Source organism: Mucilaginibacter paludis DSM 18603 (genome assembly GCF_000166195.2).
GTDB lineage: Bacteria > Bacteroidota > Bacteroidia > Sphingobacteriales > Sphingobacteriaceae > Mucilaginibacter > Mucilaginibacter paludis.
The window spans coordinates 5,568,669-6,030,041 of sequence record NZ_CM001403.1 but is presented as its reverse complement, the minus strand read 5'-3'; the positions used below and the strand labels follow the sequence as shown (position 1 = coordinate 6,030,041).

Sequence of the window (461,373 nt, the reverse complement as noted above, 5' to 3'; positions counted from 1 at the left end):
TACGATCTCCGCTTACGCCAATATATTTCCATATTTGGTTAGTACTTGTGTTAACCGCTACAAAGCGGCCGCGACGATCGTAATTATTATCGTCGTTATAATCTACCGTATAAACCAGGTCCATCAGGTTAGGTGATGCCGCAAACCTTGCCTTTTGCTGAAACGCGGTATAAAACGAGTTGAGCGCCTGAACATCGAACTGAAATTCAAAAATACTTTCTATCGAGTTGCCTGTATAATATAGCGTACTAAAAAAACCGGAGTCGCCCGGTACAAGTCCAAATTGTCCGGAATTGATAATCTTATCGCAAGCTGTTATTGAATTATTATAATCTTCCATCCATAAGTAAACATCCGCTTGGATAGCGTTAATGGTATATTTAGTTATACGCCCTTTATCCGATGCCTTATCGCCATAAGTGTAAACCGTGTACTGCTCGGCAGTAGCCAGGTCTTTCACTATCTGCGCAAGCACGTCAGTTGATTTTGTTACAGCCAGTTGCTGAATATCGGTATCGCTTGATGTGGACTTAAGTTTTAACGGCACATCGCGATAGGTGCGAACCAGGTAAAAATACATCAGGCTCCTGATGGCTAATGCTTCGCCTAAGTAACTATTCAACTTATCCTGGGTAAGGGTTTTATCGAGCGACATCACATTCGGCGCATAATCAAGCACGGTATTGCAATAGTTAATGGTGCGGTAAACCGCAGACCAGTTAACCACCGAGTTTGTTGATAAAATATTATCGTGCAGCATATTGAGCTCATCATTACTGATGTTTGCGCCCGAAGACACCACATTATCTGCCCTCAGCTCGCCCCAAAGAAAAAGGTACTCTGCCAATTGCCTGTCTTTACCCGCCGGGTCGGCCAGCAGAGATGAGTAGATGCCGATAACTGCCGACTGTATCTGCTCTTTATTCTGCCAAAACTCCTGCCTGATAACGCCATCCTGTGGATAAAGCGACAGGTATTTTTTACACGATGAGCAACTAAGCATCAACGCCACGAACAAAACGGATTTATAAATGATCTTTTTATACATCTTGCCTTTATTGTATTTGTTCCTCATTTTGTTTAAAAAGTTGCTGTTAAACCCACCACAAACGATAGCGATACAGGTGTATTTGAGTTATCAATGGGTTGCTTATAAATATCACTCGCCCGCGGCGAAACACTTGGATCCTGGCCCAGGTAGTTGGTAAAAGTCATCAGGTTCTGGCCCGTAAAATAAATACTGGCATTCCTGGCTCCTATCTTCTTGGCAAACAAGGGATTTACATTATAACGCAGCGTAATAGCACTAAACCTTAAGTACGATCCGTCTTGCACATAACGCGACGAGCCTAACCAGTTATAACCAGAGTTAAACAAAGCACGCGGTATATCGGTTACGTCGCCCGGTTTTTGCCACCTGCGTAGTACTGCTGTACTTTGGTTGTTATAGTTGTACATGTTAGTGGTAGTGATCATGGTATTGTTAATCAAATCAAATTTATAGCGATAGCTAAAAAATGCTGATAACTTCCAGTTCCGTTTGTAGGTTACAGTGGGGCCAAAACCGCCTGTAAACATGGGGTTACCGTTACCCAGATAAACAATATCGCGTGAGTCGATCACTCCATCGTGATTAACGTCTTCGTATTTAGCATCTCCTGGTTGAAATACATAGTCAACACTTGGATAATTGTAACGCATGTAAACCGGCTTTTTGTCGGGTCCGGTAATTTGGTTACCGTTCTTATCAGTGGCAATAGTGGCGTTAAGATCTTTATATACACCCTGGTAAACATATCCATAAAATGAACCCAAGGGGTTGTTGGGTTGCAGCAAAGAGAGGAAAGAGCCGTTGGTTAAACCGCCACCGTTAGATGTGGTAACAAAGGGAGATAATTCCCTGATGACGTTTTCGTTGTGGGCAATATTAAAGTTAAAATCAACCACCAGGTCTTTCTTTTTAACTGGCGTAACATTCAGGCTGATCTCGTAGCCCTGGTTATCCATCGTACCTACGTTCAAAGTGAGCGAGCTATAACCATTAAAGTTGGCGATAGAAGGTGTAAAGAACATATCGGTAGTGCGGTTACGGTATATTTCCGCATCAAAATTTAACCTTGAATCAAACAGTACCACGTTGAAGCCAAGGTTCTTACCTGTTATTTTTTCATAACGCAAATTGGTTAACTCGATGTTTGAGGAGTAAACACCGCTTTGGCCCAGGTAGGTGTAATTAAAGTTAGAGTACTGGTTGTAAAAGGTATAAGGGCGGTCGGGCGCGTTACCAATAACACCATAACTTCCCCTCACGCTCAGATCATTGATAAATTTGAACCGCTGCATAAATGGTTCGCCAGATAAGCGATACCTGCCCGACAATGACGGAAACAGCCCGTACCTATGATTAGGGCCGAAGTTAGAATTAGCGTCGCCACGCAGACCGACACTAATGAGATACCTGTCGAAGAAGCCAAAGTTACCGTTGATGAGAGCCCCAAGAGACCGGGTTTCGCTTGCGCCGGAAGCAGACCCCAGATCGGAATTTTGCGTTCTGGACGGTGCCGATGGATCCTGCAAAATTGCAGAGGCGCTATTGGCTGATAGTAAAGATTGGCTCAGGCCCTTACTGTCGTTGGTTTGGATAGATAACAGACCCGAAAAGGTTACCTTCTCCGACAATTGCGGCGTATAAGCCAGGTTGGTTTTCGATGTTACGCTGTAACCATCGTAATCATAATTGTAGGCGCGGTTTACCGATGTTTCGGTAGTTGGCCGCCCTGTTGCGCTTTGTGGCAAAAAACTGTTGCGGGTTGAAGTATTCACATCGAACTGTACATCAGCAGTACCGGTAAGTTTTCCAGGAATAATTTGATATTGAACATTAAAATGCGGCGTAATACGGTCGGCACGTACGTTGTTTACCGCATATTTTGCCATGGCTACGGGATTATAAGTACCGGGATATTGCCCCTGAATATTGCTGGATGGCGTGAAATAGTTTGGTGTTTGATGCCCGTATTCATCAAATTCGTAAATAGACATATTGGGCATCTTGTTAAATGCGATATTACGGATATTGCTCGCATCGGAGTTACCACCAACGGTATAGTTCACAAAGTTACCGTCAGTCAGGGAGTGCGTATAAGCAATATCGGTGCGGAAACGTAATCTGTCAGAAACTACATAGTCTAAATTTAAACGCGCATTTAGCCTGTTAAGCCCTGTACCAAGTGTTGTTCCGCGCTGGGTAACATAACCTAACGAAGTAAAATAACGGGCCTTTTCGCCACCGCCCTGTAACGACAAGTTGTTATCGTGTGTGTAACCGTTTTGGGTAATCGCCTTAACCCAATCGGTGTTCTGGCCGTAGTTGTAATAATAGTACGGGTCGCTTGGGTCATGTGCAAACTCTTTTGCCGTTAAGGTATTGAGGGGCAAACCCGGTGGCGTACCGTTCATGTACTCCTGCGGTATGAGTTCTGAGTATTGGTTACCATTTAGCAAAGGCACTGGGGATGGCTGCCGCTCTAAAGATCCTTTATAGGTGTATGTAACAACGGGTGCGCTAACCGAACCGCGCTTAGTGGTAATAACCAATACGCCGTTGGCCGCACGGGCGCCCCAAACCGCAGTTGCAGCAGCATCTTTTAATACCGTAATTTCTTTAATATCCGATGGTGCGATGCTTAATAAGCTGGCATAACCTTGCTCGTCCGCAGTTTGGAAGTTAAAGTCGGTGGGTATAGCGGTTTCGTAAGGTAAACCATCAACTACAATTAACGGATTGGTAGCACCATTTATACTTGATGTACCACGGATACGGATAGACATACCTGCACCAGGGTCGCCGGTACTGGCCACGATATCCACACCGGGTAAACGCCCCTCAAGAGCAGAAGAGATTGATGTTGCCTGTAACTCTTCCAGATCCTTTGCCTGGATGGTTGAGCTGGCTGTTGTTTGGTTTCGTGCATCAATATTAAGGCCGGTACCGTTATTTACGGTTGGCTTCGATACCACGGTTACTTCTGTAAGCGAGTTGCTTGAAGCAAGCGAAACATTGAAGCTGCGTTTGGTACCAATTGCGAACGCCTGAGTTTTATAGCCGATGTACGAGAACTGTATCTTATTATCCGTGCTTGAAACTTTGATGGCAAAATTACCATCTATATCTGTTGCAACACCGGTTATGGTACGCTTGTCTTTATCAATTTCGATAACGGAGGCACCAACAATGGCTGATTTGTCGCTTCCGTCAATCACTCTTCCTTTAATCAGTATCTTATCAGTAGGGGCTTGCGCTTTGGCAACTAAGCCGTGCAAAACCATTGATGTAACAGATAAATAGAAGATATATGTAAGTATTTTTTTCATATACGCCTGAGGTATTTCGGTTTAGTTGTAGGTTAAATAGTTATCTATCTGGTGTATCACAGTATAGTTTGACAGCACGTTGCTATTAGCGGGAACTATGTTAGAGCGTCGACCCTGATTATCGAGCAGATAACCACCACCAAGTGAACTAAAGGCCTGGATATAAAGTGGATTACCCGAATTGGAGTCATTCAATAGGGTTGGATAGCTTGGTGGGCTGCTCTTTTTACCATCAGTTACAATGGTGGTACCTTTTATGATATGGTACTGGATAAATTTGGTTACCAGGTCGATATCAGTTTGAAGGGTTGGTTTGTAGTTAGGCACACGGGTGGTGCCGCTTAAAGTATAAGGCAGTAAACCAGCGTTTACCGCGGCCTGGATAGCAGCATTAGACGGTACAAGCACGGTATAAAAAATACCCGGTTGTATACCAGTTATGGCTCCGGTTGCCGAGGTGTACAACTGGCTGTTAAGCAGGTATTGGTAATAATTGTAGAATGGCGATGTAGTTGTTGTTGCATTTTTTGCGATATGCTGCCCAACATTCAACACTGAATATAATGGAAAGCCACCGGTAGTGTAGTAAGCTTTACCGTTGGTGGTAGTTACCGAACTTACAACTGAAACGGTTTGGCCTGCATCAACATTACCCGCCCCAAAAATTGTATTGGCATTATATTTTAAATACTCACCACCGGTACCATCGCCAGGGCCGGTTTCAAAAATACCGGAACCCGAAAGGTCATTCAATTCGTTATTGGGGGTTGAAGCAACCAACATATTAATAATGCGGTAAAAATTAGTATTGGCTGTACCGCCTATAGTTGTTACACCAGCGGATGTATAGGTAAATGCACTGTTAGCCGTGCTATAATCATAACCCAACGCCCGGAAGGTAGCATCAGATACCATGAAAATGGTAAACTTAAAATTAGGGTTAGCGATAGTATAGCGCAGGTTGGAGTTGAGCGCAATGGTCATGAGCGAATAATTGGGATCAAGATAAGGCCGGCCGAAAACGGTTGAAAACACATTGGGTGCCTGCACTTTATTTACGCCGTAAAAAAAGCCATTACTGCCAACATACTTATCTACCACATCCTTAGTAGCGTCAAATTTGGCGGGCTCGCCCAGTATATTTACTGTAGCAGAAAATTTAGTAGGCCAAACAGGTACCGTGTACATATGGGCGTTTAAAAAATCCTGGATGATGTTTAGCGGAACCTTATCGAGCGATGAATAATGCTCCAGTATCACGGAGTTAATATAAGCATCGAGTTGGGCATTGGTAGGTGCAAACAGGGTATAGCCGTATGCTTGCCCATCGTTATCGGCAACCTTTAAATAGTTTTCGTTGTTCAGCGAATAACCAATAGGATTGGTGGCATTAAAATACGTTTTTACATAAGCTACGCCCGGTTTGCCGGTAAGTACCTGGTATTGATGCGTAACGTTTACATCTTGCTGATATTGAACGAAATATTTATCGAATATTTGCTTAAAATGACTGTAATTGGCATTTGATGCCAGGTATTTTTCAAGATTCTTGAGTGGCAGTATAACCGAATTGATTTCATGGATTATACCATTTTCAGCAGATATGTCTGCATTTACCACAGCACCATCCACCACATTGAAACCCGTGTAGGTGGTATTAGGATAAAAATAGTTATAATCGGTGGCCGATAAGCCATGGGTACTTAAATAAGCATTTGTAAAATAAGTAATATATTTATTATTAAAATCGCCGTATTGATAGCCGTTATTCCGGTTAGCTGCAACCGCATTGATTACTTGCCCGCCAACAGGATCAGTTTTACCTTGCGCAGTGAAAAGTACGGTATCGGTATAAATTCCGCCGTGATAAGATGTCCGGCGTTTAAACGCCTGGTTAGTAATGTAACCGGTAGGTGATTGATAATCCGAAATATGATCTGTAGCGGCAGCATTATACACCAAACTATAGGATACTATTTGCGTAGCTGTGGCGGCATCTATCTGTGCTACACCGCTTATGCCGCGTAAGGCAAAATACTTTTTAAAAGCATCATCATTGGGCGCAAACATGGTCCAGTACCCTGCGGTTTTCAACTGGTCGGCCATGCCAGCCTTATCGATGCATGCCAGCAGGTTGGTAAAGTTACCCCTGGCTTGCAGCACCTGGTAAATTGGTGGGGCTAAGCTGGCCGGACGGCCGTAAAAGTCGTCATAAGCTTTTTTCCGGCAACTGGTAAAAGCAAATAACAGCACTGATAAATAGAATAAATTCCTAATAAATTTATACATGGTTTAATAAAATTTTTATGTATTATTGAAAATAGCAAAGCCATTACACCTAAAGTTAGTCATGCAGAATTTCATACGGCGCTGGTTAACACGCCGTTAAAAAACAAGTAACTAATAAGTATTCGGAGTTTTAATGCACGAAATTTAAAACTTGATTTAAGAGTATGCCTTAAAAATATGGTGCTTAAAAATATAGGTATACGCTTGTTGCGTACGTGAATTACGTAAAGATTTCCTCATAATTTTTTAGTTTTCGGTTAGCGGTAAGTGTAAATGTTAAATAAACACTTTCTATATAATGCTAAAATTATATACAAAAATCATAAAAACTGTCCTGCCCCATCCTGAATTTAGGATTCCATTACTGCTCTGCATTCTTGTTGAATTATTAGCATCAATGGGGCTTTTTTGTTAATAATCAAACAAAAAAAACACTAAAAATTACAATAAAAATATGAACTAAATAATCCAACTCTAACTTTCCGACCGACTCAAACAGACAGAAAAAGCCAAAATTGATTACTTATTGGTTAAGATTTGATATAAATTTTTAAAACTATAATTGTATAAAAAAAGTATTAAAACATTTAAATTCTACTGATGCAATACAATTTGCACAGTAGCAGGCGCCAAGCCCGCAGAGCTGGCTGTTAAATTTACGCTGCCTGGCTTTAGCCGGGCCTGGATGATAGCCAGCGCTAAACCATGAAAGGCATTGCGGCTGTTGGATTTAAATGACTCGTGACTAAGCGGATCGCCGTTATCAACACCGGCAATAGCAGCTTCGTCATCAATTTTAAAGTTAATTTTATTATCAGCGTAAGGAACGATGTTTCCATCCTTATCCACTATCCGGGCGGTTACAAACGAAAGATCGTTTCCGTTGGATAGGATACTTTTCCTATCGGCTATCAACTCGATTTTTGCAGGGATACCGGCAGTTTTTATTTCACGCTCCAAAACTATTTTCCCGTTTTTCCGGGATATAGCTTTTAAAGTTCCAGGTTCAAACTTGACGTGCCACATCACATGCAGGTCGTCGCCTTTTTTTCTTTTTACGCCAAGCGATTTGCCATTTAAAAAAAGCTCCACCTCGTCGGCATTATTGTAGTAGGCCCATATGTCAACCATTTTACCCGCCTCCCAGTTCCAATGGCATAGCCGTCAACTTTAGAAAAAAAAGGGATAAAATTTTTTTAGAGCAAGAATCGGAACTGCAAAATTGCAGTCATTATTCGAGCGAATGAGTTCGGAACTATTTGAACCAACGGTGTTAGATGGCCTGGCCCGTAAAACAGAGGCTATACAACGCAAACGAAAAGTGGGAGGCAAGGAACTATTGGATATGGCGTTATTTGATGGAGATCAATCGTTTAACGGCATGAGTATGCAGTTAATGCGGAGGGATGGGCTTGATATTTCGAAGCAGGCATTGCATCAAAGACATCACAGCAATATGACAAAATTTGTACAAGCCGTTTTTGAGCAATTAATAGCAGTTGAGTTACCGCAAGAACAAACACAAGGGTTGGAGATCCGTATCAAAGATTCCACCCGTTTCGCGTTGCCGGAAGTTATTGCAGAGACATTCCCCGGAACAAAAGGAAGTGGGATGAAAGCGGGAGCATCTGTACAATTTGAATTTGAAATCAAAAGTGGTAAAAGCGATATCAAAGTAACTCCGGCCAACGCAAATGACCAGGGTGAGAGTCATCTGGACAAGGCATCAATTCAGCCGGGGGTATTATATATGAGAGATCTGGGTTACACTCACTTGAGTTATATGAACAATATTAACAAAGTCAAAGCTTTCTTTATTAATAAATTATGTCCGAAAACAACGATTTATCTATTAAAGGACGACCAATACCAAAAGTTAGAGTTGTCGAAACTACAAGGCATAACCGGCGTATTTGATCAACAGGTATATATCGGAGCTGATAAAATGCCGGTAAGGATAATAATAGAACCGGTAAGTGAAGAGCTCAAGGCAAGGCGGATAGCCAATACTGAAAAGTACAATAAAAAGAAAGGCAGTACCACCAGTAAGGGATTCAAAGAGCGGGCAGGGTTTAACTTTATTGTTACCAACCTGGTGAGCGAAAAATATAGCGCTGAATTGATCCAAAAGTTATATCACCTGCGATGGCAGATAGAATTGGTTTTTAAAGCATGGAAGTCGTTTTTAAAGATACACACGTTCCCCAAAGGAAGTTCGGATCGTATAACCAGTATATTATACAGTAAGTTGATCTGGGCAGTTTTGAGTTGGAAAATATGCATGGCTATCGGTAAGATAGGTCAAATTAGTGTTTTAAAGGTGCATCGACTAATCGCTTCTACGAAAGAAGAATTGCGAGCGCAGCTTTTAGGGATATGCTCAAAGTGGTTAGCTCTGTTGGAGAAATTAAACTTAAAGCACCTTTCAAAAGAGCACAGAAAACATAGGTTAAAAATAGAAGAAATTGTAATAAGTATTTGATTATTAGATATTTAAATACTATATTTAGATAGTTAAACAAAAATAAGAAAGGCGGGGTCATCTAAACCTCCCCGCCTTAAAAAACGAAAAATATGAGAGTAAAAATACATAGGTTTGCCCATGCGGGCAAACCGCGCCTAAAAATTAAATAACTGAAAATCAACAATATATGAGTACAGCTACTTAAATTGACGGCTATGAGTTCCAATGGGGGAAGATATGGAGCACCGGCGTTTTTGTCCATTCGGATTGATACATATAATATACATCCTTCGGGAAACCGGCCAGATCTACAATCCCAAAATATGAACTGCGCGCGGGCCACCTATAGGGTGTTGGCTCGCCCAGGTAATCAAAACCGGTCCAGATAAACATGCCTGATAAAAAGTCGTACTTTTTGATCACCTTCCAGGTTTCCTCGTGAGTTGATCCCCAGTCGGCAGAAACATTATCGTAAGCAGATACGGTAAAATCGGCGTTCATCAAGGCGGCGTCCTTAGTAGGCCACCTGCGGATACTATCCGATGGCATATCGTAGATCCCTCTTGTTTCTAAGGCCGAAGTAGTTTCGGTACCTATAAATTTTTTACCGGGATAACGGTCATGAAAATGAGGAAGATCGCTGTGATGATAATTATAACCAACCAGATCTACCGCGCCCGATTTAATAATTTGATTGCGGGTATCCGGATTATTATTGGCCGCTGTAATAGGTCTTGTTGTATCTAAATTATGAATGATATTGGCAAGTTCGCGTGCTATCCGGAACCCGCTGGTGTCTGATTGTTGGGGTATCTCGTTTCCGATGCTCCACATCATCACCGAGGGATGGTTCCGGTCCCTTAACACCTGGTCTTCCAGGTCGCGTTTATGCCAAGCATTAAAATACAAGTGATAATCGTACTTCACTTTACCCTTTTGCCAGCAATCAAAAGCCTCGTCCATTACGATGAAGCCTAACTGATCCGTTAGATCAAGCAATTCCGGAGCCGGAGGGTTATGCGATGTACGGATGGCATTGCATCCCATAGCTTTTAAAATTTGGAGCTGGCGCTCCAAAGCACGGTAGTTTATTGCCGCACCTAAACTGCCCAAATCGTGATGATCGCACACACCCAAAATTTTCATTGGCTTTCCATTTAGCGAAAAACCTTTATCAGCATCAAAATTAAAATACCTTATGCCTAAGCGTGTTTCATATTGATCAACAACAGCCTGCTTGTTAAGCACCTTTGTAATTATTTTATACAAATAAGGTTTATCCACCGACCATAATACAGGCTTTACGACATCAAAATTTTGACTTACCGTTGTTAAACTATCTTTAATTGATACATTAGCCGTGGTTTTTGTTGCTATCAACTTCCCCTCGGCATTGTAAATACGGCTCGTTAAATCAACATGTTGCAAAACGCTTCCGTTTTGTTTAACACAAACTTTTAAACTAACCTGAGCCAACTGCTGGTTAACTTTTGGTGTGCTTACAAAAGTACCCCAATGGTTAATGGCCACACTATTGGTGGTAGTTAGCCATACATTGCGATAGATGCCCGAGCCTGAGTACCAACGCGAGTTAGGCTGGCTGGCATTATCAACCTTTACGGCTATGGTATTTTTCTGACCGTCAAATTTTAAATAAGGCGACAAATCATATTGAAACGAGATATAGCCATTGGGCCTGAAACCCAGATGATGGCCGTTTATCCAAACATCGCTTTTTTGATAAACACCGTCAAAACCAATGTATACCAGTTTATTTTTATCGGCGTTGGGTATTAAAAAATCTTTACGATACCAAGCTATGCCACCCGGTAATGCACCTCCTTCGGGCGTTGCGGGATTATACTTGCTAAATTCGCCTTCAATACTCCAGTCGTGGGGCAAATTTAGTTTCCGCCAGTTAGCGTCATCAATATTGATGTCTTGCCCATTGTTTACATTCCCTAAATGGAACAGCCAATTCTGGTTGAAGTTTTCCGTTTTCCGGCCAGTATCCTGGGCTGATGAATTAAAATATAAAACCGTAAAGCATAACAGGATACAGAGGTTTTTCATCGGGGCAATAATTTGGTTTATAAATACAGCTAATGTAAATATTACATCACAAAAAAATTGGGGTTATTGACATTTTGTGCGGGTACTAAAAATCATTCACACCAGAAAAAACAAAAGCCCCCTCTAAACAGCGTAGCGCTCATGCACACCCAAAAAAAAACAAACACAGTGCATAATCACCCCCGGTCGGGGAGACTTTTTAAGCCCTCCATACCGGGCTACCGTGTATCCACATCTTTTGGATGCGATTAAGCTACTCCGTTAGGAGTAAAAGCCCGGTAGAAATGATCAATCACAAAACGTTTAGTGCCCGTAGGTACGCTACCATTATTTAAGCCGTTCACGCAGGTTGCAGAGTTAGTCGCACGGTGAACACACCCCTGCAGCCGCGCTTGCCAAACCCGCCCCCTCGAGAGGGGATCTGAATAAATTCGCTCACTATCAATGCAATATAAAAAAAAAGCAGCGGCCCGTGCGATTCCCCTCTTGAGAGGGGTGGAGGGGTGTGTTCTATACGAGCGATTATAAAGCGCAGAGATTTTGTATTATAATATCCTGTTTGTTAGCGCATTGTCGGCTTTGTGTGAATGGACCATCAACTTGTAAGCAATCAATTTTAACTTAATGATATTGGTCGTAGGTACGACACATATCAACCGTATGATGCTCCGTTTTCTTGAACTGCGGTTATAAAAAAGCGAAGAAGTAGCGTACCTAACCACGCAAACTCCATTTCGCCAATATTCTACAAAGCTTTAACCCCGATGGGGTTTTACCTAAAAGATGTGGGTACACCGTAGCCTACCGGGGAGGGTTGGGAGGGGCCTCTTCTGCGGCGACTGAGCGGGCCGATGTTTTAAATTAAGAATACTGATTTATTAACGCAAAATAAGCGATTGACAATCAACGCACCCGATATGCTGCATACTTACCGCTTTTAGAAGATCCCTCCTCGCGTCGGGATGACATAATGGAGAGGAATTAGACATTGACAATCAACAACTTAAAAGTACGCCACCATAAAACCACACTAATAAACCTTCAACAAAAGCAGGATAACATTACGCCATAACCTTTTGTATAGCCCTCCCCCTCCTATCAACCCAATTTCAAAAACGGTTATGAATCTCGGTCATTACCCGTACCATCTCATTACGTATATCCGCTGTTGGGCGGGTGTAATTGTTGTTCATGTAGCAAAACAATAACCTTTTACCTTTACGGGTAATGAGGTAGCCACTTTGGTTATGGTTGTTATTCAGCGTACCTGTTTTGCCCCAAACAAAAGGAATACCCTTATCGGTTTGATAAGCATTTTTTAACGTGCCAGAGATGCCACCGGTGGGTAACAACGAGTGCAGCTTCTGCTCGTTAGCTACTTTATCCTGTATTTTTACCAACAGGGCAATGGTGGTTCTGGGCGTGAAAAGATTTTGCCTTGATAAGCCGGAGCCATCCACCCATTGGGGCTCGTCGGGTAAATCGTTCATCAAATTCTTCTTGCAGTAAGCAATGGCCGCCTCTATACTTAACATACCACCCCCAAGTGTGGATGAGCATACCAGCAATAATTGCTCGGCTATAAAATTATCACTGGGCAAAAGCATCCGTTTGTAAACAGAATCGGCAGCGGCACTGTACAATAGCTTGGCATCGGCAGGCATTTTCAGATCAATCAGGTTGATTGATCTTTTAAGCGTGTCTTCCAGCAAAGCCAGCGTTAATTCGGCACTGGTTTTCCATGGAATCTCTTCATGAAAGTTGGGCGGAACAGGGCGTACCGGGTACTTGAATTGGTTGGATGCCAAATCGCGGTGTACGGTAAATTTGGGGGGATGATAAGTACTATCGGCCTGCAAATACCTTTTTAAATAAGATGGTATAATTTGCAAGCCTCCCTGCTTGTCTGCTTTAATTACAGCCACATTATCTTCAAGCGGCATAGCGGTTATTTCGGCCTGGTAGTAATCGCTATAATTATCATAGGGCCATCCCACACCGTAAAAATTGCCGTTATAATTTGATGCGCAGTAAAATAGCTTTTGCGGGGCGTTCTTCAACAAATCAAACGCCTTGGTAGATTTTAGCGTGGAGTGCAGAAAAGCAGGATCGCCGGTTCCCCAAAAAATCAATGAATCGCCTTTAACCACGTAGCGCAGCCCGGGTATCGAGTCGCCCAGCATTTGCAAACACGCGTAAAAGGTGTAGAGCTTGGTGTTAGATGCCGGTATAAAATACTTATCGGCATTCAACTCATAAACCATTTTCTTCTTTTCAGGATCATACAAAGCAAAGCCGGTAAAATGGTCGCGGTTAATTTCAGACTGCCGGATCAGTTTACGGATCTTTCGTTTCGGAACCCGTTGTGCAAGCACTGTTTGGCTTAAGCAAAAAAGCAGGATAAGCGTGCATAAACTGCTTAATGTTATTTTTTTAATCATCCTGAAATTAAAGAAAGAGGTAAAATATTGAACCATGCGCAGTGCGGATAAATGAAATATAGATGATAATTTAGGGAAAAAGGGATGGCGATGCCTGGTAAGCCATTTGCAAAACAGATGCCAAAAAATCCAGATCGCGGGGGGTATGCAAGGCATTTAACACCACACGTTTAAGTGTTTGGCCCATAGGGTCGGGATAAGCAAATGATGAGATCAGTATTCCGGCATCCAAAAAAACACCTTCGTCCATTAAAGTTGGTAACACAAATACCGGCAAACCCGCATGGTGCTGTATACCCGGCATATCCTTGATGCAGTTTTCAAAATAGGTAATGTTCTGCATCAGCCTCTCCCGTTGCCTGGCGTAAATATGCTGGCCCTGGTTAAACGCAAATACCTGTGCTGGCGACAAAGGCGTAACCGCCGAATACTCGGGCCTGTTTTTAAAGGCTGTTACCTGTTCTTTTGAACAGCTTATGGCACCACCCGAAATGCCAAAAGCCTTGGATAATGAATACGTAAATAAATATTCCACATGTTTATTTTGCGGCACCAAGGCACTTACACCGGCGCCATTTGTGCCGATAACGCCAATGCCATGCGAATCGTCAATTATGGCCAATACCGGACTTTTAACGCTGGCCAGGAAAGAGAAATTATAGATGGTAGCCGTTAAGGGATTAACAGAATCGCTGGCTATAATTAATGGGTTATCCAAATTGGCATCCCCGGTTTGCTGCAAAGCCCAGTTGCTCCAGTCGTTAAAGCTATTTAATGCCGATTTATGCTGCAGAATGGCAGGATGCGAGCCTGGCGCATTATGCACCTTACCCTGATGGTATGATGTAGCCAGCCGCCCCGCAGCAAAGCCCGATGGCAATAATACAGCCCCCTCGCTGCCGGTAAGTTGCGCAAGTAAGGCTTCGCACTCCTCGTAAACAGACAAGCGTGTATTGGAGATTCTGGACGATGGAAAAAGCCAGCCATACTTATCGGCACCTTGCAGCACCAGATCCATAAACTCGGGCTCGGCATTCATCCCTAAGTAATTATAACCCGAAAAAAAGACAAACTCCTTACCGTTCACTACAGCGGTACGGCCCGGCTTTCCGTCTAAGTATAAATTATCCAATTCTCTTGCCATAGCATCCGTTAAATGGTAATGTGCTCCAGCTTATCCAGGTATCCCTGTTCAACATCGGCGCCAATTCCGGGCGCATCGGTAATTTCAAGCTGCATACCATTATATTTAAAGCCGCCTGTTACAGGGTCTGCCAGTTGCCCCAGCAGGCAGGTATCCAGGTCAAAAAATGCCAGGTTGGTAAAAGCCATGGCAAAATGCACGTTGGCTGTTAAAGCCAGCCTGCTCTCCATCATGCTGCCCAGCATACAAGCAACACCTTGCTGCTCTGCCACCTGGTTAATCAGTATCGCTTCGTTTATTCCGCCGCTTTTGGCAAATTTAATATTGATGTATCTGGCGGCCTTGTTTTTTAATATCCGCTGCGCATCCCTGTGGGTATAAACACTTTCGTCGGCCATGATGGGGATGGGCGATAGTTGGCAAAGCTCCGGCAGCAACTCGTCGTTATAGGTACGCATGGGTTGCTCACAAAAAGCAATATTGTATTGGGCCAGCTGGCCAAGGGTATAAACGGCTTCTTCAAATGTCCAGCCCTGGTTGGCATCAATGCGGATCTGGGTTTCCGGCCTGATAGCTTTTCGGATACTTGCTATACGTTCCAGATCGGCAGCCGGGCTTTTGCCCAGTTTTACTTTGATGATATTAAAACCCTGATCCTGAAATTTTACTGCCGAGGCAGCCATATTTTCGGCGGTATCAATGCCTATTGTTACATCGGTTTCAATCTTTCTTCTTTCGCCGCCTAAGTATTGGTAAAGGGGCTGCCCCGCCTGTTTAGCCGCTATATCATAAAGCAGCATATCAAAGGCGCTTTTAATGGTATAGTTACCGGCGGTATATAAATGCAGTTCGGCCAAACGGCCCGCTATATCATCCGCACTTTTCCCCTTCCAAATGGCAGCAAAATCCTTAGCCATCTCGTAACCTGTAGCCTGGGTTTCGCCAACAATCATCGGGAAGGCAGAGCACTCGCCAAGCCCGGTTATACCGGCATCTGTATGTGCCCTTACCAATATATTTTGCGCAAAATGCATGGTACCGGTAGCGATGGTAAACGGCTCGATGGGGATGGAATATTTATAGATCTCGAATGCGGTTAATTTCACCTTGATATTTATTTGGTTAACAATTTTCTTTTTAAAAATCGGGCGTTAGCATAGCTTACCGTTAAATATGGACATAATTACCAAATTTTTAAAACTATTAATGTATTATGCCCCAATTGCAGGCATAAAAACGGCGCAACTTTACCTTACCTCACAGAACCCTGTAAATGGCACTTCCGTAATTGCAAAAAAACGCCCTGCACTTTTTTACAGGGCAAACGCATCAAAAAAATAAGAGGAGGCACCTTACGGAGCCAAAGACAGGTTAAAAGCGTTTTTCCTATAAACAGGCGACTCCGTTGGAGTCAAAAACAAACCGTTAAAGAGCTCTGGTGAGAGCTTACTGGTTATAGGGAACTGTATCGTCCTGAAAAAAGTTTACGGTTTTTTCAGATAATCCTGCTACGTGCTTACAGGTTAAAGAGCTCCGGTAGGAGCTTCCTGTTTATAGCAAACAAAAAAAAGAAGTTTTGGCTCCGTAGGTGCCCCCTTGCAAGCAGGCTTCCCTTTTTACGTCAATAAAATCAAATCAACTTTTTTAATGCGTTTGCCCTGCCTTTTTTTATTTTTAATTTACTTTAAACACGGCACATATGTATCTTGCCGGTTTTATCCCTCAAGCCAACTCATGAATTCTGAAATCCATATGGAACACGATGCCTACCGCGAGTCTTTGTTTACCAATCGTTTTATTAAACACCAAATACTGAAATCAAAAATAGGCCACATACAATCACAGGCCTGTTTTAAGGTAAGGCAATTGGGCAGTTCGGTACAACAACGGGAAATTTATCAGTTAACCATTGGCACAGGTAAAATACAGGTGATGTTGTGGAGCCAGATGCATGGCGACGAGCCAACCGGCACGCTGGCTTTTTTTGATCTGTTTAACTTTTTTGCAGCTGATGATCAGCATAACGCCTTCAGAAAACGGATATTAGACAATTGCACCCTGCACTTTATACCTATGCTTAACCCCGACGGAGCCGAGGTACACCAACGACGCAATGCGCAGGGTATCGATATCAATCGCGATTTTTTAAAACAACAATCTACCGAAGCCCGGCTTTTAGCTGGCCTGCAACAAAATATTCAACCCGAATTTGGTTTTAACATGCACGATCAGGATACTTTATGGTCGGTAAGCGGGAGTAAAAAACCGGCTACCATCTCCTTACTTGCGCCTCCGGCAGATGATGAGGCCAGTATCACACCTGGCCGTTTGAAGGCTATGCTGCTCACAGCGGGTATCTATCAGGTTTTTAAAAAGCAGATTCCCGGCTGCATAGGCCGCTGGAGCGAAGAATATGAGGCCCGTGCTTTCGGTGATAATTTTCAAAGGCTCGGCACATCAACCGTTTTAATTGAAGCTGGCGGCTACCCCGGCGACTTTGAAAAACAATACGCCCGCAAGCTTACTTTCGATATTCTGTTATATGCCCTCAACCAGATCAGCACACAACAATATGCCAAACAGCAATTGAGCCAATACCATCAAATACCGTTTAACCATAAGGAGCTTTTTCACCTGCTGATTAAAAACTGCCAAATCAATAACGACGACAGCAATTTCACTGCCGACATTGGTTTAAATTATACCGAAATAATTGATTTAGAGCACCACAAGCACAAAAAAATTTACACCGTAGCCGATTTTGGCGATCTATCCACCTGGAATGCTTACGATGTGTTTGATGCCGACGGATGGGCCATGGCCACAAGCTTATCTATTGGCGAAAAGCCTACCTTAAAAATAGTGGACACCCAGGGAAATATATTGGTTATGGATCAGGGCGTAATGGTATAACCCTCAAAAATTAAATGCGGCTGGTAAGCAAGTGTTATGGCTTACCAGCCGCCATGGTTTTTGGGGATGATGTGGCTATCAATACTCCAAAGGTACGGTAGGTTCCTTCTTACTGGTAGACATGATCATCATCGTTTGGAAGGTTTTAACTACGGTTATCTTGCTGATCTTGTCCATAATCAATTGCTCATAGGCTTTAATATCCCTAACATAAACCTTCAACAAAAAATCGCACTGCCCGGTTACGTGGTGGCATTCGGTTACTTCTTTAATGGCCTTAATCTCGTCCACAAAAACCTGTATGGTATTGTTTTTATGAAAATCCAGCGATACCTGTATAAATGTTTTAATGCCAAGGCCCAGCTTTTCCTCGTCAACCAGGGCATGGTAGCTTTTAATATATTCAGCGTTTTCAAGCTTACGCACACGTTCTAATGTAGGTGCGGGCGAAAGCCCTATTTCGCTTGAAAGTTGTAAATTGGTTATCCTCCCGTTTTCCTGGAGAATCTTTAAAATTTGTAGGTCTATTTTATCTATTTCCGTAGCCATAATGGTTACAAATATAAATTTTCCACCCAAACAAAATAATATTTTTTCAAATTGATGTTATGGCAATATAAATTCTTTATTGTAAATAAATTTAGACTTGTCTAAATTTATGATTAGATTTGTTTAAATGAACTCGTATACCGAAGAGAACTACTTGAAAGCCATTTATCATTTATCGTTAACCAATGATAAAAGCGTAACTACAAACAGCATAGCTGCAGCCATGAGCACCAAGGCGGCCTCGGTAACAGATATGCTTAAAAAACTGGCCGAAAAAAAACTCATTAACTACGAGCGTTACCAGGGGGTAAGTTTAACCGCCGAGGGTAAAACCATAGCCATTAAAATTGTACGCAAGCACCGCCTGTGGGAATTTTTTCTGGTTGAAAAATTGCAGTTTAAGTGGGACGAAGTACACGAACTGGCCGAAGAACTGGAACATATTAAATCGGCCGAATTAATTGAGCGGCTGGATAAGTTTTTAGGCTTCCCCAAATACGATCCGCATGGCGACCCCATACCCGATGTTAACGGGCGCTTTAATATCAACGAGTTAAAACCGGTATCAACCCTTTTGGTTAACGACGGAGGCATTATTATGGGCGTGCGCGAGCATTTACCTCAATTTTTGCAATATCTCGAAAAAATGAGGCTCATCATTGGTAATAAAATCACCGTGACCGACATTGCGGCTTACGATCAATCGGTCCAACTCAAATTAAACGATAACGAAACAGTGAACATCAGCAGGGATGTGGCTAAAAATATACTGGTAAAATATGACTGAAAAACACGGCGAATCGCTCGCCAACGTACATGGCTCGGTTGATACCCAGGGAAAACTGGGCTGGAAAAAAATAATGGCTTTTTTAGGCCCCGCTTATTTGGTAAGTGTAGGCTATATGGACCCCGGTAACTGGGCCACCGATTTAGCCGGCGGGAGCGAGTTTGGTTACAAGCTCATCTGGATCTTGTTTCTATCCAACCTCATTGCCTTATTGCTGCAATCGTTAAGCACGCGCCTGGGCATTGTGCGCGGGCTTGATCTGGCCCAGGCCTCAAAAAATACCTACAACCGCTTTGTTAACTTTTGCCTTTATATTTTAGCGCAGATAGCCATTATAGCCTGCGACCTGGCCGAAATTATAGGTATGGCCATAGGCCTGCAGCTGCTGTTTCACCTGCCCTTGCTCTGGGGTGTATCGCTCACCATAAGCGATACCGTGCTGCTCCTGTTTTTAATGAACAAGGGCATGCGCAAACTGGAAGGGTTTATCATATCCATGATATTTATCATCGGCCTCTCTTTCCTGGTAGAGATGTTTATCGTTAAGCCCGATTTTGCCGAGGTGGCCAAAGGCTTTATCCCCGGCAATTTAAGCGGAAGCGCCCTGTACATAGCCATCGGTATTATCGGCGCCACGGTTATGCCGCATAATTTATACCTGCACTCGTCGCTGGTGCAAACCCGCAAAATCGACCGTAGCCACGAGGGTATTAAAGCCGCCATTCGCTTTAATTTTATGGATACTGCCATCGCCCTAAACCTGGCATTTTTAGTAAACGCCGCCATCCTTATTTTGGCTGCCAGCGCCTTTTTCCGCAACGGCTATTTTAAAATTGCCGAAATACAGGATGCCTATAAACTCCTCGAACATATTTTTGGTTCTCTTGCCCCTGCCCTGTTCGCCATCGCCCTAATCGCCTCCGGCCAAAGCTCTACCATTACCGGTACCCTTGCCGGGCAAATTATTATGGAAGGGCATATTAACCTGCGTATCCAACCCTGGCTGCGCCGTCTGTTAACGCGCCTGCTGGCCATTTTACCCGCCGTACTCACCATTGTGTACTTTGGCGACGAAGCCCTCGGCAGCCTCATTATTTTAAGCCAGGTGGTATTGAGCCTGCAACTCGGCTTTGCCGTTATCCCGCTCATCCACTTTACATCCGATAAGGAGCGTATGGGTAAATTTGCCATCGGCTTAAAAGTAAAAATACTGGCCTGGACAAGCGCCGCCCTTATTGTGGTGCTCAACATCAAGTTGGTGGTAGGCCAAATTATCGACTGGATTAACCAATACCCCGCCGCCCAGGGCTGGATATACGCCATCGTTATACCCTTAACTTTGGCCATCCTGGTGCTGCTGCTGTATGTGTTTTTTAAACCGCTTATTTTAAGGCGCCACGAATTGCCCGCCCGCGTACCGCATGGCCTTGCCACAGCCATTACCGATCTGGCCGCTACCACATACAGCCACATCGGCATCACCATCGATTTTTCAAACAACGATCGCGATTCCATCCGTCACGGACTGATGCAAGGCGGTAAAAACGCCGAGTACACGCTCATCCACATTGTTGAAACCGCCGCAGCCAACTATCATGGCACCGAAGTGCTTGACCACGAAACACTAAGCGATAAAGAAAACCTGGACAAGTATGTAAGCACCCTCAACACCCTGGGCTACCATGCACACGCACAAATAGGCTACGGCCCCGCAGCAACCGCCATAACGCAAATTGTAAAAAACGACCAGATAGACTTTTTGGTAATGGGCGCTCACGGCCACAAGGCTTTAAAAGATCTCATCTTCGGCACCACGGTTGATAAGGTGCGCCACCGGGTTAACATCCCCATATTAATTGTAAAACCAGGGGCCTAAAACGTATAGGTATAACACATGATGAAACACCTATTTATTGCGGCCATCAGTTGCTTATTGCTCTGCTCGTGCGCCAATAGCGGCAGGTTATATTTCGATATCAAAAGCCAGGCTATCGTTGCCTGTAGCGGCCACATCGCCGAAATTGATATCGAAACGCCTACCAACACAATTGTTGTTAAAAGCAAGGCGGCTAACAAACCTATCCGCATAGGCAAACCCAACCCAGATTATCAAATCAGTATCGACGGCGAAAGTCAGCCCGGATACGAAATCATCCTGCAGCCGCATACCAGCTACATCGTGCGGACCGAAAACGGCAGCGACGACGGGCCGGGCGCACTAACCCTATCCACCAATGCCGAAGGAATGGTAATGAGCGCATCACATACCGACTGCAATTAAAACAGACAGACGGCGCGTTAAAAGAACCACGCCAATACGCTAAGAAACAAAACATAAAAACTTTGCGCCTTAGCGTCTTGGCGTGCAAAATACCCTAACTTAATAGGGTGGGCGTTTCCCTCCTCCGTCGGGCCGGGCTCTCCGCTTATACTGCGCAGGCCTTAGCCACAGGGCCAGTATCCGCTGCCATCCCTAACGCAAATCCGTTTAAAACAACAAATAGCTTACGCTGTCGCCATCGTTCAGCTCATCCGCATCGCAGGGTTGCAAGGCCAGTGCATCGGCATTTAAACCCAAACGGATATCGCCCGAGGTATTGATGGGTATAAGGTTTACGGCAATAGGCTCGCCCGAAATACTAACCGGAAAAAACTCATCAAAGCCACTACTCCGTTTGCGTTTGCCGTTAAAAGGCAAGGTTAAAATACGGGGCATCCCCAAACCAAAGCACACCGATAAATAAGCTTCAATAAACAACTTAAAGGTAACCATGCACGAGAATGGGTTACCCGGCAAAGCAAAAACCAAGCCGCCCATGGGCAGCTGCCCGCACCAGATAGGTTTACCCGGCCTGATGGATAGCTTATGAAAAAGTTTTTTAACGCCGAGGCCCTCCAACACCTCGGGCAGATAATCGGCATCACCGGCAGATACGCCACCGCAGGTAATGATGATATCAAAACCCAATACCGTTTTTAACGTTTCGGCCAGGTGCTGCTTATCATCAATAACATGGTTGCAAACGGCAGGTTTAATCAGCCATTTTTTTAGCAAACTCTGCAACAGGTATTCGTTGCTATTGCGGATCTGGTGAGGCTTAATGGCTGCCGAAACCTCCACCACCTCATCGCCGGTAGTAAACAGGGCCACTTTGGGTAAGCTGGCCACCATAACACGGTGCCTGCCCAATGTGGCCAGCAAACTTACCACGGCAGGTGTGCAAAGCGTATTGGCGCTTAAAATACCGGTGCCAGCCTTTATATCTTCGCCCTGGCGGGCTATGTTTTGATAAGGCCGCATAGTTTCCAAACTAAAGCTCACGTTGCCATCAACCTGCGTGGCATCTTCGCGGCGGATAACCGCGTTTGCCGATAGCGGCACCGGCGCGCCCGTCATTATTTTATAGCAATAGCCGGCTTGCAGGCCAGCCTCGCCTACCTGGCCAGCGTAAATTACCTGCTGCACCTTAAACGCGCGGGTGCCGCTTTCCCAATCCGCAGTACTAATGGCGTAACCATCCATGGTGGCACGGTTAAAAGGCGGGTAATCACGGTCGGCCGCTACGTCTTCGGCCAGCACGCGGCCATCGGCATCGTCCAGGCTGATGTACTCCGTACCGAAAGACCGGGATAAGGAGGTGATGAGTTGTTGAGCTTGTATGTAGTTGAGCATAGTGGTAATTTGTTTAACAGGCATCATTTTTTTTGCGTAAGCAGGGCGGTTATGCAGCTTCGCTCTGTATAGCTTAAAGATTGCTTCGTCGTTACTCCCTATAATGACGCGCTGTTAAGATACTGATTATCAGTGCGTCTATTTTTGCTCTAATAATCAGTATTCTCAATTTTGATCATCGGCACGCTCAATCGCCGCGTGAAGGGCTGTTACTTTTGTCTTGACACAAAAGTAACCAAAAAGTCAAGACTGCCCGATCCTTCCGCCCACAGGCCAGCTCCCGGCCCGGCGTGCAGTCTGGCTTTTGCGCACTTTCTTTCTGCACCTAACAATCTACAAGGTTCAAACGTCATCCCTATTTTTTTTCCGGCTGTCCGGATCGGATACCCAGGATGACAGTTTGCGCGCATAAAAAAAGGGTGTCATGCTGAGCCTGTCGAAGCACGGTGTGGTGGCCTCTGCAAGCGGCATCCGTTGTCATTTCCCCCTTCACACACCGCGGTGTTAAAATCCTCAATGACGATCGTTTAAGCACACTGACTATCAGCGCAATTACATCACATATCCAAGCGTCATTGCGAGGAACGAAGCAATCTCTACTGAGGCAGAGCCGCCGTGCAGATTTGCCCTGTATAGCTTAGAGATTGCTTCGTCGTTCCTCCTCGCAATGACGACCGTTTTAGCCCCCTATAAACCGCGTAGCGCTCATGCACACCCAAACAAACCAAAGCCCCCTCTAAATCTCCCCCGGTAGGCATATGCGTCAACCTAAGGTAAAAAGGCAATATCGAAATCCTGTTCAAAATTGGGTCTGACTCTTTTATCGTAGGAGCAGTACCTGGCTAAAGTAATTAGATGATATCCTATCTTGCCCTTATAACTTTCTATGGCTTTAACGACCTGTATTATTTTAGAGGCATTTTTTATGAGATACCGGACTACTTTTATCATACTCAAGCCCCTTTTCTGATGTTTTTTGATGATCATTCTGGCAGGCGAAAAGATATACTGGATGTAAATGATGATCATGATAAATCTCGCATAAAGGATAAGTGACAGTTGTTTTTTCGAAACATTATGGATCTTAGAAAACTCCATGTTACTTTTCCAGGATTTGAATATGATTTCAATCCGCCACCTCAGGCTATATACTTTGAAAAGAAAGTTATAATCTGCGTCCTGTCTGGAAATGGTAGTCATAAAAATGGACCATGACATCAGGGCCAGGCACTCTTTACCCGGTTCCTTTTTGGCCTCTTTCTTAGCCTTCATCCTGCGCCTGTTTGCAATTTCGTCACTTACAGGCAAGGCGACTATCCTGATTTTTGTACCTTTTTCATTATTTAAAGTAACCTCAAAATCAAGCTGTTTTTTTGATTGTAATTCGGTGAGCAGGTTAATTCTTTCTTTTGTTTGGCTGTCTAAAAGTACTATATTACTCTGATGCCTGTATATGCAGTCCGCTTCTGCTGTCCAATGCCTCTCGATTTCTTTAAGGGTTAGATACCCCCTGTCCCGAATAACAAGGTCGCCCTTTTCTATCGTTAATTCGGGGGCGGCTTTCTGATCGTTCTTAGTATAAGAATCGATGGTAAAATAAATAAAGCTTTCAGTTATCAAATCGTAAACACACTGAATCCGGGCATTACAAACACTGGACTGGGCGTTGGAGACGCCCGAAAAAAAGCCAAACAACCTAAGGGGCAACTTAATGATTGTGCTGTCCTGCACTAAAACACGCTTAAATTTACCTGCCCTGCGCAATGAATCGATTTCTTCCTTTCCGATTCTACTGATAATAACAAGGGCCAGTATCTTTTTTAAAAAAAGCACACATGATTCTTTGCTTGTCTTTTTTGCAATTGCCTGCCTACTTACAGAAACAGTAGTTTCCGCATCTATTTTTGCCGCCAGATCATTAAAGCTAACCGTTCCATGCGTGGCCGCGCAGCAAATGGCATATAAAATATCGGCAGGCTCTATAAGACCTTTCCGTATCAGAAATCCGGTATCAATTGCTATTTTCTTTATTTGATCAGCACCAATGTTCATGGCATTTAGCAACGCTAAAAAATCGACCTTTTTCATTATGTCTTTTTGATTAATGGGTAAAATAATTTATATTTACATAGTATATATACTATGTAAATTAATCAAAAAAAATGGGATATAAAGTAAAAGTTCAAAAAGTTGAGCGAGGAGGCACCAAATCGTTTTATGTAAACTTCCCGGCAGCAGTTGCCGATGCTTGCCTGTTAGAAAAAGGCGAAGAAATGGAATGGTTGATAGAAGATAGAAATAGCTTCGTACTAAAACGTGTAAAGAAAGCCAAAACTAATCTTCCCAAACAAGAAAAAGACAAGTGAAATTAATCGCGCAAACATCTTCTCCAATAATGTAAGGTGTTAGGTTGACGCATATGCCCGGTAGGGGAGACTTTTTCCTTTCTTTTTTTAAGTCCTCCCTACCGGGGAGGATTTAGGTGGGGCTTTTGGGTGGGGCTTCCTCAATGCCCCTCGCCCAATATCATTTTACGCGCATGGAAAACGCCCGGCAAAATAGCTTCGAGCGATTCTTTTACGCCGCCTACGCTGCCGGGTAGCGTAACCACCAGGCTTTGGGCTATGGTGCCCGCTACTCCCCTGCTCATCATGGCCAGGGGGGTGCGCTGCTGCCCGTAGCCGCGCATAGCTTCGGCAATGCCTTCGGCTTCGTGTTCTAACAGGGCCTTTACGGCGCTTACCGTGTTATCGCGGGGGCCAAGGCCTGTGCCGCCTGTGGTAAATATAAAGTGGATATCCTGCGCTACCCAGGCTTTAATTTGCTGCTGTATCTGCAATACATCGTCGGCAACCACCTGGTAATCTACTACATCGGCATTAACTTCCTTCAGCATCTCTATCATCAGCTTGCCGCTTTTATCTTCGCGGGTACCGGCGGCGGTAGAGTCCGAACAAACCAGTACCGCGCAGATGGGCGGTGTGGCAAAAAAGCGCTCCCTGTCGCTTTTGCCGCCGCGTTTTTGCAATAACTTAATGTGGCCAATCTCCAGCTGTTTATCAACCGGTTTCAGCATATCATAGATCTCCAGGGCGGCTATAGATACGGCAGTGAGCATCTCCATTTCTATCCCTGTACGGCCAATGGACTTGGCATTGCCGGTAATCACAATTCCGGAACGGTTAAATACCGCAGCATCAAAATATTCGGCATGCTTTTCCGTATCCAAAAACTCAAAGCTCATATCCATACCGTCAATTTGCACGGGGTGGCAGTGTGGCAGCAGTTGCGGCGTTAACTTTGCGCCAATAAAACCGGCGGCCCGGGCTACATCAAACAGGTTACCCTTGGGTAAAGCGTCGGTTTTAATCAGTTGGATGGTCTCGGGCGTACAAAAAATAACACCAATGGCCCTGGCAGTGCGCAGGGTGATCTGTTTATGAGTAATATCGCGCATCAGGGTAAAAGCCTTAGTGAGTTTAACATTTCTTTAGTTTCTATCAGTTCAATGGCATCGCCAACGGTAACAAGGCCCTCGCCGGCATGTACTAAGTTTTGCCCCAGGTAAACCTTGTTATTGTTTCGGCGGTAAAGGGCCAGGGTGCGGGTAGGCTCTTTAGCCGCCAGCCCGGTATCCTGATTTATGGTTGGTATGTTGCAGCGGGCGCACAATTTCGATCCAAAAAAATCAACGCCACCTATTTTAAAATGCGCCATGGTATCTTCCTGGTAAGGTTCGCCTCCGGCAAAAACGAGGTTGGCCCTGAACCTGTTCAGCGGAATTTGCTCCGGAAGGCGGGCGTTCAAATCGTCCATCGAGGCTTGGCCCAGCAATAAAAAAGGATAGGCATCGCTAAACGAAGTTATTTTGCGCGATGCAACATATTTAGCCTCCGGGTCAACAATGCGCTGCGAATCATCGGGCATATAAACCAGCCTGCAGGTAGCGCCCAACATCCGCGAGAACCACTCATCCGCTTTGGCGCTCACATATTGGCCCATGCATGTATCATCCCAAACGGTAAACTGCCCGGTTTGGTTGGTTTGTGGTACAAAAGGAATTAACAGCTGATCTGCCGACGTCAAATGGCTCACCAACAAGCCATCCGCCAGGATATTAACCCTTAAAAGCGCCATTTGGGCAAACTCACGCTGCGACAAAAAACGGTTGGCCCCGTCAACCAGCATCCAGCGCCTGTCGTGCTCAAAGCCGCGGTCGGTTACCTTTGCCGATGTAAGCTCAACCCCGCCGAGGGATTTGATGGGGTAAACAAATAATTTACTAACGCGCAACATGGTATAAAGGTAACAAGGTAATTTAAAACTAATTGCTTTTTTTAGCGCCTACGTTAATCACGTTAATCATCCAAAGCGTTCAGGCCGCCGCGTAAACTACGCGCCTGGCTGTAACCCGCCTTGCGTAAAATTTGCACGGCGGCGCTGCTGCGCGTTCCCTGCTGGCAATAAAATATCAGTTGCCGGTGTTTTAACAGGGCCGAAAAATCATGATTATTGATGCTGTGCAAGGGAATGTGCTGGCCGCCTATGTGGTGCTCATCGCGCTCCCAATCCTCGCGCACATCTATCAGTTCATAAGCATCGCGCGGCAGCGCCAAAAATTCTTCTGGCGAAATATCGGTGACCGCTTCGGGCTCCTTAAACCGGGCCATGCTTACCGCCCTGTTTTTTGGGTCCTGCTTATAGTTAATGGCGCGGAAGGATACCGCCAGGGCATCAAACATCACCAGTTTATTAGCCAGCACTTCGCTGTTCTGCAAAATCACCTTCACCACTTCGCCGGCCATCAGGGTGCCTATCATCCCGGTTATAATGTTGTAGGCGCCAACATCGGCACAGGAGGGTATAAAGGATTCGGCACCTGCCTCGGGGAAAAGGCAGCGCAGCGTGGCCGATTGATGATAGTTAAACACCGTAACATGGCCCTCGGTTTGGTAAATGGCGCCGTAAATTAGCGGCTTATTTAAGTACACGCAGGCATCGTTAATTAAATACCGCACGGCAAAATTATCGGTGCCATCCACTACCACATCATATTGGGCCATCAACTCAAGCACGTTGCTTTGATCTACCGGAAATTGATGTTCGTTAATGCTGATATGCGGATTATGCTGCAGCAATCTTTTTTTGGCTATCGCGGCTTTAGGCTGGCCAATATCCTCAATAGAATACAATACCTGCCGGTGCAGGTTACTGAGCGATACGGTATCGAAATCAGCTATCCCGATAGTGCCGATGCCGCATCCCGCCAGGTACAATAAACAAGGGCAGCCCAGGCCACCTGCGCCAATCACTAATACTTTGGCGCCGGCCAGTTTTACTTGTCCCTTAGCACCAATAAAATTAAGTTTACTGTGACTTTGGTAATATGCTTGCGATGTGTTTGTCATGCTGGAGTGGTACAACCTTTTACAAACCTATAAAAACGCCGCGTTTATTAGGTTTGTTTTAGCTAAGTTTTTAAGTTAGCGGAAGCTTAACTTAACACCCTTTGATGGAAGATAGAACGATTATACCCGAACTGTATGTAATGGGCGCCGGCCCCGGCGACCCTGAACTGATTACGGTGAAAGGGCATAAAATTTTGCAACAGGCCAATGTGGTGCTTTATGATAACCTGGCCAGCAAAGAGCTGCTGAGTATTACCCGCGACGATTGCGAAAAAATTTATGTAGGCAAGCGCCCTTACGGGGATTATACCCCACAGGAGCGCATACTGGAACTGATTAAAGAAAAAACCTTTGAAAAAGGCCTGGTGGTGCGCCTTAAAGGCGGCGACCCGTTTATTTTTGGACGCGGCTACGAAGAGATTTTATTTGCCCGTGAGCATGGCATTAAAACCCATTTTATCCCGGGAATTACCAGCATGCAGGCCAGCGGTTTTTTAGATATCCCCCTTACCCACCGCTCTGTGAGCGAAAGTGTATGGATGGTTACCGGAACCAAAAAAGATGGCCGCCTATCTGCCGACTTGCGCTTAGCCATGGAAAGCAACGCCACCGTGGTGGTTTACATGGGCATGAAAAAGCTGCCCGAAATAGTGCAAACCTATATCGACGCCGGTAACGGCAACATGCCCGCCGCCATTATACAACATGCATCGCTGCCACAACAAAAATCGGTGAAGGGTGTTATACAGGATATGCCCCAACTGGCAGAAGAGCACCACCTCACCCACCCCGCTATTATTATTATCGGCAGGGTGGTTGAGGTGGTTGAATGATTGAGTGATTGAATGATTGATTTTTGATTGGATGAATAATTGATTCAACCTGCCTCATGTATGCCATCTTCGCGCACAAAAAAAGGGTGCCATGTTGAGTATCCGACCCGCCCAGCCGGAAAAAACAGGGATGACATTCGAACCCTTTAGGCTGTTTTGTGCAAAAAGAAAAGTGCGCAATGGCCCGACTGCACGCCGGGCCGGGAGTTGGCTTGTGGGTGGAAGGATCGGGCAGTCTTGACGTTATTCACCTGTTGTTTGTTTTTTAAGGTGTTCATGAGCTCCCTACGGTCGGTTTTTTGGTTCTTTTTGTGTCAAGACAAAAAGAACGAAGCCCTTCCCGCAGCGTTTGAGCGGGCCGATGTTCTAAATAAAGAATACTGACGATCAGAGCAAAAATAGACGCACTGATAATCAACGCCTTAATAATACGTCATTATAAGCCCGTCGAAACACGGAGCGGCGGCCTTTTACGGGCGACAGGCCTTGCGCCATGCTTAGCCAGCGTAGAAACCGGACGGTAAAAGATTTGACAACTTTTAAAAAGTTGTCAAATCTGGTTGGAGCAGAGCCGCGGGTGCCGGGCATGCGGTATACTTATCGAGTGCAGAAGTTCCCTCCCTCCGGTCGGGATGACAAATTTTTAGAGGGGTGTTGAAGTTATTGATTGAGTTATTGAATGATTGATTTTTGATTGGTGTAATGGATGGATAGTGCTGAATGATTGAACGAATGTTGAATTGTTGGTTTTTGATTGGATAGTTGATTGATTTGACTCAAGACTCTCGGCTCAAGACTCCAGACTCAAAAAAAGAGTATATGAAAGAAATACAAGACATTCTAAAGGCCTACGCGCTGGCCAGTGAACAGGGTAAGCAAACCGCCCTGGCTACGGTGGTGCTGGTTGAGGGCTCGGCTTACCGGCGGGCCGGGGCCCGTATGCTGGTTACCGACGACGGGCAGCTTACCGGCGCCATCAGCGGCGGATGCCTGGAGGGCGATGCCCTGCGCAAGGCGCGCTTAGTAATGGCACAGCAACAGCCTATGCTGGTTACCTACGATACCATGGACGATGATGATGCCAAATTAGGCGTGGGCCTGGGCTGCAATGGCATTATCCACATCCTGATCGAGCCCATCCATCCTCAAAACAGCAACAACCCGATACAACTGCTGGGCATCGCGTTAAGCAAAAGGCAAAACGCGGTGCTGGTTACTTTATTTTCGCTGCAAAACCGCAAGGCGGAGCAGCCCGGCACCTGCCTGCTGTTATCGGATGGGGAAGCCGTTTTTAGCCCTTTAAATGATGAGGTGCTGAAGGGCGCTTTAACCAACGATGCTTTACAGGTACTCCGGTCGGCACAATCCATCACCAAAACATACTTCGCTCAAACAGCATACACCGGCTTTGTTGAATATTTAAAACCTGCAATCTCCCTGGTTATTGTTGGCGCCGGGAACGATGCCATCCCCCTAAACCAACTGGCCCACGTGATGGGTTGGGATATTACCGTTGTTGACGGGCGGGCCAATTACGCCCTGCCAGAGCGCTTCCCCGGAGCCAAACAGGTAATTGTGGCCAAACCCGAACAGGTACTCACAAAAATAGCGGCCGACGGCCTTACCGCCATAGTGCTCATGACCCATAATTACAATTACGAAATAGCCTTACTAAAGGAGCTTTTACCCAAGGCGATGCCTTATATAGGGGTGCTTGGCCCCAAAAAGAAACTCGACCGCATGCTTGCCGAGCTGGAAGACGGCGGCATGAGCATCACACCGCAACAGCTGCAAAATGTTTACGGCCCGGTTGGCCTGGATATCGGATCGGAAGGGTCCGAAGAGATAGCGCTCTCCATTGTGGCCGAAATTAAGGCGGTTTTATCGGGCAGAAAGGGTTATTCGCTCAAGCAAAAGGCCATGGCCATCCACACACCCGAACCGGAAGTAAAATGACGGGCCTGGTTATCTTAGCCGCGGGCCAGTCGAGCCGCCTGGGTCAGCCCAAACAGAACCTGCTCTATAAGGGCAAAACCCTGCTGCAACATGCCCTGGTAGCGGCAACAGGCTCCGGATGCCAGCCTATAGTATTGGTATTGGGCGCACATACCGCCGCCATTGAGCCGGGTATTGAGGGCCACGCGATCCAGGTTATCCATAATGCCGACTGGCCCGAAGGCATGGCATCATCTATCCGCGCGGGCATCATCCAGTTACAACAAAACCCGGAGGTTGACAGTGCACTAATGATGCTGTGCGACCAGCCCTTTGCCAATGCCCAACTGCTTACCAGCCTGCTTAACAAGCGCCAAGAAACCGGTAAAGGCATTATTGCCTGCACCTACAATGGCACCGCAGGCGTACCCGTACTATTCGACCGGCAATACTTTACCGAACTGCTCAGCTTAAAAGGCCACGAAGGAGCTAAAAAATTATTGGCCCGCTACGCGGATGATACCACGCTTGTTGATTTTGCCCACGGCGGGGTTGATATTGATACCATGGAGGATTACGAGGGTTTGGTTGGATAGTTATGGGCTGAAGATGCAGGAAAAATGATTTCCGCCGGTGCGATTCCACTTTTGAGAGATGGAGAGAAGTATGTTTAGCCCGGCGATAAATTTACATACCCGGTTATTTTACTTTGCAGGCTTATCTTACAAATATGCCATCACTTCATCGGGTGGCAACACCTTTATTTCGGCATCTTTAAAGTCCTTTAAATTCCTGGTCACTATAAAATCTATAGCAGTCACAGATCCTGCGGCAACGATCTGAATAGCATCTTCAAAGTCTTTATGTTTGGATAGGAGACTTTTTTTAATAATGGTATTGTCGATAGCCACCAGATCAATAAAATCTAATAAGGAATATAACAGTTCCCTTAATTCCTTTTCCTCAACATGTTTTTTTAATAAATAATGTGTGGTAGCAAAAGCATGTGAGGAGGTAAAAAGCTTTACTTTTTTCTTTTCCGCCATATCAAAAAGGGCTATGGCAAACTTGCTAAACGGCGGCCTATGAGCCAGCAAGTCGATAAGGATATTGGTGTCTACAAATACATTTCTCATCAATGCTTGTTTTCAAAATAGGCACGCAGTTCTTTTTTTTCATCAAAATCTGCAGGCAGGGTAACCGAACCAGCGAGCTTTTTCAGTTTTGGAGAAATTTGCATTGCAGGTTGATCTTCAGTAAGGGTTTCCAAATAGTTTTCAATCAATTCTGATAAACTTCTGCCAGTATGCTTAGCGTACAATTTGGCTTTTTTTATCACATCCGCTTCTACTGTTAATGTTAGTTTCGTCGTCATAATACGTGCGTTTTATATAAAGATACGTAGTGCTTAAGAAATTTCAAATTATTAAATGAATTATAGCGTGCACCTACAAAGGCACCATAGCGTGCGCGTGCCTGTACTGTTCAGCCGGAAATACTTTGCCGAACTGCTCAGCCTACAAGGCCACGAGAGCGCAAAAAAATTGTTAGCCCGCTATACGCTGATGATCCGCGCTTATTGATTTTACCAACGGTGGAGTTGATATTGATACCATGGGCGATTACGAGGGTTTGGTTGGATAATGAGGTCATGATCTCTTAGTGAAACTTTTATAGGTTTCTAAAGTTTACCAAGACTTAAGGTCATTTTGGTATTGCACATTAAAATTAGCAGATTTTAAGGCGAAACATATTTTTAAAATAGATTTTTAATGCCACAAAAGCCATTGGCCTTAAAATATTTTAATTTTAATGTCAATAACACTTGTGTTCTATGTAAAGATATGTACCACCTTAAAAATGATCAAACTAAGGTAAGCTTATCTTGTAGTAAAGTATATCATGTTCTGCTATAATTATTCCATCAAATATCCCCGCTAATTATTATTTTCACCGCCAAATATCTATAAGTGAAAAACCTGTTTGCCGTACTATGCCTCGCTCTGTTTATCAACTATAAAAGCCATGCCCAAACTACCGGCGTTTACGACCAGGTAAGCATGGACGACCTGCTTTTAAAAGATTGTGATTTTGAAAAAGGGGCCAGCGCTATGGTACTTTTAGATAAAGGCGACGCGGTTACCAGCCTCGAATCGGTTGCTATCAATTACTTTAAGCGGATAAAAATATTTACTGAGGCCGGCAAAGATGCAGCCAACGTGCGGATTACCTATTATAGCTGCGATGGCCTGGAACAGATCAGCAACCTGGAGGCCGAAACCATCAACCTGGAAGATGGCAAGATAGTGGCTACCAAAGTGGAGCCCAGCCAAATTTATACCGAACAAATTGATAAAAACCGCAGGGCCGTTGTTTTTGCATTCCCGCAGGTTAAGCCAGGCAGTGTTTTGGAGTACAAGTACCGCTTGGTAACCAGTTCAGCCGATGATTTTGTGGGCTGGGCTTTCCAGGAGGATATACCCGTTCGCTACAGCGAGTTAGCTGCCAAAATATCGTACAGCACGCTTTACAATATTATTACTACGGGCTACCAGCCCTTTGTTAAAGATACCAGCGTAGTAACAGGCAATTTTTTAGGCAAAGGCGACAGGCAATGCTGGTGGGCCAAAGCCAATCTGCCTTCGTACGCCAAAGAGCCATTTGTTACACCGGGCGTAAAAAACAAACAGGGCATTTATTTTCAGCTGAAATCGCTCAGAAGCGGGATGGATTTTGTTCGCTTTAACGATACCTGGGAAAGAATTGTACGCGAGATGATGACTAAAGTTTACTTTGCCGACCAACTGCACGAAAGCCTGAGCGACCAGGATGTGCTGATTAAAAAAGCCAAAAGCCTGGCCACCGACGACGAAAAAATAGCCTATCTGTTTGCCGAAGTTAAAAAAAGCGTTACCTGGAACAAGGTTAACGATTGGGCTACGGATAAAGGCGTAAAAGCAGCCTGGAGCAAAAAAACAGGCAACTCGGCCGAGATCAATATCATACTTTATAATTTGCTCAAAAAATCGGGCGTAAAGGTATACCCCATGCTGGTGAGCACACGCAATAATGGCGTGATTAACCCGAAATACGGGCAGTACGACCAAGCCAACGTAACTGTTGATTACATCCCCACTGCCGATACCAGCAAATATTATGTGCTCGACGCAGCCGGCCAATACAACCTTTATAACGAGGTGCCTGCGGAATTTTTAAACACCTACGGCATTGTGATCAATCCGGAAAAACGGGACGGTATGGCCAGGGCCAAATTTTTAACCAACGAAATACCCGCTAAAGAAGTTGTGATCATCGATGCCGCGATAACCGCCGATCATAAGGTATCCGGCAGCACCCTGATTGCCAACTATAGCTATAACAAAGCCTTTACCCAGGCTTTACAAAAAAAGTTAGGGGCCGAAAAGTATATCAACCATTTGATAGATAACAATAACGGCTTAAAAATAACCGAACCGGTTTTTGAGAACATGGAGGTTGACAGTCTGCCGCTAACCCAAAACTTCAATTTTGTACAGGAGCTAACCGCTGCCGATGATCAGTATATCTACTTTAACCCCAACCTGTTTTCGCCCCTGCACAGCAATCCCTTTTTAGGCGAGAAGCGCAATTCGGATATTGATTTTGGCTATTGTAATGCTTACATCATTAATGGTACCTATAAAATACCGCCAGGCTACAATATTGATGCTTTGCCTAAAAGCATGGTTTTAAACATGCCCGATAAAAGCATCGTATTTAAACGTGTAGCTGGCCTGCTTAACGGCTCCTTGCAGGTGCATTACAACATCACCTATACGCGGTCTACCTTTAGTGTGGGCCAGTATCCCGCTATTCGGGAGTTTTATAAAAAGATGTACAGCATGCTGAACGAGCCTATAGTGTTTAAAAAAAGCTGAGTGGAGTTTGGAGATAATGAGTTCGATTAATTAGCTATCCATCATTTAGCGCGAAAATGAATTATCAGCGACCGGTTAACTTTTTATCACCCAATCCAACTTGGAAAGTATCTAAAATGTATTTGATATCGCTATAGGGCGGTTTACGGTCAACCATTAAGCGGATAAGATGTAGGACATCGTCATTAAAAAAACGAAGATCATTGTCTGACCATTCTTTTTCTCTTTCAGCAATATAATCTGCAACAGGGGTTTTGCCATTTTCGCTTATCTTGATCAGACCATTATGCATACCCTTGACCTTTTGACGACCTGCTCTTCCAAAAATGAATAGTTTGTCATATAGCCCTTTCCGACAAACAGCTTCCAATGTAGCTAAAACCAATTCGTATTTTTGATCATGAATATCCTCGTCCACCAAACGGCCATAGCCATCAATCGCTTTCATGCCTTCGTACTGAAGCCTTGTTCCTAAAAAACTCAGTCTTTTATTGACAGCTAATACCATCACGTAAACTGCAAAGCCTTTACTTTTCAAATCACTAATCGTATTATTCATCCAATCACCAGAAGAAAAGGTTGTTTCCAGAATATAATTCAGGCGATGCTCTTCGCAATACGCCTTCAATTGGTTATTCCAAGGCTGCGAATATCTAACGGTAATTTCAGGATAATAATTTTCGTACAGTTTTTTAATCTCGTCCGACTCAGGATGATAATCGCGAAAGTCATCGGCGTTGCATGTTACTGCATTTTTTCCGATTATGGTCTATGCCTGTGTAATCAGCTCAGATTTACCAGCGCCAGGCTGCCCACCTAAAATGATGACCACAGGGTCTACAACAGGCTTAACTCCGCGAGTAAAATCGGCAACAATGATTTCACCGATAATTTTGCGTTGCTTATCATCAAGAGAATAGAGCTTTTCCAGATCACTTAAATCCGGCATATTAAACTATCTCCAGGGGAGCATATTCTTCTATAATTTGCTTCATCGTCTCGATAGACTCGAAATTTTTGGGGTCTCGACTGATCTCTCCAACAATGCCACTAATGGTTTTGTAACCATTTAAACGGTCAAGATCTGGATGTTCCTTTAAGGCTTCCTCCATTTGCTTTTTGGCGCTGCTGGTCATCAAGCCATTCAATACATGCCGGGTATTTTCAGTCAGTTTGTACCAATCAAGAGATGAATTGCTTAGAAACACCGCAGGATTGCTTTGCCGTTTTACGGTGAAACCCGCGGGCAGTGGTCGATAGCTCCTTATTCTTTTCATTGTGGTTTAAATCAAAAATACAAAAATTACACCATTACAAAAAATCAAACGAGAATCGGAACGAAAGAAAAGATTGTTTCTCACCAAGTATATAGATATCGCTAATGATCATCTTAATGATTATAGAGATAATATGCTGTTCTTATTTTAAATAGGCGAAATCTGCCAAACGAGATACCACATCGCAAAAGCGCAAGGCATACCTTATGTTTCCCCAATATCAGCTGTTGTTTAAAACATACAAGCTTTCGCTACGCCAAAAAATAGTTTTATTGCTTGAGGATCGTTCATTCAAACAGAAGTAATGGCACTGAATATTTAGTTTTTCAGGATTGCCGCAAAATTATTATTTAGGCTTTGAGGTCTACATACCGAGCCCCATCTGCTGCTCTTCAGTAACATGCCACCTGCAACAGCCTCCCCCCTATAATTAAAAAACAATACACTTACTTCAACTGTTCTTGTTTTAAATTTATAAACAAAGAATACCATGAAAGCTATATTCCAAAAATCAGCCATCTGCCTTGTCATTGCGACCATGTTGGCCGCATGCAGCACAACAACCATGGTTAGCAGTTCGTGGCGCAAGCCGGCGGCCACTGCCAATGGTTTTCACCATATTTTCATCGCCGCTTTAACGCGCGAGGTAAGCACCAAACAATCCATTGAGGTCGGTTTGCAAAGCCTGTTAGAGCAAAAAGGCTTAAAGGTTACCAAAAGCGGGGATGTTTTTCCGCCTACATTTAGCACCCGGAGCGGTCAGCAGCGCGATTTGGTGTTAGGCAAAATACAAGAAACCAATGCCGATGGTATACTAACAGTTAACCTGCTGCGCCGCGAAACCGAAACCCACTATGTGCCGGGCAGCGGCTATTGGAACCCGGGCATGCGCTGGGGGTATTACAACAGGTTTTGGAGCTACTATAACAACTGGTACCCACAGGTTTACAACCCGGGTTATTACGACCAAACCAAGGTTTATTATATAGAAACCAACCTTTATAATGCCAAAACGGAAGAATTGATCTGGACGGCCCAATCTAAAACTTATGATCCAAGTAATATCAAAAGCTTTTTAAAGGGTTATATTGATGCTATTTACGACAGGATGGTGAAGGATGGCCTGATTAACGCCGCGCCGGGGCAATAACAAAAAAAGAGGGTTTACCTGTGTTATCCCCGTTGGATGAGCGTGTTTTTAACGAACCGCCGATCAACAGGGATAACATTTTTATTTGCAAAAAAAATATGGAGTCACCAGATATCGTAAAACAAACCTGGCAACAATTGGCCGGGCGGTTAACAGATCGTTTTAACTCCGAAGGCTACGAGGTTGTGCATCAGCAAAGCGATGATTTGGTTTATGGCAGCTGTTACATCATCTGGTCGAACAACGAGGATGCCCTGCGTTTAACCTGGGATGGCAAAGAGGGCTGGTTTATTTTAGAGGAAAGCCTGCTGCCGCTATCGCCCGCGGGTATCTGGACCGAGATTATTATAGCGCCATTTGATGCGGAAAGACCCGATCCGGTTTACGCCAAGGCCATTATCCAGGATATTATCGATAGCCTGGATTAATAAGCCCCCTCTAATCTCCCCCGGTTGGGGAGACTTTTTTTTAAAGCACTCCCTACCGGGGAGGGTTTGGGTGGGGCTGAATATCTATACTGATAATCAATAACTTAAAAAAACTCATTATAAACTACCTCTCCATATTTTGGCACTTTGAAAGGCCAGATAGAAATATTGGGGAGAGAGCTTTGCATACTCACCAAGCAGAAGCCGACCAGTCAAAACCATACTTCCCCTACCGGATACTCGGTCTTTTTTAATAAGATTGTCATAATCATACCAATAAGTTAATTTTTTTTAGAATAATTTTAGAAAATCGATTTAACTTTGCATTCTTAACAACCAACATGACTAAAAAAAATAAATCTGTAGAAAACCCTGATGTAGTTTTGATAGGTGCCGGCATTATGAGCGCTACATTAGGTGCCATGTTAAAGCAACTACAACCAGATCTGACTATAGAAATTTTTGAAAGGCTTGATATTGTGGCCGGTGAGAGTTCGGATGCATGGAATAACGCCGGAACTGGACACTCGGCACTCTGCGAATTAAACTACACGCCGCAAAAAATTGATGGCTCCATCGAAACCAGCAAGGCTGTTAACATTGCCGAATCTTTCGAGGTATCAAAAGAGTTTTGGGCCTACCTGGTAGAACAAAAACTGGTAGAGTCGCCAGAGAAATTTATCCGCAGCATACCACACATGAGTTTTGTTTGGGGCGATGATAATGTTGACTATTTAAACAAACGCCATAAAGCCTTAGAGCAGTTCCACCTGTTTAAAGGCATGCAATATACCGAAGACCATCAGTTGATTAAGCAGTGGGTTCCGTTAATTATGGAAGGACGTAACCCCGAAGAAAAGGTAGCTGCCACCCGGATGGAAATTGGCACCGATGTAAACTTTGGCTCGCTTACGCGCAGCCTGTTTACCTATTTAACGGCGCAGCCAGGCGTAACCATGCACATGAACCATGAGGTGTGCGATTTGAAACAAGACGAAAACCATAACTGGATTCTGACGGTAAGAGACATTAATACCAAGGCGAAACGCAAAGTAACTACCAAATTTATATTTATCGGCGCTGGTGGTGGCTCATTATCATTACTCGAAAAATCAGACATACCAGAGGGGAAAGGCTTTGGCGGTTTCCCGGTGAGTGGCCAATGGCTCAAATGTGTTAACCCCGAGGTAATTGAACAGCACCAGGCCAAGGTTTATGGCAAGGCCTCGGTGGGCGCGCCGCCTATGTCGGTACCGCATTTGGATACCCGGATGATTAATGGTAAAAAAGCTTTGTTGTTTGGCCCTTATGCCGGGTTCTCAACCAAGTTTTTAAAGCACGGTTCATTTTTAGATCTGCCGCTTTCCATCAAGGCCAATAATATTTTGCCGATGATGAAGGCAGGTTTAGATAATATTCCGCTTACCAAATACCTGATTGATCAGGTGCGTCAATCGCCCGAAGACCGCTTAGAGGCGCTGAAGGAATACTGCCCAACCGCTAAAATGGAAGATTGGGAACTGGAAGTTGCCGGCCAGCGTGTGCAGGTCATAAAAAAAGACCCTGTACATGGCGGTATTTTAGAGTTTGGTACAGAAGTTGTAACCGCAGGCGACGGTAGCATTGCCGCCCTGTTAGGTGCCTCTCCGGGCGCGTCAACATCGGTTTCTATCATGATCGATTTATTGAAACGCTGCTTCGCCAGCCAACTGTATACCCACGAGTGGCAAACCAAACTGAAGGAAATGATCCCTTCTTACGGGCAATCCTTAGCTGAAAATAGCCAGTTGTTAGAAGAAACCAGGGCCCGTACAAGCGAGGTTTTAAACCTGGTTACACTGGAAACAGCTTGATTTTGATCAACTAATTACGGTTCAACTTTATAAGCAACTCTGCCAAATAGAGTTGCTTATCATCTTTACATCGCTCGCATAGTACACACCCCTCCGCCCCTCTCAAGAGGGGAATCGCACGGGCTGTGGCTTTTTTTCAGGCTCCCCTCTCGAGAGCATAGCCGTCAATTTAAGTAGCTGTACTCATATATTGTTGATTTTCAGTTATTTAATTTTTAGGCGCGGTTTGCCCGCATGGGCAAACCTATGTATTTTTACTCTCATATTTTTCGTTTTTTAAGGCGGGGAGGTTTAGATGACCCCGCCTTTCTTATTTTTGTTTAACTATCTAAATATAGTATTTAAATATCTAATAATCAAATACTTATTACAATTTCTTCTATTTTTAACCTATGTTTTCTGTGCTCTTTTGAAAGGTGCTTTAAGTTTAATTTCTCCAACAGAGCTAACCACTTTGAGCATATCCCTAAAAGCTGCGCTCGCAATTCTTCTTTCGTAGAAGCGATTAGTCGATGCACCTTTAAAACACTAATTTGACCTATCTTACCGATAGCCATGCATATTTTCCAACTCAAAACTGCCCAGATCAACTTACTGTATAATATACTGGTTATACGATCCGAACTTCCTTTGGGGAACGTGTGTATCTTTAAAAACGACTTCCATGCTTTAAAAACCAATTCTATCTGCCATCGCAGGTGATATAACTTTTGGATCAATTCAGCGCTATATTTTTCGCTCACCAGGTTGGTAACAATAAAGTTAAACCCTGCCCGCTCTTTGAATCCCTTACTGGTGGTACTGCCTTTCTTTTTATTGTACTTTTCAGTATTGGCTATCCGCCTTGCCTTGAGCTCTTCACTTACCGGTTCTATTATTATCCTTACCGGCATCTTATCAGCTCCGATATATACCTGTTGATCAAATACGCCGGTTATGCCTTGTAGTTTCGACAACTCTAACTTTTGGTATTGGTCGTCCTTTAATAGATAAATCGTTGTTTTCGGACATAATTTATTAATAAAGAAAGCTTTGACTTTGTTAATATTGTTCATATAACTCAAGTGAGTGTAACCCAGATCTCTCATATATAATACCCCCGGCTGAATTGATGCCTTGTCCAGATGACTCTCACCCTGGTCATTTGCGTTGGCCGGAGTTACTTTGATATCGCTTTTACCACTTTTGATTTCAAATTCAAATTGTACAGATGCTCCCGCTTTCATCCCACTTCCTTTTGTTCCGGGGAATGTCTCTGCAATAACTTCCGGCAACGCGAAACGGGTAGAATCTTTGATACGGATCTCCAAGCCCTGTGTTTGCTCTTGCGGTAACTCAACTGCTATTAATTGCTCAAAAACGGCTTGTACAAACTTTGTCATATTGCTGTGATGTCTTTGATGCAATGCCTGCTTCGAAATATCAAGCCCATCCCTCCGCATTAACTGCATACTCATGCCGTTAAACGATTGATCTCCATCAAATAACGCCATATCCAATAGTTCCTTGCCTCCCACTTTTCGTTTGCGTTGTATAGCCTCTGTTTTACGGGCCAGGCCATCTAACACCGTTGGTTCAAATAGTTCCGAACTCATTCGCTCGAATAATGACTGCAATTTTGCAGTTCCGATTCTTGCTCTAAAAAAATTTTATCCCTTTTTTTTCTAAAGTTGACGGCTATGCTCTCGAGAGGGGGCGGGCCAGACGGTGCGCAATGGCAGGGGGGGTGTTTGGCCGCGCGACGCACTTTTCGTAATTTGCTTATCGCTCGTATAAACACACCCCTCCGCCCCTCTCGAGAGGGGAATCGCACACGCGCCAGCGCTTTTAAAGAACACTGTTTACAGGAGCAAACAAACGCACTTACAATCAAATACTTAATAACTAAATTTACAACCTGAAATCCCTGCAGATAAACTAAAACTATAGGCCCCTACTCTCTTTAAAATAACGAAAACTGCACCGGCATCATCGAAAACTCGCTCTGGTGCAATTGCGGTGTGCCGGTAATACGGTAAACTGCGGTTTCCTCAAAACGCGAGGCAATAATAATATTGGTACCGTTGGCGTGCAGGTTAAAAAGATCCTGCACCAACTGGGGGCAGTTATTATCCTTCGACAAGTGCGACAACAGCAAATGACTCATAAACGATGGCCGGTGCACCTTAAATACTTCAAGTGCCTGGCTATTGGAGAGGTGGCCGTTACCGCCCCGGATGCGCCGCTTTAAATGATAAGGGTACCTCCCCTGCTCCAGCATCGCTTCATCGTAATTAGCTTCCAGAAAAGCGGCGTGACATTGCGCAAAGTGCGAAATCAAATTATCGCAGGGCGAACCTATATCGGTAAAAACGCCAACCTTAACATCGCGGTAGCTAATGATAAAGCTATGCGGATCGGAAGCGTCGTGCAGTTTAGGGAACGCGGTAACCAGCAAATCGCCCACCCGCACCGGCTCATATCCCCGAAAGGGAATCACCAAATTTTCGTCTAACGCTAAACCGCCATACTGCAAGGTGCGCGGCGTAATATAAACCGGCAGCTGGTATTTTTTGGCCAGCACGGGTAAGCCACGGATATGATCGGAATGCTCGTGCGAAATAAAAACGGCCCTCACATTATGCATGCTGAGGCCTAACCTTTGCATGCGCTTTTCGGTTTCGCGGCATGATATCCCGGCATCTACCAGGATGGCATCCTGCTCGTTACCAACATAGTAACAGTTACCATTACTTCCCGAATTGAGTGATGTGATGAACAACGACATGACCATACAAAGTAACCGATTTTTGCCAATTATATTAGCAAGTAAATAAAAAATCCATTCCTTTTTTTCGACGGCTTAAACCAATGTTTATATTAGCGGATGGATCAAGCCCAAACTTTACCTGTACTTGAAGCTACCGAGCTTCGTGTGTTAGGCGTATTAATGGAAAAATGCCGCACCACTCCCGACTATTATCCCATGACTATCAATAGCTTAACGGCAGCCTGCAACCAAAAAACATCGCGCAAGCCGGTAGTTAATTATGATGATGAAACCGTAGTACTGGCCTTAGACAAGTTAAAACGACGCGGATTAATATCAACCGCCACCGGTGGCTCAAGCCGGGCCATAAAATACAAGCACAATTTTGCCATCGTTTTCCCGGTGGTGCCTGCCGAGGTAGCTTTGATTTGCCTGCTGATGCTGCGTGGTGCGCAAACACCGGGCGAGCTGAACACCAACTCTGGCCGTTTATGGGAGTTTGAATCGTTAGATGAAGTACAAACGGTGCTGGAAAAATTAGCCAGCAACGAGCCGCCCTATGTAGTACAACTGCCGCGGCGTGCCGGCCAAAAAGAAGTGCGCTACGCCCATTTACTATCCGGAATACCCGATATCAACGATGATGACACAGCCGACGAACCAACATCCGGCAGCCGCCCATCCGCCGAGCTGGAAACCCGCCTGGCCAAAGTGGAGACCGAATTAGCGGAACTTAAGGAAGCTTTTGATAAACTGATGAAAGAACTGATGGGTTGATATTTTTGATTTTTTGAGTGATTGATTTTTGAATGATCGATTGATTTTCGCAATGTTTATTTGGGATGCTGTCAATCATTCTCCGCTTATATCATCTTGGAAGAAGGGATCTCCTATGCATGCGATAAGTATGCAGAGGGCTGATCGCGCGGAGATGATCTGCCCAATATGGACTACCTGTTTGTAGCAATTTATCAAATATCTATTTTGCCCCAACCGGAGCTACCCTTTTTTTAATTGACAGGCTATTCGTTTTTCATGGAAACTCACCCACTCTTTTTTTGTTATTGGTATATTTGTTCAAGCCTGCTGTGAAGTTAAAGTTAAACAGGCATACAATAGCTATCAAACCAATACGATCAATGAATATCAAAAAGCTATCATTTTTTATCATCACCATCCTGCTATCTGCTCCGGCCTTCGGCCAAGGCTTAAAGGTTGCTGTAGCGGCCAATTTACAATCGGTAATTAAGGTTTTGGATGCTGATTTTAAAAGCAAAACCGGCATTGTAGTTGAGCCCATCGTCGGTTCATCCGGTAACCTGGTTGCGCAGATCAAAAACGGGGCACCTTTCGATGTGTTCCTTTCTGCGGATATGAGTTTCCCGGATGCCCTGTACAAGGATGGATTTACGTTGGATAAGCCTGTGGTTTATGCTTTGGGCAAACTGATTATTTGCAGCACACAAAACCTGGATGTAAAACATTGGCAAACGCTGATATTAAAAGATGAGATCAAAAAGATCGCGATAGCAAACCCGGCCATTGCACCCTACGGCAAGGCTGCCAAAGAAGCCCTGGTTAAGCTGGCGCTGCTGGACAAGATAAGCCCTAAATTGGTTACCGGCGAAAGCATATCGCAGGTAAATACGTATATTTTTAACGATGCCGTTTCGGCAGGGTTTACCAGCCAATCGTTCATTTATGATTCGGGCCAAAGCAAAAAGCTGTATTGGGCCGCTATCGACCCTAAACTTTACGAACCAATACAACAGGGCATTGTTATTTTAAAGCATGCCCAAAATAACGCCCAGGCCGAAAAATTTTATAAATACCTGCTATCTTCATCCGCGAAAGCTATATTTAAAAAATATGGTTACCACACGGATTAAATGAGGTACAAAAACTTAATTGATTGCTGATGGATTGGTCGCCCATTTGGTTAACCTTGCGGCTGGCCGGTATTACTACGGCCCTGTTATTGGTAATGGGCTTGCCCCTGGCCTATTGGCTTTCCAGGGGGCGTTCGGTTATCAAAATCATCATCGAGGCCATCATTACCATGCCCCTGGTGCTACCGCCCTCGGTATTGGGCTTTTACTTGTTACTGGCTTTTAGTCCGCAACGCGGGTTGGGTAAATGGCTGGCCAATCATTTTAACATTCAGTTTGTTTTTTCGTTCCAGGGTTTGGTGCTGGCATCGCTTATCTACAGCGTACCATTTATGATAGGCCCTATTAAATCGGCTTTGCAGCAATTGCCATTGTCGCTATCGCAGGCATCCTATACCTTAGGGAAAACCAAAATGCAAACGTTTGTGCATGTGCTGTTGCCTAACATCCGGTCGTCATTATTAACGGCTACGGTGCTCACCTTTGCCCATACGCTGGGCGAGTTTGGCGTAGTGCTGATGATTGGCGGCAACATCCCCCATGTAACCCGGGTGGCATCCATCGCCATTTACGATTCGGTTGAAAACATGGACTACGCAAGCGCCAATAATTATTCGCTGGTACTGTTTGCCATTACCTTTATCATTGTGATGGCGGTTTTTATTTTTAACAGGCATACCGCCAAAAGCCCTTTGGAATGATAGTTATCGACATTGAAAAAAAAATGCGTACCTACGAGGGGAATAAAGTACTCCGGTTAAACACGCAATTTACAAAGGGCGCCATCACCAAAATATACGGCCCATCCGGATCGGGTAAAACAACGTTGCTTAAAATTATAGCCGGACTGATCATCCCCGAAATGGCCAAAATAACGGTAAATAATGAGCTTTGGCAGGATACTGCACGCGGGATAAACCTATCGCCACAGCAACGTAAAACAGGCTTTGTGTTCCAGAATTACGCGCTCTTCCCTAACATGACGGTAAAGCAGCACCTTGAGTATGCTACCGGGGATAAATTATGGATTGAACGCCTGCTGCATTTTGGCAAACTGGAGACATTAACCAAGCACAAACCCGAATATTTATCTGGCGGGCAGCAGCAACGGCTGGCTATTTTACGGGCATTGGCTATTAAGCCGCAGGTTTTACTAATGGACGAACCTTTTTCAGCCTTAGACCCCGAGATGCGGGGAATGATTATTACGGGATTAAAAGCGCTGGTGGGCGAACTGGGAAGTACATGTTTGATAGTAAGCCACAACCCGGACGAGATTGATACTGTAGATGCCCCTCTAAATCTCCCCTGAAGGGGAGACTTAGAGGGGCATGGCTGAGTGTTGAGTTCAAGCTGTTAGTTTCCCTTTCGGGGATAAGCGGATATGCGTTTTTGCGCCCTGATGCATGGCATCTGCCTGCAGCACTTTGTTAAAACAGCTTTCCGCTTCATGAAACTGTTGCAGCCCGAGGTAACCCAAACCTAAGATATAAAGGCAATGGATATGGTTTAACCGAGCCAGATCTCCTTTAAAAATCAATAAATTGGGTAACGATACGGCGAAATAATCCAGCTTCACCTCGTCATGTAGGTGTTTTTTGCCGTAGTTTACAAGCTTGCTAAAAATCAACATGGCCTCATCGTCTCGTCCTAATTTCATCAGGGCCAAACCTTGGTAAAATATTTTATCGGGTTGCTGGTCGTTGTAGAACAGGGCAGCACTTGGTTCTGATAAGCCATTAGCCGCTTTATGCCAGCATTCCCTTGCTTTTTGTTGATTACCCATTGCTTCATAAGCATTCCCCATCCAGTAAAAAATATCATTCTCTTGCGCGCCGTATAATTTGCCTTCTCCTAAGTTATCGGGATAAAATTGCGCTTGCTCCAGTTTTGCTATCGCGATAGCAAAATCACCTGTTTCAATATTTTGCTTCGCCTGTTCTACCAGGCTGTAAATATACTGGCCGGATACTTTGCCCTCTCCCCCTTCCCAAGGGTGAAATTGGTGCTGCATGATGAGCTCGAATGCCTGGTTATAGTAGCCGGTAAAATTATAAATAGCGGCCCGCTCCAAGTACAAATCATCCCGGGATAGTGTAACCTCAAGTTTTTGTTCCAGTAGCACCAAACGTTCTTCGGGCTTTTTATTAAGGCGCTTATATAATTGGTCGAGTTCCATCAGTATCCGCGCATCATGCGGGTTAAGCTGGTAAGCCTTTTCAAAATAACTGACGGCGGCCTGTTCGTCATCAAGTTTATTAAAAAAGGCTATACCCAAATTTCTTAAAACTGTGGGAAAAGATGAATCTATTTTAACTGAGCTTAGCCAGTTTTCAATAGCGTTATCGTATTGGCGCTTATCGTACCATAAATTACCCAAATAATAAGGCGCCTTAGCATCGTCAGCATCCAACTCCATGGCTATTTTTAGCACGGCAATATCTTCAAGCCGGTTGGGGAAACAATAGGCGGAATTAGCCAACGCTGCCTTTTTTAAATAAATTGCAGCTTTTTCGTCTCCCGCCTGGTGATAAAAATAGCCCAGGTAATAGTTAACAAGGGGTTCATCCAGATAGGCAGCATCGGTATGCAACAACAGATCGGCAGCCTCGGCATATAAACCAACAGCAGAAAAATCGATAGCGTATTCAATTAAATTATGCGACGTACCCCGGCTTAGCCTTAATGCCTGGTTTAATGTTTCGGTAGCCTGCGTTTTAAAACCGAGCGAGCTATAGCAAAGGTACAAAGCGAACAATACGCCGATATTAAACTGATCGCGCTTTAGCCCTTGCTGGGCAATCGACACGGCTTCGTTTGCGCGGTTTAGTTTCCACAAGGCTATAACCTTAATTAAATAAGCACGGCTGTTACGCGCATTCTTGTCGATAGACCAGTTAATATGCTCAAGCGCCAGCTCATAATCACCACGGAGAAGGTCGATCTGGGCAACCGAAAAATATCCGCTATCCTGGAAGGCATTGCTCCAGGTAGCTTTAAAAAAGGCATCATAAGCTTCGTTTATCCTATTTTGGTATTGCAGGCAAAGGCCCAGGTTATAGTAAGGCTCGCTGTCATACGGATTAGGATTTCTGCCCGTAATAGTTTTAATGGCTTGCCTGAAATACGGTTCGCTTTGTGTAAACTGGCCGCGGCGCAGATACCACAAACCAAGGGCGTTGTTATTGCGTGCATCTTTGGGTTCGCGCTTTAAGGCCTCCTGATAATAGGGTACCGGGCTATAAGTGGCATGCCTGTACTGTTCCAGATGCTGGCCAATTAAAAACAGTTCTTCAGTTGATTCTGCATCCTGAGGCTGGGGTGCTGGCTTTGCGGCTTCCGGGATATCATTTTCCTTCTGTTGGGTAGCGTCATAACTGATAATCTCTTTACCTGTAGCATCGCTAAGCGATAGCGAAAAATCATTCTCGTTAAGTTTGATTTTAATCACCTTACGGTAAATTTGATCCGGCGACACACTGATTACTTTTTTAAAAATCAGGACACCGCCTGCATATACTTTTAACGTGCAACCTGATTGTACAGATGTAGCGAATATTTTCACTTCCAGCTCCTGATCTATTTTCTCAAAATTGATCAGAAAATCTTTATTCGCATTTTTCACCACACCAAGTTCACGGTAGGGCAAAAAAAACTGGGTAAAAGTTTTTTCTTCGTAGGGCATCAGCCACGCAAAATCGGGCTGGTTATCGGTAAATACCCCTGTCATTAATTCAATATAAGGGCCATCTTCGTCGGTCAGGTTTTTATCCCAGGCTACACCAAAATCACTATTTCCCCAGGTCCATTGTTTTTTACCTGGCGATACATGATGATCGGCCACATGCAATACGCCTGCCTGGGTGTCATGCTCGTATCCGCCAACAAAATCATACCCGGAGTTTACAGCCATGTAGGATGTAGGCACTGGTATGTTTTTATACCGGGAAATATCCGTTCCGGGCGAGTAATCTACTTTGTAATAAGTGCCGGTTGCTATCGGGAAAGTAGATACATCCCGCTTGCCATGGTCAAACACGGCATTAACATCCGGCGGAAAAACGGATTGATAGTAATCATTTACTTTTACGGCTGGGTTAGCCCACCACAAAAAGGTTTGCGGCAGGTTAGTGCGGTTATACAGCTTAGCTTTAATTTCAAGATAGGCTTTGTCGGGATACAGCGTAAACCCGGCCATCCCCCTGGTACGGAACATGCGCTCAACCTCGTTGATCCAAACAGTTTTACTACCATCCGGGCTCTCCTCTACATTAAAGTCAACCGGCTCAAAAGTACTTGGGCGATGATGTTGCGGCCAGTTAAACTCTATCCCGCCCGAAATCCATGGGCCGCATAAACCTACCAGCGCAGGCTTAATTACCTGGTTGTAGTATATAAAATGCCGTTCCTTTATTTTATCGTAGGCCATCTGTATACGTCCGCCCAATTCGGGCAGTATCATTATTTTAAGATAGTCGTTCTCTAAAAACAGAGCCTTATACGGCCGATCGGTTTTATCATCGTATATTTTTTCGATAACCGGATTGGGGTATACTACACCACTGCTGCCCTGGTAAACACGGTTCTCAAAAAACATCGGATTTTTATCAGGCTTACCAATGCCATAAGTAGGGATCATAACCGTTTCTGCCCATGCCTTCACTTTCATGTGATTGTGTTATAATTAATGTGATACTAAATTTTGTTCCAACTCTTCTAATGTTTGGCCTTTGGTTTCGCTGACTTTGGCCCTGATGAATAAAAACCCAAGGAAACAGATGGCCGAATACAGGTAAAAAGGCCCGTAGGTGCCCAGATTTTCTGTTAAAACGGGGAAGGTAAATACCAGTATAAAGTAGGCTGCCCAAAGGCTCACGATAGCTACGGAGGATGCCACACCACGGATTTGGTTGGGAAAAATCTCTGATATAAGCACCCAGGTTACCGGCGCCAGCGATGTAGCGTACAGCCCGATGGCTATGAGCACAAATACCGAAACCAGCAAAGGGTTGCTATGTCCTTTTAACAGGATGGCCAAAACGATATAAACCACTGCTAAGCCTAAAGAACCTATCAGCATTAAAGGGCGGCGGCCAAGCTTATCAACCTGCCACATAGCCAAAACCGTAAACAACAGGTTTACTATGCCGATGGCTACCGTTTGGAATAATTGATTATTTAAATTAGCCCCTACCGACTTAAAGATGGTTGATGTATAATTAAAAACAATGTTGATACCGCAAAACTGCTGGAAAACGGCCAATGTAATACCAACGATAACCGCCGGACGAACTGCCTTGGCAAAAACTGCGCTATAGGATTGCCGTTGTTGATTGCCGCTTAACGAGATAGCAATATCCTTCAAGGTATTTTGGGCAAAGCGGGCCGAGCCGATTTTATTGAGTATGGCAGCCGCTTTAAGCTCCTTACCCGCCTGCATAAGCCAGCGGGGACTTTCGGGCAAAAATATCACGCCCACAAAAAATAAAATGGATGGTATAACGCCCAGGCCAAACATCAGCCGCCAAACATCAGGCCCTTTATCGGCAAGGCAGTAGTTAACCAGGTTGGTTACTAAAATGCCGATGCCAATGGTAAGTTGATTGACAGCTACATTGCGCCCGCGAATGCTTGCCGGAGAAATTTCGGCGATGTAAAGCGGACTAAGCATAGATGCCATGCCTACGCCAATACCTGCGGCAAAACGCATTAATACAAACTGCGTAAGCCCTTGCGAAAAAGCCATACCCAATGATGATATGGCAAATATGGAGGCAGCCACCAGCAGCCCTGGTTTGCGCCCATATTTATCGGCCAATTTACCGGCAGCCAGGCAACCTACAATACAACCTAAGGCCAACGAACCAGTTAAAAAGCCTTCCCACCAGGACGACAGGTGAAATTCTGTCCGCAAAAAAGGAAGCGCACCAGAGATAACAGCAAAATCAAAGCCGAAAAGATACCCGCCCAGGGCCGAGATAAAGGAAATGCCGATAATGTAGGTATTGTTAAATGATACCTGTGCCTTAACGTTGGGTATACTCATTTTTAAATTTATCAGGTTAATTGGTTTGATAAATTTAAAAATTGACCAGCCTGATAGAAATGGACAATATACCATCATTAATGGACAATATTATGCTGCAAACTTTGAATAAACTTCATAAAACCCAAAAAGATAGATTATATTACGGCATTTTAACTACTCGTTTTTACAATGAATACTAAGGAAGAATCCGTTAAAAAGATTAAAGAAGGTTTTGTTGGCCAAAAAACCATATTACTATCTGCCTTAACTAAAAAGCAAGCAGCTAAAAACGAACTGACCAGTAAATTCCATCTCACCGAGATGGGTTACTACCCGCTTGCCCACTTACACGACAGGGAACGCGAAGAGGGTAGCAGCCAATATATTTTATTGTACTGCACCGAAGGAAGCGGTTATGTTGAGATGGGAACAAACAGATATGAACTTACACCTAATACGTATTTTATTATCCCTAAAAATAGGCCGCACCATTATGGCAGCTATCAAAGCCAACCCTGGAGTATCTACTGGGCACATTTTGTTGGCGAACATGCAGATCTGATATACGAGCGATACGCGGATAAAAATGGCCCGGATATACGGCCCATCCCCTACGATAAAAAAAGGATAGATGAGTTTAACCAGATCATATCTATATTGGAGAACAGCCATCACAGCCGTGAATTAGAGATTGCCAACATTAGTCTGTTTCACTTTATAGCATCGCTTGTTTATAACAAAGAAACCAATCCAGCTTTTTACGATATGGACGCCATCAGCAGTTCTATCGCTTTTATGAAACAGAACATTCATGATTTTTTTAGCATCGAAGAACTGGCCAGGCAACAAAACTTATCAGTTTCACATTACAGCAAGCTCTTCAAAATCAAAACCGGGCATTCGCCGGTACAATATTTCAACCAGCTTAAAGTTCATAAATCGTGCGAGTATCTTTATTTCAGCAGCCGGAGCATTAAGGAGATATGCGCCGAATTAGGGTTTGAAGATCCTTATTATTTTTCGAGGCTGTTTAAAAAATGTACGGGGCTTTCACCGTCTAACTATAAAGCGCAGTATAAGAAATAACCTGTTTTAAAAAAGAAGGCTCCTTTTAAACAGCAGGTTTTTGGCTCAAAAAAAGGTGGTTAACACCGGAACAGTCGGCACTAACCACCTTTAAAAAAAGGACTGACAACTATATTATTGCTTACTTACCATCCCCATTTTGCTTAACAGCTTACGGTTTTCCCTGCGGTGTATCAGCTTGTAAAACATGGCGTAGATCACCGGCAAAATCAACAACGTAAGTATGGTTGAAGTCACCAAGCCCCCGATAACTACTATAGCCAGTGGTTTCTGCGTTTCGGAGCCTATACCTGTTGATATGGCCGCCGGCATTAAACCTATGGCCGCCATTAAGGCCGTCATCACAACCGGGCGCACGCGCGATATTACACCGGTCAGAATAGCTTCGTCGAGATGCTTGCCTTCTTCAATATTTTTCTTAAACACCGAAATCAGGATAACGCCGTTTTGGATACAAACCCCAAACAAAGCGATAAAACCAATACCTGCCGAGATGCTGAAGTTCATGTTGGTGATATGCAGGGCCAGGATACCACCTATTAACGCGAAAGGTACGTTGAGGATAACCAGGAAGGCATCTTTCCCGTTCCCGAACATGGTAAACAAGATCAGGAAGATGACAAGCAAACAGATAGGCACTACGCGCGACAGCGTTTTGGAGGCGCGGATCTGGTTTTCAAATTCGCCGTTCCAGGTAAACGAATAACCTTGATCGAGCTTTACCGCTTTATTTACTTTTTGCTGTGCCTCGGCAATGGTGCTGCCCAAATCGCGGCCACGTACCGAGAACTTCACTGCAATGTAGCGCATGTTATTATCCCGGTAAATAAAGGCGGGCCCGGTTAACTGGGTAATATCTGCAATTTCTTTGATCGCTATTTTGGCACCGTTTAAAGTTGGCACCATCAGGTTTTCAATTTTTTGCTGGGTGTTACGATAATTCTCCTGGTACCTCACCCTGATATCAAACTTACGCTCGCCTTCGTAAAGCTGTGTAGCTGCTTTACCGCCTATGGCCAGTTCAATAACCGAGTTGGCATCGCTGGTTGACACACCGTACAAGGCCATTTTAGCCTGGTTAAGCTCTATCCGGAACTCGGGTTGGCCCAAATTACGCAATATACCTAAATCCTCAACCCCCTGGATGCCTTTAAGCACGTTCATCACCGAATCGGCCTTAGTATCCAGCGTTTTAAAATCGGGGCCGAATATTTTTACAGCCATCGATGCCGGAACTCCCGCCACAGCTTCGGCAACGTTATCAATAATTGGCTGCGAGTAGTTATAGATAATTCCCGGAAACTGGCTTAGCTTTTTATCCATTTCTGCAATGAGCTCTTCCTGGGTAATATTCCGCTTCCATTCTTTTTTCGGTAGCAGATCAACCTGGATCTGTACGTTAAAAAAGCCCTTAGGGTCGGTACCGTCATTGGTACGTCCCACTTGCGACAGAGTTTGGCGCACCTCGGGGAAGGTGGCTAATATTTGCCGCATTTTATTAGTGGTATTCACCGAGCTTTCGAGCGATGTACTCATGGGCAGTTGGGCAGTTACCCAAAGTGCACCCTCATTTAACTGCGGCAAAAATTCGGTTCCTAAAAAAGTAACTGAGAAAAATGTGCAAGCCATTACCGCGATAGAAACCAGCAGGCTCAGTTTTTGATTTTTATAGGTAAAATTAAACATGCGTCCAATACCACGCTCAAAAAAGTTAACTACCGGGTTATGTTTTTCTTTTACGTTTTTACTAAGCAGAATGCTCGATAAGGCAGGCACCAGCGTTAAGGTTAAAATTAAAGCGCCCAATAAAGCAAAGCCGAGCGTGTAAGCCAGTGGCGAGAACATTTTACCCTCAACCTTTTGGAACGCGAATATGGGCACCAGGCAGGTTAAAATAATCATTTTTGAAAAGAAGATGGGCTTACCCATTTCGGCACCTACGTTTTTAAACAAGCCCAGTTTGGCCAGCTTATTAAACTTCTCCATCCCTACTTCTTTGGCCCGGTGATCCAAAGCCACAAAGATCCCTTCAACCATTACCACTGCCCCATCGATAATAATCCCGAAATCCACCGCGCCCATCGATAATAAATTGGCGCTCATGCCTTTTAACCTGAGGCAGATAAATGCAAATAGCAAGGCGAGCGGGATAATGATGGCCACAGTTAAGGTAGTGCGCCAGTCGGCCATAAAAAGCATCACGATAACGGTAACCAAAACAATCCCTTCAATCAAATTATGAATAACCGTTTCGGTCGCATAATCCATCAAGGTGGTGCGGTCGTAAAATACATCCAGTTTTACATCTTTGGGTAATATCTGGCTGTTTAGCTCCTTTACCTTATCCTGAATCAGCTTCAATACCTCGGACGGATTTTCGCCTTTGCGCATCACTACAATACCTTCAATGGCATCGTTATTTTTATCGCGCCCAACCTGGCCCAGCCTTGGTAAACCGCTCTCTTTAATATGGGCAATATCTTTGGCCAGGATAGGTACGTTGTTTACATTTTTAATAATGATGTTTTCTATCTCGGCAATATTATTGATCAAGCCGATACCGCGCACTACATAGGCCTGGTCGTTTTTTTCAATCACATCGCCACCAACGTTAATATTACTGCGGTTAATGGCATTATAAACATCCAGCGATGTCAAGCCATACTTTTGCAGCAAGGCGGGGTTTACGCTTACTTCGTAATCCTTTTCTTCGCCGCCAAAGCTATTCACGTCGGCCACACCAGGGATCGACTTAAACTGACGGTCAAGCACCCAATCCTGGATGGCGGTAAGCTCATGGATCGATTTGGTTTTGCTTTTAATGGTATACCTGAAAATTTCGCCGGTTGGGCCGTAAGGGGGCTCAACTTCGGGCTTCACGCCATCGGGTAAATCGGCATTACTTAAACGGCTTAAAACCTGCTGGCGCGCAAAAGCATCGTCCACATCGTCGTCAAAAATAATCCGTACGTAAGATAAGCCGAAGGATGAGGTAGTACGCAGGTTAGCCTTTTTTTGCACCGAGTTTAGCACCGTTTCCATCGGGATAGTGATCATCTTTTCAACCTCTTCGGCACTTCTTCCGGGCCATTGGGCTATAATGATGATCTGAGTATTGGTTACATCCGGAAAGGTTTCGATGGGTGTATTACTATAGCTCCAAATACCCAGAACTACCAAAACACCGGTTAAAAAAAACACAAAATAACGGTGCTTTAATGAGAAGTATATTATATTTTTAATGAATTTATTCATATCACTACCCTTTCAGGTTATTGGGATTGATTGTTAAAATCGTAAATTATAGCTTAAAGGCTGTATCGATTACTCGCCCGCCAAAGCGTTATATAAAAGCAATTGATTTTTTGAGATCAATATTTCGCCCGGCTTTAAGCCCGAAGCAATATAAGTGGTGCTATCCACGGTTTTAATTACGCTTACTTCCCTTATTTCAAGGTGGCATTTATCCTTATACACCACTACATAGTTTTTACTGCTATCAAAAATAACCGCGGCAGCAGGTATAGCTACCGATTGCTTTCCTTCGGTATTGGTGATCACTACATTGGTAAACATCTCGGGTTTTAACAACATATCCTTATTGGGCAAGGTGATTTTAACCTTCATTACCTTGTTTTCAGGATCCAGCACCGAGCTTACATCATTTACTTTTCCGCTAAAAACCTTGTCGGGATAGGCAAGCGTGGTTACTTTGGCATCGTAGCCCTTTTTTACTTTGGCAATGTCAGATTCAAATACGTTGGCCCAGATCCATACATCCTTCATATCGGATATGGTAAACAACGATGCCGCATTATCCTGGCGGATAAAGCTACCCGGATTGGCAGTACGCTCCACAATATAACCGCTGGTTGGCGCCTTAATTACATACTGGCCGCTGGCATTGGTACTACCGTGGCCGTTGATGCTGATCTGTTGCTCTATTTTGCGGTTGGCAGCTAAGGCCTTGTTATAGTTTTCCTGCGCCTCGGTATAATCCCTTTCGCTGGCAATACCGCTTTTATACAAATATTCGGTTTGGGCCAGTTGGCGTTTGGTGATGGAAACATCAGATTTTGCTGACGATAAGTCGGAATAATTACCCGCCACATCGGCACTTTTAATAGTGGCCAACGTTTGGCCCTGGCTTACCCTATCGCCCAGCGAAACCTTTACATCAACCACTTGTCCGCTCGAGAAGGGATAAATTTTAACCACATGGTTATCATCAAAAGAGACCTGGCCGGATAGAGATAGCTCATCCTTCACGGTGGACATTTTAACGGTATCCATCGTGATAATTTTAGCCAACGAATCGGTTATGCATACCTGTTTATTTTCCGTATCCGGCTTTTTTTGTTCTTTGCAGGCAGCTAAAAATATGATTGCTGAGAGACCGACAATAATTGCTTCTCTTTTCATTTCTATATATAAAATATTAAATTTATTATGGATTAATTACAGTAGCGCCTACGCTGAAATTAAGATCGGCGATAGCTTTTTGGAGGTTGTATTGCTGATTGATCACCTTCAGCTTGGTATCCTTATACGAGTCGAAAAAATCGATAAACTCTACCAGGCTCAACTGGCGCTGTTTATAGGCCTTAAACATATTGTTAAACAGGTTGTCGTATTGCTGGTAAAAATCGGTTTCGTTTTTTGATAACAGCTGCGTACTTAAATGGTATTGCTGTATGGCCGATACCACATCATTATTCAACTGCATCTCGCTGTTTTTATAGGTGGCCTGCAGGCTTTGGATGGTTGATTTTGCCGATTTGATATTACCCTGGTTGCGGTTAAATAAAGGCAAAGGCAGGCCTACGGTTAAACCCACATAATTGGGCGCGTAGCTGCTATGCTGGTCGTACTCCACACCAACGGTTACATCCGGAACGGCCAAAGCCTTTTGCAGCGCTAATTTATGCCCGGCCTGGTTATACTGGTACTGGTTGCTCAGGTAGTCGCCCCGGTTGGCTTTGGCCTTTTCTATCAGTGCGTTGGCATCCAGGGGCTGGTCGCTTATCCTGGTTTCCATCTGCGGAACGATATAGGCATTCTGACTGGTAGCAAGCAGGGTTTTTAACTGGCTTTGCAAATCATTTAGCTGGCGGCTGTTTTCAACCAGATCGTTCTCCAAACCATAAAGCAGGGCCTTCAGCCTGATCACATCTTTTAACGACGAGTTACCAACATCGTACGATTTGCTTACACCCGAAATTAAATTATTAACCGAACTGATTTCGCCGGTGTATATTTTACTTTGCTCTATCAGGTTGGATAGCTGGGCAAAATCAAGCAATAAATTATAATGCAGGTTGCGCAGCAGATCATTAAATTCGGCTTGTTGAATTTGCGCATCGTCCTTGGCAACCTGTATTTCTTTACCTCTTTTACCTGCGGTTTTAAATAACTGGGTTAGCTGGGCATATAACTGGCCGTTGCCATTGCTGTGGTCGAAAAATTTACCGTTACCATCGTGAATATTTTGGTCGGTACTCAGGGTTGGGTTATCCCATAATTTAGCCTGTTGTATTAAGGCCTGTGTGGCCTCAACATTATACTTTTGAGCCAATAAGCTCAGGTTATTTTTTAGAAACAGGCCTTCTGCCTGTTTAAAATCAAGATGTAAAGTATCTGTCTGGCATCGGGCGGTTAATGCAAAACCTATTAACGATGCCGTCAAAAGCATACTGCTACGGAGTTTATTCATATAGTTTTAGGATGTAACAAAAAAAAAAGATCGGACCGGCTACACGGTGTGAATGCCACCGATCCTCTCTCATCAACTTTAAATTAATTAGGTATTAATTTTATTAAGATTGCTTTGTTTTTATGTAAAGCAAAGCTACGCGCAAAACGGAAGAACGTCGTTAAACAAGGATTAAAAGGAGATTAAATTTATTCTACAGGGAATTGGATGGAAAATACGGTGCCACCACCACCATTAGCTTTGATAGATAAACTGCCCATATACAGCGAAACGATACTGTTGGTAATATATAACCCGAGGCCGTGCCCCGGAATATCGGCTACGTTTGAGGCCCTGTAAAATGGTTTAAAAAGATTACCCAGCTCCTCTGTGCTGATGCCAAGGCCATTGTCTATAATATCAATATTCAGTTGATTTTTAGCAGTCCGTAATATGCACTTTACCGGTTGGTTGTTTGAAAACTTAAAGGCGTTTGAAATAAGGTTATTCAATGCAATGTACATCAGCGATTTATTACAATTAACAATCACCGAGCGCTCATCATCAATCACATTATCTATTTCAACCTGTAATAAGTTTAATGCCAGCTTTTCGTTCCAGTAAGCCCATAGCTCCCATAATATTTCGTCTATCCGCACGGGTGTTAAGGTGGCTCTTGAAAAGTCCATATCAATTTCGGCCAGTTCAAGCAAACCGGTTATGGTGTTTCCGAGCCGTTCCGAGTCAAACAGTACCGATCTTAAAACCCGTTGGTATTCCGCCGGTTCACGCTCTTTAACCAGGGCTATTTCGGCTTCGCCGATGATGCTTGTTATAGGGGTGCGCAGCTCGTGCGAAGCGTTTGCTACAAAGGTTTTTTGCAGCTCAAAAGCGTTTTCAAGGTGCTCAAGCAGGTTATTAAAGTTACGAGCCAACAGGCTGATCTCGTCGTTGCCTTTCCCCTCGTCAACACGCATGTTCAGGTTACTGGCCCTGATGATCTTCATCCGGCTGATAACCTGATTAATAGGGTACAGCAGGCTATCGGCTACCCATCGCCCCATCAAAAAACACAAAACAATGATCACCAAAAATATGATGCTCATAATCCCTAACAGGTTGCGCATCCTAATATCTGTAGCCATATCCTGCGCAGATGCCAGTACCACAAAATCGCCCTGGTTATCTCTAAAAAACAAGCCTACTACCTGCCTGCCGCCATTCATGTATTGCAGGTAGCCGTTATGGCGCACCCTTTCAACCACCCGTTCATCCCAATGGGGTTCCTTTTCGGGTATAAAGGTGGCCTTGTTTTTTGAGTTATAAATCCGGATCACCTCGGTAGGTATCTTCTCCAGGTATTGCCCGCGTATAATAGCCAACGAGTCTTGCGATATTTCATCGGCCTTTAGGTATAGCTGGGCGGCTACGGTGGCCCGGTCTTTAAGCCGGCTAAAAAATTCGGCACGTAAAATACCCAGTATAGAAAGGTAAACCGACCCTATGCCGATAAGCAAAATAATGATGCTGAGCGACGTAAAATATAAAGAGAGCCGGGTTTTTATTTTCATGCCTTTTTCAAAACATAACCCATACCTATAGCGGTATGCAACAATTTGCCATCAAAGCCTTTTTCTATTTTGTTGCGCAAAAAGCTCATGTAAACATCAATAAAATTGGTACCAGTATCAAAGCCAATGCCCCATACCCTTTCGGCAATATACTGCCGGGTTAGTATTTTGCCCTGGTTGCGCATAAATAGCTCAAGCAAAGCATACTCCTTGGCCGTTAACACAATAGTTTTACCGGCGCGCGTGGCCGTTTTACCCGAGGTATCCAATTCCAGATCGTCAAACTTCAATATTTCGGCATCAACCTTCTCCATGGTTTGGCGGCGCAACAATGCTTCTATACGGGCCAGCAGCTCAATAAAGTGAAAAGGCTTCACCAGGTAATCATCAGCCCCGGCTTTTAAGCCCGCCACCTTATCATCAACGGCACCCAGTGCGGTAAGCATCAGGATAGGGATATGCGGATTTGTGGCCCTTACGTGTTTACAAACATCTATACCGCTAACAACAGGCAGCATAATATCCAATATCAATAAATCGTAGTTATTATTTTCTATCAGCTCAATGCCGCGCGCGCCATCGGTAGCAACATTTACCAGATACTCGTGCTCTTCAAGCCCGTTTTTTATAAACGCAGCTACCTTGTGCTCATCCTCAATCAGACAAATACGGTTCATTTTTGTGGTCTATTTATACAAATATGCATTTTATTTAACGACGGATGCGTGGATAAAAGAAGCAGTACCAAACATTGGCCAATTAATTCAATTTAGCGGTTTGTTTGTTCCAGAAAAACTTCCTATCGCTACACAAAAAAGCCGGTACATTTGCTGAGCCGGCTTTTTAACAACAAAGTCACCTCCGCTGCATTCTATTTCTTTACAAGTAAACCCGGCAATTTCCGGTATGTATTGCTCAATTTTATTTTACACTACTGTTTTAAAAGATGAGATATGACTTGTTTTAATGGTTAGCATAAATGATTTTCCAACATTTAACTTTACGCTTTTTCCCTTTAAAAATTCCTTCATATACTCGTCTCCAGTAAGGGTTTCAAATAGGTCCCTTGCTATAGCCGATCCGCTGATATTGTTTACCACTTTTCCATTTTCAATCAGCATGTTGAAGGTGTAACCAGACTTTCCTCTATCGCCTGCAGATTCAAAATCAGTTTTGTTAAGCAAAAATTGTTGATCTTCTGCATTGCTTTTTTTTAAATGTAAGCGAATTACAGGCGCGTACTTTTTCCAGATTGGTAAATATTTTCTTTCTTCCATTTGCTAATTATTAAAATTCCGTTTCGGTAGCGGAGGGCCACATTTTGAAAAGGCTATTTGTAGTTTCTATTAATCGTATTCATCCAGACGTGGGCCTGTTGGCCCCGTATATCAATGAAGATTCTTGCGAAGTCAACAGTATAAAGGTATAACAATAATTGGTAGGAAGGAGATTTAATGCTCATATTAAAGTGATTATGGTACATACAAGTATTCAATTGCCTGGCTAACCACACGTAAATTAAATACAAAACTCTACTATTCAGCATCTTGCATAAATTCACTATCTTTCGGGCCGTAAACTCAATATTTATATTTTAGTAACGATAAACTAATAACTGTTACGTTTCTTCATCCGCAAAACAACAACCTAAATCGATATATGGATAGCAGAAGAGATTTTTTGAAGAAAGCCGCCTTGCTTACAGGATCAGCAGGCCTGTCGGGCGTTTTACCATCATCCATTCAAAAAGCTTTGGCTATCAACGCGCCCGAAGGCAGCACCTATATGGACGCCGAACATATTGTGATACTCATGCAGGAAAACCGATCTTTCGATCATTGCTTTGGCACACTTAAAGGCGTAAGGGGCTTTAACGACCCACGCGCTATTACCCTGCCCGATCATAATCCCGTTTGGCTGCAAACCAATGATGCTGGCGAAACTTATGCCCCTTTCCGTTTGGATATCAAAAATACTAAAGCTACCTGGATGCACTCGTTACCGCATAGCTGGGCTAACCAGGTAAATGCCCGTAACGATGGCCGGTATGACCAATGGCTCAACGTAAAAAAATCAAGCGATATCCAATATTCAAAAATGCCTTTAACGCTGGGCTATCATAACCGCAACGATATTCCTTTTTATTATAAGCTGGCAGATGCTTTTACCGTGTGCGACCAGCATTTTTGCTCGGCATTAACAGGCACCAATCCCAACCGGTTGTTTTTTTGGACAGGCACCGTGCGCGAGCAGCAAAATGAAAGCTCAAGAGCCCATGTTTGGAATGATGATATGGATTATGGCACTTTAAAATGGGCCACTTTTCCTGAAAGACTGGAAGATGCTAACATATCTTGGAAATGTTACCAAAATGAAATGAGCATCGATGTTGGCTTTAAAGGCGAACAAGATGCCTGGCTGTCTAACTTTCAGGATAATCCACTTGAGTTTTTTAGCCAGTATCATATCCACCTGCACGATAAGCACATCACCTATCTGCAAAAACAAGCGGTGGAGATACCGGCAGAGATTGATACCCTGCAAAAGAAAATTGCCGCACTACCGGTAGGCGACAGCCAAATAGCTTACTTGCAAAAACAGCTAACTAACAAACAGGCCGACCTGGCAACGCTGAAAAAAAGCATGGAAAGTTTAAACCCGGCGGCGTTTGAGCAATTATCGCAAAGGGAAAAAAACATCCACCGCAAAGCTTTTGTAACCAATACCAACGATGCCGACTACCATGAGCTTACCAACCTGACCTATGATGATAACGGCACTAAACGTGAATTAAAGGTGCCCAAGGGCGATGTTTTACATCAGTTTAGAGCCGATGTAAAAAATGGCAAGCTGCCCACGGTATCGTGGCTATCGGCCCCCGAAAATTTCTCCGACCATCCAAGTGCTCCCTGGTACGGGGCATGGTATGTATCCGAGGTGTTGGATATATTGACCCAAAACCCGGAAGTATGGAAAAAAACCATCTTTATTTTAACCTATGACGAAAATGATGGTTATTTTGATCACGTGCCACCGTTTGTAGCGCCGCATTCTCATAAAACAGGTACCGGACTGGTATCGAAGGGCATTGATACCCGTGTTGAGTTTGTTACGCTTGACCAGGAACTGGACCGGAAAGAGTTTCCGGAAAAATACGACAGGGAGAGTTCTGTAGGGCTCGGCTACCGTGTACCTATGGTAATTGCCTCGCCCTGGAGCAAGGGCGGCTGGGTAAACTCCGAAGTGTTTGACCATACCTCAACCTTGCAGTTTTTAGAAAAATTTCTGAGTAAAAAAACCGGAAAAAAGATTGCTGAACCTAACATCAGCGACTGGCGCCGTGCCATTTGCGGCGATCTGACTTCGGCCTTCAGGCCCTACCATGGCGAAACAATTGCCACACCCGAGTTTTTACCTAAAGATGCCTTTATCGAGAGCATTCACAAAGCCAAGTTTACCAAGCTGCCATCGGGCTATAAGGCTTTAAGCGCCGCCGAGGTTGCTCAGTTTAATCAGTCGCCTCAATCATCGCCGTATATGCCGCAGCAGGAAAAGGGCATCAAACCATCCTGCGCCTTGCCTTACCAGTTATACGCTGATGGTAAACTAAGTAACGATAAAAAATCCTTCGACATCAAATTCGAGGCCAGCAACCATGTATTTGGTAAAGCGGCAATAGGCGCACCTTTTAATGTGTATGCGCCGGGTAAATACCTGCACGAAGAAAACAAACAACAGGTGTTTAAAAACGTACGAACCTGGTCTTATGGCTTAATAGCCGGCGACAGCCTGGCCGATACCTGGCCCTTGCAGGAGTTTGAGGGCAGCAACTATCACTTACGGGTGTACGGCCCAAATGGCTTTTACCGGGAGTTTAAAGGCAATGCCCAGGACCCGGATATCGATATCGTTTGCGACTATCAGCAGTACCGCTTGAGCCGTAAAAAAGAGTTAACCGGCAATGTGCTATTAAAACTCGAAAACCTGAGCAACACACAGCAATATAACATCCAGATTATTGATAACGCCTACAAAACCAACAATTACGATAAACAGCTAAGCCCGGCAAACAAAACCAATGTGATGATCAGCCTGGAGAAAAGCTTCGGCTGGTACGATTTTACAGTGAAGGTTACCGGCAATACATCTTTCGAAAAAAGATACGCGGGCCACGTTGAAACCGGGAAAAGCAGTTTTACCGACCCGTTGATGGGCGGCATTGTTGGGTAAAATACAAAGCGCCGAAAGATTAAGATATTGCCAGGCGGCGGTTGATATTGCGCGCAAAGCAACCAGGATGCGAAGCTTATTTACGTTGGCCGAAACATTATTTCTATTTTAGCATTTGATGATCATCAGGAAAGATAATGCCGCCCGTGCCGACTATGTACAAAGCATAAATAAAGCCATCCGCTTTATCGACCTGCACCTGGATGAGGACTTAACTTTGGAAATGGTTGCCGCTGCGGCTTGCTACTCGCCTTTCCATTTCCACCGGGTTTTTAGTGTTGTAACTAAAGAAACCCTGAACGCCTATATTACCCGCCGCCGGTTGGAAAAGGCGGCTTCTGTTTTAATGCGAAAAAAGGAAGTTGGGTTAACCGAAATCTATTTAAAATACGGCTTTAACAGCAATTCATCATTCACCCGCACCTTTAAAAAGTTTTATGGCCTGAGCCCCATGCAGTTTCGCAATAATTGCCCGGATAAGTTTAGCAAGATTAGGCAAGCGGATAGCAAGAACGGGCAAAAGATAGTGGCGTTCGACAAATACATTTGCAACATGGATCATAAACAATGGATGGAAATGAATGCAAGTATTGAAGTTAAGGAAATGCCCCAGTTACAAATGGCCTACATAGCACATGTTGGGCATGATAACTTAGCCGGTACTTTTGAACGGCTTATGCGCTGGGCCCGGCCTAAAGGCCTGATGGATTGGTCCGGCCTAAAAATGGCTACCATTTATCACGATAGTTTTAAAATAACCGCGCCGGATAAGGTAAGGATGAGTTCCTGCATGCTGCTGCAAGAACCGGTGCAAACCGATGGGGAAATAGCAACCCTAACCATCAATAAAGGAAAATTTATTGTTGGCCGTTTTGAAATGACTAACGTCGACTTTGAAAAAGCCTGGACCGGCATGTTTATCTGGCTCCACGAAAACGGCTATAAAACTACCGACAGAAACCCCTTCGAGCTATACCACAACGATTACAGAAAACACCCGGAAAACAAATTTATTGTTGATTTATGTATCCCGGTTGATTGATGGGTTGAAAAATTGGCTATGACGTTTTGTATGGGTACTAAAAATTCGATTTGTAAGTGATCGGCTAAGCCAATATTTTACTAATGATATTTTTCGTAAAATTCCACTACTATTTTAAGATCTTATTCTCAATTTAACCGCTGATTATCAATGCTCTATATCTTCACAAGTAACAAACCTGCCCAGCCGAAAAAAAAGCGATGATGTTTTGAACCTTCGTGATCTTCCTTGGTGCACAGGCAAGGTGCGCAAAGGCCTGACTGCACGCCGGGCCGGGAGCTGGCCCCGTGGGCGGAAGGATCGGGCAGTCTTGACTTTTTGGTTCTTTTTTGTCAAGAAAAAAGAACAAAGCCCTTCCCGCGGCGACTGAGCGGGCCGATGCTCTAAATTAAGAATACTGATTTCTAATGCAATAAAATACACTGATAGTCAGCAATATAGATAATCAGAACAATAATCCACATCAAAAAAATCTCGTACAGGGCGATGCCGCACGTCCTTCGACAGGCTTATAATGACATCTATGTAAGTTATTGATTGTCAATGTTAAATTCCTCTCCATCATGTCATCCGACGGGAGGAGGGATCTTCTAAAAGCGGTAAGTATGCGTCATATTCGGTGCGCTGATTATCAATGTGCTATCTTTGCTCGGATAATCAGTATTCATAATTTAGAACATCGGCACGCTCAATCGCCGCGTGAAGGGCTTATTACTTTTTGTCTTGATACAAAAAGTAACCAAAAAAATCAAGACTGCCCGATCCTTCCGCCCACAGGCCAACTCCTGGCCCGGCGTGCAGTCGGGCCTTTGCCCACTTTTCCTATCTTCGCTTGGTAATCTATAAGGTTCAAACGTCATCCCTATTGTTTTCCGGTTGGCCGGATCTGTTACTCTTGAAGATATAGAACGCTGCGGTTATTAGAGCGACAAGTCTATGCCAGCATTCCAGTCTCTGGCAGAATATAAAAGGGGGAGGCTGATGCGTGAGCGCTACATTGCTCCCGTAAAATTAGCTTTGACAACTTTTAAAAAGTTGTCAAAGTTTAACGCGTCAAAGCTAAGCGTGCTATAGCATCACAAAGCGTTCATTCTGTGTGCTTAACCATTTAATATAGCCTATTTTTTAACAGTCCCCCGTACCGCTTTAACCTCGGCAACTTTTACGGCACTGGCTTTATTGGTAAAGCTGTTTCGCACGTAGGTTAGCACATCGGCAATTTCCTGGTCTTTCAACATGTTTTGCGGGGGCATGGTGTTGGAGTACGATTGGCCGTCGATATCAACATTTTGCGCAAAGCCGTTCAGCACAATTTTTATTAAACGAACCTTATCGCCCAAAACATAAGTTGTTTTAACTAAAGGCGGGTTCATATTGGGTACACCTCCCCCATCCATTTGGTGGCAACTCAGGCAATATTGCAGGTAAACCCTTTGTCCGTTAGCCATTGATGCAGCCATACTTGCGGGGGCCTTAGCAGCCGCCTTTTTGGCGGCAGGTTTAGTTTGAGCAGCTATTTTCTGGATAGCAAGCAGTGAAAAACAAAGGGCAACAACAGTAGTAAAAATAACTTTCATTGAATAAAAGGGTAATGATGGGTTTATCAATCTACAGCCGGGGTTCAACACCCGGCTGTAGGGTAAATATATTTATTTTTTGGTGTAAACAATACGGTAAATGGTTCCCTTAGAATCATCGCTCACGTACAGCGAGCCATCAGAGCCTTGTGCCAGGCCGCATGGGCGATGATCTGCACGGCCCGAAGCGCTTTTTTGTGCCGAGCCTGAAAAATTATCCGCAAACACTTCCCAATCGCCGGATGGCTTTCCATCTTTAAATGGCTGGAACACTACAAAATAGCCTTTCTGCGGTTCAGGTGCGCGGTTCCATGATCCATGGAAGGCGATAAATGCTCCGTTGCGGTATTTTTCGGGAAACATTTTGCCGGTATAAAAAAGTAAACCGTTAGGTGCCATGTGGCCCGGATAAGCGGCTACGGGCTCCAGGTATTTGGCGTCCGCTTCTTTTTTTCCATCGCCACCATATTCGGGCGCTTGTATTTTTTTATGCTCTATCTGGTTATAAAACATATACGGCCAGCCGGCATTATCGCCTTTTTTAAGCGCATACATACACTCGGCAGGTAACTCGGCCGACTGCTTTACGTTAAACAACTCGGGCCAGGCACTGTTCAGGTTATCACGCCCGTGCTGCATTACAAAAAGCTGGTTATCCTGTTGGTTCCAATCCAAACCAACTACGTTGCGCAAGCCGGTAGCATACCGTACACCATCGTTATAACTTTGGTTTAACTTATTGGCCTTAAACTCCCAGATTCCGCCCATCGAATCCAGAATGGGGCATCCTTCAACACCCGGAGAATGAAAGGCCCTGTCAACCACCTGGCAAGAGTTTGACCATGCCCCGATGTTTACAAAAATATTCCCGGCATTATCCAACACAATAGATTTGGTTTCGTGCTGGCGGCCCGCCTTTAACCCGGTAATAATTTTCTCGGGTTTATCCGGGTCAATCACCTGGTTTTTATCATTCAGCTTATACCTGAACACTTCGGTATTTGACGATGCATACAGGTAGCCATCTTTAATATACATACCTGTACCACCATAATTACCAAATGCTGCTGTAACTTCGGCCTTGCCGTTAGCCCCTTCATGCAGTACCATAATCCCCTTGCCATCCTTGGGGCGGGCCAGCTTTACATAAATATCGCCCTGGGGCGTAACAGATAAATGCCTGGCCTGTGCGCCTAATTCGGCAACTTTTAAAGCACCAAAGCCTGCTGGCAGGGTTAAACCCGCGTTATCTGCATCGGGCACTACGCTGGTATCGGTTTTTAGCGCGTAAAGGGATATACTTGCTGTAAGCAGCGCTACGGGAAGTATATATTTTAATAACTTTTTTTTCATAATCAATTTTGGTTAGCACATTCAAGTTCGGCTGTTCTTCTTAAGCAGACAATCCGGTAACAGAAAGCAATTAAAGATATTAATTTTTTGCTCACAACATCAAATGACTGCCGCATATAACAACTATTTTACCGGATAGCTGAAATATATTGATAATAAAAATAAAGCAGGTTTTGTTTAACTTACGCGATTAAAAATTCATGTCTCAATGTCGTTTAGTTAAGAAATGGCGGTGCTTATATAATTGCAATAGATAGCACACAATCGCTCGCATAGAACACACCCCTCCGCCCCTCTCGAGAGGGGAATCGCACCGGCCGCCGCTTTTTTTTTAATATTATATTGATAATGAGTGCCTTATTAAGCTCCCCTCTTGAGAGGGGGTGGGCCGGGCATTGCGGCTGCAGGGGGTGTGTTCACCGTGCGACGAACTCTGCAACCTGAGTGCACTGCTTAACTAAATGGCATGAATCAAGTATTCCAAACCAAACGGCAATTACAGGCCATTTAAACACTTCGTTTAACCAGGTTTTGCCTGATAGTTTCAACCACTTCAAAAAAAACATCCAGCTTTTCCTGGCTTATGCCGGCTTCGGCCATATCGTTAATTTGCTGAACTTTGGTTTCAATATCCGGCATGGCACTTAAAGCATACGGCGACAGGGTAACATAATGTTGCCGCCTGTCCGCCGGATTTACTTCAACGCTCACCAACTGGTGTTCCTCCAATTGGAAAACAATATTGGCCATTCTTGATTTATCGAGATGCAGCAATTGGGCTAACTGGTTCTGCGTTAGCGGATGCACCTGCTTGGCCAATACAAGCAGTACCTCAAAATGGTTATTAACATGAATAGCAGATAGCTCCTTTGATAATTTTTTGGTGTACAGGTAATCTATCTGCCTTAAATTCCGTGCTATCAACTGGGGGCGTTCCATAATGCGCTTATCTGTGTTATTATTATTTTAAAGGTTTCTGCCGGGCGTGGTCCTCAGCAATATCATATTCCAGTTCGGGGTCTATATTCTGCTCTTCTACCTTTTTAGCTTTTTCCATCAGTTCTTCGTGGTGGGCCTGCAGGTAAGCCAGTTCTTTTTTTCCGTAAGATAAACGGGTGAACAGCACAAACAACACAGGCACAATGAAGATAGAAATGGTTGATGAGGCTATCATCCCGCCCAAAACCGTAACCCCAATGGTATTTCTGGATTCGGCACCTGCCCCTGTAGCCAATACCAGCGGCAATACGCCTAAAATAAAGGCGAGCGAAGTCATGATGATGGGGCGCAAACGCAGCCGTACCGCTTCGAGGGTCGATTTGATGAGCTCTTCTCCCCTGTCAACCCTGATCTTGGCAAACTCCACAATCAAAATGGCATTTTTGGCCGACAGGCCTATCAGGGTGATGAGCCCTATTTGCGCGTATACGTTATTGGTGATGTTGGGCGCCGTTGTAAGCGCTACTATAGCCCCGAAAGCGCTGATAGGCACAGCCAACATCACCGAGAAGGGTACCGACCAACTCTCGTACAGGGCAGCCAGAAACAGGAATACGAAGATGATGGAGAACATAAAGATATAGATGGTGGTAGAGCCGGCCTTGATCTCTTCATAGCTCAATCCCGAAAACTCGTAGGTATAACCGCGCGGCAGTGTTTTGGCGGCCAGCTGTTTCAATGCTTCAATAGCCTGTCCGCTGCTGTACCCCTCGGGTATGGAGCCGTCCACCTCGGCAGACCGGAAGATATTGAAGTGCGTGATCAATGGCGCGGCCACAATAGGCTTGTAGCTGATTACGGCGCTAAGCGGCAGCATCTCCCCTGCCGAATTATGTACATAATATTTATTCATGTTGGATATCAGCGCCCTATAGGCTGTATCGGCCTGAACAACTACGTGGTACGTTCGGTTATACAGCGTAAAATTATTCACAAACAAACTCCCCATATAAGCCTGCATGGTTGAGAATACATCCGAGATGTTGATGCCCAGCTTCTCGCATTTCTCGCGGTCAACATTGAGCTCATAGCTTGGCGTATGTGCCGAAAAATAACTATAGGCGCTTGATGTGGCCGGTGTTTTTTTGGCGGCTGCCACAAACTTTTTAACTACTTTTTCAAAAGTATAAATATCATCGGTAGAGCTGCCTTGCTCTATCTGCATACTAAAACCCGCGGCCTGCCCAATGCCGCGGATGGGTGGCGGTTGGGCCACTACCACATTGGCGTTTTTAATACCGGCCTTGGCAATTTTTTGCTTTAGCACATTCATCAAACCTGCGGCACGGGTATCGGGTGTGGTGCGCTCGTCCCAGGGTGTAAGCATGCAGAACATGGAGCCGTTGTTGGAGTTGGCACCACCGTTCAGGATGTTAAATCCGGAAATGGCCGTGTAATGCAGGATGCCTTTGGTAGATGCCACAATCTTCATCAACCTGCCCATCAGCGCTACCGACTGGGTGGTTGATGAAGCTTCCGGAAGCTGGTAGGTAATGTATAAGCGCCCGCCATCTTCGGCCGGTACAAAGCCCGACGGCTTGGCCTGGAACAATACATAGGTGCCAACACAAATACACAGCAATAAAATAACAATGTAGCGGGCACCCTTAATGCTCCGGTTTACGCCGTTGGTATATTTGGAAGTTGTTTTTTCAAACACCCGGTTAAACCAGCCGAAGAATTTATCGAGCCAGCTTGATTTTTCTGTCAGTTTAGATGTGGGCCTGAGCAACAGGGTGCAAAGCGCCGGTGTTAAAGAGAGGGCGATAAAAGCCGAAAGGATAACCGATATGGCGATAGTGATAGCAAACTGCTGATACAGCCTGCCCACAATACCCGGGATAAACCCAACCGGTACAAATACCGAAGCCAGGATTAGCGCGATGGCGATAACCGGTGCCGAGATCTCTTTCATGGCGTGATAGGTGGCCTCCTTGGGAGACATCCCCTTCTCGTCGATATAATGCTGTACCGCTTCTACCACAATGATGGCATCATCTACCACAATACCTATCGCCAGCACAAAGCCAAACATGGTAAGGGTATTGATAGTGAAACCCAGCGGGATAAAAAAGCAAAAGGTGGCCAGGATAGACACCGGGATAGCCAGGATGGGGATTAACGTTGAGCGCCAGTTTTGCAAAAAAAGAAACACAACGATAGCCACCAAACCGAGTGCCTTAATGAGCGTGCCAACCACCTCTTCCATTGATACTTTGATAATGGTGATCGACTCGAACGGCACCACGTAATCAACATCAGAAGGAAAGGACTTTTTTAATTTGGCTAATGCCGCGTAAACATTATTAGCGGTTTGCAGGGCGTTGCTCCCCGGCGACTGGTAAATCTGTAAAGTTGAAGCGCGGTTACCATCGATAAACGCGTTGCTGGAAAAAGTAAATTTACCAAGCTCAACACGGGCCACATCTTTTAGATAAATCAGTTGCGCAGTTCCCGGTATGGCTTTCACCACGATCTTTTCATAGTCGGATGCTTTGTTGAGCATGCCGTTCACTAAAATACCGGTCTCTACAGTTTGACTGGAAAACTGCGGGGGCGCACCTACCGAACCTGCCGCCACATAGGCGTTTTGAGCGCTCAGCGCGGCGGTAACATCTGCCGGTGTTAAACCATAAGATGCCATTTTATCCGGATTCATCCAGATGCGCATACTAAAGTTATCTGTACGGGCGCTTACGTCACCTACGCCGGGCACACGCAGTATGGCATCCTGGATATAAGTATTGGTATAGTTATCCAGAAAGGTAATGTTATGTGTATGCTTTGGCGAATAAATACCTACCAGCATCAGCTGATCGGGATTACTGGCGCGTACTGTGAGGCCAAGCTTACTTACCACCGCGGGTAACGAGGGGCCCGCTATGCCCACCCGGTTTTGAACGTTAAGCGCCGCGATGTGTACGTTGGTGCCAATTTTAAAAGTTACCCTGATGCCCATTCCCCCGCTGTTGGTGTTGGTGCTCGTCATGTACTCCATGCCGGGCGTGCCGTTTATCTGCTCTTCGATTGGCGTGGCTACGGTTTGCTCAACAGTTTGCGCGTCGGCCCCGGTGTACGAACCATTTACTGATACGCTGGGCGGCGAGATATTGGGATACTGATCAACAGCCAGGTTAAACAGGCAGATGATACCCGAAATAGATAATACTACGGATATCACGATCGCGGTAACGGGCCTTTTGATAAATGTATTTGCGATCATCCTTAGTTAGCTTTATTGAGTTCGCGGGATTTTTCAATCTCATACTCCAGTTCGGGGTCAATGTTTTGCGCTTCAACCTTGCGGGCTTTTTCTTTCAGGTCTTCGGTATGCGCCTGCAGGTACTCCAGTTTTTCTTTACCGTAGGAGAAGCGGGTGATCACCACATAAAGCACCGGCACCACAAATATCGCAATGGTTGATGCGGCAAGCATACCGCCCAGTACCGTAAAGCCTATGGTACGGCGCGCCACAGCGCCCGCGCCTGTTGCCAGCACCAGCGGCAGCACACCTAATATAAAGGCAAGGGAAGTCATGATAATAGGCCGCAAGCGGAGGCTTACCGCTTCAAGGGTGGATTTGATAAGCTCTTCGCCCAGATCAACCCGCACTTTGGCAAACTCCACAATCAGGATGGCGTTTTTGGCCGCGAGGCCGATGAGGGTGATCAAACCGATTTGCGCGTAAACGTTATTGGTTAAGCTCGGCACAAATATGAGCGCCAAAATAGCACCCAGCGCGCCGATTGGCACGGCCAGCAATACCGAAAACGGTACCGACCAGCTCTCGTACAAGGCAGCCAAAAACAAGAACACGAAGGTGATGGAGAACATGAAGATGTAGATGGTGGTTGAGCCAGCCTTGATCTCCTCATAACTCAAACCCGAAAACTCATAGTCGTAACCTTCGTGCAGGGTTTTCTTAGCCAGTTCCTGCATGGCGGCTATGGCCTCGCCGCTGCTGTGTCCTTCGGCTGCAGAGCCGTCAACTTCGGCGGTGCGGAAGATATTGAAGTGCGAGATGAGCGGCGGCGCGTCCACAGGTTTGTAGCTGATCAGCGTACCCAACGGTACCATGGTGCCTGCCGAATTACGCACATAATACTTATCCATATTGGATACCACTTTACGGAAGGCAGTATCGGCCTGCACAACCACGTGAAAGGTACGGTTATAGGTAGTAAAGTCGTTAATATACAAACTGCCCATGTATGCCTGGATGGTGGTGAAAACATCGGATATGTTAACCCCCAGCTTTTCGCATTTTTCACGGTCTACCGTCAGGCTATAATTTGGCGTATGCGAGGTATAAAAACTGAACGCGTTGGTGATCACCGGATTTTTGTTGGCTTGCGCGATAAAGTTATTCACCACTTTTTCAAAGGCCTGCAAATTATCGGATGTATTGCGCTGCTCTATCTGCATACTAAAACCAACGGTGGTGCCAATCCCCGGCAAGGGTGACGGTTGAATCACCTCCACATTGGCATCTTTAACGCCCGCGTCGGCTATTCGCTTTTGCAGCACACCTATAATGCCGGGCACCTGTTCGCTGGTTTTACCACGGTCGTCCCAGGGCGCAAGCTGGCAATAAATGGTACCGTTGTTAGAGTTGCTGGCATTGGTTACCACGTTTAACCCCGATAAGGCCGCATAATGAGCCACGCCCGGCGTTGAACCGATTACCTTCATCAATTGCGACATCACTTCCACCGACCGGGCCGTTGACGAAGCCGGCGGCAGCTGGAAAGTAACGTACAGGTTTCCGTCATCCTCGGATGGGATAAACCCTGATGGCTTACGCTGGAACAGGAAGTAGGTGCCTGCGCAAATACAGAGTAGGATGATAATAACCAGGCGCGATGCCTTGATACTCTTTTTCACTCCCTCGGTATAACTGTCGGTTATCCGCTGAAACCAGTCATTAAATTTAACAAACCATTTATTAAGGCCCTTAGCCTCCTGCCCGGCAGGCGATGGTTTTAACAACAACGTACACAGGGCAGGCGTTAACGAGAGGGCAATAAATGCCGAGATGATCACCGAGATGGCGATGGTAATAGCAAACTGCTGGTACAGCCTGCCTACAATACCCGGTATAAAACCAACCGGCACAAACACCGCGGCCAATATCAGCGCGATAGCGATTACCGGCGCCGAAATATCCTTCATGGCTTTGTAAGTTGCTTCCTTGGGCGACATGTGGTCATGATCGATATAATGCTGCACGGCCTCTACCACAATAATGGCATCATCCACCACAATACCTATCGCCAGCACAAAACCAAACATAGTTAAGGTATTGATGGTAAAGCCCAGCGGAATAAAGAAGCAGAAGGTACCAAAAATAGATACCGGGATAGCCAATACCGGGATTAAGGTTGAGCGCCAGTTTTGCAGAAACAAAAACACCACCACAGCAACCAGCCCGAGGGTTTTTAACAAGGTGCCTACCACATCCTGCATAGAAACTTTAACCACCGTAACCGACTCAAATGGAACGCGGTACTCCACATCTGCCGGAAAGGTTTGCTTCAGTTTGGCCAGAGCGGCATAAACGCCGTTAGCGGTTTCGAGCGCGTTGCTGCCCGGCGCCTGGTAAATTTGCAGGTACGATGCCTTATGCCCATCAACAAAGGAGTTGCTTGAGAAGGTGAACTTACCCAGCTCCACGCGGGCAACATCCTTCAGGTATACCAGTTGCCCCGTTCCGGGGATGGTTTTCACAATTACCTTTTCAAACTCGGATACTTTACTCAGGCGGCCATTCACCAAAATGCCCAACTCGTAGGTTTGGGTTGAAGCCTGCGGCGGCACACCGGCGGTACCGGCGGCAACCTGCACGTTTTGCGCGTTAAGGGCGGCAATAACATCGGCAGGGGTTAAACTGTAGGATGCCATTTTATCGGGATTCATCCAGATGCGCATACTAAAATCGTCGGTAAAGCGGTTAATGCTGCCCACGCCGGGCACGCGCAGCAAAGCATCCTGAATGTAGATATTGGTATAGTTATCTAAAAAAGTAACGTTATGCGTGCCTTTAGGCGCATAAATAGCTACCATCATTAACATACTGGGGTTAACGGCGCGTACCGTAAGGCCCAGGCGGCTAACTACCGAGGGCAGCAACGGGGTAGCTATGCTCACCCTGTTTTGAACATCAAGCGCGGCAACGTCAATATCTGTACCTGTTTTAAAGGTTACATTCATGGTCATCTGCCCGTTGTTGGTGCTGTTGCTCTGCATGTATTCCATGCCGGGGGTTCCGTTCACCTGCTCCTCTATGGGGGTGGCAACCGTTTGCTCTACCGTTTGCGCGTCGGCGCCGGTAAACTGGCCGTTCACCTGTACAATAGGCGGCGTAATATCGGGGTATTGATCTATAGGCAGCAGCAATATACTCACCGTACCCGTAATAATGAGCACAATGGATATAACGATAGCCGTTACAGGTCTTTTAATAAAGGTATTAGCAATCATATAATAATGTCTTTCGTTTCAGTTTTTTTATTCATGGTTGATGGTTGATGGATCATGGTTATAAATTATAGTCGCTTATATAGCCTGTCAATCATCAAACTACCGAGCATCCCACTATCAACCATGATCTATGATCCATTAACCCAAAGCAGCCAACAACTATTTACCTCCCACCCTTACCGCCTGCCGATGGGCCAACCTTGTTGGCGGTGGTAATTTGCGAACCATCGTGCAACAGCTGCACGCCGTCAACTACAATTCGTTCGCCTTTGTTCAGGCCGCTTTTAATAATCATGTTGGCACCAATGGTTTGCCCCACCTGGACCTTTTTTTGTACGGCCACCAGTTTTTTGATCTTGTTTTTAGCCGAGTCGGCACCTGCCTTGGGGTTGTTCATCAGGCTGTCCTGGGCAGTATATACAAAGTATTCGCCCATTTGCTCAACAACCGCCTTGCCGGGCACCAGCAATTGCGGGCCGGCTTCCTGGTTATGTACCCGCACAACGCAGCTCATGCCAACCCTTAGCAGGCCCTGGGGATTATTAAATACCAGCCTGATGGTAATGGTACCGGTTTGCGAGTTTACGGCACGATCTATCACCGCTATTTTTCCGTTAACCGGATACAGCGAGTTATCAGATAACAGGATGGTGAAAAGCGAATCCGTATCCTGATGCTTGTTTTGCTGCAGTTTTTCAAAACGGGGTAATTGTTTTTCGTTGATCACAAAATCAACCGCCATCGGGTTATCGGTAGATATGGTATTCAAAACCGTTGAGTTGGCTGTAACCACATTGCCTAATTTTACCTGGCTAAAGCCGATGGTGCCATCAAACGGTGCGTAAACAACAGCATAGCTCAAATTGGTTTTAGCTGTTTTAACAGCCTGATCTGCCGATTTTACCTGGCTCCGGGCATTTTGCAGGGTGATGACGGCATGGTCATACAGTTGCTTGGCCACGGCATTGTATTTATTAAGGTATTCGTAGCGGTCGGCATCCTGCTGGGCCTGGGTAAGGGTGCCTTCGGTAACCTTGCGGTTAGCCACGGCGGCATCATAGCTATCCTGGTAAATGCGCCTATCTATTTCATAAAGTTTTTGCCCTTTTTTAACATGGCTGCCTTCGGTAAAAAATATCCCGGTAACGGCACCCTGCACTTGTGGCAACAGGGTAACCTGGCTTAACGCAGCCGTGGTTGATGGATATTGATCATAATACAATACGGGCTTTGCCGTAACCTTATATAAGTTAACGGGGACTTCGGGGTTTACAGGCGGCTGCTTTTTTTTGCAGGCTGCCAATATCATCACACTGATAAAAATGGTGGTTAACAATAGTACTCTCTTCATCGGGTTTAGTTTTTCAGGCATTAATAAGTAATATCTCCCATGGCTTTTTCCAGGTCTATTTTGCTCGACAGCAGTTGGAACAGCGCGTTGGTATAATTTATTTCGGATGTAATGAGGTTTGATTCGGCGGTTATCACATTTAGGTAGGCCACAATGCCCTGCTTGTATTGCAGGTTAACCACAAAGTAAACACGCCTGGCCATGGCCACATTTTTTTGCTGCATGTTAAAGTTGTACAGGTTGCTCTTATAACCGGCCAAGCCGCTGGCGTACTCTTTATAAAGCTGCGAGCGCAGGTCAACCTCGTCCCAATGGATTTCCTGCTCCTGCAAACGCGATTTCCGGAGGTTATGCACCCGCGCAAAACCCGTAAAAATGGGAATATTGAGCGACAGGCCGATCAGCGAGCTGGGGTACGAGTTGGATAAAAGGCTTGGGAAATTATTATTGGCAAACTGCAGGTTATAATTAAAAAAGCCGGATACGGTAGGTATATAGGCATATTTATAGTAATGCGTTAATTCAAACTGTAAATCGCGGCGGGTGATGATCTGCTGGTACTCCACCCGTTTTTCATATTGCAGCTGCTTGGTGGTATCGATCCGGATATCGTTCATCATCTGTACGGTATCGATAGTTACATTAAATTGCTTCTCCGGTTCGTAACCCATTAATTGTTTCAGGGCGGCGTATTGCGGTATTACATTCTCGTTGGCCTGTTTGAGTTGCGTTTTTGAGTTATTGAGCGTAATGGTGGCCTGCAGATAGTCGGTTTCGTCAACAATACCGCTTTTATATTGGTGGTAGGTATCGCGCAGGTTGCGGCCTAAACGGGCAGTATCTTCTTTTAACACATTGATCTGCTGCAAGGTAAGCAGCACATTGTAAAAGGCTTTACTAACAGCAGCTACTACGTAAATTTTGGTACTGTCGGTAACCTGCTGGGCCTGCTTAACCAGCAAGGGCGCACTCCTTGAATTGTACAGCAACTCCGGACTGACAATGGCTTGCGAAACCGCCAATTCCGGGACAAAGGTATTGGCATAGCTTGACCGTAAGGTACTTGACGAACCCGTAGAAGTGCCTGCACCGGTTGTGCCCGACGTGGTGGTTGATATATTGGTATTTGACTGCTGTATATAATGGACCAGATTACCGCTGGCATTAACCTGCGGCAACCACCCGGCCAGGTTAACGGCATTGGTTTGACGGGTAATATCAACATTAATGAGCGATTTGTTTAAAGCCGGCTGATGGGTAAGCGCGTAGTCGATACATTGGCGCAGGTTTAGATAGATGCCTCCGTTTTTGCCGGTGTCGGTAGCGTTGGGCATAACAGGGAAACCTATTTTATTAGTATCGGGCACGTGCTCTATAGCTGGGAATTTAGTTTTGCCGTTTTGCGCACGTGCTGTTAATGACAGTCCAAAAATTGCCGCCATTAATAACAAAACACTTAGGCTTTTTTGATTAAAATGTATTTTCTTCATTTTAAAACAGAATGATTTTTAATTTGAGCACGAATTTTTAATAATGAGGTATTTTTATCTTACAGCCCATTTTGATCATAAACCCTGAATGGGGATTGATTGAAATGGAGCGTCCAAGTTTTTACCTATATGATATACATGATGTATTAATTGGTCGCGGTGCGGCCACGGTTACTGATATTATGCGCTAATAAAAAACCAGATATCAGGATTGGGTAATACCAAAATCAGATCTCTTTTGGAAATCTAATTTGTGGCATCATAAAGGAAATGCAGGATCAAATACGGATGACACGCAAACTCAGCCAGGCATTGGGATGCGGGCTGTAGGAAGCGATAAAATAACGGCTATTATTGTTTTTGGCTAAACCTAACAAGGCCAGGTTGCCAAAAATAAAGAAGAAGAACAGGATACGGGCTACGGTGGCCGGTATCACAATTTTATTTTTATTTTCTATGGAAGTACGGCTGCCCCGGTGCAGCAAGGTGCCGCCCATACCCGGATTACCGGCTTTACCATTCAACTCAATATGCGAATGAGCGCTCGCCCACTGGTTAAGGTGGTTAATTGGTGGCAAAGTAAAAATATACATTAAAGCAACCCATACGTATACCACTACCAATGATAGGGTTACGTATTTTTGGATAATGTAATTGTGTGTTTTCACGTTAGTTTAAAACTTACACTAATATACGGTCTTGTTTCTTTAATGTTTTGTAAATATTTGGATACAAGTGCACTGGGGTAAATTGAAAGAAAAAAAACACCGCTGTTTTAACCGCGGGCTAATGCATGAGCTACAGGCACGTCTTTTTTACAGAGTAACTAAAAGATGCGGAAAAGCAGGAATAAAGGCAGCACTTTTTTTATTTGCAAAAGCGCGCAACTATCACCAGGCAGCAAAGTCGCGCGTTATTAGCGGCCAGATTACATTGCGCTAATGGCACATACTAATAATAAATGTCGGTTAAGATTAAGCTAAAGTCACCAATGCACTTTCAAAACACCATGGACCATGGACCATGGACTTATTTATCTATGTCTACCCGCACCAGTTAAACTGCCTTAAATTGCGGATGAAGCATTACCTGCGCGGCTATACTTTGCAGTTCTTCGCCAGTAAAAATGCCCAGCCCATCAAACCGTGCTGTTCGTAGACTCTGTCTACGAACCCGTATGCCGGTAGTCTCTGACTACCGGTTAAAACCTTCACCTTTTCATAGGATCGAATGATGTACATATGGTTTAGAACAGGCAATCAAAATGCTTACCTTAATTCTCAAACATATGATCATCGGCATGATGAAACTGAATTGGCTCGAAAGAATGTGTAGAACGAAGAACAAACCTAAAGTCATTTTAGCCGGTAGTCAGAGACTACCAGCATACAGGTTCGCAGACAGAGTCTACGAACAGCTGGTCACGCGCATAATCAAGCCAGTCGGCCGCAGGGTCGGCTGCATAGATGCCGAATGTATTAGCCTTACTTGCAGGCTTTAGCTGCAATAATCGCCTGGTTTGCCCAACCCTGATTTCAAATTCCTTCATGTGCAAATTCCTTTCTTCTCTATACTGTTCAACCAATTCCCTGGTACGTGCTTCAGCCTCCTCGCGCTCTATCCGCTCGCATTTTAACAAATCTGAGGCTGGATTTTTTTGCTGCTTGTTCATGGCTATTCATCAGGCTGTTGGCCATATTTTAAAGGTATTTTCGTATTGATCATCCGCGTTGCGGATGATGATCGACAGAAACTCCTTCCTATCCGGGAAGTGCTGATCTACAGTCCGGTATATTTGCTGGAGCAGGCTACCCAGCCGTTGCTCAAAATCAACCTTGCTGATGCTGATCAGAATTTTATTACCCACTTCTACTACGGTGCCATGTTCGCCCAGTTCATTCTTTAAAAGGTGCAGTACACCGGTGCTCAAACTTTGTATAGTTAGTTCTGCGATGGAAATCAGTTGGTTCACGATGTTAAGTTGTTAAGTTAAAGTACATATCTTACCAAATCAGGCTCGCTTTAGGCCGCAGTACATACATCAATGGGCTGGCGGCAACCTCCATCGTTCGGTAGTGGTATAAAAATCCCGCTGGCATAACTAATCGTTGTTAGGCTGCTTGTCCGGATCGACAGCATCTCCATTGATGCCGATTGGCTCCGCGCCAAGCCCTGCATCCATTGGATCTCCGCCAACGGCATTCATCCGTCGTGATAACTCTTCTGGCAAGCCGCTTTGCAATACATGTTTTTTCTTGATATGAGTATCATCAGCGGTGCTTATCGCACGGGTAATGTTCTTTTTTGTGTTTGCTTTCATGGTATTTCGTCAACAAGGCCCTCTCCAGATTTTATGATAATAACGATCCTGACGAAGCTTATGATGTAAACTCAACAGATTATTTTTATTTATCGCTTACCCGTACAGGATGCTTTAGAAATTTGCCCGGCAAAAAGCCCTAATTATAGCAATGAACCTTTATTTATTCAACGGAGTTATACCCCCACGGAGTGGCTTGCAAAGTTTTCATTACCATAAAATTGATCACTTATTAGGTTATGCTTAGCAAAAATGCTATTTTAATCCATTAACCATCCAAGCTCAATTTGGTTTTAAATTTTTAAAAAACTTTTAACCAGGCAACCCGCTTATTTTCCTCCATGAAGCTTAAACCCAGCTACCGCGAAAAGCTAAGCAAAAAAATCCGGCGGCAGCCCGAAGTGTACGCTTGGTAACATTTTTACACAACCGCTATCAGAAATGTTTATTATTTTTGAGTAATGCACGCCGATTTTGAAAACTACCTGAAAACCCATACCCGTCTGCCGGAAGATGCTATCCTGCGGATAAGCGGCCGTGCAACATCAAGGTTACTGCGCCGCAACGAGTACCTGTTTCGTGAGGGCGAAACTTGCCGCCATAAGGTGTTTGTAGTAAGCGGATTGCTGCGCACCTTCAGTACTTCTGCCGAGGGTGCCGAACATATTGTGCAGTTTTCGCCCGAGAACAGTTGGACGCTGGATGTTGAAAGCTATGACAAGCAGATTCCCTCACGTGTTAGTATCGGCGCAGTTGAACCAAGTACGGTACTGTGTTGGAACCGGGCCGACTTTAACACCTTACTGGCCGAAATCCCACAGCTGAAAAAATTTTCGGAACAGTTAATAGCGAGGAATATTTACGACAGCAGGCGACGAATATTAACAACACTAAGTGCCACATCAGAGGAAAAGTACGAAGACTTTGTTCAAAACTACCCAGGCTACGTGTCAAGATTACCGCTGCGTATGGTAGCCGCTTATCTTGGCATATCACTTAAAACATTAACCCGCATACGCCACGCACAGCTTCAGCGCTAAATACAATTATGGTCAAATGACGTCGTTTTGTTATTGCCTATAGCCCAACTTTGCAATAAAAAAACAATTAACTTATGCGTGTATTTGTTACTGGAGCATCCGGATTTGTAGGCTCCGCTATTGTAAAAGAACTCCTATCATCTGGCCACCAGGTACTCGGATTGGTGCGCTCGGATAGTGCAGCCCAAAAATTGACAGCAAGCGGGGCCGAAGTGTGCCTGGGCGACGTCAATAATATTGAAATCATCCAGCGTGCTGCAAGCACTTGCGATGCCGTTATCCATACGGCCTTTAACCACGACTTTTCGCAATATAAAGCCAATTGCGAAGCCGACCGTATTGTGATTGAAGCTTTTGGAGAAGCACTTATGGGTTCTGAAAAGCCTTTAGTAATTACCTCTGCGTTGGGCCTTTTGAACTATGACCGCCCGGTAACAGAGGATGATGCTTTACAGGTTAGTTCGACCATAGTACCGCGCGCCGCTTCAGAAGAGGCTGCGACCGCTGTAAGCGCCAAAGGTGTACGGGTTTATGTTGTACGCTTGCCGGCAAGCGTTCATGGTAGCGGCGATCATGGTTTTATACCGGTGGTTATTAATACCGCCAGGGACAAGGGCGAATCTGCCTATGTTGGCGAAGGCCATAACCGCTGGCCAGCGGTGCACAGGGATGATGCGGCAATTGTTTACCGTTTGGTTGTTGAAAAACAACCATCACTAAAGGTATTGCATGCGGTAGCTGAGGAAGGTATTGCCTTTAAACAAATTGCCAAAGTAATTGGTGATGGACTGCACCTGCCGGTTATTAGCAAAACCGGAGATGATATTGCCGCGCACTTTGGTTGGTTTGCACATTTCGCCTCGATAGATTGCCCCTCCTCAAACAAAAAAACAGTTGAACAACTTGGATGGGAGCCGAAAGGTGCTGGATTGATAGAGGACATCAAGAACGCGGGTTATTTATAGCAGTAAACTGATTAGATGCCAAGGGACCGATCTCAAGTCCTTTTGGCATTTTTTTAATACTGAGCGTGCTGATGATCTAATTTAAGAATACTGATTGTCGGAGCAAAATAAGCGCTTGATAATCAGCGCACCCGATATGCTGCATACTTATCGCGCGCAAAAGGTCGTATGTATGAAATGGTTCGATAGATGATGTAAAAGAGTTCTTGAAAAAAAGGTTGTAGCTTAATAGTGAACCATTAACAAACACTTTAAACCAAGAACTCATGAAACAAGGTACACAATTAGATTTTAGCGGACAAACTATTTTTGTTGGCATAGATGTACACAAGAAGTCCTGGAAGGTCAGCCTTCGCAGCACCCATATGGAGCTAAAGACGTTTTCCCAGGAACCTTCACCTAAGGCCTTAAGCGGGCATCTACAACAGAACTATCCTTCGGCCGATTACAGGCTCGTTTACGAAGCCGGTTTTTGCGGCTTTGGCTATCAGCGACAGTTTAGTGAGCTGGGGATGTCCTGCATCGTCGTAAATCCTGCCGATGTCCCGCTGACAGACAAGGAAAAGCAGCGCAAATCAGATACGGTCGATTGCCGGAAACTCAGTAAAACATTAAGTGAAGGAGCCCTGAAAGGTATCTTCGTGCCTGGCATCGAGCAACAGGATGACCGCGGTATTATCCGTGTTTACCAGCAAATGATCAAAGATCAGACACGCTATAAGAACCGAATAAAAGGATGGCTTAACTTCCAGGACCAGTCGGTGACGGTAGACACCGATAAATACTGGTCGAATCATTATATCTGCCTGCTCAAGGCCCTTTGCTTGCCTTCATCAGCACGGATCAACCTGGATATTCTGCTACAGGGATACCAGCAGACCCGTATCATGGTACTCACAGCCACCAGGGAAGTCAGAGCCCTATCCAGGCAGCCACGTTATCAACAAATTATAAAACTGATCCGGACCATCCCCGGTATAGGCGAGATTACCGCCTTATTATTTGTCACAGAGATCGGCGACATTGAACGCTTTGATTCCCTGGATGCCTTGTGTGGATATATAGGCTTGGTACCGGATATGCATAGTTCCGGCGATCAAAAAATCATATTGGGGCTCACTAAAAGAGCTCATCATCAATTACGGGAGAAGCTTATCGAGGCCTCTTGGATAGCTGTCAGGCTCGACCCGGCCATGACGCTGGCTTTCAATAACCTTTGCAAAAAAATGAAAAAGAATAAGGCCATCATCAGGATAGCTAAAAAAATGCTCAACCGGATACGGTTCGTTATGAAGAATCAAAAACCTTACGTAACTTCGGTTGTCAAATAAGTCCACAAGGACAAATGCCTGATAAAGCCGGTTTGGTTTTTTTATGAAATGGGCAAACCGAAGCGAGGGATCTGCGGCCCGAAAGGTGTCTGCTATACAAAAGGTTACGGTTGCCCTTTTATCCAAATAATTTGAACGCGATCCTGCAGCCTGCAAAGTGTCTGCTTATAGGAGGTTAGCTGGTCATTTATCAACGCATTAAAATAAAAATTCGTGAAGGTTTTTTTAGCCATTCAGTGAACAGGATAAATAAAAAGCCTCCTTTGACAGAGGCCTTTATCCGTGGTTCAGCAAATCATATTGCTGGCAGGTTGCTCCTCAGCAGCGCCTGTTTCCTCTTTTGATTTGCACTGGAAAGTTAAACAAACAGGGCCATGCTTTGACCAAAAATATTTAAAACATTTAAGCAATACGTGTTATAACCCCTTTTTAAGCCCTTTTGCCTCGTTTACCTTGCATATTTCATCATAGGAGGTCCCTCCTACCGTCGGGATGACATGATGGAGACAATTAAGTATTGACAATCAAAAACTTAACAAAAAGCCATTATAAGTGATAGACCCGGCGGGCCGGGAAAAAATACGGATGATGTTTGGAACTTCGTGATATACTCTAACGCACAGGAAAAAGTGCGCAAAGGCCTGACTGCACGCCGGGCCGGGTTTGGCCTGTGGGTGGAAGGATCGGGCAGTCTTGACTTTTTGGTTACCTTTTGTGTCAAGACAAAAGTAACAGCCCTTCACGCGGCGATTGAGCGTGCCGATGATCTAATTTAAGAATACTGATTGTCGGAGCAAAATAGCACATTGATAATCAGCGCACCGAATATGATGCATACTTATCGCTTTTAAAAGATCCCTCCTACCGTCGGGATGACATGATGGAGATAGAGAGTTAAGCGTTAATAATCAATAACTTAAATAGACATTATTATAAGCAGGGATAGCGGATAAAGCTTAGGCCTGCTTTTTTGTATAGCAACCGCAATTATCGCTAATAAAATACCATCGTCTTAAACCGCGGGATAAAATGCCAAAAATATTTTTCGCCTCATACTACCTGTGCATTATTCTCTGCAAAGTTTCTGAGGTCGGCTTTGGATAGAATGGTTTTCTTTTCGTGATGTTCCAGGTGGAAGTTTTCCAGCTTTTGTAAAAGATACTGTAGGGTAAATTTCTCGGCGACGGTTAATTGGCCGGTGATCATTTTACCTACGTAGTTCATATCAACAAATACCCGGTAAAGCAATTCTTTGCCAGCATCTGTTATGGCAATATGCTTGCTTCTTTTATCTTTTAAATCAGCCCATTGCCTCACCAGGCCTTCGGCAATCAAGCGCCTGATTACTTCGGTTCCGGATGTTTTTTCCTGTAGATTATAACTGATCAATTCGCTTTTGGATAAATGATGATGGGTAAGCAAAATAGCGAGGGCCGTAAAATCTTCGCCTGTTTGCAGCGGGGTTCCTTCGAGCGCTTTTTTGATGTATGATTTTGCATAACGGCTCATAAACACAAACAATCTGCCGATGTTGTTATCCAACTGATAAGCAATTTCTAAAGCGACATTATCACTATCGCCAAACCTCACTTCGCTATTAACAGCACTACCGGCAACATCGCCAACTTTATTCAACAGAAAACCTGTAAAATCCTGGATGGAAAGTTCACGCGATTGGTTTTCTTCTTCCAGTTCCCGTACAAGATCGATCAACTGATGAATAAGTTGGTATGATTTCATGGTGCGCAAAGTTATTGCTATCGGTTAATTAATCAAATCCGGTTAATTAGCCAAATCTGTGATTTGTAAACTATCTGTTCAGCCGTCATTTTCAACCCATTGTTTTTATAATGGCCTCCGCAGCTAATCTTCCACTTTTCATGGCGGCGTTGATAGAGCCATTCATCAAATAATCGCCACAAACAAAACACTGGGCGTTTAATCTCAACACTTCGTCGTTCGCTTCATTACAAACACTATCGTCGTTAGGTAAGGCATACGCAATGTGGTACGTTTTCAGATGGGTCCAGTGTATAGCGTCAGGATACCAGAACTTCAGTTCCGTTATAACGCTGGCCCGCAGTTCGTCCTCGTTTTCCGTTGCGTGATTGCCAATAAGCGAAAGTGAGATCAATGCATCGCCGCTTTTAGAATAACACGGCGAGATACGATCCATCACAGCAATATTATTAACCAACTTGCCAGGTAGCGTATTTAACGCAATCAGCGGCATTTCAAACGGTTTTTTCTTCGCGCTAAAATACATATTGGTAACCGAATGGGGTACTGCTGTCGCTTGCCCAAAAGGAGGTAGTATGCTGGCCTGGCTGGTAGCCATTAAAATATAATCGGCGGTATAAACTACTCCCGAAGCGGTTTTTACACGGTTACCATCGATGGCGTCAACCTTTTCATTGAATATCATCTCATCAGAAGTTAAACCTTCTGCCAGCTGTAATGGTATCATCCCCATTCCTTTAGCCGGGATAGCCGCGTCGCCCTCGCCGAACATTTTAAATACAAACTCGAACATCCGGCTCGAGGTACTTAATTGGCCCTCAAGAAAAATACCCGTCATGAAGGGTTTGAAGAACTGGCTGATGATGGTTGGGCTAAAGCCCTCTTTTTGAAGGTAGGCAATGGTTGTGATCTCCTGCTCAGCAAATATCTCTTCGATGGTTTTGCGGCCCAGTTTTAGTTTAAGCCTCAGCATCCGCAACTTATCGGTTAAGGTACCTGCGGACGACAATAGGGTTGAGATCAGGGAGCTGGGCCTACGTACAGGATCGCCAATGCTGGTGGCACCTGCGGTATTCAAAATCAGCGCGCCGGGATCAAACCGGCAAAGATCGAGCTTGCTATAATTTAAAAAGCGTTTAGTTTCCGGATAGGCCGTCAGTAAAACCTGGAAACCACGGTCGAGCAGGAAACCATTTACTTCATCCGTCCTCACCCGTCCGCCTACCGCATCAGAAGCTTCAATCAGCAATACCGATTTGCCTGCTGCCTTTAAAACCTTAGCCGCTGTTAAACCCGCTAAGCCAGCACCAATGATAATTACCTGTGCATCTTTTTCCATAGCTTATAGCAGGGCTTGGGTATTGCTTTCTAACAGATGGGGTTCAATGCCAGGTTTAGCATAAGCCAAACGGCCAATGGGCTGCGGAAGAAAATAGGCATCCAACCCGGCTACAGTTACGGTTCCGGCTTTAGCATGATCAACCGTTCCATCTTCGGCAATCATGGTGTCATCGGCCAGTATCTGCACTATCTCGCCGATAACGATGGTTGTGCCATTAATTTCCATATCCAATAGTTCGCGCAGCTCCAAACCGATGCGAATGGTTGACTGGCCTACAAAGGGAGCTTTAAAACCGCTGACATATTGCTTTTTAAAGCCGCAGGTATTGAACTCGGACACGCCCGACGGATAGCTGGCGCTGGTTTGATGCGCCTGCAAATACCATTGGGGCAAAACGTTGTTTAAAGTATACTGCCCGGTTGCTTTGATATTACGAAGGGTATCGTTATGCTCACGTTCGGGCCGCATAACCAGGCCCACCAAAGGCGGGTTTGCCCCAAGGTGAAAAGTGGAACTAATTAAGCACAAATTGGTAATACCATCATTACTGGTGGTGCTTAAAAGGTTTAAAGAGCGGTATCCAATCAGGCTGTTGATCAGGCTTGTACGATATTGCTTTTCCAGCTGACTAATCTCATCACTTTTTATGCTTATCATATTAACTTGTTTTTAATTTGCCCAGGCCGCCATCTACCCCTATTACCTGGCCGGTTATCCAACTACTATCGGTGGATAATAAAAACGCCACCAGGCGGCTGATGTCTTCCGGCTGGCCAATTTTACCTAAAGGATGCCGTTTGGCGGATGCCTCCCGTTTTTCGGGCGAGCTGAGCAGATTTTGCGCCAATGGGGTATCGGTTAATGATGGTGCCACCACGTTTACCCTTACCTGCTGATAGGCCAGCTCGGCAGCCAGCGTTAACGCCATTCCCTCAACCGCACCTTTTGCGGCGGCAATACTGGCATGGTAAGGCATCCCCGTTTTGGCAGCTACTGAACTGATTAGAACGATGGATGCCCCTGCGGCACTTTTTAACTGCTTGCTGGCTTGCTGAATGATACGGGCCGCGCCCACAACATTGAGCTGGTAATCGTTCAAAAAATCGTCGGCTGTTAACCTGTTGAAGGGCTTAAGGGTTATGCTGCCAACCGAATAAACCAGGCCGTGCAGGTGTGCGGGTAAAAACATTTCAAGGGCATCAATATTACCGGTAACATCGGCACTCAAATAATGAACACCATCCGGCCACTCCTCTGACGAGGATCTTGAAACTGCGTAAATGTTTGCATTTTGCTGATGAAGCAACTTAACCAATGATAAACCGATGCCCGAACTACCGCCTACCACCAGGATATTTTTCCCACTAAGATTCATGATCCGATATATTTAAGAAATTCGTTTTTCGTTTCCGGGTTTAAAAATTGCCCGCCGTACTCGGCAGTCAGGGTGGTACTGCCAGCATCCTTTATGCCACGGCTGGATACACAATGATGGTGGGCATCCACAACAACGGCCACATCCTCGGTGCCCAGGGCCTCTTTCAGCATATTGGCAATTTGCATGGTTAGCCGCTCTTGCACCTGGGGCCTTTGGGAGCAGTACTGAACAATGCGGTTCAGTTTTGAAAGGCCAATTACCTGCCCGTTACTGATATAGCCAACGTGGGCCTTGCCCACAATAGGCACAAAGTGATGCTCACAATTGCTAAAAACAGCAATGTTTCGTTCTACCAGCATCTGGTTGTATTGATAGGGATTTTTAAATAATGTAGGCTTGGGTTTATTAGCCGGATTAAGGCCGCTGAATATCTCTTTCACATACATTTTAGCTACCCTTTGTGGTGTATCTTTTAAACTGTCATCGCCCAGATCCATGCCCAGCACCTCCATAATGCCTGCAAAATGTTGAGCTATCAGGTCTATTTTGGTATCATCATCCATATCAAACGCGTTAGCCCGCATGGGGGTATCAAGTGCGGAGCTGTAGTGATCCTGTTCAAGGTGCATCACATCATGCTCAATGGTTATTTCATTCACGGTGTTGTTATTTATCATCAAAATATAAGGGGAGTTTGTACAAAGTTGATCAGCATAGCTTAGGTAGGCTTAAAGTTTAATGTGTTGATAGTTTTCCATTACCTGGTCAAAGCACAGTTTAAACCATGGCGTATAGTCTTCGGGCTTTTCAACCAATTTTAATGCAAGCAGCTCGGTATCCACATATTTAAACCCGGCTACTTCCGAAGGATCAGGTTCCGGTAACTGGTTACTTACCCCCATAAACACATGGTCGTATTCATGCTCTATAAGGCTGTTTTCAAATTCATGCCGGTAGGTAAACTGAAATAGTTCGGTAAGCTCGCACCACATCCCCATTTCCTCTTTTAAGCGGCGATGAGCAGCATCAACAGTAACTTCACCCAACCGGGGATGACTGCAACAGGTATTTGTCCACAAGCCACCAGAGTGGTACTTTTCAAAGGCTCTTTGCTGTAGCAACAGTTCACCAGCATTGTTAAATATAAATACAGAGAAAGCACGGTGCAGCATTCCAGACCGGTGCGCCGCCAATTTATCCATCGTTCCAACTACTTTGTTGTTGGCATTTACCAGCATTACACTTTCTTTCAATTTTTTTGTTTTAGTTTTTTTAGTTTATCAATTTACCCAGGGGCTCAACTTGTTTTATATCAAATTTAATTTATACCTGATCAACGAATCAAACATCAGCCAAAACTTGTGTCCGTTAGAAACCCGTATACGCTGAGACATCACCTTTTGGGCAGGCACCCTGGAAATTTTATGAAACAATTGCCTGTAATATACATAAGCCAGATAAACACCCTTGCGGCAAGGTTGCGGCAATTGCCGTATACCGCTTAATGCATCGTTCAGCTCCGAAAGAATATCCTGTTCGATCACTCTTTTATCGTCGTCCGAAAACGAGGAGAGGTTGACATGAGGAAAGTACGTCCGGTTTAGATCCTGGTAATCTGCATTAACATCCCGAAGAAAATTTACTTTCTGAAATGCCGAACCCAATTTCATTGCCGGTATTTTTAAACGCTCAAACTGCTCCTGGTTGCCATTTGTAAACACATGCAGACACATTAGCCCTACAACCTGCGCCGAACCCATGATGTATTCTTCATATTTTTCGGGTGTATAGTCCTGCTCGCCAAGATCCATCTCCATACTGTTTAAAAACTGACTGATGAGATTAAGCCCGATGCCGTATTGGTTAACCACCTGTTGAAATGAATTGATCACCGGATTGACACTGATTCCGCGTTCAATTGCTTTAAAGCAATCTTCCTTCAATTCGGCAAGTAATGCCGACTTAGGATACTCGTGGAAGCTATCCACTATCTCGTCAGCCAGCCTAACAAAACCGTAGATAGCATGTATTGGACGGCGAACCTCTCTATTGAAAAAGAATATCCCCAGAGAGAAACTCGTACTGTAAAGCCGGGTTGTTTCCCTACTGCATGTAGCAGATAAGACATCAAATGTTTGTTTCATTTATAGTTGAGATTGGATAATCGAATAGTTTAAAACTTTATTGGAACCGGATTGAAACAGTCCCGCCGCGAGGCAATGCGTTGCCCGCAGGGATAACAGCCGAATAAAGTTTGTTAGTGTTTTAAATATAAACATTAATGTTAACACATTTCAGCATTAAATTGCCTAAATATATAAAGGCCTTAGACTGATGGATAAATATAGTACAATACCATACATTAAAACAAATTTTAGTATATTATTGCATTAAAATGAATGATTTTGAATTTGTTGTTTATTAAACTTGATTGAAAAACTTGATGAAACCTCAGCAACTTAAAATTTGCTTGACAATAAATACGTCAATTATCCCAGCTTATAGTTTACTAACATGTGGTGTTAAGAGCCAAATGGTTAGGCCATACCTTACGAAATCGTTTCCGTAAATAAAATCGGGCAAAGTGGTGTTGAACCGTGTTTTTTAAAGGAGATTTGGCCTAATCATTTATAAAAATCTTATGAAATCAAATTTTTTGGATAAGGTAGTAGTCATTACCGGCGGTGGTGGCGTGCTATGCAGCACAATGGCAAATGCACTCGCCGCTGAAGGCGCCAAAGTGGCAATATTGGATTTGCGGGCCGAAAATGCTGAAAATGTGGCTAACCAGATTACCCAGCAAGGCGGGCAGGCTATTGGCGTTGCCTGTAACGTTTTAAATCTGGAAAGTTTGCAGGCAGCTCACCAGGTTGTTCTGGAAAAATTGGGCCCTTGCGATATCCTGATCAATGGCGCTGGCGGTAACCACCCTAAAGGCACTACATCAAAACCTTTTTTTGAATTGGCCGACCTGGAATCATCAACCGAAGGTTTAAAAACTTTTTTCGACCTTGATCCCGAAGGTATCAAATTTGTTTTTGAACTGAACTTTATCGGTAGTTTATTGCCTACGCAAGTGTTCGCTAAAGATATGATCACCCGTCCCGGTTCATCTATCATCAACATATCGTCCATGAACGCCTTTAAGCCTTTAACCAAAATACCGGCTTACAGCGGCGCCAAAGCGGCCATATCCAACTTTACCCAATGGCTGGCTGTACACTTTGCCAAAACCGGAATCAGGGTTAATGCGCTGGCACCAGGATTTTTCCTGACCGACCAGAACCGTACCCTATTAACCAATACCGATGGATCGCTTACAGCAAGAGGAAATACCATTTTAGAGCATACACCAATGGGACGCTTTGGCGAACCTGAGGACCTGACCGGAACTTTATTATGGCTTTGCGGCGATGGATCTAAATTTGTTACCGGGGTAGTAATACCTATTGACGGTGGCTTTAGCGCATTTAGCGGCGTTTAACCAGATTTATAATTATACCTATTTTAGCATCGGGCTGATAAGCCCTGCCAATTAAAATAAAAAAGATAAATATTTTATGAGTTTAGAACAAACATGGAGATGGTACGGGCCCAATGACCCGGTATCGTTAGCAGATGTTAGGCAAGCCGGCGCTACCGGTGTTGTAACTGCCCTGCACCACATTGCCAACGGAATGGTTTGGGAAGTGGAAGAAATTAATAAACGTAAAGCCGAAGTTGAAGCGGCAGGGTTAACCTGGTCTGTGGTAGAGAGCGTGCCTGTACACGAGGACATTAAAAAACGTACAGGCAATTACCTGCAATATATTGAAAACTACAAGCAATCCATCACCAACCTGGGCGCTTGCGGTATTGATATTGTGTGCTATAACTTTATGCCGGTATTGGATTGGACGCGCACTAATCTTGATTTCAGGATGCCCGATGGATCGACAGCGCTACGCTTTGAGGCGGCGGCATTTGCCGCGTTTGAATTGTATATTTTGAAAAGGCCAGGTGCTACAGAAAGCTATTCGGCAGATCAACAAGCGAAGGCTGCCGAGTTTTTGAAGAATCTTTCAGAAGAAGACAAAGCCATTTTGATTAAAAACATTATTGCCGGTTTACCAGGTTCGGAAGAAGGATACACGCTTGAACAGTTTTTACAAACCCTTGAAACGTATAACAACATTGGCCCTAAGGAACTAAAAGCCAATTTGTTTAGTTTTTTAGAACAAGTGATACCGGCCGCCGAAGCAGCAGGAGTTTTGATGTGTATACATCCCGACGACCCTCCGTTCCCTATCCTGGGTTTACCTCGTGTTGTAAGTACAGAACAAGATATCAATGAGCTTTATGCCGCAGTACCATCCATGAACAACGGCCTTACTTATTGCACTGGCTCATTTGGTGTAAGGGCAGATAATGATTTGGCGGGCATGGTTGAAAGACTGGGCCACCGTATTCATTTTATCCATTTGCGTAGCACCAGGCGCGATGCTGAAGGCAATTTCCATGAGGCAGACCACCTTGATGGGGATGTAGATATGTATGCCGTAATGAAAGCACTTGTTGAAGAACAGGAGAAAAGAAAAGCAGCAGGAAGAAAAGATCTGCGGATGCCGTTCAGGCCCGATCATGGGCATAAAATGCTTGACGATTTAAAAAAGAAAACCAACCCGGGTTACTCTGGCATTGGGCGACTGCGAGGCCTGGCCGAATTGCGAGGTTTGGAACTGGGAATCCGCAGAAGCTTATAAATATGGCTATATCGTTGCGAGATGAAAATCCAGAAACGGATGATTACCTCCGATCACCTCGGTTGCCAGCTCGCAACGATATTTATGCAGTAGATTCGCGCTCTATTAAAGATGAACGGAGGGTGATTTTTGTATTTTCAATTCCGTTCCTGTTTTTTAGCTCACCAAAAAGCGCTTTAGCGGCTTCCTGCCCAATATGATAAGCGGGCTGGGTGATGGTGGAAAGCGGCGGGTTGAGCAATGAAGCTGTACGTAAATTAGAGAAACTGATGATCTTGAAATCCTGCGGAATTTTAAGCCCAAGATCGGCTGCAACTTCGTAGCACACCAGGGCAGCATGTTCAACAGCCGCAAAAATGCCTGTGGGCCTGTGGGCCGAAGTTAACAGTGCTTTGATCACCTGATAATCCTGATCGATATCGCCCGAACAACTGACGATATGTTGTTTATCAATAGCTATATTGTTTTTTTTCATCGCGTCCTGATATCCATGTAATCTATTTTTACTGATAGAATGCGTTTTTAGGATACCGAGGTAAGCGATGCTTCTACAGCCCTTGGCAATAAGGTGCTCCGTACCTGTAAAGGCACTTTCATAATCGTCGGTAATGATCTTCACTGTTGAGATCTGCTCACATATCCTGTCAAAAAACACTACCGGAACATGATGCTCAATGAGCGAATTGATATGATCAATATCGTCCATCTCTCCCGACATCGACATCAGTACGCCATCAACTCGCCCATTTAGTAAATGATTGCAGTAAGCAATCTCCCTGGCGCTGTTTTCGTGCGTGATATAAATCAGAACATGATATTCCTGAGCCTGGGCAATATCTTCAATCCCTTTAATTACCAATGTGAAAAAGTTATTGGCAATTTCGGGAATAATTACTGCTATGGTGTTGCTTTTGCGTTTACGTAAACTACTGGCAAAGGGGTTAGGCTGGTAATTGAGTTCTTTGGCTAATTGCCTTACCCGCTGCTTTGTTTCGGCCCCAATTTCGTAACTGTCACTTAAAGCTCTCGAAACCGTAGATATGGACAGATTTAATTTCTTAGCAAGACTTTTGATATTTACCTCTTCCATGTAGGGCTCATTTATCTATTTATTTCCCAAAATCTATGGCTACCTATTTTGTAACCCATTTTTAACTTATCGTTCTAAAGGAAAAATAAGGTTTAAAAATTTAATAAGCGGCTAAAAATAAAAGTTCGATTTTAAAGTAAACATCCGGGATCTACTATTCATACATTCCCCAAGTGCATAACTTTCCTAATTAAATACTTTAATTTCCATCACTTATTCCCTGCCAAATAACACCGGGACAATTTATAAAAGCTCAAGTATAAAATAAAATATTTAGCTTATTGGCTATCCCATGGGATTTTTTTAGTCACCAGCATCCGGACTAATTTTGATTAACCTATAAAGTTAAGGTTATAAAATATGCACACTATATCATATGGCTGCCAGCGCCAATTTATCCGGGCTTACTATTGAGTATAATGAGTGTGGTTTTACGCGGATGTATACCGCTTTCAGCGGATGTTGCCCCTTTTATACCAGGATTGGTATAAAACACATGGCTCTATCCTCTGTGAATCAAACCATCAGTTTACCAACGCCTAATCCATAGAACAACTTATTGAATTGTTGTTTAATACTGCGGAGATCCGATCTTCACAAATCAAAAAACTTCATCAGGCGGGGCTTCAAATTACTAAAGCTTTTCAATTACCGAGATTGGAAGCTTGGTGAATTTAGCTATCTGTGCATCTGGGATACCTCCTTTTTTCATTTCAATGGCAACATCATATTTCTCTTCTTCACGGCCTTTCTCAATGCCTTTCTCAATACCTTTTTCGATACCTTTTTCGATACCTTTCTCAAGACCTTCTTTGCGTCCTTCTTCACGGCCTTTCTCAATGCCTTTCTGAATGCCTTTCTCAATGCCCCTTTCTTCTGCCAACTCTTCTGCAAAAGCTATCGAGTTTTCATAGTCCCATTTGGCTTTTAAACTTGAATCGTACATTGCTTTCTCCTCCTTCGTCAGATTACTTAATTCGGCTATCTTGAATACCTGCTGGAAAATCCGCTTGTTTAATACCGTAGGGGCCGCTCTTCACAAATCAAAACAGTTAATCAGGTTGGGCTCAAATCATTACAGTTTTTCAATTACCGAGATCGGAAGCTTAGTGAATTTAGCTATCTGTGCATCTGGAATACCTTCTTTTTTCATCTCAATGGCAACATCATATTTCTCTTCTTCACGGCCCTTTTCAATGCCCTTTTTAATACCCTTCTCAATACCTTTTTCAATACCTTTCTCGATCCCTATTTCAATCCCTTCTTCACGGCCTTTTTCTATACCCCTCTCTTCTGCAAAAGCTATCGAGTTTTCATAGTCCCATTTGGCTTTTAAACTTGAATCGTACATTGCTTTCTCCTCCTTCGTCAGATTACTTAATTCGGCTATCTTGAATACCTGCTGGAAAATCCGCTTGTTTAATACCGCGGGAATTTTCTCCAGGTGGCTCATGTTTTTCAGTAAATAGAACCAACGGTCAAGGTCGGTTTCCAGTTCTTCTTCTGTTTTAACAAAATTAGGCAATTCTAAAAACTTATAACCCAATTTATTGTAAAATATTTCATGCGTATCGGTATTGGTCAGTGCTACGTTATGTAAATACCGGTCCGGGTTGCCATTCTTGAATTTGAACTCCAGTATGGCTATCAGGTATAGTTCGTCCAGTTGAATATTCCAGTGGCTCTCGCCTTTGGGCAGTTGCTCGTTGATAAGGCGCGAGGTATAAAATACGGCCCTGTCTTTAAAGTTTCGCTGCTCGGCTTTTTGCATCTCGATGATAAATTTCTCGCCATTTTTCCCGGTGCAATGCAGATCGAAAAATACTTTCTTGATTTTCTCGGTATCGCCAGCGTATTCGGTGGGGCTATAAGTTAAGTCAGCTATTTCCTTTTGGCCCAGGAATAGTTGGTTTAAAAAATCAATCAATATGTCTTTATGGGGCTCGCTTCCAAACAATCGCTTAAAGCCAAAATCGCTCAAAGGATCAATAAAGCGGCCAATTTTTTGTTCCATACGGGTTAGAATTAATGGTTCATACTCAGGGCTAAAAATAGTTATTCCGGTGGAATAGCATAGCAAAAATCTGCGGTATAAAACGAGGCCTACATCAGGCCTGTCTCGCCAAAACATCTTTGCGCCTTATAATAACATCTCCTTAAGTTATTGATTACCAGAGTGTATTTTTTCTCCTGAAATCAGTATTCTTAATTTAGAGCCGGAGCCTTACTCAGTATGACACGCCCTTTTTTGTGCGCGAAAGCTGTCCTCCTGATACTTCGTCAGGCTCAGTAGTCGAAGGACGTGCGGCATGGCCCTTTACGAGGTATTTTTGATGTGGCTTATCATTTCGATTGCCCAAGTTATTGATTATTAGCGTGTTTTTATTGCGTTAATAATCAGTATTCTTAATTTAAAGCATCGGCATGCTCAATCGCCGCGTGAAGGGCTTATTACTTTTTGTCTTGATACAAAAAAGAACCAAAAAGTCAAGACTGCCCGATCCTTCCGCCCACAGGCCAACACCCGGCCCGGCGTGCAGTCAGGCCTTTGCGCACTTTTCTTTTTGCGCAAAATAGGCCTACAGGTTCCAAACGTCATCCCTGTTTTTTCCGGGGTGAGGCCCGGTGGGTTACTCTCAATGACATAGTTTAAGATGCTTTTTAAACGTCAGTCCTATTTTTTTCAGGCTTGCCGGATCTGTTACTCAAGATCACAAGGGAAAGAAAAAAAGTCCAGAGTACCAATACGATTAACTTATTGTAAAGGAATCAACATTGTTATTTAAAAACAGAATGATCTCCTATTAATAAGTAAATTTGTTAAAAAGCAGAACTCATGGAAAAAGCTACAATTTTTGAGATTATTGCAGCTATTGTTTTAGCTGTAGCCTTTATTATTTTCCTGATAAGGAGAAATGTGAAGGATGAGGAGGATACCAATCCGGAACTAACGAAGGCTTTGGAGGAGGAGAAAAAAGATCTACCCGAGTAAAAGCTCAAAACTGTAAACCGTTACTATAGCTCCGCTACTCTCGTTGGCAAAACAAATTATTGAAAACAGGTATTGAAATTAGTTTAAAGTCTTGCCGGGCATCTCGCTGGCGGTTTTCTACAGCAGCCATTACACTAATTATCCAGCAATGCCAGCATCTTTCAATACCTGGTTCTAATGTGTTGGTCAGTCAACATTTACAGAAAAATCGATCTAAAACAACGGATTTAATCTAAAATAGCGATTGGCGCCGGCAAACGACACAACATAATCCGATTTAAAATGCGTGCTTTTTAAGTAATAATCAGTGGTGATAATTTGCGCTCCCGATTTTTGCGCGGCTTCAAAATCCCTGTAATCGTTTAAACGGGCTTGTTGGGTATCGGCGTCGGAACGGGTGCGGATAATGTATCCTTGCTTTACAAGCACAGGTATGGTACCGTCGTTAGGGTCATTACGGATCATCATAGCTGCTTCGGGTGTACCAGGCTCGGCGTTGGCAAATAGCATACGCCCCTTTAATGACGGGTGACCGGCAATATACAAATCGCGTTTATGATCTTTGGCATCCAGCAGGAACAAAAATTTGCCCTTTGCCGATTTTAACGAAGGCCACTTACCATGGCGCACAGCATCGTTCAAAGTGGTATACTTCCCGCGTACAACATCGGGAGTAATGATATTCTGCTCGCCCAGGTATTCCTTAAATTCTTTGTCAAGGGCATCAAACGTTTTTGCAGTAAAAGGCTCAGGATCGGTCAACTCTTTCGACTTGGAAACACCGTCTTTAGGTTCAATGGTAATAAAAATGGGCTTATGATCGGGATGAGCGTCAGACCATGCTTTTAACTGCTGTAAGCCGTCCTTTAGCGTAAGGCAATTGCTTCTGAAATCGAGATCAACAATATGAAACACTTTAAAACCGGGTTTTAGCATTTGGCCCTGCGGATCAAAGGGAGTTTGTCCCTTTACCCATTCCAGGCCTTTGGGATGCGCATAACGGCCGCCTTTTTCGTCCGAATAGACGTCGATCTCCAGGTTTAGCAAGCCCATATCAAGCTGATCGGTTAAACTGATGTGTTCATAATCTATTTTGCTTGCAGACACCGAATCCTTTTTCTGAAACAGGTGAAACAGTGCCGGTTCGATAGCTCTTTTGTAGCTATTGTGCGATCCGATTACTTGTATCTTATTGATAGGCAAATCATCCGGAACGGACAACAATGAAAATGGCAGTAAAGAAAAAAGAGTAGCTGTAATTAACGTTTTCATATAGCTTTAATTTACCATGTAATAAAGGCTACAAGCGTGCCGCCTTTATTACATGGTATTATTTTAATAGCCCGGGTTTTGAACCAGGCTTTGGTTTAACTTTAACTCGGTTGACGGAACCGGGAACAATTTACGAAAGTTACTTTTATCCATGCTCAATACATCATTCAGTAACGGATATTCTACCTCAAATTTACCGTAACGAATCAAATCGTTACGTCTCCAGCCCTCCCAAAACAGCTCGCGTGCGCGTTCATCCAGTAATCCATCCAAATCAATTGATGCTGTAGTGGTCGCGCCAGCGCGGGTACGTATTTTATTAACCAGTAACAAAGGTGTTTGTAACTCGCCGTTTACGCTGGTTGCGTTTGCTCCACGTAAAATAGCTTCGGCCTTCATCAGCATCACATCGGCTAACCTGAATACAGGTACATCATTGCCATTTAATCGGGTTGCCTGGGTTGTTGCCGGATCAGGGTAGTATTTTATCGATCTGACACCCTCAGCTTGCGACGCCGTAGTATTACCAACATCCATTGGTTTGGGTGGTACCAATATTAAATTGGGGGTAATTACAATTTGAGTAGTGGTACCCTGGTAATAAGCAGGTGTGGTAGTAAAACCGCCGTTACCATCCGGAACAAACTGCGGACCGTTTAACCACGTGCTTGTTCTAAAATCGCCGGGTAAATTAAAGCGGTTGTAAAACTCGGGCGTGGTACTCATGGCAATACTTAAACTTGCACTCAGGCCGTAGGCTGGGGCAAGATAAGGGTAAAAACCAAACCTGGTGAATTGGTTACCCGATATTTGCTGATCATAAGGGATGGCAAATATAGTTTCCTTGATTTGCGGACCATTGTTTGGCAAAAATATATCGCGGTACTTAGCATCAAGCGAGTAGTTGGTATTGCTTAAAACACTATCGGCCATCCTGACAACATCCGTATACCGGTTGTTAGCTGTGCCATTGTAAACATCGGCATTGAGGTAAATTTTAGCCAGTAAGGCAAAGGCCATACCTTTTGTAGGTTTACCGTATTGCAGGGTATTTGATGCTGCTACGCTGGTTTTGGAGGGTAACTGTTGCACAACGGCCAACAATTCGCTTTCGATAAACTGAAATACTTTGGCCCGGCTGCTTGTAGCCGGTATACCGCTAACCGGGTAAGTTGTGAGAATAGGTACGTTACCAAAAATATCCATCAGGAAAAAATAATACAATGCACGCATGGCACGTATCTCTGCCAGTTTAGCCGTTCTGTCGGCAGCGGTGAAATTAAATGCATTAGTTACATTTAATAAACGGTTGCACGACATGATGCCACTAAACCCCCACTGCCATACCGTTGCCACATTGGGGTGGTCAACCGTCCAGGTATGGTAATGTAACTGCCTGTACTGGCCACCATCGTCATAATTACCATCGCGGGCAGGTATAATAGCCTCATCGGTAGATAGCTCCTGCATACGCCAGTAAGCAACAGCGTAATTTGATGATAAGTTGGCATACATAGCCCCCATAGAGGCATTATAATCAGACAAGGTTGTTGGAAAATTGGATGACACGTATTGTGACTCAACAGGAACATCCAGTTTTTTACATGAAAATGTACAAATGATCACACTGATCATCATGAACATATTTATCGTTTTTTTCATTTTAATATTTCTTCGGGTTGAGGTTTGCTATTCGGTTAAAACGAAGCATTTAAGCCCACAATAAAGGTTCGGGTTTTTGGATAAAAGTTATTGTTATCGATACCTGGTGTTAAGCCGCCCATGCTGATTTCAGGGTCTACACCACGATATTTGGTGATGATGAACAGATTGGTACCCGTTAAGTATAACCTTACTGTTTTAAGGTTATTTAACATAGGCTTAAAAGTATAGCCCAACGACGCATTATCTAAACGCAGATAGGTTCCGCTTTCCAAAAACCTGTCTGATACCAGGTAGGCATTGATATCGTTAAACGATTCGCCAAGGGTAAAGCGCGGAATATTTTGCAGCTTGGAGTCGGTAGGGTTGTTTAAACCAGCCAGCGTTGCGTTCAGTATTTTGTTGCCTGCTACGCCGCGGATAAGGAAGTTTAAATCGAAATTTTTATAAGTAAAGTTGTTGCTCCAGCCGTAAATAATGTTAGGCTGCGCACTACCTGCCACTTGCTGATCGGTACTTAAAGGCTGCACCGCTGTAACAGAACCATCGGCCTTTTGGTAAGTACTTACGCCCGCTGCATTTTTACCCAAATAATGCCATAGGTAAAAAGTGCCCAATGGCGAACCTGGCTGAACAATTTGACTGTAGATACCCGATTGACCTTTACCACCAACCTGTGCCGTATAAATGTAAGGTATGGTAAATTTGTCTGTTGATAAATTGTCGATATTGTTATGGTTATGAGCAATATTAAACGATGTTCTCCAATTGAAAGATGAAGTTTTAACAGGTACTGCGTTTAAGGTGAACTCGATACCCTTGTTGGTCATTTTACCAACGTTTGCAGTATAGGTAGTGTATTGAAACTCGGTAGCCGATACCGGTAATGCATCATCAATCAAATCAGAAGTTTTTTTGATGTAATAGTCGACAGAGCCCGAAATACGATTTTTCAATAATGCAAAATCCAGGCCGATGTTGGTGGTTGCAGTACTTTCCCATTTTAAATCAGGGTTTTCGTTGCGTACCGCGTTTACCGCGTTTGATATAGTGCCATTGTTTAAGTATTTGCTATTACCTGATGATGGCGTACCATAGATAAGGATAGCCGAGAAAGCATCGAAACCTGTACTATTACCAGATACACCATAACCGGCACGTAATTTCAAATCAGAAAATACCGGGTAGTTTTTCATAAAATCTTCGTTGATGATTCTCCAGGCTGCACCTACAGCAGGGAAGTAACCGTACCTGTGGTTTACGCCAAACGCCGATGAACCATCGCGCCTTAAAGATGCCAGTAACAAATACTTATCCGAGTATTGGTATTGTATACGGCCATATTCGGATTCCAAACGTAAGGTCGAGATTGGATTGTTATCAAAATTAACTTGCGATAACGACGAAGGGTTTGAAAGGTACAGGTTGTTGTAAGTTAGCGCATCATCAGCAAAGTTTTGTGTGGCAACGCCGAAACCGTCATTGGTACGATCTTGCTGATAAGAATAACCTGCCAATAATTTAAAGCTGTTTTTTCCGAAAGCGAAATCATAATTTAAGTACGATTCGATAACCTCGTTGGTATTCAGGTATGATGCACGGCGGGCAACCCCGTTCAGGTTAACGGCCAGGCCCGATAAGCTATTTAAATAACTGGAATAGTTATTCTGATCTTTCTGGGAAGATCCCGTTAAGGTAAGCTTTAGTCCCTTTAAAATATCTAACTGTGCAATTCCGTTTACCAGTAACTTGTTATCATTAGTGAGGTAGGTATTATTATTAACCAGCGATAAAGGATTTAAAGTTCCGCTACCTGTTCTGGCATAATTCTCTTTGTACGATCCGTCCGGGTTAAACGGACTAACCGTAGGCAGGTAGAACAACATCCCCGATAATACACCGCTTTGGTAAATATCGTTTTGGTTTGTTGTGCTGTTGGTTAAGGTAATACCGAGCTTTAACCTGTCGTTAAAAAAGCGTTGGTTAACGTAGCCCTTGTAAATGATACGCTCAAGCGCGGTGCGTTGCAAAATCCCGTTATTTTTCATGTAGTTAACGCTGGCACCGTAATCGCCGGTAGCGGTTGAACTACCAAACGATACATTTTGGTTTGTTGAGTAACCTTTACGCTCTACCAGGTTTTGCCAGTTGGTGTTTGAGCCATCATCGTCTAAAGGTGATGCAAGTGGTTTAACACCGTTATCAGCCAGGTACTTGCGAAGCTCGCCTGCACTCAGCATATCAATTTTTTTGGCTACATTCTCTAAAGCGCCGTAGCTGCTGTAAGATAATCTGCTTTGGCCTGTTTTAGCTTTTTTGGTGGTGATAATAATTACGCCATTAGCCGCGCGCGAGCCATAGATAGCTGTTGCCGAGGCATCTTTCAATACATCGATACTCTCGATATCATCAGACGATAACAGATCTACCGATGCACCCGGTACACCATCAATAACGTAAAACGGCTCGGTAACGCCCCCGCCTACGGTACGGATGGTAGATGGGCCTCTTAAAGTTACCGACGGTTTTTGGTTAGGGTCGCCGCTTTGGGTAATGTTTAAACCGGCAATTTTACCTTGCATCAATTCGGCAGGTGTTGTTAAAACGCCGCTGTTAAAATCTTCGGACTTGATCGTTGAGATGGAGCCTATCACATCTTTTTTGCTCGACGTTCCGTAACCAATAACTACCACATCTTTCAACTGGCGTGCATCTGGCTGCAAAGCCATGTTGATGGTGTTTTGGTTGCCAGCAACAACCTCCCTGGTGGTGTAACCAATAAATTTAAAACTGATAACGCCTGCTGGGCCGTTAACCGCAATACTATAAGCACCTTTGGTGTTGGTGGCGGTTACAGTGTTAGTACCCTTAACGCTAACGGTAACACCGGGCAGGGGTAAATTAGCTTCGTCTACAACGGTACCGGTAATGGTACGCTGCTGATTTTGTGCGAACACGGCTGATGCACATTGCATTACAAGCAAAAGCACAAGGCCTGCTTTGATGGCAACATTACAAAATGACCTTAAAAATAAGGTGTACACTTTTTTCATGAGTGGATTGTTAATAATTGAAGGGTGAGTTTAATAAACTGTTTAAATGAATAGAATACATACCGGTAAGTGATCATCTACCAGCAATACGTTTATCATTACCCCACCCCCTAATACTTAACAATTATTTAATACACTTTTTGAAATTTTAATAATGCCCACTCATGCTAAGTCAAGAGTACTAAGTCCGGAGTGTTGAGTCAAAATCCGACATTACTAATTGATTATTAATAACTTTCGCTCAATAACAATCAACATTTTATCGTTACCAAGCCACTATACGCCTGGCAGCCAAAACCAAACGGAGAACACTAATAACCAGCATTTTGACTGAGCTGTGGATTCAGTTGCATTTGCGTTGCCGGCACCGGGTAAATACGATGGTTAGGGTCGGTATCGGTTTTATAGCCCCATTTGCTTTCCCATTTTCCAAAACGGATCAGATCGTTACGGCGCCAGCCCTCAAAAGCCAGTTCGCGGCCACGCTCATCCAATATATCCTGTAAACCTACGCTGCTTAGTGCCTTAGCGCCCGAACGCGCCCTTACTTTATTAACCAGGCTTGCTGGTGTATCGCCAAATGTGCCATCCGCCCCGCGCAAAATGGCTTCTGCTTTGGTTAAAATCACATCTGCCAACCGGAATACAGGTACATCGTTGCTCTGGTTACGGGTTAGCGAAGTTTTATCAGGATAGAATTTATTATTGCGATAGCCTTTAGCTTTTCCCAGTTCGTCGTTCCCCACGTCGAGCTTCAGCGCATCCACCGTCGGATCGAGCGTAAGATTTGGCGTAAACGTAAGCTGATAGCTTACCGGGGCGCCCGCATCGGCCCCTTTATAAGTTTGGTCGAGCCCGGCTTTGGTGGTTTGGATTAAAATGGGATTACCCTGGTTATCAAATTGTTTACCTACCAGCCACTGCTTCATGCGCACATCGGCAGTATCGGTATAAAGTTGATAAAATTCCGGCAGGGTAGCCATCGGGTCGCTCGGAATAAAAGGGATACCGTACTTATCCTTTAAAGCAAAATGTAAGCTGTACCTGGCAAAGTATTGCCCGGTGGCTACATTGTTATCATAGGGCACGGCCAGTATAAATTCGGTTATCTGCGGGCCGTTGTTAATATCAAACATAGCCAGGTAATTGGCATCGAGCGCAAATTTTTTGCTCTGCATAATACTGTCGCACATGGCAACAGCATCGTTATAACGGGGTACCGAAGTATAACAGGCCGAGTTGATGTACATTTTGGCCAGCAGTGCAAACGCTGCCCAGCGTGTGGGCCTGCCATAGGTTGCAGCGCCGGTGGCGGTACTTAAATCGGGCAAGGCCAATTTAACCTCGCTTTCTATGTATTGGAACACCTCGGCCCGGTTGGTGGTAGTTAATGGCGTTGCATCGCCAAAGGTTTTAATTAAGGGTATGTTACCATACAAATCCATCATTAAAAAGTTAGTTAGCGCCCGCATCATCCGTATTTCGGCTATCGAGGTGCGTTTATTGGCATCATCAGGCAGGGTACTAAACAGGGCCATAATGCGGTTACAGGTATTCACCCCGGTAAAGCCCCATTGCCAGGTGGTGTTCACCAGGTCGTGGTCTATCGTCCAGCTATGGTAATGCAAATCGCGCCATTTGCCACCATCATACCAGTTACCTGCCCGGGCTACAATAAGCGCCTCGTCGGTACTTAGTTCTTGCATAAACCAGTACGACTGGGCGTATTGCGCCCGCAATTGCGTATAAACCGGCCCCATGGCTGCAATGTACTCGGCCTGTGTTTTGGGGAAGTTGTCGGCGGTTAACTGTGATTCCACCGGGACATCCAGTTTGGTGCAGCCCGAACCAGCGATAACGAACATCCAGATTATCACTATAAAACAGCGGTATGATGATTGAATTTTCATTGGCAAGGTTTAAAGTTCTAATTTGACTCCGGCAATAAACGATCTGGTTTTGGGATAATAACTGTGATTATCAATTCCGGGGGTAATGGTGCCCAAATTCATCTCCGGGTCAATACCGGTATATTTGGTGATGGTAAACAGATCGGTACCTGTTAAATATATCCTTACGCTTTTAACATACCTACCGGTATTATTAAAATTGTAACCTAATGTTGCATTATCCAACCGCAGGTACGATCCGTTTTCCAGGTACCGGTCTGAATATAAGTTAGCGTTATAATCGTTATAAGACTCCGATAAAGTAAGCCGCGGTATATTGTGGTTACTGGCATCACCGGGCGAATTAAGGGTGGCCAGGGTAGCATTCAATATTTTATTGCCCGTTACGCCACGGATAAAAATGTTCAGGTCCAGATTATGCCATTTCAGCGTATTGCCAAAACCAAAAGTAAATTTGGGCTGAGCGCTACCAAGGTATTGTTGATCGGTTGATTTTGGCGTAGTGGTAGGGTTACCCTGCTTATCCTCAAATGTTGAAACGCCGTTGGTATTTTTGCCCAGGTAATGCAGCGTATAAAACTGCCCAACCGGGTGCCCGGCAATTAAAATTTGTGTGCTTACGTTGCTTTGCCCGGTGCCCGATGGGTAACCGGTATAAATATAGCTCAGCTTATAAGTATCGTTGGATAAAGAAACGATGCGGTTTTGGTTATGGGCCAGGTTAAAACTAAGGTTCCAAAGCAAATGTTTGGTTTTAACAGGTACGGCGTTCAGTACAAATTCAATGCCTTTGTTGTTCATTTCGCCGGCATTGGCATAAATCAGGCTGCCCGGCGCATAGGATAGCGATGCAGGCTCCTGGTAATTGTAAATAATATTGGTAGTGGTTTTGTTGTATACATCAATGGCGCCACTCAACCGGTTTCTAAATAAACCAAAATCAATACCCACATCTAACTGCGCCGTTTTTTCCCATTTTAAATTGGGGTTGGGGTTTTGGGTGGGCCCGATGGATTTGATAAACGAGCCATTGTAATAGAACGATCCGGTTGAATTATAGAGAAGCAAAGGCGTTAAGGGGTCAAAGCCGATGGTATTGCCCGCCACCCCATATCCGGCGCGTATTTTTAAATCGTTCAGGGTGTTCTGCTGCTTCATAAAAGGCTCTTCAATGATGCGCCAGGCCGCAGAAATCGCAGGAAAGTACCCCCACTTATTGTTAACGCCAAATGCGGACGAGCCATCGCGGCGCAACGAGCCCTGTAGCAGGTATTTGTTTTGATAGTTATAGTTAACCCGCGAATAAAAGGAAATAAGCCGGAGTGTTTTGATAGATACATCGCCGTATAAAGGCACATACCCGGCAGGCGCCTGCCCTAAACCAAGGTTATAATACGACGTAGCATCCGAAACAAAATTAACATTTGATGATTGAAAACCATCCCCGTTGCTATTTTGCTGCCAGGAGTACCCCAGTAAAAATTTAAAATACTGATTGCTGCCCAAAGTATGATCATAAGAAAAAAAGCTCTCCACAACCCGCTTAGTATCCTGGTAGCTTGAGCGCACAGCGGCACCGTTTGCATTATAAGCCAGTAACGAGTAATGGTTATAATAAGCATTGCTGTTAGTGGTAACGCTTTGGTAAGCTACATTTAAATTATACAGTATGCCAAAAGGCAGATCAGCTTCAATACCCCCGTTCCCCAAAAACGAGTTAAGCTTGGTATTGAACTGGTTATTGGCAATAAGTGCCACTGGGTTATAGGTTTGCGTACGGGTAAGATCTTCTTTAAAGGTACCATCGGCATTGTAAACATTAAGCGTAGGCAAAAAACGTAACACATTGTAAAAAACCAGTGTATCCACATCGTATTGATTACTGACCAGATCATACATCGATACCTTAAGTTTAACATGATTATCCATGGCCTTTTGTTCCAAACTAAACCTGCCCGCAAACCGCTCCAGCGATGAGCCCCTAATAATGGCATTGTTATTAAAGTAATTGAGGCTGGTGCTATAAACCGTACGCCCATCGCCGCCACTAAAGCTGATGTTGTGGTTTTGCGCATTACCTAAGCGGCTCACCTCTTTTTGCCAATTGGTGTTGCCGCCAACATCGTCTGCCGGTGCCAAAGCCTTATGGTTGGCTTTTAGATAATCGCGCAATTGCTGCGCTGTAGCAACCTCAATGTAACCCGATATGGCCTGGATAGCATCGTAACCATTGTAAGTGAGTTTTAAATTACCGGGCTTCCCCTTTTGGGTATTGATCAGAATTACGCCGTTAGCGCCCCGGTTACCATAAATGGCGGCAGCCGAAGCATCTTTTAACACCTCTATCGAGCTGATATCGGCCGGACTTATCAGCGACAGGTCGGCATCGGGCACATCGTCTATTACATAAAAAGGCTGCTGGCCCAGGTTCAGTGTTGATGGGCCGCGTAAAATAACTTGTGCAACGCCATTGGGGTTACCATCCTGACTGATATTAAGCCCTGCAACGTGCCCCTGCATCAACTGCTCGGGCGTGCTGATTACACCTGAATTTAAATCGGATGAATTAAGCGAAGTTATTGAGCTGCTCAATTCTTTTTTTAAAGATTTACCGTAGCCCACCACCAAAACCTCGTTCAATACGTTGGCCAGCGGTTTCATTTTAATAACCATGGCTGATAGCGCCCCCTCCCTGATGAGGTAGTTATTGAGCGTTTGGGTTTCAAACCCGCCACATTCAAAAATAAGATGATAGGGAGCCCCACCATCGGGCAAGTTTTTTAAACTAAAAAAACCGGTGGTATCCGTTTGTGTAGCTACCGAGCCTGCGTTGTTATTAACCGATACGTTAACCCTGCTTAGCGGTTTACCGGCTTCGCTCTTTACAACACCGGTAATTAATAAATTAACTTTTTGAGCAAAAACAAAGCTGCTAAGTGTAACAAATAAGATAAAAACGAATATCTTAAACACCATCATACGCTGCTAAAATTTGCACCTTTTAAACAATAAGCATCCCCGGAAGATCCCGCCAGTACTTTCTACCGGATATTCAACGTATCTGCGGCTGTATTTTGCCGTGGCATCATGGCAAAAGCACCATGTTGCTTTTTCAACTCCAATTTATTTAACGTGGCAATAGTTTGTAATACATCGGCAGGCAACTCTGTTTTACTATTTACCGAACCAGTAAAGTATTTATTCTTCAAACCATTGCTATCGGCAGTTATCCTGATATGATAAACCTGTTGAAGTTTATCAAGCACTACCCACAATCGCTCATTATTAAATTGAATAATACCTGAAGATTTTGCTTGCTCCTTTTCGGCCAATTTTATTTCAGGCATCGCGTGAGCATCAAAAGCAATTAATTTTGACTTTCCATTTTCGGAGTTCCAGCATAGTTGCTGTCCGGGGTTAAGATATACATCATGATCATCGGCTACCAAAGCGCTCGCCTGATGTTTTATCACAACTTTACCTTCGTATAATTTAACTGTTACGTTTGCATTTTCGCGGGCCGCAGTCACTTTAAAACAGGTGCCTAAGGCTGTGGTTGATAAGCCGCGCGCAAAAACCGTAAATGGCCGGGTTTTATTTTTAGCTACTTTAAACAAAGCTTCGCCCGTTAAATAAATATTGCGAAGGGGGCGGGTAAACGGTTTTTGATAACAAATTTCACTACCCGGAGATAATACGATAACCGATCCATCGGTTAGTTGCGTTGATATTTCGTACCCGGTTCGATTAGCGATAGTATCGTACGTAACCTGTTGCTGATGTTGATGAACGGCCAATTGGGCCTTGCCAGCCCGACTAACCGAGTACCGGTTGTAAAGTATGGCGCCAGCGCAAATAAATAACAGCGCGGAAGCCGCAGCCATCAATAACCTGTAGTTAAACGATTTTTTTTTGGCGGGCAGGGAGATGTTATTTTCAATCACATCCAGCATTTGTTGCGAAACAACAGGATGCAATTTCGAATCCGGCGTAAACTTTTGCCAGTCATCATCGCTCAGGTACTTATCCAGCTCTTCCGGATGTTCATTAAAATATTCACTAATCAGCTCGCTTTCTTCAGGTGTGCACTCCTGCTTAAAAAACTGAGCTATCAGTTGCGGCGTAACTTCCATTCTATAACTAATACGTTCTGTAAAAACAATACCCCTACTGTTTGATAACAATTATTTAATTTAAAATTTTTAGCCGGTTTTATTTCCATTCCATCATTTAAAAGCCGCAAGCGTTAAAATAAAAAAATTGAAATGGAGCTACGCAACTGCTTAATAGCTTTAGTGATGTGGTTTTCAACCGTTTTGGGCGATATTGACAATATGCCTGCTATTTGTTTATGCGAAAAGCCTTGTATACGGCTCAGTTTAAAAACCTTTTTACGAACCGGGGGAAGTTCTTCCATCGCAGCAAATACGTGCCGCAGCGTATCTTTTTCGGCTACCTGGTTATCTTCATACTCTTGCTCCTGGTTATTGCCAGCCCACTCTTTATATTTAGACTTAACGATTTCTTTACGCAGTTCGTCAATTAAAATAGTACGGGCAATTCTAAACAATTGTATGTCGATGGATAACTCATCGGCCAGGCGGCTCCGTACTTCCCAAAGCCTGATAAAGGTAAGTTGTACAACTTCTTGCGCTAAATAGGCAGATTGTGTGCGGCTGTATATAAAGTGGTATAATTTATCATGGTAAAGCGTATATACCTCGCTAAAACATGCCCTTTCATTTCTTTTTAATGCAGCTACTTGTGACACCATAATTAACTTGCGCAAATATGCCACAGTATTGTGACGGTAATTATCGCTTTGCGTTAAGTAATTGTTATGTTGTAAAACCAAGCATAACAATTACTCATTAACACGGCAACTCTTACTCAATTATTCTGTTGAAAGTATTGCAACCAGATCTGCCTGATAGGTTTGCCTACTTACCCACCTCTCCGATTACTTCAGTCATCTTAAATTAAAAATTCGGATCAAAGTTGAAATAGATAGGGTTTGAAAGCCCAACCATATTACCGCTTAACGCCATGGAACCGGGCACTTGAGGATATGGTGTTTGAGGCCCTTCTACCACAACGCGGTAGTATGCCCGGTTAAGTACCTGTGGTGCATCGGTAAACTCAACCATGGCAGTTTTGTTATCAATGGTATAAGTGCCAAAATCATCGCCATTTTTTACAACCTTTACCGTGTACGTAGCACCGGGTATGGTGTTACCGCTTAGCTGCACCCTAAATTTAACCGGCTTTCCGGTTGATTTTACATTATCACCCATCATCATATCCATTTTGCCATCACCATCCAGGTCTGCAAGAAACTCTACACGCGGGCCGTAGGGGTTGGCACTCACAGAAACACGGCCATTAGTTAAAGCATCCACAACTGCTTGCGATGTACGGCTTGTGGCAAATACCCAGGTGGTTGGGGTACCAACATAATTAGCTGTAGCCTGGTAAGTATTTTTGCCTGGCTTTTCGCCGTTTACCGGAACGCCGTGGTGCGCATCGCTGCCCCCCCTGCCGGTAAGTTTACGGCCAGAGGATAACATATCATCCCAGATCATGATGGCGTTTGCGTTGTTTGCCCAAATAGCCGAGTTCCATACCTCAATGGAATTCACCATATCGTACGAGTATCCAAAATGATCTTTTCCGCTTGGATGGTTGGCAGATAAGTGAATACCAAGTTGTTTTTTTACGGCCCCGATCACGATGTCGCGCTGATCACGAACATCATAAAGCTTCTGATGATCATAAGGACGTGCTGAAAAAGCATTGCCATGCCCGCGGGTGGTAGTCCATTCCGCTCCGTACAGTAATAAAACCGAGTCTGATTTAAATTCAGGATCGGCCCAGGTATGATGCGCAACATCCCCGTTTACATGGTTATCATGGTCGGTAATGCAAACATAATCCACACCAACAGCCTTGCAAAAAGCAATAATTTTAGCAACGGAATTGTTGGAAGACTCAATGCTGTGCCTTGAGTGTACATGAAGCTCCCCTTTTAACCAAACACCTTGTGTGATACTTGCCGGCGGAGGCAATAATGCAACATCGGTAGCCGCCCAGGGGTTGACATGCGCCGACTGCCCAAATGCAACATTGGATATGATTACTGTAAATACTACCATCCAGGCAAAAGCCCGGATTTGAATGTTATTGAATAGATTAACAACAGGTGGGTTGACGTTGGCTGCCATAATGAAAGTTTTTTAAATATATTCCTTTTTCTGGAATACGTTTAGGATGGGCTAATCCCCTATTGGATGTGAGAATAAAACAGTTCGACGTAATGGAAGAATTGACTTGTATGAACCAGCGCAGCGGAGGAGGGCTTATCGGTATTGCTTTAATCGTTCTATTTGATAAGGTTGGCTCATTTCCAAAAGTAAGCCGACATGTTCGCAATCTTCAATATCGCATCTTTTGAGAGAAATGGGTATCTTGTTTTTAATCTAACCCTTGTTTTTTCGTGTGCCAAAATATCATCATCGGTAGCCCACTCTAATCCTTCACTTGCAAAAGAGCATATCTCATTTATCTCTGATAGTGTATCTTGCCCGTGTTCAGCTTCTACAGTTGTTCTAATCTCATCTGTCCACCAGAGCAGTAGGAGGTGATTGCTTATGGCTGAATTTATATTGTCTTTGTCCATTGTTTGAATTTTATTTATATGCTACCAGCTTTACTTTGGAGTAACGGGCTTATTTGTAGATCACCTTTTATTTTGATTACATCCAACACTATTGCGATAGAATCCTCCTTAAATCATTAATTCTGTAAAAATCTAATGCCATTGTTTTATTTTATTTATGTTGAGGAAAGGGTGTAATTATTGGGTTTATTATAGTTCAGGTCCATATTGAACAGGTTGCCGTCTGTTCGCGGATGCCACCAGCCAGCCACTTTCGTTATAAGCCCGTTAAATGCATAAACAAACTTATTGTAGTTTTCAAACTATAGGCATAGTCGTTCGAAGTCGGAGAAATTCGAACAGCGGGGACATTCTAACAGCAGAACACTATCGATAGCTTCGTTGAGGGAAAACATTACGGAGAACTTGATATTTTTTTTAATTTTCGATATGTTATGAAAATTGAAGCAATCAAAATTATTAGTGCCAGAATCTCCATAGTTATTGTTACTGGTTTAATTGACAACGGCTTTGATATACTTACATTCGAATAAAAAAACCTTCCATAATATATTTTTTCTTCCTTACCAACATATAAATTTAATGAGGTAGTTTTTTTTAATAATATCTCACAAATAACTTGTTTATTTTCAAATTGATTAAAGTACTGTACTGTAATCTTGAAAGGATTATCCGACAACAAGGGTTTTTGAATTTTTTTAATTGTAGCATATCCCTGAATATTCGAAACGGAAAAAATTAAATCTTCAAATCCATTATAAGAAATTGCAATAAGTAATACCACAGCTAAAATTAACGTAAAGACGTTTTCAGCAATATTTTTAAGTTGTTTCAACATCAATTTTCTGGCTCTATGACGAATAGTATGGGTAAATAAAATTGCACTATGGCACGAATAGTTTTAGTTTGTCCGCTGGAATTCCAAGCCTTAATTTGTAATAGAATAAAAGCCCATTTGCGTTGATGCTTTTCTGATGAAAAACCAACCAATAGATCACAGTTTATAATGACGGCTTGGTAAATTGATGATTGTAAACGCGTCTATTATTGCGTTAATAATCAGTATTCTCAATTTAAAACATCGGCACGCTCAGTCGCCGCGTGAAGGGCTGTTACTTTTGTCTTGGCACAAAAGTAACCAAAACCGACCGTAGGGAGCTCATGAACACCTTAAAAAAAACAAACAACAGGTGAATAACGTCAAGACTGCCCGATCCTTCCGCCCACAGGCCAAAACCCGGCCCGGCGTGCAGTCTGGCCTTTGCGCACTTTGCCTGTGTACAAGAGAAGATCACTAAGGTTCAAAACATCTCCTCTGGCGCGAGTATGACGGGGCCGCCTGCGCGGGTGGCTACTCGTGACCAGGATGATGCCTTTGGTTTACATTACCTCCGGTTCAACCAACAAGGTATCCATTAATCCCGGCACACCATAATAATCCATTGCGCTGCTGTGTACGTAATATTCCGGGCTACTATTCCCCATTCAACCGGGTATAGTGGGTACTCGTTAACAATAAAAATACCGCATTGCCGGTTACTTTGCAAGCAGTATTTTGTTTCTCAAATTTACTACAATATAGCATTTTGGCTACCAGAACGCAGGGCACGAGTAGCCTTTACGCTTTGGCCCAACCCGTCATACTCGCGCCAGCTGGGGAGACAAGCTTACTGTAGTTTGAAAACTACGGGCATAGTCGTTCGAAGTCGGAGACATTCGAACAGCGGAACACTACGGACAACTCGGTTACTTAGCATCAGCTACAGTAAGCTACGCTTGCGGTAGCGTATGGGAGATCACAAATATATCTTCACGTCACCAGTTACCGTTGTAAACTCTCCACTTTCCTTATAATCTAAACTATCTCCTCACCCGAAGTAAAGAACAACTTGGTATGAAATTACATAATTCTTTTAACCGGCATTTTCGCTTTCTTACCGATCCTTAGCTTATGAATAATTTCTTTTTTTTTCAATGAATGTCGTTGCACATTTTCTTGGTTGATTTCACTTAACAATATTTGAAAATGCCGAGACAGTTGATTTCTAATTTGTGGAGAATCAAATCCTTGTTTTATTCTTTTCCCTCTCCCGTAAGTATTTGAGGCCGAGCGATAAGCATATGCAACGAAATTATTGCGTCCTATGTGACTATAACTTTCAATTAGATCTTTTATTAAAAGTTTAGGCCCTTGTGATTTTTTCCCATAAGCCTTAATTAAAGTATTTCGGATGCCGGACTTCATTTTTCGAAAATAAGTACTCAAACTGCCTGGCCTTAAATACACTCTTTCTCCATCAAACTCAAACCCTAGGTATTGTAATTTCTTTCTTCTATCTAAAATAGCTTTAGGATGCCCGTCAAATGCTAACAAATGTTTGTTTACAAAACGAAAATCGATAATTTCTGTCTTTTTACTTTGAATGGTCAAACCGTGAAAATCAATTTGTTGACATAGCCGATTATGAAGGTATGTTTTGTCTTTTGTTTTACATACGATGATAATATCGTCACAATAACGCCTGTAAATGCAACCCATATTGCTGCAAAAATTGTACATATGCATGTCAAACTGCAATAAATAAACGTTTGACAAAGTAGCACTAATTGGTGAGCCCTGTGGAATGCCTACCGGCAGTTCTCCAATTCCTAATGGATGATTTGGATCAGTGATTTTCAAAACGGCCTTATTCTGTACGATCAATTTTCGACTTCGTAAATAGTTGAAAATTTCATGACTACGACTTGCTTTGGTCATTGTTTTTGGCATTACATCCAACAAACATTTTCCTTTTGGAACGCGGGTATAATTAAAATGTTTTTTTAGAGAGTCAGAATTGGTGTAACTATATGCTGTTAGCGTTTTAAATACCGCAAATGTATTAGCATCTAATTTTGGAACTCCCAGCACTGTAGACCATTGCTTCTTGAGTTCCCCATGCGGTATGCTATCAAAATATCCTTTAATGTCAAAGCCCATAGCAGTGTATAAGCCAGTTGGCGTTGAACGATGTTTGACTTGATCGAAGACTTCCTTCGCAAATTGGATGTTACATAGTCCATTCAAATCATCGCGGTAAGCGAGTACACTCTCCGAAAATCCTTTTGATCTGATAAATTCTTGATAACGCCGTTTTAACAGAAGGTCAAAATAACTTATAATTAATGCGTCAAAATGAGACGCGAAAGAAATAGGACGTTCCTTAGTTTTCAAAGCATAAGTTCCTAATTCCTCTTCATAACGGTAACGTGGTGTTTTGAGGATAATTTTCAAAAATGGCAAAAAGGGATGCTGCGCAATTCCACGACCCGAGGGATCTCCTAGTAATGATTTCAGTTCAGCAAGCGCAATTTCAATATTAAAAGGACGGTCAAAATGAGCGTAACTTTTAGGAAACGAAGTTTTTGCTTTAATTTCAAATTCAGACCAAATTTGCGAATCGAAGGACATAGAAAGTTTTTTATTGGGACATTAGCTGGAAAGTATCTTCAGTCTAAACTTTCCAGCTAATGCACAATGTCTTTGCACTGCGAGGCTAATGACCACTCCAATCATTCAAGGACTTACACCTTTACCAACCTTTTCCACACTTGGCCAACAAAAAACTCTGTAGGCACTTACAGATTGTATTAGCGATCCAATACAACCCTCCGGGCAATTATACGATTTGACTGAATCGATTTCAAGCCTCCCGGACTTCGAGGTTCCTGCTGTTGAAACTCTCTTCGGTATTCCCGTTTCCAGCGGAGCTGATTTAAACACATAATTACTATGATTGCTAAACAAGTCTTAACCAATGAAGCAGTACATGGCGAAACAGCGTCTCAGCGTTACCTGAGGACAACCATCTTTGCTTTGGTACTTATTAAGAATTTGATTAACTTTAAAAATTCCCCCTCAGCCTGATCAAATGATCCCCTCGGGCAATGTAAAGTTACATAAAAAAGAAATTAATTAGTTCGTGTAGTTTTCCACATTGGATATAAATAGTGATTAATGCGAATCAAGGGTTAATAATGTCAATGAAAGCGGCGGCAATTTTGCCAAAAACGTGAACGAGCAATCACTGGGTGGATCTTACCGAAAGAACCTTGCACAATTGGTTCGCCCGCTAACGCATACGTCCTCGTGTGGATTTAGGCAGTCTATAGGCTTACAATTCATTCACCCCGTGTACTACTGCATAGCATGCTGGTTGCTTAGCATGATGACCACAAGCGAGGACTCTTGCGGTAGCGATGGAGCAACCGGATATATAAACCATAGACGTAGCATTTGGCATCGTTGAAATGTGCGGCGAAAAAAAATATTTACATTATAAATAATGGCGACTAATATTGCAGTAGTGTTGAGTTTCATATTTATTTTTTAACTGTTTCATTTTTGGTAACTCCCCAGTTATAATCTACGTTTAAAAACGCCCAACACTATATGCAAAACAATTAATCCTGCAATTATTCCAATATATGTTGCATCTGTTTTAAATGGAATATTATGACCAGATGCATGGTATAACATCATTAAAAACATGACTGCGATAATCAGTATAACTAATAACCACCGAGTTGCTTGAATTAAAACCTTCATATTAATTGTACCTTGAAATCCAGCATTCATTAAGAGAGTTACTGATTGAGTCAACTGGCTAGCAGATATGCCTTTGAAATTTAACGCCTCGTCCTTTCAAATTTGACTTTTTTCCTCGCTTGTAAACTTATCACAATAACATCAGATCTGCCAATTTAACCGCGGTGCAAAATCCCAATAATTCCGGAGATACCAGGACGATCTTTAGCCTTGTTTTTTTTATCAGCAACGAATATTTAACCGACTATTCAAATCATCAGATAGGATTGAAGAACAAATAAGGCAGAAACCGGTCACATTTTTAAGACATTAAAAAAATGGAAACTGTGGCATTTCTTTCTTGCTGATCCATTTTACCGGCCATGCACCCTGATCTCAATTTTATAAATAACTGCATCATGTTGGGGCAAATCAATATCAAACTCCGCGTGGCTTTGCTTCGACGTGCCCTGATAGATATCCTGCACCGAATAAACTGCATTTTTTTTGAGCCCTATCCGTTCAGCGTCAAGCCTAAGGTGTTGGGCGTTTGAAGAAAAATTAAAAACGGCCAGGTAAACCACATCGCCAAAGCGGCGGACATAATAATTGCCGCATTGATCGTTCGTGTTGGCTTCAACCGGTTGGAAAGCGGTTCCGTGGGCAATCAGTTTTAAAACTTCTTTGTTTTGCAAATAGGATTGCGCAACGTGCTTCCAGGGGCCATCCGCCGAATAGTCGTCACCGGTAAGCAGCGGGCCTGTAATTAAGCCGGATGTGAGGCGGATCCGGTTGATACCCGGTGTTTCATGATCAAAAACAATATGATCGGCATCCACATAGTTGTAAGCATACGTTTGCCACCATCCGTAATTGATGCTGTTGAGTGTGTATTGAGAGTTATCCATCGAGTGGAAAGCATCGCATGCTATGCGGCGCGTATGTACGTACCGGGCTGTAGCCAAACTGGGCGATATAGCCGCATAGATGAGCATCTGGCTGCCCAGTTGTTTAACCAAATATTCCATGCCAACGCGGTAAGCCTGCATCCCGGTTTTAATGTTTTTATTATAAAATCCGTTCGATTCAATGGCGCCGTGTGCCAAAAAGTCTATCTTGATCATCTCGAAACCACAATCCTTGAGCCTTTTTAAAGTGAAGGCCATGCGCTGCTGTGTTCCCGGATGTGTGGGATCAAGCGCGCGGCCACCATCTAAATCATGATAGCCATCGTTAACTTTGGTCCATATCTCGTTATAACTGTAATCAGATCCTTCTACCTTTCGTACTCCTGGCCCTTTCCAGCCCCAATCGGTAAAAGGCGCCCAGTATACGCCGGGTGAAAGGCCTTTGCTTTTACAGTAAGCTACAAACCGCTTGAGCGGTGCCATATCTCCGTTCAGGCCACCGGGAGTAATGTAATCCCAAAAGGCATCCAGATCAATAAAAGCGGTATTGCCGCTACGGAACGTTTTCATGCTGTCGGCAAAAAAACTGGCAACCTTAATCACTTTGTCATAAGTTATATGGTCTTGCAGTACGCCCCAACTGTTCCAGCCCACCGGCGTGGCCTTGTTCCAGTTAAACACAAAAGGCTTTTCGAACCTGCGGTTGCTTTTGGCATAAAGCTCCATGCCCTGGCGCCAGTCGGTAAAGTAACCAACAAATATTTTTGGCGATTTAATGTGATCTCCGGTAATAGTTCCATGGGCCATTTTGTCGCGTGTTACCGGTTCGGCAGTGTAGCCCCCCCAAACCTCGATACCGCTAAGTTTATTGTACCTGGCACTGGTTTTAACTCCGGTTTTCCATACCAAGTGTTCTACCGAACCGATGACTAAACCGGCACGGCTCTGATTTTCGTAAACAGCCCCAACTTCCGAGCTGGTGTTATCCAGCCCATCGCCAACGGCTTTGGCGTTGTAACGGATAAAGGTATCGTTATCAAAAGGCACAAACAGATCGCGCACGTCTCCCTTTTGCAGAATATCCCCCTCCGGGGCTACCAGGGGCGCCATATAATTACTGCTCAGGGCAGTCCCCTTTAGCCAAACATCTGTAAAAAAATAGTCCTGGCTTTGGTAAATATAAAATACCTGCTCCATAACCGGCAACTGATCTCCGGTTAAGGTGATGGTATATTTTGTACCCCTACCCTGCTGATCGGCCAGGGCCTGTTTTGCCAGCTGCCGGTGGGTGTACTGCTTACTGGTAATGGCATTATCGCCATTTTTAACGCTGGCAAATGCTCCGGCAATAACGGCATGGCCATTAAAGCTTACTGTTAAAGTACCAGTTTGCAAATTGTAAACCAGCAGGTTGTTTTTTCCATAAGGGATATTAACCACACTGGAGTTGGGCAACTGATGTAATTGCGCAGATACCGCAGTTATATTAAGCCAGCAAATCATCATCAAAAGAGTTGCTTTTTTTATCGTTATCACATCATAAAGCTTCGTCGAGTTTTAAAACTACGCTGGTACGGTCGGCATTTACGTTGGGGTTAAAGCCTATCTTCATTAAAAAATCGCCCGTGTAAGTACGGTCACTCTTAATATCCGTGTTTTTACCCGGATACAGGTTGATCTCTTTAACGGTATATTTCTTGCCCGCATCCAGTCCTTTTAAACGGATGGGGAGTTTACTGCGCTCATCATAGCGGTAGTTAACCAAGTAGTTAAATATCACGGCTGATGTTTTTTGCTCGTTCACATAGGCTATAGCGGCCACGCTATTACCGCGCGGGTCGGCTAAACGATACTGGTCGCCCTGCCAAATGGTGGCCTTAAGCTGGTTATAGGTTTTAACGGCATCCTGGGCAAACCTTAAATCGGTTTCACTTAACTTACTCACTACGATATCAAAGCCCAATTTACCCATCATGGCTACATCGGTACGAAACTTAAGAGGTTGCTTTCCCCAGTCGGTAACATGGTTTGAGCTGGTTATAGCCGGATAGAAGTAAGAGTATTCCCACTGGATAAAAATACGTTCAAGCGGTTCGGTATTATCGCTGGGCCAAAACTCGGTAAAGTATTGCAGCGCGGCATAATCAACCCGGCCACCGCCGCCCGAGCACAGCATCATAGGCACCTTTGGATATTTGGCCCGCACGCGGCTCAGCACCTTGTAAAGCCCCCGGACATATTCGACATAAAACTGCGACTGGTTTTTAAGATGTGCCGAATAGGCGTTAAATATAAGGGAGTTACAATCCCATTTCAAATACGCCAGCGCGGGATTTTTGGTAAACAGGTTATCAACTATCCCGAACACAAAATCCTGTACGGCAGGGTTACTCAGATCGAGCACCAGTTGGTTGCGCATATAATGTTCGTCTCGTTTGGGCTGTTTGATCACCCAATCAGGGTGCTGCTCATACAATTCGCTTTTAGGGTTAACCATTTCAGGCTCTATCCATATCCCAAACTTTACCCCGTCCTTTTCGGCCTCCTTTACCAGGGATGCTACGCCATTTGGCAATTTCTTTTTGTTTTCCTGCCAATCGCCTAAACCGGAATGATCGCCATTGCGTGGGTATTTGTTACCGAACCAGCCATCATCAAGCAAAAACAGATCAACACCCAGCTTCTTGGTATCGCTTAAAAGCAGGGCCAATTTCTGTTCATCAAAATCAAAAAAGGTAGATTCCCAGTTGTTCAGCAGCGTTAAGCGTGAGCCTGTACCATCCAATACTTTATAATTACGCGCCCAATGTTGCAGCTTGCGGCTGGCATCGCCTTTGCCCTGGCTGGATAGGGTGTATAAAAACGCGGGGGTCTCAAATACTTCGTTAGGTTTAAGCGGATACGGCGAAGCGTAATTGTTAATGCCGGATATAATCCTCAGGTTATCTTGCGGATCGAGCTCCAGGTCGGTACGGAAATTACCGCTCCATTCCAACGCGCCATAAAGTACGGTACCGGCGTCCTCGGTTGCGGGCTGATCTAAAGATACCATAAACACCGACGGCTGGAACAGATTAGCACGGGTACCTAATTTACTATCAAGCGTTTTGATGCCGTGCGTTAATTTTGATTCTTCAGGCTGCATTTCTTTGGCCCAATCGCCGTGGTATTGCGTAAGCCAAAAGCTCGAGGCCTTTAAATGCAGGTTTGCCGAAGCAAATTTCTGGAGGATAACGTTGCCTTTTTCGCTGTGCTTTATGGTACTCCACTGCTCAATCACATCATCGCGGAAATATGATTTATAGTTGAGCGTAACTTCAAACTGATAAACGGGATCACGAAGTACGATACGCAGCAGGGATACATCATCGCTGATGCGCTCAACGCTATGGCTCACATACCGAAGATCTAAGGAGTTATTACCATCGGCATGGGTAACCGTTATGGCGGGCTCCAGCAAATTACGCGAACCGGATGGTGTATAGGCCGATGCCATCAACCCTGATAGATCTTCGTTTTGCTTGTAGTTGCCCGGTACCAGCTCATACTCTTTTACATTACCCAGCTTTGTGCCAAAATACAGCGTTGTTAAATTATGCTGCGCATCGGCCTGTAAAACCAGCGCATTATGGCTGGTTTCTATCGGGATAATTTGAGCATCGGCTTTAAAACAAAGCACAATGGCCGCCAAAAAAAATGCAGTTTTAAAAAATTTCAAGTTCATCTCATCAGTGTTTATATGGTGCTATTCAGTCCAGGTTATTAATTTTCCAAAAAAGCAAAGATCCGTACCGCCGTACCCTTTGATCTTTTATCGGATTTGATATCCGGCCTTATTTCCAGACTATGTTTACCTGGCTTTAAATCATCAGCCAATATAAAGTAAAAAGGCAAATGCAAACCATCGCTCCAATCGGTATACAAGTTAACCGGCGCATAAGCTTTGCCGTCAATGCTATAATGGATAAGCCCGGCATCCGGGCCTGATAATACGCCGATGCCGATTACCCTCCCCTTAAAGTTGATATGGCAAGTAGCGCCAGGCCGCGTGGCTTGTAATACGGGGATATGCACAAAACCCTCCCGTGTAGATACTTTATCGCCGGGTACCCAGTCTTCGATGATGCTAAATTTTGAATCTCCAGGATCAGCCTTCAAATTCAAGCTATCTGCTTTGAGCGCGTCTGACTGATGAACATCCAGAAAGTGCCCTTTGATATAACTATCCTGATCTATCGGTGCCGGGAAATGAGATTTCGTCGGTTTTGAATCTCCGGCGGCTTTTTGCAATAAGGTTTTAATTGTATTAAAGTAAAGCCGCATGCCAAAAGGCGATGGATGCAGGCTCACAAAATCCTTATCCCAGGTAAATTCGCGGGCGGCTATACGGTCGCTAATCTCTTTGGCCAGGTTAATAAAATCTAAGTGATAGTATTTGGCCAGGTCCTGGTGTAAGTGCACCTCGGCCGGTATTTTTCCGGCGGCATATTCCTTTATCTTTTCGGGGTCAATAAAGGCCATCAGCACCATATCGGTTTTTGCATTGGCAGCATGCACGTGCCTGATGATGCCCTCTAAGGCTCGCTGTTGTATTTTTGCCGGTGTGCCGTTTACCTTATCGTTCACTGCCGATTCGATAAAGAGCAGGTCGATATCGCCTTTGTCCAAAACGTCGCGCTGTAACCTGAAAGCGTGCGGCAAACTGCCTAAAGATGGGATGCCCGCGTTGATAAACTTAAATTTTACGCCGGGATAGTTTTTTACCAAATCATCACAAACCAAATTACGCCAACCATCCATATTGGTTATCGAGCCACCTAAAAATGCTACGGTAGCCTTTTTATTTTGCCTTACACATTTAAAAAAGTGACTGAGGTTACCGTATTGGCTAATGTAGTTTTCACTTTTTAACTGCGCTGAAACCGTGGCAGAAACTGCGATTAAAAACAACAGTGCTATATATTTTTTAATCGTCATTGGTATTAGCTTTTCAGTTTTTCTGAAGTGATGGTTTTAACCATACCGTTAACCTTGATTTTTACCTGGCGCGGCTGCGCAGAGGCAATTTTGTAACTGATCACTTTGCCGTTTTTCCATTCCATATCTACCGTAAAATTACCGCGGGCCTTTAAGCCCTGTACTTTGCCCGTTGCCTTCCATTCGCTGGGTATGGCAGGCAGTAATTCAATAAAACCTGCGTTGCTTTGCAGCAACATTTCGGCCACAGCCGCGGCCCCGCCAAAGTTACCATCAATCTGGAAAGGTGGCCCGGCATCCAATAAATTAGGATAAATACCACCGCCTGCGCCGTAATTCATATCTGTTTTGATGGTAGGCTTCATCAAGCCGCAAAATAATTTATAGGCGCGGTCGCCATCATGTAAACGTGCCCAAAATAAGGCTTTATAAGCTATAGACCAGCCGGGTCCATCGTCTCCCCTTACCTCGAGCGTTTTTTTTGCTGCTTCAGCTAATGCGGGGGTATGGTTACTGGTGATCAGCGATGCCGGGTATAAGCCATACAGGTGAGAGATGTGCCTGTGCTGCGGTTCTGTTTCTTTATATTCTTCCATCCACTCCATAATACGGCCATCGCTCGCAATTCTGCCGGGTGGCGGTAATTGCGTAACTCTTTGCTGCAACTCGGCGCTTAAAGCGGCATCTACGCCTAACTTGCCGGACGCTGTTATCACATTGTTAAACAGTTCGCGGATAATCTGATTATCAATGGTGGGGCCTAAACAAATGCTGGCATGTTTGCCGTTAGGCAGGTAAAAACTATTTTCGGGAGATGAAGAGGGCGAGGTTACCAGCCAGCCGCTCTTAGGATCTTTGATCAGCATATCGTTATAAAATTGTGCCGCTCCCTTCAATACGGGGTAAATATCGCGCAGGTAATTTACATCGTTTGTAAAGGCATAGTGCTCCCACAAATTATCGCACAGCCAGCCGGAACCGGCTTTGGTTGCTCCCCAGGATGCACTTTCGCCGGGCTCGGTAAACTGCCATACATTGGTAATTACATGGGCCACCCAGCCTTTGGCATTATAATAGGCCTTTGCAGTTTTTTCGCCATGAGGCACCATACGTTTCACCAGGTCTGCCAGCGGCAAGTTGAGTTCTGATAGATTGGCAACCTCGAGCGGCCAATGATTCATCTGTACGTTAACATCCAGGTGATAATCACCTGTCCACGGTGTGCTGATCTGGTTGGCCCACAGGCCTTGCAAGTTTGGTGGCAACAGGCCCACCCTGGTGCTGCAAATACTTAAATACCTGCCAAACTGAAAAAACAAGGCCGGTAAGCCATTATCAGCTTTGCGGTCAGCGTGAAAGGCAATTAACCTTTGGTCGGTAGTCAGCTCTTTTGCCGGTTCGGCACCCAGATTAACATGTACGCGGTTAAACAACTTTTGATAACGGGCAATATGTTGCTGCTTTTGCAGCGAATATGGCTTTTGGATAGCTTTAGTTAATACGCTTTGGATGCTTTGTTTAAAATGCGGATTACGAAAATCGGTACCTGCCGAAATATAGATGATGACCGATGTGGCATCCTTAATATTGATCTGGCTGGAACTATAATTTACGCTGCCGCCTTGCTGCTCTGCTTTTACTATGGCCTGGTATTGCATCCCTTTTCCATCAATCCCATTGTCAAGCTGGCCTTCCATCTGCAACGCACCATTGGCCACGCTTGTAGCCGAACGCTCAGGCCGGCTTATACCAATACTCAGATTAAGCTGCCCCGGCTTATCGGCGGTGAGCTTAATGATATCAACGTCATCGCCAAAACTGGTTATATATTCCCGTTTATAGGTTACCCCGTTTACCTGGTACGTACATTTGGCTATAGCATTATCAAGTGTTAACTCCCGCTCATAATTTTGGTAGTTTACCGGCGAGTTAGCTGTGTTATGATCAGGATATTGAAAGTTTAAACTCAAATTGCCCAATACCTGGTAGCAGCCATAATTTACACCGCCCGAGCCCTTGCCGGTACAAATGAATGCTTGGTCAACCAGGGCCTGCGCTTCATCGTTTTTGCCTTCCATCAGCAGCTTCCTGATTTGGGGCAGACTTTTGTAAGCCTGGTAATTGTTAGCATCCTGCGGCGCACCCGACCATAAGGTGATATCGTTTAAAACAATGGTTTCCTGGCTCACGCCTCCATCGGGCATCATACCTAAACGGCCGTTACCCAATGGCAGGGTTTCTTCCCACATTTGGGCAGGCTTATTATACCACAAGCGCAACGGATGGCTTTGGCCAAAACTTAAACAAGGTAACAGTAAACAAAATAACCACAGGTGTATTAAATGCCTTTTAGCCATATATATTCTATCAATTCGGGTTTCCTTTACGGGATGATTTTAGATAAATACCTTTCGGGGTGCAATTACATCCCGAAAGGTAAGCCTTGTTTGTTATTGTTTATTCCACAATGTAATTTCACTCAAGTTGGTATAGCTACCCTCATTATCCGTATTATGCTTAATGCGGATGCGGATATAACGTACCGGCGGCGGGTTGGCTATCAAGGCAGATTTTAATGCCGCCTGCCCATCGTCGCTGCGGTTAACTTCCTGTAAAAGCGTCCATCCTTTGGCAACGGCCTCGGCCGGCCAGCCGCTATCATTTGGTTGCAGGGTTGTAGTGGCGCCGGTTAAGCTGGCTATTCCCCATATTTCGTAATCGTTAGGGTTATGGCAGCAGTTACGGCCTGTTTCTTCTACCTGTGCCAGGTTATTGTATATCTTTCCCATATCAAAAGTGAGTACCTGCGGCAGTGCATGCGCCCCATCGCTATGGAAAATATTGGGGAAGCCCTGCGGGCCAACGCTGCCATCCCAAAGCCGGTCGATATCGGTATCTCCTTCGTACGGATTCATATCGTTAGGCAATTTAACTTTGGCGAATAACGATTTATCGCACTGCACCAGGCTGAATATCTGCGGAAAGTCGCTGTATTGGGGCGCGGTGAACACATCGATAGCACTTTTAACCGGAATATACGAGGAGCGGTATTGTACAGTAGTGCCCGATTTATAATCCGTCAGCGTGATGGAATTTGCCGTGGGTGCCAAAGGTTTTTCAACTACCGTCCCCGATGTATTGGTATAACGGATGTCGGTAGAAATGTTAATGGTATCGGGCGCGCTAAAATTTAAGGTCACCGAGCCATTAGCGTTAACTACATAGGGCGTAACCGGATCGTAAGCGCGGTTGAGCAAGCGGGATTGATATACAGGGCCGTAAACGCGCACATTACTGATATCAAGCGGAATAGAACGGTTGCCTTTGGCATCGAGCGAGTAAACGGTAAACGTGTATACGTATTCCAGCAGGTTGGGTATAATCACCTTTACCGAATCGGTGGGCGTATGGCTGGTGGCGTTTACCACCATCGAATCGGCCTTGTTGTTCCAGTATATCAGGTATTTGGTTATACTGGGGTCGGTACTGGGGTGCCAGTAAAGCGCAGTGCGCAAATTACCTGGCCCATAACTGGTAGTAGTAACCAGGCCCGGGTAAACTACCTCGTGCCCGTTTAAAAATGATTTAAAGTCCTGATCCTTTTTACCACAGCCTACAAATACCAATATCAGCAAGCCCAGGCAAAGAGAAATATTTAAAACGATTTTCATATTTAAGTTCTTCTTCATGATCTGACAAACTATTGGGGGTTACCGTAAAGTGAGATTTCCATTAAGTGCGCATAGTCTCCGCCCGACCAGGTATCGGCAACGTCTATCCGCAATACCCGTACAGCCGGACTGGTGATGGATACGTTGAAGTTTACACCGGCCAGTACAAAGGCCTGGTCGGAAGGGTTATTGGCTGCTAAACCCGGCGGCAAGCCCGATGGTGGATCTGGATACCGGTAGTTCCCCAGGTTTGTCCAGTCGCCAACCACTGTACCTATGGGTGACGACTTAGGTAACAACACATCGGCGGGTGATGCCTTGGCCGATCCCCAGAGCGTAAAATCTTTGGGATTAGCATGCGAGAAAGAAAACTCATTAGGCCTTTCCCATAAAATAAAGCGGCTCAGCTTAGCATTTACACCCAGGCCAAAAGTACATTGCATAGGCGCGGGTGCACCGGGCAAGGTATGCCAGCCATTGCTGTAACCATCGGTTTTGCCATCCCACAGGTAAGGTAATTCCCAGCCATAGCCTATCGGGCTATCGGTAGCCGTGAGATATTTAAAAAATTTACCTTTATCCAACATCGTTTCGAAGATGGGCGTTATGGTAGCAAAGGTGGTATCAGACACGTTGCCAAACTGATCGGTAACGTACACCCCGAATTTACGGGGCGTGGTATTATATCCGCGAATAGAATAATTACTGGTATCCTGGTTGGTATAATGCTGATCAACAATTTCGTATCCTTTAGTAGATGGATCAATCGCGATCAATATTAGCCCGATGGGCTTTTTAAGCGGGTTGAGTGCCGAGATATTCACTCCGCCAAAATCGGCAGAAAGCAAAGCTGTAGGTTTTACCATCAGGTAAACCGGTGTTAGCGGATGCACATGCACTACCACCGCGTCAGACATCACGTTAGCCCTGCTTACCGCATGTAAGGTAACCTCATAATCCTGGCTCTTGGCAAAACCGTCAACAGTTACCGTATCGGTATAGTAACTGGCCTTGGTTTGCCTGGTTGTTGAACCATTTATTCGATAGTCTGCCTGCACATACAAAAGATTGGGCGAATTGGGTAACGAGTAGGTAATGTACGCGCCGCCGTTAAAGTTAGTCACCTTAATATTGGTTACCACGCCCGGCTTGGTAAGATCGGTTGAAACGGGGGCATTAAAGCCATCGTCGCGTTTACATGATACAATCACCATGAGCAGCAACCCGTACAGCAAAAATTTTAAACCGTAAATATTTATATTTTTCATAACGTTGAGTTAAGTTTATATCAATTAAGTTAACTGTATGATTTTACCAGTAAGGATTTTGAACCAGGTTAGGATTAACAATCAGATCATCATCTTTAATGGGCCATAAATAATTTTTCAACCCGAATACCGGGGTAATTACGGTTGACGGGCGATAATAGTTGAGCGCCTGGTTTTCGTAAATACTCCATCCCTGTAAAGGCACGCTCAATACGCTTTGCAACTCTTTCCAGCGGCGAAGGTCCCATCCGCTTTGCGCCTCAAAACACAACTCTATGCGCCTTTCCTGATGGATGATCTGGCGCATACCGTCTTTGCTTGAAAACTTGGTAGGGTTGTTTGAATACGCCGCCCAGGAAGCTTGCACACCTTGTAAACCAGCCCTTGCCCTTACCTTATCAATATAAGTAAATACATCGGCTACGGGGCCGCTGGCTTCATTAAGCGCCTCAGCGTAAAGCAGGTAAAGTCCGCCTAAACGCATCAACGGCATCCTGAAGTCAACCGGGATAAAGCCGTCATCATAAACAGAAGTATAGTTCACCAATTTTTTAGGCCAGTAACCTGTTACGTTTAAAAATATCAGATCCTGCGGGCCGGCTAACGAGCTGTTGCCACGGGCTTGGATATAGTAAGCGTTTTCCTGACTTAATACGCCGTTGCCAAACCATACGCCGCCGTCAAAACCGATATTGGCATAAAACCGGGGTTCGCGGGCAAAGTGTGCCCTAACAGTAGTATAGCCTTTTTCAACATAAAAACGACTGGCATTATCGCCGGTTTGCAAATTATAGCGGCTGCTGTATCCCCAGGTTTTATCTTCGTTAATGGGTACACCTTTGTCGGTATAAAACAACTCGGTTGTTGATATCGGTACGGCAAATGTTCCGGGGTTTGAAAACGGATTAGCCAGCGCCTTGGCTGTTAGCCTTGGGGTGCAATACCCTTGCCATCCCCAGGTTGGGTTTAAGGCCCATATCAATTCGGGGTTAAGTTCCCAACGTTCGGTTACCGTATTCTGGATAGTTAATACTTTTTTAAGCGAGTCGGATAAATTACCGGGGATAGTGGCAGGCGGGGTAAAAGTATAAAGCCTTAAACCTTGTGCTTCGCACTGGGTAATGGCGGTTTTACATGCTGCTGCAGCCTTTACCCATTTGTTAACATCATAGGTTGGTGAAAATAAGGCTGTACCGCTCTTATCTTTAAAGCCCGCATAATCTGGGTTGCCGTTAAATAATGGGCTGGCCTGCATAACCAATACCTCGGCTTTAACCGACAAGGCAATTAATTGTGTAATGCGGCCCAATTCCTGCGCCTGGTTTTGGATCACCGGCGGCAAATTAGGTATCGCTTTATCCAATAACCCCACAATGTAATTGCAAACGGTATCCATCGGCGCACGCTTAACGCGCACTTCTTCGGTTGAAGCTGTAACCGGCAGATTTTTATCTACAATAGGTATTGGGCCGTACATACGGGCCAGGTAATAATGATAATAAGCTTTTAAAAACTGAACCTCGGCTATCCAGCGCGATTTTTCGGCAGGGGTTAAGTCGGCCGGCTCATCAATGTTCTCTAACATGGTATTACACCGGCGTATAGCCCGGTAGACCGCCTGGCCTGAGTTTTCGCCATCCCAAAAATCAAGGCCGGGAATATTTGACGATTGCGTACCCCTGATTAAAGCGAAACCAATTTCGTTGATGGGATGGTTGGTTAAATTATTGGGATAAATAATTTCGGACGAGGTGGTAAAACCGGCGTTTGATGTAATATCATTAAGCTGCTGCAGCGTTGCATAACAGGTAAAAAGATAGTTCTCGGCCTCGTTCCTGTTCCTGAAGGTATAATCGAGCGTACCTGTATTATCGGGAATAACATCCAGATACTTTTTGCAGGATATGCTGAATACCGCAATGGCAAACAGGAGAATATGTTTATATTGTATTTTCATGATCACTACTATTGAAATCAAATTAATATTTACAGGTTCACGTTAACGCCAATGTTAAATACCTTTTGTATTGGGTAAGCAAAGCCGTTGCCGCCCAGTTCGGGGTCCCACAATTTAAAGGCGCTCCAGGTGTATAAGTTGAGGCCGTTAAAGTATACACGGCATTTTTTCAGGTCCAGCTTTTTAGATAGCGATGCGGGTAAAGTATAACCCACCTCTAAGGATTTTAAGCGCATAAATGCTCCGCTCCTCATCCACCAGGTACTGTTTTGCCTGTTGTTTTCAATCTGGTTGCCGGTTACGCCCAAACGCGGGTACAGGGCATACAGGTTCTGGTTGCTTTCCGACCAATGGTTATCGGCAAATGCCTGTAACAGTTGGGTGTTGCCATACACATATTGATCCGGGCTTTGAATGAAGGGGCTCACCCTGCTTGGATCGATAAAGAACGATACATGCGCCTGTCCCTGGAAAAATGCCGACAGATCAAAGTTTTTATAGCCGGTTGAGATACCGTAACCATACACAATTTCGGGAACGGTAGGATATCCCAGGAAGGTTTGATCCTTACCATCAATAACCCCATCGCCATTCAGGTCGCGGTATTTGATGTCGCCACCTTTGGGGAGTATGCCATTGGTTGAGAAAATCTGCTTTGGCGAGTTCCTGGCTTCGGCATCGTCAACAAACAACCTTTCGGCCACATAACCATACGCGCGGCCAATGGGCTGGCCCGATTCGTAACGGTAAGCTTCGTTGTATTGGGGCTCCTCGTAGTTGCCATAATTGCTGGTGGCGTAGGTAAAGTTGGCCCTTCCCTGCGCCCAAAAATCCTTGCCGATGTTTTGTTTATAATCCATCGACAGATCGATACCCTTAGTATCTGCGGTACCTAAATTTGCGCTGATGCCCGCTTCAAGGCCCAGCGTGGTAGGTACCGATGTGCGCGATTGCAGAATGTTATAGCGGTGATATTTGTAAACTTCGGCAACCACATTCAGGTTTTTAAGTAAGGTAAACTCTAAGCCAACGTTTGCTTGGCGCGATGTTTCCCAGGTGATGTCTGAGTTGGCGTAATTTAACACTGTTACACCGTTGCGGGTATAGCCGTTGTTGATACCAAACGATGCCGGGTTACCGCCGCTGAGGTTAACACTCGAGGTATAGTAAAAACGTTGCGAACCAATATTATCGTTACCTACAGTGCCGTAGCTGCCTCTTAATTTTAAGCGGCTGATAAAGTGGTTCAGCTCATCAGTCCAGAATTTTTCGTTCGATATCACCCATGATGCTCCGATGGTTGGGAAAAAGCCGAAACGATGCTCTTCCGAGAAGCGTTCGGTACCATTGTACCCAAAGTTAAACTCTAAGTAATACCGAGCCTTGTACGAATACGTAGCACGCCCTGCCACGGTTAAATTACGGTAAGGCAACGCGTTGGGTAAGGTGGCTGCGTTACCATAAATGGTTTGCTGGGCAGTACCTATTAACGAGCTGCTCACCGTATGCACGCCAAATGTGCGGTTATAATCCATCACACCCTGAAAAAAGGTGTATGAGTTTAGGCTGCTTGAACCCGGTGAGTATTGCAGATACTCGGTAGCCACATTATTACCGGTTGGCTGTGGGTTAAGCCAGGTTAGGGTATACTTGTTGGTTGTTTTGTCGTAAGTATTTACATTGTAATAAAATGGCGAATAACCTTCGGATGAATCAAAATAAGAATACCGGTTGGTGTGAAATAAGCCGTGTATATTGAGGCCCTGGGTAATCATATTTAAATTTTGATTGATCTCCAGTTGGGCCGATATGCGCGACTCGGTATAATTTTTATGCCCGCGCAGTAAAGCCGCATAAGGGTTATTATAACTGATGTTATTGGCAGCACCTACATTCCCGAACAAAATGTGCTTCGTTTTTAAGTTGGCCGAATCGGCAGGAAAATATGCCGGAAACAATACCGGGCTGGTATGCATGGCTATATTATATAAATCGGTAGAAAAAGAAGCGTCGGTAGTCAGCGGGCCGTTATAATCACTGAACGTGCCCGAAAGGCGCACAACCATTTCAGTTGATTTGGTGAGGTTGATATTAACGTTCGACCGTAATTGGTAATTCTGAAATTTAACGTTGTTGTCGTTATTGTTAGCCACATCTTCTTTCAGGATACCACGATCCAGGTTATAAGAGCCGGCAACGTAATAGCGGGCCACATCGCCGCCGCCGCTAACGCTCATATCGGCACGCTGCGTGTTGGTGCGTTTTTTAAACAACATGTCCAGCCAGTCAACCGCCGGGTATACATAGGGGTTGCTGCCTTTAGCTCCGGCAAGCGTTGCCTGCGTATTTAATATTTTATTTTGGCTGAAAGGTTGCGGACTTAAAGGATCACGCGTGGTAGTTGCTTCGTTAAAAAGCCTCATGTAGGTAATAGGATCGGCAAGCTGTATGGTCTGGGCCGACTGCGATGATGAATTTTCTACCCTGAAATTGATGGTAGCCTTCCCTACTTTACCCTCTTTAGTGGTAACCAAAATAACACCGTTGGCACCACGTGCACCGTATAATGCCGTTGCACTGGCATCCTTTAAAATGGAGAAACTGGCAATATCATCCACTTGCAGACGGGCAAGATCATTGGCCGATAGCTCTACGTTGTCAATTAAAATGAGGGGGCTTTTGTTATAGCCAAAAGTGGTTACCCCACGAATGAAGAACTGCGAATTATCCAGCCCCGGCTGGCCGCTCGGCTGATAGGCAATCAGGCCTGCAACCTGCCCGGCTAAGGCGTTGGTTAAATTGCTGGCGGGTATTTTTAGTTCGCTGGGAACAATACTCGTTACGGAACCTACTACGGCTTCCTTCCGTTCTTTTTTTCCGTAAGCGGTAATCACCACTTCCTCGGTTTGCGTTACCGTGGCCCGCAACTTAACGTTCACAACCTTAGTATTGGCGGTTATAGCTACAATCTGTTCTTTGTAGCCCACAAAAGATACCCTGATGGATGAGCCGGGTACTACATCTAATACAAATTTGCCGTTCATATCGGTTTTGGTTCCGGCGTTTGTGCGGCCCAGTATAGCAACGGTTGCCCCGGGAATGGTTTCGCCAGTGGTATCCCTTACCGTACCGGTAATAGTGATTTTAGCGGGGGCCTGCGCATTTGCCTTGCTACCAGGCAGCGCGATAATTAAGGCAAGTATGCAGCAAAAACCTGCAAGCGGCCTACAGAGTTGTTTAAGTACGTTAAAACTTTTGTCTGGTAAAATTAGGTTCATAAATTGAGGTCATAAATAATAAATAATGAAGCAATTCACTTGATAGTTAGCTCATCACCCTGTCCGGATTTCATAATGGATTAAACATATTACTGCAACATCACAAACATCCTAAAAAGCTTCTCATTCTTTTTTTGTGCTGTAATTTAAACCTCATTAAAATCAATACATTGAATGCATTAATCAAACAGGGCTTTGTAACTGAAGGGAAATACCTTTTTTTAATCTGTAAGGGTAAGCTAAGGGTAACTATGTTCTCACTCGAATAAAAACCTGCCGCAAGGCATCTTTTTTTCAATATTCAATTGGAGTATCCTGGTTCTACAGGAGAGGAAATACTGGCGCTTTCGGAGCCCATCGTTTAATCTTCGCATCATTTTAATTAGTTTATTTGGTTAAATAAAACTAACAACAATGCAGTAGGTACAAAATGGATTAACCATCTAAAAAGATGGACAAAACGATGATTTAACAGAATCATCAAACCACCCAATATCGCCCTTATAAGCTAAATAAAACGCATTTAAACCGCTGCAACTTTAAATAGATGGATAAATCATTATCAAAAACAATATAAAACACTTAATTTAATATCAACTGTTTAACCGATTCCGCATCTGTTTAAAATATCGCAATTTGCAAAAAAGAAGCCTTAGCCTTTAATTTAACACTAACGGAATATCCAGAACAGAACAGCCATGGTAAGCACCAGTAAAGCAGAAAGGAGTTTATAATTACCGATACCCGGCCAGCCCTTATTTTCTAAGGGCTCCCATGCCGAATGCCAATATAAAACCTGGCTTTGAGCGGTATGCTTCACAGGGTATACATACGACAGGCTGACCTGCAGGAACAGGCAAAAACAGAAAAGATAAAACGCCGTCATCATAAAGGGCAGATGTCCTAATGCGCTGTCAGGATAAAATTTACCGAGGGCAAATACAACAACCCCCAATAGCGAACCCAACCACAAGGTAAGCTTGGCCGCCGTAGCAGAGGCCTTGCCCCAAAATACCCCCAATAAAAAAACACAGGTAATGGGCGGGGCAATATGGGCAATGATATCATTTAAACCGTTAAAGATACTTTCATAACGGTTTAGTAACGGAAGTAAACCAATAGACAACACTAAAGCCACACCTGCCGAAATACGGCCCACCCTAACCAATTGCCTGTCGGTAGTGCTTGCTGCAAAACGCTTATACATATCAAAACTAATTAGTGTTGATATGGAGTTTAAGGCTCCGGAGATCTGGCTCATTAAGCCCGACAGCAAAGCAGCTACCAACAAACCTACCAGCCCGGTTGGCAATAACTGCGTAATCATTAAGGTATATATGCCTTTGCTATTAACAACGTGCTTGCCCTGCGCATCAACGCCATTCAGGGTATGAATATCTAATAATCCCTTTTGTACCAAAGCATAGGCCAGTAAACCCGGCAATACAAAAATGAATACCGGCAACACTTTCAAAAAACCGCAAAACAAGGTACCCACACGGGCATGGTTTTCGTCTTTGGCACCCAATACCCGCTGTACAATGGTTTGGTCGGCACACCAATACCAAACACCCAAAACCGGGTACCCTAAAAAAACGGCATACCAGGGCATTCCGCTGCTATCTCCCGCCGGGCGAAGCATAGACAATTTATTGAGCTGATGATGCTGGGTAAGTACCTCCATCATAGGTGCCCAGCCTCCAATTTTGAGCCAGCAGGCACCCGTGATGAGTATAGCACCGCATACCAAAACAATGGTTTGTATAGATTCTGTAACAACCACGGCACGTAAACCGCCAACAATGGTATAAACCGCCGTTAACACAGCGATGACCGAAACACTGATATACATATTGATGCCGAACAGCGTTTCCAGCACAATACCACCTGCTAATAAAGAGAAGGCGATATGAATGATAACGGCCGAAAATACGGATATGATGGTAAGCCAATCCCGGCAGGCCCGGTTATAGCGCTTCTCCAGAAAATCCGGCAAGGTACTCACGCCTGATTTAAGGTAAAAGGGAGCAAAAAACAAGGCCAGCAAAATGAGCGTGAACGCAGCCATCCACTCAAAATTACCGTTGAGCAAACCTGTATCAAAACCCGACTGGGCCAGGCTCACTAAATGAACGCAAGAGATATTGGTAGCAAATAACGACAGCCCCACCATAGGCCATTTGATGGACTTACCGGCCAAAAAATAATCATTTGAATTGGCACCCGATACCTTATTCCGTTTCCATGCGCCATACCACAAGCCAATGGTAACAATACCTACAATGTAGGCCATGCAAATCAAAATATCTATGGTACTAATCATTAATTAAAAAGGTTTAATATCGCAACTGCTGCCCGGCTGTTGCGGCGTTTTGTAAACACCGCCCTCAACTACTGCAGGATGGATAAATTTATCTCTAAGATGCGGTATATATTCTAAAAACAAAGCCTCGTGCCCCATAGCGATGTGATTAAATAATACCAGGTGCTGGTGCAGCTGGCCCATATCGCCAACATGCGGCACCACCGGGATGTTAAACTTACGGCAAAGCAGGCTCACGGCAATAAATTCGCTTACGCCGCCAACGCGTACGGCATCAACCTGGATAAAGCCTGCGCTGTTGGTTTGCAGGTAATTTTTAAAAATCACTCGGTTGGGCACATGCTCGCCTAAGGCCAGCTTAATGGGCGCTATAGCGTTGGCCAGGGTTTGATGGGCCAGCACATCGTCGGGATGGGTAGGCTCTTCTATCCAATACGGGTTCATGCTTTTTAGCCTGGCACAAATATCCAAAGCCTGGGGCAAGGTCCATTGCTGGTTGGCATCCAGCATAATTTTAATATCGTTACCAGCAACCTCTCTCACCATATGCGCGCGGCGAATATCCCGTTCAGGGTCTGCCGAACCTACTTTGAGTTTCATGGCGGTAAAACCGTTAGCCAATGCTTTTTTACAATTTTCGCGCACCTTTTCGTCATCGTAATTAAACCAGCCTACCGATGTATCATAACCAGGATAGCCTTTTTCTGTGATGGATAAGCGCTCGTTTTGAGTGGCTTTATTGGCAGCTAAAAGGTCAACGGCCTGTTGGCGTGTAAGTTCATCTTCCAGATAGGAAAGATCGAGGGTATTCACAATTTCTTCGGCGTTGAGCTCTATCAGCAACTGCCATAAAGGCAAGCCGCGCTTTTTGGCCCAAAGATCGTAACAGGCGTTTGTTACCGATGCCAGCGCCAAATGCACTACGCCCTTATGCGGCCCCAGCCACCGGAACTGCTGCTCATTGGAAAACCGGTTAAACCGCTCGCCAAAATTGCGCATCACTTCCTCTATATCTTCCCCCAGCAACTGATCGGCGTAGTATTTTGCAGCCTGGCAAACCAGTTCGTTACCTTCGCCTAAAGTAAAGGCGAAACCGGTTCCGGTAATGCCGCTGTCATCCACCAGGTTGGTAATGGCATAAGAATAAACCGGATCGCGGTGGATGGCATCGCTCCCCGCACCGGCACCGAGCGGAAACCTTTTATCTTCAGTATGAACAGATGATATCATGATGTAATAATGGATTAAACGTTGGTAATTATTTTTTGTAGCCTAACTCCGCGCCACCGCTGACAGGTAAAATGCAACCGGTAATAAAGCGTGCCTTATCGGACAATAAAAAAACGGCGGCGTCTGCAATTACGTCGCCATCCGGGCAATAGCCCAACAGGTGTATATCGTTTAAATATTGCTCTATGGTTGCTTTGTCGGGCTGCTCATTACTCCATTTGCGCAGCATAGGCGTCCATACACCGGCAGGCGCAAGGGCATTAACCCTGATGTGGTGAACAGCATAATCCAGCGCCATTGATTTGGTAAGGGCATTCATGCCGCCTTTGGTAGCCGTATAAGCCGCATGTATCTGCTGCCCAATTTCGCCAACCAGGCTGCTGGTATTTAAAATTGTCCCCCTGGATTTAATTAAGGCGGGCAAACCATATTTAGTGGTAAAGTACAGGCTTTTTAAATTGACACGCATTAAATTATCCCACTCATCTTCAAATGTTTCGTGCAGCATTTTGGATGGGTGGGCTATGCCAGCATTGTTATGTATGGCATCCAGGCGCCCATACACGTGTAAGGTTTGGTCAACTGCTTTTTTCACGGCGGGACCTACAGATACATCGCAATCAATACCCAAATGGCCGTCGCCCAGTTCGGCCAGAATAATATCGATACATTCCCTGCACTTATCAACTATAACAACGCGTGCCCCTTCCCGGGCGTAAGCACGTGCGCAAAAGTAGCCGATACCGCCGGCTCCGCCCGTCAGGAAGATGATCTTATCTTTTAATAACATTAAAATCGGTTTATATGCTGTTCAACATCAAAAGCTCCCGTACGGGCACCGATATTGAACATGAATTTATGTAAGCTAAAGTACTTTCACAATTCACTTACTTCAATGGAACATCCAAGGAATATGATGGATTATCTGATGCTTTTTTTGGTAAGCTCTAAAAGTATTTCCACATTTGAATTTATGCAGGACCCAATTAAAAAACGCGATGGCTTTACCGGCGAAAAACTAATCAGCATCCCCAAAAAAGTACTAAAAAAGGAGATCGAAAATAACCCTTTGCTCAATGCTTTGTACATCACCTACATTGGTTATTTCCCAAAAGCACATGCACATTTCCGCGAAAGAAAAAAGGGCTGCGAAGACAACATCCTCATCTATTGTATGGACGGCAAAGGCTGGTATTCTACGGCATCAGGCCAATACGAGGTTAAGGCCAACCAGTTTATTATTTTACCGGCCACACAAAACGCTATGCGCTACGGCGCAGACCAAGATGACCCCTGGACTATATTTTGGGTACACTTTAGCGGCAATAAATTAAAAACCTTAAACCAGTTTTTTTCTATCGAGAATTTCCTGGTGCCCAACTTTATTAAGTTTGATACCAAGCGCATACAATTATGGGAAGAAATGTATAACAGCCTGGAGATGGGTTATACGCTCAACAACATGACCTACGCCAATTTCTCGCTTTACTATTTTATAGCGTCGTTTATTTTCCCGGAGAAACGCATGGAACTTTTAAAAAACAGCGAAGAAACCGTAATTGATAAAACCATAGCTTTTATGAAAGACAACACGCACCTGAAACTTACGGTAGAAGAAATGGCAACCAAGTTCGCCTTTTATTCCACGTCGTATTTTTCGCAACTCTTCAGGCAAAAAACCGGCATGTCTCCAATGGACTATTTTATCCACCTAAAGATACAACATGCCTGCCGGTTACTTGACCTGACAGACATCCGCATTAAAGAAGTGGCCGACAAGATTGGCTATACCGACCCCTATTATTTTTCCAGGATTTTTCACAACATTATGGGGTTATCGCCTAACCAATACCGGAATACCAAAAAGGGATAGCGAAGAAATTGGCGAGATGTAATCAAAAAATAAATCCTGGAATCTTCAATCATTAAACAACTCGCTTACCGTCATAAAACATAATAGCAGCACATTAAAATATTGTAATTGAGTTTGTTTGTCAAAAAGCATCATAGCGTATGCGACTATTTTGTATGATTGACGATCTGTCACCTTTCCCAGGATTATTAATAACAAGTTAACTTGAAGCGATTATCTTCGCACCAGTGAAAGATCTATCCGATAAAGCTCTGTTCGCATTGGTTCAGGATCATGATGAACGCGCTTTCGCTGTCCTGCTGGAAAGGCACAGCGGCCTGGTATATGACCTGGTTTACAAGCGTACACGTGACGATGACGACACCAAAGACATTCTTCAGGACATTTTTATTTCGCTTTGGAATAACCGGGAGAAGATAAGGATCGAGGAGTCTATTTATCCCTACCTGCACCGTTCGGCCAAATATGCCGTTATTGACCTGGCCATCAAAAACCAGCGGGTTACCGCCTATCAAAGCCTGCTGGCCAAACAGGATGAACCCTTTTGCCATCCCGCAGAAACCGGCCTGATTGCCAGTGAGCTCCAGCAGCAATATGAACAGGAAGTTGCCCGGATGCCCGGTACGATGCAGCAGATCTTCCGGCTCAGCCGTGACCAGCAGCTCTCGGCCAGGGAGATCGCCCTTCAGTTGCAGATCTCAGAACAAACCGTCAGAAACAACATTACCCTGGCCCTGAAAAAGTTGCGGCTTAGTCTCGGCTCCGACCAACTGATCGTTTTATTGCCGCTCAGCCTGTACATTTCTTCTGCCTTGGCGGTAAATTAATTCCCTAACAAAAGTTTAATAATTTATTAACGGTATATAAGCCCATTTCAACAGATTATACTGTTAAATGGCAAAGACACCACAAACAATACCCGACATAGCACTCCTGCAACGTTACCGTTCAGGCACTTGCAGCCCTGAAGAGGCGAGGCAAGTAGATGAATGGTTCGAAGCGCAGGAAAACGAAGCGGTACCGCCGCTTTTGCGCAGGCGATCTGTACAAGCAGTTAACCGGGCCGTGCTTCGGGCTATCCGCTCGCCGCAGCGAAAACAGCAAAGCGGCTTTGTGTTTTTAAAGATCGCTGCCGTGTTGCTGCTGGCCGTTATGGCGGGCCTTTTCGGCTACAGGAAACTGTACCCTGCAAAAGAATTACCCATCAGCTATACCACCATCAGCACCAAGGCAGGCGAACGCAAAACCGTTATCCTTCCCGATAGTACCCGTATCAGCCTCAATAATGCATCGGCCATTCGCTTCGCCGAAAATTTCGACGGCAAAACCAGGGGTGTCACCCTTACCGGCGAAGCATTTTTCGAGGTACGGCATGATGCCAGGCGCCCGTTCATTGTGAGTACTGATCAACTGCATATCCAGGTATTGGGTACTTCTTTTAACGTTAAAGCATTCCCCGGCGAAGCGCAAGCTAAAGTGACGGTAGCCTCCGGTAAAGTTGGCGTATACAGTACTCAACCTAAAACAGCTACGCAAATGTTGCTGCCCGGCCAGCAGCTCACCTATACCGGCAGAACGGCAACTTTCAGCACAAGTCAAGTCAACCCGGACGATCAGCACGCCTGGCAACAAGGCATCCTCATCCTGAAAGGCGAAAACCTGCGCGAGATTGCCCGGCAACTGGAGCGCTGGTACAACGTAAAGATCAGCATACCGGCTACCAAACTGCAACAAGAACAATTCAATATCAAACAAAATAATGAAAGCCTGAACCATGTGCTGGCCTCACTGAGCCTCTCCGGCGATGGCTTCCATTACCGGATCAAAGGCAGGCAGGTACAGATCTGGTAGGCCCATAATCAACAGAATACTTAATTTAAATAAAAGACAGCATGAAAAAATAGAGCAGCCAACCCACCCTAAATAACCGGATCAGCCAATAAAAAAAGCGAAAGTGTACCACCACTTCCGCTCATCAACGTATTGCTGATCCATCGAGTTTCTAACACACAACAACCATTCAATACGATGCACAATTCTACAAAAAGAACTGTAATTAAACTACTGTTTTCTATGATGAGGTTAACCTTTATGGTCCTGACGATCTCGCTCTCCCTGACCGGGACCTTACTCGCCTTTAGCGGTAAGGCCCAGGACATGGATAAAGCCAATATTTCTGTAAATTTCAATAAAGCCCGGCTCGGCGAGGTACTCGACGAACTGGAAAAACAATCCGGGTTCTCTTTTACCTACCCCACCAAAATGGCCGCCATCAGCCCCATCAGGCTGCAGGCCAAAGATCAGTCACTCAAACAGGTACTGCAAGCACTCGCGCAGGCCAATCAGCTCAAGTTCACCCGGATCAACCAGATGATCTCCGTCAGCGCATTACCCCCACCGACCGGGCCGGGCAAGATCAGCGGCAAAGTGCTGGACGAAAAAGGCGCGGTACTGCCCGGGGCTACTATTAAAGTGATGGAAAGCGGGCAAGGCATCCAGTCCAGTGTGGATGGCACCTATCAGCTCAACCTGCCTTCGGGAACTTATTCGCTCGAAGTCAGTTATATTTCCTACCAGACCAAACGCATCACGGGCATCCTGGTAACGGAGGGTAAAAACACCCCTCTGGATATCGCCATGACTCCGGCAAACAATGAGTTGAACACGGTAGTGATCACCGGCGACTATAAGAAATCATCAGTGGAAGGGCTTTATGCCAAACAAAAGAACAATACGGCCATCACCGACGGCATCAGCGCAGAGCAGATCGCCCGCACTCCCGATAAAAATATCGGCGAAACGCTCAAACGCATCAGCGGTGTGAGCGTGCTGGAAAACAAATATGTGGTGGTACGGGGCCTGGGCGAACGATATAACGGCACCATGATGAACGGGCAGGTGATGCCCAGCACCGAACTGAACCGTAAGCAATTTTCCTTCGACATTATTCCCGCTAACATGGTTGACAATGTCACGATCTACAAAACCATCAACCCGGATAAAAGCGCCGAGTTTGGCGGTGGCCTGATCGAAGTGAATACCAAAAGCATCCCCACGGAAAATTCGTTCAGCGTCACGATCGGGGAGAGTTACAATGATAAAACCACCGGCAAAAATTTTACAGGCCAATATATCGGAACACGGAGTTATTTCGGATCGGCAACCGGAGACCGTACTTTGTTTGGGCGGACAGACTGGACAAGCGCGGCAGATGTCCGGGCTTATTATGCGGCCAATAAATCAGACCCCAAGCTGTTTTCTAACAATTGGAAACTGTACAATTATACGCCATCGGTATCGCCCAATTTCCAGGCTTCTTTAGCCAGAGTTATCAACCTGAAGAACAATGACCAGATCGGTTTTATCGCCTCGGCCAGTTACCGTAATACCTGGCAGATCTCGGATGTGCTTTCCGGACGTAACGGCTATACCGGAAATGATAAGCAGGATGAATTGTACGGTTTTGCCGGTAAGCGATATGGTTTCACTACGAATCTGGGCGGCATCGCCGGTGCCGGGTATACAGGCCAGCAGTTCAAAGTCAGCCTGCAAAGCATTTATCTGCGCACCTTTGATCAGCAATTGTTATTAGGTACAGGCGAGAAATACGATTACGGGCCTGCGGTTGGCTATTTTGACCTGACCACGCAAACCGATCTCTGGCAAAACCAGCTCAGGGCGGAGAAGAAATTTGGAAGCCATGGTATCAAATTGGAAGGGCTGTTAAGCTACGCGGTGATTGACAGGCAAAAGCCCGATAATCACCAGATGGATGCCCACTATATCGGCAGCGCGACCGACAGCCCGGATGTACCCGCTTCCGATTTCAGTATTGCCGATCCCCAAAGTAACCTCGAAAAAGGCGTGCTGCGTTCCTGGAGCCGGTCATTTGAAAAGAACCTGGGCTGGAACCTGGACCTGAGTATCCCCGTAAAATTCGACTTCTTAAAAACGGCGTTCAATAATACCCTTAAAACCGGTTATGCGGGCTGGCGCAAGGACCGCCTGTTCTGGGTAGTGAATACGGGCTCCAACTATAATGCCTCCGATCCGCAACCCCTCAGCCAGGTTTTCGACCAAAGCCTTCACCCCGGCGGCACCATCGATATCAGCGGCTTTGGCGACGATTACCGGCATAAAGCCGCACTGCAGGCGGGCTACGTGATGCTGGACAGTAAGATAGGCGGTAAATTCCGGCTTACCGGCGGCCTGCGCGGAGAGTATTATGATCTGAACAGCGTCAACACGGTACTGGACCGATTTGTGAAAAACCAGATCGATAAGAATAAGGACGTGACGGATTACAGTGATCTGTACGGAAAGGAACCCAAGTTTAACCTTTTTCCATCGGCGGCGCTTACTTATGGTTTAACAAAAAAGATGAACCTGCGTTTGGCTTACGCTAAAAGCATTATCCGCCCCGACCTGCGGGAACTTTCTTTTTTCCAGGAATACGATTTCGAATTAGGTGGCATCTACCAAAGCCAGTCGCCGATACGTTCCACTAAGATCGACAACCTGGATTTTCGATATGAATGGTATCCTAACGCAGGCGATATCCTGTCCTTTTCCCTGTTTTACAAAAAGTTGCTGCACCCGATGGAAATCTATGACCTGGGTAACCGCACCTATGAACTCCGGAACGATCTCTCCGCAAAAAATAAAGGCATCGAACTGGAGGCCCGCAAGTCGTTCGCTTTTACCGGACTGCCTGTATTACGTAACCTAACCTTGTATGGCAATTTTACACGCCTTTTTGCTAAAGTAACGCCGATGAATGTGGTTTACAACAGTGCTTTTCCGGGCCGTGAAGGCAAAATAACGGTTGTTGATGTAGCGCTGCCAGAAGTAGACAGGCCGCAGGCCGGTGCAAGCAATTATACCTACAATGCGGGTATCTATTACGACAGCAAACCAGTTTCCCTGAGCCTGAGCTATAATTACGTCACCAACCGGGTTTTCCGGGCGTCAGAGGTTTACAAAGAATCTCTATTTGAAACCCCGCTGCCCTCCCTCGACGGACAGGCGACAGTTAGCCTGCTAAAAAACAAGGGACAGTTTAAACTGAACCTGGGCAACCTGCTGAATAAATCTAACCGGGTTTATAAAAAAAGGCAGGGCGACCAGGCCACCACTCTTTTTTATGAAAAAGGCGATTTTATTGATTACCAGGCCACGCCAGGCCGCACCTATAGCTTAAGTTTTAACTATAACTTTTAATTTGATCAACATGAAAAACGATATTAAAAAAGCGCTGTATACAGCTGGCGGTTTATTACTGTTACTGACTGCCTGTGTTAAAAAACAGGAGAAACCCAATCAGAGCTTTTATGGCAAATTAATGATCACGGCAGCAAGAATCCCGGATACAACCGGATTGGAGGTCAGGTATCAGGGCCAGGTGTTGGGAAATATACCGCTCAATCCGGGCGTTCGGCTGGAGGCTGGCTTATCGGGTAAACTGGCTGTATACCTCAAAGGTATCAATCAAAAAATTGCGGACACGACGATCACCATAAAAAAAAATGAGATATCCTCCTACCGGGTAGTCTATATCCCCGATCTGGGTTTGAGCGGCTGGCTGAATACCAAGCCCGTACAGCCTGACTCTATCGCTTTGCTTATTTTCAACAAAATGGAGGATTTTTACACCGCGCATCCTTCTGTGGACTTGTATATTTTTTATATGGATTACGCTACACTGGTAAGAAAGGAGACAGGTATCGTTATCCATAACTTCGAAAAAACAAAACTGACCCAGGCGATCATTCTTCCTTACTGGTATGATAAACCGAATTTGCAAACTCAGGCTTATTACGGTAAATTTAAGGATAACGCTACCGGTGAATTCATCAAATTTCCCCCAAGAAACAGGGATTTTTTTGCATTGCAAACTTCAGTTGAAAGAGGTACCATGCTGGTTCCGCTAACCAGTTCCGCTGGTGCGATTAACAGCGACGGGTACATTCAATTATAAACGGACCCGATCCGGTAAAAGAGCAAAGGCAGCGCCCTGAAAAGCCTGCCTTTTTTGTTAAAACATGATCATCAAACGCACAGGCAACCGGGCAATTGCTTATCAGTCAAATTCGTCCATGACCCAAGCTGACGAAAAAAATCACCAACAGCACAACCATAACCCCAACTTGCTGATTTCGGGGCTTCTCGTCGCATTGACGGGCTCCGTATGCTGGCTGCTCATTTTCCGGGCATTGAACTTCCTTTCCGGCTGATCTCCACGCTGAAAAAACAATTTAATATCCCGGTAATAAATTACCCTTATCTTTGCCTTTCAAGGCATGGATTTAAAAGCATTAGCAGATACCGCATTAGTCGAAAAGGTCAGGATGAACCATGCAGGTGCCTTTGATGAGGTTTTTAAACGCTATTGGGAGCATTTGTATGTTTTTGCTTTGAAGCGCTTAAAGGATGAAGACGAGGCAAAAGATGCGGTTCAGGATGTATTCATCGGCTACTGGCAGCGCGCAGCAGCCCTGGAGCTGACCGGCACGCTGGAAGCCTATTTATTCAGCGCCGTGCGATACGAAGTGCTACGCAAGATTGCCAGCGCCAGTAAACAGGAAGAAAAATTACTCCACTATACCAACGTGGTGCTGCCCGAATTCATTGCCACGCTTGACCCATTGGAACAAAATGAACTGATGTTGGCCATTGACCGGGAGATTTCGGCGCTACCAGCCCGTTTAAAGGAAATTTACCAGCTAAGCAAAGAAGAAAATCTGAGTATCAAAGAAATAGCCCTTCGCCTGAACCTGTCGGAGCAGACCGTTAAAAACCAGTTAAGCGCCGCTTTAAAGAAACTCCGCGCAGGTTTGAAAGAAGCGTTCATCCTCATTTTATTATCCCGCCTGTAATCTCGATACGGTAAGCACTATGCCGTTGTTAATTATTTAACAATTTAGTAACAGGTATAAGATAGTACGATTTGCCCTTTGAGTACGCATGTGTATATAGGGGCATCACATGGACATCAAACAACTCGAAAAATTATTTAGCAAATACCTGTCAGGCGAGGCTTCGCCCATCGAACGTTCGGCCATTGATCGCTGGTTTGAACAAACCGAAAAGAACACCGTAGACTTAACGCCCGATCAGCGTATCAGGATAGCGGGCGAACTGTTGCACCGCATAAAGCCAAAGGCAGCCCAGCCGGTCCGCCAAACGAAGGCTGTGCTCTATACCATGATCAGCCCCATCCTACGTATTGCAGCCGTACTGGCGATCTTAACCACAGGGGTATTTGTCTACCGTTATTTCAGTTCATCGCCGCCCGTCCAACAAACTTCAGCCTACCGCATTTACCAAACCCGAAAAGGTGAACGCGTTTTACTGACCATGCCCGACCGCTCAAAGATCTGGCTGAACAGTGCCACCCGGTTCAGGTATCCTGCAGCATTTAACGCCCAAACCCGCGAGGTTTACCTGGATTCGGGGGAAGCTTTCTTTGAGGTTAGGCATAAGGCACAGCAGCCCTTCATTGTCCATTCCGGCAATCTTGATACCCGGGTATTGGGCACCTCCTTCAACATCAGCAATGACCCAGACGACCACCAATTCGCCGTATCTGTAAATACAGGCAGGGTATCGGTTATGCAAATCAACAGGAAGCAGCGGCAGGTACTGGCCCTGTTAAGCCCCGACCAGGGCCTGGTGTTAAATACGCTTACCGGAAAATATGAAACGCGCGCTACAGGGATGCTACAGCAAAATGCCTGGAAGGATAATATCTTGTTATTCAGGGATGCCGGTTTCCGGGAGATCAAAAGAAAACTGGAAAACTGGTACGGGCTCACCGTGATCCTCAAACGCCCGGCGGGCGAAAACTGCCTGTTCACGGCCAGATTCAAAAACAAACCCATCGGCGAGGTGCTGCGCTCGCTGCAACAGATCAATGATTTTAAATACAGGATGAAGGGTAAAACATTGTGGATCGATAACCCACCGTGCAATTAAATATAAATATAAATATACACATCAAAAGATAAGGAGAGCAGCATGAACTAAATACTATTCAATTTATAAGAACAGAAAAACCGGGAATTGTTGACAGCAACCCCGGCTCAATGTCTTCAACAAGGGTCTTAATACTTATTAAAAACAAATCAAAGTAATGAAAAAAACATTAAATGGGATACTATTTAATTTATTTAAGCTAATGAAACTTTCCTTTATCACTTTCACGGCCATCGTTATCATGAGCGGTACGTTGTGGGCGAATAACAGTAAAGCGCAAAACATCAATAACGTCAAAATCTCCATTAACGTCAAATCAGCAAGCCTCGACAAGGTATTGCAGGACCTGCAGCAACAATCAGGCTTTAACCTGATGTATAATGTACACGCGATAGGTGCAAAAAAAACAGTCAGCATCGCAGGAGAAAATCAATCCCTGCAAGCTGTGCTGGAATCGCTTTTCAAAAACACAAATATCGAATTCCGGCAGGACGGCGAGAATATTTATATCAATAAAAGGGCTGCACCGGGCAAGATCAGCGGCAAAGTGCTGGACGAAAAAGGCGCGGTACTGCCCGGGGCTACTATTAAAGTGATGGAAAGCGGGCAAGGCATCCAGTCCAATGTGGATGGCACCTATCAGCTCAACCTGCCTTCGGGAACTTATTCGCTCGAAGTCAGTTATATTTCTTACCAGACCAAACGCATCACGGGCATCCTGGTAACGGAGGGTAAAAACACCCCTCTGGATATCGCCATGACTCCGGCAAACAATGAGTTGAACACGGTAGTGATCACCGGCGACTATAAGAAATCATCAGTGGAAGGACTTTATGCCAAACAAAAGAACAATACGGCCATCACCGACGGCATCAGCGCCGAGCAGATCGCCCGTACGCCCGATAAAAACATCGGCGAAACGCTCAAACGCATCAGCGGTGTGAGCGTGCTGGAAAACAAATATGTGGTGGTACGGGGCCTGGGCGAACGATACAACGGCACTATGATGAACGGGCAGGTGATGCCCAGCACAGAACTGAACCGCAAACAGTTTTCTTTTGATATCATCCCCGCCAACATGGTGGACAACGTTACCATCTACAAAACCATTAACCCGGATAAAAGCGCCGAGTTCGGCGGCGGGCTGATCGAGGTCAATACCAAGAGCATCCCGACCGAAAACTCCTTCAATATTACGTTTGGAGAGAGTTACAATGATAAAACCACGGGCAAAAACTTCAGGGGGCAGTATATTGGTACACGCAGCTATTTCGGATCGGCAACCGGCGATCGTACTTTATTTGGGAAAACCGACTGGAAAAGCAGCGCTGATATCAGGGCCTATTACGCGGCCAATAATTCAGACCCCAAGCTGTTTTCTAACAATTGGAAACTGTACAATTATACGCCATCGGTATCGCCCAATTTTCAGGCCTCGCTGGCCCGCGTCATCAACCTGAAAAATAATGACCAGATCGGTTTCATCGCCTCGGCCAGCTACCGCAATACCTGGCAGATATCGGATGTGCTTTCCGGGCGCAATGGCTATTCGGGAAGTGATAAGCAGGATGAATTGTATGGTTTTACCGGCAAGCGCTACGGTTTTACCACCAATATCGGCGGGATAGTAGGTGCCGGTTATACCGGTCGGCAATTTAAGGCCAGCCTGCAAAGCATTTACCTGCGCACCTTTGATCAGCAATTGTTATTGGGCACCGGCGTGAAAGAAGATTATGGGCAGTCGGTTGGTTATCTCGATCAGACCACGCAAACCGATCTCTGGCAGAACCAGTTGAAAGGACAAAATTCTTTCGGTAAAAAGGGGATCAAACTGGACTGGCTGCTCAGCTACGCGGTGATTGACCGCCAAAAGCCCGACAACCACCAACTGGACGCGCACTACACCGGCAGCGAGACGGACGGCCCGGATGTGCCCGATTCGGATTTTAGCATTACCGGTCCGCGAAGCAACCTGGACAAAGGCGTGCTGCGTTCCTGGAGCCGGTCATTTGAAAAGAACCTGGGCTGGAACCTTGACCTGACTGTGCCGGTTAAATTCGATGTTTTAAAAATTCCCTTAAACAATACGCTTAAAACAGGTTATGCGGGCTGGAGTAAAGACCGCCTGTTTTGGGTAGTGAACACGGGATCCAATTATAACACTTCCGATCCACAACCACTAAGCGAGGTATTTGATCAAAATCTTCACCCCGGCGGCACTATAGAGATCAATCGTTTTGGGGATGATTACCAGCACAAGGCCGCACTTCAGGCCGGTTACGTAATGCTGGACAGTAAGATCGGAGGTAAATTCCGCCTTACCGGTGGCCTGCGTGGGGAATATTATGATCTGAACAGCGTGAATACCGTACTGGACCGGTTTGTTAAAACCCAGATTGAGAAGAATAGTGACGTGACGGATTACAGTGATCTGTACGGAAAGGAACCTAAGTTTAACCTTTTCCCATCGGCGGCGCTTACTTATAGTTTAACAACAAAAATGAACCTGCGTTTGGCTTATGCTAAAAGCATTATCCGCCCCGACCTGCGGGAACTTTCTTTTTTCCAGGAATACGATTTCGAATTAGGCGGCATCTACCAAAGCCAGTCACCGATCCGGTCCACCAAGATCGACAACCTGGATTTCCGTTATGAATGGTACCCTAACGCAGGCGATATACTTTCCGTATCCCTGTTCTATAAAAAGCTGTTGCACCCCATGGAGATTTATGACCTGGGCAACCGTACTTATGAACTCCGGAACGATCTCTCCGCAAAAAATAGAGGTATCGAACTGGAGGCCCGCAAGTCGTTTGCTTTTACCGGACTGCCTGTATTACGTAACCTCACCTTGTATGGCAATTTTACACGCTTGTTTGCCAAAGTAACACCGATGAAGGTAGTTTATAACGCCAACTTTCCCGGCCGTGAAGGAAAAATAACGGTTGTTGATGTAGCGCTGCCAGAAGTAGACAGGCCGCAGGCCGGTGCAAGTAATTATACCTACAATGCCGGTATTTATTACGACAGCAAACCGGTTTCCCTCAGCCTGAGCTATAACTATGTCACCAACCGGGTTTTCCGTGCATCAGAGGTTTACAAAGAATCTCTATTCGAAACCCCGCTACCCTCTCTCGACGGACAGATAGCGGTAAACGTGCTGAAGAATAAGGGGCAGGTTAAAGTGAACTTGAGCAATCTCCTCAATAAATCAAACCGGGTTTATCAAAAACGGCAGGGGGACCTGGCCAGTACACTTTTGTATGAGAAGGGAGACTTTATCAATTACCAGGCTTCGCCTGGGCGTACTTATAGCTTAAGTTTTAACTATAATTTTTAAAAACACAATTATGAAAAGCATTAAAATATTAATAGCCCTGTTTGCCGTACCGGTATTGTTTAGCGCATGTACTAAGAAGGATGAATTAGCTACAAAAACGTATTATGCAAAGGTGCAGGTATTTGTAGCTAATTTGCCCGGCACACCCAAACTGGAAGTACGCTATCAAAATAAGCCCATTGGCGATGCGCCCCTGGGGGTAAATGGCATATCTGGTGTTAGTGTTGAGATTGGCACCAATGTGCTGATGTCCGTATATGTCAAAGGCACTGGGGAACTGGTTGCTGATACCGTTTTAAATTTAAAAAAAGGAGAGTTGAGAAGTTTCAGGGTAGCTTATGACAAAACTTTAGGTATTACAGGCTGGGTCAACAGCAAGCCGGTCTCACAGGATAGTATTGCTTTACAGCTACTAAACGGCCTTTCAAACTTCAACAAAACCTATCCGGCGTATGATTTTTATTTGTATTACTATGATTCCAATACCGGCGAATTTGTACAACAAGGCCTTGTGATACCGGATTTTCAAAATGTTAAATTGTATCCGGTGGTCATTACCTTACCCTGGGCTCAACCCTCGGATAACAGTTCTCCTATTTTTTATTTAGGCAAAATAAAGGACCGGGCAACAGGGCAGTTTATTACGTTCAACTCGGGAAATGATTTTTTCATTTTTGAACAGGTGGGCTCAGGTGGTCGTTCCGTGATTTATCCTATTGATGACGACAACATCCACAGCTCAATACCTGCTGTTGAACTGTAATAGCTATTTGTTAAGACAGAAATTCTAAACGGGTGAAAAGTTTGTAGAATATAAGCAATGTCCCCGTTAAAGGCAGCGCCCTGAAAAGCCTGCCTTTTTGTTTAAAACATGACCATCAAACGCACAGGCACCTTAGGCAATTGCTGATCCGTTACATTCGTCCATGACCCAAGCTAACGAAAAAAATCACCAACAGCACAAACACAACCCCAGCTTGCTGATTTCGGGGCTTCTCGTCGCATTGATGGGCTCCGTATGCTGGCTGCTCATTTTCCCGGATGATTAATTTCCTTTCCGGCTGAAAGGCGCGCTGCAATTGACGATACGCAAGCACTGCCGGGAACTGTTATCAACAAATGTGGGTATCAATAGCTTTATAGCTTAACTTAATACCAGTTTAATCTACTTTAGCTATTTTAGCAGCGGTGGAGCATTTATCAGATACTGAATTATGGCTGTTGTTGCAGCAGGACAATGGACAGGCCTTCGCTATTGTAGCGCGCCGTTATGAGGAGCAACTCTACCGGCAGATCTATAAAAGAGTAGGCGATGAAGAAGATACCAAGGATATGCTCCAGAACATCTACATCACCCTGTGGACCCGGCGTAATAGCCTGGTGATCGAAAATTCCTTTGCGCCATACCTGACACGTGCCGCTCATTACGCCATCGTGAACGAGTACCTTTTCCGCAAGAAAAGAGCCGGGTTTGAAAGTGCTATGGCTTTACTCGATGAACCGGCTCATCCACCGGTTGAGGACGCGCTGATGGCGGCCGAACTACGGCAGGAATTTGAAGATGAATTGCTGAAGATGCCCAAGGCCGTACAGGAGGTGTTCCGCTTAAGCCGGCAGGAGGGACTTTCCGTCCGGGAGATCGCGGTACAACTTGGATTGAACGAACAAACCGTCAGGAATTATTTATCAACTGCCCTGCAATCGTTGCGGGCCTACCTCAAAAAGGATAACCTCGCCTTTGTGCTGGCCCTGGCATCTGCCTGCTGGTTTGGCGATCTGTAGCTTTGGATTTTCTTTACATAAACTTAACGAACTGGTGTTGATTATTTAATAGTATAAAAGGCCGTTTTGCTTGATTATACTGGTGAATGAGAACACAGGACAATCAGCTGAAAGCACTGGCCGAAAAGTATGAGGCCGGCCTTTGCACACCGGAAGAGTTTAAACAGATCAGAGACTGGTACGATAGCTTTGAAACGGAGGGCTATCCGCTGCCCGGAGATGATGAAATTAAACGTGCCGCCGGAGAAGCAACTACACGCGCCATTAATTGGGTAGCTAAGCATCAAAAGCCGGCCCGGATCAGGATGCTATGGCTACCTATTTTAAAAATAGCCGCTGCTTTATTGCTGGTTGCCTCGGCAGGTTTGCTGATTTTCAAAGCTGCCCATCATGGCGCACAACCCATCGTATGGCTTCAGGTTAGCACCGCGCCCGGTATTAAAAAACAGGTTACCCTGCCAGACGGTTCGGTGATCTCCCTCAATAGCGGGTCAACCATCACTTACCCTGAAACGTTCAGTAGCAATATCCGTGAAATCAAACTAAGCGGCGAAGCCTTTTTTACCGTTGTACATGATCCCCGGCATCCTTTTATTGTTCATACCCGCCAGGTCCGGGTACAGGTGCTCGGAACCTCTTATAACATTCATGCCTATCCCGGCGAAACAAATACAGAGGTGGCGGTAGCGACGGGTAAAGTTGGTGTATGGGGCAGCAGCGATAAAAATAAAAAAGTGTATATGCTGATACCTGGTGAGCAGCTGGCTTATAACAGCGCCAGTAAACGCTATGCGAAAAGCAATTTACTGGTTGCGGATATCGGCAGCTGGCAGCAAAATGTGCTTAATTTCCGGATGGAAACGCTGGAGAACATCAGTAAGAGCCTCAGCCAGCAGTACGGTGTAACCTTTACCTTTAAAGACAGGTCATTGCTGAACAAACGGTTCCAACTGAAAGTAAAAAAAGAAAGCCTGGCCAATATCCTCAAGTTGTTAAGTATTTCGGGCGGGAACTTTCCTTATCACATCAGCGGTAAAAAAGTAACCATCGGCTAAACTATTCAATCATTTACCCTAAAGCAGGAGGTATTATTTAAGAAAGTGTTCCTATATGTACCGATAGAATAAAGGATTGATGAAAAAGAGCGAAAGTGTACCACCACTCCCGCTCGGTAAGCTTCATGATCCATCAGATTGCAACCAATAATCATTTTAAAAAAGCTATGTACAATTCTACAAAAAGTAGTGTAATTAAACTATTATATTTTATGACGCGCCTAACCATGATGGTGACCGTTATTTCCTTCACCCTCAGCGGTGTACTTTTCGCCTCCGAAGTCAGGTCGCAGCGCCTGGACCAGGCTATAGTTTCCGTTAACACTACAAAAGCCAGCCTGCATGCGCTGCTGACGGATCGATCTGTCGGGCCAATCGGGGTTTAATTTTGTTTACACCGAAGAACTGGGGAAGCTTTACCCGGTAGTCCTTAATGTTAAGCGTATCAGCCTGGATAAAGTACTTCAAATGTTAGCCAAAGAACAAAGGCTGCGTTTCGAGCAGATTAACGGTGCCATAGCGGTCAGTAAACTTCCACCCCCGGCAGCGCCCGGTAAGATCAGCGGCAAAGTGCTGGACGAAAAAGGCTTAGCGCTTCCCGGCGCAACTATCAAGGTAGGTGAAACCGGGCAGGGTATCCAGACCAAGGTGGACGGCACCTATCAGCTAACTTTAGCACCTGGTAATTACACGCTGGAGGTGAGTTATGTTTCTTACCAAACCAAAAGCATCACCGGCATTGCCGTAGCCGAAAACAAAACCACTCCGCTGGATATCGCTATGGTGCCGGCATACAACGCCCTGAACACGGTAACCATCACTGGCGATTATAAAAAATCATCGGTAGAAGGCCTCTATGCCAAACAAAAAAATAATGCGGCCATGACCGACGGCATTAGCGCCGAACAGATCGCCAGGACGCCGGATAAGAACATTGGGGAAAGTTTGAAGCGCGTAAGCGGTGTAAACGTATTGGAAAATAAATTTGTGGTAGTGCGTGGACTCGGCGAACGTTATAACAGCACGATGATGAATGGCCAGGTGATGCCCAGCACCGAAATGAACCGCAAACAATTCTCTTTTGATATCATCCCCGCCAATATGGTGGATAACATCACCATCTATAAAACCATTAACCCCGATAAAAGCGCTGAGTTTGGCGGCGGCCTGGTGGAGGTGAATACCAAGAATATCCCAACCGAGAACTACCTGAACATCACCTTCGGCGAGAGTTATAACGACAAAACTACCGGTAAGAATTTTCGTGGCCTTAACATCAGCGGCCGGAATTACTTAGCCACGGCCTCATCCGATCGTACTTTACTGGGCCGTACAGACTGGAAGAATGTGGATGATATCCGGGCAGCCTATGCCGCACAAGGTTCGGATGCCAAACTGTTCGCCAATAATTGGAAACTGTACAATTACAGCCCGCCGGTATCACCTAATTTCCAGGCCTCTTTCGGGCGGGTAATCAATTTGAAGAATAACGACCAGATCGGCATCATCGCCTCAGCCAGTTATCGCAATACCTGGCAGACTTCGGATGTGATCATGGGCCGGAACGGCTATGGAGGCAGCGACTCGCAGGAAGAATTATATGGGTTTACTGGAAACCGTTATAGTTTCACCACCAACATTGGGGGTATAGCCGGTATTGGCTATACCGGGAAACAGTTTAAACTGGGCTTACAAAGCATTTATCTGCGTACGCTCGATCAACAACTGATTTTGGGTACCGGCGATAAAAATGACTACGGGCAGTCAGTTGGTTATTATGACCTGACTACGCAAACCAGTATGCTGCAAAACCAGCTAAAGGGCGAAAAGGCATTTGGCGGCAAAGGCATTAAATTGAACTGGCTTTTAAGCTACACTACGCTCGATCGCCAAAAACCGGATAACCACCAACTGGATGCCAGGTATGTGGGCAGCGCAACTGACAATCCTGGCAATGCCACCTCTGATTTCAGTATCATGAACCCGGAAAGCAACCTGCTTTCGGCCGGCGTTTTACGGAACTGGAGTCGTTCATATGAAAAGAACCTGGGCTGGAACCTGGACCTGACCATACCGCTGAAATTTAGCGTAGCTAATACCGCGTGGAACAACAGTTTTAAAACCGGGTACGCAGGCTGGCAGAAAGACCGCCTGTTTTGGGTAGCTAACACCTCTTCACAATTCTTCGGCAGCAGTGATCCGCAGCCCATCAGCGAAACATTTGATCCGGCAACGCACCCTGACGGCAAAATCACCATCAGTGATTTCAGCGATCAGTACCATAACAAAGCAACTTTGCATGCAGGGTATGTTATGCTGGACAGCAAGATCGGCAGCAAACTGCGGGTGGTTGGCGGCCTGCGCGGGGAATATTATGATCTGAACCGCGTGAACACTTTACTGGAGACTTTTGTAAAAAATCAGATCGACAAGAATAAGGATGTTACGGACTATAGCGATGTATTTGGTCTGGAGCCGAAGTTCAACTTGTTTCCTTCCGCAGCGCTAACCTATAGCTTAAGCCCTAAAATGAACCTGCGCTTATCCTACGCCAAAAGTATCATCCGGCCCGACCTGCGGGAACTGGCCTATTTCAGGGAATATGATTTTGAACTGGGTGGTACCTACCAAAGCAATACGCCGATCCGCTCGACGAAGATCGACAACTTTGATTTTCGCTACGAATGGTTCCCAAATGCCGGAGAAATCCTATCCTTTTCGCTTTTCTATAAAAAGCTGAAATACCCGATGGAGATCTATTCAGATGGAAACCGGCAATACGAACTCCGGAATGACCAATCGGCTAAAAATAAGGGCATTGAGATTGAAGCACGTAAATCCTTTGCTTTTACCGGGCTGCCGGTACTACGTAACCTAACGATATATGGCAACTTTACCCGCCTTTTTGCCAAAGTAACCCCCATGACGGTTATATACCGCAATTCGGACCCTGCGCAACCGAACAAGATCATAGTAACCGATAACCCCGGCCCGGAAGTGGAGCGTCCGCAGGCAGGTGCGAGCAATTATACTTATAACGCCGGTCTATATTACGATGCTAAACCTTTTTCGCTCAGCTTAAGCTATAACTATATCACTAACCGGGTATTCCGCGCGGCAGATGTTTACCAGGAATCTTTATTCGAAACCCCGCTGCCTTCATTTGACGGACAATTCTCGCTGAACCTACTGAAAGACAAAGCGCAACTCAAATTCAATGTGAGCAATTTGCTCAACAAGGCCAGCAGGGTGTATTCCAAACGCAACGGTGTTGATTCCAAAACACTGTTTTACGAAAAAGGAGATTTTATCGATTACCAGGCCAATCCGGGCCGTACTTACGGATTAAGTATCAACTATAATTTTTAATGATCAGCTAAACGATATGTCGATGAAAACTATAAAAACAAATCTATTACTCTTTGCAGGCGGTATTTTATTGCTGGCTTCCTGCGCTAAAAAGGAAGAATTGCCAAATAAGACCTATTACGCCAGGGTGCTGGTGGAAGTGGCGGCTTTGCCGGGCACGCCTGCCCTGGAGGTTAGGTACCAGGGAAAGAAGATAGGCGATTTGCCGCTAATGCAACCGGGAACAACCGTGGAAACAGGCTCAAACACCAAACTGGCAGTTTTTGTAAAAGGCACAGATCAGCTCGTGGCCGACACGGTAGTGAACCTCAACAAGAATCAGTTATCCACCTATAAAGTCGCTTACAATAAAGACCTGGGGATTTCGGGCTGGATTAGCAGTAAGCCGGTGCAGCAGGACAGCATGTCTATACAATTCCTGAACAGCCTGGGAGATTTTTATAAAGCCTACCCGGCTTATGATCTTTGCATTTTTTATTATGATTATAATACCGGCACGCTGGAAGACTACAACAAAACGCTTATTAATTTTCAAAACATCAAGCTAACTGCTTCTGCCGTGTTACTGCCTTATTATTTCGGTGATAAAGCGAATGGATTAATCAATGTTTTTGTCGGCAGGATCAAAGACCGGGCTACCGGGCAATTTGTAAACATGCCGTCTTCCGGCCAGGACTTTTTTGTGCTGCCCCAGGTTGATGGTGGCGCTAACTACATTTTTAACTTATATGATACTTCCGGGGAAGTGAGTTCAGACAGCATCGCATTATAATAACGATTAAAAAAGGCAGCGCCCTGAAAAGCCTGCCTTTTTGTATTTAAAAACATGACCACCACACAATCTACCATCGTCATATTAATTGTATTGGATATGATGATCGTCTTATTCGCGCACCGGGTCGACCGCAGGTACTACCGGAAAACTTTATCCAGAAATGCGCAAGTCAGGCATTTTTTTTGCAACCCCGAATATGATGAACGCTTTACCCGTTTACTGCTTAGCAGGGGCGGTTTACTGCTCACCGTACTTTTTTTCATTACCATCTTTATACTAAACTCCAAGGACAGTTCAATGTAACGCATTAATTAGCAGAACTTAAGCACATTACAGCACTCAGTTTTTCAACATGGCTTACCAACCGGCTTTAAAGGTTACTTGCTTCCCAATGATTAACCTAATACCTGGAACAATAGATCCTGTATAAACTGAAAGGCAAAATCCAGCATATTTTCAGAACATATATCGGTTAGTTTAGGAAGATTAACGCTAAAAAATTGCTGATGATGAGATGTTTCAATCAGTGTGGTACTCAGTGATCGGGGGAATTTGTAATCCGGATTGTAGGCGGATATCACTTCGGCAATTTTAACACAGAGATCTTTATAGGGTTTAAAAACTTCATCTTTATTGATGGCCGCCACATCCTTCACCAGGTATGCCTTACTACTTTCGGATATTACAATCTGGTTGAGATACTTTTTGTTATAATCAAACCTGTTAGCGCTCTCGGCAAGCTCATGGGTTAATAAATGTACAATAATCTTTAACTGTTCTTTTTTGTCTGTAACGTTCTGTAATTTAAACGTTACTAAAAATTCCATGTAGCACCAATACCAGTTCAATATATAAAGTAATAACCGGTGCTTATTTTCAAAATAACGGTATATGGTAGCTTCAGTAGAGTTTATTTCTATGGCTAACTTTTTAAAGGTAAAGTGTTCAAAACCCAGTTCGTATACCAGGTCTATCGCCTTTTTTACCATCAGCTTACCTACCTCACTACTTTCGGGATTGCGTAAAAATATCTTTTCGTTGATCGCAAACTTAACCTGAAATTCCATTATTGCAAAACTTTCATCAAAGATAGCAATTAAGCAAAACAAAATCGTATCTCAATTATTTATAATAGTATTACTATCATTTAAAATAGTTTTATATTTTCGCTATGCCATTAAACAAAGAATATAGTTATGTTACTCAAAAAAAGAATCCCGGCTTTTTATATAATTAAAAAAATAAGGTTAGAGGTTTTATATGTGTTGATTACAGGGCTATTGGTTAACTATTTAACCGCTAAGTACAAAAACCTGATCCCCGAAATGCCCATAGCTATTCCGGCATTCATTGGTACAGCTATTTCGGTCATTCTATCTTTTAAAATCAACCAGTCGTACGACAGATGGTGGGAAGCCAGGAAAGTTTGGGGGAGCATAGTTAACGAAAGCCGGAGTTTTGTGCTTCAGCTACAATCGTTTGTTTCAGCGCAAAAACAAAGCGAAATTAAAGAAATAGCCTACAGGCACATTGCCTGGTGTTTCAGTTTAGGGCAAAGCCTGCGCGGATTAGATGCAACAAAAGATTTGGATAAATATATTTCACAAGCAGACCTGGATAAAATTAAAAAGCATAATAATAAGCCTTTGGCGCTATTGCAATTAAATACCCTGCAAATAGCTGATTTAAAAAACAGCGGAGGTTTGGAAGTTTTTACCCTTGTTCAAATCAACACTACCTTAGTTAACTTCTCCAATGCGATGGGCATGGCCGAACGCATTAAAAGCACCGTGTTCCCGCAAACCTATCGCTTATTTCTGCATTTTTTCATTTACATTTTTGTGGTTACACTTGCCATCGCGCTGATTGATATTGATAGTTTTTTTGAGATCCCGTTATTACTGGTGATCTCGTCGGCTTTTTTCCTGTTAGAAAAATCCGCCACCCACCTGCAAGATCCTTTTGACAATCGCCCTACGGATACCGCGATGACCACCATTGCTACCAACATTGAAATCAACATTAAACAGCTATTAGGCGAAACAGAAGTGCCGGAACCCCTGCAACCACAAAGTTTTTATTCACTATAACCAATTTAATATTTAAAGCTTATGCGTACACATTCAAAAGAAACCCAAAGTAACTTAACACCGGCAACGGCTCTGCAGATCTTAAAAGAAGGGAATCAAAGATTTGTAAATAATTTAAAAGCTAACCGTAATCTTTTACAACAGGTAAACGAAACTTCGGCAGGCCAATTCCCTTTTGCTACTATTTTAAGCTGCATAGACAGCCGCACTTCCGCAGAACTTATATTTGACCAGGGCCTTGGCGATGTATTCAGCATCCGCATTGCCGGCAATATATTAAACGAGGACATTTTAGGCAGTATGGAGTTTGCCACAAAAATAGTTGGAACAAAGGTTATTGTGATATTAGGGCACACCAAATGCGGAGCCATAGCAGGTGCCTGCAACCATGTAGAATTAGGCAACCTGACTACGCTGCTCAACAAAATTCAACCTGCAATTGCTAACGAAAAAACAATTACCGAAAACCGTACCGGCACCAACAGCGAGTTTGTTAATAAAGTTACCGATATACATGTTGGCTTAACCATTGACAGGGTAAGACGCGAAAGCCCTATCGTAGCAGAATTGGAGCAGCAGGGAAGCATAACCATCGTAGGTGGTATGTACGATGTGGAAACCGGGCTTGTTACCTTTTTTGAGTAATAAAAGCCTGAACTATGGCACTCATAGCATCACTATGATGCTATGAGTAAACCAACTAAGAAACAGACGATTTGTTAGTTTTATTAAGCCCCCATACAAGTGAGCGGTTGTAAAGCAGAGAAACACAGTTTTGCTGCTTTACAACCGCTTTTTTTTCCTTTTTGAAATTGAAAAGCAGCCAACCAACTCCTCGACAAGATAAAAATGAGCTGCGCGGCATAAGCGAAATTAATCTGTTGAGGCTTTTCAATCACGTGATGTTATCACTTTAGACATGGGCAAGCATGTTGGTTGCTACCATTCACTTTTAACCCCTAACCAAAACCTAAAATACATCTAAATGTTAAATCATGAGATGGCAAAAGATATTAAAGCGATAGTATGCCCAAGTTGTGGCAGTGTTTATAAACAAGAGCTTAAACCGGATTTTTATAAATGCCAGAATTGTGGTACAGAATATTACCTGGACAACGATGACAAACACATCTACCATCATCATGAAACACTGCGGCCTTTGCCAGGTTCCACCCCGCCGAATAACACCATGATGCCGGTTTACATATTAATAGGGGCTGTGCTGGTGATTATTGTTGCCTATTTTACAGTTGCGATATGGCAGTCTAAAAGCACAAATACTAACATTAACACGTTGCGAGTCTATAAAGCGCCGCGGATGTTTTACAATAGCTTTGTTTATACCAATACCCTTACCGGCGACCCGGTTTATTTGCGATTAGGCTCTGATTATATCAGTCATGGAAACGACAAATCGGAGCAGGAATATCATGCGCAGTTCAATAATGTCGGTAATGGCCACCTGATTGCAGATCGCATTATTGGAGATGACGGTCTGAACAATAAACACTGCCTGCTAACATTTAAAACTTATTCACCGGATGTGATATACGCAATAGGTTGCAATGCCCAGTTGATACAGCTTGATACCAGGGATAACAGGCTTACCGATGTAACCAAGCTTGCTTTTAAAGACTACCCCCCGTTAAACTCCGGCGTGGCCAGATTGGAGTTCGATTATAATAGCGACATGATCATTGTGATGAACAATGAAGGCAACAGTTATTACTATTTCCCCACGCTTGGTAAATTGGTTGATAGCCATGCGCAGGCAGATAGCGTATGGAAAAAACAGTTTGACAGGCATTTTTTTGAGTTCGCAAGCCTGGGCGATGATATCAACAACAATAATGCTATCCAATTATTAGAAACCAAATACGATAAAAACACCGGGCAAAAGATGCAGCGTAACCTTACGCCGAACCGGAAATATTTCAACCCTAAAATAATTTATCAGGATAAGAATAACCTGTTAATTACAGCAGGTACAACAGCCGCCGCAGATCCGCCGGTTACCGTGCAATCAATTGATGTGGAAACCGGAAAAATCAAATGGGCATTACCGCCCGACCGTTATAATCTTTCCGCATGCGCAAAATGCAAACAAGGGTTTGCCTTAGAATACCGAAAAAGTGCTGAAGATGATTACGTACACGGCGTACTTGTAATATCCGGGGAAGGAAAACTGTTATATAATTACAAGCTTGCGCGTACGGAGTGATCTGTTGGAACGCTTTACCGAGCCTGATAAAAAATGCCTCAGCCTTTATATACCATAATTGCTATGTCAAGGCTGTTATACAGAAGCCTATCTGTTGTTACAAAAAGAAAAAAACGGCTTATTGTCAACCCTGTTCAAACTTGCTTTGTGCCATCAATGGTTGGCAATTACCGGACGCCTTGTCTGCCGGTATAGCAGCATCCTTTTATAGTAGTTTAACGCCAGACAATAACACGCCTAAGCAGATTTTTTATCCTAACAGTACCGTTTGTCATTTCATTCTTCACGGGCCGGCATCTTAAAAATTCAGCAATAACATTCCAATTAGCTACTGATTAAACTACAAACGGTAATGCCAATGGTTTATAATGTATATATGGGGGCATTGGGTTGTAAGTGGTGCCATCTAATACATTGTTCGTCGGCTGATGAACAGTACCTGTTTATTTTTGTTAACATCTTATGCAAAACCTAAAATCCCTTGCTCTCATCGTCGCCTGGGTGGCGCTATTCAGTTGTAAACAGGCCCCTCCGGCGGGGCAGGATTTTCTTAGTTCCATTCCCGATCCAAAAACACTAAACGAAACTTATGTAAGCAATCCGGACAACCTGCTTGCTGAGGCAACGGTTGCTGACTTGAACACCAAGTTAAGAAAACTGGATCAATCGGGCTTGGCGCATATCGACGTGGTGTTTGCCAATAGCATCGGCAAACGTGTACCCAAAGATGCGGTACACGCGCTTTTCAATCGATGGAAGATAGGTAATAAAGAAAAAAACAACGGATTACTGATACTGATGGTGAAGGATCAGCATAGAATAGAATTTGAAACAGGATATGGAATTGAAGGCGTAATGCCTGATTTAATATGCTACCAGATACAGCAGGAGGAGATGATTCCGCTCGCAAAGGCGGGTGATTTCGACCGGGCCGTGCAAAATGGGGTTGATGCGGTAATTCGTCGTTTGGAAACTGAAGGTAAGGGTACATCATTACCTGCGGATACAACATCTCCAATTACTACACCCCCCGATACCCAAACGGCAGCAGTAGTTGCTGATAAAGTTCTTAGCGATCCTTATCCTGTAGTTGAATCTCCAGGCACCCCATCCACAGCAACCGGAATCGCAATCGAAAATCAACCAGGACGTATAGGAGGATGGATAAGCCTGGTTATTTTAGTTATATACGCTATAATAACATCTGTAGTTGCTAAAGGTATGTATCCAAATCGCCGGATAACTTTTTTTAATCCCGTGTTTTGGTTCTTGTTGATTGTACCGGTAGCAGGTATCATTATGCTCAACCTGCACTTCCCGGTATCCTGGTTGGAGATCAGGGAGATTATACTGCTCTATCTATTTTTGGATATTTATATACAGCTGCATTACCGGATACTGAGTTGGCGGTTTTCAAGATCATTAGCAGGGAAAACTAATCATGAGCAATATCAAAAATGGCAGGAAACACACGCGGGGATGGATTGGGCTCGTTTAGTTTTTCCTTATCCTTATCTTAAATCTCACTGGAAAACTTACCAGCAACGGCAACAAATTTTGCGGGATACACCGGTTGTATGCGAAACCTGTAAAAAGGAGATGGTTCGTTTAAGTGAAGATCAGGATGACGCTTACCTATCCAATGGACAACGCACAGAAGAGCAAGTGGGCTCCGTAGATTACGATGTTTGGACTTGTAAAGACTGTAATGAAAAAATGGTTCTTGATTACAGGAATTTAAAGTCAGAGGCTAAAGAATGTCCTCAATGTCACTTTAAAACATTGCTATTCAAACTCCGTAAGATCACCCAGCAAGCCACAACCTCGAACGGAGGAAAAGGTTATGTTCTTTCTGTTTGTAAAAATTGCGACTTTCATGAAAAAACGCCTTTCACCATTGCCAGGATTTCAACATCCTCGGGCAGTTCTTCATCTTCGTCAAGCAGCAGTTCATCATCTTCGTCTGGTAGTAGTAGCGGCGGATCATCCGGTGGTGGTGGCGCTGGCAGCAGCTGGTAAACAATTGTTTTGTGAATTTCCGGATAACCTCAAGTGACTGATGCAGTTAAACAGTTTGGTAGTATTCATCTTTTACTTAGCCTTTCAATAATTAATGACGAAAAACTTCTGACACCTATCCTGACGCTTTCTTCATCAACTTTAAAATCAGGCGCATGATTCATCGCTACTATTCCTTTTTCAGTATTAGAACCGCCTAAGAAGAAATAAACACCCGGTACTTTTTGTTGAAAATAGGCAAAATCATCATTAAAATAGGGCACTTGTCCGTAGTCGGGCATCATTAAATCGGTCCCATAAATTCCACTTAGCGTTTTAATTGCCTTTTGAGTTAATTTTGCATCATTAATTACCGTTGGATTTTCCTGGATAAATGAAACGGAGAGTAGTTTTTCTGCATATTTTTCCTGTTCAATTACTCGCTTAATGCCAGGTATAATTTTTTGAAGATTGGCCTGATCGGTCTCATATAAATACGCCTCTAAAAAGAGCTTTTCATTTTTTAAATAGATGTTAAAATTATCATCCATAATCAGATAATTCTTAAACATCGTATTGGGATTCATTAATCCAATTTCAGGATCACCGACATGTTGTATTTCCCAGGGTTTACTATTGGTTTGTGAGCGGGATAATGAATTGTGAATTTTTTTAGCAAGCTCTTTGGCTTCTTGCTTGGATAATTCATTTTTCAGTTCAATTCTTATTCGTTTTTGGTATGCGAAAACTTCGTTCGACTTAACCATAATTTTACCTACCGGCAAATTAGTTACATGTAAACCGTAAATTTCGTCAGGATGTATTTCGGAAAACAAACCAAGGCTAATCATACTTTTTGCGCCGACGAATGTTTCTTCTTCTGGTTGAAAAATAAAATATACTGTTCCCTTCAGGGCTTCTTTGTTTTTTGCAAGTATTTCTGCGATACCGAGCCCGATAGCTAAGTGGACATCATGCCCACAACCGTGCTGCACTCCTTTTATTTTAGACTTAAATTCAACCGCATCCGTAAAATCATTGGGTAAGGCATCCATCTCGGCTCGCCAGGCTATCTTCTTCCCCGCTTTTCCACTATTTAAAATACCTACAACGCCATGCCCATAAATATCTGTTTTCACTTCGATCCCTAAATCCAACAAATGTTGCTTTATGCTTGCCTCCGTTCGGACCTCATTTCCTGCCAATTCGGGATTCGCATGAAAATCCCTTCTGATTTTCACCAGTTTATTGTAAATCTCGTCGGTTTCGGTTCTAACCAATTGATGAGTTAAGGCCCTTTTGTCATTTGGATGCCAAGCAACAACTGAGATTAATAATAGCAACAATAATGGGGTTTTGATATTCATATAGTTTTTTTTTTAACGTCGACAACATTTATTCCTATTTCTTGGTACCAGGTAAAGCCGTTTGTGTTGACAATTACAGAAATATCCAGAGGAAGCAGCGGAGTGGGATAGTGATTATTTACTCTTTGGACAGCCTCACGAAGAAAGAGGTTACACTAAATAAAAACTTTCGGGAATTGTGCATGAAATGTAATACGCCTACATAGAAAAAGATTAAAGGCGGACATCTTGAATTTACTGGTAACAGCGACCCTGTCAATCACCTGGAATAATCAGGATCAGATTCATAAAAACATCCCTATCCGATAATTTAACCTGTTATTTATACCAGTTTAACAGCAAAGGGTGTCATACTTATATGAAGCCATATCTTTCATTTATAAAAATCGCCTTTTTGCTTTTGGTAGCCGGATTTTATACGTCGTGTAAAAAAGCTCCATCCAGTGACGAAACTCCAACACCCACCGGACCTGTAACCACTCGAGAAATTAATACCTGGATAGTGGACAGCCTGCGTTATTATTATTACTGGGCAGATGCGCTTCCACTAAGCCCCGATTTGTCGTTATCGCCAAAATCGTTTTTCAGCAGTGTAAAAAATGGCAGTGACCGTTTTTCGACACTTTATTTACCGGGCGACGCCTCCACCTATACGGCCAGCAGCCGCTCAACTTATGGATTTGATTACAGCACCATTATTGAGCCGAGCAGCCAAAAAGCAGTGGGTTTAGTTAAGCTGGTGATAGACCAATCACCAGCTGCACGAAGTGGATTAAAGCGTGGCGATTACATCACCAGGATTAACGGAACGACGATAACGGAGACCAATGCAGCGGAACTACAACAGCAGTTACTAACCCAATCCAACATTAAAATTACGCTTGCAGATTTACAGAACGGGCAATTTACGGAGCGCGCACCCATAGACCTGCTAACCGGCATTACCCTCAACCAACCCATTACTTCGAAAGTAATGGTGGCCGGAAGTGTTAAGGTTGGATACCTCTATATCAACGATTTTATAGCCGGGCAGCGTGAGGATATGCAAGGCAAAATGCTCGCTTTAAAAAACTCAGGCATTACAGAACTAATCATCGATTTACGTTATAACCTCGGCGGCGATGTTTCGGCCGCGGCTGCTTTATGCGCCATGATTGCCCCTAATATTCAAAGCAATACTGCCTTCATTAAATATACAGGCAACCGTAACGGTGGCACCCGGATAGAAAGCTTTGCTGAAGCGGCAACCTATAACGGAGGCCCTGCATTCACTAACTACAGAGCCGCGGCCCCTGCCTTAAGCCGGGTATATTTGATCGGTACCGGAGCAACCGCATCCGCTGCAGAAGTAGTGATCAATAATTTAAAACCTTATATATCTGTTATTTTTATCGGGGAAAAAACGATTGGTAAAGACGAAGCCGCTTTCACCATTGCCGACCTGCGGACGCCCAAACGCATTGAATGGGAAATGCTGCCAATCGTTTATAAAATAGCTAACGCGGCCGGCACAGGCAACTACAGCAGCGGCCTGTTACCTGATTATACAATTAACGAAATGGCAGCCCTGCCTTTGAAACCCATAGGCGATGCCACAGATCCTTTAATTGCTGCGGCCATCAGATCTGCCAGTGGACTGGCCGTGGTGTCGATAAACGATAAGAGTCTATCATCGTCCACCAAGCCCTTACAGGTACTAACAGACACCCGGTTAATTCAGGCTCAACAAAGTATAGTCATCACCCACAGATAATAAAACAGACACCCGATCATCTGTTTTATTATCATACATATCGATTCTCGTTTATTTGAAATAAGCTGAAATATCGGTTAGCGTAAATCTAATTAGCGTAGTCGTTATAGAATTTTCCTTCAGTACCAATAAACGCGTATCGCCAGGTTTAAAGGCACTCTTGGTAATGCCGTTAAAATTACCGGTGGCTGTGGCTCTGGGGTCGTACAGTTCCGTTGTACCTGCTTTGTAGATCAAGAATACGTAACTACCGTTTTCAGGGGCGTCTCCGTGAGGTGGCGTAGGCAATTCAAATAAATCGCTAAAACTATTTGCCACTACGTTACGAATCGTTGTTACCGACTGGGTAATAAATGCACTTGTACCTACAGGCTTATATGATACCAGTATAACAACATCAACAGGTTGCGTATAAAATGACGATTGAAAACTTATCCTGAATCCCATTTTAGTAGCATCGGTTGGATAGATCAAATCAACCTTGTCAGTAAAACTCGTCCCCGTATAGTAAAAAGTAAATTTTTGATTGAAGGGCGATGGTGGTATCGTTTTTTTAAGGAGGGGTGTATCTGCACCCTTTTTATAAATACTGACCAATGTGGGATTTGTGGCCGATAAGGCTATCTGATTACCCAAGGCACTAATTGATCCTGTACCCTCCTTAATTATTGTATTGTTGATTTTTAACTGTACAGTATCCGTGTTTTTTGCAACATATCCTTTAAAATCAATGCTGACCACTGATGGTTGAGAGGCTATTGGTTGCTGTTTTGAGCATGACGCGATTAAGAAGATTACACCTACACTTAGGCAAGCCTGGATAACATTTAGTTTAAGTTTATGCATATGAGGTTTAATTAAGATAACCCGGCGCCTATTCGGCACCGGGTTGAGTAAAAAATCAATTGTTAAAATCCGCCGAACAGCGTCCAGCCTGTAGTCCAGGTGCTTGTTGCAAAAGCTCCGGCACCAGCTGGAACTATACTTGATCCGGTAACTGAAAAATCAAGTGAACTGTAACCATTGTTATAGAACGGTTGACTCAAAGCAGCATCAAAGTTTGAGTTGGCATCGGTAGATGTTGCATTTGTTGACGATAATGTTAGTGTACTTGGTAATACAAAACTGGTAAAGCCATGTACAAAACTGTCTTCAACTTTTGATACACCGCTGGTAAAGAAGCTTGATGTACCATCAAAATTAATACCGTTAGGGTATCCCATGATGATCGAGCTATGGATCTCCACTTCAGATCCCCTGCGGATACGGGCCGCGTACAGGTAACCTGAATTGGTTGACTCAGTACCTACAATGGTTAGGTTCCTTAAAACCGGGTGAGTTTTAGGGGTAAGTGTAAATGTACCATCTTCAGCAGGTGCGTTATTGTCAGATTCAATACCATTTGAATCGCTATTGCCATTAGTTTGTCGGCTATGCGTAGAATTAAAATCCGCTACTGCAAGGGCATACTGCAAGGTACCGTTGTAGCCATTATCGAAATCAAAGTTATCATCATCCGCTGCTACTGATACCAGGTAGGAAGGGCTAACCGAACCACCGAAGAATTCAAAAGAATCATCTGCGCTGTAAGATACCTGTATGTGATTGAGCGTTGTTCCGCTACCTACACCACCCAAAGTTAAGCCGTTGATTTCATTGTCTGCACTCAGGATATAACCCGGAAACTCGATACGCACATAAGTAATTGTGCCTGAATTGTCATTGTCGGTTGTTACACCACTTACCGGGCCATAATAGTTATCAAAAGGCTGGGTTAAAGCTAAACCTTCAATAGTTTTTTGCCCTGCATTTACATGAGCCTTTCCTAATACAATTACGCCACCCCAATCGCCTGCATGCGGAGTACCGGTAGCGCTGCCAACAAGTTTAGGTGAGGTAAAAACGATAGGGGCACTTGATGTTCCGTTAGCAAAAATTTGAGCGCCGCGGGTAATTACAAGCGTTCCGGGCTTGTTATCAGCGTCAGGAAGGCCGGTAATAAATGTTCCAGACTCGATGGTGATGTTATGGGTAGCTGTCAATACCACTAAACCCTGTAATACATAAACCGTATCACGATCAAAATACAGGTTACCACTTTGAACGCCTGTAACTGTTTTGTGCGGCATTGCTGCTGCTGCTGCGTAAGATGCTTTTGTATTGTGTGCGCCAAAACCTGTTTTGCTCGAAAGATTATCCTTTTTGCAGCTTGCTAATGCCAATGCAGATAAAGCAACTACACTTAAAATTTTGTTTTTCATAAACTTTTTAAGAAATTGTAAACTATTAGTAAAAATTAAAACATGTACGAACCATTGAACGCATCCGCTGCCCTGGGCAGTAATGCTGGAAATGTGATTGTTTTCTTTTTTCTTTTCACGGGATGCGGCCTGCTGCTTAAATTGATCAGAATTTGGGCAGTTTGGCCGGGTCCTACTCTTTTTCAGTTTATTGGTTTAACATAGGTCATTGATTATATATCGCTGCGCAGAATATGCAATGGTTAAAAATTATAGGTCGCCGTTATTGAGTAAGTGCGCCCATAATGTTGCGTAAAACGGATGGTATCATCCGGGTCATAATTATCAGTGTGGCCGTCTTTCAACACAAAATCACGCGGGGCTGTACTATTGGCTGGCTGGGTGTAACTCGCCTGGTTATCATATATAAAGCTTTGTTTATTAAACAAGTTGGCTGCATTGAGCCTGATGCTTAACCTTCGCTTTATCAAAAAGGTATTTAACTGCAGGTCAATCTGGTCGCGTGAGGTTTCGTAATTATCATCTTTGGGGGCGGTTGTAATGAAGTATAATCTCCGTCCGGTACTATTGTACACCACGTTAAATCCAAAATACTTGCCATCGTACTGTAACCCGCCATTCAGTAAATAAGGCGACTGGCCTTGCAAAGGGCGTTTTACGTTACTGGCCACATCAACAAAAACTTTTTGCTGCGGATCATAGTCTGTATAAGCCGTATTCACTTCAGACTTAATCAACGTAATATTGGCATATGCCACCAAGTTATTCAGCCATTGCGCAGGCGCTATAAAGCTCAGATTTTTTCGAACCTCGGCTTCCAGGCCGTAATTTTTTGCCGATACACTATTTTGATAGGTATAGTAATAACCTGTGCCATTAACACGCTGCACAAATTCAAGAGGTTTGTCAAAATATTTATAGTATCCTCCGATGGATATCACTTCGCCCAATCCCGGAAACCATTCGGCACGCAAATCGTACGAATCAATGACGGTTGTTTTTACTTTAGCACTCCCGGTAAACTCCCCGTTAAGGAAAGCATCATACCTGGAAAACTGCGATTTTTCATTAAATTCCGGTCGGATAACGCTTCTGCTGTATGCTGCCCGCAAATTGATCTTAGAAGTGAGGCTATAAGTTAAGTTAGCAGATGGCAAAAAACGGATCTTTTTATCCAATGTATCAACAGCCGAAGGCGTGCTATAATCTTCCTGAGCGCTCCTGTCATTTCGAAGGTTTTGCAGGTCAAAATATTCAGCCCTTACCCCCCATACCAATCTTAATTTATCCATAAGCCGGTTATCCAGCATGGCATACCCGGCATGTATATTGCTTTTGGCATTGTAACGCCCTAACTGATAAGGTGCAACACGGTAAACCAAATAGCCGTTATCAAAATTTTCAGGTTTGATCTGATCAGCCAGGGAGAGATATTCAAAACCACCTGGAAACGCATTTGCACCCGTGATTAGCTGTGCCCCACTCCAATTAAAATCCATTGTTTTTTTGCTGCCGAAATAACCCATTTTAGCAACAGACGGAATATGATATAATTTGAAAGGTAAACTGCCACTTAAGTTCCACACGTAGTCGGTTTCTTTATTGGTATAACGGTATCTGGACAGCGGAAAATCACTTGGATTGTTGCTGAATGCTGACCTGTAAATGGTTCCAACAACCAAATCCTGGACCAATGCTTGGTCGCGGCGGGTTACATCCTTTTGGTCGCGATTAATGTAAACACGTGCAAAATCCCAGTTTACCTGTAATTTATTAAACAGGTGTTGGCCTGTTATTTTGTTTTGCAGCAATTGCAATATCTCAGGCGTGTTAAACTGCCTGATGGTGGTTGGTATCCCTTTTGCAATGGTCGTTGCATCATTATCGTCCGTAAATCCGATGGTCTGGTACAGTGAATTGTCCAATATCCGGTTATAACTATTCTTCAGGGTAAACTGATGTTTAGGTGTCTGGAAAGCCAGGTTAAGTAAACCGCCCAACGTGGTATTAAAATCATACTTATTGCCCACACCATGGATGATCGGGTTTCTTTCGGTTGTAAATTCGGTATTGCTTATCGTGTTGCGGTAACTAAGCGAACCGATGAGCCCTAATTTGTCCTGTTTATCTTTACCAACCCGGAAAGCCTGACCAATGGTAAACAGGTAGTTTTGTGAAGGCGGTGCTGTATTGCGGTAGGTGGTGAAATTATCCTGGGTAAATAGCTTGCTTTGCGCTACAGCGTCTACCTTATTATTTAGCCCATAGGTAACCTGCAGGGCCGGAAAATCGCGCCGGCCGTCGTCAAATCCCAGGTAATCATATTTACCACGTTGGGTTGCATAAAAATCTTTACCAGTGGTTTGGTCGTTGTAAGACGAGCCGGCGGCAAAAGTCATGAAACTTTGTTCCGGAACATCTTTGAGATTAATCTGCACCAGCCCACCGCCGAAACCTGTATTCAAATCAGGCGTAACGGTTTTAACCACCACTACATTATCAATCAGGTTTGAAGGCACCAGGTCAAACGAAAAATTACGGCGGGATACATCGGTGCTGGGCATCGGGGTACCATCAATCATGGCCGCATTATAGCGTTCAGAAATGCCGCGTACCACAATATACTTATTATCAAACGTAGATACCCCGCTTATCCTTTTCAGGGATTCGCCCACGTTCCGGTCGGGCGTAGCCGCAATCTGCTCGGCCGAGATGCCATTGGAGATAGATGGCGAATTTTTTTGCCTGGCGTATAAACCCGAAACCGATTCTTTTTTATAATCTGATACGATGGTTACTTCGCTTAATTTATTGTTCAATGGCAGTAAAGCTACCGTGAGCGGCGTCACCTTATCCTGTAAAATTGCCACGCCGGTAATTCGCTTGGTTTGAAAAGATACATAACTGATTTGTACCGTATATAAACCCGGTTTAACATCAATACTATAAACCCCCTCTGTATTAGTTAAAGCAGCTTCCCCGCTTTCAACAATCTTGATTGTTGCCCCCGGAAGTGTTTCGCCTTTATCATCTACAACTTTGCCTGTCAGCTTTCCGTTTTTTTCGGCTTTCAGCGGCTCAATCAATACATTTAAGCCATTCACGCGATAGGTAAGCGAAGTGCCCGATAACATTTGGTCTAATACGCGGTTGAGTTTAACAGCATTTCCAGACAAGGTGAGTGGGCCTATTTTAGCGAGATCTTTATCAAAGTATACGAAGCGCAAATCCGTTAAGGATTCTATCGTCCTGAATACCAGGCCAGGATTGGCTGCCTTGAACCTGAGGTTAAGCTGGTAACGCTCCAGTTCCTTACCCATGCCCTTGGTTTGAGCTTTTAATGGTATAGCGAAAAGTAAAGCAATGAGTAACATTAAACGCATTTTAAATAACTGATTTTTTAACAGGTAAAATTTGCACATAAGAAATTGTGGTAGTTGTTTTTTAGGTTGGTAAATATTTTAACGATGAATAGGAAGGAACTGGATGGTGTGCCGTTCCGCATCTGTATGGTAACTGATATGCTGGCTGCTGGTTAACATATCCATAATTTCTTTGAGCGGGATTTTCTCAAATTCGCCGGTTACTTTTAACTTTTTGAGTTTTTCAGTTTTAAACTGAAACTTAACATTATAAATTCTGGATAATTTAATGGCCACATCGCCGAGTGGCAAACTGTTAAAAACAATATGGTCTTTCACGAGTGCGTTGGCCGTTACCTGGTCCATAATGCTGATTTTTCCTTCCCTGTTTGCGGCATTGTAAACAATTTGCTGGCTTGGCAACAAGATCGACCTGGCGTTATCGCGGGTTACCTGAACCCGTCCCTCGATCAGGCTCACCGATACGTGATCGTCTTTAGGATAGGCCTCTATCATGAAATGCGTACCTAAAACCTTGGTCTCCACATTTTGCGATTCCACAATAAAAGGGTGTAAGGTATCTTTAGCCACTTCAAAATATCCTTCTCCGCTTAATTTTACACGCCTTTCAGTTTCACTAAAAGAAACAGGGTAAATGATGGTGCTCTGGGGGCCAAGCCGAACATAGGTACCGTCAGGAAAATGAATATTGCTGGTACCACCACCACTATTGCTGATAGTTTGCCATTTTTGCTCAGCGTTCTGTTGCCCTGAAATCCGGAGTGGCTTATTGAGCAGCCACCAGGCAAAACCTAAACCTAAAAACAATACCGCGGCCACACGTAAAATAAGCGGCTGGAAGAGTGCAAGCAATTCTTTACGTTGAGCCTGCGTATAAATACGACGTTTATTTAATTGACGCTCCTTTTGGCGTGCAAACGCGGCATCCATATCAATCTGGTCATTGATCAATTCCGTTTCATCAAGCTCAGCAATGTCCTCAGACAATAGGATCTCCTCCGCGAAAAGGTCCTTTCCTTTGCGCATTTGTTGATAGAGCTGTTCAAACTTTTCTTTCTCTTCCGGGGTAATGTGTGGCATTCTCGATTTGTATCTATTATCATGACACGGTTTTGCCTATCGCTTAACCGCGCTGTTCTATTAAATAATTGTTATGATTTTGTAATGCGATTAATTCTGGAAGTTTTTCCGGATAATTTGATTGGCGTGGGTAAGGTTATTGGAAACAGTTCGCTCGCTCAATCCGAGCAGGGCGGCTATCTCTGCTACTGTATAAGCATGAAGTTTGTTGAGTTTGAAAATTTCCCGGCATTTTGACGGGAGTTGTTCAATCACTTTGTTCACTTCCTGCTCTGTATCGTACAAATTGAGTTTGCCATCCGGCAGGATGCTGGAACCGGCGGCCTTCTGATCGTGCAGGTTCATATCCAGTTCTACCAGGTAAATCTTCTTGCTTCGTAAAAAATTCAGAGCAGTGTTTCTGCCGCTGAAAGACAAGTAATTCTTCAGATCCTTTTCGATATGGATGGTCTCCCGCTTGTCCCATATCTTCTGGAAGATATCGGATGATAACTCCTCGGCTTCTTCCAGGTTAGCCGTATATTTAAATATAATACGGGTGAGGAAACGGTAATAACGTTTAAAAAGGAACTCAAAAGCCCGGTAGTCACCCTGCTTCATCACTTTGAGCATCAGCAGATCCGATTCCTGGCGATTAAGATCTGGAGTATCCATCTGTTGGTTGGTCTTCTTGTTTTTCATCAAACTTATTACCTGCATGTATAAACATTGACTGATAACAATAAAGCGTAAAGTTGTACCGGCGGCCCTTTGATGATGGAGTGTTTGGTTTTCATAAATGAGTTCTGTTCTTCTACATTTATTGACACCAATTTACGGCACCATTACCCTATTTAACTGTTATGTTTAGGTTAACTTTTGGTAAGGTGAATTGACAGCGCATTCCATTGCCAATTAATTAATGGGCTGAGGGGGCGACTATAACTGTTGTTGGGCTTTTTAAAAAAAGTAAACTTAACGTAGTATACTAATGTTTAAAGCATTAAAAGTGGCACGAAATTAAGGCTGCAACAGTTCTGTGCAAGTTGTTCTTGCATTCACACCGCGTACGCCATGCATGTTGGTTACTTAGCATAATGACCGTAGGCGGGATGTTTGTTTTAGCGATGGGGCCTTGGTGCATATCTAAACTGAAAGCTTAATTGATTTAGGTAAAAATATTAAACTTTGACCAGTTGGAGGAACCGGCTCAGCCTTCGTTTTCGTACTTGTTCACAAGATCATATATAAATGTGTTGTATTCCTCCCGCATGGGTAGTTCAAAATCAGTATGTAAGGTTCGTCTATCAACTAACAAATGTTCATTGTTCTTTAGATTAAATTCCTCCTTCTTTACATCTTTCCAATAAATGCCTATTCCTCTTTTTTGCCAGACAGGAATGTTATTAAAATTGATACCGTATTGAAAAAGCAACTCGTTTTTGGCGGCAATACTCATTCCTTCTATCTTAGATGTAGCTTCTCTCACATCAAAACTATCGTTCCTTCCCCCCCCCCCGCTACCATAGCCGTCAACTTTAGAAAAAAAAGGGATAAAATTTTTTTAGAGCAAGAATCGGAACTGCAAAATTGCAGTCATTATTCGAGCGAATGAGTTCGGAACTATTTGAACCAACGGTGTTAGATGGCCTGGCCCGTAAAACAGAGGCTATACAACGCAAACGAAAAGTGGGAGGCAAGGAACTATTGGATATGGCGTTATTTGATGGAGATCAATCGTTTAACGGCATGAGTATGCAGTTAATGCGGAGGGATGGGCTTGATATTTCGAAGCAGGCATTGCATCAAAGACATCACAGCAATATGACAAAGTTTGTACAAGCCGTTTTTGAGCAATTAATAGCAGTTGAGTTACCGCAAGAGCAAACACAGGGCTTGGAGATCCGTATCAAAGATTCTACCCGTTTCGCGTTGCCGGAAGTTATTGCAGAGACATTCCCCGGAACAAAAGGAAGTGGGATGAAAGCGGGAGCATCTGTACAATTTGAATTTGAAATCAAAAGTGGTAAAAGCGATATCAAAGTAACTCCGGCCAACGCAAATGACCAGGGTGAGAGTCATCTGGACAAGGCATCAAGTTCAGCCGGGGGTATTATATATGAGAGATCTGGGTTACACTCACTTGAGTTATATGAACAATATTAACAAAGTCAAAGCTTTCTTTATTAATAAATTATGTCCGAAAACAACGATTTATCTATTAAAGGACGACCAATACCAAAAGTTAGAGTTGTCGAAACTACAAGGCATAACCGGCGTATTTGATCAACAGGTATATATCGGAGCTGATAAGATGCCGGTAAGGATAATAATAGAGCCGGTAAGTGAAGAGCTCAAGGCAAGGCGGATAGCCAATACTGAAAAGTACAATAAAAAGAAAGGCAGTACCACCAGTAAGGGATTCAAAGAGCGGGCAGGGTTTAACTTTATTGTTACCAACCTGGTGAGCGAAAAATATAGCGCTGAATTGATCCAAAAGTTATATCACCTGCGATGGCAGATAGAATTGGTTTTTAAAGCATGGAAGTCGTTTTTAAAGATACACACGTTCCCCAAAGGAAGTTCGGATCGTATAACCAGTATATTATACAGTAAGTTGATCTGGGCAGTTTTGAGTTGGAAAATATGCATGGCTATCGGTAAGATAGGTCAAATTAGTGTTTTAAAGGTGCATCGACTAATCGCTTCTACGAAAGAAGAATTGCGAGCGCAGCTTTTAGGGATATGCTCAAAGTGGTTAGCTCTGTTGGAGAAATTAAACTTAAAGCACCTTTCAAAAGAGCACAGAAAACATAGGTTAAAAATAGAAGAAATTGTAATAAGTATTTGATTATTAGATATTTAAATACTATATTTAGATAGTTAAACAAAAATAAGAAAGGCGGGGTCATCTAAACCTCCCCGCCTTAAAAAACGAAAAATATGAGAGTAAAAATACATAGGTTTGCCCATGCGGGCAAACCGCGCCTAAAAATTAAATAACTGAAAATCAACAATATATGAGTACAGCTACTTAAATTGACGGCTATGCCCCCCGCTACTGCAAGCGTCCTCGCTTGTGAATTTAGGTCATTACGCGAACAAATCCTTTAGGCACAGAATGCCAACACGCCGGTTACTTCGCATGGCCACAAGCGAGGACGCGGTAGCATTGGGTCCACAATCGACGCTTGCGGTAGCAATGGGAACTTCCCGACCTAAGCTCGCATGACAAATCCGTAATGGAAAAGGTCTCCCTCTTGGAAAGCCTCCCAGAGGCCAAACGACAAACCATTTACACCATGCTCGATGCTTTTGTCGGCAAACGAAAACTTAAATATGCGCTCGCTAATGTGCTCAGGAATATTGACTGATCATACCTATTGACCTCCCCTAATGCTGGAGCACGCCTGTGGCGTGCGCCAGCATTAGGAAAAAATATTAATCGCGTGAACCGCTATTGCATAGCAGCACATTAAAAATTCAAAATTTTTATTGGATCGTCCGATATGATTAGGAAGCACTGACACCAAATAGATGTCCCACCAGTGCAGTTACGCCCATTGCAACCGTTCCCCAGAAACCAATTCTGAGCACAGCCTTAGCGATATTGGAACCACCAGCCCTGGCAGCAACTGCGCCCAGAGTCATCAAAAAAAGAATAGAAAAACCATATTGCAGATACACCATATATTTTATAGATGCAAAAATGGAAACGAGAAACGGCAAAAGCGCCCCCATAGTGAATGATGCAAACGAGGCAAGGGCAGCCTGTAGTGGCCTTGCCGTCGTAATCTCGTTCATACCGAGTTCATCCCTTGCGTGTGCCTGAAGGGCATCATGCTTAGTGAGCTGAACAGCCACCTGATGGGCCAGTTTAACATCAAGCCCACGCTTCACATAAATATCAGCAAGTTCATTGAGTTCGATGTCTGGCATTTGGTTGAGTTCCTCGCGTTCTCTATCCAGGTCCGCGCTTTCAGTGTCCGCCTGAGAACTCACCGACACGTATTCACCAGCTGCCATCGACATCGCCCCGGCCATCAGCCCGGCTAAAGCAGCAAGCACAATCCCATGCCTGTCAGGAGAAGCTGCGGCAACACCAATGACGATGCTGGTGGTTGAAAGTATACCATCATTGGCACCAAGTACCGAAGCCCGGAGCCATCCCATACGGGTAACATAATGTTTTTCTACGTAGTTGTTGGTTTTTGCCATCTAAATTGAAACTCTAAATTTCGCACCGGTTAAGCATAAATCCTATAATGATAGATCTTTTTAATACCGTATCGAACTGAACAACCTGTTTCACATTTTGTTTACCTGACACCACAATGCGTATTCGTTTTAATTTGTAGCCTGTCTGTATATAAAAACCGGCTACCGAACCGGAGTAATAAAGCATAGTTTGATGGGCTGCAAACTGTGAATTTATTGCATCTACCTTTTCAGGCATAAACCCAGAACAAGAGCACGATTATTAAACCAACATTAACATCCTTTTATAATTTTTCATATTTCCTGATTGATGCCAGCGAATTGGCCGCGTGCCTGCCTTGGCAGCAAAACATGTTTTAGGATTGTAATAACAAAGCTTTATTATATTCATAATTCATCCTGGCGATATGCAAAACCGAAATACCCTGCGGGCATTCCACTTCGCAGGCCTCCGTGTTTGAACAATGGCCGAAGCCTTCGGCATCCATTTGATCTACCATTTTTATTACTCTTTCGGCTGCCTCGATCTGCCCTTGCGGCAATAAGGCCAAATGAGTAATCTTTGCGGAAGTAAATAATGATGCACTTGAGTTTTTACAGGTTGCTACACACGCGCCGCAACCGATGCAGGCAGCTGCATCAAATGCAGCTTCAGCTATTTTGTGGGAGATTAAAATACCATTAGCTTCGGCAGCTTCGCCGTTTGAGGTTGAAATAAACCCACCAGACTGAATGATGTGGTCAAAAGCCTTTCTATCTATTTTAAGGTCCCTGACTATAGGAAAGGCCTGCGCCCTGAAAGGCTCAATAAAAATGGTTTCGCCGTCTTTAAAACTGCGCATGTGCAGCTGGCAGGTAGTGGTTTGCGTAATCGGGCCATGTGCTCTCCCGTTGATCATCATCCCGCATTGCCCGCAAATACCTTCACGGCAATCATGGTCAAACTCTATTACCCGTTCACCCTTTTGAATGAGCGATTGATTTAAGAGGTCGAGCATTTCCAGAAACGACATTTGCGCTGTAACGTCATTCACTTCGTAATCCACCATTGCGCCTGCTGCATCGTGATTGTCCTGGCGCCATATTTTCAAGTATAATTTCATTTTGTTGGATATAGGGATGATCTATTTATAACTTCTTACGGTAAGTTCTACTGCTTCAAACACCAGTGGTTCTTTATGCAGTTCCTGTGGTATATCCTTACCTTTCCATTCCCAGGCGGATACAAAGCAAAAATCGTCGTCGTTGCGTAAAGCTTCGCCGTCTTTGGTCTGGTATTCTTCCCTGAAATGTGCTCCGCATGATTCTTCCCGTTCAAGCGCGTCATAACACATCAGTTCGCCCAATTCCAGATAGTCCGACACGCGTCCTGCTTTTTCCAGTTCACTATTTATCTTATCGTCACCGGTAATCTTAAGCTCCGTGCTGAATTTTTGCTTCAGCTCTTTAATAGCGGTAATGGCTTCTTCCAGGCTTTTTTTGCTCCGGGATAAACCACATTTATCGTAAAGCAATTTTCCAAGTTCTTTGTGGAAGTAATCCACGGACAAGGTGCCTTTAGCTTTCAGAAATAGCTGCAATTGTTCGCGCACGTGCTTTTCCGCTTCGTCAAAAGCCGGATGGTCCGTTCCGATCTTTGGTGCTTTCAATTCATCAGAAAGGTAATTTGGAATGGTTAATGGTGCGATGAAATAGCCGTCAACGGATGATTGCAGCAATGAGTTTGCGCCCAGCCTGTTGGCTCCGTGATCCGAAAAATTGGCTTCACCCAGGGCAAACAGACCTGGAATGGTGGTCATCAATTCATAATCAACCCACAGCCCGCCCATGGTAAAATGGGCCGCAGGTGAAATTTGCATCGGTTCCTGATAGGCATTTATCCCTATAATCTTTTCATACATCCCGAACAGATTGCCGTACTTCTCCGTTATCTTATCTTTGCCTTGTTCTTTTATCGCTTTCAGCATATCAAGGTATACGGCGTTTTTCATCGGGCCTACTCCGCAGCCTGCATCTATACGTTCCTTTGCTGCTCTTGATGCAATATCTCTCGGAGATAGATTGCCGAACGCCGGATAACGCCTTTCCAGGTAATAATCTCTTTCAGCCTCGGGTATGTCATTGGGCTTCCGCTCATCCCCTGCTTTTAAAGGCACCCAAATACGGGCATCATTTCTTAATGACTCAGACATTAAGGTAAGTTTTGACTGATGCTCCCCCGATTGCGGCAGGCAGGTTGGGTGAAATTGTATCCAGCTTACCCCCGACATGTAAGCTCCCTTTTTATGTGCGCGCCAGATAGCCGAACTGTTGCAGCCCATTGCCAGTGTTGACAGGTTATAAACTTTGCCATAACCGCCGGTAGCCAATACCACCGCGTTGGCGGCATGCCGCTCAATAGCACCTGTTTGCAAATCCCTTACAATTATTCCTTTTGCTTTACCGTCTACAACAACAAGGTCAAGCATTTCATGGCGGGTTGCGCACGTTACTTTGCCGGCACCAACTTGACGCATTAAAGCCTGGTAAGTGCCTAATAATAACTGTTGCCCGGTTTGGCCCCGTGCATAAAAAGTACGTGATACCTGCACACCACCAAAGGATCTGGTAGCCAGATAACCACCATACTCCCTGGCAAAAGGTACGCCCTGTGCCACAGCCTGATCGATCACGCTGGCAGAACATTCGGCCAAACGGTAAACATTAGCCTCCCTGGAACGGAAATCTCCGCCTTTGATGGTGTCCTTAAACATCCGGAATATACTGTCGCCATCATTTTTATAATCCTTGGCAGCATTGATACCACCCTGTGCGGCCACGGAGTGTGCCCTGCGGCTGGAATCCTGGAAACAAAAGGTTTTGACTTTGTAGCCCAGATCAGCCAGCGATGCCGCGCATGAGGCACCGGCAAGCCCCGTACCCACCACAATAACATCCAGCTTTTTCCGGTTACCCGGGCTTACCAGCTTTGAATCTTTTTTATAATTATTCCATTTATCAGCCAGTTCGCCGGCCGGAATTCTTGCGTCAACCATTTTTAGCTTATTTAAAGTAGATGTATAAAGGGATAAACATAAAGCCCAAGGTGATAAATGCGGTGTAAACCCAGCCGAGCACATTAACCCATTTGGCATATTTAGGGTGATATAAGCCAAGTGTTCGTGCCGCGCTGAAAAAGCCGTGCAACAAGTGGAAACCCAGTGCAATAAAAGCCGCTTCGTAGATTAGTACATACCACCATTGCCGGAAGGTTTCTACCACCACGGTGTACATATCTTTGTTGCTTGCCGAATCCAGCGGGAGCTCTTTAAAATCATACTGATACCAGAAATCCTTAAAATGGATCACCAAGAACAAAAGGATAATCGTGCCCAACAGCCCCATATTTCGGCTGTTCCATTTGCTGGCTGCATCGCGCTTATCGTACACATATTTTGTTCCGTTTGCTTTTGTATTGTGGCGGGTGATAAGCAAAGCGTAAACCGCATGGGCGATGATGGATGCCAGCAAAACCCAGGAAATGATTTTGATCAGCATATTACCCGCCAGCAGGTTAGAGTACCAGTTAAACTGTAATTTGGCCTGCGCCGCGGGCAACAGCAGCTGCAAATTGCCTAACAGGTGAATGATGAGAAAAAAGCAAAGGAACAATCCCGTTAGGGACATAACCAGTTTGTATTTAAGCGTTGTTGTTTTCATTAGGGTTTTACTGATAATAATGGGTACAGAAACTTTAGCCGAAACAGCAGGAACTACCATAAGCCGATCACTTTCCACCAAACACCGCCAACCACAAACCAAACACCCAGAAACAGTACGCTCATAAAAAAACCTTGTTTCCACCAGTCTTTCATATCCACGTAGGTGCTCCCGAAAAATATGGGTGCCGGGCCGTGGGCATAATGTGTTAACGACCCCATTAAAGTTGCGCAGGCTCCAAGGAAAATAGCGAGCATAGTGCCCGGAATGCCTACTGCGATTCCTACAGTTAAAAAGACGGAGAACATAGCGGCGCACTGCGCAGTAGCACTGGCAAACATGTAGTGACAATAAGAATAAACGATAATGATCAGCGGGAAAGCCAATTGCCAGCTCAGCTGCTTCATTTCTCCGCCTACTATATGTCCAAACCAGCCGATAAGCCCCAATGAGTTCAGATAAGAACCCATCATCACCAATGATGAGAACCATACAATGGTGTCCCACGCACCTTTTTCGGATTTAACATCATCCCAGGTCAATACCCCGGCCAGCAATAAAATACACAGCCCGATCAATGCGCCGGTAGTTGCATCTATAGAGATCAAATTGCCGAAGATCCATAAACCCAACAGGATGATAAAAGTGGCCACCATTAACCATTCCTGCGTAGAAACCGGTCCCATTTTTTTTAACTCCGCCGCAGCTATAGCCGGAGCTTCGGGCGTTTGTTTCAGCTCAGGCGGATAAAATTTGTAAAGGAATATAGGCACCAGTAAGAAACAAACAATGCCAGGTACACAGGCAGCCGTCGCCCAGCTTCCCCAGGTAATTTTTATACCCAGGTCGCCTGCAAACTTTTGGGCCATAGGGTTACTTGCCGTGGCCGTTAAAAACATAACCGAAGTAATCATGTTGGCATTATAGCTGCTGAGGGTTAAAAAAGCGCCTATCTTACGGTGCGTTTCCGGCTTGTCAGGGATCGATCCCATATTAACAGCAACCGACTTCATAATCGGAAAAATAACACCTCCGGCTCTTGCAGTGTTGCTTGGAATTGCCGGGGCCAGTATCAAATCGGCAGTATTCAAACCATAAGCTAACCCCAGCGTACTTTTACCAAAGAGCCTGATAAAGTTATAGGCAAGCCTGGTACCCAGCCCGGTTTTTATAAATCCCCGCGCTATAAAAAAAGCCAGCCCGATGAGCCAGATAGTGGAATTGCCAAAACCGCTCAATGCGTTTACAATGGATTTTGTGGGATCGCCCGGCGCCAGTACTTCGGTAGCCGCACATACCGTGATACCCAGCATGGCCATCGTGCCCATTGGGGCAGCTTTTAAAATAATGCCTACAATGGTGGCTACAAAAATAGCGAGTAAATGCCAGGCATTCGGCTTCAAGCCTTCAGGCACAGGTATGAACCAGATAACAAGGCCTACTGCGAGTGTTATTGCCAGTGTTTTTAAGTTAATGTCTTTCATTTCTGAATGGTTAAAAGCGAACCTGGAATTGTACGTAAGCCAGGTTATGCGTGTAGGTAGTGGTTAAGGGAATATCTTTTTGATACATATCTATCGACACGCCTAATTGCAGAGCAGCATAAAAGTCGTCCGCAAAAATGAGTGTTACGTTAGGGATGATGGTTTGCTCGGGGTTACTGTTGAGCTTATAACTCTGGTTAAAATACTCATATCTGGAAGAGAATTCGACAGCCCTTACCCGTTTACGCCCATAATTATAGCGTATAATAGGAAAGACGTAAAAGCCCTGCATCATTACCTGGCTTAGACTTGGTTTTAATGTGTAAGTATTGAACAGAGCGAAATTATTGCCGGTTTTAAATTCTCCGTTTAAGGTAAGCTGCCATTTGCTGCTGAGATCGAGCCTGTTCTGAATATCGCCGCCCCAAGCGTAGCCAGTACCATTCCCCAGGCTGCCTGATGCCCCATTTATGCCCAGTATCAAATTTTTTGCAGGACTGACTTCCAGCCTCGCATAAAAATTCTTCGTGTTATCGTTATCATTGGCCACATTCCTGTTGTTACCGTTATAGGCCCCGACGTAATATTTAAGAGGTAGTTGCCCTTCGTTAGTTATGGTTCCTAATATGGCTATTCCCACCTGGAAACTTTGCCAGCCGCTTGCGCCGAATGCATAATACTGGTTTGAATAATCAAGCGTTCTGATGATATCGTTGGCTACGGCATCTTCAATCCCAAAAAATGGCCGGAACTGGCCTGCTTCAATGTTAAAATGTTTGCTTAGCGAGTATTTGATATAAGCATTATCGAGCACCTTATTCGCCGCGTTGCCATTAAATTCGGCGAGGTCCATCATCAGGTTAGCAGAAAAATGATCGTTTACATTACCTGTAACGATAAAACGAGCCCGCTTCAGCAAAAAATTATTGCTGATTTTACTTGCAGAGGCTGCGTTAAAGTTGGCGCCATTCACATCTACATTTGAGCTGAGCGATGCTATATACCGTGTTTGTAGAAGGCCCGAAAATGTGATTGACCGCTTATAGGTGGAGTAGTTGGAAACAATGGTATCCTGCTTGATTTTAACGGTGTCTTTTTGCTGTCCATAAGCCGACAGCCCTTGTAAAAAAATAATCGATCCTATCAGTATCGGTAATGCTTGCTTCATGTTCCCAACTTTAAATCCGGTGCTTTTTACCCACATAAAGATGACTGCATTTACCGGCGCTGATCTTATATGATTATAAGTATTAGTTACATCATTCACACATTGATAGCAGGTGCGGAATTGAAGGCTTAATGATCAGTCTTTATCAAAAAAAGGTATCGGATCAAAGCCTTAGTGCCCTGATCCGATAAATTAAAATGATAATGAGATTAGTTGGTGAGTTTATTTCAATGTACCAATCATTTCTTCCGGTTTTACCCATTCGTCAAACTGCTCGGTGGTCAGCAATTTGAGTTCAACAGCTGCTTCCCTTAAGGATTTGTTTTCCTTTAATGCAAGCTTGGAAATCTTGGCTGCGTTTTCATAACCGATATGTGGATTCAGTGCCGTAACCAGCATCAGTGAGTTTTCGAGGTGGTTCTTTATCCCTTCGTAATTGGGTTTAATACCAGTGGCACAATGGTCGCTAAAGGAAATGCAGGCATCGCCGATCAGCTGTGCCGATTGCAGATAGTTTACCGCCATCACCGGCTTCATTACATTTAGCTGAAACTGGCCGTTTGAGCCGGCAACTGAAATAGCCACGTCATTACCCATAACCTGTGCCGCTACCATGGTAACAGCTTCATTTTGTGTAGGATTTACTTTACCTGGCATTATCGACGAACCAGGTTCATTTTCAGGCAAATGCAGTTCGCCTATTCCTGTTCGGGGGCCTGAAGCCAGCAGCCTGATATTGTTGGCAATCATCATTAGGGAAACGGCAATTTGCTTCAAAGCTCCGTGGCTTTCCACAATGGCATCGTGGGCAGAAAGCGCTTCAAACTTATTTTCCGCCGTGCGCAAAGGCAATCCGGTAAATTTGGCTATATAACCAGCAACTTTTACGTCGTAGCCTTTTGGCGTGTTCATCCCGGTGCCTACAGCAGAACCGCCAAGTGCCAGTTCGGCAAGGTGATCCATCGTATTTCGTAACGCCTTTAGCCCATGGTCGAGCTGGGATACATAGCCTGATATCTCCTGCCCAAGCGTTAAGGGTGTAGCATCCATCATGTGGGTACGTCCTATTTTTACAACCGCTTTAAATTCGACAGCTTTAGCCTTAAGTGCATCCCTTAACTTTTCAACTCCGGGAATGGTTACATCTGTAAGCATTTTATAGGCAGCGATATGCATAGCGGTAGGAAAGGTATCATTAGACGATTGCGATTTATTAGCATCATCATTGGGGTGAATAAAAGGCTTGCCCTCACCGATTTTTTTACCCTGCATAACGTTTACCCGGTTGGAGATCACCTCATTCAAATTCATGTTGGAATGCGTTCCTGAGCCTGTTTGCCAAATAACAAGCGGAAACTGGTCATCCAGCTTTCCTGCGAGAACTTCGTCGCATACCAGGGCAATCAGGTCTCTCTTTTCAACAGAAAGCACACCAAGTTCGGCATTGGCATATGCAGCGGCTTTTTTAAGGTTTGCAAACGCGTATATAATCTCTTGGGGCATGGAAGCTTTCGGGCCGATTTTGAAATTATTACGGGAGCGTTCTGTTTGTGCACCCCAGTACTTATCTGCCGGAACCTGAACGTCACCCATGGTATCGTGTTCCGTCCTGAATTTCACAGCTGATACTTCGTTTAATTGCTCTATAGTTGACATAATTTCAATGGATTTGATATTAATTGAAAAAAAGCTGGCAGGCGTAGTTAAAGAATATCAACTTCACCTGCCAGTATTATCTATCACTTAGCTGAATAATAGCTTAAAAGGATCTGAATGTGCGCCGGTGTTTGGATTGATTGTTTGTATGGGCATGATTTGTAGTTTTTTAATTCAGAATCATGGTCTTATGATGGCTTGGCGATCTCCAATACAATCCTGCCGCTGATGTCGCCCTTTTTCATATCGTCGAATATGGTATTGATGTCTTCCAGTTTGGCAGCGTGAACGGTTGCCTTCACCTTACCCTCTAAAGCAAATGAAATAGCTTCTTCCATATCTTTTCGGGTACCTACGATGGAACCGCGAATGGTAGTACCGTTGATCACGGTATCAAAAATGGAGAGGTCAAAACTTCCGGCAGGTAAACCATTTAAGGAGAGGACACCCTTGCGCCTTAGTGCTGACAGCCCTTGTTTAAACGCGACAGGCGAAGGCGCGGTGACCAGCACACCGTGCATACCGCCAGTCTCTTTTTTCAGAAACTTACCCGGATCGTATTCTTTCGCATTCACAACCAGGTCGGCACCCAGATTTTTTGCCAGTGCCAGTTTATCATCGGCAATATCAATGGCTGCAACGTGGAAGCCCATAGCCTTGGCATATTGAACGGCCAGATGGCCCAAGCCGCCAATTCCCGATACAGCTACCCATTCTCCTGATTTTGCGTCGGTTTGTTTTAAACCTTTGTACACCGTTACACCGGCACAAATGATAGGCGCCATTTCGGTAAAATTGATATTTACAGGAAAATGGGCTACATAACCGGCATCGGCAACCACATATTCGGCGAAGCCTCCGTCTACACTGTATCCCCCGTTTTGCTGGGTTTCGCAAAGCGTTTCCCATCCGGTATAACAATAATCACAATGCCCGCAGGCGCTGTATAACCACGGCACGCCTACAATATCGCCTTCCTTAATTTGCTTAACGCCCGCACCTAAAGCGACTACGTATCCAACGGCCTCATGACCTGGGATTAACGGTATTTTTGGTTTTGCCGGCCAATCGCCCTGGCAGGCGTGCAGATCGGTATGGCAAACACCACACGCTATCACTTTAACAAGTACCTGGTTTTCGCCCGGCTCTTTAACCGGCATTTCTTCAATATGTAAAGGCTGTCCAAATCCATGAATAACGGCAGCTTTCATTGTTTTAGGGATCATAGCGTTTTGAAGTATAAGTGGATATAGACAAATATTTTTGCTAAAGGTGGGAATTCATCTATCAGGTGATGTTATACAAAATCTTTATTTAGTTACATCATTCACACATTCACAACTCAAACCAGAACCATGCCTGAATAGCAATCTATTTGGACATTCCGGAGCCATTGATCACCCCGTTCCGGAATAGCAAACAGTTAATTCAGTAACACTTTGACCACATTAATTTATTGATTATTAATTGCGATTTTCTTAATTGCTTACACAACTCGGTGCTCCAAAGCGCACGGAATAGCCTGGTCAAGCCTTTCGGAATATCCAGCTTGACGGCTGATCCGGGCGTGGGCTACCTTTCCGATTGTGGTTTAATTAGGTTGTTTCACCTTCTTTTTTTACCAACAACGGAAAAAGCAAGTCGCTTATAAGTGCGGTGAATTTGCTCCTTGCTGTGCGAGATGAGGCTGGATGTGGCATGCAGTCGTTGGCCGCAAGCTGTTGCCTGGTAGTCCTCTATATGACGCGGTTTTAATAAAGTAAACATATTAAATAAAAGTCCGTGTTGCCAAACAACAAGGAACTTCACTTACCAATATTTGATATTTTTTAAATTGTCATTTTATTTTAATGTCCATGCAACCATTATATTTGTTTACTCATCTTGCTTATATAAACTATTAAAACTTATCGGCTATGTTAAATTTAAAGATTAAATTATGCTTTCCAGCTTTGTTGCTAATGATTTCGATGGCTTACGCACAAAAACCAAATAGCGCGTCATCCAATCTTAAGGCTAAAACAGAAGAAATCAATAATGCCGTAAACAAAAAACTCTACCTTCAATCGTTCCTCAAACAGGTGCAGATCAATCCGGCAAAATATTGCAATTCCTCTAAAGAATTACGTGACTCCGTCACTACACACATGCAACTTGATTTAAATGCCTTAAATCTTTCTGTTTTAAAAAAGCAAAAGGACAAAAAAGTAAAAAAAATAGCAGTAGGAATTAAAAAATCTTTTGAAATAAGTCTGCAAATGATTCTTGATGGCCAGTTGTTAGCCGATCAGCAAAAGGAATTAGATGGGCAAATCGCCAAAGTAAACGAACTTATTGCTGAAGCAGGTACTTTTTAAGGGAAGAGATGATAAGGATGTATTCTGTCTGAACTGGCCTGAATAGCCATAGCTTATTTGGCTTATTATCTTGAAAAGCATCTTGTTTTCTCAATTTGGATAGATGGCTTCATGTATTAAAAAACATGAGCCAGATGGAAAAAATTCCGGTTTATCTTCGGAAAACCCATATTTGAGAAATTGTTCAGTATTGCAGAATATATAAACTTGACAAAGGAGGAAAAAACGATGTACGATAGCAGCTTAAAACACAAGTGGGATAATAAGAATGTATTGGACTATGCAGTTTCAACTGCCGAGGCTAAAGGTAGGCATGAAGAAGCTCTCACCATTGCCCGTGAAATGAAAAAGGACGGTCTGCCACTTGCCCAAATTTCAAAGTTTACTAAACTTTCTATTGAGGAAATAGAGAAGCTTTAAATACTCCCATCTTAAACGAGATCAAAAATTCGTAAAAATTGGAGGTCACTAACTGTGACACCTCCAATTTCATTACTTTAGTCATTAGCAAATTTTTTCCTTAGCAAAGCCATGTACTGGCTAACTTTTAAATCTAAAATCTTCGCATAATGCTGGGTGGTTTTAATATTGGAATGCCCGAGCATTTTACTAACCGTTTCAATAGGGACACCGTTTGATAATGTAACCGTTGTTGCAAACGTATGGCAGGCTATATGGTAAGTCAACTCTTTGTTAATACCGCAAACGTCTGCAATCTCTTTTAAGTAGGCATTCATTTTTTGATTGGTACTTACCGGCAGGGCTTTACCAGAATTTGAACAAGCCGGATGATCGGTGTATTTATTCAGCAAACTTAAAGCTGATGGTAATAATGGTATGTGGCTTGGGGTATCGGTCTTTTTTCGTTTCGTATATATCCACATTTCCCCGTCAATGCCTTGTATAATTTCTGTTCTTTTCAACTTGTAAACATTTGCATAAGCTAATCCTGTAAAACAGCTAAATAAAAAAATATCCCTCACCTGGTTAAGCCGTTGAGTCGAAAACGTTTTGTCGGCCATAGCTTGTAATTTTTCTTTATTGAGAAATACACGGTCAACTATTTTCATGTTTTCCTTGTAATTTACAAACGGGTCGTGGGTTACCCAACCGCTTGCTAAACATACACGAATGATCTTTTTAAAATTCTTAATGTATTTCACCGCAGAGTTATTTCCGCACTTTTTTTCCGACCGCAGGTAAAATTCATAACTGGTAATAAAGTCGTGATCTATCTTTTTAATATCAATATCGCTTAATTGATATTTCCATGCTAATAAGCCCTGGGTATGTTTTAGCGTTGTTTCAAAACAGGTAAGCGTACCCGAAGCATATCCGTTTCCTATTAGCGCAGCCATCCGTTTATTATGCTGTTTAAATATATCTATCAACATCCGGGATTTTTCATTCCTGCCTAACAGCTTGTTTTTTAACTTTCAGCAGTAATTATACTACCTGCTTCGGTTAATTGGCCATGCGCTGCATACACCTGTGCTTGCAGGTTGTCGAGGTAGGCGTTAAAGGACTTTACCTCTTCCTTAGTGCCTTTAAATCTCCCGCCTATACTATTCCATTGGTCGGGCTTGCTTTCGCGGCTCGTAGTAGTTTCTGCACGTCTGCCGTTTACGGTAATGCGTAAATAAATAGGGACAGTACCGTTTTGATGATTTTTTGGCTTCTTTAAATAAAAAAGCAAGCTGAAATTAGTTTTCATAATGTTTTGGCATTAAAAAGTGAAACAAAAGTAAGCTTGCAATCAGGTGTGTACAAGATGTTCAACTATTGAACAGGTTGACAATCAAAGCGATACGCAGATATTGGTGAGTAAGTATTTTCGGAAATTAACTCACCGAATAACGCACTTTTTATATGCGAATTGGTGGCTAAAATAGCCTTTTGACATAAAAATAAAAGCCTGCAATCATTTGATTTACAAGCTTTTAATGTACTTTCACATTGAAGTTGGCGGTGAGGGAGGGATTCGAACCCTCGGTACAGTTTCCCGTACGTCAGTTTAGCAAACTGATCCTTTCGGCCTCTCAGGCACCTCACCGGATTGTGTTCCTTATTTTTGGGATTGCAAATATAGTAAATCATGCATCCCGTCAAAAAAAAATTTCAGTTATTCTGATAATCTATTCTAACATGGTAAATGCTCATCAGCATTTTCTTGAATATCATTTTAACGGTTTCAATGTCCTTTAAAGTTATATCACTGTCTTTCAGCTGTTCCTGATCCAGTTTATATTCAACAATGCGGTCAACCAGTGCATCTATGGCTTGCGCGTTTGGCTCGTGCAGGGAGCGCGAAGCGGCCTCAACGGAGTCGGCCAGCATCAAAACACCGGTTTCTTTTGAGAATGGGATGGGTCCGGGATAGCGAAAAGTATTCTCGTCGATGATTTTTTCGGGAAAATTTTTCAAATACGACTGGTAAAAATAGTCTACCCGGGTATTGCCATGGTGCGTGCGAATAAAATCGATCACAATTTCGGGGATGTTTTCTTTGCGGGCCAGTTCAACCCCTTTGCTCACATGCCTGATGATGAGCTGGGCGCTTTCCTGGTAAGGCAACTTATCGTGAGGGTTAAAACCCGAGTTTTGGTTCTCAATAAAATAGAGCGGGTTCTCCATCTTTCCAATATCATGATACAGTGCCCCTGCCCTAACCAGCAAGGCATTGCCGCCAATGCTGTATATGGCACTTTCGGCAAGGTTGGCTACCTGTAACGAGTGCTGAAACGTTCCGGGTGCTGTGAAGGCTAATTTGCGCAATAAAGGGGCGTTGGTATTGGTCAGTTCGATAAGAGTAATATCTGATGTAAGGCCAAACACCTTTTCGAAGGCATAAATGAGCGGATAGGCCAGCAGGGTTAACAATACGCTGACTACAAAAGGCAAAAAATCCATCCAGTCGATACTCGAAATACTGCCTTCGCGGATAAACGAGATCCCCAAGAATGCAACCAGGTAGTTAGATACAATGATGAGGGCCGAAATTAAAAACTGCTCGCGCCTGATGAGGTTTTTGATGCTGTAAATGGCCACCATACCGGCAGTAATTTCGTAATAGGCAAACTCAAAGCTGTTGGGCACAAAAAAGCCGGCTATGAGCACCACCAGCAAATGGATATTAAGCGCCAGCCTGGTATCAAACAATATGCGGATGATAATGGGCACAATGCAATAAGGTATATAATACAGGTTGGGCAATTGCACCCTGATTGACCATGACAGGGTTGCCAGCATGGCCGTTACTACCAGTAATATTAAACTCACCAGCCGGTTATCGTGATAAATATCCTTGCGGAACAGGTACAGAAAAACCATGAGCAGGGCAATAACGATGGATACCAGCAGCACCTGCCCCAATAGTACCAAACGCGGGTTGCCCGATACGCGCACATTATCCTCAAAGGCCTGCCTGAAGGATTCGAGCTTTTGATAAATATCCTGGTTAATTACCGAGCCTTTGGCAACAATCAGCTCTCCTTTTTGCACCATCCCGCGGGTTAACGAGAGGCTGTTGATCACCTCGTTTTCCAACCGGTTGGTTAGTTTATCATCGTAGTTTAAGTTTTCTTGCAGGCGGCCCTGTATAATGCCTATTAAAAAAGTTTTATCGATGCTTTTATAAGTGCTCAAGGTTTGATCGATATAACTTAAGGCTGTTTCGCGGGTGTAAAGCTGCGCTGTATTGACTTCGTTATCGATATTGTTATGCAGAACGCTGATCCGGTAATTTTCGGAGCCATGCTGATACTTTTTGTTGAGTGCTAAAACACCCCGGTCGTAAACCTCTTTCAACAAGTTGTATCCAAGGGTAAAATACTTTTGCTTTAGCTTTTCGGCCAGGCCGGCATTGCGCCATTTGATTTCGAAATCATTTTTATAACCATCCAGGTTTTGTTGTTCTGCCTCGTGGTCGAGCTGGTAAATTGGCGTGATGCTACGGGTGGCTGCCGCCTGATCTTCCTTTAACTGCTCGCCCGACTTAAGGACGGCGAAGATATAAGGCGATATCAAATCCTTTTGATTCCATATCTTCCCTTTTTCGTACTCGTATCTAAACTTGGCCTGTTTGGGTAAGGCTAAAACAATAACGGCAATGCTAAGCAACATCATAAAAAATTTGACGTTGCGCGCGTATTTGCGCATCAGAGCCTTTTGGCGCGAAGTGCTGAGTGTTGCTGCCATTTGTTAATTACGTGTCAAAAATAGGATAAGTTTTCTGTTTTACGCGCCATTTGATTATTTGAATTTGTTTTACACCGCTTTAAGCAATTGCTTACCGCAAACTTTGCCACATTTTATTTTTCGATAGCCGGAACACGCAGTAATAATTTAATACGTTATAACTGTAAGCAAATACTAAATTTGCCCAAACCAAATTATTTATTTTTTATGAACGAAGTATATATTATAGCCGCAACCCGAACGGCCATGGGCAGCTTTGGCGGAAGTTTATCATCCTTATCGGCCACGCAGTTGGGTGCGGCGGCTATCAGGGCCGTTGTTGAAAAATCGGGATTAAAGCCCGACCAGATACAGGAAGTTTACATGGGCAACGTGATGTCGGCCAATTTGGGGCAAGCACCTGCAACGCAGGCGGCTATATTTGCGGGTTTGCCGTTTATGCCGGCAACTACGGTTAATAAAGTTTGCGCATCGGGCACTAAAGCCATTATGCTGGCGGCTCAAAGCATTGCCCTTGGCCAAAACGATATTGTACTTGCCGGTGGTATGGAAAGCATGAGCAATGTACCCTATTACCTGGATAAGGCCAGAAATGGTTACCGCCTGGGCCACGGGCAAATTACCGACGGACTGGTTAAGGATGGTTTGTGGGATGTTTATAATGATTACCACATGGGCTCGGCTGCTGAGCTTTGCGCGGCTGAATGCCAGGTGAGTCGCCAGGACCAGGATGCTTATGCCATACAATCGTACCAACGGGCGCAGGCGGCACAAAAAGCCGGTAAGTTTACTAACGAGATATGCCCTGTTGAGGTTAAAGATAAAAAAGGAAATATAACCCTGGTTACTGCTGATGAGGAGCCCAACGCAGTTAACTTTGATAAAATATCAGGCTTAAAACCGGTATTTAAAAAGGATGGCACAGTTACGGCGGCCAACGCATCATCGTTAAACGACGGGGCAGCGGCGCTGGTTTTGATGAGCAAAGCAAAGGCCGAAGAGTTGGGCATTAAGCCGATAGCTAAAATTATTGCTTTCGCGGATGCCCAGCAAGCGCCCGAATGGTTTACCACGGCGCCATCAAAGGCTATCCCGCTGGCTTTGCACCGGGCTGGCCTCACGGTTAAGGATATTGATTATTTTGAAATTAACGAGGCGTTCTCGGTGGTATCGTTAGCTAATAACCGGTTGTTGGAGCTGGATGCCGACAGGGTGAATGTAAACGGCGGCGCAGTTGCGTTAGGGCATCCGCTGGGGGCATCGGGCGCACGTATTGTGGTTACGCTGCTGAATGTTTTACAGCAAAACGGCGGCAAGCTTGGGGTTGCCGGAATTTGCAATGGCGGTGGCGGCGCGAGTGCCATTGTGGTTGAGATGATGTACTAACTTCAGGAGCACTAATTTCACGAATGGGAATGAACACTAATTTCACGAATTGGAACGAATTTTCACGAATGCTGGGTTTAGAGGCTTGGGGTGAGTTGCGATGGCGGGGTTTTGCGTTAGCGATTGTAGTGAAAAGCCCGGAATGCAGCGCAGCGGAATGAGGACTTGTAACGGAAAGCGCGGGCCGGAGGCAACGCCCAAAGCCTCACCTAAATCCTTTCCAAAGGAGAGGACTTGTTATTCCGGTGGAGGGTAGGTGGTTGATTGTTTGCGTGGATAAATAACCTATGCAAAAGCTCACACGGAAAAATTTAAATCTCTCCTTTGGAGAGCAATTAGATGAGGCTATGCACAATCATACACAGGACAATCAAAGTCCTCTCCCTTGGAGAGGATTTAGGTGAGGCCATACAAACCCGTACACAAAGAAACCATACACAGGACATTCAAACTCCTCTCCCTTGGAGAGGAGTTAGGTGAGGCCATACACAAAACATTCAAAGTATTCTCCTTTGAAGAGGATTTAGGTGAGGCCATACAAAACAATCAAAAAAACCATACACAAGCCATTCAAAGTCCTCTCCTTTGGAGAGGATTTAGGTGAGGCTAAATATACAACACATGAAAAAAATCGTCTTCGGATTGATATTATTATTAGTTACTACTGCGGCACCAGCCCAGCACCTGGCTGATGCTGCGGGTTTAAAACAATTGAAGGTTTTTGAAGATAGCCTGAAGGTACTCGGAAACCGGTTTATAAATGACGAGAACGAACTGGAACGTAAAAACGCCAATTATAAGTTTATTAAAACTTTAGTGAGTGCGCTCAAGGTTCCGGGATCGTATCATTATGCTTTCGATTCGCTTAAAAATATCAGCTTGATTAATGCACCCGATAACCGTTTCAGGATAATGGCCTGGCATGTATTAAATAATGATGGCAGTTACCGTTTTTATGGCGCCATACAAATGAACAGCGCCGTTTTGAAGCTTTACCCGCTCGAGGACTACTCGCCTTTATTAAAAAACCCCGAAGACTCGGTAACCGATAACCGTAAATGGTTTGGGGCCCAGTATTATAAAATTATACAGCCCGACGCGGCGCTGCCTTATTATACCCTGTTGGGCTGGAAGGGCAATACCATTAAGACTACCAAAAAGGTGATTGAGGTTTTATCGTTCAGCAATGGCAAGCCTGTTTTGGGGATGCGTGTTTTTACGGGTAATGGCAAAATACGCCGCCGGGTGGTTTTTGAGTATGCAAGGCAGGCATCGATGCTGTTGAAATATAATGCGGACAGCCATTTGATTGTATTTGACCACCTTGCGGCTTCTGACCCGAAAACGAAGGGGAAGATGGAAACTTACGGGCCGGATATGTCGTACTCGGGTTACCAGTTTAAGCTGGGCAAGTGGGTGTTTGTGGATAACCTGGATATGAGGAACATTCCGGATACGAACGACGAGCAATATGTTGACCCAAAAAAGCAATTGGTTCCGGATAAAACAACGGTTGCGAAAAAACGAACGAGACAATAAAATTTGATTTGCAATAACGTTTGTAACCAGCTATAATGCGGAATTTTGTGGTTACTTTACAGCATTAAATTTTGATTTATCAGAATAATCTTATTTTAGCGAAAATTTATAAATAAACTATGCAAGATACTACCCTTTCGGTACCTGTTGAACAAGCGCCGCCACGCTATCCCAAGGCCATACCCTATATTATAGGGAACGAGGCTGCAGAGCGTTTCAGCTTTTATGGCATGAAATGTATACTGACGTTGTTTTTGGTAGCGCAGTTTTTTAATCCTACTCATGATCCGGCCCTGGCCAAAGTTGCTAACGCTCAGGCTAACGAGAGCACGCACTTTTTTATCGCTTTAGCTTATGCCTTACCGTTTGTTGGCGGCCTGGTTGCCGACTGGTTTACCGGAAAATATAAAATCATCCTGTACATATCTATCGTATATTGTATAGGGCACTTATTTTTATCGTTGTTTGATACTGATTTAACCTGGTTCCGTTACGGTTTGATCCTGATCGCTATCGGCGCGGGTGGTATTAAATCGTGCGTATCATCAAACGTGGGCGATCAGTTTGATAAATCGAACGAATCATTGATATCTAAAGTTTACGGCTGGTTTTACTTCAGCATCAACGCCGGTTCGATGCTATCAACCGTGATGATACCTTATATTTACAATCATTATGGCGCTAAATGGGCCTTTGGCATACCTGGAGTTTTAATGGCAATTGCAACCGTCATCTTTTTTTCGGGCCGTAAATTGTATGTAAGGGTACCGCCATCCGGGGTAAACAAAAACAACTTTGTATTTATTTCGCTTTATTCGCTGTTCAATATCGGCAAAAAACAAAAAGGTCAATCGTTGCTGGATGTTGCCAAAGGCAAGTTTGACCCGGAGAAGGTTGAGGGTATTAAAGCGGTTTACCGCGTTTTGGCCGTTTTTGCCTTTATCCCCATTTTTTGGGCCATGTGGGACCAGTCGGAAAGTGAGTGGGTGATACAGTTGGAGCAATTAGACAAGCATATTAATTTAGGCTTTGCACAGTTTGACCTGCTATCGGCACAGGTACAAACCGTTAACCCGGTTTTCCTGCTTTTATTTATCCCCGTATTTAATTACGGTGTTTACCCTTTGTTTGATAAGATGGGCATTAAAACCACGCCGCTCCGCCGCATTGGAGCAGGTTTGGCCTTAACTGGTTTATCCTTTGTAATTATCGCCTTGATACAACAAAGCGTTGATGCCGGCGGCCACCCCAGCGTTTGGTGGCAAATATTAGCCTTTATCATACTTTCGGCAGGCGAGGTACTGGTATCTATCACCGGCTTGGAGTATGCTTATACACAAGCTCCAAAATCAATGAAAGGTACTATGGGAGCCATCTGGCTTTTAACTGTTTCGGCAGGTAACCTTCTTGATGTTTATGTAAACAACAGCATCTCATCGCACGGTTACTTCGCCCGGTTTAGCGGCGCAGGCTTCTACTGGTTGTTTATCGGCTTGATTTCCGCTTTCCTGGTGTTGTTTATGTTTATATCGCCACGCTTAAAAGAGCGTAACTATATCACCGATCCGGAAATGGATCTGGCAGTAGCTGGCGAGGCTCCCGAAAAATAATAATTGCCCTTAAACAGGTAAAACAAAAGAGGCTCCATCGTTATGGTGTGACCCCAAAAAGTTGGACAGTTTACAAAATTAAGTTTTTTGTACGAGAGCTCGGTATTCCACCGGGCTCTTTCCATTTAACCTGTTTTTTATTCTTTCATTGTTATAGTAATGAATGTATTCTTTTAACGAAGTTATAAATTCTTCCGCAGTTTCAAAGCTCTGTTTGTACAGTAATTCTGTCTTTAAGATCCCAAAGAAGCTTTCGGCCAAGGCATTATCCAAGCAGTTTCCCTTTCTGGACATGCTTTGAATAATTCCATGTTTTTCCAAAGCCTTTCTATATCCATAATGTTGATATTGCCACCCTTGGTCAGAGTGAAAAATAAGTCCCCTTATATCTTTCACTTTATCAAAAGCCTCATATAACATTTCATCTATCATCTGCATATTTGGAGATTTTGAAATACTATAAGAAATGACTTCCCCGTTGAACATGTCAATTATAGGAGATAAATAGATCTTCTCCCCTTTAATGTTCATCTGAGTGACATCCGTAGCCCATTTCTGATTAGGCAGATTTGCCTCAAAATCCCTTTCAAGTACATTAGGGGCAATTTTACCAACCTCACCTTTGTATGAGCGATAACTTACTTTCCTGATATTGCATTTTAGGCCTAATGTTCCCATCAATTTTTGGACAGTCTTGTGATTTATGCTATAACCCCGGTTCTTCATTTCGGCGGTGACCCGCCGATAACCATATCTGCCTTTATGCAAGTGGTATATACTTGCGATCTCTTCTTTTTCATGCTTGTATTTATCATCATTTAGGCGCTTGCGATGATAATAAAATACAGAACGAGCCATCTGTTTGCAATCCAATAGAATTGAAACATCATGTTCGGGCCTTAGTTCTTCGATGGCTTTTGCCCACTCATGCGTTCGCGGGCTTCTTTTTCCTTGACTAAGGCCGTGACTTTTTTTAATAGTGCGTTCTCCGCCCGCAAACGGCTATTTTCCGCCTGGAGCTTCTCTACTTCTGTTTCAGGTTCAAGCTTCTTTGATCTTCCCATGCATTTAGGTGGTCGTCCAGGATTCTTTTGCTGGTATAGTACTGCATATCCCTCAACCCGTACTGATCTTACCCAGCGCTCTAAAGCAGTCTTGCTTAATCTATATTCCAGAACAACCTGATTTAAAGGTACTTTTTTTCCTATGACAAGCCTTACAACTTCTTCTTTGAAATCAGGCGTGGGCTTGACGTTAGGTTGTTTGAGCAGCCCACTTTCGCCATAAAGATCATATTTCCGAACCCATTCCAATATCATGCCTTCACGGATATGGCGTTCGCGGGATATCCGTAGAATCGGCTTTCCCTTTCTTACTTGAGAAACTACATCAAGTTTCTCTTCAAATGTGTGCTTTGACATAAATAATAAACCCCAAAAGTTTTTGTCTAACTTTTGGGGTTCACTTCATTAAGGTGAAGCCTCTTTTGTTTTTGGTTTACTTAGTGCCGCGGCAAGGGTAACAATTTTAATTTCCGGCTTGCCGCCCGCCACGGCGCCGGCGCTTTACAAGCGCCTAACTAAAGCTCGTAGGATGATTTGCGGCTAATTTCTAACACCATGCCTTTGATTACGTCGCGCCCGCTCTCCCATCGTTTTAACCGGTTAATTTGCTTAATAGCAGCTCTGTCCTTAATTTCAAGATTCTGGTGATAGTAATCGGGCATAGCATCTTTCATGGCGTTATAAATATCAGCTGTAGTGCCTTGTAAAATGAGTTCGGTATTGTTTCTTACTAAATCGGCCAGCGCGTCGGCCATGCTGGCTGCATAGTATGGGCAGTCCCAATCATGGTGATAAGGATCATCGCCCTTGATATTTACTTTCTGCAATGGGTGCGAAAGATCTTCCACAATCTCGGCTATGGCGTCGCCAAATACATGCGAATATTCGGCAATAAAATGATGCCACCAGCGCGGGTGCTGCGGCAGCTCTTTGAGCAAGGTATCGCACACTAAAACACGCAACGGAAAATCGGGACTGGCAGGATCCATTACCACAAGCGAGGTGCCAAAATGCCCCTCTTTGGCCGAATGCCTGCTGTAAATTACAAAAAACTGAAGCTGGGTTTCGCCGTCATGGTGCAGCCCGGCTGTATACTCTTTAATATCTTGTAACCGCTCTTCCAGGTATCCCCCTTTAAAAAGCACATGCAAGTTGCCACCCGATTTTGCCGTACAGCGTTTACTGTTCTCGGCAAATACATTGCCATTGGCCGGGCGGCTGGTAAAGTGATTACCGCTGTTGTATCGAATTTCTTCTGAATCGACGGGATAGGTGCTGATATCTGCCGTATCGCCTGCCTCTGTTTGCTTATTAGGATGAACCGAGCGGAAGGGAACATGCATGCGCTCACTTTCCATCCTGCGGGCAAGATTATAAATCCGTTGCTCGGTAGCAGCCAATAAGGGGTCGCCACTGATGGGATCAAAATAAACAGCATCTATGCATCTGCCCAGATGCCGGGCAATAGAACGATTTTTTAACAGTTTTTGGACGGGTTGCCGGGTGGTTAGAAAAAAATCATGCAAGGCCTGGTTTGCCAGGTACTCATCCAATGGCCTGTCGAATTGCAGCAGCGTTTTATCCTTGTGATTCCGTACCCATGCACGCAAAAACCGGTAAGCCTGTCGCTCAAAATAACGATTGGCGCTTTCCGCGATTTGTTTGTTGCAAGGTTGTTGATCCATTAATTTTAAAGGGGAATAGCAGGCGGTGAAATATCAAATATAACCATTATAATATGAAATTGCATGGCGAAATAAGTACGTGTCACCATTTTTTTACACCCGTTGCCGGTGTATTGATTTACTGGCTATTGATGCAAAAAACTGCTTCGCGATCATAGTCGGCGACGGCACGTGCTACGGGATCGGCATCTCCGATCATGTTCAATCATCCTTCCGTTCAGTTGGGAAACATTGCGTAATAGCCGGTGAAGGACATCGACTATGGCACAGCGAAGATACCGAACACGGGATATTGAGGACACAGCCTTGCGATATAATTCAACATCAAGCCCCCAACTAAAATACCCTTGATTTTCTACCCAGCCGCAGTAACGGCGTTAATTTTAACGTGCGATACCTTATCATAATCGGGTACAAAGGTATCCTCACTGCTGATGGCCATATCCAGTTCAAAATTAGCCGGGTAAGGCGTATCAAGCAGGCCCCGTTTGGGGATGTAGGGAAACAGCTCGGCATAAGTTTGGATAAGGTTGTGGCTCACCCGGCGATAGATGAACGAGCGATGCAGATCGTGGGGATGTTTTAAACCAGCCGCCCCTATCATTTGCACTGCGCTGGCTACGGTTTGTTTATGGAAGCTTGCCACACGTACCTTTTTATCGCCCACTACCAGGCCGCGCATCAGGCTTTTATCCTGTGTGGCTACACCGGTTGGACAGGTATTCATGTTACACTCCAGGGCTTGTATACACCCCAGGGCGAACATCATGCCGCGGGCGCTGTTACACATATCGGCACCTAAAGCGAAATTTTTAACCAGGTCGAACCCGGTAGCTACCTTACCCGAGGCTATAATTTTGATGTGCTTTTTTAAATCAAATCCCGTAAGGGCATCATAAACAAAGGCCAATGCTTCACGCAAGGGCATCCCTACCGAGTTTGAAAACTCCAGCGGCGCGGCACCGGTACCGCCCTCGCCACCATCAACGGTAATAAAATCGGGATAGATTCCGGTTTTCACCATGGCTTTGCAAATGGCTAAAAATTCGCTTTTATGGCCCACACAAAGCTTAAAGCCGATAGGCTTGCCACCGGATAGCTCCCGGAGTTTTTGTATAAAGGCGATGAGCTGTAAAGGCGTTGAAAAGGCTTTATGGACGGGCGGCGATACAACATCCTCGCCCATTTGTACCAGGCGGATGCGCGCTATCTCGGGTGTAACTTTGGCAGCTGGCAATATGCCTCCATGGCCGGGTTTTGCCCCTTGCGAAAGTTTGATCTCGATCATTCTTACCTGCGGCAGCACTGCACGTTCGGCAAAGGCGTCGTAATCAAAAGTTCCGTCTTTATGGCGGCAGCTAAAATAGCCGGTGCCTATTTGCCAGATGATATCGCCACCGGGCTGTAAGTGGTGATCACTTAAACCACCTTCGCCTGTATTGTGGGCAAAGTTGCCAATTTTGGCACCGCCGTTAAGGGCCAGTATGGCATTCTCGCTCAGGGAGCCGAAGCTCATGGCCGAAATATTAAATACACTGGCACTATAGGGCTTGGTGCATGCCGGGCCACCAACCAATACACGTGGGTCTTCATTTAAATGCTGATGATCAAGCGCGGCTATACTGTGGTTAAGCCATTCGTAGCCACTTTCGTAAACATCCAGCTCGGTACCAAAAGGGCGGGTATCATCAACCTTTTTGGCGCGTTGATATATTACGCTCCGGTTAAGCCGGTTAAAGGGTGTACCATCGGTATCGCTTTCAATAAAATACTGATATATTTTGGGGCGAAGCTCTTCCATCACAAAACGCAGATGCCCAAACACCGGAAAATTACGAACGATACTGTGTTTTTTTTGAAATACATCGAAAATGCCGAGCAGTAATATAGGGCCCATAACTACAAAGGACCATACGGCCGGCGGCCAAATCATCGTCCAACCGATTAAAAGGGCAACAATTAAAATAACAGATACAATGAAGAGTTTTCTCATAAAACGGATTACAGCAAATTATGCGATAAAAATAAACTTATTGCTATTGTATGGGAGTATGAGAAAAAAAAGATTTCTGTTTGCTGACAAAAAAAGGCCGGATTTGAATATCCAGCCTTTAACTTATTAGTAGATTGTTTCTTTTTTTACCCGGCAAACCAACTGTTCAGGTACTGGCTTGCTTTATGATCAACTTTCCTGACTGTGATCATAGAACGTTAGCTTATTTCTTTAAGTGACCCGGTAAGCCATTCAATCCGTGTTTACGTAAAAAGGATTTAGCTTCTTCCATTTTTTTTACAACAAATGGATCGTTCTCATGATCCTTAACTTTATCGCTAATTACAGCGCCGCCATAATAGCGTTTTTCATTTGTTGTTATTTTTTTAACTGCTGGCATAATCGCTTCCTTTCTTTATCTCAAAAATACTCATTTATTTTTTCTTCACCAAAAATGCATCATAGTTGACATTGCTTTTAAATGCCTGCCATGCATCGCCCTTGAAACCATATACATCAAAATCTATGCTTATTTCATTCCACAAACTTGTAATGCCCATTTGATAGAGTCTGGTTCTTGCTGGTGTACTGCCTGTAGCAAATATATAGTGGTTGCCATAATTATTGGTAAAATCAATAATTGTGTTGGCTACAGTTGCAAGTACCATGCCTCTATCATTATTGTTGCTCACTACAGCATCATCAATCACATCCGTACCGTCCGGAATATCTCCAAAAGCTAAATTGTAAATAACGGGGTCATTGCTTATGAGGGAAAAACGTACGCCCTTTTTTATTTGCCCTTTTGGCCCACTACTATAAAATTCGTAGTTATTAAAATTATTACTGGCAAGATAAGGATAACGCTCTAAATTCATCTAAATTGCTCCATCAGCATTCATTACTCAGGCATTAACCAACAAAATTTCCTTCAGCTTATCCACTGTATAATCCACCTCCTGGCGGGTATTATACTTTGAAAAAGAAAAGCGCACCGCAGGCCTATCCGGACTGGCGCCGATAGCGGTTAATACGTGCGAACCAATATCGCTGCCAGAACTACAGGCGCTGCCCCCCGAAGCGGATATGCCTGCAATATCCAAACTAAACAATAACATATCGGCCATTTCCATTTCGGGGAAAGATACGTTGAGCACGGTGTACAAACTTTTAGCGGGGTTGGTTTCGCCATTAAAGGCAACATCGGGTATGTTGGCCTTTAGCTGCTCCATCATATAGGTTTTTAAGCCCTGGATATGTTGTTGATGCTGCGGCATTTCGGTATAAGCCATTTCGAGCGCTTTGGCCAAGCCAACTATGCCATAAACATTTTCAGTACCGCCGCGCATGTTGCGCTCTTGCGATCCGCCGTAAATCATGGGTTTTATTTTGATGCGGTGGTTAACATGCAAAAAGCCCACGCCCTTTGGCCCATGAAACTTGTGTGCCGCGCCTACTATAAAATGCGCTTTGAGCTTACTGAGGTCGTGCTCGTAGTGCCCCATGGTTTGCACCGTATCGCTATGGTAAATGGCGTTATATTTTTCGCACAGGTCGCCAATCAGTTCAATATCGCTCAGGGTTCCCAGTTCGTTATTGGCATGCATCAGCGATACCAAACTGCGGTTAGGGTTTTGCAGCAAAGTTTCCAGGTGCGCGGTATCTATATTTCCTTTTTCGTCGGTTTCAACAAAGCTCAGCTCAATGGTACCGGCTTTTTGCATGGCCTCCAGGGTATGCAAAACAGCATGGTGCTCCAGCTTACTGGTGATGGCATGCTGAATGCCATGATCCATAATACTGCAACGGATAGCGGTATTATCGGCCTCGGTACCACCGGATGTAAAAAATATTTCGGCCGGGGAAGTATGCAGCAGGCCGGCAATGGTTTTGCGCGCCTTCTCGATCAAGGTACGTACCTCGCGGCCATGCGAATGGATGGACGATGGGTTGCCGTAATGGTTCTCCATCACCTGGTACATCTCTTTTAAAACTGCCGGATCAACAGGCGTAGTAGCGGCATTGTCTAAGTAAACACGCATTATTTTTATTGGGTGATTGATTGAATTATTGAGTTATTGATTGGAATTTATTTACTGAATTATTGATTAACTCAATGACGATTTTTTTGCGATGTTGTTGTGCACATTGATTATTTTTCCATTGTTGTTCTGCGGGCGGCAGAAACGATCTTTAATATTTCAGTTCCTTCTGCCATTAGCGGATTTATCTTCTCAGCATGCATTATTTCTGCTTCGATCATAATTTCCATCCAGAAAACACTTTCGTCTGCTTCCTCAACAACAATGGATAGCTTTGCGCCAAATTCGGCCTTTGACCGGGCTCTGCAAGCCGCACGGTAATTAGCCCCTACCGATGATGACGATCGTAACAGTTGCCTGCCAATAATTCTGGCTTCTTCTGTTTTAGGCAGATCTCTGAAGAGCCGGATGTTATCGACTACAAACTTTTTAGTCCGGTTTTTAACTATTTCGGCAAACTCAATTTTGTCAATTCTTTCCATCAATAATTATATAAAAATCAATCATTCAATAAATCAATAACTCAATCAATATTATACGTGCAAAATATCCTTTATATCGGCTATAATTTTGTTGGCTAAATTGTTGGCTACCGTTTCAGAATCTCCTTCCGAATAGATGCGGATGATGGGTTCGGTATTGGAGCGGCGCAGGTGTACCCATTGTTTATCGAATTCGATTTTCAATCCGTCGATGGTTAGGTGCGGCTGGCTTTTATACTTTTCCTGCACCTTCAGCAATAAGCCGTCGATATCCATTTCGGGCGTTAGTGTAATTTTGTTTTTGGAGATAAAATAGCCGGGATAGCCGTGCCTTAAAATCGAGATGCGTTTGCGCGATTTAGCCAGGTGCGTTAAAAATAAAGCAATGCCAACTAAGGCATCGCGGCCATAATGCAACTCCGGATAAATGACACCGCCGTTGCCTTCGCCGCCAATAATGGCATTAACTTCCTTCATTTTATTTACCACATTCACTTCGCCAACGGCGGCGGCATGGTACTCTCCACCAGCAGCTTCAGTAACATCGCGTAGGGCACGGGTTGATGACAGGTTGGATACCGTGTTGCCCTTCTGATTTTTCAATACATAATCGGCAACGGCAACCAAAGTATATTCTTCGCCAAACATGTTGCCGTCTTCGCAAACAAAGCACAGCCTGTCCACATCCGGATCAACGGCTATACCTAAATCGGCTTTTTTTGACAGCACCTCTTTCGAGAGGGCACTCAGGTTTTCGGGCAGTGGCTCCGGGTTGTGTGGGAAATTACCATCGGGCTCACAATACAACTGATGAACGGTTTTAACACCCAGCGCCTTGAGCAAAGCCGGAACAAAAATACCTCCGGTAGAGTTTACACAATCGATGGCTATGTTAAAGTTAGCTTTAGCAATGGCGTCAACATCAACCAAAGGCAAAGCCAGTATCATGTCGATATGCTTTTGTAAATAAGTGTCATCGGTGGTAAGTTTACCCAGATCATTTACATCGGCGTATTTAAAGTTGCTTTGCTCTGCTATTTCTAATACCAACTGGCCGTCGGCATCATTGATAAATTCGCCATACTGGTTCAGCAGCTTTAAGGCGTTCCATTGCTTGGGGTTGTGGCTGGCAGTTAAAATAATACCGCCTGCCGCATTCTCCATGGGCACAGCTATCTCCACGGTTGGCGTGGTAGACAGGCCCAGATCGACCACATCGATACCTAAACCTTGTAAGGTACCAATTACCAGGTTGCTCACCATTTGACCCGAGATGCGGGCATCACGACCGATCACGATTTTTTTGATCCCTGATTTTGACACTGCCCAGCTACCAAAGGCCGATGTGTATTTAACAATATCTAATGGCGTTAAGCCATCGCCGGGAGCACCACCAATAGTTCCTCTAATTCCCGAAATTGATTTTATTAATGTCAATGCTGTAAATATTAGGTTGCAAAAATAACAATAATTGAGCGTTAGCCAATGTAAAATTATGTGTTGCAAGCGTGTAAATTGGCTATATTTGCCGCCTCATATTGTATAGCATGCCCAAAAAGTGGTTTCAAAATTGGTTTAACTCACCCTACTACCACATCCTATATCAACAGCGCAACAACGCTGAAGCCGAGTTTTTTATTGATAACCTATGCGAGTATTTAAAGCCATCTGCCGAAGCTAATCTGCTTGATATTGCCTGTGGCCGCGGCCGCCATTCCATTTATCTGAATAAAAAAGGCTATGATATTACCGGCATCGATCTTTCGATAGCCAGTATCCAATATGCTAAGCAATTTGAGAACAGTCACCTGCATTTTTATGTGCACGATATGCGCTACCTGTTTTATGTAAACTATTTTGACATTGCTTTAAACCTTTTTACCAGCTTTGGTTATTTTGATACCGACTATGAGCATGTTAAAGCTTTAAAAAACTTTCAGAAGGCGCTAAAGCCCGATGGGTTATTGGTGCTTGATTATTTTAACAGCAACAAAGTACTGAATATGCTTTGCCCGCAAATGATCAAAACAGTAAGCGGCGTTGATTTTAACATCCACAAAAAAATAGAGAACGATAAAATTATAAAAACCATTGAGTTTGAAGATCAAAACAAACCCTATATATTTAAGGAAGAAGTAAAAGCTTTTAGCATGGGCGACTTTAAGCTTTTTTTTGAACAAAGCGGCTTTGAAATTTCACACTGTTTTGGCAATTATAACCTGGAAGAGTTTGACCCGGCCAACTCCGACCGTTTAATTTTTATTTGTAAAAAGGCACTATGATCGATCAGCTTTTACAACTGGACAGGCATTTTTTTTACATCATCAATCATGGCTTATCCAATCCGTTTTTTGATTGGCTGATGCCCATCCTCAGGCAACCCAAATTATGGATACCGCTTTACGTTTTTATATTTTGCTTTTGTATTTACCGTTATAAAAAAACAGGCGCTTACATTGTGGTGCTGTTAGCTATAACCGTTGGCTTATCTGATTTTGGCAGCGGCGTTGTTGGCAAGCACTTGGTAAAACGGCTAAGGCCCTGCAACGATGCGGCCATGGCGCAAACTATAATTACGCGGATACCCTGCGGCTCTGGCTTTAGCTTCCCTTCGGCGCATGCCAGTAACCATTTCGCCATCGCGTTATTTTTGAGCCTGGTATTTAGCAAGCGCTGGAAATGGATATGGTTTATTGCCATTTTGTGGGCCGCGACCATTTGCCTTGCACAGGTTTATGTAGGTGTACATTATCCGTTTGATGTAACTTTTGGCGCATTATACGGTATGCTGGTTGCTTACCTTATATATTTGCTGTTTAAAAAACTACAACCCCAATTTTAATATGCAGGTTTGGCAGCTATTGTTATTATTTTTTTGTGCCTTTTTAGGCGGCATGAGCATTTTTTTATTTAAAGGCGGCAACCACAGCAAGCATCTTAAACTGATATTATCCTTTAGCGGCGCTTACCTGTTTGCTATAACCGTACTCCATTTAATACCCGATGCTTACCATGGCAATGATAACATGGTAGGTGTTTTTATATTGGGCGGTTTTTTATTCCAGATCATTTTGGAGCAATTTTCGGATGGTGTGGAGCACGGGCATATCCATCAACACGGGCATAACCACTCTGTGTTCCCGGTAGCCGTTTTGTTAAGTTTATGCCTTCACGCTTTTTTAGAGGGCATGCCTTTAGCACAGGGCTACCAGGTGCAACTGGTAATTGGCATTGCGCTACACCACATCCCCGCCGCATTTGCCCTGGCCAGTGTGATGCTCGTTAACCGGGTATCCAAAAATAACATGATCTTCTTTTTGTTTTTATTCGCGGCGATGGCGCCTGCCGGATACTTTTTTAGCGATGCCATCAGCCATGGCGTTGTTGGCAACCTGCAAAGTTATTTTAACCGGATCATGGGCGTTGTTATCGGCATTTTTCTGCATATATCAACAACTATCCTGTTTGAATCAACGGAAGACCATTCTTTTAACCTGAAAAAACTACTGGTGGTTTTGGCAGGCATCAGTATCCCGCTTACTTTATTTTTGTTGGAGTTGTAGATAACGCCCACCAATGCAAATTATTGACTATCAAGGCATTTTCACATCAGCAATCAGTGCACCTAATATTATGCATACTTACCGCTTTTTGATTTCTCCTCCCGTCGGGATGACATGATGGAGAGAAATTCAGTATTGACAATCAACAACTTAACGGAATGTCATTATAAGTAACAGACCCGGCCCAACCGAAAAAAAATAGCGATGACGTTTGGAACCTGTAGGCCTATTTTGCGCAGAAAGAAAGTGCGCAAAGGCCAGACTGCACGCCGGGCCGGGTTTGGCCTGCGGGCGGAAGGATCGGGCAGTCTTGATTTTTTTGGTTACTTTTTGTATCAAGACAAAAAGTAACAAGCCCCTTCCCGCGGCGATTGAGGTGCGCCACGAGGCGTGCGTATTAGTAATAATTAAATACCTAAAGGATGAAAGAGCCTTACAACCAAATTTGCCGTTCGGGTTGAAGTAAGCCTGGCACATTGGGAAGAAATGAACAATGTGAAGCTCAGGCGAGATGGTTCTGTAAGCTGCACCAGTAAGGCTTCGTTACGCCAAAGGATATCGGTCAAGCACCCTCATTTGCTTAACCCTGCCATGACAGTGGGAATAACGGCAATAAGAACACTGTCAGATACCCGGAGTAGAATGGTGTTGCGTGCAGGACGAAGGTAGCGCATGAACGTGGGAGACCCTAACGGGATATGCATGTCGGCATATTGCCGAGGGAGTCGGATATGTCCATAGTAGTGTTTGAGTCCCGAAAAGGTAAAAGCGGGAGTAGCGAAGGGGCATTACTATGAATAAGGTTTCCAAGAGAACAAAAACGGACAAAATTGATGGTAACAAATCATAAGAAGGTCGAAGCAGAAGGGAAGCAGGGCGAGCTGTTTAAAAGACGGCGGCGTGAGATCCCGGATGCGGAAAGAGTAGAAACACTCCGGGGGAAACTATATCAGAAAGCCAAGCAGGAGCGGAAGTACAAGTTTTATGTGCTGTATGATAAGCTGTTCATACCGTATATGCTAAGGGCAGCGTGGAAACAGGTTAAAGCCAATGACGGCGTAGCCGGAATAGACGGAATCCGGATATCAGATGTAGAACGGGGAGGCGTAGAAACCTACCTGCACACACTGGGAGAAGAATTACGAAAGCAAACCTACCGTCCGGAAGCAGTAAAACGGGTGATGATCCCGAAGGCCAATGGCGGGGAACGGCCCTTAGGCATACCCACGGTAAAAGACAGGATAGCCCAGACGGTATGTAAAATGATCCTTGAGCCGATATTCGAAGCAGACTTTAAAGAAGTTTCGCACGGGTTCAGGCCTGGGCGGAGTTCAAAGGATGCGATGACAGCGATCAAGGGGCATTTGCAGGCAGGGAAGACGGAAGTATTTGATGCAGACTTAAGCAAGTATTTCGACACGATCCCGCATGATAAACTGCTAAAAACGCTCAAAGAGAGGATCAGCGATCCAAGGATACTAAGACTGATCAGCATGTGGCTGAAAGTGCCTGTATTTGAGGACGGACAGTTTAAGGGCGGGAAGAAAAATGAGTTTGGCACCCCACAAGGCGGCGTGATATCACCGTTGCTGTCTAATATCTATCTACATCTACTGGACCGGATAGTAACAAAACCGGAAAGTATATTTAGCAGGATGGGCGTATCGATAGTCAGATACGCGGACGATTTCGTACTGATGGGGAAGGTCATACCTAAGGAAGTACTTGACAGACTGAAAATGATACTGGGGAAGATGGGATTGACCTTGAATGAACTCAAGAGCAAACAAATCCAATCGGAACAGGCGCCTTTCAGCTTCCTGGGGCACACGATCCGGTACGACAAGAGCCTGGTGTCCAGAAATGGACGCTACTGGAATATATCTCCGAGCAAAAAATCAGAGCAGCGATTGCGGAGTGGGTTAAGTGAATATCTGAAAAAGCGCGGTCATAGTCCGGCAAGTGAAATAGTAGAAGAGCTTAATAGTCGTATCCGGGGATGGCTGAACTACTATATCATAAAAGGAGTCAGCTACGTACAGGTGAGCAAACGTCGGTTACGAAATTATCTTCACGAAAAGCTCAATCGCTACTACAACCGCAAGAGCCAAAGAAAGTGTAAGCTTTACAGACAAAGAGCTTTTGAGGCCTTGGTTCAAAAGAAAGGACTAATAGACCCAACAAAATACGCTTTCTGACGGTTCAACTGTGAATGCTGATGACGAAGTTTTTAGGAAAGCCGTATGCGGGAAAACCGCACGTACGGATTGACGAGGGAGTCGGGAAAGTGCTTTACTTTCCCGCTCTACTCTACCGGGCCGATGCTGTCAGTTAAGAATACTGATTATCAAAGCAAAATATACGTACTGATAATCAGTGCACCTAATATGATGCATACTTGCCGCTTTTAAAAGGTCGTATGTATGAAATGGTTCGATAGATGATGTAAAAGAGTTCTTGAAAAAAAGGTTGTAGCTTAATAGTGAACCATTAACAAACACTTTAAACCAAGAACTCATGAAACAAGGTACACAATTAGATTTTAGCGGACAAACTATTTTTGTTGGCATAGATGTCCACAAGAAGTCCTGGAAGGTCAGCCTTCGCAGCACCCATATGGAGCTAAAGACGTTTTCCCAGGAACCTTCACCTAAGGCCTTAAGCGGGCATCTACAACAGAACTATCCTTCGGCCGATTACAGGCTCGTTTACGAAGCCGGTTTTTGCGGCTTTGGCTATCAGCGACAGTTTAGTGAGCTGGGGATGTCCTGCATCGTCGTAAATCCTGCCGATGTCCCGCTGACAGACAAGGAAAAGCAGCGCAAATCAGATACGGTCGATTGCCGGAAACTCAGTAAAACATTAAGTGAAGGAGCCCTGAAAGGTATCTTCGTGCCTGGCATCGAGCAACAGGATGACCGCGGTATTATCCGTGTTTACCAGCAAATGATCAAAGATCAGACACGCTATAAGAACCGAATAAAAGGATGGCTTAACTTCCAGGACCAGTCGGTGACGGTAGACACCGATAAATACTGGTCGAATCATTATATCTGCCTGCTCAAGGCCCTTTGCTTGCCTTCATCAGCACGGATCAACCTGGATATTCTGCTACAGGGATACCAGCAGACCCGTATCATGGTACTCACAGCCACCAGGGAAGTCAGAGCCCTATCCAGGCAGCCACGTTATCAACAAATTATAAAACTGATCCGGACCATCCCCGGTATAGGCGAGATTACCGCCTTATTATTTGTCACAGAGATCGGCGACATTGAACGCTTTGATTCCCTGGATGCCTTGTGTGGATATATAGGCTTGGTACCGGATATGCATAGTTCCGGCGATCAAAAAATCATATTGGGGCTCACTAAAAGAGCTCATCATCAATTACGGGAGAAGCTTATCGAGGCCTCTTGGATAGCTGTCAGGCTCGACCCGGCCATGACGCTGGCTTTCAATAACCTTTGCAAAAAAATGAAAAAGAATAAGGCCATCATCAGGATAGCTAAAAAAATGCTCAACCGGATACGGTTCGTTATGAAGAATCAAAAACCTTACGTAACTTCGGTTGTCAAATAAGTCCACAAGGACAAATGCCTGATAAAGCCGGTTTGGTTTTTTTATGAAATGGGCAAACCGAAGCGAGGGATCTGCGGCCCGAAAGGTGTCTGCTATACAAAAGGTTACGGTTGCCCTTTTATCCAAATAATTTGAACGCGATCCTGCAGCCTGCAAAGTGTCTGCTTATAGGAGGTTAGCTGGTCATTTATCAACGCATTAAAATAAAAATTCGTGAAGGTTTTTTTAGCCATTCAGTGAACAGGATAAATAAAAAGCCTCCTTTGACAGAGGCCTTTATCCGTGGTTCAGCAAATCATATTGCTGGCAGGTTGCTCCTCAGCAGCGCCTGTTTCCTCTTTTGATTTGCACTGGAAAGTTAAACAAACAGGGCCATGCTTTGACCAAAAATATTTAAAACATTTAAGCAATACGTGTTATAACCCCTTTTTAAGCCCTTTTGCCTCGTTTACCTTGCATATTTCATCATAGGAGATCCCTCCTCTCGTCGGGATGACATAATGGAGAGAATTAAACACTGATAATCAACAACTTACATATACATCATTATAAGTAATGGACCCGGCCAATCACATGATGCATAACGACAATATTGGCTATCAATATAGAAGATTGAGAAGTTTTCGTGTAAATCGTTAGGCGTTTAACTTATCCTTTTTTGACAATCATAGCCCTGTTAATTGATTGACGAACAAATCAAAGTATTTAAAACGCCTTGATTTTAAAGCTGCTAATGCCTCTTCCGTCCTGCATCCAACTCCCCCTACCCTCTCATTTTATCCAGCAAAGCACTTAATTGCCTGGCCTCTTCTTCGGTTAAATTGGGCCGAAAGTAATCTTTAGCTTTATATTCGGAATCCATTTTAGACAAAATCTCAAGACCTTGATCGCTAATGCGGATATCAACAGCGCGTCGGTCTTTATTGTTGGTACATCGGGTTACCAATTGCTTTTGCACCAAGCGATCAACAATACGCGATGCATCCGACATTTTATCAATCATCCGCTCCTTCAACAAATTAACAGTGGCGGGTTTAGGATACTGCCCGCGCAAAATACGCAGCACATTAAATTGCTGTTGGGTAATGTTGTGTTTTTCAAACTGGCCGCGCATTAAGTTGCCGAGCCAGCCGTAGGTAAACAATATATTTATAGTTACCCTATGGTAATCATCTTCAAACTTATCGCTCTGTATTTCTTTGTCTATCTGCATCCTGTTTCCTTTTACGGATTATTCAAATATCTGCAAAATTATTTTAAAGCGCTATTCCAAGTCAAAAAATAAAAGTTTAAACATCTATTTCTTGGTTTCTTCCTGATTTACGGGCTGCTTCCAAGGGCAATGTAAGCATCCATTTTTACAACAAAAGCCTCGTTTTAGGTGGTAAGCTTCTGTAAAAACAAAATTACCATCGTCGTTAATATAGTAATCTACATGCTCTTCAAGCATTATTTCAATAATTTAACTTCAATTGAACCTTCAAAATAACGCTTCAAATGTGCACCATCGCCATGTAAAGTCCATATTTGGGTTGGCTCAACAAATTTAACACAGTTTAAAATATCATTCCAGTCTACATGATCAGATATAAACAACGTATCCTGCGCATTAGTTTGCAAATTTTTCCATCCAGATGCAAACAAGCGTTTAACACCCGTTGCCTTAAAATAACTATCAAATGTAAAGGGAGGAACAATGTAAACATATTCGTTCTGTTGCTTCATTAATTTACGGCCATACATTTGATATTGGCCCAGGTGGAACCCAAATTTTTCGTAAATTAAATTAACAGGCATTATTTTATGATGTACCAGAATCTTTTTTTGCGGGCACCAGGTGTTGATCAGGTTGATTAAACGCTGGCTTTTTCCTAAAGCATACGCACCTAATAAAATATTGGTTTTAATATTGTTCAGCTTTTTAATTTCTTCGACGGCGCCGGGGTGTTGTGTGCCTGGATGGGCAAAGGTGCTTTCGGTAATCAGCACATCCGCTTTAACCCATTCAATAGGCTCGCAGGTATCATCGGGTTGTACTTTATAGTCGCCCGTATACAGGTATTTTACGCCCTTAAATTCCATCAGCACCTGCGCCGAGCCCAGTATATGGCCTGCGGATATCAACGTGATCAATACATCGCCTATTAAAAAAGAATCGTTAAATTCCTTCAAATGAAACTCCTTCGCGGCAGTTTTACCGTTACGCAAAGCCATAAAGGCGGCAGTGGCAGCGGTACAATAAACATTGGTATTGCCGCCAACGGCATGGTCGCCATGGGCATGTGATATCACGGCCTTGTTTACAGGCAGTTTAGGGTCAAGGTAAAAATCACCATAATGGCAATAAAGGCCATTGTCGTTAAAAACAATAAAGTCGGCTAATATCATTACTTACCCGCCAGCTTTAAAAATTCGCGGTGCAAATCCAACACCTGTGGTATAACCAATTGGCTATCGTCATTCTTAATTACATAATCAGCCATATTCAACTTCTTCTCATCATCAAACTGTTTGGCGTTGCGGCTCTCGGCTTCGGCCCTGGTGATATTGTCGCGCAATAAAACACGCGCCATGCGCATCTCAAACGGGGCGAATACCATCAGGCTCTTGTCGCATAATTTGTACGATCCGCTTTCAAACAACAAGGCAGCCTCTTTTAAAATATAGGGTACATGGCCAACATGGCTGAGCCACTTATCAAAAGCGCGAAAAGTTGCCGGATGGGCTATGGCGTTCAGCTTAGCTAATTGCACATCATCCTTAAAAACAATGCCTGCCAGGTATTTGCGGTTTAACGCGCCGTCAGCAAAATAAGATTCATCGCCGAAGGTTGATTTGATGGCATCAATTAAAATCGGATCATCTGTCATCACCTTCTTGGCCTGGTCGTCCGCATAAAAAACAGGGATACCTAATACTTCAAATACTTTACTGATGGTGCTTTTGCCACTGCCAATACCACCTGTTATACCAATTTTAAGCATTACTGTTTAACTATAAAATCTAAATTCTGAGGTTGTACACTCACTAACTTGCAAAAAGGGGGGATAAACTTAACTTTCACCGGCAACTGTTTTGCCCCTTGCTCTTGCCATAAATTCAAATCGGCAACAGCCTCAAAGGCATGCTCATCCGTTTCGGAATATTTAATTAACGGTACTGTAAATGTAATTTTAACCTTCTGAGGGAAGATTTTAACATTATAGTAGTTTTTATTGTTGATGAGTTTCACAGGCACTTCAACTGTTTTCTCGGTAAACTCGCTAACCGGCACATGTACCCTCACACTTTTAGGATAAATACTCATATTAGATTCTTTAACGGGCTGCAGCGGAACATTCTGATCTATGGGATCTTCCACATCACTTGCCGTTAACGAATCCGTTTTCCAAAACTTAATTTTAGCAATATTTTCTGCCGGGCCCGAAATCGTTACATAGTTGGGGTTAAGCAAAATATCATCTGATATGATAAACTGCCTTTTAAACTTAATGTTATACTGCAGCTGGACGGGTACCCGCTTTATTGCCCTTGACGAAAAATCAAAATATAAAGTATCGGGATTGAAGGATACGATTTGCTGATTTACAAGTCGTTTTTCGTTAATGGATTTAAGTTGAGCGCTCAATAAAATATAATTCCGGCTATCGAGCGTTTTTAAATTAATAGCCACTCGTTTATCATCCATATTCATTCGGGAAAACAACAAGTTCCAGCCGTTTCCCTGAACAGTAGCGTCCACGGTATCCGACTGGAGGGATCTAAACGATCTTCGGACCGGGGGATTAATAAAATCAACCACTATCTTAACCGTGTAATTGTATTGGTTTGACAGCATAGTTAATATCCAGGCTCCAAAAGCCAGAACAAGGCAAGTAAAAAACACCGATAAGCGCCTTTGTTCGTTTTTTGATAATTTAATTATTGCCATAAACCTGTAGGCCAAAATTAGGAAAAATGTATCACGTTATTGGATTGGTATTAAGTTATTAGATTTATGGGTTGCCAGTTGCGCCCAAGCTGTAAATCAAAACTATCAGCAAGGGGCAGCCCTCGTTAACTGTCCATCCGGGTTACAGAAAAAAACAAAGGAATAATATACTGAAAATCAATTCAATATATAAAAAAAGCAACACATGAGTGGGGATATATAAATAACCAAAAATAAAAAAAGCCAAAGCCCGTTGCGGGGCTTTGGCTTTTTTTATTTGATCAGATAATTAAGCTTTAGTTACCGGTGGGTTTAAAGCTTTAGATGCTTCCAGTGAAATAGCCGATTTATCGAAACGGATTTTAACGCCGTTATCAACTTCTACCAGGATGGTAACATCGGCAATCTCTACCACTTTGCCATGTATACCTGCTGTAGTTACTATTTTGTCGCCTTTTTTCATTTCGTCGACATATTTTTTCTGATCTTTTTGTTTTTTAATTTGCGGACGGATCATGAAAAAGTAAAATACCACGACGATCAGTCCCATCATGATGTACTGTGTGTACTGCGCGCCACCTGCGGCCTGTAATAAAATAGTTGAAATCATTTTTTTTTATATTAATATTATTTAGCTGACTTTGGCGCTATTACCTCGCCCACCAGATGAACCACACTTTGTGTTGGCACGGTATTACCTGTAATGGTAATTAACTTATCCTGCAAACCATCTTTACCGGCACTGTTAAAAACCACCTTAATAACCCCTTTATCGCCAGGTTTAATGGGTTCCTTTGGCCAGTCGGGCTTGGTGCAACCGCATGATGCCACAGCATCGGTAATAATAAGCGGTGTTTTGCCAGCATTAGTGAATTTAAAATCGTACGATACTTTATCGCCCTGGTTAATCTTACCAAAATTATAGCTATCCTTTTCAAACCTGATGATTGGCGCGTTGGCCGTATCAACGGGTGCGCCTGCCGGTGTTGTACCCGGAGCCGACACTGTGGTTTCTGTTGTTGTGTTTGATTGCTGCGTTTTATTAGACTGATGGCAGGCGGCCAACATTCCTGCGGTAATGATTCCTAAAAATATTCTTTTCATTTAATTAAAAGTTTTATGCAGTTGGATATTGCTTACTCCATTAATCCCCTGCCTGTTTTTTTGATTTTCCCTTCGGCTTTAAGCTCAAATAAAATTTTGTCTAAGATACCGTTTATAAATGAATTACTCTTTGGCGTACTAAATTCCTTCGAAATTTCAAGGTACTCGTTAATGGTAACCTTTACCGGGATTGAGGGGAAATAAACAAACTCGGCAATGGCCATTTTCATGAGCAGGGTATCCATCATCGCTATACGTTCGGGTTCCCAGTTTTGGGTTTTGGCAGTTATCCATTCCTGGAACATCTCGTCGTAACGGATGGTGTGCTGAAACAGGCTTACAATATATTCCCTGTCGTCTACCCAGTTCACAACCACTTCCGCCAATTTATTTTTCTCGGCTTCTTCAAAAGAAAAATTCTTGAACGTTTTTGCAATCAATGCCTGCAATACGTCGCGATCTACCGGCCAATAAATAAATTTATCTTCAAAAAACTGTTCGGCCAGGGATGATTTTAAAATTACTTTTTTAAAGATAAATTTAATGATATCCTTGTCAGAATGAACGGTATCGTCCGTTTTATCAAGATAAGCGGCATAATCGGGCGAATTTTTCAAGCTGGAGAACAACGATTTGGTGAGCTCCGGATCAAAATCCCATAATATTTTATACTTTTTTACTGCGGCAAGATAATCCTTGTTTTTATTGAGCGAGTGGATAAAGGTATTGCTCAATATTTTTAAATTAGGCTTCAGATCAGCCTCAGTTGGCAGATGTTTGTTTGCCCTCCCTGTAGCATCAGTATCTGCATATTGTACAACGTCGTTGATGAGCGATAACATCCAGATGTACATTTCGTGAACACTATCAACGCTTTGTATTAAAGCTTTCTCGTGTAAACGAAGATCTTTTTTTTCAGACTGATAATAAGCATACAACGACTGTAATACTTTGACCCGCAGGTGCCTTCTATTTAGCATTTTGGTAAGAACGTTTTGGGTTAATAACCCAGGTTAAAAACTATTGTTTATTTAGAATGATGTTTTAATTTTTTTAATATCAGCAATTCTTTTTTCGGCAATTTTATTTGCCGCTACTACGGTTGATATATTTTCGGTTTTTGATAGCTTCAATACATTACGTATAGCATCGTAAATATTTTCGGTTAGCTGCATGGTACGTTTTTTATTAAAACCGGCAATTTCCGAATAAAGGTTAATTAAGCCGCCTGCATTAATTACATAATCAGGAGCATATAAAATACCTTTCTCAAGCAGCATTTTCCCATGTAATTGCTCATCCTCCAACTGGCTGTTTGCCGATCCGGCTATGATAGCGCATTTTAACTGGTTTATGGTTTTGCTGTTAATAGTGGCTCCCAAAGCACATGGAGCATAAATATCAACATCCAAATCAAATATACTGTTATGCTCAACAGCTTCGGCACCGTATTTTTTGGCAACCTGCCTCAAACGGTCCTCATCAATATCGCTTACATATACCTTGGCATTCTCCTCGCGAAGCAGCTTCACTAAATTTTCGCCCACATGCCCGGTACCCTGTACAGCTACTGATTTGCCGGCCAGGTTGTCATTTCCATATAACTCCTTCAGGCATCCTTTAATACCCATGTACACGCCACGCGCAGCAACAGGTGTAGGATCGCCACTACCGCCAATGCTTTCGGGCACACCAGTAACATATTGGGTTTCCATCCGGATATACTCCATATCGCGGGTATTAGTGCCTACATCTTCGGCTGTAATATATTCGCCATTCAGGTTTTTAATAAACTTGCCATACATACGCAGCAAGGCTTCGTTTTTATCCTTACGCGAATCGCCGATGATCACGGTTGAACCGCCGCCCAGGTTTAAACCTGTAATGGCCGCCTTATACGTCATGCTGCGCGAAAGGCGCAAAACATCCTGAAGAGCATCGTTTTCTGATTTATAAGGCCACATACGGGTACCGCCTAAAGCAGGACCCAGTGTGGTATCATGAATAGCTATAATGGCTTTTAAACCGGTTGCCTCATCGTTGCAATAAACAACTTTTTGATGCCCAAACACACTTAACTGGCTAAATACAGATGTATTATTTGAGGTTGGTGCTGGCATGGTTGGCAAAATAGGTATAGATTGTTTGAATGGGTACAAAAGTAGGTATTGTTTTTTAATTATGGGTAGTTTGTTTTAAAAGTTGTTTAGTTAAGTATATCGGTCTATAAAAAAAACGGTTCTTATATGACGAATAGTGTGGGTAAAATGGTTTCAGTTTGTCTGTTGGAATTCCAAGCGGTAATTTGTAATGGAATAAAAGCCCATTTGCGTTGCTGCTTTTTTGATGAAAAACAAATCAGAAAATTATAGTTTATTTGACGCCTTAGTAAATTATTGATTATCAGCGTGTTTATTTTGAATTAATTAATCAGTATTCTTAATTTAGATCATCGGCACGCTCAATCGCCGCGTGAACGGCTTTGTTCTTTTTGTCTTGACACAAAAAGAACCAAAAAAGTCAAGACTGCCCGATCCTTCCGCCCACAAGCCAACTCCCGGCCCGGCGTGCAGTCGGGCTTTTGCGCACATTTCCTATCTGCGCTTGGTAATCCATAAGGTGCAAACGTCACCCATATTTTTTTCCGCTTGGCCTATTCCATTACTTATGAAGATCAATCTACACTTGCAATTTAATCAGCCTAATCTTGTTGCTTTGTAAAAACCACGCGCCACCGTTCTATCACTCAATCAATATACTACCTTTGCAGTATAATGAAGCACCTTGCTTACCTCAATAAGTTTTTGTACAAATATCGCTGGCATCTAATCCCAGGGATATTGTTTGTAATTATCTCCAACATTTTTGGTGTATTGCCCGCGCAAATTGTACGGGTAGCTTTCGATTTGGTGACCGAAAACATCAGCACATATCAACTTTTCGACGGCTTTAACAGGCAGGCTGCCGTATATAGCATTTTTGGTTCAAGCCTTTTATTATTCGGCACTTTGGTATTGGTACTCTCGTTGTTAAGGGGTTTGTTTTTGTTTTTTATGCGGCAAACCATCATTTTAATGTCGAGGCATATCGAGTTTGATATGAAGAACGAGATTTATAGCCATTACCAGGCTCTTTCGCTGGCCTTCTTCCGTCGGCATAATACCGGCGACCTGATGAACCGCGTTACCGAGGATGTAAGCCGCGTGCGCATGTACCTTGGCCCGGCCATTATGTATGCCATTAATACCATTGTACTGTTTATACTGGTAATTTATGCCATGGTAACGGTAAACGTAAGGCTGGCATTTTTTTCGTTATTACCTATGCCGGTACTGGTGGTTACCATTTACTATGTAAACAATATTATTGAGGCGCGCAGCGAGGGGATCCAAAAACGATTATCCGATCTGTCGAGTTTTGTGCAGGAAAATTTTTCGGGTATCAGGGTAATCAAATCGTACGTTCGGGAGCAGTTTGTACGCGACAGCTTTGCGCACGAAAGCGAAGGTTATAAAAAACAATCGATGGACCTGGTGCAGGTGCAGGCCTTGTTTTTCCCGCTGATGCTGCTATTGGTTGGGCTAAGTACCATCATCACCATCTATATAGGTGGCGTTGAGGTGATGAAAGGTAATATCACAGCGGGTAACATTGCCGAGTTTATTGTTTACCTGAGCCAGTTAACCTTCCCGGTAATGTCGTTGGGTTGGGTAACTTCGTTGGTTCAGCGCGCCGCCGCCTCACAGAAACGAATTAACGAGTTTCTACACGAAGAGCCTGAGGTTAAATCGCCCACCAGCGTAAAGCAAGCTATCAAAGGCCGGATAGAGTTTAAAAATGTTTCTTTTGATTATCCGGATACCGGCATCCGGGCCCTTAACGATGTATCCTTTGTTGCCGAACCGGGCCAATTAGTAGCTATTATTGGCCGCACAGGTTCCGGAAAGTCAACCATAGCCAACCTGATTATGCGGATGTACGATTGTACCGGCGGCGAAATTTTGATTGATGATAAACCCATTAATCAGCTAAACCTGGAAAGCTACCGTTCGCAAATCGGTTTTGTTCCGCAGGAAGTATTTCTGTTTTCGGATACCATTGCCCGGAATATCGCTTTTAGCGCCGATGTACTGGATATGCCCTCGGTAGAACAGGCGGCGCGCAACGCAGCCGTTTACAGCAATATTATGGAGTTTGAGCTGGGCTTTGAAACCATGATAGGCGAAAGAGGTGTTACCCTTTCGGGCGGGCAAAAGCAAAGGGTATCCATAGCGCGGGCTATTGTAAAGCAACCCCAGATATTAATTTTTGACGATTGCCTTTCGGCTGTTGATACGCGTACCGAAGAGGAGATATTGAACAACCTGGGCCGGTCCATGCAAAACAAAACAAGCCTCATCATAGCGCATCGCATATCAACCATCAAAAATGCCGATAAAATATTGGTGCTTGATCAGGGCAAAATATTGGAGCAAGGTACCCATGCCCAATTAATGGCTAATAAAGCAGCCTATTTTGAGCTATATGAGAAGCAATTGCTTGAAGAACAGCAAACTGCCTAAACCGTAAACTTTGTTAATTAAAATAGGTATAACTTTTTATAACAAAAATGAATTATATTACACTTTTTGTATTTCTACTTTCAAAAAATATCTATATTTAGCCCAAGCAAACTAAACACGACACTTAAAGATGGGAGATTTTGATAACAGAGAGCGCGAAGAGGTCTTTTCAAAAAAGGTAAGAGCCGGAAAAAGAACTTATTTCTTTGATGTAAAGGCCACTCGATCAAACGATTATTACATTACTGTAACCGAAAGTAAAAAACGTTTGGAGGATGGGGTATTTATTAAGCACAAAATCTTTTTATATAAAGAAGATTTTGAAAAATTTGCTGAAGGTTTAAAAGACACCATTGAGTACATCAAATCAAACCAGGAAGTGGTTGAAAAACGCTATGAATATAGCGAGATAACTGAAGCAGCTAAAGTAGACGACGATTTTTCGTTCGAAATATAAATAAGACACTATTAAAAAAAGGCCTTGCTGATTTAGCGAGGCCTTTTTTATGTTATCCAGAAATTTCCGGTTTACGGACGGGTTAATATGCCCTCAAAAAATTCAACCACATTTTAATTTAATCCACTGAAGGCCCGACTTCCATCACGAAGTAGATTTATCTCCCATGTCATCCCCCCCTTTCATCAACGTAACCGCGATAGAAAAGTAAATGATCAACCCGGTAACATCAACCAACGCAGCTACAAACGGAGCCGATGAGGTTGCTGGGTCGGCGCCAAGCCTCTTTAATAAAAGCGGCAACATTGATCCAGCTAAAGATCCCCATAAAACTACGCCATCGCGAGGATTCTCGCTTGTGGTCATCACGACACGGTAGGCCTCCATTTTTATACAACATTGTACTTACCTTTATACATAAGGTTTGTAATTCACGGCACGCCTTGCGGTAGCAGGAAAAAAAATCAAAACAAATGATATTACGCAGAAAAGAGGCAATTATATTATCATCTTTCTTTAAGTTCTTTAGTCTTTCGGAAGATGCCCGAATGGCTGAAATTGAAAATGCTTTAGCCGAATTTTCATTGGAAATAGAAGATGTTTCGGCTGAAATTTCGAATTATCGTGCACGAAAACACATTGAACATCGATTTAGCTTTTTTACAAATAACTACTTACAAACTTTTCTTCATAATCATATTGGAACAACTGTCGAAGTAAAAGGTAGAAGCCCTAAGCTACTTCCTTGTGTATGTTGTGGCTATGAAACATTAATAGGGATTGGGTGGGAGATATGCAATGTTTGCTACTGGGAAGACGATGGCGTTACTGAATTACATAAAATTAGTAGTGCAAACCACATGTCGTTATTCGAAGCAAAGGAAAATTTTAAAAAATTGGGCGTAAAATTAGAAGAACGTCTAAAATATGTAGATCCAGATAGAATGTTACAATTTGAGAAATCTAAATGAACCATCGCTACCGCAAACGTCCTCGCTTGTGGATTTAGGTAATCGATAATAAGCCTACAAATTCATTGACGCCGCGTACCTCAATCATGTACTGGTTACTTAGCATGATGAACACAAGCGAGGACGCGGTAGCTGGCGTAGATGGTAAGCCAATAGTCTTCATTTAATTCAATTGACAGTAGAGGAATGATTGAAGTAATTCAAACATCACACCAAACAACTCTAAGATTACACATATAAATCCCAATATGACTGAATCAGGAAAAAAATAGGTCTTTGAAAACTGGAAAGATAATTATTGGGAACATCGCGCAGAAGAGCATAATAAAAACAACATCTGACTAATAAGTATTATGGAAAAATACGAATCAATTATTAAATTAATTAACGACAATTCTAATGTGATAAACTTTGGAGAGTTTGGCAAAGGTGTATCCGATTTGTGGATAGATGAAGCCCAGCAGCGTTTAAATATTATTTTTCCTCCGTCTTACATTTGGTGGTTAAAGAATTACAACGGAGGTGAAATATTAGGAGAAGAAATATTCAGCATTTATGAAATGGATTTTGACAATGTTAAAGGAGGAGACATTGTTTACATTAATGAGCTTAACCGTAAAAATAAGATTTCGGATCAAACTCAATTAGTAATTCAAGAAAACAATCAAGGAGAAATTTATTATTTTGATTTACTTCAAAAAGATGAGAATGGCGAATGTCCCGTATATAGCAATATTGCGGAGACTAAAAGCAAATATGCCGTGGATTTTATAGATTTCATATCTAAAAGGATAAAGGATAAATATTAATCCTTTATTGGCTAATACTGGCCCCATCGTTACCGCAAGCATCCTCACTTGTAGGCATCATGCTAAGTAACCAGCATGCTTTGAGGAACGCTCCGTGAATAGATTTGCAAGCGTATGGATTGCTTAAAGCCACAAGCAAGAACGCTTTCGGTAGCGGGAGGCATCGTCAACAATAAAACAGCCAGTTATCTGAGTTATCAATTCAAGGCGTACTATTTTGCAATATCATAACAGCACCCCTTTCATCAACGTAACCGCGATAGAAAAATAAATGATCAACCCGGTAACATCAACCAACGTGGCTACAAACGGAGCAGACGAGGTTGCAGGGTCGGCACCAAGCCTTTTTAATAAAAGCGGCAACATTGATCCTGCTAATGATCCCCATAAAACTACGCCTATTAAGGCGATGCCTACGGTTAAGCCTACCAATATCCAGTGTGGCCCGTAAATATGAGAGAAGAAAGTCCAGATATAGATCCGCATAAAGCCGATGATACCCAAGGTTAGACCCAGCAACAAGCCCGACATAATTTCGCGGCGCATTACACGCCACCAATCGGCAACGGTAACCTCGCCCAATGCCATAGCTTGTATAATTAAAGTGGATGCCTGCGAACCGCTGTTACCCCCGCTCGAAATAATAAGCGGCACAAACAAAGCCAGCACCACAGCTTTAGCTATCTCGGCCTCAAAAAAGCCCATCGCGGTAGCGGTAAGCATCTCGCTCAAAAACAGAATGATGAGCCATCCTACCCTTTTTTTAACCAACTTAAGCAAGGGCATATCCATATAGGGCTCGTCTAATGCTTCGGTACCACCTATTTTTTGAATGTCTTCGGTATATTCTTCATGTGCTATCCAAAGTATATCATCTACGGTTACAATGCCCAACAGAATATTATCGTCATCGGTAACGGGTAGCGCCACGCGGTTATTCATCCGGAATATATTAATGGCTTCTTCCTGCGGATCGGTTACCTTAAGGGCAATCAGCCGGTTATCAATCAGATCGCTCATTTTGGTATCAGGAGGAACCAATAGAATCTCGCGGATGCGAACATCATCCAGCAACACTCCTTTATCATCAATAATATAAATTACATCAATAGTTTCAGAATCTTTACCGTAAGTGCGGATGTGCGCCAAAACCCGGGTGATGTCCCAATCTTTTTTCACTGCAACATAGTCGGGTGTCATTAAACGGCCTACGCTATCTTCTTTATAACCCAATAGGTCAAGAGCTTGCTGGCGATCGTTAAGGGGCAAATACAATATCAGTCGTTTAACAATATCGCCATCCAGTTCGCCAAACAGGGATGTACGATCGTCGGGCGGCAACTCGTTAATCAGTTCGCCGGTTTTAGGGCCGGGGAGTTTTTTAAGGATACGCTGCTGCGTGGGGAAGTCAAGGATACGGAAAACATTAACCGCCCTGTTGAGCGACAATACCTCAATAAACCTGGCTGCATATTGCGGCATTTCATCTATCAGCTCTTCAACATCGGATATATTCAGATTATCCAAATAATCCCGAAGCTGTTGGCGGTCTTCTAATTCCAGGAGTTTTTCCAATTCCTCAACCATTTCCTTCATAGGCGTTTTATTTTAAATTATCAGCAATAGGCACTAAACTTTAAGTGTGGCAAAAGTCGGTTATTTTTCCAAAATACAATACAGTTTTTCTGTTATCTTTGCGCGAAATTTTAATTGGTTATTGCGTTATTATGTTAATGGTTATTGAGTTATTATACCGTGCAGCCAATAACATAATAACCGGATAACTCACTAACAAAATAAAAACATGGGTTTACAGTGTGGTATAGTAGGTTTGCCAAATGTGGGTAAATCAACACTTTTTAATTGCTTATCAAACGCAAAGGCACAGGCGGCTAACTTTCCTTTTTGTACCATTGAGCCTAACGTAGGCGTAATTACCGTTCCGGATGACCGGCTTACCAAACTTGCCGAACTGGTTAACCCGCAACGCATTGTACCCAACGTTATCGAGATTGTTGATATAGCCGGCCTGGTTAAGGGTGCCAGCAAAGGCGAAGGCCTGGGTAACCAATTTTTAGGGAATATCCGCGCCACAAATGCCATTATCCATGTGCTGCGTTGTTTTGATGATGATAACGTGATCCATGTGGACGGTTCGGTTGACCCGATTCGCGATAAGGAAATTATTGATACCGAGTTGCAATTGAAAGACCTCGAATCGATAGAAAAGAAATTACAAAAGGTTGAAAAAGGCGCCAAAACCGGCGACAAAGAACAAAAAAAGACCTTCGAGGTATTAAGCATCTACCGCAATCATTTGTTGGAAGGTAAATCGGCCCGTACGGCGCCGGTTGCCGAAGGCGACGAAGAATATATTGCCGACCTTTGGTTATTAACTGCCAAACCGGTAATGTACGTTTGTAATGTGGAAGAAAAATCGGTTAACAGCGGCAATGCCTACGTTGAGAAGGTTAAGGCTGCCGTTAAAGATGAAAATGCCCAGGTGCTGATCATTTCGGCACAAATAGAATCGGAAATTGCTCAGCTGGAATCGTACGAAGAGCGACAAATGTTTCTGGATGATTTGGGGCTTGAAGAGTCGGGCGTAACCCAGTTAATTAAGGCTGCTTATAAGCTATTAAACCTGGCTACCTACTTTACCGCCGGTGTGCAGGAAGTACGTGCCTGGACCATTACCCAGGGCTTTACCGCCCCACAGGCGGCTGGTGTTATCCATACCGATTTTGAAAAAGGGTTTATCCGTGCCGAGGTGATTAAATATGACGATTTTGTAAAATACGGATCGGAAAATGCCTGTAAAGAAAACGGGAAACTGAGCGTTGAAGGCAAAACCTATATTGTTGCCGATGGCGATATTATGCACTTTAGGTTTAACGTATAGCACTTACCTATAACAGAACTAAGCGCCCAACTTTTATAGAGTTTTGGCAAATTTAAATTTGCCAAAACTCTATAAAAAATATACTTGAGTAAATTATAATTTATCTATCTCCTCGATAGATAGCTTTGTAAATTTATTGATTTGAGCTACAGGGATACCCTCCTGTTTCATTTCACGGGCAATAGTAATGGCTTCCTCGTATTTACCTTTCTCTATTCCCTTTTCTATTCCTTTCTCTATTCCTTGGTGTTCTGCCTTCTGTAACAAATATTGTTCTGTTCCCATGGTTGTACTCCTTCCGTTTAACTCTTCTACCTCTTTCTCAAATTTAAGCATCATTTCCGGGTTTTCAAAATTGACGTAATGCTTCAAAAAATCCATAATACCATTATGCTTGGCCTTGCTCACCTTTCGTTTGATTAGTTCCCGGGTTAGGTCGTGCTTAACGATTTTCAATCTTTCATCATCAATTTTTTTGTTTTTAAGCGCTTTGAGTGCTGTTAGCACCACGACAGCAAATGGATTGGGATTTGCCCGCAGCTCATTTTCATGCTGGTCTAAAAGCTTGTAAACATTATATTGGTAGCTGAGCCTGGTACCCAGGCACTCTTCGCGATAAGCAGTAGGGCGAAAGCTTTTAACTCCGTCTGTTAAGATGGCAAAGGCGGAAACGGGCACATCGTGTTTATCGCTGATCCTGTAAAAGTATCTGAACATGCGTTTGCTTAAATCTTCTTTGCCTTTTTGGCCTTGAACCTCTATATGCAGAAGGATCCACCTGGCACCGCCATTTTTTAGATATACTTTAACCAGTTTATCAACATAACGTACACCGGAGGCATGTTCTTCGGGTGGAAAAAGCTGGTCGAACTCTTTATCCATGTATACAAAGCCTCTTTTCATATTGAAAAGCACATCTGCATCAGGAAAGAAAAATCGCAGAAAATCATCGAATACGTCTTCAAAGATAGCTTTCCACAATGCATCATCTTTTTTTGCCATAAAGCAAGAATAAAAAAAAGACAAGGAACAAGCAAACAGGCAATGCGCAAATTATATAAACATAAACGCAAAAAGCCTATACCCCAAACCGCAAAACCCAAATCGACATTAGCGATGCGCTTCTTTAGGGAAGGTAAAATAAAAAGTAGCCCCCTGCCCTTCTTTACTTTCTATCCATATCCGGCCTTGGTTTGCAGTGGCAAACTCCTTGCTCAGCATTAACCCGATACCGGTTCCCTTTTCGCCTGTTGTGCCAAAGGAAACATCGAGATTGGACTTGGTAAAGAGTTTTTGTTGCGCTTTACCAATCCCTTTGCCCTGATCTTTAACAGAAAAAATTATCATACCGGCCTGCGCGTGCAAATCGGCAGCAACTTCAATGGCTCCCGACGGCGGACTAAACTTAACCGCATTAGAGAGCAGGTTACGGATAATAAAGTCAAAATGGTTAGCATCCCCATGAATCATCAAATCCGGTGGTGTTGTATCCGTGATCACTATGGATTTATCGTGGGTATGTTTTTGTAGGGATGCAATGCTTTTTCTGATGCTTTTCTGTGCGTCAAAATCCACGGGGTTAATATGAATCCCTTTCAATTGCGCTTCGCCCCAGTTGAGCAGGGAATTTAATATTTCGAGGGATACGTTGCCCTGCTTGCGCATTTCAGAAACCATCAGCCGCTGTTCTTCCGTCAGATCCTCTTCTTCCATTACCTCCAACAATTGTGTTATCCCTCCGATAGGATTACGAAGATCATGCCCTATGATAGAGAATAGCTTATCCTTGATCAGGTTAGAGGCCGTTAAACTTTTGTTCAATTGCCTGTTTTTATAGAAATAAAACGTAAGTATCAGTAAAACAATCAGTATGCCGATGGCTGCCATAATACCCTCATTGCGCTCATAGGTTTTTTGCTTGTTTGCCAGCTCCAGATCCTCAATATGTAATTTTGATTCGGCCAGATCGTAGCTGCTTTGCAGCGCGGCTATTTTATGTCCTTCGTTGGCCGTCATTAAGCTATCCAATAAACGGTGATGCTCTTCTAATGCATTCAAAGCATCCTGAAACCGGGATTGCTGACGATACAAATCAGAAAGACTCCGGTAAATTTCTGCCGATAATTGTTTGTGGCCAATGGCCTTGGCAATACCAAGCGCATTTTTTAAATGCTTAATACCCTGCCCGGCATCCTGATATTTAAGTACATTGGCAATATCCATTAACGAGCGGGCCTGCTCGGCATGCAAGCCATTTGCCCTCGCTTTTTGTAATCCCCGCTGGTGATAAGCCAGGGCCTTTTGTTTATTACCTAATTGATCATGTGCCTTGCCTGCGTTATTTAAAAAGGAAATGTGTTTTTTAATATGTTCATCTGCCCCACTCCGGGCAATCCCTTTTTCAAAATAATTAGCAGCCAACTGGTGATTACCCATTTTGGTATGTAATTTGCCCACGCTGCTAATCAAAGCAAGGTAGTCATCCGATGTTGGTCTATCCTGGTTGAGCTGCTCGGCTTTGGTATAATATTCCAAAGCCTGTTTTAAATTGCCACTTAACTCATTAACCTCGGCAAGCTTGGTATACGCCCTTATAGCCCCTTCGGTATCCTTGCTTTTTTGATATTGGTTTAAGGCATTTGCAATTAAAATTTTCCCGGTTGCAAAATCGCCTTGTTTTGCCCTTAGTATGCCTAAATTGGCAGTAGCATCGGCACCATCAATACCGTGATGTAATTTGTTAAAAATGCCCAACGACTCTGTTTGATATCTTGCAGCCAGTTCGAGGTTGCCATATTGCTCATTGATACGTGCCAAACGGTTCAACATCAGGGCCTCTCCGAAGGGATAATACAATTTCCTGGATAACTTAAGACCGTTATCGGCATAGTACAGGGCAGAGTCCGGGTATTTACCCTGATAATTACTGCTTTTATATTCGTAAAGCCTCAATTTTAAGCTATCGGCTTTTGAAACAGGATTGTATTTTTGTTTTACCTGTCCGCAGGATGACAATGCAAACATGCACAACAAGCCGAATAAACTGGTATACTTCATGTAAATCAAATAATAATCCTTTTACGGGATGATGAAATTAAAGTTAATACGACTGTACTAAATTTAAACGCCCAACTTTATTCGATCTGTAACGATGCAAGCATCCAGATAGTTACTTTACCTTGTTCAGGCAATGCACCGATGGTTATAGTTTTATCTTTTATAAGTTTTCCCTTCGCTTTTTGCCAATCTCCGGAGTAAAAATTCACGATAGCCGTGGATGAGAAATAAACTTTTATCTTTGGCTATGTCAGATAGTAAACCACCTGTTGCAGGGAAATATATTGATCCTTTAGTTGACTTTGCCTTTAAAAAAATATTTGGCAGCGAACCTAATAAGGACTTATTGATTGCTTTTTTAAATGAAGTATTTAGGGGTCGCAAGCACATTGTCGATTTAGTGTACAATAAAAACGAACACCCCGCCGATTTAAAAGACGGGGGCGCAGCCATATTTGATCTCCTTTGTACAGGGCATAACGGCGAACGCTTTATAATTGAGGTGCAGCGCGCAAAACAAGGTTACTTTAAAGAAAGGGCTTTATTTTATACTTCCCGCCTCATAAGCGACCAGGCGCCAAAAGGCAAACGGAGTGACTGGGCTTATAACATTGCCGAAGTATATTTAATTGCCTTGTTGGAAGATTTCACATTGAAAGGCAGCCCCGCAAATAGCTATCTGCACGATATTTGCCTGTGTAACAGAGATACCGGTGAAATTTTTTATGACAAACTGGGTTATACATACATTGAATTAAGTAAATTTGTAAAAGCGGATAGCGAACTGGAAACCGATTTAGACAGGTGGCTTCATGTATTAAAGAACATGAGCCAATGGGACAAAATACCTGTATACCTGCGGAAGCCCGTATTTGAAAAACTATTCAGCATTGCTGAATATACTAACTTGACAAAGGAAGAAAAAACCATGTACGACAGCAGCTTAAAATACAAATGGGATAATAAGAATGTAATAGAATATGCCCGGCAGGAAGGTATCGAAAAAGGCATCGAAAAAGGAAAGCACGAAGAAGCCATTGCTATTGCCAAAGAAATGAAAAAGGACGGCCTGCCACTTGCCAAGATCGCAAAGTTCACTAAAATTTCCGTATCGGAAATAGAGAAGCTTTAATACTTAAAGGCACAAATACTTTTGTCAATTTCGAGATTTGTTACGCCTGACCATGAGCCAATGGGACAAAATACCTGTATACCTGCGGAAGCCCGTATTTGAAAAACTATTCAGCATTGCTGAATATACTAACTTGACAAAGGAAGAAAAAACCATGTACGACAGCAGCTTAAAATACAAATGGGATAACAAGAATGTAATAGAGTATGCCCGGCAGGAAGGCATTGAAAAAGGCATTGAAAAGGGTATCGAAAAAGGAAAGCACGAAGAAGCCATTGCTATTGCCAAAGAAATGAAAAAGGACGGCCTGCCACTTGCCCAGATTTCAAAGTTTACTAAAATTGCTGTATCGGAAATAGAGAAGCTTTAATACTTAAATCTCAACTACAATACAATATAAAAGCCTGCAAATTAATTAATTTGCAGGCTTTTATATATCAGGCATTAATTATTTGTGTTCCCGAAGGGAATCGAACTTTTGCATACTAAAATAATTACAAGTGAAAAAACAGCTAATAAACCAAAATAAGCCGCATTTTGAGTATCCCAACGACACTTAAAGTGTATCAGAGAGCAAACAAACCGACAACAATCATTGCTTTTGTTGTCGGTTGTCGGTATATTTGAATATTGTTTTAAACATACCGATATGAGTAATAAAACTAATAGGGGCAACTTTACAATTAATGTTAACTTCAACTTACGGCAAACTTTGCCAGCTCATGAACCGACCTCAATAAATGCCATAGTGAGATTCAACAATGAACGTATTGTTATCTCTGGTATTGACAAAGTGGAACCACGCTATTGGAATATCGAAAAGCAAAGTCCCAAACAGCATGCAGCGAACGCACGTGCTAAAACCATTTCAACCAGTTTAAGCAATGCAAAATCCATTATTATAAATCTGTTTGAAAACTATACAGTTCATCACGATAGCTTTCCAACGGATGTCAAAGTCTTTCAACATGAATGCCGCCGGGCCATATTTAATCTTCCCGATCCGTCAATTAAAACGCCGACTGATAAAAGCCCTGATTTCTTAGCCTATTTAGATAAATTCAAAGAAGACGTAAAGAGTGGTAAAAGAGTTATAGCAAGAGGCAAGCGCAAAGGCCAACCTTATTCACCAAATACGCATAAACAGTACGGCACACTTCATACAAATTTGACCGAATTTGTTAGAGAAGGTAAGATAAAGCATTTGCACTTTAATGATATTGACTTGGATTTTTACACGTCATTCAGGGAGTATTTTGTTGTTAAATGCGATAAATCACCGGCGTCTTTTGGTGCGGCTATCAAGTGCGTAAAAACAATAATGAGTGATGCTGCGGAATATGGTTTTCACACAAATCAAAAACATAAGAGCAGAAATTTCATAAAAGAAACAACCGAAGCAGATGCTATCTTTTTAGATAACGAAAAATTAGATAAGTTAATCAACATTGACTTAAGTAAAAACGCCAGGTTAAATAAGGTTCGTGACCTGTTTTTAATCGGCGCATATACCGGATTAAGGTTTTCAGATTTTACAACTATCAGGCCTCAAGATATAGACGGTGATTATATTCGGCTTCAAACAATTAAAACCGGGGAACGGGTAACCATTCCTATTACAAAAAACCTAAAATTTGTGATTGATAAATACAACGGGAAAATCCCACCGACAATATCAAATCAAAAATTCAACGATTACCTGAAAGATTTAGGAAAGCTTGCCGAATTTACCGAAGATGTAAGCATTACCAAATTTGTCAAAGGGCAGAGATGCATAACTAAAGTTGCATTTTGGGAACTTATGAGCAGCCATGCAGCACGCCGAAGCTTTGCAACCAATATGTTTAAAATGGGAATACCTTCAATTTTAATTATGGCTATAACCGGCCATACAACCGAAAAAGCTTTTTTAACTTACATTCGTATGAACAATGATGATAAGGCTGTTATGATGATGAACATGCTAAAGCGAGCAGAATTGAAGGTAATTAATGGAGGGGTTGAATAATGGAAAATTGCAATAATTTATCTAATAAATTTTATCGATCAACTGATAGGCTTTTTGACCTGAGCACTGATGAACAAAAAACAGTTATTTGTTACTATATACTCAATTGCTTTGAACGGTTTTCCAACCAATTAGATTGGGGTATTTTAAAAAACAAAATAATTGGTGACTTAGATGAATTATTTTCTGCTAACGATAATGAACTTTACAAAAGCAGGTTTAAAAAGGTGATCATAAAGTACCACAGATTAATGCTTTCTTATGAATGCAAAGATTTAGGAAAGGTTATTTTGTCTACAAATGAAAAAAATAAAGTATCCAGCGCACTTTATTATATTAATAGATTAGAGTATAATGTTTTTTTAGATTCTATCAACAACAAATTAAACCATAAAATAACATCTCCAGTTAAAGATTTTTGCAATGAGACAAAAAAATTTTTGTCAAACGTAAAAGATGCACCCTCAATACAAAAAAACAATTCAGATTCATCCTTTAACAAACCAAAATCTGAAAATCAAAAGGTTTTTGAAGACTTATTTAAAGAAAAATTTAAGCCTCACATTAATCAATTTATACAGGTTTTAAAAAACCTTGACCCTCCACTTTTAAACAGCGATAATGAATGGATTGGTTATAAACATGCTGCAAAGACATTTTTATACTGCTTGAGATCATTATCAGTTATCGATTCAATTAAAGATAAACCAGCTGCTGAAATATTTAGTAGCAAATTCCCAGGACTTGGAACGTTCTTTTTGAGAAATCAAAAAGGAAATAAAGTACATGATAATTATGGAAGCGAGAAACACGGGCCTATGATTATTCAACTTGAAATATTGATAAGCAAAATAAATAGCAATTTAAAACAATCTTTTCCGAATTAGGAATTATCGGAATTATCGGAATGTGTCAAATATACCTTTGACTTATAATTAAAACTATAAGCAAATGGAAGGTATTATTCTTACAACAGAACCTCAATTGAGACTTCTAATAACTGAAACTTTATATTCAGTCTTAAAATACGGTGACATCCCAGCGCCGATTAACGCTCAAGGAAACTCAGTCCTAAAAAGCGATAATATTGACTTCACAAGGAAACAAGCTTGCGAAGATTTACAAATCTCCTTAAAGACACTAAATACTCTACTACGTACTGGCCAAATTGAATATTACAATATAGGCCGTTCGGTTAGAATTTCAAGAAACTCCATCCAAAAGTTCAAAGCCTCACAAAAATAATATTGATGATTTTATAAAAAAGGCAGCCATGATGCAAATAGCCGCCTTTAACTGGTTTTGAAACTAATAACATGCAAATATACAACTGCTTATCAGCTATTTATATACAAAAGTCTTTTTTTACTGAAAGGGGGCTACTGTGATTAATTTATCATTGTCGCAAGTTTGGCCCAAGGCTTTAAGCTATTTAAAAGACGGCATAAGCTTAATTCCGGTTAAAGAAGTTGATAAAACGCCTTTTTTCAAATGGAAGGATTTTCAAAGCAAAATAGCTACCGAAGGTGAGCTTTGGACATCAATTGAGTTTTACGGCACTTCTTCACTGGCTATTATATGCGGTAAAGTTTCAGGCAATATAGAGGTTATTGATGTTGATGTTAAATATAAACCAGGCATTGACGCTATTTTGATGAATGATATCAGGAACTTTTATCCTGATCTATTCAGCAGGCTTCGTATACATAAAACACCATCCGGTGGGTTTCATATTATTTACCGCGTTGGTGGGCATGAGGTGCCCGGAAATTTAAAGCTTGCCGGCCGCCCAACTTTGGAAGCTGAAATTGAGCTGCAAAAGGCAAAAGGGGTAAAGCGTCCTAACAAAGAGGTTAACTTTCTTGAAACGCGCGGGGAAGGTGGGTACATCTTATCCGATTTATGCAACGGTTATACCCTTCACAAAGATAATCCGATACCAGTAATTACCTGGGAGGAGCGTTGCAGCTTAATTACCTTGTGCCAAACATATAACGAGATTATTAAAGAAGCGCCAAAACCTAAGCCTAATAAATCACAAGAATCAATTTATGATGAAAATCCGTTTGAGCACTACAATAATACAGTAAACCCAACTGAACTTTTAAGCGGTTTCGGCTGGAAGTTTAGCCACGAAAATCCGCATTACATTTGGTACACCAGGCCCGATAAAGATAAGGGCGTGTCTGCATCATGGAACAAGTCAAAGCGGATATTTTATATTTTTACCAGCTCGACAGAATTGCAGGAAAGCCGCGGTTATAACCCGGCCACTGTTTTATCCGAACTTAAATTCGACGGGGATAAATCAAAAACCTATTACTTTTTAACTCAAAACGGATTTGGTAAAGTCAAAAAGCAGGTCGAACAGGGTTTAGTAAAAAAGGCAGCTCTATCGGGATCGGGGATACCTGCCAACTTCAGCCCGGACGCAAAAAAAACGTTTGAAGACCTCAAAATATCACTTCACGACGATCATCCGCACGGCATTTTCTGGGAGCAGGATGAGAATGATAGATTTAGAATTGACCGCCTTGGCCTTTATGAGGTTGCCAATAAATTGGGCTTCGCAACCTATAGGGGGGACATCGTAAGAATTAAAGATAGGCTTATATACAAGGTAACTCCGCGTCTATTTTATGATACTCTCCGTGATTACATCAAAGAAGAAGATGGAAACCTATACAAAGACATCTGCAATGCATACGAAGCATTTATTCAAAGGTCTGGTGATTTTACAATTTCAAGAATCAACCAGATTGATGAAAACAATATATTGAAAGATACTTATGACACCTGTTATAAATTATACATCAATACCGCGGTGAAGATCACAGCTGACGGCTATAAAGAAGTCCCCTACAGCGAAATTATAGAGCATATATGGCATGATAAGATCATGCAGCGAAAATGGGATATGTCGATTGTGCCAAGTGAATTTAAATACCTGGAATTCTTGCACTACGCCATTGGCATCAATGATCAAGTTAAAAAAGTTATTGGATACTTATCTCACGATAATAAGGATGAAAACACCGGTTATATAATAACATTGGTAGAAAAATGCCCTGACCCCAAAATGGGCGGCGGAAGTGGGAAAAATATTTTCGGAAACATACTTAGAAATACAACAACAGTATGCACGGTTGCAGGATCACAAGTTAAGTTTAGTGAAAAGCTACTCCAAAGCTGGAACGGCGAACGCGTATTTTTCATGGCAGATGTACCTAAGAAGTTTGACTTCAGCTACCTGAAAGAAATGAGTACAGGTTATGGATTAGTTAAAAAGTTATGGAAAGATGACAGATCTGTTGGCCCGGACGAAATGCCCAAACTGCTTGTTAATACCAACTTTTCATTTGACGATTCCGATGGAGGTTTAAAAAGGAGAATCATTCCACTTGAGTTTACTGATTTCTTTACCAGGTGCGGGGGCGTCGATGTTCATTTCAATTGCATGTTCCCTACGTCAAATAATAGCAATTCCGGATGGACTGAAAAAGACTGGATGGGCTTCGATTGCTTCATTGCCGAATGCGTGCAACAATACCTTGCCGCCAACTGCAAGATAACACCTACTGAATTATCACACGGGGGATGGGAAAAACAATTTAAGCAGCAGTTCGGGCAGCACACTTTTGAATTTATAAACGAAAATTTTGAGAGGTGGACTAACTCAGTATTTATATCTACAAAAGAGTTCAATAATGAATACAAAGCTTTCAGGGAAGAGAATAACTTGAAAGAAGGGCTATCTGGTATTACAATGAATATGGCTCTTAAATCCTATTGCGAAAGATATGGCTATGTATTTAACGGAAACAAACAACATTCCATCACTAAGGACAAAGGTAAAAATTTTGAAAGGGCGGTTACTAATTAGCTAATAGGTTACTGGTTGGTTACCGGTTGGTTACTCTAAAAACCTCATAATTATAATAAGAATGGCGTTTTTAAACCAATTATTATAGTTAGTAACCAAGTAACCTACTAAAATTAATTAATTGTGTATAAAATTAAAATATAAGTGAATTTCCTTTAAACATAGAAAATGGAAAGTATAAATAAAAAAATTACGGGTTATGAGAATTAATAGCAGAAAGTCGGTTACTCGGTTACTACAAGAGACTCAAAATCTATAAAATACTAAATATCAGATATTTACAATAAAAATACAGGTAACCTTCCAAGGTTATTTAGTAACCAGGCTGAAAGAACTCAATTTTTGACATATATAATATAAAGATGGAAAACCAGAAAAAAGAACAATCGGTACACATGGTTGATTTATTCAACAGATTATTAATTAAGGGCTTAGAGAACAAGATTATCGGCCTTGAAGAAACTATTGACACCTATAGAGGCTTTAATTGGGCTGATCTAAAGACTAAGAGTGATCAACTAAAAACGATTCAAAACATGACTAAAAAACTCAATTCCGCTCTTGAAGAAAACCGCTTATTAAAGCTGGAGGTAAGAAATTCAAAGGCCCTTGCTAATATGGCCAAAGTGTATATGACCGGTGAAACTAATGTAACGGGAATGATCCAAGGATTGCAATCAGGTAAAATCACCGAATTTCTAAACACCTTCCAAATGTCAGATGACATGAAAAACAAGCGTAGCGTTCGGATACCGTCATTAACAGATTTAGGTAAATGATATGAAAACCACAACCAGATTTCAGGAAGATGTCAAGGCAACAGGCGACCTGAAAAAAATTAAAATTTACGATGGGGAAGATGATTTCAACCATTACCAGGTTTGGATTAAAACCCTTAAAGAACCTTTACAAGTACTAAAAGAGCACTTCAATTCAAATTTTGACGAATTGCTGTGTGATCCGGCCCCTTTCAATAAAGAGGTATTAAAAGGGTTGCTTTTCGGAAATTACTATGACCATTTGTATAAAGTTGTAGAGCAGTTTATTTCAGGGAAAGACAGAGCGATGAAATCATACTACACGCAATACTACAACGATAAAATTGAGATGCTTGCCGCTTATTCGGAAAGATTCAAAGCAAAGTTAAACGATACATCTTATCGGACTGAACTTTATGGAGTCCGGAAATTACCTGCACATCTTACAACCATTGATATTCTTGAAATATTAGACGGTGATCTTGTAATTGATCAATCCAAAATAGAGGCTATGAGGGAAAGCTTTGATATATACACCTCCGAGCCAGATCATCTTGAATATGCGCTATTGTGCAACCAGCTCGCTGACATTTACAACAAACTTCAAGCTAACATCAAGCGAAAGAACGGCCCTTTGAGCCAACAATATCAGCTAAACGGGTTCTTACCAGCTCACTATTTTATTTCGTTACAGGATAACGTCATTGTTCCAAACTATAAATACATACAATCCTAAAGCCCAAAATGGAAAATTCAAGCATAGATAAATTAGAAAAGGCCATTTCTGAAATGGCAATAGCCTCGATCAAAGCAGTATCCGCATTAAGTAAGGAAAATCAAGAGCTGCGAGAACAATTAAATGGCAAACAAAACACGGATCAACCTGATAAAGGACCAGCTTCTGAAAAAGATATCGATGAGGCTATGAAACATATTAGAATATGAAAACCACAAACAAACGCGAAACGTCCGCCCAGGTTGCCGACGTTTCGCAACCCGAAAGAATATTGACCTATGATGGCAAAGCCGAATTTGAAGCCTATGTAGTTTGGCGCAGCAACATACAAGAATCTGTTTCACTACTCAGAGATCAATTTAATTCTGATTTTGATGAGGTTTTAGGTTCCAAAACGCGATTTGATAAGACTTGGCTGTTAGATTTTTATAATCGAAAAGGCCTTGAAAAGTTAAAAATGGAGGTTGACAAATTCATCTCAATTCAAAACAAGGCATTGAGATTGCATTATGAAGATCATTACCATGAAAAAATTGAAGGTCTAAAAGCCCGTATTCAAAACGTCATCGAGGTTTTAAATCAATCAGGGGGTAATGGCTATATTCTTAAAAACTTTCCGTTTAGTTTAATAAGTATATCGTATTTGCCTTTTAAAAACGGAACGATCGATAATGATCCAGCTGAAATAAATGCGCTTCGTGAAAGCTTTAACGAATACTTGACTAATCCCGATGATATATTGTTTCATAATATGATGAAGCAAATAGCAGACGGGTACAACGGAATTAAAAACGAAATACAGAGACGAAATTTAAATCTGGACATCGAATACGGAATGAAAGGTATCCCGAGCATGCTTGACCGAGATGAATCCGGCAACTACAAACCATCAACAACAAACCTGAAATTTGCACTTAGCATAACCAAAGCTTAATTAAAACAACAATGGAAAACTGGGAAAAAAAGATTAAAGAAGCCTTAGATAATTCTGCCGTAATTATTGATCATTATAAAACTGAAAACGAAGCTCTAAAGGCCGAAAATTCGGCATTGAAAAATCCTAAAAAGAAAGAGCTTGCAAAAGATGAAGTTTCACCTGAAATGAAAGCCTTTATTGAGGATAGAAAAAAGAATGTTGCCGAACGTGAGCGCCTGGCTAAACAAAATAACTCTGCCTTTGGTAATCGGTAATTAATCAGTTGTCCGTGTCATTATCGCATGGCCCGGACAACTATTAAAATTATAATAAGGCTTTTGAAAACAACAAAACTGTACAAAAATGGGACTTAAAAAAGGGATGACTAACAATCCCGCTGGACGCAAGAAGGGTGTCCCTAATAAGGTTAGTACGAATTTAAGAATGGCCGTCAATAAAATACTTGATGAAAATTGGTCAACAATCCAACGGGACTTAAAAAAACTTGAACCAAAAGATCGGTTGGCCTTTATTGAGAAACTTTTATCATATAGCCTGCCAAAGCTTCAGGCCACTACAATCGACGCGACAATTGAAATGGGCACCAGGATTGAAGAAATGAATACTCACCAGCTTAATATTTTAATAGACAATATTTTAAACGAAAATGCAGGAGTTACACAAGAAGATACTGGAAGCGATAGCTAAAAACGACAAGCATGCTCTTTCGCAGCTTAAGGAAAACTTAGCAACCCAAGCTTTCCTTGATAAATACTCAATTAATTCGGATACTGGAGACGTACCTCCTGAAGCATGGATAACAGATTTGCCGGAAGTATTAAAAGAGTACGGAATTAAGGGGTAAGATTAAACAAATAATGAATTATCGTATATCATAACGCAGGCACGAAGATCGCATTTATTGCAATAAATAGTTCACGAGCAATTATCCACTATCTCAACGCGGGCGCATTTACTTTGTAGGATGGCCGCGCCTTTGATTGCATGGGTAAAGAATTGCCAATACCCAAGGCCAGGTATGTTTGATTGAGGTACACCCGTATACGAGTTTAAACGAGTTAATGGATTGCATCAACGACAACGCAAATAAGGCATCAAATCAGAGCCTATAAACAGCGATCTTTAAAAAATGATATACATACACCTTTAATTGTCAAACGTGCCTTATATCGAAAATTACTTTAAAATAACTCAAGCAAAATAGGTTCTATTCCTAAAAGGATTAGAACATTAGGCCAAATTGATTTAAAAATGCATTTTATCATAAATGTTGCCGCTTTTTGTTGTCGGTTTGTTATCAAAGTAGCCTTCGAATAACATTAGTCCGCTCTTGGCTGCTTATTAACTTTATAAAACCTTTTGGAAAAAATATTCCTTTCCGTCGATTGACAGTGAAAAGTGATTATCTTTTTTAAAGGCCCGATAAAACCAATCATAATTCCTTATGCCAGCATATTCTTTATTTAGGGCTTCAACAAAACTTTTGAGATTAGTATCAACAGATAAGATTTTATTATCCTGGATAACTGCAAATAGCGAGGTTAGGTTCTGATTCATTCGGCAAATGTATACAAAATGCAATTATTCATTAAATATTTGCAAATAAAGTTGCGAATTGCAAATATTCATTATATATTTGTATATCAAATAAAAAGAAAGGCCCGGGAGGCAACCCGAGCCAATCCATTGACTAACTAATTAACCAATTGACTAATGACAAACTTACCCAAAAAATCAGATCAGACAAAATCTGAAAACTACACCGAGCAACTATCGGTTATTATGCCACGCCAAAACGGTACACCCGCTGGCCTATCAGCTTTACAAGCGTCTTTGTTACGCGGAAAGGAGATGGCAAAATGAAAAGCCGCTTATTCCACATTGCACACTCAATTAAAGCAAGCTTCCGAACTTTTGCGGAGGCGCTTACTCACGCATGGCGCGTTATTCGCCTTCAAGTGGCGCTTACTACACAGGCGTTGGTAAACTTTACCTATAAAAAAATTGACGGGACCATCCGTGACGCCGTTGGCACACTTGTTAACAAGCCGGCTCCAAAAGGTGGCCACCGCAAAGTAAATCACACCCTACTTACTTACTTTGATCTGCAACAAAACGACTGGCGCTGCGCCAAAATTGTAAATTTATTGTTTTAACCCAACTGATAAACCTAACGACGACATGCAAGCAATACATGATACTGAAATGGCGTATCCTTGTGATTAAATTTGAAAATGGACATCCCACTATCGCACTTACGCGCCCTTCTTGCAGAGGCCGCTGAATTAGGTGCTACCCGTGCGCTAATTAAAGTAGGTATTCTTAAGCCTTTCCTAAAAAAGGCAGAGGCTAATCGACTGTATGGCCGGACAAACATAGATAAATGGCTAAAGGCAGGTTTGATAACTCCGCGAAAGGATGGAGCCGCATCATCGTCGTTGCGGTTAGATCGAAACGAACTTGAAGAAGTAGCAAAGGCTAATAACTGGAAAGCTTATATACCAAAAGAAGATTAGATGAACTGAAACCAAAATTTAAATCATTACCAAAATACCTTAGTTATGGACTTTAATCAACAATTAGAATTAATATTTGAAAATCACGGCCTTGAATTTAAGAACTTGCAGATTTTACCTGTAGTTCCTGGAATAGAAGCTAATACAATGTCATTTAATATTGACAATTATCTATTTAGGGCCGTCTTAATAGACATCTCTCAAATATTGCCTAATACCATATACCTGATAAAAGAAAAAAGCTGTGATAATTATATTCTTACAAAAACAGCTTCAGGTTTAGATATAGAGCAAGCTTATGATATTATCAGATATGATAGATTTTCAGAAAGATATTACAATGAAACGTTAGAATCTCATAAAATATGAAAATGGACAAATCAGAAAAACAAAAACGTATTGAAAAAAACGATGCTTCACTTGATCAACTCAAGCATATACTTACTGATGGTATGGACCGTATACGCAGCAATCAAGATATACAGCCATATTTTAACGATCTTGATGATACTATTACTGATCTTGATGATCAGATTAAACTTTTCGAAGCTTCTGGGGACAATCAAAGAAGGCTTGTTGCCTTTGAAATTTTGGCGGAAGTTTTGAGAGTTAAGGCCAGGTTGCAAGAATTATTGTTAGAAAAAATAAACTCCAAAAAATCGAAAGCCAATTTTTTAGAGATCATTAAAAATATATTTATAAAAAAACACAATTAAGCTTAGGCACCACCAAAGCAGCTTGCAAAGCGCTCAAATCAACGATATGTGATTTGGGCGCTTTTTTTATATATACGCAATTTACCGGAATCAAAGATGTTGGCCCGAAATTGATGAAGTTAGAGCGGGTATAAATCCGAATCTATATTATTGCCTTAACGTTTTGGAAATGAACAAAAATAGCCCCTCTTATTGAGCAGGGCTATTTTTGCATTATATGAGTATTATAATAGCATCCCTTGACTACAATAATAATTGTGTCAACATTGGAACGAACATTACTATTCACTTTACAAATCCTCTTATCTCGTGAAATTCACTATAGAACTAAAAACAACCCCATCAGAGTTAAAACAATTTACCGAAATGGTTTTATCTAAAATTTTGGAGATTAACGAGGCTGTATTAACTGAGGTAGGTTTGGAGTTTGTAAGAAACGCAAGAACTAACGCACCTTATGAAGATCATACCGGCAATTTACGGAGTAGCAAATATCTTATTCTTGTTCATGACGGTCAAGTTATCCAAGAAAATTTTGAAGAAAGCGCAAAGGGAACGGATAGGATAACCGGAATTGAGACAGCCAGGGAAATCGCAAATTCAATTTCTTCTGAATATCCGAAAGGATGGGTATTGATTGTAGGCGCGGCAATGGAGTATGCCTCTTTTGTTGAGGCCAAAGGGTTTGATGTCATCAGTGGCTCAACACTGGGGGCTGAAAAAAGACTTAGCAGTGCATTTCAAACAGTTTTAAATCAAATCATTTCATAATATGGATATTAATTTCAAAGTCAAGGTTGATGACAGCGAGAAAAAAAAGATCATTGATCTGCAAGATTTAGCATCGCAAAATAGTAACTCTGTTGTTAAAGATGCCCAGCGGGCCGCGGCCGCAATTAAACAAGAAGTAGATCAACGAAAGTTAAATCTTCAGGCAATCCTTAATGAAAATAAAGCTCTAAATGAGCAGCGCCTTGAAAGTTATACTAAACCTAAAGCTTCAGGGAACACCGAGACAAATAATATTGTCAAAGAGCAAATAGGTTTACTGGAACGATTAAAAGCCGAACTTAAATCATTAAATGAGCAAAAATTAGGTTTCGCGGATAATGAGCTTGATAAGCTTGCCAAAGCCAATGCCCAAATTGAAGAATACGAGCAAAGGATCCGTCAACTAAATAATGTTGGCAAAAGCGGATATGACAATTCAGGAAACCCGGCCAAACGTCAAACTGAATTTTTACCAGATGTAACAGCGCCTAATACATCTTTTTCTTATACCCCTCCAGTATCAGTATCAACCGAACAGCTTAAACAACAGTTAGCAGATTTAGAGGGCGCGAAAGCACAAATCGAAAGCTTTTACCAGGCAGGCACCATAGGTGCCGAAGAGTATGGAGCATCCATGTCGGTACTGACAACAAAGGAGGCCGAATTGACAGCCGCCATACAAAGTCAATCAGTTGCCAATACAGAGCAGACATCTACAGTACGGGCAAACACAGCTGCAATTGAGCAGGAAATAGGTATCATCGAAAATTTGAAGATCGTTATTGCTCAATTAAAAGCCGAGCGACTTCAAATAGTTGATCCGGCAGCTTTGAGCAGGCAAAATGCCTTGATACAGGAAGCAGAAGCCGACCTGGTTAGGGCCGGGAATGCAGGTAAAGTTGGGTTTGATGCTGTTGGCAACAAAATTGAATCAGCTAATAAGTCTGGTAATAATTTCATGAAAACCCTTAAAGGGATTGCAGTTTTTACCGGATTTGCATTTTTAATAAGCAAGATATTTCAGGTTACCAATGCTATTATTGATCTGACTGAAAAAAGTGAAGGTGTACAAAGTGCTTTTGATAGGATCAATAGCCCTGATTTATTAAGCAATCTTAGGGCCGCAACAAAAGGCACTGTTTCCGATTTGCTATTGATGCAAAAAGCAGTATTAGCATCAAGTGAAGGTTTTCCTGTTGATAAGCTTGCCACATTCTATCAATTCGCACTTGTTAAGTCCAGGGAGCTTGGTCAATCCACAGATCAGGTTTTGAGCAAACTTATTGACGGCACCTTAAAAAATTCAACACGGGTTTTTACTTCGTTAGGACTGTCAAAAGCAGAGCTGGAAAACTCATTTAAAAAGACTGGTGACTTTACAGGTTCCGTTTTGCAGCTCATACAGGAGCAATTAAAGAAAACCAGCAGTGAAGCAGATAACACCGCTGATAAATTAGGCCGTATCAGGGCAACAATTGATGATATTGAAGCCAATGTTGGAAAAAGTTCAACCGGGATTATTGGTTTTGTTACTAATTTGATTCAAAGGCAACTTGACCTACTTAACGCTGGCATTCAAGATTTAGACGATAAGTTAGCAAACTTGGGTAAAAAATTCGCTGTACAGGATAACAGTAAGCTTATAGCAGATTTCAAGAACGATACTCCAGAGGGCCGGGCGTCTGCCATTAAAGGTTATGAAATGCTAATTGACAAGCAAACAAAAGCCGTTGCAACCTATGATCAAAAAATTGCCGATGTTCAAAACAACTTGAGTTTACTGCAAAGAATAGGACGTTCAGCTTTTACCGATCTTAATACAAAACTTGAAAACGATAGAAATTCACAGGTTGTATTGCTTGCCGAATACAAAGCCGAACTACAATCGTTAAACGGCGTAGTTGATGAAGAAAACCGTCAAAAGGAGCAACAGCGATTAAAAGATGACGCTTCGGCAAAGGCTCGATTAGAAGCGCTTAAACGGGAACAATCAGCTGCAAAAACACTTGCTAACGAAGTGTTATCCACACAACAAAAAATAGACCAGCTAAGAGACAAATTCACCAACAAAGGTTTAGGTAAGGATGATGCCGAAAAAGCCGCTATAGTTGACCAGTTTAAGGAGTACCGAAACCAGATTGATAAAACTAACCGGGCTTATGATGATTTTGTAAAGAAGTTTGGCAAAGGCGCGGTAGCTTCGTTTAACGCTAACCCTGCAAATAAAAACAGGAAAATATCGAGAGTTGATCCGGGTCAGCTTGACAGCATACAACAATCTGCCATCGATGATTTAACCGCTAAACAAACAGTTGAGAAAACTAAAATAGTTACCGACCAACAAAAAGAGCTATTCAAATCGTATGAAGACTTCAAGTTGAAGTATGGTGCCGATGCAGCGGACAAGGCTTATTCGGCTGATTTGAAAGGATACAGCAGCTATATTGATTATTTAGAAGCCCAGCTACTTGATTTAGAAGACAGCGGTAACGCTACAGCTGTAGCCATGCGCGAATTTTACGATAAGAAAATTCAAGAGGCCCGGGCAGACCAGATAGTAAGCAATGCTAAGCTTTTAACCCAGTATATAGCAGATGCCGTGAACTTTGAAGATAAACTAACTAACATCATCAAACAGGCCAATGATAAAGCCTATGTTTTGAGACAAGCAGCTAACAAAGCCCAAACAGAGCAATTAAAAGATTATTATAACAAACAAGCTGATTTGGCAGAGGCCCAAGGTGAAACTGAAGTAGAAGCAAAAATGCTGCAAAACCAACAAGAAATTGAAAGTTATAAGGATTTATCGACCAGCATTATGAATCTTTCTAAATCGCAAGCCGAATTAAGGATAAAGCAAGCTCGTAATGTCGCTGATGCTGACATGGAAAGCGGCAAAATAAGTGAATCAGCTTATGAAAGAATAATCAAGATGATAGATCAAGCAAGCGCTTCAGTTGCGCGTAATACAATAGCGCAGGGCCTGGGTTCTTTATCTTCGTTTTTTTCGCAACTTGGAGAATCAGCTGGCCAACTTGATACTGGCCTGCAAAGTACTTTTAAAACTATCTCAGACTTCCTATCAAACGCTAAACAACTTACTGAAGGAATTGGCAGTTTGAAAGATTCAATTGCAAATTTCAGCGATACCAAAAAAGACAATGGAGGTGGTTTTTTAGGAACTGTGTCAGCTGTTGCTGGATCACTGCCTATTATTGGGAGTGTTGTCAGCTCAGGCGTCAAGTTAGTTTCCGGTGTTGTAAACTTTTTTCACGAAGCATCGGAGAGCGCCAAAGCTTCGGCGGCTGAATTAATTGCCTATCAAATTAGGTTGGTTGACAACGAAATAATTTATAATCAAATGCTACGTGCCAGGGCAAGGAGCCAAGATGATATAAATAAGTTAACACTAACCGAATTGCAGGCCCGTGAGAAAATGCTTGAGCTTCAAAAGCAACAAGCTGAAGCTGATTATAACACATTGCTAAACCAGATCAAAGCATCTGGACAGCAAATTACCGGCGAACACAGTGAGAAGTACGGAGGTTTCTTAGGTATAGGTAAAAAAACACGTGTTGTTCAGGATTTGGCAGGATTGAATACAACAGATTACGATCAATTAGAAAAGTTATATACCGAGGGAAAGTTAACGGACACTACTAAAAGTTGGTTTGAAGAACTTCAAAAGGTTAAAAATGAACTTGACGACATTGGAACATCTGCTCAAGATGTTGCCTCCGCAATTAACCAACAGGTTACCGGTACAACAGCGGATAGCATAGCTCAAGGCATCATTGACGGATTTAAAGCCGGTAAGCGAACCGCAGCGGACTTTGCTGACGATTTTAAGACCATGATGCAAAATGCCCTACTTAGTTCATTTCAAGCCAATTACTTAAATAAGAAGATAGCTGATTTTTATCAGCAGTTCGCAGATGCGTCTGAAGGTGGGTTAACAGATGATAAAATAGCTGCATTGAAAGACGCGTACGCTAAAATTATTGGAGACGCTGCCAACGAACTTGATAATATTCAGAAGATTACCGGTATTGGGGCAAGTGATATTAATGGCACAAACAACTTATCAACAGCTGTAAAAGGTATCACATCCGATCAAGCTGATTTACTTGCCGGGCAATTCGGCGGCCAACGCCTTGCAACTTTGCAGACAAACAACCTGATTACGGTTAGCAATACTTACCTGGCTCAACTTGTTGCTTTACAGAACGGTGGAAGTTCGGCCCTATCGCAGCAATTAGATATTTCTATGCAGGGTATCAGGTGGCAACAACAGATTGCAGCCAATACGCTTAGGACGGCTGATAATACAGAGAGGTTGGCAAGGATAGATACGTCCCTCATAAGCATCGACAAGAAAATGAACAGTGCTTCAAGCACTTTAGCAGCAAACGGGAAAATAGGATAATGGCAGATCAAACAAGTTTTTAAATTATTCTGCAATGGGTTTGAATACAAGAATCGACATAATTTTGGGTAAAAACCTTGAAAAACATCTTGCAGATGTTAACCAGGTGATAGAAGCTTTCAAAGCTCGTATTGTAGAAGATCAGGCCAATGGCCTGCCGATAGATGGCTTCAAAAATATTCTTACTGAATTGTTATACCTCGGATTAGAGGTTATAACGGCTATGAATGACAAACTAAATTAAACTATCGTTAAAAATAATTCTCTCATGTAGCAAGGAACAAATCTACACCAAAGCCCAACAAACAGACAACAAAAACGGCAACAAAATAATAAAAAGCGCCCCTGTGTTATCACAGAGGCGCTTTTTGTGTTCCCGAAGGGAATCGAACCCATATCGGCTGAATCGGAATCAGCTATTCTATCCGTTGAACTACGGAAACATTTGCGCAAAGATATAAATTCCGTTGATTTAATGATGGATTTTGGTTACTACTTTTAACTGCGATAACGAGCCTCAAAAATCAGGAAACCTGCCCCAACATTTATAGCGATAACTTGTTATGCAAATGGGTATATATCAACATGTAACATTGTCAATTACATATACCAGCAACCTGATTTATACGTTACCTTGAAAAAACACAAAAAAAATTAATTTACACGTAGCGAATGTTTCATTGGCTACGTATGGTGAGTATCATTAGTAACTAAAACCATGAAAAACGTACAGCAAATTTTAAAGAAAAGGGCAGGCATGATCGGGATGGTATGTCTGCTGGCGGGGTTATTCACCTCTTGTGTAAAAGACAACAACACTTACGTAGAAGAGCCTGTGGCATTAATATCGGTGATTAACGCCTCGCCTGATTCAAAGCCGCTCGATTTCTTTTTAGATCAAAACCAGGCCAACAAACAGCCGATACCCTACGGGTACGGGCTCGATTACCTGCGCGCTTATCCACGTAAAAGGGTAGCCACCTTTTATGTAGCAGGTACCCAGCAAAAAGTAAAAACCGATACCATTACCTTAGAGGCCAACAAATATTACTCGCTTTTTCTGACCAATTTGGTGAGCCACCCTGATGCTTTATTGCTAACCGACTCGTTAAGCAACCCGGCCGCCGGCAAAGCTACGATCCGTTTGGTTAATCTGAGCCCTGATGCGCCAGCTCTTGACCTGGTGGTAAAAGGTGGCGCGGCATTGGCATCAAATAAAGCTTATAAGGGTTACTCCTCTTTTGTACCAGTACAGGGGAACACCAACTACACGCTCGAAATTCACCCGGCGGGTACCGCTACCGTACTTTATACCTTACCGGCTATTAACCTGCACAGCGGCTCAGTTTACACGGTATGGGTGCACGGCATAGCGGCAGCTACCGACCAAACCAAACTAACGGCCGATGTTCAGTTAAATGCTTATTACTTTTAAAATAATTTATTCCACAACATTTACTATAAAAGCAAAAGGTCCCGCAAGATTAAAACCTTGAGGGACCTTTCATTTTATACAAGCGCCTAACATCACTTCTAAATGATGTAGCCAACCATCAGCCTGGGAATTCGCTTCTACGGACTCCCGGCTCAGAACTCAAGACTCATTAACACTATAACTTATTGCTGTTCAACATCGGGTTTTGGCTGGCGTTAACCTGGTAGGTATAAATTTGGTTATCATTACCCACTTCAACTATCCTGTAGCCTTTGTATTCGGTGCCCCAGTTACCGCCAAAGTGAGAATCGAACAGGTGAGGCAATTTACCGGTATAGCGCACGCCGTCGAGCGAATGGTCGTGCCCGTGAAAAGCGGCCTTCACGTTAGGGTAAGCATGCAGCAATTCAACTATCTGGGGGCAATCTAAAAATATGTTTTTTTCTTCGGGCAGCCACTGGTGCGGCGCTATGTGCAATATCACAAACACCATACTTTTGCTTTTAAAGGCATCAAGCGAGCGCTTTAAAAAATCATAATCCGGGCAAACGTATTCACCTTTGGTATTAGCGGTATTGGCAAATACAAAACCAATTTCGCCTTTATCAACCGTGTATTTATCATCATAGCCAAAAACACGCTTCCATATCGCTCCATCGGCAAAATCATGATTGCCGGGGATGGTATAGTAAGGCACAGGCAGTTTATCCAGGTAGGTTTCTTTAACCTTACCTAACAGGTCGGGGCGATTGTGTACCAGGTCGCCGTTAACAATCACAAAGTCCAGTTGACTGTTTTGATGTTCTTTGTTCATCCAATCAACCATGCGGGTATAAAACGCATCATACTCAGTTCCGGGTTGCCCGTAATGCCCGTCAGAAACCAGGGCAAAACGCAGTTTAAATTTCCCTCCGGCCACTAATAATTGATCGTGATCGATAGCTTTTGCAAAGGAGTTAACAGCAGGCAGTAAGTTGATGCCTGCCACACCGATAATTCCCGACTTAATAAATCCGCGACGATTGCTCATAAGTTTGATCTTAAATTTTATTCCTGTTTGTTTTAAATATTATACCAAGCCACCCATAAACGGATCGGTTTTAGTATCCAACCCGGTTTCAACATGACCTGCATACCGTTCTTCAAATGTTTTATTATCCTTTAGCCTTATGCTGATATCGTACCAGTTATAGTTTTTGGATAGTTCCAAAACAACATCAGCCGTACTGTTGGCAGGTACTACCTTAATCACTTCTGCGGCTTTATAGGCATTATCGCTAATCAGGATAGTTTGCGCCCGGCTATCATTGTTTTTAATATTGATGATGATATTACCGGTAAGCCTGGCGGCATTCAACTTATTCTTTTCGTAAGTACATTGTATCTTCACGGGGGCATTATTTACATCGCCCTTAAATTCGCGGTAAAAGCCGTTGGGGCCATTTACACGCAGGTGATACAACTTGTTTTCAAAAGCTTTAAGCGGCCACTGATAGGTTAACTGATCGCCTGCGGCCACAGCAAAATACCAGTTCCGGGCAAGTTCATCCTTGCTGATATCGTCGTTAAATTTAACCGGCACGCAAACCGTAAATGGCGAACCCGCGGCATTTTTTCCAAAAACGGTATTGCCCGCGGCCAGCTTTATTTCAAAGCTTTTTTTATCGTCGCTTAATGCGCCATGGGTATATAGCTCATAAGGCAATGGGCAAGCCGTGCGGACCCCTTTTTCCTGCAAGGCTATCAACGACGGATTGGCGCTGATGCGGTTAATTTCATCGTCGCTGAGCTTTTTAAAGGATGAAGGCTCCTGCTTAAACTTAGCGTTATAAATGGTCTCTACATTTTTATCCCTGTCCAAAAAAGGTATTTTTTCGAGCTGGGTGCCGTTATACGGGCTGAATACCGAGGTCAAATCGCCGCAAATGGTACGGCGCCATTGGCTGATGTTGTTCAGCTTGATGTTTTTGCCAAACTTTTTATTGACAAAGGTTTCTAAAAACTGCAAGGTAGAGGTATGATCGAAAACTTCAGAACATACTTTGCCGCCCCTGCTCCAGGGCGAGGCGATCATCATCGGTACCCTGAAGCCTAAGCCTATGGCCCCTTCGCGTGCCTGGTTTTTTGGTACGCCCTGTTTAATTTCGTTCTCTAAACGCACGTGCTCAATCTCGGTTTCTATTCCGGCGGAACATTTTCCTGTACCGGGTATTTTGGCATCGGGGATGGAGAACGGAGGAACATGGTCAAAGTAGCCGTCATTCTCGTCGTACGTTACAATGAATATGGTTTTCTTCCATACCTCCGGGTTTTTGGTCAGGATGTCTAAAACTTCCGAAACATACCAGGCGCCATACCAGGGCGCGGTAGGGTGGTCAGAAAAATTTTCGGGCCCGGCCAGCCAGGATACCGTTGGCAGTTTCCCCTTGTTTACATCCTCCCTGAACTGGTGTAGTAAATCCCCCTTGGGTACGGTTACCTTGCGCTGCTGGCCATTATCTGCATAAGTCAGTTCGGTAATGCTCCGAAAATCCGGGTCGCCCGAATTGATGACGAAGGCGCGGTTATAAAGCTTCTTTTCATAGTCGGATAATTTGGCGTAGCTCTCCCGGTTCCATTTAGCCAACTCGCTATGGGCGTTATCCAGCACCTGCTGTTTCTTTTTGATGCTCTCACGTACTTTTATGGCTTTATCGGCGTCTGATGGCGTCCTTTCCTGTAACTTGTCAATTTGTCCCGGTAAGTCCTGAACCTGTTTTTGCAGGTTTTTGATATACCTGTCGGAAAACTTCACATTATAGGCTTTAAAAAACTCCAATAAGTTGCAGCCAAAATTGGCCAGCCAGGCCCTCTCCTCTTTTTCAAACCCACCGCCGCAGCTCAGGTCGTTCTGGTAAAAATTCCAGGAGATATTGTTTTGTTCGAGCAGCTCGGGGAAGGTTTCCCAGGGCATATCGCCAAAGCTAAAATCGTTATTCCGGATGTTGGCCTTGGGTAAACCATCCTGTTCATGCGTTATTTTACCTGTCCAAAAAAAGGAACGGTTGGGCGTGGTGCTCGTCATGGCCGAACAGAAGTTCTGGTCGCATACGGTAAAGGCATCGGCCATGCCATAATTAAAGGGCAAGTCTTCCCGGGTATAGTAGCCCATAGTTAAGGGCATCATATCCGCGTAATTGACGTTCCCGGATCGTTTAGCGGTGAGCCATTGGTCATACTTGCCCAAATTATTGGCATCTACCTGGCTCGCCCTGGAGTGCGGCAACGATCCCATCCAGGTAACTTTGGTATCTTTGATATCCAGCCTGAAGGGCGAATAGGTATTCCCGGTAGCATCGGTTTGCAGCCACACGGGTTTTTGGTCGGGCAGGTGGATGGCCCGCGGATCGTTATAACCGCGCACCCCCTGCAAGGTACCGAAGCAATGATCAAAGGAGCGGTTCTCCTGCATCAGGATCACAATATGTTCGGCATCCAGATAGGTACTGCCCATCTCGGGATTGATGGCCAATGCCTTTTGAATAGCAGGCGGCAGGGTACCCATTATGGCCGCGCCGCCGGTTAGCAATGCCGCCTTTTTTAAAAAATCTCTCCGTGATTCCATTTTTGAATTTGAATATTTTGTTTGAGTTGAGTCGGGAGTTCTGAGTCGGGAGTTCTGAGCCGGGAGTCTTGAGTTCTGAGTCGGGAGTCTTGAGTTCTGAGTCAAGAGTCATGAGCCGGGAGTCTTGAGCCGCGAGTTCTGAATCTTGATTCCAGGATTCTGGATCTGACTCCTGGCTCTTGACTCTTGAGTCTTGACTCTTGACTCCCCCCTTAATCGTCGTCATCCTTCTTTTTCTTCTCCAGTATCACAAACGCGCTCCGTTTAGGGGCGGGCATTACCGAATCTTCGCCCTTTACCGATTTCCAGATCACCTCGTTCAGGGCCAGGTCGGGCGCGGCGTCTTCTTTTTTAAAGTTGAACTGTTCCGACCGCATGCTGCTCTTGTTTTTGGCTACGTTACGCAAGTTCAAATCAACCTGCGCAGGTTTACATTGATAGTTGGTTAAATCTATTTTATTGGTAAAGCATTCGTAAAGGGGTAGCGCGGCGGCATCGTACTGGCTCATGGGCGGTAAACCCAGTATCAGTTCGATGGTGCGCAGCACGCCCGATGTTGAGTACATGCTGTGCACCACGGCGTTCCGTTTAACGTACGGCCCGGCAACAAATACCGGCGAGCGGTGCGCGTCCACATGGTCGGGGCCGTTTTGAGCATCGTCTTCCAGGATAAATACAACCGACTCTTTCCAGATGGGGCTTTTGGATAAATGCGCTATCAGGCGGCCAATAGCCAGGTCGTTATCAGCTACCGCTGCGATAGGCGCAATTTTACCCTTCTTTTGCCCGCTGGTATGGTCGTTAGAAATACGGATAGTGCTGAGCTGGGGCACCGCATTGGCCCTGGCCAACGAATCAAAGTCATGCTCCCAGGCATCAACCCGCACCTGGTCTTTAATATCCAGGTCAAATCCCGGCGATTGGGCGCAAATATGGCCTTGCAGGGTTTTGATGTTGGCTTTGCCGTAGTCGCCAAACTCGCCATAAGTGCGGTAGCTAACCCCGGCGCGTTTACAATAATCCCAGATAAAACCGTCGCGCGGGTAAGTGGCCTTTCTGCCGCCTTCAAAGCTGGTACTGCCGCCACGGCTCCCATAACTGGTGGGCCAGGTTTTTTCAACCACATCGGTAGCGTAAGCAGCCGTGCTCCAGTTATGGCCATCGGCGCTAACCTCGGCATCTACATAAAAATTATCCACCAGCACAAACTCGTTGGCCAGGGCATGGTGGTTGGGCGTAATGTCGTTACCAAAAATACATAAGGACGGGTCGCCGTTGCCTTTTGGCATATCGCCCAAAACCTGGTCGTAGGTGCGGTTTTCTTTGATGATATAAAACACATGCTTAATGGGCGATTTTTCGCCCGGCTTGCGCGGAATGGGGTTACCCTCTTCGCCATCGGCCTGGGCTACTTTTTTATTATTGAACGGTGTATTGGCGTATACCTGCTTGGTATAGCTTTTCAGTTGATCATCATTAGGCGCATCAATTACAGAGAGCGTACCTTTAAACAAACCGGCTATATATTGCAGCCTGTTATTGGCGGTGCTGCCCTTTTGGTAACCGCTGTTATCTGTCTTTAAAACAGGCTGAGGCCCTTTCGGGTTAGCCATAGAGGTAACGCCCTTGCCATTACTTACCAGTATTTTTTGACCGAGCACCTTTACATTGGTGGGGTACCAGCCAACCGGTATAAAGCCCTGGCTTTTGCTGTTTGCAGGTACCGATACATCAAACACAGCCAAACAATTGTTATCGGCATTGGCTATGTACAAAGTTTTTTCGTTATCACTCAAGGCCAGCCCGTTTGTGGTTGAACCGGTTAAGGCGGTTGGATAAAGCACGGTTGATATCGTCTCGATCACCTGGTTTGAGGCGGTATTAATTACCGAAACAGAGTTATCATTGGCATTAGCCACATACAGGGTTGTCCCCTTTTTATTCAACAGCAACTCGTTTGGATGATTGCCAGTTTTAATAGTGGCAGCTACGGTTTGCGCGGCAGTATTAAGGGCCACAACTTCGTCGCTTCCCCATAACGAAACATAGAGTGTTTGCTCGTCAGGAGACAGCACGCAGCTGTAGGCGATATCGGCCAGCTTCACCTTGTTGATGATGGCGCGTTTTTGCAGGTCGATGATATAAACGCTGCTATCCTCTTTAGTTACGGTATATAACCTGCTTTTATCTTTGGTTACGGCGATGCCGGTGGGGCATATTTTACCGGCGGGCCAGGGCAGGCCTAACCTGATGGTATCGGGATCATTTAACCGGCTGTTTTTAACATCGAAATCTAAAATGATATTATCGTTTCCGCCGGATACGTACAGATTTTTTTCGTCGTTGCTGAAGGCCAGGCCGTACCAGGCTTTAGCCAGCTCCTTCTCGTCGAGCACCTTTTCGCGCTTAGGATCGATCAACTGAACCGATTGCGTACTTTGCCCGTTGTTGGTAACAGCGAGCAGTTTGCCCGAGCGGCTTAGCTGGATATTTAAGGGCAGATCGCCCAAGGGTAACGACCGCCCGGCAGGGCTTAACATCCATCCGTTGGGTAACAGCACCTGGTTGGTTTGCTTTATTTTGCCAGGCACCTGGGCTTTACCGTTTAAACCGGCAAGCAAGCCTATCCCGGCGGCAATGAACATCAGGGGGCGAATTAAAAAGTTACTCATCATATTAAAAGTTAATATTGTTGATTGATCTGCAAAAATAAATTACCGGGGTAAACTGAATGTTAACATTGCGCGTATGGTATAACCGTTTTGCGTGCCTATGGTGCCAATGTCTCTTATCGCTTCTGATGCCATTACCTGGCTATGGGTTGCATAAAATACCGGGCCGCCGCTAACAGTAAACGAAAACCTTGAATTAGCCGGGGCCATACTTACAGAGGGGCCAAGTAAAAGTTTGGCGCCGCCCTCGGCCTCCTCCTTGTCCCAAAAGCCTTCCAGGTCCTCTCCTACCGCTTCAATACCTGCGTATAAATTACCGGCTATGCGGTGGTGAAAACCCAGACTGGTGATCAAATCAATATCATCACGGCTGCTGCTAAAGGCTTTCTCGAAACGGAGGTTACCGCCAATACGCCAGGAGGCGGCTTCAAAATAGGCAGTTACCCGGCTAAAAATAGCCGCTACATTGGTAAAATCGCGGTTAACGCCAAAACCCAAACCAAAACGCGGGCCTGTTGCCTGTTGGCCGCCAATAAAATCGCGGATTACCTCGGCTTGTTGGGAAGAATTGACACTGCCATTGCGTGCAAAACCTAAGGCCGCGTTGGCATACAGCGTAAAACGGTTACCCAGATACCCTTTAACAGCAAATTGCTGATCCACGCCATCATAGCCAAATGGCCCTGAGGTGCGTTCGCCATAACTGCCCGAATAATGGAGGGCCCAGGCCGGCGAACTTGCGGTTAATGTATTTACCGAAAATAAAAATGGCTGCGGCAGGGCTTGCGTTGCCAGGCCCGGTTTAATTATTGCCTGGTTTTGGGCCATAGCGGCCATACTAACCGCCGCCGATAATAATACGATACAGAAAAACTTTTTCATGGCATAATGATGGGTAAATCATACAATTAACAGGTAACACGCTATCGCGCGTTACCTGTTTTTAATGGCTTAATATTTATAAAGTTACAATACAGCTTATACTTAAGTGTAATCGTTGTTTAGTTAACTAATGGGGTCGCTTATCAGCTTTACAATCGCTCGCATAGCACACACCTCCGCGCCTCCCAATAGAGGCCGCCGCTTTTTTCAAGGCTCCCCTCTTGAGAGGGGGCGGGTTGGGCCGTGTGCGATGGCAGGGGGTGTGTTTGGCCGCGCGACGAACTTTGCTGCTTTGCTTATCGCTTGCTTAGTACACACCCCTCCGCCCCTCTCGAGAGAGGAATCGCGCGGGCCGCCGCTTTTTTTTACATATTCCATTAATAATAAGCACCTTACCCATCTTTAATCCTTAAGGGCCGTCGGCACAATGCCCGAACCTGCCGGAAACTCGCCCTCAATTTCGGTAAGGGTTGAGGTTTTAGTTAAAATGATGGTTTGCTGGCTACGGGCTTTTATCCATTTGCCTAAACGCGCGTTGTATACCCCGCCCAGCTTATAAAAGAAACCGGCATCAGCAGGCGTAGTATACGAAAGGGCCACGGTGTTTGATCCCTGCCTGTAATACGGCTGCGATTGCAGCGTGATGGGGTTTACGGTATCATAAAAATCGGTAGTGGTAATTTTGTAGCCTACAACCGGTGGTCCTGCCGAATAAAGTGAGCCGCCTGTAGATACAAACAACACATCAATGGGCTCGGTATCTTTGGTTACGTTGGTGCCGCTAAATACAGCCATACCGAACGCGTTGCCGCTATTGGCAAAAAAGCCGCCATTACGGGTACCAAAGCCATCACCATCCTGTGTGGTATAGTTAAACGACCTGATCCAGTTGGATGATGCTATACTTGTTGAACTGGGCCCGTTAATGGTTTTAGCGGCGCCGCCAACATAAACAAAAGTTCCCTTTTTAGCCGTACCGCTGGTCAGGTTAAATTTAAAAGTCTTAAAGGTAGTTGCCGGGGTAACAGATCCGCCGCCGGTAGCCCATCCGTTAGTTGGGAAACCAACCGGAGTTGAGGCACCCGCGTTATTGCAAACTACTACGGCAAAAGGTGTTTCGGCAAAATTGATATCACGGGTGGCCAGCAATTGGATATACTCGTAATTACCATCGGTCCCCGAAACATCATTAATAAAGCCACTCACAATAAGGGGGGCGATAGACGAGCCCAATACATTAATATCAGCCAGGGTGCGTACCCGCAACTGTGGGGTTAGCGAGCCATTGGCACCTACAGTATTAAAAACTATAGCGTAATAATTGGCGTTAATTGGTGGCACGTTACTGGCAAAAGTGGCGGTGGCTTCGGTATGAAACGTTAGATTATCATACCCATCGGTAAGAACTTTATCGCCCGAAAATTGATCGGTAGCTACGGGGAGCGGATCAAAACTACCTTTTACGATAGCTACCAGCGTACTCTCGTAGAAGGCAGGATCTTTCAGCACCGCAGTTGTTGTAGCCTGGGTGATGCCTGCAGCTCTTCCACTTGCAATTTTTGTAACGGAGCCCGCCGGCAAATTGGTGATCTGCAATATACCGTTCATTCTTTTTAAAACGCCACCGGCAACTTCAATGGTTACCGAATCTCCGGAAGTGTATTTGGCCGCTTCGGTGCCGAGCGATATGGCGATACCCTGATATTTTGATAAACGGCGGTGATCCTGCAATACCAATAACCAGGCAGGCATGTTACCGGCCGAAAAATCGGAGATAACGATACCCGACACCTGGTGCGAGCCGGCCATGTTTTTGGTATCAAGCGTAACGTCGGTGCCCTTATAAATACTTTTAACATCCATAATAGGCATCACAGGGCTAATTTGCCCGCCCGGGTAATTATTCCCCTTCTGGCATCCCGTCCATACGGCGGCCGGGGCAAGCAGCATAAACGCGTAAAATATTATCTTTTTCATTTTTTTAAATCTTATCATGATCATTATTACACCATTAAGCGATTAAGGCCTTTGCCACCAAACCTGTGTACTGATAACATCCGCCCCCTGGATGGCAACTGCCGCCTTATAATTGGTTGGGTTGGCCGATTGTACATAAACCGGGTAGTTTAAGCGTGCCGGCATTACACCGCCATTAATTAAACCAGGCCCCTTAGGCAATACCGGGTGGCCCGTGCGGCGGTACTCAAACCATTGCTGAAAATCGGTCCAGAACATGGCATAGTATTTCTGTACATGGATCATTTCCATTTTAGTATCAAGCGGAAGGGAATCGTTCCAGGCGATATCGGCAGCGGTTTCGTAAGAAGCCAGGGTTACCGGCGCGGTAAAATAAGTGGGCAGCCAAAAGGTAATGGCGTTTTGCACGCCGTTATCGTAATATTGCTGCGCGGTGCCTGTGCTTATATACCCTTTAGCGGCTGCTTCGGCCAGTAAAAACTGCAGTTCGGCATAGTTCATAATATTGCCCGATAAAGGCTCGCTCTCATAACTTTTGCCGCCCGGCCCGTTAGCGGTTGAGTAGAAGTAAGATTTGGTAGTGGGCGATGTACCCGCGGCGTAACCGCTTGGCACTCCAACAAAACTACCGCTTACCGTGGCTATTGACCATACCCCACCCGCAGCGCCGTTAAACTGCGTGTATAAACGCGGATCGGTCCACTTGGTTAAGTTATCTATAAAAAACGAGGCCATGGCGGGTGCCCTCCAATCCTGCTCCCTTACGTTATTGATAAAAGGCGATGTAAGGTAACCGGTACCTGTCCAGCGCAAAACGGCGGCATCGGTATTGCTCGTCATGATGGGGTAGTTAGCCGCGTTAACATCTATCATATCCTTAATTTTGGCAATCACATCGGCAGATACTTCGGCCTTGCCAGATAAGCGCATCAATAATCTTAAATATAAAGAGTTGCCAAATTTGCGCCACTGGGCAGCATTGCCGTTAAATACCGGGTCGCTGGAAGCAACCACGTTTGCCGCACCGGTAAGCAGTGTATTGGCCGCCTCCAGTTGCTTAAATATATCCAGGTAAATATCCTTCTGCCTGTCAAACGCGGGCTCAAAAACACCGTCCCGGGCTTTGTTGGACTGAAAATAAGGTACATCACCATAAGTATCTGTGATTAAAGAATACACCCACGACTGGCATATTAACGAGATACCCTGATAGCCTTTACTGAAATTTACCGGCTGGTTGGCTATGGTATAAATGTCTTTAAAGTTGCTCAACTGCTGGTACCAGTTGTTCCATGTATAATCTGCCTGGTTAGGCCTGATATCATACCTGAACACCGCGCCTTCGCCATCGGTTTGGCTCACGGTAGTTTGCATTAACTCGTTACTAATGGTACGTGCGCGCAGCATATTAACGGTTACCGTATTAACCAATGCAGGTGCCAGCAATTGCTGGGGCAAGGCATCGGGCGAGGTATTGGGGTTAGTATTGATTTCCTGGAAGTTTTTTTTGCAGGATGGCTGTACCGATGCAAGCAGCATAATGGTACAAACAATTTTATAGATATTCTTTTTCATTGCTATCGTTTGGATTAGAATGTAATAATCAGGTTAGCGCCCAATGTCCTGGTAGATGGAAACTGCCCTACTTCAAAGCCTTGGGTAATATCCGATCCGTTAAGGGTACCAAATTCGGGGTCGAATCCTGGCCATTTGGTCCAGATAAATAAATCGCGACCGTATACCCCTACGGTAGCGCGTTGCAAGCCCAAGCGGGTAGTCAATTTTATGGGCAGCGTATAATCAAGCCTGGCCTCGCGCAACTTAATAAAGTTGGTGCTGTAAGTGGCCCCTTCGGCATTGTACGACCCGTAGGCGTGCTGGTAATACTGATCGATATCGGTAGCTACAATATCGTTTTTGCGATAACTTCCGTCAGCATTTTTTACTACGCCATTCCCGATGATACCGCTGTACCGGCCAGGCAAGGTATTGGTTGTTTTGCCCTGCTCAGCCAGTTTATAAGCCGTTAGCGAATAAGCTACTGCGCCATATTGGGCATCGAATAAAATATTGAAGTGGAATTGTTTGTACCTGAAATCGTTGCTGATACCCATTTTCCATTTGGGCTGGGTATTGCCTAAATACACCGGGGTAGACGTTGTTAGCGCTGTACCGACGGCCTGAACGTTGGGATCGGCATTGAATACCACCTGCCCATCCGGCGACCGCAGGTAACCGGTACCGTATAAATCGCCCATGCTGCCGCCAACCTTGGCCACCAATTGCCCTTGCGCCACGGGGCCGGTTTGCAGCACAAATGTACTGTCTGACAGTTTTAAGATTTTATTGCGGTTGGCCGAGAAGGTATAGTTAACCATCCAGGTAAACTTTTTGGTACTGATGGGGCTGCCGTTTATCGATAGCTCAATGCCTTTGTTAGCTACTTCGCCTACGTTAACAACAGCTTTTCCAACACCCGAAGAGTTATCTACAATACGATTAAGAATTTGATTTTTGGTATCCCCAGTGTAAACTGCAAGATCAAATCCTAAGCGGTTATTCAATAAACGCGCCTCGCTACCCAGCTCGTAGGTGACGGTTCGGAGCGGCTCCAAGTTAACATCCGATAAGGTTGTAGGGTATTGCAAACCGCCCGTATAGGTGCTACCCGCTTTATCGTACGTGAAAGAAGTACGGTATGGTGTTATTCCGCCACTACCTACGCTTGATGCCGAAAACCGCACCTTGGCGTAGTTAATTTGCTTTGGCAATTTAAAGGCGTCCGAAAGTATAAAACTGGCACTTGCCGATGGGTAAAAGAAACCTACCTTATCGGTCCGCTCGGGTGTAGCCAGTACGCTGTTCCAATCCTGGCGACCGGTAAAATCTAAGTACAGATAATTTTTGTAACTGGTAGATAATAACCCGTAAAAGCTGTTAATGGCGTATTGGCTGCTATAAGGTACTGCCACCAGTACACCTGCCGCGTTAGCCACAGTATAGATGCCGGGATAAATTAACGAGTCGGCTCTGTTTTCATCTTCCCTGAAGGTGTTTTTCAACATGCTCCCGCCGGCTGTGGCGGTTACGCCCACATCTTTAAACTTTTTATTATACCTGAGCAAAAAGTCGGCACTGGCTTCCTGCGAGTAAATATTTTGTGTACGGAACGATCCTTTAGGGTATTTGGTACCGGCATCAAAAGGGCGATCCTGCTCACGGTGTTCGTAACCCATATCCAACGATGTTCTTAACTGTAAACTCAGTTCTTTGGTGATGCTGTAAGTTGCCTGAACATTACCCGTAACTGCATTACGGTTTGATTTATTAAGAAACTCGTACGAAATGGCATACGGATTTTCCGGAAAAGAGCTGAAAGGATATTCAATCTTGCGTTGTGTTTGTCCGTTTTGCCAGTAATTTTTCAACCAGTCCAGATCAGCACTTGGCTGCCAGAAAATAAACCAATACATTAACGACTGATTACCATAACCTGCACCGGGCAAATTATCGCTGAATTTGTTTTGATAGTTTATTTTAGAGCTAACCGTAAGCTTATCATTGATTTTTGAATTGACTGACAAGGCAACGGAATTACGCCCGTACCCGGTGTTGGGTACAATCCAGTTATTGGCAACATTGGTAGCCGAAAACCGGGCGGTTGTTTTATCCGACCCGCCATCAACACTGATAGAGTTGGTGCGTGTATTACCGGTATTAAAAAATTCGTGAATTTTATCAGGATAGGCCACCCAGGGGGTTCTCGTTGTTGAACGGGTTTGGGTTACCGGGTCGAACTGATAAAACATCTGGCCATCAAACTTGGGCCCATAAGCCGAGCTTGTTCCGCTGGTACTTGCGCCATCAGGGCCGGTACCGTAAGAGTAATAATTGGCGCCGCCGGTGCCCTGCCCATATTCGTATTGAAAATCGGGCCAGCGGTTAACCTGCTCCACGCTCGCGTTAGAGTTAATGGTGATGCCGATGCCTTTCTTTTTAGCCGTGCCCGATTTGGTGGTGATAATTACCGCACCGTTGGCACCGCGCTGGCCGTATAATGCAGCCGCGCCAGGGCCTTTAAGCACCGTGATGCTTTCAATATCTTCAGGGTTAATATCGTTGATGCTGCTCCCATAATCGGCAGGCATGTTATCGCTGCCGGTGCCATATACGGTTTCGCCGCTGATACCGGTACGCTTTCCGCTTCCGTTGTTAATTACAACACCGTCAACTACTATTAGCGCTTCATTATCGCCGGTCAGGTTATTTTCGCCGCGCAAAATAATTTTGTTCGATCCGGTAGGCCCACCGTTTGAGCGTACCAGGTTCAAACCTGCAACCTTGCCTTCCAGTGCTTCCGTCCAGTTGCTGGGCATGGTTTCGGCTATTTGCTCACCCTTTACTACTGTAGCTGCGTATCCCAGCGCTTTTTCTTCGCGCTTGATACCTAAAGCCGTTACAACTACTTCGTTAAGGGCGGTATTGGATGGCTTGAGTACAATACTGATGGCGGTTTCGTTTTTATCGAAAGTTTTTTTCTGGGTATCATACCCTATCATGGAAAAACTAGCAACCGAGCCCGCCGGTACCTGTATCAAAAACTTACCCTTAACATCTGTGGTACCTAAAAACTTTTTACCGTTATCGGTAATGGTTATGCCCGTTAAAGGTAATTGGTCGTCTGCGGATGTAACCGTTCCGCCGATAGTTAAAACCTGCAACTTTTTGATAACCAGGTTACCATTGATATTTTTAATACCTATGCCGGCCTGCTGCTGCAATGCCGATGCTAACTGATCAAACGTGATGGTTTCTGAAGGCAGGTTATGGTTTTGGCCATATTTACATCGGCATCAAATGCTACCTTGTAACTGCTTTTCAGCTTGTCAACTATTAACTGCAGGCTTAATTGCTTTTTATTAAAATTAAGCTGATTGCTACCTTGCGCCCTGAGCCGCGCCGATAATAAGATCATCAGCAAAAAAAGAAACAAGGCTTTTGAATAAAGTAAAAGTCTGGTGTATTTCATATTGGTGTTTAAAATAATAGTATGGTGTGGGGATCTTTGTAACGATATTGCAGGCCGGTTGCATAGCATAAACCCTTCATCAGGTTATTAATTCCGGTATCTTTCATCTCGCCGCTAAAGCGGGGATGCCTGGCGGCCGAAGGCAAAACTTCAACATCAATATTATACCAGCGGCTCAACTTTGCGGCTATGCCGACCGCGCCATCATTCTTAAAAAACAGGGTTTCGTTTTGCAGGGCGGCGGCGTCTTTATAATCAACTGCGGCGGTAACCATGCGGCCGTTACCGGCCTGGTAATTGAGCTGTTCGCCAGCCCTTAAAAATTTAGTTTGATGATTAGCAGTTATGCCAACTAACCCGGTTGCTACCTTAACCTCGATATTGTGATTTTTATGCGAGTAAACATTAAACGATGTTCCCAGTACGGTTACAGCCAGCTGGTTTTCGGTGTAAATAACAAAAGGCTTTTTTGCAATATGCTTTACATCAAAAAAAGCTTCGCCCGATAAATGCAATACCCGTTTATCTGAGCCGAAAGCACCGTCGTAAGTAATTTTTGAGGCTGGGCCCATATACACCAGGGTACCATCAGGCAGGGTAAGCCTACCACGGCTGTTAGCCGGAGTTTGCAAGGTAAATATTTGCTTATCAGCGCTACTTTTACCTTGTTGAAGGTAAAACCAACCTAACACGCTCACCAATAATATACTGGCGGCAATACCAATTAAGCTGTATAATTTAAAAGGGCGGCTCTGCTCTTCCTCCGGTTTTGATTCGAAAATACGATCGAGCAGAATTACCCATTGCTGGTGGATATCACTTTGCTTTAATGGCTGTTGCAGTTGCTGTTTTCGCTTTTGCAGGTATTCCAATACATGGCTGTTTTCCTTTTGTTCGTTCAGCCATTCTTCTACCTGCCTGTCCTCGGCATCGCTCTCTTCTTTGTTAATGTATTTTAATAGTATCTCCCAGTTCACGCTGTTTAATTTTACTTAAAGAGCGCTAAAGCAGATTTTCCACCAAAAGAAATGATTAAGTATGCGTTAACTTTTTGTTAACAGATACCAAATGAAAAAAGCAGGAATTAATCCTGCTTTTTGGGCTTTAAAATCAATATTAATGGTAAAAGGCTATGTTAACGAGAAGATGATGGTAACCAATAGTAAACCGCCGGCGATGGTAGCTTTATCTAAGTTACTGTGGTTAACTGCATGCGTTAACTGCTCAATGGCTTCGCGCATGTTATATTCCACGGTTTTTTCGGGTACTTCCAGTACTTTGGCAATTTCGTGATTTTTTAGCCCTATTAATCGCAGCTCAAGCATCTCCTTACGTTTAGCTGATAGTTTATTGATCAGCGCCTCCACAATTTTGGTAGATTGCTTTGCGGCAAACCATTCAAAGGGGTTGTAAGAATCGGTGGGGGTATTAAAAAGATCGTCGGGGATCTGAATGGTTTGGTTCTTCACCCTAACAGCCTTTAATGCGCCATTGCGAGCAGCACGAAAAAGGTAGGGTTTGATATGATTGATCTGCAGGCTTTCGCGTTGCTGCCAAAGATTTAAAAACAGATCAGAAATAACATCCTTTGATTGATCCTCATCCCTTACAATAGAGTTAACGTAATGAAACAAGGGAGTGTAGTGATCTTTAAATATGCTTTCAAACCTATCCAACGTCACTACAAGGGGCATATTCTCCACATCAATCATAACTACAAAATACGGCAGGCGGTGTTTAGTAATCAAAATCTCAATATTAACTTTACATTAAGAAATCATTCACCGCCGGGCAACTATGCACAGGCTCAGGTAAATATACAATACAACAAAATTCACGTAGCAGCTACTGCCATCGTCCTGAAAGCGCTTTATATTTAGCGACTCGATTCTAATAAGATTGATGCCAGTTGATACGCTGCGCGATAAAATATTTGTGCAGGTTTTTAAACACTGTTGACATAGGGTTGTCATGAGCGTATGATTTATTTGTGTAAACAAAATCAATATGATGGAAAAGCCTCGTTTATTATTCCCCGCTTTGTACCCTTTTAGCATTTTAAGCCCAAACTTAAAAACTCCCGAGCATACAACTCAAGTTAATATACAGGAGGTTTTGATTTTTAAAACCGATGTTAAAACAAAAGCCGATAAATTGCAGATCAGAAAATCCTTAGATAAACATCCTTTGGTATTGCAATGGAATATTGACCTGGATGATGTAGACTGTGTGCTACGTGTGGTATCAAAATACTTAACGCATAACGATATCACTAACCTGATTACACAACAAGGATATCATTGCGAAGAGTTGGCTTAACGGCGTAAAATACCAAACCATCGAAATAAAAAAACTTTTTTTTCCGTTTCAGAAAACCAAACGCGTTTTCCATACGTATCTATGTGCAGATAAGGTTAAATTATAACCAACCCAAGTTATAGTTTGCGCCATTGCCTTAACCGGCAATGGCGTTTTTATATAGCACCGGCCACTTTAAACGGTCTGATTTCTATTTTTTCCCATATATGTTGCGTGATATAGGGTTCCTGTTTTTTCCAGGCTTCTAATTGTCCGTCGCTGTCAAATTGCAGCACCATGGTTGATCCTATCATACGGCCATGATCATCCAAAATAGCCCCTCCTAAAATATAGTTGCCTGTTTGGCGCAACTGCCGGGTGCCTTCCAGATGGGCGGGGCGCACAGCCATGCGGCGCTCTAAAGCGCCATCGTCGGTAAAGTCATAAGCAATTACTAAATATTGGTTCATCATCATTAAGTTTTACTGCTCTACAAGTTTACAAAAAGCTATCCACATAAGCTGCAAGCGTCTTTTTATTTAAAAATCAGGAATAGTTAGTGTAAATATGACAATATTAAAAAAAATTAGAGATATTTGGATTTCGTGAATGCCAGATAACAGATCCAACCTATCATCCGGCTTCATTGCTAACCGATTAATACATGAAAAATAACTTACACCAAGAGTTTCAGAAACTGTATCATAAAGAAGCTCAGCACACATTTTTTTCTCCCGGCCGGGTTAACCTCATCGGCGAGCATATTGATTACAATGGCGGCCTTGTAATGCCCTGCGCTATTACCCTGGGCACATACATGCTAACGGCGCCTAATGACGATCAGGTTTTTCGCTTTAAGAGTGTTAATTTTAACGAAACGCTGGAAATACCTATTCAAAACTCTTATCAAAAAAATGGTGATAGCTGGTTTAATTATCCGCTCGGCGTAATCCATTATTTTGTAAAGGGCAGTCAACCGTTACAAGGGCTGGATATGTTATATTACGGCGATATTCCAATCGGGTCGGGCTTATCTTCTTCTGCTTCTATCGAAGTTGTAACAGCTTTTGCTTTCAACGAGCTGTTCAAAGGCGGTTTCAGCAAGTTGGAACTGGTATTGATGGCCAAAAAAGTGGAGAATGAATTTATTGGCGTAAACAGCGGTATTATGGACCAGTTTGCTGTTGCATTTGGCGAGGAAAACAAAGCCCTGATGCTGGACTGCGATACCCTGGATTACGAAGCGGTAGACTGCAACCTGGGCGACTACCTGCTGGCTATTATCAATACCAATAAACCCCGCAAGCTGGCCGAATCAAAGTACAACGAACGTGTAAAGGAATGCCAAACTGCATTAAAAAAATTGCAATTAGAATTGGATATCAACAACCTGTGCGAGATTGATGTACAGACATTTGACTTACATAAACACCTAATTACCGATGCCACCGTACTTAACCGCGCCACGCATGTTGTTGCCGAAAACGAGCGCGTAAAGTTGGCAGCAAAAGCACTGGCTGGTAATAACCTGAAAGAGTTTGGCCGCCTGATGTATGCCTCGCACGATTCTCTGAAGAACCTTTATGAAGTAAGCGGCGCCGAACTGGATGCCGTAGTTGAATATGCGGCTACGGATAAAAACGTAACGGGCGCAAGGATGACAGGAGCCGGCTTTGGCGGATGTGCTATTGCTTTGGTTAAAAAAGATAGCCTTGACAGCTTTACCCAAGGATTAACCGAATATTATACTGCTAAAATAGGTTACGCCCCATCGGTTTACAGCTCGTTAATTGGCAATGGCGTGGGTGAATTACACGAGGAAGCGGTCACCAAATAGTTCATGCGTAAACTAAAATTAGACGAACTGAACCGCGCAAGCGTAGACGAATTTAAGGCACAGGATAAACTGCCCGTTGCGGTGGTATTGGATAACGTAAGGAGCTTGCATAATGTAGGCTCCATTTTTCGTACATCCGATGCCTTTGCCGTTGAGCAGATTTGCCTTTGCGGGATAACCGGGCTGCCCCCCAACCGCGAGATAGAAAAAACCGCGCTCGGCGCAACCCAATCGGTTAACTGGAAGCATTATCCATCAACCCTGGATGCCATTCATCAACTGCGGGTGGATGGGTATCTGATCATCGCTATTGAACAGGCGGTGGATAGCACCATGCTGAATCAATTTGAACCCATACCGGGCGAAAAATATGCTTTAATTTTTGGTAACGAAGTAAACGGCGTTGCCGACGAGGTGATGGAACAAATTGACGGCTGTATTGAAATACCTCAGTTTGGCACCAAACACTCTTTTAACATCGTTGTATCTGCAGGCATTATTTTATGGGATTTTTTTTCTAAACTGAATCTTAAATAATACGGCGTGGCGTTCTTATTTTGCCCCCTGTGGTTGAGCGGGCCGATGCTGTAAATTAAGACTGTCGATTGTTGGATTGATTTAGAACGATTGTTACCAGATACTTGCATAGACTTCATTATAAGATCTTGGTCTGTAAAGAACAAAACAACAACGGTATTCGCTCGCAGAGGCCACCGCACAGTGCTTCGACAAGCTTATAATGACGTCCATGTAAGTTATTGACTATCAGGCTGCTTTTTGAACGATCATACCGAGTTTAGCTGCATCTTTTTGCAGACGTGCTATTTTTCTTGCCTTTTGCTGTTCTATGTCTGGCTGTATCCGGGTGGCATCAAATGCTTGTTTATTAAGTACCATGTGATAAAAAATCACTGCCAGCTTGCGGGCGATAGCTTTGATCGCTTTTTTGCTCCCTTTTGTCGATGCTAATCTTCTGTACTGCTGCCCCATCGGACCTTTGCTTTGCCATAAACAATGCGCCGCCAACCGGAATGCTTGTGTTGCAGGATTATTGTTGTTACGTCTTTCATACCCTATTATTTTGCCTCCCGATATTTTGGGCCTCGGTGATAGATTTAACCAACTCACAAAATGTTCTGCCGTAGGCCATTTTTTCATATTCGTTCCCGTTACTGCAAGAATAGTTAAAAGCCCTATTTCATCCAGACCCTCTACCTCGGTAAGGTCTACTCCCAAAATTCCCAATAAATAATCTTTCAGATTAAAGCTGTACTGGTTCTTTCTTACCTTTTTTGTTTTCTGTTGGATAACTGTTGGCGCTTCGCCCTTACAAGCAAGAAGCTCCTTTAGGGTATGTTCAATATGACTTTCATAAACCTGCATTTGCTCCTTAAAAAAATCATAGCTTTTAAGCGTGATGGATAGAATATGAATATAATGTTGCTTATATTCTCCCTGTAGCGAGCTAAGCAGATCCTCCGGGCTGGCCTTTAATTTTGTTACATCAATGCGAGCCAGCAAGGTTTGCCCATCGCATATTCCTGAACTGATCGCCCGTAAAAGCTTCATACCTGCTACTCCCTCCACATCGCTGATTAAATGCTGAAACTTAATATTCATCAACGTCAGTGTTTTCTGCATTCGGTTAAGGCTATCGCTCTTATAGTTTTGGTATATTTCTCTTTCATGAAGATATTGCCTTAACTCCCGGTAAAGTTCAGGCGCTATGTGAGAATTGCGTATCAGGCCATGGGCCAGCAACTGATGCAGCCACTGTGCATCGTTGATATCCGTTTTCTGAGCCGATACATTCCGGTAATGACTTGGATTGACAAGGAACATCTCCATGCCATGCTTTTCCAAAATGTTGTAAAGTGATTCCCAATAAGGACCGGTTGCCTCCATGACTACCTTTTCAATGCCTTCTTTTTGCAGCAATTCCGCTAACTCATACAAACTGCTTGTAAAGCTGTCAAATTCACGCAAATTGATCATCCCTTCACGGTCGGTATAAGATACTACCATCAGCATGCTGCCGATATCTATGCCTGCTGAATGAGGATTTAACAATTCAAACCGTTCCATTTTTTTTGCGGTCTGCCCAGCGGTGGCACGCTTCTTTTTTTTGCTATTTTTGCTCATGTTCTTATAATTATAAAAACTAGGCAAGCTCGGTCACTCTAAAGAATATTTAAGCTTAAAAGCATGGTAAACTCTTCCGGTCAGAATAGTTCCCGATAATGTTTTTTTCAAAGAGTGACAGTCCCAAACTCAACAGCGGGCTCTTAACGGCGCCAAAGCGTGAACGGGTTATGTAGCTTGCCTTGTTTTTTTGCAAAATGCAACTTTTTCAGCATAACTATCTTTATTGAAAAAACGTCATCCCTGTTTTTTCCGGAGCGACGCCCGGTGGGATACTCAGCATGACACCCACTATTGGTGCGCTAAAACTGAGTATCCGATCCAACCAGCCGGGAAAAAACAGGGATAACGTTTGAAACACGTAGGTTTTTTGGTGCACAGGCAAAAGCGGGCAAAGGCCCCGACTGCACGCCGGGCCGGGAGCTGGCCTGTGGGCGGAAGGATCGGGCAGTCTTGACTTTTTTGGTTCTTTTTGTGTCAAGACAAAAAGAACAAAGCCCTTCCCGCGGCGTTTGAGCGGGCCGATGATTTAAATCAAGAATACTGATTTTCGGAGTAAAAAAAAACAAACTGATAATCAACAACTTAAGATAGCTCCATTATAAGATCTTGGTCTGTTAAGAACAACAACAACGGTATTCGCTTGCAGAGGCCACCGCACCGTGCTTCGATAGGCTTAGCATGACACCCATTATTGGTGCGCTAAACCCGTCATTCCTGTTTTTCCCGTGACAGCCTGGTGGGCAACTCGCAATAACAAATTTCGCATTAGCTATCAACAACTTAACAACACATCATTATCCCCACCCAGCAAAGCCTGGTAGATCTCATAATTCTCATCATCAAAACAAACAAAAATTACCTGCTCAATCGTATCATGGGCTTCTAAAAAATCTTTAACGGTATTTACAGCCACTGTTGCAGCTTTATTTTTAGGATACCGATAAATACCCGTACTGATGTTAGGAAAGGCGATGGTTTTAACCTGATGCTCAACCGCTAATTGCAAACTATTTTGATAGCAATTGGCTAAAAGCATACTAAGCTTGGTTTTTACCTTATTCCAAACCGGGCCTACGGTATGGATCACATACTTGGCATCCAGGCTACCGCCGGTGGTTATCACGGCTTCGCCGGTTTGGCAACCGCCTTGTTTATTGCGTATAGCAATGCATTCTTCTAAAATTGCTTTGCCACCTGCCCGGTGGATAGCACCATCCACTCCCCCGCCGCCCAACAGGCTACTGTTAGCGGCGTTTACGATGGCATCAACCTCAATCTTTGTAATATCTCCTTTTACCAGTTTTATCCTATTGGCCATAGCTTATACTTATTAAAGCAACAATCGTTCTCAAATAAAATTCCCAGGCGGCATGGTTCTAAATGGACTGTACTTAGATAGGTTCCGGAAAAAACAAGGCCTTCAATTCGGTAGCATCATGCGGATCCATCCTGCCCGCTAAAACCAAACGTAACTGCCTGCGGCGAAGAGCACCCGCATAAAACATGTGGTCTTCCTCGGTTTGGGGAGTAAGTTCTGGCACGGATACGATATGGCTATCCTCGTCAAGAGCCACAAAGGTATAATAAGCTTCGTTACTTTTAATCCGCGTGCCCGAAGGGATATTCTGCGCCCATACATCAAGCCTCACTTCAACCGAGGTATTAAAGGCACGGGTTACCTTTGATTCAATGCTGATTACATCGCCCAGCTTAACCGGGTGTTTAAAAGATACCGTATCAACCGAAGCGGTTACCACAATCCGGTTACAATGTTTTTGCGCGGCAATAGCAGCGGCAATATCCATCCAGTGCAGCAAACGCCCTCCCATCAAATTATTCAAGGTATTGGTATCATTGGGTAATACCAATTCGTTCATAATGGTGTGTGAGTCCTGGGGCGTCTTTATCTTCATTCCGCAAAGATAATTTTTTGCGCAAGATGTTGATGCTAAGATAAAAGATGTCAGGGAGACAAAATACGTTTTTGGTATTTGGTAAAGATAACTCCAAAAAACAAACTGGAAGCAAGAAGTAACAAGCAAGCCTTTTCCGCGCTGGCAGGGAAAGATAAAAAGCGGCTTTTTTGTATTGATCATTTTTGCAGCCTGTGCGAGTCCGGTTGCCTTAAAACATTATTTCTTAATCCACATTTTAAGCACTTTACTATAGCTATTATCAACCAGGGCATAACTGGCGGGCACCTGTGTTTCCCTGGCATGGTAGGTAACCAGCCGTGTTCCCGGCTTTTTAGCATCGAGCATGGCATAAACAAAGCGGCTGTATCGTTCGTAAAGCTCAAAAGAAGTTCTTACTGCATAATCTATCCTGCTGCCAGGCTCAATATTTTCGTAAAAGGCGTTATAAAAATAAAAATGGTCGTAATCATTATAATCCAAATCAGTCAGGTTACCATAAATGAAAGATACATTATCCAGCTTCATTTCGTTTTTGGCCATTTCGGCATATTTACATAAGGCTTTACGCTGTTCAACGCCAATAAATTGCGTTTTCGGGAAATGTGCGCCGGCGGTAATACAAAACTTGCCTACGCCACTGCCAATATCCAAAACCCGTGCATGGGGTACCGCTAAAAAGTAAGCGGCTTTTTTTGCAACATCAACCGGCGTCCAGTGCATTGGGGATAATTCCTTAATATGTTGGGGATATAGGTAGTCGAAAGATGCGTCTTTTTTAAACCGGGAGAAATTTGAGCTATCCGTTTCCATTAATTTGTATTATCGCTATTCATAATTATAAGGATGGGTGGGCGAATCACTATTCTTTGATCCACATGCGCAGCAAAGTACTGTCGGACGACCATACCAGCCTGAAGTTAATGTCGCAAACTTCATCCAGGCATTGGTAGGTTACCAGGCGCGTACCCTTCTTTACCCCCTTTAACACCGCTAAAAGATAGGCTGTGTAATAAACGTACAGGCTGTATGAGGTCTCAATCGTATCATCAATGGCATTCTTTTGATCCACATTTTCGTAGAAAGCATTAAAAAAATAAAAGTGGTCAAACTCGTTAAAATTGATCTGAGTGATATTGGCATGGATGAATCCAACATTGTTTAGCTGCGTATAATTTCTGGCTATATTTGCATGATAATAAAGTTCATGCCGCTGTTCAACTCCAAAAAAATCAGCTTCAGGATTGAAATAAGCACCGGTAAGGCAAAATTTCCCTATCCCACTGCCAATATCCAGCACCCTTGAACCGGGCTCAGCTAAAAATTCAGCGGCTTTTTTGGCGATAGGCAAAGGAGTCCAATGTTTTTGAGACATCAGTTGAAGATATTCAGGATAAAGCCAGTCGAAATCAGAATCAGTTCTAAACAAGGCATGGTTGATGTGCTCCCTGATCAAAGGAACCACCATTCCCGCCTTCGCCGGATCATTATAAACTGGTGGAAAGTGAGAAAAAGGGTAAACATCCATTGAAAGCAAATTTACTGACTTATTTTAGTACACTTACTGGAAAAAAATCAATCCAAAATACAATATTTATCAGTTTTTAGTTTATCGTATCTTTGCACTATGAGTTTATCGGGAATCTTTCCTATCGACCGCTGGAATTTTACAACGCAGTCTATTTTGAATATACTGTCGGATGAGGACTACCAAGCCATGATAGCAAACCAAAGCGAACAAAGATATCAAAAAGGTGACGTGATCTTCCGGGAAGGCTCCGTTCCAGCAGGTATTTTTTTGGTACGGAGTGGAAAGATCAAGAAATACAAAGTTGACCAGCTTGGCAAAGAGCAGATTATTTACGTAGCCAACCAGGGCGAACTAATTGGCTACCACGCGGTATTGGCAGAAGAGCGTTATCCCGACTCGGCGTCAGCCCTGGAAGCGAGTTTGTTAAGCTTCATCCCTAAGGAGGATTTTTTTGAAGTCATCCGCCGTTCACCAATGTTTAGTCAACGGCTTTTAAAAGCCTTGAGCCACGAGTTCACCGTATTAGCTAACACAATTTCAGTATTTGCACAACGCAGCGCCTCGGAGCGACTGGCCATAGCACTTATTGTATTACGGGAAAAGTACAAGGATGGCAGCCCTGCCAATGAAGAGATTGTCCTCAACATATCCCGCACCGACCTTGCTAACATAGCTGGCATAGCACAGGAAAACGTGATCAGGTTATTGAAGGAATTTAAAGCCGAGGATATTTTAGAGACGGAAGGCCGTAAGATTATAATCAAAGACATCAAAAAGCTGGTGAAAAGGGCTAATTATAGGTAATTATTTCTCGGGACATATCATCGCGTATAACCGGAACTGTAGGGATTCTGGGCTTTTTATACAGCAAATTACATGCAAATATCAATAATACGCTGTTCAAGTTTAATTAACCCCCAACAATCAATCCGAAGATAGTTATATTGGGGAGCATGTTAGGATTATTTAAACGAACCAAAATAAAACAATGGGAAATTACGCTGTTAAACAACACGTTGAGCAGCTTGCCAAATACCTATGCCCAGTTTAAGCTGCAAATAAACAGCAATTTGTTTAGAGGGGTTTTAATAGGGATGGGCGATATATTGGGTTATGTGGCATTTACTTACCACAACGAGGTTTACCAACAGTTTTACGATGCTAAAGGAAGGAATTTTAAGCTCACAAGGTTAAAAGTTTTTGATCAGCGGTCAAAAACTTACCAAAATTTTACCCTTTATTTTTCGCATGGCGTAATTAACGGCTATTCGATTGACGACGTTGAAAAACACGATTTGAGTGTTGACGATATTATAACAAACGACTATAGCAAACAGTATATCGGAAATGGGGACTATAAAAAGATTGAAGCCCAATTAACGGATTACGAAAAGCAATTAATTAACCCAGTTGATGTTTACGAGGTAAAATTAAATGGTCATATTTATTTTCACATTCAACAACTTCAGGACGGCAACTTTATAGCAGTTGACCTTAAAAAGATAGTTTACGAGATTAGGCATGATCCTTTCCAGATCAGTCCCCTACCGGGTAACTTGTCCGGGGTCATCGGTGGCAAAGGTCCTGCCGGATAATGCCTCATGCCCTGTGATTAAGTTGATGAAAGCATCACAAAAAACTGGCAGTATCTATTGCCTGTAAAAATTAAAAAAGGGCAGTCGGAGGCAAAGCCCAGGCTGCCCTTTTTTAATTAATATTTAGGTTGTTGTTGGCCCTTCAGGCCGGGATTAACATCGATAATAGAGGTAGCCAGTGGCAAAATCTCCACCTTTTCGCGCTCTAAACCGCGGAATAAATTAATAACCAGCGGAGCGGTGGCTGTTAGTAAACCTTGCGCGTTCAATATTGATGCACCGTGCATCCTAAGTACTACGTTGCCAGCCCTGGCTAATGTGGTGGAATCGGTAGGGCTGAGGGTTTTATAGCCAGTATACGGTATTGCTACCATCGGATCCTCAAAGGTGGTGGCAACGGCACGTTTATATACCCTGTACAGATCAATATTGGCATAGGCACCGGTTTTGTTAGCCATATCAATCAGGTTCTGTTTGGTTTTGCTGAGTGTTTCGTATAAAATACCCCAGCGGGCCAGGTCGGTGCGCCTTAATGCTTCAAAGCCAAACTCAAACTTGCGCTCGTTAATAATAGCATTTCTAAAGCCCAGGTAGTCGGTTGGTGTGGTGCCAATTTTGGTAGCATCGCCACCAAAGGCCCTGGTGCGTACCTGCTCAAAGGCAGTTTTTGCTTCGGCGGTAGGGTTGTTGTTGTACTCGTTAAGCGCTTCGGCATACATCAGCAATACATCCGAGTAGCGCAGTATGGGCCAGTTAATGTCGCGTTTATTAATGGCGGTACCGTTTTTGCTGGCCCAGTTAACCCTGAACTTGCCTATGGTATTGCTGGTATACGAATTCATTTCGTGGCCGTTATCGGCATTAATCGAGTAATTGCAAATAGTTACATCGCGCCGGGTATCGCCAGCGGCAAAATCATACCAGTAGGTTGGTGTTACCCCCATGGCTGGCTGGCTCTTGCCATACATACAACTGGTATGGGCATAAATGCCATTGGTATAACCCACTGCCGAACTGTTATTATCATTGCCATACTGGCCAAACTCCAACATAGACTCGTTGTTGTACTGCGTTTTGATCAGCGTGCGGAAAACATTTTCGTAACTGGGCAGCAAGCTGTTTTCGCCCCGGTCAATCACAGCCTTGCAGGCATCCGCCGCAATTTTGTAAAGCTCCTTAATGCGGTTGGCATCAGGGCGTTGGGCAATTTTTACCGATCCGGCGGAGTAAGATGTGAGGTCCCAGCGTAACGAATACCCGGCCGCGTATAAGGCCACGCGGGCCAGTATACCATAAGCTGAGTTTTTGGTAAAGCGCTCGGGCGTAGGCACCAGGCCGGCACTTTTCCATGGCAGCAGGCCAATGGCAGTTTGCAAATCGCTGATACAACCGTCGTAAATAATATCTCGGCTTACGCGCGATGAGGTAAAGATACCGGTTTCGGCCACGGGTTCTGTGCTATAGGGCACATCGCCAAAAAAACGCACAATATTTAAATAATTCATGGCCCGGATGGCATAAGCCTCGCCCAGCAGCATATCCAATTTAGTTTGCTCCGTAGCCGAATTGGCTTTCATACCCTTGATGCCCTTAATGGCCACGTTGGCATATTCAATACCGGCATACATGGCCGTATAGGTTGATGTTGGAATATTGGCCGGCGTATACACATAATTGGCTACCTGGTTTTTACTGTTAGTTTCAGATTCGGTAGAAAAACACTCGTCGGTACCCATGCCCAACTGATAATAAAACTCCCGGTTAAAGGTTTGTGAGTAGCAGCCCACTACCACCATCTCGGCCCTGTTTACAGTTTCAAAGATGGTTTCGCTGTTAAACTTCGATTGCGACGGCAGGTCTAAAAACTTTTTACAAGAGCTGCTTGATACCAGGGCAACTACAGCTAAGGCGATATAAAATATTTTTTTCATGTTGATGATGCTTTAAAATGTAACATTAAGGCCAAATACCACGCTCTTTGAGCGGGGATAAGCCGAGTTATCAACGCCCATATTCAATATGCTCGACGTTGCCGATACTTCGGGATCATAACCCTTGTATTTGGTGAAAGTATAAATGTTGTTAAGCGTGCAATACACCCGCAGGTTGCTCATCTTAACCTTGCTAATCAGGTTTTTAGGCAGGGCGTAACCCAGGGTAATGGTGCTGAGCCGCAAAAAAGAACCGTCTTCAAGGTAATAGTCAAGCGCGTCGGTAATAGCAATTTTATTATCGGCATGCAGGCTCCACATGGCATTCGGATCGTGCTGTTGTGGGTTAAGCGCCGCCAGGCGGCTCAAATTGGTGGTTTGCTTGCCTGTAAGCGGATCAATGAGCGTAAAGCGGGTGTTCATTACGGCAAGCGTATTTTGGTTGGGCAGGTAAGGGCCTATAAAACGTTGCGAGTTCATGTTGAATATCTGGTTACCTACCGAAAAATTCATAAACACGGTTAAGTCTAATCCCTTATAATTAAAGGTATTGGTAATACCACCCTGGTACTTGGGCTGTGCGTTGCCAATTACGGTACGATCGTTTGCCGACCATGTTGGGTTGCCATTGGCATCTTTATCGCCAGCGGTGGTTACATATTTCACGTCGCCGGGTTTAACATTTGCCGGGGCTGCGGCCTTGGCGCGTGGTACCCCATTTTTTAGTGTGTAGGTGCCATCGGCATTCTGATTAAAATCGTCGGTAGTATAAACGCCCGCGTATTTATAGCCATAAAACTGGCCAAGCGGCGCGCCAACTTTAATCATGTAATCAATACGGCTACCGTAATTACTGATAAAATAATCGTTATCGCTCTGCCCGTAAATAGCAAGTACCTTTGACCGGTTGAAAGAAATATTGAAGCTGGTTTTCCACCTGAATTGTTTGGTGGCAATATTATTACTGCTTAAAACAAACTCTACGCCACGGTTACGGATGGCGCCAATATTTTGAAACTGAGTGGTATAACCCGAAGACGAAGGAATCTGATTCTGAATTAAAAGGTTGTTTGACTCATTATTATAATAATCTGCCGAGAAGCTGATGCGGCTCTTAAAAATATCAATATCCAGGCCGATATCGGTAGAAACGGTTTTTTCCCATTTAACCCTGGGGTTACCCACCACGCTGCCAGGTACCAGCGTTTGGAAGTTTGCATTATTAACGGCGTAGCTGCCCGAGCCGTAACTGGTAACATATACATAATCGTCAATATCATTATTGCCGGATGTACCGTAGCCCACGCGGAGCTTTAAATTATTAATTACATTTTGGGCCTGCATAAATTTCTCTTCAGAGATACGCCATGCAGCCGATACCGACGGGAAATAACCCCATTGATTACCAGGAGCAAATTTAGACGAGCCATCCGCGCGTAGCGTAAAATTGGCTATGTAGCGCCCCTGGTAGTTATATGAGCCCCGTCCAAAAAACGACGACAGGCTATAACGGCTAAGCCCCGAACTATATGTATTTTTAATATTGGTAGCCTGGCTCACGTCGTTTAAGCCAAAGTTACTGACCGGGAACTGGTAATAGCTGTTATTCAGGTTTTCGGACTGGCTGTAGTTTACCTCTTGCCCCAAAAGGAAACCTACGTTGTGTTTGCCAAAATTATGGCTCCAGTTTAAAGTATTGGTAATCTGCCAGGTATACTTTTCGCTATTATTGCGCGAGCCGTATGGGCCGCCATTGTTCTGGGCAGTTTTTGTGCGGCCATCATCCCAATAATCAGCACGTATTTGCCGCCAAAGGTAACTGCCCGATGTGCGCAGCTTAATATCCTTGGTTATATCCAGTTCCAGGCCGCCGTTACCAGAAAATTGTCGGTTAAGGCTGGTATTGGTTACGGCATCATTCGTAATAATGGGGTTATACACATCATACTGCGAATCATAAGCCAGCATGCTATCGCTGATATCTGTACCTATCAGTTGCTGGTTGGTATACATTTTACCACCGGTTACCGGTTGCAGGATAGTCATTTTAAGTGCGCCACCTAATGAGCCGCCTCCCTCAGTACGGGTATCCTGGAAGTTGGTATTAAAATCTGCGCGCAGGCCCTTCCATATCTCGTGATTGAGTTTGAGCCTGATACCGTTTTTAAGATAACTATGTTTAGCTAAAATGCCGTTTTCGCCGGTATTATTATAGCTGAGCATAAACCTGGTTCTGTCGTTACCACTGTTGATGTTGATGTTATGGTTCTGGCTGGTAGCACGGCCGCCAAAAACCACGTCCTGCCAGTCAATCCCCTCCCTGGATGCGTAATCGGCATTGATACGGCTGTAGGCACCTGTATAATAATCGGGCGCGTTAATGTCGCCGCCAAAATAAGCTGCCCAGTTGGCATCTTTACCGGCCAGGTTTTGAAATTCGTACTGGTATTTCACGTAATCGAGCACGTTTAAAAGCTGTAGCTTTTTGCCCAGTTTTTCAGTGCCGTAGTAGCCGTTGTATGATACCTCGGTTTTGCCCGCCTTTGCAGATTTGGTAGTGATGAGCACTACGCCGTTTGAGCCACGCGACCCGTAAATGGCCGTAGACGAAGCGTCCTTCAACACATCGATAGAGGCAATATCATTAATATCAACCTCGCGTAAGGCATTGTCCATCTGGAAACCATCTACAATATATAAAGGCGACGATCCCTGGGTAATGGTGGTACCACCACGGATAACGATATTGATATCGGCCCCGGGCGCGCCGCTTTGTGTAATTACGCTTACGCCCGCTGCTTTGCCGGTTAAAGCTTGAGCAGCGGTAGTTACCGGGGCCAGTTTTAAATCGTCGCCACTAACGGATGCCGATGAACCGGTGAGCTCCTTCCGTTTTATTGAGGCATAACCAATGGCCACTACCTCGTTAAGGGTATTGGTAGCCATCTCTAACTGTATGTTTAAGGTTTGGCTCCCGGTAATTGCCTGCTCAACGCTTTTATAGCTAATGGACCGGAATATCAATATTAAAGGCCCTTTGCCGGTAATAGTTAACCGGTAAGTACCATCAACAGCGGTTTGGGCACCCTGGGTGCCGCCTTTAACCATAACGGTTACGCCTGGTATAGGCTCGTTGCTTCCCTTCTCGGTCACCTTGCCGGATACCACGATGCCCTGGGCCCTGCTGATACCCGCAAAACAAGTGAGCAGTAAAACAAATAGTAAGTTAAATTTAATCATATTGCTGTTTTTAAGTAGTTGAATAAAAATGGTTTACAATTTAGCCTGGCCACAGGGTGGCGCAGTTGCTAAAGACACGCGCTTAGCCGCATGCCCGTTATTATTTAAATAAAACGTGTAAGGTTTGCTGTTTACAGCGATAGAAGCACGATAGCGTCGCAAATGGCAATACAAACAAATTGTAAGTTTGCTCATGGGTTTATTAATTTACAATGCAAACTATGTATAGCGCTGCATTGCCGGGTTTATATTTGGTTTATATAGGCACAAACGTATTAAAAAAGCCACCCGAGGATTTTTAAAAATTGACCAAATGTTTCGATTTTTTGGTAAAAAGCGCCTTAAAAAAGCGCTGAAACGACGTTTTAAATAATTGGCTTAAGTTTTTTGCCTGTTTTAGTGGATCAGATAAAGATAGAGCCCACTTTTTTATTGAGCAGCAATTAATAAACGGATTATGCCTACGCTATTGTTAATTGGCTTTCGGGGTAAAGGATAACAAGCGGCAAAGCGGTGTAAAAAGTACAGGTGATAAATTTTGAGCCGGATACGCAGTTGCAAATGCTGTTTTAATTACATGCTGTAAGCAAATAATTGGTGATTATACCAGCGTTAGCGATTGCAACGGGTACCGGCCTGTGGCTAAGGCCTCTGTGCAGTATGAGTGGAAAGCGCGGGCCGAAGGCAACGCCCTGATTGAACTGGAAACGTATTGCAATAGTACACCTTACGTTAAGCCTTTACCTTTTGGTGGTATTGAGCTGGGTATAGCCCACCAGTTCCTGGTAGCGGGTGCCAGGTCGGCAGAAGTATACTAAAATCTGGTAATCGTTTTCGGTTTCGTAGTAAGAGCCTTCAAAGGCTATTTCGTCGGGGGCTTTGCTGTTTTTATCAACCCAGATGTACTCATAATCGTATACGCCTTGCTTTAAAAACAAGTCGGTATAAAACCGGCCTTTAGCACTGTCAAACAACATCCGGCTTTGCTGGTCTAATTGATAGTTATTAAACTGGCCCACAATATAGGCGGCCCCGTCGTTATCGCTTTTATTACCGGCCAGGCTAAAATAGATGTGTGCGTAGTCGGCATCAATACGGGGGTTGCTGCCATCCTGGTTCAGGATATAAAATTTACCGTCGTTATCGTACTGGAAAGAATACGCAGGCTGATTGCGGTTAGGGTCGCCCAATAAGATGACGGTGTTTGCGGTGTCGCGGTAAATGCGGCCTATCCGTTCGGAGTTTAGTTTTAACGACCGTAAATCAAAATGCCTGAACTCGTTACCGCCCTCAAAATCGTTGGTATTTACATCATTGTAAATCAATAAGCTGCCGCGCAGATTGGATGGCGCAGTGTTCAATTTTGATTTATCGGTACGCCCGTTCTGTAATACCAGCGCCCGGATATCTGTATTGGGATTTTGCACCAGCAACCCGCCGTAGTTAACCTGGAAGTTAATTTTTTGGTTGCTTTGGCGCAGCGCGTTATTGTTTGACGGAACGATGGTTGCACCGATACTTACTTTTGATTCCACCACGTAAAAGCGCCGTGTTAGTACGATTTGGTTTACGTCGCCATTTAAATAAACCTTAAGCAGATAATTTCCGGAGAGCTTTGGCGAAATGTTTTGATTAGGTAACGTGAGCTCGTAGTGGGTGTATTTTTGACGGGTATTGGTGGAATAGCGGTAGTCTGTTATGCGATCTTCGGTAAAGCTTTGCAGGTATTCTGCCGGGGATAGTTGCGAGGGGTTCCAGTCGGCATCGCAATGCTGGATGGTGTAATTATAGTATTGGGTGCCGCCGTGCAGATCGTCAAAGGCGAGCAGCAGGGCATCTGTTGATTTGAGGTTGATAGCCGGGAACGATTGTTCTTTGGCGGTATTATAAAACTCGACTGATTTGATGTTTGCCTGGTAGGTGCGGTTATCGTTAATGGCTTGCTGCCCGAAAAGCTTCGCGGTGATGAATAGCAGGATTAAAGGTAGCCGGAGTTTGATCATATTGGGTTAGTTTGCCATTGCTTTGTTTTTCGTCACAAGAGCCGTATAAGTTACTGACAGTCAATATACATCACGTAGTCGGTTTCCGCTATCCCTTCGTCGGTGTCCCCACCGACGACTTCTCACCGGACCAGAAAGCGCTCTCCAAATTGCCAGAGCCGCTCTGTAGGTTCGCCCTGTACGGTTTAGAGATTGCTTCGTCGTTCCTCCTCGCAATGACGACTTCTTATCTTATTGACAGCCAGCATAAAAGCATCATTTCGAGGCACGAAGCAATCGCACGGCGAACATGCCTCCGTGCGATTGCTTCGTACCTCGCAATGACATAGTTTAAGATGCTTTTCAAACGTCATTTCTACTTCTTTCCTACTGGCCGGATCGGTTACCCGCAACGACGTTGGTTTATACTACCGGCAATCAGCTCAATTACCTTTTCTACCCCTACGCTTCCAGTTCCAATATCTGCCCGGCTAAGGCTTCCCAATTTTGCTGGATCAGGTTTAGCTCGTTCTTTTTTTGCTGGTACGAGGCGTTTACTTCTTTCGATTTTGCCGGGTTATTGTAAACACCATCTTCGGCCAGTTTATTTTCCAGCTGCTTTACGGCGGCTTCAAGCTCCGCAATTTTCTCTTCCATTTTAGACAAATCCTGGTTCAGCTTTTTTAACTGTTTGGATTTATCGTCGCCGTGTTGCTGTTGTTTAACGGGTTCGGGCTTTTTCTCTTCCTTTTTAGGCTGAGGGGCCGGTACGGCTGCTTTAGGCTCCAACTTACGTTTAGCCTGCCAAACATCGTACTCGGCATAGTTACCCGGATACACCTTGATTTTATGATCTTCGATAAACCATATCTTGTTGGCTACGTTATCCAGGAAATACCTATCGTGCGAAACGACGATAAAGGTACCCTCGTATTGCTGCAGCGCCTGGATCAATATATTTACCGATTGGATATCCAAGTGGTTGGTGGGCTCATCCAGGATAAGGAAGTTGGCATCGGCGGTTAAGGCTTTAGCCAAGGCCACGCGCGATTTTTCGCCTCCGGATAACACCTTGATCTTTTTAAACACATCATCACCGGTAAACAGGAACGATCCTAAAATAGAGCGCAGCTCGGTATCGGTATGCCTTGGCGCAAAGGATTGCAGTTCTTGCAAGATCTCGCTCTCCAGGTGTAATGATTCCAGTTGGTGCTGGGCAAAAAAGGTTTGGGTTACGTTGTAACCTGTTTCTACCTTACCTTCAAACTGGTTATCGGCACCGGCTACCATCCGCAGCACGGTTGATTTACCACGACCGTTGGCACCTATTAAGGCAATTTTGTCGCCTTTTTCAATCACGGCTTCGGCATCGTTCAAAATTTCGATGGTTGGATAACTCTTGTTGACATGCTCCATCACCACCACGTGCCTGCCCGATTGTTTAGAGAAACGGAAGCTGAAGTTTACCGATGGGTTATCATCATCCACATCCTCAATACGCTCCATCTTATCCAGCATCTTGATACGCGACTGCGCCATTTTAGCTTTGGAAGCCTTGGCACGGAAACGCTCAATCAGCTTTTCTTCTTGCTTAATTTTGGCTTGTTGGTTTTTAAACTCACCTTTTTGTATCTCGCCACGCAGTTGTTTTTCTTCGAGGTAGAAAGAATAATTGCCCGCATACACCGTCAGTTTGCCTTTGCGCGATTCAACGGTGCGGTTAATTACCTTATCTAAAAACCATCTATCGTGCGATACGATAACTACCGCGCCATCAAAGGCCTTTAAATAATCTTCCAGCCATTGGATAGATGGTAAGTCGAGGTGGTTGGTAGGCTCATCCAGCAATAAAATATCCGGGGCTTGCAATAATATTTTGGCCAGCATTACGCGCATGCGCCAGCCTCCCGAAAAGGTGCTTAACTTGCGGTGGGTATCCTCTTCGCTAAAACCTAAACCGGCTAAAATTTCGTGGGCTTTGTATTCTATATTGTAGCCATCAAGGGCCTCAAATTCGCTTTGCCTGTCGCTCAGCTTATGCAGCAAATCTTCGCTGTAATCAGTTTCCAGCTTTTGCAGCAGGCTTTCTATTTCGGTATGCAGCTGATTTTGGCGCTCAAAAGCTTCCATGGCCACGTGCAATATACTTTTATCGGAGGCGTACGAGAGCAGATCCTGGTTGAGGTAACCCATAGCCAGATCCTTAGCTTTTGATATAGTGCCCGATGTAGGTTTATAATCGCCTACAATAATTTTCAGTAGCGTGGTTTTACCGGTTCCATTGGCGCCAATCAGGCCAATTTTTTCTCCGGGTTTTATATGCCAGTTGGCTTCATCGTAAAGGGCCCTTGCACCAATCTCGAACGTAAGGTTGTTAATCGCAATCATTTGCCGCAAAGATAGCAAATTTTAAGAGCCCCCTAACCCCCTGAAGGGGGAATAATTAAAGCACCGGTGTTGAGGTGGGAGTTCTGAGCCGGGAGTTCGAAGTCTTGGGTCGGGAGCCCTAAGTCAAAATTCGGCTCTACGGTCTCAAGGCTAAACACTCCTGACTCAGAACTCAGGACTCCCGGCTCAAGACTCCCAACTCAACTACCCAATTCCAATATCCTATCAAATTCCTCGGCTTTGAGGGGCATTACCGATAGGCGGCCCTGGCGTACCAGGCTGATGTTGGCTAATTGCGGGTCGGCTTTAATTTGTTCCAGGGTGACCGGGTTTTTTATGGTTTCTACCGGCACCAAATCAACTACTACCCAGTTTTTATCGTCGGTGGTGGGGTCCTGGTAAAACGCCTTCACTACTTTGGCAATACCTACAACGGCCTTGCCCTCGTTACTGTGGTAATACAGAACAAGGTCGCCCTCTTTCATTTCCCGCAGGTTGTTACGCGCCTGGTAATTACGCACGCCATCCCAAAAGGTGCGGCCATCCTGGTTAAATTTTTCCCAGCTATATTTTACAGGTTCACTTTTTACGAGCCAATGTTGCATGTTGTGTTTTGTTGGATGATGGGATTTTATCCTCGCCGCAAATTAAATCAATTTATGATACAAATAAAAGGGATTAGCTATTGCCAGCGGTCAGGTAGCATCAGGTAACAGGCAGGGCCAGCGGCAACGAAACATAAAAAGCAGTGCCCTTGCCGGGAATACTTTCCATCCATATTTCACCGGCCTGCAATTCAGTAAACTCTTTACATAGCTTTAGGCCCAGCCCTATTCCTTTTTCGTTCTCGGTGCCGAATGTCGACGTGGCTTTGAGAGAAAAAAGATCCCTTTGTTGCTCGTAAGGGATACCCGTACCAGTATCTTTCACCATTAAAAGGCAGTTGTTATGAATCGAACTGGCCGAGATTTCAATTTCCCCACCGGCCGGGGTAAATTTGATGGCATTGTTAATCAGGTTACGTACAATAAGCTGAAGCATATCAACATCAGCCATTATTTTAATAGTTTGCTCTACGCCATAGCTTAGCGCGATGCCTTTTTTACCGGCAATGGCTTTTTCAAGCTCCAGTGTATTGGCTAATGCTTCGAATAAGTTAACTGAGTTGAGCTTAACCGTTACCCCATCCATTTGTGCTTTAGACCAGCTAAGCACTTTTGATAGCATACTGGTTGTATCCTGCGTGAGTTTAAGCAGGTCTTTTTCAATTATTTTCCGCTCTTCGGCATCTAAGGAATATTCATCCAATAGTTCAAGATAATTTTGAATATTGCCCAGTGGCGATCTAAGGTCATGGGCGATGATGGACATCAACTTATTTTTTTCGGCGTTCAATCGTTCCAATTCCAGGTTTTGAACCAGGATGTATTGATTTTTAATTTCAATGGACTGCGCCCTATCCTCTGATGACTTCCGTTCAAGCTCGTAATTTTTACGGATATAGGTAACTGTATAGTACATTAAAACCACCACCACCAGGTAAGCAGATGACACATCCAAAAACCTATCGGCTACAGTGACATAGGTATTTGGCACCAGTAAAGGATACCGGTACTCGATACCATGCAGCGACAAGATAACGGCAATATTGATGGGAATCCAGATTTTGTATTGTTTAGGCGGAGCCGTGCTGATCATTAAAAGCAAGGTTCCAGCCATCAGTATATCTGTAGGGCCGCTTATACCCCAATTGATAAAATAGTTGGCAATAAATAGCAAATTGGCCAGAACACAAAAAAACACGATACTGAGTTCTGTTTTATTTTTAAAACGCGATAAATAATAAATGTAACATAATATGGTGAGTACAACAAAACTAACCAAAGCTATCCACGGAAGGCCGATAAAATAATTAAACGGAACGTTGTAGGCTAAGGCCAAAAACGCGATAATACTAATGGAATGAAATATCCTGAATTGTAGAGAGAAACTATGAGGGCTGCCTACCAGATAATTCCAATAGGCACCGATTTTCTGCCAGATCGACATCTGAAAAAATTAATTAGAATGCTAAAATACGAATTATATCATCAAACGCATCCATTTTGTTTATCATAAATTACAAGCCTGTCCTATAAATTAAAAAAGCTGCTTCAATAGAAACAGCCTCTCCAATATCAATAGTCAAACTCTTGTTATCATGTTGTAGTTTTTTTATCAACCTTTTTAACATGTTTTATTTTAGTGCCACTGTAGTGCTTGTGCTTACTAAATACATTATGCACTTTTTGAGGTATGGTTGAAGTTTTTTTAACCTTTGTTTCATCTTTTGTAACTTTTGTTTGCGCATTAGCGGCAACACTCATCGTTACAGCAAGCATCAGTAAAAACATTATCTTTTTCATAGCTATTATTTTTTATGTTACCCAACTACTCCAATAGCTATGCCATAATTTAATATAGGTTTTTGCTTTTAAGTCATTCATTATTTGCCGCTTAAAGGCCATATTTAAGTTGTTGAAATATAGCAATGACTGCAAAAAATAACGAATAGTACTTAACGCTATACAATCTGCTAAAAAAACAAAATAAAGGAGTTGCAAATACTTGCCTACGGAATAGCATAATACCAGAATATTACCTATATTGTACAATGAAGAGAAGTGTAAAGCTAATTAAGGGGCAAAATTTAAGATATATTGGCAGGCCATTTCCGGGTTATTCATCCAATGCTCCCTACATGACTTTTGTTGACGACCACAACGTGTACGAAATCACGGTAATGTACAACCATACCGAAATGATTATCAACCGTTTCAGTGTAAAAGCCCTAAGTTAATTATACTCCGTTTTAATGGAGTATTTTAAACATGAGCTCCTTCATCAATTCGCCGGGCGCGGTATTTGATTCTACCCCTTTGCTCTTTAAATCGTACTCACGCAACAGGCTGATTACCTGCATGGTTTTGCCGTAATTAAAAGTACGCGCTGCCTGTTCATAATCTTTTACAAAATACGGGCTAACACCTAAATCGCGGGCAAGGCCCTGGGGCGATTTGTCGGCAGCGTAATGGTAACGTAAAACCTTGCTGAAATAATTATTGAGCGTACCCAGCACTACCACCATCGGGTTGGCTTTGGGGTTGGCCTCAAAATAATTTATAATCCGGTTTACTTTAACAACATCCCTGCGACCTAAGGCGGTTTGTAGTTCAAACACGTTATACTCTTTACTGATACCGATATTGTCCTGAATCTCCTTCGACGTAATCTCTTGCCCGGCATTTACGTTGAGCATCAGTTTTTCGAGCTCATTGGCTATTTTGGATAGGTCGTTACCTAAATATTCAGCCAGTAGTGCGGATGCCTGTGGATTAATGCGGTAGCCCTTATCACTTACAAAACCTTCTATCCAGCCCGGTATTTTATTATCATACAACTCGGCCGAATCAAATATAAGTCCGTTTTTTTCAATGGCCTTATAAAGCTTTTTGCGCTTATCAATTTTACCGTATTTATAGCAAAAAACTAAAATAGTGCTGGGCAATGGTTTCTCCAGGTAACTTAACAAAGGGTCGATACTTTTTTTATCATCAGTTTCCTTCCCCCACTTCATGTCCTGCGCTTCTTTTACCATTACAACCTGGTAATCGGCCATCATAGGGTAACGTTTGGCCGCGTTAAGCACCGTCATCAAATCGGTATCTTTGCCATAAACTACCGTTTGGTTAAAACCCCGTTCGGCCTCGCTTAATACCTTGTGCTCAATATAATTACCTATTAAATCAATAAAATAAGGTTCATCCCCATGTAAAAGATACAAGGGTTTAAACTTTCTATTCTTAAGGTCTTTTAAAATTTCGGGTGCAGTCATAAAAATTTACCGGAGCCAAATTACAAATATGGATTAGGATTTAGGGCAGATAATGCGCATTTTAGCTTATGGATTTGCTACTACCGCTTAACCTTCCGCCCTACCCTTTTAAAATATCCAGTCAAAACGGCCAGCTTTTCCTTTTTGACGAGATCCGGAAAAAAGAAGTTGTTTTAACTCCGGAAGAATGGGTGAGGCAGCATTTTGTTCAATACTTAATTAAAGAGAAAAACTACCCCCGCTCATTAATTAAGCTGGAAGGCGGCCTCAAACTAAACGGACAGGCCAGGCGCTCGGATATTGTGATATTTAATAACAAAGGCGAAAAAATTTTACTGGTTGAATGCAAGGCTCCGGCAGTTAAAGTTACACAACAGGTATTTGACCAGGTTGCCCGCTACAATTGGGTACACCGCGTACCGTTAATAGCGGTTACCAATGGTTTGCAGCATTATTATTGTAAAATAGACTTTGTTGAGCAGCGGTATGATTTTATTGTTGATATTGCAAGCTACGAAAGCACCCAAAGCACCCTTTAAACCGCATAGTGCTCATGCACACCGCAAAACCAAAGCAAAGCCCCCTCTAAATCTCCCCCGGTTGGGGAGACTTTATTTTTTTTTAAAAGCCCTACCTACCGGGTTTGGGTGGGGCTTTTTTTTCTTTTAAAGTCCTCCCTACCGGGGAGGATTATGCACTTTGGTTTTTTTTTGGGTGTGCATGAGCGCTACGCGGTTTAGGAGGGGCTTTGGGGCTTACTGATTAACCGGCCTAACTTGCCCCATTATTTTATCAAGCAGTTCATTGGGCTTAAATGGCTTGGCAACATAATCATTCATGCCCGAGCTGTACACACGCTCTCTCACATCAAATAAAGCCGACGCGGTAAGCGCAATAATGGGAATATTAGCTTTTTGCGGGTCTGTCATGCGGCGTATAATTTTGGTGGCCTCAATACCGTCCATAACGGGCATTTGCAGATCCATTAAAATCAAATCAAAATTGCCATATTGTAAAAGCTCAATAGCCCTTTCGCCATTCTCGGCAACAACAGGGGTAATGTCCCATTTAGAGAAAAGCTTTTTCATCAACATCACGTTTACAGCGTTATCTTCTGCCACCAGGATCTGCAGCTTGTTCAATTGAAAATTGGAATCGCTAATTACAGGTGTTTTTTTCACCGTTACATCAGGTATCATCACATCTGTTGATACGGTAAACTCCATCACTACCTCAAACTCAGAACCCATGCCTATTTCGCTGCTTACGCCGATGCGTCCTCCCTGTAAATCAAGTAAACGTTTTACAATAGCCAACCCGAGCCCTGTACCGCCAAACTGACGGGTTGTGGTTACTGATTCCTGGGTAAAAGGATCAAATATGTCGGCCATTTTCTCTTCCGCGATGCCGATGCCCGTATCACGGATTGAAAATTTAATCGTGGCCTCGTTATGCCTGTCTTCAATGCAACTGATATCTACCGTAACGGCGCCACGATTTGTAAATTTAATGGCGTTACTAATGAGGTTGAAAATAATTTGAGATAAACGTGTAGGATCGCCAATTAAATAATGCGTTTTTAAAAAGGTATCAACCGACAAATGAAAGTTTAAACCCTTCTCCTCCGCTTTCATAATTTGCCCACCGCAAATATGCTGCATCAGTTCATGCAGGTTGAATTTAATGTTTTCAAAGGTGATCTTACCCGATTCGATCTTATTAAAATCGAGTACGTCATTAACCAGCGTTAACAGGTTGCCGGCCGAGAATCTTAAAATTTCGAGATTTTCTTTTTGATCGGGCCTGGGGCTTTCCATCATCAACAAGTTGCTCATCCCGATTACAGCATTTAGAGGTGTGCGGATCTCATGAGACATGGTGGACAAGAATTCGGATTGTGCCTTTGAGGATTTCTCCGACCGCTCAATAGCCAGGCCCAGCTGTTCGTTAAGCTGTTTTTCCGAATCGGCAAACTCTTTTAACTGTTTTATATTTTTCAGAAAGGCACCATAAAAATGCCCTTGTATAAACATAATTAATATAAAATTAAAAAACACACTTACCGTAACGGTATAACCATCCAGTTTTTCTGGCCGCAGATGGCTCATCATGTGGGCAGAATCTACCCACAAAAGGTAAATTAGCAGTGGAGCAACGTTAATAAGTGAGTAAATGGTACCCCATTTAACACCCAGCATATAGTAGCCAAAAAGGATAATCAAAATCACCAATTGGATAACGATGATATTGACATCCTGGAACACGACGTAAACTACCGATAACACCAGGAACGAGCCAACAATGAGTAAAATATGCGATACCAGCTTAAAATCGGGCTTGTAGGTGAAATATTTAAACACCCCAACCAGCGTAACGAGCAATACAAGGCTAAAATCAGTCTGCATTGTTTGCTGCAAACTATAAACATTCGGAATGATGGCAAATACACCCAGAAAAGAAAGCAGAAGCCCGTAATAAATTAAACGAATACGAGCCTGATCTAAAATAGAATCATCCTCAGACAGTATATTTTTAATTGATAAGTTAAAAAAACTTATACGCTTACTCATTACAGGTTTAAAAAATTAAGTGCTCAAATATTCAACATTACAATATATCAACAATTAATTTAATTACAAAATTGTTGAAATATAGCATGTTAAATATTTGCTGCAATTAGTTTGCCAAACCGTCTAAACTTTCTTTAACTATCCTGATTTTAGTTTCCGCATCGGCCTTCTTCTTCAATTCGTTGTTCACCACTTCGGGTTTGGCGTTTTGCATAAATCGCTCGTTCTGTAGCTTGGCTTCAATTGCTTTTAAGAAGCCTTCCAGGTATTTTAACTCGGCCAACAGTTTTACACGCTCGGCATCAACATCAATGTTGTTCTGTAAAACCATGTAAAATTCATCTGTGCCAACCCTATAGCTTACTGCCCCGGCTATTTTATCTTCGGTAAAAGTAACTTCTTCCAAATTACCCAACTTACTGATAATAGGCAAATACACTTTATAATCGATACCCGAATTGACTTTAATAGCTAAAGGCAATTTATCTTTAGGAATTTGTTTGGTATTACGCACATTCCTTATTTCGGTTATCAATTGCTTTACACTTTCCATTTCGGTAACCAAGCGTGCATCAATTTGCCCAATTGAGGGCATTAATGCCACAATGCAACAATCAGTACTGGTACGGTCGCCAAAAAGTTCGTCATGCCATAACTCTTCGGTAATAAACGGCGTAAAAGGATGCAGTATCTTTAATATGTTTTCAAAATAAGATACCGTAGCCGTATAGGTCTCCCTGTCGATGGCTTGTTTTTCTACGCCTTGTTGGTAAGCAGGCTTAATCATTTCCAGGTACCAGGCGCAGAAATCGTCCCAAACCAATTTATAGGTGGTCATCAACGCATCCGACAGACGATATTGTTTAAAATGGTCTTCAATCTCACTCAAAGCCTGGTTAAAACGGTCGCTAAACCATTGTATAGCCACTTGATTGGTATTAACTAAGCTATCATCTATCTCCCAGCCTTTAACCAGCTTAAAGGCGTTCCATATTTTGTTGGCAAAGTTACGGCCTTGCTCGCAGTGCCCTTCGTCAAACATCAAATCATTCCCTGCCGGGGATGAGAGCAGCATGCCTACCCTAACGCCGTCTGCACCATACTTCTCGATCAGGTGGAGCGGATCGGGCGAGTTACCCAGCGATTTAGACATCTTGCGACCCAACTTATCCCGAACGATACCCGTTAAGTAAACGTTTTTAAAAGGGATCTCTCCCCTAAACTCGTGGCCTGCCATAATCATGCGCGCTACCCAGAAAAACAAAATCTCGGGCGCAGTAACCAAATCGTTGGTTGGATAATAGTAATTGATCTCCTCGTTATTAGGATCTTTAAAGCCATCAAATACCGATATAGGCCATAACCAGGATGAGAACCAGGTATCCAAAACGTCTTCATCTTGATGAATTCTTTTTAAAGCTAAACCGATGGTATGTTCAGTAAAATCACCCTCAAGGCTCTTATAATAATTTGTAAATAAGGCATCCGCCTCTTCTTTGGTTTTTGCTATCTCAAATCGCTCTGAACCCTCAAGATCCCAGGGAGTGTGCGGACCATACCATACCGGAATCCGCTGGCCCCACCACAATTGCCGACTGATACACCAATCTTTTACATTCTCCATCCAATGGCGGTAGGTATTGGTAAATTTATCAGGTATCAGCTTAATATCGCCTTTCAAAACGTAATCCAAAGCTGGTTTGGCCATATCTTCCATCTTGCAAAACCATTGCATGGAAAGCTTAGGTTCAATTACAGCATTTGTACGTTCAGAATATCCAACTTGTGATTTATAGTCTTCAACCTTGTCTAAAGCGCCTGCCTCCTCTAAAAGTATTGCAATTTTTTTACGCGCCGCAAACCGGTCTTCGCCAACCAAAATCGTGGCCTTTTCGTTCAGGGTACCATCATCATTCAAAATATCAATAACCGGTAAATTGTGTTTTTGACCGAGTTCATAATCGTTTAAATCATGCGCTGGTGTCACTTTTAAGCAACCTGTACCAAAATCCATTGTCACATATTCGTCCAAAATAACTGGTATTTCCCTGTTAATTAAAGGAATATATACTTTTTCACCATGTAAATGAAGGTATCTTTCGTCATTGGGATTGATACAAATTGCAGCGTCAGCCATGATGGTTTCGGGCCTTGTTGTTGCAATTACCAGATAATCTTTATTAGGTTCCTGAAACTTCTCAAGATAAGGTTCAACTATCTTGTATTTTATATAGTATAATTTCTGATTAACTTCCTTACGGATAACTTCTTCGTCGGATACCGCTGTTTTGCCTTGCGGATCCCAGTTAACCATACGAATGCCACGGTATATTAAGTCTTTTTTATACAGATGTATAAAGGTATCGATCACAGCTTCGCTCAGGTCGGGGTCCATCGTAAAACGCGTACGCTCCCAATCGCACGATGCGCCTAACTTTTTTAATTGCTCCAGTATGATGCCGCCGTATTTTTCTTTCCACTCCCAGGCGTAGGTTAAAAACTCTTCGCGGCTTAAATCCTTTTTGGTGATGCCTCGCTCTTTCAGCATGGCAACAACTTTGGCTTCGGTAGCGATGGATGCATGATCGGTACCGGGTACCCAGCAGGCGTTTTTGCCTTTCATACGGGCGCGGCGTATCAGCACATCCTGTATTGTATTGTTCAGCATATGGCCCATGTGCAAAACACCGGTAACGTTAGGTGGCGGTATTACAATTGTATAAGGTTCGCGCTCATCAGGCACCGACCTAAAAAAACCGTTCTCCATCCAGTAGCTATACCATTTATCTTCTGCTTGTTTTGGCTGATATGTTTTAGAAATACTCATAGGCCGCAAAAATAATGTTTTGAGTTGATGGTTCATAGTTTAGCCTGCTTATTCATTTGGTATAATAATAAATATCGAAAAAACCGTAATTATTAATCAAGCATCCATATCTAACCACATTTTTACAATGCATTTACATAGCTAATCGAAATATCATTTTGAGAAATTAAAATATCGCCTTACATTAGTTAAATATAATAATTAACTGACCTTAATAAATATACAGATCCGCTACGGGGAAACATTATTCCTTGTTGTGGATCTGTTATATCCCCAAGTATGTATCCTCATAACATCCCCAACGCTAAAATGAAGTTGAAATTTTCAAGTTTAATGCTTACCGGCATTGTTTGCTTGTCGGTAAACGCTTTTGCCCTTAACGGCCCAAAAACAAAACACCCTTTACCCGTTCCTCCTAAAAAATACATCGACCCGGCCAATATGGACCTGTCGGTAAAACCCGGCGACGATTTTTTTGAATATGCCAACGGTAACTGGCGCAAAAAAAATGCTATCCCTAACGATAAAACCAGGTGGGGAAGCTTTAATATCCTTGCTGACGAAAACACCAAAAATCTTTTAGTACTGTTAAAGGAAGTAAGTGCCAGCGGCAAGCAACCCAAGGGAAGCCTTAAGCAACGTGTTGGCGATTTATTTGCGAGCGGCATGGATACCATTGCCATCGAAAAATCAGGCTATGCCCCCATCAAAGCCGATTTATACCGAATTGATCAAATTAAAACTCTGCCGCAGGTTATTAACGAGATAGTAACCCAGCGCATCAGCGGTAAAGGCGGCGCTCTGTTTGGTGTTGGCGTCGGTCAGGATTCAAAGCACCCAACGCAAAACATTGTCTCGTTCAGGCAAGGCGGCATTACCATGCCCGACCGCGATTATTATTTGAAAGATGATGCCCGCACTTTAAAAATACAGGCCGCATACAGGCAATATATCATTACGCTGTTTACCTTAACAGGATCAAATGCCGACGATGCTGAAAAAAACGCGGCTACTATCTTTAATATCGAGAAAACGCTGGCTACCGCGCAAAAAAGCCGTATAGCCATGCGCGACCCCAATGCCAGTTACAATAAATTTACCGTAGCGGATTTTAGCAAAACTACGCCTAACCTAAATTGGGTGGTATTATTACCTGAACTAAAAATGCCCGGACAGGATACTGTTATTGTTGGCCAGCCCGATTTTTTTAAAGCCGCCGATGCTTTATTAAGCTCAACACCGGTGGCCGATTGGAAGGTTTACCTGAAGTGGGAAATTTTGAAGAACATGGCAAGCGCCTTGAGTTCTGACTTTGTAAAGGCAAGCTTTGCCTTCAACAGCGCCTTATCCGGCCAAAAGGTGCAATCGCCACGCATCGAGCGGATGTCGGGCCTGGTGGATGGCAACTTGGGCGAATTACTGGGACAGCTTTATGTTGAGAAATATTTTACCCCTGCCGCCAAGCAATACATGATTAACCTGGTAGATAATTTAAAAGGCACCCTGGGCGATAGGATAAAACGGTTGGATTGGATGAGTGCCGAAACGAAGGATCGAGCACTTAAAAAACTGGCCGCCTTTACCGTAAAAATAGGCTACCCCGATAAATGGCAGACCTATGACGGCCTTTTGATAGACCGCAACGACTATGCCGGTAATTTAAAACGGATTGCCGTTTGGCGATACAATTATAACGTAGCACAATTGGGTAAGCCGGTTGATAAAACACGCTGGGGCATGACACCGCCAACAGTTAATGCTTACTACAGCCCTGTAAATAACGAGATTGTTTTCCCGGCGGGTATTTTACGTTTTCCGTTTTTTGATTTTGGGGCCGACGATGCAGTTAACTACGGCGGCATTGGTTTAGTAATTGGCCATGAAATGACGCACGGCTTTGACGATCAGGGCCGCCAATACGACGGCGACGGAACCCTGCGCAACTGGTGGACCAAGGATGATGCCGATAAATTTAAAGTACGTGCCGATAAGGTTGTTGCCGAGTTTAACGGCTTTAACCCGATTGATACCATGCACATTAAGGGCGCCTTAACCTTAGGCGAAAACCTGGCCGATTTGGGCGGGATGAATATAGCGTACGAGGCTTTCAAGAAAACAAAGCAGGGCCAGTCAAATACCACAATTGACGGCTTTACGCCCGACCAGCGTTTCTTTTTAGGATTTGCGCAGGTTTGGAGAGAATCCATGCGCCCCGAAGAGCAGGCCCAGCGACTGACAACCGACCCGCATTCGCCAGGCAAATACCGCGTAAACGGCACCGTAATTAACCTGGATGCCTGGTACAAAGCCTTTAACGTACAACCGGGTGATAAAATGTACAAAGCTCCGGAAGATAGGATTAAAGTTTGGTGATTTTTGAGTTCCGAGTCTTGAGCCAGGGGGCTTGAGTTCTGAGCCGGGAGTCTTGAGCCGGAATTTCTGAATATTTGAGTCGATGGCCAATAGTCGGGAATTTTAGACAGTTATATTGAGCAACCAATAAAGGCCGGTAAAACCGGCCTTTATTGGTTTATTGTTTCCCGAGCTTTGCCGGGTTAGCCCCTGCGGTATTGTCCACTAAAAGAGTCAAGCTATTAAATCCTGACTGAAAAACTCAAGGCGATCAAATCCCGACTCAAAAACACGCTGAACTCCTTCCTTACCATGGACTATGGACCATCAACTATGGACCATCACTATGAACACCCTTATTCGTGCAAAACCAGTATCGCCTTTACCGAGCGGTTCATGATCTGGTTAACCGTACTGCGGGTAAACAATCGGTAAATAATATTATGGTGATGCTTCACCAGGCACAGAATGTCGGTTTCGTTATTCTCCACAAAATCTGTAATTCCGCTGATGGGGCTACTATCCTTCAGATAATTAAAAACGAGGTTGGTATTAGTAAGCAGTTCTTTAAGCCTGGCTTCGCCGGTTTGTATATGTTTGGCATCGGATTTTTCTTCAACGTATAATACCTGCATCTGCTCGCAGCGAAATGCTTTGATCATCTCGTTCAGCGCGTTTACATCATCGGCAGATAGTTTGGTTTCGTAATCTGTTGCCAACGTGATTACAGGCGTATCCGGAAATTTACTTTCCAACGGTACAATCAATGTAGGAATTTTTACTTTGGTAACCATCATGCTGGCATTACTGCCAACTATACCACTCAGGCCCGTGGCACCGGTAATGCCCATAGCCAGCAGTTCAACCGGGTGGCTGTCGATATAATTAGTAATAACAGTTTTTAAAAAGCCTACATCGCAAAGGGTGGTCACGTTAACATCCTTATAAACCTTTTTATCTGTATAAACAGCAGCCCAGGCATTTAGGGCCTCGCGTTTGTTACGGTAATAATCTTCTATAAAAATAGCATTGTAGGTGCTGTTGTTGATGCCTTCGGTGGGATGAATGGCATGGATAGCACACACCTCCAACTTCAGCAGAACGGCAAGGCCCATGGCATATTCCATCGCGTTGGCGGCGCTGGGCGAAAAATCGGTGGCAACCAATATCTGTTTCATCTTTGGGTTATTACTAAATAAACAAATGAAATAACATAAAAAGCAACATCGCTAATATAATAGCTACGGGCAAGGTTAGCACCCAAGCTAAGGCTATATTTTTCAAAGTTTTATTATTGAGGTTGTTTTTACCGCCCGATGCTACCATAGCACCGGCTATACCGCTTGATAATACGTGCGTGGTACTCACCGGCAGGCCAAAGGCGGTGCTTAAACCAATGGTTGAGGCGGCCACAATTTCTGAAGTGGCGCCCTGCGCATAGTTAAGATGCTCGTTACCAATTTTTTCGCCAATGGTTACTACTATCCTTTTCCAACCTATCATGGTGCCCAAACCCAGCGAAAGCGAAATAATGGCTACTACCCATATTGGGGCAAAATCAGTTACATGCAGCAATTCATTCGAGGCAGATGTGAGTGTGTCCCGCTCCTGCGTATTTAATGCAATGCGTTTATCTTTAAGCAAACTGTGAATATCTTTAATAACACCTTCCATCTGCTTGCGGTAACGGTAAGTTTTAGCCACTTCCTTTTCGTTCTTTTCTGCAAGCGAGCTTTTAGTTTGAGCTATGGTAGCCCTCAATTCCGTTAATACCGGTTGGTTATCCGCGTTTAATAACAACTTGTTGCTCACCACTTGTTCAACCTGTTTTAACGATGTTAATACTTTATCGTTTGATATAGCGTGGTTAACGGCAAAGCGGGCTGGCATAAACGCAATCAGGATCAGCATAAACAAGCCGACGCCTTTTTGCCCATCATTACTGCCATGAAAAAAGCTCACCAGCGTACAGGTGGTGATGAGCAGCAACCGGATATGCATGGGGGGGCGGTCGTTCTCGCCGGATGGGATATGGAACAGCGCATGCGATTTGGTAACATGCTTTAAAAACAGCATCAGCAAAGCCGCCGCACCGAAACCGATAATGGGCGACAGGATGAGCGATGCGCCAATCTCTTTAGCTTTATCCCAGTTTACGCCGGGGCCGTTATAATACCAGGTAAAGGCTAATCCGGCGCCAATCATCGCGCCAATCATGGTGTGCGAGCTGGAGCAGGGTATACCTAAATACCAGGTACCGAGGTTCCAGATGATGGAAGCCAGCAGTACGGCCAATACCAGGCAGGCGCCAACGCTGATTGGCAACGTCATGAGCTTATCTAAGGGTACCAGCTTTAAAATTCCCATGGCAACGGTTACGCCTCCCAGCATTACGCCAAGAAAATTCCAGATACCCGACCAGGGTATGGCATACACCGGTTTTAAAGCTTTGGTATAAATTACGGTGGCTACAGCATTGGCAGTATCGTGAAAGCCATTAACAAACTCAAAACCAATTACTGCCAAAATACATAGAAAAAGTACGACCGAAAGAGAGACGCTTAGATCTAACTGGCCGAAAAAGGGAAGTATAACAGCGCTGATTGACTGGTGCATATCCTCCAAATAACCACTTTCAAGGTTTCTTTAAAGCGATTTTAATGTTAAGATATTGTTATTTTAATATAAATAAATGTAATTAAATCATTATCAGTATATTACAACAATCACCCCCTCTAAACTGCGGTAGCGCTCATGCACACCAAAACAAACTAAGACCCCCTCTAAACTGCGTAGCTCTCATGCACACCCAAAAACAAACCAAGGTGCATAATCTCCCCCGCTAGGAGAGACTTTCTCTTTTTAAGCCCTCCCTACCGGGATACCGTGTACGCACATCTTTTAGGTAAAACCCCATCGGGGTTAAAGCTTTGTACAATATTGGCGAAATGGATTTTGCGTGCAGTTACGCTACTTCTTCGATTTTTTATAACCGCAATTCAAAAAACAGAGCATCATACAGTGGATATGTAGTACCTAGGCCCGAAACGTTTTTGATTGATCATTCCTAAAGAGCTTTTACTCCTAAACGGAGTAGTTTAATCGCATCCAAAAGACGTGGGTACACGGTAGCCCTACCGGGGAGGGTTTGGGTGGGGCTTAGATGCTCTAAATTAAGAACACTATTTATTATCTTAATATATAAGATACTTAAACAAACAACAGCAATGGTTTTTGAGGCCAACGGAGCACAGTTGCATCAGTTTGTCGGTGAGGACAGAGGCCCAAGGAGCACAATTGCATCAGTTTGCCGGTGAGGACACCGACTACGGGGACCAAACCGACAACCCAATAACTAATAACTGAATAACCTAATAAACCAATAACTCAACAACCAATCAACCTACTTAATAAACTCCGAAAGCTTGCTCAATACGTCCTCGCCACGCAGGTTTTTGGCAATTATCATCCCATCGGGGTTAATCAATACATTTTGGGGGATGGCCGAGATACCAAATCGAACTGCTACATCGTTTTTAAAGCCTTTAAGGTCGCTCACCTGTATCCAGGGCATGGCATCGGCAGCTACCGCTTTTAGCCAGGCCGCTTTGGTTTCATCCAGCGATATGCCTACAATTTCAAATTTCTTATCCTTCAGCGTTTTGTAGGCCTTTAATAAGTTAGGGTTTTCGGCACGGCATGGGGCGCACCAGCTGGCCCAAAAATCAACCAATACATATTTGCCTTTTAGGGATGATAATTTAAACTCGTTGCCCTTATCATCTGTTTGCGTAAAATCCAGTGTTTTACCGATGGATAGCTGCATGGCCTTGGCGTATCTGGCTGCCAGCTTCTGCCCGGTAAAGCTACTCATCACCCTTTTGCTGAGCGATTTATAATAGGGATCGAAAACTTTCGGATCGATAACCGCAGCCTTTTCGGTGGCAACCAGATCAAGAGTTACATACGAATCCGGGTGACTAAAAATAAAGGCATCTATAGCCGCATTCATCCTGACGCCAAGCGGCTTGCCTTCTCTTTGGATTCGTTTCATCTCGGCAGTATCCTTTGCCGACCGTGCTTTTAAAAACCGGTTGGTAAGCACTTTGTAGTGCGCCGTAAGCGTATCCATTTTACTGTTGAATAGCAGAAAATCGGTTTGGGCCTGTGCACCTGTTATTTTTGCCGTTGCCATGCTATCGGTACCCGTTACGTTGTACTTGCCTTTTTCCAGGTAAAACACCTGAAAATCGGCCTGACGGTTACGCTTAGCGGTATCTTTTTTTACAGGCAGTAACACAAGGTATGAGCGGTTGCCAAACGCGGTTTCGCCGCTGATGGTAAATTTCCCGTTTTTTACAGCTGCCGTATCGTTTTTATCTTTACCCTGGCTGTTTTTGTAGCTCAGCACGGCAATTTTATCGCTGCCTGCTTTAGGCAGGTTGCCGGATATTTCAAATTTATCCTGCGCCATTACCGCCAGGGGTAACAGGCTCAGTATGGTTAATATTATTTTTTTCATGATGATAGTTGGCTGTTGTTTGGTTATTGAGTTATTGGTTATTGAGTTATTGGGTTGTTGGTTGTTTTGTTGTTGAGGTATTGGTTATTGCTGATAAACCAAACCCGTTTTTGCTTTTATTTAATTTTCTATTTAATTAATGCCGATAATTTACTGGTTAAATCAGCTCCTCGCAGATCCCGGGCTATGATAACTCCCTGAGGATCGATCAGGAAATTTTGAGGTACCGAATTAACGCCATATAGCACCGCTACATCGTTTTTCCATCCTTTCATATCACATACATGGATCCAGGGCATGCCGTCCTTTTGAATGGCATCGACCCATTGCTCTTTGCCCATATCCAGCGATACACTCACAATCTCGAAGTTTTTGCTTTTAAACGCATTGTATGCCTTAACAACGTTGGGGTTCTCGGCCCGGCATGGGCCGCACCAGCTGGCCCAAAAATCAACCAGTACATATTTGCCCCTGAGTGATGAAAGTGTAAACGGTTTGCCGTTAAGGTCGGTCTGGGTAAAGTCGGTAACCTTTGCGCCTGCTTGCCCTTTTTTTGCTGTTTCAATTCTTTCGGCAATACGCCTGCCTAACGTGGACGACTGTAGCTGGGCAGAAAACTGATGGAACATCGGCTCAACCGCCATCGGATCGAATTTGCTTCCCAGAATGGAAACATTAAATGTATATAAGCCCATGTACGTGTTCCGATGAGCTTCAACAAATTTCTGGTTGATATACCTGATCTGCGTTACATAGCTGTTGATACTATCGGAAGCTGCTTTACGCTCTTCGGCAGTTTTACCGCCCACAAGTTCATGGCCTTTTGAAAATTCCCTTTGCAGTTTAATGATCTTATTGGTGAAAGGCGTGGTTAAGGCCGACAGCTCCTGCCGCTCACGCTCGGCAGTTGATCCGCTTATCTGCGCATTTTTGATAGAGTCGGTTGAAACGATCGAGATGTTGGAGTTTTCGATCAGGAATGATACGTGGTCGCTTTGATTGCCACTGATGCGGGCACCCTTATACTTGATTTCAATAATGGCTTGCTCCGGTTCAGTTACGCTTCCCTTAAATTGAAATTTGCCGTCTTTTATGGCTACTGAATCTTTGTCTTTATAGGTATTAACCTGGAATGTTAAAATATAAGCTTTTGATGCACCATTTGATGCCGACATTTTACCAGATATGGTGTAGCCGCTTTGCGCCATTGTCGCAAGTGGAAATAAACCGGCGATTATTAAAATTGCTTTTTTGAAATTCATTGTTAGTTTTATTATGTTTAAAAGGTTAGATACCAAGTTAATTGTGAGGCACGAAGCAATTGCGGACTTATGCAGGGCCGCTTTACAAGCTCGCTCTGTATAGTATAGAGATTGCTTCGTCGTTCCTCCTCGCAATGACGATCGTTTTATATCATTCATAATCCTCCTCTCACCACCCGTCATTGCGAGGTACGAAGCAATCTCTACTTATGCCGATCCGCCTTGCAAGTTCGCTCTGTATAGTATAGAGATTGCTTCGTCGTTCCTCCTCGCAATGACGTTTTTATAAGTTATTGACAGCCAGTATAAAATTGTCATTGCGAGGTACGAAGCAATCGCGAACTATGCAGAGCGAACATCTCTCCGTGCGATTACTTCGTACCTGGCAATGACATAGTTTAAGATGCTTTTCAAACGTCATTCCTCCTCTCAACAGCCGTCTATTTTAGGCAGAGCGGCCTTGCACCTTCGCTCTGTATAGCATAGAGATTGCTTAATGTTTAAAAGTTTCCTTTTGATCAGGGGTTGTTTTCGATGTTTGGATTCTGATCCATTAACTTCTGAGGAAAGCGTAGAACCAAACGCTCAGGTTTTAACTGGAAAAGAGTTGGTACCCCGGTGGCCGAATACAGCGTATGTGTGTAAGTATTTGCTTGGAAAAGAGGATCAACCGAAAGCCTTCTCATATCAAACCACCTGGCCCCTTGCACGGCAAACTCGCGTACGCGTTCGTCCAAAATAAATTGCAATAAAAGCGTTTTGTCGTTTGCTGTAGCAGCCGGAACTACAGCATTTGCTGCAGGCATTCTTTTTACCCGCAAAGCTTCCACGTCAACTTTTGCACCGGCTAAATCATTGTTTCTACACTTACATTCGGCCCTTAGTAAATACAAATCGGGCACCAGCACTCCAAATGTAGTTTGTGAGCCTCCCTGCCTTCTTAACACACCTGCTACCGGATATGCCAGTTTGGTACTATAGGTTGAATTAACAAAAAACTTTAAACGCAAGTCGGACGAGCCGTATAAGGCTGCAGTTTGGGGGGTAATCACAATTTCGTTAGCGGTAAAAGTCCATGAATTTGAAAATTGCTTGGCGTAAACGCTTTCAACATTATTGGGCAACAGCACAGAAGCAGGCCCTGTTGAGGTACTGATAGGTAAAAACACACCACCGGTTGCAAACTCAACATTGTAATCGTATAACCTCACCGGGGTAGCCTGGTTAGCCATATCGGCAATAGCTGCATTTAACATAGGCAAGGCATCATTAAAGCGGCCCATAAACATATAAACCTTGCCTAAAATACCCTCGGCAGCCGCTTTAGACATCCGCGTACGGTTGGTTACCTGCACGTTCAGGCTGGGTATGGCCGTCACCAAATCCTTAATGATAAAATCATAAACTTGCTGAACGGAGGCTCTTGTGAAAGTTGTAGTAGTAACATCAGCAGCTTCTACTATAGGGAAACCGGGATCTGTAGTGGCTGTAGCTGCATTGTAAGGCTTACCGTAATAGTTAATCAGCATAAAGTAAGTCCACGCCCGGCCGGCCCTTGCTTCTGCAGCTATGGTAAGTTTCAGCGCATCTGTTCCGTCGGTAGCGTCAGGAACCTCGTTAATTACTTTATTATACAGATAAATATTTTTCATCGGGATTAATGTTTCACCGGCATCTTCATTAGGCTCATAGATCACCGGGTCCCAACGGAAAGCCCTTTGTGTTTTTAATGCAGCTACGCTAAAATAAGGCTCAACGGCAGCTACCTCGTCACCCATAAATACCTGCACATTAGCGGCTCCGATATTCAGCAAGTCCAGGTTGCTTAACAGCAAGTTATAATCTGATGATGTTTGAGCTATCAATTTACCTTTGGGAACTACTTCAAGAAAGCTCTTTTTACAAGCGGTTAAACTAACCGCAAGCAACAAGGCTATGAGCACCATTCTTGTATATGTGTTTTTCATTTTTTTTAATTTTAAAGTCTTACATTTAAGCCAAAAGATACGGTACCCTGGTTAGTTGGTATGCTTCTGGACCCGCCAAATCCATATTGAAATTCAGGATCGATCCCATATTTATTTGCTTTCCAAATCATTAGATTGGATACCTGTGCCCTTAGTGTGATCTGATCGGCATTGATCTTCTTCACTAAGAACCTGGGAAGGCTATAAGTTAGGGTAATATCACGCATTTTAATAAAAGACGCGCTTAACACGTTTATATCTGCAAGAGTGTAATAACCAACATCCCGACGCGTGGTGCTTATGGTAGAACTTGATACGTAAGATGGTACGTTAGTAGTTAACTCATCACCAGGCTGTTTCCAACGATTTGCAAATTCGGCGTTGATATTGCCCGTAGTAAAACCATTGGCGTATGCGCTATGCGATAGGTTACCGTAATAAAAATTATCTACATCCCTCCTCATCACATGGCCCAGATTGAAAATGGCGTTAAAGCTAAGACCGAACGACTGGTAGTTGAAGTTGTTAGACAGGCCACCGCTCCATGGTGGTTGTGTGGTACCCATATATTTAATGTCGCCAGGTTTGCTGATGTTAGGCGTTTTAGTAACTGTGCCATTAGCCAAACGAATTTGCGGATCGCCCAGGTTATCCAAACCTGCAAATTCATAGGCAAATAGCGCATATCCGGCGTATCCCGTTACAAATTGCTGATTTACCATGCCGTTAGTGCCGCTACCTGTGGTTACAGGTGCAGAGATATTTAAACTGGTTATCACATTTTTGTTATAAGCGCCATTAAGGGTGGTGCTCCAGCCAAATTTTCGGGTGCGTATATTTACAGAGGTGAGGCTAAGCTCTATCCCCTTGTTTTGCAAATCGCCTAAATTTCCAAAAATGGTTGGGTAACCGGTAAAACCATTGGTAGTTACATTACCTAATAAATTGGTAGTTTTTTTGCGGTAAATATCTACAGCTCCACTTAACCTGTTTTTAAATACTGAAAAGTCGAGCCCTAAGTTAATGGTGGCGGTACTTTCCCAGGTTAATTTTCTGTTAGCAGGTGTTCCAACCTGTAACCCCCGGCTGTTAGGTAAAAAGCTGCTTGAGCTTACAGAAATAATATCATAAGATGCCGCGGTACCCGGCTGTGGTGCATTACCTGTTATACCATAAGTAGCACGCAGCGCTAAATTATCCACCCAGGTTACATCCTTCATAAATTTCTCCTCAGTCATCAACCATTTACCGCCAACACTCCATACCGGCTTATTTTGTGCAGCTTTATCTATACCAAAGTTGTTACTTTGATCAATCCGGTAGCTGCCGTTGATGGTATACTTGTGGTTAAAAGTATATGCTGCATTAGCATAGTAAGATACAAAGCGGCTAATAGGTGCTTCGTTCTCAGAAAAATAACCGCCATCGGTTAGCAAACTGTAAGTAGCGGCATAGTTAGGCCAAACAACACCGTTAAGTAGCGAAGTGACAGTTTTATAATCAACTGCTGTACCTGTTTGCAACAAAGGATCCCACCCTTTAATACTGCTGGTATTAGTAACACTATATTGCTCCTGCGCTTCCTGCCCTGCCAGCATGGTCAATTGGTGCAATCCATTATTCCAGCTTTTGTTGTAGCTTAACTGATTTCGTACCGTCCAGTTACGCTGTGTGAGGTTTGTAATGGCATAGTTAGCACCAGTTGCAGGCAGATAATAAACAGGCGTAGAAGCTGCTGTTGGGGCTACAGTAAATTGCACCACCTGCGATCTTACCTTGTAACTTTGCTGATCATCAAAATTTTGTGCACGTGTTGCGCCTTTTGTATAGCCGTATGTTCCTTCAAAGTTTAAACCGTCTATCAATTTCACATTAGCACTAAAAACGTTGCGGCTTAACAGCATGTCGGTTTTGGTATTGCCCAGGTTTACCTCGTTCAGCGGGTTATAATCCAGGTTAATGCGGCTACGCGTTTCAAAATCAATCCTGGTAGCATCGTTTAACGTGGTCATATACGGCATCGATATGTTGTTGCCGGCATTGTCCTGAAATAACTGGTAGGGATAGAATTGATCGGTTGGACTAATATTACGCGGACTATAGATGATATTATTAGTCAAGTCGGTAATTAAACTAAGCTGAATGCGTTTACCAACGTTAAAATCCTGACGGAGGTTAATTTTGTAGGTATCATTGCTTTGTCCGGGGCTGCTGGTACGATTATCGGTATAAGCCATCGACCCGTAAACTGAATAATTTTTCTGACCGCCAGATACCGATAGTGTATGGTTCATCAGCATCGCGTTGCGATAGAACAAGTTTTTGATCTGTTGATTATTGCTGATGGATGCTAAACTATCTAAGCTTTTATTAGCTTGGGCTGCTGTTATTTTCCCTAAGTATTGGTTATATAAAATTGACTCATGGGGAGCTAAACCAGCGCTCGATACCTGAAAGGTTGTAGCGTTAGCATAGGTATTAGCAACCGGATCAAAGGTTTCTTTGGCGGCTTGGATAAATTGCTGGCTGTTTAATACCGGGAAGTAATTAATATCGGGTTTGCCCTGAAAATTCACAAAGGCATCATAATTCACTTTGATCTTGTCGCCCCTGGTTCCTTTTTTGGTAACAATAACAATGACGCCATTGGCGGCCCTTGAACCCCATATAGACGCTGCTGTAGCATCTTTAAGCACAGTAATATCGGCTACATCCTGCGGGTTGATATTAGATACATCGGTTTGCTGAATGCCATCGACAACATACAACGGCGACGAGCTGATTGATACAGAAGTTAAACCCCTGATAAGATAAGGAGAGCCGGTATGTCCAGGGTCGTTATTTACGGTTAAGCCGGGTACCAACCCATCTAAACGCTGCAGAATATTCATACTGGTTGACCGGTTTTCAATCACTTTCATATCGGGCTTGGCAAACGCTCCCGCACTGCGCTCTTTGGCTATGGTTTGATAACCGTTGCTTACCACGGCAACCTCCTGCAATTTGCTGATATCGGCTTTAAGCACAATACTCAGGCTACCGGCATTTTCGCGCGTAACGGTTACCTGCTGACTCACAAAACCGATGTATGAAATCTCTAAAACAGAACCAACCTGGACCCCTCTTAAGCTAAATTCGCCGCGAACATCAGCAACTGCATGTTTTTTCTCTGCTTTAAGATATATACTGGCACCTATCAGCGGTACGCCGGTAGAATCCACAACACGCCCGTTAACATCAATGGGCAATGCAAAAAAATCTTTTACCTTATCTAATATACCGGTCGGCTTCTCTTTAATCATCACCACCTTATTATCTATCTTATAAGTTAAAGCCGAGCCGTTAAGGCATTGGTTAAGCACATCCTCAACGCTGGCATTTTTTACATCGATAGTTAAAGGCGGGATGTTTTTAATAAGCTCTTTATTATAAAAAAAATCATAACCGCTTTGGGTACGGATCTCCCTGATGATTTTGCTGAGCGGCGCGTTTTTGGTATTGAGCGTTATAGATTGCCCAAAGCCGCCGGCGCTCACCTGCATCATAGTTGCTATCAAAATAATGATGGTTAACCGCATAATTAGCAGTAATTTATAGATATGCTGCTTAGGCATACCAATGTTATTAGTATAATTTTTATACATTTGTTAGTCTGGTTTTTTCCGCGTTGCGTGCCCGTCTTTTTCGAGGAGTTCAGGTGCGCTTCGCCGCGTTCAAGATGATATTATTCTAATTTCTATTGATTTTAATCCCCGGACAACTGGCCAGTTGTGTGCAACCACATCTGGCTTTGTTATATAAAAATGGGATTATAGCTTTGAGTATTATTTATTCACTATAATCCTCCTTCCTTCAATTGAAAAGTGAACTTTGCCGGTATATTCCATAATTTTTAAAATCTCGCTTAAATCGCGCTCACGCGATATTTCCCCTGCAAACGTATAATCAGGGTTAGGCTTGCTCTGGTAAACAACACTGACATCGTACCAGCGGGCAATTTTGCTCATAATCGCTTCCAGGTTCTCGTTAAATTTAAAATAGCCATTTTTCCAGGCTACTACATCTTCCAGGTCTACGTCGCTGGTCATTTTAATATCGCTGCCGCCAACCTGCGCCTGCTGCCCGGGCTTAAGCATTTGCACCTTACCACTATTTGATACCTTTACCGAACCTTCGAGCAAAGTTGTTTTAATCAGCGGCTCATTATCATATGCCATAATATCAAAATGGGTGCCTAATACCTCAACCGTTTGGTTCCGGCTGCTTACCTTAAATGGCATGGCGGCGTTGTGGGCAACTTCAAAATAGGCTTCGCCTTTTAACTGCACGCGGCGCTCGTTACCAATAAAAGCAGTTGGATAAGTAATGCTCGATAAGGCGTTTAACCAAACATGAGATTTATCGGGCAAAATTACCTGCCACTGTCCACCTGCTGGTGCCTCAATGGTATTGTAACCTACCCTCTCACCGTTTTCGGGCACATTTGCCGTTGCCTGGTAAATTATTTGTCCGTTAGCTGTTTTTGTGATGCTGGCACCCAATTGCTTGGCAACCTGCCCTGCTACCAAGTTACTGAGGTTTATTTTGCTGCCGTTAGCTAAAGTTAATACCGCCTGGTTATAACCTGGCTTAATATTGTTTTTGACCATGGCAAGCCTCAGTCCGTCACTATTTTGTTTTTGGTTAAACAAAAACAGCCCTGCCCCAAACAGAATAAAAATTGCCGCTGCGGCCGCCACCCGGTACCAACGCATTTTAAAGAAACCCTTATGTTGCGCACCTGCGCCGCGGGCATGTATCTGTACACGATTATAAATAGCATGAAGCCGCTCTTCAACATCAACGAGCGGAAAATCCAGTTCGTCCTGCTGCTCAAGCTCCGTCAGGATAAAGTGCTTTAGCAACTCCTCGTTCTGCGGGATCTTAAAATGTTCCAATAGGTTTTTGATCTCCGCTTCCGAGCAGTTATCTTCCAGATATTTTACAAACAGGGCGTTTAGTGATTCTTTCATTCCAATAATTGACAACTAATACACGGCTCAACAAAAAAACAATGAATGCAAAATCAATTATTTTGCAATTATTTAATAAAATAGTAACAACCAATAAACTATTCTCCTTAAAAGGCCAATTTATCCACATTAATTATCAAAAAGCGTCATTAAACAGGCTGTTAAATTCTAAATGTTAAATTTTTATCAATTAAATTAAAAAAATCTTTAAATTTGGTATCCATGTATTAATACTATTGAAAGTTTTAGAAGCATCATATCAGAAAGATTTGCTTATCCGCCTTAAACAGGGCGATGAGCCTGCTTTTAATGCGCTTTATAAAGCTTACAGCAAGCCGCTTTACCTGCGGATGCTGCGCATGGTGAAGGATAAAGACATAGCCGACGAGTTACTACAGGAGCTTTTTATTAAACTGTGGGATAACCGCCATAAAGTGGATACCGAAAAATCGTTCCAGTCGTTTATGTACACCGTGGCTCAAAACCTGGTTTATAATTATTTCAGAAAGCTGAGTTCCGACCAGAGCCTCATCCAGTCGCTTCTGCTCCGGGGGACGGACCATTACCTTAACGGCGAGCAGCTCCTTGAAAACAAGCAGGCATCCGAATTGCTTAACGATGCCATTAACCAACTATCGCCCCAACGCAAACTGGTTTTTAACCTCTGCAAAGTGGAAGGAAAAAGCTACGAGGAAACCAGCCGGATTATGGGCATCTCGATAGCCACTGTAAACAGCCACATGACACAATCGCTGCAATCTATCAAAGCTTATTTGCTGAAGCACCAGGATGTGGCCTTTGTGCTGATGAGCGCTTATGTAGTTGGCGAGATGGTGAAGTAAGTAGTTGGATTTAAGACGAGTTACTGAGATTATTACTCCAATAATCTACCCAAACTAATAGCGGGCTTGGCCAAGGGTATTAAAACATAGTATAGCGGATTAACAAAATCATCAAACTGCATCCTAATACCTTATAGATTAAAAGCATTTACTATTGGTTACTGTCTTTCTGATTTTAAAAAAACATTTGTTACATTTTTAAAAAATTGGCATACCTTTATACTGTAATAAAAATTATTACAGCAATGAATAACAGCCGCTTTTCCATATCTGTACATATTTTAACACTTTTAGCAAGTGCTGAAGGCGGTATTGTAACATCAGATTACCTGGCGGGAAGTATTAACATTAACCCGGTATTGGTGCGTAAAGAGCTAATCAATCTGCGTAAGCACAACCTGGTAGGCAGTAAAGAAGGCAAAAACGGCGGGGCCTATCTACTCAAACCGGCAACAGAGATACGTCTATCTGATGTTTACGAAGCTGTTAAACAATCGCCTTTACTGGGCCAGGCAAAAAACACACCCAACCCGGCTTGCCCGGTAGGCAGGCAAATTAACCAGCATTTAGATAGCTTGCACGCCGATGCCGAACGGGCCCTGGTAAAGCAATTAAACACCACCACCCTGCAACAATTTGTTAATCTATTCGCTTAATTTTTTTATATAAAACTGTAACAAAATACATTACATTTAAAACTCAATAGAAAACTAAAAACCATTTAACATGAAAATAGCCATTATTGGAGCCAACGGACATATAGGTTCCAGAATTTTAGTAGAAGCCCTTAACCGCGGCCACCACGTAACCGGAATAGCACGTAACCCGGATAAATTAAAATTTGAGCATCCAAACTTAGTTTTTTTAAAGGGCGACGCCTTAAACACCGATGAACTTGCGGGTATTATAGCCGGGCATGATGCCGTGATCAGTTCTTTCGGGATCGACTGGACCAAGCCCGAAACCTTCTACCTGTTTAGTGATGTAGCCCAATCGGTAATTAACGCTACCAAAAAGGCAGGTGTAAAACGCCTGATTAACGTTGGCGGTGCCGGAAGCCTTGAAGTTGCACCGGGCGTACAATTAGTAGATACACCCAACTTCCCTGCCGAGTGGAAATTAGGTGCCGATGCGCAACGCAAGTCGCTGGAAGTATTCCGTAAGGAAAACGATTTGGACTGGACCTTTTTTAGCCCGGCTATCATTATTGAACCTGGCGCACGTACCGGCAAATTCCGCATCGGTAAGGACAACCCGGTATTTGATGCCGAAGGTAATAGCCGCATTACTTACGATGATTATGCTGCTGCTTTAATTGACGAGCTGGAAAATCCACAATTTATTAAACAACGTTTTACAATAGGTTATTAATTAACAACCGCCATAGCGTGTATTTAACTGAAGATAAATATATACAGCAACAGCTCCGGTTAACTTTTTTATTTAGATTAATGGCTGACAGTGTTATCACGCTGATCAGCCATTCTTTTTTGCCTTTTCTTTAAATTATTTAACAGTTTAACTCACACTCACATCCCGCAGCGCCCTTAAAAATCAATTTTGTAACATTAGAGCGATAGTTTATAATTTGACGTGCAAGCTATTATATTTACCTTTTAAATAAAATCAAAATCCGATTTATAAGCATGAGAAAAAAATTAATTGCTGTTTTTTTTACATTAACAACATTTACAGGGCTTGCCGTAGCCCAACAGCGGGGCGGCAGTGGTGCCGACTCTACAAACCGAAAAAATGCGTTGGGCGGCGGATTTCCGGGGCTTAACGGTGCAAAAGCTGCACCGAAACCCTACAAAACAGTAATTACAGACAAGGCCATTAGCCGTAACGGACTGTTTAAAACGCATAAGCTTGAGGATAAATATTATTTTGAGATCGGCGACAGCGTATTAAACCGCGAAATATTGGTGGTAAGCCGGATTTCAAAAGCTGGTGCCGATATCAGGGATGCAGATGGTTATGCCGGCGACCAGATTGGAAGCTCCGTGATCAGCTTTGAAAAAGGACCGGGCAACCGCATCTTTATGCGCAAAATATCTTATAGCACCTATAGCCCCGACAGTACAAAATCCATGTACCAGGCTGTACAACGCTCAAATATACAGGCTATAGCGGCGGCTTTCAATATCGCCGCTTACTCGCCGGATTCTAAAGGAAGCGTAATTGACATGACCGATTATATCAATGGCGATAACGAAATTTTCTTTTTTGGCTCACCTGCCGCCAAATCCCGCATCAGATTAGGCGGTTTGCTGACCGACCGGAGCTATATCGAAAATGTAAAAAGCTTCTCGTCAAACATCGAAATATCTACCATCAAAACTTATAGCCTTACTGCACCTGCAGGTGGCCTCGGCAGAACGGGTGCGCCATCTTTACCCGGCATGGCAGCAGGCGGATCCGGTTCAGAAACCGTAGAGCTCAATACATCGCTGGTATTATTGCCTAAAAAACCGATGAAGGCCCGGTATTTTGATAACCGCATTGGCTATTTTACTGTTGGTTATACCGATTTTGACCTGAACCCACAAGGTGTTAAAAATATTGAATTGATTAAACGCTGGCGCTTAGAACCTAAACCAGCAGACATGGCCAAATACAAACGCGGCGAACTGGTTGAACCCATGAAGCAAATTGTATATTACATTGACCCTGCAACACCTAAAAAATGGATACCTTATTTAATTGCTGGCGTTAACGATTGGCAAAAGGCTTTTGAAAAAGCGGGTTTTAAAAACGCAATTGTTGCCAAAATGGCCCCTACAAATAAACAGGACACTACCTGGAGCTTAGATGATGCCAACCATTCTGTTTTAGTTTACAAGCCATCAGAAACGGAGAACGCCAGCGGGCCAAGCATCGCTGATCCGCGGAGCGGCGAGATTATAGAAACCCACATTAACTGGTACCACAACGTGATGAAACTTGTTCACGATTGGTACATGATCCAGACAGCTGCCGTTGACCCGCGTGCGCGAAGTATGCACTTCAGCGACGAGCTGATGGGCGACCTGATCCGTTTTGTATCATCACACGAGGTAGGCCATACTTTAGGCCTCCGCCACAACTACGGCTCCAGTTCCACCGTACCTACCGAAATGCTGCGAAACAAAGCTTTTGTTGAGGCTAATGGCCATACACCATCTATTATGGATTATGCCCGCTTTAACTATGTAGCACAGCCGGAAGATAACATCGGCAAATCTGGTTTATACCCTCGAATTGGCGATTACGACAAATGGGCCATTGAGTGGGGATATAGAATATTGCCTGGCAATAAAAGCACTGAGCAGGAAGTGGCCGATCTGAATAAAATAACCGTTGAGCGCTTGAAAAACAAACGTTTATGGTTCGGCACAGAAACCAACCAGGACGACCCGCACTCGCAAAACGAAGATCTGGGCGACAACGCCATGAAAGCCAGCACCTATGGCATCAAAAACCTGCAGCGCATTTTGGTTAAACTGCCTGTTTGGACCCGCGAGCCAAACCAACAATATGACGATCTGAACAACATGTACGACCAGCTAACCACGCAATTTAACCGTTATATGGGCCATGTTGCTAAAAACATAGGCGGTATTTACGAAGTGCCTAAAACGGTTGAACAACCTGGTGCCGTTTATGAAAACACGCCTGCAGCCACGCAAAAAGAGGCTATGGACTTTTTAGATACACAGCTATTTACTACCCCGGTTTGGTTACTTGACGAAAGCATACTGAAAAATATTAACGGCAACCCGGTACTAATTATTTCGCGCTGCCAGGAACCTGTTTTAAACCGTTTGATTAACAACCATACTTTATATAAGCTAATAGCAGCCGAAGCTGCGGATGGCAAAACTGCCTACAAAATTACCGACCTGTTTGACGCCATGCAGAATATAATTTTCAGGGAGCTAAAAAACAATCGGCCTATAGATGTTTATCGTCGTAATCTGCAAAAACTATATGTAGGTAAACTGATTGACCTTGTAGGCCCCCCAGCGGCACCAGGTAGTGATCAGAATGCGCTGCTTAGCAGAAGAGGTGGAAGCCGGGATGCTGCTACAGATGATACCGACGTACTATCGGTAGCCAAAGCGCAATTAAGGGCAATTAATTTGTTGATTAAAAACGCGCTACCCAATACAACCGACAACATGAGCAACTATCACCTGCAAGATTTGTCTGAAAGGATCACCCAGACCTTGAATCCTAAAGGATAGCAGTTAGTGGGGAGTTTTGAGTCTTGAGCCCGGAGTTCTGAGCCGTGAGTCTTGAGTCAGGAGTTCCAATAGTGATGTGAGTTTGGAATTCTGATGAGCCTTGAATCAGAAGGGTTGGTTGATATCCCGCCCTTAGTAATAACTATTAGGTAACACAAAAATGTCCCTTTATTAATATAGAGGGGCGTTTTGTATTTTATCTATATAGATGGGGTACACGCAAAATAGAAACTTGGCATAAGCCAGTAACGCATCACAACGACCCGTGGTATTGACAACAACTTTGGCCTCTTCAAGTTAAGGTTCAGAGCTCCGCTGCTGGCTCCTGACTCAGAACTCCGGACTCAAGACTCAAGACTCTAAACTAAGCCTCCGTTTTCTTTCTCAACGTATATTTGATCACATTATTGAGGGTTAGCCCCTGGAAGATGATGGAGAAGATCACCACAAAGTAACAGCTGGCTATAATCAGTTCTTTGTATTTTGATTCATGTAATGACAGGGCGAGCGCAACCGAGATACCGCCGCGCAAACCCGCCCAGGTTAATATAAAAACACTTTTGTAATTCACATCCAGCGTACGCTGTAGTAAAGCCACCGGCAATAAAACGCTCAAACCGCGCGCAATAATGATCAATACAATGGCCACCAAACCGCTTTGCCAGTAATCATCCACAAAAGGGAGCTTAATCAACTGCAGGCCTATCATTACAAATAAAACTGTATTGAGTAACTCGTCAATCAGCTTCCAAAAACGCTCCATGTATTGGCGGGTTCGCCCCCCTTGCTCGTCGCTGGTTAAGTGCTGGCTGCCAATGTACAAACCGGCAGTAACTACCGAGAGCGGCCCCGAAAAATGGAACAAGGCACACAATACGGTTAAACTCATAACCAAGGCCAGCGAAAGGATGATGATGGTTTGAAAATCTTCAACAGCCTTCATCAGGCGATATACCAGCAGGGCCATCAAAAGCCCCAAAATCAAACCGCCAAAAACTTCGGTAGCAAACAGAGTAGCTACATGTGCAAAGGATACATGCGGAACGCGCTGCCGCGCTAATTGTGAAAGGGTAATAAATAAAACAAGCCCGATGCCATCGTTAAAGAGGGATTCGCCGGTGATGATGGTTTCAAGGTGCTTGGGGATCTTTGATTTTTTAAGAATGGACGATACCGCCACAGGATCGGTAGGCGATATCAGTGCGCCAAATAGCAGGCAATACACCAAAGGCACCTCGATATGCAGCATCAGGGAAGCCGCATAAAACAACCCCCCAAAAATACCCGTTGAAAGTATGACGCCAACGGTGCTCAATATCAGCACAGGCTTCATTTGCCCTTTAAGCAGGTTGATATCAAAGTTTAACGATCCCGCAAAAAGCAAAAAACCCAGCATGGTATCCAGCAACATATCCGAAAAATCGATATGATCGGTTAACGTGATGATAAACCTGTTAAGGGATGGGATGGATTTACCGAACACCAATAAAAATACAGAGGCGATAGTGGCAATAGTTACAATACCTATGGTACCCGAAATTTTGAGAAAACGCGCATTTAAATACGAAAAAAATGCGCTGATGGCTACCAGGATAGTTACAACCGTATAAGTACTCAAAACCTTGCTCCTCTCATCACCGGCTATTTACTTGATCTTCATCGATTCCGAATCAAACTTGCGGATAATTAACCGCGAGCCGCTGTTATGGCTAAAGTAACTACCTGCCCAGTTGATAAAAACAATAATCCGGTTGCGCGCGCTCACTAACGACATCAGGTGCACAAAGCCCCATATTACCCAGGCAAAAAAGCCTTGTAAATGAATTTTTCCCAAATCGGCCACGGCCAGGTTTTTGCCAATGGTAGCCAGGGAGCCCTTGTCGAAATATTTAAAAGGCTCGGGTTGCTCACCTTTTATAATTTTCAGCAGGTTTTTACCAACCTGCTTGCCTTGCTGCATAGCAGCCGGCGCCACACCCGGATGGCCTTCGGGCGTTTCGGGCGTAATTACCGCTGCAACATCGCCAATGGCAAATAAATTGATATAACCTTTAATGCGGTTAAACTCATCAGTTTGTATGCGGTTGCCCCGCACAATAACACCTTCCGGTATTCCTTTCAAAACCTCGCCTTTTACGCCGGCAGCCCATAATACGTTACGTGTTTGGATGGTAGTTCCATCATCAATCACCAAATCGCAGCCATTGTAACTTTTAACATGCACACTGTTGTGCACCTCCACGTTAAGTCCGGTTAAATATTCCTTCGCTTTTTTCGATGCCTGCGGCGACATTACCGCCAGCACTTCCGATTTCCCTTCAACCAGGTAAACCTTCATATCTTTCTTGTCCAGCTCCGGGTAATCGTAGGTTAACACGTAGTTGCGCATTTCGGCCAGCGCGCCCGATAGCTCAACACCTGTGGGGCCCCCTCCTACTACCACAAAAGTAAGCAAGGCGTCGCGCTCCACCTCATCTTCACAAATAAGCGCTTTCTCCACATTTTGCAATATTAAACTCCGCAGGTTAAGCGCCTCGGGAATATTTTTCATGGGCATGGTGCGCTTCTCAAGTTCATCGTTACCAAAATAATTGGTGGTTGAGCCGGTTGCAATTACAGCGTAGTCATAAGCTATATCGCCTATATCGGTACTGATGGTGTTTTTTTCAGGATTAATACGCTCCACATTAGCCATGCGGAAAGTAAAATTCTTTTGCCCTGTAAAAATTTTGCGCAAGGGAAAAGCGATCGAATCGGCCTCGATATCTCCCATGGCAACCTGGTAAAGCATCGGCTGGAAGGTATGGTAGTTGTTTTTATCTACCATTAAAACCTCAACTGGTTTATTTTTTAAGCTTTTGGCTAATTCAATACCGCCAAAGCCGCCGCCTATAATTACTACCCTCGGATGGTTGGTTATTTCGTTTAAATGCATATCGTCATTAAAAGCAAATTTGCTATTGAAATAAAGGTAACAATTGGTTTTATGTTTGCCTAAAATGCAATATTTATTTATCGATTGTTGACAATTTAATAACAGAAGTGTTTTTTGCCCGCTAATGATGATAATTTATCCGGATACTTCAAAATGTTGTTTATTTTGGCGGCAATTATTTTAACATGAAGAAATTATTATTTTTTAGTATCCTTTTTTTAATCATGGGCACTGTACAAGCCCAGGTAAAAAAAGTGGACAGCTTTACCGATGGTAAATATGTAAAAGTTAACGGCGCTAAATTATGGGTGGTGACCGTTGGCGAGGGCGACCCAATTATTTTTATTGCCGGTGGGCCGGGAGGAGCGCACCCGGGTTTGCGAAGCTTTGATGCCCTTGCGGATGCACATCATCAATTAATTTATTTTGACGGATTTGGCAGAGGAAAATCAGACACGGCTAAAAACGTAACCGAATATACGCTCAACCGTGACATTGAGGATATTGAAGGTTTACGCAAGGCCTTAAACCTGGAACATATTACCGTGCTGGGCCATTCGTACGGCGGTGTGGTAGCGCAGGGTTATGCTATTAAATACCCGGCACATTTAAGCCACCTTATTTTGGCCGATACCTTCCACAGCTTTATTATGTGGCAGGAAAATGACGACAACTCCAATCACGAAATTAAAACCAATTACCCCGAGGTTTGGAGCGAGCTGATGCAGATTCGCGAGCAGGGCGCAATATCCAGCGATGCCAAGCACCAGGAAATTTACGGTCGTGTGCCCTACGGCTTTTTATACGCTTATAACCCGGCCAATTTTACCGGACGCGGCGGCAAGCCCTACCCTAACGGAATGAACACCAAACTCTACTACCAGATGGTAGGCAAAGACGGCGACTTTATTGTAGGCAGCGACATTGGCAATTTTGACTACCGCAAACAACTTAAAGATTTAAAAATGCCGGTGATGATTATAGGCGGCCGTTACGACAGGGTGGCCGTACCCTGGATGATGGTGAAATACAAAGAGTACTGCCCGCAGGCCACCTTTGTGATGTTCGAAAAATCGGGCCACAACCCGCAGGTTGAAGAACCAGAAAAAGAGTTTCCGCTGATTAATCAATTTTTGAGCAAGTAAGGCGTTAGTTAAACAAGAGGTTATATTTGCAAAAGCATTGTCAAGGAGGTACGACGAAGCAATCTTCTATACAGGGCGAACGTGCAAAGCCGCTCTGCCGATGTAGAGATTGCTTCGTACCTCGAAATGACGGGTGAGTGAGACAGATCAAAGTATTGATAATCAATTTATAAAACATCATTTAGTAACAATCCGGTTGCCCGGAAAAAATACGGATGACGTTTGAATCTTATAGATTGAAAGGCGCGCAGGCAAAAGCGGTCAAGCCCCCTCTAAATCTCCCCCGGTAGGGGAGACTTTTTAAGCCCACCCTACTGCGAAGGTTAAGTAGGGCTGAGACTGTTTTCTTTAGAGCACAGAAAGAAGGTGCGCAGAGGCCTGACTGCACGCCGGGCCGGGTGTTGGCCTCGCGGGCGGAAGGATCGGGCAGTCTTGACTTTTTTTGGTTCTTTTTGTGTCAAGACAAAAAGAACAAAGCCCTTCCCGCGGCGTTTGAGCGGGCCGATGTTCTAAGTTAAGAACACTGATTAATGGAGCAATAATATACGAATTGGCAATCAATAATTTAAGTAAGCGCAATGATAAGCCGCATCAAAAAACACCCCGTACAGGGCCATGACGCACGTCCTTCGACAGGCTCAGGATGACAGCTTTCGCGCACAAAAAAAAGGCGTCATTATAACAAAGTACAGCAAAGCAATCTATGCTACACAGGGCGAACAAGCAGAGCCGCTCTGCCTGCGTAGAGATTGCTTCGTTCCTCGCAATGACGGGTGGACAGACCTAAGCACAAAGCAATTACAGGGTGGAGACCCGCATCCGTGCAATAGCCTCATGACCCGCAATACACTTCAATACCAACTATTAATAATTGACCCGACCAAGCAACAACACAGACACCTATAAACCCATGAATCTACACATCATTAAAATAGGCGGTAACGTAATCGACAATTCCGCAAACCTGCATCGTTTTTTAAAGGACTTTGCTGCGCTGGATGGTTTTAAAATATTGGTACATGGCGGTGGCAAAGTGGCCACACAGCTATCCACCACGCTGGGTATCGAATCAAAACTGGTGGATGGCCGCCGCATTACAGATATTGAAACCTTGCGGGTAGTTACCATGGTTTACGCGGGGCTCATCAATAAAAATATTGTAGCCTCGTTACAAGCCATACACTGCAATGCCATTGGCCTCACCGGCGCCGATGGTAACTTTATACGGGCCAAAAAACGACCTGTAAAAACTATCGACTATGGTTTTGTGGGTGACCTGGATGAAAACTCTATTCAACCCGAAAATTTAAGCAAACTGATGGAAGCCGGCTTTGTGCCTGTATTTTCGGCACTGACACATGATGGTGAAGGGCAATTGCTAAATACCAATGCCGATACCATTGCCTCTGCGCTGGCAGTAGCCCTGTCCAAACTTTATGAAACTACACTGATCTATTGCTTTGAAAAGAAAGGCGTTTTACAGGACATTGACGACGAAGATTCGCTGATCCGCGAGATTGATCCGGAACGTTACCTGGAACTCAAAGAACAACAAATTATAGCGGGCGGTATGCTGCCCAAACTGGATAACGCCTTTACGGCTATATCGTGCGGTGTAAAAGCCGTAATTATAGGACAGGCTGATGAACTCGGCTTACTGAAACAAAATCAATCATTCGGAACAAGGTTAAGTACCAAAATATGAACTCAGAAAAAACAATCGCCATTTTAGGAAGTGGCAACATCGGCCTGTCGCTAGCCAAAGGCCTGGTCAAGGCAGGCATCTACCAGCCAGAGCAAATTACGCTCACACGCCGCAATATAGCTGCACTGGCCGAACTGGGTAATGCGGGCTATCAAATTACCAGCGATAATTTACAGGCTGTTAAGGGAGCCAACATTATTGTACTGGCGGTATTGCCGCAGCAACTTAAAAAATTGCTCGATGAAATAAAAGAAGCCATCAATCCGGCCAAACATTTACTCATCTCTATTATAACAGGCGTGGCTTGTATCGATATCCGCCAGCACCTGGATATGGATGTGCAGGTGGTGCGCTCTATGCCCAATACGGCCATCGCCATAGGCCAATCCATGACCTGCATTGCCAGCGATAACGCCTCAGTAGTCAACCTGTCTATCGTAAAAGAATTATTTGATACCGTGGGCGTAACCATCCAGATCAATGAAGAACTGATGACATCGGCCACCGCCTTATGTGCATGTGGCATCGCCTTCTTTTTACGCTCTATCCGCGCGGCATCACAAGGAGGCACCGAAATTGGTTTCCATGCGCACGATGCTCTTAAAATGGCCGCCCAAACAGCCAAAGGCGCTGCCGACCTGCTGTTACAACTGGCATCGCACCCCGAACAGGAAATTGACAAGGTTACATCGCCCAAAGGTTGCACCATTGCCGGCTTGAACGAGATGGAGCATAACGGCTTCAGCTCGGCCATGATCAAAGGTATCAAGATGTCGGCAGATATTGCGGCGGTTTTGTATAAAAGGGATTAAGGTGCTCTAAAGCTTAAAAGGGGAATTTTGACGGTAGGTGTTTCTTTTATACTTTGTCTTAACTCCCCTCTCTAATTTTCAGGTACTGAAACTATTGAATGTGGCAAAAAACCATTTAAAGCCCTGCACGTTATCAGTTAAGCAATATGGCAGCATACATACAACCCCAGCGTTTTAAATTTTTGCCCTTCATCATCAGCATACTCATTACACTGAGCATTGGCGGGGTAGCCAGCTTTTTTACGCTGCCACAAATTAAAGGCTGGTATGTGTATCTGCATAAGCCTTCATTTAACCCGCCGAACTGGCTCTTCGGCCCGGTATGGACACTGCTTTATATCATGATGGGTGTCGCTGCTTACCTTATTTGGCAGCAACGAGCGCGCCGCGTTAAATATGGCCAGGCCCGCAACATTTATCTGTTACAACTGCTGTTTAATTTCTCGTGGTCCATTGTGTTTTTTGGTATGCACCAAATATTGGCCGCGCTGGTTGTTATCGTTCTGCTTTGGGTTAGCATCGTGGTCAACATCGTTTTATTCGGTCGTATTAATAAAACTGCAGCCTGGCTGTTGGTGCCTTATTTATTATGGGTGAGTTTTGCCAGCGTATTAAACTTTGCTATTTACATACTAAACAAGTAATAAATGCCGTATTTTCATTGCAGCGTTTGCAAAGCCCGATAGCTATTGTAAGGATTAATGAAAAAAATACAGCTCCTCATTTTATTATTCTTTATTTATCTTAACGGTACTGCCCAAAAGGTGGGTGTTGTTTTTAGCGGTGGCGGGGCCAAAGGATTGGCCCATATCGGCGTTTTAAAAGCCCTGGAAGAGAACAATATCCCAATTGATTACATTGTGGGCACCTCAATGGGTGGCGTGGTTGGGGCCATGTACGCAGCCGGTTATACTCCGCAGGAAATTGAGCGCATAGCAGTTTCAACCAATTTTCAGGATTGGGTGAGTGGCAAATTCGACAGCGACTACCGTTACTTCTTCCAAAAAAAACCCGACAACCCATCGTTTCTATCTTTAAAGCTTGAAATTGATACCGGGTTCCAGGCACGTTTCCGCTCAACGCTGGTTAACGATATCCCTTTAAATTTCGCGCTGATAGAGTTGTATACCCAACCGACTGTAAATGCCCATAATGATTTTAATCACCTGTTTGTACCGTTTAGATGCATTGTGGCGGATGTATTTTCGCAGAAGGCCATCGATGTAGATCATGGAAGTTTAGCCGAAGCTATACGCGGCACCATCACCGTACCTTTGGTATACCGCCCTGTTAAGGTTGACGGGCGCTACGTTTTTGATGGAGGCCTTTATAACAACTTCCCGGTGGATGTGATGAAGCGCGACTTTAAACCCGACTACATCATAGGTGCCAATGTATCATCCAAAACCTTCAAAGATTATCCTAAAGATGACGAAAAACTCATGGGCCGCTCGCTTATCTACATGTTTCTCTCCAATTCGGATAGTACCAGCATCGGCAAAAACGGCATTTACATACAGCCCAACCTGCAAAATTTCAGCAGCACTAACTTTGCACCTGTAGCACAGATGATTAAAGCCGGGTATGATGCCACCATGGCCGATATGCCACGCATTAAAGCTGATATTGCTGCCCGGACAGATTCGGACGGCCTTAAAAAACGCAGGGAGAAATTCCATCAAACACAAGCCCCTATCGTATTTAACAACATTATTATCACCGGTGCAAATTTTCAACAACAGCGTTATATAGAAGGTATTTTCCGGAAGGACGAAAACAAGCCGCTTAGCCTGAAAGATGTTAAAGAAGGTTATTACCGGTTAGTAACAAACGATAATTTTGAAACGGTTTACCCACGTGTTATCTATCATCCTCAAAGTAACAGTTATGATTTTGGGATAGATATTAAATCGAGCAAAAATTTCAGGGCCGATATTGGCGGGATGATTTCCAGCAGGCCCATCAGTACGGCTCACCTTGGCTTGCAATATGATTACATCAACCGAAACTCGTTTACAGCGACATTAAACCTGTATTCTGGGCGGTTTTACGAATCGGCACAGGGTACTTTACGATCCGACTTCCCTACCCGCTTGCCGTTTTACCTGGAAGGCGAATTTGCCTACAATTACTGGAATTACTTTAACAATAACCAGATCTCCGTTGAGCGGACCAACCCACTTTATATAGCCCAGTCTGACAGGAAAATCATGATCAAGGCGGGCATTCCGGTTGCCAATAACGGTAAGCTGGAGCTACAAGCGGGGTATATCAACACCGGCGACGAATACAGCCCCAACGATACCTATCAAAACGGCGATACGCTGGATGTGAGCCGTTTTACCGCCTTTAAGGCTTCTATCGCCATCGAAAAAAACTCCCTTAACCGTAAGCAGTATGCCAGCAAGGGCAATCATTATTATCTGGGCCTGCAATATTATAACGGCCGGGAGTATTATGACAATGGTAACGTGCTGCAAAACACACCCGGCTACCATGCCATAGGCCAGTTTAACACCATCAGGCAATGGTTTGCGGCCAAATTAAGTCAGGAGAACTATTTTTTCACTCAAAAACACTTAAGCCTGGGCTATTTGGTAGAGGGCGTTTTAAGTAACAAACCCTTGTTCAGAACTTATGAGGAATCGGTACTCAGCTCGCCGGGTTTTTACCCCTTGCAGGATTCGCGCACATTAATTTTAACTAACTTTAGAGCACCAAGTTACGCAGCTGGCGGACTCAAAAGCGTAGTTACACTTAAAAAGAACCTGGAATGGCGTACTGATGGTTACCTATTTATCCCGGTACGCGGAATTAGGCGCGATAATTTGGAAGATGCCAGTTATACCAATATACTTGGGGTACGTAAATTTGCTGGTAGCACCGGTCTTGTTTACCAGAGTTTTGTGGGGCCTATCGGCCTTAGCTTTAATTATTACGACGATGACCAAAAGCGGTATGGTGTGATGTTCCATGCCGGATTTTTAATTTTTAACAAACGAGCCCTCAATGAATAAGCTTATAAAAGTTGCCCTGGTTGCAGTAGTAATGTGTTTGATATGCTTTACCGCTGCCTTTGCTGATGGTATACTCATTAAAAATTTTGTAGTAAAAGATAATCCCTTTGGTACAAACGAGGTGGCCATTGTAGCCACCGATACGGCTGGGGTAATACAGGAGAATGTGAATGGCGATTTTTTATTCACCGTAAATGGCTTCCAGGAAACGCTGAAATTTGAACACGGTACTGCGTTTTACCATCATAAGATAGCAAAATCGAGCTTTATGCTCATTAAACACGAAAACGAAATTGGTTCGCACTCTACCTTATTTTACGTATATAAAAGCGATGCCAAGCTCATCCCCATCCACATCAACTGGATTGTGCTTTTTGCCATACCTGTGATACTGGTATTACTGGGTTACATGTTTAAGCGCTTTATTATTATAGCCGCCATATTGCTATGCCTATTTGTTTACTTTAACCACAGCAACGGCCTTAGTATCCCCTCGTTTTTTGAAACTGTAATTGATGGCTTAAAGCACATGTTTGCGCCCTAACCCCCTGAAGGCTATGCCCTGAAGGGGGAATAAGAATGCGGGAGGGATATGCAGCATAGATCTAAATTACAGCGCCCTACCCCCCTGAAGGGGAATAAGAATGCGGGAGGGATAGCAGCATAGATCTAAATTACGCCTCATATCCTTAAAAAATAATATACTACTAATCAACATATTGCCTCCCAACCCTCAATGGCATCTCAATCGAAAATGCAATCTTACAACTCAATAACCAAATAACATTCCAACTTTCCAACCTTACAACTTTCCAACTCAAAACACAACAGCATCCCTAAAACGGCAGCCCTATACCAAAGTTGAGTTGCATAAAGTTGTAACTTTCGCCGTTAGTTTGCTCATAGGTATGTTTAAAAGGTCCGGCGCGGAAGAGCTCGTTAAAGTGTTTGGTGAATACCCATTGGTCGCTCCCGTTAAATTGGGGATCTTTAAATTTAAAGGCGGCATCCAGGCGGAAAACAAAAAATCCCAGATCGAACCTCAAGCCTGTGCCAACACCTATTGCCGTTGATTGAAAAATGTTATTCACGTTAAAAGTTCCGTTGGGGCTATCGGTTTCAGGCTTTAACCGCCAAACGTTACCAAAATCAGTAAAAATAGCGCCGTTTAGTTTGGAGCCAAAAAAATTAGCTACCAGCGGATAGCGGTATTCAATATTGCCTACAATCTTTATTTCGCCAAACTGATCCAGATATTTCAATCTGTCTCTCAGGGTTTGCGATTTCAAACTATCGGCAGGGCCATATACCGCCCTGTTAAACTGGCCGGGTCCTAAAGTACGCGGTAACCATGCCCGGATATCGTTAGCGCCGCCCCCATAAAAGTTTTTCTCGAAAATAAGCTGACTGCTATTACCGTAAGGTATGCCTATGCCTGGGCTGAAGCGAAAAACAAGCATCCGCTCCCCCCCCAGATTTTTGTAGAACCGGAAATCGGTTTCAAATTTTGAATATTGTGCAAAGGTTTGGCCAAATAGGGTATGCTGGCCCAGGGTATCGCGTGGGGTATTAAGCAGTTTCGTAAGCAGGCTCAACGTATTGCCGCCAACATCTACCGTGCCACGAAAATAGGTAAACGTACCATAAGTAAATAGCTTATTGGCATTTACCTGGTAGGTGTATTGGCTGCCCGATGTAAATATTTTACGGCCAATCAGGTAAACATAGGAGTACCGATCCTGATCAATCAATTGCGATTTGGCTCCAGGGTCAATAATCCCCTCAGAAAACTCGATATTAAACGGCGTCAGGGTATGTAGTTTTTGGCTCGTTTCGGCCCAATCGTAAGTTAAGGAGTTGATGAGGCTTTTGCGCGATACCAGCCCTTTTTGAAAATACAGCTGATAGGTTGATGAGAAGGTGGTATGTGGCACACCGTATTGCCCGGGCATTGGGAAGTTAAAAGGTGAAATAATGCGCGGATAAATCAAATTTAAACCTATACGCACATCCTGGTTTTGGATAGCGCTCGAGCCGATGGCTCCGGTTGAATTATCAAACAACACGCTCCAGTTTAATTTGAGCTGCAAAATTTCGGCTCCTTTAAACAAGTTACGGTCGGTAAAAGTATTGCCCACATTAAAACCGCTACGGCCCCCGTTAAAAATAAACTCACCTTCAACGCGGTCAGTCATGTGCTTTAGCGGGATGATATCGATCTTGCTATCCAGCCGGTTGGTACTATCTGCCGTTTTAACGTAGCTGGGGTTGGGTACATTCCTAAATACGTTTAGCTCAGAAAGCCTCGTAGTGGTAAGGTTTTGCCTGTCGATATTGTACATATCGCCCTTGTGCTGAAAAATATAGCCAACAACGGCTTTAGGCTTAAATTTATTAGAGTAATCAACAAATCTGAATTCCGAATCAACCTGTAGTGTATCCGCCTTACCTGGTATTTTATGCTGGGCCACCATTTTGATGGAGTCCGCACGGTTGTAGGTACGCCCGTTGCTCCGGAAAATAGTGATCAGGGTATTATTGATGGTAAATTGCGCGTGCTCTTTTTTGCCGGGCGGGTTGGCAATAATCATCTTGATATCGGCAACACTGCTGTTAAATACGGTATCATAATCGTAGGTGATGTACTGCCGGTAAAAATCATAATAACCGTTGCGCTTCATCATCTGGAAAATCTGGTCGCGATCATAAGCCAAACTATCCAGATCGAAAGCCTTGCCGGGCTGCACGTGGCTAAAGTCTTTACGTTTTTCCCTGTAAAGGTTACGCACCTTGACATCCTGAATGCTATCCTGAAATTTACGGATCCGGAATAAAGGACCTTCGTTGGCGGTAAAAATCAGCTCGGCCTTCCGTTTCTTTATTTTGATGGCATAATCAACCTTCGCTTTTACAAAGCCTTTGTTTTGCAAAAAGCGTTCTATTTGCAATCGCGAAAATTCAACCAGGTTGCTATCTAATATCCTTGGCGCCTCACCAATGTCTCTTTTTCCGTGCTTGCTTAGCAAATAATAGAGCTGCAGGTTGAGCCAGTTATTAGGTTGCTGCTCTTTATCCACATAATTAAGTGCAACCAAACTATACTGTTTATCAATACCTTTAAGGGTGATGGTACGCACCAGCGACTGATCTTTGCGGATACCGCGGGTTAAACTACATCCCGAGGCCAGAAAAAGAATAATAATACTTAAAATTGTAAGGCTGTAATTATCAGATCGGGTATATGCTTTCAAAGTCTCAAATCAGTTTATTAAAATCCTTACAACAAAAAAAGATCAGGAAAACGCATGGTCTGTTTTTGGCCGAAGGTATCAAATCAATAACGGAATTTATTAATTCCGACTATAAAATTGAAACCATTTACCATACACCTTCCTTCGTCCCAAAATTGCTGAATTTATCACAAAAAATAAATTTTATAGAATGTCCGGCAACAGACCTGGCCAAATTTAGCAGTTTAACCACACCACAGGAAGTAATTGCCTTAATAAAAATACCAACCTGGCCTGTACTTGAAACAAAAATATTACAACAAAGTTTTTCTATTGTGTTGGATGGCATCCAGGATCCGGGAAATTTAGGTACCATTATCCGTACGGCCGACTGGTTTGGCATCCAAAACATCATCTGCTCCGAAGATACGGTTGACGCTTACAATGCCAAGGTAGTACAGGCTACTATGGGCTCGCTCGCGCGGATCCACGTTCATTATGTTAACCTGGCCCAGTTAATTACTAACACCAAACTGCCTGTATTTGGTGCCTTACTGGATGGCGAAAACATTTACCAAACCAATTTTGGAAGTCAAGGCCTCATTGTGCTGGGTAACGAAGGGAACGGCATCCGCCCCGAAATACAGGCCCTGATACAAAAACCGGTAACTATACCCCTGCTGGGTAAAGCAGAATCGTTAAATGTGGCTATCGCGAATGCCGTTTTTTGTTCGGAAATTAGCAGGGGAAAGTTTGTATAAACTTTACAAGCTTTGTCAACTTTTAAAAAGTTGACAAAGCTGAACGCTATAGGCGGGTCCGCCAGAATGCCCATATAAAGGTTTACCGCAATGTGCTTAGCTTAGAGAGCGTTTCATGATACCATTAACTATGGACTCATATAAATCAAAATCGATTTTTATCTTTGCCCTAATGAGCCAACCGGATAAGCAGCAGGTATTTTCCATCAGCAACAATAATCAGCTTCATGCGGTTGCGTTGCAGGTTTTTAGGCACCAGGCCATTAACTGTGCGGTTTATAATCGCTTTTTAACCGGCTTGGGGACTGATATTAACGCGGTGCATCATATCAGCCAGATCCCATTTTTGCCTATCGAGTTTTTTAAATCACACCCGGTTTTAAGCACCAATGCCCCGGCCCAGGTTACGTTCACCAGTTCGGGCACTACGGGCATGATTACGAGCAGCCATCTGGTAAGCGATGTAAGCTGGTACGAAGACAGTTTCAGAAAAGCGTTTGCTTTGTTTTATGGCGATATTGCCTCCTACACGGTTCTGGCACTGCTCCCCTCCTACCTGGAACGCGAAGGATCATCGCTGATTTACATGGCTGCCGATTTGATCAGGCAATCCAACAATCCGGATAGCGGCTTTTATTTGTATAACCACCAGGAGCTTTACAACCAGTTGGTTAAACAACGCGAGGCAGGCAAGCCTACTTTATTAATAGGTGTCACCTTTGCCCTGTTGGATTTTATTGAACACTATGCCATCCATTTCCCGGAGTTGATTGTGATGGAAACAGGCGGGATGAAGGGCCGCCGTAAAGAGATGATCCGCGAGGAACTGCACCATGCTTTGAGTAATGGTTTTGGTGTGGATATGATTCACTCGGAATACGGCATGACGGAGTTACTGTCACAAGCCTACTCTAACGGTGAAGGTATTTTTGCCTGCCCACCCTGGATGAAGATCATGATCAGGGATACCAACGATCCCTTTACCAACCTGCCTGAAGGTATTACCGGCGGAATTAACATCATCGATCTGGCTAATATCAACTCCTGCTCCTTCCTGGCTACGCAGGATTTGGGCCGCGTACAAGCTGATGGCACGTTTGAGGTGCTGGGCCGTTTTGATAATTCGGACATCCGCGGCTGCAACCTTTTAATCGGTTAATAAAGTAAAGCTAACTAACAGAATATTATTATTTTTGCCTCGAAAAAATATAATCATCAAAATAATGATCGACAAATTTTTAAATGACCAGCAGGATCCTGCAACTTTAGAAAAGGTTTACTCGCGCATGGTTGATCTGTTAACCACCGGAGAGGAAATTTTATACATAGCGATACAAAAAAAGCCGATTGTTAACCTGATGCCCGATTCTATCGCATTAACCAACAAACGCGTTTTGTTTTTTTCGCCAGGCAACCTCGGATTTTCTATGAAGTTTGTTGATTTTGTATGGAAGGATATTGTTGACGTACAAATTAAAGAAGAATTTTTAGGCGGCGTTTTCAGCGTTAAAACCACTAACGGTGCCGAAATGGGGGTTGATTATCTGCCCAAAGTACAAGCCCGTAAATTATACCAATACGCGCAGGAGCGCAAAGAAGTTGAACGCGAAGCCCGCCGCTTACGCGACCTGGAAGAAAAACGTGCCGAATCGGGCTCTATGCATTTTGACGGACCTGTTACGCCGGCTTTTCCAACACCAGTTGCGCCTATAGCACCTGCTACCGAACCTGTTCAGACTGCCCCAGCAATACAGTTACCGCCGCCTATCCCTACTCCGCCGCCTGTTACAGCAGCGCCAGAGCCTGCCCCTAAACCAGATGAACTGACAGAAAAGCTAAAGAAATTGAAGACCTTGTTTGATCATGGTTTGATTACGCAGGACGAATACAACAAAAAGAAAATGGATTTGCTAAGTGATTTTTAAATCACGCGGATCCGGGGATGGTAAAGGTTATTTCAACCCGAAAAGCGTTTATCATCCCGACAGGATGGAGAGATTTTTTGCACAAGGTAAGTTTCAGTAAACCAATCATAAGCAGATTACTGCGCGTGATAAGTATGCGGTAGGCCAGTCGCTCGCAAAAGATTTCTCCTCGTACCTCGTCGTATTCTAGGTTTCGAACAATTCCAAATTTAATTTAAAAAAGATATTTTAAGCTGACCTTCGATAGTTTTCAACATACATTTCTCCCCTTTTCACTAAGGAGAACATTCGTAGTATCAGTTTGAATTTTATATTGTTTAGCACCAACCCATATTCTTTATTCTGCATCTTGCGCTCTGCGTATGCCCTGATTTCGGGGTCATGCTGCATAGCTGTTTTAGCTGCCTGGTTAAGTTCCTGTTTCAATTCCTTTTGCGCTAGGTTGCTTGTTCGCCTTCGTCCTTTTTTACTTGTTCCCGAGGTATGCTCAAAGGGAATCACCCCTACATATACAGCATAGTGCCTCGCGTCAGGAAAGCTTGTAAAATTCTCCGTGTAGGCTATGGTCATCCAACCATTCACTGCGCCTATGCCTTTAATGCTGGTGATGATCCGGTAATTCAGATACATCTGCTCATTGCTTTTGATCAGTTCCATGATCCGCGATTCTAGCTCCTTGATATATTCCGAATTGGCATCTCTTTTTTCGTTAGATATACGGACGATCATATCCTGGTTACTTACCTCATACATATGTTTCCGCTCACCAACAGAGCTCTGATATCCAGCACTTTCCCGTACCAATCGTTTACGGAATGAAAGCAAGGTCTTAAGCTCTAAGATTTTATTATCCAACAACTTAGATGGTTCAAGACGCTTGATCTTATCTTCTCCATACTGACCGATCCGGAATGCGTCGGCCCTATCGCTTTTGCCCCTGATCATACCCATCGATTGCTTAATCTCTAGTCCAGGCACCCGCCGATAAGCTATAGACTGTGACTCGCAAAACTGGATGAAACGGTATTCATAACCGCCGGTATATTCCAGTACGATAAACGTTTCCCGTAAATCGATCAGGTTGGTTTTGCACCATTTTTTAAACTTGCCGAATCCTTCACTATTGTTATCGATGTGAACGAACAGCTTACGCTCCGACCAACAGATATCGACCGTCTTTTTTGATACATCGACACCTAAAACAACATTCCATGTTTTCATACGTTTGTGTTTTGATCAATTAATTTAATTGCCTTTTGCCAATCACCTTTGATAAATCAATGGAATTATTCTAGCTGGGCCTTGGGCAATCTTAAAAAGGCAGGGAACTAATACGACGATTGGTTCTAAAAACCAGGAATGACAAAAGTTCACCCTGCCTTTTTTATAACTTATCCACAAACTCTTTAGTTTTTAACACCCCCCTGCACCCCCGTTTTCAACAATAACAATTGCTATTAATTATTATCTTTAGACCAAAGGAAATGACATTTTATTATGATTTGACGCCGCTCTCAAACTATGTCATCCAGACCAGAGGGAGGGGTCTTCTGCATGCGATAAGTATGCGGTACACCGGTCCCTCGCAGACGTTTCCTCCTCGTACCTCGTCGAAATGACATATTTTTTTTAGCGGGGGAAATTAGAAATCCCCCCCCGCTAAAAATGGTTATTCAACCACAATCAAAAAATAATTTTTCTTCCCTTTTTGGGCTACCAGGAATTTATTGTTGATTAACTGTGCATCACTATAAACCTCATCAACAGAAGCCACCTTTAATTTATTGATAGCTACCCCACCACTTTGGATCATTTTTTTGGCTTCGCCTTTGGAAGGGAATACAGCAGATTGGGCAGCAAGCAGATCAACCACGTTTACACCCGATCCAAAATCGGCACGGGCAATAGTAAAATTAGGCACGCCGCTAAACAAGGCAAGCACCTCCTTATCGCTTAATTCATTTAAAAATTCGATGCCTGTATTACCGAACAAAAACTCCGACGATTTGATGGCCTTCTCATATTCATGTTCGCCATGTACACGTATCGTAATATCTTTTGCCAGCGCTTTTTGCAACACGCGTAAATGTGGCGCGGCAAAATGCTCGGTTTCTAAAGCTTCAATGGTTTGCTGATCAAACAGGGTAAATATCCTGATGTAGCTTTTGGCATCCTCGTCGCTGGCGTTGAGCCAAAACTGGTAAAACTGGTATGGCGATGTTTTATCGGCATCGAGCCAGATATTGCCACCCTCGCTTTTGCCGAATTTACTGCCATCGGCCTTTTTTATCAACTGGGTTGTTAAGGCAAATGCCTCACCCGCACTTTTACGCCGGATAAACTCGGTACCTGTTACAATATTGCCCCATTGGTCTGAGCCGCCCATTTGCAGCATACAGTTTTTATTTTTCCAGAGGTAGTAAAAATCGTAACCCTGAACCAACTGGTAGCTAAACTCGGTGAACGACATGCCGGTTTCGCCCTCCAGCCGTTTTTTTACCGAATCCTTGGCCATCATATAGTTCACGGTGATGTGCTTGCCTACATCGCGGATAAAATCCAGGAAGGTAAAATCCTTAAACCAATCGTAGTTATTTACCATTTCGGCGCTATTTTGGCCGCAATCAAAATCCAGGAATTTTTCTAACTGCGCTTGTATGCCTGCCAGGTTTTTTTGCAGGGCATCTTCGGATAATAAATTACGCTCGGCGGATTTGCCCGACGGATCGCCAACCATACCGGTAGCACCCCCAACCAACGCAAAGGGCTTATGGCCGGCACGCTGAAAGTGGATCAGCGTCATGATCTGGGCCAGGCTGCCTACGTGCAGCGAATCCGAAGTAGGATCAAAACCGATGTATCCCGAAACCATCCCTTTATTCAAAAGTTCTTCGGTACCGGGCATAATATCATGCAAAATACCTCTCCAGCGTAATTCTTCAACAAAATTCATATCACAAGTTTTATTCAGAAAAGCGCAAAGATAGGAGAATCACTCAAAAAAGCATGTTGAAGCCGATTGTAATCTTAGTCAAATATTTTCCGTATATTACAAACATCGCCCCTGGGCACCATATACGTTTATGAATTTTTTATCGCATTTTTATTTCGACCGATACTCAACTGATTCTTACCATGTTACAGGAACCGTATTGCCCGACCTGCTCAAAAACGCCGATAAAACCATCAACATCCATCCCGAAAAACTGACCGCACACCCCAACGCGCAGGTTAATTCTATTTTACAGGGCTGGAAAAAACATCTCGAAGTTGATAGGTATTTCCACTCTTCGGAGTTTTTCGCTTATCACTCGCATCAGCTTAAACTGGTTTTAAAACCCGCCATGGTGGGCTCGGTAGTAAAGCCCTTTTTTTTAGGACACGTTGCGCTGGAACTGGTGCTGGACAATTTATTAATAACCGTTAGCCATTTAAATGTAGACCATTTTTACCAGCACCTGGAAGATACCGACACCGAAACGCTCCGCAGCTTTTTAAATTACAGCGGCATGAACGATACCGAGCGGTTTTTTAAATTTTTTGTCGATTTTAAAAGACACCGCTACCTCCATACCTATGCCGAGGCAGGCCAAATAGCTTATGCCTTAAAACGCATTTGTATGCGCATATGGCAAGATCCTTTTACCCCACTACAGGAGGCCACCATGACGGATGTTTTATTAGAATACCGCACCTTGTTAAGCGGTTGCTTTATGCAGATTTTTGACGAGATTGCCGAGCATTTAAGTTAACCTTAGTGTCAGCCGGGAGTCCAGAGTCGGAAGTCTTGAGTCAGGAGTTGGACGTCTTGAGTCAAAAACCCTGAGTAAGGGCCCTGGTCGAAATTTCAAAATTCTATTCTGTTGTTTTTTTACTCAGGGGCCAGGAATTTATACTCAGGGCTAACCGGCAATCTCCATCGGTGTTGCCTAAGCCCTGCTTCTGAACATATTTTTTGTAAAAAATGCTTAGAAATCAGCCCATAAGATAAAAAATATTTTTTAGTACCAAAAATATATCCATACCTTTGCAGTCCCAATTGAATTGGGAAAAGGAGACAAATTATTTAATGGCAAAAAAACAAGAAGCAGAAAAAGAACTAAAAGCTAAAGAAGCTGAGTTAGGTGTTGATACCCTGACTAAAGAAAGAGAAAGCATTGAATCAGAGGCTGATTCATTGTCTATCGAAGAAATCAAATCTACAATCGCCCCGGTAAAACCTGAGGATTTTGATTGGGATGCTGATGACAAAAAATTTGGTAATTACAGCGACTCTGATCGCGAAGCCTTAGAAAAAATGTACGATGGAACTTTCAGTTCAATCAACAAAGGTGAAATTATCAGTGGTGTTGTAGTTAACATCAACAACAAGGATGTAGTATTAAACATCGGCTTTAAATCTGATGGTTTGGTATCTCTTTCTGAATTCCGTGACACCCCTGATTTAAAGGTGGGTGATGAGGTTGACGTGTTTGTTGAATCGCAGGAAGATGCTAACGGACAGTTGGTACTTTCGCGTAAGCGCGCTAAAACTCAAAAATCATGGGAGCGTATCAACAGTGCTTTAGATAACGATGAGATCATCACCGGTTTTGTGAAGAGCAGAACTAAGGGTGGTTTAATTGTAGATATTATGGGCGTTGAAGCCTTTTTACCTGGTTCGCAAATTGACATCAAGCCTATCCGCGATTATGATGTTTATGTTGGTAAAACCATGGAATTCAAAGTTGTTAAGATCAACCACGAGTTTAAAAACGTAGTGGTATCGCACAAGGTGCTGATTGAAGACGATTTGGAAAACCAAAAAACTGAAATTGTTGCCAAACTGGAAAAAGGCCAGGTATTGGAAGGAACCGTTAAAAACATTACAGACTTCGGTGTATTTATCGATTTGGGTGGTGTTGATGGTTTACTGCACATTACTGATATATCTTGGGGCCGTATTGAGCATCCGAAAGAAGTATTATCATTGGATCAGAAGATCAACGTTGTTGTTCTGGACTTTGATGATGAGAAAAAACGTATCGCTCTTGGTTTAAAACAATTAACCCCTCACCCTTGGCAAAGTCTGGATGAAAACATCCAGGTTGGCTCACACGTTAAAGGTAAAATTGTTACCGTTGCGGATTATGGCGCATTCCTTGAAATCATCCCTGGTGTTGAAGGCTTGATCCACGTATCAGAAATGTCATGGTCACAAAACTTACGTAACCCACAAGAGTTCTTGAAAGTTGGCGACGAAGTTGAGGCACAAGTATTAACTTTAGACCGCGACGACCGCAAAATGTCGTTAGGTATTAAACAATTAACTCCTGATCCATGGCAACATGCTGCTGAAAAATATGCCCAAGGCACTCAGCACATCGCTACAGTTAAAAACATGACCAACTTTGGTGTGTTTGTTGAACTGGAAGATGGTATTGATGGTTTGATCCACATCTCCGACTTATCATGGTCTAAAAAAGTAAATCACCCTAACGAGTTTACCAAGGTAGGCGAGAAATTAGACGTGGTTGTTTTAGAACTTGACGTTGATAACCGCAAATTAAGCTTAGGCCACAAACAACTGGAAGAAAACCCTTGGGATACTTTCGAAACTATCTTCACCATTGATTCAATTCACGAAGGTACTGTATTGAAGGTTACTGATAAGGGCGCCATTGTTGCATTACCATATGGTGTTGAAGGCTTTGTGCCAACCAAACACATGGTTAAAGAAGATGGTAAGAGCTTAAAAACCGATGATACCGGCGAATTCAAGATCATTGAATTTAACAAAGAAAACAAACGTATAGTTATTTCACACGCACGCATCTGGGAAGAAGCGCGTACCGAAGCAAGGGTTCAGGAATTTGAGAACCGCAAAAAAGAAGCTAAGGTTGCCACCAATGCTGTGAAGAAAGTGAAAGACTCTGTTGAAAAATCTACCTTAGGTGATCTGAGCGTACTTGCCCAATTAAAAGAGCAAATGGAAGGCGCAGAAAACAAAGCCAGAAAATCAACAGCTGCCGCAGCTGCTCCAGCTAAGGAAGCAGAAGCATCTGAAGAAGAAGCAGAATAAGTTTTAAATAATTTTCTCTCTGAAAGCCCCGCTCTTTATTGAGCGGGGCTTTTTTTGTTGGGGAGTGATGTGTTTATGACGGTTTGTATTGAGTTAGTAACCAGCTGATTACCAACGCTGTTGGCAGGGCTCAATATGCTGATAGTTCTCCTACTACCGGTTATTAATGGTTCATAGTCTATTGGGGCGAATGGACTCGTAATAAAAATGCTTTAAGTGGGTCTCTAAAATATGATATGGGGAATTGTCTCTGCCCCAACACCACTAATTTAAAATTTGATTACTTATGAAAATTATTAAGAGTAACGCGATGCTAAGGAACGGGACATAAAAACTTAGCGTTTTGCGTCTTTGCATGCAAAATCGCTTAACTTTTTGGGTTGAATACCGCTCTAAATATAATTTCAATCAGTGTGAGTGCGCTACAAACGGCGCTTAAGAATTTTCTCGTAATTTTTTGATTTGTTCGAGCGCCAATACGTCTACCTGATCTTTTGGTCTGTTAACAACTTTCTTATTTTCAATTAGTTGGTTAATGTGCAAAAATGGAATATTGATATTTTCAATATCTGCGATTGACGCCATTTGCAGACATTCATCGAAAGTATAACCTTCAAGGCCTTTCATATCAATTAATATATCAACACGAAGACTATTATTTAAATGAAAATCAGTCCAGCCAGGTATAAATTGCATATATTCTATCATGGGATAGTCGCCTATATCACAACTTATAAAAGCATTCCGAAGCCGTCGCCTATTTTCTAAAGTATCGTTGATCCATATATCCAAGTCTCCGGTAAAACGCTGATAGCCATGAAGGTTAATAGCATATCCACCAACCATAATGTACAGCACACCGTGCTCCTGAAGGGCCTTCCAAAAATTTAATATATCTTCATCAAAAATATCCACAAATTACTTTTTGATAAATGGTTTATGAACAATAGTAGCTTTAGCCATGGTCTGTTGTATTTTATACAGCCGGGTAGCCATTTCAAAACGCTCTTTATAGCTTCGCTTTAAGCCTTCTTTTAAAAGCGCTATTTCAGCTTCATCGAATGTTTGCTTTGGCTTTTCCATCGTGCATAGTCGCTATTTTATCTAATCAAATTTATACAAAAGGGGACTATTAAACAATAAATAACAATTACACACTGCAAGCTACTCCCTCCTACCTGGTTACGTAGTTTAAAAAACGATCTACGGTATAAGTTGCCAATTGTCCGCTCGGCCCGTTTATGGTATAATCGCAGCCGTGGGTGGCCCAGGGTAAGCTGAGCAAAAAATGTTTAACACCTAATTGCTGCAGCTTGTTGTTAAGCCTGCGGCTATGCTCGTAAGCTACCAGCACATCGTTTTCGCCATGAATAAGCAACGTTGGTACCGACTGCTTATTTACAGCCAGTATAGGCGAACTGGCTTCGTAATTATGGGGCACCGAGGCATATCCTCCCCCCAGGTAATCGCTCATTACTTTGCGCGAATCCATCACCAGAGGGCTGGCCGGAACTGAATATCCCCAAACCATGTCGGCAGGTCCATAATAACTAATTACAGCTTTTAAGCCGCGCTGGTGCAGGGTATAAGCGGCCAACAAGGCAACCTGGCCGCCTGCGGAGCGCCCTAACAGCACAAAATTACTGGTATCAACATGTAGCTCGCCCGAGTGCTTTATCAAATAAATTATCGCCGTATTGACATCTTCAACTGGCGCAGGGTTCTGGTACTGCGGCGCAAGCCTGTAATTGATAGCAGCTACATTGTAACCCGCCTTAGTTAAGTGTGTATTGAGCTCGGGTAACTGGTTGCTATTGCCGCTACTCCATGAACCCCCATGCACCACCACCACACAGGGCCTGCTACCGGCTGTAAGGGCGGGGTAATAGTTAAGTGTTAAATGATACTCCGGGCTATAGGTAAATGTTTTAAAGGGTGTAGACTTATCGCCTATGCCAGCAAGCATTTTTAAAAACCGGAACGGCTCGCGCAGCGCCCTGTTGTGGGCCTGCGTGCTTCCTGGGCCAAATACGTATTCAAAATCGGGTTTAAGATTGCCCGCTACACCATAGGCCCTTACCACAGGCGAGCAAAATAACACCAGCGCGGTAATCCCCGGTATAGCCCCCGCCCATTGATATTTTTTTACGCCAAAACCCCACAAAACCACAAATAGACTAACTAATATAAATACCCACGGATACTCAGTTACCATCACAGACACGAGCCACAAAAAATAAACCGGTGCTTTGAATACGGCCAGCAGCGAGAGCAAAAATAAAAACCACAAAAAAACAACTCTTATCATTTGCTTGTTTTATAAAATAAATAATGCGTTAAATATGCTGGTGCTATCACCAAAGTTGCATAGCCCCGTACCTGCCGGGTAAAATAGCGGAAAAACTTTTGTTTACATAGAACAGCAGGATGCCTTTTTAATAATTCACAAATACTACAATCAGGCAAAATACCCGGGACGCTATTGGGGATTAATGACTCGTTGCAACACATACAATTACGTTGCCTGTAAAACCTTTACGCTTTACAGAAAAATGGTTATGATAGGTTTACGATATTTTTAAGCAACGGATTGGTTAGCCACTGCATTTTTAAAAAAAATGAAGGTAGAGTTTTATTTTTTTTAAAACAAACTGTTATTGGTGATTAAATAGATAATATTTGCCACTGCAAAAAAAACGGATTAGCTGCCCTAATTGCTGGTTAAAAGTAAGCGCGTGACCTATATCAAACAGTACTACGCGCTCCCTAACACAAGTTGATTAGCTATTAAACCACACACCGCACATCTATTTTGGATAAAAGATACAGCCCGAATGTATACTTAGGGGCAGCTGAATTGCAAAATTGAGTAATAGGATAGCCCCCCACGGAAGCTTAAGTTAATTTTTAAATTAAATTTACTGTTTTTGAGCAGGTTAACTAATTATGTAAAATTTATTAAGAAATAACTTGCAGTATATAGCAAAGAGCTCTATATTTGCACCACCAAAAAAAAGAACGGTAAACGATTCCGTAGCTCAGCTGGTAGAGCATAACACTTTTAATGTTGGGGTCCTGGGTTCGAATCCCAGCGGGATCACGATTTTTTTGGCAACGCCTTGTAAGTCAACTACTTACAAGGCGTTTTTAGTTACAGGTACAACATAGGTAAAACATTTGAACCCTTGGCTCTAATTCTGTTTTGGGTGATCCCTGCCGGGCCCTGGCGAAAATTTTTATAAACAATTCATTTATGCCATTTTAGCATTGGCCATATTCATAGATAAACACATTCACGCTCTGCCCTTGCGTTCTATTTTATCGAAAACAGACATGGCCTTATCCAATTCCATATTCAATATCTTGGCGTAGACTTCCGTCTGTTTAACCGATGCGTGCCCCATTAGCTTGGATACATATTCAATACGCATACCCTTTTGCAATGCCCTGACAGCCCAGCTATGCCTGGCGGTATGAAAAGAGATCTCCTTATCAATCTTAGCACGTTTAATTAATTGTCGCAGGTTTTTATTGGTATATGCCGTAGCGGATGAAATGGCTTTAAATATCCGAAGTTCATCAGTTTCATCTTTGTCAATGCGTAACAGTGGAAAAATAAATGATCGGGGTTCAATATCGCTTCCAATTGATTTCTTTTTTGCAAATGCGCGGTAAAAAGATAAAAGATTTAATGATTTCTTGGGTAGCTTTATGCTTAGATCTTCCTTTGTTTTTCTGATCTGGAAGAATAAGTGTTCCCCATCAAAATTCTCCCATCGCATCATTAGCAAATCAGAAATGCGAACTCCTCCCGAATAAGCACTAAAAACATATAGGTTTCGATGATGATTAAGCATGCTCAATTCTTCCAGCTCCAGCTTTTCTAATCTTTCTAATTCATCATCCAACAAAAATGCCCTTTTAGTTTTTTCTCCCTTTAGTTTGATCTTATTAAAGGGATTCTTTTCCGCAGGCATCATCTCTTCATTGACGGCATAAATAACCATTTTTCTGATCACTTTGAGATTAGAATGAATGGTATTGGCTTGGTTATGGAGTTTATCGCTGAGATGCTGATGGAAATCTTGAATGAATTTTACGCTAATCTCATCAAAGAATAAAGGTTCATCATTGCAGAATCTTTTCAATTTGGCAACAACGCCATCGCATCGCCTGATTGAACCGATCTTTAAGTTTTCATACAACGTTTTACGATGCATCTCCACGAATGCAAAGAAGTCTTCCGGCGCCTTTCCAATTATCTTCGATTTAATATCATAAGCTGTGATGAATTTAGATTTGCTTTCCATTTCCAAAGCGAGTGCTTCCGCTTCAGCCTCTTTTACAGCCAGAAAACTATTGATCTGGCTGGCGTTTTTCGCTCCCGGCTTTATTTTACCGGTTTGCGGATTCCAATTCTTGGGATCAATATAAACATCTAGTGTCACGTCAAGTTAAAATTGTCGGGTAAAGGTGTTTGAGTTTAATCCTTGCATCGTCATTTGTAAATTGCCAGTTAATGGTAGCTTCTTTATTGTTTCGGTGGGTTTGCCAGGCCAACACTTCTTTTTGCATCTTTTTGATATTGTCAATCCTTCGGTTTAGACATTGTCCCATCAAAACATTTAACTCTATTTCTGCCATGTTCAACCAACTGCCATGCTTTGGGGTGTAAACAAATTCAAACCTGTCCCTTAGTCGTTTGGCTTCTTTCGGCTCAAAGGCCTCGTACAACGCTGCTGGTTTATGTGTGCCAAGGTTATCCATTACCAAGGTTATTTTAGTGACTTTCGGGTACCAATCGTCGGCTATTTGTTTGATGAATTTTGCCCAGTCTGTTTTTGTTTTCCGTTCTGTCACCTCCACATATCTTTTCCCGTTCAATGGCTCTGATGCCAAGAATATATTGGCTACCCCGCAACGCGCATATTCAAAATCTTCCCGAGCATCTTGTCCGGGTTTCATTGGGATGGGCAACCGTGTTTCTGTAATCAGCTGTTTTGGGGACTCATCCATACAAACGACCGGAAACTCTTGGCTATAAGGTCGTTTATATACATCCAGCAAATGCTCCATATTAGCAACAAAATCACTGCTTTGGTGCGGTGGTATTACCCAGCCTTTTACTTTCCAGGGTTTTAACTCGTTTTTTTTAACGTCTTTCTTATCGTTTCATAGGAAATATCTTCTACATATTTCAACTCAACCATTTTATCAGCCAATAAACGTAGCGACCATTTTGAAAAGCCTTCGGGTGCTTTGCCACAACTTAATGCTATTAAATGCGCCTCGGCTTCCCCGTCTATTTTTTTTGCTTTTGTCTTGATTATAGGCTTACGGTCCAGGCACGCTTCAAAACCGTCTTCAACAAAACGCTGTTTGACCCGGTCAATCATTCGCATGCTTACTTTTAAAACACGGCTGACTTCTTCGTTGATGATCTTTTCCCCAAGTCCACTTTCATCGCAATTCAATAAAATATAAGCATTGCGATACTGTTGGGCACTGTGAGAACCCTTGCTGATTATTGCACTTAGCCGCCCCCGCTCTTCTTCTGTTAACGTTACTCTATACTTTATCATATCCGTTTTGGATGATAAAGGTATAATAAATATACGACAATATCAAATTGACGCGACACTAGTGCTACGTACTTTGATTTGCGATTCTTTGTTAACCGAAGATACATAGGTACTTGGCCTTGTTTGTTTACTTTATCAAGTCTGGGAAATATTTTTACTGATGCCATATATTTTATATGACAACGTTAAAATTACCTCAGAATTATTTCTAATATCTTTTAGAAATAATGAACTTAAAAATCAGGATTTAGCTAAAATAATCAGTTTTACAAATTGCAACATTACCTAAGTTTACATCTGTAATAACGGACAAAGATCATCCCTTTTACCAAACAAATACTTAAATGATTGGACGATACGGTTATTTAGAAGACTTCATTAATGAACAGTTCGTTCTAATGGAAAGTATGCTTTTTGTTTTATATCGATCAACGAACATTAGAGCAAATACTGTCGATTGACTGTGTAGAACCGAATTGGTTATCAATTCAGAAAGAATAACTATTAACATCACTGCACCATTTTTCTCTGCTGCTTTTAATAACGGTGGCAACTCGTCAGACACTATAAATTCCGAACCTAAAAATCTATACTTACTAATAATATCGCAACTTTAGTTGTGCCAATAGTCCGTTTTATTTCTTCCTTCCATTTTTGGCCTGGTTGAATTTTCGTATCATTCCCAGATATCAATTTGACTTAAAAACGGTTTAAAATACCGTTTAGTCGAAGGATCTACTAATGCGCCGCTCGCGCTGAGCAGATTAAAAAAGGCTGCATAAAAAGAGGGCAATATCACTTTAACCAAGACGGTAACGGGCAGGCTTACAATTAATGCCCAATGATTTAAGGTACGCGCTACCGCTGCCGGAGGATATTATCAAATTCACGGGGATATATCCCCCACGGTAGTTTATTTCATCAACGGCAATCCTGGATTGCCGTTGATGATGTTGATATATTTTCGATAATGCGTGGCTTACCGCCGGTATTCTATGGATCAATAGCATATTGTTTACCCTTGTTTATTAATATGCTTTCGCTAAAAACATAGACCAGTATGCCAATAAATAGCATGCCCCTGTTTGAAGTACGAACAGGTATAAGCTTATCGTCTACTTAATAAACGTAATCGTTTTGATGGATCATTGCTGATACGGAAAGACTGCAGCCGCTTCGATCAGGTCTGTAATCTCTTTCGGATGTGACAGGATTACCGCGTGGCTTGCATCAATTTCCGTCGTTTTGGCTTTGATCCTTTTGGCCATGAAACGTTCCAGGTCCGGATTGATCGCTTTATCAGCGGTGGCAACAACATACCAGCTGGGCTTGGTTTTCCAGGCCGCGTTTTCCACTTTGTCGGTGAATAATGATTGGGCGGCGGGCAATTGCGTGGCATAAGCAATCCCCTGTTGTTTAGTGGTCAGGTCTCCGCCGAAAATATGATCAATTCCATCTTTTGACAGGTACAGAAAACCATTAAATGGCCTGACATATCTGACCAGTTCCGTCGCTGCGGCATTACCGGATAGCGCGGGAAGTGTTTCGCCCACCTCCGGCACCAGGGCGGCGATATAAACCAGGCCAAGCACCTTTGGATCATTACCTGCCTGGGTAATTACATAGCCTCCCCAGGAGTGTGCTACCAGTATCACTTTTCCCGGTGCCCGGTCTATCGCGCGTTTGGTTGCAGCAACGTCATCGGCAAGGGATGTTAAAGGATTTTGGACCGATACAACGTCGTAACCTTTCGCTTGCAGGGCGGCTATCTCGTCGCTCCAGGAGGAGCCGTCGGCCCATATACCATGAACCAATATAATGGTCGGCTTGGTTGAAGAAGATTGTGCCTTGAGGTTGGTACTAAAGAAAATCACTATAATTAATAGTGAACAAATTTGCAGGTATTTCATATATATGTTATTTAAAGTTAGCTGCGGCGCATTAAAGCACAGCACTGCTAACCGTTGCTTGGAGTGGCATTTCGCCGCAGGTAAATTGTAATTATTAATCTTTTCGCAGTTTCCCTTTAACTAGGTCGTCGTAGGTGATAAAAGGATACAGATGATGCTTTTTAGCCTGCTCTTCGAACAGTGCCTTTAATTCGGCCAGTTTCTCCGGGTACCTTTTGGCCAGGTCGATCCGTTCATTAAAGTCATTATTCAGATTATATAGTTCCCAGGCGTTTTCGTCCTGTACGAGTGAGGCCGGATCATAAAGATTCAAGAATTGTTTAGAATAAGGAAGCCCCGCCTTCCAGCCATCTTTGTAAATGGCGCGTGCCCCAAAAATATAGTATAACTGCTCTGTATGTTTGGATGGAGCATGGGCATTATCAAAAGAATATACCAGCGAAGTGCCCTGGATGGAATCCTGCTTAATCCCCCGGATAAATTCCGGCGCTTTAATTCCTATATAATCAATGGTTGTCGGCAGCAGATCTATTACATGGCCGTACTGGGTTCTGATGCCGCCTTTCTCTTTAATCCCTTTCGGGTAATATACAATCAGCGGATTCCTGGTTGCGCCCTCTGCGTTTGCATCTGTTTTCCAGAATTTAAATGGTGTATTAGCAGCCTGCGCCCAGCCTAAAGGATAATTTACTTCGGTACCTTCCGGTTTACCTATCTGATCTATTTTGCTTAAATTATACTTGATGTTTTCTTCTTCCGGAAGCGGCTTTGAGAATAAGGCCCTGTCGATATCCCCGTTGAGGGTTCCTTCCTTACTGGCGCCGTTATCACCAATCACCACAAACACCAGGGTATTATCAAGTTGTTTAATTTCCTTTAAATGGTTGATCACCCGCCCTATTTCGTGATCGGTATAAGTTAGATACCCGGCGTAAACTTCCATAAAACGGGCATACAGTTTCTTCTCATCAGCAGATAGCGACGCCCAGGCCTTAATATTTGGATTACGCTCCGGTAATACGCCATTAGCCGGAATTAAGCCAAGTTGCTTTTGCTTTTTAAATACCTCTTCTCTAAACACGTCCCAGCCTTTGTCAAACTTGCCTTTATAAGCATCGCTCCACTGTGTGGCTACCTGGTGGGGAGCATGTGTTGCGCCGGGCGCGTAATACAGAAAAAACGGTTTACCTGATTTTGCGTTCTGCTGCCTGTCTATAAAGCTGATGGCTTTGTCGGTAATCTGTTCGTTCAAATGCCTGCCGTCGGGCGTTACGTGCGCGTTATCTTCAACCAGATCCGGCTTATATTGATCGGTTTGCGAACCTAAGAAACCAAAAAAATGTTCAAAGCCCTTACCCGATGGCCAGCGGTCAAACGGACCAGCATCAGTTGCGTCTTCGTCCGGTGTTACGCCGTATTTGCCCACGGCAAAGGTATTGTAACCGCTTTCCCTGAGTATCTCCGCAATAGTACCTTTATCAGAAGGTATCCTGCCGTCATATCCCGGGAACCCTCCGGTCATAAAAGTATGTGCAAACATGCCCATGTGAACATCGTGGTGATTTCGTCCCGTTAACAGTGCGGCCCGGCTCGGCGCACAAACCCCGGCGGTATGAAAATTGGTGTACCTTAGGCCGTTATTGGCTAAATCATCAAATGTGGGCGTACTTATCTGGCCTCCAAAGGTACTTGAAGCTCCAAAGCCAACATCATCCAGCAGTATCCATACAATGTTTGGCGCCCCGGCCGGAGCCTTGATCTGTGCTGTCCAGGCTGCTTTTGACTCCGCTACAGTTCTGCCTATCACGCCCTTAAACGGCTCCTGCTGCTGCGAAATATTCTGACTGAATACGGGCCGGTTAAGAAAACCGCTGCCCGCTATGGCAAAGACAATAATTATTCTGTTCTTCATTTTTTTATTGATTTATATCTGTAAAAGTTGTTTAAAAAGTGTTGGATGTATAGCCGGCATACTGATTTTGCGGCCTTTTCAGTCCCAAATTCTCCCTCAGCGTTCTTCCTTCATAAGCTGTACGGAACAGGCCCCTGCCCTGTAATTCGGGAATAACCTGCTCAACAAACTCACTTAATCCTGACGGCAAAAGCGGAGGCATCACGTTAAACCCGTCGGCGGCAAAGTTTGTGAACCATTCCTCGAGCTGATCGGCAATAGATGCTGGTGTGCCGAAAATAGTCCAGTGGCCCCGCCCTCCCGCTACCCGCTGAAATACCTGGCGTATGGTTAAATTTTCGCGGAGAGCGAGTTCATATAAAAGCTTAATGCGGGATTGAAAGCCCTCGGAATGTGGCAACTCAGGAAATGGGTCATCCGGACCATATTTGGTTACATCCAATCCAAAATGGTGGATCAGCAAGAGCCCGGAGGCCTCGGGTATCAAATCCTGAAGCTGCTGGTACTTTGCTTTCGCTTCCTGCTCCGTTTTGCCGATCACAGGGTAAACACCGGGCAAAATAAGCAGTTCGTCTTCTCTCCGGCCATATTTGGCCAGTCTTGATTTAAGGCCTTGATAAAAGGCAACGGCATCCTGCAAGGTTTGTTGGGCTGTAAATACAACCTCGGCAGTTTCGGCGGCCAGCTCCTGCCCATCTTCGGATGACCCGGCCTGGACCATTACCGGGTAACCTTGCACGGGCCTCCTGATATGCAGCGGCCCTTTTACGGTAAAATGCTCGCCCCTGTAATTGAGCTCATGAAGTTTATCCGGCTGATAAAATTGTGCACTCTCTTTATTAAAGGTAAAGGCGTCGTCCTCAAAACTATCCCATAACCCTTTTACAATTTTTGCATACTCTGCCGCCCGTCTATAGCGCAGCGAATGATCGCGTTGGTTGTCCAGGGCAAAATTGCGTGCCTCAAAATCTGTTGCGGATGTCACTAAATTCCAGCCAGCGCGGCCATTGCTGATATGATCAAGCGAGGCGAACTTTCGGGCAAGATGAAAGGGCTCCAGGTAAGATGCAGATACGGTAGATATCAATCCGATATGCTCAGTAACAGCCGAAAGGTAGGACAGCAAGGTAATAGGCTCCAGTGAAAAAAAATTAGCATTTTGCGCCCGGCTCTCTGGCGGTGCAGGCTGAAGCCCGAGGTTATCAGCAAAAAAAAGCGCATCAAATAATCCTTTCTCGGCTATTTGCGCAACTTGTTTGTAATGCGATATGGAGAATACGCCATCCCTCTGAGATAAAGGATGCCTCCAGGCGGCTAAATGCTGGCCTGTGCCCATGATAAAGGCATTGAGGTGCATTTGCCGATTAACTTGATTTGACATTTTGTTGGCTTTTATGATGATTGGTTAAGATGCGAGGTTCTCGAGCGATCTTCCGCTGGTTCGCTCTCCCCATAATGCGGTTATAGCGGCTGGTACGGCAAATAAAACAGCCGTAAAGGTGAATACGCCCACATCTCCAAACCTCTCGGAAATTGGCGCTATCAATAGTTGTACAAACGCAATGGCGATTCTGCCAATACTGTATATGAGCCCCACTGCGAGGCCCCGTATAGGAGTTGGATATAGCTCAGCCAGATAGGTTGAAGTAATAGGATTGAGCGCTTGCACAACCAGCGAAAACAAAATAACAAATCCGAAAATGAGATACTTTGATTCGAGATGACCGTATAACAGAGATAAAATTCCGGCGGACAGGAACAAGGTTATAATCGACCATTTCCTACCGCCAAGATCGGATATCAGTGAGGCCACGAATGACGCCGCCGTTAAACCCAGTGCTAAACAGATCGAAAACGAAGCCGTTTCGTCAAGGCTAAAGCCCTTTTTGGAAAACAAGGTAGGTAGCCAGCCCAATATGGCATAGGCCGGATAACCAACCCAAAAAATTGAAGTAAGGACTATCGTCCTCCTCAAATTAGCCTGGCCTGTAAGCGAGCGTATGGTATAGACTAAGCCAAAAGCTTTTTCAGGAACGCTGGTTGAGGGGTTCAACCGGATATCAAGCCCGGTAATATCCCCCAGAATGAGTTCGGCCTCAGCAATACGCCCTTTGGATACCAGCCACCTCGGCGATTCCCTGAGCCAGATAAGCCCGGCAAAGAAAGCCAGGAAACCTGCTCCGCCCAAAAAATAAAGCACACGCCACGCTTCGGGACCGGAGGGAATAATTATTTTATTGAGTAGCCCTAATATGGGTATGCCCAATACGCCAAGCGCAAATACAAGCGCCTGCCAGCGGCCACGGCTTTCGCCCGGAAGCATTTCTATCAGGTATAAATTGGTTACAACCACTAAGCTGGCCGTGCCTATACCTGTAAGGAGGCGGGCAAGCAAAAAGGTAATAAAACCCGGTGCCAAACCGTTGAACAAGGAAAAAACCGAGAAAAAAGCAATGCTTGCCAGCAGTACTTTTTTCCTCCCGAACACATTGGACAAATGCCCTCCTGAAATGCCGCCGATAAACATACCTATAAAAAAGGCAGAATTGATCCAGCCGATTTGCTGAAGAGAAAGGTGCCAAAGTTTGAGGATAGCAGGCGCGACAACGCCAAAATTTGAATTATCCATAAAATCAAAGAAAAATCCAAAAGCGAGCAGGAACACTATTCTTCGTTGTTTGCCGGTCACCGGCAACCCGTCGAAATATTTGGGCTCGGGCGACACTGCATTTTTCACAGGATTATCAATACTGATTGCTGTCATATACCTGGTTTTAATGATGATATTCAGTGTGTTTATTGAAAGAATTATAGCGGGAACCTGTCGGTTTTTCCATCGGTTATATTTTTATAAAAACCACTGCTTGGCCAAAGCGGAGCCTGCAAAGTAGCTTCCCAATTCGCAAGGTCTTGCTTAAGCTGTGCCACGATCCCGGGTTTCTTAGCAGCCAGGTTATTTTGCTCAACTTTATCTGAATGTAAATTGTAAAGAGCGGTGATGTTATCTTTCAGATTTAACACCAGTTTCCAGTCACCTTTGCGGATCGCTTTATTTTGCCCAGCGCGCCAATACAATATTTTATGAGGGGCAGAAGTATCCCGATGGGTGAGATACGGAACCAGGTTTACGCCATCGTACTTATTTGCCGGCAAAACAGAAGAGGACACAGCAGCCGCGGTGGCAAAAATATCTAACGAAGTAACGGGCCGGTCAAATGTTGCTCCCGATGGAAGATGCCCTGTCCATTTAATAATAAACGGAATATTCAGGCCGCCCTCGTATAACGACATTTTGCCGCCGCGAAGCGGCGCGTTACTGGTTGCATGGGTGTAGGTAGCACCGCCGTTATCACTTAAAAAAAAGATAAGCGTGTTGTTTTCCAGCCCTTCGGCCTTTACTTTAGCCAGTATTTGCCCTATCGCGTTATCTAAACCTGAGATCAGGGTATAGTAAACTGCCTTGTTTAAATCGGCCACACCGCGGTCCTGGTACTTTTTAACATCCACTTTAGAGGCCTGAAAAGGTGTATGCGGAGCATTAAACGGAACGTATAGCAAAAACGGGCGTTGCTTGTTACGGTCAATAAATGCGGTTGCTTCGCGGGCTATAGCGTTTGTGTAAAAGTCCTTTTCGTAAATACTCTTGCCATTACGCTGTTTTTGAGAAGTTCCGGTGTTACCCGTTTCCCAGATGTGCGAATCCATAATGCCCTTATGGTGTACATTAACGGTATTTGCAGTATCAGTATACCATGCATAAGCTTCGTTAAAGCCAAAAAAATAATCAAATCCATGCTTAAGCGGAGAAAACTGCGGGCTAAAGCCCAGGTGCCATTTACCGGTTATTGCCGTTGCATACCCGTTTTTCTTTAATAACTCCGCGATGGTAATTTCCTGGTCGGGAAGCCCCTGCCGGGCAATGGCTTGCTTATCGGGCACATGGTTTTGGCTATCAAACTCCAGTTCCTGTAAATCAAACGCCTTGTTTAAAATGATGCGTTCCAGCCGGTTACTGAAATAGCGGTTAACGGGTTGAAACTCGTAACCAAACCTTTGCTGGTATCTGCCAGTTAATAAACCGGCCCTTGACGGTGAGCAGATCGGTGCAGAAACATAACCTTCGGTAAAGGTTGTGCCTTCTTTGGCAAGCTGATTTATATTCGGTGTTTGAACTACCTTGTTTCCATACAAGGGAATGTCAGTTTTGCCAAGATCATCAGCCAATAAAATAATAATATTAGGTCGTTTCGCTTCCTGATGGTTAACCGGGGCATTCAAAAAGGCCTCTTTTTCTTTTATTTTTTGTTTATCGGGTACAATCTCAAAGCTTTTGTCAGCGAAGGGCCAGAGCAGCCAAAGCAACACCAACAGTAAGAATATTATAACAAGGGGTATTGTTATTTTTCGTTTTCTAATTGACATAATGCACAATGATAAGATGAGGTTTCCTGGACATGTTTATGGATTGTTGGCTTTAACCAGCGGCGGATTCACCCACACATTATGATCTTTAAGATAGGACGGCGATGGCACGTAAATACGCAAAACCACGTTAAAGCTTTCAGTTGGTGCGGGCAACCAATTATTTTCCTTTTCCTTTCCTGGGTTTTCATGCTGCACATAAATATCCAGGGAGCCATCCGGGTTAAACTTTAAATTATTCCGGTCTCCGATAGCATACCGGCGTATGGCATTAGCGGTAAGGTAACGGTCTTTATCATACAGCGTTAACGACCAAAACGCGGTTGAGGGAGGGAGTTTCCCCTTTTCAAAATGAATGGTATAATTATAATTACCGTCGAGCGCGTTTTTGTCGGCATCGGTATAATACCCAATGTAAGTAGCCTCTTCGGGAGTTAATGCGCCAAGGCCTTTATAAGCAACCAGGGCCCTGGTTAAATAATCAGTTTTATAATCACCGATCTTACTGCCAGATAATGGCTTAACATTTTCAAGAGATAGCCCCGCGGCGTCAAAGCGATGAAATACCTCTTCGGGGATTTTCCTGATAATTTCCTGGGTGCCGGAGTCAAAATCAGTTAATGAGAATTTGTTTCCGGCTTTGATGCCAACTTTTTCCAGTTGTTTAATAAAAGCCTCATCTCCTGCTAAAGGCGGATTTTTCACCAATAAATCATTCAGATAATTAAAATAGCTCTCGATCGGAATATTTTTAATCGCCTGTACAACAGTCGCTTTTTTATTCTGTACATCCTTAACCTGCGATGGCGTATTAGGATATTGAGTAAACTTAACTGGCGATGAGACTTCGTTCCCTTTAACCCAATTGCTTAATGTGGTGAGCGAAAACTGATCCTGAATTTTGCTTACAAAATTAATCTGGTCATCTGGACTGTTTACCTGGATCCGGCCGATGACCCATACCAGGTCAGTTGGCGCTTTTACCTGTGTTAACCCTTGCGGTACGCTCCCCTCCCACCGTGGCCCCGAAATGAGGTATTTTTGTGCCTTGGTTCCCGTTGTCCGCTTACCAAAAGAAGCAAATACGTTGGTCCAGGCGTCCATTAACGGTACTACAAAATACCTGTCTTTGGTATCCGGTATACTCAATACCACGGCATCGTCTCCCAGATCTAAAAAAGCTGAAGAGTAGTTGGTGTCGTTATTGGGGGCAACCACCCAACGAGAGGTATGATCGGGAAACTGGTGCCCATGGCTGAATGTATTGTTGGCGGCGTGGGCTACCTGTCTGGTAAAATCAGTAAAAACAACAGGCAAGCCATAAATGTAAGCCTGGCCTAACAACTTAACAACCTCATTCTTAGAAAGCCTGCTATGATGACGGGGCTTTACAAAATGCCGGGCCGGTACTGGATAATTAGCGGCAAACGACCAGCCACCGCTAAGAACAACACTGCTGATGATGAAGGCGGCAAGGGTGATTTTAAGATATCTTTTCATGTTAATTCAATTCTTTGTTTGGGGATATTTTTAAAGGCTAAATGGGAAAGTAGTTGATATCGTTCCCGTTCTTGTATTCCATATACCACACACTTGGCCACAGGGGTGGCGCTAAAGTTTTTTCCCATTTCAAAAGGTCGCGTCGCAACTCTTCAGCTTTTTGCGGGTTCTCTTTTAAAAGATCATGCCCCTCGCCAATATCAGTACTGATATTGAACAAGTATGTTTTACCTTCCCGCTCATTGATATAAAGCTTAAAATCATCCTTCCGTATCGCTTTAGCCCAGCCAGACCGCCAATACAAAAACTGATGAGGCTTGCTTTTATTGAGGTTATTGACATACGGAAGCAGATTAACACCGTCATAAGTAACATTTCCTGGAAGATTCGCCCCGGTAACGGCGGCAATCGTCGGAAATAAATCAAGCGTAGATACAGGTTTGTTAAACACTTCACCGGCAGGGATGCCGCCTGGGTACTTGATGATAAATGGAACACGTATCCCGCCTTCAAAGTGGGTTGCTTTGCCACCCCGTAACGGCTTATTATCTAAAGCGTGGGTGTACATGGCGCCACCATTATCACTTGTAAAAATAATTAAGGTATTTTTATCCAGATTTAGCTCTTTGAGCTTTTTAGTGATAACACCAACTGCATCGTCCAACGATTTCACCATAGCCTGGTAAACTCTTCGGGTACTATCTTTTACCGTGGTTACCGCAGCAAAATCTTCCTTTTTGGCCATAAACGGATCATGCGGCGCATTGAATGGCACATATAAAAAAAATGGCCTGTTTTTGTTGGCTTCTATAAAATCAGCCGCTTCATTACCAAAGCGGGTGGTTAAATATTCTGTAGTTAAAACTGTCCCGGCATTCTTACGCAACTTTACAGGGCCTTTTCCATATTTTATAATTTGTGCGTTCCAATACAAATGCGGTAGATCTTTAACAACAAAGTCCACATCATCAGTTGAGCCATAGCGCGAACCACCGCTCAAAAAGCCGTAATGATAGTCAAAGCCATATTTTTCGGGTATAAAATCATCTGTTTCCCCAAGGTTCCATTTTCCAATCACAGCGGTTTTATACCCCTGTTTCTTCAACAGGCCAGCTATTGTAATTTCGTTAGCAGGTAAGCCTTGGGGTGTTTTATTATACGTTTCGAGGGCCAATCCATCTATCGTATAATAAGCACCGTATTTTCGTAAGGCATTTTTACTTGCTTCAGCATGGGCAGCATCCTGCACTCCCCAGGTTGCAGGTGTCGCGGCAAAAAACTCATATCCAAACCGTTGCTGATATCTCCCGGTAATCAACCCGGCACGGGAAGGCGAACAGATAGGTGCCGAAACATATCCTTGCGTAAAATTCACTCCTTCTTTAGCCAGCGCGTCAATATTGGGCGTATTGATCAACGTGTTCCCGTAAGATGATAGGTCGTTATACCCTAAATCGTCAGCCAGGATAAGCACCACGTTCGGCTGCTTTGCTTTTGCAGGCTGCTGCGCATTTAAATTCAACAAGGTTCCGGTTAAAAAGGCAGCGGTAAGTGTTAAGTTTAATTTCATCTTCATTGGTTTAAAACCGGCTGGGTTGATATCAACCCAGCCGGTTTATCTCATTGATGCATTAATTACCATAACCCGGGTTTTGAGGCAACCCTTCGGGATCAAGGTCCCGTTGGCTTTGAGGTATAGGGAATAGATTATTGCGCTCTGAAACGGCAGTTTTTGAAGCGATTTTACTAACCTCGGAAACCAGGCGGCTTTTACCGTCGCGTGTTTCACGCACCAGGTCAAACCAGCGGTTAGCTTCGCAAGCTAACTCTAAACGCCTTTCCAGCCAAACGGCGTCCTGAAAGCCAGTATAGGTACCATTGGTAAGCGCAGTAACATCATACGCGCCAGGCGAATAGATCGGCTGGCTGAATGCCCTTCTCCTCACTTCGTTAAGGGCTTCAAACGCGGCTGCCGTAGGGCCGTTGTTTTTCTCGTTCAGGGCCTCCGCGTAAATCAATAACAGATCCGCATAGCGCAATACCGGAAAACTGATGGGGGCGGCATAGCCATTGATACCTGCATAAGCATAGGCATCGGTTACGTACTTATTAAAATAACCGGGCGCGGCGTATGTAAAAACCGTTGGGTTAGTACCCACGAGCGCAACTTTTGACGTATAAAATGTTTTGGCCCTGCGGATATCATTGCTTGCATACAGGCTATACAAGGAGATATCGGCCGGCACATCTGCCCGGTTACCGGTAGCGCTTGGCCACGATGAGGCAAACAGATAATTATAGGATACCAGCGAGGCGTTCAGCGTAAAGTCGGTAGCATAGATAATCTCGCCCGAGTTTCTTTTAGTATAGTCGAAATTATCTGCAAAACTTACCGGCAAATCATATCCGTAGGCCGCTTTATTGTTAATCACTTCAGCTGCTTTGGCAATAGCTCCGTCCCAGTTGCGGCGGGTTAAGTAAACCTTGGCCAGTAAGGCCTTGGCGGCGCCACTGGTAGCCCTGCCTTTATCCGTTCCGGTATAAATGGCCGGCAGGTTTTCTGCATCTGTCAGATCTGCAATAATTTGTGTATAAACAACATCAACCGCAGAACGTGGTGTTTTAAGGTTAGTCAAATCGGTGCTAGTATGCAGTACAAGAGGGATAGCCCCAAAAAAACGCACCAGGTTAAAATACAATAGCGCACGTAAAAATTTAGCTTCGCGGGCCAGGCGCAGCCGCAAAACGGGGTCGATACTTAAACCGCCTATAATGTCGATTGCTGTATTGGCACGGCCTATTCCCTGGTAATGTTGCCTCCAGATAGCCAAAACCCGGTCGTTGCTGGCATCATGAATATCTCTGCTCAATGCCTGCACATTCGCGTTGATCGCTGCGGGGCCGGCCGCCCAGTCGTCGGTGGTCATATCCGCCAGAAAATTAATATTACGCCCGTATATAGGTTGCTCACCCGGGTCATAAATTAACGAAGCATACACGCCAGAGACTAATGCGGTGGCATCAGATGCCGTTGTTAAGCCATCGGGCGTAACAAGAGAATAAGGTTTCTCGTCCAGTTTATTGCAGGAAGTAAAAAAACTGCCTGATATTATTAATAGTATCAATATCTTCTTCATTGCTGTATTTATTAAAGAGTGATGTTTAACCCTGCCAGAAATGTGCGATAATTTGGATAAGCGCCATAATCTATCCCCTGCAAAAGCGGGTTCTGTTCAAAGCTGCTGGCTTCAGGGTCGTAACCGGTATATTTGGTCCACGTAGCCAGGTTTTGGGCCGACAGGTAAAACCGCAGGCTTTTGATACCGGCTTTATTAAATAAAGTACCTTGCTTAACGGTATAACCAAGAGTGAGTGTTTTTAAGCGCAAGTAAGATCCATCTTCAATATAACGATCAGACATCACCTGCGTAGGCTGGTTAGAAGCGCGCGGAACGCTGTTGCTTGGATTGGCAGGTGTCCACCGGTCAAGCACGTCGGTGGTGCTATTCAACACCAAACTCGTCACGTTCAATTGCTGCTTTAAGGCATTATATATTTTATTGCCATAACTCCCCTGAAGAAATACCAGAAGGTCAAAGCCCTGATAAGTGAAGGTATTGGTTAAGCTGCCTGTAAATTTAGGCTGTGAACTGCCCAATACGGTTTTGTCGTCGTTGGCAGTAATGATATTGGGATCGCCACCCAGATTTTTATACTTTTGATCACCTGGTTTTGTATTGGCTTTAGTATCCGATGTAGCCGAATTGTTGATCTCATTTTGATTTTGAAAAATTCCATCTGTTTTAAATCCCCAAAAGGTTCCTAAAGGCTGCCCTACAATAACTCTTACCGGTGCCAGCAAGCTCAGTATGGTAGGTACCGACGGATTGATATAAGATGCACTGCCAAGGCTCAATACTTCATTGCGATTCAGGGAATAAACCAGTGAGGTTTTCCAGGTAAAATCATTACCGCGGATGTTATCCGTATTAATACCAAGTTCGATACCTTTGTTAGATACCGCACCTACATTTTGCAGCGCTGTTGAAAAGCCGGAAGACAACGGCAATGATACCAGGAGCAATAAATCAGTGGTTTTTTTATAATAGGCATCGGCAGTAAGCACAATGCGGTTATCAAACAAACCGATATCGGTTCCGATATTATACTGAGTAGTTTTTTCCCATTTTAGTTTTTCATTACCTAATTGACTGGCAATGTAGGCAGTTAAGAATGTTCCGTTTAATGACGTAGTTAAAGGCGTAAACGCGGTGAGGTAATTGTAAACACCTATCTCCTGGTTTCCTGTCGCGCCTGCACTTAAACGCAGTTTTAAATTACTGATAAGCTTGTTATCTTTAAGAAAATCCTCGTCGGCGATATTCCAGGAAAAGCCTGCCGAAGGGAAATACCCCCACCTTTTACCGCTACCAAACTTAGAAGAACCATCTGCCCGGGCAGACAAGGTAAAATTGTATCTCTTGAGATATGAATAATTGATACGGGCCAGGTAAGAGTTTAACGCCCAACTGTATGCAGACGATGAAGGCGGATTTGCTACCGAGCCCGCATCCAGTTTATTATAAGTGCTACTTTCGTTCAAAAAATTAGATGAGGATGAGGTAACGCTTTCACTTTTATAGTATTGGGTGGTATAACCCAATAAAACGCTGAACGTGTGTTGCGTATTGATTGCCTTAGAGTAAGTCAGGGTATTTTCATTAAGCCAGGTGTTAACATCATTATTGCCAATTGCTGCAGTTCCGTTAAGCGCGCTTCCGTTCAGGCTGCTTTTAGGAGCAAAATAATTTTGCCGTGTATTAAGCAAGTCGGCACCAAAACTTACCCTGGCAACCAAACCTTGTAATAAATTATACTCGCCAAAAAAGTTTCCGAGCGTACGCGTAACATTGGTTTCATTAACCACTGTGTTCAAATCCTGAATAGGGTTGCCGCTGTAACCGGCACTATAGGGATTGTTAACGTTATAAGTACCATCGGCACTTTTGATAGCAACTGCCGGCGATGTGCTTAAAGCAACCGCTCCAAGGTTGGCAAAGCCACTGGCCAGTGCGCCGGTATTAGCTGCAACACCATTGGAAGTGCTGCGGCTGCCCGTTGCATTTAACCCGATTTTAAATTTAGACGATAAACTACGCTCATAATTGAACCGGGCAGAATACCTGCTGAAATCGGTATTAATGGTTATTCCCTGTTGCTTAAAATAATTGCCGGAAACAGCAAATCTTGATTTTTCATCGCCGCCGGAAAAAGACAGATCATGGTTTTGAACGGGCGCGGTACGGTAGGTTGCGTTTTGCCAGTCGGATCCGTTTCCAATAGTGCTGATCTGGGTGGCCGTTAACGGGGTACCAGCCCCCTGAGCGGCAATTACATCATTATACAGCTGCGCCCACTGTGTGCCATTAAGCAAGGATAGCTGTTTAGTTATTTTTTGCTGCCCGAAATAGGTATTATACGTTACATTTTGGGTACCACGCTTTCCAAGCTTGGTTGTAATAATCACTACGCCGTTTGCTCCCCTGGAGCCATAAATCGCGGTTGCGGATGCATCTTTTAAAATGTCTATCGACTCTATGTCTCCCGGGTTTATTGTGGCCAACGCGTTCAGGCCGGAGTTGGTACCAGTGGCGCTTCCGCCTATACCTGTACTTACACTGCTGTTATCGTTGTAGATAGGGAAACCGTCTATAACATACAAAGGTTCATTACCCGCGGTAATGGAGTTTCCTCCGCGGATGCGGATAGTTGCCGAAGCACCCGGCTGGCCGGAACTCTGAGTAACATTGACGCCTGAAACTGCTCCGCGTAATAAATTATCTACCGAGGGGGAAACCTGGCTAAGTGCCTCTTTGGGTACTGACGCCACAGAACCTGTTATATCTTTCCGCCGCTGCACGCCATACCCCACTACAACCACATCATTTAATTGGTTCGGATTTGCCTTTAGCTCTATTTGTATCGGGCCTGACGAAACAACGAGTTCTTGTTTTTCATAACCAATGTAGCTGACCACTAAGGTATAAGGAAATATCTGGCCTGTAATCAGGTTAAATTCTCCCTTACCGTCGGTTACGGCTCCATTGGTGGTCCCTTTGATCTGTACGGACACGCCCAATAAATTTTCCCTGGTTTTTGCGTCAATTACTTTGCCTTTTAATGTTGAATTAATTACAGGCTTCGTTTGGATCTGTGCAGCGGAAATGAAAGATAAAAACAGTAACGGAATTACGAGCGCTAAAGCGTAGCGGGTAGTTTGTAACAGTTTGGTGAAAGGTTTATCTAACGACGTTTTTAAAACGTTTTGATTACCAGATAATATAAATTTGAAAACGGAAAATGCTTTTTGCAAAGTCAGGGCACAAAATGCCATTATGACTTTTTCATTTAATTGCATACTTTTACTTAGGTTTAGTTAACTTTTTGAGTCAGGCAGCAACCGCAAAATTGAATTGCCTGATTCTTGATTAAATCCGGGGGGAGATGCTATAGTATCTCCCTTTTTTATTAAACACAATTATGAGTAAGATTTGCTTCCTTTTACCTCCTTTTTGATATCTGAAACCGGTTACCGTTTATATGCTCAGCAATGGCTATTCTGGCTTTCAGCATTTTATGCTATTTAGTATTTGAATACAATAGGCGACAATTGCCTATAAAGCGACGGGCTAACAACAATACATACAACAACCCGGATTGAAAACTGGAGGCAGGCCCTGAAGCTCTAAATTTAATATGGGTTTAAGAATTGCCATTGTGAATCAGAGAGTTGATTTTATTTTAACAATGATAAGAAAAATATATTAATTCCTATAGACATTATAGACTTTTATTGAAAAAACTATCATATCATTAATATGATTAACTTTTAGTTGTAAAAACATGCAAATTAATTGCCCATAAGCCTTATTTTCCGCTTTTGGGCAGGCATACCCTATGCTTCTTTAAGCAAGCTATCGGTGTTTTATCTGCCTCACCTCATTTTAAATATCGATACCATCATTCGCCTGTTTAAATCTATGCATTATACTGACACGTGTATGTTGAGCCTGGTTAACGTAAAAAACTACGGTCATCTTAAAAAAGCAATTGGATTCTGTTATCGGCGATAATATCGAAAGACAGCTGGCCAACACGAGCCAGTTGTCTTTTTAATCCAGGTGAACTACAGGTTAAAGGATAACCGGGTAAATAAAAACCGGCCATTAAAGCCAAACTGCTGGGCAGTGCGTGAATATAAAAATCTGCCGGAGCTTTGGTTGGCCACGGATGTTGGATCCGGGTAAATATCAAACAGATTGTTGGCTCCAACAGATAGATGGAAATCTTTATAAAACTCATATCCAACGCTCACATCCGAGATAATTTTGCCCTTATAAGTATCCTGGGCGGTTACTACGTTGGTTGCTTCAGTAACCTTGCCGAAATAGACATCGCGCCAAAAGAAATTCCATTTGCCGATATCATAAGTTAAAGAAAGGTTGATCTTGCTTTGCGGCACGGCCGATTCAAGATAGATGCGGCTGGCATCATCGAAGTAGGTACTTTCTTTGCCAACCAATAAAGGCGAAGCATGTACCGAACCTGCGAGATCTGTTTTAGCGTAGGTGCCTGACAGATCCGTGCGGAATGAACCACTGCCGAGTTTTTTAGAATAAGTTAGCACAGCATCAATACCACGGGTGCGGGTATCGATAGCATTGGCAAAAAAACGTGCGGTTTGCGCATTGGCGCTATGCAAAATGTTATAAATCTCCTGATCCTGAGCCGAGCCGGTAGCGCTTCCTGAAAACTGGCCGGTGTAGATGATCCGGTTATTGATCTTGATATAATATCCGTCGACAGTTAATTTAAAATCGCCTAAATTGCTGGTGAAGCCCAAACTGTAATTATGAGATGTTTCTTGTTTTAACTTAGGAATGCCTAAAAGCTGGGCTATACGGCTATCATTTCTGAAAGTGCCCGACTCTACAAACTGCCCGTTTGAAAATATAGTTGACGTGGCGCTGAAGTAACTTTGCTGCAAAGACGGCGCCCTGAAGCCTGTGCTTGCTGCTCCGCGCAATAAAAACTTGTCTGAAAACTTGTATCTCGAAGCCACTTTCCAATTTAGTGTTGAGCCAAAATCAGAATAATTTTCAAAGCGTAAAGCACCGTCCACTAAAAAAGCATCTGTGAAATTAATCTCGCCATCGCCATAAAAAGCCACCGAGGTGCGTGATGCATTCACCACATTATCCGGGCTGAAGCCTCCGAAGCCCTGTGCGCCACCTCCTAATGCTGAACCATTAGCGGCAAATAAAGTAGAAACATTGCCTTTGGGGTTTTGAACCAAAATTGGCTTGCCCAACGCATCTGTGCCAATGTTAAGCGCGTTACCGTAATTAACGTATGATGACTCCTGCCCCTGCAATATCTGGTAATTTTCATAACGGTGTTCGGCTCCAAAAGCAAGGTTCAAGCCGCTTAATACATTTTTATAAAAACGGCTCAGGTCCAGGTTAGTGGTATTTTGTTTGAAAACATAGCCCCCATCATTGAACGAATTTGGAGATGAACTTAACAAAGAAGCATTTAACGTGTTGGTGGTTGAAAAATCAAGCTTATTTTGTCCGTAGGTATTGCTTACATCAATTTTCCATTCGCCCAATTTGCCTCGAGTACCTACCGCTATTGATTGATCCTTATTATCGGTTACAATCAGCGGTAAAAATCCATTCGGATAAATAGTAGCGTTAGTTTGTGTTAATTGTGAAGGGGTACGAAAAAATGCCGCCGATTCGCCGTGGCGATAGTTTAACCCTCCGAAGGCATATACCTCTGCGCCGTTTGCCAAGGGCAATGAGGAATTGAAAAAAAGGCTCCCTCCCCTATTGGCCGACTGACCGACACGTGAATTAAAATCCGACCGGCTCAAACCGCGTTTGGCCAGTTCGGCATCGGTAATATCTTTTCCTGTAGGCGTTCCCGGAACGGTAGCTAAAGCAGGATCGTTGTAATCGGTAAAAATTGTTCCGCCGTAAGCGATCATCCGGTTGGTATAGTCACGGTAATCATACGATCCGGCAAGGTTTAAAAAGCCGCCGCTTTCGCCAAGGGGCACGCCATAATTCAGGTTAGCCTGCACCTGCCCACCATCAAATGTTTTACCTTTTTCGGTGTGTTTTGAGTCGTACCCACCGGTTGTAATATTCCCGCTTAAAACATTAACCTGATCGTCCAGGATAATGTTGATCACGCCGGCTATCGCGTCAGACCCATATTGGGCCGATGCCCCATCCCGCAAAATTTCAATGCGCTTAATAGCCGCTGTTGGTATGGCATTCAGGTCGGTTCCTACGGAGCCTTTGCCGAAGCTGCCGTTAATATTGATCAATGAAGTAGTATGCCGCCTTTTACCATTAATCAAAACCAAAACCTGATCAGGGCCTAAACCGCGTAAAGAGGCCGGATCGATATGATCAGTGCCATCGGATATGGTTTGAACATTGGATGAGAATGACGGCGCCACATAATTCAATATCTGGTTCAAGGTAACCTGAGGCGCGTTACGGCTTAATTTTTTTATATCAACCACGTCCACAGGCACAGGTGAGTTGAGCTGCGACCGGGGCTTGCTGCGTGAGCCAACTACAACTACCTCGTTTAAATTACCTGATGGAGAAAGTGTAAAATCCAACCTGATTGTTTGCCCTGCAGCTAATGTAACATCCTTAAAAACGGTTTCATAACCAGCATAGCTGGCTACCACTTTGTAACTGCCACTTTTCAGACTTAACGAATAATTTCCGTTCACGTCTGTTGATGTGCCGATAGTTTGACCCGCTATTTTTACAGATGCGCCGATAAGGGTTTGGGATTGATCTTTAACAACGCCGTTAATTACCTGCGATTGAGCGACAGATGCGCCAAGCAAGGATAATATTAAAATAGAAAAAGTAATGATTTTTTTCATGATAAATGGTTTAAATATTAAGTTGTATTGAAATTTTGCTTAGTAGATGCTTAACCGCCGTACTAATAATTTGCCTGCCGGGAGGCAGATATCAATCCATAATTGGGAACCGATAATTTCAATCGTTCCTTGATTTTGCCGGGCCGGTTAAACAGTAGTAATGCAAGCTGATATAACTGCAAGCTTGCTATAACATCGACAAGGTTCTAATGAACTTATTATATCCGCAACGCATGCACAACATCCGCAATGCCTTTGGATGTATTGTGCATCAAATCTTCTAAATAGTTTGTGCGGCCTCATTGTATCCTTGGCTATCATTCCTTCTTTTTTTTCAGCTCACCTACTTCAACCCTGATCTCCTGTGCAATTTTTTTTATCAGCTGGAGTCGTGCGCGTAAACGTGTACCGGCAGCCTTATTCCCGTTATCGTAAAATTTAACGGCATCTGTTTCCGCACCTTCTAATAACGATTTTAAATCTTTAAATTTTGACATATATATCTGTTTAAATATGATTAACTATGACAAACATAAAAAAATTAAATTTAATTCTATATAATCTATAGATTATATATACTTTTATATCGTTATTGATTGATTGTTAAAGCTGTCGCTTGATTTATCCAGAAAGACCGAGGGAATGGCCCGTTGAAATCTGAGCAACCTGCCAAATAAAAAATGGCAAGGTGCTAACTCCAGCTCTGTTATTCAGAGAAAGATAAATCATATTGACGCTTATCTGTCGAAAACGTTTAAACCGGGCAATTCAGGCTGCCAAGTTATATATCGGTCAGTCTAAGCTGAAGGTTGCGCGCTAATGATATAAGGTGGAGTGGCCGAGTGGAAAGGCGGGGGTCTGCAAAACCCTTTACGATGGTTCAAATCCATCCTCACACCTCTTAATCCACCTTATTTAAATACCTGATTCAGGAATTATTTATAATGAAAATAATTCCTGAATATGTTGCAAACAATCGGTTTAAAACGCTATTTCCCCGATTAACAGGAGAATTTACCAGCCTTTAACCGCGCCGCCTTTAAAAGCCACTTCGGCCACTGCAGCTACTTCTGGTGACTGGTACGACTTCACGATTTTTTTCACGTTATCCTGATTCCTGTTATCCTCTCTGGATACGATAATATTGACATAAGGCGATTTTTCATCTTCCACGAATAATCCGTCCCGTTTAGCGACAAGACCGGCCGGGCCTGCAAAGGTGTTATTGATGATGGCTATAGTTACCTTTTGGTCGTCAAGCGCTCTCGGTAATTGGGGCGCTTCCAATTCCAGAATTTTTAAACTCTTTGGATTGGCCACAATATCATTTACAGTTGGCAGTAAACCCACATTATCCCTGAGTTTTAGCAAACCGGCTTTTTGTAACAGCAGTAAAGATCTCCCGCTATTGGTAGGATCATTTGGAATAATAATTGTGCTGCCATCTTGCAACCCGGAAATGCTTTTAATCTTCCTTGAATAACCCGCCAGCGGGTACACAAAAGTATTGCCAAGTATAGCAAACTTATAGCCCCTCTGCTTTGCCTGCACATCCAGGTAAGGCTTATTTTGGAATACGTTTAAATCGATATCACCCTGCCTTAAGGCTTCGTTGGGCATTACATAATCATTAAACTGAACCAGCTCCACATCCAGGCCATACTTTTCTTTAGCCACTTTTTGGGCTGCCTGCGCAACGGTGTATTCAGGTCCAGATTCAACACCAACTTTAATATGATTGGTGTTATTGGCTTGATTTTTCCTTCCACATGCCGATAAGCCGAGGTATAAAACGGCGATAGTAATTAACGATAAATTTTTCATTTTTTTCTATATAAATTATTTGCGATGGTCCACTTTTTTTGCAATAAACTCACCCGCCACTTGAATGATAAATACGAGTAATACCAAAAGGACAAGAACAGTATTCATAACAACAACATCATAACCCACGTAACCATACTGATAGCCAATTTGACCTAAGCCCCCCGCTCCCACCGCGCCACCCATGGCCGAATAACCAACCAGGGTAATGAGGGTAATTGAGGCACTGCCGATAATAGATGGCAGCGCTTCGGGCAGCAATACTTTAAAAACAATCTGCAATGGCGTGGCCCCCATTGACCGCGCTGCCTCAATTAAACCATTCGGAATCTCGACCAAACTATTTTCAACCATTCTTGCAATAAATGGCGCCGCACCTATACTCAGCGGTACCAGCGCCGCTTCAACTCCGATAGAGGTTCCTACCAATACCCTTGTAAAAGGGATCATCCATACGATCAAAATAATAAAGGGGATCGAACGGAAAATATTGACCAATACAGAGACACCCCCATTGACGAAACGATTTTCCAGTACCTGGCCTTTCCTGGTCATAAACAGCACTACCCCGGTCGGTAATCCCAATAAAAAACCAAAAAAGCCAGATACAAAAGTCATCACGATGGTTTCCCATAAACCCCGCAAAATCATAACCAACATTGGTTCAGACATAGCCCAGTACCTCCACATCAATATGTTTGCTGCGATAATAGTTCAGCGACGCCTTGGTATCATTTTCACCGCCGGCCACTTCAATAAGCATTACGCCGTATTTCACCCCTCCCGTATAATCCATTTGCGCGCTGATAATGTTATTATCTACGTTAAACATCCTGCTTGCCTCGGATAAAATGCCGGCCCCGGCCGAATGCCCGTTAAATTCCAGTTTAACCACTGGATGATTTTGGCCTTGGGGCGTTGGTGAAACCCGCTGTTCATATTCAGCCGGTAAAGCCGCGTGCAAGGATGACGCGATGAATTGCTTTGCAATTGTAGTTTCCGGATAGGCAAAAACATCACTTACCGGGCCGCGTTCAATCAATCTCCCTTCGCTGATAACGGCTACTTCGTCGCAAATAGCTTTTACCACATTCATTTCATGTGTGATGAGTAAGATTGTGATTTGGAAACGCTTATTGATATCTTTTAACAGATTAAGAATAGAGCGCGTTGTTGCTGGGTCGAGAGCGCTGGTTGCCTCGTCGCATAACAATACTTTGGGATTGGTTGCTAACGTTCTTGCAATGGCTACCCGTTGCTTTTGCCCACCAGATAAATTTCCGGGGTATTCATTGGCTTTGTCGCCGAGGCCCACTAATTCCAGTAATTCGGCAACCCGTTTCTTTATTTCGTCTCCCGGTGTATTACTGAGCTCCAAAGGGAACGCTACGTTGCCAGCTACCGTGCGTGAGGATAGTAAGTTAAAATGCTGGAAAATCATACCTATCTCGCGCCTTGCCTTAGCAAGCGCTGCAGGTTTAAGGGACGTTAAATTACGACCACCGATAAATACCTCTCCGGATGTTGGCCGTTCCAGCAGGTTAACACAACGGATCAATGTACTTTTCCCGGCACCCGACGCCCCTATAACCCCCAATATTTTACCTTTAGGAACAACTAGCGAAATATTAGATAAAGCGCTCACCTGGCTGGTATTTTTATAAAATGTTTTAGTAATATTTTTTAGCTCTATCATCATATCCATTATTGCTTTCCAAGCAGTTCGCCGGCATTCCAGGTCGGCCTGGCTTTATTTTGCGCAACCAGGCAGCCGATCAAAAAATTCAGTTGGGCGGCATTTCATTGGCCTGCTTACGCTGAAATCGGCATTTATTTTTGGAGATTTAATTTTTGAAAGCCAGATGCAAGGGATCGGATTCGCCTGAACTTGCCTGCGTTATACGGGATAGTTTATCTGGCTCAATATCAGCGCGAACTACCGGCCCGCCGCGCGATAACTCACTCCCCTCTTTTTTTGATTTAAGAATAGGCCAAAGTAGTTGTGCATACCATTCGTCGCCCTCGTAGTGAGATATACCATACGCCTTGGGATATTGCCGGGAGATAAGGGCTGTACCAAAGAGCACATCCCAAAGGAAAAACATATTGCCAAAATTGCCTTTATAATAACCTACCCCATCATCGGTAGAACTGGAATGATGCGCATGGTGAGTGGCAGGCGTAGAAATCAGTCGCTCTAATACCCAGGCAAATGGATGTAGCACTTTGTATCTATAAAATGGCTTATCCCATTTAATGCTCGAATGCGCAAAAGTGACGATCACCGTTTTTAACGCCCTTACAAACAAAGCAGGATAACCCAGGCCCAGATATACCAATATAGTGGTAAGGTAGATTTGTGAAAACAAAAACGTATAGATGATATTTTGCCGGCTGGCCATAGCCATGCCCATATAGGGGGCAGAATGATGCGTACGATGAAAACGCCATAGAAACGGGATCTGGTGGTGCAAGCGGTGATACCAGTATTGGGTAAGATCATCAGCGATGGCAATAATAAGAAAGCCGAAGATAAAAGGCACCCATGAAAATAAATCTTGGTATTGCGGAATAACCTGCGGTAAAAACTTTAAACCCAAATAGGCCAGCACAGGATATAGCAACAGTGGCGGAAAAACAAAACTGAGGATATCTAATATACGCTCATTCTTTGTCCAGTGTTTCCCATAAAGCCCGAGCGAAAATTCCAGGATGCCGAGCGCTAATATCAAAACAGGAAAACCCAGGCCATTTAGGCTTTGTGAAATGGTTTCTAAAAATTTAATCATCGCTATTGGTTTATGTGTTAAAATTTTGGTTAATTAAAGAGCGCTGCTATTATAACTATAGGCATTTATCAGTATGGCGAGGGCCCTAATTTTAAAAACGGTGAAAGGCTGTTCTATCCAAATCTGTAGGCGGGGCTCCGGGTATTTGTTCCAGTAAATTAAACAATTGGCGGGTTTTTACTAAACCTGCATCGCCGTTTAATGTAAAATACCAGAACTCTTCCAAATCACCGTCATTCATTGTCATTTGGGTAGCCCCCTGCGATTTATGTTCAGCTATTTCCCAATTTGCTATCACTTTATAATTGAGCTTGTTCTTGAAACCAAAACTCGCCGTCCGGTCAACCTGATAAGTATGTGGCTCGGTCTTGGTTGCTTTATAATACAGGTATTGCTCAAAACGGCAAATCGTGTCTGTTTTATTACGGGTTCTGGCACCTAAAATGATAGGCCTGCTTGCAGCAGGTAAGGCAGCAATACTATTCAGCGCCAATAAAGATGCGGCTTTATGCTGGCCATGGGTACAAGGCTCAGGCAAAACGCAAAACACAAAATCATATTTACTTTTGGTTAATACCTCATTCAAACGCTTTTTTATAATCGCCGTATTCCAACTGGTATCCAAAGGTTCCTTTTCGCTTAGGCCATAGTGAGAGTCGGGTTGATCCTGGTAGTAATATTTGGATACTCCTAAGATATGACCGGCGCTCCTCAACTCCTTTTTCCTGATATCAGGAAGAAGCGCTCGTCCAACCTTTTCGGCCGTTAAAGGAACGCCATAATATTGCTCTGCCAAAATGGAGTATTTATAACCGGCTTCGCCATTGGTTATCACAAAAAGATCAACAATTCCGTGTTGTTCCTTAGCAATCTTATATATTGTGACCGACAAAATACTTTCATCATCTGGATGAGCCATCACTACCAAGACGCGCGGCGCCTCTGTTTTCTGTTGGCCGTTAACATTAAAAGCCAGCATAACAGAAAGGGTGACAAAGAACCAGGCAAAAACCAACTTGTGCATGACATTTCAATTTTTAAATAAAAACTTCTAAAGGTTGTTTATGAGGTCACAGGCGGATTTGAACCGCCGTAAAAGGTTTTGCAGACCCTTGCCTAACCGCTCGGCCATGTGACCAAATTCTATAAATGACGGTTTGACACTTAAAGCAATCATTTATACAATTATGTTATAGAAAGCTATTTTAAGTTCATAACCAATTACCTAAGCCGATTTACGATCGCCGGTATAATGAGCTGCTTCGTAAACAGCCCTCAGGATTTCCTGCGATGAAAAAGTACCCGACAGATTATAATCGATGTGCTGATAAACCACATGCTTTGATGGATTGACAACATAACTTGCCAATAGCGGCACGTTTTCATCCACTCCGCTAAATAAATTCCAAACGGGGCTATCCTCATGATAAACGCGGAACTGCCGCGCGACCTCGTTTTGAAGATCAAAATAAAAGGTCAGGGTAAAATTGTACTCCCATGCCAGCTTATTTAGAAAAGATTCTTTTTGAGGACTGATAACGATCAGGTTTGCGCCCGCGGCTTTAACCTCATGCTGCAATTCGTTCAACCGGACCAATTGATCTATACCCAGCTGCCCCCAATGCTGCGAATAAAAGGCGAGGACAATGGGCTTACTTTTTAGTTTGGTGAAAGGGATCAGACCACGTGATTCCGCTCCGTTGGTGTACTGCTGCCATCTTCCAAAATCTTTGGAAAATGCAAGATCGGGAATAATATTACCGGCCTTTACCGGGATCAACGGTTTGAATAGTTTGAAAACAAAATCGTTTTCAAGTATGATTTCCAGGGAATTAAAGTAGCGGTATTTGGTTTTAGAAGACATGTTTTACAGGATGAAAAATGATAGAAAATTAATTGATTAACCAGGATTGCAGATCAGCCGCAACACCAGGCTAAGCCATAAACAACTTCATAGTATTCTATCTGCCAATAGGGACAAACCTTGTTGATTTTTTTTAACTGATAATAGTTCACGACTTGATTTTGAATGAATTGGATAGATAGAATGGACAAATGTTTTAAGGACTTGTATCAGCAACAACATCCAGATACTGATTCGGAAGAAGCAATAGTAAAAGAAAACGGGACTTGCGTAAATTTAACCGACATCGTTTTAAAGCCAGGCTATTTGACTTGGTTTTGCAAATATATTAATTATTCTATTAAATCCATAGACATTATAGTTAATGTTAATTTATTTTATATTTGCACAGCTAAACAGGCCGGAGAGCCTCATGGCATATAGTCAAATAATGCTTATCAAATATTTCAATACGATGAACAATAAACTTTCATATCATAAACTTTCTTTTGGAATATACTGACTACTAATCAGTCGTAGAAAATAACAGAATCGTGGAAGTAAAAAAAACAGAACCGTTTTTATCAGAGATTTATTTGCGGGAACGTACAATGCGAGTAAATCCTTACCATGAAATCGTTTTGCTTCGGCGCCGTCACCATCAAAGCAAAATCACGACCGGGTGGGCAATTACCAGTTTTTATGCCCGTAACCCAATTTACATCAAACAGGTTTTACATGCCTGTAGATATCAATCTGCCTGCTCGGTGTTTAGTGATTAAAGGTGCAGGTAAGTAAGAGCACATCATTCACATTTTATCTTTTGAAAATTTATTAATGAACCGCATTTATGAGAATCTGTCAGATCCGGAACTTTTAAACTTATTGGGTCAGGAGAAACAAGCCGCTTTCTTATGCATTTACAAACGGTATTGGTCTGAACTATACCGCTGTGCTTTTAAAATTGCCCCAAATCAAAAAAACTGTGAGGAGGTCATTCATGATGTTTTTTTATTATTATGGAACGAGAGGGAGCTAACCAACATTAACTCTTTAAAAGACTATCTGTATATTGCATTGAAAAACAGTATTTTAAACAGACGAGATTCAAAAATAAACCTGTTAAAAACACCCAATTCAAAACCCTTACCGGCTTCTTTTGAAACAGAGGCAGAAGAGCATTTCAGTTACCCGGAACTTAACGAAATACACGATCGGGATTTAGAACGATCTGCCGGAATGATACCGGCAGATGATGAGCAGAAAAAAGTTACTCTTGGATAAAGTTGTTCTATTTAGATTAAAGATTTTGCTGAGGACGGCGGAATACCAATTTATTTTCGGTTTACGCAAAATGCCATTTTCAAAACAAGTCCATCTATTTTTTCAGATTCCCCTTTTAAAAGCCACCCCAAATAATGAGCGGCTTCTAAAGGGGATGGCACCGGTTAAAATTGGGGCACCGGGAAAATATAACCTCCAAATAACAGGTACGACCATAACAACGTCCAAAAGATATTGAATACCTGCGCCCCTATAAAGGTATAAGCCGGCCGGCCGCCTTGCAGCTTAACCAGATCGGTAAATTTAGCTTCCATACCGATGCAGATAAAAGCCATTCCGAACCAAACCGTACGAAGGCTGCCTAAGGTTGCCGACACGCTTTTAACCGTTGCAGGAGACAGCAAAAACGAAAAGATCAGGGATGCGGCGATAAAGCCCAGCACAAACTTTGGAAAACGTTCCCAAACCACCTTAAGGCTTGGTTTTTCCGCCGTAATCTGGATAGCACCTTCTTTAGCACTCTCCTTTGGTTTGCGGTAAGCCCACCAGATAGCAATTAAAAAAGCTGCCACACCAATAAAAACATTTTGAGAAAATTTGGCTATCACACCAGCCTTAACAGCCGCGGGGCCCACAATAGCTCCTGCCGCGGCCACTGAGGCAGTGGTATCTAATGTCCCTCCTAACCATGCTCCGCCTACAATTTCGGGTATATGTAGTACCCGGATCAGCCAGGGTTGGAGAATCATCATCGGAATGGCCGTCAATAATACTAAAGTGGTTACGTAGGACAGCTTTTTTTTGTCACCGTTAATGGCTCCGGCAGCTACAATAGCTGCCGACACGCCGCAAATAGATACTGCCGAAGCCAGGATAATCCCAAATTCATCATCAACTTTTAATTTCCGGCTTAACCATAAGGAGAAGAACCAAACTGCGGTAACTACGATAATAGCCTGTATAATACCCGGTAAGCCCGCTGAAACCAGGTCGGACGACAAGATGGTGGTGCCTAATATTACCAACCCCGTTTTTATATAGAACTCCGAGCGGACGGCCTCTTTAAGCCATGCTGGAATATTAACCAGGTTACCCAGTATTAAACCAATAAGCAGGGCAAATACCACATACTCCAAACCGTAATAGGCAATGCCTTTATTACCGCCGATAATGAAAGAAACATTTACCAATAAATAAATAAAAGCGAAGCCTGGAACAAATTTCTTGATGTTACCACCTGATAAGATAATGGCTATAGAGGCCAGCGCCAGGAATATAACACCGGTTTCGAGTACCAGTAAGATATTGTTGATCGATAAAATTTTATTGAACAGCTCGTCGGATCCGCTCCATTTATATACCGGAAGCTTAATTTCGCCACCGTTGATCGTAAATAATACCGTCGCCGATATGATGATTGCACCAAGAATTAAAGCCCACCAGTCTTCGGTAAGCGATTTTAAAAAGCCTCTCTTAAGCGGTGTGGTTTCAGCGGCCGCCTCTTCCAGGGCTACCTCAAGGTTGATATTTTCTGACATATATTTTCTTTTTAGTGTATTTACAATTCGATGTATTGATTATTTCCGGCCCTCGGGTTTAAAAAGCACGGTTCCATCTTGTTTAATCTGCCAGGCGGTAACAGGGTTCATGTGATAACCGCCCAGGTCGGTGCCACGCGCCTCAATCAGTTGCTTAATTGAGGGCTGGATATAACCGGTTTCGTCAATGGCCCGGCTTAATATCTCCGTTTCATCACCATTCCACTGCCACAGGTATCTGAAATAAGTATGTGCCTTATCTAATACAGGCTCCTGCAAACGAGCATCATTCCAGCTTTTACCAGCATCGGTACTAACCTCTACTTTCGTAATCTTTCCCCGCCCTGTCCAGGCAACTCCGCGTATCTCAATCCAGCCTTTCTCTATCTTTTGGGGAAAGCTCGGGTAGGTAATGATAGACCGCGCATCCATCTCAAAACTGAACATCCTGATCTTGTTGTGAACCGGATAAGTGTATTTGGATGTTTCTTCACGCGTCCAGTAGGGCTGATCTGATAATTCCAGGCGCCGCAGCCATTTAACGTTCATATTGCCCTCATATCCGGGTAATAACAAACGTGCCGGATAACCCTGCGCCGGCCTGATGGCCTCCCCGTTCTGTCCATACACAATCATCGCATCTTCCCAGCCTTTATGTGCGGGAATGCTTCTTGTCATTAAAGAGGCATCGCCGCCCTCGGCCAAAAACCAGGTAGCTTTTGGATCGGCACCCACTTCACTGAAAATGGTCGAAAGCATCACGCCAGTCCATTCACTTTGGCTGGTTAACCCTAAAATGTCCTGTGGTGTCATTTGCTCACTGCCTGTTCTAAAATTACCTGCGCACTCAATAAAGCAGGTACGCGTTACCGCTGGAAATCTTTTCAATTCAGCCAATGTAAATTTCATTGGCCGTTCTACCATCCCATGGATCAACAATTCGTAAGTGTTGGGATCGATGTCCGGAATACCGGCGTGATGCCTCTCAAAATGCAGGTCGGCAGGTGTGATTGTACTGTAAAAATCCTGCAATGGTGAGCGCGACGATATGTCGGATGGCTTACGCGCCGGATTTTCAAAAGTTGAACGCTTCCCGATCTTACTAGGCCCGGGACCTATCCGCTTTGTTGGATCAACGGGAGGTGGTAAAGCAGGGCCGCCAACCGGCACATAATTAGCGAATGATGAGCTCACCGGAATCATAGCTGCAGCCAATGCTCCGCCCAATAAAGTGCGGCGACTAATTTTATGTTCTGTATCTGCAGGTTCGTCTTTTTTTGTTTCGTCCATCTTAATCTATCATTTAATTTCCGGTCCGCCTTTTCTATCGTCAGTAACAAATAATTTCCGTGCCGGCATCACAATTCGGGGTAGCGTTTGGGCATTCATCACCGTTTCGGGTTTAATAATTTTATTGGCGCTTAATAAATAAGCCGTCAGGCTATAAACTTCGTTATCGGTTAAAGATCCGGGCAGGTTATAGGGCATGGTGCGGCGCATATAATCAAACAAAGTAGTGGCATAAGGCCAGTAATTGCCAATAGTTTTAGGCCTGCTTTTAGCCGATGTATCGCTCACCAAAGCCGGCGCAGGCAGTTTAACACCCGGCACCTCTTCGCCCGTTGCACCGTGGCAGGCGATACATTTCAAGGCATAAATGGCTTTCCCTTTAGCCGCATCTCCTTCGCCCGCAGGTAACCCTTTGCCATCGGGGCGAACATCAATGTCCCATTTGGCAATTTCAGCCTCCGTCGCTATACGGCCAAAACCAAATCTGGGCGTGTGCCGGATGGTATCCCGCAATGATAAATACTCCCGTTTGCTAAAGACACCGCTATTAAAAGCGGTTAAACCGATTAAAGTGAAGCCGGCTAATATTACAATATAGGATTTGCGATATTTCAATTGAATTACGTTGCTGATCATTTGATGCTGATATTAAATATATCCTTTAAGGCCCTCTTTGCAGAATGGTAACCGCACATACCGTGTACGCCGCTGCCTGGCGGCGTTGACGATGAACAGATGTAGATGCCTTTCGCCGATGTACGGTAAGGTGAGCTGCGCAAGGCCGGGCGGGTAAAAAGCTGCGCCAGATCGATAATGCCGCCATTAATGTCTCCGCCGATGTAATTGGGATTATAGTTTTCCAGTTGGCCCGTATTGAAAGTATGTTTACCTAAGATGCGTTCGCGAAAACCAGGGGCAAAACGTTCTACCTGGCGTTCTATGCTTTCAGTCATATCCTTATAAGATCCATTAGGCACGTGGCAGTAGGCCCAGGCGGTATGCTTCCCCTTTGGGGCACGGGTATCGTCAAACAGGCTTTGCTGAGCCAGCAGAACAAACGGCCTTTCAGGATGCTTGCCCTCCGTCGTTTCTTTTTCGCCCTGAACAATTTCCTGCAAGGTACCGCCGATATGGACGGTTCCTGCTTCGCGCGCGCCTTTTGCCGTAAACGGAATGGCATCGTCAAGCGCCCAATCTACTTTAAACACGCCCATACCATATTGGTACCGTTCCAACTGCCACTTGTACACCGACGAAAATTGATGACCGGCTATGGATAAAAGCTGCTTAGGTGTTACATCGAATAACACCGCACGCGCAGATGGCAACTGATTTAAAGAAGAAATATACCGGCCGGTTTCAATTATACCACCAATAGATACAAAATACGACGCCAACGCTTGCGCTATTTGATTTGCCCCCCCTTTTGGAACGGGCCAACCTTTCAGATGGCCATTAGTCATCAAAACCAAAGCAATAGCCGATGTGGCCAGGTTGGTAAGGGGCTGGATGCTATGTGCGGCCATACCGGCAAATAAGCCTTTAGCCGCCTGGGTTTTAAAATGCCTGGCCAGATGCGTAGCCGATGTCATCGCATTCAGGCCGAAGCGTGCCATATCGATGGGGTGTTTTGGAAAATGCAGGGGCGCCAATACATCATCTGCCATTCCGGGCCAGGATTTAACCAATGGCGCAATCAAGTTTAAATAAGTCTTCTCATCTTCACCTAACAAAGCCGCAGTTTCGGTGATTGATTTTTTCAATACCGCCGCGGTACCGTCATCAAAAGGATGAGCGGCGGCTACCTCCGGATAAATATATTCCAGGCCGTGTTGTTGCAAAGGCAGTTGCTGAAAAAATGGCGATCCGGCAGCCAGAGGGTGGATAGCCGAACATACATCGTGCTTAAATCCCGGCAAGGTTAATTCTTCGGTGCTTAATCCGCCGCCTATTTTATCCTTGCCCTCCAGTAACAAAACCGACAAGCCATGTTGCCGCAGCAAAATAGCGGCAGCTAAGCCATTTGGCCCTGAGCCTACTACCACGGCATCATATTCACATTTTTCCAGTTTCATATCAATAATTCCCCGCCTGTAGCGTACTTTCCGGCAGCACCGATTTTTTATTTGATCTGTCCAAAACCATATAGACCGAATCGCGGTTTTCGTTTGTTCCGGTCAGAATAACTCTTGATGCCCCCGCCCGGATATAATGAAATACGAGCTTCTGAGCGGTATCCGGAATATTTTTATTCTGGAGGTACAAAATATGATTTACCGTATCGGCATGATAAGTAAAAAACCGCCTGCCGCCCGCAACGCCTGCCATTTCAAAACGCCGGTCGATGTCTTTTTTAGGCCTGCCACCGCCACCTAAAATATCTATCTGTACAGGCTTATTTAATTTAAAAGTAAAGGTAGCCCACTTCTCGAAAGTAGCATCCTGCCACCGGACGGTATCCAAAGGCGAATAAGGAATAATCTTATTGTTTACCCTGAACTCCGTTACATTATAAAAACCGCTGGTTTGCGCCAGCCCTTTATTATGCGGCAGCTTGTACGCATCGTACCTGAAATTTTGGTACATCAGGAAAGTGAACAGTCCGATAAAAACTGCAAACGTTATAAATTTTATACCTAATCGGGTAATTCGCCAGCTTTTTGACCAAGCCGGGTAATAATGCAGCGGCACGGTGTACCGCTCCCTGATGAGCAGGTTATACAAAGCAGGCACATCATAGGCCAGCACAACCAGGCCGAACAGGGCCAGGTAAGTAGAGAACAGATGGACTTCGCCGTCATAAGCAAAGTTTACAAACACAATATCGCCCAGGGCGGCAACCAACAAAATACTACCGTATAAGCTGGTTTTTCGGAATTGCAATAATACACCGGCCAATAGCTCCAGAAAACCGGTAAACGATTCGTACCAGGGAACACTGCCAACCGATAACCAAAATATTTTTTGTGGTGTAAGATTAATAAAATCGGTATGCAAAATACCGATGGACGGGTAAGGCATTTGTGTTGGAAAAAGTTTGGTGAACCCATAACCCAAAATGCCTACGCCAGCCCTGTAACGGGCCAGCGTACGCAACCAATATGATAATACGGCAAAATTTTGTCGCTTTCTGTCAAAAAAAGTCCAAACCAATCCGCCAAGAGCAGCAATAAGCAATATAATCGCCCAATTGACATACGATGCTATCCCCCAGTGCCCGCTTTCGGTTTTGATCTCGATGAACTTTGGCGTGTATTCGCAGAACACGTGCAGGTTACGGTACTCTAAAGTTTTTAACCGGAGTGAAAATATATTATCGTACCAAAAGCCGTTCCACGGGATGGCCATGATCACAAAAAACAAAAAGGTGATCCTGAAAGCAATTTTCTGCCAGGTTGTCCATCTCTCCACGGTTATTTGATCAAACTTTGTCATGATCAATATTTGCCCGCAACCAATGTGCTGGCCGGTAAGGTATACTTTTTATTATAACGATCAAGCACAACATAGATCGAGTCTCTGGCTTCATTTACCCCGCTGAGGATAACCCGGTTACCATCAGTTGTTTGATAATGAAGGATCATCCTGCTCCGTTTGGGTTCTTTGGTTTTGGCAGCAAATTCACGGTCTCTGCGCGTTGACCAGGCATGAGGATCAATCAGTTTCTTTTCATCGCCGATGTGCTGCAAGGCTGTTTTACTAATCCAGTTGTCTGTATGCTTTACATTGCCATTAGCCCTATTGCGGCCGCCCCGGCTACCTCGCCCGCCCCTTAAAGCCATCACATTTTTATCCTGCAGATACAATACATGGTCTACTGTATCGGCAAGGTAATGAAATGCCCGCTGGCCGCCGGCTACTCCGGTTATTTCAAAAGTACGCTGTATATCTTTCATCGGGCTTCCGCCACCATTTGAAGGATCGATCACAACAGGCCTGTTCACTTTAAATGTAAGGGTGGTCCATTTTTCAAATGTGGCTTCCTGCCATCTGGTGGTATCGAGAGGATTATACGGGATATCCCGCCCATTGATTCTGAATTCAGTTACATGATAATTTCCCCGCAGTTGCTTAACTCCCGCAGTTGACGGCTGCTTGTAAGGGTCGTATTTAAAGTTGATTACTTCTGTATAGGTTAATATGCCAAAAAAGATAAGGAAAGTAAGTGCCTTTAAAGTGATACGGGTATATTTGAGCCATGGCTTCCTGAAATCAGGATACAGGCGAACCGGAACCGTATAGCGCTCCAATATTAATAAGTTATACAGTTTGGGCAGGTCATCAGCCAGGATAAAGAAACCAAGCAATACAAAATAGAAGGCGTACACATGTACTCCTCCGTCATAGGCATAATTTACGAAAGTAATATCGCCCAACGCGCCAACTAAAAGCAGAGCTCCAAAGGTGGATGTTTTACGAAAAAAAAGCATTCCACCAGCCAAAATTTCCACAATTCCGCCAAAAACCTGGTACCACGGAACAATACCGACCGACATCCAATAGATCTTTTGCGCTGTAAAATCTCCAAAGTTGCTATTCAGCAAACCAAGCGAAGGATACGGCATCTGGGTTGGAAACAGTTTGGTAAAACCAAAGCCAATAATACCTATACCGGCGCGATACCTAACCACAACACGTATCCAGTAATACAAAATATCGTAGGCCTTTGTCCTGTTCCGATCGATCAGGGTCCAGATGAGGCCGCCAACAATTCCTATCAGCAAGGCTATCCCCCAATCGGTATAATCGACTAAAAAATTCTTTTTTGGCGGCGCCTGGCTATCATTTTTATGATCCCCGTTGCGGCGGTGATTACCTGCTGAGGATGCCACGCGGATTGAATCGTGGGCGGAGGAGTCAATCCGCGAAGAATCGGGACGGGAGTGGCTGCTTCCGTCTGCGGCTATCAGTCTTTTACCGCTATCTGTCTGCACAGAGTCGTTATGATGCCGGTGATGCTTGCCATTGGCAGCGCTGAAGCTCTGCCCGGCAGTTAATACAGAATCTACGCGTTGATGATGATGTTTAGCTATGCCGACTTCCGCTGTATTGTTTACTTGTACAGAATCAACGCCATGATGATGGCCTATATTCCGGCTTGTACCTAAACTATCGTTACTTCTCCCCTGCTTACGCGTTGCTTTATTTGTATCACCAGCAGGCTCATTGGCCGCAGGTACATCAGCTAAATCATATTCGTTTCTGCCGCCAAATAATGCCCGGTAACTGGGCGAAAAACGGGCAATATCATAAATATCGCGGTAATGAGGGTGAAACCAGTCTATTGTAAAAGCATTGACGTACCAACCCGCCGTTACCGGAATGGACATGGCCAGAAAGAAAATAAAAAGGATCCGGAATGCCAGTTTTTTAGACCATGACCATGGCTTTATACCTTGACCTGTTATATGTTGTACCGAATCAGTCTGTACCTCGTGGGAACCGGGGATTAATTCAGGTTGATCTGAGTTTGTTTTGTTGTCAGACATTTGTTTCTAATTTTTACAAGTGATAAATTAAAGCTTCAATACCCTGCGGCGGCCCAATAAAAGCGGATACTTCTTATTGATCTTATTCAGTACCACATAGATTGAATCCTTGTTACGGTCAATACCCGACAGGATGATGGTTGAGGTATCCGGTCGGGTATATTTAAGGCTCAGCTTTTCGCCTTTATAGTGGCTGTTTTTGTTTTCGAGAAACAAAGTATGGTTAATCGTATCTTGTGAATAACTGTAATAATGCCTGCCTGTTGTGCCGGTTAGTTCGTAATCGCGATCCTGGTCCTTTTCAAAAACCTGTTCATAATTTGCCGAATCAATTAATACCGGCCGGTTTGAACGAATGCTTATCGTAGCCCACTTTTCAAACACCACGTCTTTCCATCTTACCGAATCAGTTGCAGAATAAGGCAGCACCTTTTTATTGAGGCGAAATTCGCTTACGTTGTATATACCGGTTGCTCTGGCCAAACCAGGCGTAGTTGGAAACTGGTAGGGGTTATGGCGAAAGCCCGAAGAAGCTTTAAAACCATAGAGCAATACAAAGAAAAAGATAACCAGGCTTTTCAAGGCGATGCGTATTATTTGTTGATTGCCGGTTAGCAGCGGTTTAAAGCGATTGGGTTCAGTAGGTCGCTCCAGCGATACCAGGTTATAAATTCTGATGGCGTCGAAAGATAATACAAACAAAGCAAAAGTGATAAGGTAGAAACTATAAACGTGTTCGCCGCCTTCGTAGGCCAGGTTTGATATAAAAACGTTACCTGTAAATACCAGAATAATTAACGCACCTATAGTGGCAGTTTTACGCCAAAACAGCAGTAAGCCGGCAATGATCTCGATAGCGCCTAAAAACGACTCGTAATTTGGTACGATACCCAGACTCATGGAGAATATTTTCCAGTCGGTAAAATCACCATAGGCGGTATTCAGATTACTGATGGAGGGAAAGGGCGCCTGTAAAGGGAAAAATTTAAGAAAACCATAGCCAATGATGCCGATAGCAAGCCTGTAACGCACGATAACCCTTAGCCAGTAATATAATACCTGGTAGTTACCGCTCTTTTTATCGCGCAGCCCCCAAACTATGGCGCCAATTAAGGCTATGGCAGCAATTAATATCCAGTCGGCAAAGGTACCTATTGCCCAACCGTGGCGGCCCGATAAAAACTGTGGCGTATACCTGCTGATGTTAAAGATATCCCCGTAGCTCAGGTGAAGCCAGTGAATGCTGAAAACGTTGGCATAATATTTCCAGTCGAGCGGTATCGCCTGTAATAAAAAGTAAATGAAAAGGAAACGGAATATCCCCTTTTCAACAGCCGACCATGTTGAACTAGCCGGCTTAGTTTCTATTTTACTCATTTTTTTACGTGTTAATATTTTAGATTAATTAGATTAAGGATTTTGTGGTAAGTCGGCAGATACCTGATCGACCGGTATAGGCAAAAGATATTTCCGTGTATCTGTAATACCTAATACCGCAGCTGCCCTGCCAGTGCGAACGAGGTCGAACCAACGATGGCCTTCCAATCCAAATTCAACACGATTCTCGTTTTCAATGGCCAGTAAAATATCGGCGCCGGTTGTGGCTGTAGTTGGCACCAAACCCGATCTGTCGCGAATGAGGTTAAGATCTGCTAAAGCGCCATCACGTTGTGTAGTTACACCACTAACAATATATTGCTGAGTACGCGCTTCGGCCCTTATCAGGTATATTTCTGCAATACGTATAATATAAGCCGGATCGGTAGCCGGGCTGCGATAGTACAAGTTACCATACCAGCCTATAGCTGCCGATGCAACTAAGGAACTCCTGGTACCACCAACGAGCGGATTGTTAACCAGGGCAACAAAAGCATCATTTGGTGCCCACTGCCTGGTGCCTCCGTTAACGGGCGGCTGCCATTGGCCACGCTCGCCATTAGTATAAGTTGCGCTGTAAGCCAGTTCAAAAACCGATTCTTTACTGGCAACAACGTTATTGGCAAACCATGCGCTGTAAGGTTTTAACAGGCTATAGTATTGAGTATCTCCCAAAACCTGGCTTGCATATTTTTCGGCGTTAGCCCAATCTCCCTGATATAAATAATAGCGTGCTTTAAGCGCCCATACGGTTTCTTTATTAGCCCTGATAGGGTTTTGCGCAGTCGGAGTTATTAGCAAACTTTCGGCAGTATTTAAATCGCTTAACACCTGCGCGTAGGTTTGTGCCAGGGTACTGCGCGGCGTGCCATTTTTATCGGTGGCGCTGGTAGTAGGTGTTGTTACAATTTGTACACCACCCCAGGTACGCGCCAAGTCGAAATAAGCCAGCGCCCTGATGAAGTAAGCCTCACCTATCAACTGGTTTTTTTCGCTCTGTAATAAATTCACATCATTAACTCCCGGAATTTTCGCTATGGCATTGTTTGCACGGTTAATAACGTTGTAAATAGCGGCCCATACACCCGAAATGGTCGCATTATCTGCTTTAACATTGTGATTAATGAAGTCTTGAACGATGGATTGCGAACCGGTCCATTTTACGTTATCACCCGAAAGATATCCAATTGACGTAAAGTTGAGACCATAATAATTATCGGCAGCCAGGCCCCGGTAAATGCCGCGTACCGCGGTCTCTGATGATGCTTTATCAAAAATGGTCAGATCGTCTGCTACGGAATCTTTGGGTTTAACATCCAGAAATTGTTTGCAGGATGGTAGCGCTACCAAAGAAATAACTACCGGAATTATATATTTTAATTGATTTAAGTTTTTCATGTCGGTTATTATAAAGTGATGTTTATACCAAGCTGTAGCGTGTGTGGCTGGGGTGGCGTACCCAGATCAAGGCCCTGGGTTTGTGAAACCGCGCTTACGTTAGCTTCAGGATCGGGGCCTGTATATTTGGTAAACAGCAAGAGATTGGTACCTACAAAGTATATTCTTAATGATTGAATGTCTATTTTTTGACTGATGCTTTTTGGAAGCGTATAACCCAGCGTTAATGATTTTAGGCGGATAAATGAACCATCTTCCAGAAAACGGCTGTTTTGATCCAGGGTATAGTTGTTACCAATGGCCGTAACACGTGGCACATCGGTTATTTGGCCAGGCGTGGTCCATCTGTTTAACTGGCTGGCAAATATTACACGGGCGGCATCGCGCGTGCCGCCACCTTCGCCAAAGAAACGGTTAAGATTTAATATTTTATTACCATACTGGTAAGAGAACAAGATACCGGCGTCAAAGGCTTTATAAGTGAAGTTGTTGGTTAAGCCACCAAAGAATTTTGGTAAGGCGTTGCCGATTATCTGACGGTCCGCCACGGTTACACTGGTGCCGGATGTCCCATCGGCATGCTGGAATACCGAGTTACCGGTTTGAGGATCAACATACAATTGTTTGTACATCCAAAATGAATACATGGAATAGCCTTGCTGTAAACGGATCCAGTCGCGGCTGTATTCAGAGATCGGGGCCGGTAAGGTAACCACTTTATTTACATTCCCGGAAATATTGAAACTGGTTTGCCAGCTAAAGCTTGCCGTTTTAAAATTGCGGGAATTGATGCCTAACTCGTAACCTTTGTTAGTTACCTTGCCTGCATTGCTCCAAACCGTGCTAAAGCCGGTAATTTGTGGCACAGGCACCTGCAGCAATACATTATTGGTTGTTTTTGAGTAAACATCAAACGTAAGGTTAATACGATTTTTTAATAACCCTAAATCGATACCGCCATCAAGCTGGGTAGTACTTTCCCATTTTAAGTTGGGGTTTGGTAATTGTTGTGGTGCTGTACCAGCTTTGTCGCCACCTGAGGGAGTATCCGGATAACCAGCGCCACCATTCCACAAGCCCTGTGCCGCGAATGGACTGATCCCGTTAGAGTTACCCGTTATACCGTAGCTTACGCGTAGTTTAAGGTCGCTGATGGTATTATTATTGCGCAAAAAGTCTTCCTCCTTAATACGCCATGCGGCGCCAACCGCCGGAAAGTACCCCCATTTGTTATTGGGGCCAAATTTTGACGAGCCGTCGGCACGGGCGCTGGCCTCGATGTAATATTTACTATCGTAATTATAAGATACCCTGGAGAAGAAGGAGGCCAGGTCATATTTCGACCAGGTTTCGGAGGCCGTTCTTGTTGACGCAGATATAATATCGGTATAAGCATTATTGGGGAAGCCCGACCCCTGCGCAAATGTATTTTTGGTTACATTGCTTTGCAAAGTATTACCAACCACGATATCCAGTGTGTGCTTGTTTGCAAAAATGGTGTGGTAGTTAAGCGTTTGCTCGTTGATCCAGGCGCTGTTGTCGGTAATAGAAGATGTGGCCAAACCGTTTACAGGAGAAGTACCTGAAGAAGTACCCAGTTGTGTTTGGTCGTTCCAGTACTCGGACTCGTTATAATTGTTATAATCAAGGCTCCAGCTTGTTTTAAATTTTAAACCCTTGGCCAGTTGAATATCCGCATAAAAATTACCTACATAGCGTAAGCTGATGGTATGCACATTATAATTATTAAGCAGAACCTGCAAATTATCAAAACCGGCCCATTTGGCGGGTGTACCATCAGCATTATTTTCGGGCAGATAGGTTGGCGTATGCAATGCCGATTGCAGTAAACCACCGGCAGGGCCATCGCCCGCGCGTGCCTGGTTACGATATGATCGCGAAATATTGTTAGTTACACCGATTGTTATAAAATCGTTTATTTTTTGATCCAGGTTTACCCTGAAATCTCCCCTGTTGAAACTAATCGGTTTGATATCGGCTTGCTGACTGGTGTAACCGCCGGCAATAAAGTATTTGGTATCCCGCGAGCCGCCGCTGACAGACAAGTTATAATCCACAAGCAAACCGGTACGGAACAGTTCGTCCAGACGATCATACGTTTGCTGATCCTGTGGCAGGCCACGTGGCGCAGGGCTTTTGGTAGGATTGTCGGTAAGTGCCCTGAAGGGCTGATACAGATAAGTTGTTGCCGGCGTTGTCCCCGCCGCTGTGGCCGCAGCAATAATATCCGCGTTTGAGTTTCTATAAAACTCATTAACAATTTCGGCATGTTGCGGGCCCGTAGTCAACTTCCATAGATCACCTTTTGGTTCATAAGCAATGCCTTGCGTGGTATTGAAATTAATTTTTGGTTTGTCGTTATAGTTTCCGCGCTTAGTGGTTACAATAACTACTCCGTTTGCACCACGGGAGCCATAAATAGCTGTAGCGCTCGCGTCTTTTAACACCTCAAAGCTTTCAATGTCGGCGGGGTTGATATCTGCTATGGGTGATGTTGCCCGGCCACCTGTACTTACGGTTTGCAAACTTGTGTTGTTTAAAAACACACCATCAACAACATACAAAGGATCGTTGGACGCGTTGATAGACGTGGTACCACGAACGCGGACAAATACACCGTCGCCCGGGGTACCGGTGTTTGAGTTAACCTGCAGTCCTGGTGCTTTACCCTGCAGCTGGGCATCAAAGCTGGCAACGGGTTGTTGCTTTACTTCATCGGCTTTAATTGTATTTTGAGCATGCACCAGGTCTTTACGTTCCTGAGTACCATAACCAACTACTACAACATCACTAAGCTGATTAATATTCTCTTCCAGGCGTACGGTAACCGGGCTGCCGTTTACTATTATAGTTTTCGTTTTATAGCCTATAAAACTAACAACGAGGGTGTAGGGGAATTTTTGACCTGTTATAAAGATAAAATGGCCACCATCATCTGTGGCCACCGCATGTGTAGTACCCTGTATTTTAACCACGGCGCCGGGTATAGGTTTTTTGGATAATGCATCAATCACAGTTCCATTCAACTTGGAATTAATTAAGGGCTGCGGTTCTGTTTGGGCTAAGGAGATGAGGGGTATAAAGAGGAATAGAAACAATTTAATAGACTTCGTATATAAATTTTTCGTGTGTATAAATATTTTCATATATATTTATCAAGTTTCGTTTTTGATGAATTTCATTAATGTAACCAGATGATAATCAGTAAGTGATTGGCGTTACGACACTGATTTTTCATTGCTGAACCGGCAAGGCTTCCTTGCCGGTTTTATTTTTCTATGCTTTACTTGATCATGTTTTTAATAAATTATTGAGAACTGATTTTGCCAAACTTAAGAGAGCCTGGCACTACTGTCGGATCGCGTTCAGAAATTTTTTTTAACAACAACACCCCATCATGCAGGCTTGGGAAGCCGCAAGCATGAGCTTAATTTTAAATGCTGTTCCTTTGGAAGGATACGCTTTATGTGAAACTATTTTCATGTGTTACAACAAACATAGAAATTAATCAATAATCTACAAAATCTATAGACTATATATTTTATTCATAATGATTTTGTTACAAAAAACTTTACGAGAGTGGCCGAAACGAGCTTTGTGACGGGCCAGGCAAGTTTTTAAGGTTGCAGTTTCTGTAAGACGAAGAGAACAATGACAATAAGTGATTGGATTACGTTACAGCCAGCCTTTGACTGGCCGTTTTTCATATCGTATTCTTTCATGCCTATGAACATGGGATCGATTTTGCTGAGCGGTCCCTCTCGTCCGGAATGGCGTTCTGATGCTTCTATTTAGCATGCTCTCCGTATATTATAATTTATCGGTTCGCTGATGATATATCAATGAGGCAATTTAAATATAGAAAGCCATCAAGGATTTTTGCACAGATTATAAAAAGTATATTAGGGTTTTATATTAATAAGGCGGCATGGGAAGCCAAAAAGCTTTATCACTTTGGCCGCTAAGAAGTGCTCTCCGGCATCTCCAATAATTTGACTTTCGGTATATTTAAAGGATTCTGTATAAATTTTTATAAATGTAATTCTAAATAAAGTTATATATTTTATGGAATTATTAATTCACTAACGAGCAACAAATATCGTGGATAAAACGCAAACGATCTGAGAGTTATCAAGCATTCAACAAAGCCTCTTAACCCTCACTTTTCAGAAACTTCGTTTAACCTACTACCACAATACACAACGATGTGTACCAACTCAAATCTGGAGAATTTGCAGTCGGCCCAGGTAACAAAAAATCAAATCTTGAACACCTTATTCTGAAATGGGCAAAATAAAAACTTAAAGGGGATCAATTTTTTCGGCAGTTTCTTTAATTATTATTACTTTTGAATTAACGATAGTTCTTTAAAATAAATCAAATCAAGACAAAAAATATGGTTACCATTTCGGTTACCCATTTTTTGATAAATCTTAAATAACGCCTTAATTGGGCTATTTAGCAAGAAAATATCATTCCAAAAGGAGACCAAAATCATCCCAGCGGGATCACAAAATGTCCCCCAACGACGTTCAAACTTTTGAAGTAGAAAGCCTCTTGAAAAAGAGGCTTTTTTGCGTTTATAGCATTTCTAAGCAAAAAATTGGGGATCAAGCAGATGGTCGTTCATCAGAGAATGGGCAATTGCCTATAAAAACGTTTTAAAAACGCATACATAAGCTAAGCCTTCATAGCGCTTAAACAGCAGATCAGCCCCGCGGTTTGGAATTTAGGCAAAGGTCTTTAAACATCCCGGCCTTGCGCTAAACGTTTTATTTCATATGGCCTTCCTGTTGTCCTGTTTAATTCATCTTGAGTGAGGTATGTCTGCTCTTTGCCTTTGCCGTGATTTTATATTTGAGAAATGAATTTTGTGTAAGCCGGTTATTAGCCGGGCAATGATTAACAACACTCTTTAGATGCTTAATATTTAAAATTCGATAGTTTCAACGAGAGTGCTATTTTTTTCATCATGCTTATGGTTTGGCATATCGGTCGGTCATTTACATTTACAGGTATTATAAACCAATTTCAAAATCAATATGAGGAATAAATTAACAGGTGCTGTTACGCTCCTGCTCTTAACAACACTATCGTTTGCTCAGGATTTTCAAAGAACCCAATTAGGAGTAAAAGCCAATGCACAATTCATGGACATTGAGGTCCAATTTTTTTCTCCCACGATTGTCAGAATCATCAAAATACCTGAGAGCTCTTCATTGAACAAGCGCAGTCTGTCCGTGATCAAGAGCCCAGAACAGACAGTCCTTATAGTTAATCAAGAAAATAATAAGGTGCATTTAAAAAGCACTTCTTTACAAGTGGAGCTTAATTTAAAAACGGGTAAAATTTCATTTTCAGATTTAAATAGTCATCCCATTTTTACGGAAAAAGATTATGGCACTCAATTTACGGCGATAACGGATGCAGGACTAAAAAGATTTTCGGTCAGGCAGGCATTTATGCTCGGAAAAGATGAAGCCATCTATGGTCTCGGTCAGCAGCAGACTGGAAAAATGAACCAACGCAACCAGAAAATATACCTTTCAAATCAAAACACAAAGGTTTGTATCCCTTTTATCCAGTCGGTGAAAGGTTACGGAATTTTTTGGGATAACTATTCACCAACTACATTTAACGATAACCTACAGGAAACCTCGTTTGATTCCGAGATCGGAGACTGTTCAGATTACTATTTCATGTGGGGAGGCAGTGGTGATGGCGTAGTGGCCCAAATGCGAGACCTGACTGGTCAGGCACCAATGATGCCTTTATGGGTCTATGGCTACCACCAATCAAAAGAAAGGTATAAAACACAGGATGAGTTGCTTAGTGTGGTAAAAAAATACCGCGACCTGAAAGTACCATTAGACGGCATTGTACAGGACTGGCAGTATTGGGGTAAAGATAGTTTATGGAACTCCATGTCATTCGATCCCGCTACATACCCCAACCCCAAGGGCATGGTCGACAAGGTTCACCAATTAAATGCCCACCTCTTTATTGTTGCATGGCCGGGCTTTGGGCCGTTAACCAAACAATATGCTGAATTTAAGAGCAAAAATATGCTGATCGATTTTGATACCTGGCCGCCTAACTCGGGGGCAAAGCCTTATGATCCTTATAATCCTGCAAGCCACGCTATTTATTGGGATTACCTGAATAAGGGTGTATTCTCTTTAGGCACAGACGGATGGTGGTTGGATTCTACCGAACCGGACCATATTAATATCAAAGATAAAGACTTTGACCAGCCCACCTATCTCGGCTCTTTCAGAAGTGTCATCAATGCATTCCCTTTAGAGCATGTTGGCGGAATTTACGACAGCCAGCGCAAAACCACTTCTCAAAAGCGTGTAACCATTTTTACCCGTTCGGCATTTGCCGGGCAGCAGCGTTACGCCGCAAACACCTGGAGTGGCGATGTTGTTTCCACCTGGCCTACGTTACAAAGGCAGATTCCGGCCGCATTAAATTTTTCGCTCAGCGGTATTCCGTATTGGAATGCTGATATAGGTGGTTTCTTTGCCGGAGCCTTCAATAAAGGCGGAGGTGCTAAAAATCCCGAATTCCAGGAGTTGTATACCCGGTGGCTGCAGTTCGCCGCATTTACACCAATGATGCGGTCGCACGGAACCGACATTCCGCGGGAAATATATCAGTTCGGGCAACCCGGCGATAAAACTTATGATGTTTTAGCCAAGTTTATCAATTTGCGCTACAGCCTTTTGCCTTATATCTACGCTACCGCCTGGGATGTAACTCATCATTCAGGGTCCATTATGAGGGCGTTGTTTATGGATTTTGAAAAAGACCAGCAAGTGTATAACATTGGAAACCAGTACATGTTCGGAAAATCGCTGATGGTTTCACCGGTTACTCAAGCAGGGCAAAAAGAGCAGGCTGTGTATCTTCCCGGAGGCGCTTTATGGTATGATTTCTGGACAGGTAAAGCCTATGATGGCGGCAAATCCATCACCGCTGCCACACCTATCGATATTCTGCCCTTATATGTAAAGGCGGGTACAATCATACCATGGGGCCCTCAGGTTCAGTTTGCCGAAGAAAAAAAATGGGATAACCTGGAGATCAGGGTTTATCCCGGCGCAGACGGCGATTTTACCTTATACGAGGATGAAAACGACAACTACAATTATGAAAGCGGAAAATATACTGAAATTCCGTTCCACTGGGATAATAAGTCACTGACGCTGACCATCGATAAAAAGAAAGGTGGCTTTGCGGGTACGCTGGTTAGCAGAAAATTTAATATCATACTGGTAACCGAAACAAAAGGTACAGGAGCACAATTAAGCAAACAAGCTGATAAGGTAATCAATTATAAAGGAGCGGCACTTTCTGTTAGCATGTAATTTTAACCCAGGAGCACATAAACTAATAGTTTATGTGCTTGTTTAATATTTATAACCTCAACTTAATTAAGTTAACTTAATTGTATTACGGCCTTATTAAATTGTATATTTAAGCCTGATTATAAACCTGGCCGAACCCTGATCAGAAGCTTGGCCGTATAAATTTATTCATAGTTGAAACAATCGGCATCCCTTATGGGCTACTGATCAGGTTTCAGTGCGCCGCTAAGGCCGGATTTGAAAAGAAGGGATCATCCGAGATAAAACAGACCAATGTGAGAAGTTTTTTTTTCTTAATCGTATTGTTAATCGGCAAGGGGCTATTCGCCCAGCAATTCCGTGCTTTCACGCCAATTGAAAGCAGTAACGGACTTTCAGAAAACAGCGTCCGGACTATTAACCAATTGCCCGACGGCAGGATAGCTATCGTTACCCAGGGGATGGTTAATCTGTACAACGGAACTTCGTTTCAATATATCCATATTAATGATGAGTATATCTATCCGCTAAGCGGCTACCTTGGCTTTCACCATGCGTATGTTGAAAATGAGAAACGCCTTTGGCTCAAAACACAGGGAAAATTGATGCTCATTGATCCAAGTACGGAACGTTATGAAGAACATCCCGAAAAAGTACTGCAATCGCTTGGGGTTTCGGAGCCTTTGTCGGATTTTTTCATGGACTCTGACAAGGGGTTATGGATGGTTACGGTATCAGGCAAGTTACTTTACCGCAACCTGGGCACCCGCAAAACGGTAACTTATTTACCCGGAATAAGCTCTCCGGCAAAATCCGCAGATCCCGTTTATGATATTGTGGTGCTCAATGGCACCTTATATATCTTCTATCGCTCCGGCTTTGTAACTACCTATAACATGGGTACCAAAAAGGTGATCTCTACACAGAACACACTGGAAGGGCAGTTGCCCAACGGCTATCAAAGTACATTATATGTTGTTCCGGCTAATCATACCCTTTACCTTTTACGAAACGGTGTGCGGGGTATTATGCTGACACTTAACCAGGCAAGTAAAAAATGGGAAAAAGTAATCGAAACCAATTATTGGCTTAACTCCTTATCTGCCGGCCCAACCGGAGAAATTATTGTAAGTTGTAGAAAGGGGTTGTGGATGATGGATAATGGTTTACATAACATCAAATTCAGTCCTACACTTCACCTTGTTGATGGCAGGCTGATTGACATTGAAGTGAGCAACTTGTTTTTTGACCGGCAAGGCGGCCTTTGGCTGGGCACACTCAATAAAGGGCTGTTGTATTATCATCCTGACCGCTTTCGATTTAGAAATATCGGCAAATCCCTTTTTCCCCTGCCCGAAAACCAGGAATTGTATGTTACCGCATTCGCGGAAGACAAGGCGGGACAGTTGCTGATCGGTACTGATAAAGGAGTGTATCGCTATTCCGACAAAATGGAAAGGTTAACGCTTTACTCGCCGCTTTTCAGCGGAGTAAACTGTAGCGCCATGTTAAACGATCATCAGGGAAATATATGGATGTGTACCGATAAGGGCTTGTTTATTATATCTGCAAAAGGCATCAAAAATTACCCTATAGGCAACCTTAATCATATACTCGAAACAAAAGACGGCCACTTTTATATTTGCACTAATGACAACGGCCTTATTGAATTTGATCCGGCTACGGATAAGTATCATAGGGTTGATGTAAAAAAAAGCGATCAGGATAAGATTAGCTCTGTGCAGCAAGTTGTTGAATACGATGGCACCCTCGTTGGTATTGGTAACGGCGGCTTATTTATTTACGATACAGACAACAAGCAACTCAGAATAATTGACCGGCAACATTCGGCAGGTATGCTAAATCATAATAACCGGGCGTACAGCTGCCTGCTGGCCGACAGCAGGGGACTATTGTGGTTTGGAACACAAGACGGTTTAAATGTGTGGGATGGTAAGAAAAAAAAGTCACTTAGTTTTCATACGGACGAGGGGTTGGTAAACAATACCATCAAATCAATTATAGAAGATAGCCAAAAATCAATCTGGGTTTCAACCTCTAACGGAGTATCGTGTGTGCGGGTAGGTAACAGTAACGGAGAGCCTCATTATAGCTTTACCAATTTTAACCGGTATGACGGTGTGATCAACAACGAATTTGTGCAACGCTCGGCCTTCATAACCGGGGATGGAACACTACTGCTGGGCGGAATAGACGGTTTTAATAAAACAGATGTGCGAAGGATTTTTGTGGCCAGGAACAATCTTGATCCGGTATTTGTGGATTTACAGGTTTTTGGCAAGCTAATTAAGCCCGGAGAGGTGTATCAAGGAAACAAAATTCTTGAAAAATCAATCCTGGCATCTCAATCAATCCTATTAAAATACGACCAGAATTTTATTAGCCTCGGGTTCTCGGCCCTTAATTATGTAAATCCATCGCAAACCTATTACCGGTATTTTTTAGACGGCGTTGACAAAAACTGGCATGAGACAGCCGCGCCCGACGGTGTTGGCCGAGCTACATATACCGACCTGGCTCCCGGCGCTTACCTGCTTAAAGTGCTGGCCGCAGATAATAGCGGCAATTGGGGTGGAAAAATGGCAACACTGAAAATTACCGTATTGGCACCCTGGTGGAAAACATCCTTTATGTTTGTACTGTATGGCATAACCGGGCTTGGGTTTATCTCGCAGATCATTTCTTGGTACATCAAAAAAAACAGGGCAAAGCAGCTAAAAATACAGCAGCAAAAACTGGATGAAATGAAATTCAGCTTTTTTACCAATATGAGCCATGAGTTAAAAACCCCACTCACGCTAATCCTTACTCCGCTGGAGGTGATTTTAAAAAATACAGGAGACCAATTGCTTAAAAAACAGTTAAACGGGATATACCGCAATGCACAATCCTTGCTAACGCTGGTTAACCAGTTGCTTAACTTTAGGCGCCTGGAATTGAATGAAGAAGCCCTTCATTTAAATTACTGTGATATTGATGAGCTCACGGAAGCATTATGCCGTCCTTTCCATGAACTGGCGGCAAGTAAGGGCATTAACTTTCAAAAAACTTGTCCCTCGGGCCTATGGCTTTACCTTGATAAAGATAAGTTTGCCATGATGCTGAATAATCTTTTATCAAATGCTTTTAAGTTTACGCCCGAATCTGGCAGCATCAGCGTAAAGGTTGAAGAGGGTGTGATGCCGGATGGTTCACACCAGGCCATAGCTGTTAGCGTAACAGATACAGGCAGGGGTATATCCAGCAATGATCTTTCTAAAATTTTCAACCATTTTTTTCAGGCTGATAACCAGGCTGATATTGATACAGGCAGCGGAATCGGGCTACATCTTGTTAAGGAGTACGTACGCTTGCACCATGGCTCTGTTGAAGTAAAAAGCTACCCCGGAAAGGGAAGCGTTTTCACCCTGTATATCCCATCCGATCTGAAACCTGAAATAGCAGACAAGCTTAAACCGGCGCTGGATGAGAACGGGAAAAAAAACGCGGTTACCATTTTAATTGCGGAAGATAATGAAGAGTTCCGTCATTTTTTGGATGAGCAATTAAACAAGCGTTACCATATCCTCCTCGCATCAAACGGAAAAGAGGCATTGGACATGGTTCTGAAACAATTACCCGACCTGGTAATCAGCGATATTATGATGCCGGAGATGAGCGGGCTTGAACTATGCGATGCGCTGAAAAAAAATGTGACCACCTCGCATATCCCGCTATTGCTCTTAACTGCCCGTTCGTCGGATGAATCGCAATTTGAAGGATACCAGGTGAGGGCTGACGCTTATATCACCAAACCTTTCAATATCGATATCCTGTTTATACGCGTCCGTAATCTGCTCGAACAACAGGAGCAACGGAAGCAGTTGTTCAAAAAAGCTATCGTTATCCAACCTGCCATGGTAACGGCATCCAGCATTGATGAAAAATTGATAAAAAGGGCGCTGGACTGTGTAGAAAAAAACATTGATAACGCTCTTTATTCTGTAGAGGAATTTAGCAGTGATATGAATATGGAACGGTCTGGCTTATACCGTAAGCTGGTTTCAATCATCGGGCAAACCCCCTCTGTATTTATCCGTTCGGTAAGGCTGAAAAAGGCAGCGCAGCTGTTAAGCCAGCGGCAGTTATCAGTGGCAGAAATTTCAGACCGGGTAGGCTTTAGTAACGCCGCGTATTTCAGTAAGTGTTTTCAGGAAGAGTTTAACGTAAAGCCCTCTCATTATGCTGATTATGCCCTTGCTGCTGTTACCTCCCCTACAGCTAAATGAGGCTTCTTAATCACCCGATTCCAGTTCGCCGCCACCCTGCCCGTTAACCCGATTTAGCCCCAGCAAGGCATATTCCCCCCTCAATACTAATTGTTTCATCACCAGTATTATTTATTTCAACGTGAGTGTTGTCTTCGCAAGGCCGTTCACATCTAAGTTTGTGTAAGCTGATAGCCAAGATCAGCAAAATTATAAACCAATTTATTTACAAAAATAAGATTAAAGCCGGGGCCTTGATGAGGGGTGCTGCATTTATCAATTCAATAAAAAAACATAACCAGTAAACTTAAATATTAACCAACTAAACCAAACGATATGGAAAAATCCCGTTAGCGTACTTTGTGACGGTTAACAGTTATTGTTAACCGCGATTTATCGAACAATATAAACCAATATTATAACCTAATTTCATGAAAAAAAATAGACTTTATTTAAGGTATAAGCTGCTTTTTGCCTTTTTTTTGGCATCCGCCTTCACACTATGCGCCCATGCCCAAACCGGCAGCATCAAAATAAAAGGCAAGGTAAAGGATGCTAAAGGGATTGCGCTCCCTGGTGTAAGCATAAAAATTAAAGGGACACAGGGTGGCGCACAAACCTCACTGGAAGGCGACTTTGTATTGACGGCCCCCGGTAATGCCACGCTGGTTTTCACGTTCGTAGGATTTACCACTCAAGAGGTTCCAGTTAATAACCGTACCGTCATCAACGTTGTGCTTACAGATAACAACCAGGCACTAAGCGAAGTGGTAGTCATCGGATACGGGGCACAGCGAAAAGCCGATGTAACCAGTGCGGTAACTACGGTAAAATCAACTGACTTTGTAACAGGGCCGGTTTCGGACGCGGCCGGACTGCTTAAAGGAAAAGTTGCGGGCCTTACCGTTTCAACCCCCTCCGGCGATCCCAATGCCCAATCTCAGATCATGCTGCGCGGTAATAACTCCTTGTATGGCAATCTGGGATTACTGTATATCATCGATGGTGTACCCGGCGACTTGCTAACGGTAGCGCCTGAAGATATTGCAGAAATATCGGTATTAAAAGATGGTTCGTCCGCGGCAATTTATGGGGTACGTGGCTCAAATGGGGTAATTATCATTACCACCAAGCACGCAACGGGCAGTGCAATTAACCAGGTGGATTACAATGGTAATGAAACGTACAGCCAGATCTCCAAGAAACCTGACCTGCTTACCGGGGATGATTACCGCAGGCAGATTGCAGCCGGTACCAGGGATCCAAATTATGATCTGGGAAGCAATACCAATTGGATAAAGGCGATGAGCAATAGTTTCCCGGTTTCACACATCCATGGGCTTACCTTCAGGGGAGGCAACGACCAGACCAATTACTTGGCTTCGCTGAATTACCGCTATAATCAGGGGATATTTCTGAAAAGTGATCATCAGCAGATCACCGGGCGTGTCGACATTAACCACATCATGCTGGATGGTAAACTGAAGTTTAACCTCGGCCTGCTCCAAACTAACTTTAACGACCATCCTTTTAATACCTACGATTATGAGCAGCAGCTAAAAATGAACCCTACTGCCCCCGTAAGGATGCCGGATGGAAGCTTTTACCAGGAACCTAACAATTTTGAGTACCAAAATCCCGTATCTGATATCTACAATACCGATCAGCCGCAAACCAGCTTCAACAGTAAATACAATGCAACAATAACTTACCTGCCTGTTGTAGGCTTAAGGCTTTCCGCCATCGGTTCCTACACCAAGCACGGTTACCTGAACCGCTATTTCGCCAATTTCGACAACATATCAACCATCCGTGATAAACAGAACGGCGTGGCCGATATTTCACAGGGTCAATCTGTTGACAGATACCTCAACTTATCGGCTGAATATTCAAAATCTATCGGAGACCATCGCTTAACGCTATTAGGCGGGTACGAATATCAGGATAACAATACTTTTACTACCCAGATGGATAATCATAATTTCCCGACAGACTTGTTTGGTTATAATGATATTTTTACGGGCGCTGCGTTGAAACTTGGAAACGCAAATATGGCCAGTAGCCAAAGCCTCACCAACCTGATCAGCTACATCGGCCGTTTAACCTATAACTATAAAGAGAAATACCTCTTGCTGGCAAGCTTACGTATTGATGGCGCCAGTCAATTTTATGGCGCGGCACATCCTTTTGGTAAATTTCCTGCTGTACAAGCCGGCTGGAGGATAACCAAAGAATCGTTTATGGAAGACCAAAAGATATTTGATGACCTGAAGTTGCGCGTAGGCTATGGAATTACCGGTAACCCTCCAAGAAAATCGTTCCTGGCTGTGGGCTTACTTGATTATGGTAATTCTGTTTTATATAACGGGCAGTTTATCCAGACATTGTCCCCTTCGCAGAACGCCAACCCCGGCCTTCGCTGGGAAGAAAAGCATGAAACCGATCTGGGATTAGATTACAGCATGTTTAAAGGGCTCATTACGGGTACTATAGATGCCTATAAGCGCAAGGTTACAGACTTGTTGTACAATTTCGCGGTGCCAAGTCCGCCCAACCTTTACCCTTATACGTTTGCCAACGCCGGAACGATGGAAAACAAGGGGCTTGAGGTGGTAATCAATATCAATGCTATCAAAAAAAGGGATTTTCAATGGACAACCTCTTTCAATTTCTCTACTAACTCCAATAAACTGATCAGCTTGTCTAATGATATCTATCAGACTACCAGTGATTTTTTCACAACCGGAAATACAGGCGATCCTATTACAACATCTACTAACATCGTGCGGGTAGGGCGTAACATAGGTGATTTTTATGGATTTAAGGTTACAGGTGTATCATCGGACGGCAAATGGATATACCAGGAACCTGATGGTACCACCAAACCATACGACCAATTTAATCACAATTTTAATGATAAACAGGTACTTGGAAATGGTATCCCTAAATATTATGCCGGTTGGAATAATACCCTCCACTATAAGGATTGGGATTTTGGTGTGACTATGCGTGGCGCATTTGGTTTTCAAATTTTGAATTCCTTGCGGATGAATTATGAAAACACGTCTGTTACCAATTACAACCGGTTAAAATCATCAGAGGATAAAGTATTTGGTACCGCGGTATTAAATAAAACTGTGCCGCTTGAATTTAACAGCTATTATATTGAAAACGGCGATTACTGGAAAATTGACAACATTAACCTGGGCTACACCTGGCGTAAGCTGAAATCAAAATTCGTACACAATCCGAGGATCTATATTTCTACCGTAAACACCTTCACCATTACCAAATACAAAGGCCTCGATCCTGAAGTTGACCGTTTTGGTGATGTAAACGGGGATTCACAGGGGCTTTCGCCCGGCGTGGAATCTCGTGATACCTACCCTACCGTCAGAACTTTTACTATCGGGCTTTCGGCCAGTTTTTAATCCAAGCATTATCAAAATTGAAATGAAAAAGACATATTTAATAATTAGCGGAATAATGGTTTTGTTTGGAAGCTTTTCCTGCACAAAACTTGCCACCAAAAACTATGGGCAAATCATATCCAGCGAATTTACGCCCGGCCCCGCCGATGTAGCGGCTTTGGTAGGTGCCCCATATACCAACTGGAGAACCTTGGAACTGGGCAGAAGCTCCAACGCGATATGGCGCACAAATGAAATTTCGGCGGACGAAGAGGTAATCCCTCAAAGGCCAAACGGATGGGTAGATGGCGGTGTTTACAGGCGTATGCACACCCATAAATGGACAGCTGATGAAGATAACAGCTACCAGATATGGACTAACGCTTATGCGGGTATCACCGGATGCAACCGGTTACTTTATCAGATAGATGCGGGCCTGATACCGGTAGTGGCATCCGGAAAGGCACCGCTTGAAGCAGAACTTAAAGTACTTCGTGCATCTTTTTACTACGCCCTGATCGATTTTTTTGGCAATGTACCCATCGTAACCAAGTTTGATTTGCCGGCAGGTTTTGTACCTACGCAAAGCAGCAGGAAAGAGGTATATGATTTCATTATTTCGGAACTGACCACCAATGTACCATTATTAAGCACGCTGAATGACGGCACCACATACGGAAGGTTTAATAAATGGGCGGGTGAGGCCTTGTTAGCTAAAATGTATCTGAACGCGGGTGTTTATACCGGTACACCAGATTATGCAAATTGCATAACAGCCTGTAACGCTGTTATCGCTTCAGGTCTTTATTCGCTCGAAGCCAATCAGGCCAGTGTTTTCCTGCAGCAAAACCAAAACTCCAAGGAGATCATATTTGCTATACCCTTCGACCAGACCTATACAGCGGATGGCAGCACGGCATGGACCTTGCACATGGAAACGCTTCAGCCAGAAAACCAGGCAACATACAACTTTCAAAACTCACCCTGGGGAGGGATTTGCGCTATCCCGCAGTTTATCAGCACATTCGACCCTCAGGATAGCCGCCTGGCCAGCAATTGGGTACAAGGCCAGCAATATACAGCCGCCGGCGTGCCGTTAAATGGATCGTTAGGCGCTTTTAAAGATAAGCCCCTGGCTTATATTAATGCTCTTCCGGGTGTAGATTCATCCGAAGAAGTTCACGGTTTCAGGTTAGGTAAATACCAGATCGTTTCAGGAGAACTGGTTGGCATGAGCAACGATTTCCCGTTGCTGCGCTACGCTGATGTGCTGATGATGAAAGCAGAGGCATCGTTAAGATCAGGAGATGCCGTTACCGCTGCCACCCTGGTTACCCAGGTGCGTCAAAGGGCATTTACCAACAATCCGGCTAAAGCTGTTGTTACAGCGGCTCAGCTTTTGTCGGCAACTACGGTGTATGATTACGGATTGAACAATCACTTGCAAACAACCCACGAAACCGTATCTGATATTCAGTACGGCCGTTTTCTGGACGAATTAGGCTGGGAGTTTGCCCAGGAAGGAAGACGAAGACAGGATTTGATCCGGTTTGGGGTATTTACTAAAAAATCGTGGTTGTCCCATTCACCCAACGGCGATTACCGCACCTTACTGCCAATACCCACCAGTGCGCTTCATACCAACGGTAACCTTAAACAAAATCCGGGATATTAACAAGGAATAAAACTACACCTCAGCACAATAACCTGGCGGGTTAGCATTAAGCTGCCCTGCCAGGTTATTACAATTATTTAAAGCGATTATGAAAGTTCGGTGATCCATGAAAGAAATACCATTATCTAAAAATAAATTAAAGTGGTTTAAGATACTGGCCATGATTACACCCGTTGTGATACTGATTTTATTTGAGCTTACTCTACGCTTTGCCGGATACGGGCACAATACCGATCTGTTTATCCGCTATCCAGATGACCCGTCCTATTGGGTTATGAATAAATACGCATCCGCACGCTATTTTTCAGACACGGTAAACGCTACGAAAGGGAACATTGAGGCTTTCAAAGTTAATAAAACTGCCAATACGGTAAGACTGTTTGTACTTGGCGAATCCACAACAGCCGGATACCCATATGGCCATAACGGGTCCTTTCATCGCTGGTTGTACTACCGGCTGATGAATACTTATCCCGGCATCCATTTTGAAGTTATCAATCTTTCCTTAACCGCGGTTAACTCCTATACCGTACTGGATTTCGGGAAACAACTCGTGGATTATAAAGCAGATGCCGTGCTGATCTATACCGGGCATAATGAATATTATGGTGCCTTAGGCGTAGGTTCAACCAGCCATATCGCTAACAACCGTACATTGGTAAGACTGGTTCTTCAATTACGCCGCTCCCGCATTGTTCAGTTAATTGAGTCCTGCTTGAGGAACCTCAAAAGCGGAACAAAAACAAGTGTTAATCAAAGAGAGAACCTGATGAAAAGAATGGCTGCCAGCCAGCAGATCAGATATGGTTCCGAAGAGTACAATACAGGTATCACACAGTTTCAAACCAATATGGATGAACTGTGCCAGGTATTGCAGCACAGATCCATCCCCGTGTTTTTAAGTACCTTGGTTAGTAACGAAAAAGACCAGCCGCCTTTTATCAGCGGCGGGGAACGAGCAAACGCCAGGGCTGAATTTAAAAAAGCGGATTTACTGTATGCTTCGGGCAATTACGGCTTAGCTAAACAACTATTTGTTAAAGCAAAGGAACTTGACCTGCTACGTTTCCGGGCACCAGACACCCTCAATAGGCTCATTACCGCGCTTGCGGCAAAGTATAAAAATGTTCACCTGGTTGATGCCAGAAAAATCTTTGAAGCACATTCACCGCACCAGGTATTGGGAGCCGAAACGCTTTTAGAGCATGTCCATCCCAATCTATATGGTTATGCACTTCTATCAGAAGCTTTTTATCAATCTATTCATCAATCAAAGCTCATCAAAGCAACCATTGGACAGGAAATGTCATTTAAGGATCTTTTAAGGCGGATGCCTGTTACGAGGATGGATTCGCTTTACGGAGCCTATACTATTATGATGTTAAAATCCGGATGGCCATTTAACGAACCGATACCTGTTGATTATAAGCGTGGAAATTCATTGGACGAACAATTGGCAGGTGCTTTAGCGGTCAACAGAATCAGTTGGACCGATGCGATAAACCAGTTATTTCAGCAAAGCATGAAATCAAAAGACTATAAGACTGCGTTGAAAGCTGTTGAAGCAGCACTGCTTGAATCTCCCCAAAATATAACCTACAAAATTTATGCTGCCAGGCTCAGTTTTGATCTTGGCAATTTCACAGATGCTGTTTTTTATTTTAAAACGGCTTTTGACCAGCAGCCATCATTCGAGAATATCCGCAATATGTACCTCGTGTATTTAAAAACAGACCAACCGGAAAAATCAATACCCTATATTGAGGTTGGCATACGTCTGCATCCCCGGGATCTTTCTTTGTCAGTCATGCTGGCTACGGTTAAGGATATCGTGAAAGCAAAAACCAGGCTCGCTCTATCCCCGAAGGACGCATCCCTGAAAGAAAGAATATCATTAGATTACCAGGTTATAAGCATTGATGATGTTGCCGGGAAATATAGAACAATCCTACTTAAATAAGTTATGACTAATAAACCGATCAATAGAAAATTCGGACTGGTAACGGGTATAGCCTGCCTTATTTTCAATATATGCCTGGCGGTGTTTAAACACAGTACCAATATGTTACCAGGCGCTACGGGTCTAATCCTTTTGTTGGCCGCCCTCACGGTTCCGGATTTCTTAAATCCAATCCGGATCGTTTGGAACAAAATCGGCGAAATCTTAGGTTTACTCAATACCACAATAATCTTGTCCATTATGTTTTTCCTGATTATTACCCCAATCAGCATATTACTGAGGCTTTTTAAAAAACGTGCAATCGAAACGGAATGGCAGGAGCAGAAGATAAGTTACTGGCAGCCTTCGGAACAATATGAAAAGGGATCGTACAAGCAACAGTTTTAATTCATCTTAAAATATATCATATGGAAATAGTAATTGAGTTTTTTCACTTCCTGCAGTCCCGTAAGCGCTACTGGTTATTGCCACTGTTTGCAGTGCTCTTTTTATTGGGGCTTTTACTGGTGCTGGCGCAGGGATCAGCACTGGCGCCATTCATCTACACTTTATTTTAAGGGCATGTACATTCTGGGGATCTCTGCTTTTTTTCATGATAGCGCCGCCTGCCTTCTAAATGATGATTCAATCGTTGCGGCCGCACAAGAGGAACGGTTTACCCGGAAAAAAAACGACGAAAGGTTCCCTGCATGTGCTGTAAGTTATTGCCTGCAGGCGGCCGGGATCGGATTAGATCAAGTGGACTACATCGTCTTCTACGAAAAACCTTTTTTAAAATTCGAGCGTCTTTTAGAAACCTCTTTATCCTTCGCTCCGAAAGGTTTTTTATCATTTACGAAGTCAATGCCGCTCTGGTTAAAAGAAAAGCTATTTTTAAAAAAGAAGCTTCTACAGGAACTGAAGAAAATAGACCAGCGATTTGATAATCAGAAGGTTAATTTACTTTTCAGCAGCCATCACATGTCGCACGCGTCTTCCGCTTTTTATCCTTCTCCTTTTAACCATGCCGTAATACTGACAGCCGACGGAGTAGGCGAATGGACAACCACTTCTGTATCGATAGCCGAGGGTAATAGAATCAAATTTATCAAAGAAATTAGATTCCCCCATTCCATTGGCCTGTTATATTCTGCATTTACCTATTATTTAGGTTTCAAGGTAAACAGCGACGAGTATAAGGTTATGGGATTAGCGCCGTATGGTAACCCCCGGTTTGTAGACCTCATATTCAAACACCTGGTGGATCTCAAAACAGACGGTTCGTTCCGGTTAAATTTAAAATACTTCGGCTATTGTACAGGTCTTACCATGACAGGCGTAGCATTTGAGCTATTATTCGGTAATCCACGCCGTGAGCCGTTAATGCCCGTCACCTCGTTTCACATGGATGTTGCCCGGTCTATCCAGGTGGTTATCGAGCAGATCATGTTAGCGATAACTACTACCCTATTCCAGGAATTAAAGATCGATAACCTTTGCATGTCAGGTGGTGTAGCGTTAAATTGTGTGGCGAATAGTAAAATACTTCGTCAATCGGGCTTCAAAAACATTTGGATACAACCGGCTTCCGGCGATGCGGGAGGTGCTTTAGGGGCCGCATACGCAGTATACTACGATTATTTAGAAAACCCGAGACTTATAACATCGCCAAGCGATAAAATGCAAAACGCATTACTGGGACCGTCGTTTCAGGATAACGATGTTAAAACGGAGCTATTAAACCAAAACGCCACGTTTGAAGAGTTGACCAAAGACAACTATTACAGTGCCGTAGCGGATCAAATAGCAAACGGAAAAGTAGTGGGGTATTTCAGAGGTAGAATGGAATTTGGTCCGCGGTCACTCGGGGCGCGAAGCATCCTTGCAGACCCACGCAACCACAGGATGCAATCCATACTCAATCAAAAAATAAAATTCAGGGAATCCTTTCGTCCGTTTGCTCCGGCAATTTTAGAGGAACATGCTCCATCCTACTTTGACATCACTGAAAAAAGCCCGTATATGATGCTCGTAGCCGATGTTACTGAAGACGTCAGGATTTATCCAGATAAACAGAAACAAGTTCTGCACGGATTTGATTTGCTAAAGCAGATCCGGTCAACAATTCCTGCTGTAACACATGTGGATTTCTCCGCAAGGGTACAGACCGTTGGACAGGATAGCCATCCTGATTTTTATAACCTGATAAACGCTTTTTATAAGATTACAGGGTGCCCGATACTCATCAATACCTCCTTTAACAGGATGAACGAACCGATAGTCAACACTGTATCTGATGCACTGGCCTGCTTCGGGCAAACTGGAATTGATGTTTTGGTGATCGGGCGTTTCCTAATCAGGAAGAAGTAAAATTTTAGCAACTAACAAAATGCATGGCATAAGCCCCAGATCGTGAATTTCGATTCAATTATTAATTCGAAATTTTGTTAGCTGCCTAACCGGTCACCCATAAGTAATAGTGGGCAGGTATCCCTTGATAATCGAGCAATTTAGTATATGATATTTTAATACGATTTTGATTAATGGCATTGGTGATGGATGTTTATTCATCATTAGTAACAAAACCATTAGTAACAAAACTACAGGCCGAGCATGCTTGTACAAATGATCCAAGTCCCGGAAAAACTTGATCTGTGTCAATCTATAAAAAACCACCCAAGTAACTCATTTCATCACCCTTAATGATAGCGATCAATCTACAAGCACAAAGTATTCCACGCATTTACAGGTATAAAGCAATGTCACGAAAACATTTCATAAATATTTTACTTAAACAGTTTACCTGAAAGAACTGTTTATTTTTTACCTGGCGGTAGTAATACCAAAATATGCTTCTCCTTTTTTGCTTAGCTACAAAGCCCTCCGATACACTTAGCAATGGTTTATTTTTAATAACGAGCATCATTCAGGGCTTCATTTGTTTATAGGTTATGCCGCCAAAAGCGATTCTTGCGAGTTAGTATTAACCAGCCCTGGATATCAATTGCTGAATTCTGATAAACAGTTATATCCGTCTCAGATGATGAAAATCTATATGTCGGTTAAATAAAGTATTTTTGTCCCGAAATCGAATCTGATAACTTCTCATGAATAATAATAGTGGCGAATTTACTAACCCTGAAAAACATAACGATTCCGGATTGACCGAACCTCTCCAGGAGATGGATATAGCGAAGATTGCTCTTGATTCTGCCAATGTTGGCATCTGGATTATGGACCCCGTCTCCGGGAAATTCCTCCCCTCGGAACGTACCAGGGATTTATTCGGATTTTTGCCTGGAGCTGATATGTCTTTTGAGGATGCCATGTCAAGGGTTGTTGATAAATACAGGAAAAGTGTAAAGCTCGCTATTGAGAATGCATTTAAAAAACAGCATACCCTTTACATTGAATTTCCGATTACGGGCTTTGCCGATCAGAAACAAAGATGGTTGAATGTAACCGGGGGATTTAGTAGCTCAACAGCCACCAACAGCTATTTCTCGGGGATTATTATGGACGTTACCGAGCAGAAGCAAAATGACCTGAGACGGAGTAAATTTATTGGCATGGTTAGCCATGAGCTAAAAACGCCGCTTACCGCCTTGAAGGCTTATGTACAGATGCTCAATAACTGGGCTAAAAAACAGAAAGATAATTTTACGATAGGGGCACTATCAAAAGTGGATAAGCAGGTTAAAAAAATGCTTAACATGATTAATAGCTTGCTTAATTTATCCGGTGCCGAAGCCGGTAAAATACATTTGAAAAAAGAAGAGTTTAGGCTTGATGTATTGATCAACGAGGTGGTGGAAGAAACTTTATTTATAACTTCTACTCATCATATCGTTACCTCTCCCTGCGATTCGGTTACCATCAACGCCGATCGTGAAAAAATAGAACAGGTACTGGTAAACCTGCTGAGCAATGCAGCAAAATATTCTGATAAAACTGCGGAAATAGAAATAGGTTGCACCGTACGCGGCGATAATGTGGAGGTAAGCGTAAGAGACCAGGGGCTTGGTATAGCGCCTGCGGATATTCAAAAGCTTTTTTTGCCTCATTACCGTGTGGAAAGTAAAGAAACAGAAAAAATTGCAGGTTTTGGTATAGGGCTTTATCTGTGTGCCGAAATCATCAACAGGCACCATGGTAAGATATGGGCAGAAAGCGAACCTGGCAAAGGGAGCACATTTAAATTTACGCTCCCGGTTGGGTAAGCTTTAGCGAAACCGTAATTTAATCCCTGAAAATTCAATTCGCGCTTATTGCAGTAATTATACCAATTGTTTTTCAACTATCGCTACCAGGTCATCAATGTCGTAGGGTTTTTCCAGGAAGTCGTCTGCACCGGCTGCGTAAGCGATTTCCTTTCCCTCCTTACTTGCTGAAATGACCACAATTGGAATGTGCCTCATTGATCCATTGTTGCGAAGTTGCCTCACTACCTGGTCGCCAGACAGGCCGGGCATCCAAAGGTCTATAAGCAACACATCCGGCTGTTCCTGTTCTATTAAAGATGCAACAGCGCCGCTATCAATAACAGCTATCACTTGGTGCCCTGCATCTTCTAAAATAAGGCGTGTGATATCCAGTATCTCCTGTTCATCATCACATACCAGTATTTGGCTCATATCATTAACGGTTAATAGGAATGGTAAAACTAAAAACAGCACCCTTGCCTTCCTGGCTCTCTACCCACAACGTGCCTCTGTGCTCTTTGATAATCTCGTTACTTACATACAACCCGATGCCCACTCCTGGAAACTTTTCCGAAATCTGGTCCGCGCGGTAAAAACGCTCGAAAATACGTTTATGATCCCGTTCATGGATGCCTACCCCGGTATCTGTAATGGATACTTTAACATATTCGGGCAAGATGCAGGTATGAACTATGACCTCTTTGCCTGTAGGCGAATATTTAACCGCATTATTGAGTAAGTTGAGTAAAACCTGCTCCAACCGTCCAAAATCGGCTGTAACCTCGATATCCGAAGAACCTTTCATCACCAATTTATGGGTCTGGGTTGTTGCCTGCACACCATTAACCGATTCGATGATTAACTGTTGAAAATTGAATTTCGAAAAAATCAACTCGACTTTACCCGACTGGATCTTTGAGACATCCAACAGATCGTATATTAATTTTTCCAGCCTGGCGATTGATTTGGATGCTGTTTCAAAACCGCTCAGGTATTGGGTATCGTTATTCTGCTGGGCTTTTCTTTGCAGCAACTGAAGATTTCCTTTAATACTGGTTAAAGGCGTTTTCATTTCATGGCTGGCTATACTGATAAAATCCTCTTTACGCTGCTCTATTTCTCTTTGTTCAGTGATGTCTTCTATGGCCAACAATATCCTGTTCTGGTATTTTCCCTTCAGCGTAACCTGGCGCGCGTTTAATACCAATAGCTTTCGGCCGATATTTGGAAACTCATTTTCAATTTCGAAACCTTCAAAGGGATTGTTGTTGGGCAAAACATTGATCAAAAGGTTTCTTAATTCAGGTAAATTCCATTGACCATCGTTATGCTCAAAAAGAACCCTGCCCCGAATGTCATTTTCAGCCACTTTAAAAAAGCGGCAAAAATGATCATTCACACTCAGCACCCTCATTTTTTCATCCAGCACCACCAGGCTTTCGCGTATAGTTTCGATGATACTGGCCAGATATGCTTCACTCTCCTGTAAATCTTCCGTACGCTCTAAAACACGTTCCTCCAAATTCTGCTTTTCGGATGCTAACGCATCTTCTGCTTCTTTTCTGCGGGTAATGTCATTTTGTATCCCAATAAAGTTGGTAACGTTTCCATCCCTGTCTTTAACGGGCGAGATCATCAGTTCGTTCCAAATCATCCGGCCATTTTTTTTATAGTTCCGGATCTCTACCTGGCAATGTTCGCCGTTTTTTATCGCCTCACGAAGCCGGCGCCTACCCTCCTGCTCATTGTCGCCATCCTGCAAAAAGCGGCAGTTATGGCCTATAATTTCTTTGTTGGTATATCCAGTAATGGATTCAAATGCTTTATTGCAATAGATGATAGGTTCATCAGGCTGGGTATGATCTGTGATCACCACGCCATGGTTGGATGCGCTGACCGCGGCTGCAAATAACCGGATATCTGTTTGGCCTGTATTTGGTAGTCGCTTTAAAAAATCATCCATAGATTCATAGTACAGCTTAAAAAAATATAGTAAAGGTTAATTAATAACATGATTTCTAAAAAATAGTTTGATAATTATTGCTTGATTTAATCAATAGCTATAAAATCGGGACACAACTTATCAGCTTTTTTAAATTTCAGGCCATGGAAAAACCGATTTTCAAGTTTTGATGCATACTGAAGCAATCGTGAGGATTTGAAGCCTATGGCATCTTGATGCCGGCCCGGAATGGAAACCGGCCGCTGTAGATCATAAAATTTAAAGGCACGAATAATCGTTGTCAGAACAGTCCAAATTGAATACGAAGCCGCACAAATGTGGATGATACTCTCTTGTATTTAAGGGCATTGCAGGTATACCGGGTAACAACGGCAACCTATCCGTATGATTACCATCGTTAAGTCAAGAATACCTGCCCTTGACTTATAATTTGGTTAACCTACGGTTATTTATGTGGACACACACACCTCTATATTTTTGCCAGGTAAGTAATTAGCCAGGTTGATCCCGGCAAAAAAACATCCCGCAAAAATTACAATTTTTATTTGTGCTTTTTCCCGAATTATAATGTTGGTAGCAACGATAATGTATGTTAGCCCTAAGGCAAAAATTAGTAATGCTCAATCAGGACACCGAAACCAAGCTCAAGGCTCGGGATCAAGCAAGCTTGACTTGACACTTTTTTTGCAGCTGGTGTCAAGTCAAGCGTATTTAGTATTTAGAATACTTAGTTAACTGATAGGCAGCTTCAAAAGTCTGTTAAGCTCCCATTCAACCGCATTATGGTAATAGTTTAAAGCCCTGTCGTGGTCGCAAAGCCCGTAGCTTAAATTTAATTGCTTTGCCATGCGGCACGCCATACGAAACAAATGTATAAATGCGATAAAGCGGATCTGGTTATTACAAGTTCTTAGATCGTGTTCAATCCTGTCGAATTCATTTGCGAGCGACTGTATCAGGCTATGCTTAATTTCTATCGCCGGAAATAAAGCGGGATCTTTAAGGTACATACAGATTATTGAAGCCTTGCTGGCATGATCGCAATTAAACTCAACCAGAATTTTCCAGAATGTTTCGATGTTTCCAGCCTGTTTATGCAACCTATGCTTGCTACACGCTATAAAAACCTCCAAAGCATCAAAGCAATGTTTAGTGCATTGGGTAACCAAGCTATCAAGGCAGCAAAAAGTATGGATGATATTAGCGGGGCTAACTTTCGCAGCCATGGCGATCTGCCTGATGGAGATCTGATCGATACCATTTTTACAGATCAATGCAATTGTATGATCTACAATTTGCTGTTTAGCAGTGTTGAGCATTGGTTGAGGTATTTGCGTAGCCATTCTGTTTTAGTTATAAGTAAATGATAAACCTTACTACCTGTTGCCGATATTCCCGGTAGCGTAATCATAGGCCGCCTTTTTAGCCTGAAAATCCGTTAGCGCCGTATTCAGCGTAACTTCAGCCTGCTGGTAGGCGGCCTGGGCATCCAGTACATCACTAACACTATTCAACCCGGCTTTGTAATTGTCATGGTTAACCTTAAGGTTTTCCTCCGCCTGTACAAGGTTATCTTTAGCGTAACTGATCTGTGTCAAAGCGTCTTTCAAATCGTACCAGTACTTCAAAATACCAACCTGTAGTTGGTTGCTGCCGTCGCGCAAATTATTTCTGGCCACCTGTTCGCTCAGCTTCCGCTGCTTCACTTTCTGGCGGTTGCCTCCCCAAAGGTTTTCAGAGATGGGGATACTGAGCGTGCCGAAAGCCAAGGGTGTAAACGAACTGCTGAAAGCACCGTTAAAGGAACCTAATTGCGAAGCGCTCAGGCCCACCGATAAGCTCGGCAAATTGTCGGCTTTGGTAAGCCTTGTTTGCAGGCTGCTGCTTTTTACCTGTAGCGCCAGTAAGCGGTAACTATTGATATTAGATAGTACAGTGTCGGGGTTAATACCCGGCAAAACCGGGTTAACAGCTTTGTTCAGCGTGTCCTGCATCACCATCAGCGAATCAAACGGCATACCGGTGTAAACCGAAAAATCAAACAGGGCAAGCATGCGGCCATTATTCAGCTTGCTTTTGTTAACCATTAACTGGCTAAGCTGTACTTTAACCTTAAGTAGGTCGTTCCGGGCAACAAGGCCTGAGGCAAGCATATCCTTCTGTATTTTAAGGATACTGTTCAGCAGGGTTTCGTTTGCCTTAATGGTTTTACTTTGCTCCTGCAGGTTAACAATGTTCCAGTACTTTTGCTCTGTTAGCAGCAATACGGAGTCTGCCGATTGGCGGGCCAGTATTTTGCTGGTTTCAACCTGCAAAGCGGCAAGCTGATTACTGGTAACTATCTTACCGCCTGCATAGATGCTTTGCGTACCCATTAGGGCACCCGTGTAAATATTACTTATCCCTTTATTAAGTAAACCGGGTATGGCCGGAACAATATCTTTGAATCCGTACAAGGCCACGCCGGTACCACTTACGCTGGGTAAGTAGTTAGCTTTAGCCGCCTTAAGGCCGGCCTCAGCTGAGCTGATGCTTAACTGGCCGTTTTTTATAGCATTACTATAAGCCAGAGCCGCCTGCTTGCTTTGCTCCAGGGATACCGGATGCTGCTGCGCGCCCGCGGCATGTAGCATAAGCAGAAATATAATTGAAAATAGGAGGGTTCTCATGATGATGATTGTTTTTTAATTAAGCTACTTGCGGATTAGTTTCAACCTCATCTTCTTTCCTGAAAAACAACCAGTAGAGAGTAGGCAGAACAAATAAGGTAAGCAGCATGGAGATCAATAAGCCGAAGCAGATAACGGTACCGAGCGGCCCCCAAAGCGGTGATCCGCTGATGATCATTGGAGTAACTCCAACGGCGGCGGCCGACGAAGTTAAAAATATGGGCCTCATCCTCCGCTCGGCAGAGAGCGTTGCCGCCTCTTTTACGGTTTTGCCTTCATGTGCCCGCAGTTCTTCGGCATGGTCTATCAGGATGATCCCGTTACGGACAACGATTCCGCATAAAGCCAGCAAACCCAGGAAAGAAGTAAACCCAAACGGATAGCCAGTTACCAGCAAGCCGAACGATGCGCCAAGCAAACTGAGCGGCATGGTGGTAATACTCAGTAAGGCATGTTTCATTTTTTTGAAATGCCATACCAGGATGAGGAAGATCAGCACGATGCTCATCAGCAGGGCGGTTCCCATAGGACCCTGGTTTTCCATTTGCAGCTCCAACTCACCGCCGTAGGCAATCTCAACGCCTTGTGGTAGCTTAAGCTTTTCAATTTCCGGCTGCATTGCGGCCAGAACGCTGTTGGCTACGGCATGCTGCGCCACATCCATCCTGACAGTGAGTGTACGGATGCTGTTACGCCTAACCACCTCACCATCGTGCCAGTCGGATGCGATGCTGGCCACCTGCCGGAGCGGTACGGTGCTGTTGGTTTGCTGCGATGGGATATTCAGTTCCATTAAATTTGAGGTACTGGTTCTTGAAGCCCTGGGCGCTTTTATTTTAACGTCAATCTGGTAGTTGCCCTCCCATACGCTCGTCGCTTTAATACCGTCGGTATTCATGGCGATGGTATTGGCTACATCACTTTTGGTTAGGCCAAGCCGTGCCAATTCCTGCGTTTTAATATCCAGCTTAACACCTTCTTCCATTTCGTTGTAATCGGTACGCACCCAGGTTACCTGGCTGTTTTTCTTTCCAATAGCAATTACCTTGTCGCCAATGGCTTTTAAATTCTGGATGTTATCGCCCGAAATGCGAACCTCTATCGGGGCTGGCGCACCTGCCATGTTGAGCTGCTTCATCCGTACATAAGCCGATGGGAATATATTGCTGTATTTATGCGTATATTCTGCAATCATCTCTTCGGTCGCTTTATCGGAGGTGGTGTTAACCAGGATCTGGGCATAGTTTTTGGCCGAAAGGTTTGGCGCATACACGGTATGGAAACGCGGCGAGCTGGTGCCAATAAAGCTGGTGTAGTTAACCACCCTCTCATCTTTGCGCATAATGCGTTCCATACCCTTGATTACGCTATCTGTTTGCGCAAGGTTATAGCCGCTGGGCAGGTAAACCTCCATGGCAAACTGATTACGATCAATAGTAGGGAAAAGCTGCTGGGGCAGCTTGCTCATAAATAGCATACCTACAACTACAGATAAAACTCCGAACATTACCGTAAGCCTATAATGTTTGATGGCGTTGCCGATATTTCTGTCGAAAAATGCCTGTAGATAATCAAGCATCGATTTTTTGTCTTTGGGCTTATCTGGATTGTGAAGCCCTTTCCTGATGAATAAGGTGTTAAAGAACGGTACCAGCATCATGGAGATGATAAGCGACAGCACGAGCGCGATGGTAATGGTTACCGGGAAAACGCTGATAAAGTCTTTAGCGGTACCTGTCATAAAAAACATCAGCGGAAAAAATGTAGCCGAGATGGCCAGCGTAGCGGTAAAAACAGATGGAAACAACTCCTGGGCACTGCTTTTAGCGGCTTCCCATACCGACATGCCATGATCTAATTTCTCCACATGGTTGTCAATAACAACGATGGGGTCATCAACAACGATCCCGAGCACCACAATAAGCGCTGCCAGCGTAACCGTATCGAGTTCAATACCGGCCAGGTACATAATACCCAAAGTTGCCGAAATAGTAATAGGGATAGTAGCCGCGGCCACGGCAGCCACCCTGAAAGGCAGCAGCAGCAAGGCAACGATAACCACACCGATAAGCGCGAAACTAAACTCTTTCATAAAATGGGTGATGGATTCGTCAACTACTTCGGGCTGATTAGCCAGCCTAACCAGTTTAATATCGGGCGGCAAATGAGCGCTTACCTTGTCCAACTGTTCCTCCAGCTCTTTACCAAATTTTACAATATTTTTCCCCTTCACCATCTCCAGCGACACAACGATGCTTTTGGTGCCATTCGATGTAATGTAGCTGTCTGGCTCATCATACTCCCGTTTGATTGTAGCGATATCCCGCAGCCTCACAGGATTACCCTTGTCATCCCGTCGTACCACTTGTTCGGCCAGGTCAGCCTCGGTTTTATAAAAGCTGCTCAGGTGTATAGGGCGGTCAATGATCTTCCCATCTTCAGTTCCTGCAGCGCTGATGGCTCCTTCGTTCTGGAGTACGTTCATCAGTGAGCCCGCGGTTACGCCATTTTGCAGTAATTTATTATTATCAACATAAATACCAATCTGCTCATTTAAATTTCCGGTATGGGATATCTTGGCAACATCCTTAACATGTCGCAGCTCAGCTTCAATCTCCTCCACATTTTTTTGAAGCTCTTTGTAGGGGCGGGTAGATGATTCAACAGCCAGCAACAATGCCGATGTATTACCAAAGTCGCTGTTCACCATAATCCCTTTTACCTCGCGTGGCAGTTGCAAGGTGAGTACCCCATTTTTTATCTTATTCCAAAATGCCTTTGTATCGGGCCCGTTCACCTGTTCGGATACTTCCAGGAAAATATACATGATGCCATCCCTGGAGTAGGAGTAGGTTTTTGTTTTATCAACCTCGTTGTTGCTGAACAGGTATTCTTCTACTTTCTTGGTCAGCTGCTCTTCTACTTGCGCCGAAGAAGCTCCCGGGTAAAAGCCAACAATAACACCTTGCCTGATGGTGAAATCTGGAAACTCATTACGCGGCATATTGAACAGGCCTAATATACCCAGCAAAACCAATACCGTTGCCAGAGTTAACGGCAACACATGGTAACGCATGGCCCACTCGATCAAATTACTTTTTTTCTCTTCCATGGCTACCGAATTATTTGATTAAGGTTACCGGTGATTGGTCAGCCAGCTTTTGAAAACCCGAGGTGATCAATTGTTCATTGCCAGTTAACCCGCTGTTGATCGCCATTCCGTTGTTATAGAGCGCGCCTGTTTCTACCTGCTTTCTTTGCGCCTTATTACCTGATGCAATTACGTAAACAAAATTGTGCCCGCTTTCATCTACCTGAACAGCTTCAAGCGGAACAACAATTTCATTGTTGCTTTTTTGAGCTGCCTTCCCCGCCGTGCCGGCCGGAAACGTCACCTTACAAAGCATGCCCGGCCTAAGTTCCTGACCCGCGTTAGCCAGTTTTACCTTGATGTTGTAATTGGCACTGTTATTCAGGGCCAATACGCCAACTTCGCTAATGCGGCCCTCCAAAGGCTGGTTGCCCAAAGCGTCAATTTTAACCAACGCGCGGTTGCCTGCTTTATAAAGATTAATTTCGTTTTCGGGCACTGCCACCAGCACATCTACCGAATGGGTATCCAGCAGTTGTGCCACCGGTTGCCCCGGAGCCGATATGGCGCCCGCCTCTGTACGCTTTTCACCTATAAATCCGCTTTGCGGTGCATAAAGGCGGGTATGAGCTATGTTTTGATAGGTGGCGCGTGCCGAAGAGCTGGCCTGCTCATAATTGGCTTTGGCTTCCAGCATTTTAATTTCGGCTACGCTCCCTTTTTCAAAAACCGCTAAAGTCCGTTTGTAATTCTCTTCGGCAAGTTTAGCCTGAGCCATCTGTGCGTTATACTGGTTGCGATAGGTTGTCTCGTCTACCGTGGCCACCAGTTGGCCTTTTTTCACATAATCTCCTGTTTGAACAGGAAAAGAATTGATGGTTCCGCTTACCTGGAAACTTAAATCTACCGCTTTATCTGCCTGCAGTGTGCCATTGTACACCAGCTGGTTGCCGCTTGTAGCAGAAGCGGTATTAAGATTAATGGCCTGAACGCGAATAGTGTCGGTTTTAGGAGTCTGGCTCTTATTGCCAGAGCAACCCCCTATTGAAATTAATAGCAGGAGGGATGACCCTGTTAGTAAGGTATTGAAGTGATTCATGGTTGTTTTGTTTGTTTATTTTACATTTAACGTTTTATGTATTTTTGTCGAAATTATTTCAAAAAAAAATTATTTTAGCCCATTACAAAAAATTTCAACTATCCAGGTTAATTTTTCTTCAAAGTCAGGGAAACGGTCAAACAGAATAATCTCTTGTTCAAAGCTCCTTAAGGCAACAACCATGGTTTCACCTAAAAACCGGCTATCCTGGGGTGATAACGGCTTGATTTCGCCTTTTTCAATTGCCCATCTCAGTACTTGATCAATCAATGCAAATTCTTCATCCAGCAAAAGCCTCATTTTGTTGAATAGCAAAGAAGGATCGTGCCTTAGGTCGCGAAATACAAGGTAATATTGTTTAACCAGGACTTTTATCGCCTTTAATTTTTGCAATTGAAAATTTGCCATATTTTGAGCTAACGATGCATCTTTAGAAACACTATGCGCGCACAACTCCAAAGTATGCTTCAGCATTTTTTCAACTACCGCATCAAACACTTCTGTTTTATTGTTAAAATAGTAGTATAACGAACTCCTTCCCTTCCTGCTTGCAGAGGAGATATCTTGCATAGAAACCTTTATAAATCCATACGTTTCAAACACACCTGTAGCAGCTGCAATGATCTCTTCTCTAACCTTATCGTCAAGCACCTTATCTTTCATTCGACAAATATACAAATTTTGTTTAATGTCAATACTTTTTTTATTTTTTTATTGCGATGCCCAAATACACATTAATATTAATTTATGCGCTATTTGGGATGCAGTTGCAATACTTAACGCCCGTAATATTAGGATAGGCCTGTTTCGGTATGAAGCAACGCATTAGCATACAATAATTTGAATAGGTATCACTGGCAGTAAACTGGCGTACTTTGCAGGCGAGGCGGGGCAGGAAAAAGTAATTAGTAGTTATAATACCAGTACTCCATATGATGCTCATGATGCAACCCGGGAAACCCTAATATCAGAATATAATTGCACACAAGCCGGACCTAAATATCCGGCTTGTGTGCAATTGGACCACAGCTGCGATGTGCCATTTTCCCAGGGGCTTTCAGCGCTTCTATCTCAAGCCACGTAATTATTACCACACGCCACGTTTGTAATTTGTACGGTTATGGGGGGATTACATTCTGAGCATGGATTACCAGATAATGTCCTGATTCCGTTGGGTTCAGCAAGTATTTCAATGCCACAGTTTATACAACTAACATCGTCCCATACGCTATCAATATGATTCCAAGTATCAAAACCAACCTGGCAGTTAGTGGAAATACAGTTACGGTATAAAATATCATTAGCATAAATATCCACGAATTCCGGCCTTGGATCGGGGGCCCAGCCAAAACCTGTACCATACCCAAGTTCCGGATTTATAGTTCCTTTCGCATCGGTAACGATAACATTTTCAGCTTTACAATTAGTAAAAGAAACGGCTGTCCCCGCTACACTAAATCCTGCACTTTGTTTATCCTGCGGATTAATAGCCTTAATATTCTTAACTGTGCAGTTTTTTATTGAAACTATTGATCCATAAACTTCCAAGCCAGTAGCCTTTGCACCCGAATTTGATAGGGCAACGCCATCGGTAACGCCATCTGCAGTAAAGCCGTTAACTTCGATGTCTGTATCCAAAAATACCGACATGCCGTGGCAATCATCACAGCATCCGGTCATATTGGTAGCATTGCAATTTTCATAAACCAGTGCTATGCACAAAATCGGAATAAAACCTAAAACAGTATGCCCCAATGTTGCGGTGTTGCCATTAAAATGCGATTGAAAATTTGCAGATATGCAGTTTTTCGTGGTGATTTTTGAAGATAACAGGTAACTATAACCCTGCACAGAGCCGTCATTATTAACAAACGATTCCATTGAACAGTCGCTAACAGTTCCATTTTTGGCACAAACGATTTGAATGCCTGCACTCGCACCCGAAATTACGTTCAAATTTTTCACCAAGCAGCTGGAAATTGCGAGGTTTGCCCCATCAAAAATCAGTATCCCAGCCGGACTTAAACCTTTTGTCAAATTATTAAAGCTAAGCCCATCAACCATTATGCTGTCGATAGTCAATTCAAATACCGACTTAGCATAAATACCATAATAGCACATGTTTTTTAATATGCCATTTTGAATAGAAACAAATTGGGCATTTTGAACGTTTATACCGACAATGAGTTTACTGTTGTCTGTTATATCAGCCGTTAAACTGAAACCAGCCATATCGAGCACAACATGATCGGCATTGATGACGATAGCCGAACCATCTCCATTTTCTGCTTTCCATTTTATACTGTTGGCAAAACGATATGTTCCTGATTGTGTGATGATAATTCCATTTGGCGGAATATCAGAGATTACAAACCCGTCCTGTGGTTGCGGGTTTTGCCCGCTAAATGATCTGGTTACAGCATTGATATCATCAATGGCGCCAGAGACATCGTACTTTTGAAGCAGCGTATTTTTGTCCAGATTTTTAAAAAAATCATTAGAAAAAATTTGGTCGGCTATTGTTTGTGATTTTTCTGAAAGCATAACTGTAATTTTTTTGATTATTTAATACCTAACCTTTTCTGTATTTAAGCCATCACATGAGGAGCATCCGGTAATCTTTACCTAAAGGCCGGACGCTTATCTGGTGAAGGATAATATACCCAAATCTTATCCCGCCCGCAAATGGAACCGGCAAGCCAGATACACTGGCCCCCCTCCTAATCCAGCCTAACCCAAATGATGAAAGAAGGCTTGTTGGGTATGTTTTCGCTGTTATCTGATCTACCTTTTTTATGACTCCGTTACATCGGAAATAAAACGTCGAGAAGGGTAATCTTGAGGTAATCAACTGCGCCGACAGAACCAGTGGGTGGAAAATGAAGCAAAACAGCACCTACCCGATCAGTAAATGGAAAGCCATATGCTTTTGTTACAGGCAGCAGCGTAGCTGCCCAATCATTATAATAGTCTTTATTATAGGGCTGCGCGCCTGCAAATTGTAACCCGGGATGTTTCTTTGCAGCTTTGAACCATTCACTGGAAGTGCATTGGCCAAGTGGAATTTGGTTGATTGGATTGAGGGTTTGACTTCCCGGAAAACCAACATTCATCCCCGCCAATAGGTCGCCTACAATCCACCCAAAAACATCGTTTACAATTCCCTGAGTTGTATAAGGCGAATTTCCATTTATGGTTACGGTGTATGGCGGATTTGCACCGTAAATGCCAGTCATTGCGTTTAGGTCATCAAAATTAATGGTAATAGTTACCTGCCCCACAACACTGCCTGTCCCTGTCATTGTAACTTGTTTAGAAGCCACGTCAAATGTTGCAGTAAGGGCATAGGTTTGATGCGCGGTTGGTCCCGCTCCTTGCGGCAAGCCATAAAAAGTTCCGCTAATTGCGGTGAGGTAAGAAAGCGAAGACAGGTATTTAAAATAAGCATTCCAAGTGTGGTACCCGGCTGAAAGTCCCGGGCCGTTTACACGCACAAAATCGTTATCCGAATAAACAGCAGCCTTATTGCCCGAAAGGCTTATCAGATATTCAATGGCATTGCCAATTACAGCGCCACTACTACAAGTAAGGCTTTTTACCATTTTGCCATTTTTCCAGGTACTTGCTTCCATAGGGATGCTAAAGAAATCAATAGCGCTTAAATCCATATTGTTGGCCGGGTTACCATAAACATTGAGCTCAATAAAAGCATACGTTGTGTTGTAATTAGGATCATTACTGTTGTTAGAGCTTGGCTGATAGCCTTTTCCTAAGCCCTGCAAGCCATTTCCCCCGAAATTAAAGTAAATGCGTCCGTTGGTGAAAGAATTCAACGAAACATTGGGCATTTTTCCGAGTTTAGGAAAACCAGAAATCTCACTGTTTAGTTGGTGAAAACTATAGGCGGTATCTCTTTGTAAGTTAACGCTTCCGTTTGCACCGTGCTGTCCCCGTCCAAAACTACCGTTCAGGAACTGAACCCAAACGGCATCGTTAGCGATGCCTGTTTTATTTTCAAACACAATAGGGATAGTAGGTCTTGCTGTCGTTTTAGTTTCCATTTTTGTGATAATTTAAATAAGTTTTTAATTTTAATAACTGATACTATTGAGCCGGTTTATTCTGTAAGGGCGAGGCCGCTTTTTAAACCGGTTCTGCTCCGCTACCGAAGCGTTTAGTGATATAAAGTTGGGGTAAATTAAAAAGCCATGTAAGAGGATAAGTAAGCGATATCACAAACCAGTATTTATATCTGTTTTTTTAATTTGTATAGGGGTAAATACCTACAGCGGAGATCATAACTTTGAATTGTCACCGATCGCGCTCTACAAAAAAAGACGCATACAACGCCTGACAAAACTCCTTGTGATTAAAAAAAAGACTTTGCATACGTAAACAGCATTGCAGCTATTTATTAAAGTTTGCTTGATGAATTAGCTATTTTTTAAGAAAATGTGACCTGAAAAGTTGGTATTAACCGTTAACTTGTGCTGATTATGTAGCTCTTAACCCTACAACCCGATAGCGATACATGGCCAAATCAAGTGAAATATACAGAAGCCGGATTAATAAGGTGATTGATTATGTTAATAACAATTTGCATAAATCCACTTCGCTGGAAGAACTGGCTTCGGTAGCTTTTTTTTCTCCGTTTCACTTTCACCGCATATTTGTTGCCGTTACAGGAGAGACTATTAACAATTTTACTAACCGCATGCGTAACGAAAAAGCCGCGCGGCTTCTGAAATTCTCAAAGAAATCAATATCAACAATTGCGTTAGAATGTGGTTTTTCTTCAGCTTCAACGTTTTCCCGTTTATTTAAACAGTATTTTGAAATCTCGCCAAGTAATTACAGGAAGGGCGGCAAAATAGAAAACAGCAAGATTCGCAAAGAATTGCATCCCATTAGTGAATATCATTGTGATATGACAGCCGACGAACTGGGAAAAAAATTTCCTGTTGAAATAAGACAACTTCCAGAAAGGCGAATTGCTTATAAAAGGGTGTCGGATGCTTTCAGGGAAGGCGTAGTTTTAAATGCTTTGGATGAAATGGTTAAATGGGCAAAGCGAATGAACTTATTCCGCTCAGAAACGATTTTCGGTATGTCTATGGACGATCCTGAAGTGACACCAAAAGAAAAATACCGTTACGAGGTGTGTATCACTCTTCCGGAAGACTTTAAAATTGATCCGGAAAATTTGATAGATACAACGACTTTACCAAGGTGTAAATACGCCGTTACCCAGGTTTCCGGCCATCTTAATTTAGTTTCGGCAGCTATGCATTACCTCTTCGACATTTGGTTGATTAACAGTGCCTATGAATGTGAACCGCAGCATGCCTTGGAGGTATTTTTAGATAAAGACAATATCGGTAATTGGCACTACTTTGATTTAGAAATATTGATTCCGGTTAAAAAGTTAAACAGCTATTAAATAAACAAATGATGAAAAGAGTTTTATTGATAAGCGTATTGATCGCCGGTTCATTTCTGGCGGGTTTTGCATTTAAAACAGTAATTAACAACAAAGGAGATATAAAAATGAAAAAAGTAACCGGTATAGGAGGCATTTTCTTCAAATGCAAAGACCCAAAGGCAGTTAACGAGTGGTATAAAACACATCTTGGGTTTGATACAACCCCATATGGAACAAGCTTTGAATGGCGCCAAGCTGATGACAGCACAAAAAAGGGACTTACCCAGTGGAACACTTTTCCAGAAAATACAAAATATTTCGACCCTTCATCAAAAGATTTCATGATCAACTACAGAGTAGAGAATTTGGAAATCCTGGTTGAAGAGCTAAAAAAGGAAAATGTCACTATCGTAGATAAGATTGAAACCTATGATTACGGAAAGTTTGTTCATATCTTAGACCCTGAAGGAAATAAAATTGAATTGTGGGAGCCCAAGGATTAAATAACTGAGCAACATTGGGGGAGTGTAAAATAAATCCACCGATTCTTAGTCATACCAATTGCTAACCTCGCAAAATGCCATCAGCTTTAATAAACGTAGAGCTATTGAAAATGCTGGCGGACTTCTAATATTTTGAAGGTTTTGGCAATGATCATTATATTGATTTGAATAAGTCTGCGATAACCAGCCGGGGCAGGTTATCGCAGACAACTTTTGCATCCTTCGCCTTCGCTCCACAGAATTTTACATCCTGCTTATCTCATCCACTTTGATTTCCTGTACACACATCCGCTGCTGTAGCAATCAAAAATTTAGGTTTCTATTCCGTTAATTAGGCGCTACGTCTTTCCGAGAAAAAAAATTATACAGATTGACCAGGAATACCATCTGTTTATTGAGGCTGCCCAACCCCTTCTGATAGCAATTTATACAAACTCCCATTGATGTGCCTCGTCCAGCCAACGTTGCAATCATCATAACACTCGCAAGCCGGAGCTAAGCCAACATGTGTCATCGTTATTTCGGTAGCACTACCTACAGGCGCAATTTCCCAAACTACACTCGTGTTTTTCCATTCCTTGTGGTCTTTCAACCAATGAAGATTACAGTCAGTAACCAGCCACACCACCTTTTCCCCGGGAACAACCTCGGCAATTTTAAAGTCGACGAACGTCTGCCCGAATGTTACGGTAAACACATCGTTTAATATTTTAGCCCTGCCTTTAAAATCTTTAGCCCACCATCCACTTACATCCGAGATGGCATCAAATGCTTCTCTCACAGTTCGATCTACCATTATTGTTGTGGTAAAATCAGTTGTTGTCGTTGTTTTCATGATTAATTTTTTAGGTCATTATTTAGCAAATTCTCAAGGTTTTTGAGTTTCGATGTCCAGAAATGGTCAAAGTACCTGAGCCACTCGTTCAATGCATCGAAACCATCTTTTCTTAGGGTACAATGGCGCTCCCGGCCAACGTCGGTAATAGAAATAAATCCTGCGTTATACATTATCCTTATATGTTTGGAAACAGCAGGGCGGCTCATGTCGAAATTCTCAGCCAGGCTGTTGATGGTCATACTTTTTTTGGAAAGCAGCATCAGCATATGCCGTCGGCTTGGGTCGGCAATTACCTGGAAAGTATCAAGCATTGGCTGAGCCATTATCAATAGTATTTAAATGTTCAAGGATCTTCTGTATATTTCGCAGCCAGCCTGTATTCATGGCGTCGAAAATACCGATGTGTTTCATTACAGTAAAATCGCTATGTTCAAGTAAAAGTTCAGTACCGTTGTCCCTGGGACGTAACTCCCAAAAGACGACCGAATCAACATTGAAGGTGCCGTCGCCCGGACCAAGTTTCCACGAATAAGAAAGTTTTTGATAAGGAACGATCTCCAATACTTTGCAATAGATGATCCCGTCGAATTCAAAATTTGGTGCCGGGCCCGCCTTGAAAGTGAATTCGTGCCCCAATTCAGGCTTAAAATCGTTTTTCATAAGCCACAGTTCCAACAGTTCGGAACTGGTGAGGTACTCCCATACCGCCTTGGGCTGGTGCGGGAAAAATAACTGATGTTTTATTTTTGCTGCCATAATAGGTAACTTTTAGGTTACTCAAATATATAAGTAACTTTTGAGTTACGCAATTATTTTCCAATATTTAATTGCAGAATATTATGAAATTGAGAAAGGATAGTTTTCAGTTAGATACATTGCTCCGGTAAGCAACATCAACCGTTACAACTGAGTACATCGTTAAATTTCGGGTTCGCGGCAAAATAAATCTATCGCTTACAACGCCACAGTATCTATAGCTTTATTAAACACCCTGGCAGGCACGTTAAAATAAGTTTTGGGCGTCACACCAGAAAAACGCCGGAAGTCTTTTATTAAATGATTATCGTCATAATACCCGTTATCTATCGCAATTTCTAACAGGTCTTTGGAGGTCAAAGCATCCAAATCAAGGTAAGCATTCAAAAAGCGCCTCATCAAAAGGTAACTTTGGGGAGAGATCCCTAAATGTTTTTTAAAATTTCTTTCGAGCCATTTGTAATTTAAGCGAACTGAATAACCATCCAAAATATCCTTAACAGTAAGGATACCTTCCCTTTCAATGTAATTTTGTATATCGATGAGTAGCTTTGGATAGGAATAAACTGTCATTTTTCCGGAAAGAAAATCCACAATTACTTTCACTCTGTCTTCAAGGGCAGTGCAACTATAATAAGCTTCCTTAAACTTTTCAATACCGTAGCCGGCTATTTCGGTAAAATCAAAAACCTGTCTATTCTGAAAACTATCTTCGTTGATATCAAATAATTTAAAGAAAGTTACGGCATTAAAACGGATAACCAGGCAATCTTCAAAACGGCGTTCAAACTCACAATAAATATTCCTTAGCACGCCACCGCAAACCCAGGCGTTACCCACATATTTGGTATGGCCGTCAATATTTACGCTAAAGTTTTCATCTTTGTTTTGCATCAGGGCTATCACAGGGTAGCCATCGTTAAAAAACAGCTCTCTTTCTTCGGGGTAGCCTGCCTTACAAACATAAAAGCCTTCCACAACTTCTTTTAAATGCTCCGGAGGAGCAATTCTGAGAATGTGATCGCCATTTTGATCAGCTAAATGTTTAAAAAAATTGATGGGCATAAAAGCAAATATATCAATTTCAGCGGGTGTAAAACTCTAAATGTCCAAGTTATACTATCATGAGAGGCTCCATATGCCATAATTTTGGCCAACAACAAAATATTATGATCATAGCGAACGAAACAGACCTTGCGGGAATGAAAAAAGTTAGTGATGCTGTAGCGTTAACTTTAAAAGAAATGCGTGAATATGCCTGCGTGGGAATGAGCACTAAAGAACTGGATAATTATGGCGGTGGGTTACTGGATAAATTTGGTGCAAAGTCTGCACCTTTTTCAACTTATCAGTTTCCTGGCTATACCTGTATCAGCCTCAACAATGAAGTATGCCATGGTATACCTTCAGCTGATCGTATTATTCAGGAAGGTGACTTGTTGAATATTGACGTTTCAGCTGAATTGGAAGGTTTTTGGTCAGATAATGGCGGTTCCTTTATTATTGGTCAGGATATCCATCAGCAAACAAAGTTGATTGAAACATCGCGCGAGATACTGAAAAAAGCGATCAACGCCATCAGAGGTGGCTTTAAAATAAATGAACTTGGCTGGCTGATAGAAAGCGAAGCTAAAAAACAAGGCTTCAAAGTGATCAAGAACCTGGGCGGACATGGCATAGGCAGAGCGCTGCATGAACGCCCCGACGCGATTTTAAATCATCAGGACCGCTTAGATCAACGACGGTTCAGGAAGAATACCGTAGTGGCCATCGAGACGTTTATCACCACCGATTCTACCTGGGCAGTGGAGCTTCCTGATGGTTTTACCTTAGTTGGCGATAAAGGTGGCTTCAGTGTGCAACACGAGCATACCATAGTGGTTACGGACGGCCTTCCTATTATTTTGACCGAGCAAAACGGCATCTGGGATTAAAACGGCTGAGCGGATCAACATGAAGTTGCAGTCGCACGCTATTCCCAGAAACTTATACTTGTCTTCCTAAATAAACAAAAAATAATGCAGGTTGAGTGGATATGCCAACATCTCAAAAACAGCCAGCTTTCGTAGTTTTTTGAACACTTACGGTGATACCTCAACTCAAATCAGCTTATAGCCTTGGCCTTTTCCGTGTGCGCCACTTAAAAAGCTCAAACCACACTACCGAAATAAAGCCGATAGCCATGCTGGTTATCAACTGGTACACGTTAAGCGGCTCAAACCCAAAGAATGCTGTTAATGGAGCAAAATAGATTAATGCAACCGAAATAAGCAGCGTAATAGCGATGATGAGGAGCACCAGGTTATTTTTATACCTGATGGTGGTAAACAGCGAATAGTAAAACGAACGATTAACCAAGGTGAGCAATATGTTGGCCGTTATAAGGCAGGTGAACACCATGGTACGCGTGAGTTGTTCATCCGCTCCTTTGCCAATAGCATATTGATAAGTAGCAAGTGTACCGATAGTGATGCCCAAACCCTGTATAATACTGGTGGTTAACTCCTTCCAATTAAAAAAAGTTGCACTGAACGGGCGTGGCTTTTGCAGCATGGTATTCTTTTCCATCGGTTCGTTTTCATAAATAATGGAACATGTTGGTCCCATGATTAATTCGAGGAAGATGATATGTACCGGTGAAAAAATATTGGGATATATCCAGCCCAAAGCCAGTGGTATAAATACCGTTAACACGATGGGAATATGTATTGAAATAATGTATTGGATAGCCTTCTTCAGGTTGGTATAGATGCGCCTGCCCATCGCCACGGCATCCACCATTTTCGAGAGGTCATCTTCCAGCAGGATCAGTGATGCTGCTTGTTTAGCAATTTCTGTTCCTTTTTTACCCATCGCAATGCCAATGTGGGCGGCTTTAAGTGCTGGCCCATCATTAACACCATCCCCCGTCATGGCCACAATCTCGTTTTTGGCTTTTAATGCATTAATAATTTTCAACTTGGCATCCGGAAACATCCGAGTGAAAATATTTGTTTGTTCAACTGTTCTTTCCAGGTCAGTCTCGTTCAGTTTCATCAACTCATCGCCACTAATGCACCTGTCAAAACCATGAAAATTAATTTCCCTGGCAATAGCTTCGGTGGTTTCGGCATTATCGCCCGTAATGATTTTAACGGCGATACCGGCTTTGTAAAAATCTTGCAGTACCGCACTGATATTTTTCTTTGGCGGATCGTAAAACGACACCAACCCTTTAAACGCGAATTTAAATTCCTGTTGTGTAGCCGGGAAATTATTGCCTGCAAAATCCGCTTCGGCTACAGCCAATACCCGGTAACCTTCGGCTGCCAGTGCGTCAATTGCCTTCGTTATCTGTTTTTTTTCTGTACTATTCAAATTGCTGATGCCCATCAATGCTTCGGGTGCGCCCTTTGCTGCTATAATGCGTTTCCCGCTTCCATTTTCAAAAAGGTGAGTCATCATAGGCGGCTTGCCACCTAAAGGATATTCATGAATCATTTTATAATCGGGGCGCTTATCTCCCTGGCTTATTTTTGAATAGGCATCATGAAGGGCAATCTCCATCGGGTCGAAAGGGATCGGCTCACTCGCCCACATAGCCAGCGTAACCAATTCCCTTTCAGTTTCGCCAGGCATATTTTCAACGTTCAGAATCTGGTTGGTTGTAAGGGTATACACTTTGGCCAGGCTCATTTTATTCTCTGTTAAGGTACCGGTTTTATCGGTGCAGATCACCGATGCGCTGCCCAATGTTTCAACGGTTTTCATTTGCTTAACTACGATACCCATTTTCATCAGCCGCCAGGCACCGAGCGCCATAAAGGTGGTAAAAGCCACCGGAATTTCTTCCGGCAGGATACTCATAGCCAACGTAAGGGCTTTAATCAGGCTATCTAAAATATTAAAGGAGTTGAAATAATTGATGCCCCAAACAATCAGGAAGATAACCGCACCAGCCATCACCATTTTTTTTACAAAATTGTTGATCTGTAGTTCAAGCGGCGTTTTTTCCTCGGCGATAGATTCCAGGCTTTTGCCGATTTTACCCAGCCGGGTTTGATTGCCTATAGCTGTGATGGTAGCTATGGCCAAACCGCTGGCAACTGTTGTGCCATGATAAACCACATTATCGGCAGCTGCTTTATCTTTGTAAACTGCTAAAGATTCGCCGGTTAGAATGCTTTCGTTTACAGAAAAATCGTTTGATTGCGCTATAATACCGTCGGCGGTGATCGAAGTCCCTTCTTCAACCATCAGGCTATCGCCCAAAACAAGTTCTTCGCTTTTAATTTCTTCAACATTTCCATTTCTAATCACCTTACAAAAAGGCTGGCTAAAATCCTTTAGTTTATCAAGCGCGTTCCGGCTCCGCGAATCCTGGTACAAAGAGATGCCTGCAACCAGTATGATTGCCGACGCCAAAAAAATACCATCACCTGTTTTTCCGCTTATAAAGTAAATGCAGGAGGTTACCAAAAGCAAAAGCACCATTGGTTCCTTAGCCAAACTTTTAATAGCATCAGTAAAGCCGTTTTCTTTTTTATAGTCGAGTATATTTTTCCCGTATTTAGCTCTGGCCGCAGCTACTTGCGCTGTTGTCAGTCCTTTTACATTAAGATTATTTAAAGGCATTTTGATTGGATAAAACAGGTAAATTTCGGCGAATCATATTATAAATCAATTCATTCCGGCAGAAATAACCATTAAAGGAAAACGAAGGCTTAACATCACTTTTTCAGTATTTCGCTTTTAAAAAAACTGGTTTTTCATACCGTAAAGTTCTATTTTTATAACTGCATTATAGTGATCTTTATCATTACTGGCATTGAGTTAGATCATTTAATACCAGCAATTTGTTAGCCGTTTTTCATACAAAAGAGCCTTAATCGGCTTGATGGCGGCGGCAGTTATTTCAATGGGACCGAGAGCAAACATTTATAGGTGCGGTGTAGTCGGCAAAGAAGGGACTGAAAGAATAATGACTGATTATAAACCTGTTATAACAAATAAACAAGTATTGATCAAAAGTTTCAGTTACAAATAACAAATAACCGGAGATGCCCCACCACAACAAACCATCCATCTACGTCGGCGGATTTCTTCCCTTAACGCCGCATTAAAACAAAAGAATATATACTGCAAACATGGCACAAGCAAATACAATGAAGCATCTACAAGCTGCAAAAGGAACGAATATCCACGCTGATATCTACTTAACTCATGTAGCAAGCCCGAAGCTGTTCAAAGCTTCAGGCTTGGGATATTTACCGAAAACTTGCCGGATGATTTATCCTTAAGTTTACTTGTTAAACCTCCACCAGTCAAAGTAAAAAAGATCTTTATCCCCTTTAAAAACAAAGTATAAATCATGCGTTCCATTTACCTGCTTCACAGGCGTTTGTGTGGTTCGCCAAATATCTCCCTCTCCTGAATTTTTCACATTGACAACACCCAGCAAAGGGCCATCGATGCGGTCGGTATGTATTTCCATTTTACCACCGTACAACGCGGCTACGCTGACATCAACAGAGGATACGCCAAGCGAAAAATTAACGCCCTGAACTTTGAGGTAATCGCCGTTATTGATGGAGCTCACAAATACCCGGTCTGCAATCTTTTTCCCTTTGTCCCATGCTATATTTCTTTCCCATTCTGTAACCTTATCTGTCTTAAGCCCTTCGCTATAGGCAATCGTTTCGGCTTCTACACGATTATATGGATTCAGCTTGCCCAATTGCTTTACCCCTTCTACCGACCAGAACGGCAATTTCTGGATAGTGCCATCCGCATTAAAACTGATCTTTTCAACACATATCGAACGCCTTTCGTAGTGTTTGGCCATTGTCCGCTTCATAATAGCATAATTAAATCCAAACACGTACGTGTTACCTTTAAAGTCAACAATCCCGGGGTGGTTTCCCGACGACCGGCTATCGCCATCCATAATGCTGCCTTGATATACCCATGGCCCTGTAGGGGTAGTACTCATAGCATAACCTATACCTTCCGGGCAACAGGTAGACGCATAGGCCATGTAATAACGCCCGCTACGTTTGTAGGCCCAGGGCCCTTCCTGGTAATGAAAGGGATCCGGCAGCCCCTTTTTCTTGGCAATAGAGGTATCTTTCGTAATTCCTCCGGAGTACGAAACCATATCCTCGTTCAGTTTAACGTAGTAAAGGTTAGGATTCCCCCAGTAAAGATAGGCCTGTCCGTCGTCGTCAATCAACACAGTTGGATCAATGTCTTCCCCGCTATTCTTGATCAAAGGCTTCCCGATAGGATCTTTAAAAGGGCCGTAGGGGCTATCAGCAACCAGCACTCCAATACCGCGCCCATTTGCTACCGGGCAGTACAAATAAAACTTGCCCTTGCGTTCAACACATTGTGCTGCCCAGGCGCCATTATCGTCAGAAACCCATTTAAAATTCTTAAGAGAGGCCACCGCGCCATGATCGGTCCAATTAACCATATCGGTAGAGGTATAGAGCAACCAATCCTGCATCTTAAAGCCTAAAGCATCATCTTCATCGTGGCCGGTATATAAAAAAACGGTATCACCATGAATCAGGGGGGCAGGATCTGCAGTGTGTTTGGTTTGGATAATAGGGTTCTGTGCAAGTACGCGGGCAGAAAGTACGACCATACAAGCAAAAAATGCCGCCCCAATAATTATTTTTCTCATATTTATTTTTGTTTAACTGAATTTATGCCTTGTACTGTGAGGGCTACCGGCTTAATTTGCCCGTTCTGGTAAAAATCAAGATATTCCAGGCATACCGACCTTCTGCAATCGCCACCCGGCGTTCCATCTAACGCATATGAGCCGTCGTGGTAGAAAAAATACCACTTATTTTTAAACGCTATCACAGCTGGATGAATGGTAAATCCATATTTTGCGGGCCCGGTTACCAAGCCGCCGTAAACCCATGGGCCAGTAATTTTCGTGGCAGTAGAATAGCAAATCTGCTCGGCCTGAACGCCAGGCGCGTCGGCTGCATACACATTATAATACAGGCCATTCCGTTTAAATACCCAGGGCCCTTCAGAATAATTCCGGAAAGGAATTTTAGTTATCGGGCCATCCAGCTCAACCATATTTTGGTTTAATTTAACCATGTAGCAATCACCATTCCCCCAAAACATCCAGGGGGTACCATCGTCATCTATCAGCACAGTTGGGTCGATATCTGCATTTGGCCGGTGCGAATCATTTGTCATATCATCGGTAATCAAAGGCTTACCGGGCATCGCTTCTTTAAACGGGCCGGTAGGGCTGTTGCCAACTGCCACAGTTATGAAATGCCCCTTCTTACCATCCAACGTAACATAAAAATAATATTTATTGCCTTTTTTTACAACCTGTGCTGCCCAGGCGGCAGTACTATTAGCATTTACAAAATCCTGCGCTTTTAAAATAGATCCGTGAGCCTTCCAATGTTTCATATCGGTAGACGAGTAACACAACCATTCGGGCATGTTAAACCAACCTCCAACAGATGCGGCATCGTGGCCAACATAAGCATAAACGCTATCTCCGCATACCAACGCCGTCGGATCTGCTGTAAAAGCATCGGTAAACAAAGGGTTTTGGCCCACTTTACGAGGCAAAGCCTCTCCCCATATCTTCACTTCATCAATGCCACCGCCATCTACCTGCAAACTATTGGGGAACCCTCCGGGGTATCCATGGCCTACCACCCACATAGCAGCATGATGTTGCATGGTAATACCTTTAACCACGATAGTTGCCGGTTTTTCAAAGTTTTTAGCGCCCGAGGCTTTTACCGAGATCTTCAGTGTGGTTAGGTCATGCTCCTCATCATAAACGGCATCGGCACATATATCATACCATTTACCGGCCATCACCGCACTGCCAGCCGGTACACGGCGGGCCTTGCCATCTGCACACATCACCTCTACAAAATATCGTTTTAACATAGGGTCGTAGCCAATTGAAACATCGGCGGCCAGGTTTCCCTTTAAACCTTCCTTACAAATAAACACCTGCTCCAACGCGAGCTGGTTGCATAACAAGCTGGCTTCTATCTTCCAGCTCTTCTGGATATCAGCGTAAGCCAACGGGCGGTCCATCGTAAGCACACATTCCCCTGTCCATTTCAACGTTAGGGAACGTTGGTTAGGCTTGCCAGCTGTTTCGGAGCTGGGCACATCGTCAGAAAAAACATTGGGCGAGGACTTTGAGCCACGTACCTGGAGAAAATTACCGTTCCCGGAATCATCATATACAAAGGGTTGGGGTTCTGTTGGCTTACGGTCATCCGCGGTAAGCGGGTTACCTTTGATGGATTGGCTTAGCTCGCCATTTAGATGCTGTACCTGTTCAAAACGCCAATAAGCCAGGAGTTTTTGACCAGGCACCGGGTTAGCATATGCGGAACTCAATTTTATCAACACAAAAAACGAAAGATAGATAAAAAGGTAGCGCCGTATGTATGGTAGCATTTTGTACAGAGAATAAATTATTTAGTAATGAATGATAGCCCGGCTTTTTTGCGCCAGCACAAAGCGATAAAGTTTGCCGTTAAGCTTATACACGGAAAATACTATTTCGTTGACAAGTTGATGGAACGAATTTCGCGGAAAACGCGTGTAACGGATAACTTATTTAGCTAAATATTTACAACAAATGTTTATAGTGATCATATCAAACGTTACGCAGGGGCGCCAAACCCAGCGTAAAGCAAACATACCATAACATTTATCAACTCAAACCAATGCAGGAAACTATGGTTTGATTACATAGCGATCACAGGCGAGATAGACAGTAAAAATAAACAATTATGGCGAAAATATTTATCACCGGCTCGGCCGACGGTTTAGGGCTGATGGCGGCTAACGCATTAATCAGGCAGGGCCACCAGGTAGTGTTGCATGCCCGCAACGAAAAACGCGCACACGATGCTTTGAGCAAAGTTAAAGGCGCGGATACTGTATTAACGGCCGATCTTTCCAGCATAGCCGAAATTGAAAAACTGGCGGCGGATGTTAATGCGATAGGGTATTTTGACGCCATCATACATAACGCGGGTGTTTACCAGGTTAGAGGCGAGGAGCTTAGTGTTGACGGTTTACCACTCATCCTTGCCGTAAACACCATTGCCCCTTATATCCTGACCAGTTTAATTAATAAACCTCAAAGACTAATCTACCTGAGTTCGGGTATGCATTTACAAGGCGACCCTACGCTAAAACGTTTGCAGGGAGAAAAGCCTGCGGCCAGCTATTCGGATTCAAAGCTGCACAACCTGATACTGGCCAAAGCAGTGGCCAGCAAATGGCCCGGTATTTATGCCAACGCCGTAGACCCAGGCTGGGTACCCACTAAAATGGGAGGAGCGGGTGCGCCAGATAGCCTGCAAAAAGGTTTTGAGACACAGGCATGGCTGGCCGTAAGTGATGATCCTAAAGCGATGGTTAGCGGACACTACTTCCATCATCAGCGGGAAAGCAGATATCTCCATGAAGCGGATGATGTGGGCATCCAGCAACAACTACTTCAACTTTGCCAACGCATCAGCGGTATAAGCTTCGCAACAAATAACAATAGTTTTAGGCATAGCAAGTAACCATAAGCGGCACCGGGGTTTCAGTTAAAAAGCTCCGGTGCCCGCATCCTGATTCTTTTTTCAGCAGCAAATGCCTCCATCTGCCCAACCAGTAAATAAGCAGATATAAAAAAACGGCAAACACCAGGGCTTTCTTTTTGTAGTAGGATAATGGCTTCCAAAAAACAACCTGATTTAAACGGCTTTGTACGTGTTCGAGGCGCGCGTGAGCATAACCTGAAAAATGTAAGCCTTGATATCCCAAGGGATGCGCTGGTTGTTTTTACAGGTATCTCCGGCTCGGGTAAATCCTCGCTGGCTTTCGGCACCCTATATGCCGAAGCACAGCGGCGTTACCTTGAATCGGTTTCGCCCTACGCCCGCCGGTTATTTAACCAGATGGCCATACCCGAAGTGGACGAGATTGAGGGCCTACCGCCAGCAGTAGCTTTACAGCAGCAAAGGGGTACGGCTTCCACGCGTTCTTCCGTGGGCAGTGTAACTACGCTTTCCAATTTATTGCGGATGCTTTATTCACGTGCGGGTGATTATCCGGATGGACAGGGCATCATCTATGCCGAATCTTTTTCGCCCAACACCCCTGAAGGGGCCTGCCCGGAATGCCATGGTCTTGGTCGGGTGTACGAGGTAACCGAAAAAAGTATGGTGCCGGATGATACCTTAACCATTCGTGAAAAAGCTATTGCCGCCTGGCCTTCGGCCTGGCAGGGGCAAAACCAGCGCGATATTTTAACCACAATAGGTTTTGATATCGATATACCCTGGAAAGATCTGCCAAAAAAAGACCGGGACTGGATCCTGTTTACCGAAGAACAGCCGGTTGTACCGGTGTATTCAGGCTACACGCACGAGGAGATCAGCCGTTTTATCAAAAACAAGCGCCAGCCCGATTATATGGGAACCTTTACCGGCGTACGGCGCTATGTGCGGCATACCTTTGCCAACACACAAAGCGCGTTAATGAAAAAGCGGGTTTCGCAATATATGCTGGGTACCGAATGCCGGCTTTGCCATGGGAAGCGCCTCAGGCAAGAGTCATTGAGTGTAAAATTTGCAGGCTATGATATTGCCGAACTATCCCGGCTATCCTTAAGCAAATTAGCCGGGATACTGGAACCTTATGCCGGTGGCAAAGCCGCCGCTTTGAAACAAATGGAAGCGAAGCATCCCGAAAAAGTATTGGTAGCCAAGCGCATTGCCGAAGATTTTTTGGCGCGGCTGCAGGTGATGCTGGATTTAGGCCTGGGCTACCTCACCATAGAAAGGAGCACCCCTACCCTATCACCTGGCGAATTACAGCGCTTAAGGTTGGCTACGCAGGTGCGCTCCAACTTATTTGGGGTGGTTTATGTGCTTGATGAACCCTCGGCAGGCTTACACCCTGCGGATACCGAGGCTTTGTTGCGCGCGTTGGATAAGCTGAAAGCATCCGGTAATTCGTTATTTGTTGTGGAGCATGAGATAGACGTGATACGCCATGCAGACTGGATAGTAGATGTAGGCCCTGCCGCCGGTGAAAAAGGCGGTCACATTTTATACAGCGGCGTTCCCGATGGATTGAAACATATTGAAGCCTCGGTAACCAGGCATTATATTTATAACGATACGGCAAAGCAGACCAGAGAGCTCCGCCTGCCTACCGACTGGCTTAAACTGGAGGGCATTACCCGCAATAATTTAAATCAGCTTGACACCAGTTTTCCTTTAGGGGTGCTAACAAGTGTAACCGGTGTTTCCGGCTCCGGAAAAAGCAGTTTAGTAAGCCAGGCACTTGTTGAACTGGTAGCAGAAAAATTAGGTTTACCGGTTAACACATTACCAGATACTGAGGTAGATCCCCTGGAACAAACCCAGGCTTCACCTTCAGGCGGCACCATCAGGTCAGGAATGAAAAACATCAAACGCCTGGTGGTAGTTGATCAGAAACCTATCGGTCGTACGCCGCGCTCTAACCTGGCTACCTATACGGGTTTATTTGATCATGTGCGTAAAATATTCGCTGCGACTTCAACCGCCAGGGCCCGAAAATACGATGCCGGTCGCTTTTCGTTTAACGTTGTTAAAGGCCGTTGTCCGCATTGCGAGGGTGAAGGCGTGGTTATGGTGGAGCTGCTGTTTTTGCCCAGCGTTTATACGCCCTGCCCCACCTGCAGCGGCACCCGTTATAACCCTCAAACGCTACAAGTTAAATACAAAGACAAAAACATTGCGGAGGTGCTCGGATTAACCGTGGACGAAGCAGCAATCTTTTTTGATGAAGAACCCGCCATCAGCCGCACGCTCGACGTTGTGCGCGAAGTAGGTTTGGGCTATCTGCGTTTGGGACAACCCGCAACCGAACTTTCTGGCGGCGAGGCGCAGCGGATTAAACTGGCTACCGAACTGCAACGTGCCCAGCATGGGCAAACTCTTTATGTTTTAGACGAACCGACCACTGGCTTACACCCATCCGATGTGGAACGTTTGATGTTACAACTGAACAGATTGGTAAATGCCGGCAATACCGTAATACTGGTGGAGCATGATATGCACGTGATAGCCGCCAGCGATTGGGTGATCGATATCGGCCCGGGCGCCGGTGAAGATGGGGGCCGGATTGTTGCCGCAGGGCATCCATCGACAATAGTAAAAGTTAGAAACAGCCGTACCGCACCTTACCTGGTTAAGTATTTGTAAGGGTTTGATTTGTGGGGATAGAAGATGAGAAATGATACAGGCCCCTAATCCTTACGGATATGCCCTTCTCAATCTATCAGTTACAATGAACCATTTGGAAACATGGAATCATATCACCATACGCCAAATACAAATAACTAAAATAAACTGCAGCTCGCTTATCTACTTTTTACCATCACTACGTTTGATAGCCGCAGAAACTAAAAAATCACGGAAGTAACTGCACTCATGTACTGCCGTTTTATAAAATTGAGTTTGTGGATAACTTCTCCTGAGCTCTTTAAAGTATTTGTTTTTTGTAATTTCGTTTCGGTAAGCCTCGGCGTGTTTTAGGTAAAATTTATAGAGAAAAAATTCCTTATCTGCGCCATTGTAGCGGTTTTGCTTGCATTTGGCGGCCCAAAAGGTACATTTAGCCTTAAATTCAGGGTATTTACTTAATTGCCTGGCTTTTATAAAAAGTCTTTCTGCATTAATTGTTTTGCAGAGGTCCTGATTATAGTAAAAAGGTATGGGATGCTGCTCTCCCGACCAGGAATCAGACCATACATAGGCTATCATAAACCAGGCATTGCCATAATAAGATGTATTGTACAAACCCGTGGCTATGGCAAAGTAATAAGCAGAAGCTTTTTGCGGGTTGCGCTTTATAGCCAACTGAAGTGTGTACATTACTTTAGCAAAGCGCAGCTTTGAATATCCGCCAATTTTACCGGTATGATAGTTTTTGGGATAGTCTTTGAGCTGTTCAGCAAAGGGATCACTTTTAAGCCGAGGACCTTCGTAGGAAGCGAGCGGAAATTCTTTGGCGGTATGTATTCTAATTTTACTTAGTGCCGAAATGGCTTCTTTATAGTTATGCTCACGTAGATAGGCTGTCCCGAGCAAATTATACAAACAGTCATAAGATATTCCTTGCAAGCCTGCTGCTAACACCATCAAAAAAGGATCGCCCACGCGCTTTCGCTTATAGGATATAACCTGGCGTAGGTTAGATGAGTGTAAATAGTTTTGCCAAAAGTTAATGGTAGTGTAGTCCTCCCAATAATTTTGATGGTAACAACTTAAAGTATCTCCAACTAATGTAGGCATGCCTTTGAGCATGGCCAGCGCCGCTTTTGCTGTGTCGTGCTGAGACAGGTACATAGGCGCTATTAATTTCTGATAATAATCCCGTGCAGACCACGTAAATCTTCTCAAGCGGCGCTCAATACCGTAATCATGCATGCCTTTAATGGGTTCTCCATTTGTTTTTAACTCCTGTGCCACTTTTTTATCCAGCCACAACAGGCAAGGTATAAGTTGTTGTCCGGAAATACTATCCAACTTCCTTATTTGCTGCGATAGCAGCAGCAGCTTAACCAATTGTTTTTGGTCGTAAAGCCTGGTGTTCAAATGCGCGTCATCAATTTGATTTAATGCTGCGATACCTGCTTTGTTATTGCCGGTCATCCAATCAAGATAAGCTTTAGCCACAATCCCTATCTCCGGGTGCTTGCAGCGGTGTTGGTTTGCAATCTGCATACAAAACACCTTTAGCTCGTTAATGTATTGATTGATATGTTTCGACTTCTTTAAGCCATCATTCCATCCGTAATAATCTCCGTTTAAATTATCGTATGGTAATTTGTCAGTCAGTTTGGGTGTAACGCAGGCTCCTTCAAGCTTGTTTATCTCACGGGCCAAAAGTATTTCAACAAAAGGCGAAGCCGGGGCTATATTATAAACTTTCTTTAAATACCTTGTACTTAACTCATGTGTATAAAAGCCGTTCATGGCATACATAACAGCTTTCTCCTTATTGTTGCTGGCAAAAGCAGTAACGTCATGCCCGTGCATTTTGATAGCTATATAATTTTCATAAGCCTGAACGCGTCTTTCGGGAAAAGTTGCAAATAGTTTTGAGAAAAGGTAGGCGGCTTTAGCTGGATTGCCTATTCTGCCCTCTTCGCCTGCCCTCAATCCCAGCGTTAAACCTGTGATATAGTACCCCGGCTCCGTGTTTTTTAAATATTTTTGGTATACTTCAATCGCTTCGTTATTCTGCCCGGTATAATGGTACATGCGTTGTGCCTGGAAATAATACCGTTTTTTCAAGAATTGACTTTTTACAACGGCAGCCTGTTTAAATGCATAAGCGGCATTTTTGCGTAAAAAACTGGTATCAACAGGTTCGTTTCTCCACGGATCTTTATAACTTAACCCGGGTTCAATAATTTTAGCAAACCGGTAATACATTAAAGCGTCTTTATTTCTTTTTAAGGCGTGTAGAAAGGTGTTGTGTTTAAGGGTATCTGGTAGTTGTTTCTTTAAATTCAAATAGCCCTGTAATAAAATACTATCGGCTTTATGGCTTAGGTGGTACATCACCTTCTTTACATCATGAGCCTTTACCATGCCGCCTAAATAGTCAGCCCATTCCCTCGAGTTAACGTCCTCCTCGTTTACAGGCTCCTCCGCGTCATATAAAAATTGTCCGTTAGTAAAATAAAACGCGCGATAAGCTTTATCCCCACCAATATTGTTATGAAAGAACGATACGCCATAATCATACGGATCAGGCTCCGGTCCACAAGCAAAATCAATAGCAACATCTAAAAATAAAACCGCGAATAAGCAGAGCAAATAAAGACGTATCTTTTTACGGCGTAGCATGATGGTAGGTATTGATCAGATTTTGTCAAGATGAGAGTAAACTGTTTAAGCTATCGGTTTAAAAGAAAAAGCGAGCTGATTTAAGGGATTTTCTTATACTGATTCCCATCTTTTTTCATCACGATAAGTAAATCCTATCCCGAAAAATCAGTACCTCCATTGTCCTGTTTTTTCTCATAAACTTAAGGTGTTTTTTTCGGATACCAAAGTAAATGATTGGGTAAAAAGAAATTTAAGAGAAATAAAAATTTTCAAGAAAACAGGCGGCAAATGGAGGCTGATATGACTGAATTAACGGCAGGCCATTGGGCCAATGATTAATATAGCGTAGCTTCCGAAGCATAGTAGTGATAACAGGTTGCTTATAACCACGGCAGGTTTATTTTCTGGCTTGTATCTAAAAAAGAATATTGTAAATGTGCTTAATAATTCATGCCTTAATTGCCCTGACTCATTTACTGCTAACTTAAAACGATTGCCGAAAAGGGAATAATTTGTATTGTTTTCAATATTGTAGATGTGATGATTAAGAAGGATTCTGACAATCGACAAGAAAACTAATATAGGTATTACAATAAAAAAGTACGTGATATAGAATCCCCAAAAAGGCATGTTAACAATAGTAACGGCCTTACAACCGGAATAGTCAATTTCTTTGGTGATATAATGTTTTTGCCCCAAGCTTACCTCTTCCGTTTCCTTTAAAAGCTTCCCGTATTTATTGTAGCTTTTCCATTTTCCAAAATCGTTTCCATCTGTATAAAAGCAGGTAGAGTAATTTCCAACACTGTCAGTAAAAATCCAAAGCCCCTGGCGTAAACAACATCTGTCGGTCCGGTTAACTATTTTGCCATTTCTCTTTTCAAAAACATAACAACGGTCCTGGTACGATGTATCAATTTTAATTAAGGTCAGTCCCCCTTTGTAAGTTGTATCACTTGAGATAATCATATTGACTTTATATGGCAAAGTATCTTGACCAAGTATCATGTACTTCTGCCCGAAAGCTGACCTACAGACCAACAGAATTATGAATAAGAAAAATACTTTCAACTCTAAACGGTATTGATGGGTGCTAAAGTTATTCAAACCCGATGAGAGCTTTAGCTAATTTAGCTACCACAATATTTAAAGATAAATAACTGTGAGTTCTACTACTTTTGGATTAAAGATAGACATTGAAACTACACCATCAAAAACCTATTGACAAAGAAAATCCATACTAACAACATTACTGAACCGCAGATGTGGACCACGAATAACAGGGCCGCAAAACCGCTAAGCTCACCTACTCATTTATAGACAAAGTCGCTCTTGGTTTCGTAAGTTTATTTACCACCAAGTTGCTTTTTATTAAAAGGCATGCAAGCATACATTCCTTCGCACGCCCCTTCAAAAATGACGGCCATCAATACCATACATGACATTGCTCCGTGGTAGCTCGTTTGGTATTACCCATTTTTGCTCATCCATGGCCCAACCACAAACATTCAGTAAAGCTCCTCATCGCCATATCAGCACCTGGCTTATCACGGGCATCATTATGTTGATGGTCCAGATCCTACTTGGCGGTGTTACCCGGCTTACGGGTTCTGGCTTATCCATTACCGAGTGGAAACCCCTGCTTGGCGCCCTGCCGCCACTTAACCAGCAAGCCTGGCAGCAAAGCTTTCAAAAATATCAGCAGATTGCACAGTTTAAACAACTGAACAGCGGTTTTACATTAGCCGACTACAAAGCCATATTTTTTTGGGAATGGCTGCACCGCGAATGGGCCCGGTTGATGGCCTTGGTATTCATTGTGCCGTTTTGCTGGTTCGTCCTCAAAAAACAGATTAGCCGGGCAATGATCCATCCATTGCTTATTTTATTTTTGTTAGGGGGATTGCAAGGGATTATAGGCTGGGTAATGGTACAAAGCGGACTAAATGATACCGACCTGTCCGTTAGCCATATCCGCTTGGCTGTTCACTTTATCTGCGCCCTGTTTTTACTGTGTTACCTGCTTTGGTTCACGCTTAAAATTTCATTCCCCCACGCCAAGCGCCTTCATCAGGGCAGTCCAAACCGGCTGCTTACAGGCATCGTGGTTTTGCTTTTCTTCCAACTTATTTACGGCGCTTTGATGGCCGGCACCCATGCCGCGCTATATGCCCCCACCTGGCCCGACATGGACGGAACACAGATGCCCGTTGGCTTAACCTCTCCGGGCGGACTGCTACACTCGCTCTGCTATAACGTTATTTCCATCCAGTTTACCCATCGCAACTTGGCCTATCTCATCGCCCTGCTCATTATGCTTTGGTTTTACCGTGCCCGCAATGTCAGCAAACGCTCCCGCTGGATTGTTCTCTTGCTGGTTTTTACACAGGTGTTATTAGGAATTGTGACGCTAATGAACAGCATGTTCCACTGGGTTATTTATTTTGCCGTACTACATCAGTGTGTGGGTATGTTGCTGCTGATGTCGCTCATTACAGCGTTGTTTTTTTCAAAAAGAAGTAATGCGGACCGATATAGATAGATACTTTTTTGAGCGCCGATAACATTTATTGGGCTGGTAGTATGATATTATTGGCATATTGGTTTGGCCAAGGAGTTTAGACGCCGCCAGCTGTTATTTATCTTAAGCAATAAAGCCCAATACCCGTTCCGTCAACTTGCCAGCTCCAGATACCAGAAGGTTAAATCCCGCCCTCATCCATTATTCCCCCTCGCGTTAGCCGGAGATGATCCGTTGTACTTTTTAAAGAAATTGGTAAAATAGGCAGGCTCTTCAAAACCTAAGCCATTGGCTATCTGCGCTATACTCCAGTCGGTATTTTTAAGCAGGGCCACCGACTCCTTTAAAACGCGGTCGGCAATATGTTGGGTGGTGGTTTTGCCGGTTACCTCTTTTACGGCCCGGTTCAGGTGGTTGGTGTGTACAGCCAGGCTTTGGGCATAATCGTGGGCGGTTTTAAGTTTCAGCGATTCTTCGGGGGAATCAATGGGGAACTGCCGTTCAAGCAATTCTAAAAACAAGGCCGTGATTCGCGCAGAGCCACCGCTTTTCTTTTCAGGAGTTTTAGCTGGCGTTATCTTTAAAGCTTCGTGCATCAGAATGTGCAGGTAATTGCGCAGCAGATCGTATTTATTGACATAATCCGAATCCAGGTCGTCCATCATGCGGTGCATGGTAGCCGATAAAAAGGACAGTTGGCTTTCGTTGGGGAAAACGATGTGGCTGGCCCCAACCTGAAACAGCGGAAAATGTTGCAGCGGATGTTGGTGCTCACGCGACTCAACAAATGCTTCGGTAAATAAACAAAAGCAACCTTCCTGAGGGCCGGGGCCCGATTCCCAGGATGAAGGAACGGACGGACCTGAAAACACCAGTGCGGGCCGGTCGATGATCACCTCCTTGTCCGTGTAAATCATTTTTCCCTTGCCTATAACGAGCGCTATTTTATAAAAGTCCCTGCGGCTAAAAGGCGTCCGCTGCACACAGGGCTTACGCAAAAACACGTTGAAGTGTCCCTGACCCGTATTGTTTTCAGCTAAAATTTTTTGATCCGGCAGGGGGTGCCGCCTGTAAAATTCTTCGAGGGTTTCCGTTTCCAGCATCAAATAAAGGTAGGTAATTATTTGATTATTATACACTATTTGACAAATAAATGATCAAAAAAGCACATCCTGTTTGAATTTTATAAATATTGGATTGAATTCTATAAACGGATCGATGGACGATGAGGCTACTTTTGCAACATGGAAACAGGTTTACGCAAATGGATCATCGTGATCACCATCATCACATCAACCATCATCGAGTTGATCGATACAACCATCGTTAACGTATCGATCAACACCATGAGCGGCAATTTAGGCGCTTCGCTGGAAGATACAGCCTGGGTAATTACCTCTTATGCCATTGCCAATGTAATAGTGATACCAATGACGAGTTTTTTCGCAGAAAAAATAGGCAGAAAACAATATTATATCGGGTCGATCCTGTTATTCACCATAGCCTCGGCCTTTTGCGGATTTTCGCATAATTTACTGGAGTTAGTAGCCTTCCGCTTTTTACAAGGGATAGGTGGCGGCGCACTTTTATCTACCTCACAGGCAATTTTGTTTGAAACCTTCCCAGCTAAAGAGCGGGCCACGGCGAGTGGAATCTTCAGCCTGGGTATTATCATCGGGCCTTCAATCGGCCCGGTGCTTGGCGGTTATATCGTAGATAATTTATCCTGGCAGTGGATTTTTTACGTCAATATCCCCATCGGCTTGCTGGCCGCTTTTTTATGTTTTATTTATTTAAAACCCACCAAAAAATCAACCAATGGGCGGCCCATTGATTGGCTCGGCATATTTTTGCTGGCGATAGGCGTGGGCGCTTTGCAGGTGGTGCTGGAGCGCGGCCAAACCGACGATTGGTTTGCAGCGACCTACATCCTGGTGTTAAGCCTGGTATCGGCTATTTGTTTATCCGTTTTGGTGTGGTGGCAATTGAAGATCGAGTACCCTGTGATCAACCTGCGGGTACTTAAGAGCACCACGCTTTCCATTTCGGCTATCATGACGTTCGTGCTCGGCTTCGGTTTGTTTAGCGCGGTATTTGTGTTTCCTTTATATTCGCAGCGGATCATCGGTTATTCGGCCTTCCAAACCGGCACTATGTTGCTGCCGGGCACGCTGATGGCGGCCATGATATCTCCCTTTTTAGGCAAAATACTGCAAAGTGGCATCAGGCCGCAATATTTGATCATCCTGGGCTTTGGCATGTCGGCGGTGTTTGGTTACCTGATGTCGGGCTCTAACCTGGAAACGGGGGGCGCCTATTTCTTTATCCCCCTGATTTTCCGCGGACTTGGGGCGGCGCTGCTCATTGTTCCGCTTACCGCGCTCGCCGTTTCGGAGTTGAAGCCATCGGAAATCCCGCAGGGCGCGGCACTCAATAACATGATGAGGCAGATGGGCGGCTCGTTCGGTATCGCTTTGATCAATACTTATATTGCGCATCGCGAAGCGGCAAACCGCACGGCCCTGATTGCGCATGTAACGGCAAGCGATCCTTTAACCCTTCAGCGGCGGCAATCGTATATCGCAAATTTTATGGCGCATGGCTCAACCTATTTACGGGCGGCGCAGCAATCGTTAGGCGCGCTGGAAAACATGGTGGTGAGGCAAACTTTTTTAATGAGCTATATGGACGCCTTCTTTTTGTTGGCTATCCTGAACGCCTGCTGCATCCCGCTGGTTATCCTGACGATTAAAAAACGGGCCGTGGTAAAAAGCGGGAAAGTGGAGATACCGGACGCGCATTGAAAATTATGATCATCTTTTGAGAGCAATAAACCGGGCGCTCGCAACCTGTTATTTAATTAATTAAAAATTTCGGATCGTTGTCCGGTCAATAGACAACGGTCGTCTGCTGCACACCTGGCATACGCAAAGTTCACTCCTTCCGGTCACGATGACAAAATTTCGGTGGTGATGGGCGGATGCAAAGCATTAGCAACAATGGTCGGCATGGAAGGTTTAGAGACGATTGGTGGATGAACCACCATCAATTATAATGAGTGAATAACATATTAAAAAACATTAAATCACATGATTAACAATAGGAACCGATCATAAACAAAACCTCCACACCACCACAACCCTTACCCATCATCTCATCCCGACCGGAGGGAGGGATCCTTTGCGAGCGATGAGTATGCCAGTGCAAAGGGATCTGCGTTAACCATCTACAGTAATACCTGGCACGCGTAAAAGTTCCCTCTCTCCGGTCGGGATGACAAATTTTTTAGAGGTATGTGGATGAATATACACGTGCAACCGCCTTACGTTGGCGATCTACAGCACACATGGCACGCGCAAAAGTTCCCTCCCTCCGGGATGACAAAGTTTTGGAGGAGGTAAGTGAATGAGTATGCGCGTGCAAAGGGCTCTGCATTGACCATGCAGCACACCTGGCACGCGCAAAAGTTTCCCCCTCCGGTGAAGCTTCAGGGTTGGTGGGTGGATGAGAACTTTTAAAGGCGGTTACTAAAGCTACCTATTTAAAAGTACAACGGCCCGTTTTACCAACCGTTTATGGCCGCGCTCACTTTTGCCCTTCCAATAAATACCTGGCAAAATATTCGCGGAGCCGTTTTTGAAAGTAAGTTTTATAAGGCTCTTCGTAAGCGTGGCTTTGGCCGGGTAAAATCAGCATATCAAAATCCTTGTTGGCTTTGATCAGCGCGTCGGCCATGCGCATGGTATTGGCCGGATTTACGTTGGCGTCTGATTCGCCCGACACCAGCAACAGGTGGCCTTTAAGGTTTTTGGCAAGGCTCTGGTTTACGGCAACAGGCTTCGCTAAACCCTGGTAAGTTTCTCCCCAAGTGCGGTTATAAATATTATTATCATGGTTTGCGGATGATGCCACAGCTACTTTATAAAAATCAGGGTAAGTACATAGCGCCGCCGTAGCCATCATCCCGCCACCGGAGTGGCCGAATATGCCGACCCTTTTTAAATCGATAAAATTAAAGCGCGCGGCCAGTTGTTCCAGGCCGTACCGGTCATCTTCGAGCGCATAGTCGCGCAAGTTGCCGTAGCCATATTTATAATATTTGGCCTCTCGCAGCGGTGTACCGCCACGGTGCCCCATCACCACCACAATAAACCCGGTTTGGGCCAGCGAGGTATTGTTATAGCGATCAAATACGGTAAACTCGGTCCACACGGTTTCAATCTGCGGGCCGGGATAAACCTGCGATATGATGGGGTATTTTTTATTGGGATCAAAATTAAAGGGTTTCCACATCAGGCCGTAAAGGTCGGTCACGCCGTCTTTAGCCTTTACCTTAAATTGCTCAGGCTGTTTCCATCCATAGGCATAAAGCGCGCTCATATCGGCCTTTAATATTTGCTGCACAAAGTGTCCTTTGTTATCCAACACCACGGTTCGGGGCTCAAGGTCTATCCTCGAATAATTATCCACCAGGTATTTTCTGTCTTTTGATATAAAAACGTTGTGTGTAGCATTAGCCGTTGTAAGCAGCATTTGCTTTTTGCCGTCAAAACCTACCTTATATAAATAGGCGTAGTTGGGGTTGCTGTTTTGCTCTTTACCAAAGCCGTAAAAGTAAATGCCCCGGCCAAGGGTATCAATATTGAGTATGCGGCCCGCCGTCCAGTTGCCGGCGGTAATGGCGTTGAGCAGCTTACCGGTACTATCGTAATGGTAGTATTGCCCCCAGCCACTCCTATCAGACCACCAGATGATATCCTTACCCTGGTTTACAACGGCCACATGAAACAGATCTTCGTTAATAAAAGGTTTGCTTACCTCGTGGATCACTACGCGGAGCTGGCCGGTTTTAATATTTACGGCGCATAGCTCCACCTCATCGCGGCTCCGTTTTTTGCGGAGGATAAACATTTCGCCGGTAATACCTGCCGATGGCACGATAGAAACAGCCTGATCCGGCCACCTCTCGATATTGATCTTTTTCAGCACAGTGTCGCCGGTATTGCCTATAAACAGCTCGTACTGGGTTACATCCTTGTCACCGGGTAATTCGTAGGGATAGGTATTTACGTAGGGTCTTGGGCTTGTAAGCGAATTGATTACCGTTAATGTTTTCACCTTCCGGGTATCTTTTCGTAAAACATAAAACGATTTGGAGTCGGCTGTCCACACCGCGCCTGTCCCGGTATCAAAGTTGACATGTTCGTCGGCCGGTGTTAGCGAGAAGGAATAGTTTAGCGCTCCATCGCGCGAAAGTTGCCTGGATGTGGTATCGGCTAAGTTTTTAAGGTATAAGTTATGGTTGCGGGCGTACAATAACCAGTGCTTATCGGGCGACCGGTCACCGGTTAAATGAGCAATCTTTTCTTTGGGCGGTTCCTGGTATTTGGCCAGCTTTTTAGTGGTATAGTTGTAAGCATATTTAACGTTTTTATAAATAAGCGCAACGGTTTGCTGCCCTGGTAAAAAATCGGGCGTGTAGTTGATAGCGCCGGTATCAATTGCACCGGTTGTTAGGGTAGCCAGGCTTTTTACAATAGCTTGCTTATCAAACAAAAGTATCAGCTGTTTTTTATCCGGATCTGCCAGGTAATAGTTGGCGGGAGATTTTTTTTTAGCCGCGGCTGATGTTAGGCCGGGCGCATCGTTGGCAACAAACCAAAACTTGTTGCCTTGGTTGAGGAAAAACGGAATAACGGATGTGGTACCAACCAGTTTTGAAAGGTTGGGTACATCGTATCTTTCGGTGGCGGCAAAGTCGGGTTGCTGGGCGTAGCATAACGTACAGCCAAACAGCAATAAAACAAATACTAATTTAGCGTGCATCAGTAGGGGTATATTTTTTTTTATACATTTCACAGGTACTCACCAGGTACGGGTTGTTGGTGGCTTTAATCACCAGGTCTGCTATTTCAACTATCCGGGGAGATTTGTAGTTACGATTGTTTGAACAGAAGGTAAAGTAATCCCAGGTAATGCGCCGGTTGGCTTCCGTAAAACCTGAGATGTGTTTTGCCATCAGGTCGGTAACTTTGTCCAGGTCCTTTTTGCCTGCGGCATCTGCCATGTCTATCAAAACCAAAAACTGATCTTTATCAGGCATATCGGTAGCGTTAATCTGCTTCCTGTAATGCTCAAAATCGTCTTTATTGTAGGGATGTCCCTTAAAATAATACCCTACCAGGGCATAACTGGCAATTTTGCGGTAAACGGAAGCCAATTTCTCATCAACAGTATCCTTGGTATTTTCAACGGCGAATTCCTTCCAGTGGTCGGCCAGGAAGTTAAAATTACGGGTATCAATTTCTGACAGGTACATGGCATAACGGTTTTTGCCGAACAATGCCCAGTTCTCTTTTTTAACGATCTGTTTCAAGGGTACCCGGTCCATAAACTCTTCGTCTATTTTTTTTGCCAGCGGTATTTCCTGCAGCCTCACTTTTAAAAGGGCGTAATCTCTCAAAAGACCGGCTGACCTATCGCCAGATTCATAACGTTCATCCATCACGGCCACTTCGTTATTGGGTTTAAGGCCGCTTCTTATTTTTTTCATGAAAGCATCTGCCGACATCCCTCCTACAAATTTGAATAACAGCTTTCCATCGCCATCCAATAATAAGTATGATGGATAGGCACCTATATTATAGGTTTTGCCTAAGGCTTTCATACGATCGTCTTTATCCATCTCGGCCTTCATGTTAATGAAGGTCGAGTTAAAAAAGTCGGCCACGGTATCCACTGTAAAAACATTGGCCTCCATGTGCTTACAAGGAATGCACCACGATGTATAACAATCAACAAACACCACTTTATGCTGCGCCTTGGCAAGTGTTAATGCTTCGTTAAGGTTATCAGGTTTAAATTCTATTTTTCGGTTCTGACCCGATGCAGCAAGGCCGAGGGTAAGCAATATCAGGGTTAATATATTTTTCATCACAGCGTTTTTTAGCAATTATTTCTGAAGATATTCTTTCTCAATTTTCATTTTCATCAGCTGGTAATTGGCGCGAGTAATAGCGTCGGTATGAGTTTCGGCCAGTTTGTTGATGTTATTCATGGTTTTAACAAAGTACAAATGCAGCACCTCGTTAGTGTCGGTAAGGCCCGCCATAAACGAGTCTTTATTTACTGCCTGGGCCAAATTATATACAAATGTTGCCTGCAGCGTTCGGGTATAGGCATCAACGGGGCGGGTGGCATCAAAATCTTTAAATATGTAGTGATCAAGGTTGTTAAACAGATCCTGCACAGTAAACTCGGTGTTTCCATTCGCATTTTCCGCTTTAATGAGGTTACCAATCACTACCGGGCTCACTAACCTGCTTAAGGCGATTTCCACCTGGCGCTGAAACTTGTTTTCTACCGGCGGGCTGTTGCTTTTTCTTAACCTGGGGTTGTTCATCCAATCGGGCACGCCGCTAAACAGATACGTATTCATTAAGTCGAAGGCTTTTTGCTGCTCATTTTTTGATACATAAACAACCGGCACTTCATTGTATCCCCTGATAACCGGACGGTTAGATTGCCCGCCGATCAGCATAAACAGGCTTTTGGTATAATCGTTATAGGCCGACTGAAAGGCATTGGCTATAGCTACAAAATCGGCATAGTCTTCATCATGCCCTACCATATCGCCGGTTATTTTGTCAAGGCGCGGGTACAGGGCCTGTATGTTTTTCATACCCAGCTCAACGGCGTCTAACTGGTTTGATGCCAGGTTGCCTGGTTGGGTAAAAGGATCATCCTTGTTAGCCTCTACATAGCGCAGGGCGGCATCGTCATAAGAAATATTGGATTCGAAAGCTTTTAAAGCTTTTTGATCCGGAAATATCCTGTAAGCCCAGTTGATGGCCATCCTGTCATAAGCCGAGATCCCCGGGATCAATCCCGACAGGGGCACCTGGTCGTCAGGCTGTACGGCGTAGTTAAACTGGGAATCATCGGTTACCGAAGAAGTGAAGCTGTTCTTCTTTAAAAAACCTGCCGACCTGATCTGCGTAGTAGTATAAGCGTTGCTGGCGTAAAGGTTTGGTTTAAGGCCCAGCAATTCGCCCAGGGCCTGCATGGCTTTCCAACGCAATATCTCGCCCTTTAGCTGCGGGTTGTTCATGCTTTTAATTACCCGCTGGTCTTTAAGCCCGCAAGCAACAAAGTAGGCAGGCATCAAGGCATCGGCAATCAAATCGCTGATGTTCATTTTGGCAGCCAGGATCTCGCCGGTACGCGGGTCCTCGAGCAAATTTTTTGATACCTGCTCGTGCACATTACCCCATTTAATTAAAATTTTATGTGATGATAGCCAGGAGCCATCCTCGTTGGTGTTAATTTTAAACACATTTTTAAAGCCTGCCGCTGCAAAAGCGCTGTTCCACTCCTGCACAGCCTGTTTAAGGTAAGGCATATAAACATCGGGCGTAGCCTGATCAATAAATACCTGAATAGGCTCCGCGGGCTCTGCCAAACTGCCGCTGCGGTATTTAGGCAGATCGGCTTTTTGTACCGTGAGATCCCATTTCTTTATTACATTCACTTCGCGCACGCCATACGGATTTTTGCCAAAATCGTTGTAGGTAACGGTTGCAAAGCCAATCCTGGGGTCGGCCTCACGTACCTGCATTTTATGCTGGGGCAAGCGCTGTATCACCAGGCTCAATATATAGGCATTAGCCTTCTCTTCTACCTTCGATCTTTCGGACTGCTGCCTGGTATCCGTTTGCGTGCGCAAAACGCTGAACACCACCCCGTCGGCCATGGCTTTCACACCCTGAACGCCCGATCGGTTAACATCGGACCGGCTTAAGCCCGAAAAGTCTTTGAAAGAGAACAGGTCGCCGCCTTCCATCAACTGTTTGGTTACATCAATAATATAACTTCCTTTTGCTTTTCCCTGGGCCTCTATGTGTATTACAGAGCTAACCGGTATCAGGTTGGATTCCTGTACCAATTTCTCCATGCCCGGGTTCAGATCGGCCGATACGGCTTCCTGGTAAATCTGTTTGGTGATATTGAGGTTATTGTTTGAGCCTATGCTAAACCTGATGACGCCAGAAGACTGTGATACCTCGTTGGCGTAGCCCCTGGCTATATCGCCAACAACTAAAATATCGCTGTTCAGATCACCGGATGCAATTTCCAGGAAATAACGTGCTCCATCCTGGTAAACGGGGAAAGTACCTGGTATAACCTTCATGCTTTTTTTCAAAAACTTATCAAAAGGCATGGGTTCGTCGGCAGCTTTTACAGGCCGTGGGCTCAATAAGCTAATGGCTAATAATATGGTGGATATTAATTTCATTGTTTTATCTGGTAGTTTTATCAACAGGTAAATTGGTTAAAAAAGAATCTTTCTTGCCGGTGCGCCACACATCAATCATGTGTACAATGGCTATCAAATGGCTTTTAGAGATCAGGTCGTGATTAATTGCCGCCGCCGCTTTTGCCTGGCTGGCGGTAAGGTTCAAAAGGTTGATCATTTCGATGCTTACATTGCCTGCAAGGTTGTTCTTATTATCTACGTGCATCAATATTTTATTCATGAATGTACGTTGCAGCATACGGTCGTACTCGGATATGGGTTTGCCGTCCATTATTTTACCGAAAGTAGCCTGCTGCAGATCCGTCAGAAACTCGTGAACGCAATAGGTGGTATCGCCGACCAGCGTTTGGTTTTTTACCATTTGCGGATATTTTGATACCAGCCTGCCAAAAAGGTCGCTGTATGATTCCTCAACATCGGTACTGAAATTGAAATGTGTTTTATCTTTTATTCCAGCTGCGTACAGCCATTTGGGCTCGGTAAACATAAAGTCTTTCAAATACGCCATCGCTTCCTTTTGCTGTGCATAGCTCACCGGCTTGTAGCCATAGCTATTTTCGCCCCTTAAATTATAATTGCTAAACCCGCCGCCTACACTTTTTAACGCATGCTTGAGGTAGGTATAGTAGCGCCCCTCAACTGCCCGGTACATTGATCGTAGCAGCGTATGGCGGTCATCATCTCCGGCGGTCCATTTTTCCAGATTGGCCATCGTGATTTTGAGGTTGTTTACGCCCAGGCGGTTTGCCTTCATGTCGTCATCGCCAACATCTTCCGCCTGTACGCGCGGGTCGTTAAAATCACTTTCATCGTAATAAAAAAACCTGGGGTCTTTTCTTTTTTGCGATACCCAATCCTGCAAAAACTGTTTCTCTCTAAACGGGTCGGTAAATTGCGGGCGGTAGCGGTATCCCCAGTCAATAGCAAAATCATCATAAACACCAATATGCGGCAGCAATTCTTCAGCACTCATCTGGTCTTGAGGCTGCGCCGCATAGTTAAAGCGCATATAATCCATTACTGATGGGCCAAAACCATTTTTTTGTACAAACTTTTTGTTGCGGATGCTATCAACAGGGTATGAGGCGCTGCCGGCAAAATCATGCCTCAGGCCCAGGGTATGCCCTACCTCGTGTGTAATTACGTTTTTCAGCAAGCTGCCCATCAGGTCGTGGTCAAACGGAAATTGCCGCGCCCGTGGGTCTGTAGCGGCACACATGGAAAAATACCAGCGCTCCAGCAACTCCATAATATTATGAAAAACGGCAACGTGGGAGGACAGGATTTCGCCCGAACGGGGATCTACCACCTGAGGGCCATAAGCGTTGGCCATTTCGGAGGGTTTGTAGGAGATATAGGAATACCGCGAATCTTCCATACTGAAGCCCGGATCTTCGGCCTGCGTTGGCGCAAGCTTGCCTATGATGGCATTTTTAAAGCCTATTTTCTCGAAAGCCGATTGCCAGGCATTTACCCCTTTAATAAAATAAGGTATTAAATACGCCGGCGTATTGCGGTCAATATAAAACACAATGGGTTTTTGAGGCTCAACCAGCTCACCTTTTAAATACTTCTCCACATCGGCTGGTTTGGGTTCCATGCGCCAACGGTTGGCCATGGCCACCATTTCAACCTTTTGAGGGTCTTTATCGTAATTGTTTATGCCGGTTAAAAAATAGCCAACCCTTCTGTCGGCGTAGCGCGGTGTCATTGGCTGCTCGGGCAACAGGCACCACGACGAGCCCACCAGCCATTGCGTAGGATAGGTTTGCGGCTTTTTAGCCGAGGGCGGCCTGTTGGCTTCGCGCGGAGGCTCGGCGAGCGGCGCCCCCTCGGCATAGCTTTTTATTGAACGGAAAACAATATTATTGGCAAAACAGCTTACGCCCGTAATTTTAGATTTCTCGGCTTCGTAGGCGCCGAGCTTAAGCTCATCCTTTGCGCCTTTTAACGAGAATAATTCGTTATCGCCCGCAAATAATTTGGTGATATCTATCATGGATGAGGTATCGCTGGCGGCAACAATATCAAATGCCAGCAAGCTTGGCGATAAACTTAACCGCAAGGATTTGATGTAGATATTAGTAGTATCGGTAGCTTTTACAAACTCGGGTACTACAAGTTCCATCTTAGCGAAACGGCTTTTACGGAACGAGATCACCTGATCGCCCACGGCATCGCCGGCATAGCCAAAACGCATGGCAGGATCTCGCTTGCGCTGTGCTGATCCTTCGATAATGCTGACCGTTGTCAGGATATCGCGGCCCAGCAACCTGTTAGGGATTTCCATTAAATATTTATCGTCCTGAACATAAATATTAAACATTCCCTTGTATTGCTTTGCGCCGGGCTTAACAAAGGTATTTACGGATGGTACCGGTTTATCGCTTTGTGCACGGGCACAAAAAACAGGCACAGTTAAAAGCAGGCCACATAATAATTTGGCTGTAATCTTCATGAAACGTAGTTTAAAATACAGATTTTGGGTAATGGGGCTGCCGCCTTTGGCCGCCCCATAAAGGTTATTGCAATATGCTGCCGCTGTAACAATTACAGCCCTTTTGCCGCATTGCCTATTTTTTGCAGATCTACCTGGTACTCGTTGATATAATAGTTCCTTACGATGTTATACCTTTTCCGGATTTGCCCGTTTACATCTTTAGTGGCGTTTAATATACCAGCAGCAGTGGTGTTGGTTATAGCTACAGATGCGTTCAGGTTGGGTTCAGAGTAGCTTACCATGGCGGTTATATAAGCATTCCAATCGGCGGTGGCCGAGGGAGAGCTATAACCTACAATGATGCCCTTGCCATAAGATTGTGTAGTGCTGGTCATGGTGGTGGCATAATCTGCCGAATTAATAAATTCGGTAGTGGGTGTAACCACGCCTCTGGCTATCATACTTTGAATAAAGATCAGGTTTGCCTTAGCCACAAAGCCCATCGAGTCGTTCTTAGTCATGGTGGTTACCGCGGCGCTGCCGTAGTTAACGGTAATGTTATCATAACTGTAATATGCCGCTACTGATTTTACCGATTTGGTGTAACCTACTGTAGGTGTAAAAAAAAGCGTATTTATAACCGAGTCGAGCTTGCTGCAAAGCAATATTTTCGAAGGAAGAAACTTTTTAAGAAACTTGTCGGAGTAAAAATTAAACCACTTCTTTTTAATCAGGTCAAGCTGGGCACCAACATAATTTTGATCGGCAACGCTAAGCTCAACCCCAGGTGTCCAGTATCCTATGGACGATGGGCCGGTTGGCTTGGTCCAGGCGGTGGGGGTCCAGTAAGCATCCCTATCGGTAAAATTATAAAGTATGTTGGTATTATAGCTTTGCAGGTAGCCTACAATGGTAGCATCGTAAGTATGAGTGCCCTGCGGGATAACGTAAGCTTCGCTGAGGCCCGAGGGGGATAAAGTACCGTCGCTCTTTTTACAGGAAACCATTATCGCAACCGCAAAAAGCATTACCAAAGTTAATTTGAATATTTTCATGATGATCAATAATTAAGGTAAACAAACAATTATCGTGGGTTTTGCACCAAACCCGGGTTGTTATTAATAGCCGTGTAAGGGATGGGCAAAGCGTAAAGCTTGCTACCCGCCGCCAGTGTAAAAGTAGCCGTTAAGCCATCTGCACCGGTGTAAACATGGGTAACAGCCAGGCCAAAACGTTTAATATCAACCCAGCGGTGGCCGTCTTCAAGGCAAAGCTCGCGGCGGCGTTCGTCCTGGTAAAATTTAAACAAAGCAGTAGCATCGGTAATAGCAACGGGAGTGTAAGCGGCCGAGCGTGTATCAAAACGGGTTGCCCGCAGGGTATTTAAATCAGCCAGTGCCTGTACGCCATCAGCAGCGGCGCCATTTTTAGCTAAACGCCTGGCGTATGCTTCGGCTCGGTTTAAATAAAGTTCGGCTACACGCAGCCCTTTGCTACCGTAAGTGGCGTTTGTGACCGATTTGGCCGTGGTATAGGGACCGATGCCTGTAAAGCTATTAAAGTAAACTCGATAACGCAGATCGCCGTAGTTACTGGTGGTACTGTTTTGTGTATATAGTGTACTCAACGAAGCCGATACGGTATATGGCGGGATATAGGTGCTGGTAACCGTTGGAAAATACCGGACATCGCTATTGGGATTGCTGCCATAAACCCATATTGTTTCGGGGTTGGTAGAGCTGTAAATGCCTGTATTTACAATGGCATTAGTAGCGCTTACAAAGGTATTGAAGCTGGTTAAATTTGAATTTTGCTGAAGCCCCAGTGTTGCATAGTTGATGGCTTTATCCCAATCGGTATCTAAGCCGCGATACACATAAAACCTTGATAATAAACAATAAGCAGCGGTACTGCCAACACGAAATGTAGTGGTAGGGGTATAATTTGCTTTGAGCAAATCCAGGGCCTTGAGCAAGTCTGTTTCAATCTGGTCGTAAACTTCTTTAAGCGTATTCCGGGTTAGGCTACCATCGCGTACCTGGCTCGATATTACCAGCGGCACGCCCAGGCTGGTTGAAGCATCAACACCCGAACCGTTGTAGGGTTGCGCATAAATTGTTACCAGCTTAAGGTAATAAAATGCCCGTAAAAACAAGCATTGCCCCATAATGGCATTCTTATCCTGATCGCTGCCCGATACGTTAGGCAATTGGTCCATCACTACGTTGCAACCTTTAATTTTGCTGTAATAAGTGGTATAAACATCGGCGCCGGAGGGTATAGTGCTGGTAACATCAAACATGGTAGGGTCAAACTTAAACATGGCCGTCCCATTTTGCAGAGGGGTTACATAAGTGGATACCTGGTCGCCGGCGGTGGTTTTAGACAAGCCGTTGCACTGAATATCGTCTGTTAGCAGGTCGAAATTTTCGGTAGGGGTTTGATATGGATAGGCATCGCTGTACATCAATGATATCAGGTCGGTTGTGGTGGTGGGCTTGATCTCATCCTGGCTGTATTCATCCAGAAACTTTTTGCATGAGCCCAGCACCAAGCAAAGTAATAACAGGCCATATATAGTAAGTTTTTTCATTTTTTTACGAGTTAAAGACTGATGGCTAAATTAAGTGTGTATGATCTGGTACGTGGCTGCCCGCCGGTAGCTACTTCGGGGTCAACCCCGTTAAATTTGCTGCTGTTAATAGAGAAGGGATTACTTACGCCAAACCCGGCATTGATGCTTTTACACCGCAGCCTTTGGGTAAGGCTTGGGCTCAGAGCGTAACTTAAGCTTAAATTATTGCAACGAAGGCTGGAGGCGCTCACAATCCTGTCGGTACTGTTGTTGTACATATCATACAGGTCAACATAGGTACCGTTAGGTAATAATACCGATGGGATAGACTTATCCGGTAAGCCCGGGATATTTGAACTGGTATTGGTTGGCGTCCATCTGTCCAGAATATTTCTGGATAAATTTTGATACTCGGTAGGCAGGTTGGAGGTAAGGGTGTACAGTGGCGCCAAGAATTTTTTACCTCCTAACTGCAGGTAGAAGCTTGAGCTCAGGGTGAGCATTTTATAACGGAAGTTCATGCCCAGGCCTGATGTAAAATCGGGATCCATTTTACCAACATACTGCATATAGGCAGTAGGATCCTTAGCCACATCGGCACCGGCGGCATAACTCAGATCAATTTTAGGCCGGCCGTTGGTGGCATCAACCCCGGTAAATTTAAAGGCGTAAAAGCCGGAAACCGGGTCGCCTACTTTATTAAGGCCGCCCGATACGGCTGTGCGCCAGGTAGCCAGTTGAGTACCCACCTTGGTAATGGTATTGCTGTTTTTAGACGTGTTAGCCGTAACCGACCAGGTAAAGTTTTTGGTGCGTACCGGCACAAAGTTAGCAGTAACCTCGTAGCCTGTATTATCCATTGAGCCACCGTTAACCAGCATGGAGTTAACGCCGTACTCTATAGGTATATTTAAACTGGTGATCAGATCGCGCCCCCTTTTGGTATAGTACTCCACCGATCCCTGTACCTTGTTCTGGAACAGGCTGAAATCCAAGCCTAAATTTACCGACAGGTTTTTTTCCCAGCGCAAATCACCGTAAGGTAAAGAGCTTATGGTTAATAAATTATCGCCAGTAAACGCATCCACAACACTTGATGCCGGCGTGGTTGGCACTTTAACGATCAGGTCGGGGCTTACATTGGTTGATATATTCCGCTGGAAACCGAACGAACTCCTCAGGCTGAGGGCGGATAACCAGCTGGTACGGTCAAACCATTTTTCGTTGGCTATATTCCACCTCAGACCACCTGCATAAACCGGGTTGAACGATTCGTTGGTGAACTGGCCGAAACGGTTCGACCGGTCTGTACGCACGCTGATATTGGCTACATACCGGTTATCATAACTGTAACTTCCGGTTAAATACATGCCCATCGTATTGGTTAGGTTATCTGTTATAGTTGGCTGTACGCTCAGCAAGGGGTTAACCGTATTGGCGGAAGTGTAGGTTGTAGGTAAGGCCGCAAAAGAACGGCCTCTGTCTCGCAGGTAACCGTAATTGGTAGATGAAAAGCCGGTATAGCGCACGCTGTTAAACTCCTGCCCAAAAAGTACGGTAAACACGTGCTTTTGTTTAAGCACCTTGCTGTACGATAAGCTATTGCGCCAGTTCCACGAGTTGCTTGTGGTTACCATCTGGTTAAACTCGCCGCCTACAGGCAACTTGCTGTTTTTGTATGCCGCATCGACTGATTTTACTGTGCCGTAATCCCAAAAACGCAGGGTTGCCGCAACATATTCTGATTGCTCGGTAGCGTAGGATTCGCCCCGTGTTGTAATGGCGTTGTAGCTGTATAAACTTTGAACCTTAAGCCCCGGAATAATTTCGTAATTGGCGTCAATGGCTACATTTGCCGATTGTACCTTGTTGGAGTTGCCGGTATTGGCGAGCTCGTTGAGCACATTGTATTTATAGTTTCTTAAGCCGGTATAAAAATAGTTAGAACCATCGCTGTTATACGCAGGCAATACCCTGTTAATGGTACTGGCGTAACCATAAGGGTCAACCTGGTAAAAGCCGTTGGTTGTTTTATTTGACGCCGAAAGACGGGTTCCGAAAGTAAATTTTTTAGATACCTGCGAGTTAACCCTCAGGTTAGCCGTATAGCCTTTACTATCGTTACCTATGGCGGTTCCGTTTGATTGGTTGTAGCCGATGGAAGAATAATACGAGGTGTTATTACTGCCACCCGATACACTTAAATTATGATTGGTGCTGATAGGCGCCCTAAAAAGGATATCAAACCAATTGGTGTTTTGCGATTCGAGCGCGGCTACGCGGGTGTTAAACTGGTCGGAAGTTATGGTTTTGTTATAGAGGTAATCATTCAATGCGCCGGCATAGCCTATATTATTGTTTACAACGCTGCTCGCTATCAGGCCCCTGTCGTATATCTCGCGCGATACGGAAACACGCTCTTTCGAGTTCATCATGTTCAGCTTATCATAAGTAACCTTTTCGGTGGTGCTGATGTTGGTTGAGTAGCTGATGGCTATTGGCCCGGCTTTGCCTTTTTTTGTGGTAATTACAATAACCCCATTGGCCGCCCTAACGCCATATATGGCTGTAGCAGAGGCATCTTTCAATACGGTAATATCTTCAATATCATTGGGGTTTAGCCAGTTGATGGAGTTACCTACAAAGTTTTTAATATAATCGAAATTATCTTGGGTGACGCTCCCTAACGAGTTTAATACCTGGGTTTTAAACGGCAGCGGATCTTCCTGGATGATACCATCAACCACCCAGATAGGTTCTTGGGTACCGCTCAGGGTTGATGTGCCGCGTACTCTTGTTTTTTGGCGGGTTCCGGTTAAACCGCTTGTATTTGTTACCACAACCCCGGCCAATTTACCTTGCAATGCCTGCTCGAGCGTATTCAAACCATTAAGGTTAAGATCCTTAGCGTTAAGATAACTGGCAGCCCCCACCATATCGCTTCTTTGCAATATCTGGTAACCGGTATTTACGGTAACCTCCCCTAACTGCATTATTTTTGTTTTAAGGGTTACCGTAACCGATGTTTTTCCGTTTACTTTAACTTCAACCGGTTCTTTACCAATAGTGGTAAATATCAATACGGCATCTTTAGGTACATCAGGCAAAATAAAACTCCCAACCATATTGGTAACGGCCCGTTTACCGGTTCCTTTTACGGTTACTGTAACACCTGTAAGCAATTTGCCGTCTTCATCTTTTACAGTACCGGTAACGGTAATATTGGTAAAAAAACGCTTTATCTTTTCTACTATGGTAGCCTCCCTTTCTTTAACTACAACCGTTTTTTCTTCGAGTTCGTAAGTTAAGGGCTGGTCGGTAAAACAGCTTTTCAATACATCCTCTAAGGGCGCATTGTTTACGGTGATATTTACCGGGCTTGCTTTTAATAATAACTTACGGTCGAAAATAAAATCGTACCCGCTTTGCTTGCGGATCTCCTTGAACACCTTTTCTAAGGGGGCATTTTTTTCGTTTAGGGTGATGCGCTGCGCGTAGGTGGATGCGCTTACTTGCATAATAGCTGCTAAAATGATTAGGGGGATCAATCGCATAATGAGCAGTAATTTACGGACGTGCGGATTAGGCACACCAAAGGGTTTGGTATAAATTTTATACATTTGTATGTGTTTGGTTGTTACAGTTGATACTAACGCAATTTTTGTTGACGCGCGGCCAAACCATTGCCAGAGGTGTTAGAGCACTTCTGGTTTTTTTGCCTTATGGTTTAATTAAACTATAAGCATGGGCGCATCGCCGGGAAAGGTGGGCTGGGTAATTATTTTGTCACTATTACCCTCCTTCCGTTAACTTTAAAGTGAACTTTGCCGGTTGATTCCATTATTTTAAGTACGGCGGAAATGTTTTTTGACCGCGATACCCATCCTCCAAGTTCAAGATCCTGAGGGGCCGACGGATCATAGATCACCTGTACATCATACCAGCGCGCAATTTTGCGCATGGTGGTTTTAAAATCGTTATCCTTTAAAATAAAATCGCCGTTTTTCCAGGCCATTATGGTTTCGGTATCCACATCCGATACACTTATGCTGCTGCCATATTGCGCTTGCTGCCCTGGCTTAAGTACAGCTATTGCCGCTGAAGCCTCGCCGGTTACCTTTACCGAACCCTCGAGCAGGGTGGTTGCTATAACGGGTTCATCAATATAGGCGTTAATATTAAAGTGCGTACCCAATACTTCAACCGTTTGCTTATTGCTCACCACGCGGAAAGGTAATTGCCTGTTGTGTGCAACCTCAAAATAAGCTTCGCCCTGAAGCATTACCTTACGCTCTTTTAATGATGCAAAGCTGGCCGGGTATTTAATAGACGATGACGAATTGAGCCATACCTTGGTGCCGTCCGGCAATACAAGCTGGTACTGCCCGCCGTTGGGAGTTTGCAACGTGTTGTAAACCACATCGCCAGCTGAGTGTGCATTGTTTTTACTTGCCGTTGTATAAATAAGCTGCCCCTTGCCCGATTTTGAGATACGGATGCCCGACTGCTCCTGCAATGTTAAGCCCGTAGATTGATCAAGGCTGACCTTGTGCCCATTGGATAAAGTAAGCAAAGCTTTATTACCACCAGGATTTACATCGTTAGCGTACTCGCTACCCGTGTGGGCAGATCGCGAAGCGTAAAAATAAACGCCCACGGCTACCAAAAGTACCGCTGCAGCGCTGCCAATATACCTGATGTTAAATAGGCTGAATATTTTACCTGTGTTTTTTTGCGCAAACCTGGGGTCGACTATGGTTTTTTGATAAACCCTTTGAACCTGTTCGTCGGGTATTGCCTGGGTTGGCTTTTCTATCTTCCACTCCTCTCCCATCGACTCGTAGAATACTTCTTCGTAAGCTTCGTTTTGAGCGTAGCCGAGCAATTCGTCCAGCTCCTCTGCCGAGAGTGTGCCGTTTAAATAACCGAACAATAAATCCTTAACTCTTTCTTTATCCATAAACTAAATGTAGCGAGGATGTGTTTTTTGTGTTAATATGATGTTAATACACGCAACACGAAAGAAAGAAGTAGTGAAATTTGAATTATTTTTTAAAAAAGTGATAAAAAAGTAAAAAACAGGCTATATATCGGATGGAATAATGTTTCCGGATAGCTTTTAAGGCTTCGGAAAGATGTTTTTTAACGGTATTTTTTAAAATACCCAGTTCCGCGGCTATCTCATCTAAAGAATACCCCTCATTACGGCTCAACCTATACACTTGCTGTTGCTGTTTAGGCATTAAAATTAGTGCTTCGTTGGTAATCCGCTGCAATTCGGCCAGCAAAACATCATCTTCGGTAGTATTTACCGATGCCTTCATATCCTGGTAAAGCCTTTCGGAAACATTTTTAGATGTAGCCAATTGCCTGATGCTGTTTAAGGATAATCGGCGCGCTATGGTAAAAAGATACGGCGATAAAGGATAGCTTTCATCGAGCTTTTGCCTGTTTATCCAAAGTTGCAGCATCGTTTCCTGTATCACCTCTTCGGCAAGCTCCTTGTTTTTAAGATAACGGAAACTGAAATGGTATAATTTTTTAAACCAACGCTCAAACAAAATCTTAAAAGCAGCTTCGTCGTCCTGTTTCAGCCTGATAATCAAGGCAAAATCAGTTACATCTGCTGTTTCTTTCATTCGTTTAAAAAGAGGTATGGGGAAAATACTCAGGCTAATTTAAACAAAAGTTGCGAAATTATAATCTTACGATGTAGTAATTGTTAAAACATAGGTGTGATGGAAGTGGCTTATTCATCCGGAAATTGCATGCAACGGGAAAAATGCTGCGGACTTACTCCCGGCTAAGTACTTATGACTTAACAGCTAAGCCGTTGGCGCTTTGCCGAACTTTTTTTTGAAAGAATGCGAAAAATGAGAAAGGCTTTCAAATCCTAAATCAAGGTAGATGGCCGATGGCTTTTTGTTTTTGTTCTCGATAAGATGCCGGGCTTCCATCAGTCTTTTTTCCTGGAGCCAATGGCGGGGCGCCATGCCGAATGTTTTTTGAAAGTCGCGCTTAAAGCCGGCAAGGCTCCTGCCAGTAAGCTGCGCAAATTTTTCAACAGGCACGTTGAAATTAAAATTGCTGAGCATAAACATTTCAAGATCGATTTTATGAGGCTCCGAGAAATCGAACAGAAACTCCCTGAGCTGAGGCATGGCACGCAGCAACAATTTTACTCCTTCGTTCACTTTTAAAATGCCCATCTCGGTACTTAACTTTTCTGCCGGATTGCGGACGTAGGGAATTACCGACTGAAAATACCCTTGCAAAAAATCATCTACCGGGATAAGTACATTGGGTGCCCCCGTATATTTATGCTTGATCTCAATTTGCTCTTCCAGGGCAATCTTTCTGAGCAGGTCTTCCTGCAGCCTGATCACGATGGTTTCATAATCTTCGTCTGGCAGCGGCGCTTTGGTGATCTGCCCCAGTTGATTTTTGCCTATCAGCAGCATCTGGCCCCGCTTCATGGAAATTTTCTGACCCGAGGTTTCCAAAGTAAAATGCCCCGAAACCTGCAATACCAACATATTGCTCGACAGAAAGCTCACTTTCTCCGTTAGCCTATTGGCGAGATAAGAGTAAAATATGACCCCGGGAATTATTTCAGTTGGATTAGTCATCATGTAAAGATATAAAATAGATGGGGCTTATGTGAAGCCCCATCCCCTATCGCTGCAGGTATGTTCCGCCCAGTATGGCACCCAGCGCAAAATGGGTGTTCAAAGTATTCAGCTCATCCGGCGTGAATGCAATTTCCATGGCGTGTATATTTTCAGGTAAACGTGTTCTGCGGCTCATGCTCACCAATGGCATGATATGGCTGCCCTGCGCGTTCACCCAGGCAATAGCCAATTGTGTTGGTGTACATCCTTTTTGTTCAGCCATCGCTTTCAATACCTCAACCTTCTCCAGGTTTTTGGTCAGATTTTCTCCCTGGAAACGCGAAAAATTGTTTTGGTAGCTATCAGCGGCAAGTGGCGCCTTCATCTGGCCGGTAAGCAAGCCTTCGGCTGTATTGGCAAAGGCCACTACGCCTATACCCAGTTCTTCGGCCGCAGGTAGCAAATCGCTTTCTATTTGCCTATCGGCCAGCGAATAACCTATTTCTAACGCGGTTACGGGGTAAACGCTGTTAGCCTTGCGCAGTTGATCGGCAGTAATTTCAGAAACGCCGAGGTGACGCACCTTTCCTTCTTTAATCAGGTCGGCTACCGTCCCGATCACATCTTCCACAGGCACGCTGTTATCCATGCGGCAGGGTTGGTACAGGTCGATAGTATCGATGCCCAGACGCACTAACGAGTAGTTGATGAAGTTTTTAATAGCTATAGGCCGCAGATCCAAACCCAACCAATGGCCGTTATGAAAAATAGCGCCAAATTTTACGCTGATGAAGGCTTCATCCCTTCTACCTTTAATAGCCTGCCCTACCAGCAGTTCGTTGTGGCCTGCGCCATAAAAATCGCCGGTGTTCAAAAAATTAATGCCGCTATCCAGGGCCGTCCTGATGGTGGCGATACTTTCACTTTCATCTGGCCTTGGGCCTCCCCAAACTGATGACATGCGCATGCAGCCCAGCCCGAGTTTAGATACGAGCGGGCCATTTTTCCCGAGGTTTATTTTTGTTACGTTGCTCATTGTTGTTTGCTATGTGTTAATAAAACAAAGATCAACCTTTACATTCGATAGCGTATTTCGTGCGCGGCTCAATTTACTTGTCTGAACGGCTCACTTAAATAGTCTCTAAACAAAAAAAGTCCCTCTAAACTGCGTAGCGCTCATGCACGTCAAAAAAAGCCCCCTCTAAATCTCCCCCGGTTGGGGAGACTTTTTTCTTTTTTTTAGCCATACCTACCGTTGGGGCTTGGGTGGGGCTTATTACCGGGGAGGGTTTGGTGGGGTTTGGGCTCCAATTAATTTTCACCATCCCAATATTTTTGCCAATTTTAAGGCGTTCCACATCGGTATACAAAATCAGTAATCAATGCCCTCAACTATCCCTCATGATATCCCTATAAAAAACAAGCTGGAAACCGGCCTTGTTTTAAAAGTGAGCCTCATGAAGGAGGTGATTAAACCCACAACACCGCACCGGCATGCCGATTATCACGAACTGATCTGGCTGCGTGAGGGCTCTGGTTACCACGAGATTGACGAGGTTAATTTTGAGGTGCAGGCGCCGGTTGCCTTTTACCTGCGACCAGGGCAAACCCACCGCTGGAATTTCAGCAGCATCCCCAAAGGTTATGTGATTCTTTTTAAAGAGGAACTGTTAAAAAAAGACGACATCGATTTGTTGTATAATTTACCGGCGCAGGTGCCCGTAGCCGACGAGAGCCTGCTGTTCATTATTTTAGCGGCATTTTATGCGGAATATAAAGCCAAAGTGCCTGAGCTGGAGATCCATACCGCTTACCTGCACTTTTTGATAGCCAAACTAAGGCAGTATGCCGCTAACGGCGCATCAATACCCATAAAAGGCATACACGATATTTTTCAGCAATATAAACGCCTGGTTAACTCACATTTTCTCGAACAGAAACAGCCTGCCTTTTATGCGGGGCTTTTGCATATCACCACAGCCGCGCTTAATGAGGCCTGTAAAAAAGCGGTGGCTAAAACGGCTTCGGCAATAATTAACGAGCGGGTTTTGTTAGAGGGCAAGGTATTTCTCTCGGGAACGGCCAAGCCCATCGGCGAAATTGCCGGCATTTTACAATTTTCGGACTCGCCCCACTTTATTAAATTTTTTAAACATCATACCAATTTAACGCCCGGCGCTTATCGCCAACTGGCAATGGCTAAAAAATAGCCATACAATTATTACACGGTATTATACAATAGCCTTAAAAACGCTTTTATTTACTTTAGCCGCACTATACCCAGGTATTTTTATGCGAACTTTTAAAGCGTTTCTGCTATTTTTTTCAATTGTATTTTCAAATTTACTGATGGCCCAAACCGCCACTATTAAAGGGCGGGTTGCCGACCGGCAAAGTAAGCAGCCGGTGGAGTATGCCAGCGTAGCCCTGCTCAAAAGTACGGATTCGGTGCTGATCAGCGGGACGGTTTCTAAAGCCAACGGCACCTTTCAGTTTGACCATGTTGCAAGCGGCAAGTACTTGCTTAAAGTAGCGTTTATAGGTTACCATAACCAGTACAGCGCTGTTATAACGGTGGGAAGCGGATTATATAACGCCGGAACCATCCTGTTATCTCCGGGCCAGCAATTATTGAACGAGGTAAACGTTAGCGGGCAAGCAGCCGGTTCTATCAATAAAATAGATAAGCAAAGCTATAAGGCGGCTCAGTTTGAGCTGGCAAAAGGCGGCTCGGCTGTAGATGTATTAAAAAACCTGCCATCGGTTTCGGTAAACGGCGAAGGCGAAATCAGGCTGAGGGGCTCCGCCGGGTTTATGGTGCTCATTAACGGCAAGCCGGTACTCACAGACGCGCAAACGGTATTAAGCCAGTTGCCTGCCAATGCTGTGGACAACATCGAACTTATTACCGCCCCATCGGCCAAATACGACCCCGACGGCCGCGGCGGCATCATCAACATTATCACTAAAAAAGGCGCGAGCGATGGTTTTACGTTAGCTACTAACGTGCAGGGTGGGCTACCGGCCTTAAATGATTTTGGCAATAGCCGCAAACCGCAACGCTACGGTGCCGACCTTACCCTGAACTACCGGAAAAACAAGTGGGACATATCTGTTGGCGGCAATTATAACCGCAACGATAACGCAGGTTACCGCGAAGGCGATGTGTACACCAAAAACTTTGCTAACAATACCATCACCAGGTTTCCGTCGGCCGGCGAAAGAAGCTTTAAAAAATACAACTATGCCGGCCGCGCTACAATTAACTATGCTGCCGATGCCTCGAACACGTTTTCTGCAGGCTTTTTTATGGGTAAACGCTACCAGGACCGGATTGCCGACCTGCTATACCACAATACCACATCAAACTTAGCCACCAATGCGTTAATTCAAAGCAACACTTATTATAACTCCAACCAGCAAACCAAGCAGGGCGATTTTTCGTTGGCCAACTTTGATTATACGCACACGTTTCAAAACAAAGCAACACTTACGGCAGGCATGGTGTATGAGCATGCCAATCTTTATGGCGATACCAAAAACCGCAACCTGAAATATCCCAACACTACAGACACGATACAATATGTTTACAACCCCTATAAGCGCCCCATTAACGGATACCGCTTTAAGCTCGACCATAGCTTACCACTTGGCAAGGGAAAATTAGAGAGTGGTTACCAACTGAGGTATGATACCCAGGACGGGCAGTTTGATTACAGTGTTACCCCCTTAACGGGCCAAACTGATATTGCCAAATTTAACGGCAGTCTGCACGCCAAAAACATGATCAACTCCTTTTACACCCAATATTCGGGCAAGGCGTCGAAACTGGAATATACCGGCGGCTTGCGTTACGAGTATGCCACCCGAACGGTAAATATCTCGTACGACAGCAAGCCCCACCAGCTTGATCTATCTAACCTGTTCCCTTCGGCCAATTTATTGTACAGTTTTACCGAGGCCTGGAAATTGAAGGCCGGTTACAGCAAACGCATTAATCGCACCACAAACCTGGAGCTGAACCCTATACCCGAAAGAGAGCACTCTGAAACGCTGGAACAGGGCGACCCCGACCTGCTGCCCGAATTTATTGACCTGGCCGAACTGGGTACCATCCATAATTTTAAACAGGGATCTTTTTTTGCAACCTTGTATTATCAGCATATTAAAAACCCCATACAGCGGCTAAACAGCGTTTATGCCGATACCATACTGAACCGGGTATACAGCAACGCAGGCAACGCGCGACTATTTGGCCTGGAGGCAGGCACCAATTTACAACCGGCCAAATGGTGTACGCTTTACATGGGCGCTAACTTGTACAACTATAAAATAAACGGTAATATTAACATACTGGGCACGCCAACCACGGTAAACAACAGTAACTGGGCTTACAGTGTTAATGCCAATAGCAGCTTTATGCTTAATAAAACCCTGAGCCTTGGGGCCAATGTTAACTACCTGTCTAAACGGCCAACCGCACAGGGCGAGGATTCACAGTTTTTTGTACCCGGTACTTCGCTTAAAAAAACGCTGATGAACGGCCGCCTTGCCGCCTCGCTCCTATGGCAGAACATGAATATTTTTAATGCCAACAAACAGCGCATCACCACACAAGGCCCCAACTTTTATACCACCACCAACTATATTTATGAAACCAACGTTTTCATGATCAATTTGGCTTTTAACCTCAACAAATTTACCGGCAAACTTAAACTACCCAGCAGCGAGCTCAACGATAAGGAGTTTTAAATTTAGTGATGGATATTGATGATGCCAAACAGCTGAAGTTATCCCCAAAGTTCTGCGGCCTCCTTTTTAAAAAAACGCGATAACAGCAGCATCGAGCCAGGCACCGTGATGAGCCATGGCGAGCCGATCCATAATGTCGCTGTGGAAAAATGAGGGTAAAAATAAGTGATGCAGATTAGCGGTACAACAAAGCCGTTTGCCAGCAGAAAGTGGCTGAGCCATAAGGTATCGCTGTTATTTTTCAAAGCAAAAGCGGCCATCAAAGTGGCTATGCCCATACAGATGTAGCCAAGCGCGTCGATAGTCCAGAAAAACGATTGGGGTTTTACCGTTAACAGCGTTTCGCGCCGATCGTGCAACGAAGCCGGTATCACGGTGGCTAACTGCACACCGTATATCAGCACTACATAAACGGTGTACAACAGGGCGAACAACAAAGCGGCATGGCTCCAGAAACGGCGCTCCTCCGGCAGGATATAATGAAAGGCCAGCATGGCCAGTAAAAAAGGCTGGGCGATAGCCAGGGAAAAGCCATAAATGAGACGATCATCTAACGGATATTTTAACGTGCCAAGTACCTGCAGGATCTGAACGATGCCATACCCCAGCGTAGCCAGCAATGCCACCAGGGCGCAATAAAAACCGGTGATTGCCATGTTCCTTTTCATGGATGCAAAATTAAAGTTGCAACAAACCAGGGCAAATGGCAGAAGTCACGCAGTGGGGTGATTGTTAACTCTATAACCGCGATTGGTTCAAAAATCAAATCAAAGCCCCTCTAAATCTCCCCCCGGTTGGGCATAGCCGTCAATTTAAGTAGCTGTACTCATATATTGTTGATTTTCAGTTATTTAATTTTTAGGCGCGGTTTGCCCGCATGGGCAAACCTATGTATTTTTACTCTCATATTTTTCGTTTTTTAAGGCGGGGAGGTTTAGATGACCCCGCCTTTCTTATTTTTGTTTAACTATCTAAATATAGTATTTAAATATCTAATAATCAAATACTTATTACAATTTCTTCTATTTTTAACCTATGTTTTCTGTGCTCTTTTGAAAGGTGCTTTAAGTTTAATTTCTCCAACAGAGCTAACCACTTTGAGCATATCCCTAAAAGCTGCGCTCGCAATTCTTCTTTCGTAGAAGCGATTAGTCGATGCACCTTTAAAACACTAATTTGACCTATCTTACCGATAGCCATGCATATTTTCCAACTCAAAACTGCCCAGATCAACTTACTGTATAATATACTGGTTATACGATCCGAACTTCCTTTGGGGAACGTGTGTATCTTTAAAAACGACTTCCATGCTTTAAAAACCAATTCTATCTGCCATCGCAGGTGATATAACTTTTGGATCAATTCAGCGCTATATTTTTCGCTCACCAGGTTGGTAACAATAAAGTTAAACCCTGCCCGCTCTTTGAATCCCTTACTGGTGGTACTGCCTTTCTTTTTATTGTACTTTTCAGTATTGGCTATCCGCCTTGCCTTGAGCTCTTCACTTACCGGTTCTATTATTATCCTTACCGGCATCTTATCAGCTCCGATATATACCTGTTGATCAAATACGCCGGTTATGCCTTGTAGTTTCGACAACTCTAACTTTTGGTATTGGTCGTCCTTTAATAGATAAATCGTTGTTTTCGGACATAATTTATTAATAAAGAAAGCTTTGACTTTGTTAATATTGTTCATATAACTCAAGTGAGTGTAACCCAGATCTCTCATATATAATACCCCCGGCTGAATTGATGCCTTGTCCAGATGACTCTCACCCTGGTCATTTGCGTTGGCCGGAGTTACTTTGATATCGCTTTTACCACTTTTGATTTCAAATTCAAATTGTACAGATGCTCCCGCTTTCATCCCACTTCCTTTTGTTCCGGGGAATGTCTCTGCAATAACTTCCGGCAACGCGAAACGGGTAGAATCTTTGATACGGATCTCCAAGCCCTGTGTTTGCTCTTGCGGTAACTCAACTGCTATTAATTGCTCAAAAACGGCTTGTACAAACTTTGTCATATTGCTGTGATGTCTTTGATGCAATGCCTGCTTCGAAATATCAAGCCCATCCCTCCGCATTAACTGCATACTCATGCCGTTAAACGATTGATCTCCATCAAATAACGCCATATCCAATAGTTCCTTGCCTCCCACTTTTCGTTTGCGTTGTATAGCCTCTGTTTTACGGGCCAGGCCATCTAACACCGTTGGTTCAAATAGTTCCGAACTCATTCGCTCGAATAATGACTGCAATTTTGCAGTTCCGATTCTTGCTCTAAAAAAATTTTATCCCTTTTTTTTCTAAAGTTGACGGCTATGCCCGGTTGGGGAGACTTTTTTTTCTTTTTTAAGCCCTACTACCGGGCTACCGTGTACCCATATCTTTTTAAGTAAAACCTCATCGGGGTTGAAGCTCGGTAGCATATTGATGAAATGGATTTTGCGTACCATAGGTACGCAACTTCTTCGCTTTTTTGATAGCCACAATTCAAGAGAACAGCGCATCACACAGCGGATATGTACCTTACCTACGGCACGAAACGTTTGTGATTGATCATTTCTACCGAGCTTTTACTCCTCCGGAGTATTTTTAATGATACCCAAAAGATGTGGGTACACGGTAGGCTACCGGGGAGGGTTTGTTAATCAGCAACCTTTATACAAAAAACCATCATCAGCCAAATTAACGACTACCATCATGCCATACATCACTGTAAATCAATAGCTTTACCACTCAGACTTATCGCCATAAACAATACTTTTGGGTAGGGGGGGATGCTGATGGTATTGGTGATACAGATTTAACATAGATAACATACTGATGACCTATCTTACAATAATTAATAAATGTGGAACGATGGTGAGGTATTTAATATACTGCTTATGTCTGAGTATGTTAACCGGCTGCAGCAATGCAGATAAGTCTATCAAAGTGAAGGGCTCTGATACGGAGGTCAATTTAGCGGTAAGCCTGGCCGAAAAC

340 protein-coding genes, 5 tRNA genes, 5 pseudogenes and 1 riboswitch (2 of these 351 running past the window's edge) are annotated in these 461,373 nt (G+C 43.7%); of the genes and pseudogenes, 131 read left to right on the top strand and 219 right to left on the bottom strand.

The window, feature by feature from the left end:
• The 4 genes from MUCPA_RS25285 to MUCPA_RS25270 form a co-directional block, all read right to left on the bottom strand.
• A protein-coding gene (locus MUCPA_RS25285) for a RagB/SusD family nutrient uptake outer membrane protein (protein WP_217220333.1) crosses the window boundary here: on the bottom strand, nt 1–1,075 show its 5' portion. It extends 458 nt beyond the left edge of the window; the window shows 1,075 of its 1,533 coding nt (coding positions 1–1,075); it begins with the start codon at nt 1,073–1,075; the stop codon falls past the left edge of the window.
• Between the two features lie 5 nt (nt 1,076–1,080).
• A complete protein-coding gene (locus MUCPA_RS25280; protein WP_008510223.1) occupies nt 1,081–4,374 on the bottom strand; it encodes a SusC/RagA family TonB-linked outer membrane protein in 3,294 nt (1,097 codons plus the stop codon).
• Nucleotides 4,375–4,395: 21 nt separating this feature from the next.
• Entirely contained in the window at nt 4,396–6,663 is a 2,268-nt protein-coding gene (locus tag MUCPA_RS25275) for a fasciclin domain-containing protein (protein WP_008510222.1), read from the bottom strand.
• Between the two features lie 594 nt (nt 6,664–7,257).
• Nucleotides 7,258–7,794 carry a DUF4982 domain-containing protein gene (locus MUCPA_RS25270; RefSeq protein ID WP_040626420.1) on the bottom strand — a complete coding sequence of 179 codons (537 nt, stop codon included), beginning with the start codon at nt 7,792–7,794 and terminating at the stop codon, nt 7,258–7,260.
• 112 nt (nt 7,795–7,906) lie between these two features.
• Between MUCPA_RS25270 and MUCPA_RS25265 the strand changes: the two genes are divergently transcribed.
• Nucleotides 7,907–9,145, top strand: coding sequence for an IS4 family transposase (locus MUCPA_RS25265; RefSeq protein ID WP_008503844.1), 1,239 nt, complete (start codon nt 7,907–7,909; stop codon nt 9,143–9,145).
• A 195-nt stretch (nt 9,146–9,340) separates the two neighbouring features.
• On the opposite strand, the gene MUCPA_RS25260 is transcribed toward MUCPA_RS25265, so the two are convergent.
• The 4 genes from MUCPA_RS25260 to MUCPA_RS25245 form a co-directional block, all read right to left on the bottom strand.
• Complete coding sequence (locus MUCPA_RS25260; RefSeq protein WP_050982158.1) at nt 9,341–11,200, bottom strand: glycoside hydrolase family 2 TIM barrel-domain containing protein; 1,860 nt, start codon at nt 11,198–11,200, stop codon at nt 9,341–9,343.
• Nucleotides 11,201–12,309: 1,109 nt separating this feature from the next.
• Entirely contained in the window at nt 12,310–13,677 is a 1,368-nt protein-coding gene (locus MUCPA_RS25255) for a D-alanyl-D-alanine carboxypeptidase/D-alanyl-D-alanine-endopeptidase (RefSeq protein WP_233276791.1), read from the bottom strand.
• A 34-nt stretch (nt 13,678–13,711) separates the two neighbouring features.
• Nucleotides 13,712–14,785 (bottom strand): aminotransferase class I/II-fold pyridoxal phosphate-dependent enzyme, encoded by a 1,074-nt coding sequence (locus MUCPA_RS25250; protein ID WP_008510217.1) that lies wholly within the window; start codon nt 14,783–14,785, stop codon nt 13,712–13,714.
• Between the two features lie 8 nt (nt 14,786–14,793).
• Nucleotides 14,794–15,891, bottom strand: coding sequence for a mandelate racemase/muconate lactonizing enzyme family protein (locus MUCPA_RS25245; protein ID WP_008510216.1), 1,098 nt, complete (start codon nt 15,889–15,891; stop codon nt 14,794–14,796).
• Nucleotides 15,892–16,519: 628 nt separating this feature from the next.
• On the opposite strand from MUCPA_RS25245, the gene MUCPA_RS25240 reads away from it, so the two are divergent.
• Nucleotides 16,520–17,698, top strand: coding sequence for a M14 family zinc carboxypeptidase (locus MUCPA_RS25240; RefSeq protein ID WP_040628020.1), 1,179 nt, complete (start codon nt 16,520–16,522; stop codon nt 17,696–17,698).
• Between the two features lie 78 nt (nt 17,699–17,776).
• Here MUCPA_RS25240 and MUCPA_RS25235 read toward each other — a convergent pair whose 3' ends face one another.
• A complete protein-coding gene (locus MUCPA_RS25235) occupies nt 17,777–18,247 on the bottom strand; it encodes an Lrp/AsnC family transcriptional regulator (RefSeq protein WP_008510214.1) in 471 nt (156 codons plus the stop codon).
• 127 nt (nt 18,248–18,374) lie between these two features.
• On the opposite strand from MUCPA_RS25235, the gene MUCPA_RS25230 reads away from it, so the two are divergent.
• The 3 genes from MUCPA_RS25230 to MUCPA_RS25220 are packed head-to-tail and all read left to right on the top strand — an operon-like array spanning nt 18,375 to nt 21,315.
• The gene (locus tag MUCPA_RS25230; RefSeq protein WP_008510213.1) at nt 18,375–19,034 is read left to right on the top strand and encodes a metal-dependent transcriptional regulator; all 660 of its coding nucleotides are present in this window, start codon (nt 18,375–18,377) and stop codon (nt 19,032–19,034) included.
• Complete coding sequence (locus MUCPA_RS25225; RefSeq protein WP_008510212.1) at nt 19,027–20,910, top strand: Nramp family divalent metal transporter; 1,884 nt, start codon at nt 19,027–19,029, stop codon at nt 20,908–20,910. Before MUCPA_RS25230 ends, MUCPA_RS25225 begins: the two co-directional genes overlap by 8 nt.
• An 18-nt stretch (nt 20,911–20,928) precedes the next feature.
• Nucleotides 20,929–21,315 carry a putative periplasmic lipoprotein gene (locus MUCPA_RS25220; protein ID WP_008510209.1) on the top strand — a complete coding sequence of 129 codons (387 nt, stop codon included), beginning with the start codon at nt 20,929–20,931 and terminating at the stop codon, nt 21,313–21,315.
• A gap of 207 nt (nt 21,316–21,522) precedes the next feature.
• Here MUCPA_RS25220 and MUCPA_RS25215 read toward each other — a convergent pair whose 3' ends face one another.
• A complete protein-coding gene (locus MUCPA_RS25215; protein ID WP_008510208.1) occupies nt 21,523–22,707 on the bottom strand; it encodes a molybdopterin molybdotransferase MoeA in 1,185 nt (394 codons plus the stop codon).
• 768 nt (nt 22,708–23,475) lie between these two features.
• On the bottom strand, nt 23,476–24,795 hold the full coding sequence (locus tag MUCPA_RS25210) for an IS4 family transposase (RefSeq protein WP_008504096.1): 1,320 nt from the start codon (nt 24,793–24,795) through the stop codon (nt 23,476–23,478).
• 74 nt (nt 24,796–24,869) lie between these two features.
• Here MUCPA_RS25210 and MUCPA_RS25205 point away from each other — a divergent pair, with 74 nt between their 5' ends.
• The gene (locus tag MUCPA_RS25205) at nt 24,870–25,073 is read left to right on the top strand and encodes a hypothetical protein (RefSeq protein ID WP_008504097.1); all 204 of its coding nucleotides are present in this window, start codon (nt 24,870–24,872) and stop codon (nt 25,071–25,073) included.
• Between the two features lie 140 nt (nt 25,074–25,213).
• On the opposite strand, the gene moaCB is transcribed toward MUCPA_RS25205, so the two are convergent.
• From moaCB to MUCPA_RS25190, 3 genes are all read right to left on the bottom strand, one after another.
• On the bottom strand, nt 25,214–26,164 hold the full coding sequence (gene moaCB / locus MUCPA_RS25200; RefSeq protein ID WP_008510206.1) for a bifunctional molybdenum cofactor biosynthesis protein MoaC/MoaB: 951 nt from the start codon (nt 26,162–26,164) through the stop codon (nt 25,214–25,216).
• The gene (locus MUCPA_RS25195; protein WP_008510204.1) at nt 26,164–27,003 is read right to left on the bottom strand and encodes an MOSC domain-containing protein; all 840 of its coding nucleotides are present in this window, start codon (nt 27,001–27,003) and stop codon (nt 26,164–26,166) included. The genes moaCB and MUCPA_RS25195 overlap by 1 nt, the downstream gene beginning before the upstream one ends.
• Before the next feature lie 62 nt (nt 27,004–27,065).
• Complete coding sequence (locus MUCPA_RS25190) at nt 27,066–28,115, bottom strand: HesA/MoeB/ThiF family protein (RefSeq protein ID WP_008510202.1); 1,050 nt, start codon at nt 28,113–28,115, stop codon at nt 27,066–27,068.
• A gap of 104 nt (nt 28,116–28,219) precedes the next feature.
• Here MUCPA_RS25190 and cobA point away from each other — a divergent pair, with 104 nt between their 5' ends.
• Nucleotides 28,220–28,948 (top strand): uroporphyrinogen-III C-methyltransferase, encoded by a 729-nt coding sequence (gene cobA / locus MUCPA_RS25185; RefSeq protein WP_008510200.1) that lies wholly within the window; start codon nt 28,220–28,222, stop codon nt 28,946–28,948.
• Between the two features lie 146 nt (nt 28,949–29,094).
• Here cobA and MUCPA_RS39315 read toward each other — a convergent pair whose 3' ends face one another.
• The gene (locus tag MUCPA_RS39315) at nt 29,095–29,226 is read right to left on the bottom strand and encodes a hypothetical protein (protein WP_262492963.1); all 132 of its coding nucleotides are present in this window, start codon (nt 29,224–29,226) and stop codon (nt 29,095–29,097) included.
• A gap of 541 nt (nt 29,227–29,767) precedes the next feature.
• On the opposite strand from MUCPA_RS39315, the gene MUCPA_RS25180 reads away from it, so the two are divergent.
• Together MUCPA_RS25180 and MUCPA_RS25175 are read left to right on the top strand one after the other, a co-directional pair.
• A complete protein-coding gene (locus MUCPA_RS25180; protein WP_008510198.1) occupies nt 29,768–30,904 on the top strand; it encodes an XdhC family protein in 1,137 nt (378 codons plus the stop codon).
• A complete protein-coding gene (locus tag MUCPA_RS25175; RefSeq protein WP_008510196.1) occupies nt 30,901–31,479 on the top strand; it encodes a nucleotidyltransferase family protein in 579 nt (192 codons plus the stop codon). The genes MUCPA_RS25180 and MUCPA_RS25175 overlap by 4 nt, the downstream gene beginning before the upstream one ends.
• Nucleotides 31,480–31,605: 126 nt before the next feature.
• Here MUCPA_RS25175 and MUCPA_RS25170 read toward each other — a convergent pair whose 3' ends face one another.
• Entirely contained in the window at nt 31,606–32,019 is a 414-nt protein-coding gene (locus MUCPA_RS25170) for a type II toxin-antitoxin system VapC family toxin (protein ID WP_008510195.1), read from the bottom strand.
• A complete protein-coding gene (locus MUCPA_RS25165) occupies nt 32,019–32,258 on the bottom strand; it encodes a DUF6364 family protein (RefSeq protein ID WP_008510194.1) in 240 nt (79 codons plus the stop codon). Before MUCPA_RS25165 ends, MUCPA_RS25170 begins: the two co-directional genes overlap by 1 nt.
• A gap of 55 nt (nt 32,259–32,313) precedes the next feature.
• On the opposite strand from MUCPA_RS25165, the gene MUCPA_RS37900 reads away from it, so the two are divergent.
• On the top strand, nt 32,314–32,466 hold the full coding sequence (locus MUCPA_RS37900) for a hypothetical protein (protein ID WP_157543985.1): 153 nt from the start codon (nt 32,314–32,316) through the stop codon (nt 32,464–32,466).
• Between the two features lie 387 nt (nt 32,467–32,853).
• Nucleotides 32,854–34,800, top strand: coding sequence for a DUF3857 domain-containing protein (locus MUCPA_RS25160; RefSeq protein WP_008510193.1), 1,947 nt, complete (start codon nt 32,854–32,856; stop codon nt 34,798–34,800).
• 64 nt (nt 34,801–34,864) lie between these two features.
• On the opposite strand, the pseudogene MUCPA_RS25155 reads toward MUCPA_RS25160, so the two are convergent.
• A pseudogene (locus MUCPA_RS25155) lies at nt 34,865–35,749 on the bottom strand (zeta toxin family protein).
• A 1-nt stretch (nt 35,750) separates the two neighbouring features.
• Nucleotides 35,751–36,077, bottom strand: coding sequence for a hypothetical protein (locus MUCPA_RS25145; protein WP_008510192.1), 327 nt, complete (start codon nt 36,075–36,077; stop codon nt 35,751–35,753).
• A gap of 490 nt (nt 36,078–36,567) precedes the next feature.
• Here MUCPA_RS25145 and MUCPA_RS25140 point away from each other — a divergent pair, with 490 nt between their 5' ends.
• The 3 genes from MUCPA_RS25140 to MUCPA_RS25130 all read left to right on the top strand — a co-directional run bounded on the left by MUCPA_RS25140 (nt 36,568) and on the right by MUCPA_RS25130 (nt 39,508).
• Nucleotides 36,568–37,227, top strand: a complete 660-nt coding sequence (locus tag MUCPA_RS25140) for a DUF4136 domain-containing protein (protein WP_008510191.1) — start codon at nt 36,568–36,570, stop codon at nt 37,225–37,227.
• Nucleotides 37,228–37,325: 98 nt separating this feature from the next.
• Nucleotides 37,326–37,655, top strand: a complete 330-nt coding sequence (locus MUCPA_RS25135) for a hypothetical protein (protein ID WP_008510190.1) — start codon at nt 37,326–37,328, stop codon at nt 37,653–37,655.
• Nucleotides 37,656–37,954: 299 nt separating this feature from the next.
• Nucleotides 37,955–39,508, top strand: coding sequence for a malate:quinone oxidoreductase (locus MUCPA_RS25130; protein WP_262493012.1), 1,554 nt, complete (start codon nt 37,955–37,957; stop codon nt 39,506–39,508).
• Nucleotides 39,509–39,864: 356 nt separating this feature from the next.
• Here the strand turns inward: MUCPA_RS25130 and MUCPA_RS25125 are convergent, their stop codons facing one another.
• Together MUCPA_RS25125 and MUCPA_RS25120 are read right to left on the bottom strand one after the other, a co-directional pair.
• Nucleotides 39,865–41,103 carry an IS4 family transposase gene (locus MUCPA_RS25125; RefSeq protein ID WP_008503844.1) on the bottom strand — a complete coding sequence of 413 codons (1,239 nt, stop codon included), beginning with the start codon at nt 41,101–41,103 and terminating at the stop codon, nt 39,865–39,867.
• A gap of 347 nt (nt 41,104–41,450) precedes the next feature.
• Complete coding sequence (locus MUCPA_RS25120) at nt 41,451–42,281, bottom strand: MBL fold metallo-hydrolase (RefSeq protein WP_008510187.1); 831 nt, start codon at nt 42,279–42,281, stop codon at nt 41,451–41,453.
• Nucleotides 42,282–42,374: 93 nt separating this feature from the next.
• Between MUCPA_RS25120 and MUCPA_RS25115 the strand changes: the two genes are divergently transcribed.
• From MUCPA_RS25115 to MUCPA_RS25100, 4 genes are all read left to right on the top strand, one after another.
• Nucleotides 42,375–43,034 carry a YceH family protein gene (locus MUCPA_RS25115; protein ID WP_008510186.1) on the top strand — a complete coding sequence of 220 codons (660 nt, stop codon included), beginning with the start codon at nt 42,375–42,377 and terminating at the stop codon, nt 43,032–43,034.
• A gap of 362 nt (nt 43,035–43,396) precedes the next feature.
• Complete coding sequence (gene modA, locus MUCPA_RS25110) at nt 43,397–44,146, top strand: molybdate ABC transporter substrate-binding protein (protein ID WP_008510185.1); 750 nt, start codon at nt 43,397–43,399, stop codon at nt 44,144–44,146.
• Nucleotides 44,147–44,175: 29 nt separating this feature from the next.
• Complete coding sequence (gene modB, locus MUCPA_RS25105) at nt 44,176–44,847, top strand: molybdate ABC transporter permease subunit (protein ID WP_008510184.1); 672 nt, start codon at nt 44,176–44,178, stop codon at nt 44,845–44,847.
• Nucleotides 44,844–45,458 carry an ATP-binding cassette domain-containing protein gene (locus MUCPA_RS25100; protein WP_008510183.1) on the top strand — a complete coding sequence of 205 codons (615 nt, stop codon included), beginning with the start codon at nt 44,844–44,846 and terminating at the stop codon, nt 45,456–45,458. Before modB ends, MUCPA_RS25100 begins: the two co-directional genes overlap by 4 nt.
• Before the next feature lie 36 nt (nt 45,459–45,494).
• On the opposite strand, the gene MUCPA_RS25095 is transcribed toward MUCPA_RS25100, so the two are convergent.
• Both MUCPA_RS25095 and MUCPA_RS25090 read right to left on the bottom strand, forming a co-directional pair.
• Nucleotides 45,495–48,815, bottom strand: coding sequence for a DUF5107 domain-containing protein (locus MUCPA_RS25095; protein WP_008510182.1), 3,321 nt, complete (start codon nt 48,813–48,815; stop codon nt 45,495–45,497).
• Nucleotides 48,816–48,830: 15 nt separating this feature from the next.
• Nucleotides 48,831–50,192 carry a sugar porter family MFS transporter gene (locus tag MUCPA_RS25090; RefSeq protein WP_008510181.1) on the bottom strand — a complete coding sequence of 454 codons (1,362 nt, stop codon included), beginning with the start codon at nt 50,190–50,192 and terminating at the stop codon, nt 48,831–48,833.
• Nucleotides 50,193–50,363: 171 nt separating this feature from the next.
• Here MUCPA_RS25090 and MUCPA_RS25085 point away from each other — a divergent pair, with 171 nt between their 5' ends.
• Nucleotides 50,364–51,260 (top strand): helix-turn-helix domain-containing protein, encoded by an 897-nt coding sequence (locus MUCPA_RS25085; protein WP_008510180.1) that lies wholly within the window; start codon nt 50,364–50,366, stop codon nt 51,258–51,260.
• Between the two features lie 114 nt (nt 51,261–51,374).
• Here the strand turns inward: MUCPA_RS25085 and MUCPA_RS25080 are convergent, their stop codons facing one another.
• The 6 genes from MUCPA_RS25080 to MUCPA_RS25055 all read right to left on the bottom strand — a co-directional run bounded on the left by MUCPA_RS25080 (nt 51,375) and on the right by MUCPA_RS25055 (nt 59,800).
• The gene (locus MUCPA_RS25080) at nt 51,375–54,515 is read right to left on the bottom strand and encodes an efflux RND transporter permease subunit (RefSeq protein ID WP_008510179.1); all 3,141 of its coding nucleotides are present in this window, start codon (nt 54,513–54,515) and stop codon (nt 51,375–51,377) included.
• Between the two features lie 69 nt (nt 54,516–54,584).
• Nucleotides 54,585–55,682 (bottom strand): efflux RND transporter periplasmic adaptor subunit, encoded by a 1,098-nt coding sequence (locus tag MUCPA_RS25075; RefSeq protein WP_008510178.1) that lies wholly within the window; start codon nt 55,680–55,682, stop codon nt 54,585–54,587.
• 25 nt (nt 55,683–55,707) lie between these two features.
• Entirely contained in the window at nt 55,708–56,973 is a 1,266-nt protein-coding gene (locus tag MUCPA_RS25070; protein ID WP_040626408.1) for a TolC family protein, read from the bottom strand.
• A 188-nt stretch (nt 56,974–57,161) separates the two neighbouring features.
• Nucleotides 57,162–58,523 (bottom strand): HAMP domain-containing sensor histidine kinase, encoded by a 1,362-nt coding sequence (locus MUCPA_RS25065; protein WP_008510176.1) that lies wholly within the window; start codon nt 58,521–58,523, stop codon nt 57,162–57,164.
• Nucleotides 58,520–59,200 (bottom strand): response regulator transcription factor, encoded by a 681-nt coding sequence (locus MUCPA_RS25060; RefSeq protein ID WP_008510175.1) that lies wholly within the window; start codon nt 59,198–59,200, stop codon nt 58,520–58,522. The genes MUCPA_RS25065 and MUCPA_RS25060 overlap by 4 nt, the downstream gene beginning before the upstream one ends.
• Before the next feature lie 249 nt (nt 59,201–59,449).
• On the bottom strand, nt 59,450–59,800 hold the full coding sequence (locus tag MUCPA_RS25055; RefSeq protein WP_008510174.1) for a hypothetical protein: 351 nt from the start codon (nt 59,798–59,800) through the stop codon (nt 59,450–59,452).
• 382 nt (nt 59,801–60,182) lie between these two features.
• Here MUCPA_RS25055 and MUCPA_RS25050 point away from each other — a divergent pair, with 382 nt between their 5' ends.
• Together MUCPA_RS25050 and MUCPA_RS25045 are read left to right on the top strand one after the other, a co-directional pair.
• The gene (locus tag MUCPA_RS25050; protein ID WP_008510173.1) at nt 60,183–62,753 is read left to right on the top strand and encodes a phosphocholine-specific phospholipase C; all 2,571 of its coding nucleotides are present in this window, start codon (nt 60,183–60,185) and stop codon (nt 62,751–62,753) included.
• A 118-nt stretch (nt 62,754–62,871) separates the two neighbouring features.
• The gene (locus MUCPA_RS25045) at nt 62,872–63,795 is read left to right on the top strand and encodes an AraC family transcriptional regulator (RefSeq protein WP_008510172.1); all 924 of its coding nucleotides are present in this window, start codon (nt 62,872–62,874) and stop codon (nt 63,793–63,795) included.
• A gap of 1,118 nt (nt 63,796–64,913) precedes the next feature.
• On the opposite strand, the gene MUCPA_RS25040 is transcribed toward MUCPA_RS25045, so the two are convergent.
• From MUCPA_RS25040 to MUCPA_RS24985, 11 genes are all read right to left on the bottom strand, one after another.
• On the bottom strand, nt 64,914–65,372 hold the full coding sequence (locus tag MUCPA_RS25040) for a c-type cytochrome (protein ID WP_008510171.1): 459 nt from the start codon (nt 65,370–65,372) through the stop codon (nt 64,914–64,916).
• Nucleotides 65,373–65,444: 72 nt separating this feature from the next.
• The gene (locus tag MUCPA_RS25035) at nt 65,445–66,725 is read right to left on the bottom strand and encodes a PQQ-dependent sugar dehydrogenase (RefSeq protein ID WP_008510170.1); all 1,281 of its coding nucleotides are present in this window, start codon (nt 66,723–66,725) and stop codon (nt 65,445–65,447) included.
• A 507-nt stretch (nt 66,726–67,232) separates the two neighbouring features.
• Nucleotides 67,233–67,664: a MarR family winged helix-turn-helix transcriptional regulator gene (locus MUCPA_RS25030; RefSeq protein ID WP_008510169.1), complete on the bottom strand. Its 432-nt coding sequence runs from the start codon at nt 67,662–67,664 to the stop codon at nt 67,233–67,235.
• Nucleotides 67,665–67,686: 22 nt separating this feature from the next.
• Nucleotides 67,687–70,947 carry an efflux RND transporter permease subunit gene (locus tag MUCPA_RS25025; protein ID WP_008510168.1) on the bottom strand — a complete coding sequence of 1,087 codons (3,261 nt, stop codon included), beginning with the start codon at nt 70,945–70,947 and terminating at the stop codon, nt 67,687–67,689.
• A 2-nt stretch (nt 70,948–70,949) separates the two neighbouring features.
• A complete protein-coding gene (locus MUCPA_RS25020) occupies nt 70,950–74,204 on the bottom strand; it encodes an efflux RND transporter permease subunit (protein ID WP_008510167.1) in 3,255 nt (1,084 codons plus the stop codon).
• A gap of 163 nt (nt 74,205–74,367) precedes the next feature.
• Complete coding sequence (locus MUCPA_RS25015; RefSeq protein WP_040628015.1) at nt 74,368–75,555, bottom strand: efflux RND transporter periplasmic adaptor subunit; 1,188 nt, start codon at nt 75,553–75,555, stop codon at nt 74,368–74,370.
• A 20-nt stretch (nt 75,556–75,575) separates the two neighbouring features.
• Nucleotides 75,576–77,045, bottom strand: coding sequence for a TolC family protein (locus MUCPA_RS25010; RefSeq protein WP_008510165.1), 1,470 nt, complete (start codon nt 77,043–77,045; stop codon nt 75,576–75,578).
• Nucleotides 77,046–77,323: 278 nt separating this feature from the next.
• On the bottom strand, nt 77,324–77,713 hold the full coding sequence (locus tag MUCPA_RS25005) for a hypothetical protein (protein WP_008510164.1): 390 nt from the start codon (nt 77,711–77,713) through the stop codon (nt 77,324–77,326).
• Nucleotides 77,714–78,423: 710 nt separating this feature from the next.
• The gene (locus MUCPA_RS24995) at nt 78,424–78,717 is read right to left on the bottom strand and encodes a hypothetical protein (protein ID WP_008510163.1); all 294 of its coding nucleotides are present in this window, start codon (nt 78,715–78,717) and stop codon (nt 78,424–78,426) included.
• A 9-nt stretch (nt 78,718–78,726) separates the two neighbouring features.
• The gene (locus tag MUCPA_RS24990; protein WP_008510162.1) at nt 78,727–79,017 is read right to left on the bottom strand and encodes a hypothetical protein; all 291 of its coding nucleotides are present in this window, start codon (nt 79,015–79,017) and stop codon (nt 78,727–78,729) included.
• Nucleotides 79,018–79,146: 129 nt separating this feature from the next.
• Nucleotides 79,147–79,365, bottom strand: a complete 219-nt coding sequence (locus MUCPA_RS24985; RefSeq protein ID WP_008510161.1) for a hypothetical protein — start codon at nt 79,363–79,365, stop codon at nt 79,147–79,149.
• A 461-nt stretch (nt 79,366–79,826) separates the two neighbouring features.
• Between MUCPA_RS24985 and MUCPA_RS24980 the strand changes: the two genes are divergently transcribed.
• The 3 genes from MUCPA_RS24980 to MUCPA_RS24970 all read left to right on the top strand — a co-directional run bounded on the left by MUCPA_RS24980 (nt 79,827) and on the right by MUCPA_RS24970 (nt 82,701).
• Nucleotides 79,827–80,405, top strand: a complete 579-nt coding sequence (locus tag MUCPA_RS24980) for a Crp/Fnr family transcriptional regulator (RefSeq protein WP_008510160.1) — start codon at nt 79,827–79,829, stop codon at nt 80,403–80,405.
• A 74-nt stretch (nt 80,406–80,479) separates the two neighbouring features.
• Nucleotides 80,480–81,370: an SDR family oxidoreductase gene (locus tag MUCPA_RS24975; RefSeq protein ID WP_008510159.1), complete on the top strand. Its 891-nt coding sequence runs from the start codon at nt 80,480–80,482 to the stop codon at nt 81,368–81,370.
• 266 nt (nt 81,371–81,636) lie between these two features.
• Nucleotides 81,637–82,701: an IS110 family RNA-guided transposase gene (locus MUCPA_RS24970; protein ID WP_008503956.1), complete on the top strand. Its 1,065-nt coding sequence runs from the start codon at nt 81,637–81,639 to the stop codon at nt 82,699–82,701.
• 1,050 nt (nt 82,702–83,751) lie between these two features.
• On the opposite strand, the gene MUCPA_RS24960 is transcribed toward MUCPA_RS24970, so the two are convergent.
• The 7 genes from MUCPA_RS24960 to MUCPA_RS24930 form a co-directional block, all read right to left on the bottom strand.
• Complete coding sequence (locus MUCPA_RS24960; RefSeq protein ID WP_008510158.1) at nt 83,752–84,441, bottom strand: MarR family winged helix-turn-helix transcriptional regulator; 690 nt, start codon at nt 84,439–84,441, stop codon at nt 83,752–83,754.
• 91 nt (nt 84,442–84,532) lie between these two features.
• Nucleotides 84,533–85,780: an NAD(P)/FAD-dependent oxidoreductase gene (locus MUCPA_RS24955; protein ID WP_008510157.1), complete on the bottom strand. Its 1,248-nt coding sequence runs from the start codon at nt 85,778–85,780 to the stop codon at nt 84,533–84,535.
• A 3-nt stretch (nt 85,781–85,783) separates the two neighbouring features.
• Entirely contained in the window at nt 85,784–86,440 is a 657-nt protein-coding gene (locus MUCPA_RS24950; protein ID WP_008510156.1) for a flavin reductase family protein, read from the bottom strand.
• A 1-nt stretch (nt 86,441) separates the two neighbouring features.
• The gene (locus MUCPA_RS24945; RefSeq protein ID WP_008510155.1) at nt 86,442–87,158 is read right to left on the bottom strand and encodes an SDR family NAD(P)-dependent oxidoreductase; all 717 of its coding nucleotides are present in this window, start codon (nt 87,156–87,158) and stop codon (nt 86,442–86,444) included.
• A complete protein-coding gene (gene folE, locus MUCPA_RS24940) occupies nt 87,155–87,820 on the bottom strand; it encodes a GTP cyclohydrolase I FolE (protein WP_233276790.1) in 666 nt (221 codons plus the stop codon). The genes MUCPA_RS24945 and folE overlap by 4 nt, the downstream gene beginning before the upstream one ends.
• Nucleotides 87,821–87,889: 69 nt before the next feature.
• Nucleotides 87,890–88,414, bottom strand: coding sequence for an isopentenyl-diphosphate Delta-isomerase (gene idi / locus MUCPA_RS24935; RefSeq protein ID WP_040626403.1), 525 nt, complete (start codon nt 88,412–88,414; stop codon nt 87,890–87,892).
• Nucleotides 88,415–88,468: 54 nt separating this feature from the next.
• Nucleotides 88,469–89,305 carry a phytoene/squalene synthase family protein gene (locus MUCPA_RS24930; RefSeq protein ID WP_008510152.1) on the bottom strand — a complete coding sequence of 279 codons (837 nt, stop codon included), beginning with the start codon at nt 89,303–89,305 and terminating at the stop codon, nt 88,469–88,471.
• A gap of 497 nt (nt 89,306–89,802) precedes the next feature.
• On the opposite strand from MUCPA_RS24930, the gene MUCPA_RS24925 reads away from it, so the two are divergent.
• Nucleotides 89,803–90,645: an SDR family oxidoreductase gene (locus MUCPA_RS24925; protein WP_008510151.1), complete on the top strand. Its 843-nt coding sequence runs from the start codon at nt 89,803–89,805 to the stop codon at nt 90,643–90,645.
• 76 nt (nt 90,646–90,721) lie between these two features.
• Entirely contained in the window at nt 90,722–91,903 is a 1,182-nt protein-coding gene (gene uxuA / locus MUCPA_RS24920; RefSeq protein WP_008510150.1) for a mannonate dehydratase, read from the top strand.
• 82 nt (nt 91,904–91,985) lie between these two features.
• Here uxuA and MUCPA_RS24915 read toward each other — a convergent pair whose 3' ends face one another.
• The 3 genes and pseudogenes from MUCPA_RS24915 to MUCPA_RS24905 form a co-directional block, all read right to left on the bottom strand.
• The gene (locus MUCPA_RS24915; protein WP_008510149.1) at nt 91,986–92,993 is read right to left on the bottom strand and encodes a LacI family DNA-binding transcriptional regulator; all 1,008 of its coding nucleotides are present in this window, start codon (nt 92,991–92,993) and stop codon (nt 91,986–91,988) included.
• 634 nt (nt 92,994–93,627) lie between these two features.
• Nucleotides 93,628–94,020 (bottom strand): annotated as a pseudogene (locus MUCPA_RS38550) (Rpn family recombination-promoting nuclease/putative transposase); the annotation flags it as partial.
• Between the two features lie 48 nt (nt 94,021–94,068).
• Nucleotides 94,069–95,007 (bottom strand): Rpn family recombination-promoting nuclease/putative transposase, encoded by a 939-nt coding sequence (locus MUCPA_RS24905; protein ID WP_008510147.1) that lies wholly within the window; start codon nt 95,005–95,007, stop codon nt 94,069–94,071.
• An 822-nt stretch (nt 95,008–95,829) separates the two neighbouring features.
• Between MUCPA_RS24905 and MUCPA_RS37895 the strand changes: the two genes are divergently transcribed.
• Complete coding sequence (locus tag MUCPA_RS37895; RefSeq protein ID WP_008510146.1) at nt 95,830–95,985, top strand: FeoB-associated Cys-rich membrane protein; 156 nt, start codon at nt 95,830–95,832, stop codon at nt 95,983–95,985.
• A 213-nt stretch (nt 95,986–96,198) separates the two neighbouring features.
• Here MUCPA_RS37895 and MUCPA_RS24900 read toward each other — a convergent pair whose 3' ends face one another.
• The 22 genes from MUCPA_RS24900 to MUCPA_RS24790 all read right to left on the bottom strand — a co-directional run bounded on the left by MUCPA_RS24900 (nt 96,199) and on the right by MUCPA_RS24790 (nt 135,527).
• Nucleotides 96,199–97,257, bottom strand: coding sequence for a phosphatidylinositol-specific phospholipase C1-like protein (locus tag MUCPA_RS24900; RefSeq protein WP_008510145.1), 1,059 nt, complete (start codon nt 97,255–97,257; stop codon nt 96,199–96,201).
• Nucleotides 97,258–97,320: 63 nt separating this feature from the next.
• Nucleotides 97,321–98,919, bottom strand: coding sequence for a RagB/SusD family nutrient uptake outer membrane protein (locus MUCPA_RS24895; protein ID WP_040626401.1), 1,599 nt, complete (start codon nt 98,917–98,919; stop codon nt 97,321–97,323).
• 35 nt (nt 98,920–98,954) lie between these two features.
• A complete protein-coding gene (locus MUCPA_RS24890) occupies nt 98,955–101,972 on the bottom strand; it encodes a SusC/RagA family TonB-linked outer membrane protein (RefSeq protein WP_008510143.1) in 3,018 nt (1,005 codons plus the stop codon).
• Between the two features lie 311 nt (nt 101,973–102,283).
• Nucleotides 102,284–103,882 (bottom strand): RagB/SusD family nutrient uptake outer membrane protein, encoded by a 1,599-nt coding sequence (locus MUCPA_RS24885; protein WP_008510142.1) that lies wholly within the window; start codon nt 103,880–103,882, stop codon nt 102,284–102,286.
• A 9-nt stretch (nt 103,883–103,891) separates the two neighbouring features.
• A complete protein-coding gene (locus tag MUCPA_RS24880; RefSeq protein WP_008510141.1) occupies nt 103,892–106,861 on the bottom strand; it encodes a SusC/RagA family TonB-linked outer membrane protein in 2,970 nt (989 codons plus the stop codon).
• Between the two features lie 62 nt (nt 106,862–106,923).
• Entirely contained in the window at nt 106,924–108,015 is a 1,092-nt protein-coding gene (locus MUCPA_RS24875) for a FecR family protein (RefSeq protein WP_040626399.1), read from the bottom strand.
• 113 nt (nt 108,016–108,128) lie between these two features.
• Complete coding sequence (locus MUCPA_RS24870; RefSeq protein WP_040628007.1) at nt 108,129–108,656, bottom strand: RNA polymerase sigma-70 factor; 528 nt, start codon at nt 108,654–108,656, stop codon at nt 108,129–108,131.
• Nucleotides 108,657–108,861: 205 nt separating this feature from the next.
• Entirely contained in the window at nt 108,862–110,103 is a 1,242-nt protein-coding gene (locus MUCPA_RS24865) for a CehA/McbA family metallohydrolase (protein WP_008510138.1), read from the bottom strand.
• A 176-nt stretch (nt 110,104–110,279) separates the two neighbouring features.
• Nucleotides 110,280–110,558, bottom strand: a complete 279-nt coding sequence (locus tag MUCPA_RS24860; protein ID WP_008510137.1) for a hypothetical protein — start codon at nt 110,556–110,558, stop codon at nt 110,280–110,282.
• A 394-nt stretch (nt 110,559–110,952) separates the two neighbouring features.
• Nucleotides 110,953–111,396, bottom strand: coding sequence for a hypothetical protein (locus MUCPA_RS24855; protein ID WP_008510136.1), 444 nt, complete (start codon nt 111,394–111,396; stop codon nt 110,953–110,955).
• A 1,062-nt stretch (nt 111,397–112,458) separates the two neighbouring features.
• A complete protein-coding gene (locus MUCPA_RS24850; protein ID WP_008510135.1) occupies nt 112,459–114,009 on the bottom strand; it encodes a reverse transcriptase domain-containing protein in 1,551 nt (516 codons plus the stop codon).
• A gap of 1,490 nt (nt 114,010–115,499) precedes the next feature.
• Nucleotides 115,500–117,539, bottom strand: a complete 2,040-nt coding sequence (locus MUCPA_RS24840; protein WP_008510134.1) for an alpha-galactosidase — start codon at nt 117,537–117,539, stop codon at nt 115,500–115,502.
• A gap of 31 nt (nt 117,540–117,570) precedes the next feature.
• A complete protein-coding gene (locus tag MUCPA_RS24835) occupies nt 117,571–119,757 on the bottom strand; it encodes an alpha-galactosidase (RefSeq protein WP_008510133.1) in 2,187 nt (728 codons plus the stop codon).
• Between the two features lie 38 nt (nt 119,758–119,795).
• The gene (locus tag MUCPA_RS24830; protein ID WP_008510132.1) at nt 119,796–121,010 is read right to left on the bottom strand and encodes an SGNH/GDSL hydrolase family protein; all 1,215 of its coding nucleotides are present in this window, start codon (nt 121,008–121,010) and stop codon (nt 119,796–119,798) included.
• A 5-nt stretch (nt 121,011–121,015) separates the two neighbouring features.
• Nucleotides 121,016–123,367, bottom strand: a complete 2,352-nt coding sequence (locus MUCPA_RS24825; RefSeq protein WP_008510131.1) for a glycoside hydrolase family 95 protein — start codon at nt 123,365–123,367, stop codon at nt 121,016–121,018.
• Between the two features lie 93 nt (nt 123,368–123,460).
• Nucleotides 123,461–124,699: a DUF4998 domain-containing protein gene (locus MUCPA_RS24820; protein WP_008510130.1), complete on the bottom strand. Its 1,239-nt coding sequence runs from the start codon at nt 124,697–124,699 to the stop codon at nt 123,461–123,463.
• Between the two features lie 11 nt (nt 124,700–124,710).
• Nucleotides 124,711–125,949 carry a DUF5000 domain-containing lipoprotein gene (locus MUCPA_RS24815; RefSeq protein WP_008510129.1) on the bottom strand — a complete coding sequence of 413 codons (1,239 nt, stop codon included), beginning with the start codon at nt 125,947–125,949 and terminating at the stop codon, nt 124,711–124,713.
• Nucleotides 125,950–125,992: 43 nt separating this feature from the next.
• A complete protein-coding gene (locus tag MUCPA_RS24810) occupies nt 125,993–127,906 on the bottom strand; it encodes a RagB/SusD family nutrient uptake outer membrane protein (protein ID WP_008510128.1) in 1,914 nt (637 codons plus the stop codon).
• 29 nt (nt 127,907–127,935) lie between these two features.
• Nucleotides 127,936–131,184 (bottom strand): SusC/RagA family TonB-linked outer membrane protein, encoded by a 3,249-nt coding sequence (locus MUCPA_RS24805; protein ID WP_008510127.1) that lies wholly within the window; start codon nt 131,182–131,184, stop codon nt 127,936–127,938.
• A gap of 670 nt (nt 131,185–131,854) precedes the next feature.
• The gene (locus MUCPA_RS24800) at nt 131,855–133,507 is read right to left on the bottom strand and encodes a sodium:solute symporter (RefSeq protein ID WP_008510126.1); all 1,653 of its coding nucleotides are present in this window, start codon (nt 133,505–133,507) and stop codon (nt 131,855–131,857) included.
• 3 nt (nt 133,508–133,510) lie between these two features.
• Complete coding sequence (locus MUCPA_RS24795) at nt 133,511–134,737, bottom strand: enolase C-terminal domain-like protein (RefSeq protein ID WP_008510125.1); 1,227 nt, start codon at nt 134,735–134,737, stop codon at nt 133,511–133,513.
• Nucleotides 134,738–134,765: 28 nt separating this feature from the next.
• On the bottom strand, nt 134,766–135,527 hold the full coding sequence (locus MUCPA_RS24790) for an SDR family NAD(P)-dependent oxidoreductase (RefSeq protein ID WP_008510124.1): 762 nt from the start codon (nt 135,525–135,527) through the stop codon (nt 134,766–134,768).
• A 105-nt stretch (nt 135,528–135,632) separates the two neighbouring features.
• On the opposite strand from MUCPA_RS24790, the gene MUCPA_RS24785 reads away from it, so the two are divergent.
• From MUCPA_RS24785 to MUCPA_RS24715, 16 genes are all read left to right on the top strand, one after another.
• Nucleotides 135,633–136,610 carry an AraC family transcriptional regulator gene (locus MUCPA_RS24785; protein WP_008510123.1) on the top strand — a complete coding sequence of 326 codons (978 nt, stop codon included), beginning with the start codon at nt 135,633–135,635 and terminating at the stop codon, nt 136,608–136,610.
• A 227-nt stretch (nt 136,611–136,837) separates the two neighbouring features.
• The gene (locus tag MUCPA_RS24780) at nt 136,838–137,437 is read left to right on the top strand and encodes an RNA polymerase sigma factor (RefSeq protein WP_008510122.1); all 600 of its coding nucleotides are present in this window, start codon (nt 136,838–136,840) and stop codon (nt 137,435–137,437) included.
• Between the two features lie 67 nt (nt 137,438–137,504).
• Nucleotides 137,505–138,461 carry a FecR family protein gene (locus MUCPA_RS24775; protein ID WP_008510121.1) on the top strand — a complete coding sequence of 319 codons (957 nt, stop codon included), beginning with the start codon at nt 137,505–137,507 and terminating at the stop codon, nt 138,459–138,461.
• Nucleotides 138,462–138,683: 222 nt separating this feature from the next.
• The gene (locus MUCPA_RS24770; protein WP_008510120.1) at nt 138,684–141,830 is read left to right on the top strand and encodes a TonB-dependent receptor domain-containing protein; all 3,147 of its coding nucleotides are present in this window, start codon (nt 138,684–138,686) and stop codon (nt 141,828–141,830) included.
• Nucleotides 141,831–141,840: 10 nt separating this feature from the next.
• A complete protein-coding gene (locus MUCPA_RS24765) occupies nt 141,841–142,587 on the top strand; it encodes a hypothetical protein (RefSeq protein WP_008510119.1) in 747 nt (248 codons plus the stop codon).
• A gap of 64 nt (nt 142,588–142,651) precedes the next feature.
• Nucleotides 142,652–142,843 (top strand): hypothetical protein, encoded by a 192-nt coding sequence (locus MUCPA_RS24760; RefSeq protein WP_040626393.1) that lies wholly within the window; start codon nt 142,652–142,654, stop codon nt 142,841–142,843.
• 66 nt (nt 142,844–142,909) lie between these two features.
• Entirely contained in the window at nt 142,910–143,485 is a 576-nt protein-coding gene (locus MUCPA_RS24755) for an RNA polymerase sigma factor (protein WP_008510118.1), read from the top strand.
• A 109-nt stretch (nt 143,486–143,594) separates the two neighbouring features.
• Nucleotides 143,595–144,584, top strand: coding sequence for a FecR family protein (locus MUCPA_RS24750; protein WP_008510117.1), 990 nt, complete (start codon nt 143,595–143,597; stop codon nt 144,582–144,584).
• Between the two features lie 157 nt (nt 144,585–144,741).
• Nucleotides 144,742–147,924, top strand: a complete 3,183-nt coding sequence (locus MUCPA_RS24745) for a TonB-dependent receptor (protein ID WP_008510116.1) — start codon at nt 144,742–144,744, stop codon at nt 147,922–147,924.
• Between the two features lie 10 nt (nt 147,925–147,934).
• The gene (locus tag MUCPA_RS24740) at nt 147,935–148,687 is read left to right on the top strand and encodes a hypothetical protein (RefSeq protein ID WP_008510115.1); all 753 of its coding nucleotides are present in this window, start codon (nt 147,935–147,937) and stop codon (nt 148,685–148,687) included.
• A 425-nt stretch (nt 148,688–149,112) separates the two neighbouring features.
• Complete coding sequence (locus tag MUCPA_RS24735) at nt 149,113–149,706, top strand: RNA polymerase sigma factor (protein WP_008510114.1); 594 nt, start codon at nt 149,113–149,115, stop codon at nt 149,704–149,706.
• A gap of 86 nt (nt 149,707–149,792) precedes the next feature.
• A complete protein-coding gene (locus tag MUCPA_RS36385) occupies nt 149,793–150,761 on the top strand; it encodes a FecR family protein (protein WP_008510113.1) in 969 nt (322 codons plus the stop codon).
• A 167-nt stretch (nt 150,762–150,928) separates the two neighbouring features.
• The gene (locus MUCPA_RS38975) at nt 150,929–151,147 is read left to right on the top strand and encodes a hypothetical protein (RefSeq protein WP_233276788.1); all 219 of its coding nucleotides are present in this window, start codon (nt 150,929–150,931) and stop codon (nt 151,145–151,147) included.
• Nucleotides 151,148–151,229: 82 nt separating this feature from the next.
• On the top strand, nt 151,230–154,130 hold the full coding sequence (locus tag MUCPA_RS24725) for a TonB-dependent receptor (protein ID WP_008510111.1): 2,901 nt from the start codon (nt 151,230–151,232) through the stop codon (nt 154,128–154,130).
• A gap of 22 nt (nt 154,131–154,152) precedes the next feature.
• Nucleotides 154,153–154,902: a hypothetical protein gene (locus tag MUCPA_RS24720; RefSeq protein ID WP_008510110.1), complete on the top strand. Its 750-nt coding sequence runs from the start codon at nt 154,153–154,155 to the stop codon at nt 154,900–154,902.
• Between the two features lie 54 nt (nt 154,903–154,956).
• Nucleotides 154,957–155,208 (top strand): hypothetical protein, encoded by a 252-nt coding sequence (locus tag MUCPA_RS24715; protein WP_008510109.1) that lies wholly within the window; start codon nt 154,957–154,959, stop codon nt 155,206–155,208.
• A 92-nt stretch (nt 155,209–155,300) separates the two neighbouring features.
• Here MUCPA_RS24715 and MUCPA_RS24710 read toward each other — a convergent pair whose 3' ends face one another.
• Complete coding sequence (locus tag MUCPA_RS24710) at nt 155,301–155,972, bottom strand: TetR/AcrR family transcriptional regulator (protein WP_040626391.1); 672 nt, start codon at nt 155,970–155,972, stop codon at nt 155,301–155,303.
• A 129-nt stretch (nt 155,973–156,101) separates the two neighbouring features.
• Between MUCPA_RS24710 and MUCPA_RS24705 the strand changes: the two genes are divergently transcribed.
• The 4 genes from MUCPA_RS24705 to MUCPA_RS38695 all read left to right on the top strand — a co-directional run bounded on the left by MUCPA_RS24705 (nt 156,102) and on the right by MUCPA_RS38695 (nt 161,235).
• The gene (locus MUCPA_RS24705) at nt 156,102–156,995 is read left to right on the top strand and encodes a bestrophin family protein (protein WP_008510107.1); all 894 of its coding nucleotides are present in this window, start codon (nt 156,102–156,104) and stop codon (nt 156,993–156,995) included.
• Between the two features lie 21 nt (nt 156,996–157,016).
• The gene (locus tag MUCPA_RS24700) at nt 157,017–157,640 is read left to right on the top strand and encodes a carbonic anhydrase family protein (protein WP_008510106.1); all 624 of its coding nucleotides are present in this window, start codon (nt 157,017–157,019) and stop codon (nt 157,638–157,640) included.
• Between the two features lie 340 nt (nt 157,641–157,980).
• Nucleotides 157,981–159,216, top strand: coding sequence for a hypothetical protein (locus MUCPA_RS24695; RefSeq protein ID WP_169316205.1), 1,236 nt, complete (start codon nt 157,981–157,983; stop codon nt 159,214–159,216).
• A gap of 462 nt (nt 159,217–159,678) precedes the next feature.
• Complete coding sequence (locus MUCPA_RS38695) at nt 159,679–161,235, top strand: TPM domain-containing protein (protein ID WP_008510104.1); 1,557 nt, start codon at nt 159,679–159,681, stop codon at nt 161,233–161,235.
• A gap of 65 nt (nt 161,236–161,300) precedes the next feature.
• Here the strand turns inward: MUCPA_RS38695 and MUCPA_RS24685 are convergent, their stop codons facing one another.
• Nucleotides 161,301–162,581: a M20 metallopeptidase family protein gene (locus tag MUCPA_RS24685; RefSeq protein WP_008510103.1), complete on the bottom strand. Its 1,281-nt coding sequence runs from the start codon at nt 162,579–162,581 to the stop codon at nt 161,301–161,303.
• A 358-nt stretch (nt 162,582–162,939) separates the two neighbouring features.
• Between MUCPA_RS24685 and MUCPA_RS24680 the strand changes: the two genes are divergently transcribed.
• Complete coding sequence (locus MUCPA_RS24680; RefSeq protein WP_050982156.1) at nt 162,940–164,334, top strand: S41 family peptidase; 1,395 nt, start codon at nt 162,940–162,942, stop codon at nt 164,332–164,334.
• Between the two features lie 51 nt (nt 164,335–164,385).
• Here the strand turns inward: MUCPA_RS24680 and MUCPA_RS24675 are convergent, their stop codons facing one another.
• The 6 genes from MUCPA_RS24675 to MUCPA_RS24650 all read right to left on the bottom strand — a co-directional run bounded on the left by MUCPA_RS24675 (nt 164,386) and on the right by MUCPA_RS24650 (nt 172,526).
• Nucleotides 164,386–165,180: a hypothetical protein gene (locus tag MUCPA_RS24675; RefSeq protein WP_008510101.1), complete on the bottom strand. Its 795-nt coding sequence runs from the start codon at nt 165,178–165,180 to the stop codon at nt 164,386–164,388.
• Nucleotides 165,181–165,242: 62 nt separating this feature from the next.
• Nucleotides 165,243–166,595: a hypothetical protein gene (locus tag MUCPA_RS24670; protein ID WP_008510100.1), complete on the bottom strand. Its 1,353-nt coding sequence runs from the start codon at nt 166,593–166,595 to the stop codon at nt 165,243–165,245.
• 242 nt (nt 166,596–166,837) lie between these two features.
• Nucleotides 166,838–169,969 carry a TonB-dependent receptor gene (locus MUCPA_RS24665; protein ID WP_169316204.1) on the bottom strand — a complete coding sequence of 1,044 codons (3,132 nt, stop codon included), beginning with the start codon at nt 169,967–169,969 and terminating at the stop codon, nt 166,838–166,840.
• A gap of 87 nt (nt 169,970–170,056) precedes the next feature.
• Nucleotides 170,057–171,058: a FecR family protein gene (locus MUCPA_RS24660; RefSeq protein WP_008510097.1), complete on the bottom strand. Its 1,002-nt coding sequence runs from the start codon at nt 171,056–171,058 to the stop codon at nt 170,057–170,059.
• Between the two features lie 90 nt (nt 171,059–171,148).
• Nucleotides 171,149–171,739, bottom strand: coding sequence for an RNA polymerase sigma factor (locus MUCPA_RS24655; RefSeq protein ID WP_008510096.1), 591 nt, complete (start codon nt 171,737–171,739; stop codon nt 171,149–171,151).
• Between the two features lie 508 nt (nt 171,740–172,247).
• Nucleotides 172,248–172,526, bottom strand: coding sequence for a hypothetical protein (locus MUCPA_RS24650; RefSeq protein ID WP_217220331.1), 279 nt, complete (start codon nt 172,524–172,526; stop codon nt 172,248–172,250).
• Between the two features lie 122 nt (nt 172,527–172,648).
• On the opposite strand from MUCPA_RS24650, the gene MUCPA_RS38970 reads away from it, so the two are divergent.
• Both MUCPA_RS38970 and MUCPA_RS38965 read left to right on the top strand, forming a co-directional pair.
• On the top strand, nt 172,649–173,203 hold the full coding sequence (locus tag MUCPA_RS38970) for a hypothetical protein (RefSeq protein ID WP_040626383.1): 555 nt from the start codon (nt 172,649–172,651) through the stop codon (nt 173,201–173,203).
• Nucleotides 173,190–173,888 carry a transposase gene (locus MUCPA_RS38965; RefSeq protein WP_040626381.1) on the top strand — a complete coding sequence of 233 codons (699 nt, stop codon included), beginning with the start codon at nt 173,190–173,192 and terminating at the stop codon, nt 173,886–173,888. Before MUCPA_RS38970 ends, MUCPA_RS38965 begins: the two co-directional genes overlap by 14 nt.
• A 662-nt stretch (nt 173,889–174,550) precedes the next feature.
• Here MUCPA_RS38965 and MUCPA_RS24635 read toward each other — a convergent pair.
• From MUCPA_RS24635 to adhP, 8 genes are all read right to left on the bottom strand, one after another.
• Nucleotides 174,551–175,255, bottom strand: coding sequence for a VIT1/CCC1 transporter family protein (locus MUCPA_RS24635; protein WP_008510095.1), 705 nt, complete (start codon nt 175,253–175,255; stop codon nt 174,551–174,553).
• A 356-nt stretch (nt 175,256–175,611) separates the two neighbouring features.
• Nucleotides 175,612–176,358: a succinate dehydrogenase/fumarate reductase iron-sulfur subunit gene (locus tag MUCPA_RS24625; protein ID WP_008510092.1), complete on the bottom strand. Its 747-nt coding sequence runs from the start codon at nt 176,356–176,358 to the stop codon at nt 175,612–175,614.
• 21 nt (nt 176,359–176,379) lie between these two features.
• Nucleotides 176,380–178,290, bottom strand: coding sequence for a fumarate reductase/succinate dehydrogenase flavoprotein subunit (locus MUCPA_RS24620; protein ID WP_008510089.1), 1,911 nt, complete (start codon nt 178,288–178,290; stop codon nt 176,380–176,382).
• Nucleotides 178,291–178,297: 7 nt separating this feature from the next.
• Nucleotides 178,298–178,954, bottom strand: a complete 657-nt coding sequence (locus MUCPA_RS24615; protein ID WP_008510086.1) for a succinate dehydrogenase cytochrome b subunit — start codon at nt 178,952–178,954, stop codon at nt 178,298–178,300.
• A gap of 53 nt (nt 178,955–179,007) precedes the next feature.
• Nucleotides 179,008–180,438 (bottom strand): anion permease, encoded by a 1,431-nt coding sequence (locus MUCPA_RS24610; protein WP_008510084.1) that lies wholly within the window; start codon nt 180,436–180,438, stop codon nt 179,008–179,010.
• A gap of 10 nt (nt 180,439–180,448) precedes the next feature.
• Nucleotides 180,449–181,606, bottom strand: coding sequence for a porin (locus MUCPA_RS24605; protein WP_040626380.1), 1,158 nt, complete (start codon nt 181,604–181,606; stop codon nt 180,449–180,451).
• A gap of 222 nt (nt 181,607–181,828) precedes the next feature.
• Entirely contained in the window at nt 181,829–183,226 is a 1,398-nt protein-coding gene (gene fumC / locus MUCPA_RS24600; protein ID WP_040627972.1) for a class II fumarate hydratase, read from the bottom strand.
• A gap of 224 nt (nt 183,227–183,450) precedes the next feature.
• Entirely contained in the window at nt 183,451–184,488 is a 1,038-nt protein-coding gene (gene adhP / locus MUCPA_RS24595; RefSeq protein ID WP_008510077.1) for an alcohol dehydrogenase AdhP, read from the bottom strand.
• A 690-nt stretch (nt 184,489–185,178) separates the two neighbouring features.
• Here adhP and MUCPA_RS24590 point away from each other — a divergent pair.
• Both MUCPA_RS24590 and MUCPA_RS39605 read left to right on the top strand, forming a co-directional pair.
• Entirely contained in the window at nt 185,179–185,619 is a 441-nt protein-coding gene (locus MUCPA_RS24590) for a hypothetical protein (RefSeq protein ID WP_008510075.1), read from the top strand.
• 92 nt (nt 185,620–185,711) lie between these two features.
• Nucleotides 185,712–186,039 (top strand): annotated as a pseudogene (locus MUCPA_RS39605) (PD-(D/E)XK nuclease family transposase); the annotation flags it as partial.
• A gap of 77 nt (nt 186,040–186,116) precedes the next feature.
• Here MUCPA_RS39605 and MUCPA_RS24580 read toward each other — a convergent pair.
• From MUCPA_RS24580 to MUCPA_RS24570, 4 genes are all read right to left on the bottom strand, one after another.
• Complete coding sequence (locus tag MUCPA_RS24580; RefSeq protein WP_316928907.1) at nt 186,117–186,977, bottom strand: site-specific integrase; 861 nt, start codon at nt 186,975–186,977, stop codon at nt 186,117–186,119.
• A gap of 71 nt (nt 186,978–187,048) precedes the next feature.
• Nucleotides 187,049–187,333: an Arm DNA-binding domain-containing protein gene (locus MUCPA_RS39430; protein WP_316928906.1), complete on the bottom strand. Its 285-nt coding sequence runs from the start codon at nt 187,331–187,333 to the stop codon at nt 187,049–187,051.
• Between the two features lie 249 nt (nt 187,334–187,582).
• Nucleotides 187,583–187,672: transfer RNA gene (locus MUCPA_RS24575), tRNA-Ser, on the bottom strand.
• Between the two features lie 65 nt (nt 187,673–187,737).
• Nucleotides 187,738–189,816 carry an HD family phosphohydrolase gene (locus MUCPA_RS24570; protein ID WP_008510072.1) on the bottom strand — a complete coding sequence of 693 codons (2,079 nt, stop codon included), beginning with the start codon at nt 189,814–189,816 and terminating at the stop codon, nt 187,738–187,740.
• A gap of 207 nt (nt 189,817–190,023) precedes the next feature.
• On the opposite strand from MUCPA_RS24570, the gene MUCPA_RS24565 reads away from it, so the two are divergent.
• From MUCPA_RS24565 to MUCPA_RS24555, 3 genes are all read left to right on the top strand, one after another.
• Nucleotides 190,024–191,202 (top strand): acetyl-CoA C-acyltransferase, encoded by a 1,179-nt coding sequence (locus MUCPA_RS24565; protein ID WP_040627967.1) that lies wholly within the window; start codon nt 190,024–190,026, stop codon nt 191,200–191,202.
• 621 nt (nt 191,203–191,823) lie between these two features.
• Complete coding sequence (locus MUCPA_RS24560; RefSeq protein WP_008510068.1) at nt 191,824–192,741, top strand: hypothetical protein; 918 nt, start codon at nt 191,824–191,826, stop codon at nt 192,739–192,741.
• Nucleotides 192,742–192,860: 119 nt separating this feature from the next.
• On the top strand, nt 192,861–194,351 hold the full coding sequence (locus MUCPA_RS24555; protein ID WP_008510067.1) for a POT family MFS transporter: 1,491 nt from the start codon (nt 192,861–192,863) through the stop codon (nt 194,349–194,351).
• Nucleotides 194,352–194,429: 78 nt separating this feature from the next.
• Here the strand turns inward: MUCPA_RS24555 and MUCPA_RS24550 are convergent, their stop codons facing one another.
• The 9 genes from MUCPA_RS24550 to glmM form a co-directional block, all read right to left on the bottom strand.
• Nucleotides 194,430–195,329: an IS3 family transposase gene (locus tag MUCPA_RS24550; protein ID WP_157544057.1), complete on the bottom strand. Its 900-nt coding sequence runs from the start codon at nt 195,327–195,329 to the stop codon at nt 194,430–194,432.
• Complete coding sequence (locus MUCPA_RS24545) at nt 195,251–195,772, bottom strand: helix-turn-helix domain-containing protein (RefSeq protein ID WP_008506063.1); 522 nt, start codon at nt 195,770–195,772, stop codon at nt 195,251–195,253. Before MUCPA_RS24545 ends, MUCPA_RS24550 begins: the two co-directional genes overlap by 79 nt.
• A gap of 158 nt (nt 195,773–195,930) precedes the next feature.
• Nucleotides 195,931–197,100: a hypothetical protein gene (locus tag MUCPA_RS24540; protein ID WP_008510064.1), complete on the bottom strand. Its 1,170-nt coding sequence runs from the start codon at nt 197,098–197,100 to the stop codon at nt 195,931–195,933.
• 355 nt (nt 197,101–197,455) lie between these two features.
• On the bottom strand, nt 197,456–199,093 hold the full coding sequence (locus MUCPA_RS24535) for an FMN-binding glutamate synthase family protein (protein WP_008510062.1): 1,638 nt from the start codon (nt 199,091–199,093) through the stop codon (nt 197,456–197,458).
• A gap of 223 nt (nt 199,094–199,316) precedes the next feature.
• Nucleotides 199,317–199,493, bottom strand: a complete 177-nt coding sequence (locus MUCPA_RS38360) for a hypothetical protein (RefSeq protein ID WP_008510059.1) — start codon at nt 199,491–199,493, stop codon at nt 199,317–199,319.
• Between the two features lie 34 nt (nt 199,494–199,527).
• Nucleotides 199,528–199,971: a DUF6934 family protein gene (locus MUCPA_RS24530; protein ID WP_008510058.1), complete on the bottom strand. Its 444-nt coding sequence runs from the start codon at nt 199,969–199,971 to the stop codon at nt 199,528–199,530.
• Between the two features lie 27 nt (nt 199,972–199,998).
• Nucleotides 199,999–201,135 carry a cysteine desulfurase family protein gene (locus MUCPA_RS24525; protein ID WP_008510056.1) on the bottom strand — a complete coding sequence of 379 codons (1,137 nt, stop codon included), beginning with the start codon at nt 201,133–201,135 and terminating at the stop codon, nt 199,999–200,001.
• Nucleotides 201,136–201,245: 110 nt separating this feature from the next.
• Entirely contained in the window at nt 201,246–201,617 is a 372-nt protein-coding gene (locus MUCPA_RS24520) for a four helix bundle protein (RefSeq protein WP_008510054.1), read from the bottom strand.
• Nucleotides 201,618–201,668: 51 nt separating this feature from the next.
• Entirely contained in the window at nt 201,669–203,054 is a 1,386-nt protein-coding gene (gene glmM, locus MUCPA_RS24515; protein WP_008510052.1) for a phosphoglucosamine mutase, read from the bottom strand.
• Between the two features lie 110 nt (nt 203,055–203,164).
• On the opposite strand from glmM, the gene MUCPA_RS24510 reads away from it, so the two are divergent.
• The 5 genes from MUCPA_RS24510 (at nt 203,165) to MUCPA_RS24485 (ending at nt 208,762) form a co-directional block, all read left to right on the top strand.
• Complete coding sequence (locus MUCPA_RS24510; protein WP_008510050.1) at nt 203,165–203,899, top strand: class I SAM-dependent methyltransferase; 735 nt, start codon at nt 203,165–203,167, stop codon at nt 203,897–203,899.
• Nucleotides 203,896–204,459, top strand: a complete 564-nt coding sequence (locus tag MUCPA_RS24505; protein ID WP_008510048.1) for a phosphatase PAP2 family protein — start codon at nt 203,896–203,898, stop codon at nt 204,457–204,459. The genes MUCPA_RS24510 and MUCPA_RS24505 overlap by 4 nt, the downstream gene beginning before the upstream one ends.
• A gap of 1 nt (nt 204,460) precedes the next feature.
• The gene (locus MUCPA_RS24500; protein ID WP_008510046.1) at nt 204,461–205,180 is read left to right on the top strand and encodes a ZIP family metal transporter; all 720 of its coding nucleotides are present in this window, start codon (nt 204,461–204,463) and stop codon (nt 205,178–205,180) included.
• Nucleotides 205,181–206,013: 833 nt separating this feature from the next.
• Nucleotides 206,014–207,378, top strand: coding sequence for a group II intron reverse transcriptase/maturase (gene ltrA / locus MUCPA_RS24495; RefSeq protein ID WP_008510044.1), 1,365 nt, complete (start codon nt 206,014–206,016; stop codon nt 207,376–207,378).
• Between the two features lie 319 nt (nt 207,379–207,697).
• Nucleotides 207,698–208,762 (top strand): IS110 family RNA-guided transposase, encoded by a 1,065-nt coding sequence (locus MUCPA_RS24485; RefSeq protein ID WP_008503956.1) that lies wholly within the window; start codon nt 207,698–207,700, stop codon nt 208,760–208,762.
• 763 nt (nt 208,763–209,525) lie between these two features.
• On the opposite strand, the gene MUCPA_RS24475 is transcribed toward MUCPA_RS24485, so the two are convergent.
• From MUCPA_RS24475 to MUCPA_RS24440, 9 genes are all read right to left on the bottom strand, one after another.
• The gene (locus tag MUCPA_RS24475; RefSeq protein ID WP_008510042.1) at nt 209,526–209,975 is read right to left on the bottom strand and encodes a MarR family winged helix-turn-helix transcriptional regulator; all 450 of its coding nucleotides are present in this window, start codon (nt 209,973–209,975) and stop codon (nt 209,526–209,528) included.
• 84 nt (nt 209,976–210,059) lie between these two features.
• Entirely contained in the window at nt 210,060–210,212 is a 153-nt protein-coding gene (locus MUCPA_RS38355; RefSeq protein WP_008510040.1) for a DUF5522 domain-containing protein, read from the bottom strand.
• The gene (locus tag MUCPA_RS24470) at nt 210,212–211,150 is read right to left on the bottom strand and encodes an MBL fold metallo-hydrolase (protein ID WP_008510039.1); all 939 of its coding nucleotides are present in this window, start codon (nt 211,148–211,150) and stop codon (nt 210,212–210,214) included. Before MUCPA_RS24470 ends, MUCPA_RS38355 begins: the two co-directional genes overlap by 1 nt.
• Nucleotides 211,150–211,746, bottom strand: a complete 597-nt coding sequence (gene coaE / locus MUCPA_RS24465) for a dephospho-CoA kinase (protein ID WP_008510038.1) — start codon at nt 211,744–211,746, stop codon at nt 211,150–211,152. The genes MUCPA_RS24470 and coaE overlap by 1 nt, the downstream gene beginning before the upstream one ends.
• Entirely contained in the window at nt 211,746–212,693 is a 948-nt protein-coding gene (locus MUCPA_RS24460; RefSeq protein ID WP_008510037.1) for a CdaR family protein, read from the bottom strand. The genes coaE and MUCPA_RS24460 overlap by 1 nt, the downstream gene beginning before the upstream one ends.
• A gap of 289 nt (nt 212,694–212,982) precedes the next feature.
• Nucleotides 212,983–213,303: a preprotein translocase subunit YajC gene (gene yajC / locus MUCPA_RS24455; protein ID WP_008510036.1), complete on the bottom strand. Its 321-nt coding sequence runs from the start codon at nt 213,301–213,303 to the stop codon at nt 212,983–212,985.
• A gap of 17 nt (nt 213,304–213,320) precedes the next feature.
• Complete coding sequence (locus MUCPA_RS24450) at nt 213,321–213,797, bottom strand: DUF1573 domain-containing protein (RefSeq protein WP_008510035.1); 477 nt, start codon at nt 213,795–213,797, stop codon at nt 213,321–213,323.
• Nucleotides 213,798–213,829: 32 nt separating this feature from the next.
• Nucleotides 213,830–214,777: a transcription antitermination factor NusB gene (gene nusB, locus MUCPA_RS24445; RefSeq protein ID WP_008510034.1), complete on the bottom strand. Its 948-nt coding sequence runs from the start codon at nt 214,775–214,777 to the stop codon at nt 213,830–213,832.
• 51 nt (nt 214,778–214,828) lie between these two features.
• Complete coding sequence (locus MUCPA_RS24440; RefSeq protein ID WP_040626375.1) at nt 214,829–215,917, bottom strand: Glu/Leu/Phe/Val dehydrogenase dimerization domain-containing protein; 1,089 nt, start codon at nt 215,915–215,917, stop codon at nt 214,829–214,831.
• Nucleotides 215,918–216,571: 654 nt separating this feature from the next.
• Here MUCPA_RS24440 and MUCPA_RS24435 point away from each other — a divergent pair.
• Together MUCPA_RS24435 and MUCPA_RS24430 are read left to right on the top strand one after the other, a co-directional pair.
• A complete protein-coding gene (locus MUCPA_RS24435) occupies nt 216,572–218,359 on the top strand; it encodes an ABC transporter ATP-binding protein (protein ID WP_008510032.1) in 1,788 nt (595 codons plus the stop codon).
• Nucleotides 218,360–218,489: 130 nt separating this feature from the next.
• A complete protein-coding gene (locus MUCPA_RS24430) occupies nt 218,490–218,816 on the top strand; it encodes a DUF3276 family protein (protein ID WP_008510031.1) in 327 nt (108 codons plus the stop codon).
• A gap of 144 nt (nt 218,817–218,960) precedes the next feature.
• Here the strand turns inward: MUCPA_RS24430 and MUCPA_RS24425 are convergent.
• Nucleotides 218,961–219,155, bottom strand: a pseudogene (locus MUCPA_RS24425) (magnesium transporter); the annotation flags it as partial.
• Nucleotides 219,156–219,289: 134 nt separating this feature from the next.
• Between MUCPA_RS24425 and MUCPA_RS37210 the strand changes: the two are divergent.
• Nucleotides 219,290–219,787, top strand: coding sequence for a CPCC family cysteine-rich protein (locus tag MUCPA_RS37210; RefSeq protein WP_008510030.1), 498 nt, complete (start codon nt 219,290–219,292; stop codon nt 219,785–219,787).
• A gap of 34 nt (nt 219,788–219,821) precedes the next feature.
• Here the strand turns inward: MUCPA_RS37210 and MUCPA_RS39310 are convergent, their stop codons facing one another.
• On the bottom strand, nt 219,822–219,950 hold the full coding sequence (locus MUCPA_RS39310; protein WP_262492961.1) for a hypothetical protein: 129 nt from the start codon (nt 219,948–219,950) through the stop codon (nt 219,822–219,824).
• 190 nt (nt 219,951–220,140) lie between these two features.
• On the opposite strand from MUCPA_RS39310, the gene MUCPA_RS24415 reads away from it, so the two are divergent.
• Nucleotides 220,141–220,596, top strand: a complete 456-nt coding sequence (locus tag MUCPA_RS24415; RefSeq protein WP_008510029.1) for an SMI1/KNR4 family protein — start codon at nt 220,141–220,143, stop codon at nt 220,594–220,596.
• A 225-nt stretch (nt 220,597–220,821) separates the two neighbouring features.
• Here MUCPA_RS24415 and mgtE read toward each other — a convergent pair whose 3' ends face one another.
• On the bottom strand, nt 220,822–222,192 hold the full coding sequence (gene mgtE / locus MUCPA_RS24410) for a magnesium transporter (protein WP_008510028.1): 1,371 nt from the start codon (nt 222,190–222,192) through the stop codon (nt 220,822–220,824).
• A 208-nt stretch (nt 222,193–222,400) separates the two neighbouring features.
• Between mgtE and ychF the strand changes: the two genes are divergently transcribed.
• On the top strand, nt 222,401–223,498 hold the full coding sequence (gene ychF, locus MUCPA_RS24405) for a redox-regulated ATPase YchF (RefSeq protein ID WP_008510027.1): 1,098 nt from the start codon (nt 222,401–222,403) through the stop codon (nt 223,496–223,498).
• A 93-nt stretch (nt 223,499–223,591) separates the two neighbouring features.
• Here the strand turns inward: ychF and MUCPA_RS24400 are convergent, their stop codons facing one another.
• Together MUCPA_RS24400 and MUCPA_RS24395 are read right to left on the bottom strand one after the other, a co-directional pair.
• Complete coding sequence (locus MUCPA_RS24400) at nt 223,592–224,500, bottom strand: RpnC/YadD family protein (RefSeq protein ID WP_008510025.1); 909 nt, start codon at nt 224,498–224,500, stop codon at nt 223,592–223,594.
• Between the two features lie 108 nt (nt 224,501–224,608).
• Nucleotides 224,609–226,555: a tetratricopeptide repeat-containing sensor histidine kinase gene (locus MUCPA_RS24395; RefSeq protein ID WP_008510024.1), complete on the bottom strand. Its 1,947-nt coding sequence runs from the start codon at nt 226,553–226,555 to the stop codon at nt 224,609–224,611.
• Nucleotides 226,556–226,802: 247 nt separating this feature from the next.
• Between MUCPA_RS24395 and MUCPA_RS24390 the strand changes: the two genes are divergently transcribed.
• From MUCPA_RS24390 to MUCPA_RS24290, 20 genes and pseudogenes are all read left to right on the top strand, one after another.
• On the top strand, nt 226,803–227,687 hold the full coding sequence (locus MUCPA_RS24390) for an Rpn family recombination-promoting nuclease/putative transposase (RefSeq protein ID WP_008510023.1): 885 nt from the start codon (nt 226,803–226,805) through the stop codon (nt 227,685–227,687).
• Between the two features lie 52 nt (nt 227,688–227,739).
• Nucleotides 227,740–228,057, top strand: a pseudogene (locus MUCPA_RS24385) (PD-(D/E)XK nuclease family transposase); the annotation flags it as partial.
• A 279-nt stretch (nt 228,058–228,336) separates the two neighbouring features.
• Nucleotides 228,337–229,695, top strand: a complete 1,359-nt coding sequence (locus MUCPA_RS24380; RefSeq protein WP_008510022.1) for a site-specific integrase — start codon at nt 228,337–228,339, stop codon at nt 229,693–229,695.
• Nucleotides 229,695–230,582 (top strand): hypothetical protein, encoded by an 888-nt coding sequence (locus MUCPA_RS24375; RefSeq protein ID WP_008510021.1) that lies wholly within the window; start codon nt 229,695–229,697, stop codon nt 230,580–230,582. The genes MUCPA_RS24380 and MUCPA_RS24375 overlap by 1 nt, the downstream gene beginning before the upstream one ends.
• A 64-nt stretch (nt 230,583–230,646) precedes the next feature.
• On the top strand, nt 230,647–230,940 hold the full coding sequence (locus tag MUCPA_RS24370) for a helix-turn-helix domain-containing protein (RefSeq protein WP_008510020.1): 294 nt from the start codon (nt 230,647–230,649) through the stop codon (nt 230,938–230,940).
• Nucleotides 230,941–231,079: 139 nt separating this feature from the next.
• Nucleotides 231,080–233,578: a bifunctional DNA primase/polymerase gene (locus MUCPA_RS24365; RefSeq protein WP_040626370.1), complete on the top strand. Its 2,499-nt coding sequence runs from the start codon at nt 231,080–231,082 to the stop codon at nt 233,576–233,578.
• 362 nt (nt 233,579–233,940) lie between these two features.
• The gene (locus MUCPA_RS24360) at nt 233,941–234,357 is read left to right on the top strand and encodes a hypothetical protein (protein WP_008510018.1); all 417 of its coding nucleotides are present in this window, start codon (nt 233,941–233,943) and stop codon (nt 234,355–234,357) included.
• Between the two features lies 1 nt (nt 234,358).
• The gene (locus MUCPA_RS24355; RefSeq protein ID WP_008510017.1) at nt 234,359–235,072 is read left to right on the top strand and encodes a hypothetical protein; all 714 of its coding nucleotides are present in this window, start codon (nt 234,359–234,361) and stop codon (nt 235,070–235,072) included.
• Nucleotides 235,073–235,080: 8 nt separating this feature from the next.
• On the top strand, nt 235,081–235,281 hold the full coding sequence (locus MUCPA_RS24350) for a hypothetical protein (RefSeq protein WP_008510016.1): 201 nt from the start codon (nt 235,081–235,083) through the stop codon (nt 235,279–235,281).
• Complete coding sequence (locus MUCPA_RS24345) at nt 235,278–236,006, top strand: hypothetical protein (RefSeq protein WP_008510014.1); 729 nt, start codon at nt 235,278–235,280, stop codon at nt 236,004–236,006. Before MUCPA_RS24350 ends, MUCPA_RS24345 begins: the two co-directional genes overlap by 4 nt.
• 11 nt (nt 236,007–236,017) lie before the next feature.
• Entirely contained in the window at nt 236,018–236,263 is a 246-nt protein-coding gene (locus MUCPA_RS24340) for a hypothetical protein (protein WP_008510012.1), read from the top strand.
• A gap of 88 nt (nt 236,264–236,351) precedes the next feature.
• Nucleotides 236,352–236,696 carry a hypothetical protein gene (locus MUCPA_RS36375; RefSeq protein ID WP_008510010.1) on the top strand — a complete coding sequence of 115 codons (345 nt, stop codon included), beginning with the start codon at nt 236,352–236,354 and terminating at the stop codon, nt 236,694–236,696.
• Nucleotides 236,697–237,722: 1,026 nt separating this feature from the next.
• Entirely contained in the window at nt 237,723–237,872 is a 150-nt protein-coding gene (locus MUCPA_RS37890) for a hypothetical protein (RefSeq protein WP_008510006.1), read from the top strand.
• Nucleotides 237,869–238,165: an SH3 beta-barrel fold-containing protein gene (locus MUCPA_RS24320; RefSeq protein ID WP_008510005.1), complete on the top strand. Its 297-nt coding sequence runs from the start codon at nt 237,869–237,871 to the stop codon at nt 238,163–238,165. The genes MUCPA_RS37890 and MUCPA_RS24320 overlap by 4 nt, the downstream gene beginning before the upstream one ends.
• Before the next feature lie 78 nt (nt 238,166–238,243).
• Nucleotides 238,244–238,525: a hypothetical protein gene (locus MUCPA_RS24315; protein WP_008510004.1), complete on the top strand. Its 282-nt coding sequence runs from the start codon at nt 238,244–238,246 to the stop codon at nt 238,523–238,525.
• Nucleotides 238,526–238,570: 45 nt separating this feature from the next.
• The gene (locus MUCPA_RS24310) at nt 238,571–238,894 is read left to right on the top strand and encodes a hypothetical protein (RefSeq protein ID WP_008510003.1); all 324 of its coding nucleotides are present in this window, start codon (nt 238,571–238,573) and stop codon (nt 238,892–238,894) included.
• A 2-nt stretch (nt 238,895–238,896) separates the two neighbouring features.
• Nucleotides 238,897–239,241 (top strand): hypothetical protein, encoded by a 345-nt coding sequence (locus MUCPA_RS24305; RefSeq protein ID WP_008510002.1) that lies wholly within the window; start codon nt 238,897–238,899, stop codon nt 239,239–239,241.
• 309 nt (nt 239,242–239,550) lie between these two features.
• Nucleotides 239,551–240,012, top strand: a complete 462-nt coding sequence (locus tag MUCPA_RS24300; RefSeq protein WP_050982152.1) for a hypothetical protein — start codon at nt 239,551–239,553, stop codon at nt 240,010–240,012.
• A gap of 1 nt (nt 240,013) precedes the next feature.
• Entirely contained in the window at nt 240,014–244,438 is a 4,425-nt protein-coding gene (locus MUCPA_RS24295) for a rhoptry family protein (RefSeq protein ID WP_008510000.1), read from the top strand.
• Nucleotides 244,439–244,472: 34 nt separating this feature from the next.
• The gene (locus MUCPA_RS24290; RefSeq protein WP_008509999.1) at nt 244,473–244,682 is read left to right on the top strand and encodes a hypothetical protein; all 210 of its coding nucleotides are present in this window, start codon (nt 244,473–244,475) and stop codon (nt 244,680–244,682) included.
• A gap of 127 nt (nt 244,683–244,809) precedes the next feature.
• Here the strand turns inward: MUCPA_RS24290 and MUCPA_RS24285 are convergent.
• Nucleotides 244,810–244,881 (bottom strand) — tRNA-Arg (locus tag MUCPA_RS24285).
• A gap of 275 nt (nt 244,882–245,156) precedes the next feature.
• Between MUCPA_RS24285 and MUCPA_RS24280 the strand changes: the two genes are divergently transcribed.
• Nucleotides 245,157–245,873, top strand: a complete 717-nt coding sequence (locus MUCPA_RS24280) for a DUF4397 domain-containing protein (protein ID WP_008509998.1) — start codon at nt 245,157–245,159, stop codon at nt 245,871–245,873.
• A gap of 175 nt (nt 245,874–246,048) precedes the next feature.
• Here MUCPA_RS24280 and MUCPA_RS24275 read toward each other — a convergent pair whose 3' ends face one another.
• The 10 genes from MUCPA_RS24275 to MUCPA_RS24230 all read right to left on the bottom strand — a co-directional run bounded on the left by MUCPA_RS24275 (nt 246,049) and on the right by MUCPA_RS24230 (nt 261,785).
• Nucleotides 246,049–246,903, bottom strand: coding sequence for a metallophosphoesterase family protein (locus tag MUCPA_RS24275; protein ID WP_008509997.1), 855 nt, complete (start codon nt 246,901–246,903; stop codon nt 246,049–246,051).
• 39 nt (nt 246,904–246,942) lie between these two features.
• On the bottom strand, nt 246,943–249,477 hold the full coding sequence (locus MUCPA_RS24270) for a phosphocholine-specific phospholipase C (protein ID WP_008509996.1): 2,535 nt from the start codon (nt 249,475–249,477) through the stop codon (nt 246,943–246,945).
• 212 nt (nt 249,478–249,689) lie between these two features.
• A complete protein-coding gene (locus MUCPA_RS24265; protein WP_233276787.1) occupies nt 249,690–252,152 on the bottom strand; it encodes a bifunctional YncE family protein/alkaline phosphatase family protein in 2,463 nt (820 codons plus the stop codon).
• A gap of 39 nt (nt 252,153–252,191) precedes the next feature.
• Nucleotides 252,192–253,031: a hypothetical protein gene (locus MUCPA_RS24260; protein ID WP_008509994.1), complete on the bottom strand. Its 840-nt coding sequence runs from the start codon at nt 253,029–253,031 to the stop codon at nt 252,192–252,194.
• Between the two features lie 402 nt (nt 253,032–253,433).
• Nucleotides 253,434–255,008 carry a DUF5689 domain-containing protein gene (locus tag MUCPA_RS24255; RefSeq protein WP_008509993.1) on the bottom strand — a complete coding sequence of 525 codons (1,575 nt, stop codon included), beginning with the start codon at nt 255,006–255,008 and terminating at the stop codon, nt 253,434–253,436.
• 42 nt (nt 255,009–255,050) lie between these two features.
• Nucleotides 255,051–256,583 carry a SusD/RagB family nutrient-binding outer membrane lipoprotein gene (locus MUCPA_RS24250; RefSeq protein ID WP_008509991.1) on the bottom strand — a complete coding sequence of 511 codons (1,533 nt, stop codon included), beginning with the start codon at nt 256,581–256,583 and terminating at the stop codon, nt 255,051–255,053.
• A 14-nt stretch (nt 256,584–256,597) separates the two neighbouring features.
• Entirely contained in the window at nt 256,598–259,789 is a 3,192-nt protein-coding gene (locus MUCPA_RS24245) for a SusC/RagA family TonB-linked outer membrane protein (RefSeq protein WP_008509989.1), read from the bottom strand.
• An 8-nt stretch (nt 259,790–259,797) separates the two neighbouring features.
• Nucleotides 259,798–260,037 carry a hypothetical protein gene (locus MUCPA_RS24240; RefSeq protein WP_008509987.1) on the bottom strand — a complete coding sequence of 80 codons (240 nt, stop codon included), beginning with the start codon at nt 260,035–260,037 and terminating at the stop codon, nt 259,798–259,800.
• Nucleotides 260,038–260,045: 8 nt separating this feature from the next.
• Nucleotides 260,046–261,014, bottom strand: coding sequence for a FecR family protein (locus MUCPA_RS24235; RefSeq protein ID WP_008509984.1), 969 nt, complete (start codon nt 261,012–261,014; stop codon nt 260,046–260,048).
• Nucleotides 261,015–261,167: 153 nt separating this feature from the next.
• Complete coding sequence (locus MUCPA_RS24230; protein WP_008509982.1) at nt 261,168–261,785, bottom strand: RNA polymerase sigma factor; 618 nt, start codon at nt 261,783–261,785, stop codon at nt 261,168–261,170.
• Between the two features lie 259 nt (nt 261,786–262,044).
• Here MUCPA_RS24230 and MUCPA_RS24220 point away from each other — a divergent pair, with 259 nt between their 5' ends.
• Nucleotides 262,045–262,356, top strand: a complete 312-nt coding sequence (locus MUCPA_RS24220) for a hypothetical protein (protein ID WP_008509979.1) — start codon at nt 262,045–262,047, stop codon at nt 262,354–262,356.
• Between the two features lie 155 nt (nt 262,357–262,511).
• On the opposite strand, the gene MUCPA_RS24215 is transcribed toward MUCPA_RS24220, so the two are convergent.
• The gene (locus MUCPA_RS24215; RefSeq protein WP_217220330.1) at nt 262,512–262,811 is read right to left on the bottom strand and encodes a YciI family protein; all 300 of its coding nucleotides are present in this window, start codon (nt 262,809–262,811) and stop codon (nt 262,512–262,514) included.
• A 188-nt stretch (nt 262,812–262,999) separates the two neighbouring features.
• Here MUCPA_RS24215 and MUCPA_RS24210 point away from each other — a divergent pair, with 188 nt between their 5' ends.
• Both MUCPA_RS24210 and MUCPA_RS24205 read left to right on the top strand, forming a co-directional pair.
• Complete coding sequence (locus tag MUCPA_RS24210) at nt 263,000–264,172, top strand: galactokinase (protein WP_008509974.1); 1,173 nt, start codon at nt 263,000–263,002, stop codon at nt 264,170–264,172.
• Between the two features lie 3 nt (nt 264,173–264,175).
• Complete coding sequence (locus tag MUCPA_RS24205) at nt 264,176–264,709, top strand: RNA methyltransferase (RefSeq protein WP_008509972.1); 534 nt, start codon at nt 264,176–264,178, stop codon at nt 264,707–264,709.
• A 228-nt stretch (nt 264,710–264,937) separates the two neighbouring features.
• On the opposite strand, the gene MUCPA_RS24200 is transcribed toward MUCPA_RS24205, so the two are convergent.
• The 5 genes from MUCPA_RS24200 to MUCPA_RS24180 all read right to left on the bottom strand — a co-directional run bounded on the left by MUCPA_RS24200 (nt 264,938) and on the right by MUCPA_RS24180 (nt 269,758).
• Nucleotides 264,938–266,257, bottom strand: a complete 1,320-nt coding sequence (locus MUCPA_RS24200) for an IS110 family RNA-guided transposase (RefSeq protein ID WP_008508775.1) — start codon at nt 266,255–266,257, stop codon at nt 264,938–264,940.
• Nucleotides 266,258–267,089: 832 nt separating this feature from the next.
• Nucleotides 267,090–267,635, bottom strand: a complete 546-nt coding sequence (locus tag MUCPA_RS24195) for an O-acetyl-ADP-ribose deacetylase (protein WP_008509970.1) — start codon at nt 267,633–267,635, stop codon at nt 267,090–267,092.
• Between the two features lie 73 nt (nt 267,636–267,708).
• A complete protein-coding gene (locus MUCPA_RS24190) occupies nt 267,709–268,230 on the bottom strand; it encodes an acyl-CoA thioesterase (RefSeq protein WP_008509969.1) in 522 nt (173 codons plus the stop codon).
• Nucleotides 268,231–268,449: 219 nt separating this feature from the next.
• Nucleotides 268,450–269,043 (bottom strand): methyltransferase domain-containing protein, encoded by a 594-nt coding sequence (locus MUCPA_RS24185; RefSeq protein WP_008509967.1) that lies wholly within the window; start codon nt 269,041–269,043, stop codon nt 268,450–268,452.
• 49 nt (nt 269,044–269,092) lie between these two features.
• Nucleotides 269,093–269,758, bottom strand: coding sequence for a methyltransferase domain-containing protein (locus MUCPA_RS24180; protein ID WP_008509965.1), 666 nt, complete (start codon nt 269,756–269,758; stop codon nt 269,093–269,095).
• A gap of 99 nt (nt 269,759–269,857) precedes the next feature.
• Between MUCPA_RS24180 and MUCPA_RS24175 the strand changes: the two genes are divergently transcribed.
• Together MUCPA_RS24175 and MUCPA_RS24170 are read left to right on the top strand one after the other, a co-directional pair.
• Nucleotides 269,858–270,565 carry a Crp/Fnr family transcriptional regulator gene (locus MUCPA_RS24175; protein ID WP_008509963.1) on the top strand — a complete coding sequence of 236 codons (708 nt, stop codon included), beginning with the start codon at nt 269,858–269,860 and terminating at the stop codon, nt 270,563–270,565.
• 149 nt (nt 270,566–270,714) lie between these two features.
• A complete protein-coding gene (locus MUCPA_RS24170; RefSeq protein ID WP_008509961.1) occupies nt 270,715–271,356 on the top strand; it encodes a hypothetical protein in 642 nt (213 codons plus the stop codon).
• Between the two features lie 116 nt (nt 271,357–271,472).
• Here MUCPA_RS24170 and MUCPA_RS24165 read toward each other — a convergent pair whose 3' ends face one another.
• From MUCPA_RS24165 to MUCPA_RS24135, 7 genes are all read right to left on the bottom strand, one after another.
• Complete coding sequence (locus MUCPA_RS24165) at nt 271,473–273,287, bottom strand: RagB/SusD family nutrient uptake outer membrane protein (RefSeq protein ID WP_008509960.1); 1,815 nt, start codon at nt 273,285–273,287, stop codon at nt 271,473–271,475.
• Between the two features lie 12 nt (nt 273,288–273,299).
• Nucleotides 273,300–276,527 carry a SusC/RagA family TonB-linked outer membrane protein gene (locus tag MUCPA_RS24160; protein WP_008509959.1) on the bottom strand — a complete coding sequence of 1,076 codons (3,228 nt, stop codon included), beginning with the start codon at nt 276,525–276,527 and terminating at the stop codon, nt 273,300–273,302.
• Between the two features lie 740 nt (nt 276,528–277,267).
• A complete protein-coding gene (locus MUCPA_RS24155; RefSeq protein ID WP_008509958.1) occupies nt 277,268–278,530 on the bottom strand; it encodes a type IX secretion system plug protein in 1,263 nt (420 codons plus the stop codon).
• A gap of 441 nt (nt 278,531–278,971) precedes the next feature.
• Complete coding sequence (abc-f, locus tag MUCPA_RS24150) at nt 278,972–280,897, bottom strand: ribosomal protection-like ABC-F family protein (protein ID WP_008509957.1); 1,926 nt, start codon at nt 280,895–280,897, stop codon at nt 278,972–278,974.
• Between the two features lie 200 nt (nt 280,898–281,097).
• Complete coding sequence (locus MUCPA_RS24145) at nt 281,098–281,502, bottom strand: EVE domain-containing protein (protein ID WP_008509956.1); 405 nt, start codon at nt 281,500–281,502, stop codon at nt 281,098–281,100.
• Nucleotides 281,503–281,602: 100 nt separating this feature from the next.
• Nucleotides 281,603–282,946 (bottom strand): sensor histidine kinase, encoded by a 1,344-nt coding sequence (locus tag MUCPA_RS24140; protein WP_008509954.1) that lies wholly within the window; start codon nt 282,944–282,946, stop codon nt 281,603–281,605.
• A 149-nt stretch (nt 282,947–283,095) separates the two neighbouring features.
• Nucleotides 283,096–283,302 (bottom strand): hypothetical protein, encoded by a 207-nt coding sequence (locus MUCPA_RS24135; protein ID WP_008509953.1) that lies wholly within the window; start codon nt 283,300–283,302, stop codon nt 283,096–283,098.
• Nucleotides 283,303–283,550: 248 nt separating this feature from the next.
• Here MUCPA_RS24135 and MUCPA_RS24125 point away from each other — a divergent pair, with 248 nt between their 5' ends.
• Entirely contained in the window at nt 283,551–283,736 is a 186-nt protein-coding gene (locus MUCPA_RS24125; RefSeq protein WP_008509952.1) for a hypothetical protein, read from the top strand.
• A gap of 12 nt (nt 283,737–283,748) precedes the next feature.
• Here MUCPA_RS24125 and holA read toward each other — a convergent pair whose 3' ends face one another.
• Nucleotides 283,749–284,771, bottom strand: coding sequence for a DNA polymerase III subunit delta (gene holA / locus MUCPA_RS24120; RefSeq protein ID WP_008509951.1), 1,023 nt, complete (start codon nt 284,769–284,771; stop codon nt 283,749–283,751).
• Between the two features lie 68 nt (nt 284,772–284,839).
• Here holA and MUCPA_RS24115 point away from each other — a divergent pair, with 68 nt between their 5' ends.
• Nucleotides 284,840–285,310 (top strand): type I restriction enzyme HsdR N-terminal domain-containing protein, encoded by a 471-nt coding sequence (locus MUCPA_RS24115; RefSeq protein WP_008509950.1) that lies wholly within the window; start codon nt 284,840–284,842, stop codon nt 285,308–285,310.
• A 216-nt stretch (nt 285,311–285,526) separates the two neighbouring features.
• Here MUCPA_RS24115 and MUCPA_RS24110 read toward each other — a convergent pair whose 3' ends face one another.
• Together MUCPA_RS24110 and MUCPA_RS24105 are read right to left on the bottom strand one after the other, a co-directional pair.
• Nucleotides 285,527–287,341, bottom strand: a complete 1,815-nt coding sequence (locus MUCPA_RS24110) for an ATP-binding protein (RefSeq protein ID WP_008509949.1) — start codon at nt 287,339–287,341, stop codon at nt 285,527–285,529.
• Between the two features lie 106 nt (nt 287,342–287,447).
• The gene (locus MUCPA_RS24105) at nt 287,448–290,168 is read right to left on the bottom strand and encodes a valine--tRNA ligase (protein WP_040627937.1); all 2,721 of its coding nucleotides are present in this window, start codon (nt 290,166–290,168) and stop codon (nt 287,448–287,450) included.
• Between the two features lie 309 nt (nt 290,169–290,477).
• Here MUCPA_RS24105 and MUCPA_RS24100 point away from each other — a divergent pair, with 309 nt between their 5' ends.
• Nucleotides 290,478–292,541 carry a M13 family metallopeptidase gene (locus MUCPA_RS24100; protein WP_157543984.1) on the top strand — a complete coding sequence of 688 codons (2,064 nt, stop codon included), beginning with the start codon at nt 290,478–290,480 and terminating at the stop codon, nt 292,539–292,541.
• 335 nt (nt 292,542–292,876) lie between these two features.
• On the opposite strand, the gene MUCPA_RS24095 is transcribed toward MUCPA_RS24100, so the two are convergent.
• The 7 genes from MUCPA_RS24095 to MUCPA_RS24065 all read right to left on the bottom strand — a co-directional run bounded on the left by MUCPA_RS24095 (nt 292,877) and on the right by MUCPA_RS24065 (nt 305,283).
• The gene (locus MUCPA_RS24095) at nt 292,877–293,698 is read right to left on the bottom strand and encodes a universal stress protein (protein ID WP_008509942.1); all 822 of its coding nucleotides are present in this window, start codon (nt 293,696–293,698) and stop codon (nt 292,877–292,879) included.
• A gap of 13 nt (nt 293,699–293,711) precedes the next feature.
• Nucleotides 293,712–295,136, bottom strand: a complete 1,425-nt coding sequence (locus MUCPA_RS24090; protein ID WP_008509941.1) for an inorganic phosphate transporter — start codon at nt 295,134–295,136, stop codon at nt 293,712–293,714.
• Nucleotides 295,137–295,923: 787 nt separating this feature from the next.
• Nucleotides 295,924–297,042, bottom strand: a complete 1,119-nt coding sequence (locus MUCPA_RS24085) for a TlpA disulfide reductase family protein (RefSeq protein ID WP_008509939.1) — start codon at nt 297,040–297,042, stop codon at nt 295,924–295,926.
• 128 nt (nt 297,043–297,170) lie between these two features.
• A complete protein-coding gene (locus MUCPA_RS24080; protein ID WP_008509937.1) occupies nt 297,171–298,304 on the bottom strand; it encodes a TlpA disulfide reductase family protein in 1,134 nt (377 codons plus the stop codon).
• A gap of 518 nt (nt 298,305–298,822) precedes the next feature.
• Nucleotides 298,823–300,271, bottom strand: a complete 1,449-nt coding sequence (locus MUCPA_RS24075; RefSeq protein ID WP_008509936.1) for a RagB/SusD family nutrient uptake outer membrane protein — start codon at nt 300,269–300,271, stop codon at nt 298,823–298,825.
• An 11-nt stretch (nt 300,272–300,282) separates the two neighbouring features.
• Nucleotides 300,283–303,915, bottom strand: a complete 3,633-nt coding sequence (locus tag MUCPA_RS24070; protein ID WP_083839379.1) for a SusC/RagA family TonB-linked outer membrane protein — start codon at nt 303,913–303,915, stop codon at nt 300,283–300,285.
• Between the two features lie 180 nt (nt 303,916–304,095).
• Nucleotides 304,096–305,283 (bottom strand): FecR family protein, encoded by a 1,188-nt coding sequence (locus MUCPA_RS24065; RefSeq protein WP_008509934.1) that lies wholly within the window; start codon nt 305,281–305,283, stop codon nt 304,096–304,098.
• A gap of 236 nt (nt 305,284–305,519) precedes the next feature.
• Between MUCPA_RS24065 and MUCPA_RS24060 the strand changes: the two genes are divergently transcribed.
• The 4 genes from MUCPA_RS24060 to MUCPA_RS24045 all read left to right on the top strand — a co-directional run bounded on the left by MUCPA_RS24060 (nt 305,520) and on the right by MUCPA_RS24045 (nt 310,351).
• Entirely contained in the window at nt 305,520–306,125 is a 606-nt protein-coding gene (locus MUCPA_RS24060) for an RNA polymerase sigma factor (RefSeq protein ID WP_008509933.1), read from the top strand.
• Between the two features lie 245 nt (nt 306,126–306,370).
• Nucleotides 306,371–306,781 carry an Rrf2 family transcriptional regulator gene (locus MUCPA_RS24055; RefSeq protein ID WP_008509932.1) on the top strand — a complete coding sequence of 137 codons (411 nt, stop codon included), beginning with the start codon at nt 306,371–306,373 and terminating at the stop codon, nt 306,779–306,781.
• Between the two features lie 70 nt (nt 306,782–306,851).
• A complete protein-coding gene (locus MUCPA_RS24050; protein WP_008509930.1) occupies nt 306,852–307,496 on the top strand; it encodes an NAD(P)-dependent oxidoreductase in 645 nt (214 codons plus the stop codon).
• Nucleotides 307,497–307,771: 275 nt separating this feature from the next.
• Nucleotides 307,772–310,351: a zinc-dependent metalloprotease gene (locus tag MUCPA_RS24045; protein ID WP_008509929.1), complete on the top strand. Its 2,580-nt coding sequence runs from the start codon at nt 307,772–307,774 to the stop codon at nt 310,349–310,351.
• Nucleotides 310,352–310,715: 364 nt separating this feature from the next.
• Here MUCPA_RS24045 and MUCPA_RS24040 read toward each other — a convergent pair whose 3' ends face one another.
• Together MUCPA_RS24040 and MUCPA_RS24035 are read right to left on the bottom strand one after the other, a co-directional pair.
• Nucleotides 310,716–311,969, bottom strand: a complete 1,254-nt coding sequence (locus tag MUCPA_RS24040) for a cation:proton antiporter (protein WP_008509927.1) — start codon at nt 311,967–311,969, stop codon at nt 310,716–310,718.
• 27 nt (nt 311,970–311,996) lie between these two features.
• Nucleotides 311,997–313,286, bottom strand: a complete 1,290-nt coding sequence (locus MUCPA_RS24035) for an NAD(P)/FAD-dependent oxidoreductase (RefSeq protein ID WP_008509925.1) — start codon at nt 313,284–313,286, stop codon at nt 311,997–311,999.
• 185 nt (nt 313,287–313,471) lie between these two features.
• Here MUCPA_RS24035 and MUCPA_RS24030 point away from each other — a divergent pair, with 185 nt between their 5' ends.
• The 6 genes from MUCPA_RS24030 (at nt 313,472) to MUCPA_RS24005 (ending at nt 320,509) form a co-directional block, all read left to right on the top strand.
• Complete coding sequence (locus MUCPA_RS24030; protein WP_008509923.1) at nt 313,472–314,431, top strand: alpha/beta fold hydrolase; 960 nt, start codon at nt 313,472–313,474, stop codon at nt 314,429–314,431.
• Between the two features lie 910 nt (nt 314,432–315,341).
• On the top strand, nt 315,342–316,136 hold the full coding sequence (gene argB, locus MUCPA_RS24025; RefSeq protein WP_008509922.1) for an acetylglutamate kinase: 795 nt from the start codon (nt 315,342–315,344) through the stop codon (nt 316,134–316,136).
• Nucleotides 316,133–316,948 carry a pyrroline-5-carboxylate reductase gene (gene proC, locus MUCPA_RS24020; protein ID WP_008509920.1) on the top strand — a complete coding sequence of 272 codons (816 nt, stop codon included), beginning with the start codon at nt 316,133–316,135 and terminating at the stop codon, nt 316,946–316,948. Before argB ends, proC begins: the two co-directional genes overlap by 4 nt.
• Before the next feature lie 146 nt (nt 316,949–317,094).
• Complete coding sequence (locus MUCPA_RS24015) at nt 317,095–317,592, top strand: TspO/MBR family protein (RefSeq protein ID WP_008509918.1); 498 nt, start codon at nt 317,095–317,097, stop codon at nt 317,590–317,592.
• 57 nt (nt 317,593–317,649) lie between these two features.
• Complete coding sequence (locus MUCPA_RS24010; RefSeq protein WP_008509917.1) at nt 317,650–319,965, top strand: patatin-like phospholipase family protein; 2,316 nt, start codon at nt 317,650–317,652, stop codon at nt 319,963–319,965.
• Nucleotides 319,958–320,509 carry a hypothetical protein gene (locus tag MUCPA_RS24005; protein ID WP_008509915.1) on the top strand — a complete coding sequence of 184 codons (552 nt, stop codon included), beginning with the start codon at nt 319,958–319,960 and terminating at the stop codon, nt 320,507–320,509. Before MUCPA_RS24010 ends, MUCPA_RS24005 begins: the two co-directional genes overlap by 8 nt.
• Nucleotides 320,510–320,801: 292 nt before the next feature.
• Here MUCPA_RS24005 and tamL read toward each other — a convergent pair whose 3' ends face one another.
• Entirely contained in the window at nt 320,802–323,216 is a 2,415-nt protein-coding gene (gene tamL, locus MUCPA_RS24000) for a translocation and assembly module lipoprotein TamL (protein WP_040626357.1), read from the bottom strand.
• Between tamL and MUCPA_RS23995 the strand changes: the two genes are divergently transcribed.
• From MUCPA_RS23995 to MUCPA_RS23985, 3 genes are all read left to right on the top strand, one after another.
• Nucleotides 323,207–323,956: a TrmH family RNA methyltransferase gene (locus MUCPA_RS23995; protein WP_008509913.1), complete on the top strand. Its 750-nt coding sequence runs from the start codon at nt 323,207–323,209 to the stop codon at nt 323,954–323,956. The genes tamL and MUCPA_RS23995 overlap by 10 nt on opposite strands.
• Nucleotides 323,957–324,128: 172 nt before the next feature.
• Nucleotides 324,129–325,115: an acyltransferase gene (locus tag MUCPA_RS23990; protein WP_008509912.1), complete on the top strand. Its 987-nt coding sequence runs from the start codon at nt 324,129–324,131 to the stop codon at nt 325,113–325,115.
• 64 nt (nt 325,116–325,179) lie between these two features.
• Entirely contained in the window at nt 325,180–325,881 is a 702-nt protein-coding gene (locus tag MUCPA_RS23985) for a PH domain-containing protein (protein ID WP_008509911.1), read from the top strand.
• A 228-nt stretch (nt 325,882–326,109) separates the two neighbouring features.
• Here the strand turns inward: MUCPA_RS23985 and MUCPA_RS23980 are convergent, their stop codons facing one another.
• Nucleotides 326,110–327,102, bottom strand: coding sequence for an IS110 family transposase (locus tag MUCPA_RS23980; protein WP_008505051.1), 993 nt, complete (start codon nt 327,100–327,102; stop codon nt 326,110–326,112).
• A gap of 448 nt (nt 327,103–327,550) precedes the next feature.
• Complete coding sequence (gene tyrS / locus MUCPA_RS23975; RefSeq protein WP_008509909.1) at nt 327,551–328,834, bottom strand: tyrosine--tRNA ligase; 1,284 nt, start codon at nt 328,832–328,834, stop codon at nt 327,551–327,553.
• Between the two features lie 130 nt (nt 328,835–328,964).
• Between tyrS and MUCPA_RS23970 the strand changes: the two genes are divergently transcribed.
• The gene (locus MUCPA_RS23970; protein ID WP_008509907.1) at nt 328,965–329,633 is read left to right on the top strand and encodes a hypothetical protein; all 669 of its coding nucleotides are present in this window, start codon (nt 328,965–328,967) and stop codon (nt 329,631–329,633) included.
• A 317-nt stretch (nt 329,634–329,950) separates the two neighbouring features.
• A complete protein-coding gene (gene rpsA / locus MUCPA_RS23965) occupies nt 329,951–331,942 on the top strand; it encodes a 30S ribosomal protein S1 (RefSeq protein ID WP_050982151.1) in 1,992 nt (663 codons plus the stop codon).
• A 435-nt stretch (nt 331,943–332,377) separates the two neighbouring features.
• Here the strand turns inward: rpsA and MUCPA_RS23960 are convergent, their stop codons facing one another.
• The 3 genes from MUCPA_RS23960 to MUCPA_RS23955 form a co-directional block, all read right to left on the bottom strand.
• On the bottom strand, nt 332,378–332,857 hold the full coding sequence (locus tag MUCPA_RS23960) for a hypothetical protein (protein ID WP_008509904.1): 480 nt from the start codon (nt 332,855–332,857) through the stop codon (nt 332,378–332,380).
• A gap of 3 nt (nt 332,858–332,860) precedes the next feature.
• Nucleotides 332,861–333,025, bottom strand: coding sequence for a hypothetical protein (locus MUCPA_RS37885; protein WP_008509902.1), 165 nt, complete (start codon nt 333,023–333,025; stop codon nt 332,861–332,863).
• 91 nt (nt 333,026–333,116) lie between these two features.
• Nucleotides 333,117–334,250: an alpha/beta hydrolase gene (locus MUCPA_RS23955; RefSeq protein WP_008509900.1), complete on the bottom strand. Its 1,134-nt coding sequence runs from the start codon at nt 334,248–334,250 to the stop codon at nt 333,117–333,119.
• A gap of 719 nt (nt 334,251–334,969) precedes the next feature.
• Between MUCPA_RS23955 and MUCPA_RS23945 the strand changes: the two genes are divergently transcribed.
• Nucleotides 334,970–335,042, top strand: a tRNA-Lys gene (locus MUCPA_RS23945).
• A gap of 193 nt (nt 335,043–335,235) precedes the next feature.
• On the opposite strand, the gene MUCPA_RS23940 is transcribed toward MUCPA_RS23945, so the two are convergent.
• From MUCPA_RS23940 to MUCPA_RS23875, 13 genes are all read right to left on the bottom strand, one after another.
• The gene (locus MUCPA_RS23940; protein WP_008509898.1) at nt 335,236–336,390 is read right to left on the bottom strand and encodes a tyrosine-type recombinase/integrase; all 1,155 of its coding nucleotides are present in this window, start codon (nt 336,388–336,390) and stop codon (nt 335,236–335,238) included.
• A gap of 1 nt (nt 336,391) precedes the next feature.
• Nucleotides 336,392–337,524 (bottom strand): IS630 family transposase gene (locus MUCPA_RS37200; protein ID WP_085983326.1). Its coding sequence is split into 2 segments (ribosomal slippage): nt 336,392–337,098 and nt 337,098–337,524, totalling 1,134 coding nucleotides; the frame shifts between segments, so codons are not numbered across the junction.
• A 1,145-nt stretch (nt 337,525–338,669) separates the two neighbouring features.
• The gene (locus MUCPA_RS23925; RefSeq protein WP_008509892.1) at nt 338,670–339,434 is read right to left on the bottom strand and encodes an alpha/beta hydrolase; all 765 of its coding nucleotides are present in this window, start codon (nt 339,432–339,434) and stop codon (nt 338,670–338,672) included.
• Nucleotides 339,435–339,528: 94 nt separating this feature from the next.
• Nucleotides 339,529–341,346, bottom strand: a complete 1,818-nt coding sequence (locus tag MUCPA_RS23920; protein ID WP_008509891.1) for an arylsulfatase — start codon at nt 341,344–341,346, stop codon at nt 339,529–339,531.
• A gap of 31 nt (nt 341,347–341,377) precedes the next feature.
• Nucleotides 341,378–342,727: an LLM class flavin-dependent oxidoreductase gene (locus MUCPA_RS23915; RefSeq protein WP_008509888.1), complete on the bottom strand. Its 1,350-nt coding sequence runs from the start codon at nt 342,725–342,727 to the stop codon at nt 341,378–341,380.
• A gap of 24 nt (nt 342,728–342,751) precedes the next feature.
• Nucleotides 342,752–344,110, bottom strand: coding sequence for an MFS transporter (locus tag MUCPA_RS23910; protein WP_008509887.1), 1,359 nt, complete (start codon nt 344,108–344,110; stop codon nt 342,752–342,754).
• A 44-nt stretch (nt 344,111–344,154) separates the two neighbouring features.
• On the bottom strand, nt 344,155–345,768 hold the full coding sequence (locus MUCPA_RS23905) for a sulfatase-like hydrolase/transferase (protein WP_050982150.1): 1,614 nt from the start codon (nt 345,766–345,768) through the stop codon (nt 344,155–344,157).
• Nucleotides 345,769–345,804: 36 nt separating this feature from the next.
• Nucleotides 345,805–347,268 (bottom strand): DUF1254 domain-containing protein, encoded by a 1,464-nt coding sequence (locus tag MUCPA_RS23900; protein WP_008509884.1) that lies wholly within the window; start codon nt 347,266–347,268, stop codon nt 345,805–345,807.
• A 37-nt stretch (nt 347,269–347,305) separates the two neighbouring features.
• Nucleotides 347,306–348,838 carry a sulfatase gene (locus MUCPA_RS23895; protein ID WP_008509881.1) on the bottom strand — a complete coding sequence of 511 codons (1,533 nt, stop codon included), beginning with the start codon at nt 348,836–348,838 and terminating at the stop codon, nt 347,306–347,308.
• 61 nt (nt 348,839–348,899) lie between these two features.
• Entirely contained in the window at nt 348,900–350,405 is a 1,506-nt protein-coding gene (locus MUCPA_RS23890) for a RagB/SusD family nutrient uptake outer membrane protein (RefSeq protein ID WP_008509880.1), read from the bottom strand.
• A gap of 11 nt (nt 350,406–350,416) precedes the next feature.
• Nucleotides 350,417–353,686, bottom strand: a complete 3,270-nt coding sequence (locus MUCPA_RS23885; protein ID WP_217220328.1) for a SusC/RagA family TonB-linked outer membrane protein — start codon at nt 353,684–353,686, stop codon at nt 350,417–350,419.
• Nucleotides 353,687–354,454: 768 nt separating this feature from the next.
• Complete coding sequence (locus tag MUCPA_RS23880) at nt 354,455–357,244, bottom strand: TonB-dependent receptor (RefSeq protein WP_008509878.1); 2,790 nt, start codon at nt 357,242–357,244, stop codon at nt 354,455–354,457.
• A 317-nt stretch (nt 357,245–357,561) separates the two neighbouring features.
• Nucleotides 357,562–357,741 carry a histone H1 gene (locus tag MUCPA_RS23875; RefSeq protein ID WP_008509877.1) on the bottom strand — a complete coding sequence of 60 codons (180 nt, stop codon included), beginning with the start codon at nt 357,739–357,741 and terminating at the stop codon, nt 357,562–357,564.
• Between the two features lie 121 nt (nt 357,742–357,862).
• Nucleotides 357,863–357,971, top strand: a riboswitch (SAM riboswitch).
• Nucleotides 357,972–358,072: 101 nt separating this feature from the next.
• Here MUCPA_RS23875 and MUCPA_RS23870 point away from each other — a divergent pair.
• Nucleotides 358,073–358,144 (top strand) — tRNA-Cys (locus tag MUCPA_RS23870).
• Nucleotides 358,145–358,258: 114 nt separating this feature from the next.
• Here MUCPA_RS23870 and metQ read toward each other — a convergent pair.
• The 7 genes from metQ to MUCPA_RS23835 form a co-directional block, all read right to left on the bottom strand.
• The gene (gene metQ / locus MUCPA_RS23865; RefSeq protein WP_008509875.1) at nt 358,259–359,068 is read right to left on the bottom strand and encodes a methionine ABC transporter substrate-binding lipoprotein MetQ; all 810 of its coding nucleotides are present in this window, start codon (nt 359,066–359,068) and stop codon (nt 358,259–358,261) included.
• A 15-nt stretch (nt 359,069–359,083) separates the two neighbouring features.
• The gene (gene metI / locus MUCPA_RS23860; protein WP_008509873.1) at nt 359,084–359,740 is read right to left on the bottom strand and encodes a methionine ABC transporter permease MetI; all 657 of its coding nucleotides are present in this window, start codon (nt 359,738–359,740) and stop codon (nt 359,084–359,086) included.
• Nucleotides 359,733–360,767 carry a methionine ABC transporter ATP-binding protein MetN gene (gene metN / locus MUCPA_RS23855; RefSeq protein ID WP_008509872.1) on the bottom strand — a complete coding sequence of 345 codons (1,035 nt, stop codon included), beginning with the start codon at nt 360,765–360,767 and terminating at the stop codon, nt 359,733–359,735. The genes metI and metN overlap by 8 nt, the downstream gene beginning before the upstream one ends.
• A gap of 145 nt (nt 360,768–360,912) precedes the next feature.
• Nucleotides 360,913–361,857 carry a sterol desaturase family protein gene (locus tag MUCPA_RS23850; protein ID WP_008509871.1) on the bottom strand — a complete coding sequence of 315 codons (945 nt, stop codon included), beginning with the start codon at nt 361,855–361,857 and terminating at the stop codon, nt 360,913–360,915.
• 91 nt (nt 361,858–361,948) lie between these two features.
• The gene (locus MUCPA_RS23845; protein ID WP_008509870.1) at nt 361,949–362,881 is read right to left on the bottom strand and encodes a PIG-L family deacetylase; all 933 of its coding nucleotides are present in this window, start codon (nt 362,879–362,881) and stop codon (nt 361,949–361,951) included.
• Between the two features lie 43 nt (nt 362,882–362,924).
• A tRNA-Cys gene (locus MUCPA_RS23840) sits at nt 362,925–362,995 on the bottom strand.
• A gap of 87 nt (nt 362,996–363,082) precedes the next feature.
• Nucleotides 363,083–363,721, bottom strand: a complete 639-nt coding sequence (locus MUCPA_RS23835) for a peroxiredoxin family protein (protein WP_008509869.1) — start codon at nt 363,719–363,721, stop codon at nt 363,083–363,085.
• 816 nt (nt 363,722–364,537) lie between these two features.
• Here MUCPA_RS23835 and MUCPA_RS36370 point away from each other — a divergent pair.
• Nucleotides 364,538–364,984, top strand: coding sequence for an RNA polymerase sigma factor (locus MUCPA_RS36370; protein ID WP_008509867.1), 447 nt, complete (start codon nt 364,538–364,540; stop codon nt 364,982–364,984).
• A gap of 164 nt (nt 364,985–365,148) precedes the next feature.
• Here the strand turns inward: MUCPA_RS36370 and MUCPA_RS23820 are convergent, their stop codons facing one another.
• The 9 genes from MUCPA_RS23820 to MUCPA_RS23780 are packed head-to-tail and all read right to left on the bottom strand — an operon-like array spanning nt 365,149 to nt 379,243.
• Nucleotides 365,149–366,522 (bottom strand): YeiH family protein, encoded by a 1,374-nt coding sequence (locus tag MUCPA_RS23820; protein ID WP_008509866.1) that lies wholly within the window; start codon nt 366,520–366,522, stop codon nt 365,149–365,151.
• 39 nt (nt 366,523–366,561) lie between these two features.
• Nucleotides 366,562–367,812, bottom strand: a complete 1,251-nt coding sequence (gene soxC, locus MUCPA_RS23815) for a sulfite dehydrogenase (RefSeq protein WP_008509864.1) — start codon at nt 367,810–367,812, stop codon at nt 366,562–366,564.
• Nucleotides 367,813–367,821: 9 nt separating this feature from the next.
• Complete coding sequence (locus MUCPA_RS23810) at nt 367,822–368,448, bottom strand: c-type cytochrome (RefSeq protein ID WP_008509863.1); 627 nt, start codon at nt 368,446–368,448, stop codon at nt 367,822–367,824.
• Nucleotides 368,445–369,887 (bottom strand): phytoene desaturase family protein, encoded by a 1,443-nt coding sequence (locus MUCPA_RS23805; RefSeq protein WP_008509861.1) that lies wholly within the window; start codon nt 369,885–369,887, stop codon nt 368,445–368,447. Before MUCPA_RS23805 ends, MUCPA_RS23810 begins: the two co-directional genes overlap by 4 nt.
• A 1-nt stretch (nt 369,888) precedes the next feature.
• Entirely contained in the window at nt 369,889–371,247 is a 1,359-nt protein-coding gene (locus MUCPA_RS23800; RefSeq protein ID WP_008509860.1) for a hypothetical protein, read from the bottom strand.
• A 2-nt stretch (nt 371,248–371,249) separates the two neighbouring features.
• Nucleotides 371,250–373,301: an MFS transporter gene (locus tag MUCPA_RS36365; RefSeq protein WP_008509859.1), complete on the bottom strand. Its 2,052-nt coding sequence runs from the start codon at nt 373,299–373,301 to the stop codon at nt 371,250–371,252.
• Between the two features lie 27 nt (nt 373,302–373,328).
• Nucleotides 373,329–374,678 (bottom strand): hypothetical protein, encoded by a 1,350-nt coding sequence (locus MUCPA_RS23790; protein WP_008509858.1) that lies wholly within the window; start codon nt 374,676–374,678, stop codon nt 373,329–373,331.
• A 33-nt stretch (nt 374,679–374,711) separates the two neighbouring features.
• A complete protein-coding gene (locus tag MUCPA_RS23785; protein WP_008509857.1) occupies nt 374,712–376,076 on the bottom strand; it encodes a RagB/SusD family nutrient uptake outer membrane protein in 1,365 nt (454 codons plus the stop codon).
• A gap of 8 nt (nt 376,077–376,084) precedes the next feature.
• Entirely contained in the window at nt 376,085–379,243 is a 3,159-nt protein-coding gene (locus MUCPA_RS23780) for a SusC/RagA family TonB-linked outer membrane protein (protein WP_008509856.1), read from the bottom strand.
• A gap of 1,896 nt (nt 379,244–381,139) precedes the next feature.
• Here MUCPA_RS23780 and MUCPA_RS23775 point away from each other — a divergent pair.
• The 9 genes from MUCPA_RS23775 (at nt 381,140) to MUCPA_RS23735 (ending at nt 398,961) form a co-directional block, all read left to right on the top strand.
• Nucleotides 381,140–383,470 carry a glycoside hydrolase family 31 protein gene (locus MUCPA_RS23775; RefSeq protein ID WP_008509855.1) on the top strand — a complete coding sequence of 777 codons (2,331 nt, stop codon included), beginning with the start codon at nt 381,140–381,142 and terminating at the stop codon, nt 383,468–383,470.
• Nucleotides 383,471–383,745: 275 nt separating this feature from the next.
• Entirely contained in the window at nt 383,746–387,738 is a 3,993-nt protein-coding gene (locus MUCPA_RS23770) for a hybrid sensor histidine kinase/response regulator transcription factor (protein WP_008509854.1), read from the top strand.
• Nucleotides 387,739–388,148: 410 nt separating this feature from the next.
• A complete protein-coding gene (locus tag MUCPA_RS23765; protein ID WP_008509852.1) occupies nt 388,149–391,148 on the top strand; it encodes a SusC/RagA family TonB-linked outer membrane protein in 3,000 nt (999 codons plus the stop codon).
• Nucleotides 391,149–391,170: 22 nt separating this feature from the next.
• Nucleotides 391,171–392,802 carry a RagB/SusD family nutrient uptake outer membrane protein gene (locus MUCPA_RS23760; RefSeq protein WP_040626344.1) on the top strand — a complete coding sequence of 544 codons (1,632 nt, stop codon included), beginning with the start codon at nt 391,171–391,173 and terminating at the stop codon, nt 392,800–392,802.
• A 106-nt stretch (nt 392,803–392,908) separates the two neighbouring features.
• Nucleotides 392,909–394,762 (top strand): GSCFA domain-containing protein, encoded by a 1,854-nt coding sequence (locus MUCPA_RS23755; RefSeq protein WP_008509850.1) that lies wholly within the window; start codon nt 392,909–392,911, stop codon nt 394,760–394,762.
• 3 nt (nt 394,763–394,765) lie between these two features.
• A complete protein-coding gene (locus MUCPA_RS23750; RefSeq protein ID WP_008509849.1) occupies nt 394,766–395,149 on the top strand; it encodes an SxtJ family membrane protein in 384 nt (127 codons plus the stop codon).
• A 20-nt stretch (nt 395,150–395,169) separates the two neighbouring features.
• On the top strand, nt 395,170–395,319 hold the full coding sequence (locus tag MUCPA_RS38350) for a DUF5989 family protein (protein WP_008509848.1): 150 nt from the start codon (nt 395,170–395,172) through the stop codon (nt 395,317–395,319).
• 4 nt (nt 395,320–395,323) lie between these two features.
• A complete protein-coding gene (locus MUCPA_RS23745) occupies nt 395,324–397,111 on the top strand; it encodes a carbamoyltransferase family protein (protein ID WP_008509847.1) in 1,788 nt (595 codons plus the stop codon).
• Nucleotides 397,112–397,848: 737 nt separating this feature from the next.
• Complete coding sequence (locus tag MUCPA_RS23735) at nt 397,849–398,961, top strand: PAS domain-containing sensor histidine kinase (protein ID WP_008509844.1); 1,113 nt, start codon at nt 397,849–397,851, stop codon at nt 398,959–398,961.
• Between the two features lie 57 nt (nt 398,962–399,018).
• Here the strand turns inward: MUCPA_RS23735 and MUCPA_RS23730 are convergent, their stop codons facing one another.
• The 9 genes from MUCPA_RS23730 to MUCPA_RS23685 all read right to left on the bottom strand — a co-directional run bounded on the left by MUCPA_RS23730 (nt 399,019) and on the right by MUCPA_RS23685 (nt 411,826).
• Nucleotides 399,019–399,375, bottom strand: coding sequence for a response regulator transcription factor (locus tag MUCPA_RS23730; RefSeq protein WP_008509842.1), 357 nt, complete (start codon nt 399,373–399,375; stop codon nt 399,019–399,021).
• A gap of 4 nt (nt 399,376–399,379) precedes the next feature.
• The gene (locus MUCPA_RS23725) at nt 399,380–400,906 is read right to left on the bottom strand and encodes a PAS domain-containing protein (protein ID WP_008509841.1); all 1,527 of its coding nucleotides are present in this window, start codon (nt 400,904–400,906) and stop codon (nt 399,380–399,382) included.
• 731 nt (nt 400,907–401,637) lie between these two features.
• A complete protein-coding gene (locus tag MUCPA_RS37880; RefSeq protein ID WP_008509839.1) occupies nt 401,638–402,249 on the bottom strand; it encodes a TetR/AcrR family transcriptional regulator in 612 nt (203 codons plus the stop codon).
• Nucleotides 402,250–402,282: 33 nt separating this feature from the next.
• Entirely contained in the window at nt 402,283–403,575 is a 1,293-nt protein-coding gene (locus tag MUCPA_RS23710; RefSeq protein ID WP_008509838.1) for a TolC family protein, read from the bottom strand.
• 19 nt (nt 403,576–403,594) lie between these two features.
• A complete protein-coding gene (locus MUCPA_RS23705; protein ID WP_008509835.1) occupies nt 403,595–406,687 on the bottom strand; it encodes an efflux RND transporter permease subunit in 3,093 nt (1,030 codons plus the stop codon).
• A 10-nt stretch (nt 406,688–406,697) separates the two neighbouring features.
• Complete coding sequence (locus tag MUCPA_RS23700) at nt 406,698–407,765, bottom strand: efflux RND transporter periplasmic adaptor subunit (protein WP_008509832.1); 1,068 nt, start codon at nt 407,763–407,765, stop codon at nt 406,698–406,700.
• Between the two features lie 69 nt (nt 407,766–407,834).
• On the bottom strand, nt 407,835–408,428 hold the full coding sequence (locus tag MUCPA_RS23695) for a TetR/AcrR family transcriptional regulator (RefSeq protein WP_008509830.1): 594 nt from the start codon (nt 408,426–408,428) through the stop codon (nt 407,835–407,837).
• A gap of 408 nt (nt 408,429–408,836) precedes the next feature.
• Nucleotides 408,837–410,309, bottom strand: a complete 1,473-nt coding sequence (locus MUCPA_RS23690; protein WP_008509829.1) for a right-handed parallel beta-helix repeat-containing protein — start codon at nt 410,307–410,309, stop codon at nt 408,837–408,839.
• 260 nt (nt 410,310–410,569) lie between these two features.
• Complete coding sequence (locus tag MUCPA_RS23685) at nt 410,570–411,826, bottom strand: beta-1,3-glucanase family protein (RefSeq protein WP_008509827.1); 1,257 nt, start codon at nt 411,824–411,826, stop codon at nt 410,570–410,572.
• A gap of 536 nt (nt 411,827–412,362) precedes the next feature.
• Between MUCPA_RS23685 and MUCPA_RS23680 the strand changes: the two genes are divergently transcribed.
• Nucleotides 412,363–413,205 (top strand): AraC family transcriptional regulator, encoded by an 843-nt coding sequence (locus tag MUCPA_RS23680; RefSeq protein ID WP_169316203.1) that lies wholly within the window; start codon nt 412,363–412,365, stop codon nt 413,203–413,205.
• An 8-nt stretch (nt 413,206–413,213) separates the two neighbouring features.
• Nucleotides 413,214–413,690 (top strand): VOC family protein, encoded by a 477-nt coding sequence (locus MUCPA_RS23675; protein ID WP_008509823.1) that lies wholly within the window; start codon nt 413,214–413,216, stop codon nt 413,688–413,690.
• 391 nt (nt 413,691–414,081) lie between these two features.
• Here the strand turns inward: MUCPA_RS23675 and MUCPA_RS23670 are convergent, their stop codons facing one another.
• The 4 genes from MUCPA_RS23670 to MUCPA_RS23655 form a co-directional block, all read right to left on the bottom strand.
• Nucleotides 414,082–414,525, bottom strand: coding sequence for an SRPBCC domain-containing protein (locus tag MUCPA_RS23670; RefSeq protein ID WP_008509821.1), 444 nt, complete (start codon nt 414,523–414,525; stop codon nt 414,082–414,084).
• Between the two features lie 2 nt (nt 414,526–414,527).
• On the bottom strand, nt 414,528–414,851 hold the full coding sequence (locus MUCPA_RS23665) for an ArsR/SmtB family transcription factor (RefSeq protein WP_008509819.1): 324 nt from the start codon (nt 414,849–414,851) through the stop codon (nt 414,528–414,530).
• Entirely contained in the window at nt 414,832–415,284 is a 453-nt protein-coding gene (locus MUCPA_RS23660; RefSeq protein ID WP_008509818.1) for an SRPBCC family protein, read from the bottom strand. Before MUCPA_RS23660 ends, MUCPA_RS23665 begins: the two co-directional genes overlap by 20 nt.
• Nucleotides 415,285–415,482: 198 nt before the next feature.
• Nucleotides 415,483–416,349, bottom strand: coding sequence for a helix-turn-helix domain-containing protein (locus MUCPA_RS23655; protein ID WP_008509817.1), 867 nt, complete (start codon nt 416,347–416,349; stop codon nt 415,483–415,485).
• A 104-nt stretch (nt 416,350–416,453) separates the two neighbouring features.
• Between MUCPA_RS23655 and map the strand changes: the two genes are divergently transcribed.
• Nucleotides 416,454–417,218: a type I methionyl aminopeptidase gene (gene map / locus MUCPA_RS23650; protein WP_008509816.1), complete on the top strand. Its 765-nt coding sequence runs from the start codon at nt 416,454–416,456 to the stop codon at nt 417,216–417,218.
• Between the two features lie 175 nt (nt 417,219–417,393).
• On the opposite strand, the gene MUCPA_RS23645 is transcribed toward map, so the two are convergent.
• From MUCPA_RS23645 to MUCPA_RS36360, 3 genes are all read right to left on the bottom strand, one after another.
• Nucleotides 417,394–419,898 (bottom strand): cation-translocating P-type ATPase, encoded by a 2,505-nt coding sequence (locus MUCPA_RS23645; RefSeq protein WP_008509815.1) that lies wholly within the window; start codon nt 419,896–419,898, stop codon nt 417,394–417,396.
• 667 nt (nt 419,899–420,565) lie between these two features.
• Nucleotides 420,566–421,951: a glycoside hydrolase family 43 protein gene (locus MUCPA_RS23640; RefSeq protein WP_008509811.1), complete on the bottom strand. Its 1,386-nt coding sequence runs from the start codon at nt 421,949–421,951 to the stop codon at nt 420,566–420,568.
• A 2-nt stretch (nt 421,952–421,953) separates the two neighbouring features.
• Nucleotides 421,954–423,672 carry a family 43 glycosylhydrolase gene (locus tag MUCPA_RS36360; protein ID WP_157543983.1) on the bottom strand — a complete coding sequence of 573 codons (1,719 nt, stop codon included), beginning with the start codon at nt 423,670–423,672 and terminating at the stop codon, nt 421,954–421,956.
• A gap of 398 nt (nt 423,673–424,070) precedes the next feature.
• Between MUCPA_RS36360 and MUCPA_RS23630 the strand changes: the two genes are divergently transcribed.
• Nucleotides 424,071–424,856 (top strand): SDR family NAD(P)-dependent oxidoreductase, encoded by a 786-nt coding sequence (locus tag MUCPA_RS23630; RefSeq protein ID WP_008509808.1) that lies wholly within the window; start codon nt 424,071–424,073, stop codon nt 424,854–424,856.
• 150 nt (nt 424,857–425,006) lie between these two features.
• Nucleotides 425,007–427,532: an excinuclease ABC subunit UvrA gene (locus tag MUCPA_RS23625; protein WP_008509807.1), complete on the top strand. Its 2,526-nt coding sequence runs from the start codon at nt 425,007–425,009 to the stop codon at nt 427,530–427,532.
• Between the two features lie 162 nt (nt 427,533–427,694).
• On the opposite strand, the gene MUCPA_RS23620 is transcribed toward MUCPA_RS23625, so the two are convergent.
• Both MUCPA_RS23620 and MUCPA_RS23615 read right to left on the bottom strand, forming a co-directional pair.
• Complete coding sequence (locus MUCPA_RS23620; protein WP_008509806.1) at nt 427,695–430,187, bottom strand: hypothetical protein; 2,493 nt, start codon at nt 430,185–430,187, stop codon at nt 427,695–427,697.
• Between the two features lie 291 nt (nt 430,188–430,478).
• Nucleotides 430,479–431,240, bottom strand: coding sequence for a hypothetical protein (locus tag MUCPA_RS23615; protein ID WP_169316202.1), 762 nt, complete (start codon nt 431,238–431,240; stop codon nt 430,479–430,481).
• 367 nt (nt 431,241–431,607) lie between these two features.
• Here MUCPA_RS23615 and MUCPA_RS23610 point away from each other — a divergent pair, with 367 nt between their 5' ends.
• Entirely contained in the window at nt 431,608–432,711 is a 1,104-nt protein-coding gene (locus tag MUCPA_RS23610; RefSeq protein WP_008509801.1) for a COX15/CtaA family protein, read from the top strand.
• 173 nt (nt 432,712–432,884) lie between these two features.
• On the opposite strand, the gene MUCPA_RS23605 is transcribed toward MUCPA_RS23610, so the two are convergent.
• Nucleotides 432,885–433,793, bottom strand: coding sequence for a helix-turn-helix domain-containing protein (locus MUCPA_RS23605; protein WP_008509800.1), 909 nt, complete (start codon nt 433,791–433,793; stop codon nt 432,885–432,887).
• Nucleotides 433,794–433,934: 141 nt separating this feature from the next.
• Here MUCPA_RS23605 and MUCPA_RS23600 point away from each other — a divergent pair, with 141 nt between their 5' ends.
• On the top strand, nt 433,935–435,494 hold the full coding sequence (locus MUCPA_RS23600; protein WP_008509799.1) for a DHA2 family efflux MFS transporter permease subunit: 1,560 nt from the start codon (nt 433,935–433,937) through the stop codon (nt 435,492–435,494).
• Between the two features lie 781 nt (nt 435,495–436,275).
• Here MUCPA_RS23600 and MUCPA_RS23595 read toward each other — a convergent pair.
• The 11 genes from MUCPA_RS23595 to MUCPA_RS23545 all read right to left on the bottom strand — a co-directional run bounded on the left by MUCPA_RS23595 (nt 436,276) and on the right by MUCPA_RS23545 (nt 454,668).
• Nucleotides 436,276–438,516, bottom strand: coding sequence for a S9 family peptidase (locus MUCPA_RS23595; RefSeq protein ID WP_008509798.1), 2,241 nt, complete (start codon nt 438,514–438,516; stop codon nt 436,276–436,278).
• Entirely contained in the window at nt 438,506–439,624 is a 1,119-nt protein-coding gene (locus MUCPA_RS23590; protein WP_008509797.1) for a thioredoxin fold domain-containing protein, read from the bottom strand. Before MUCPA_RS23590 ends, MUCPA_RS23595 begins: the two co-directional genes overlap by 11 nt.
• 18 nt (nt 439,625–439,642) lie before the next feature.
• Nucleotides 439,643–441,985 (bottom strand): zinc-dependent metalloprotease, encoded by a 2,343-nt coding sequence (locus tag MUCPA_RS23585; protein ID WP_008509796.1) that lies wholly within the window; start codon nt 441,983–441,985, stop codon nt 439,643–439,645.
• A gap of 4 nt (nt 441,986–441,989) precedes the next feature.
• The gene (locus tag MUCPA_RS23580) at nt 441,990–444,464 is read right to left on the bottom strand and encodes a zinc-dependent metalloprotease (protein WP_008509795.1); all 2,475 of its coding nucleotides are present in this window, start codon (nt 444,462–444,464) and stop codon (nt 441,990–441,992) included.
• Between the two features lie 92 nt (nt 444,465–444,556).
• Nucleotides 444,557–445,501: a zinc-binding metallopeptidase gene (locus tag MUCPA_RS23575; protein WP_008509794.1), complete on the bottom strand. Its 945-nt coding sequence runs from the start codon at nt 445,499–445,501 to the stop codon at nt 444,557–444,559.
• Nucleotides 445,502–445,530: 29 nt separating this feature from the next.
• Entirely contained in the window at nt 445,531–447,039 is a 1,509-nt protein-coding gene (locus MUCPA_RS23570; RefSeq protein WP_008509793.1) for a RagB/SusD family nutrient uptake outer membrane protein, read from the bottom strand.
• An 11-nt stretch (nt 447,040–447,050) separates the two neighbouring features.
• The gene (locus MUCPA_RS23565; RefSeq protein ID WP_008509792.1) at nt 447,051–450,641 is read right to left on the bottom strand and encodes a SusC/RagA family TonB-linked outer membrane protein; all 3,591 of its coding nucleotides are present in this window, start codon (nt 450,639–450,641) and stop codon (nt 447,051–447,053) included.
• 158 nt (nt 450,642–450,799) lie between these two features.
• Nucleotides 450,800–451,981: a FecR family protein gene (locus MUCPA_RS23560; RefSeq protein WP_008509791.1), complete on the bottom strand. Its 1,182-nt coding sequence runs from the start codon at nt 451,979–451,981 to the stop codon at nt 450,800–450,802.
• Between the two features lie 85 nt (nt 451,982–452,066).
• Nucleotides 452,067–452,660, bottom strand: coding sequence for an RNA polymerase sigma factor (locus MUCPA_RS23555; protein WP_008509790.1), 594 nt, complete (start codon nt 452,658–452,660; stop codon nt 452,067–452,069).
• A gap of 186 nt (nt 452,661–452,846) precedes the next feature.
• On the bottom strand, nt 452,847–453,653 hold the full coding sequence (locus tag MUCPA_RS23550) for a helix-turn-helix domain-containing protein (RefSeq protein ID WP_233276786.1): 807 nt from the start codon (nt 453,651–453,653) through the stop codon (nt 452,847–452,849).
• A gap of 43 nt (nt 453,654–453,696) precedes the next feature.
• Nucleotides 453,697–454,668 (bottom strand): aldo/keto reductase, encoded by a 972-nt coding sequence (locus MUCPA_RS23545; protein WP_008509788.1) that lies wholly within the window; start codon nt 454,666–454,668, stop codon nt 453,697–453,699.
• 346 nt (nt 454,669–455,014) lie between these two features.
• Between MUCPA_RS23545 and MUCPA_RS23535 the strand changes: the two genes are divergently transcribed.
• A complete protein-coding gene (locus MUCPA_RS23535; protein ID WP_008509787.1) occupies nt 455,015–455,842 on the top strand; it encodes a helix-turn-helix domain-containing protein in 828 nt (275 codons plus the stop codon).
• Nucleotides 455,843–455,924: 82 nt separating this feature from the next.
• Nucleotides 455,925–458,384, top strand: a complete 2,460-nt coding sequence (locus MUCPA_RS23530) for a TonB-dependent receptor domain-containing protein (RefSeq protein WP_008509786.1) — start codon at nt 455,925–455,927, stop codon at nt 458,382–458,384.
• 38 nt (nt 458,385–458,422) lie between these two features.
• Here MUCPA_RS23530 and MUCPA_RS23525 read toward each other — a convergent pair whose 3' ends face one another.
• The 3 genes from MUCPA_RS23525 to MUCPA_RS38345 all read right to left on the bottom strand — a co-directional run bounded on the left by MUCPA_RS23525 (nt 458,423) and on the right by MUCPA_RS38345 (nt 460,841).
• A complete protein-coding gene (locus MUCPA_RS23525) occupies nt 458,423–459,052 on the bottom strand; it encodes a hypothetical protein (RefSeq protein WP_008509785.1) in 630 nt (209 codons plus the stop codon).
• Nucleotides 459,053–459,383: 331 nt separating this feature from the next.
• Nucleotides 459,384–460,622, bottom strand: coding sequence for an IS4 family transposase (locus MUCPA_RS23520; protein ID WP_008503844.1), 1,239 nt, complete (start codon nt 460,620–460,622; stop codon nt 459,384–459,386).
• A gap of 69 nt (nt 460,623–460,691) precedes the next feature.
• Nucleotides 460,692–460,841 (bottom strand): hypothetical protein, encoded by a 150-nt coding sequence (locus MUCPA_RS38345; protein WP_169316201.1) that lies wholly within the window; start codon nt 460,839–460,841, stop codon nt 460,692–460,694.
• A 370-nt stretch (nt 460,842–461,211) separates the two neighbouring features.
• On the opposite strand from MUCPA_RS38345, the gene MUCPA_RS23515 reads away from it, so the two are divergent.
• Nucleotides 461,212–461,373, top strand: the 5' end (the start) of a protein-coding gene (locus tag MUCPA_RS23515; RefSeq protein WP_233276785.1) for a PstS family phosphate ABC transporter substrate-binding protein. The gene runs 714 nt beyond the window's last position; only the first 162 of its 876 coding nucleotides appear in the window; its start codon is at nt 461,212–461,214; the stop codon falls past the right edge of the window.

Bases quoted from the DNA above. Each gene is read 5' to 3' on its own strand.
- MUCPA_RS25255 (WP_233276791.1), bottom strand. From the start codon at position 13,677: ATGGTTCAATATTTTACCTCTTTCTTTAATTTCAGGATGATTAAAAAA.
- MUCPA_RS23625 (WP_008509807.1), top strand. From the start codon at position 425,007: ATGGCTTCCAAAAAACAACCTGATTTAAACGGCTTTGTACGTGTTCGA.
- MUCPA_RS24475 (WP_008510042.1), bottom strand. From the start codon at position 209,975: ATGCAGATAGACAAAGAAATACAGAGCGATAAGTTTGAAGATGATTAC.
- MUCPA_RS24955 (WP_008510157.1), bottom strand. From the start codon at position 85,780: ATGGAAAAAGATGCACAGGTAATTATCATTGGTGCTGGCTTAGCGGGT.
- MUCPA_RS38965 (WP_040626381.1), top strand. From the start codon at position 173,190: ATGAACAATATTAACAAAGTCAAAGCTTTCTTTATTAATAAATTATGT.
- adhP (WP_008510077.1), bottom strand. From the start codon at position 184,488: ATGATCCCTAAAACAATGAAAGCTGCCGTTATTCATGGATTTGGACAG.
- MUCPA_RS23665 (WP_008509819.1), bottom strand. From the start codon at position 414,851: ATGGCTCAGCCAATGCTTGATACTTTCCAGGTAATTGCCGACCCAAGC.
- MUCPA_RS25215 (WP_008510208.1), bottom strand. From the start codon at position 22,707: ATGCTCAACTACATACAAGCTCAACAACTCATCACCTCCTTATCCCGG.
- MUCPA_RS25175 (WP_008510196.1), top strand. From the start codon at position 30,901: ATGACGGGCCTGGTTATCTTAGCCGCGGGCCAGTCGAGCCGCCTGGGT.
- MUCPA_RS24710 (WP_040626391.1), bottom strand. From the start codon at position 155,972: ATGGAATTTCAGGTTAAGTTTGCGATCAACGAAAAGATATTTTTACGC.
- MUCPA_RS25235 (WP_008510214.1), bottom strand. From the start codon at position 18,247: ATGGCTACGGAAATAGATAAAATAGACCTACAAATTTTAAAGATTCTC.
- MUCPA_RS24030 (WP_008509923.1), top strand. From the start codon at position 313,472: ATGAAGAAATTATTATTTTTTAGTATCCTTTTTTTAATCATGGGCACT.
- MUCPA_RS25075 (WP_008510178.1), bottom strand. From the start codon at position 55,682: ATGAAAAGAGAAGCAATTATTGTCGGTCTCTCAGCAATCATATTTTTA.
- MUCPA_RS25030 (WP_008510169.1), bottom strand. From the start codon at position 67,664: ATGGAACGCCCCCAGTTGATAGCACGGAATTTAAGGCAGATAGATTAC.
- MUCPA_RS37880 (WP_008509839.1), bottom strand. From the start codon at position 402,249: ATGGCTACGCAAATACCTCAACCAATGCTCAACACTGCTAAACAGCAA.
- MUCPA_RS24635 (WP_008510095.1), bottom strand. From the start codon at position 175,255: ATGGCAAAAACCAACAACTACGTAGAAAAACATTATGTTACCCGTATG.
- MUCPA_RS24620 (WP_008510089.1), bottom strand. From the start codon at position 178,290: ATGGTTGACGCAAGAATTCCGGCCGGCGAACTGGCTGATAAATGGAAT.
- MUCPA_RS23580 (WP_008509795.1), bottom strand. From the start codon at position 444,464: ATGAAGATTACAGCCAAATTATTATGTGGCCTGCTTTTAACTGTGCCT.
- MUCPA_RS23925 (WP_008509892.1), bottom strand. From the start codon at position 339,434: ATGAAATACCTGCAAATTTGTTCACTATTAATTATAGTGATTTTCTTT.
- coaE (WP_008510038.1), bottom strand. From the start codon at position 211,746: ATGCTTAAAATTGGTATAACAGGTGGTATTGGCAGTGGCAAAAGCACC.
- MUCPA_RS24170 (WP_008509961.1), top strand. From the start codon at position 270,715: ATGTTAGGATTATTTAAACGAACCAAAATAAAACAATGGGAAATTACG.
- MUCPA_RS23910 (WP_008509887.1), bottom strand. From the start codon at position 344,110: ATGACAGCAATCAGTATTGATAATCCTGTGAAAAATGCAGTGTCGCCC.
- MUCPA_RS25250 (WP_008510217.1), bottom strand. From the start codon at position 14,785: ATGGCAAGAGAATTGGATAATTTATACTTAGACGGAAAGCCGGGCCGT.
- MUCPA_RS25120 (WP_008510187.1), bottom strand. From the start codon at position 42,281: ATGGTCATGTCGTTGTTCATCACATCACTCAATTCGGGAAGTAATGGT.
- MUCPA_RS24670 (WP_008510100.1), bottom strand. From the start codon at position 166,595: ATGAAAAACAAAATTTTAAGTGTAGTTGCTTTATCTGCATTGGCATTA.
- MUCPA_RS23690 (WP_008509829.1), bottom strand. From the start codon at position 410,309: ATGCTTTCAGAAAAATCACAAACAATAGCCGACCAAATTTTTTCTAAT.
- MUCPA_RS25190 (WP_008510202.1), bottom strand. From the start codon at position 28,115: ATGACAAACACATCGCAAGCATATTACCAAAGTCACAGTAAACTTAAT.
- MUCPA_RS23560 (WP_008509791.1), bottom strand. From the start codon at position 451,981: ATGGATAAAGAAAGAGTTAAGGATTTATTGTTCGGTTATTTAAACGGC.
- MUCPA_RS23600 (WP_008509799.1), top strand. From the start codon at position 433,935: ATGGAAACAGGTTTACGCAAATGGATCATCGTGATCACCATCATCACA.
- moaCB (WP_008510206.1), bottom strand. From the start codon at position 26,164: ATGCGCGATATTACTCATAAACAGATCACCCTGCGCACTGCCAGGGCC.
- MUCPA_RS24855 (WP_008510136.1), bottom strand. From the start codon at position 111,396: ATGTTGAAACAACTTAAAAATATTGCTGAAAACGTCTTTACGTTAATT.
- MUCPA_RS24015 (WP_008509918.1), top strand. From the start codon at position 317,095: ATGGCAGCATACATACAACCCCAGCGTTTTAAATTTTTGCCCTTCATC.
- MUCPA_RS24970 (WP_008503956.1), top strand. From the start codon at position 81,637: ATGAAACAAGGTACACAATTAGATTTTAGCGGACAAACTATTTTTGTT.
- MUCPA_RS25230 (WP_008510213.1), top strand. From the start codon at position 18,375: ATGAACTCGTATACCGAAGAGAACTACTTGAAAGCCATTTATCATTTA.
- MUCPA_RS23850 (WP_008509871.1), bottom strand. From the start codon at position 361,857: ATGATTAAATTTTTAGAAACCATTTCACAAAGCCTAAATGGCCTGGGT.
- MUCPA_RS25100 (WP_008510183.1), top strand. From the start codon at position 44,844: ATGATAGTTATCGACATTGAAAAAAAAATGCGTACCTACGAGGGGAAT.
- MUCPA_RS23590 (WP_008509797.1), bottom strand. From the start codon at position 439,624: ATGAAAAATATATTAACCCTGATATTGCTTACCCTCGGCCTTGCTGCA.
- MUCPA_RS23895 (WP_008509881.1), bottom strand. From the start codon at position 348,838: ATGAAATTAAACTTAACACTTACCGCTGCCTTTTTAACCGGAACCTTG.
- soxC (WP_008509864.1), bottom strand. From the start codon at position 367,812: ATGGACGAAACAAAAAAAGACGAACCTGCAGATACAGAACATAAAATT.
- MUCPA_RS23900 (WP_008509884.1), bottom strand. From the start codon at position 347,268: ATGAAAAGATATCTTAAAATCACCCTTGCCGCCTTCATCATCAGCAGT.
- MUCPA_RS24790 (WP_008510124.1), bottom strand. From the start codon at position 135,527: ATGTTATTAAAAGATAAGATCATCTTCCTGACGGGCGGAGCCGGCGGT.
- MUCPA_RS24095 (WP_008509942.1), bottom strand. From the start codon at position 293,698: ATGAAACAGATATTGGTTGCCACCGATTTTTCGCCCAGCGCCGCCAAC.
- MUCPA_RS25270 (WP_040626420.1), bottom strand. From the start codon at position 7,794: ATGGTTGACATATGGGCCTACTACAATAATGCCGACGAGGTGGAGCTT.
- MUCPA_RS24050 (WP_008509930.1), top strand. From the start codon at position 306,852: ATGAAAATAGCCATTATTGGAGCCAACGGACATATAGGTTCCAGAATT.
- MUCPA_RS25015 (WP_040628015.1), bottom strand. From the start codon at position 75,555: ATGAAGAGAGTACTATTGTTAACCACCATTTTTATCAGTGTGATGATA.
- MUCPA_RS25095 (WP_008510182.1), bottom strand. From the start codon at position 48,815: ATGAAAGTGAAGGCATGGGCAGAAACGGTTATGATCCCTACTTATGGC.
- MUCPA_RS25210 (WP_008504096.1), bottom strand. From the start codon at position 24,795: ATGAAAAAGGTCGATTTTTTAGCGTTGCTAAATGCCATGAACATTGGT.
- holA (WP_008509951.1), bottom strand. From the start codon at position 284,771: ATGACTGCACCCGAAATTTTAAAAGACCTTAAGAATAGAAAGTTTAAA.
- MUCPA_RS25240 (WP_040628020.1), top strand. From the start codon at position 16,520: ATGAATTCTGAAATCCATATGGAACACGATGCCTACCGCGAGTCTTTG.
- MUCPA_RS24545 (WP_008506063.1), bottom strand. From the start codon at position 195,772: ATGTCAAAGCACACATTTGAAGAGAAACTTGATGTAGTTTCTCAAGTA.
- MUCPA_RS36375 (WP_008510010.1), top strand. From the start codon at position 236,352: ATGGGACTTAAAAAAGGGATGACTAACAATCCCGCTGGACGCAAGAAG.
- MUCPA_RS24795 (WP_008510125.1), bottom strand. From the start codon at position 134,737: ATGATATCATCTGTTCATACTGAAGATAAAAGGTTTCCGCTCGGTGCC.
- MUCPA_RS24625 (WP_008510092.1), bottom strand. From the start codon at position 176,358: ATGAAATTATACTTGAAAATATGGCGCCAGGACAATCACGATGCAGCA.
- MUCPA_RS25265 (WP_008503844.1), top strand. From the start codon at position 7,907: ATGAGTTCGGAACTATTTGAACCAACGGTGTTAGATGGCCTGGCCCGT.
- MUCPA_RS23775 (WP_008509855.1), top strand. From the start codon at position 381,140: ATGAGGAATAAATTAACAGGTGCTGTTACGCTCCTGCTCTTAACAACA.
- MUCPA_RS24440 (WP_040626375.1), bottom strand. From the start codon at position 215,917: ATGCCAGCACCAACCTCAAATAATACATCTGTATTTAGCCAGTTAAGT.
- MUCPA_RS24565 (WP_040627967.1), top strand. From the start codon at position 190,024: ATGAACGAAGTATATATTATAGCCGCAACCCGAACGGCCATGGGCAGC.
- MUCPA_RS24570 (WP_008510072.1), bottom strand. From the start codon at position 189,816: ATGGCAGCAACACTCAGCACTTCGCGCCAAAAGGCTCTGATGCGCAAA.
- MUCPA_RS23730 (WP_008509842.1), bottom strand. From the start codon at position 399,375: ATGAGCCAAATACTGGTATGTGATGATGAACAGGAGATACTGGATATC.
- MUCPA_RS24805 (WP_008510127.1), bottom strand. From the start codon at position 131,184: ATGAACCTAATTTTACCAGACAAAAGTTTTAACGTACTTAAACAACTC.
- MUCPA_RS25070 (WP_040626408.1), bottom strand. From the start codon at position 56,973: ATGAATAAACTCCGTAGCAGTATGCTTTTGACGGCATCGTTAATAGGT.
- MUCPA_RS24240 (WP_008509987.1), bottom strand. From the start codon at position 260,037: ATGAAATACACCAGACTTTTACTTTATTCAAAAGCCTTGTTTCTTTTT.
- MUCPA_RS24825 (WP_008510131.1), bottom strand. From the start codon at position 123,367: ATGGCTAAAAGGCATTTAATACACCTGTGGTTATTTTGTTTACTGTTA.
- MUCPA_RS24210 (WP_008509974.1), top strand. From the start codon at position 263,000: ATGAAAAATAACTTACACCAAGAGTTTCAGAAACTGTATCATAAAGAA.
- MUCPA_RS24685 (WP_008510103.1), bottom strand. From the start codon at position 162,581: ATGAATATCAAAACCCCATTATTGTTGCTATTATTAATCTCAGTTGTT.
- MUCPA_RS25170 (WP_008510195.1), bottom strand. From the start codon at position 32,019: ATGAGAAATGTATTTGTAGACACCAATATCCTTATCGACTTGCTGGCT.
- ltrA (WP_008510044.1), top strand. From the start codon at position 206,014: ATGGTAACAAATCATAAGAAGGTCGAAGCAGAAGGGAAGCAGGGCGAG.
- MUCPA_RS24815 (WP_008510129.1), bottom strand. From the start codon at position 125,949: ATGAAAAATATAAATATTTACGGTTTAAAATTTTTGCTGTACGGGTTG.
- MUCPA_RS24865 (WP_008510138.1), bottom strand. From the start codon at position 110,103: ATGGCAGCCAACGTCAACCCACCTGTTGTTAATCTATTCAATAACATT.
- MUCPA_RS25140 (WP_008510191.1), top strand. From the start codon at position 36,568: ATGAAAGCTATATTCCAAAAATCAGCCATCTGCCTTGTCATTGCGACC.
- MUCPA_RS25080 (WP_008510179.1), bottom strand. From the start codon at position 54,515: ATGAATAAATTCATTAAAAATATAATATACTTCTCATTAAAGCACCGT.
- MUCPA_RS24270 (WP_008509996.1), bottom strand. From the start codon at position 249,477: ATGGAATCACGGAGAGATTTTTTAAAAAAGGCGGCATTGCTAACCGGC.
- MUCPA_RS24035 (WP_008509925.1), bottom strand. From the start codon at position 313,286: ATGCATTTAAACGAAATAACCAACCATCCGAGGGTAGTAATTATAGGC.
- MUCPA_RS25165 (WP_008510194.1), bottom strand. From the start codon at position 32,258: ATGACGACGAAACTAACATTAACAGTAGAAGCGGATGTGATAAAAAAA.
- MUCPA_RS37210 (WP_008510030.1), top strand. From the start codon at position 219,290: ATGATATTACGCAGAAAAGAGGCAATTATATTATCATCTTTCTTTAAG.
- MUCPA_RS24140 (WP_008509954.1), bottom strand. From the start codon at position 282,946: ATGTCGATCTGGCAGAAAATCGGTGCCTATTGGAATTATCTGGTAGGC.
- MUCPA_RS23610 (WP_008509801.1), top strand. From the start codon at position 431,608: ATGACATTGCTCCGTGGTAGCTCGTTTGGTATTACCCATTTTTGCTCA.
- MUCPA_RS23565 (WP_008509792.1), bottom strand. From the start codon at position 450,641: ATGTATAAAATTTATACCAAACCCTTTGGTGTGCCTAATCCGCACGTC.
- MUCPA_RS24415 (WP_008510029.1), top strand. From the start codon at position 220,141: ATGGAAAAATACGAATCAATTATTAAATTAATTAACGACAATTCTAAT.
- MUCPA_RS23645 (WP_008509815.1), bottom strand. From the start codon at position 419,898: ATGCCTTTAAATAATCTTAATGTAAAAGGACTGACAACAGCGCAAGTA.
- MUCPA_RS24460 (WP_008510037.1), bottom strand. From the start codon at position 212,693: ATGGCAATAATTAAATTATCAAAAAACGAACAAAGGCGCTTATCGGTG.
- MUCPA_RS25205 (WP_008504097.1), top strand. From the start codon at position 24,870: ATGGGATATAAAGTAAAAGTTCAAAAAGTTGAGCGAGGAGGCACCAAA.
- MUCPA_RS23845 (WP_008509870.1), bottom strand. From the start codon at position 362,881: ATGCACAAGTTGGTTTTTGCCTGGTTCTTTGTCACCCTTTCTGTTATG.
- MUCPA_RS38975 (WP_233276788.1), top strand. From the start codon at position 150,929: ATGTACAATTCTACAAAAAGTAGTGTAATTAAACTATTATATTTTATG.
- MUCPA_RS24125 (WP_008509952.1), top strand. From the start codon at position 283,551: ATGAAGAGAAGTGTAAAGCTAATTAAGGGGCAAAATTTAAGATATATT.
- MUCPA_RS24100 (WP_157543984.1), top strand. From the start codon at position 290,478: ATGAAGTTGAAATTTTCAAGTTTAATGCTTACCGGCATTGTTTGCTTG.
- MUCPA_RS24810 (WP_008510128.1), bottom strand. From the start codon at position 127,906: ATGAAAATACAATATAAACATATTCTCCTGTTTGCCATTGCGGTATTC.
- MUCPA_RS24370 (WP_008510020.1), top strand. From the start codon at position 230,647: ATGGAAGGTATTATTCTTACAACAGAACCTCAATTGAGACTTCTAATA.
- MUCPA_RS23530 (WP_008509786.1), top strand. From the start codon at position 455,925: ATGCGAACTTTTAAAGCGTTTCTGCTATTTTTTTCAATTGTATTTTCA.
- MUCPA_RS24305 (WP_008510002.1), top strand. From the start codon at position 238,897: ATGGACAAATCAGAAAAACAAAAACGTATTGAAAAAAACGATGCTTCA.
- metQ (WP_008509875.1), bottom strand. From the start codon at position 359,068: ATGAAAAATTTATCGTTAATTACTATCGCCGTTTTATACCTCGGCTTA.
- MUCPA_RS25115 (WP_008510186.1), top strand. From the start codon at position 42,375: ATGGATCAAGCCCAAACTTTACCTGTACTTGAAGCTACCGAGCTTCGT.
- MUCPA_RS24190 (WP_008509969.1), bottom strand. From the start codon at position 268,230: ATGAAGATAAAGACGCCCCAGGACTCACACACCATTATGAACGAATTG.
- MUCPA_RS25060 (WP_008510175.1), bottom strand. From the start codon at position 59,200: ATGAACCGTATTTGTCTGATTGAGGATGAGCACAAGGTAGCTGCGTTT.
- MUCPA_RS23785 (WP_008509857.1), bottom strand. From the start codon at position 376,076: ATGAAAAACTTAAATCAATTAAAATATATAATTCCGGTAGTTATTTCT.
- MUCPA_RS24560 (WP_008510068.1), top strand. From the start codon at position 191,824: ATGAAAAAAATCGTCTTCGGATTGATATTATTATTAGTTACTACTGCG.
- MUCPA_RS25195 (WP_008510204.1), bottom strand. From the start codon at position 27,003: ATGTTGCGCGTTAGTAAATTATTTGTTTACCCCATCAAATCCCTCGGC.
- MUCPA_RS25180 (WP_008510198.1), top strand. From the start codon at position 29,768: ATGAAAGAAATACAAGACATTCTAAAGGCCTACGCGCTGGCCAGTGAA.
- MUCPA_RS24720 (WP_008510110.1), top strand. From the start codon at position 154,153: ATGAAAACTATAAAAACAAATCTATTACTCTTTGCAGGCGGTATTTTA.
- MUCPA_RS23675 (WP_008509823.1), top strand. From the start codon at position 413,214: ATGATGAAAAGAGTTTTATTGATAAGCGTATTGATCGCCGGTTCATTT.
- abc-f (WP_008509957.1), bottom strand. From the start codon at position 280,897: ATGATTGCGATTAACAACCTTACGTTCGAGATTGGTGCAAGGGCCCTT.
- MUCPA_RS24485 (WP_008503956.1), top strand. From the start codon at position 207,698: ATGAAACAAGGTACACAATTAGATTTTAGCGGACAAACTATTTTTGTT.
- MUCPA_RS24500 (WP_008510046.1), top strand. From the start codon at position 204,461: ATGCAGGTTTGGCAGCTATTGTTATTATTTTTTTGTGCCTTTTTAGGC.
- MUCPA_RS23880 (WP_008509878.1), bottom strand. From the start codon at position 357,244: ATGAAAAAAATCATTACTTTTTCTATTTTAATATTATCCTTGCTTGGC.
- MUCPA_RS24615 (WP_008510086.1), bottom strand. From the start codon at position 178,954: ATGAAAACAACAACGCTTAAATACAAACTGGTTATGTCCCTAACGGGA.
- MUCPA_RS23695 (WP_008509830.1), bottom strand. From the start codon at position 408,428: ATGAAAGATAAGGTGCTTGACGATAAGGTTAGAGAAGAGATCATTGCA.
- MUCPA_RS25035 (WP_008510170.1), bottom strand. From the start codon at position 66,725: ATGAAAAAAAAGTTATTAAAATATATACTTCCCGTAGCGCTGCTTACA.
- MUCPA_RS24840 (WP_008510134.1), bottom strand. From the start codon at position 117,539: ATGATGATTTGCTGGCTTAATATAACTGCGGTATCTGCGCAATTACAT.
- MUCPA_RS25025 (WP_008510168.1), bottom strand. From the start codon at position 70,947: ATGATCGCAAATACATTTATCAAAAGGCCCGTTACCGCGATCGTGATA.
- MUCPA_RS24655 (WP_008510096.1), bottom strand. From the start codon at position 171,739: ATGAAAAACAAGAAGACCAACCAACAGATGGATACTCCAGATCTTAAT.
- MUCPA_RS23705 (WP_008509835.1), bottom strand. From the start codon at position 406,687: ATGGAAGAGAAAAAAAGTAATTTGATCGAGTGGGCCATGCGTTACCAT.
- MUCPA_RS24315 (WP_008510004.1), top strand. From the start codon at position 238,244: ATGGACATCCCACTATCGCACTTACGCGCCCTTCTTGCAGAGGCCGCT.
- MUCPA_RS23805 (WP_008509861.1), bottom strand. From the start codon at position 369,887: ATGAAACTGGAAAAATGTGAATATGATGCCGTGGTAGTAGGCTCAGGG.
- MUCPA_RS38695 (WP_008510104.1), top strand. From the start codon at position 159,679: ATGCAAAACCTAAAATCCCTTGCTCTCATCGTCGCCTGGGTGGCGCTA.
- MUCPA_RS24540 (WP_008510064.1), bottom strand. From the start codon at position 197,100: ATGGATCAACAACCTTGCAACAAACAAATCGCGGAAAGCGCCAATCGT.
- MUCPA_RS38355 (WP_008510040.1), bottom strand. From the start codon at position 210,212: ATGCTTGAAGAGCATGTAGATTACTATATTAACGACGATGGTAATTTT.
- MUCPA_RS23800 (WP_008509860.1), bottom strand. From the start codon at position 371,247: ATGACAAAGTTTGATCAAATAACCGTGGAGAGATGGACAACCTGGCAG.
- MUCPA_RS36370 (WP_008509867.1), top strand. From the start codon at position 364,538: ATGAACCGCATTTATGAGAATCTGTCAGATCCGGAACTTTTAAACTTA.
- MUCPA_RS23710 (WP_008509838.1), bottom strand. From the start codon at position 403,575: ATGAGAACCCTCCTATTTTCAATTATATTTCTGCTTATGCTACATGCC.
- MUCPA_RS23915 (WP_008509888.1), bottom strand. From the start codon at position 342,727: ATGTCAAATCAAGTTAATCGGCAAATGCACCTCAATGCCTTTATCATG.
- MUCPA_RS24750 (WP_008510117.1), top strand. From the start codon at position 143,595: ATGGACATCAAACAACTCGAAAAATTATTTAGCAAATACCTGTCAGGC.
- MUCPA_RS25040 (WP_008510171.1), bottom strand. From the start codon at position 65,372: ATGAAAGTTATTTTTACTACTGTTGTTGCCCTTTGTTTTTCACTGCTT.
- MUCPA_RS24155 (WP_008509958.1), bottom strand. From the start codon at position 278,530: ATGATCAAACTCCGGCTACCTTTAATCCTGCTATTCATCACCGCGAAG.
- MUCPA_RS23905 (WP_050982150.1), bottom strand. From the start codon at position 345,768: ATGTCAATTAGAAAACGAAAAATAACAATACCCCTTGTTATAATATTC.
- MUCPA_RS24430 (WP_008510031.1), top strand. From the start codon at position 218,490: ATGGGAGATTTTGATAACAGAGAGCGCGAAGAGGTCTTTTCAAAAAAG.
- MUCPA_RS25010 (WP_008510165.1), bottom strand. From the start codon at position 77,045: ATGAAGAAAATACATTTTAATCAAAAAAGCCTAAGTGTTTTGTTATTA.
- MUCPA_RS24590 (WP_008510075.1), top strand. From the start codon at position 185,179: ATGTTAAATTTAAAGATTAAATTATGCTTTCCAGCTTTGTTGCTAATG.
- MUCPA_RS23890 (WP_008509880.1), bottom strand. From the start codon at position 350,405: ATGAAGAAGATATTGATACTATTAATAATATCAGGCAGTTTTTTTACT.
- MUCPA_RS36385 (WP_008510113.1), top strand. From the start codon at position 149,793: ATGAGAACACAGGACAATCAGCTGAAAGCACTGGCCGAAAAGTATGAG.
- MUCPA_RS24580 (WP_316928907.1), bottom strand. From the start codon at position 186,977: ATGGCTGCGCTAATAGGAAACGGATATGCTTCGGGTACGCTTACCTGT.
- MUCPA_RS24765 (WP_008510119.1), top strand. From the start codon at position 141,841: ATGAAAAACGATATTAAAAAAGCGCTGTATACAGCTGGCGGTTTATTA.
- MUCPA_RS37900 (WP_157543985.1), top strand. From the start codon at position 32,314: ATGAATTATAGCGTGCACCTACAAAGGCACCATAGCGTGCGCGTGCCT.
- MUCPA_RS23700 (WP_008509832.1), bottom strand. From the start codon at position 407,765: ATGAATCACTTCAATACCTTACTAACAGGGTCATCCCTCCTGCTATTA.
- ychF (WP_008510027.1), top strand. From the start codon at position 222,401: ATGGGTTTACAGTGTGGTATAGTAGGTTTGCCAAATGTGGGTAAATCA.
- MUCPA_RS23790 (WP_008509858.1), bottom strand. From the start codon at position 374,678: ATGAGTAAAATAGAAACTAAGCCGGCTAGTTCAACATGGTCGGCTGTT.
- MUCPA_RS23520 (WP_008503844.1), bottom strand. From the start codon at position 460,622: ATGAGTTCGGAACTATTTGAACCAACGGTGTTAGATGGCCTGGCCCGT.
- MUCPA_RS23535 (WP_008509787.1), top strand. From the start codon at position 455,015: ATGCCCTCAACTATCCCTCATGATATCCCTATAAAAAACAAGCTGGAA.
- MUCPA_RS37885 (WP_008509902.1), bottom strand. From the start codon at position 333,025: ATGGAAAAGCCAAAGCAAACATTCGATGAAGCTGAAATAGCGCTTTTA.
- MUCPA_RS24925 (WP_008510151.1), top strand. From the start codon at position 89,803: ATGAAATCAAATTTTTTGGATAAGGTAGTAGTCATTACCGGCGGTGGT.
- MUCPA_RS24065 (WP_008509934.1), bottom strand. From the start codon at position 305,283: ATGAAAGAATCACTAAACGCCCTGTTTGTAAAATATCTGGAAGATAAC.
- MUCPA_RS24180 (WP_008509965.1), bottom strand. From the start codon at position 269,758: ATGGATGTTTACCCTTTTTCTCACTTTCCACCAGTTTATAATGATCCG.
- MUCPA_RS24165 (WP_008509960.1), bottom strand. From the start codon at position 273,287: ATGAAAAAAATATTTTATATCGCCTTAGCTGTAGTTGCCCTGGTATCA.
- MUCPA_RS24175 (WP_008509963.1), top strand. From the start codon at position 269,858: ATGAGTTTATCGGGAATCTTTCCTATCGACCGCTGGAATTTTACAACG.
- MUCPA_RS24820 (WP_008510130.1), bottom strand. From the start codon at position 124,699: ATGAAGAAGAACTTAAATATGAAAATCGTTTTAAATATTTCTCTTTGC.
- MUCPA_RS38970 (WP_040626383.1), top strand. From the start codon at position 172,649: ATGAGTTCGGAACTATTTGAACCAACGGTGTTAGATGGCCTGGCCCGT.
- MUCPA_RS24055 (WP_008509932.1), top strand. From the start codon at position 306,371: ATGAATAACAGCCGCTTTTCCATATCTGTACATATTTTAACACTTTTA.
- MUCPA_RS24980 (WP_008510160.1), top strand. From the start codon at position 79,827: ATGCACGCCGATTTTGAAAACTACCTGAAAACCCATACCCGTCTGCCG.
- MUCPA_RS24255 (WP_008509993.1), bottom strand. From the start codon at position 255,008: ATGAAAAAGATAATATTTTACGCGTTTATGCTGCTTGCCCCGGCCGCC.
- MUCPA_RS24660 (WP_008510097.1), bottom strand. From the start codon at position 171,058: ATGCCACACATTACCCCGGAAGAGAAAGAAAAGTTTGAACAGCTCTAT.
- MUCPA_RS24700 (WP_008510106.1), top strand. From the start codon at position 157,017: ATGCGTACACATTCAAAAGAAACCCAAAGTAACTTAACACCGGCAACG.
- MUCPA_RS24680 (WP_050982156.1), top strand. From the start codon at position 162,940: ATGAAGCCATATCTTTCATTTATAAAAATCGCCTTTTTGCTTTTGGTA.
- MUCPA_RS24770 (WP_008510120.1), top strand. From the start codon at position 138,684: ATGATGAGGTTAACCTTTATGGTCCTGACGATCTCGCTCTCCCTGACC.
- MUCPA_RS25135 (WP_008510190.1), top strand. From the start codon at position 37,326: ATGGAGTCACCAGATATCGTAAAACAAACCTGGCAACAATTGGCCGGG.
- MUCPA_RS25225 (WP_008510212.1), top strand. From the start codon at position 19,027: ATGACTGAAAAACACGGCGAATCGCTCGCCAACGTACATGGCTCGGTT.
- uxuA (WP_008510150.1), top strand. From the start codon at position 90,722: ATGAGTTTAGAACAAACATGGAGATGGTACGGGCCCAATGACCCGGTA.
- MUCPA_RS23555 (WP_008509790.1), bottom strand. From the start codon at position 452,660: ATGAAAGAAACAGCAGATGTAACTGATTTTGCCTTGATTATCAGGCTG.
- cobA (WP_008510200.1), top strand. From the start codon at position 28,220: ATGGAAGATAGAACGATTATACCCGAACTGTATGTAATGGGCGCCGGC.
- MUCPA_RS25280 (WP_008510223.1), bottom strand. From the start codon at position 4,374: ATGAAAAAAATACTTACATATATCTTCTATTTATCTGTTACATCAATG.
- tyrS (WP_008509909.1), bottom strand. From the start codon at position 328,834: ATGAATTTTGTTGAAGAATTACGCTGGAGAGGTATTTTGCATGATATT.
- MUCPA_RS24070 (WP_083839379.1), bottom strand. From the start codon at position 303,915: ATGTATAAAAATTATACTAATAACATTGGTATGCCTAAGCAGCATATC.
- MUCPA_RS24675 (WP_008510101.1), bottom strand. From the start codon at position 165,180: ATGCATAAACTTAAACTAAATGTTATCCAGGCTTGCCTAAGTGTAGGT.
- MUCPA_RS24755 (WP_008510118.1), top strand. From the start codon at position 142,910: ATGGATTTAAAAGCATTAGCAGATACCGCATTAGTCGAAAAGGTCAGG.
- MUCPA_RS24905 (WP_008510147.1), bottom strand. From the start codon at position 95,007: ATGGAACAAAAAATTGGCCGCTTTATTGATCCTTTGAGCGATTTTGGC.
- MUCPA_RS25220 (WP_008510209.1), top strand. From the start codon at position 20,929: ATGATGAAACACCTATTTATTGCGGCCATCAGTTGCTTATTGCTCTGC.
- MUCPA_RS24400 (WP_008510025.1), bottom strand. From the start codon at position 224,500: ATGGCAAAAAAAGATGATGCATTGTGGAAAGCTATCTTTGAAGACGTA.
- MUCPA_RS24895 (WP_040626401.1), bottom strand. From the start codon at position 98,919: ATGAAAAAAACGATAAATATGTTCATGATGATCAGTGTGATCATTTGT.
- MUCPA_RS24010 (WP_008509917.1), top strand. From the start codon at position 317,650: ATGAAAAAAATACAGCTCCTCATTTTATTATTCTTTATTTATCTTAAC.
- MUCPA_RS24745 (WP_008510116.1), top strand. From the start codon at position 144,742: ATGAAAAAAACATTAAATGGGATACTATTTAATTTATTTAAGCTAATG.
- MUCPA_RS24530 (WP_008510058.1), bottom strand. From the start codon at position 199,971: ATGAATTTAGAGCGTTATCCTTATCTTGCCAGTAATAATTTTAATAAC.
- MUCPA_RS39430 (WP_316928906.1), bottom strand. From the start codon at position 187,333: ATGAAAACTAATTTCAGCTTGCTTTTTTATTTAAAGAAGCCAAAAAAT.
- MUCPA_RS24885 (WP_008510142.1), bottom strand. From the start codon at position 103,882: ATGAAAATTCAATCATCATACCGCTGTTTTATAGTGATAATCTGGATG.
- MUCPA_RS24785 (WP_008510123.1), top strand. From the start codon at position 135,633: ATGGAACATCCAAGGAATATGATGGATTATCTGATGCTTTTTTTGGTA.
- MUCPA_RS24310 (WP_008510003.1), top strand. From the start codon at position 238,571: ATGGACTTTAATCAACAATTAGAATTAATATTTGAAAATCACGGCCTT.
- MUCPA_RS24665 (WP_169316204.1), bottom strand. From the start codon at position 169,969: ATGTTACTCATTGCTTTACTTTTCGCTATACCATTAAAAGCTCAAACC.
- MUCPA_RS24090 (WP_008509941.1), bottom strand. From the start codon at position 295,136: ATGCACCAGTCAATCAGCGCTGTTATACTTCCCTTTTTCGGCCAGTTA.
- MUCPA_RS23990 (WP_008509912.1), top strand. From the start codon at position 324,129: ATGAGCCAACCGGATAAGCAGCAGGTATTTTCCATCAGCAACAATAAT.
- MUCPA_RS36365 (WP_008509859.1), bottom strand. From the start codon at position 373,301: ATGTCTGACAACAAAACAAACTCAGATCAACCTGAATTAATCCCCGGT.
- MUCPA_RS23550 (WP_233276786.1), bottom strand. From the start codon at position 453,653: ATGATGACTAATCCAACTGAAATAATTCCCGGGGTCATATTTTACTCT.
- rpsA (WP_050982151.1), top strand. From the start codon at position 329,951: ATGGCAAAAAAACAAGAAGCAGAAAAAGAACTAAAAGCTAAAGAAGCT.
- MUCPA_RS24860 (WP_008510137.1), bottom strand. From the start codon at position 110,558: ATGGACAAAGACAATATAAATTCAGCCATAAGCAATCACCTCCTACTG.
- MUCPA_RS24715 (WP_008510109.1), top strand. From the start codon at position 154,957: ATGACCACCACACAATCTACCATCGTCATATTAATTGTATTGGATATG.
- proC (WP_008509920.1), top strand. From the start codon at position 316,133: ATGAACTCAGAAAAAACAATCGCCATTTTAGGAAGTGGCAACATCGGC.
- MUCPA_RS25050 (WP_008510173.1), top strand. From the start codon at position 60,183: ATGGATAGCAGAAGAGATTTTTTGAAGAAAGCCGCCTTGCTTACAGGA.
- MUCPA_RS24375 (WP_008510021.1), top strand. From the start codon at position 229,695: ATGGAAAATTGCAATAATTTATCTAATAAATTTTATCGATCAACTGAT.
- MUCPA_RS24520 (WP_008510054.1), bottom strand. From the start codon at position 201,617: ATGGAAAGAATTGACAAAATTGAGTTTGCCGAAATAGTTAAAAACCGG.
- MUCPA_RS24775 (WP_008510121.1), top strand. From the start codon at position 137,505: ATGGCAAAGACACCACAAACAATACCCGACATAGCACTCCTGCAACGT.
- MUCPA_RS24525 (WP_008510056.1), bottom strand. From the start codon at position 201,135: ATGCGTGTTTACTTAGACAATGCCGCTACTACGCCTGTTGATCCGGCA.
- MUCPA_RS24945 (WP_008510155.1), bottom strand. From the start codon at position 87,158: ATGAATCTTAGTGGGAAAAATATCCTGGTGGTAGGCGGTAGTTCGGGC.
- MUCPA_RS23920 (WP_008509891.1), bottom strand. From the start codon at position 341,346: ATGAAGAACAGAATAATTATTGTCTTTGCCATAGCGGGCAGCGGTTTT.
- MUCPA_RS24800 (WP_008510126.1), bottom strand. From the start codon at position 133,507: ATGATTAGTACCATAGATATTTTGATTTGCATGGCCTACATTGTAGGT.
- metI (WP_008509873.1), bottom strand. From the start codon at position 359,740: ATGTCTGAACCAATGTTGGTTATGATTTTGCGGGGTTTATGGGAAACC.
- MUCPA_RS24870 (WP_040628007.1), bottom strand. From the start codon at position 108,656: ATGGTGTCACAAGTAGCTGCATTAAAAAGAAATGAAAGGGCATGTTTT.
- MUCPA_RS24135 (WP_008509953.1), bottom strand. From the start codon at position 283,302: ATGAAAAAGATAATGTTTTTACTGATGCTTGCTGTAACGATGAGTGTT.
- MUCPA_RS23620 (WP_008509806.1), bottom strand. From the start codon at position 430,187: ATGCTACGCCGTAAAAAGATACGTCTTTATTTGCTCTGCTTATTCGCG.
- MUCPA_RS24610 (WP_008510084.1), bottom strand. From the start codon at position 180,438: ATGAAAGACATTAACTTAAAAACACTGGCAATAACACTCGCAGTAGGC.
- MUCPA_RS23670 (WP_008509821.1), bottom strand. From the start codon at position 414,525: ATGAAAACAACGACAACAACTGATTTTACCACAACAATAATGGTAGAT.
- MUCPA_RS23970 (WP_008509907.1), top strand. From the start codon at position 328,965: ATGAATTTTTTATCGCATTTTTATTTCGACCGATACTCAACTGATTCT.
- MUCPA_RS39310 (WP_262492961.1), bottom strand. From the start codon at position 219,950: ATGAAGACTATTGGCTTACCATCTACGCCAGCTACCGCGTCCTCGCTT.
- MUCPA_RS23750 (WP_008509849.1), top strand. From the start codon at position 394,766: ATGACTAATAAACCGATCAATAGAAAATTCGGACTGGTAACGGGTATA.
- MUCPA_RS23760 (WP_040626344.1), top strand. From the start codon at position 391,171: ATGAAAAAGACATATTTAATAATTAGCGGAATAATGGTTTTGTTTGGA.
- MUCPA_RS25045 (WP_008510172.1), top strand. From the start codon at position 62,872: ATGATCATCAGGAAAGATAATGCCGCCCGTGCCGACTATGTACAAAGC.
- MUCPA_RS24880 (WP_008510141.1), bottom strand. From the start codon at position 106,861: ATGATGGTGTTTAAGATATTCGTTTTTATCTTATTTGTTACACTTAGC.
- MUCPA_RS24915 (WP_008510149.1), bottom strand. From the start codon at position 92,993: ATGGAAGAGGTAAATATCAAAAGTCTTGCTAAGAAATTAAATCTGTCC.
- MUCPA_RS24850 (WP_008510135.1), bottom strand. From the start codon at position 114,009: ATGTCCTTCGATTCGCAAATTTGGTCTGAATTTGAAATTAAAGCAAAA.
- MUCPA_RS23685 (WP_008509827.1), bottom strand. From the start codon at position 411,826: ATGGAAACTAAAACGACAGCAAGACCTACTATCCCTATTGTGTTTGAA.
- MUCPA_RS37890 (WP_008510006.1), top strand. From the start codon at position 237,723: ATGACAAACTTACCCAAAAAATCAGATCAGACAAAATCTGAAAACTAC.
- MUCPA_RS24435 (WP_008510032.1), top strand. From the start codon at position 216,572: ATGAAGCACCTTGCTTACCTCAATAAGTTTTTGTACAAATATCGCTGG.
- MUCPA_RS24250 (WP_008509991.1), bottom strand. From the start codon at position 256,583: ATGAAAAAGAATATCTATAAAATTGTTTGTACCATTATGCTGCTTGCA.
- MUCPA_RS24290 (WP_008509999.1), top strand. From the start codon at position 244,473: ATGGGTTTGAATACAAGAATCGACATAATTTTGGGTAAAAACCTTGAA.
- MUCPA_RS23810 (WP_008509863.1), bottom strand. From the start codon at position 368,448: ATGATCAGCAACGTAATTCAATTGAAATATCGCAAATCCTATATTGTA.
- MUCPA_RS23655 (WP_008509817.1), bottom strand. From the start codon at position 416,349: ATGCCCATCAATTTTTTTAAACATTTAGCTGATCAAAATGGCGATCAC.
- MUCPA_RS23745 (WP_008509847.1), top strand. From the start codon at position 395,324: ATGTACATTCTGGGGATCTCTGCTTTTTTTCATGATAGCGCCGCCTGC.
- MUCPA_RS23630 (WP_008509808.1), top strand. From the start codon at position 424,071: ATGGCGAAAATATTTATCACCGGCTCGGCCGACGGTTTAGGGCTGATG.
- yajC (WP_008510036.1), bottom strand. From the start codon at position 213,303: ATGATTTCAACTATTTTATTACAGGCCGCAGGTGGCGCGCAGTACACA.
- MUCPA_RS23570 (WP_008509793.1), bottom strand. From the start codon at position 447,039: ATGAAAAAACTTACTATATATGGCCTGTTATTACTTTGCTTGGTGCTG.
- MUCPA_RS23875 (WP_008509877.1), bottom strand. From the start codon at position 357,741: ATGTCAAAATTTAAAGATTTAAAATCGTTATTAGAAGGTGCGGAAACA.
- MUCPA_RS24930 (WP_008510152.1), bottom strand. From the start codon at position 89,305: ATGAAACAAACATTTGATGTCTTATCTGCTACATGCAGTAGGGAAACA.
- modB (WP_008510184.1), top strand. From the start codon at position 44,176: ATGGATTGGTCGCCCATTTGGTTAACCTTGCGGCTGGCCGGTATTACT.
- MUCPA_RS24045 (WP_008509929.1), top strand. From the start codon at position 307,772: ATGAGAAAAAAATTAATTGCTGTTTTTTTTACATTAACAACATTTACA.
- argB (WP_008509922.1), top strand. From the start codon at position 315,342: ATGAATCTACACATCATTAAAATAGGCGGTAACGTAATCGACAATTCC.
- MUCPA_RS38360 (WP_008510059.1), bottom strand. From the start codon at position 199,493: ATGCCAGCAGTTAAAAAAATAACAACAAATGAAAAACGCTATTATGGC.
- MUCPA_RS24220 (WP_008509979.1), top strand. From the start codon at position 262,045: ATGATGGAAAAGCCTCGTTTATTATTCCCCGCTTTGTACCCTTTTAGC.
- MUCPA_RS23995 (WP_008509913.1), top strand. From the start codon at position 323,207: ATGCTTTCAAAGTCTCAAATCAGTTTATTAAAATCCTTACAACAAAAA.
- MUCPA_RS23725 (WP_008509841.1), bottom strand. From the start codon at position 400,906: ATGGATGATTTTTTAAAGCGACTACCAAATACAGGCCAAACAGATATC.
- MUCPA_RS23605 (WP_008509800.1), bottom strand. From the start codon at position 433,793: ATGCTGGAAACGGAAACCCTCGAAGAATTTTACAGGCGGCACCCCCTG.
- MUCPA_RS39315 (WP_262492963.1), bottom strand. From the start codon at position 29,226: ATGAACACCTTAAAAAACAAACAACAGGTGAATAACGTCAAGACTGCC.
- MUCPA_RS24380 (WP_008510022.1), top strand. From the start codon at position 228,337: ATGAGTAATAAAACTAATAGGGGCAACTTTACAATTAATGTTAACTTC.
- MUCPA_RS23595 (WP_008509798.1), bottom strand. From the start codon at position 438,516: ATGCACGCTAAATTAGTATTTGTTTTATTGCTGTTTGGCTGTACGTTA.
- modA (WP_008510185.1), top strand. From the start codon at position 43,397: ATGAATATCAAAAAGCTATCATTTTTTATCATCACCATCCTGCTATCT.
- MUCPA_RS24115 (WP_008509950.1), top strand. From the start codon at position 284,840: ATGGATTTGCTACTACCGCTTAACCTTCCGCCCTACCCTTTTAAAATA.
- MUCPA_RS25090 (WP_008510181.1), bottom strand. From the start codon at position 50,192: ATGAGTATACCCAACGTTAAGGCACAGGTATCATTTAACAATACCTAC.
- MUCPA_RS24110 (WP_008509949.1), bottom strand. From the start codon at position 287,341: ATGAGTAAGCGTATAAGTTTTTTTAACTTATCAATTAAAAATATACTG.
- MUCPA_RS24075 (WP_008509936.1), bottom strand. From the start codon at position 300,271: ATGAAAAACACATATACAAGAATGGTGCTCATAGCCTTGTTGCTTGCG.
- MUCPA_RS24875 (WP_040626399.1), bottom strand. From the start codon at position 108,015: ATGGAAGTTACGCCGCAACTGATAGCTCAGTTTTTTAAGCAGGAGTGC.
- MUCPA_RS25125 (WP_008503844.1), bottom strand. From the start codon at position 41,103: ATGAGTTCGGAACTATTTGAACCAACGGTGTTAGATGGCCTGGCCCGT.
- MUCPA_RS24340 (WP_008510012.1), top strand. From the start codon at position 236,018: ATGGAAAACTGGGAAAAAAAGATTAAAGAAGCCTTAGATAATTCTGCC.
- MUCPA_RS24205 (WP_008509972.1), top strand. From the start codon at position 264,176: ATGCGTAAACTAAAATTAGACGAACTGAACCGCGCAAGCGTAGACGAA.
- MUCPA_RS23980 (WP_008505051.1), bottom strand. From the start codon at position 327,102: ATGAAAACATGGAATGTTGTTTTAGGTGTCGATGTATCAAAAAAGACG.
- MUCPA_RS24145 (WP_008509956.1), bottom strand. From the start codon at position 281,502: ATGCAACATTGGCTCGTAAAAAGTGAACCTGTAAAATATAGCTGGGAA.
- MUCPA_RS25145 (WP_008510192.1), bottom strand. From the start codon at position 36,077: ATGAAAAGAATAAGGAGCTATCGACCACTGCCCGCGGGTTTCACCGTA.
- MUCPA_RS24995 (WP_008510163.1), bottom strand. From the start codon at position 78,717: ATGAACAAGCAGCAAAAAAATCCAGCCTCAGATTTGTTAAAATGCGAG.
- MUCPA_RS24160 (WP_008509959.1), bottom strand. From the start codon at position 276,527: ATGATTAAATTTAACTTACTATTTGTTTTACTGCTCACTTGTTTTGCG.
- MUCPA_RS24975 (WP_008510159.1), top strand. From the start codon at position 80,480: ATGCGTGTATTTGTTACTGGAGCATCCGGATTTGTAGGCTCCGCTATT.
- MUCPA_RS24505 (WP_008510048.1), top strand. From the start codon at position 203,896: ATGATCGATCAGCTTTTACAACTGGACAGGCATTTTTTTTACATCATC.
- MUCPA_RS24195 (WP_008509970.1), bottom strand. From the start codon at position 267,635: ATGGCCAATAGGATAAAACTGGTAAAAGGAGATATTACAAAGATTGAG.
- MUCPA_RS24320 (WP_008510005.1), top strand. From the start codon at position 237,869: ATGAAAAGCCGCTTATTCCACATTGCACACTCAATTAAAGCAAGCTTC.
- MUCPA_RS25055 (WP_008510174.1), bottom strand. From the start codon at position 59,800: ATGGAAGAAAGAAAATATTTACCAATCTGGAAAAAGTACGCGCCTGTA.
- MUCPA_RS24950 (WP_008510156.1), bottom strand. From the start codon at position 86,440: ATGATAAGCATAAAAAGTGATGAGATTAGTCAGCTGGAAAAGCAATAT.
- MUCPA_RS24535 (WP_008510062.1), bottom strand. From the start codon at position 199,093: ATGAGAAAACTCTTCATTGTATCTGTTATTTTAATTGTTGCCCTTTTA.
- MUCPA_RS25065 (WP_008510176.1), bottom strand. From the start codon at position 58,523: ATGAAAATAAAAACCCGGCTCTCTTTATATTTTACGTCGCTCAGCATC.
- MUCPA_RS24740 (WP_008510115.1), top strand. From the start codon at position 147,935: ATGAAAAGCATTAAAATATTAATAGCCCTGTTTGCCGTACCGGTATTG.
- MUCPA_RS23585 (WP_008509796.1), bottom strand. From the start codon at position 441,985: ATGAAATTAATATCCACCATATTATTAGCCATTAGCTTATTGAGCCCA.
- MUCPA_RS23885 (WP_217220328.1), bottom strand. From the start codon at position 353,686: ATGCAATTAAATGAAAAAGTCATAATGGCATTTTGTGCCCTGACTTTG.
- mgtE (WP_008510028.1), bottom strand. From the start codon at position 222,192: ATGAAGGAAATGGTTGAGGAATTGGAAAAACTCCTGGAATTAGAAGAC.
- MUCPA_RS24395 (WP_008510024.1), bottom strand. From the start codon at position 226,555: ATGAAGTATACCAGTTTATTCGGCTTGTTGTGCATGTTTGCATTGTCA.
- MUCPA_RS24275 (WP_008509997.1), bottom strand. From the start codon at position 246,903: ATGAGCAATCGTCGCGGATTTATTAAGTCGGGAATTATCGGTGTGGCA.
- MUCPA_RS23575 (WP_008509794.1), bottom strand. From the start codon at position 445,501: ATGAAAATATTCAAATTAACTTTGGTAATGCTTTTTGCGGTTGCGATA.
- MUCPA_RS24985 (WP_008510161.1), bottom strand. From the start codon at position 79,365: ATGAAAGCAAACACAAAAAAGAACATTACCCGTGCGATAAGCACCGCT.
- MUCPA_RS23955 (WP_008509900.1), bottom strand. From the start codon at position 334,250: ATGATAAGAGTTGTTTTTTTGTGGTTTTTATTTTTGCTCTCGCTGCTG.
- MUCPA_RS23640 (WP_008509811.1), bottom strand. From the start codon at position 421,951: ATGAGAAAAATAATTATTGGGGCGGCATTTTTTGCTTGTATGGTCGTA.
- MUCPA_RS23525 (WP_008509785.1), bottom strand. From the start codon at position 459,052: ATGAAAAGGAACATGGCAATCACCGGTTTTTATTGCGCCCTGGTGGCA.
- MUCPA_RS24005 (WP_008509915.1), top strand. From the start codon at position 319,958: ATGAATAAGCTTATAAAAGTTGCCCTGGTTGCAGTAGTAATGTGTTTG.
- MUCPA_RS24960 (WP_008510158.1), bottom strand. From the start codon at position 84,441: ATGAAATCATACCAACTTATTCATCAGTTGATCGATCTTGTACGGGAA.
- MUCPA_RS23820 (WP_008509866.1), bottom strand. From the start codon at position 366,522: ATGTCAGAAAATATCAACCTTGAGGTAGCCCTGGAAGAGGCGGCCGCT.
- MUCPA_RS24280 (WP_008509998.1), top strand. From the start codon at position 245,157: ATGAAAAACGTACAGCAAATTTTAAAGAAAAGGGCAGGCATGATCGGG.
- MUCPA_RS23660 (WP_008509818.1), bottom strand. From the start codon at position 415,284: ATGGCAGCAAAAATAAAACATCAGTTATTTTTCCCGCACCAGCCCAAG.
- MUCPA_RS24760 (WP_040626393.1), top strand. From the start codon at position 142,652: ATGATCATCAAACGCACAGGCAACCGGGCAATTGCTTATCAGTCAAAT.
- MUCPA_RS24890 (WP_008510143.1), bottom strand. From the start codon at position 101,972: ATGAAAAAAGTGTACACCTTATTTTTAAGGTCATTTTGTAATGTTGCC.
- MUCPA_RS37895 (WP_008510146.1), top strand. From the start codon at position 95,830: ATGGAAAAAGCTACAATTTTTGAGATTATTGCAGCTATTGTTTTAGCT.
- MUCPA_RS24510 (WP_008510050.1), top strand. From the start codon at position 203,165: ATGCCCAAAAAGTGGTTTCAAAATTGGTTTAACTCACCCTACTACCAC.
- MUCPA_RS24605 (WP_040626380.1), bottom strand. From the start codon at position 181,606: ATGAAGCAAGCATTACCGATACTGATAGGATCGATTATTTTTTTACAA.
- MUCPA_RS24185 (WP_008509967.1), bottom strand. From the start codon at position 269,043: ATGGAAACGGATAGCTCAAATTTCTCCCGGTTTAAAAAAGACGCATCT.
- MUCPA_RS23735 (WP_008509844.1), top strand. From the start codon at position 397,849: ATGAATAATAATAGTGGCGAATTTACTAACCCTGAAAAACATAACGAT.
- MUCPA_RS23755 (WP_008509850.1), top strand. From the start codon at position 392,909: ATGAAAGAAATACCATTATCTAAAAATAAATTAAAGTGGTTTAAGATA.
- MUCPA_RS24900 (WP_008510145.1), bottom strand. From the start codon at position 97,257: ATGAAAACGTTAATTACAGCTACTCTTTTTTCTTTACTGCCATTTTCA.
- MUCPA_RS25260 (WP_050982158.1), bottom strand. From the start codon at position 11,200: ATGAAAAACCTCTGTATCCTGTTATGCTTTACGGTTTTATATTTTAAT.
- MUCPA_RS24355 (WP_008510017.1), top strand. From the start codon at position 234,359: ATGAAAACCACAACCAGATTTCAGGAAGATGTCAAGGCAACAGGCGAC.
- MUCPA_RS38345 (WP_169316201.1), bottom strand. From the start codon at position 460,841: ATGGTACGCAAAATCCATTTCATCAATATGCTACCGAGCTTCAACCCC.
- MUCPA_RS38350 (WP_008509848.1), top strand. From the start codon at position 395,170: ATGGAAATAGTAATTGAGTTTTTTCACTTCCTGCAGTCCCGTAAGCGC.
- metN (WP_008509872.1), bottom strand. From the start codon at position 360,767: ATGATGATAGAGCTAAAAAATATTACTAAAACATTTTATAAAAATACC.
- MUCPA_RS24105 (WP_040627937.1), bottom strand. From the start codon at position 290,168: ATGAGTATTTCTAAAACATATCAGCCAAAACAAGCAGAAGATAAATGG.
- map (WP_008509816.1), top strand. From the start codon at position 416,454: ATGATCATAGCGAACGAAACAGACCTTGCGGGAATGAAAAAAGTTAGT.
- MUCPA_RS25275 (WP_008510222.1), bottom strand. From the start codon at position 6,663: ATGTATAAATTTATTAGGAATTTATTCTATTTATCAGTGCTGTTATTT.
- MUCPA_RS23835 (WP_008509869.1), bottom strand. From the start codon at position 363,721: ATGTCTTCTAAAACCAAATACCGCTACTTTAATTCCCTGGAAATCATA.
- MUCPA_RS24705 (WP_008510107.1), top strand. From the start codon at position 156,102: ATGTTACTCAAAAAAAGAATCCCGGCTTTTTATATAATTAAAAAAATA.
- MUCPA_RS23985 (WP_008509911.1), top strand. From the start codon at position 325,180: ATGATCGACAAATTTTTAAATGACCAGCAGGATCCTGCAACTTTAGAA.
- MUCPA_RS25020 (WP_008510167.1), bottom strand. From the start codon at position 74,204: ATGATTGCTAATACCTTTATTAAAAGACCTGTAACGGCTATCGTTATA.
- MUCPA_RS24830 (WP_008510132.1), bottom strand. From the start codon at position 121,010: ATGACGATTAAAAAATATATAGCACTGTTGTTTTTAATCGCAGTTTCT.
- MUCPA_RS24345 (WP_008510014.1), top strand. From the start codon at position 235,278: ATGAAAACCACAAACAAACGCGAAACGTCCGCCCAGGTTGCCGACGTT.
- MUCPA_RS23780 (WP_008509856.1), bottom strand. From the start codon at position 379,243: ATGAAAATATTTATACACACGAAAAATTTATATACGAAGTCTATTAAA.
- MUCPA_RS24555 (WP_008510067.1), top strand. From the start codon at position 192,861: ATGCAAGATACTACCCTTTCGGTACCTGTTGAACAAGCGCCGCCACGC.
- MUCPA_RS24350 (WP_008510016.1), top strand. From the start codon at position 235,081: ATGGAAAATTCAAGCATAGATAAATTAGAAAAGGCCATTTCTGAAATG.
- MUCPA_RS24390 (WP_008510023.1), top strand. From the start codon at position 226,803: ATGTCAGATAGTAAACCACCTGTTGCAGGGAAATATATTGATCCTTTA.
- MUCPA_RS24470 (WP_008510039.1), bottom strand. From the start codon at position 211,150: ATGATATTAGCCGACTTTATTGTTTTTAACGACAATGGCCTTTATTGC.
- MUCPA_RS24080 (WP_008509937.1), bottom strand. From the start codon at position 298,304: ATGAATTTCAAAAAAGCAATTTTAATAATCGCCGGTTTATTTCCACTT.
- MUCPA_RS24200 (WP_008508775.1), bottom strand. From the start codon at position 266,257: ATGGAACGGTTTGAATTGTTAAATCCTCATTCAGCAGGCATAGATATC.
- MUCPA_RS24295 (WP_008510000.1), top strand. From the start codon at position 240,014: ATGGATATTAATTTCAAAGTCAAGGTTGATGACAGCGAGAAAAAAAAG.
- MUCPA_RS24260 (WP_008509994.1), bottom strand. From the start codon at position 253,031: ATGAAAAAGTTTTTCTGTATCGTATTATTATCGGCGGCGGTTAGTATG.
- MUCPA_RS23545 (WP_008509788.1), bottom strand. From the start codon at position 454,668: ATGAGCAACGTAACAAAAATAAACCTCGGGAAAAATGGCCCGCTCGTA.
- MUCPA_RS24695 (WP_169316205.1), top strand. From the start codon at position 157,981: ATGTTAAATCATGAGATGGCAAAAGATATTAAAGCGATAGTATGCCCA.
- MUCPA_RS24450 (WP_008510035.1), bottom strand. From the start codon at position 213,797: ATGAAAAGAATATTTTTAGGAATCATTACCGCAGGAATGTTGGCCGCC.
- MUCPA_RS25085 (WP_008510180.1), top strand. From the start codon at position 50,364: ATGAATACTAAGGAAGAATCCGTTAAAAAGATTAAAGAAGGTTTTGTT.
- MUCPA_RS24265 (WP_233276787.1), bottom strand. From the start codon at position 252,152: ATGATGAGTAACTTTTTAATTCGCCCCCTGATGTTCATTGCCGCCGGG.
- MUCPA_RS24725 (WP_008510111.1), top strand. From the start codon at position 151,230: ATGTTAGCCAAAGAACAAAGGCTGCGTTTCGAGCAGATTAACGGTGCC.
- nusB (WP_008510034.1), bottom strand. From the start codon at position 214,777: ATGCTAAATAGAAGGCACCTGCGGGTCAAAGTATTACAGTCGTTGTAT.
- MUCPA_RS24835 (WP_008510133.1), bottom strand. From the start codon at position 119,757: ATGAACTTGAAATTTTTTAAAACTGCATTTTTTTTGGCGGCCATTGTG.
- MUCPA_RS23765 (WP_008509852.1), top strand. From the start codon at position 388,149: ATGAAAAAAAATAGACTTTATTTAAGGTATAAGCTGCTTTTTGCCTTT.
- MUCPA_RS24360 (WP_008510018.1), top strand. From the start codon at position 233,941: ATGGAAAACCAGAAAAAAGAACAATCGGTACACATGGTTGATTTATTC.
- MUCPA_RS24085 (WP_008509939.1), bottom strand. From the start codon at position 297,042: ATGAAAAAAATAATATTAACCATACTGAGCCTGTTACCCCTGGCGGTA.
- MUCPA_RS24215 (WP_217220330.1), bottom strand. From the start codon at position 262,811: ATGATGATGAACCAATATTTAGTAATTGCTTATGACTTTACCGACGAT.